General features: G+C 59.8%; 405 protein-coding genes, 5 tRNA genes, 3 rRNA genes, 1 other RNA gene and 10 pseudogenes (2 of these 424 only partly in view). 252 read left to right on the top strand and 172 right to left on the bottom strand.

Annotation, left to right across the window (positions count from 1 at the left end):
- Positions 1 to 295, bottom strand: partial view of a C13 family peptidase gene (locus QU606_RS31550; RefSeq protein WP_304997980.1) — the 5' end (the start) only. It extends 1,424 nt beyond the left edge of the window; 295 of the gene's 1,719 nt are visible here — the first part of the coding sequence; its start codon is at positions 293 to 295; its stop codon lies beyond the left edge, outside the window.
- A 105-nt stretch (positions 296 to 400) separates the two neighbouring features.
- Positions 401 to 856: a MaoC family dehydratase gene (locus QU606_RS31545; RefSeq protein ID WP_024077587.1), complete on the bottom strand. Its 456-nt coding sequence runs from the start codon at positions 854 to 856 to the stop codon at positions 401 to 403.
- Between the two features lie 287 nt (positions 857 to 1,143).
- On the opposite strand from QU606_RS31545, the gene QU606_RS31540 reads away from it, so the two are divergent.
- Genes QU606_RS31540 through QU606_RS31530 form a run of 3 tightly spaced genes read left to right on the top strand, consistent with a single transcriptional unit; the run spans position 1,144 to position 2,834 of the window.
- Positions 1,144 to 1,506 carry a CidA/LrgA family protein gene (locus tag QU606_RS31540; protein ID WP_024077586.1) on the top strand — a complete coding sequence of 121 codons (363 nt, stop codon included), beginning with the start codon at positions 1,144 to 1,146 and terminating at the stop codon, positions 1,504 to 1,506.
- Positions 1,503 to 2,219 (top strand): LrgB family protein, encoded by a 717-nt coding sequence (locus QU606_RS31535; protein WP_193689873.1) that lies wholly within the window; start codon positions 1,503 to 1,505, stop codon positions 2,217 to 2,219. The genes QU606_RS31540 and QU606_RS31535 overlap by 4 nt, the downstream gene beginning before the upstream one ends.
- A gap of 21 nt (positions 2,220 to 2,240) precedes the next feature.
- The gene (locus QU606_RS31530) at positions 2,241 to 2,834 is read left to right on the top strand and encodes an LON peptidase substrate-binding domain-containing protein (protein WP_024077584.1); all 594 of its coding nucleotides are present in this window, start codon (positions 2,241 to 2,243) and stop codon (positions 2,832 to 2,834) included.
- Here QU606_RS31530 and QU606_RS31525 read toward each other — a convergent pair.
- Positions 2,828 to 4,144 (bottom strand): bifunctional DedA family/phosphatase PAP2 family protein, encoded by a 1,317-nt coding sequence (locus QU606_RS31525; RefSeq protein ID WP_304997979.1) that lies wholly within the window; start codon positions 4,142 to 4,144, stop codon positions 2,828 to 2,830. The genes QU606_RS31530 and QU606_RS31525 overlap by 7 nt on opposite strands.
- Positions 4,145 to 4,278: 134 nt before the next feature.
- Positions 4,279 to 4,962 carry a DNA-3-methyladenine glycosylase gene (locus tag QU606_RS31520; RefSeq protein ID WP_024077582.1) on the bottom strand — a complete coding sequence of 228 codons (684 nt, stop codon included), beginning with the start codon at positions 4,960 to 4,962 and terminating at the stop codon, positions 4,279 to 4,281.
- Between the two features lie 174 nt (positions 4,963 to 5,136).
- Between QU606_RS31520 and QU606_RS31515 the strand changes: the two genes are divergently transcribed.
- The 13 genes from QU606_RS31515 (at position 5,137) to QU606_RS31455 (ending at position 17,599) form a co-directional block, all read left to right on the top strand.
- The gene (locus QU606_RS31515) at positions 5,137 to 6,402 is read left to right on the top strand and encodes a glutamate-5-semialdehyde dehydrogenase (protein ID WP_024077581.1); all 1,266 of its coding nucleotides are present in this window, start codon (positions 5,137 to 5,139) and stop codon (positions 6,400 to 6,402) included.
- The gene (nadD, locus tag QU606_RS31510; protein ID WP_041161029.1) at positions 6,402 to 7,046 is read left to right on the top strand and encodes a nicotinate-nucleotide adenylyltransferase; all 645 of its coding nucleotides are present in this window, start codon (positions 6,402 to 6,404) and stop codon (positions 7,044 to 7,046) included. Before QU606_RS31515 ends, nadD begins: the two co-directional genes overlap by 1 nt.
- Before the next feature lie 69 nt (positions 7,047 to 7,115).
- The gene (rsfS, locus tag QU606_RS31505; RefSeq protein WP_003176298.1) at positions 7,116 to 7,610 is read left to right on the top strand and encodes a ribosome silencing factor; all 495 of its coding nucleotides are present in this window, start codon (positions 7,116 to 7,118) and stop codon (positions 7,608 to 7,610) included.
- 9 nt (positions 7,611 to 7,619) lie between these two features.
- Complete coding sequence (gene rlmH, locus QU606_RS31500; protein ID WP_003176297.1) at positions 7,620 to 8,087, top strand: 23S rRNA (pseudouridine(1915)-N(3))-methyltransferase RlmH; 468 nt, start codon at positions 7,620 to 7,622, stop codon at positions 8,085 to 8,087.
- Positions 8,088 to 8,102: 15 nt separating this feature from the next.
- Positions 8,103 to 10,001, top strand: a complete 1,899-nt coding sequence (mrdA, locus tag QU606_RS31495) for a penicillin-binding protein 2 (protein ID WP_024077579.1) — start codon at positions 8,103 to 8,105, stop codon at positions 9,999 to 10,001.
- Positions 10,002 to 10,032: 31 nt separating this feature from the next.
- Entirely contained in the window at positions 10,033 to 11,136 is a 1,104-nt protein-coding gene (gene rodA / locus QU606_RS31490) for a rod shape-determining protein RodA (protein WP_051448934.1), read from the top strand.
- Between the two features lie 17 nt (positions 11,137 to 11,153).
- Positions 11,154 to 12,164, top strand: coding sequence for a lytic murein transglycosylase B (gene mltB / locus QU606_RS31485; protein WP_024077577.1), 1,011 nt, complete (start codon positions 11,154 to 11,156; stop codon positions 12,162 to 12,164).
- Positions 12,164 to 13,162 (top strand): septal ring lytic transglycosylase RlpA family protein, encoded by a 999-nt coding sequence (locus QU606_RS31480; protein WP_024077576.1) that lies wholly within the window; start codon positions 12,164 to 12,166, stop codon positions 13,160 to 13,162. The genes mltB and QU606_RS31480 overlap by 1 nt, the downstream gene beginning before the upstream one ends.
- Positions 13,163 to 13,345: 183 nt before the next feature.
- Positions 13,346 to 14,503 (top strand): D-alanyl-D-alanine carboxypeptidase family protein, encoded by a 1,158-nt coding sequence (locus QU606_RS31475; RefSeq protein WP_010562459.1) that lies wholly within the window; start codon positions 13,346 to 13,348, stop codon positions 14,501 to 14,503.
- An 85-nt stretch (positions 14,504 to 14,588) separates the two neighbouring features.
- The gene (locus tag QU606_RS31470; RefSeq protein WP_024077575.1) at positions 14,589 to 14,864 is read left to right on the top strand and encodes a DUF493 domain-containing protein; all 276 of its coding nucleotides are present in this window, start codon (positions 14,589 to 14,591) and stop codon (positions 14,862 to 14,864) included.
- On the top strand, positions 14,864 to 15,511 hold the full coding sequence (gene lipB / locus QU606_RS31465; RefSeq protein ID WP_024077574.1) for a lipoyl(octanoyl) transferase LipB: 648 nt from the start codon (positions 14,864 to 14,866) through the stop codon (positions 15,509 to 15,511). Before QU606_RS31470 ends, lipB begins: the two co-directional genes overlap by 1 nt.
- Positions 15,512 to 15,537: 26 nt before the next feature.
- The gene (gene lipA / locus QU606_RS31460; RefSeq protein ID WP_162163623.1) at positions 15,538 to 16,539 is read left to right on the top strand and encodes a lipoyl synthase; all 1,002 of its coding nucleotides are present in this window, start codon (positions 15,538 to 15,540) and stop codon (positions 16,537 to 16,539) included.
- 139 nt (positions 16,540 to 16,678) lie between these two features.
- Positions 16,679 to 17,599 carry an LD-carboxypeptidase gene (locus QU606_RS31455; RefSeq protein ID WP_150295773.1) on the top strand — a complete coding sequence of 307 codons (921 nt, stop codon included), beginning with the start codon at positions 16,679 to 16,681 and terminating at the stop codon, positions 17,597 to 17,599.
- A 68-nt stretch (positions 17,600 to 17,667) separates the two neighbouring features.
- Here QU606_RS31455 and QU606_RS31450 read toward each other — a convergent pair whose 3' ends face one another.
- The 5 genes from QU606_RS31450 to leuS all read right to left on the bottom strand — a co-directional run bounded on the left by QU606_RS31450 (position 17,668) and on the right by leuS (position 23,825).
- Positions 17,668 to 18,993 (bottom strand): lytic murein transglycosylase, encoded by a 1,326-nt coding sequence (locus tag QU606_RS31450; protein WP_024077571.1) that lies wholly within the window; start codon positions 18,991 to 18,993, stop codon positions 17,668 to 17,670.
- 61 nt (positions 18,994 to 19,054) lie between these two features.
- Positions 19,055 to 19,219, bottom strand: coding sequence for an alternative ribosome rescue factor ArfA (arfA, locus tag QU606_RS31445; RefSeq protein WP_003176285.1), 165 nt, complete (start codon positions 19,217 to 19,219; stop codon positions 19,055 to 19,057).
- A gap of 227 nt (positions 19,220 to 19,446) precedes the next feature.
- The gene (gene holA, locus QU606_RS31440; protein WP_024077570.1) at positions 19,447 to 20,484 is read right to left on the bottom strand and encodes a DNA polymerase III subunit delta; all 1,038 of its coding nucleotides are present in this window, start codon (positions 20,482 to 20,484) and stop codon (positions 19,447 to 19,449) included.
- A 39-nt stretch (positions 20,485 to 20,523) separates the two neighbouring features.
- Positions 20,524 to 21,129, bottom strand: coding sequence for an LPS assembly lipoprotein LptE (lptE, locus tag QU606_RS31435; RefSeq protein ID WP_024077569.1), 606 nt, complete (start codon positions 21,127 to 21,129; stop codon positions 20,524 to 20,526).
- Between the two features lie 89 nt (positions 21,130 to 21,218).
- Positions 21,219 to 23,825, bottom strand: a complete 2,607-nt coding sequence (leuS, locus tag QU606_RS31430) for a leucine--tRNA ligase (RefSeq protein ID WP_102624171.1) — start codon at positions 23,823 to 23,825, stop codon at positions 21,219 to 21,221.
- Between the two features lie 262 nt (positions 23,826 to 24,087).
- Between leuS and QU606_RS31425 the strand changes: the two genes are divergently transcribed.
- Both QU606_RS31425 and QU606_RS31420 read left to right on the top strand, forming a co-directional pair.
- On the top strand, positions 24,088 to 24,405 hold the full coding sequence (locus tag QU606_RS31425; RefSeq protein WP_102624170.1) for a hypothetical protein: 318 nt from the start codon (positions 24,088 to 24,090) through the stop codon (positions 24,403 to 24,405).
- A gap of 107 nt (positions 24,406 to 24,512) precedes the next feature.
- Positions 24,513 to 25,274: a YdcF family protein gene (locus tag QU606_RS31420; protein WP_102624169.1), complete on the top strand. Its 762-nt coding sequence runs from the start codon at positions 24,513 to 24,515 to the stop codon at positions 25,272 to 25,274.
- Positions 25,275 to 25,395: 121 nt separating this feature from the next.
- On the opposite strand, the gene lnt is transcribed toward QU606_RS31420, so the two are convergent.
- The 5 genes from lnt to miaB form a co-directional block, all read right to left on the bottom strand.
- Positions 25,396 to 26,919: an apolipoprotein N-acyltransferase gene (lnt, locus tag QU606_RS31415; protein WP_102624168.1), complete on the bottom strand. Its 1,524-nt coding sequence runs from the start codon at positions 26,917 to 26,919 to the stop codon at positions 25,396 to 25,398.
- 8 nt (positions 26,920 to 26,927) lie between these two features.
- A complete protein-coding gene (locus tag QU606_RS31410; RefSeq protein WP_010206772.1) occupies positions 26,928 to 27,767 on the bottom strand; it encodes an HlyC/CorC family transporter in 840 nt (279 codons plus the stop codon).
- A gap of 42 nt (positions 27,768 to 27,809) precedes the next feature.
- Positions 27,810 to 28,268: an rRNA maturation RNase YbeY gene (gene ybeY / locus QU606_RS31405; RefSeq protein ID WP_024077563.1), complete on the bottom strand. Its 459-nt coding sequence runs from the start codon at positions 28,266 to 28,268 to the stop codon at positions 27,810 to 27,812.
- Positions 28,261 to 29,265: a PhoH family protein gene (locus QU606_RS31400; RefSeq protein WP_024077562.1), complete on the bottom strand. Its 1,005-nt coding sequence runs from the start codon at positions 29,263 to 29,265 to the stop codon at positions 28,261 to 28,263. Before QU606_RS31400 ends, ybeY begins: the two co-directional genes overlap by 8 nt.
- A 216-nt stretch (positions 29,266 to 29,481) precedes the next feature.
- Entirely contained in the window at positions 29,482 to 30,810 is a 1,329-nt protein-coding gene (gene miaB, locus QU606_RS31395; RefSeq protein WP_024077561.1) for a tRNA (N6-isopentenyl adenosine(37)-C2)-methylthiotransferase MiaB, read from the bottom strand.
- Positions 30,811 to 30,941: 131 nt separating this feature from the next.
- On the opposite strand from miaB, the gene QU606_RS31390 reads away from it, so the two are divergent.
- Positions 30,942 to 31,268: a DUF1820 family protein gene (locus QU606_RS31390; RefSeq protein ID WP_003194436.1), complete on the top strand. Its 327-nt coding sequence runs from the start codon at positions 30,942 to 30,944 to the stop codon at positions 31,266 to 31,268.
- A gap of 144 nt (positions 31,269 to 31,412) precedes the next feature.
- On the opposite strand, the gene QU606_RS31385 is transcribed toward QU606_RS31390, so the two are convergent.
- The 4 genes from QU606_RS31385 to QU606_RS31370 form a co-directional block, all read right to left on the bottom strand.
- On the bottom strand, positions 31,413 to 31,967 hold the full coding sequence (locus QU606_RS31385; protein ID WP_024077560.1) for a tetratricopeptide repeat protein: 555 nt from the start codon (positions 31,965 to 31,967) through the stop codon (positions 31,413 to 31,415).
- A gap of 224 nt (positions 31,968 to 32,191) precedes the next feature.
- Entirely contained in the window at positions 32,192 to 33,475 is a 1,284-nt protein-coding gene (hemL, locus tag QU606_RS31380) for a glutamate-1-semialdehyde 2,1-aminomutase (protein WP_024077559.1), read from the bottom strand.
- Between the two features lie 11 nt (positions 33,476 to 33,486).
- A complete protein-coding gene (thiE, locus tag QU606_RS31375; RefSeq protein WP_102624167.1) occupies positions 33,487 to 34,116 on the bottom strand; it encodes a thiamine phosphate synthase in 630 nt (209 codons plus the stop codon).
- A gap of 18 nt (positions 34,117 to 34,134) precedes the next feature.
- The gene (locus tag QU606_RS31370) at positions 34,135 to 34,932 is read right to left on the bottom strand and encodes a hydroxymethylpyrimidine/phosphomethylpyrimidine kinase (protein WP_024077557.1); all 798 of its coding nucleotides are present in this window, start codon (positions 34,930 to 34,932) and stop codon (positions 34,135 to 34,137) included.
- Between the two features lie 288 nt (positions 34,933 to 35,220).
- On the opposite strand from QU606_RS31370, the gene QU606_RS31365 reads away from it, so the two are divergent.
- The 4 genes from QU606_RS31365 (at position 35,221) to QU606_RS31350 (ending at position 42,046) form a co-directional block, all read left to right on the top strand.
- Positions 35,221 to 37,620, top strand: a complete 2,400-nt coding sequence (locus tag QU606_RS31365; RefSeq protein ID WP_024077556.1) for a hybrid sensor histidine kinase/response regulator — start codon at positions 35,221 to 35,223, stop codon at positions 37,618 to 37,620.
- A gap of 189 nt (positions 37,621 to 37,809) precedes the next feature.
- Positions 37,810 to 39,465 carry an acyl-CoA dehydrogenase family protein gene (locus tag QU606_RS31360; RefSeq protein ID WP_102624165.1) on the top strand — a complete coding sequence of 552 codons (1,656 nt, stop codon included), beginning with the start codon at positions 37,810 to 37,812 and terminating at the stop codon, positions 39,463 to 39,465.
- Positions 39,466 to 39,866: 401 nt separating this feature from the next.
- The gene (amn, locus tag QU606_RS31355; protein WP_024077553.1) at positions 39,867 to 41,339 is read left to right on the top strand and encodes an AMP nucleosidase; all 1,473 of its coding nucleotides are present in this window, start codon (positions 39,867 to 39,869) and stop codon (positions 41,337 to 41,339) included.
- Between the two features lie 71 nt (positions 41,340 to 41,410).
- The gene (locus QU606_RS31350; protein ID WP_024077552.1) at positions 41,411 to 42,046 is read left to right on the top strand and encodes a pseudouridine synthase; all 636 of its coding nucleotides are present in this window, start codon (positions 41,411 to 41,413) and stop codon (positions 42,044 to 42,046) included.
- On the opposite strand, the gene QU606_RS31345 is transcribed toward QU606_RS31350, so the two are convergent.
- The gene (locus QU606_RS31345; protein ID WP_025858220.1) at positions 42,041 to 42,250 is read right to left on the bottom strand and encodes a DUF2788 domain-containing protein; all 210 of its coding nucleotides are present in this window, start codon (positions 42,248 to 42,250) and stop codon (positions 42,041 to 42,043) included. The genes QU606_RS31350 and QU606_RS31345 overlap by 6 nt on opposite strands.
- A gap of 223 nt (positions 42,251 to 42,473) precedes the next feature.
- The gene (locus tag QU606_RS31340; RefSeq protein ID WP_003194418.1) at positions 42,474 to 42,953 is read right to left on the bottom strand and encodes an Lrp/AsnC family transcriptional regulator; all 480 of its coding nucleotides are present in this window, start codon (positions 42,951 to 42,953) and stop codon (positions 42,474 to 42,476) included.
- 430 nt (positions 42,954 to 43,383) lie between these two features.
- Between QU606_RS31340 and QU606_RS31335 the strand changes: the two genes are divergently transcribed.
- On the top strand, positions 43,384 to 44,451 hold the full coding sequence (locus QU606_RS31335) for a DUF6515 family protein (RefSeq protein WP_304997978.1): 1,068 nt from the start codon (positions 43,384 to 43,386) through the stop codon (positions 44,449 to 44,451).
- On the opposite strand, the gene QU606_RS31330 is transcribed toward QU606_RS31335, so the two are convergent.
- On the bottom strand, positions 44,448 to 45,341 hold the full coding sequence (locus QU606_RS31330) for a cation diffusion facilitator family transporter (protein WP_024077550.1): 894 nt from the start codon (positions 45,339 to 45,341) through the stop codon (positions 44,448 to 44,450). The genes QU606_RS31335 and QU606_RS31330 overlap by 4 nt on opposite strands.
- 15 nt (positions 45,342 to 45,356) lie before the next feature.
- Positions 45,357 to 45,776 (bottom strand): hypothetical protein, encoded by a 420-nt coding sequence (locus QU606_RS31325; protein ID WP_024077549.1) that lies wholly within the window; start codon positions 45,774 to 45,776, stop codon positions 45,357 to 45,359.
- Between the two features lie 183 nt (positions 45,777 to 45,959).
- Between QU606_RS31325 and hrpB the strand changes: the two genes are divergently transcribed.
- From hrpB to QU606_RS31300, 5 genes are all read left to right on the top strand, one after another.
- Positions 45,960 to 48,470 (top strand): ATP-dependent helicase HrpB, encoded by a 2,511-nt coding sequence (gene hrpB / locus QU606_RS31320; RefSeq protein ID WP_304997977.1) that lies wholly within the window; start codon positions 45,960 to 45,962, stop codon positions 48,468 to 48,470.
- Positions 48,471 to 48,528: 58 nt separating this feature from the next.
- Positions 48,529 to 50,019 (top strand): site-specific integrase, encoded by a 1,491-nt coding sequence (locus tag QU606_RS31315; RefSeq protein ID WP_060764147.1) that lies wholly within the window; start codon positions 48,529 to 48,531, stop codon positions 50,017 to 50,019.
- A complete protein-coding gene (locus tag QU606_RS31310; RefSeq protein WP_076965236.1) occupies positions 50,012 to 51,916 on the top strand; it encodes a hypothetical protein in 1,905 nt (634 codons plus the stop codon). The genes QU606_RS31315 and QU606_RS31310 overlap by 8 nt, the downstream gene beginning before the upstream one ends.
- Positions 51,917 to 52,314: 398 nt before the next feature.
- Entirely contained in the window at positions 52,315 to 53,970 is a 1,656-nt protein-coding gene (locus QU606_RS31305; RefSeq protein ID WP_060764060.1) for a hypothetical protein, read from the top strand.
- Positions 53,970 to 54,383, top strand: a complete 414-nt coding sequence (locus tag QU606_RS31300; protein WP_307847834.1) for a hypothetical protein — start codon at positions 53,970 to 53,972, stop codon at positions 54,381 to 54,383. The genes QU606_RS31305 and QU606_RS31300 overlap by 1 nt, the downstream gene beginning before the upstream one ends.
- A 477-nt stretch (positions 54,384 to 54,860) precedes the next feature.
- Here QU606_RS31300 and ehuA read toward each other — a convergent pair whose 3' ends face one another.
- The 4 genes from ehuA to ehuB form a co-directional block, all read right to left on the bottom strand.
- Positions 54,861 to 55,655, bottom strand: a complete 795-nt coding sequence (gene ehuA / locus QU606_RS31295) for an ectoine/hydroxyectoine ABC transporter ATP-binding protein EhuA (protein ID WP_060764057.1) — start codon at positions 55,653 to 55,655, stop codon at positions 54,861 to 54,863.
- 80 nt (positions 55,656 to 55,735) lie between these two features.
- Positions 55,736 to 56,392 carry an ectoine/hydroxyectoine ABC transporter permease subunit EhuD gene (gene ehuD / locus QU606_RS31290; RefSeq protein WP_060764056.1) on the bottom strand — a complete coding sequence of 219 codons (657 nt, stop codon included), beginning with the start codon at positions 56,390 to 56,392 and terminating at the stop codon, positions 55,736 to 55,738.
- Entirely contained in the window at positions 56,389 to 57,048 is a 660-nt protein-coding gene (gene ehuC / locus QU606_RS31285; RefSeq protein WP_060764055.1) for an ectoine/hydroxyectoine ABC transporter permease subunit EhuC, read from the bottom strand. The genes ehuD and ehuC overlap by 4 nt, the downstream gene beginning before the upstream one ends.
- Positions 57,049 to 57,117: 69 nt before the next feature.
- Entirely contained in the window at positions 57,118 to 57,975 is an 858-nt protein-coding gene (ehuB, locus tag QU606_RS31280; RefSeq protein WP_060764054.1) for an ectoine/hydroxyectoine ABC transporter substrate-binding protein EhuB, read from the bottom strand.
- A gap of 280 nt (positions 57,976 to 58,255) precedes the next feature.
- On the opposite strand from ehuB, the gene QU606_RS31275 reads away from it, so the two are divergent.
- The 8 genes from QU606_RS31275 (at position 58,256) to QU606_RS31240 (ending at position 67,626) form a co-directional block, all read left to right on the top strand.
- Positions 58,256 to 59,650, top strand: a complete 1,395-nt coding sequence (locus QU606_RS31275; protein ID WP_060764053.1) for a PLP-dependent aminotransferase family protein — start codon at positions 58,256 to 58,258, stop codon at positions 59,648 to 59,650.
- A 108-nt stretch (positions 59,651 to 59,758) separates the two neighbouring features.
- Positions 59,759 to 60,730 carry a hydroxyectoine utilization dehydratase EutB gene (eutB, locus tag QU606_RS31270; RefSeq protein WP_076964526.1) on the top strand — a complete coding sequence of 324 codons (972 nt, stop codon included), beginning with the start codon at positions 59,759 to 59,761 and terminating at the stop codon, positions 60,728 to 60,730.
- Between the two features lie 36 nt (positions 60,731 to 60,766).
- Positions 60,767 to 61,759 carry an ectoine utilization protein EutC gene (gene eutC, locus QU606_RS31265; protein WP_060764071.1) on the top strand — a complete coding sequence of 331 codons (993 nt, stop codon included), beginning with the start codon at positions 60,767 to 60,769 and terminating at the stop codon, positions 61,757 to 61,759.
- A 43-nt stretch (positions 61,760 to 61,802) separates the two neighbouring features.
- A complete protein-coding gene (gene doeA / locus QU606_RS31260) occupies positions 61,803 to 62,993 on the top strand; it encodes an ectoine hydrolase DoeA (protein WP_060764070.1) in 1,191 nt (396 codons plus the stop codon).
- 3 nt (positions 62,994 to 62,996) lie between these two features.
- A complete protein-coding gene (doeB, locus tag QU606_RS31255) occupies positions 62,997 to 63,998 on the top strand; it encodes a N(2)-acetyl-L-2,4-diaminobutanoate deacetylase DoeB (protein ID WP_060764069.1) in 1,002 nt (333 codons plus the stop codon).
- Positions 63,999 to 64,131: 133 nt separating this feature from the next.
- Positions 64,132 to 64,611 (top strand): Lrp/AsnC family transcriptional regulator, encoded by a 480-nt coding sequence (locus QU606_RS31250; RefSeq protein WP_060764068.1) that lies wholly within the window; start codon positions 64,132 to 64,134, stop codon positions 64,609 to 64,611.
- Positions 64,612 to 64,756: 145 nt separating this feature from the next.
- The gene (locus tag QU606_RS31245) at positions 64,757 to 66,229 is read left to right on the top strand and encodes an NAD-dependent succinate-semialdehyde dehydrogenase (RefSeq protein WP_060764067.1); all 1,473 of its coding nucleotides are present in this window, start codon (positions 64,757 to 64,759) and stop codon (positions 66,227 to 66,229) included.
- An 11-nt stretch (positions 66,230 to 66,240) separates the two neighbouring features.
- Positions 66,241 to 67,626 carry an aspartate aminotransferase family protein gene (locus QU606_RS31240; RefSeq protein ID WP_060764066.1) on the top strand — a complete coding sequence of 462 codons (1,386 nt, stop codon included), beginning with the start codon at positions 66,241 to 66,243 and terminating at the stop codon, positions 67,624 to 67,626.
- Between the two features lie 642 nt (positions 67,627 to 68,268).
- On the opposite strand, the gene QU606_RS31235 is transcribed toward QU606_RS31240, so the two are convergent.
- Both QU606_RS31235 and QU606_RS31230 read right to left on the bottom strand, forming a co-directional pair.
- Positions 68,269 to 69,357 carry an endonuclease/exonuclease/phosphatase family protein gene (locus QU606_RS31235; RefSeq protein WP_304997975.1) on the bottom strand — a complete coding sequence of 363 codons (1,089 nt, stop codon included), beginning with the start codon at positions 69,355 to 69,357 and terminating at the stop codon, positions 68,269 to 68,271.
- 40 nt (positions 69,358 to 69,397) lie between these two features.
- Complete coding sequence (locus tag QU606_RS31230) at positions 69,398 to 70,057, bottom strand: YciC family protein (RefSeq protein ID WP_024077546.1); 660 nt, start codon at positions 70,055 to 70,057, stop codon at positions 69,398 to 69,400.
- A gap of 181 nt (positions 70,058 to 70,238) precedes the next feature.
- Between QU606_RS31230 and QU606_RS31225 the strand changes: the two genes are divergently transcribed.
- From QU606_RS31225 to QU606_RS31215, 3 genes are all read left to right on the top strand, one after another.
- Positions 70,239 to 71,000, top strand: coding sequence for a DUF2076 domain-containing protein (locus QU606_RS31225; protein WP_304997974.1), 762 nt, complete (start codon positions 70,239 to 70,241; stop codon positions 70,998 to 71,000).
- A gap of 128 nt (positions 71,001 to 71,128) precedes the next feature.
- A complete protein-coding gene (locus tag QU606_RS31220; RefSeq protein WP_024077544.1) occupies positions 71,129 to 71,605 on the top strand; it encodes an NYN domain-containing protein in 477 nt (158 codons plus the stop codon).
- A gap of 46 nt (positions 71,606 to 71,651) precedes the next feature.
- The gene (locus QU606_RS31215; protein WP_150056154.1) at positions 71,652 to 72,263 is read left to right on the top strand and encodes a PolC-type DNA polymerase III; all 612 of its coding nucleotides are present in this window, start codon (positions 71,652 to 71,654) and stop codon (positions 72,261 to 72,263) included.
- Positions 72,264 to 72,470: 207 nt separating this feature from the next.
- Here the strand turns inward: QU606_RS31215 and QU606_RS31210 are convergent, their stop codons facing one another.
- Both QU606_RS31210 and QU606_RS31205 read right to left on the bottom strand, forming a co-directional pair.
- Positions 72,471 to 73,166: a cyclase family protein gene (locus tag QU606_RS31210; RefSeq protein WP_024077542.1), complete on the bottom strand. Its 696-nt coding sequence runs from the start codon at positions 73,164 to 73,166 to the stop codon at positions 72,471 to 72,473.
- Positions 73,159 to 73,614: an Lrp/AsnC family transcriptional regulator gene (locus tag QU606_RS31205; RefSeq protein WP_024077541.1), complete on the bottom strand. Its 456-nt coding sequence runs from the start codon at positions 73,612 to 73,614 to the stop codon at positions 73,159 to 73,161. Before QU606_RS31205 ends, QU606_RS31210 begins: the two co-directional genes overlap by 8 nt.
- Positions 73,615 to 73,775: 161 nt before the next feature.
- Between QU606_RS31205 and yedA the strand changes: the two genes are divergently transcribed.
- Both yedA and QU606_RS31195 read left to right on the top strand, forming a co-directional pair.
- Entirely contained in the window at positions 73,776 to 74,672 is an 897-nt protein-coding gene (gene yedA / locus QU606_RS31200) for a drug/metabolite exporter YedA (RefSeq protein ID WP_024077540.1), read from the top strand.
- A 48-nt stretch (positions 74,673 to 74,720) separates the two neighbouring features.
- A complete protein-coding gene (locus QU606_RS31195; RefSeq protein ID WP_102624476.1) occupies positions 74,721 to 76,058 on the top strand; it encodes a DEAD/DEAH box helicase in 1,338 nt (445 codons plus the stop codon).
- Between the two features lie 137 nt (positions 76,059 to 76,195).
- Here QU606_RS31195 and QU606_RS31190 read toward each other — a convergent pair whose 3' ends face one another.
- Both QU606_RS31190 and QU606_RS31185 read right to left on the bottom strand, forming a co-directional pair.
- On the bottom strand, positions 76,196 to 77,422 hold the full coding sequence (locus tag QU606_RS31190; protein ID WP_102624477.1) for a TIGR03862 family flavoprotein: 1,227 nt from the start codon (positions 77,420 to 77,422) through the stop codon (positions 76,196 to 76,198).
- Between the two features lie 171 nt (positions 77,423 to 77,593).
- Complete coding sequence (locus tag QU606_RS31185) at positions 77,594 to 78,514, bottom strand: histone deacetylase (RefSeq protein ID WP_024077537.1); 921 nt, start codon at positions 78,512 to 78,514, stop codon at positions 77,594 to 77,596.
- 76 nt (positions 78,515 to 78,590) lie between these two features.
- Here QU606_RS31185 and QU606_RS31180 point away from each other — a divergent pair, with 76 nt between their 5' ends.
- The 3 genes from QU606_RS31180 to QU606_RS31165 all read left to right on the top strand — a co-directional run bounded on the left by QU606_RS31180 (position 78,591) and on the right by QU606_RS31165 (position 80,774).
- Positions 78,591 to 79,160 (top strand): GNAT family N-acetyltransferase, encoded by a 570-nt coding sequence (locus tag QU606_RS31180; RefSeq protein ID WP_024077536.1) that lies wholly within the window; start codon positions 78,591 to 78,593, stop codon positions 79,158 to 79,160.
- 160 nt (positions 79,161 to 79,320) lie between these two features.
- The gene (tesB, locus tag QU606_RS31170; RefSeq protein ID WP_069077056.1) at positions 79,321 to 80,190 is read left to right on the top strand and encodes an acyl-CoA thioesterase II; all 870 of its coding nucleotides are present in this window, start codon (positions 79,321 to 79,323) and stop codon (positions 80,188 to 80,190) included.
- The gene (locus tag QU606_RS31165; RefSeq protein ID WP_024077534.1) at positions 80,187 to 80,774 is read left to right on the top strand and encodes an HAD family hydrolase; all 588 of its coding nucleotides are present in this window, start codon (positions 80,187 to 80,189) and stop codon (positions 80,772 to 80,774) included. Before tesB ends, QU606_RS31165 begins: the two co-directional genes overlap by 4 nt.
- 147 nt (positions 80,775 to 80,921) lie before the next feature.
- Here QU606_RS31165 and QU606_RS31160 read toward each other — a convergent pair whose 3' ends face one another.
- The 3 genes from QU606_RS31160 to QU606_RS31145 all read right to left on the bottom strand — a co-directional run bounded on the left by QU606_RS31160 (position 80,922) and on the right by QU606_RS31145 (position 83,364).
- The gene (locus QU606_RS31160; protein ID WP_304997973.1) at positions 80,922 to 81,908 is read right to left on the bottom strand and encodes an alpha/beta hydrolase; all 987 of its coding nucleotides are present in this window, start codon (positions 81,906 to 81,908) and stop codon (positions 80,922 to 80,924) included.
- Positions 81,909 to 82,796, bottom strand: coding sequence for a neutral zinc metallopeptidase (locus QU606_RS31155; RefSeq protein ID WP_024077532.1), 888 nt, complete (start codon positions 82,794 to 82,796; stop codon positions 81,909 to 81,911).
- A 154-nt stretch (positions 82,797 to 82,950) separates the two neighbouring features.
- Positions 82,951 to 83,364, bottom strand: coding sequence for a lipoprotein (locus tag QU606_RS31145; RefSeq protein ID WP_024077531.1), 414 nt, complete (start codon positions 83,362 to 83,364; stop codon positions 82,951 to 82,953).
- Between the two features lie 199 nt (positions 83,365 to 83,563).
- Here QU606_RS31145 and QU606_RS31140 point away from each other — a divergent pair, with 199 nt between their 5' ends.
- The gene (locus tag QU606_RS31140; protein WP_024077530.1) at positions 83,564 to 84,442 is read left to right on the top strand and encodes a DMT family transporter; all 879 of its coding nucleotides are present in this window, start codon (positions 83,564 to 83,566) and stop codon (positions 84,440 to 84,442) included.
- Here QU606_RS31140 and QU606_RS31135 read toward each other — a convergent pair whose 3' ends face one another.
- Positions 84,443 to 85,777 carry an MFS transporter gene (locus QU606_RS31135; protein WP_024077529.1) on the bottom strand — a complete coding sequence of 445 codons (1,335 nt, stop codon included), beginning with the start codon at positions 85,775 to 85,777 and terminating at the stop codon, positions 84,443 to 84,445.
- Between the two features lie 222 nt (positions 85,778 to 85,999).
- On the opposite strand from QU606_RS31135, the gene quiC reads away from it, so the two are divergent.
- Both quiC and QU606_RS31125 read left to right on the top strand, forming a co-directional pair.
- Complete coding sequence (gene quiC / locus QU606_RS31130) at positions 86,000 to 87,901, top strand: 3-dehydroshikimate dehydratase QuiC (protein WP_069077060.1); 1,902 nt, start codon at positions 86,000 to 86,002, stop codon at positions 87,899 to 87,901.
- A gap of 80 nt (positions 87,902 to 87,981) precedes the next feature.
- Positions 87,982 to 88,647 carry a TetR/AcrR family transcriptional regulator gene (locus tag QU606_RS31125; RefSeq protein ID WP_041161028.1) on the top strand — a complete coding sequence of 222 codons (666 nt, stop codon included), beginning with the start codon at positions 87,982 to 87,984 and terminating at the stop codon, positions 88,645 to 88,647.
- Between the two features lie 162 nt (positions 88,648 to 88,809).
- On the opposite strand, the gene QU606_RS31120 is transcribed toward QU606_RS31125, so the two are convergent.
- Together QU606_RS31120 and aroQ are read right to left on the bottom strand one after the other, a co-directional pair.
- Complete coding sequence (locus QU606_RS31120; RefSeq protein WP_069077061.1) at positions 88,810 to 89,676, bottom strand: shikimate dehydrogenase; 867 nt, start codon at positions 89,674 to 89,676, stop codon at positions 88,810 to 88,812.
- Positions 89,673 to 90,122 carry a type II 3-dehydroquinate dehydratase gene (gene aroQ / locus QU606_RS31115; RefSeq protein WP_024077525.1) on the bottom strand — a complete coding sequence of 150 codons (450 nt, stop codon included), beginning with the start codon at positions 90,120 to 90,122 and terminating at the stop codon, positions 89,673 to 89,675. The genes QU606_RS31120 and aroQ overlap by 4 nt, the downstream gene beginning before the upstream one ends.
- Positions 90,123 to 90,328: 206 nt before the next feature.
- On the opposite strand from aroQ, the gene QU606_RS31110 reads away from it, so the two are divergent.
- The 7 genes from QU606_RS31110 to QU606_RS31080 all read left to right on the top strand — a co-directional run bounded on the left by QU606_RS31110 (position 90,329) and on the right by QU606_RS31080 (position 100,013).
- Positions 90,329 to 90,850: an RNA polymerase sigma factor gene (locus tag QU606_RS31110; protein WP_024077524.1), complete on the top strand. Its 522-nt coding sequence runs from the start codon at positions 90,329 to 90,331 to the stop codon at positions 90,848 to 90,850.
- Between the two features lie 63 nt (positions 90,851 to 90,913).
- Positions 90,914 to 91,912, top strand: coding sequence for a FecR family protein (locus QU606_RS31105; protein WP_102624483.1), 999 nt, complete (start codon positions 90,914 to 90,916; stop codon positions 91,910 to 91,912).
- A gap of 207 nt (positions 91,913 to 92,119) precedes the next feature.
- Positions 92,120 to 94,777 (top strand): TonB-dependent receptor, encoded by a 2,658-nt coding sequence (locus tag QU606_RS31100; RefSeq protein ID WP_069077062.1) that lies wholly within the window; start codon positions 92,120 to 92,122, stop codon positions 94,775 to 94,777.
- Between the two features lie 81 nt (positions 94,778 to 94,858).
- Positions 94,859 to 95,479, top strand: a complete 621-nt coding sequence (locus QU606_RS31095) for a heme acquisition protein HasA (protein WP_024077521.1) — start codon at positions 94,859 to 94,861, stop codon at positions 95,477 to 95,479.
- Between the two features lie 162 nt (positions 95,480 to 95,641).
- Positions 95,642 to 97,378 carry a type I secretion system permease/ATPase gene (locus QU606_RS31090; RefSeq protein WP_304997972.1) on the top strand — a complete coding sequence of 579 codons (1,737 nt, stop codon included), beginning with the start codon at positions 95,642 to 95,644 and terminating at the stop codon, positions 97,376 to 97,378.
- Entirely contained in the window at positions 97,375 to 98,700 is a 1,326-nt protein-coding gene (locus tag QU606_RS31085; RefSeq protein WP_069077064.1) for an HlyD family type I secretion periplasmic adaptor subunit, read from the top strand. Before QU606_RS31090 ends, QU606_RS31085 begins: the two co-directional genes overlap by 4 nt.
- Positions 98,697 to 100,013 carry a TolC family outer membrane protein gene (locus QU606_RS31080; RefSeq protein WP_069077065.1) on the top strand — a complete coding sequence of 439 codons (1,317 nt, stop codon included), beginning with the start codon at positions 98,697 to 98,699 and terminating at the stop codon, positions 100,011 to 100,013. Before QU606_RS31085 ends, QU606_RS31080 begins: the two co-directional genes overlap by 4 nt.
- A 690-nt stretch (positions 100,014 to 100,703) precedes the next feature.
- Here the strand turns inward: QU606_RS31080 and trmA are convergent.
- Positions 100,704 to 101,783 (bottom strand): tRNA (uridine(54)-C5)-methyltransferase TrmA, encoded by a 1,080-nt coding sequence (trmA, locus tag QU606_RS31075; RefSeq protein WP_024077517.1) that lies wholly within the window; start codon positions 101,781 to 101,783, stop codon positions 100,704 to 100,706.
- Positions 101,780 to 103,075 (bottom strand): NCS2 family permease, encoded by a 1,296-nt coding sequence (locus tag QU606_RS31070; RefSeq protein WP_024077516.1) that lies wholly within the window; start codon positions 103,073 to 103,075, stop codon positions 101,780 to 101,782. The genes trmA and QU606_RS31070 overlap by 4 nt, the downstream gene beginning before the upstream one ends.
- 188 nt (positions 103,076 to 103,263) lie before the next feature.
- Here QU606_RS31070 and QU606_RS31065 point away from each other — a divergent pair, with 188 nt between their 5' ends.
- From QU606_RS31065 to QU606_RS31040, 6 genes and pseudogenes are all read left to right on the top strand, one after another.
- Positions 103,264 to 103,710, top strand: coding sequence for a DUF4879 domain-containing protein (locus tag QU606_RS31065; RefSeq protein WP_069077066.1), 447 nt, complete (start codon positions 103,264 to 103,266; stop codon positions 103,708 to 103,710).
- A 96-nt stretch (positions 103,711 to 103,806) separates the two neighbouring features.
- Positions 103,807 to 104,331, top strand: a complete 525-nt coding sequence (locus QU606_RS31060; RefSeq protein ID WP_304997971.1) for a (2Fe-2S)-binding protein — start codon at positions 103,807 to 103,809, stop codon at positions 104,329 to 104,331.
- On the top strand, positions 104,328 to 105,317 hold the full coding sequence (locus QU606_RS31055) for a xanthine dehydrogenase family protein subunit M (protein WP_069077067.1): 990 nt from the start codon (positions 104,328 to 104,330) through the stop codon (positions 105,315 to 105,317). Before QU606_RS31060 ends, QU606_RS31055 begins: the two co-directional genes overlap by 4 nt.
- Positions 105,314 to 106,255 (top strand): annotated as a pseudogene (locus tag QU606_RS31050) (xanthine dehydrogenase family protein molybdopterin-binding subunit); the annotation flags it as partial. The gene QU606_RS31055 and the pseudogene QU606_RS31050, both read left to right, overlap by 4 nt.
- 82 nt (positions 106,256 to 106,337) lie before the next feature.
- Positions 106,338 to 107,375: an IS110 family transposase gene (locus tag QU606_RS31045; protein ID WP_168233670.1), complete on the top strand. Its 1,038-nt coding sequence runs from the start codon at positions 106,338 to 106,340 to the stop codon at positions 107,373 to 107,375.
- Between the two features lie 274 nt (positions 107,376 to 107,649).
- Positions 107,650 to 108,894, top strand: a pseudogene (locus QU606_RS31040) (xanthine dehydrogenase family protein molybdopterin-binding subunit); the annotation flags it as partial.
- Positions 108,895 to 109,068: 174 nt separating this feature from the next.
- On the opposite strand, the gene QU606_RS31035 reads toward QU606_RS31040, so the two are convergent.
- Positions 109,069 to 110,319: an MFS transporter gene (locus tag QU606_RS31035; RefSeq protein ID WP_304997970.1), complete on the bottom strand. Its 1,251-nt coding sequence runs from the start codon at positions 110,317 to 110,319 to the stop codon at positions 109,069 to 109,071.
- A 318-nt stretch (positions 110,320 to 110,637) separates the two neighbouring features.
- On the opposite strand from QU606_RS31035, the gene QU606_RS31030 reads away from it, so the two are divergent.
- From QU606_RS31030 to QU606_RS31020, 3 genes are read left to right on the top strand one after another with little or no spacing between them, the layout of a single operon-like run.
- Positions 110,638 to 112,077: a cytochrome ubiquinol oxidase subunit I gene (locus QU606_RS31030; RefSeq protein WP_024077510.1), complete on the top strand. Its 1,440-nt coding sequence runs from the start codon at positions 110,638 to 110,640 to the stop codon at positions 112,075 to 112,077.
- Position 112,078: 1 nt separating this feature from the next.
- Complete coding sequence (cydB, locus tag QU606_RS31025; RefSeq protein ID WP_024077509.1) at positions 112,079 to 113,086, top strand: cytochrome d ubiquinol oxidase subunit II; 1,008 nt, start codon at positions 112,079 to 112,081, stop codon at positions 113,084 to 113,086.
- 12 nt (positions 113,087 to 113,098) lie between these two features.
- Positions 113,099 to 113,266 carry a DUF2474 domain-containing protein gene (locus QU606_RS31020; RefSeq protein ID WP_304997969.1) on the top strand — a complete coding sequence of 56 codons (168 nt, stop codon included), beginning with the start codon at positions 113,099 to 113,101 and terminating at the stop codon, positions 113,264 to 113,266.
- A 70-nt stretch (positions 113,267 to 113,336) separates the two neighbouring features.
- On the opposite strand, the gene QU606_RS31015 is transcribed toward QU606_RS31020, so the two are convergent.
- Positions 113,337 to 114,461 (bottom strand): methyltransferase, encoded by a 1,125-nt coding sequence (locus QU606_RS31015; protein WP_304997968.1) that lies wholly within the window; start codon positions 114,459 to 114,461, stop codon positions 113,337 to 113,339.
- Positions 114,462 to 114,634: 173 nt separating this feature from the next.
- Positions 114,635 to 115,345, bottom strand: coding sequence for a LuxR family transcriptional regulator (locus QU606_RS31010; protein ID WP_024077506.1), 711 nt, complete (start codon positions 115,343 to 115,345; stop codon positions 114,635 to 114,637).
- A 405-nt stretch (positions 115,346 to 115,750) separates the two neighbouring features.
- Here QU606_RS31010 and QU606_RS31005 point away from each other — a divergent pair, with 405 nt between their 5' ends.
- Positions 115,751 to 116,527 carry a ferredoxin--NADP reductase gene (locus tag QU606_RS31005; protein ID WP_024077505.1) on the top strand — a complete coding sequence of 259 codons (777 nt, stop codon included), beginning with the start codon at positions 115,751 to 115,753 and terminating at the stop codon, positions 116,525 to 116,527.
- Between the two features lie 44 nt (positions 116,528 to 116,571).
- Here QU606_RS31005 and mscL read toward each other — a convergent pair whose 3' ends face one another.
- Positions 116,572 to 116,988, bottom strand: a complete 417-nt coding sequence (mscL, locus tag QU606_RS31000; protein ID WP_017737414.1) for a large-conductance mechanosensitive channel protein MscL — start codon at positions 116,986 to 116,988, stop codon at positions 116,572 to 116,574.
- A gap of 287 nt (positions 116,989 to 117,275) precedes the next feature.
- Between mscL and katB the strand changes: the two genes are divergently transcribed.
- From katB to QU606_RS30980, 4 genes and pseudogenes are all read left to right on the top strand, one after another.
- Positions 117,276 to 118,817, top strand: coding sequence for a catalase KatB (gene katB, locus QU606_RS30995; protein ID WP_024077504.1), 1,542 nt, complete (start codon positions 117,276 to 117,278; stop codon positions 118,815 to 118,817).
- A gap of 54 nt (positions 118,818 to 118,871) precedes the next feature.
- Positions 118,872 to 119,410 (top strand): annotated as a pseudogene (locus tag QU606_RS30990) (ankyrin repeat domain-containing protein).
- 35 nt (positions 119,411 to 119,445) lie between these two features.
- Complete coding sequence (radA, locus tag QU606_RS30985; protein ID WP_069077072.1) at positions 119,446 to 120,813, top strand: DNA repair protein RadA; 1,368 nt, start codon at positions 119,446 to 119,448, stop codon at positions 120,811 to 120,813.
- 16 nt (positions 120,814 to 120,829) lie between these two features.
- On the top strand, positions 120,830 to 121,555 hold the full coding sequence (locus QU606_RS30980) for a hypothetical protein (RefSeq protein ID WP_304997967.1): 726 nt from the start codon (positions 120,830 to 120,832) through the stop codon (positions 121,553 to 121,555).
- Between the two features lie 4 nt (positions 121,556 to 121,559).
- On the opposite strand, the gene QU606_RS30975 is transcribed toward QU606_RS30980, so the two are convergent.
- Positions 121,560 to 121,928 carry a PilZ domain-containing protein gene (locus QU606_RS30975; RefSeq protein WP_150295803.1) on the bottom strand — a complete coding sequence of 123 codons (369 nt, stop codon included), beginning with the start codon at positions 121,926 to 121,928 and terminating at the stop codon, positions 121,560 to 121,562.
- A gap of 173 nt (positions 121,929 to 122,101) precedes the next feature.
- Between QU606_RS30975 and QU606_RS30970 the strand changes: the two genes are divergently transcribed.
- The 3 genes from QU606_RS30970 to yjiA all read left to right on the top strand — a co-directional run bounded on the left by QU606_RS30970 (position 122,102) and on the right by yjiA (position 125,476).
- Positions 122,102 to 124,168, top strand: a complete 2,067-nt coding sequence (locus QU606_RS30970) for a carbon starvation CstA family protein (RefSeq protein WP_024077499.1) — start codon at positions 122,102 to 122,104, stop codon at positions 124,166 to 124,168.
- Positions 124,169 to 124,183: 15 nt separating this feature from the next.
- Positions 124,184 to 124,381 (top strand): YbdD/YjiX family protein, encoded by a 198-nt coding sequence (locus tag QU606_RS30965; RefSeq protein WP_003176208.1) that lies wholly within the window; start codon positions 124,184 to 124,186, stop codon positions 124,379 to 124,381.
- A gap of 135 nt (positions 124,382 to 124,516) precedes the next feature.
- Positions 124,517 to 125,476: a GTPase gene (gene yjiA, locus QU606_RS30960; RefSeq protein ID WP_024077498.1), complete on the top strand. Its 960-nt coding sequence runs from the start codon at positions 124,517 to 124,519 to the stop codon at positions 125,474 to 125,476.
- Between the two features lie 137 nt (positions 125,477 to 125,613).
- Here yjiA and glyA read toward each other — a convergent pair whose 3' ends face one another.
- Together glyA and QU606_RS30950 are read right to left on the bottom strand one after the other, a co-directional pair.
- The gene (gene glyA / locus QU606_RS30955) at positions 125,614 to 126,867 is read right to left on the bottom strand and encodes a serine hydroxymethyltransferase (protein ID WP_024077497.1); all 1,254 of its coding nucleotides are present in this window, start codon (positions 126,865 to 126,867) and stop codon (positions 125,614 to 125,616) included.
- A gap of 223 nt (positions 126,868 to 127,090) precedes the next feature.
- The gene (locus QU606_RS30950) at positions 127,091 to 130,942 is read right to left on the bottom strand and encodes a bifunctional diguanylate cyclase/phosphodiesterase (protein ID WP_304997966.1); all 3,852 of its coding nucleotides are present in this window, start codon (positions 130,940 to 130,942) and stop codon (positions 127,091 to 127,093) included.
- A 285-nt stretch (positions 130,943 to 131,227) separates the two neighbouring features.
- Here QU606_RS30950 and ettA point away from each other — a divergent pair, with 285 nt between their 5' ends.
- Positions 131,228 to 132,892, top strand: a complete 1,665-nt coding sequence (gene ettA, locus QU606_RS30945) for an energy-dependent translational throttle protein EttA (protein ID WP_024077495.1) — start codon at positions 131,228 to 131,230, stop codon at positions 132,890 to 132,892.
- Between the two features lie 460 nt (positions 132,893 to 133,352).
- Complete coding sequence (gene gdhA, locus QU606_RS30940) at positions 133,353 to 134,690, top strand: NADP-specific glutamate dehydrogenase (RefSeq protein ID WP_024077494.1); 1,338 nt, start codon at positions 133,353 to 133,355, stop codon at positions 134,688 to 134,690.
- Here the strand turns inward: gdhA and QU606_RS30935 are convergent.
- The 5 genes from QU606_RS30935 to QU606_RS30915 all read right to left on the bottom strand — a co-directional run bounded on the left by QU606_RS30935 (position 134,687) and on the right by QU606_RS30915 (position 138,809).
- Complete coding sequence (locus QU606_RS30935) at positions 134,687 to 135,184, bottom strand: GreA/GreB family elongation factor (protein WP_024077493.1); 498 nt, start codon at positions 135,182 to 135,184, stop codon at positions 134,687 to 134,689. The two genes, gdhA and QU606_RS30935, sit on opposite strands and share 4 nt — an antisense overlap.
- Positions 135,185 to 135,254: 70 nt before the next feature.
- Positions 135,255 to 135,611 carry a hypothetical protein gene (locus QU606_RS30930; RefSeq protein WP_024077492.1) on the bottom strand — a complete coding sequence of 119 codons (357 nt, stop codon included), beginning with the start codon at positions 135,609 to 135,611 and terminating at the stop codon, positions 135,255 to 135,257.
- A 361-nt stretch (positions 135,612 to 135,972) separates the two neighbouring features.
- Positions 135,973 to 136,284: a chorismate mutase gene (locus tag QU606_RS30925; RefSeq protein WP_024077491.1), complete on the bottom strand. Its 312-nt coding sequence runs from the start codon at positions 136,282 to 136,284 to the stop codon at positions 135,973 to 135,975.
- 91 nt (positions 136,285 to 136,375) lie between these two features.
- Positions 136,376 to 138,229: a DUF4105 domain-containing protein gene (locus QU606_RS30920; protein ID WP_304997964.1), complete on the bottom strand. Its 1,854-nt coding sequence runs from the start codon at positions 138,227 to 138,229 to the stop codon at positions 136,376 to 136,378.
- 91 nt (positions 138,230 to 138,320) lie between these two features.
- Positions 138,321 to 138,809 (bottom strand): DUF3015 domain-containing protein, encoded by a 489-nt coding sequence (locus tag QU606_RS30915; RefSeq protein WP_016973832.1) that lies wholly within the window; start codon positions 138,807 to 138,809, stop codon positions 138,321 to 138,323.
- A gap of 268 nt (positions 138,810 to 139,077) precedes the next feature.
- On the opposite strand from QU606_RS30915, the gene QU606_RS30910 reads away from it, so the two are divergent.
- On the top strand, positions 139,078 to 141,516 hold the full coding sequence (locus QU606_RS30910; protein WP_024077489.1) for a Lon protease family protein: 2,439 nt from the start codon (positions 139,078 to 139,080) through the stop codon (positions 141,514 to 141,516).
- A 554-nt stretch (positions 141,517 to 142,070) separates the two neighbouring features.
- Positions 142,071 to 142,388, top strand: a complete 318-nt coding sequence (locus QU606_RS30905; RefSeq protein WP_041161302.1) for a hypothetical protein — start codon at positions 142,071 to 142,073, stop codon at positions 142,386 to 142,388.
- A gap of 6 nt (positions 142,389 to 142,394) precedes the next feature.
- Here QU606_RS30905 and QU606_RS30900 read toward each other — a convergent pair whose 3' ends face one another.
- On the bottom strand, positions 142,395 to 144,218 hold the full coding sequence (locus QU606_RS30900; RefSeq protein ID WP_024077487.1) for a hypothetical protein: 1,824 nt from the start codon (positions 144,216 to 144,218) through the stop codon (positions 142,395 to 142,397).
- A 163-nt stretch (positions 144,219 to 144,381) separates the two neighbouring features.
- On the opposite strand from QU606_RS30900, the gene QU606_RS30895 reads away from it, so the two are divergent.
- Positions 144,382 to 144,870 (top strand): TIGR00645 family protein, encoded by a 489-nt coding sequence (locus QU606_RS30895; RefSeq protein WP_024077486.1) that lies wholly within the window; start codon positions 144,382 to 144,384, stop codon positions 144,868 to 144,870.
- Positions 144,871 to 144,885: 15 nt separating this feature from the next.
- On the opposite strand, the gene QU606_RS30890 is transcribed toward QU606_RS30895, so the two are convergent.
- The 7 genes from QU606_RS30890 to QU606_RS30860 all read right to left on the bottom strand — a co-directional run bounded on the left by QU606_RS30890 (position 144,886) and on the right by QU606_RS30860 (position 153,205).
- Entirely contained in the window at positions 144,886 to 146,325 is a 1,440-nt protein-coding gene (locus QU606_RS30890) for a glycosyltransferase family 39 protein (protein ID WP_304997963.1), read from the bottom strand.
- Between the two features lie 147 nt (positions 146,326 to 146,472).
- A complete protein-coding gene (locus tag QU606_RS30885; RefSeq protein WP_024077484.1) occupies positions 146,473 to 148,635 on the bottom strand; it encodes a methyl-accepting chemotaxis protein in 2,163 nt (720 codons plus the stop codon).
- Between the two features lie 131 nt (positions 148,636 to 148,766).
- Entirely contained in the window at positions 148,767 to 149,918 is a 1,152-nt protein-coding gene (locus QU606_RS30880) for an HD-GYP domain-containing protein (protein ID WP_277378763.1), read from the bottom strand.
- A 75-nt stretch (positions 149,919 to 149,993) separates the two neighbouring features.
- Positions 149,994 to 150,926, bottom strand: coding sequence for a chemotaxis protein CheV (locus QU606_RS30875; protein ID WP_024077482.1), 933 nt, complete (start codon positions 150,924 to 150,926; stop codon positions 149,994 to 149,996).
- A gap of 255 nt (positions 150,927 to 151,181) precedes the next feature.
- Positions 151,182 to 151,418 carry a nucleotidyltransferase family protein gene (locus QU606_RS30870; protein WP_304997962.1) on the bottom strand — a complete coding sequence of 79 codons (237 nt, stop codon included), beginning with the start codon at positions 151,416 to 151,418 and terminating at the stop codon, positions 151,182 to 151,184.
- Between the two features lie 231 nt (positions 151,419 to 151,649).
- On the bottom strand, positions 151,650 to 152,174 hold the full coding sequence (locus QU606_RS30865) for a group 1 truncated hemoglobin (protein ID WP_024077479.1): 525 nt from the start codon (positions 152,172 to 152,174) through the stop codon (positions 151,650 to 151,652).
- A gap of 164 nt (positions 152,175 to 152,338) precedes the next feature.
- Complete coding sequence (locus QU606_RS30860; protein ID WP_024077478.1) at positions 152,339 to 153,205, bottom strand: transporter; 867 nt, start codon at positions 153,203 to 153,205, stop codon at positions 152,339 to 152,341.
- 902 nt (positions 153,206 to 154,107) lie between these two features.
- Between QU606_RS30860 and QU606_RS30855 the strand changes: the two genes are divergently transcribed.
- Positions 154,108 to 155,277 carry an MFS transporter gene (locus tag QU606_RS30855; protein WP_304997961.1) on the top strand — a complete coding sequence of 390 codons (1,170 nt, stop codon included), beginning with the start codon at positions 154,108 to 154,110 and terminating at the stop codon, positions 155,275 to 155,277.
- A gap of 40 nt (positions 155,278 to 155,317) precedes the next feature.
- Here QU606_RS30855 and QU606_RS30850 read toward each other — a convergent pair.
- The 4 genes and pseudogenes from QU606_RS30850 to QU606_RS30835 all read right to left on the bottom strand — a co-directional run.
- Positions 155,318 to 155,503, bottom strand: a pseudogene (locus QU606_RS30850) (hypothetical protein); the annotation flags it as partial.
- Between the two features lie 1,102 nt (positions 155,504 to 156,605).
- Complete coding sequence (locus QU606_RS30845) at positions 156,606 to 157,511, bottom strand: plasmid partitioning protein RepB C-terminal domain-containing protein (RefSeq protein WP_304997960.1); 906 nt, start codon at positions 157,509 to 157,511, stop codon at positions 156,606 to 156,608.
- 1 nt (position 157,512) lies between these two features.
- Complete coding sequence (locus tag QU606_RS30840; RefSeq protein ID WP_304997959.1) at positions 157,513 to 158,427, bottom strand: plasmid partitioning protein RepB C-terminal domain-containing protein; 915 nt, start codon at positions 158,425 to 158,427, stop codon at positions 157,513 to 157,515.
- Positions 158,424 to 159,989, bottom strand: coding sequence for a recombinase family protein (locus QU606_RS30835; RefSeq protein WP_304997958.1), 1,566 nt, complete (start codon positions 159,987 to 159,989; stop codon positions 158,424 to 158,426). The genes QU606_RS30840 and QU606_RS30835 overlap by 4 nt, the downstream gene beginning before the upstream one ends.
- 114 nt (positions 159,990 to 160,103) lie before the next feature.
- On the opposite strand from QU606_RS30835, the gene QU606_RS30830 reads away from it, so the two are divergent.
- On the top strand, positions 160,104 to 160,457 hold the full coding sequence (locus tag QU606_RS30830; protein WP_304997957.1) for a hypothetical protein: 354 nt from the start codon (positions 160,104 to 160,106) through the stop codon (positions 160,455 to 160,457).
- 324 nt (positions 160,458 to 160,781) lie between these two features.
- Here QU606_RS30830 and QU606_RS30825 read toward each other — a convergent pair whose 3' ends face one another.
- On the bottom strand, positions 160,782 to 161,297 hold the full coding sequence (locus QU606_RS30825) for a DUF2938 domain-containing protein (protein WP_304997956.1): 516 nt from the start codon (positions 161,295 to 161,297) through the stop codon (positions 160,782 to 160,784).
- Between the two features lie 79 nt (positions 161,298 to 161,376).
- Between QU606_RS30825 and QU606_RS30820 the strand changes: the two genes are divergently transcribed.
- From QU606_RS30820 to QU606_RS30800, 5 genes are all read left to right on the top strand, one after another.
- Positions 161,377 to 161,817 carry a helix-turn-helix domain-containing protein gene (locus QU606_RS30820; protein WP_304997955.1) on the top strand — a complete coding sequence of 147 codons (441 nt, stop codon included), beginning with the start codon at positions 161,377 to 161,379 and terminating at the stop codon, positions 161,815 to 161,817.
- A 107-nt stretch (positions 161,818 to 161,924) separates the two neighbouring features.
- Positions 161,925 to 162,701 carry a nucleotidyltransferase domain-containing protein gene (locus QU606_RS30815; RefSeq protein ID WP_304997954.1) on the top strand — a complete coding sequence of 259 codons (777 nt, stop codon included), beginning with the start codon at positions 161,925 to 161,927 and terminating at the stop codon, positions 162,699 to 162,701.
- 326 nt (positions 162,702 to 163,027) lie between these two features.
- Positions 163,028 to 164,536: a GGDEF domain-containing protein gene (locus tag QU606_RS30810; RefSeq protein ID WP_304997953.1), complete on the top strand. Its 1,509-nt coding sequence runs from the start codon at positions 163,028 to 163,030 to the stop codon at positions 164,534 to 164,536.
- A 134-nt stretch (positions 164,537 to 164,670) separates the two neighbouring features.
- The gene (locus QU606_RS30805) at positions 164,671 to 165,273 is read left to right on the top strand and encodes a hypothetical protein (RefSeq protein ID WP_304997952.1); all 603 of its coding nucleotides are present in this window, start codon (positions 164,671 to 164,673) and stop codon (positions 165,271 to 165,273) included.
- 29 nt (positions 165,274 to 165,302) lie between these two features.
- On the top strand, positions 165,303 to 165,617 hold the full coding sequence (locus tag QU606_RS30800) for a hypothetical protein (protein WP_304997951.1): 315 nt from the start codon (positions 165,303 to 165,305) through the stop codon (positions 165,615 to 165,617).
- A 490-nt stretch (positions 165,618 to 166,107) separates the two neighbouring features.
- Here the strand turns inward: QU606_RS30800 and QU606_RS30795 are convergent, their stop codons facing one another.
- Positions 166,108 to 167,730, bottom strand: coding sequence for a methyl-accepting chemotaxis protein (locus QU606_RS30795; RefSeq protein ID WP_304997950.1), 1,623 nt, complete (start codon positions 167,728 to 167,730; stop codon positions 166,108 to 166,110).
- Between the two features lie 576 nt (positions 167,731 to 168,306).
- Here QU606_RS30795 and mobI point away from each other — a divergent pair.
- On the top strand, positions 168,307 to 168,768 hold the full coding sequence (gene mobI, locus QU606_RS30790; protein WP_304997949.1) for a conjugative transfer protein MobI(A/C): 462 nt from the start codon (positions 168,307 to 168,309) through the stop codon (positions 168,766 to 168,768).
- A gap of 381 nt (positions 168,769 to 169,149) precedes the next feature.
- Here the strand turns inward: mobI and QU606_RS30785 are convergent, their stop codons facing one another.
- The gene (locus QU606_RS30785; RefSeq protein ID WP_304997948.1) at positions 169,150 to 169,515 is read right to left on the bottom strand and encodes a hypothetical protein; all 366 of its coding nucleotides are present in this window, start codon (positions 169,513 to 169,515) and stop codon (positions 169,150 to 169,152) included.
- Between the two features lie 543 nt (positions 169,516 to 170,058).
- Entirely contained in the window at positions 170,059 to 171,027 is a 969-nt protein-coding gene (locus tag QU606_RS30780) for an integrase (RefSeq protein ID WP_304997947.1), read from the bottom strand.
- A gap of 226 nt (positions 171,028 to 171,253) precedes the next feature.
- Between QU606_RS30780 and QU606_RS30775 the strand changes: the two genes are divergently transcribed.
- The 3 genes from QU606_RS30775 to QU606_RS30765 all read left to right on the top strand — a co-directional run bounded on the left by QU606_RS30775 (position 171,254) and on the right by QU606_RS30765 (position 173,679).
- On the top strand, positions 171,254 to 171,820 hold the full coding sequence (locus QU606_RS30775; protein ID WP_304997946.1) for a recombinase family protein: 567 nt from the start codon (positions 171,254 to 171,256) through the stop codon (positions 171,818 to 171,820).
- Positions 171,821 to 171,954: 134 nt separating this feature from the next.
- Positions 171,955 to 172,566, top strand: a complete 612-nt coding sequence (locus QU606_RS30770; RefSeq protein WP_137200435.1) for a hypothetical protein — start codon at positions 171,955 to 171,957, stop codon at positions 172,564 to 172,566.
- Positions 172,567 to 173,679 (top strand): ImmA/IrrE family metallo-endopeptidase, encoded by a 1,113-nt coding sequence (locus QU606_RS30765; protein WP_137200434.1) that lies wholly within the window; start codon positions 172,567 to 172,569, stop codon positions 173,677 to 173,679.
- 168 nt (positions 173,680 to 173,847) lie between these two features.
- Here the strand turns inward: QU606_RS30765 and QU606_RS30755 are convergent, their stop codons facing one another.
- The 13 genes from QU606_RS30755 to QU606_RS30695 all read right to left on the bottom strand — a co-directional run bounded on the left by QU606_RS30755 (position 173,848) and on the right by QU606_RS30695 (position 191,673).
- A complete protein-coding gene (locus QU606_RS30755; RefSeq protein ID WP_137200433.1) occupies positions 173,848 to 175,038 on the bottom strand; it encodes a GIY-YIG nuclease family protein in 1,191 nt (396 codons plus the stop codon).
- A complete protein-coding gene (locus QU606_RS30750; protein WP_137200432.1) occupies positions 175,025 to 177,145 on the bottom strand; it encodes a DEAD/DEAH box helicase in 2,121 nt (706 codons plus the stop codon). Before QU606_RS30750 ends, QU606_RS30755 begins: the two co-directional genes overlap by 14 nt.
- Positions 177,146 to 177,262: 117 nt before the next feature.
- A complete protein-coding gene (locus QU606_RS30745; RefSeq protein WP_304997945.1) occupies positions 177,263 to 180,037 on the bottom strand; it encodes a DNA methyltransferase in 2,775 nt (924 codons plus the stop codon).
- 500 nt (positions 180,038 to 180,537) lie between these two features.
- Positions 180,538 to 181,104 (bottom strand): helix-turn-helix domain-containing protein, encoded by a 567-nt coding sequence (locus QU606_RS30740; protein ID WP_241669088.1) that lies wholly within the window; start codon positions 181,102 to 181,104, stop codon positions 180,538 to 180,540.
- Positions 181,097 to 181,336, bottom strand: coding sequence for an AlpA family transcriptional regulator (locus QU606_RS30735; RefSeq protein ID WP_137200430.1), 240 nt, complete (start codon positions 181,334 to 181,336; stop codon positions 181,097 to 181,099). Before QU606_RS30735 ends, QU606_RS30740 begins: the two co-directional genes overlap by 8 nt.
- 463 nt (positions 181,337 to 181,799) lie before the next feature.
- Positions 181,800 to 183,005, bottom strand: a complete 1,206-nt coding sequence (locus QU606_RS30730; RefSeq protein ID WP_304997944.1) for an integrase arm-type DNA-binding domain-containing protein — start codon at positions 183,003 to 183,005, stop codon at positions 181,800 to 181,802.
- Positions 183,006 to 183,178: 173 nt separating this feature from the next.
- Positions 183,179 to 183,572, bottom strand: a transfer-messenger RNA (tmRNA) gene (ssrA, locus tag QU606_RS30725).
- 103 nt (positions 183,573 to 183,675) lie between these two features.
- On the bottom strand, positions 183,676 to 183,954 hold the full coding sequence (locus tag QU606_RS30720; RefSeq protein ID WP_024077460.1) for a hypothetical protein: 279 nt from the start codon (positions 183,952 to 183,954) through the stop codon (positions 183,676 to 183,678).
- A gap of 136 nt (positions 183,955 to 184,090) precedes the next feature.
- The gene (locus QU606_RS30715; protein ID WP_069077030.1) at positions 184,091 to 186,901 is read right to left on the bottom strand and encodes an FAD-binding and (Fe-S)-binding domain-containing protein; all 2,811 of its coding nucleotides are present in this window, start codon (positions 186,899 to 186,901) and stop codon (positions 184,091 to 184,093) included.
- Entirely contained in the window at positions 186,898 to 187,569 is a 672-nt protein-coding gene (locus QU606_RS30710; protein WP_168233249.1) for a lactate utilization protein, read from the bottom strand. Before QU606_RS30710 ends, QU606_RS30715 begins: the two co-directional genes overlap by 4 nt.
- Positions 187,569 to 189,023: a LutB/LldF family L-lactate oxidation iron-sulfur protein gene (locus QU606_RS30705; protein ID WP_304997943.1), complete on the bottom strand. Its 1,455-nt coding sequence runs from the start codon at positions 189,021 to 189,023 to the stop codon at positions 187,569 to 187,571. The genes QU606_RS30710 and QU606_RS30705 overlap by 1 nt, the downstream gene beginning before the upstream one ends.
- On the bottom strand, positions 189,020 to 189,844 hold the full coding sequence (locus QU606_RS30700) for a (Fe-S)-binding protein (protein WP_041161298.1): 825 nt from the start codon (positions 189,842 to 189,844) through the stop codon (positions 189,020 to 189,022). The genes QU606_RS30705 and QU606_RS30700 overlap by 4 nt, the downstream gene beginning before the upstream one ends.
- A 134-nt stretch (positions 189,845 to 189,978) precedes the next feature.
- A complete protein-coding gene (locus QU606_RS30695; RefSeq protein ID WP_304997942.1) occupies positions 189,979 to 191,673 on the bottom strand; it encodes a lactate permease LctP family transporter in 1,695 nt (564 codons plus the stop codon).
- 259 nt (positions 191,674 to 191,932) lie between these two features.
- On the opposite strand from QU606_RS30695, the gene QU606_RS30690 reads away from it, so the two are divergent.
- Entirely contained in the window at positions 191,933 to 192,700 is a 768-nt protein-coding gene (locus tag QU606_RS30690) for an FCD domain-containing protein (RefSeq protein WP_168233247.1), read from the top strand.
- Between the two features lie 36 nt (positions 192,701 to 192,736).
- Here QU606_RS30690 and smpB read toward each other — a convergent pair whose 3' ends face one another.
- On the bottom strand, positions 192,737 to 193,219 hold the full coding sequence (gene smpB, locus QU606_RS30685; protein ID WP_024077453.1) for an SsrA-binding protein SmpB: 483 nt from the start codon (positions 193,217 to 193,219) through the stop codon (positions 192,737 to 192,739).
- Between the two features lie 168 nt (positions 193,220 to 193,387).
- Here smpB and QU606_RS30680 point away from each other — a divergent pair, with 168 nt between their 5' ends.
- Together QU606_RS30680 and QU606_RS30675 are read left to right on the top strand one after the other, a co-directional pair.
- Positions 193,388 to 193,822: a type II toxin-antitoxin system RatA family toxin gene (locus QU606_RS30680; RefSeq protein WP_024077452.1), complete on the top strand. Its 435-nt coding sequence runs from the start codon at positions 193,388 to 193,390 to the stop codon at positions 193,820 to 193,822.
- Positions 193,815 to 194,117, top strand: a complete 303-nt coding sequence (locus QU606_RS30675; protein WP_304997941.1) for an RnfH family protein — start codon at positions 193,815 to 193,817, stop codon at positions 194,115 to 194,117. Before QU606_RS30680 ends, QU606_RS30675 begins: the two co-directional genes overlap by 8 nt.
- 66 nt (positions 194,118 to 194,183) lie before the next feature.
- Here QU606_RS30675 and QU606_RS30670 read toward each other — a convergent pair whose 3' ends face one another.
- Entirely contained in the window at positions 194,184 to 194,711 is a 528-nt protein-coding gene (locus QU606_RS30670) for an outer membrane protein assembly factor BamE (RefSeq protein WP_024077450.1), read from the bottom strand.
- A 98-nt stretch (positions 194,712 to 194,809) separates the two neighbouring features.
- Between QU606_RS30670 and fur the strand changes: the two genes are divergently transcribed.
- Positions 194,810 to 195,214 (top strand): ferric iron uptake transcriptional regulator, encoded by a 405-nt coding sequence (gene fur / locus QU606_RS30665; protein ID WP_024077449.1) that lies wholly within the window; start codon positions 194,810 to 194,812, stop codon positions 195,212 to 195,214.
- Positions 195,215 to 195,298: 84 nt separating this feature from the next.
- Here the strand turns inward: fur and recN are convergent, their stop codons facing one another.
- Positions 195,299 to 196,972, bottom strand: coding sequence for a DNA repair protein RecN (gene recN / locus QU606_RS30660; protein WP_024077448.1), 1,674 nt, complete (start codon positions 196,970 to 196,972; stop codon positions 195,299 to 195,301).
- Between the two features lie 254 nt (positions 196,973 to 197,226).
- Between recN and grpE the strand changes: the two genes are divergently transcribed.
- The 8 genes from grpE (at position 197,227) to QU606_RS30620 (ending at position 207,693) form a co-directional block, all read left to right on the top strand.
- Positions 197,227 to 197,787 (top strand): nucleotide exchange factor GrpE, encoded by a 561-nt coding sequence (grpE, locus tag QU606_RS30655; RefSeq protein WP_024077447.1) that lies wholly within the window; start codon positions 197,227 to 197,229, stop codon positions 197,785 to 197,787.
- 102 nt (positions 197,788 to 197,889) lie between these two features.
- A complete protein-coding gene (dnaK, locus tag QU606_RS30650) occupies positions 197,890 to 199,806 on the top strand; it encodes a molecular chaperone DnaK (protein WP_024077446.1) in 1,917 nt (638 codons plus the stop codon).
- A gap of 317 nt (positions 199,807 to 200,123) precedes the next feature.
- Positions 200,124 to 201,248 carry a molecular chaperone DnaJ gene (dnaJ, locus tag QU606_RS30645; RefSeq protein ID WP_024077445.1) on the top strand — a complete coding sequence of 375 codons (1,125 nt, stop codon included), beginning with the start codon at positions 200,124 to 200,126 and terminating at the stop codon, positions 201,246 to 201,248.
- A 10-nt stretch (positions 201,249 to 201,258) separates the two neighbouring features.
- Positions 201,259 to 202,065, top strand: a complete 807-nt coding sequence (gene dapB / locus QU606_RS30640; RefSeq protein WP_024077444.1) for a 4-hydroxy-tetrahydrodipicolinate reductase — start codon at positions 201,259 to 201,261, stop codon at positions 202,063 to 202,065.
- Between the two features lie 258 nt (positions 202,066 to 202,323).
- The gene (gene carA, locus QU606_RS30635) at positions 202,324 to 203,460 is read left to right on the top strand and encodes a glutamine-hydrolyzing carbamoyl-phosphate synthase small subunit (protein WP_024077443.1); all 1,137 of its coding nucleotides are present in this window, start codon (positions 202,324 to 202,326) and stop codon (positions 203,458 to 203,460) included.
- Positions 203,461 to 203,565: 105 nt separating this feature from the next.
- Entirely contained in the window at positions 203,566 to 206,787 is a 3,222-nt protein-coding gene (gene carB, locus QU606_RS30630) for a carbamoyl-phosphate synthase large subunit (protein WP_024077442.1), read from the top strand.
- Entirely contained in the window at positions 206,784 to 207,260 is a 477-nt protein-coding gene (gene greA, locus QU606_RS30625; protein WP_024077441.1) for a transcription elongation factor GreA, read from the top strand. Before carB ends, greA begins: the two co-directional genes overlap by 4 nt.
- A gap of 28 nt (positions 207,261 to 207,288) precedes the next feature.
- Positions 207,289 to 207,693: a hypothetical protein gene (locus QU606_RS30620; RefSeq protein WP_041161027.1), complete on the top strand. Its 405-nt coding sequence runs from the start codon at positions 207,289 to 207,291 to the stop codon at positions 207,691 to 207,693.
- Positions 207,694 to 207,702: 9 nt separating this feature from the next.
- On the opposite strand, the gene QU606_RS30615 is transcribed toward QU606_RS30620, so the two are convergent.
- Positions 207,703 to 208,011, bottom strand: coding sequence for a YhbY family RNA-binding protein (locus QU606_RS30615; protein WP_017139256.1), 309 nt, complete (start codon positions 208,009 to 208,011; stop codon positions 207,703 to 207,705).
- 105 nt (positions 208,012 to 208,116) lie between these two features.
- On the opposite strand from QU606_RS30615, the gene rlmE reads away from it, so the two are divergent.
- From rlmE to QU606_RS30535, 16 genes are all read left to right on the top strand, one after another.
- Entirely contained in the window at positions 208,117 to 208,767 is a 651-nt protein-coding gene (rlmE, locus tag QU606_RS30610) for a 23S rRNA (uridine(2552)-2'-O)-methyltransferase RlmE (RefSeq protein ID WP_015885924.1), read from the top strand.
- Between the two features lie 200 nt (positions 208,768 to 208,967).
- A complete protein-coding gene (gene ftsH / locus QU606_RS30605; RefSeq protein ID WP_032803717.1) occupies positions 208,968 to 210,878 on the top strand; it encodes an ATP-dependent zinc metalloprotease FtsH in 1,911 nt (636 codons plus the stop codon).
- A gap of 8 nt (positions 210,879 to 210,886) precedes the next feature.
- Positions 210,887 to 211,738, top strand: coding sequence for a dihydropteroate synthase (gene folP, locus QU606_RS30600; RefSeq protein WP_304997939.1), 852 nt, complete (start codon positions 210,887 to 210,889; stop codon positions 211,736 to 211,738).
- Between the two features lie 16 nt (positions 211,739 to 211,754).
- A complete protein-coding gene (gene glmM, locus QU606_RS30595) occupies positions 211,755 to 213,092 on the top strand; it encodes a phosphoglucosamine mutase (protein ID WP_024077437.1) in 1,338 nt (445 codons plus the stop codon).
- Positions 213,093 to 213,158: 66 nt separating this feature from the next.
- Complete coding sequence (gene tpiA, locus QU606_RS30590) at positions 213,159 to 213,914, top strand: triose-phosphate isomerase (protein WP_069077025.1); 756 nt, start codon at positions 213,159 to 213,161, stop codon at positions 213,912 to 213,914.
- 4 nt (positions 213,915 to 213,918) lie between these two features.
- Complete coding sequence (gene secG, locus QU606_RS30585) at positions 213,919 to 214,302, top strand: preprotein translocase subunit SecG (protein ID WP_010206600.1); 384 nt, start codon at positions 213,919 to 213,921, stop codon at positions 214,300 to 214,302.
- 22 nt (positions 214,303 to 214,324) lie between these two features.
- Positions 214,325 to 214,410: transfer RNA gene (locus tag QU606_RS30580), tRNA-Leu, on the top strand.
- 96 nt (positions 214,411 to 214,506) lie between these two features.
- Positions 214,507 to 214,583: transfer RNA gene (locus QU606_RS30575), tRNA-Met, on the top strand.
- Positions 214,584 to 214,723: 140 nt separating this feature from the next.
- Positions 214,724 to 215,182 (top strand): ribosome maturation factor RimP, encoded by a 459-nt coding sequence (rimP, locus tag QU606_RS30570; RefSeq protein WP_032865935.1) that lies wholly within the window; start codon positions 214,724 to 214,726, stop codon positions 215,180 to 215,182.
- 47 nt (positions 215,183 to 215,229) lie between these two features.
- The gene (nusA, locus tag QU606_RS30565) at positions 215,230 to 216,711 is read left to right on the top strand and encodes a transcription termination factor NusA (protein ID WP_008057419.1); all 1,482 of its coding nucleotides are present in this window, start codon (positions 215,230 to 215,232) and stop codon (positions 216,709 to 216,711) included.
- A gap of 27 nt (positions 216,712 to 216,738) precedes the next feature.
- Positions 216,739 to 219,264: a translation initiation factor IF-2 gene (gene infB / locus QU606_RS30560; RefSeq protein ID WP_024077435.1), complete on the top strand. Its 2,526-nt coding sequence runs from the start codon at positions 216,739 to 216,741 to the stop codon at positions 219,262 to 219,264.
- 159 nt (positions 219,265 to 219,423) lie between these two features.
- Positions 219,424 to 219,819: a 30S ribosome-binding factor RbfA gene (gene rbfA, locus QU606_RS30555; protein WP_024077434.1), complete on the top strand. Its 396-nt coding sequence runs from the start codon at positions 219,424 to 219,426 to the stop codon at positions 219,817 to 219,819.
- Positions 219,820 to 219,822: 3 nt separating this feature from the next.
- On the top strand, positions 219,823 to 220,740 hold the full coding sequence (gene truB, locus QU606_RS30550; protein WP_010562682.1) for a tRNA pseudouridine(55) synthase TruB: 918 nt from the start codon (positions 219,823 to 219,825) through the stop codon (positions 220,738 to 220,740).
- 115 nt (positions 220,741 to 220,855) lie between these two features.
- Positions 220,856 to 221,125 carry a 30S ribosomal protein S15 gene (rpsO, locus tag QU606_RS30545; RefSeq protein WP_003176135.1) on the top strand — a complete coding sequence of 90 codons (270 nt, stop codon included), beginning with the start codon at positions 220,856 to 220,858 and terminating at the stop codon, positions 221,123 to 221,125.
- 195 nt (positions 221,126 to 221,320) lie between these two features.
- A complete protein-coding gene (gene pnp / locus QU606_RS30540; protein WP_024077433.1) occupies positions 221,321 to 223,426 on the top strand; it encodes a polyribonucleotide nucleotidyltransferase in 2,106 nt (701 codons plus the stop codon).
- Between the two features lie 296 nt (positions 223,427 to 223,722).
- On the top strand, positions 223,723 to 224,340 hold the full coding sequence (locus QU606_RS30535) for a BON domain-containing protein (protein WP_024077432.1): 618 nt from the start codon (positions 223,723 to 223,725) through the stop codon (positions 224,338 to 224,340).
- A 149-nt stretch (positions 224,341 to 224,489) separates the two neighbouring features.
- Here the strand turns inward: QU606_RS30535 and QU606_RS30530 are convergent, their stop codons facing one another.
- The 14 genes from QU606_RS30530 to dksA form a co-directional block, all read right to left on the bottom strand.
- Positions 224,490 to 227,423 carry a DUF748 domain-containing protein gene (locus tag QU606_RS30530; RefSeq protein WP_304997938.1) on the bottom strand — a complete coding sequence of 978 codons (2,934 nt, stop codon included), beginning with the start codon at positions 227,421 to 227,423 and terminating at the stop codon, positions 224,490 to 224,492.
- An 89-nt stretch (positions 227,424 to 227,512) separates the two neighbouring features.
- A complete protein-coding gene (locus QU606_RS30525) occupies positions 227,513 to 228,529 on the bottom strand; it encodes a class I SAM-dependent rRNA methyltransferase (RefSeq protein ID WP_193689816.1) in 1,017 nt (338 codons plus the stop codon).
- Positions 228,530 to 228,597: 68 nt separating this feature from the next.
- Entirely contained in the window at positions 228,598 to 229,467 is an 870-nt protein-coding gene (locus QU606_RS30520; RefSeq protein WP_193689815.1) for an oxygenase MpaB family protein, read from the bottom strand.
- Between the two features lie 15 nt (positions 229,468 to 229,482).
- A complete protein-coding gene (acs, locus tag QU606_RS30515; protein WP_024077428.1) occupies positions 229,483 to 231,420 on the bottom strand; it encodes an acetate--CoA ligase in 1,938 nt (645 codons plus the stop codon).
- 105 nt (positions 231,421 to 231,525) lie between these two features.
- The gene (gene pgi / locus QU606_RS30510) at positions 231,526 to 233,190 is read right to left on the bottom strand and encodes a glucose-6-phosphate isomerase (RefSeq protein ID WP_024077427.1); all 1,665 of its coding nucleotides are present in this window, start codon (positions 233,188 to 233,190) and stop codon (positions 231,526 to 231,528) included.
- Between the two features lie 224 nt (positions 233,191 to 233,414).
- Positions 233,415 to 234,266 (bottom strand): pantoate--beta-alanine ligase, encoded by an 852-nt coding sequence (panC, locus tag QU606_RS30505; RefSeq protein ID WP_024077426.1) that lies wholly within the window; start codon positions 234,264 to 234,266, stop codon positions 233,415 to 233,417.
- The gene (gene panB / locus QU606_RS30500) at positions 234,263 to 235,063 is read right to left on the bottom strand and encodes a 3-methyl-2-oxobutanoate hydroxymethyltransferase (RefSeq protein WP_304997937.1); all 801 of its coding nucleotides are present in this window, start codon (positions 235,061 to 235,063) and stop codon (positions 234,263 to 234,265) included. Before panB ends, panC begins: the two co-directional genes overlap by 4 nt.
- A gap of 322 nt (positions 235,064 to 235,385) precedes the next feature.
- Positions 235,386 to 235,868, bottom strand: coding sequence for a 2-amino-4-hydroxy-6-hydroxymethyldihydropteridine diphosphokinase (gene folK, locus QU606_RS30495; protein ID WP_304997936.1), 483 nt, complete (start codon positions 235,866 to 235,868; stop codon positions 235,386 to 235,388).
- 2 nt (positions 235,869 to 235,870) lie between these two features.
- Complete coding sequence (locus tag QU606_RS30490; RefSeq protein ID WP_024077423.1) at positions 235,871 to 237,274, bottom strand: polynucleotide adenylyltransferase PcnB; 1,404 nt, start codon at positions 237,272 to 237,274, stop codon at positions 235,871 to 235,873.
- A gap of 696 nt (positions 237,275 to 237,970) precedes the next feature.
- Complete coding sequence (locus QU606_RS30485; RefSeq protein ID WP_024077422.1) at positions 237,971 to 239,410, bottom strand: sigma-54 dependent transcriptional regulator; 1,440 nt, start codon at positions 239,408 to 239,410, stop codon at positions 237,971 to 237,973.
- Positions 239,411 to 239,432: 22 nt separating this feature from the next.
- The gene (locus tag QU606_RS30480; RefSeq protein WP_024077421.1) at positions 239,433 to 242,387 is read right to left on the bottom strand and encodes a sensor histidine kinase; all 2,955 of its coding nucleotides are present in this window, start codon (positions 242,385 to 242,387) and stop codon (positions 239,433 to 239,435) included.
- Complete coding sequence (locus tag QU606_RS30475; protein ID WP_003176118.1) at positions 242,371 to 242,547, bottom strand: hypothetical protein; 177 nt, start codon at positions 242,545 to 242,547, stop codon at positions 242,371 to 242,373. Before QU606_RS30475 ends, QU606_RS30480 begins: the two co-directional genes overlap by 17 nt.
- Before the next feature lie 62 nt (positions 242,548 to 242,609).
- Positions 242,610 to 243,497, bottom strand: coding sequence for a tRNA glutamyl-Q(34) synthetase GluQRS (gluQRS, locus tag QU606_RS30470; protein ID WP_024077420.1), 888 nt, complete (start codon positions 243,495 to 243,497; stop codon positions 242,610 to 242,612).
- An 84-nt stretch (positions 243,498 to 243,581) separates the two neighbouring features.
- Positions 243,582 to 244,016 (bottom strand): RNA polymerase-binding protein DksA, encoded by a 435-nt coding sequence (dksA, locus tag QU606_RS30465; protein ID WP_041161025.1) that lies wholly within the window; start codon positions 244,014 to 244,016, stop codon positions 243,582 to 243,584.
- A 320-nt stretch (positions 244,017 to 244,336) separates the two neighbouring features.
- Here dksA and QU606_RS30460 point away from each other — a divergent pair, with 320 nt between their 5' ends.
- A complete protein-coding gene (locus QU606_RS30460) occupies positions 244,337 to 245,509 on the top strand; it encodes a pyridoxal phosphate-dependent aminotransferase (RefSeq protein WP_024077418.1) in 1,173 nt (390 codons plus the stop codon).
- On the top strand, positions 245,509 to 246,222 hold the full coding sequence (gene sfsA / locus QU606_RS30455; RefSeq protein WP_168233241.1) for a DNA/RNA nuclease SfsA: 714 nt from the start codon (positions 245,509 to 245,511) through the stop codon (positions 246,220 to 246,222). The genes QU606_RS30460 and sfsA overlap by 1 nt, the downstream gene beginning before the upstream one ends.
- Here the strand turns inward: sfsA and QU606_RS30450 are convergent.
- Positions 246,219 to 246,536, bottom strand: a complete 318-nt coding sequence (locus tag QU606_RS30450) for a Rieske 2Fe-2S domain-containing protein (protein WP_304997935.1) — start codon at positions 246,534 to 246,536, stop codon at positions 246,219 to 246,221. The two genes, sfsA and QU606_RS30450, sit on opposite strands and share 4 nt — an antisense overlap.
- Positions 246,537 to 246,692: 156 nt before the next feature.
- Between QU606_RS30450 and QU606_RS30445 the strand changes: the two genes are divergently transcribed.
- From QU606_RS30445 to QU606_RS30435, 3 genes are read left to right on the top strand one after another with little or no spacing between them, the layout of a single operon-like run.
- Positions 246,693 to 247,571, top strand: a complete 879-nt coding sequence (locus tag QU606_RS30445; protein ID WP_069077019.1) for a hemin ABC transporter substrate-binding protein — start codon at positions 246,693 to 246,695, stop codon at positions 247,569 to 247,571.
- Positions 247,568 to 248,605, top strand: a complete 1,038-nt coding sequence (locus QU606_RS30440; protein ID WP_102623718.1) for an iron ABC transporter permease — start codon at positions 247,568 to 247,570, stop codon at positions 248,603 to 248,605. Before QU606_RS30445 ends, QU606_RS30440 begins: the two co-directional genes overlap by 4 nt.
- Complete coding sequence (locus QU606_RS30435; protein WP_304997934.1) at positions 248,605 to 249,372, top strand: heme ABC transporter ATP-binding protein; 768 nt, start codon at positions 248,605 to 248,607, stop codon at positions 249,370 to 249,372. Before QU606_RS30440 ends, QU606_RS30435 begins: the two co-directional genes overlap by 1 nt.
- 258 nt (positions 249,373 to 249,630) lie before the next feature.
- On the opposite strand, the gene QU606_RS30430 is transcribed toward QU606_RS30435, so the two are convergent.
- From QU606_RS30430 to QU606_RS30420, 3 genes are all read right to left on the bottom strand, one after another.
- On the bottom strand, positions 249,631 to 249,903 hold the full coding sequence (locus QU606_RS30430; RefSeq protein WP_024077412.1) for a TfoX/Sxy family protein: 273 nt from the start codon (positions 249,901 to 249,903) through the stop codon (positions 249,631 to 249,633).
- Positions 249,904 to 250,105: 202 nt separating this feature from the next.
- Positions 250,106 to 250,450, bottom strand: a complete 345-nt coding sequence (locus tag QU606_RS30425) for a pentapeptide repeat-containing protein (RefSeq protein ID WP_024077411.1) — start codon at positions 250,448 to 250,450, stop codon at positions 250,106 to 250,108.
- Positions 250,451 to 250,542: 92 nt separating this feature from the next.
- Complete coding sequence (locus QU606_RS30420; RefSeq protein WP_304997933.1) at positions 250,543 to 252,099, bottom strand: bifunctional aminoglycoside phosphotransferase/ATP-binding protein; 1,557 nt, start codon at positions 252,097 to 252,099, stop codon at positions 250,543 to 250,545.
- Positions 252,100 to 252,217: 118 nt separating this feature from the next.
- Between QU606_RS30420 and mrcB the strand changes: the two genes are divergently transcribed.
- From mrcB to QU606_RS30320, 20 genes are all read left to right on the top strand, one after another.
- The gene (gene mrcB / locus QU606_RS30415) at positions 252,218 to 254,542 is read left to right on the top strand and encodes a penicillin-binding protein 1B (protein ID WP_024077409.1); all 2,325 of its coding nucleotides are present in this window, start codon (positions 252,218 to 252,220) and stop codon (positions 254,540 to 254,542) included.
- A 16-nt stretch (positions 254,543 to 254,558) separates the two neighbouring features.
- A complete protein-coding gene (locus QU606_RS30410) occupies positions 254,559 to 255,293 on the top strand; it encodes a M48 family metallopeptidase (RefSeq protein ID WP_024077408.1) in 735 nt (244 codons plus the stop codon).
- Positions 255,293 to 255,622, top strand: coding sequence for a YqcC family protein (locus QU606_RS30405; protein ID WP_024077407.1), 330 nt, complete (start codon positions 255,293 to 255,295; stop codon positions 255,620 to 255,622). Before QU606_RS30410 ends, QU606_RS30405 begins: the two co-directional genes overlap by 1 nt.
- Before the next feature lie 431 nt (positions 255,623 to 256,053).
- A complete protein-coding gene (locus QU606_RS30400) occupies positions 256,054 to 257,778 on the top strand; it encodes an acetolactate synthase 3 large subunit (RefSeq protein WP_041161297.1) in 1,725 nt (574 codons plus the stop codon).
- 2 nt (positions 257,779 to 257,780) lie between these two features.
- Positions 257,781 to 258,272: an acetolactate synthase small subunit gene (ilvN, locus tag QU606_RS30395; protein WP_003176102.1), complete on the top strand. Its 492-nt coding sequence runs from the start codon at positions 257,781 to 257,783 to the stop codon at positions 258,270 to 258,272.
- Between the two features lie 47 nt (positions 258,273 to 258,319).
- Positions 258,320 to 259,336: a ketol-acid reductoisomerase gene (gene ilvC / locus QU606_RS30390; protein WP_003176099.1), complete on the top strand. Its 1,017-nt coding sequence runs from the start codon at positions 258,320 to 258,322 to the stop codon at positions 259,334 to 259,336.
- A 144-nt stretch (positions 259,337 to 259,480) separates the two neighbouring features.
- Positions 259,481 to 260,338: a CDP-diacylglycerol--serine O-phosphatidyltransferase gene (gene pssA / locus QU606_RS30385; protein ID WP_024077405.1), complete on the top strand. Its 858-nt coding sequence runs from the start codon at positions 259,481 to 259,483 to the stop codon at positions 260,336 to 260,338.
- Between the two features lie 63 nt (positions 260,339 to 260,401).
- Positions 260,402 to 261,415 (top strand): protein-methionine-sulfoxide reductase catalytic subunit MsrP, encoded by a 1,014-nt coding sequence (gene msrP, locus QU606_RS30380; protein ID WP_102623715.1) that lies wholly within the window; start codon positions 260,402 to 260,404, stop codon positions 261,413 to 261,415.
- Positions 261,415 to 262,035 (top strand): protein-methionine-sulfoxide reductase heme-binding subunit MsrQ, encoded by a 621-nt coding sequence (gene msrQ, locus QU606_RS30375; RefSeq protein ID WP_304997932.1) that lies wholly within the window; start codon positions 261,415 to 261,417, stop codon positions 262,033 to 262,035. Before msrP ends, msrQ begins: the two co-directional genes overlap by 1 nt.
- 544 nt (positions 262,036 to 262,579) lie before the next feature.
- A 16S ribosomal RNA gene (locus tag QU606_RS30370) occupies positions 262,580 to 264,116 on the top strand.
- A gap of 83 nt (positions 264,117 to 264,199) precedes the next feature.
- Positions 264,200 to 264,276 (top strand) — tRNA-Ile (locus QU606_RS30365).
- A 30-nt stretch (positions 264,277 to 264,306) separates the two neighbouring features.
- Positions 264,307 to 264,382: transfer RNA gene (locus QU606_RS30360), tRNA-Ala, on the top strand.
- Between the two features lie 247 nt (positions 264,383 to 264,629).
- Positions 264,630 to 267,521: ribosomal RNA gene (locus tag QU606_RS30355) — 23S ribosomal RNA — on the top strand.
- Positions 267,522 to 267,678: 157 nt separating this feature from the next.
- Positions 267,679 to 267,794, top strand: a 5S ribosomal RNA gene (gene rrf, locus QU606_RS30350).
- The 16S, 23S and 5S rRNA genes sit together here with 2 tRNA genes alongside, the layout of an rRNA operon.
- 223 nt (positions 267,795 to 268,017) lie before the next feature.
- Positions 268,018 to 271,470, top strand: a complete 3,453-nt coding sequence (gene recC / locus QU606_RS30345) for an exodeoxyribonuclease V subunit gamma (protein ID WP_304997931.1) — start codon at positions 268,018 to 268,020, stop codon at positions 271,468 to 271,470.
- Positions 271,467 to 275,141, top strand: a complete 3,675-nt coding sequence (gene recB, locus QU606_RS30340) for an exodeoxyribonuclease V subunit beta (protein WP_304997930.1) — start codon at positions 271,467 to 271,469, stop codon at positions 275,139 to 275,141. Before recC ends, recB begins: the two co-directional genes overlap by 4 nt.
- The gene (gene recD / locus QU606_RS30335; RefSeq protein WP_193689811.1) at positions 275,138 to 277,207 is read left to right on the top strand and encodes an exodeoxyribonuclease V subunit alpha; all 2,070 of its coding nucleotides are present in this window, start codon (positions 275,138 to 275,140) and stop codon (positions 277,205 to 277,207) included. The genes recB and recD overlap by 4 nt, the downstream gene beginning before the upstream one ends.
- Before the next feature lie 141 nt (positions 277,208 to 277,348).
- Complete coding sequence (locus tag QU606_RS30330; protein WP_024077399.1) at positions 277,349 to 277,915, top strand: YfiR family protein; 567 nt, start codon at positions 277,349 to 277,351, stop codon at positions 277,913 to 277,915.
- Positions 277,912 to 279,174 (top strand): diguanylate cyclase domain-containing protein, encoded by a 1,263-nt coding sequence (locus QU606_RS30325; protein ID WP_193689810.1) that lies wholly within the window; start codon positions 277,912 to 277,914, stop codon positions 279,172 to 279,174. Before QU606_RS30330 ends, QU606_RS30325 begins: the two co-directional genes overlap by 4 nt.
- A gap of 4 nt (positions 279,175 to 279,178) precedes the next feature.
- On the top strand, positions 279,179 to 279,670 hold the full coding sequence (locus QU606_RS30320; protein ID WP_206379627.1) for an OmpA family protein: 492 nt from the start codon (positions 279,179 to 279,181) through the stop codon (positions 279,668 to 279,670).
- Positions 279,671 to 279,829: 159 nt separating this feature from the next.
- On the opposite strand, the gene QU606_RS30315 is transcribed toward QU606_RS30320, so the two are convergent.
- Positions 279,830 to 280,780 carry a LysR family transcriptional regulator gene (locus QU606_RS30315; RefSeq protein ID WP_102625403.1) on the bottom strand — a complete coding sequence of 317 codons (951 nt, stop codon included), beginning with the start codon at positions 280,778 to 280,780 and terminating at the stop codon, positions 279,830 to 279,832.
- A gap of 129 nt (positions 280,781 to 280,909) precedes the next feature.
- On the opposite strand from QU606_RS30315, the gene QU606_RS30310 reads away from it, so the two are divergent.
- Together QU606_RS30310 and mmsB are read left to right on the top strand one after the other, a co-directional pair.
- Positions 280,910 to 282,427 (top strand): CoA-acylating methylmalonate-semialdehyde dehydrogenase, encoded by a 1,518-nt coding sequence (locus QU606_RS30310; RefSeq protein WP_069077011.1) that lies wholly within the window; start codon positions 280,910 to 280,912, stop codon positions 282,425 to 282,427.
- Positions 282,428 to 282,441: 14 nt separating this feature from the next.
- Entirely contained in the window at positions 282,442 to 283,329 is an 888-nt protein-coding gene (mmsB, locus tag QU606_RS30305; RefSeq protein WP_069077012.1) for a 3-hydroxyisobutyrate dehydrogenase, read from the top strand.
- Positions 283,330 to 283,612: 283 nt separating this feature from the next.
- Here the strand turns inward: mmsB and QU606_RS30300 are convergent, their stop codons facing one another.
- Positions 283,613 to 283,957, bottom strand: a complete 345-nt coding sequence (locus QU606_RS30300; RefSeq protein ID WP_003230905.1) for a cupin domain-containing protein — start codon at positions 283,955 to 283,957, stop codon at positions 283,613 to 283,615.
- A gap of 453 nt (positions 283,958 to 284,410) precedes the next feature.
- On the opposite strand from QU606_RS30300, the gene kynB reads away from it, so the two are divergent.
- Both kynB and kynA read left to right on the top strand, forming a co-directional pair.
- A complete protein-coding gene (gene kynB / locus QU606_RS30295; RefSeq protein ID WP_024077393.1) occupies positions 284,411 to 285,061 on the top strand; it encodes an arylformamidase in 651 nt (216 codons plus the stop codon).
- Positions 285,058 to 285,915, top strand: coding sequence for a tryptophan 2,3-dioxygenase (gene kynA / locus QU606_RS30290; RefSeq protein ID WP_150054012.1), 858 nt, complete (start codon positions 285,058 to 285,060; stop codon positions 285,913 to 285,915). The genes kynB and kynA overlap by 4 nt, the downstream gene beginning before the upstream one ends.
- Before the next feature lie 45 nt (positions 285,916 to 285,960).
- Here kynA and QU606_RS30285 read toward each other — a convergent pair whose 3' ends face one another.
- The 3 genes and pseudogenes from QU606_RS30285 to QU606_RS30275 form a co-directional block, all read right to left on the bottom strand.
- Positions 285,961 to 287,364 carry an amino acid permease gene (locus QU606_RS30285; protein WP_024077391.1) on the bottom strand — a complete coding sequence of 468 codons (1,404 nt, stop codon included), beginning with the start codon at positions 287,362 to 287,364 and terminating at the stop codon, positions 285,961 to 285,963.
- Between the two features lie 72 nt (positions 287,365 to 287,436).
- Positions 287,437 to 287,737, bottom strand: a pseudogene (antC, locus tag QU606_RS30280) (anthranilate 1,2-dioxygenase electron transfer component AntC); the annotation flags it as partial.
- A 106-nt stretch (positions 287,738 to 287,843) separates the two neighbouring features.
- A complete protein-coding gene (locus QU606_RS30275; protein ID WP_003176072.1) occupies positions 287,844 to 288,317 on the bottom strand; it encodes an Lrp/AsnC family transcriptional regulator in 474 nt (157 codons plus the stop codon).
- A gap of 143 nt (positions 288,318 to 288,460) precedes the next feature.
- Here QU606_RS30275 and kynU point away from each other — a divergent pair, with 143 nt between their 5' ends.
- From kynU to QU606_RS30265, 3 genes and pseudogenes are all read left to right on the top strand, one after another.
- Positions 288,461 to 289,711 (top strand): kynureninase, encoded by a 1,251-nt coding sequence (kynU, locus tag QU606_RS30270; RefSeq protein ID WP_304997929.1) that lies wholly within the window; start codon positions 288,461 to 288,463, stop codon positions 289,709 to 289,711.
- 139 nt (positions 289,712 to 289,850) lie between these two features.
- A pseudogene (locus QU606_RS33150) lies at positions 289,851 to 289,931 on the top strand (hypothetical protein); the annotation flags it as partial.
- Positions 289,908 to 290,069 (top strand): annotated as a pseudogene (locus tag QU606_RS30265) (amino acid permease); the annotation flags it as partial. The pseudogenes QU606_RS33150 and QU606_RS30265, both read left to right, overlap by 24 nt.
- Here the strand turns inward: QU606_RS30265 and QU606_RS30260 are convergent.
- The gene (locus QU606_RS30260; protein ID WP_069077002.1) at positions 290,015 to 290,914 is read right to left on the bottom strand and encodes a LysR substrate-binding domain-containing protein; all 900 of its coding nucleotides are present in this window, start codon (positions 290,912 to 290,914) and stop codon (positions 290,015 to 290,017) included. The pseudogene QU606_RS30265 and the gene QU606_RS30260 overlap by 55 nt on opposite strands.
- A gap of 195 nt (positions 290,915 to 291,109) precedes the next feature.
- On the opposite strand from QU606_RS30260, the gene QU606_RS30255 reads away from it, so the two are divergent.
- The 5 genes from QU606_RS30255 to QU606_RS30235 all read left to right on the top strand — a co-directional run bounded on the left by QU606_RS30255 (position 291,110) and on the right by QU606_RS30235 (position 296,315).
- Positions 291,110 to 291,874: a sulfite exporter TauE/SafE family protein gene (locus QU606_RS30255; protein ID WP_304997928.1), complete on the top strand. Its 765-nt coding sequence runs from the start codon at positions 291,110 to 291,112 to the stop codon at positions 291,872 to 291,874.
- 118 nt (positions 291,875 to 291,992) lie between these two features.
- On the top strand, positions 291,993 to 292,583 hold the full coding sequence (locus tag QU606_RS30250) for an NAD(P)H-dependent oxidoreductase (RefSeq protein WP_024077384.1): 591 nt from the start codon (positions 291,993 to 291,995) through the stop codon (positions 292,581 to 292,583).
- 30 nt (positions 292,584 to 292,613) lie between these two features.
- On the top strand, positions 292,614 to 293,510 hold the full coding sequence (locus tag QU606_RS30245; RefSeq protein WP_069077005.1) for a LysR family transcriptional regulator: 897 nt from the start codon (positions 292,614 to 292,616) through the stop codon (positions 293,508 to 293,510).
- A 103-nt stretch (positions 293,511 to 293,613) separates the two neighbouring features.
- Positions 293,614 to 294,507, top strand: coding sequence for an NAD-dependent epimerase/dehydratase family protein (locus QU606_RS30240; RefSeq protein WP_069077006.1), 894 nt, complete (start codon positions 293,614 to 293,616; stop codon positions 294,505 to 294,507).
- A 362-nt stretch (positions 294,508 to 294,869) separates the two neighbouring features.
- Entirely contained in the window at positions 294,870 to 296,315 is a 1,446-nt protein-coding gene (locus tag QU606_RS30235; protein ID WP_069077007.1) for a SulP family inorganic anion transporter, read from the top strand.
- A 126-nt stretch (positions 296,316 to 296,441) separates the two neighbouring features.
- Here QU606_RS30235 and QU606_RS30230 read toward each other — a convergent pair whose 3' ends face one another.
- A complete protein-coding gene (locus QU606_RS30230; RefSeq protein WP_024077380.1) occupies positions 296,442 to 296,822 on the bottom strand; it encodes a lysozyme inhibitor LprI family protein in 381 nt (126 codons plus the stop codon).
- A 192-nt stretch (positions 296,823 to 297,014) separates the two neighbouring features.
- Here QU606_RS30230 and QU606_RS30225 point away from each other — a divergent pair, with 192 nt between their 5' ends.
- The 4 genes from QU606_RS30225 to QU606_RS30210 are packed head-to-tail and all read left to right on the top strand — an operon-like array spanning position 297,015 to position 301,154.
- Positions 297,015 to 298,418 (top strand): gluconate:H+ symporter, encoded by a 1,404-nt coding sequence (locus QU606_RS30225; protein ID WP_069076983.1) that lies wholly within the window; start codon positions 297,015 to 297,017, stop codon positions 298,416 to 298,418.
- Positions 298,419 to 298,430: 12 nt separating this feature from the next.
- Complete coding sequence (locus tag QU606_RS30220; RefSeq protein ID WP_150054709.1) at positions 298,431 to 299,291, top strand: MurR/RpiR family transcriptional regulator; 861 nt, start codon at positions 298,431 to 298,433, stop codon at positions 299,289 to 299,291.
- Between the two features lies 1 nt (position 299,292).
- Positions 299,293 to 300,756: an amidohydrolase family protein gene (locus QU606_RS30215; protein ID WP_304997926.1), complete on the top strand. Its 1,464-nt coding sequence runs from the start codon at positions 299,293 to 299,295 to the stop codon at positions 300,754 to 300,756.
- 29 nt (positions 300,757 to 300,785) lie between these two features.
- Complete coding sequence (locus QU606_RS30210; RefSeq protein WP_041161023.1) at positions 300,786 to 301,154, top strand: glyoxalase superfamily protein; 369 nt, start codon at positions 300,786 to 300,788, stop codon at positions 301,152 to 301,154.
- A 638-nt stretch (positions 301,155 to 301,792) separates the two neighbouring features.
- Here QU606_RS30210 and QU606_RS33145 read toward each other — a convergent pair.
- Both QU606_RS33145 and QU606_RS33140 read right to left on the bottom strand, forming a co-directional pair.
- Positions 301,793 to 302,386, bottom strand: a pseudogene (locus QU606_RS33145) (methyl-accepting chemotaxis protein); the annotation flags it as partial.
- A gap of 261 nt (positions 302,387 to 302,647) precedes the next feature.
- Positions 302,648 to 303,712, bottom strand: a pseudogene (locus QU606_RS33140) (methyl-accepting chemotaxis protein); the annotation flags it as partial.
- A gap of 264 nt (positions 303,713 to 303,976) precedes the next feature.
- Between QU606_RS33140 and QU606_RS30200 the strand changes: the two are divergent.
- Positions 303,977 to 304,594: an FKBP-type peptidyl-prolyl cis-trans isomerase gene (locus tag QU606_RS30200; RefSeq protein WP_003176055.1), complete on the top strand. Its 618-nt coding sequence runs from the start codon at positions 303,977 to 303,979 to the stop codon at positions 304,592 to 304,594.
- A 135-nt stretch (positions 304,595 to 304,729) separates the two neighbouring features.
- Here the strand turns inward: QU606_RS30200 and QU606_RS30195 are convergent, their stop codons facing one another.
- The 3 genes from QU606_RS30195 to QU606_RS30185 all read right to left on the bottom strand — a co-directional run bounded on the left by QU606_RS30195 (position 304,730) and on the right by QU606_RS30185 (position 306,602).
- Complete coding sequence (locus QU606_RS30195) at positions 304,730 to 304,987, bottom strand: hypothetical protein (protein WP_024077374.1); 258 nt, start codon at positions 304,985 to 304,987, stop codon at positions 304,730 to 304,732.
- Positions 304,988 to 305,146: 159 nt separating this feature from the next.
- Complete coding sequence (locus QU606_RS30190; protein ID WP_024077373.1) at positions 305,147 to 305,488, bottom strand: zinc ribbon domain-containing protein YjdM; 342 nt, start codon at positions 305,486 to 305,488, stop codon at positions 305,147 to 305,149.
- 145 nt (positions 305,489 to 305,633) lie between these two features.
- Complete coding sequence (locus QU606_RS30185) at positions 305,634 to 306,602, bottom strand: polyprenyl synthetase family protein (RefSeq protein WP_024077372.1); 969 nt, start codon at positions 306,600 to 306,602, stop codon at positions 305,634 to 305,636.
- 239 nt (positions 306,603 to 306,841) lie between these two features.
- Here QU606_RS30185 and rplU point away from each other — a divergent pair, with 239 nt between their 5' ends.
- The 7 genes from rplU to QU606_RS30150 all read left to right on the top strand — a co-directional run bounded on the left by rplU (position 306,842) and on the right by QU606_RS30150 (position 312,439).
- Positions 306,842 to 307,156: a 50S ribosomal protein L21 gene (gene rplU / locus QU606_RS30180; protein WP_017847748.1), complete on the top strand. Its 315-nt coding sequence runs from the start codon at positions 306,842 to 306,844 to the stop codon at positions 307,154 to 307,156.
- A gap of 34 nt (positions 307,157 to 307,190) precedes the next feature.
- Positions 307,191 to 307,466 carry a 50S ribosomal protein L27 gene (gene rpmA / locus QU606_RS30175; protein ID WP_024077370.1) on the top strand — a complete coding sequence of 92 codons (276 nt, stop codon included), beginning with the start codon at positions 307,191 to 307,193 and terminating at the stop codon, positions 307,464 to 307,466.
- A gap of 193 nt (positions 307,467 to 307,659) precedes the next feature.
- On the top strand, positions 307,660 to 308,883 hold the full coding sequence (gene cgtA, locus QU606_RS30170) for an Obg family GTPase CgtA (protein WP_024077369.1): 1,224 nt from the start codon (positions 307,660 to 307,662) through the stop codon (positions 308,881 to 308,883).
- Positions 308,884 to 309,010: 127 nt separating this feature from the next.
- Positions 309,011 to 310,129: a glutamate 5-kinase gene (proB, locus tag QU606_RS30165; protein WP_041161022.1), complete on the top strand. Its 1,119-nt coding sequence runs from the start codon at positions 309,011 to 309,013 to the stop codon at positions 310,127 to 310,129.
- 16 nt (positions 310,130 to 310,145) lie between these two features.
- Positions 310,146 to 310,610, top strand: coding sequence for a CreA family protein (locus tag QU606_RS30160; RefSeq protein WP_015885841.1), 465 nt, complete (start codon positions 310,146 to 310,148; stop codon positions 310,608 to 310,610).
- 101 nt (positions 310,611 to 310,711) lie between these two features.
- Complete coding sequence (locus tag QU606_RS30155; RefSeq protein ID WP_304997923.1) at positions 310,712 to 311,194, top strand: glutathione peroxidase; 483 nt, start codon at positions 310,712 to 310,714, stop codon at positions 311,192 to 311,194.
- A 141-nt stretch (positions 311,195 to 311,335) separates the two neighbouring features.
- Positions 311,336 to 312,439, top strand: coding sequence for an NADH:flavin oxidoreductase (locus QU606_RS30150; RefSeq protein ID WP_304997922.1), 1,104 nt, complete (start codon positions 311,336 to 311,338; stop codon positions 312,437 to 312,439).
- A gap of 186 nt (positions 312,440 to 312,625) precedes the next feature.
- Here QU606_RS30150 and QU606_RS30145 read toward each other — a convergent pair whose 3' ends face one another.
- Both QU606_RS30145 and cysZ read right to left on the bottom strand, forming a co-directional pair.
- Positions 312,626 to 313,804, bottom strand: coding sequence for a glycosyltransferase family 1 protein (locus QU606_RS30145; protein WP_041161021.1), 1,179 nt, complete (start codon positions 313,802 to 313,804; stop codon positions 312,626 to 312,628).
- A 54-nt stretch (positions 313,805 to 313,858) separates the two neighbouring features.
- On the bottom strand, positions 313,859 to 314,623 hold the full coding sequence (gene cysZ / locus QU606_RS30140; protein ID WP_024077364.1) for a sulfate transporter CysZ: 765 nt from the start codon (positions 314,621 to 314,623) through the stop codon (positions 313,859 to 313,861).
- A 294-nt stretch (positions 314,624 to 314,917) separates the two neighbouring features.
- On the opposite strand from cysZ, the gene trxB reads away from it, so the two are divergent.
- Positions 314,918 to 315,880 carry a thioredoxin-disulfide reductase gene (trxB, locus tag QU606_RS30135; RefSeq protein WP_024077363.1) on the top strand — a complete coding sequence of 321 codons (963 nt, stop codon included), beginning with the start codon at positions 314,918 to 314,920 and terminating at the stop codon, positions 315,878 to 315,880.
- A gap of 165 nt (positions 315,881 to 316,045) precedes the next feature.
- On the opposite strand, the gene QU606_RS30130 is transcribed toward trxB, so the two are convergent.
- The 6 genes from QU606_RS30130 to QU606_RS30105 are packed head-to-tail and all read right to left on the bottom strand — an operon-like array spanning position 316,046 to position 318,983.
- On the bottom strand, positions 316,046 to 316,387 hold the full coding sequence (locus QU606_RS30130; protein WP_024077362.1) for a HopJ type III effector protein: 342 nt from the start codon (positions 316,385 to 316,387) through the stop codon (positions 316,046 to 316,048).
- The gene (locus QU606_RS30125) at positions 316,380 to 316,676 is read right to left on the bottom strand and encodes a DUF1244 domain-containing protein (protein WP_024077361.1); all 297 of its coding nucleotides are present in this window, start codon (positions 316,674 to 316,676) and stop codon (positions 316,380 to 316,382) included. The genes QU606_RS30130 and QU606_RS30125 overlap by 8 nt, the downstream gene beginning before the upstream one ends.
- A 23-nt stretch (positions 316,677 to 316,699) precedes the next feature.
- A complete protein-coding gene (gene folX / locus QU606_RS30120) occupies positions 316,700 to 317,071 on the bottom strand; it encodes a dihydroneopterin triphosphate 2'-epimerase (protein ID WP_003194073.1) in 372 nt (123 codons plus the stop codon).
- Between the two features lie 2 nt (positions 317,072 to 317,073).
- Positions 317,074 to 317,634 carry a GTP cyclohydrolase I FolE gene (gene folE / locus QU606_RS30115; RefSeq protein WP_024077360.1) on the bottom strand — a complete coding sequence of 187 codons (561 nt, stop codon included), beginning with the start codon at positions 317,632 to 317,634 and terminating at the stop codon, positions 317,074 to 317,076.
- A 20-nt stretch (positions 317,635 to 317,654) separates the two neighbouring features.
- Complete coding sequence (gene folM / locus QU606_RS30110; RefSeq protein WP_304997921.1) at positions 317,655 to 318,365, bottom strand: dihydromonapterin reductase; 711 nt, start codon at positions 318,363 to 318,365, stop codon at positions 317,655 to 317,657.
- Positions 318,366 to 318,422: 57 nt separating this feature from the next.
- Positions 318,423 to 318,983: an antibiotic biosynthesis monooxygenase gene (locus QU606_RS30105; protein WP_024077358.1), complete on the bottom strand. Its 561-nt coding sequence runs from the start codon at positions 318,981 to 318,983 to the stop codon at positions 318,423 to 318,425.
- A gap of 212 nt (positions 318,984 to 319,195) precedes the next feature.
- Here QU606_RS30105 and QU606_RS30100 point away from each other — a divergent pair, with 212 nt between their 5' ends.
- Positions 319,196 to 320,155: a MerR family transcriptional regulator gene (locus tag QU606_RS30100; RefSeq protein WP_024077357.1), complete on the top strand. Its 960-nt coding sequence runs from the start codon at positions 319,196 to 319,198 to the stop codon at positions 320,153 to 320,155.
- 2 nt (positions 320,156 to 320,157) lie between these two features.
- Here the strand turns inward: QU606_RS30100 and QU606_RS30095 are convergent, their stop codons facing one another.
- On the bottom strand, positions 320,158 to 320,763 hold the full coding sequence (locus tag QU606_RS30095; protein WP_024077356.1) for a hypothetical protein: 606 nt from the start codon (positions 320,761 to 320,763) through the stop codon (positions 320,158 to 320,160).
- A 60-nt stretch (positions 320,764 to 320,823) separates the two neighbouring features.
- Positions 320,824 to 321,291, bottom strand: a complete 468-nt coding sequence (locus tag QU606_RS30090; RefSeq protein ID WP_304997920.1) for a PAS domain-containing protein — start codon at positions 321,289 to 321,291, stop codon at positions 320,824 to 320,826.
- A gap of 129 nt (positions 321,292 to 321,420) precedes the next feature.
- Here QU606_RS30090 and QU606_RS30085 point away from each other — a divergent pair, with 129 nt between their 5' ends.
- Entirely contained in the window at positions 321,421 to 321,876 is a 456-nt protein-coding gene (locus tag QU606_RS30085) for a flavodoxin (RefSeq protein WP_304997919.1), read from the top strand.
- Here the strand turns inward: QU606_RS30085 and QU606_RS30080 are convergent.
- Complete coding sequence (locus QU606_RS30080) at positions 321,857 to 322,753, bottom strand: LysR family transcriptional regulator (protein WP_024077353.1); 897 nt, start codon at positions 322,751 to 322,753, stop codon at positions 321,857 to 321,859. The two genes, QU606_RS30085 and QU606_RS30080, sit on opposite strands and share 20 nt — an antisense overlap.
- Before the next feature lie 99 nt (positions 322,754 to 322,852).
- Here QU606_RS30080 and QU606_RS30075 point away from each other — a divergent pair, with 99 nt between their 5' ends.
- From QU606_RS30075 to QU606_RS30040, 8 genes are all read left to right on the top strand, one after another.
- Complete coding sequence (locus QU606_RS30075; protein ID WP_024077352.1) at positions 322,853 to 323,239, top strand: CidA/LrgA family protein; 387 nt, start codon at positions 322,853 to 322,855, stop codon at positions 323,237 to 323,239.
- Entirely contained in the window at positions 323,229 to 323,915 is a 687-nt protein-coding gene (locus QU606_RS30070; protein WP_024077351.1) for an LrgB family protein, read from the top strand. Before QU606_RS30075 ends, QU606_RS30070 begins: the two co-directional genes overlap by 11 nt.
- 150 nt (positions 323,916 to 324,065) lie before the next feature.
- Positions 324,066 to 324,848, top strand: coding sequence for a class II aldolase/adducin family protein (locus tag QU606_RS30065; protein ID WP_024077350.1), 783 nt, complete (start codon positions 324,066 to 324,068; stop codon positions 324,846 to 324,848).
- Complete coding sequence (locus tag QU606_RS30060) at positions 324,848 to 325,750, top strand: alpha/beta fold hydrolase (RefSeq protein ID WP_304997918.1); 903 nt, start codon at positions 324,848 to 324,850, stop codon at positions 325,748 to 325,750. Before QU606_RS30065 ends, QU606_RS30060 begins: the two co-directional genes overlap by 1 nt.
- A gap of 136 nt (positions 325,751 to 325,886) precedes the next feature.
- Positions 325,887 to 326,798, top strand: a complete 912-nt coding sequence (locus QU606_RS30055; RefSeq protein WP_024077348.1) for an SDR family oxidoreductase — start codon at positions 325,887 to 325,889, stop codon at positions 326,796 to 326,798.
- 519 nt (positions 326,799 to 327,317) lie between these two features.
- A complete protein-coding gene (locus QU606_RS30050; protein WP_024077347.1) occupies positions 327,318 to 329,084 on the top strand; it encodes a DUF1302 domain-containing protein in 1,767 nt (588 codons plus the stop codon).
- Between the two features lie 24 nt (positions 329,085 to 329,108).
- Positions 329,109 to 330,476, top strand: coding sequence for a DUF1329 domain-containing protein (locus tag QU606_RS30045; RefSeq protein ID WP_024077346.1), 1,368 nt, complete (start codon positions 329,109 to 329,111; stop codon positions 330,474 to 330,476).
- 226 nt (positions 330,477 to 330,702) lie between these two features.
- Positions 330,703 to 333,210, top strand: coding sequence for a LuxR C-terminal-related transcriptional regulator (locus tag QU606_RS30040; RefSeq protein WP_304997917.1), 2,508 nt, complete (start codon positions 330,703 to 330,705; stop codon positions 333,208 to 333,210).
- Here QU606_RS30040 and QU606_RS30035 read toward each other — a convergent pair.
- Entirely contained in the window at positions 333,207 to 334,082 is an 876-nt protein-coding gene (locus QU606_RS30035) for a helix-turn-helix domain-containing protein (protein WP_024077344.1), read from the bottom strand. The two genes, QU606_RS30040 and QU606_RS30035, sit on opposite strands and share 4 nt — an antisense overlap.
- A 138-nt stretch (positions 334,083 to 334,220) precedes the next feature.
- Here QU606_RS30035 and QU606_RS30030 point away from each other — a divergent pair, with 138 nt between their 5' ends.
- Positions 334,221 to 335,123, top strand: coding sequence for a DMT family transporter (locus QU606_RS30030; RefSeq protein ID WP_277378715.1), 903 nt, complete (start codon positions 334,221 to 334,223; stop codon positions 335,121 to 335,123).
- Between the two features lie 312 nt (positions 335,124 to 335,435).
- Here the strand turns inward: QU606_RS30030 and norR are convergent, their stop codons facing one another.
- A complete protein-coding gene (gene norR, locus QU606_RS30025; protein WP_304997916.1) occupies positions 335,436 to 336,980 on the bottom strand; it encodes a nitric oxide reductase transcriptional regulator NorR in 1,545 nt (514 codons plus the stop codon).
- Between the two features lie 146 nt (positions 336,981 to 337,126).
- Here norR and hmpA point away from each other — a divergent pair, with 146 nt between their 5' ends.
- The 10 genes from hmpA to QU606_RS29975 all read left to right on the top strand — a co-directional run bounded on the left by hmpA (position 337,127) and on the right by QU606_RS29975 (position 346,651).
- Positions 337,127 to 338,308 (top strand): NO-inducible flavohemoprotein, encoded by a 1,182-nt coding sequence (gene hmpA / locus QU606_RS30020; protein WP_102624124.1) that lies wholly within the window; start codon positions 337,127 to 337,129, stop codon positions 338,306 to 338,308.
- A gap of 230 nt (positions 338,309 to 338,538) precedes the next feature.
- Positions 338,539 to 339,045, top strand: a complete 507-nt coding sequence (locus tag QU606_RS30015) for a disulfide bond formation protein B (RefSeq protein ID WP_024077340.1) — start codon at positions 338,539 to 338,541, stop codon at positions 339,043 to 339,045.
- Between the two features lie 790 nt (positions 339,046 to 339,835).
- Positions 339,836 to 340,777 (top strand): ubiquinol oxidase subunit II, encoded by a 942-nt coding sequence (gene cyoA, locus QU606_RS30010; RefSeq protein ID WP_041161019.1) that lies wholly within the window; start codon positions 339,836 to 339,838, stop codon positions 340,775 to 340,777.
- A 3-nt stretch (positions 340,778 to 340,780) separates the two neighbouring features.
- A complete protein-coding gene (cyoB, locus tag QU606_RS30005) occupies positions 340,781 to 342,799 on the top strand; it encodes a cytochrome o ubiquinol oxidase subunit I (RefSeq protein ID WP_024077338.1) in 2,019 nt (672 codons plus the stop codon).
- Between the two features lie 3 nt (positions 342,800 to 342,802).
- Positions 342,803 to 343,429 (top strand): cytochrome o ubiquinol oxidase subunit III, encoded by a 627-nt coding sequence (locus QU606_RS30000; RefSeq protein WP_024077337.1) that lies wholly within the window; start codon positions 342,803 to 342,805, stop codon positions 343,427 to 343,429.
- Positions 343,429 to 343,764 carry a cytochrome o ubiquinol oxidase subunit IV gene (gene cyoD / locus QU606_RS29995; protein WP_003176003.1) on the top strand — a complete coding sequence of 112 codons (336 nt, stop codon included), beginning with the start codon at positions 343,429 to 343,431 and terminating at the stop codon, positions 343,762 to 343,764. The genes QU606_RS30000 and cyoD overlap by 1 nt, the downstream gene beginning before the upstream one ends.
- 11 nt (positions 343,765 to 343,775) lie before the next feature.
- On the top strand, positions 343,776 to 344,663 hold the full coding sequence (gene cyoE / locus QU606_RS29990) for a heme o synthase (RefSeq protein ID WP_024077336.1): 888 nt from the start codon (positions 343,776 to 343,778) through the stop codon (positions 344,661 to 344,663).
- A 147-nt stretch (positions 344,664 to 344,810) separates the two neighbouring features.
- Positions 344,811 to 345,902: a pyridoxal phosphate-dependent aminotransferase gene (locus QU606_RS29985; protein ID WP_102624125.1), complete on the top strand. Its 1,092-nt coding sequence runs from the start codon at positions 344,811 to 344,813 to the stop codon at positions 345,900 to 345,902.
- 93 nt (positions 345,903 to 345,995) lie between these two features.
- A complete protein-coding gene (locus tag QU606_RS29980) occupies positions 345,996 to 346,340 on the top strand; it encodes a toxin HigB-2 (RefSeq protein ID WP_024077334.1) in 345 nt (114 codons plus the stop codon).
- Positions 346,337 to 346,651: a DNA-binding transcriptional regulator gene (locus QU606_RS29975; protein ID WP_024077333.1), complete on the top strand. Its 315-nt coding sequence runs from the start codon at positions 346,337 to 346,339 to the stop codon at positions 346,649 to 346,651. Before QU606_RS29980 ends, QU606_RS29975 begins: the two co-directional genes overlap by 4 nt.
- A 59-nt stretch (positions 346,652 to 346,710) precedes the next feature.
- Here QU606_RS29975 and QU606_RS29970 read toward each other — a convergent pair whose 3' ends face one another.
- On the bottom strand, positions 346,711 to 347,427 hold the full coding sequence (locus QU606_RS29970) for a hypothetical protein (RefSeq protein WP_024077332.1): 717 nt from the start codon (positions 347,425 to 347,427) through the stop codon (positions 346,711 to 346,713).
- Between the two features lie 341 nt (positions 347,428 to 347,768).
- On the opposite strand from QU606_RS29970, the pseudogene QU606_RS29965 reads away from it, so the two are divergent.
- Positions 347,769 to 347,933, top strand: a pseudogene (locus tag QU606_RS29965) (hypothetical protein); the annotation flags it as partial.
- Here QU606_RS29965 and QU606_RS29960 read toward each other — a convergent pair.
- The 7 genes from QU606_RS29960 to QU606_RS29930 all read right to left on the bottom strand — a co-directional run bounded on the left by QU606_RS29960 (position 347,930) and on the right by QU606_RS29930 (position 356,393).
- Positions 347,930 to 349,180 carry an aspartate aminotransferase family protein gene (locus QU606_RS29960; protein WP_024077330.1) on the bottom strand — a complete coding sequence of 417 codons (1,251 nt, stop codon included), beginning with the start codon at positions 349,178 to 349,180 and terminating at the stop codon, positions 347,930 to 347,932. The pseudogene QU606_RS29965 and the gene QU606_RS29960 sit on opposite strands and share 4 nt — an antisense overlap.
- 217 nt (positions 349,181 to 349,397) lie before the next feature.
- Positions 349,398 to 350,411 (bottom strand): GGDEF domain-containing protein, encoded by a 1,014-nt coding sequence (locus QU606_RS29955; protein WP_304997915.1) that lies wholly within the window; start codon positions 350,409 to 350,411, stop codon positions 349,398 to 349,400.
- Between the two features lie 138 nt (positions 350,412 to 350,549).
- The gene (locus QU606_RS29950; RefSeq protein ID WP_304997914.1) at positions 350,550 to 352,445 is read right to left on the bottom strand and encodes an alkaline phosphatase D family protein; all 1,896 of its coding nucleotides are present in this window, start codon (positions 352,443 to 352,445) and stop codon (positions 350,550 to 350,552) included.
- Positions 352,446 to 352,565: 120 nt separating this feature from the next.
- Positions 352,566 to 352,769 (bottom strand): hypothetical protein, encoded by a 204-nt coding sequence (locus QU606_RS29945; RefSeq protein WP_146015748.1) that lies wholly within the window; start codon positions 352,767 to 352,769, stop codon positions 352,566 to 352,568.
- Between the two features lie 193 nt (positions 352,770 to 352,962).
- On the bottom strand, positions 352,963 to 355,206 hold the full coding sequence (locus tag QU606_RS29940; protein WP_304997913.1) for an ATP-binding protein: 2,244 nt from the start codon (positions 355,204 to 355,206) through the stop codon (positions 352,963 to 352,965).
- Positions 355,203 to 355,817 carry a biliverdin-producing heme oxygenase gene (locus tag QU606_RS29935; protein WP_150055699.1) on the bottom strand — a complete coding sequence of 205 codons (615 nt, stop codon included), beginning with the start codon at positions 355,815 to 355,817 and terminating at the stop codon, positions 355,203 to 355,205. The genes QU606_RS29940 and QU606_RS29935 overlap by 4 nt, the downstream gene beginning before the upstream one ends.
- Positions 355,818 to 356,012: 195 nt before the next feature.
- Positions 356,013 to 356,393, bottom strand: coding sequence for a response regulator (locus tag QU606_RS29930; RefSeq protein ID WP_024077325.1), 381 nt, complete (start codon positions 356,391 to 356,393; stop codon positions 356,013 to 356,015).
- Between the two features lie 211 nt (positions 356,394 to 356,604).
- On the opposite strand from QU606_RS29930, the gene QU606_RS29925 reads away from it, so the two are divergent.
- The gene (locus QU606_RS29925) at positions 356,605 to 357,147 is read left to right on the top strand and encodes a demethoxyubiquinone hydroxylase family protein (protein ID WP_304997911.1); all 543 of its coding nucleotides are present in this window, start codon (positions 356,605 to 356,607) and stop codon (positions 357,145 to 357,147) included.
- Positions 357,148 to 357,190: 43 nt separating this feature from the next.
- On the top strand, positions 357,191 to 357,565 hold the full coding sequence (locus tag QU606_RS29920; protein WP_024077322.1) for a cytochrome c family protein: 375 nt from the start codon (positions 357,191 to 357,193) through the stop codon (positions 357,563 to 357,565).
- Here QU606_RS29920 and QU606_RS29915 read toward each other — a convergent pair whose 3' ends face one another.
- From QU606_RS29915 to QU606_RS29895, 5 genes are all read right to left on the bottom strand, one after another.
- On the bottom strand, positions 357,566 to 359,587 hold the full coding sequence (locus QU606_RS29915; protein ID WP_304997910.1) for an LTA synthase family protein: 2,022 nt from the start codon (positions 359,585 to 359,587) through the stop codon (positions 357,566 to 357,568). It abuts the gene before it with no gap.
- A gap of 67 nt (positions 359,588 to 359,654) precedes the next feature.
- Positions 359,655 to 360,266: a hypothetical protein gene (locus QU606_RS29910; RefSeq protein WP_069076976.1), complete on the bottom strand. Its 612-nt coding sequence runs from the start codon at positions 360,264 to 360,266 to the stop codon at positions 359,655 to 359,657.
- Positions 360,266 to 361,534 (bottom strand): exo-alpha-sialidase, encoded by a 1,269-nt coding sequence (locus QU606_RS29905; RefSeq protein ID WP_024077319.1) that lies wholly within the window; start codon positions 361,532 to 361,534, stop codon positions 360,266 to 360,268. The genes QU606_RS29910 and QU606_RS29905 overlap by 1 nt, the downstream gene beginning before the upstream one ends.
- Positions 361,535 to 361,556: 22 nt before the next feature.
- On the bottom strand, positions 361,557 to 362,102 hold the full coding sequence (locus tag QU606_RS29900; RefSeq protein WP_150055697.1) for a cytochrome b/b6 domain-containing protein: 546 nt from the start codon (positions 362,100 to 362,102) through the stop codon (positions 361,557 to 361,559).
- Complete coding sequence (locus QU606_RS29895) at positions 362,102 to 362,368, bottom strand: PepSY domain-containing protein (protein WP_304997909.1); 267 nt, start codon at positions 362,366 to 362,368, stop codon at positions 362,102 to 362,104. Before QU606_RS29895 ends, QU606_RS29900 begins: the two co-directional genes overlap by 1 nt.
- Positions 362,369 to 362,515: 147 nt before the next feature.
- Here QU606_RS29895 and QU606_RS29890 point away from each other — a divergent pair, with 147 nt between their 5' ends.
- The 3 genes from QU606_RS29890 (at position 362,516) to QU606_RS29880 (ending at position 365,299) form a co-directional block, all read left to right on the top strand.
- Positions 362,516 to 363,178: a response regulator gene (locus QU606_RS29890; RefSeq protein WP_024077316.1), complete on the top strand. Its 663-nt coding sequence runs from the start codon at positions 362,516 to 362,518 to the stop codon at positions 363,176 to 363,178.
- Positions 363,175 to 364,527 (top strand): sensor histidine kinase, encoded by a 1,353-nt coding sequence (locus QU606_RS29885; protein ID WP_304997908.1) that lies wholly within the window; start codon positions 363,175 to 363,177, stop codon positions 364,525 to 364,527. The genes QU606_RS29890 and QU606_RS29885 overlap by 4 nt, the downstream gene beginning before the upstream one ends.
- A gap of 199 nt (positions 364,528 to 364,726) precedes the next feature.
- Positions 364,727 to 365,299: a hypothetical protein gene (locus QU606_RS29880; protein ID WP_024077314.1), complete on the top strand. Its 573-nt coding sequence runs from the start codon at positions 364,727 to 364,729 to the stop codon at positions 365,297 to 365,299.
- On the opposite strand, the gene QU606_RS29875 is transcribed toward QU606_RS29880, so the two are convergent.
- The 3 genes from QU606_RS29875 to QU606_RS29865 are packed head-to-tail and all read right to left on the bottom strand — an operon-like array spanning position 365,296 to position 367,363.
- Entirely contained in the window at positions 365,296 to 365,919 is a 624-nt protein-coding gene (locus QU606_RS29875) for a DUF3916 domain-containing protein (RefSeq protein ID WP_024077313.1), read from the bottom strand. The genes QU606_RS29880 and QU606_RS29875 overlap by 4 nt on opposite strands.
- A gap of 24 nt (positions 365,920 to 365,943) precedes the next feature.
- The gene (locus tag QU606_RS29870; protein ID WP_304997907.1) at positions 365,944 to 366,201 is read right to left on the bottom strand and encodes a colicin E3-like toxin immunity protein; all 258 of its coding nucleotides are present in this window, start codon (positions 366,199 to 366,201) and stop codon (positions 365,944 to 365,946) included.
- Positions 366,202 to 366,208: 7 nt separating this feature from the next.
- Positions 366,209 to 367,363, bottom strand: coding sequence for an S-type pyocin domain-containing protein (locus QU606_RS29865; protein WP_304997906.1), 1,155 nt, complete (start codon positions 367,361 to 367,363; stop codon positions 366,209 to 366,211).
- Between the two features lie 244 nt (positions 367,364 to 367,607).
- Between QU606_RS29865 and QU606_RS29860 the strand changes: the two genes are divergently transcribed.
- Positions 367,608 to 368,126: a hypothetical protein gene (locus QU606_RS29860; protein ID WP_304997904.1), complete on the top strand. Its 519-nt coding sequence runs from the start codon at positions 367,608 to 367,610 to the stop codon at positions 368,124 to 368,126.
- An 80-nt stretch (positions 368,127 to 368,206) separates the two neighbouring features.
- Here QU606_RS29860 and QU606_RS29855 read toward each other — a convergent pair whose 3' ends face one another.
- Positions 368,207 to 368,578, bottom strand: coding sequence for a PH domain-containing protein (locus tag QU606_RS29855; protein WP_024077309.1), 372 nt, complete (start codon positions 368,576 to 368,578; stop codon positions 368,207 to 368,209).
- 156 nt (positions 368,579 to 368,734) lie between these two features.
- On the opposite strand from QU606_RS29855, the gene QU606_RS29850 reads away from it, so the two are divergent.
- Positions 368,735 to 369,370: a LysE family translocator gene (locus tag QU606_RS29850; RefSeq protein ID WP_024077308.1), complete on the top strand. Its 636-nt coding sequence runs from the start codon at positions 368,735 to 368,737 to the stop codon at positions 369,368 to 369,370.
- Between the two features lie 8 nt (positions 369,371 to 369,378).
- On the opposite strand, the gene QU606_RS29845 is transcribed toward QU606_RS29850, so the two are convergent.
- From QU606_RS29845 to QU606_RS29830, 4 genes are all read right to left on the bottom strand, one after another.
- Positions 369,379 to 369,708, bottom strand: a complete 330-nt coding sequence (locus QU606_RS29845; RefSeq protein ID WP_304997903.1) for a hypothetical protein — start codon at positions 369,706 to 369,708, stop codon at positions 369,379 to 369,381.
- A gap of 36 nt (positions 369,709 to 369,744) precedes the next feature.
- Positions 369,745 to 370,419 carry a DUF4276 family protein gene (locus QU606_RS29840; RefSeq protein WP_024077306.1) on the bottom strand — a complete coding sequence of 225 codons (675 nt, stop codon included), beginning with the start codon at positions 370,417 to 370,419 and terminating at the stop codon, positions 369,745 to 369,747.
- Positions 370,416 to 371,543 carry an AAA family ATPase gene (locus QU606_RS29835; protein WP_024077305.1) on the bottom strand — a complete coding sequence of 376 codons (1,128 nt, stop codon included), beginning with the start codon at positions 371,541 to 371,543 and terminating at the stop codon, positions 370,416 to 370,418. The genes QU606_RS29840 and QU606_RS29835 overlap by 4 nt, the downstream gene beginning before the upstream one ends.
- Positions 371,544 to 371,793: 250 nt before the next feature.
- Positions 371,794 to 371,878, bottom strand: a tRNA-Leu gene (locus QU606_RS29830).
- Positions 371,879 to 371,986: 108 nt separating this feature from the next.
- On the opposite strand from QU606_RS29830, the gene queA reads away from it, so the two are divergent.
- The 6 genes from queA to QU606_RS29800 all read left to right on the top strand — a co-directional run bounded on the left by queA (position 371,987) and on the right by QU606_RS29800 (position 378,061).
- A complete protein-coding gene (gene queA, locus QU606_RS29825) occupies positions 371,987 to 373,036 on the top strand; it encodes a tRNA preQ1(34) S-adenosylmethionine ribosyltransferase-isomerase QueA (protein ID WP_024077304.1) in 1,050 nt (349 codons plus the stop codon).
- A gap of 5 nt (positions 373,037 to 373,041) precedes the next feature.
- Entirely contained in the window at positions 373,042 to 374,157 is a 1,116-nt protein-coding gene (tgt, locus tag QU606_RS29820; protein ID WP_003238437.1) for a tRNA guanosine(34) transglycosylase Tgt, read from the top strand.
- Positions 374,158 to 374,200: 43 nt separating this feature from the next.
- Entirely contained in the window at positions 374,201 to 374,539 is a 339-nt protein-coding gene (gene yajC / locus QU606_RS29815) for a preprotein translocase subunit YajC (protein ID WP_003175975.1), read from the top strand.
- 62 nt (positions 374,540 to 374,601) lie between these two features.
- Complete coding sequence (gene secD / locus QU606_RS29810; RefSeq protein ID WP_041161017.1) at positions 374,602 to 376,470, top strand: protein translocase subunit SecD; 1,869 nt, start codon at positions 374,602 to 374,604, stop codon at positions 376,468 to 376,470.
- A gap of 9 nt (positions 376,471 to 376,479) precedes the next feature.
- On the top strand, positions 376,480 to 377,394 hold the full coding sequence (gene secF / locus QU606_RS29805; RefSeq protein WP_024077301.1) for a protein translocase subunit SecF: 915 nt from the start codon (positions 376,480 to 376,482) through the stop codon (positions 377,392 to 377,394).
- Positions 377,395 to 377,518: 124 nt separating this feature from the next.
- A complete protein-coding gene (locus QU606_RS29800) occupies positions 377,519 to 378,061 on the top strand; it encodes a glycine zipper 2TM domain-containing protein (protein WP_024077300.1) in 543 nt (180 codons plus the stop codon).
- 128 nt (positions 378,062 to 378,189) lie between these two features.
- Here the strand turns inward: QU606_RS29800 and suhB are convergent, their stop codons facing one another.
- Positions 378,190 to 379,005, bottom strand: a complete 816-nt coding sequence (gene suhB / locus QU606_RS29795) for an inositol-phosphate phosphatase (protein ID WP_003175971.1) — start codon at positions 379,003 to 379,005, stop codon at positions 378,190 to 378,192.
- A gap of 145 nt (positions 379,006 to 379,150) precedes the next feature.
- Here suhB and trmJ point away from each other — a divergent pair, with 145 nt between their 5' ends.
- The 21 genes from trmJ to QU606_RS29690 all read left to right on the top strand — a co-directional run bounded on the left by trmJ (position 379,151) and on the right by QU606_RS29690 (position 398,117).
- Positions 379,151 to 379,921, top strand: a complete 771-nt coding sequence (trmJ, locus tag QU606_RS29790; RefSeq protein WP_150054768.1) for a tRNA (cytosine(32)/uridine(32)-2'-O)-methyltransferase TrmJ — start codon at positions 379,151 to 379,153, stop codon at positions 379,919 to 379,921.
- Between the two features lie 2 nt (positions 379,922 to 379,923).
- The gene (gene cysE / locus QU606_RS29785; protein ID WP_024077298.1) at positions 379,924 to 380,706 is read left to right on the top strand and encodes a serine O-acetyltransferase; all 783 of its coding nucleotides are present in this window, start codon (positions 379,924 to 379,926) and stop codon (positions 380,704 to 380,706) included.
- A gap of 301 nt (positions 380,707 to 381,007) precedes the next feature.
- Positions 381,008 to 381,499 (top strand): Fe-S cluster assembly transcriptional regulator IscR, encoded by a 492-nt coding sequence (iscR, locus tag QU606_RS29780; protein WP_003238451.1) that lies wholly within the window; start codon positions 381,008 to 381,010, stop codon positions 381,497 to 381,499.
- A gap of 50 nt (positions 381,500 to 381,549) precedes the next feature.
- Positions 381,550 to 382,764, top strand: a complete 1,215-nt coding sequence (locus QU606_RS29775) for an IscS subfamily cysteine desulfurase (protein WP_024077296.1) — start codon at positions 381,550 to 381,552, stop codon at positions 382,762 to 382,764.
- Between the two features lie 99 nt (positions 382,765 to 382,863).
- Positions 382,864 to 383,250, top strand: a complete 387-nt coding sequence (iscU, locus tag QU606_RS29770; protein WP_003209682.1) for a Fe-S cluster assembly scaffold IscU — start codon at positions 382,864 to 382,866, stop codon at positions 383,248 to 383,250.
- Between the two features lie 28 nt (positions 383,251 to 383,278).
- Complete coding sequence (gene iscA, locus QU606_RS29765; RefSeq protein WP_024077295.1) at positions 383,279 to 383,602, top strand: iron-sulfur cluster assembly protein IscA; 324 nt, start codon at positions 383,279 to 383,281, stop codon at positions 383,600 to 383,602.
- 8 nt (positions 383,603 to 383,610) lie between these two features.
- Positions 383,611 to 384,132 carry a co-chaperone HscB gene (gene hscB, locus QU606_RS29760; RefSeq protein WP_024077294.1) on the top strand — a complete coding sequence of 174 codons (522 nt, stop codon included), beginning with the start codon at positions 383,611 to 383,613 and terminating at the stop codon, positions 384,130 to 384,132.
- A 51-nt stretch (positions 384,133 to 384,183) separates the two neighbouring features.
- On the top strand, positions 384,184 to 386,046 hold the full coding sequence (hscA, locus tag QU606_RS29755; RefSeq protein WP_024077293.1) for a Fe-S protein assembly chaperone HscA: 1,863 nt from the start codon (positions 384,184 to 384,186) through the stop codon (positions 386,044 to 386,046).
- Between the two features lie 3 nt (positions 386,047 to 386,049).
- Positions 386,050 to 386,391 (top strand): ISC system 2Fe-2S type ferredoxin, encoded by a 342-nt coding sequence (gene fdx / locus QU606_RS29750; protein ID WP_003175958.1) that lies wholly within the window; start codon positions 386,050 to 386,052, stop codon positions 386,389 to 386,391.
- Between the two features lie 14 nt (positions 386,392 to 386,405).
- Entirely contained in the window at positions 386,406 to 386,606 is a 201-nt protein-coding gene (iscX, locus tag QU606_RS29745) for a Fe-S cluster assembly protein IscX (RefSeq protein ID WP_017846180.1), read from the top strand.
- 91 nt (positions 386,607 to 386,697) lie between these two features.
- The gene (gene ndk, locus QU606_RS29740; protein ID WP_017846179.1) at positions 386,698 to 387,123 is read left to right on the top strand and encodes a nucleoside-diphosphate kinase; all 426 of its coding nucleotides are present in this window, start codon (positions 386,698 to 386,700) and stop codon (positions 387,121 to 387,123) included.
- A 28-nt stretch (positions 387,124 to 387,151) separates the two neighbouring features.
- Positions 387,152 to 388,300 carry a 23S rRNA (adenine(2503)-C(2))-methyltransferase RlmN gene (gene rlmN / locus QU606_RS29735; RefSeq protein ID WP_102624575.1) on the top strand — a complete coding sequence of 383 codons (1,149 nt, stop codon included), beginning with the start codon at positions 387,152 to 387,154 and terminating at the stop codon, positions 388,298 to 388,300.
- Between the two features lie 12 nt (positions 388,301 to 388,312).
- A complete protein-coding gene (gene pilW / locus QU606_RS29730) occupies positions 388,313 to 389,071 on the top strand; it encodes a type IV pilus biogenesis/stability protein PilW (RefSeq protein WP_024077291.1) in 759 nt (252 codons plus the stop codon).
- On the top strand, positions 389,071 to 390,093 hold the full coding sequence (locus QU606_RS29725; protein WP_024077290.1) for a RodZ family helix-turn-helix domain-containing protein: 1,023 nt from the start codon (positions 389,071 to 389,073) through the stop codon (positions 390,091 to 390,093). The genes pilW and QU606_RS29725 overlap by 1 nt, the downstream gene beginning before the upstream one ends.
- A 2-nt stretch (positions 390,094 to 390,095) precedes the next feature.
- Positions 390,096 to 391,205: a flavodoxin-dependent (E)-4-hydroxy-3-methylbut-2-enyl-diphosphate synthase gene (ispG, locus tag QU606_RS29720; RefSeq protein WP_024077289.1), complete on the top strand. Its 1,110-nt coding sequence runs from the start codon at positions 390,096 to 390,098 to the stop codon at positions 391,203 to 391,205.
- A gap of 23 nt (positions 391,206 to 391,228) precedes the next feature.
- Positions 391,229 to 392,518, top strand: coding sequence for a histidine--tRNA ligase (gene hisS, locus QU606_RS29715; RefSeq protein ID WP_024077288.1), 1,290 nt, complete (start codon positions 391,229 to 391,231; stop codon positions 392,516 to 392,518).
- 41 nt (positions 392,519 to 392,559) lie between these two features.
- Complete coding sequence (locus QU606_RS29710) at positions 392,560 to 393,201, top strand: tetratricopeptide repeat protein (RefSeq protein ID WP_024077287.1); 642 nt, start codon at positions 392,560 to 392,562, stop codon at positions 393,199 to 393,201.
- Positions 393,194 to 394,345 carry an outer membrane protein assembly factor BamB gene (gene bamB, locus QU606_RS29705; protein WP_168232512.1) on the top strand — a complete coding sequence of 384 codons (1,152 nt, stop codon included), beginning with the start codon at positions 393,194 to 393,196 and terminating at the stop codon, positions 394,343 to 394,345. Before QU606_RS29710 ends, bamB begins: the two co-directional genes overlap by 8 nt.
- 260 nt (positions 394,346 to 394,605) lie before the next feature.
- Positions 394,606 to 396,075 (top strand): ribosome biogenesis GTPase Der, encoded by a 1,470-nt coding sequence (der, locus tag QU606_RS29700; protein ID WP_041161016.1) that lies wholly within the window; start codon positions 394,606 to 394,608, stop codon positions 396,073 to 396,075.
- Between the two features lie 114 nt (positions 396,076 to 396,189).
- On the top strand, positions 396,190 to 397,338 hold the full coding sequence (locus QU606_RS29695) for a pyridoxal phosphate-dependent aminotransferase (protein ID WP_024077283.1): 1,149 nt from the start codon (positions 396,190 to 396,192) through the stop codon (positions 397,336 to 397,338).
- Positions 397,326 to 398,117 (top strand): amidohydrolase, encoded by a 792-nt coding sequence (locus QU606_RS29690; protein ID WP_024077282.1) that lies wholly within the window; start codon positions 397,326 to 397,328, stop codon positions 398,115 to 398,117. Before QU606_RS29695 ends, QU606_RS29690 begins: the two co-directional genes overlap by 13 nt.
- A gap of 171 nt (positions 398,118 to 398,288) precedes the next feature.
- On the opposite strand, the gene leuA is transcribed toward QU606_RS29690, so the two are convergent.
- The 4 genes from leuA to QU606_RS29670 form a co-directional block, all read right to left on the bottom strand.
- On the bottom strand, positions 398,289 to 399,968 hold the full coding sequence (gene leuA / locus QU606_RS29685) for a 2-isopropylmalate synthase (RefSeq protein ID WP_024077281.1): 1,680 nt from the start codon (positions 399,966 to 399,968) through the stop codon (positions 398,289 to 398,291).
- 324 nt (positions 399,969 to 400,292) lie between these two features.
- The gene (locus QU606_RS29680) at positions 400,293 to 401,114 is read right to left on the bottom strand and encodes a M23 family metallopeptidase (RefSeq protein WP_277378697.1); all 822 of its coding nucleotides are present in this window, start codon (positions 401,112 to 401,114) and stop codon (positions 400,293 to 400,295) included.
- Positions 401,115 to 401,117: 3 nt separating this feature from the next.
- Positions 401,118 to 402,497, bottom strand: coding sequence for an exodeoxyribonuclease VII large subunit (xseA, locus tag QU606_RS29675; RefSeq protein ID WP_069076966.1), 1,380 nt, complete (start codon positions 402,495 to 402,497; stop codon positions 401,118 to 401,120).
- 10 nt (positions 402,498 to 402,507) lie between these two features.
- Positions 402,508 to 403,398 (bottom strand): LysR family transcriptional regulator, encoded by an 891-nt coding sequence (locus tag QU606_RS29670; RefSeq protein ID WP_024077277.1) that lies wholly within the window; start codon positions 403,396 to 403,398, stop codon positions 402,508 to 402,510.
- 99 nt (positions 403,399 to 403,497) lie between these two features.
- Here QU606_RS29670 and QU606_RS29665 point away from each other — a divergent pair, with 99 nt between their 5' ends.
- From QU606_RS29665 to QU606_RS29640, 6 genes are all read left to right on the top strand, one after another.
- Positions 403,498 to 404,265 carry a sulfite exporter TauE/SafE family protein gene (locus QU606_RS29665; RefSeq protein ID WP_024077276.1) on the top strand — a complete coding sequence of 256 codons (768 nt, stop codon included), beginning with the start codon at positions 403,498 to 403,500 and terminating at the stop codon, positions 404,263 to 404,265.
- A gap of 137 nt (positions 404,266 to 404,402) precedes the next feature.
- Complete coding sequence (locus QU606_RS29660) at positions 404,403 to 404,951, top strand: hypothetical protein (protein ID WP_024077275.1); 549 nt, start codon at positions 404,403 to 404,405, stop codon at positions 404,949 to 404,951.
- Between the two features lie 104 nt (positions 404,952 to 405,055).
- A complete protein-coding gene (guaB, locus tag QU606_RS29655) occupies positions 405,056 to 406,525 on the top strand; it encodes an IMP dehydrogenase (protein ID WP_102624577.1) in 1,470 nt (489 codons plus the stop codon).
- Between the two features lie 82 nt (positions 406,526 to 406,607).
- Positions 406,608 to 408,185 (top strand): glutamine-hydrolyzing GMP synthase, encoded by a 1,578-nt coding sequence (gene guaA / locus QU606_RS29650; protein WP_024077274.1) that lies wholly within the window; start codon positions 406,608 to 406,610, stop codon positions 408,183 to 408,185.
- 733 nt (positions 408,186 to 408,918) lie between these two features.
- Positions 408,919 to 409,899 carry a sterol desaturase family protein gene (locus QU606_RS29645; protein WP_024077264.1) on the top strand — a complete coding sequence of 327 codons (981 nt, stop codon included), beginning with the start codon at positions 408,919 to 408,921 and terminating at the stop codon, positions 409,897 to 409,899.
- 81 nt (positions 409,900 to 409,980) lie between these two features.
- Positions 409,981 to 410,613 (top strand): NAD(P)H-dependent oxidoreductase, encoded by a 633-nt coding sequence (locus QU606_RS29640; RefSeq protein WP_102624580.1) that lies wholly within the window; start codon positions 409,981 to 409,983, stop codon positions 410,611 to 410,613.
- 380 nt (positions 410,614 to 410,993) lie between these two features.
- On the opposite strand, the gene QU606_RS29635 is transcribed toward QU606_RS29640, so the two are convergent.
- Positions 410,994 to 412,298, bottom strand: coding sequence for a hypothetical protein (locus QU606_RS29635; RefSeq protein ID WP_304997902.1), 1,305 nt, complete (start codon positions 412,296 to 412,298; stop codon positions 410,994 to 410,996).
- Between the two features lie 446 nt (positions 412,299 to 412,744).
- Positions 412,745 to 413,449 (bottom strand): trehalose operon repressor, encoded by a 705-nt coding sequence (gene treR, locus QU606_RS29630; protein WP_024077261.1) that lies wholly within the window; start codon positions 413,447 to 413,449, stop codon positions 412,745 to 412,747.
- Between the two features lie 238 nt (positions 413,450 to 413,687).
- On the opposite strand from treR, the gene treP reads away from it, so the two are divergent.
- The 5 genes from treP to QU606_RS29605 all read left to right on the top strand — a co-directional run bounded on the left by treP (position 413,688) and on the right by QU606_RS29605 (position 421,129).
- Positions 413,688 to 415,130, top strand: coding sequence for a PTS system trehalose-specific EIIBC component (treP, locus tag QU606_RS29625; RefSeq protein WP_024077260.1), 1,443 nt, complete (start codon positions 413,688 to 413,690; stop codon positions 415,128 to 415,130).
- Positions 415,131 to 415,237: 107 nt separating this feature from the next.
- Positions 415,238 to 416,884, top strand: coding sequence for an alpha,alpha-phosphotrehalase (gene treC / locus QU606_RS29620; RefSeq protein WP_069076950.1), 1,647 nt, complete (start codon positions 415,238 to 415,240; stop codon positions 416,882 to 416,884).
- Positions 416,885 to 416,954: 70 nt separating this feature from the next.
- A complete protein-coding gene (locus QU606_RS29615; protein ID WP_102624584.1) occupies positions 416,955 to 418,175 on the top strand; it encodes a carbohydrate porin in 1,221 nt (406 codons plus the stop codon).
- Positions 418,176 to 418,322: 147 nt separating this feature from the next.
- Positions 418,323 to 420,839 (top strand): phosphoenolpyruvate--protein phosphotransferase, encoded by a 2,517-nt coding sequence (ptsP, locus tag QU606_RS29610; RefSeq protein WP_304997901.1) that lies wholly within the window; start codon positions 418,323 to 418,325, stop codon positions 420,837 to 420,839.
- 2 nt (positions 420,840 to 420,841) lie between these two features.
- Complete coding sequence (locus QU606_RS29605) at positions 420,842 to 421,129, top strand: PTS transporter subunit EIIB (RefSeq protein WP_304997900.1); 288 nt, start codon at positions 420,842 to 420,844, stop codon at positions 421,127 to 421,129.
- 115 nt (positions 421,130 to 421,244) lie between these two features.
- Here the strand turns inward: QU606_RS29605 and mltF are convergent, their stop codons facing one another.
- Entirely contained in the window at positions 421,245 to 422,705 is a 1,461-nt protein-coding gene (gene mltF / locus QU606_RS29600) for a membrane-bound lytic murein transglycosylase MltF (protein ID WP_069076947.1), read from the bottom strand.
- A gap of 287 nt (positions 422,706 to 422,992) precedes the next feature.
- On the opposite strand from mltF, the gene purL reads away from it, so the two are divergent.
- The gene (purL, locus tag QU606_RS29595) at positions 422,993 to 426,889 is read left to right on the top strand and encodes a phosphoribosylformylglycinamidine synthase (protein ID WP_024077254.1); all 3,897 of its coding nucleotides are present in this window, start codon (positions 422,993 to 422,995) and stop codon (positions 426,887 to 426,889) included.
- A 4-nt stretch (positions 426,890 to 426,893) separates the two neighbouring features.
- Positions 426,894 to 427,205, top strand: coding sequence for an NIF3 1 (locus QU606_RS29590; protein WP_024077253.1), 312 nt, complete (start codon positions 426,894 to 426,896; stop codon positions 427,203 to 427,205).
- 413 nt (positions 427,206 to 427,618) lie between these two features.
- Here the strand turns inward: QU606_RS29590 and nagE are convergent, their stop codons facing one another.
- The 7 genes from nagE to QU606_RS29555 form a co-directional block, all read right to left on the bottom strand.
- Positions 427,619 to 429,325 carry an N-acetylglucosamine-specific PTS transporter subunit IIBC gene (gene nagE / locus QU606_RS29585; protein ID WP_150055213.1) on the bottom strand — a complete coding sequence of 569 codons (1,707 nt, stop codon included), beginning with the start codon at positions 429,323 to 429,325 and terminating at the stop codon, positions 427,619 to 427,621.
- A 26-nt stretch (positions 429,326 to 429,351) separates the two neighbouring features.
- On the bottom strand, positions 429,352 to 431,862 hold the full coding sequence (ptsP, locus tag QU606_RS29580) for a phosphoenolpyruvate--protein phosphotransferase (protein WP_304997899.1): 2,511 nt from the start codon (positions 431,860 to 431,862) through the stop codon (positions 429,352 to 429,354).
- Positions 431,863 to 431,898: 36 nt separating this feature from the next.
- Positions 431,899 to 432,909, bottom strand: coding sequence for an SIS domain-containing protein (locus QU606_RS29575; protein WP_041161013.1), 1,011 nt, complete (start codon positions 432,907 to 432,909; stop codon positions 431,899 to 431,901).
- A complete protein-coding gene (nagA, locus tag QU606_RS29570; protein ID WP_069076899.1) occupies positions 432,902 to 434,008 on the bottom strand; it encodes an N-acetylglucosamine-6-phosphate deacetylase in 1,107 nt (368 codons plus the stop codon). The genes QU606_RS29575 and nagA overlap by 8 nt, the downstream gene beginning before the upstream one ends.
- A gap of 51 nt (positions 434,009 to 434,059) precedes the next feature.
- On the bottom strand, positions 434,060 to 434,791 hold the full coding sequence (locus QU606_RS29565) for a GntR family transcriptional regulator (protein WP_069076900.1): 732 nt from the start codon (positions 434,789 to 434,791) through the stop codon (positions 434,060 to 434,062).
- 261 nt (positions 434,792 to 435,052) lie between these two features.
- Complete coding sequence (locus tag QU606_RS29560) at positions 435,053 to 435,556, bottom strand: murein L,D-transpeptidase family protein (RefSeq protein ID WP_024077247.1); 504 nt, start codon at positions 435,554 to 435,556, stop codon at positions 435,053 to 435,055.
- A gap of 37 nt (positions 435,557 to 435,593) precedes the next feature.
- A complete protein-coding gene (locus QU606_RS29555) occupies positions 435,594 to 436,142 on the bottom strand; it encodes an NUDIX hydrolase (RefSeq protein ID WP_069076901.1) in 549 nt (182 codons plus the stop codon).
- 146 nt (positions 436,143 to 436,288) lie between these two features.
- Here QU606_RS29555 and QU606_RS29550 point away from each other — a divergent pair, with 146 nt between their 5' ends.
- The 5 genes from QU606_RS29550 to purT all read left to right on the top strand — a co-directional run bounded on the left by QU606_RS29550 (position 436,289) and on the right by purT (position 439,595).
- Positions 436,289 to 436,891 (top strand): CoA pyrophosphatase, encoded by a 603-nt coding sequence (locus tag QU606_RS29550; protein WP_024077245.1) that lies wholly within the window; start codon positions 436,289 to 436,291, stop codon positions 436,889 to 436,891.
- Positions 436,892 to 436,927: 36 nt separating this feature from the next.
- On the top strand, positions 436,928 to 437,452 hold the full coding sequence (locus tag QU606_RS29545; protein ID WP_024077244.1) for a gamma carbonic anhydrase family protein: 525 nt from the start codon (positions 436,928 to 436,930) through the stop codon (positions 437,450 to 437,452).
- Positions 437,449 to 437,655 (top strand): DUF1289 domain-containing protein, encoded by a 207-nt coding sequence (locus tag QU606_RS29540; RefSeq protein WP_304997898.1) that lies wholly within the window; start codon positions 437,449 to 437,451, stop codon positions 437,653 to 437,655. Before QU606_RS29545 ends, QU606_RS29540 begins: the two co-directional genes overlap by 4 nt.
- Before the next feature lie 221 nt (positions 437,656 to 437,876).
- Positions 437,877 to 438,344, top strand: a complete 468-nt coding sequence (locus QU606_RS29535) for a VUT family protein (RefSeq protein ID WP_024077242.1) — start codon at positions 437,877 to 437,879, stop codon at positions 438,342 to 438,344.
- A gap of 69 nt (positions 438,345 to 438,413) precedes the next feature.
- Positions 438,414 to 439,595: a formate-dependent phosphoribosylglycinamide formyltransferase gene (gene purT, locus QU606_RS29530; protein WP_024077241.1), complete on the top strand. Its 1,182-nt coding sequence runs from the start codon at positions 438,414 to 438,416 to the stop codon at positions 439,593 to 439,595.
- Between the two features lie 112 nt (positions 439,596 to 439,707).
- On the opposite strand, the gene QU606_RS29525 is transcribed toward purT, so the two are convergent.
- The 3 genes from QU606_RS29525 to QU606_RS29515 form a co-directional block, all read right to left on the bottom strand.
- Entirely contained in the window at positions 439,708 to 441,018 is a 1,311-nt protein-coding gene (locus tag QU606_RS29525; RefSeq protein ID WP_304997897.1) for an MFS transporter, read from the bottom strand.
- Between the two features lie 297 nt (positions 441,019 to 441,315).
- Complete coding sequence (locus tag QU606_RS29520; RefSeq protein WP_304997896.1) at positions 441,316 to 442,554, bottom strand: transporter associated domain-containing protein; 1,239 nt, start codon at positions 442,552 to 442,554, stop codon at positions 441,316 to 441,318.
- A 12-nt stretch (positions 442,555 to 442,566) separates the two neighbouring features.
- Complete coding sequence (locus tag QU606_RS29515; RefSeq protein WP_102625003.1) at positions 442,567 to 443,379, bottom strand: inner membrane protein YpjD; 813 nt, start codon at positions 443,377 to 443,379, stop codon at positions 442,567 to 442,569.
- Between the two features lie 234 nt (positions 443,380 to 443,613).
- Between QU606_RS29515 and ffh the strand changes: the two genes are divergently transcribed.
- The 9 genes from ffh (at position 443,614) to thrC (ending at position 452,102) form a co-directional block, all read left to right on the top strand.
- Entirely contained in the window at positions 443,614 to 444,990 is a 1,377-nt protein-coding gene (gene ffh / locus QU606_RS29510; protein ID WP_024077237.1) for a signal recognition particle protein, read from the top strand.
- A gap of 251 nt (positions 444,991 to 445,241) precedes the next feature.
- Positions 445,242 to 445,493 carry a 30S ribosomal protein S16 gene (gene rpsP / locus QU606_RS29505; protein WP_003175899.1) on the top strand — a complete coding sequence of 84 codons (252 nt, stop codon included), beginning with the start codon at positions 445,242 to 445,244 and terminating at the stop codon, positions 445,491 to 445,493.
- A gap of 5 nt (positions 445,494 to 445,498) precedes the next feature.
- Positions 445,499 to 446,035, top strand: coding sequence for a ribosome maturation factor RimM (gene rimM, locus QU606_RS29500; RefSeq protein ID WP_024077236.1), 537 nt, complete (start codon positions 445,499 to 445,501; stop codon positions 446,033 to 446,035).
- Complete coding sequence (trmD, locus tag QU606_RS29495) at positions 446,017 to 446,790, top strand: tRNA (guanosine(37)-N1)-methyltransferase TrmD (RefSeq protein ID WP_024077235.1); 774 nt, start codon at positions 446,017 to 446,019, stop codon at positions 446,788 to 446,790. The genes rimM and trmD overlap by 19 nt, the downstream gene beginning before the upstream one ends.
- A 45-nt stretch (positions 446,791 to 446,835) precedes the next feature.
- On the top strand, positions 446,836 to 447,186 hold the full coding sequence (gene rplS, locus QU606_RS29490; RefSeq protein WP_003175895.1) for a 50S ribosomal protein L19: 351 nt from the start codon (positions 446,836 to 446,838) through the stop codon (positions 447,184 to 447,186).
- A gap of 219 nt (positions 447,187 to 447,405) precedes the next feature.
- Positions 447,406 to 448,302 (top strand): site-specific tyrosine recombinase XerD, encoded by an 897-nt coding sequence (xerD, locus tag QU606_RS29485; protein WP_017846134.1) that lies wholly within the window; start codon positions 447,406 to 447,408, stop codon positions 448,300 to 448,302.
- 157 nt (positions 448,303 to 448,459) lie between these two features.
- On the top strand, positions 448,460 to 449,191 hold the full coding sequence (locus QU606_RS29480) for a thioredoxin fold domain-containing protein (protein ID WP_024077234.1): 732 nt from the start codon (positions 448,460 to 448,462) through the stop codon (positions 449,189 to 449,191).
- A 129-nt stretch (positions 449,192 to 449,320) separates the two neighbouring features.
- On the top strand, positions 449,321 to 450,625 hold the full coding sequence (locus QU606_RS29475; RefSeq protein WP_024077233.1) for a homoserine dehydrogenase: 1,305 nt from the start codon (positions 449,321 to 449,323) through the stop codon (positions 450,623 to 450,625).
- 67 nt (positions 450,626 to 450,692) lie between these two features.
- Entirely contained in the window at positions 450,693 to 452,102 is a 1,410-nt protein-coding gene (gene thrC / locus QU606_RS29470; RefSeq protein WP_024077232.1) for a threonine synthase, read from the top strand.
- Positions 452,103 to 452,183: 81 nt separating this feature from the next.
- On the opposite strand, the gene QU606_RS29465 is transcribed toward thrC, so the two are convergent.
- A complete protein-coding gene (locus QU606_RS29465; protein WP_024077231.1) occupies positions 452,184 to 452,405 on the bottom strand; it encodes a hypothetical protein in 222 nt (73 codons plus the stop codon).
- 311 nt (positions 452,406 to 452,716) lie between these two features.
- On the opposite strand from QU606_RS29465, the gene QU606_RS29460 reads away from it, so the two are divergent.
- Positions 452,717 to 453,001: a DUF3509 domain-containing protein gene (locus QU606_RS29460; protein ID WP_041161012.1), complete on the top strand. Its 285-nt coding sequence runs from the start codon at positions 452,717 to 452,719 to the stop codon at positions 452,999 to 453,001.
- A gap of 172 nt (positions 453,002 to 453,173) precedes the next feature.
- Here the strand turns inward: QU606_RS29460 and QU606_RS29455 are convergent, their stop codons facing one another.
- Together QU606_RS29455 and QU606_RS29450 are read right to left on the bottom strand one after the other, a co-directional pair.
- Positions 453,174 to 454,058 carry a TIGR02285 family protein gene (locus QU606_RS29455; RefSeq protein WP_168232522.1) on the bottom strand — a complete coding sequence of 295 codons (885 nt, stop codon included), beginning with the start codon at positions 454,056 to 454,058 and terminating at the stop codon, positions 453,174 to 453,176.
- Entirely contained in the window at positions 454,058 to 455,257 is a 1,200-nt protein-coding gene (locus QU606_RS29450) for a CaiB/BaiF CoA-transferase family protein (protein ID WP_024077228.1), read from the bottom strand. Before QU606_RS29450 ends, QU606_RS29455 begins: the two co-directional genes overlap by 1 nt.
- A 148-nt stretch (positions 455,258 to 455,405) precedes the next feature.
- Between QU606_RS29450 and QU606_RS29445 the strand changes: the two genes are divergently transcribed.
- A complete protein-coding gene (locus tag QU606_RS29445) occupies positions 455,406 to 455,948 on the top strand; it encodes a YaeQ family protein (protein ID WP_024077227.1) in 543 nt (180 codons plus the stop codon).
- A 175-nt stretch (positions 455,949 to 456,123) separates the two neighbouring features.
- Entirely contained in the window at positions 456,124 to 457,833 is a 1,710-nt protein-coding gene (gene recJ / locus QU606_RS29440; protein WP_069076904.1) for a single-stranded-DNA-specific exonuclease RecJ, read from the top strand.
- A 137-nt stretch (positions 457,834 to 457,970) separates the two neighbouring features.
- Here the strand turns inward: recJ and QU606_RS29435 are convergent, their stop codons facing one another.
- Positions 457,971 to 459,251, bottom strand: coding sequence for a virulence factor family protein (locus tag QU606_RS29435; RefSeq protein ID WP_024077225.1), 1,281 nt, complete (start codon positions 459,249 to 459,251; stop codon positions 457,971 to 457,973).
- Positions 459,251 to 461,373, bottom strand: the 3' portion of a protein-coding gene (mprF, locus tag QU606_RS29430; RefSeq protein WP_024077224.1) for a bifunctional lysylphosphatidylglycerol flippase/synthetase MprF. It continues 520 nt past the right edge of the window; only the last 2,123 of its 2,643 coding nucleotides appear in the window; its start codon lies off the right edge, out of view; its stop codon occupies positions 459,251 to 459,253. Before mprF ends, QU606_RS29435 begins: the two co-directional genes overlap by 1 nt.

The raw sequence follows: 461,373 nt of genomic DNA, 5'->3' as shown, positions 1-461,373 counted from the left end.
CCGTGCTCAAGCTGCCCTGGCCATCGAACAGGCCTTGCTTGAACTGGCCTTTATAGACTTCGCCGTTGCTGCCGTGCCATTCGCCCTGGCCGTGCCACTGGCCTTGGTCGAACTGGCCGGCGTACCAGCTGCCGTTGGGGTAGTCCACGCGGCCCTGGCCTTGCAGCAAGCCATTGACCACATCACCCCGGTAGCGGCCGCCGTCGGGCAGGCGCGCATCGGGCGGCAACAGCGATTCGCCGTCTCCGCAAGCGGTGAGCAACAGGGCAAGGGCAAGGGGAGCAAGTGGGCGCATAGCGGGATCCGGATAATTGAGCGCCGAGTATGCCGTAGCTGCGAGTTTCTTACATAAATTTACATACCCTGTGGCGAGTTTCAGTGCCTCACCACAGGGAAGGGCTTACACGAAGCAGAGCGACAACGACTCGGCGATGTAAGCGGGTTTTTCCTGACCTTCGATTTCCAGGGTGGCGGTGGCCTTGAACAGCCATTGGCCCGGTTTTTTCTCGGTGACGTCCGTGAGGGTGACGTTCAGGCGCACCTTGGAGTTGACCTTCACTGGCTGGATAAAGCGCACGCTGTCCAGGCCATAGTTGACCGCCATCTTCAGGCCCTCGGGCATGATCAGGATGTCTTCCAACAGCTTGGGCATCAGCGACAGCGACAGGAACCCGTGGGCGATGGTGCTGCCGAACGGCGTTTGCGCGGCCTTGACCGGGTCGACGTGGATGAACTGATGGTCGCCAGTGGCTTCGGCGAACAGGTTGATTCGGGCCTGGTCGATGGTGAGCCATTCGGAACGTCCCAGTTCCTTGCCGACATAATCTTTGAGCTGCGCTACGGGTACATAGGGCATTGCGTCTCTCCTTGGTTCATCGGTTTGTCCCTCCGCTGCAGGCGCGAGCTTGCTCACGAAGGTCGTTAACGATAACGCCGGCTTTTCTGGTTCGGCGCGGCGCACTCGAGTTTTTCGCGAGCAATCTCGCTCCTGAGGGAGGCAGTTGCTGTTTTTTTGGGGTTACAGAGAACCAATGTAGATCATCATGGGCTACCCGCCCGGTCAACCCACCATGCTTATGGCGAATGCCGGAGCATAGAGCGGGCATGCTTATAATGCGGGCGAGCCTTAGGGGGGGAGAACGGATGCTGTTACGCGGTCTGACATGGCTGGTGCTGTTTCAATTGATCGGCACCGCGATCAATCATTTGCTGGTGCCGGTACTGCCGGGGCCGATCATTGGCCTGTTGCTGATGCTGGGCTACCTGGTATGGCGCGGCGAAGTCGGTGAACCGTTGAGCCTGGCGGCCAGCAGCCTGTTGCGTTACCTGCCGTTGCTGCTGGTGCCGCCGGCGGTGGGGGTGATGGTGTATGCCAAGGACATCGCCGCGGACTTCTGGGCCATTGTCGGCGCACTGGTGCTGTCGCTGGTGATCGCCATGGGGTTTGTCGGCCTGCTGATGCAAAAGCTGGTCAAGCGCCAGGCGCAACAGGAGGAGGAACAATGACCTTCGACTGGCAGGGCGCGTGGGCGGCGGTGATTCATCACCCTCTGTTCGGCATCGGTATCACCCTCGGCGCCTATCAACTGGTGCTGGCGGGCTTTGAGAAAACTCGCTGGATTTTCCTGCAACCGGTGCTGGTCTCCATGCTGCTGGTGATTGGCGTGTTGCTCAGTTGCGGCCTGAGCTACGCCGAATACCGCAAGAGCACCGAGATCATGAGCATCCTGCTCGGCCCGGCGACGGTGGCCCTGGCAGTGCCGCTCTATTTGAACCTGCGGCGGATTCGGCAGTTGTTCTGGCCGATTTTTACTACGCTGGTGATAGGTGGCGTATTGGCCACTGGCCTGTGTGTGCTGCTGGGCTGGTGGTTTGGTGCCGAACACATGATGCTGATGACCATGGCGCCCAAATCGGTGACTTCGCCGATCGCCATGCTGGTGGCTGAGCAGATCGGCGGTGTCGCCGCATTGGCCGCGGTGTTTGTGCTGATCACCGGGGTCATCGGTGCGATGATCGGTCCGGCATACCTGTCGCGACTGGGCGTACACAGCCCCGAGGCACGCGGCATGGCCCTGGGCATGACCGCGCATGCGGTCGGCACCTCGGTGGCCTTGCAGGAAAGCGAAGAGTGCGGCGCCTTTGCGGCGCTCGCCATGAGTCTGATGGGCGTGGCCACGGCGGTGTTCCTGCCGTTGGCGGTGTCGGTAATTGTTTAAACCGGGTTTAAGGAAACCTTTATGAGTCTGGCGCTGTTCCCGCTCAATACCGTGCTGTTCCCCGGCTGCACCCTCGACTTGCAATTGTTCGAGGCGCGCTATCTGGACATGATCAGCCGTTGCATGAAAAAGGGCGAAAGCTTCGGCGTGGTGTGCATCCTCGACGGCCAGGAAGTCGGCATGGCCCCGGATGGCTACGCGCTGATCGGCTGCGAAGCGCTGATCCGCGACTTCAAGCAGCAGGATAACGGCCTGCTGGGAATTCGTGTCGAAGGCGGTCGCCGTTTCCGTGTGCGTGACGCCGGGGTGCAGAAGGACCAGTTGCTGGTGGCCGAGGTGCAATGGCTGGAAGAACTGCCGGACCAGGCGCTGGAAGAAGAGGACGCCGACCTGCTGGCCTTGCTCCAGGCCCTGGCCGAACACCCGATGGTCGCCTCGCTGGACATGGGCACCCACGCCGATGGCCAGCAGGCGCTGGGCAATCAGCTGGCGTACCTGCTGCCGTTCACCGAGGCCGACAAGATCGACCTGCTGCAACTCGACGACCCACAGCAGCGGCTGGATGCGATCCAGATGCTGCTCGACGAGTTGCAGGGCGAACTATTCACTCAATAGGCATAGCGCAGCAGCGCATGGGACATGCCGGCAAGCGCGATAAAACTCAGCACCGCCACCAGCGCCGGCAGCAGCAGCCACCAGGTTTTTTGGGGCATCGCCGGCAACGGGCTGCGGTACTGGCTGGCGTTCAGGCTGAAGGCACACACTGTCATCGCCAGCAACGTACCGGCCAGGATGTCGGTGGGCCAATGGGCGCCCAAATAGACCCGTGACAGCGCAATGAAGGCGGCGGGGATACACCCCAGCAGCATCCAGGTCAGGCGCATCCGCGTGGGTTGCCCGCGACCGGCCAATACTGCCAGCGCCAGGAAGAAGGCGAACGCACCGGAGGCATGGCCGCTGGGCATGCTGAAGCTGGTCAGTGGGTCGGTCAGGATTTCCGGTCGGCCACGGGCAAAGAACAGCTTGGTCGCAGTATTGATCAGCGCCGCCCCTGCCAGCGTGACACCGACAAACACCGCATGCCGCCATTGTCGCGCCAGTAACAGCAGGCCGGTGAACACGGCGCTGGCGACGAACATCTTCTTGAACTCACCCAGTTGGGTGATGCGCACCATCACCTCGTCCAGCCATGGGCTGCGGTGCTCCTGCACCAGTGCGCTCAGGCCCTGGTCGAAATCGTTGAGGTGGGGGTAGCCGATGAACAGCGCGATCAACAACGTCAGGCTGGCACACCCAATCCACAAGGTTGCACGACGATGGCCTCGCAGGCTGCTGTTCAAGCACAGCCCGATCAATACCGCCAGGCAGGCCGTGACCACGCCCGCCTCTGGCCAGAACCCTTCCGGCAAGGGTAGGCGGAACGCGGCACCGGTCGCCCAGCCGGGTATCAGGTAGGCCACCGACCAACCCGCCGCCGCCAGAATGCTCACGGCGGCGAAACGTGGGAACGGCATGTCGCACATGCCGGCGACCATTGGCAGCATCGGCCGCAGCGGGCCGATGAAACGGCCGACCAACAGGCTGGCGATGCCGTACTTGTGGAAGTAGGTCTCGGCACCGTTCATCCATTCCGGATGATGGCGCAGGCCGGGCAGACGGCGAATGTTCTGATGGAAATGCCGCCCCAGGTAGTAGGAAACCCCATCGCCCAGTAGTCCGCCGAGGAAGCCCATCAGCAAGATTTCACTCAACGACAGCGCCCCGCTGCCGGCCAGCACCGCAATGGCAAACAACAACACGGTGCCCGGCACGATCAGCCCGGCAATGGCCAGGCATTCCACGCACGCCACGATAAGCACCGCCGCCGCCAGCCATTGCGGGTTCAGGGTCAGCCAGCCGGTAATGCTATCGAGCCATTGGCCCATAAAACGTCACTCCCTCTATGTCATACATAACGCGAAACGCTGAAGATTTAATGTGGGAGGGGGCTTGCTCCCGATAACGGTGTAACAGGCCGCAGATGTGTCGCTGACCCACCGCTGTGTTGCGGCGATAGTGTTCAAACCAGAAAGTAGTCGCGGCCTTCGACCTGGCCGCGACGCAGCGGGTTCCGTGTGCAGTAGGGCGCATAGCCGGCATCGACGAAGCGATACATCAGGTGTTCATCGCGGCCGCTGGGAATGCCCAGGCGGGTGGTCTGGATAATCTGCGTCGGCACCTGGCCTATGTCTTCTACATAGAGCTGTTCCTGATCGAAGCGCTTGGCATCCCACATCGGGACTTTCAAACCCAGCGCCTTGCACAACAAGGTCTGGCCCGCGCAAAGCTTCTGCGAGGGGCGGGGGCTGCCGTCGGCATTCGGGTTGTTCAACAGCATCTGCGCCAGGCTGGCGGGACCTGAGAGTTCGTCAATCCAGGGATAGGCCGACTTGATCAGCACGGCATTGCCCGGTCCCTGGGCGCTGAAGTTCAGCGAATCACCGCCACGGGCGTAGTACATGTAGATATGCCCGCCATCCAGAAACAAAGCCTTACGCTTTTCTGTGTAGCCGAGGGAGGCGTGGCTGCCTTTTTCGGCCACGTAATACGCTTCGGTTTCAATAATTCGCGCTGAAAGCCAGATATCGCCGACGCGGTGGCGAATGATTTTTCCGAGCAATTCCCGTGCAAGCAGTTGTGCATCGCGGTCGAAGAAGCCGTCGGGCAGGGCGCTGGCGGGGAGTTGGGGGGTAAAACTGGACATGGCGTTCAGGGTTATTACGGCTAAATGTGACGGAATAATAACAACTCCCACCTTAATTACGGCTGAACCCCAGGTTTTTACAGTTCATTTCGACCATCCGCCCCACACCGCTGTCAGTCGGGCGGCGTCACAGCTATAATCTGCCGCTTTCCTCTTTGCCAAGACTCCCTGACCATGACTGAGTCCGTTCTTGACTACATGACCCGCCTGGGTCGCGCTGCCCGTCAGGCCTCGCGGTTGATCGCCCGTGCGAGCACCGCGCAGAAGAACCGTGCCCTGCTGGCCGCCGCCGATGCTCTGGATGCCTCGCGCTCCGAGCTGACCGCCGCCAACGAACTGGACCTGGCCAACGGCCGCGCCAATGGCCTGGAGCCGGCCCTGCTGGATCGCCTGGCACTGACCCCGGCGCGTATCGACGACATGATCGAAGGCTTGCGTCAGGTGGCCAAGCTGCCTGATCCCATCGGTGAAATCCGTGATATGCGTTACCTGCCGTCCGGCATCCAGGTCGGCAAGATGCGCGTGCCCCTGGGCGTGATCGGCATCATCTATGAGTCGCGCCCGAACGTGACCATCGACGCCGCGAGCCTGTGCCTCAAGTCTGGCAATGCCACCATCCTGCGTGGCGGTTCCGAGGCGATCCATTCCAACCGCGCCATCGCAGCCTGCATCCAGCAGGGCCTGGCCGTGGCCGAACTGCCGGCCGAAGTGGTGCAAGTGGTGGAAACCACCGACCGCGCAGCGGTTGGCGCGCTGATCACCATGCCGGAATTCGTCGACGTGATCGTGCCGCGCGGTGGCAAGAGCCTGATCGAGCGCGTCAGCCGCGATGCCAAGGTGCCGGTCATCAAGCACCTGGATGGCGTGTGCCACGTGTTCATCGACGTTGCCGCCGATATCGACAAGGCAATCCGCATCGCCGATAACGCCAAGACCCACCGCTACGCCCCGTGCAACACCATGGAAACCCTGCTGGTGCACGCCGGCATTGCCGAGCGCGTGCTACCGCCACTGGCTGCCATCTACCGTGACAAGGGCGTGGAACTGCGCGGCTGCGAGCGTACCCGTGCGCTGCTCGGCAGCGACGTGATCGAAGCGACTGAACAAGACTGGTACACCGAGTACACGGCACCGATCCTGTCGATCCGCATCGTTGACGACCTGGACCAGGCCATCGAACACATCAACCAATACGGCTCCAAGCATACCGACGCCATTGTTACCGAGCATTTCAGCGATGCCCGGCGTTTCCTCAACGAAGTGGATTCCGCTTCGGTGATGGTCAACGCCTCTACGCGTTTTGCCGACGGCTTCGAGTATGGCCTGGGGGCTGAGATCGGTATTTCCACCGATAAGCTCCACGCACGCGGCCCGGTTGGCCTGGAAGGCCTGACCAGCGAGAAGTACGTAGTGTTCGGCGACGGTCATGTGCGCACTTGATGGCTAAACGCATCGGGCTGCTCGGCGGTACCTTCGACCCCGTACACATCGGCCATTTGCGCAGCGCCCTGGAAGTCGCGGATGCCCTCGCGCTGGATGAGCTGCGCCTGGCGCCCAATGCCCGGCCGCCGCATCGCGACACGCCGCAGGTGTCTGCGCAGCAACGCCTGGAGATGGTACGCCTGGCCGTTGCCGGTATACCGCCGCTGGTGGTGGACGATCGTGAGCTCAAGCGCGATAAACCGTCCTACACTGTCGACACCCTGGAACTGATGCGCGCTGAACTGGCGGCAGATGACCAGTTGTTTCTGCTTTTGGGCTGGGACGCATTTTGCGGCCTGCCCTCTTGGCATCGTTGGGAGGAACTCCTCCAGCATTGCCACATCCTGGTGCTGCAACGCCCGGATGCCGACAGCGAACCGCCGGATGCCTTGCGCAACCTGCTGGCCGCGCGGTCGGTAAGTGACCCCTTGGCCCTGACCGGGCCGAACGGGAATATTGCATTCGTCTGGCAGACCCCGCTTGCGGTGTCTGCCACCCAGATCCGTCAACTGCTGGCCAGCGGGAAGTCGGTACGTTTCCTGGTGCCTGACGCGGTCCTGGCCTACATCGATGCGCACGGGCTTTACCGTGCGTCGAACTGAAAAGGCGCGCTTGAACGCACGAACAGTCGTGCAGCAAGCGCCCGAACATACGAGCAAAACGAGTTTTTTATGACGAACAAAGACGTAAGCAAAGTAAAACGCAAAGGCACGTTCAAAAGCGCGCCGCTGCCGGTTGAAGCCCATGTTGGCCCGGAGCTGGCTGGCGAAGAACTGGTAAAAGTCGCCGTTGCCGCCCTGGAAGACGTGAAGGCCCAGGACATCCAGGTCCTGGACGTGCGCGACAAGCAGAGCATCACCGACTTCATGATCATCGCCACGGGTACCTCCAACCGCCAGATCGGCGCGATGCTCGACAAGGTTCGCGAAGCCGTCAAGGCCCAAGGCGTCAAGCCGCTGGGTGAAGAAGGCAAGGGCGACAGCGACTGGGTGCTGCTGGACATGGACGACGTGATCGTTCACATGATGACGTCCAACGCCCGTCAGTTCTACGACCTGGAACGTCTGTGGAAAGGCGCCGAGCAGAGCCGCGCCGCTGATGGCAAGCACCACAGCCCGGAAGTGGGCCACGCGCACTTCGACAAGCTCAACAAAGACCAGGAATAAGGAACGGCTGTGCGCCTGCGTCTGATTGCTGTCGGTTCACGCATGCCCAAGTGGGTGGAGGAAGGCTGGCACGAGTATGCCAAGCGTCTGCCCGCCGAGCTGTCGCTGGAACTGGTGGAAATACCGCTCAATACCCGGGGCAAGAATGCCGACGTGGCGCGCTTTATCCGTCAGGAAGGCGAAGCCATGCTGGCCAAGGTCGGCCCCAACGAGCGCATCGTCACCCTCGAAGTGCACGGCAAACCCTGGAGCACCGAGCAGTTGGCGGTGGAACTGGATCGCTGGCGCCTGGACTCGCGAACCGTCAACTTCATGGTCGGTGGCCCCGAAGGGCTGGCGCCGGAAGTCTGCGCGCGGGCGGACCAGCGCTGGTCGCTGTCGGCGCTGACGCTGCCGCACCCGTTGGTAAGGATTCTGATCGGTGAACAGCTGTACCGCGCCTGGACAGTCCTGTCCGGGCACCCTTATCACAAATAATCTGCGCCCCTCCCGATGACCCAGCCGATCCGCATCAAGGACCACGAGAAAGACGCACGTCTGGTACGCGCGCGCGTGGTGTTTGGCGCGATCATGGTGGTGACGCTGATTGGGGTGCTGATCGCTCGCCTGTATTTCCTGCAGGTGATCCAGTACGACTATCACTCCACATTGTCGGAAAACAACCGGGTGCATGTGCAACCGATTCCACCGACCCGTGGCCTGATCTTCGACCGCAATGGCGTGGTGGTGGCGGATAACCGGCCCAGCTTCAGCCTGAGCATGACCCGCGAGCGTTCCGGCGATTGGCAGCAGGTCCTCGACGTTATCGTCGAAGTACTGCAACTGACCCCGGAAGACCGGGTGATCTTTGAGAAGCGCATGAAGCAGGGGCGTCGGCCGTTCGAGCCGGTGCCGATCCTGTTCGAGCTGACCGAAGAGCAGATTGCGCGCATCGCGGTGAACCAGTTCCGCCTGCCGGGTGTGGAGGTGGTGGCGCAGTTGGTGCGGCATTACCCGCAAGGGCCGCACTTTGCCCACTCCGTCGGCTACATGGGGCGGATCAACGAGAAAGAGCTGAAAAGCCTCGATCCGGTCAATTACAGCGGCACCCACCATATCGGCAAGACCGGTATCGAGCGTTTCTACGAGCCCGAGCTGCACGGCCAGGTAGGTTACGAAGAAGTCGAGACCAACGCCCGCGGCCGCGTGCTGCGGGTGCTCAAGCGCACCGATCCGGTACCGGGCAAGGACATCGTGCTGAGCCTGGACATCAAGTTGCAGGAGGCGGCCGAGATGGCGCTTGGCGGCCGTCGCGGTGCGGTGGTGGCACTGGATCCGAGGACGGGCGAAGTGCTGGCCATGGTCAGCCAGCCGAGTTTCGACCCCAACCTGTTTGTGACCGGCATCAGCTTCAAGGCCTACGCCGAACTGCGTGACTCCATTGACCGTCCACTGTTCAACCGTGTGCTGCGTGGCCTGTACCCACCGGGTTCGACCATCAAACCGGCGGTGGCGATTGCCGGCCTGGATGCAGGCGTGGTGACGGCGTCGAGCCGCGTGTTCGACCCCGGCTACTACATGCTGCCCAACTACGATCACAAATACCGTAACTGGAACCGCACCGGTGACGGCTATGTCGATTTGGATACCGCGATCATGCGCTCCAACGACACCTATTTCTACGACCTGGCCCATAAGCTGGGGATCGACCGTTTGTCCGCCTACATGGGCAAGTTCGGCCTGGGTCAGAAAGTCTCCCTGGACATGTTTGAAGAGTCCCCCGGCCTGATGCCGTCGCGGGAATGGAAGCGCGCGACCCGCCGCCAGGCGTGGTTCCCTGGCGAAACCTTGATCCTCGGTATCGGCCAGGGCTATATGCAGGCCACGCCTTTGCAGTTGGCCCAAGCCACCGCGCTGGTGGCCAACAAAGGCATCTGGAACCGTCCGCACCTGGCCAAGACCATCGAAGGCGAGAAGCCGGTGGATGAAAACCCGATCCCGGATATCGTGCTGCGCGACCCGTCCGACTGGACCAAGGTCAACCACGGCATGCAGCAAGTGATGCACGGCGCCCGGGGGACCGCACGCAAGGCGGCCCTCGGTGCGCAATACCGCATTGCCGGCAAGAGCGGTACCGCCCAGGTCGTGGCAATCAAGCAGGGTGAGAAATATGACCGCTCCAAGGTCCAGGAGCGCCACCGCGACCACGCCTTGTTTGTGGGTTTCGCCCCGGCTGACGACCCGAAGATCGTGGTGGCGGTGATGGTCGAGAACGGTGAGTCCGGCTCCGGTGTCGCCGCGCCTGTGGTGCGGCAGATCATGGATGCCTGGTTACTGGCCGACGACGGCAAGCTCAAGCCGGAATATGGCGGCCCCCCTTCAAGCACCGAGGTTACGGCCAGTGAAGAGTAATTTTGATCGCATCCTCTCCAGCGAGGATGTGATGCGTCGTCGCGCGACGTTGCTGCAACGCATGCACATTGATGGCCCGCTGTTGATTCTGCTGCTGACCCTGGCCGCCGGCAGCTTGTTCGTGCTGTATTCGGCCAGTGGCAAGAACTGGGACCTGCTGATCAAGCAGGCATCCTCGTTCGGCCTGGGCCTGTTGTCGATGGTGGTGATCGCCCAGCTTGAGCCGCGTTTCATGGCGCGCTGGGTGCCGCTGGGCTACGTCGCTGGCGTATTGCTGCTGGTGGTGGTGGACGTGATGGGCCACAACGCCATGGGCGCGACCCGCTGGATCAACATTCCGGGGGTGATTCGCTTCCAGCCGTCGGAATTCATGAAGATCCTGATGCCGGCGACTATCGCTTGGTACCTGTCCAAGCGCACCTTGCCGCCGCAGCTCAAGCACGTGGGGATCAGCCTGATCCTGATCGGCGTGCCGTTTGTCCTGATCGTGCGCCAGCCGGACCTCGGCACATCGCTGCTGATCCTGGCCGGCGGTGCGTTCGTGCTGTTCATGGGGGGGTTGCGCTGGCGCTGGATCCTCAGCGTGCTGGCGGCTGCCATCCCGGTGGCGGTGGCCATGTGGTTCTTCTTTATGCACGACTACCAGAAGCAACGGATCCTGACCTTCCTCGACCCCGAGAGCGACCCGCTGGGCACCGGCTGGAACATTATCCAGTCGAAAGCCGCCATCGGTTCCGGTGGCGTATTTGGCAAGGGTTGGCTGCTGGGCACGCAGTCGCACCTGGACTTTTTGCCTGAGAGCCACACCGACTTCATTATTGCTGTGATGGGCGAGGAGTTCGGCCTGGTCGGCATTTGCGCCCTGTTGCTGATCTACCTGTTGCTGATTGGTCGCGGCCTGGTGATTACCGCCCAGGCGCAGACGCTGTTCGGCAAATTGCTTGCCGGCAGCCTGACCATGACTTTTTTTGTTTACGTTTTCGTCAACATCGGTATGGTCAGTGGCCTGCTGCCGGTGGTTGGGGTGCCATTGCCGTTTATTAGCTACGGCGGAACTTCGCTGGTGACATTGCTGTCAGCGTTTGGGGTTTTGATGTCGATTCATACGCATCGCAAGTGGATCGCTCAGGTTTGAATAAGGTGAAGATGTCAATGCAAGTAATGCGCGGCTGGGCGACTCGGCATGCGTCCTGGATGAGCCTGATTGGGCTGCTGGGGGCAACGCAAGAGGCGCAGGCCGGTGACTACGATGGTTCACCCCAGGTCGCCGAATTTGTCGGTGAAATGACCCGCGACTACGGTTTTGCCGGTGAACAGCTGATGGGCGTGTTCCGCGAAGCCCAGCGCAAGCAGGCGATCCTCGACGCCATCTCCCGCCCCGCCGAACGCGTGAAGCAATGGAAGGACTATCGCCCGATGTTCCTCACCGACGCCCGCGTGGCCCGCGGCGTGGACTTCTGGCGCCAGCATGAGGCCGTGCTGGCCCGCGCCGAGCAGGAATATGGCGTGCCGGCCCAGGTCATCGTGGCGATCATCGGCATTGAAACCTTCTACGGGCGCAATACTGGCAGCTACCGGGTGATCGACGCCTTGTCGACCCTGGGCTTCGATTACCCGCCCCGCGCCGAGTTCTTCCGCAAGGAACTGCGCGAATTCCTGCTGCTGGCCCGCGAAGAGCAAGTCGACCCGCTGACCCTCAAGGGGTCCTACGCCGGGGCCATGGGCCTGCCGCAATTCATGCCGAGCAGCTTCCGCGCCTACGCAGTGGATTTCGACGGCGACGGGCATATTAATATCTGGAGCAACCCGGACGATGCCATTGGCAGCGTGGCCAGCTACTTCAAGCGCCATGGCTGGGTCGGGGGCGAACCCGTGGTGGTTCGCGCCGAGGTCAGCGGGGAGCGGGCCGATGAAGGCTTGACCCAGGGTATCGAACCGGTCAAGACCGTCGGGGAGTTGCGGGCGCTGGGCTGGTCGAGTCAGAATGCGCCACGTGATGACATGCCGGTGACGGCCTTCCGCCTGGAAGGCGAAAACGGCCCGGAATACTGGATGGGCCTGAAGAATTTCTACGCAATCACGCGTTATAACCGCAGTGTGATGTACGCCATGGCCGTACATCAGCTGTCAGACATGCTGGTCCAAGCACGGGGCAACAAGTAATGCGGGCATCGCTGTTCAATAAACCGCTCAAGCTGGTGGCGTTCACCGCGTTGTCCTTGCTGGTTGTCAGTTGCTCCACCAGTCGCGGTCCGGCGCAGAAGTCGGGCGGCAGCGCGATTCGTTCCCAGCCGGGCCTGGACATCAACCGCGCGCACAAAGATGGCGCGCCGTGGTGGGATGTCGACGTGTCGAAAATCCCGGATGCCACGCCCACCCTGCATACCGGCGCCTACAAGGCCAACCCGTATACCGTGCTGGGCAAGACCTACTTCCCGCTGCAGGACTCCAAGACCTACGTGCAGTCGGGCACGGCGTCGTGGTACGGCACCAAGTTCCACGGCCAGAACACCGCCAACGGCGAAGTGTATGACCTGTATGGCATGAGCGCGGCCCACAAGACGCTGCCGCTGCCCAGCTATGTACGCGTGACCAACCTGGACAACAACCGTACGGTGATCCTGCGGGTCAACGATCGTGGACCGTTCTATTCAGACCGGATCATCGACTTGTCCTACGCTGCCGCGAAGAAACTCGGCTATGCCGAAACCGGCACCGCGCGGGTCAAGGTCGAAGGCATCGACCCGGCGCAGTACTGGGCCCAGCGTGGCAAGCCCGCACCGTTGATGCTCAATGAGCCGCAGACGCCGCAACCGCAGGTGACCGCTTCGGCCGGCAAGATCGAGCAGTGGACGCCACCACCGGCACAGCACGCCCCAGATACTGTCGTCGTGCCGCATGCCGCGCCGGGGGCTTCTACCGCCGGCGGCCAATACCTGCAAGTGGGCGCTTTCGCCAACCCGGACGCGGCAGAACTGTTAAGGTCCAAGTTGAGCAGCATGGTCAACGCGCCGGTGTTCATCAGCTCCATCGTGCGTAACCAGCAAACGCTGCACCGCGTGCGCATGGGCCCGATCGGCTCGCCGAGCGAGGTTGCGCAAGTGCAGAACAGCGTGCGCCTGGCCAACCTGGGGCAACCCAGTGTGGTCACCGCCGAATAAGTACCAAAAGATAGATGGTTCGGGCCCGTGCGCGGGTCCGAACCCTGGTTGTTGGCTCGTTGAACAATAAAACCCAGGGGCAAGGGGTGAGCGGGCAACCGAACACGTGACAGTCTGGCAACGGGCTGTCTGAATGAGTTTTGCCCGCGAGGGCAAGTTTCCATAAGTAATTTCGAGAGACGGATGAACATCACCACCTTAGCCAAACGCACGTGCCTGCTTATCTCGCTGATCATCACCCCGGCCGCCTGGGCGGTTGAAATGGTGCCGGCTTCACCGCAACTGGCCGCCAAGGCCTGGGTCCTCATGGATGCCGCCAGCGGCAACGTGCTGGTCGAGAACAACGGTGACCAGCGCCTGCCGCCGGCCAGCCTGACCAAACTGATGACTGCCTACATCGCGACCCTGGAAATCCGTCGCGGCCAGATCGGCGAGAACGACCCGGTGACCGTCAGCGAAAACGCCTGGCGTACCGGCGGTTCGCGCATGTTCATCAAGGTTGGCTCCCAAGTAACGGTGAGCGACCTGCTGCACGGCATCATCATCCAGTCCGGTAACGACGCCAGCGTCGCCCTGGCCGAGCACATCGCCGGCAGCGAAGACGCGTTCGCCGACATGATGAACAAAACCGTGGCCGACCTGGGCATGACCAATAGCCACTTCATGAACCCGACCGGTCTGCCGAACCCTGAGCACTACTCGTCGGCACATGACATGGCGATCCTGGCGCGCGCGATCATTCGTGTCGACCCGGTGCACTACGCGATCTACTCCCAGAAGGAATTTTTCTGGAACAACATCAAGCAGCCTAACCGCAACCTGCTGCTGTGGCGCGACAAGACTGTCGACGGTCTGAAGACCGGCCACACTGAAGAAGCCGGCTACTGCATGGTGTCGTCCGCCGTGCGTGACGGCCAGCGCCTGATCGCCGTGGTCTTCGGCACCAACAGCGAGCAGGCGCGTGCCGCCGAGACGCAAAAACTGCTGACCTACGGCTTCCGCTTCTTCGAAACCCAGACCTTCTACCAGAAGGGTGCTGAACTGGCGACCGCGCCGGTTTGGAAAGGCGCGACCTCGCAAGTCAAGGCTGGCCTGGCTGAAGACCTGACCCTGACCATGCCTAAAGGCCAGCTGAAAAAGCTCGCTGCCAGCATGACCATGAACCCGCATCTGGTTGCACCAATCGCCAAGGGTGATGTGATCGGTAAAGTCGAAGTGAAGCTGGACGACAAGGTGGTGCACAGCGCCGACCTGATCGCCCTGGACGCCGTCGACGAAGGTGGTATCTTCCGCCGCGTGTGGGATAGCATCCGTCTATTCTTCTACAGCTTGTTCAACTGATAAGTGTGCACCTGCAAAGCCCCGTGTTGATCCGACACGGGGCTTTGCCCGTCGCCACGGCTTACGCTTACGAGGCCGTTACGCCATGACCGATAAAGAAGTAAAGGCGCCAAAGATCGAATTCCCAAACGTGGATTATCCCGTCAAGGTGATCAGCGATACCGGTGTAGGCAACAAAGACACGATTCTTCAGATCGTGCGTAAACACGCGACGATCAATGACAACCGGGTGGACGAGCGTTTGAGCTCCAACGGTAAATACACCACGATCCAGTTGCACATCGTTGCGACCGGTCAAGACCAGCTCTACGACATCAACAGCGAACTGCGGGCCACCGGCTTCGTGCACATGGTGCTGTGATGCCACAGGTCCTGGGCTTTCGCGAGCTCGGCCGGATGGACTACGAGCCCGTCTGGCACGCCATGCAGCGGTTCACGAATGAGCGCGGCACTTCGGCGCCCGATGAAATCTGGCTGGTGGAGCACCCGCCGGTGTTCACCCAGGGCCAGGCCGGCAAGGCCGAACATCTGCTGCTGCCGGGGGATATTCCGGTGGTGCAGGTCGACCGAGGGGGGCAAGTGACTTACCATGGGCCCGGTCAACTGGTGGCTTACCTGCTGCTGGACGTGCGCAAGCTGGGTTTTGGCGTGCGCGACCTGGTAAGCCGCATGGAGGCTTGCCTGATCGAGCTGTTGGCCAGTTATGGCGTGAGCGCCGCGGCCAAGCCCGATGCACCCGGTGTGTATGTGGACGGCGCGAAAATCGCGTCCCTCGGTTTGCGGATTCGCCACGGTTGTTCCTTTCATGGCCTGGCCCTGAACGTGGACATGGACCTGGCACCGTTCCGGCGCATCAACCCGTGCGGTTATGCCGGGCTGGCGATGACCCAACTGAGCGACCACGCCACACCGATTAAATTTGCCGAGGTAAGTGCCCGGCTGCGTGCGCAGCTCGTCAAACACCTCGACTATGCTGAGCAGACGACCCTCACGGGCGGAATCGACTGATTATGACTACTGATGCAGTGCAAACCATGATCCCGACGCTGGACGTTACCGAGCGTCCGGCCCCGGCCCCGCGTGCCAAGGTGGAAGCCGGCGTCAAGCTGCGCGGCGCCGAAAAGGTTGCACGCATCCCGGTCAAGATCATCCCGACGACCGAACTGCCGAAAAAGCCTGACTGGATTCGCGTGCGTATTCCGGTCTCGCCGGAAGTCGACCGGATCAAGGCCCTGCTGCGCAAGCACAAGCTGCACAGCGTGTGCGAAGAAGCATCGTGCCCGAACCTGGGCGAGTGCTTCTCCGGCGGCACCGCTACCTTCATGATCATGGGTGACATCTGCACCCGTCGTTGCCCGTTCTGCGACGTCGGCCACGGCCGGCCGAAGCCACTGGACGTCAACGAACCGGAAAGCCTGGCCATCGCCATCGCCGACCTGAAACTCAAGTACGTGGTGATCACCTCGGTAGACCGTGACGACCTGCGCGACGGCGGCGCCCAGCATTTCGCCGACTGCATCCGCGAAATCCGCAAGCTGTCACCGAACGTGATGCTCGAAACCCTGGTCCCGGACTACCGTGGCCGTATGGACGTGGCGCTGGAAATCACCGCCGCCGAGCCGCCAGATGTGTTCAACCACAACCTGGAAACCGTGCCGCGCCTGTACAAGGCCGCGCGCCCGGGTTCGGACTACCAGTGGTCGCTGACCCTGCTGCAGAAGTTCAAGCAGATGATGCCGCATATTCCGACCAAATCCGGCTTGATGCTGGGCCTGGGCGAAACCGACGAAGAAGTGATCGAAGTCATGAAGCGCATGCGCGAACACGACATCGACATGCTGACCCTGGGCCAGTACCTGCAACCGTCCCGCAGCCACTTGCCAGTACAGCGCTTCGTGCACCCGGACACCTTTGCCTGGTTCGCCGAGGAAGGCTACAAGATGGGCTTCAAGAACGTCGCGTCGGGCCCGCTGGTGCGTTCCTCGTACCACGCCGATGAGCAAGCCAAGCTGGTCAAGGCTAGCCTGGTTTCCTGATAGGGATTGAGATCCAGTGTGGGAGGGGGCTTGCCCCCGATTGCGGTATGTCAGTCACTCCATGTGCTGGCTGATCCACCGCTTTCGGGGGCAAGCCCCCTCCCACATTTCGTTCCGCGTTAGTTAGGGAGAGTTGTGTATGACTGCAGCCGTTCCAGCCCTTCGCTCTGAAGGCACCATCGCCCTGATCGCTCCCGCCGGCCCTGCCGTGCTGGACGTTGAAAAGGCTGGCCAATGGATGCGCACGCGCGGCTACGATCTGCGAATTTCCCCCGGTGTCTATGAACGCGACGGCTACCTCGCCGGCAGCGATGCAGTACGTCTGCGTGACCTGCACGCCGCTTTTGCCGATCCGGAAATCGACGCTATCTTCTGTTTGCGTGGTGGTTACGGCACACCGCGACTGCTCGACGCGCTGGACTTCGACCTGCTGCGCGCCAACCCCAAACCCTTTGTGGGCTACAGCGACATCACCGCTTTGCACCTTGCGATCAGCCGCTATGCGGGCTTTGTGACCTTCCACGGCCCGATGCTGAATGCCGACTTGCTTGGCGGCAAGCAACCCCCCACCGAGTCATCACTGTTCAACCTGCTGCGAGGCCAGCTGGGCGCAGGCAGTGTGTTGGTGCACCCGGTGGCCTACCCGTTGACTACGATCGAGCCTGGTATCGCCTGTGGGCGCTTATTGGGGGGCAACCTGTCAATGATCGCGGCGGTGATGGGCACGCCCTACGAAATCGATGCCGAGGGCATCATCCTGTTTATCGAAGACGTCAACGAGCCGATCTACCGCATTGACCGTCTGCTGACGCACCTGCGTCTGGCGGGCAAGTTGGCTCAGGTCGCCGGTGTGCTGGTAGGGGATGTGGCGGGTGTGGATAACGTTGCGCTGGAGCGCCTGCTGAAGCAGACGTTCGAGCCGTTGTGCATACCGGTGCTGGCCGGCTGGCGCAGCGGGCATTGCGATCCGAACCTGACGCTGCCGATGGGCGCGTTGGTGCGGTTGGATGCGGGGGAGCAGCAGGTGGTGTTGGAGCAGGATGTGGTTGTCCGGCCCTGAATCTATTGGCGTTTGCTAAACCGCTATCGAGGGCTTGCCCCCGAGAGTGGTCGCCGCCATAAGCAGATCTAACGGTTCTGCAACGACTCCAGCAACTTCACGGTCGGATACCCATCCGCTGGCCAGCCCAACGATTGCTGCGCCGCCCGAATCGCCTTGCGCGTGTTCGCGCCGATAATTCCGTCCGGGTTGCCCGCGTCATAACCATTGGCGCTCAATGCCGTCTGCAGGTCGATGCGCTGTGAACGGCTCAGCGGCAGCTCATCCTTCGGCCAATCCCCACGGATCACACCGCCTCCACCAAACCGTTCCGACAGCAGGCCCACGGCCAGCGCGTAGGACGATGAGTTGTTGTACTTGAGGATCGCGCGGAAATTATCCAGCACCAGGAACGCCGGGCCACGGTAGCCGGCTGGCAGCAGCAGCGCGGCGGACAGTTGCCCAACGTTGGCCGGCATGCTGGCCCCCGGTGGCAACTGGATACCCAGTTTCAGCCATTCGGCCACGGTCTTGCGTATACCGCCGTCGGCCAGGGCGTAATCGAAGTTCGCCGGCAGTTGTTGCACCTCGAAGCCCCACGGTTGGCCTTTCTGCCAGCCGGAGCTTTGCAGGTAGTGAGCGGTAGAGGCGAGGGCGTCGGCCGGGCTGTTCCAGATATCGCGGCGACCGTCGCCATCGAAGTCCACGGCGTGGGTATTGTAGGTGGTCGGGATAAATTGGGTCTGGCCCATGGCGCCGGCCCAGGAGCCTTTCATCTGGTCGGCCTGGATATCGCCATGCTGGATGATCTGCAGTGCGGCGAGCAATTGCGCCTGGGCAAAGGCCGGGCGACGGCCTTCGTAGGCCAGGGTCGCCAAGGAGCGGATCACCGAGTTATTGCCTTGGAACTGGCCGAAGTTGCTTTCCATGCCCCAGACCGAGACCAGTGCCTGGCGGTCGACGCCATACCGTTGCTCGATGCTTTGCAGGATATCGGCGTACTTGATCAGCATTGACTGGCCGTTACGCACGCGCACCGGCGACAGGGCGCCATCGAGGTATTCCCACACCGGGCGGGAAAACTCCGGCTGGCTGCGGTCGGCGCGGATCACCGCCATGTCGGGGGTAACACCGGCAAATGCATTATCGAAGACGGCGGGTGTAATCCCGGCCTTCAAGGCTTGCTCGCGGAAACCGGCCTGCCATTCGGCAAAGGTCTGGGTGGGCTGGATGTCGAGATTGTCCACGGCCAGCGGGGCCACGACAGCGGGCGCTGCGACGGGGGCGGTCTGCAATGTCGGCAGGGGTTGAGCGTCCGCGGCGGTGGGCTTTTCCGCGCAGGCGACGAGCAGTATGAGGCTGGAGGCAGCGATCAATTGGCGAAGGTGCCAACGACGGGAAAGACTAGAGGGCATGCACAGGTCCAGGGATTACAAATCAGGTGCAGACCTTATCATGCCGGAGGGGCGCTTGCCTTCAGGCAGCCAGAAAGTAAGAAGCCTCCCAGCTATTAGACTGGAAGGCTTCGCGGCGGTAGCTGCCTTTGCCCTTGCCGGCGCGTTCCTGACGGCTGCGGAATAGTGGCTGGGCGATGATGGATTTGGCCTTGTTGGGGCCATGCTTGGATGGCTTTTTGCTCATGGTTGATGCTCTCTTCAGGTGGGATGCAGCGGTGCAAATCATCTGCCGAAGCCAGGCTGCTGTAAAGCCCATGAATTGTAAACGCAGTCAAAAATGTGGGAAGGGCGGTGCGATGATTCGACTTGCTCCCGATCGTGGTGGATCAGCTAAAGATGCAGTGGCTGACACGCCGCTATCGGGGGCAAGCCCCCTCCCACATTGGTTTTGCGGTGTTTTTAAGAGGGGGGCTATTCGGCGGGGAGTGTCAGGCGCTGTCCGGACATCAACAGCGACAAACGACTCAGGCTCATCCACGGCGAACCGGCTGCCTGGCCCTTGATCTGCGCATCGATGCGCTGCGCTTCCAGCAGCAATTGCGCCCAGCGTTGCGCCGAGTGCCGTTGCAGGGCTTTGCTCATCAGGGGCTTGCGTTTGTCCCACACGGGCGGCCGGGCCTGGCTGAAGCATTTGTCGAGCGGCGTGCCCTGGCTGTATTGCAGGGCGATATTGGCCAGCACCCGCAGTTCCCGGGCCAGGGCCCAGAGGATCACCGGCGGTTCCACGCCTTCACCGCGTAACCCTTCGAGCATGCGCAGGGCGTGGGCCGGTTCGCCATTGAGGATCGCGTCCACCAGCCCGAACACGTCAAACCGCGCACTGTCGGCTACCGCGCCTTGCACGGTCTCGACGGTGATCTGCCCGTCTTCAGCCATCAGCTTGAGCTTTTCGATCTCCTGGGCGGCGGCAAGCAAGTTGCCTTCGACCCGGGCGGCGATCAGCTCGACCGCATCTTGCGTCGCCGATAGCCCCGACTGTGACAGGCGCTGACGAATCCATTGTGGCAACTGGCTGCTATCCACCGGCCAGATCTGGATGAACTGGGTCTGCGCCCCTTCCACCAGCGCCTTGCCCCACTTGGTTTTCTGCGCACTGCCGTCGAGCTTGGGCAGGCTGATCAGCAGCACTGTGTCTTCGGCAGGTCGTGAACAGTACTCGATGAAGGCGGCCGCGCCTTTGTCTCCGGGCTTGCCCGACGGCAAGCGCAGCTCCAGCAGGCGTTTTTCCGCAAACAGCGACATGCTGGCGCCGGCTTGCAGCAGCGTGCCCCAGTCGAAACTGGCGTCGGCGCTGAACACCTGTCGCTCATCGAAGCCGTGCTGGCGTGCGGCAGTGCGGATGGCGTCCGCCGCTTCCTGGCACAGCAGCGGGTCATCACCGCTGACGATATACACCGGCGCGAGGCCACCTTGCAGGTGTTTGGCGAGTTGGGCGGGGGCGAGTTTCATAGGCTGGGCGAACGGGGCGCCTGGGGCGCCCCGTCTGGCTTACTCGACAGGGACTTCAACAGGCGATTGTTTCGGCGTGTTGTTTTCGTACTCTTGCGCGGCTTTCAGGGCGTCGGCGTCAGCCTTGGCCTTGTTGTCGGCGTTTTGCTGCAAGGTGTCGAGTTGTTGTGGGGTCAGCATCTGCAGGCGCACGACCATGCGTTGCACCAATTCACGACGCATTTCCTTGCGCACCTGGATGCTTTCCGAGTCCGAACCCACCAGGTTGTTGCCGTCGTGGCTGACGATTTTCTGCACCTGGACCTTGTCACCCATCAATGGCAGATGTTCGCGGCCCTGGATTTCGAAGTTGAGCTCACTGCTCAGTTCGATGTCCGAGGCGCGGCCGGCACTGGCGTAACTGAGGTTACGCTGGGTTTCTTTCTCGTTTATCAGGACCAGCTTATAGGGCGCGCCGGTGTAGACGTGCACACCGCTGTTTTCCAGTACCTGGCGCAACTGGGTCACAGTATTGCCGTAGGCGTCGCGGGCGCTGACGTCCAGTTCCTTGATCGCCAGTTCATTGGTGCCAGTACCGCGCAGCTGGAAGCCGCAAGCGCTCAGCAGCACGGCAAGGCCCATCACCAGCAAATTGCGTTTGATCATTTTGTTGCTCCCCTTGAAACCATGTGGGCCTTATCGAGGCCCTGGAGGTTTTGTTCGGCGCAGGGCCCAAGCCCTGCGCCCGATCCGATTTAGCTCGCGACGATATTGACCAGCTTGCCGGGCACCACGATCACTTTGCGGATCGTCAGGCCTTCGGTAAAGCGCAGCACGTTCTCATTGATGCGGGCGGCCGCTTCGACGTCTTCACGGCTGGCGCTGGCAGGCATGTCGATGTGCCCGCGCAGTTTACCGTTGACCTGGATCACCAGTTGCAACGTGTCCTGTACCAGCGCGCTGTCATCCTGCACCGGCCAGCGGGCATCAATGACCGCGTCGCTGTGGCCCAGGCGGCTCCACAGTTCGTGGCTGATGTGCGGCGTGATCGGGGCCAGCAGCAAGGTGACCGTTTCCAGGCCTTCCTGAACCAGCGCACGGTCCTGTTCGGTGGCGTGTGGTGCTTTCTCCAGCACGTTCATCAGGGTCATCACCTGGGCGATGGCGGTGTTGAACTTGTGGTGCTGGCCCACGTCCTGGCTCGCTTGCTTGATGGCCAGGTGGGTGCTGCGGCGAATGGCTTTCTGCTCATCATTCAAGCCCGCTACATCCAGCTTGCCAGGCAGGCCCTGGCTGACATGGGCATGGGCCAGGCGCCAGACGCGCTTGAGGAAACGGTGCGAACCTTCGACGCCGGAGTCGGACCATTCGGCGCTCATGTCAGGCGGCGAGGCGAACATCATGAACAGGCGGCAGGTGTCTGCGCCGAACTGGTCGATCATCGACTGTGGGTCGACGCCGTTGTTCTTCGACTTGGCCATCTTCTCGGTGCCGCCGATTTCCACCGGCAGGCCGTCGGCGATCAGCTTGGCGCTGATGACCTTGGCCTTGCTGTCGCGCTCCAGTTCGACGTCCGCCGGGTTGAACCAGGTGTAGGCGCCATTGGCCTCGCGGCGATAGTAAGTCTCGGCGACGACCATGCCCTGGGTCAGCAGGTTCTTGAACGGTTCATTGGAACTCACCAGGCCTTCGTCGCGCATCAGCTTGTGGAAGAAGCGCGCGTACAGCAGGTGGAGAATGGCGTGTTCGATACCGCCGATGTACTGATCCACCGGCAGCCAGTGGTCGGCCGCGGATTTTTCCACCAGGCCGCCTTCATAGTGCGGCGAGGCGTAGCGGGCGTAGTACCACGAGGACTCGACGAAGGTGTCCATGGTGTCGGTTTCACGCTTGGCAGGCTGGCCGCATTTCGGGCAGTTGCACTCGTAGAACGCGGGCATGCGCGCCAGCGGCGAACCGGCGCCGTCCGGCACCACGTCTTCCGGCAGGATGACCGGCAGTTGGTCTTCCGGCACCGGCACGTCGCCACAGCTTTCGCAATGGATGATCGGGATCGGGCAGCCCCAATAGCGTTGGCGGCTGATGCCCCAGTCGCGCAGGCGGAACTGGGTGCGCGAGGCGCCGAGGTTTTTCTTGATCAGTGCGACTTCGATGGCGTCGAAGGCGCCGGCGAAGTCCAGGCCGTCGAACTCGCCGGAGTTGATCAGCTCACCGTGCTCACCGTAGGCGTCTTGCCACGGGGCCGGGTTGGTGTCGCCCGAGCTGGTGCGCACCACTGACTTGATCGGCAGGCTGTATTTGGTAGCGAATTCGAAATCGCGCTCGTCGTGGGCCGGCACAGCCATTACTGCGCCATCGCCGTAGTGCATCAGCACGTAGTTGGCGACCCAGACCGGCAGCTTTTCGCCGGTCAGCGGGTGCTCGACGAACAACCCGGTCGGCAGGCCCTTTTTCTCCTGGGTGGCGACGTCGGCCTCGGCCACGCTACCGCCTTTGCATTCGGCAATGAACGCCTGCAGTTCAGGGTTGTTGCGGGCAGCCTGGGTGGCCAATGGGTGCTCGGCAGCCACGGCGACGTAGGTCGCGCCCATCAGGGTGTCTGGACGGGTGGTGAAGACTTTGAGTGCGCCGGCTTCGCCGATGGAGTCGACGTTGTACGGGAACTGAACTTCCATGCCCTTGGACTTGCCGATCCAGTTGCGTTGCATGGTCTTGACCTGTTCAGGCCAGCCCGGCAAATCGTCGAGGCTCGACAAGAGTTCGTCCGCGTAGGCGGTGATCTTGAAGTAGTACATCGGGATTTCGCGCTTTTCGATCAGCGCGCCGGAACGCCAGCCGCGCCCGTCGATGACCTGCTCGTTGGCCAGTACGGTCTGGTCGATCGGGTCCCAGTTCACGGTGCCGCTTTTTTTGTAGATCACGCCTTTTTCGAACAGGCGAGTGAACAGCCATTGTTCCCAGCGGTAGTAGTCCGGCTTGCAGGTGGTCACTTCGCGAGACCAGTCCACCGCCAGGCCCAGGCTGCGCAGCTGGGACTTCATGTAGGCGATGTTTTCGTAGGTCCACTTGGCGGGAGCCACGTTGTTTTTCATCGCGGCGTTTTCCGCCGGCATGCCGAAGGCGTCCCAACCCATGGGTTGCAGGACGTTCTTGCCTTGCATGCGCTGGTAGCGGGAAATCACGTCGCCGATGGTGTAGTTACGCACATGCCCCATGTGTAGCTTGCCGCTGGGGTAAGGGAACATCGATAGGCAGTAGAAAGTCTCCTTGCCTGGCTGTTCACTGACTTCAAAGGACTTTTGCTCGTCCCAGAAGGTTTGGGCGGCATTTTCTATTTCACGGGGCTGATATTGTTCGTGCATGGCTACTTTTGAACTGGATAGGGGTGGCCTAATCCTCTTCGGTGCACTGTCCGGGTTGATCGACACCAAAAAGCGGCGCGTCCGTGCCCAAACCCTGCGGGAAGTGGAGTTACAGGAAGCGCCGTAGCATACATGACCCCACTCTATCGAGGGAAACCCTGATTGCGCCACCGAGGCCGTCTGTCGCGGCACCGGGCAGGCGCAGCCATGGGGGCTACGCTGTTTATTGGGGAGTGAGTCTTATCTTCAATGAGGTGAGGGGATGGTGGAATCGCAGCGAATGTTATCTAAATCGGATGTATACCAAGGACTGATCGACCGCTTGGGTCGGGCACTGGATGCGGCAAGTACTGCGGACCGATTGCGTGATGAACGGCCTGTGGAGTTGGAACTGCGAGGCTTGAGCCGCGCAGAGTTGGAACTGATCACGGCTTACCTGGAAAGGAATGGACGCGCGGTGTCGAGCGGTGTGGCTTCCCCGCCATACGGTGAACCCCCGCGGTCGGCCAAGGTGGTGTGGCTCAAGGATGTGTTGGCTGGTCGCGGCCCGGAAAAACGTCGGGCCGTACGGTTCAAGTAATGCACCCTCCTGTTGCTGCCTGATCATCGCAACCACAGCTTTGCTCTTAAATAGTGTCGCTCAACCCCCGTTACACCTTAGGCTTCGGGCATCTATGGAGATGCCCGATGCCTATTCGTTACTTCATCAAACAACTGTTACTGCCGCCTGGCATTCTTTTGCTGTTGCTCGCGCTTGCCTGGTGGTTTCGTCGCAGCCGTCCGCGCCTGGCGGGATGCTGTTTTGCCCTGGGGCTGGGGGGCATGTGGCTGATGAGCTTGCCGGTCGTGGTGGAGTGGGGCGCGCGGGCCCTGGAGACGCAACCGCCCTTGGCCCGCGAGGACTGGTCGACCCTGGCCGAGCGCGCTGATGCCATTGTGATATTGGGTTCGGGCCGAGAGCGTGGCGATCCGGCCTGGGGTTCGGACCAGCCCACGGGAATCGGGCTTGAGCGCCAGCGCTATGCCGCGCGTTTGGCCAAGGCATCCGGGTTGCCGGTGTTGACCAGCGGTGGTTTGCACTACGGGACGCCGCCCAGCGAGGCTGAGTTGATGGCGGTGTCGATGCAAGATGACTTTGGCGTCATGGTGCGCTGGAAGGAAGAGCGCAGCCGTACCACGTGGGAAAACGCGCAGATGAGCGCCGGGGTTCTGTTACCCGAGGGCATCAAGCGCGTGGTGCTGGTGACCCAGGCCTGGCATATGCCGCGTTCGGTCTGGAGCTTTGAAAAGGCCGGCTTTACCGTGGTGCCGGCGCCTGTCGGTTTCCTGGGCGTGGACAACGCCCGGCCACTGGGCGGCTGGATGCCGGAGTTCAAGTCAGTGTGGCAGAGCGGGCAGTTGCTCAACGAGGCGGTGGGGCAGGTGGGGTATCGGTTGTTCTATCGATAGCACCGCAAATCAAAATGTGGGAGGGGGCTTGCGCCGATAGCGGCATTTCAGTCAAAACATCTGTGTCTGAACAATTGCCATTGGGGCGCGCGCCCTCCCACATTGGTTTGGTGTTGCCTGGTCAGACGGTTTTGGACATCCGGCCCGCCAGCAGTGCCCAGCCAAACAGCCCCAGGCACAGGATGATCAACGGCCATGAGCGCCATTGCAGATACGGTGTCAGGTTGTGCATCGGCACCACGTCGCCGTAGAGAATGCCGCGCTCGAACTGCGGGATTTGCGCGGTGATCTGACCATACGGGTTGATCAGGCCGGTCACGCCATTGTTGGTGGCGCGGATCATCCAGCGGCCGGCTTCCAGCGCACGCATTTGCGCCATTTGCAGATGCTGCAAGGGGCCGATGGAGGTGCCGAACCAGGTGTCGTTGCTGATGGTCAGCAGCAGGTCGCTCTGGGCCGACAGGCCAGCGGCGAATTCCGGGTACACCACTTCATAGCAAATGAACGGTGCAATCTGATAGCCCTTGGCTTGCAGCATTGCCTGGTCGGACGGGCCACGGGCGAAGTCCGACATGGGCAGGTCGAAGAAGGCAATCAAGCCGCGCAACATGTCCTGCAGTGGCACGTACTCGCCGAAGGGCACCAGTTTCTGCTTCAGGTAAGTGCCGTCCCCTTCACCCACTACGGTGATTCCGTTGAAGTAGCGCTTGTGATGATGCACTTCCTGGCGAATCGGCACACCGGTGATCAGGGCGGTATGCCGCTCGGCGGCGAACTTGCCCATCATCCCCAGGTAACCCTCGACCGATTCCTTGAGCACCGGCACCGCTGTTTCGGGCCATACCAGCAGGTCGACGCGCTTGGAGCTGAAGCTCATGTCGCGGTACAGCGCCAGTTGCGCATTGAGCTGCTCGGGGTCCCACTTCATGCTTTGTTCGACGTTGCCCTGGATCGCCGCCACGCTTAACGGTGCGCCGGAAGGCGAGGTCCAGTCGTGATGCTTGAGGGCCAGGCCGATTGCCCAAGGCGCCACCAGCAACAGCAGGCCAGTGCCGATAAAGGCGTTGCGCCGGGTTGCGAGCAGGCGTGGCAGGTTGCACAGCAAGGCTGCGGTCAGCGCCAGCGCGAAGGAAATCAGCCACATGCCACCCACTGGCGCGAGGCCGGTGAGGGGGCCGTCGAGTTGACTGTAACCGGAGTACAACCAGGGGAAGCCGGTGAGGAACCAGCCACGAAAGGCTTCCTGGCCGACCCACAATGCGGCAAAGGTCAGGGCGTCGGCCAGCGGCGCTTCATTGCGGCGCAGCCAGCGTGCCCACAGCCACGCGGGTAAGGCGAAGAACAGGGCAATGGCGGCGGTGAATGCCAGCATCAGCAGCCCGGCCAACAGCACCGAGGCGCCGCCGAAGTGGTGGATGCTGTAGTAGATCCAACTGGTGCCAGCGCCAAACAGGCCGAAACCGAAACACCAGCCACGGCTCAGGGCCTGGCGTGGGGACAATTCCCGCAGCCCGACATAAAACAGTCCGACCGCCAGCAGCGCAAACGGCCACAGGTCGAACGGCGCCAGCGCCAGGGTGGTGATGGCGCCGGCCACCACGGCCAGCAGGTTACCGGGCCAGCCGGGAGCGATGAAACGGCGCATGTCAGTCCTTAGCGGGCAATAGGTGTCAGACGGATCAGGTGGATGCGACGGCTGTCGGCATTCAGGATGCGGAAGCGATACGCACCGATCTCGGTGGTTTCATTGCGCTTGGGCAAATGACCAAATGCACTCATCACCAGGCCGCCGACGGTATCGAACTCATCGTCGGAGAACTCGCTGTCGAAGAACTCGTTGAAGTTCTCGATCGGTGTCAGCGCCTTGATCAGGAAGTCACCGCTGGGCAGTGGCTTGATGTAGCTGTCTTCTTCGACGTCGTGCTCATCTTCGATATCGCCGACGATTTGTTCCAGCACGTCCTCGATGGTTACCAGGCCAGCCACGCCGCCGTATTCGTCGATCACGATGGCCATGTGATTGTGGTTGGCGCGGAATTCACGCAGCAGCACATTCAGGCGCTTGGATTCCGGGACGAACGTGGCGGGACGCAGCAGGTCCTTGATGTTGAAGCTGTCGCCGTTCTCCTTGAGGATCAGCGGCAGCAGGTCCTTGGCCAGCAGGACACCCATGACGTCGTCATGGCTTTCACCGATCACCGGGTAGCGCGAGTGCGCCGAATCGATCACGGCCGGGAGGAATTCCCGTGGGGTCTGGGTCGCCTTGATGCTGATCATCTGCGAGCGCGGGACCATGATGTCGCGAACCTGCAGGTCAGCCACCTGGATGGCGCCTTCGACGATGGCCAGCGCTTCGCTGTCCAGCAACTTGTTCTGGTGGGCTTCGCGCAGCAGCTCCAGCAGCTCCTGGCGGTTTTTCGGCTCGTGGGCAAAAGCCTGGGTCAGTTTACCCAGCCATGACTTTTGCCCGTTGCTCGATCGGTCTTCGCTCATAGCGATTACTCTAAATCCTTTGTTGTTTCAGTTAAGTGTCGATCAGTTTTCGTCGTCTGCATACGGATCGCGATGACCCAATTCTGCAAGCAACGTTCGTTCCAGCGCTTCCATCTCTTCGGCTTCGTCATCGTCTATATGGTCGTAGCCCAGCAGATGCAAGCAGCCGTGGATGACCAGATGGGCCCAATGGGCCTCAAGAACCTTGCCTTGCTCCCGAGCTTCGCGTTCGACCACTTCGACGCAGATCACCAGGTCGCCCAGCAGCGGGATATCCAGCAACTCGTCGGGTACGTCGGCGGGAAAGGACAGCACGTTGGTCGCGTAATCCTTCTGGCGCCAGGTGTGATTCAGTTCGCGGCCCTCGGGCTCGTCCACCAGGCGAATGGTCAGTTCCGAGTCAGCGGTGCGCTGGCGCAGGGCCAGGGTGCACCATTGACGGAACTGCTCTTCGCTGGGAGCGGGCGCGTCGGTGGCCAGCTGCAGGTCAAGCTCAAGCATCGCGGCGCGCATCCTGGGTCGGTGCGTCGTCGCGATGGTCGAAGCGCTCGTAGGCCTCGACAATGCGCTGCACCAGCGGGTGGCGGACCACGTCCTTGGGCATGAAGTGCGTGAAGCTGATACCCGGCACGTCCTTGAGCACCTCGATCACCTGGGCCAGGCCGGATTTGGTGCCCTTGGGCAGGTCGACCTGGGTGACGTCACCGGTGATCACGGCGGTGGAGCCGAAACCGATACGGGTGAGGAACATCTTCATCTGCTCGACAGTGGTGTTCTGGCTTTCGTCGAGGATGATGAAGCTGTTGTTCAGCGTACGGCCACGCATGTAGGCCAGCGGGGCGATTTCGATCACTTGGCGTTCGATCAGCTTGGCCACGTATTCAAAGCCGAGCATTTCGTAGAGCGCGTCGTAGAGCGGGCGCAGGTACGGATCGATCTTCTGGGCCAGGTCGCCGGGCAGGAAGCCGAGTTTTTCACCCGCCTCGACCGCTGGGCGCACCAACAGGATGCGGCGCACTTGCTCGCGCTCCAAGGCGTCGACCGCGCAGGCCACGGCCAGGTAGGTCTTGCCGGTACCGGCGGGGCCGATGCCGAAGTTGATATCGTTGCCGAGAATTTCTTTGACGTAGCGCTGCTGATTCAAGCCGCGTGGGCGAATCATGCCTTTTTTGGTGCGCAGGGCCACGCTGGCTTCGGCCACCGGGTTGTTGGCCAGGTCTTCCACGGCGGATTCCTGCAGGTACAGGTGCACCGTTTCCGGCGACAGCTCACTACCCTTGGTTTCGCGGTAGAGGCGGCGGAGCAGGTTTTCTGCAGACGTGGTGTGCTGGGGTTCGCCAATAAGCTCGAATTGATTGCCGCGGTTGCGGATCTCGATGCTCAGGCGTTGTTCGATCAGGCGCAGGTGCTCGTCGAACTGTCCGCACAGATTGGCGAAACGGCGAGCCTCAAACGGCTCGAGGAGGAAACGATGGGGTTCTGCTATGGGTGCGTTCAAGGTTGCTTTTAGCCGCCCTTTGGCTGTGGAGGTGAAAGAGAGAATAGCGCCAGTGGCTCGGGTACGAAAGCATTTATCTAACCCTGATGCCATGCAATTCAAATGTGGGAGGGGGCTTGCCCCCGATAACGCAGGTGAAGATAAAACATCTGTGTCTGACACGCCGTCATCGGGGGCAAGCCCCCTCCCACATTTTGAGCCGTGGTGATTTGAGGGTTATTGCACCAGAGACCCGCGCAACGAATGCGGTTGCGCCGCATCGATGTGCACATCGGCAAACTGGCCGATCAAGGTCGGATTGTCGCAACGGAAGTTGACGATGCGGTTGTTCTCGGTGCGCCCCTGCAATTCGCCCGGGTCTTTTTTCGAGTAGTCGGTGACCAGGATGCGTTGGGTGGACCCGACCATTTGTCGGCTGATCTCGAAACCCTGCTGGTTCAGGCGATGTTGCAGGGCGTTCAAGCGCTCTTTTTTCAGTTCTTCCGGGGTTTCGTCCAGCAGGTCGGCGGCCGGGGTGCCCGGACGCTGGCTGTAGACAAACGAATAGGAGAAGTCAAAACCGACGTCTTCGATCAGCTTCATGGTCTGCTGGAAGTCTTTCTCGGTTTCGCCGGGAAAACCGACGATAAAGTCCGAGCTGATGCAGATACCCGGCACCGCCGCGCGCAATTTGCGCAGTTTGGATTTGTATTCCAGGGCGGTGTGGTTGCGCTTCATGGCCGCCAGGATGCGGTCCGAGCCCGACTGCACCGGCAAATGCAGGTGCTTGACCAGCTCCGGCACTTCGGCGTGGGCCTGGATCAGGCTGTCGGAAAACTCCAACGGGTGCGAGGTGGTGTAGCGAATGCGCTCGATGCCATCGACGGCGGCGACCACGCGGATCAGCTCCGCCAGGTCCGCCAGGCGGCCATCGTGGGTCTGGCCGCGATAGCCGTTGACGTTCTGGCCGAGGAGGGTCACTTCGCGCACGCCGTGTTCGGCCAGGTGGATAATTTCCGACAGCACATCGTCAAACGGCCGGCTGACTTCTTCGCCACGGGTGTAAGGCACCACACAGAAGGTGCAGTACTTGCTGCAGCCTTCCATCACCGACACATAGGCGCTCGGCCCGTCGATGCGTGGCTCGGGCAAATGGTCGAATTTTTCGATTTCCGGGAACGAGACGTCGACCTGGGGCAGCCTGGTGAGGCGCGCAGCGTCGATCATTTCCGGCAGGCGGTGCAGGGTCTGTGGGCCGAACACCACGTCGACATAGGGCGCGCGGTCGCGGATGGCGGCGCCTTCCTGGCTGGCCACGCAACCGCCGACGGCGATCACCATGTCCGGGTTGGCCAGTTTCAGTTCGCGCCAGCGGCCCAGTTGCGAGTACACGCGGTCCTGGGCCCGTTCGCGGATCGAGCAGGTATTGAGCAGGATCACGTCGGCATCTTCGGCGCGGGCGGTGACTTCCAGGGCCTGGTGTTCACCCAGCAGATCGACCATGCGCGAGCTGTCGTACTCGTTCATCTGGCAACCGTGGGTTTCGATATAAAGCTTCTTGGCCATGGGAATCGTCAACTGGTGGTAAAGAACCGCGCATTATAGGGGGCATGTCCATTGGTTCCTAGCGTTGTGCATCGGGTGCCATGCTATAGTTCGCGCCCTCTTTTATATCCCCGATGTGTTGTTCGCCCACCATGACCAAACGTGAAGCTCCAATCTACAAGGTGATTTTCCTGAACCAGGGCCAGGTGTTCGAAATGTACGCCAAGCAGATCTATCAGAGCGATCTGTGGGGCTTCCTGGAGGTGGAAGAGTTCGTCTTTGGCGAGCGCACCCAGTTGGTCGTCGACCCGGGCGAAGAGAAACTCAAGGCCCAGTTCGAAGGCGTGGTGCGTAGTTTTGTGCCGATGCATTCGATTGTGCGCATCGATGAAGTCGAGCGCCTGGGAACGCCGAAGATCAGCGAAGCCCGTGGCACCAGCAATGTCATGCCGTTTCCGATGCCGATGCCCGAAAAGTAAGACGTTTGTGACGAGGACGCTTACTCCCGCCGGGGCTCGAAGCGGCCCCAATGCAATTTACAGATGCGTCAGATAGAAGTCAGTGAAGGGTTGTGAACCCGCTTTGCAGCCTGGCGAGGAGCACGCGCCCTCGCCGCAGATCGATCAGGGCAGGGGTGAGAACGGCGAACGCCCATCGGCACTCTGCAATTCCTGCAGGTAATTGCGGAAAATCTGCCCCAGCACCTGGGTCGCCACTTCCAGCTCATCGCGCTGCATGTGCTCGGCCACTTCGTCGGCGGTGTCCAGCGCGTCTTCGGCGCCATTGACCGCAGCCATTTTCAGCACGATATACGCCTGGACGTTATTGGCCGGCACGCCTTCACCGTGGAAGAACATGGTGCCCAGTTGGAATTGCGCCTGGGCGTGGCCCTGCAACGAGGCTTTCTCGAAGTAGTTCAAGGCCTTGTTGAGGTCGCGGGCGGGGTTTTTGCTGTCGTAGAAGAACTCGCCCAACTCGTATTGCGCCTGCGCATCCCCGCCGTCGGCCTGCTTCTGGCACGCGCTCAGGGCTTCGGCCTGGCTGTCTGGCTGGGTATTGAGGGTGCAACGACCCATCGCTGGGATTAACAACGAGTTGCCGCCTGCTTGTGCATGTGCCAGCAGCGGCTGAAGGAGCAACAGGCAGCCCAGGACCAGGGTGCGGCCGGTGCGTTTCATGGGAATCGACTTACCTCTGACGGGGCACGCGGACCCTCGGGGGTCCAATAAGCGCGCATTATGAAATAAGCAGGCCTCTGCTTACAAAGTCTTTACTCGTTTTTCTGCTGGTTGGGCAAGTTATCTGCCGGATTGCAGGTGAATTCTCGAAAAAATAAGGAAAACGCTGTAGGCAAAGTAGAAAATCTGACGCTGCCGAGGGCAGCATCAGAGTGTGCACCTGTTTATTTCAGGGCGGCGAAGGCGCGCTCGGCGGCGTCAAGGGTCAGTTTCAGCTCGGCGTCGCCGTGGGCGATCGAGGTGAAGCCCGCCTCGAAGGCGCTCGGCGCCAGGTACACGCCGCCTTCCAGCATCAGGTGGAAGAAGCGCTTGAAGAGGTCGGCATCGCTGCCCATCACGTCCTCGAACGTGACGATATCGTCGGCACCGCTGAAATACAGGCCGAACATGCCACCGGCCTGGGTGGTGACAAACGGGATACCGGCGGCATCGGCGCGCTGTTGCAGGCCGTCCAGCAGGCGAGTGGTGTAGTCGGTCAGCTCGGCGTGGAAACCCGGGCGGCTGATCAGGCGCAGGGTGGTCAGGCCGGCCGCCATGGCCAGTGGGTTACCGGACAGGGTGCCCGCCTGGTACACCGGGCCCAGCGGCGCGATCTGCTGCATGATTTCACGCTTGCCGCCAAAGCAGCCCACCGGCATGCCGCCGCCAATGATCTTGCCAAAGGTGCTCAGGTCTGGCGTGACGCCATAGTGCGCTTGGGCGCCGCCGAGGGCGACACGGAAACCGGTCATCACTTCGTCGAAAATCAGTACCACGCCGTGTTTGTCGCACTGCTCGCGCAAGCCTTCGAGGAAGCCCGGGGCCGGCGGTACGCAGTTCATGTTGCCAGCGACCGGCTCGACGATGATGCAAGCCACGTCCTGGCCGACTTCGCTGAGCATCTGCTCGACCGCGGCAATGTCGTTGAACGGCAGGGTCAGCGTGTGTTTGGCGAACGCGGCGGGTACGCCGGCCGAACTCGGAACGCCCTGGGTCAGTGCGCCGGAACCGGCCTTGACCAGCAGGCTGTCGGAGTGGCCGTGGTAGCAGCCTTCGAATTTGATAATGCTGTCGCGGCCGGTGAAACCACGGGCCAGGCGGATTGCGCTCATGGTGGCTTCGGTGCCGGAACTGACCATGCGCACCATCTCCATCGACGGCACGATCGAGCAGACCAGGTCGGCCATCTCGGTTTCCATCGCGGTCGGCGCGCCGTAGGACAGGCCGTGCTGCAATTGCTGGCGGACGGCGTCGAGGACTTCAGGATGGCTGTGGCCGAGGATCATTGGACCCCAGGAACCAACGTAGTCGACGTAGCGCTTGTCATCTTCGTCGGTGACGTAGGCGCCTTCGGCATGCTTGAAGAACAATGGCGTGCCGCCGACGCTCTTGAACGCACGCACGGGGGAGTTCACACCGCCGGGGATGTGTTTCTGGGCATTGGCAAACAGGCTTTCGGAACGGGACATGGTCGGGCTCTCTAAACGGAATATTTAAGAAGATCGTTAAAGGCGCGGGCGCGGCGCGTGACTTCCTGGGGGCTCTCGGCGCCGAACAGGCCATGCACCACGGCCAGCAGGTCAGCACCGTGGGCCACCAGCGGTTCGGCGTTCTCCAGAGTGATGCCGCCGATCACGCAGATCGGCAATTGCAGGCGCTTGCGGGCCTGGGCCAGCATCTCGACAGTGGCGGCGGGCGCGCCAGGCTTGGTGTTGGAATTGAAGAAGCGGCCGAAGGCGACATAGCTGGCGCCTTCCTTCGCGGCCTGCTCGGCCAGTTCGATCTGGCTGTGGCAGGTGGCGCCGATGATCGCCTTGGAACCCAGCAAGGCACGCGCCGGGGTCAGTGGGCCGTCGGTCTGGCCCAGGTGTACGCCGACGCCGAGGCGCGCAGCCAATTCGGCATCGTCGTTGATGATCAATTGGGTCTTGTAGCGAGAGCACAGCTCCCGCAACTTTTCGGCTTCGCGCAGGCGCCGGGCTTCGTCGGTGCTTTTATCGCGGTACTGCAACAAGGTCACGCCACCGTCCAATGCCGCTTCGACATAGGCGAGGAATTTGCCGGCCAACAGTTGGCCGTCGGTAATGGCGTAAAGGCCACGTAATTTCATCGGGCAGGCCTCTTGGTCTTACGAGCAGAAATCCAGCGGCAGTCGGCGAGGCACGAACTGGCCCTGGCCGAGTTGTTCGGCGTCACGCAGGGTACGCCAAGTGTAGTTGAGGGCAGACTGTACGGCGCTCACCAGGCCCTCGCCCTGGGCGATCCGCCCGGCCAGTGCACTGGCCAGGGTGCAACCCGATCCGTGATAGTTGCCGGGCAGGCGCTGGCAGGTGAAGGTCTGGCGCGTGCCGTCGCGGCTGTACAGGCGGTTGTGCACTTCGTGTTCGTCGCCATGGCCGCCCGTGATCAGCAGGTGCTTGATATAGGGCAGCAGCTTTTCGGCGCATTCGTCCGCGGTGCCGTCGGGCAGCTCTGCAAGGATGCGGGCTTCGGGCAGGTTGGGTGTGGCGATCAGCGACAGTGGAAACAGCCGCTCGCGCATCGCGTAGCCGACTTCATCCTTGCCCAGGCTGCCACCGCCGCCGGCACGCAGCACCGGGTCGCACACCACCGGCAGGTGCGGATGCGCCTGCAGCAGTTCGACCACGGTGTCGACCATCGCGGTAGAGCCCAGCATGCCCAGCTTGACCGCCGCGACTTCGGAGTCGCTGAGCACGGCATTGGCCTGGGCCATTACCCACTCGCGATCGAGTACGCGAAAGTCGCTGACATTGACGGTGTTCTGCACGGTCAGGGCGGTGACGGTCGGAGCCGCATGGCAGCCCTGGGCGAGCAGGGCTTCGATATCTGCCTGCAAGCCGGCGCCCCCACTGGGATCATGGCCGGAGAGACAGAGGACAACAGGGCGAGAGCTGTAGATATTCATGGAGCGCGAGCTTACCACCAAACGCTTTTGGCGGGGCCGTCTGGCGCTGGCAGAATTTTGCCCGGATACAGGGGTATTTATGGCCGTTTGCTAGTATCCGTTACGGGTTGTAAAACCCTCTGTAAGCCGCGTCCTAGAGCCTTTCAAAAAATTATTTCAATGGTGTCTAATGGCCTCTAGCGGCTATGCTAGAGTGGATCCAAACAACTTACTGTATCGCCGGTATTCGTCTTCTCAAAAGGAATGGGGGGCTTTTTGACATAACCGGACAGGTCACGCTGGGGCTCTATGCGCTATTTGCTGATTTTATTGTTGTGCGGACTGCCTATGTTCGCCAGCGCCATCGAGTTCACTCAGGACACGCGAAGCTTGCCACTGGGCCGCGCCATGCAGGTGCTCGAAGACCCGACCGACGCCCTGACCATCGCCGATGTGAGTTCCCCCGCCTACGCCGCACAGTTCAAACCCCATGACAAAGCCACCCTCAATGCCGGCTATTCACGCTCGGTGTTCTGGCTCAAGGTCGACCTGCATTACCTGGCCCAAGACCCGCGTTCCCCACGTACCTGGTTCCTGGAACTGGCCTACCCGCCACTGAACCACCTGGACCTGTACCAGCGCGACCCCACCGGCAACTACCGCCTCACCGCGCGCACCGGCAGCGCGCTGCCTTTTTCCAGCCGGGAGGTGCGCCAGAGCAATTACCTGTTCAAGCTCAACTTTGTGCCCAATCAACAGGAAACCCTCTACCTGCGCCTGCAAAGCCAAGGCTCGATCCAGGCCCCGTTGACGCTGTGGTCCGGCACCGCCTACCTGGAAGAACAACCCTTGCGCCTGTATGTACTGGGGGCGATTTACGGCGTATTGCTGGGGATGTTGATCTACAACCTGTTCATCTACCTGAGCGTGCGTGACACCAGTTACCTGTATTACATCCTCTACATCGCCTCGTTCGGCCTGTACCAATTGTCGGTCAATGGGGTGGCGGCGGAATATTTGTGGCCGGACAACCCGTGGTGGACCAACGCGGCGGTGCCGTTCCTGATTGGCTCGGCGGCGCTGTTTGGCAGCCTGTTCGCCCGCAGCTTCCTGCACACTGCCCAACACAGTCGCTGGATCAATCGTCTGTTGCTGGCACTGGTGGCCTGCGGGGCGGTGGTGATGCTGCTCTCGCTGATGACCAGTTACGCGCTGGCCTTGCGTCTGGCCACCGGCCTGGCGCTGGTGTTCACCGTGACCATCTTCGTCGCCGCCATTAAGGCCTGGTGCTGCGGGCAGCGCATGGCGCGGTATTTCATCATTGCCTGGACCGCGTTCCTGCTGGGCGGGGTGGTCAATACCATGATGGTGCTGGGCTACTTGCCCAACGTATTCCTCACCATGTACGCCAGCCAGATTGGCTCGGCCATTGAGGTGGCGCTGTTGTCCCTGGCCCTGGCGGACCGCATCAACGGCATGCGCGAGCAACAGGCGCAAATCCTGTTCGACGCCAGCCAGAAGCTGGAAGTGCTCAACCAGCAGTTGGCCCGCAGCAACCGGCTCAAGGACGAATTCCTCGCCACCCTGACCCACGAACTGCGCACCCCGATGAATGGGGTGATCGGCTCCCTGGAACTGATGCAAACCGTGCCTCTGGACGGCGACCTGGCGCAGTACCAGCAAACGGCCGCTGGCTCGGCGCGAGACATGATGCGCATGGTCAACGGCATCCTCACCCTCACCGAGTTGCAGGCCGGACGCCTGAGTGCCAAGCCCGAGGTGTTCAGCCTGCGCAGCGTGCTCGACGCCTTGCGCCAGCAGTTCAGCGCCAGTGCGCAGAACAAGGGCCTGGGGTTTTCCATCGACGTGGCCGATGAGCTGCCCGACCGCGTGATCGGCGATGCCGACAAACTGCTTCAGTGCCTGGATTGCCTGCTGGACAACGCCTTCAAGTTTACCCACCAAGGCACGGTGCGCCTGCGCGTGGTGGGCGTGCCCCGCAGCGACGGTGGCCTGCACCTGAGCTTTATCGTCACTGACACGGGCATTGGTTTCGCCTTCCTTGACGAGGCCACTCTGTACCAGCGCTTCTTCCAACTTGATGGTTCGACCACCCGCGAATACGGCGGCCTGGGTATCGGCCTGGCGATTTGCCGGCAATTGATCGAGCTGCTGGGCGGGCGTCTCACCCACCATTCCGAGCCGCACAAGGGCAGCCGCTTCCAGTTGGAGATGGACGTCGATGCCGTACCGCCCGCGCCCAAAGTCACGAGCCCGGCGCCTGAGCAGCGACGCGCGCCGCAGGATTGTGCGGTGTTGTTGGTGGATGACAACAGCGTCGGCCAGTTGGTGGTACGCGGCATGTTGCTCAAACTGGGCTATCGGGTGAAAACCGTGGACAGCGGCCCGACCGCATTGGCGGCCTTGCAGGCGGGCACCTTCGACGCGGTCTTGCTGGACGTGCCTGAAGGTGGGTTCTCGTTGTGTTGTCAGATACGGGCGTTGCCGGGCTGTGGTGAGTTGCCGGTGATCGCCTTGAGTTCGTCGCTCAATGCGTCGGAGCGTGAGCGCTGCCATGGCATTGGTATCACTGATCGCCTGGCCAAGCCTGTGCGTTTCGAGGCGTTGCAAGCGGTGCTGGAACGTCGCGTGTTATGCCCGCAAGAGGGCGAAAGCGCCGGACATTCGGCGCGTATGCCACTTTTTTAAGGCGGTTGACGGTGCTTAACTGAAAAAACCGGCCTCAATCGATTCGTACCCTGTAGGAGCGAGCTTGCTCGCGAAAAACCTGAGAGCAACGCGTTTATCCAGGATGCACGCGTTATCGTTGACGTTCTTCGCGAGCAAGCCCACCTACAAACAGCAACAATCGACGTGGCCTTTTTCCTGGAGGCCACCATGAACCTGCATCAGTTCGCCGAAACCCACGACGTCACCAACCAGCCCCCGTCCCTGGACGGTGCCAACCTGTATCGCATCGACCTGCCCCTGCAAGACTGGTCGCGTCGCTTTGACGCGGGCTGGGCAGAGGCGCGCATCGATGCCTACGGCGCGTTGGCCGGTGGGCCGCTGATGGAGGCCGGGTTCCTGGCGAACCAGAACAAGCCGGTGTTCAACAGCCATGACCGTTATGGCCATCGCATCGACCTGGTGGAGTTTCACCCGGCCTACCACGAACTGATGCGCACCGCCGTCGAACACGGCCTGCCCTCGCTGCCTTGGGCTCATCCGCAAGCTGGCGCGCATGTGGCCCGTGCGGCCATGACTTACCTGCACAGCCAGGCCGAAGCGGGCACGGGTTGTCCGCTGACCATGACCTTCGCCTGTGTGCCCGCCTTGCGCCTGCAACCGGACCTGGCGCAGGCCTGGCTGCCAAAAATCCTCAACACCCAATACGACCCCCGCAACGTCGGCATCGCCCACAAGGCCGGCGCCACCATCGGCATGGCCATGACCGAGAAACAGGGCGGCACTGACGTGCGCGCCAACACCACCCGCGCTTACCCCGTAGGGGCCGGTGGCCCTGGGCAAGCCTATGAGTTGGTCGGGCATAAGTGGTTCTGTTCGGCGCCGATGTGCGACGCCTTCCTCACGCTGGCCCAGACCGACAAGGGCCTCACCTGTTTCCTGCTACCCCGGCATCGCCCGGATGACACGCGCAATGAGTTCTATATCCAGCGCTTGAAAAACAAGCTGGGCAACTGCTCCAACGCGTCCAGCGAAGTCGAGTTTCGTGGCGCCCTCGCCTGGATGGTCGGCGAAGAAGGCCGTGGCGTCCCGACCATCATCGAAATGGTCGCCATGACCCGCTTCGACTGCATGGTTGGTTCCAGCGCCTTGATGCGCCAGGCGCTGACCCAGGCCAGCCATCACTGCGCCCACCGCCTGGTGGGGGGGCGCGTGCTCAGCGAACAGCCGCTGATGCAAAACGTCCTGGCCGACCTGGCCCTGGAAAGCGAAGCCTCGTTGGCGCTGAGCCTGCGTATGGGCCGCGCCCTGGACCATCTGGGCGATGAGCACGAAGCCAAGTTCGCACGGCTGGTGACGGCGGTGGGCAAGTATTGGATCTGCAAGCGTGCCCCAGCGATGATCAACGAAGCCGCCGAGTGCATGGGCGGTGCCGGCTACGTGGAGGACAGCATCCTGCCGCGTCTATACCGTGAGGCACCGGTGAATTCGACGTGGGAAGGTTCCGGCAACGTGCAGTGCCTGGACGTGCTGCGCGCCCTGTCGAAGGAGCCGGGTGTGCTCGAGACGCTGTTTGTCGAATTGGGCGATGGGCATGGCGACCGGCAGTTGGCGCGGCATATCGAACAGTTGAAGTCGGCGTTTATGGATACCCAGGATATTCAATACCGCGCGCGGCAACTGACCGAGGACATCGCCGTGGCGTTGCAGGCCAAGTTGCTGCTGGAAGCCGGCAATGCGGCGGTCAGCGATGGGTTTATCGCCAGCCGGTTGGGTGAGTCGTCCGGTCGGGTGTATGGCACCTTGCCGCGTGGGGTGGATGTCGGAGTGATCGTCGCTCGCTCAAGCCCTCATTCATCTCTGTAAACGCGGTCCAGGTGTGGGAGGGCTAAGCCCCAAAAAATTAAATAACTTATTGATTTATAGGTATTTAATTTTTATTAAGCGGCCGGATTTTTGTTGGCGAGCGAGCTTGTTGTGGCGAGCGGGCTTGCCCCGCGTTGGGCTGCGCAGCAGCCCCAGAACCAGCCGCAGAGGAGTGCCTGATACTCCGCATTCCGATTGATTGGGGCTGCTTCGCAGCCCAACGCGGGGCAAGCCCGTTCGCCACAACAAGTCCGCTTGCCACAGGGGTTCCAGTTTGATGTGCGACAGCACTACGTCGAAGAGGTAGGGGGGCCTCCCACATTATTGAGTGCATTCCAACTCCACTGTTTCAGTGAGGCCGGGATACAGGCAAGATAAAGGCCTGCAAGTCAGCACACAGGATGCTTACCGTGACCGAAGCTTTTGTTGTCGTTCAAACCGCCGAAGAAGCCGTGGACCGGCTGGCGGCTCTGCATGAGCGTGCTACCGGCGCGCTCAACCAAGCCCTCAAGCAATACCTCAAGGACCGCGTCGAACCGGACGCCGAGCAACGTGCCCTGTTTCGCTACCCGGAACTGCGCCTGACCTACCACTGCCACGGCGAAGTCCCACAGACCACCCGGGCGTATGCCAAGGTCCAGTTGCCAGGGACCTACAGCGTGACCGTCACCCATCCCGCCGCCTTCCGTAAGTATTTGCTGGAGCAACTGGTGCCATTGATGCACGACTTCACCGTGACGGTCGAAGTCGGCGTCAGCCAACAGAACATCCCGTACCCATACGTGGTGGAGCAGGGCGACGAGCTGGCCGGCTCCGGCGTGACCGCCGCGACCCTGGCCCGTGTGTTCCCCAGCACCGACCTGTCGGCCGCCACCGATGGTATCGCCGACGGCCTCTATGATTGGGAAAACACCGACCCGTTGCCCCTGGCCTTGTTCGACGCGGCCCGCGTGGACTTTTCCTTGCGCCGCCTGGTGCACTACACCGGCAGCGACTGGCGTCATGTGCAGCCGTGGATCCTGCTGACCAACTACCACCGCTACGTTGACCAGTTCATCCTGCATGGCCTGGAGCAATTGCGCAGCGACCCGCGCTTTATCCGCATGGTGCTGCCGGGCAACGTGATCATCGACAAGAGCATGGACCACGGCGAAGCGTCGGCAATTGCCGCAGGCGTGGTCTGGCATCGTTACCAGATGCCGGCCTATCACCTGCAGGCCAGCGACGGCCACGGCGTGACCTTGGTCAACATCGGCGTCGGCCCGTCCAACGCCAAGAACATCACCGACCACTTGGCCGTGCTGCGCCCGCATTGCTGGCTGATGATTGGCCACTGTGGCGGCCTGCGCCAATCCCAGACCATCGGCGACTACGTACTGGCCCACGCTTATATGCGTCGCGACGGGATTCTCGACCGCGTAGTGCCGCCAAACATTCCGATTCCAGCCCTGGCCGAAGTGCAGATGGCCTTGCAGCAGGCGGCGGCCAACGTCACCGGCGAAAAGGGCGAAGAGCTGAAAAAACGCCTGCGCACCGGCACCGTGCTGACCTACGACGACCGCAACTGGGAGCTGCGCTGGGCCCAGGAGCGCCCGCTGATCAACCTGTCCCGCGCCGTGGCCGTGGACATGGAGAGCGGCACCATCGCCGCCCAGGGCTATCGCTTGCGTGTGCCGTACGGGACCTTGCTGTGCGTGTCGGACAAGCCCCTGCACAGCGAAATCAAGTTGCCGGGTTCGGCCAATGCGTTCTATGAGCGTGCGGTCAGCCAGCACTTGAAGATCGGCATCGAGGCGGTCGACCTGTTGCGCACCGAACTCAACTCGCTGCACTCGCGCAAACTGCGCAGCTTCGACGAGCCGCCGTTCCGCTAAGCGGTTGGGATGGTCATTTGGCGGTCAGGCCACTAGCATTGTCGGTCCTGACCGTTAGATGTTCCTTCGCCATGTCCCGTCCCAACCGTCCCGATTCGCGTCGCCCTGGCGCGAAACCTCCGTATTCTGCCGCGCGCCGTGTTGCAAAGGCGCCACCGGCCGAGCCGAAGTTGATCCTGTTCAATAAACCCTTCGATGTGCTGACCCAGTTCAGCGACGAAGGCGGGCGGGCGACGCTCAAGGATTTTATCGACATTCCCGGCATCTACCCGGCAGGCCGCCTTGATCGCGACAGCGAAGGCTTGTTGCTGCTGACCAACGATGGCCAGTTGCAGGCGCGAATTGCCGACCCCAAGCACAAGCTGGCGAAAACCTATTGGGTACAGGTGGAAGGCGAACCGACTGAAGAGCTGCTGCAACGTCTGCGTGAGGGTGTCGAACTGAACGACGGCAAGACCTTGCCGGCCCAAGCGCGGCAACTGGACGAGCCCGAGCTGTGGCCGCGTAACCCGCCGGTCCGCTTTCGCAAGAGCGTGCCGACTTACTGGCTGGAGCTGGTCATTCGTGAGGGGCGAAACCGCCAGGTGCGGCGCATGACCGCGGCGGTGGGGCTGCCCACCTTACGCCTGGTGCGTGTGCGCATTGGCGAGTGGTCGATCGATGGCCTGGACCAGGGCCAATGGAAGGAAGTGCCGGCGCGCTTATAAGGCGCCGGACTCGATCAGGCCGATCACCACGCTCTTGATGATGAACGCGGCCACGCCCAGGCCGAGCACGAAAAACAGGATGAACGAGCCAAAGCGCCCAGCCTTGGACTTCTTCGCCAGGTCCCAGACGATAAAGCCCATGAAAATAATCAGGAGGGTGACCAGGCCGGTCATCATCCATTCTTCAAAGAGGGCGGGGTCGATGTTGTTCATGGATTCTTCCGACGGGGGCAGGCGACAAGTATACGGCAGTGCCACAGGCGCAACATTGACCTGCGTCGGTGCGTCGCAGGCAGACTTCGTGGGTGAAACACAGACCCCATGTGGGAGGGGGCTTGCCCCCGAAGGCGGTGGGACAGTCAGTTAGTCTGTGGCTGACACACCGCTATCGGGGCAAGCCCCCTCCCACAGTTGACCTTCATTGATCTTAAGTACGCAGGTGGGTCAGCGGCAATTCGGTGCTGTTGAGCACCTGGTTGAGCACAAAGCTCGACCGCACGCTGGTCACGCCTTCGATACGGGTGAGGTGGCCCAGCAGCAGTTTCTGATAGTGGTCCATGTCAGGCACCACCACTTTCAACTGATAGTCCGCATCCATCCCGGTGACCAGGCTGCATTCCAATACCTGTGGCAGGGTGCGGATCGCCGCTTCGAAGTTCTCGAAACGCTCAGGGGTGTGGCGATCCATGCCGATCAGCACATACGCCGTGAGGCTCAGGCCCAGCATCTTGCGGTCGAGCAAGGCGACCTGGCGGGCGATGTAGCCGTCATCTTCCAATTGCTTGACCCGGCGTGAGCAGGGCGAAGGCGACAGGCCGATACGCTCGGCCAACTCCTGGTTGGAGATCCTCGCGTCGCGCTGCAATTCCGCCAAAATACTCAGGTCGTATCGGTCAAGCTTGCTCATTGGGTTAGCCTTTGTCGTAACTATTGCGGTGAATTATCCATGAAGGGTTAAAAATTGCGCAAGCACTGTTTATTGACGCAATCTTCGCAATCATCTGTCGGGGCAGCGCGCCTATGATTACCAACAGAATCACCGCCTGGACAACAGTCCACTGCAGCGAGCCCAATCAGGCCCGTTGCGGCCGCCACCCCAGCAGGGTTGAGCCGGCCTCCAGGCTGCACACTGTCCACAAGACGGCGTGAGGTGAGCCAACGTCATAAGCGTTGAGCCAGGACGAAATTCTCAAGGGGTGGCCGACGGGTCGCCCCTTTTTCTTTGTCTGCGAAAATTGTTCTCGTGACTGATAACCTGTCTCAGAACCGGGCGAGGCTTTTCCAGTCTTATCTATGAGGCCGCACGTTCCAGGCCCTTATCCGCAGTGAGGAATAGCATGAAGCGCATCTGGCGTATGGCAGGTGTAGGTTTGCTGATGGTGACCGTCGGCACGCAAGTAATGGCAGAAGACCCGCGTCCCGAAGGCGGTGGCCAGCATGAAAGAGGGCCTGAGGGCGGACGGCAAGGTAATGAACAGCCGCGCCCGCAAAATAACCAACCACGGCCGGAAAACAACCAGCCTCGGCCAGAAAACAATCAACCCCGTCCACAGAACCAGCATTTTGATCGCGCCGAGCAACAGCAGCACGGTGGTGGGCAGTGGCAAGGTCGCCCACAAGGGGCTGAACAGCCTCGGCCAGCACCGCAGCCGCAGCCGGCGAATAACCTGCCGATCCAGGGCCGTCCGGACACCGTCCGCCAGACCCAGGAACCGCGCCAAGGCTATTATCAGGACATCCCACGCCGCAACGATGGCAATCCGCACTGGCAGGCCGGCAATGGTCCCGGCCCACGTCCGGGCGGTGGCTTCAATAATGGCCATCCCAATGACATCCGCTGGCCGGGCCGTCCCGATGGGCACGGCAATGGTTGGGGCCCGGGCCCGCAGTACCGCCCCGGCTACACCGTTGACCGTTTCCCCGACCGCAACTACCGCGTGCCTTACCGTGGCCAGGACTACTTCTTTTCGGGTGGCTACTGGTACCGCCCGCAAGGCCCACGCTACGTCGTGGTGGCGCCGCCGTATGGCATCCGCGTGCATTACCTGCCGGATTACGCACGGGAAGTGTGGGTGGGCGGCGCGCTGTTCTTCCTCGCTGCCGGTGCCTACTACACCTACGAAACCAGCACCCAGCAGTACGTGGTGGTGGAACCGCCGACCGCCGTGCCCACGCCTCCACCGGCACCGCAGGGGAATGGCTATGACGTGGTGGCTTACCCGGCGAACGGGCAGTCGCCGGCCCAAGTGCAACAGGACGGCTACGACTGTTATCGCTGGGCGGTGCAACAAAGCGGTTTCGATCCGCAAGCCGTTACGTACGCCCCCGACCCGGCGGTGGTGCAGACCTACCGCCAGGCCCAGGGCAACTGCCTGAGCAGTCGCGGCTACCAGGTGCAGTACTAGGCCTTGGCGCCGGTCACCACTTCCAGCGGGTCGGCGTGCACCAGCACTTCGGCGCGCGGGTAGGCCTGGTGAATGGCATCGGCGGCCTGGTCGCTGATGCCATGGGCCACGGTCAGGGTCAACTCCCCCGGTAACTCCAGGTGCAATTGCACAAACCAGTGGTTGCCAGAGATACGTGTGCGCAGGTCGTGGGCGCCCAGCACACCGGGCACGCCACGGGCCAGTTCCAGCATGTGCTGGCTGACATCTGGCGGCAGCTCTTCATCCATCAGCACCGCAAAGCTTTCCCGAGCGATCTGGATCGCGCTCCACAGAATGTAGGCCGCAATGCCCAGGCCGAACCAGGCGTCGACCTGATGAAAGCCGAAGCCGGCCAACACCAACGCAATCAAGATGCTGCCATTGAGCAGCAGGTCCGAACGGTAGTGCAGCGAGTCGGCACGCACGGCACTGGACCCGGTCTCCCGCACCACGCGGTGTTGCAGGATCAGCAGGGCCACGGTCAGCGCCAGGGACAAAATAATCACCCCGATGCTCAGCCACGGCGCGCCCACCGGTTCGGGATGCTTGATCCGTTCAAATGCCTGCAACGCAATCAGCACCGCACTGCCGGCGATAAACAACGCTTGCGCCATGCCCGCCAGGGACTCCGCCTTGCCGTGGCCGTAACGGTGATCGTCATCGGCCGGGCGCAGGGCGTAGTGCACCGCCAGCAAATTGAGCAGCGAGGTCACCCCATCGAGCAACGAGTCGGTCAAGCCGGCGAGCATGCTCACCGAGCCGCTGAGCCACCAGGCGATAGCCTTGGTGATAATCAGCACACTGGCCACGCCGACGGAGGCGCGGGTGGCCAGGCGCAACAGCCGGGCGTGTTCGGGATTGCTGGTCATAGGTGGGTCAAATCCTTAGGCGGACGGTTGCAGGCCGAGGGCGGCCAACTGCTGCACGCTGCCCTTGAACTGGATCATGCGCGGGTCGTCCAGCGGCAGGGTGCGGCCGGTTTCTTTCTGGATGATGGTTTGCAACTTGGCGTTGTCGACCTTGCCGTCCGCGCCGATGGCTTCGCGCAGTTTTTCCGGGGCAACCTGGGCGGTCTTGCCCGGTTCGAAGTAGATCGCGCCGGTGGCAAAGTCGACGCCGAAGGCGATCAGGCCAGGGATGACGTAGAACAGCAGGCCCACGGCATCGAGTACGGCGATGGTCGGGTCGATCTTGCCGTCGATCTGGCCACGGCGGTCGGGGTAGAAAATCGAGCCGCAGGCCGTCAGTTGGCTCAGCAGGGTGACGGCGAGGACACCGCCGATAACACGGGAAGCGATACGCATGGAAAATCTCCTGTCAGTCACTGTAGGCGCGAGCGTGCTCGCGAAAGACGTTAACGATAACGCGTACTGCGTGAATGTGTGTGGTGCGCTGTGGTTTTTCGCGAGCAAGCTCGCGCCTATAGGAGACCACCACCGGCACCCGGCAGTTCGCCGTTATACTCGCCGCTCTGCTTTGGAGCCAGTATGAATTCGTTGCCGATCGATGATGTTTTACCCGCCCTGCGTGACGCCTTGGCGAATCGCCATGAAGCCGTGCTGGAAGCGCCCCCCGGCGCCGGTAAAACCACCCGCGTGCCCTTGGCCTTATTGAATGAGCCGTGGCTTGCCGGGCAAACCATCCTGATGCTCGAACCTCGGCGCCTCGCGGCCCGTGCCGCGGCCGAACGCCTGGCGAGCGAACTGGGGGAAAAAGTCGGCGAAACGGTCGGCTACCGCATCCGTCTCGACAGTAAGGTCGGCCCCAACACCCGCATTGAAGTCGTCACCGAAGGCATCCTCACCCGCCGCCTGCAGGACGACCCTGCGCTGGACGGCGTGGGTTTGCTGATCTTCGATGAATTCCACGAGCGCAGCCTCGACGCCGACCTGGCGCTGGCCTTGAGCCTGAACGGCCGCGACCTGTTTCGCGACGAGCAGCCGCTGAAAATCCTGCTGATGTCCGCGACCCTCGAAGGCGAGCGCCTGGCCGACTTGTTGGACAACGCCCCCATCCTGCGCAGCGAAGGGCGCATGTTCCCGGTGCAGATGCGCTGGGGGCGGCCGTACCAGGCCGGTGAGTTTATCGAGCCGCGTGTGGTGCAAACCATCCTCGACGCCCTGCATGACGAAACCGGCAGCGTGCTGGTGTTTCTGCCGGGGCAGGCGGAGATTCGCCGGGTCAACCAGCAACTGGCCGACGCCCTGGGGGAGCGCAGTGACGTGCTGCTGTGCCCGCTGCATGGCGAACTCGACCTCAACGCCCAACGCGCGGCCATCGACCCGGCGCCCACGGGCAAGCGCAAAGTGGTGCTGGCCACCAACATCGCCGAGACCAGCCTGACCATCAACGGCGTGCGCGTGGTGATCGATGCCGGGTTGGCGCGGGTCCCACGCTTTGACCCCGGCAGCGGCATGACCCGTCTCGATACCCAGCGCATTTCCCGCGCCAGCGCGACCCAGCGCGCGGGCCGGGCCGGGCGCCTGGAACCGGGCGTGTGCTATCGCTTGTGGTCCGAAGACCAGCACGACGGCCTGGCCGCCTATGGCAGTGCGGAAATCCTCGCGGCCGACCTCGCTGGCCTGGCTCTGCAACTGGCGCGCTGGGGCGTCACGCCCACGCAGTTGGTGTGGCTGGATGTGCCGCCGTCCGCGGCCTATGCCCAGGCCCAGGACCTGCTGCAACGGCTGGGCGCCTTGAATGACGAAAAACTGAGCGCCCATGGCCAGAAAATGGCCGAGTTGCCCGCCCACCCACGGATCGCCCATCTGCTGTTGCGCGGTCAGGATTTGGGGTTGGCGGCCACTGCGTGTGACGTCGCCGCGCTGTTAGGCGAGCGCGATATCCTGCGCGGTGGCGGCGCCGATTTGCACAGTCGCCTGGCATTAATGTCTGGCGAAGAACGTGCGCGGGGTACCCAAGGCGGGGTGCAGCGCGCCAAGCAACTGGCTCGGCAATACCGCGGCTATTTACGTGGCCAGGCGACCCAACCGGTGGCCGATCCCGACCACCCGCGTTGGCTCGGTGCCTTGCTGGCGTTGGCCTACCCCGACCGCGTCGCCCAACAACGTCGCCCCGGTGGCGCTGAATACCGCCTGGCCAACGGCCGTGCGGCCTTGTTCGCCGAGGCTGACAGCCTGATGAAACAACCCTGGCTGGTGATCGCTGACCTGGGCAGCCGCCAGGGCCAGCGCGAAGAACGCATCTACCTGGCGGCCGACTTTGATCCGGCGCTGTTCGAGACAGTGCTCGCCGAGCAAGTGCGCAACGTTGACCAACTGGACTGGGATGAGCGCGAAGGCGTGTTGCGCGCCGAACGCCAGCGCAAAGTCGGCGAGCTGGTGCTCAGCCGCGAACCCCTGACGGGCCTGGATGAAGCCGCGCGCAACCAGGCGCTGGTCAACCTGGTGCGCCGCAAGGGCCTGGAGCTGTTGCCCTGGACCCCGGAATTGCGTCAATGGCAGGCCCGCGTCCTGTTGCTGCGCCAGCTCGACGCCGGCAAAACCAGCGAATGGCCCGACGTCAGCGACAGCGCCCTGCTGGCCAGCCTGGAGCACTGGCTCATGCCCTACCTGGGCAAAGTCTCGCGCCTGAGCCATTTCGCCAACCTGGATATCTCCAGCTACCTGCACAACCTGTTGCCTTGGCCGCTACCCCAACGCCTGGACGAACTGGCGCCGCAGCATGTGAAAGTGCCGTCGGGCTCATCGGTGCGATTGGACTACAGCGAACAGCCGCCGATCCTGGCGGTGCGTTTGCAGGAGTTGTTCGGGCTGGCGGACACGCCGCGCATCGCCGGTGGCCGGCAGGTGGTGAAGTTGCACCTATTGTCCCCAGCGCGCAGGCCGGTGCAGGTGACCCAGGATCTGGCGAACTTCTGGCGCAGTACCTACGCCGACGTGAAGAAGGATCTGAAGGGGCGCTATCCCAAGCTATTCCATAAGTTAGACCCTTGGGTTGAATCACTTAACAAAAAAGGATTGACAAAAAAGGATTGATATTCATCTCGTAACTGTGAACATTGACGCATCTACGCATTGAGAGGCGGATGTGCACATGTCGTCATACGAGAACTCTGCTCATACAGGCAGGCTGGTCATTGTCCCTCGAGTGCGGGATGCTTTTGCTGATCTGTACGTTTCTAACAAACCTCGTGGAGCGACCCCCACGCTCTTGGTAGCCACTCAGCCACCCATTGAACTATTCCAGGTCAATGAGTTTGGTAGCAAGAACGGCGAGCGCGATGTGTACAACTTCCCTGTGTTGTTCCATCGCTGCGGTCTGCCGTGGATCGAGGCGAACTCATATCTTCTTAACCTCGTCAAAAATAAGCATGCACGGACTAGGCCGACAGACAAGGCCCGTCGCACTGCAAGCAGGCTCTTAGACTACCTGTTGTTCTGTGAGGATCAGGAGATTGATTGGAAAGACTTTTCCGGCAAGCGACCACCGCTTAGACCAACATACCGCTATTTCAGGCATTTGATTGATGATGGCGGAAAGTCTCCTGCGGTAATTAACCAATATACAAATATCGTATATGATTTCATTAAGTTTGTTTCGTTGAATTGGCACTATGAAATTGATATGGAGCGCGTTGATACGGTAAAGAAAGTTAGGCTCTTGCTGGAAAGTGGTCGCGGAGCCAGGATGATTGAAGTTGAAAAGCGCAGCCAGACGCTTCCAACGTCTAAGGAAAGTAATGTTCCCATTGGCTTTGTCCGTGACGATGGTGAAGATTTAAGACCGCTCACCAATGAACAGCTTTCCGAGTTGTTGGCGATAATAGATGATGAGAGAAATTGGTCGCAGCAGGAACGACTGATACTTCTTGTTGCATTGATGACTGGCGCGCGGAAGCAGACAGTCCTGACCTTACGTATGAAGCACCTTGAGGGTTTTACAGAGGACAATCTTCATCGTGACAAAACATACCATCTGCATGTGGGGCCTGGGACTGGTATTGATACCAAACGCGATAAGCCTCAGATGCTTCATGTACCGAAGCAACTGGCTGATGACCTGAAGGTTTTTGCTAGCAGTCCTATGGCAGTCAAGAGACGGGGATTGTTGCGCGAGAAATTAAAGAAAGAGCATAGCAGTCTTGAAGCGTTGAATGATGACGATATGTATGTGTTTCTATCTGATCAAGGTAATTGCTATTACATGGCGGAAAGTGATCCGCGTTATTTAGAGGTTAAGTCAAGGCCGACGGGGCAGGTGACCGAAACCATAAAACGAAAATTGATTAAGTATGCATCAAAAGAATTTCCTCTTGGTTTTACGTATCATTGGTTAAGGGCAACCTTTGCTTTTCAGTTGTATCAGCATTTGCTGCCGTTATTGGCGTCGGGGCGCTTGCAATATGGTGAGGAGGTTTCACTTGTTCAGAGGCGCCTGTATCATTCAAATCGAGAAACGACAGAGAATTATCTGAAGCTCTTTCGATTGCACTCTGATAAGTTGGCTGCTCAAGAGCTTTACGAAGATGAGATTTTCGGATTCGGAGACTACAGTGATCTGAGATTGGAGAGCGCTAATGAGTGATTTGGACCAAATGGTTATCCGTGAAACGGATGTGGTCACCTTGTCTCAGCTAGGACAAGATTTTCTGTATCCAGAGCGTTTGCGATTGAAGCTTGATCCTCGTGCCATTAAAAGCCCTATTGATATAGGTTCATTTGCCTATTCGGTTAGGTACATGGGAGTCAGGTCATGCAGGGAAGGGGTTCCAGTTGTTATTGGATCGTTCATTAGTGGTCGGAGGATGCTGGTAAGAACCATTGGTGATTATTTCAATACTGGTGGATTAAGAGATAGAAGCATCCTTGGTGAGTTTAAAAGTTTTAAGTTTGTATTGGATTGGTGTGATGCCAGTGGGCATGTAGACGCGTTCGACAATGTAAAGTCTGCTAGGGTGGCATACAAAGGATTTAGAGAATTTCTTCTGCATCAAATTTTGGCTCTGGGGAAGTTAAAGCCAATCAGTTGCTTTGCTCGTCAGAGGGCATTTAAGCTTCTTATTGGTCTTCACTTCAAAGATGGTGCTGATTATATTACAAGAGGCGTGCCTGGTATTAAGGCGAACCGGAAAAGCCCTGAGCCTCCGAGAGAAGATAATGTAAAAAGCTACATAAATGTCTGCATTGATGTTGCGTCTCGATTTAGTTCTTTTGTCATGAGCGGGGAGCCATTCCCCTGTCGGGTTAAATTTTCAGGTCTAGAGGCTGTAGTTTTCCCTATTTATGGCGCGACGCTAACCCCGTATTCGAATGGTAAGAGGCTTCACTGCCTTAATCTCGTGGAAGCACGGGTGGCTACGCCAGAAGAATATATGGCTAGTGGAGCACGAGTTAGTAAGCTGGATATAATTCGCCGGTCGCTTGGCGATACGCAAAAAACCATAGATGAAGCGAATACGGATCTTCGGCATGAGCAAAGGATGCGTTTGGCATCCATGTCTGCCAGTGCATATGCATGTCTTTTTATTTTGATTACAGGGGCAAATCCTAGCGAGTTTGTGCAGTTTGAATATGCAGAAGCTCTTGAAATTGAGCGGTCGGCGATAAAGAAAGAGTTGACGGCGGTGAAGTTTCGGGCGAAGGGAAGGACGACGCGCTATCCAATCGGTAGAAAGGGGCTTCAGTTGCTAAGAGCCTATTTGAAGCTAAGACAATGGATGCTTAACGGACAGAGCTGCGAGTATCTTTTCTTCAGAATGCGTAAGGATGGGGTCTATTCTGGAGAATATAGTCAGTTGAACGAGAATTTTTCTAGTGCATTTTTTAGGCGGCTTAGAGGAGTGTATTTGCCACCTGATGCGAAGAATATCCCAGCATCTGCGGTAAGAAAGTTCAAGAGTTTGGTTTTACATGAATTGAGAGTTTCGCCATCATTAGTAGCCGAGTCGCTGAATCATTCACAGCGTACGAATGCATCAAATTACTCAGAAACCACGGTGGAACGGCAAGAGCAGGAGTTCGGTATCTACTGGGAAGCTGTGCGCAAGGCTGCGGAGGTGGTTCGAGAGCGTGGTGCCAAGGAGGAGGCTGCCACTGTTGTAGGGCACTGCGAAGACTTCAATCATCCAGTGCAAACACGCGAGGAAGTGCCGATTCAACCGAATTGCGAGACGCAGTACGGGTGCCTCTATTGTGAGAACTATATGTGTCATGCGGATGAAGAGGATGTTCACAAACTCCTAAGTCTTCAGTACGTTGCTAACGCAGTGAGGAAAACTACCGCAGATTTACAGCATGCCGAAAGGCTATTCAAGGACCTTTCTATTCGCATTGAGTTTATCCTTGAAGCTGTCTCCGAGCGCTCAAAGGAGAGTTCGACCCTAGTCGCTGAAGTTAAGTACAGAGTGCAAAAATTGGGCGATCTGACGCCTTTTTGGGAGAGGCGCTTGCAACGTTATGAGAAGGTGGGGGTGGTATTTTGAGTTCTACGTTTTTTAGTGATTTGTTCTCTGGCGTGGCGGGAGTCGGCTCTGTTCCACCGGATCCTTATGATGAAGAGGACGGCGTCCCTCCTGATAGCTTTGTGATGTGTCGCGATAGAGATGGGAATGCTACAGCGGTCTATGGGGATGATGTGTGGGATTTCAATCCTTATCGCCTTAGCGCGAACAGAGTTAATTTGTTTCGGTTTGACGGCATGTTGGATGGTGAGGGCGTTGAACGGCGGCGCTTGATAAATGAAGTAAAATATATTTTTTTCTGCCTTATTTTTTATGTAAGTGCGGGGCATATTGGTCGGCTTAGCCCGTCTTCTTTGTTACAGTATTATACTGTTCTTCGCTCTGCCGTTCGGTATTGTTATGCGCAGAGGGATAGAGAAATGGTCGGGGTGTTGTCACTCCAGCAACTTTTTACTATTCCGGTATATCTTGCTGCCTTCCTCAGGGAATGTAAGATGTGTCAGAGTAAGGTCAAGAAGCTTCGTGCGCTGCTGCGGCACTTAGTTTCGGTAGGGGAGAAACGCCTTGGGTATCGAATTCAGGGTGTTTTTGATGTGGATTTCGGATTGGAAGGGTATAGGGAAGGATTGCAGCACCCTGTTATACCAACTCGTATCTATCTTGAGATAATAAATATTCTCGGTGATAGGGTTGATCAGATTTTTTCTGGTATTGATTCTCTTGAGGAGTTTATTGCCTCCTTTGAGGATAGAGTTTACGGCACAAGTATCAATTTTCAACGCTGCACTATGAAGGTTTCGAAGCGGGATGTCCGGCCTATATTTGAGGAAGCTATTGCGCAGCACCAGTTGAATAGCGTTTTTGCTGGGGATTTTATCTGTAAAGAGCGAATGGGGTTGTCGTTAGCGTTAGCTAAGGTCCAGTATATTATTAAAACTATTATCCACACCTATACAGGGATGCGCGATCAAGAGGTCGCGAGACTTCCGTATAATTGTCTTTCACAGTCTGTCGTTGTTCCTGATACGACGGATAGTCGGGGTGTTGTCCGAGATCGAGCAAGGATGGTTGATCTTATATCCACCACGACAAAATTTGAAGGGTACAGGCAAGTCGAGGCTTGGCTTGCCACTGAAGACGTAATTAAGGCGGTCAAGGTGGGGCAGGCAATCTGCCGAGGTCTTTCAAAAATTTATAAGACTGATGTCAATGATATGCCGCTTTTCCTTAATCCATCAATCATTGTGAGAAAAGGCGATATAGAGGTTGGCGTTACGATTTGGAGGGTCGAAGCAAAGCCTGAATCACTGGCAACATCAATTCTGATTGAACAGTCGGATTTGGCTGAGCTTGCGGCCACCGACCCAGGAAGAGATTTTTCTGCTGAAAACTCTTTTGCCGTTGGCATGCCTTGGAATTTAACTAGTCATCAGTTTCGACGCTCACTGGCATTTTATGGTAGCAGTAGCGGCTTTATATCACTGCCTAGCTTGAAGAAACAGTACAAACACATGACGTTACAGATGGCGCGCTACTATGCCAACAATTTTGAAAATCTCAAAACTATCTTTGGCTATTACGATTCGGAGAAGAAAGAGTTCGTTCTACCCCAGAATCACATGGCGTATGAGTTTCAGATGGGAATGCCGATGAGTGTCGCCTATGACATTCTGACGGAGGTTCTGGGAGAAAACATACCTCTCTTTGGAGGCGTTGGAAGTTACATCAATAAGCAGCGTCAGCGCCTTGAAAGCGGGGAGGCTCAAATTGCTGATGTGCGCGCTGAAACGATGAAGCGGGTCGCTAATGGTCACCTCCGATATCGCCCAACGCTGCTCGGTGGTTGCACTAAAGTTGGGGAGTGCGATTCCTATCTTCTTGGTGACTTTACGACCTGCTTGAGCTGTGAGGGCTCAATCATCAAACCTCAGAAACTAGATGAAGCTATTAAAGACGCTGAAAGAGAACTTGCGGTGTACGAGGAAGGTTCTGGCGAGTATCAGATTACAAAGGGTGATTGGGATAGACTGGTTCGATACAGACATCGTCTGATTAATGTTATGGAGGTTGAATGATGTCTGGTGGGATCACATCTGACGGCGTTAAAATATGCGAGGCGGCGTTTGAGCGCCTTAAAGCGGGGTGCCCAGTCATTTCCGCACATGTAGGTATCGACGGATCAAAGATCACGGCAGGTATTGTTAGTGTTGAGGCTGGATTCGATCGTGGTTATTTGAAAAGGTCTCGCGGCTCGCACATGCCTTTAATTGCCAGAATAGAGGCCTATCGAACAGAGTGCAGCACGACAAGCAACTCTAAGGCTTTACAGATTAAGCGCGCCCAGAATAAGGCCGGGAGGGCTGTGGTTGAGCTTGAACAAGCCCGAGAGCAACTTTACCAAGTGCTTACGCAGAATCTGCAGCTAGTTGAACGTGTAAAGGAATTGGAGAATAAATTGAAGCGCTATCAAAGTAGCTTGGATTTTTAATTTGAGGGAGTGGCGTATTCGTAAATTCATGCCTGTGCAATGGCCAAAAAATTAGTAACCAGAGGTAGCCATATCCAGTTCTTTCATCAGATATCTTGTCTCACTTTGAAGGGCCACAAGCGTCCTAAGTTGATCTTCAATTACCAAAGCGAACACACCGAAATTTGGGAGAGCAAGGTGCTTCAAATGGCCCGGGGGGATTCCGTGGAGTACGGTGATGAAGCGGGAGCCCTTGTGAAGCTCAGTCAGTGATCGACTGCACCCTAAAAGCCCTCTCAACCATGCTTTTTGCTCTAAAGGATCCTTGATTACCGCGGCGTTATACTGAATAAAATAATTCAGACCCTGGCACTTCCCCACAATGTGCGAAGAATCATGGTTGATTGAAAACCAGGTATTTGCACAGTTGTGCCAACCCTTTGCATTCGACCTGAAGGGCACTGTGCATAGCACAGCCCCTTCCAGCTGAGTTTTCGGTTAGTTGGCTTCTTTCACTGCGCTAAGGAACGCGCAAGTTCGTTCCTGTTGCGGGTGTTCAAAGATCTGCGCGGGAGTGCCCTGTTCGTGAATCTGCCCCTTATAAAAGAAGCATACGCGATCGGCGAATTCCCGGGCGAAGCCCATCTGGTGCGTGACCATCAGCATCGTCAGGTTGTGCTCGGCGCCGAGTTTGCGGATCACGTTAAGTACTTCGCCGCACAGTTCCGGGTCGAGTGCCGAGGTCACTTCGTCGAACAGCATGACTTTGGGCCGCATGGCAAGTGCCCGGGCGATCGCCACCCGCTGTTGCTGGCCGCCGGACAGCTGCGAAGGGTAATGGCCAAGCTTGCTGCCCAGCCCCACCAGTTCCAGCAAGTCTGCTGCCCGTTCGCGCGCTTCAGCGGGTTTCATGCCAAGGACTTGCACCGGCGCTTCGATGACATTTTGCAACGCAGTCATGTGCGGGAACAGGTTGAAGCTCTGGAACACCATGCCGATCTTGCCGCGCACCCGGCGGATATGCCGATCATTGGCCGGCACTAGCACACCGTTGCGATTGGGCATGTGGGTCAGCAAGTCATCCTCGATGCGGATCAACCCGTCATCGATGCCCTCGAGCGTCATCAGCACCCGTAATAATGTGGATTTACCCGAGCCGCTGGGACCGATAATCGCGACTTTCTCACCCGGCGTGACGTCTAGGTTCAAGTGGTCGAGCACGGTGAAGTTGCCGTAGCTCTTGGTGACGTCCTGAAAGCTGACGATCGGCTTGACCGATCTGGTTTCCTGCATGGCCGTGGCCTCCTGCGAATGCAGCGGGGTCGGGTTGCTGCGCCGGGAAAGGTCGCTGGGTGTCGAGAGTGGAGAAGTCATTAGCGTAGCTCCAGGCGCAGTTCGAGGCGCCGTACCAAATAAGCCAAGGCGATGCTCAGGGCGAGGAAAAACAGACCGACCATGGTGATCGGTTCCAGGTAGCGGAAGTTCTCTGAGCCGATGTTCTTGGCCTGTTGCATGATCTCCACCACAGTAATCGCCGACAGTACCGGCGTGTCCTTGAGCATCGCCACTAGGTAGTTGCCCAATGGCGGCAGGATCGGCCGCAGGGCTTGGGGCAGGATGATGTTGCGGTAGGCGCTGTACGGGGCGATGTTCAGCGCCGTGACCGCCTCCCATTGCGCACGCGGCACGGCGTCGAGGCCGCCGCGATACACCTCGGCGATGTAGCAGGCGTAATGCAGGCCTATGCCGAGAATCCCCACTTGCATCGCGGTCATGCTGACGCCGTAATTAGGCAGCACGTAGTAAAGAAAATACACCTGGATCAGCAGCGGTGTGCTGCGAATGAACTCGATCACCCCGGTGGCTGGCCACGATAGCCAGACTCTGCGGCTGCGTCGACCAATTGCCAGGAACAGACCTAGCACAATGGCGATCAGGAAACCGATCAGGGTAATCCCTACGGTGTTAAGCGAAGCGCGCAGTAAATCGGGGAGGATTTGCCAGGCATAGGTCCAATCAAACAGTGTCATGACAGACCTCCCCGCATCCGCCCGCGAGCCAGATGGAGCTCAATGCGACGCATGCCGATATTGATGGCTTGCGCCAGGATGAAGTACATCACCAGCGCAAGGCTGAAAATTTCCAGGGTCTGGAAAGTCGCCTGATCCAGTTGACGCGCCCGGAAGCTCAGATCGGATAAAGTGATCAATGACACCAGCGAAGTATTTTTCAGCAATTCAATCAGCAGATTGGTGCCCGGCGGAATAGCGGCCAGCAACGCCTGCGGAAGAATAATGCGGCGAAAGCGCTTGTAGCCGCTGAAGTTCAGTGCTGTGGACGCTTCATACTGACCCTTCGCGACAGAGCTGATCGCGCCGCGCATCACCTCTGCGCCGTAAGCACCAATGTGCAAGCCAAGGCCGACGATGGCCACGCTATAGGGGCTCAGTTCAAGGTTGAACGGTGGCAGCGGTAGCACGAAAAACAGCCAGAACAATTGCACCAGCAACGACGTGCCGCGAAACACTTCAATGTAAGCAACGGAAAACCAACGCAATGGCCGCCATGGCGACATACGCCCCAGGGCCGCGAGAATCGCCGCGACAATCGCCAGCAGCGAACCGAAGATCGTCACCTGGAGCGTCACCCAGGCGCCTTGTATCAATAGCGGAAGTAATTCACCCATGGTTTAAACCTGGCCATCCGGATTAAGCAGGGAAATAGGCATCGCACCGTGACGCCATGCCTGTTTCGACTATTGAGCGCAGAGCTCGGCAGCCGTTTTTCTTGTCACGTTGGATTTGTCAAATCCGAAAGGAGCGACCGCCTTGAGGTGCTCTTCGGAGCCCAGCCACTTTTTCAACTCCGCGTTGACCGCATCGCGTAGGTCTTTGTCTTCCGGACGGAAGGCGAGAGCACCGTATCCTATGTGCGACGGGTCGTCCTTGAACTCGGTGACTGCTTCGACTTTTTCTCCACCCTTGGCGGCCAAACCTTTCATGGTCAGTTGAGTACCCACGGCGGCATCGGCACGACCGGCGCGCACGGCTTGCAACTGAGCTGTGGTGTCCGGCACCTGGAGGATCTGCGCGTCTTTCACGCCCGAATCCCGCGCATACGCCAGGTTCACCGTACCGGCCATGATCGCCAGTTTCACCTCGGGATTCTTGGCGATGTCTTCATAGCTGTGTAGAGCCTTCGGGTTGCCTTTGGCTGTAAGCAGTGCGTCCGGCAGTTGATACTGCGGATCGGTAAACAGCACCTGCTTGCAGCGGGCCGGCGTGATGTACATGCCGGCGGCAATCACGTCGAAGCGCCCGGCGCGCAGGCCCGGGATCAACGAACCCCATTCGGTCAACACGCCGTCGACCTGTTTGATGCCCATTTTGGCAAAGATGGCTTTGGCGATTTCCGGTGATTCACCGGTGACCCTGCCGTCTGTTTCGGTAAAGGCGAACGGGGTTTCGTTGGCATAACCGATACGGATGCTGCTGTTCTGTTTGACGGTTTCCAGTGTTGTAGCGGCTTGGGCGCTGGCGGCCAGGCCGAGCATCGCGCAAGCCACGAACAGGCGACGCAAAGCATGGGTGCTGCGGGAAGGGAAATTGCTCATCGATAAAATCTCCTGTTTCTTGTTGACCCGTCGGTGACGGCTCTGTGGTAGGAGGCAGTGTTACAAGAGCAAAGCGTACAAGAACTGATCCCATGGATCGGGACACAGTCCGGTACAGGTCGACTGATTTTGTTGTGGGGGCTTGAAGTGTGCCCGGCTATCGACCTTGAGCCGAGCATACAAAAGCTCTGAGCATCATTGTATTGCACTAGGACAATTGCTTTGCATGGATTCTAGCGAGATGCTGTCCCGACGAGTACAGACCCGGGTTTTAGCGCTGATGGACAAGTGGAAAGCAGCACTGGAAAACGCCCGTAGCGGCGAGTCCAAATACAAGATTCTAGTGCAGGCAATTGCCGACGATATCGAGCAGGGTGTCCTGGTCAATGATCACCGCCTGCCACCGCAGCGGCACGTTGCCGATGCCATGGGCATCAGTGTGCAGACGGTCACCAACGCCTATAAAGAGCTGGAGCGCCAGGGGCTGGTGCGTTGCGAAGTCGGGCGCGGCAGCTTTGTGTCGCGGCGCATGAGCGATCGAGTGGCTACCTATATTCTCGATAGCCCCGAACGGGCCCTCGTGGATTTTTCCATCACGCGGATCCTGCACACCCGCGAGCACGACCAGTGCTGGCGTGACACCTGCCGCGAGCTCAGCACGGAAGAGGATCAGCCGTGGATTCACGCGTTTCGTCCGATTGCCGGTTTCGAGTCGCACCGTGAAGAGGCCATGCACTGGATCGGACGGCAAGGACTGCGGGTCGAGCGCGATGGCATCCTGATTACCAATGGCGCGGCCCACGGCATCTTCCTTGCGCTGGCATCTCTGGCGGGCCCCGATGATGTAGTACTTTGCGAAGGGGTCACCGATCACGGAGTGATTGGCAACTCCCAAGTATTGGGGTTCACCCTCAAAGGCCTGGAGATGGACCGTTATGGCATTGACCCGGAACATTTCGAAGACATGTGCAGCAACGAGCGCATCACCGCGCTGGTGTGCACGCCGAACCTGAACAACCCGACCACCAGCCTGATGCCGGACAGTCGTCGGCGGGAGATTGCCGACATCGCCCGGCGTTTCGGCGTGCACATTATTGAGGACGATGTATACGGCCCGTTGCTGGACGAGCATCGCGCGCCGCCGATTAGCCATTACCTGCCAGAACTGTCGTTCTATTGCACCAGCATGACCAAGTCGGTGCTGACCGGTTTGCGCATCGGCTATCTGGTGGTGCCCAAGCGTCTGGCGTTGCGCACCGAGAGCATCTTGCGGGTCAACAGCTGGATGGCCACGCCCATGGTCTCCGAAATCGCCGCGCGCTGGATTCGTGACGGTCGCGCCGACACGCTCGTGCGTTTGCAGCGCAAACTGTTGGCCGGCCGTCAGGCGATGGTCAGCGAATACCTGGGCGAGCACCTGCTCGGCCAGCATCCTCATGCATTGAATGCGTGGGTCGGTATTCCCCCGCATTGGGAGGTCGACAGCCTGGTGCGGGCCCTGCGTCACCGGCACATTGCAGTCACGTCGCCTGACCCGTTCACCGTGCGTGGAACGCCTCGGGCTCGAGCGGTGAGGATCTGTGTCGGCGCCGAATGCAGCGACGAAGAAATGCGCGATGCGCTGATTGGCATGCGCGAGATATTCGGGCAGTACCCGCAAATCCACGATTTTTGACCGGGAAAAAGTCCCCCAAAAAGTTTGTCGGCTAAATTGCCCTAGTACATTCATTGCGACAATCCAGTCCTCTTAGACTGCGCCTAACACCACAGTCGGGACGCGATCATGTCATCGTTGCAGCTACATGATGTTTACCTCGCTCGCCAGCGCATCGAATTGCTTGTCCGGCGTACCCCCATGGAATATTCGCCCAGCCTCTCGCAGCGATTGGGCGTGGCGGTGTACCTCAAACTCGAATCCCAGCAAATCACCGGCAGTTTCAAATTGCGCGGCGCGAGCAATGCCGTGGCGCAGCTGAGCGCCGAGGAGAAAACGCGTGGCGTGGTGGCGGCGTCGACCGGCAATCACGGTCGTGCTCTGGCGTATGCCGCTTCCCGACAAGGCGTGAAGGCGACGATTTGCCTGTCGCATCTGGTGCCGGCGAACAAGGTTCAAGCCATTCGCGATCTGGGCGCCGAGGTATGCATCGTCGGCCAGTCCCAGGACGACGCCCAGCGTGAAGCCGAACGGATCGCCAACGAGCAAGGCGCGACATTGCTGCCGCCGTTTGATCACCCGGCCATCATCGCCGGGCAGGGCACGCTGGGGCTGGAAATCCTCGAACAGCAACCGGACGTGGCGCAAATCCTCGTGCCATTGTCCGGCGGCGGTTTGTTTGCCGGTGTGGCGCTGGCGATCAAAAGCGTCAGCGCGAACATCATCACCCACGGCATCAGCATGCAACGCGGTGCGGCCATGCACGGCAGCCTCGCAGCTGGGCATCCGGTGGAAGTCGAAGAGCTGCCGACCCTGGCCGACTCGCTCGGCGGTGGTATCGGCCTGAACAACCGTTACACCTTCAACATGACGCGCGATCTGTGTGACCACCTGCATTTGCTCAGCGAGACTTCCATCGCCAATGCCCTACGCCATGCCTATCGCGAAGAGCGTCTGGTGCTGGAAGGCGCGGCCGTGGTCGGGATTGCCGCGTTGCTTGATGGATTGATTGAGCCGCGCGGGCCGATCGTGGTGGTGGTCAGTGGCCGTAACGTCGACGTCGATCAGCACCTGCGCGTCCTCGCAGGCGCGGATGCGTGAACCCCAACAATAAAAACTGAATGGAGTGCCGCATTGATGAGTGATATCACCTTATTGAGCGAAGCTGATCTGCGTGCCTGCGTGGCACTAGACCTGCCGAGCATCGAAGCCATCGAACAAGCCTTTGTCCTGCTGGCCACGGCAGCAGTGGCAATGCCGCCGATCCTGCGTCTGGACATCCCCGAGCACAACGGTGAAGTGGACGTGAAGACTGCGTACCTGCCAGGCCTGGAACGCTTTGCGATCAAGGTCAGTCCGGGTTTTTTCGACAATCCGACACTTGGGCTACCGAGCCTCAACGGCATGATGATGCTGTTGTCGGCACGCACCGGTTTGCTCGATGCCTTGTTGCTGGATAACGGTTATCTGACCGCCGTACGCACAGCAGCGGCGGGCGCGGTCGCTGCTCGTGCGCTGTCGCGGGTTGACAGTCGCAGCGTGGCGCTGATCGGTGCCGGCGAACAGGCGGCGTTGCAGCTTCAGGCGTTGCGCCTGGTCCGGCCGATTGAATCCGTTCGAGTCTGGGCACGTGACCGCGCCAAGGCTGAAGCCTTCAGCACCGAATTGGCGCGTGACAGCGGTCTGGTGGTCACGCCTTGCGCGAGCATCGACGAGGCCATGGCCGGCGCGGACATCGCGATCACCTGCACCCCGAGCCGCGAACCTTTGATCGAAGCGCGCCATCTGCACCCCGGCCTGCACATCACTGCCATGGGCTCCGACGCCGAACACAAAAACGAAATTTCCCCCCAGGCGCTGGCGCAGGTCGACCGCTACGTGGCAGATCGCTTGAGCCAGACGCGAATCCTCGGCGAGTTGCATCACGCTCTGGCGGCCGGCGTTATTGCCAACGAATCGGGCTTGGCCGAATTGGGACAAGTGCTCGCGGGCCAGCGCCCGGGTCGGACCAGCGATGCGCAAGTCACCTTGTGCGACCTCACAGGCACCGGCGCCCAAGACACCGCCATGGCCAATCTGGCCTTCGAGCGCGCGCGCTCGGCCGGCAAGGGCTTTCAGTTCGGCAGCTAATCCATTTTTTTCATCCGTGCGTCATTTATCAGAGGGCATGTGCATGTCTCAGATAGTCGTCAATCTCCCGTTCGAACGGGAGGAATACGCCCAGCGTCTGGCCAAGGTTCGAGCGGCCATGCAGGTTCAGGGCATCGAGCTGTTGCTGGTCACCGATCCGTCGAACATGGCCTGGCTGACCGGCTATGACGGTTGGTCGTTTTACGTTCACCAATGCGTGTTGTTGGCGCTCGACGGCGAGCCGGTCTGGTTCGGTCGCGGACAAGACGCCAACGGCGCCAAGCGCACGGTGTTCATGCAGCACGAGAACATCGTCGGTTACCCGGACATCTATGTGCAGTCCCGGGAACGCCATCCGATGGATTACCTGTCGCAGGAAGTCATCAGTGCCCGGGGTTGGGACGCGCTGACCATCGGCGTGGAAATGGATAACTATTACTTCAGCGCCGCCGCGTATTTGTCGCTGCAGAAAAACCTGCCGCAGGCCAAGCTGATCGACGCGGTCGGGTTGGTGAACTGGCAGCGAGCGATCAAGTCGCCCCAGGAAATCGCTTACATGCGCATCGCTGCGCGCATCGTCGAAAACATGCACGGGCGGATCCTCGAACGGATCGAGCCGGGCATGCGCAAAAATGAACTGGTGGCTGACATCTACAGCAGCGGGATCCTCGGCGCTGATGGCCATGGCGGCGATTACCCGGCCATCGTGCCGCTATTGCCGACCGGTGCCGATGCCAGCGCGCCGCACCTGACCTGGGACGATTCGCCGTTCGAAAAGGGGGCCGGGACGTTTTTCGAGATTGCCGGTTGCTACAAGCGTTATCACTGCCCGTTGTCGCGCACGATCTACCTGGGCAAACCTCCACAGCATTTCCTCGACGGCGAAAAAGCCGTGGTCGAAGGCATCGCCGCTGGACTGGAAGCGGCGAAACCGGGCAACACCACCGGCGACATCGCTGTGGCGTTTTTCAAAGTGTTGCAGAAGTTCGGCATCCACAAGGACAGCCGTTGCGGCTACCCGATCGGGATCAGTTATCCGCCAGACTGGGGCGAACGCACCATGAGCCTGCGTCCCGGCGACACCAGCGTGTTGCAGCCAGGCATGACTTTCCACTTCATGCCGGGACTGTGGATGGACGATTGGGGACTGGAAATCACCGAAAGCATTCTGATCACCGAGACCGGCGTCGAGACGCTGTGCAACGTGCCACGCCAACTGTTCGTGAAGGATTGAGCCATGAGCGAATTGCCCGATAATCCGATCAGCGCCACGGTGGATTTTGCCCGCGAAGGCGTGCAACACGGGTTCCTCAAATTGCCGTACTCCCGGGACGACTCGGCCTGGGGCGCGGTGATGATTCCGGTCACTGTGATTCAGCGCGGTGAGGGTCCGACCGCGCTGCTTACCGGCGGTAACCACGGTGATGAATACGAAGGCCCGGTGGCGCTGAGCAAACTAGCCCAGGGTCTGACGGCTGCCGAAGTCACGGGGCGGGTGATTATCGTCCCGTTCATGAACACCCCGGCGTTCCATGCTGGTCGGCGCACGTCGCCGATCGACAAGGGTAATCTCAATCGCAGTTTCCCCGGTAAGCCGGACGGCACCGTGACCGAGAAAATCGCCGACTACTTCAACCGGACCTTATTGCCCTTGGCGGACTTCGTGCTGGACATCCATTCCGGTGGCCGCACCTTGGATTTCCTGCCTTTCGCAGCTTGTCATGTGCTGCCCGACAAAAATCAGCAGGCGCAATGCGAAGCCGGAATGCGCGCTTTCAATGCACCTTACAGCATGCGCATGCTGGAACTCGATGCCGGGGCGATGTACGACACCGCCGCCGAGCGTCAGGGCAAAGTCTTTGTCACGACCGAACTGGGTGGCGGTGGTTCGTCCACAGCGCGCAGTGTGGCGATTGCCGAGCGCGGGGTGCGTAATCTGCTGGTGCATGCGGGGATTCTCGAAGGTGAGATCCAGACCACGGGGTCAATCATGCTCGACATGCCCGATGCCAATTGCTTCATCGCCAGCGAACACGACGGCTTGCTGGAAATGTGCCGCGATCTGGGCGACAAAGTGAGCAAGGGCGAAGTGATCGCCCGCGTTTACGACGCTACCCGCAGCGGCGTCGCCCCGGTGGAATATCGCGCGGCCCGCAGCGGCCTGCTGGCGGCGCGCCACTTTCCCGGCCTGGTGCAGTGCGGCGATACCATTGCAGTCATCGCCGATGTATTGACCTGACCCCAAACCCTGTGGAAGCGAGCCTGCTCGCGATTGCGGCGTTACATACATTAATGATGTGACTGAAATACCGCCATCGCAAGCAGGCTCGCTCCCACAGGTTTCTCCCACACATTTAGGAGATTTTCGGACCATGCACAAGCTCGATCGCTATGACCTGAAAATCCTGCGAATCCTCGCCGAAGACGGTCGGATCACCAAGTCGAGCCTGGCCGAGGCGATCAATCTTTCGGTGACCCCGGCGTGGGAGCGGGTTCGCAAGCTGGAGGCGCTTGGGCTGATCAAAGGGTACCGAGCGCAGATCGACTGGTACGCGGTGTTCAAAAGCCAGCAGGTGCTGGTGGAAATCACCCTGGCCCGGCACACCGCCCAGGACATGCGGCGTTTCGAGCAACGCATGAACGAGGCCGCCGAAGTGGCGTTCTGTTACGCCACCGGTGGCGGCGTTGATTACATGGCAATGATCCAGGCGCCGGACATCGACCATTACCAGCGGTTTATCGACCAGTTATTGCTCGATGACCTGGGCATCGAGCGCTACTTCACTTACATCGTCACCAAAACCATCAAGACCGGGGGGGGCTTGCCAGCCGAGCTGGCGCAGGAGCCATAAACCGGCGCAAAACCTTCACCGCAAAAAGCCCTTGTTTGCCGGTGTTCAATCAGAAAAAACCTGTGATGACGCCCCGCCAAACGCCAAATCACCTGGGCTGCACTGCCCTAGCATGGACTCACGCACACAGTTTGGAGTGAACGCCATGACATACAAACATCCGCTGTTGTTCAAAGCACTTTGCTACGTAGACGGGCATTGGGTCCACAGTGAGAGCGGCCACAGCGTCGCCGTGCACAATCCGGCCGATCAGAAGTTGATCGGTCATGTGCCGATGCTCGATCAGTCTCAGATCATCTCCGCCGTTGATGCTGCACACCGGGCGTTTGCGGCCTGGCGTGAACAAAGCCTCGATGCCCGCGGGACGATTCTGCGGCGCTGGGCGGCGTTGATCCTTGAGCATCAGGAAGACCTGGCGCGCATCCTCAGTCAGGAACAAGGTAAACCCCTGGCCGAGTCACGCGGCGAAATCGCCTACGCCGCCAGCTTCATTCCCTGGTTTGCCGAAGAGGCGCGGCGTCTTTACGGGCAGAACATTCCCAGCCATATCCCTGGCGCGCACTTAGGCACCGTCAAGGAACCGGTCGGCGTCTGTGCGCTGCTGACCCCGTGGAATTTTCCTTCGGCGATGATCACCCGCAAAGCCGCCGCGGCACTGGCTGCCGGTTGCACTGTGGTGATCAAGCCGGCCCATGAAACACCGTTTTCCGCATTGGCTCTGGCGCAACTGGCAGAGGAAGCGGGCTTCCCGGCAGGCGTGTTCAACGTGGTGCTGGGCGAACCGCAAATGGCCATGCAAACCCTGGTGCAGGACACTCGCGTGCGTTCGGTCAGCTTCACCGGCTCAACCCGCGTCGGTAAATTGGTCCTGCAAGCGGCTGCCCAGGATGTGAAGAAGGTGTCGCTGGAGCTGGGCGGTAACGCGCCGTTCATTGTCTGCGCCGATGCTGATCTGGAACTGGCGGTGAAAGTCGCAGTGGAGGCCAAGTTCCAGACCTCCGGCCAGGATTGCTGTGCGGCCAACCGGATCATGGTGCATCGTTCGATTTACCCGGCGTTTCTCAACCGCTTTGCCTCTGCGGTGCGCGAACTGCGGGTAGGCCCGGCGCTGGTGGGTGATCAGGAGCAAAGCGTCGACATCGGCCCGTTGATGCATCAGGCGGCGTTCGATGTTACGGCCGAGCGCGTCGAAGACGCCCTGCTACTTGGTGCACAACGGCTGGTCGGCGGTGAAGCGCACGCCCTCGGCGGGTTGTTCTACCAGCCGACGGTGCTGGCCGACGTTACGCCGCAGATGCGTATCTACCGCGAAGAGAATTTCGCGCCGATCGCCGGCGTCATGCCTTTCGACACCCTCGAGCAAGCCATCGAAATGGCCAACGACACCGAATACGGTCTGGCGGCCTACATTTGTTCCAACCGCCTGGACCTGATCTACCCCCTGATTCGCCGCCTCGACCACGCCATGATCGCGGTCAATGGCGTCAAGTTTACCGGCCATCCGATCCCGTTCGGTGGCATGAAAGCCTCGGGGCTGGGCCGCGAGGGCGGCACCGAGGGCTTCGAAGCCTTTGTCGAAACCAAATACTTTTGCCTGCACCATCAAGGCCAGTTCTAAGGAGATCCGCCATGAGCCAAGAACTCGATACGCTGTTCGAACAAGATCGCGCGCACTTCATGCACCCGTCGACCCACGCCCATGACCACGCCAGCGGCGCGCTCAAGGGGCGCATCATCAAGAGTGCGTCGGGTATTCGTATTCGCGATCATGAGGGCCGCGAATTCATCGACGCCTTTGCCGGCCTGTACTGCGTGAACATCGGCTACGGTCGCACCGAAGTCGCCGATGCGATCTACAAGCAAGCCAAGGAGCTGGCTTACTACCACACCTACGTCGGCCATTCGACCGAAGCGATCATCGAGCTGTCGAGCCGCATCATCGACTGGGCGCCCGAGGGCATGAAAAAGGTCTACTACGGCCTGTCCGGTTCCGACGCCAACGAAACCCAGATCAAATTGGTGCGCTACTACAACAACGTACTGGGCCGCCCGCAGAAGAAAAAAATTATCTCCCGTGATCGCGGTTACCACGGTTCGGGCATCATGACCGGAAGCCTGACCGGCCTGCCGAGCTTCCATCAGCATTTCGACCTGCCGGCCGAAGGCATCAAGCACACCGTGTGCCCGCACTGGTACCGCAAGGCGCCGACCGGCATGGATGAAGCGGCGTTCGTGCGCTATTGCGCCGAGGAGCTGGAAAAAATGATCCTGGCCGAAGGGCCGGACACCGTGGCCGCGTTTATCGGCGAACCGTTGATGGGTACCGGCGGCATCATTGTTCCGCCAGCCGGCTACTGGGCCGCGATTCAAGCGGTGCTGAACAAATACGACGTGTTGCTGATCGCCGACGAAGTGGTCTGCGCTTTCGGTCGGCTGGGTTCGAAGATGGGCAGCCAGCGTTACGGTATGCGCCCGGATCTGATCACCACTGCCAAAGGTCTGACCAGCGCCTATGCGCCGTTGTCGGCGGTGATCGTCGGTGAAAAAGTGTGGAGCGTGATCGAAAAGGCGTCCGAATCCCAAGGTGCCATGGGCCATGGCTGGACGTACTCGGGGCATCCGATTTGTGCCGCCGCCGCCTTGGCCAACCTCGATATTCTCGAGCGGGAAAACCTGACGGCCAACGCCGAGAAGGTCGGCAGCTACCTGAACCGTCGGTTGCGTGAAACCCTGGAAGGTCATCCGCTGGTGGGTGAAGTGCGCGGCGACGGTATGCTGGCTGCCGTTGAGTTCATGGCGGATCGTGAGCAGCGTACCCCGTTCGATGCGGCCTTGAAGGTCGGCCCGAAAGTGTCGGCGGCCTGTCTTGAGCGCGGCATGATTGCCCGGGCGATGCCCCATGGCGACATTCTTGGCTTCGCACCACCGTTGATCCTGTCCGAGGAAGAGGCCGACCTGATCGTCGACATCACCAAAAGCGCGGTCGACCAAGTAGCCAATGAGGTGCTGGGCTGACGCCATCGGGTCTGAGCATTCGTCCCCCCCCAAAAAAAAAGGCCGTCCGATCAGTGATCGGGCGGCCTTTTTTCACTGTAAGTCGCAATAGTTAACAAGTACAAAAAATGGTTTACAAGATGCGGCGATCTCGATACTTCAAGATTTGTGAAAACTCGCCCCTCCTCGATTCTTCCACTCCGCGGTCATCCACCGCCAGGGACTGAGTCTTAATTCCAATGGAGTTGAGCCACATGCTTGTGCTCATGCGACACCCTAAGGTGTCAATCTTCATTGCGTCTCCTCGAAAACCGACGGTGATGCCTGTCAATCCGTCCCTCATATGTCCTATTATTTTGTCAATCCTACCTAACCTCATTGACAGTCAACCTTCTTTGGGCGAATTCCTGCCCAACCGAGTGATTTCAATATCCGGAACAGTGTCAATGTGGGGGATCGATAGGTAATATTGTCTATTACTGGCCGGACGACCCGCTGATAGCCGAGCCGACCGCGCGGATCAAACCCCGAAAGTCGTAATGCCAAAGATCAAAATGTGGGAGGGGGCTTGCCCCCGATAGCGGTGGATCGGTTACAGATGAGCTGACTGACACGCCACCATCGGGGGCAAGTGCGAACCGTCGCACCACCCCCCCACATTGACTATTGCGCGGCCGGCAGCAAGAACCGTGCAATCACCGGCAGATGGTTGGAAATACGCAACGTATCCTCCTGCCGTACCTTGGCCTCCACTCGCTTGATCCGCGAGCTGTAGAACAGGTAATCCAGGGTGCGATCCGGGCCATCGATATTCGGGTCATTGGGAAAATGCGTCAGCCATTTCTCACGATCAATCCCGCTGGATTCGCTGTTGCTTGGGATCATCGGGTACTTATCCCACAGCAAATGCAGCTCACTGTCCGGCGAATACTGGCCGCGCTTGCCGGCGTCCAGGCGCAGGAACTGCCCCAGCGGCAGCAGGTTGAAATCCCCACCAATCAACCACGGCGTGCCACGGCTTTCGAACTTATCCAGCAGCTTCACCGTTGCCTGCACTTGCTCCAGCACGGCTGAACGCCCCGGGGCGTCGCCATCCAGGCGGGTATTGAGTACCGCCAGTTGGCCGCCATCACTCAGCGGCAGGTAGGTCAGCAGCAACGCCGGCTTGGGTTGGAACTGCCGGCTGATGATATTGGCGGGCGGTACCGGCAATTGCAGGCGCTCGGCGTGTTCGATCTGGTAGCGGCTCAATGTCACCAGCTTGCGGCCGACGCTGCCGAAGATATGCAGGTTGGGGATAAAGTCGGCTTTCCAGTCGAAGGCCTGGGCACTGCACGGGTAGAGGTCGACGAGTCGCTCTTGCAGCAGCGCCACCTGGTTCTGGTAGTGGGAGGGCTTGGCGCCTTCGTCAAGTTCCTGCAACAACAGGATGTCGGGTTGCTCGTCGCGGATGACCCGCGCCACTTCGTCGAGGCTGAAAGCCATGTCTTCGACGGTGGGGCGCTCGTCCGGTCCGCTGCCGTCAGCGGTGTCGTACCAGAACACGTAGTTCTTGCCGGCCAGGTATTGCACGTTCCAGGTCATGACCTTGAGCGCCTGCCCCGGCAGCAGGGTCGGCGCACGGGGCGCGACACAGCTTACGGGCAGGATTTCCTTGTCGGCGGGGCGCCAGGTCAGGCTGTAGATCAGGGCCGTCAGCAGGCCCGCAAGGATCAGCAGGCTCAGCAGGGTGATGCGCAATAAACGGGTCATCGGCTCGGCTTATAGCGTTTCAGGGGTGACACGGAGCATATCACCGCGCGTCGGCATCGCCACCGATCAGCATGAATAAACGGAACAGCACCACACTGGTAAACAATTGCAGGAAGCTATGGGCACTGTCGATCAGCAGGCCCAGCAACGGCGCGGGCTCGGGATACGCCGCCACGCTGGCGCCCTTGAGCAGCCACAGTGGCGTCATGACGCACAGCAGGCACACCAGGATTCGCCAGAAATGCCCACGGGTCAGGCGGAAACTTTCCTTCATCGCCTCCAGCGCCGACATACCGCGCAGCACCAGCAGGTACTCGGCAAACGCCAGCACCACCATCAGCCACAGGCCCGGCAGGAAATACAGTGACAGCCCGAGCAAGATCAGCAGGGTGCTCATCGCCGTCAGCAAGGCGAAGCGCGGCCACAGGGTCAGGGCCATGGCCCATACATCCTTGGTGCGCGGCGACTCGCCACGGGTGCGGGCGTCGAGGAACAGGATCAGCGCGCCGGTGTAGAGCGGGTACACCAGTAACCCCACCACCACGCTATAGCCGGGGAAGGCATCCGGGCCGAGCGTGTGGTCGAGTACCTGTTGCAACAGGGCTTCGAGGATCACCAACGGCAGGCACAGTTGGACGATGGCACCCAGGTTGCGCTGGGTAAAACGGAAAGAGTCGCGCAGTACGTCTAACGGATTCATCAGAGTCATCACAGGCCGAAAAAAAGCAGGGGCACACTTTAACCGATAGGTGCCGTAGGCAAGCAAACGTAAACCTTGAGTAAAGATCATTGAAACAACTGGTAACACCCCCATAACTGACATACACCGGCCCGATCATAGGCCGGCCCCTGTTTTTTACCGGCAATCTAACGAGGTCGCCATGAATAGCGAAGAGCAAACCCTGATCGATGGACTGTTTTCACGGTTGCAGCAAGCCGAAACGGACTCAGCCCCCCGCGACGCCCAGGCCGAAGCGCGGATCAAGGAGCACATGACTCGCCAACCGGCCGCCGGGTATTACATGACCCAGTCGATCCTGGTACAGGAACACGCACTCAAGAGTCTCGACGAGCAGAACAAGCAGCAGGCACAGCAGATCCAGCAACTGCAGGATGAGTTGCAGCGCGCCAAGTCCCAGGCCGCGCAGCCGGCCCCGAGCAGCGGTGGCTTCCTGTCGAGCATCTTTGGCGGCGGTTCCCGGGATGCCCAACCGGCCCCGAGCGCCCCGGCGTCTTCGGGCGGCGGCTGGCGTGAACCGGCACGGCCTTCGTTTGGCCAGCCTGCGCCACAACAGAACTACGGCGCACCGCAGCAGAACTATCAGCAGCCTCAACAGCCTGCCGCGTCGATTGGCAGTGGTTTTCTCGGTGGCGCGCTGAAAACCGCCGCAGGCGTGGCCGGTGGTGTGATGTTGGCCGAAGGGATCAGCAGCCTGTTCAACCACAACTCGCAACAGCCGCAAGTCGTGGAAGAAATTATCCGTGAAGAGCCGGCACCGGCCAGCGATAACAGCAACTGGGGCAACGATGACCAGAAGTTCGCCGGCAATGACAGCTGGGGCGGCGGCAACTCCGACAGCTTCGCCGACAACGATTATTCCGACGACGACTCCTCCTTCGGCGACGACGATTCCTTTGTCTGACGCAACCAGACCGGGGTGCTTGAACATCCCGGTCTGATTTTTCCCGGAAACTTTCCTGTGGCTGGCATACTGGCAACCTTTCCGGGCCTTTGGGTCCGGGGTCCAAGTGGCAGTCATGGGGAAGTGCGGTGAAGAAAATTGCAGTGTTCGCCGATGTACAAAACCTCTACTACACCGTGCGCCAGGCGTACGGCTGCCACTTCAACTACGCCGCCTTGTGGGCGGACATCAGCTCGCGCGGGCAGATTGTCGAGGCGTACGCCTATGCCATCGACCGTGGCGACAGCAAACAGCAGCAGTTCCAGCAGATCCTGCGCAACCTCGGCTTTACCGTAAAGCTCAAGCCGTATATCCAGCGCAGCGACGGCTCGGCCAAGGGCGACTGGGACGTGGGCATTACCATCGACATCATGGACGCCGCCGACCACGTCGACGAAATCGTACTGGCCTCCGGCGACGGTGATTTCGACATGCTGCTCGACCGCATCATCCACAAGCACGGCGTCGAAGCCGTGGCCTATGGCGTACCGGGGCTGACGGCCAACTCATTGATACGCGCCGCCAGCCGCTACGTGCCGATCGAAGGCGCGCTGCTGCTCAAATAAGCGCTGCGGCTCAATAAATGAATAGTTAGACGGAGTTGGAACAGGTTTGGAACGTATAGCGGTCATCGACTTTGAAACCACTGGCATCACCCCGAGCAGCCACTGCCGGGCCACGGAAATCGCGGTGGTTATCCTCGAGCGCGGGCAGATCGTGGACCGCTACCAGAGCCTGATGAACGCCGGCGTCAGAGTGCCGGGCTTTATCGAACAACTGACCGGCATCAGCAACGCCATGCTGCGCAGTGCCCCGCCGGCCGAGCGGGTGATGAACGAAGTCAACGAGTTCGTCGGTACCACGCCGCTGATGGCGCACAACGCTGCGTTCGACCAGAAGTTCTGGGACTTCGAACTCGGCCTGATCCGCCGCACCCGCCTGCAAAAATTCGCCTGCTCCCTGCTGCTGGCCCGCCGCCTGATGCCGTCTGCGCCCAACCACAAGCTCGGCACCCTCAACACCTACGCCCAACTGCCCCACACCGGCCAGGCTCACCGAGCGCTGGCGGATGCGGAAATGGCCGCCAACCTCACGGCGCACCTGGCCCAGGAACTGCGGCGCACCCATGGCTTGCGCGAACTGTCCCACGACCTGCTGTGCACCCTGCAGAAAGTGCCGGCGGCGAAGATCAATGAGCATTTGAAGAAGCATCGTGGGTTTTGAGCCAGCCACAACTCCAAGAACACCGACGTTCCAAATGTGGGAGGGGGCTTGCCCCCGATGCAGCGGGTCAGCCGGTACATCTGGTGACTGACACTCCGCTATCGGGAGCAAGCCCCCTCCCACAGTTGACCGAGTAGCCCGTACTGCATGCGGTCTATTGTGGGAGCTGGCTTGCCTGCGATGGCGTCGGCAGGGCCTGCCTGCAAGTCAGGGAATAAATGCCATTACCGATGCGGGTGATCCCGAACCGCCTTCCAGCCCTAGTACCCCTATCACTAACGTGGCGCCCTTGGCCGGTAGCCGGTCGAGGTGGGTCAGGCATTCCAGCACAATCCCATTTCCGGCCAATACCGCATGGTTTGTCGCGAAGGCGGTGCTTTGCCCTGGATCAACCCCGTGGGTATCAATGCCAACCCCGGCAATCTGGCGCTGTTCGAGTAAGAACCGAATCGCCGCTTCACCAATCCCAGGGAAGTGTGAGCCTTGCGCGTCCTGTCCAAAAAACGCTATCGGATCGTTCCAGAGGTGTTGCCAGCCGGTGTACATCAGCACCACCGAGCCCGGTTCGATAAGACCGTGTTGACGTTCCCACGCTTCAATATCCTGTGGGCTGATTTCGTAATCTGGATTGCTCCGGGTTTTACCGTGCACATCGATCACTACCGCGGGCCGCACCAAGTCTTCGGGTTGATAACCATCAATTCCCATCCCGCCGGCATAAAAACTGTTCGGCGCATTCATATGGGTGGCGCTATGTTCGCCCAGGCTGAAACGCCTCAGGAAATAGCCGTCCTTATCCAGCGACGCGACGTCTTCAAACACCACGGGGGGATCGCCCGGCCACAGCGGAATACGCCGGCTGATCGGGTGGCTGAGGCTGACGACCTGGCTGTGTTTAACCACCGTTTTTGCCCTCCAACTGCGCCAGCGGCACTCGCCGCTCTATCGCGCTCGACAAAATAATCGAGGTCTTGCTGAACCCGAACTTCGCTATCCGGTTGATCAGGTTCTCCAGCTCCGGCATCGACCCCACCGCCGCTTGCATGATCACGCACGGATCGCCCGTGACGCGGTGGCACTCGGTCAGTTCGGGAATTTCCGCCAGGGCGTCGTAAACCTTCTGGCTGCCATGGTTGGTCAGCCGCAGTTCGATCACACACTGAATCGGCAAACCCACTTTGGACAGGTCTACCTTGGCCTGATAACCGGTGATCACGCCGCTGGCCTCAAGCTTGGCCACGCGTTCGGCCACGGCGGGGGCGGAGAGGTTTACTGTGCGGGCCAGTTGCGCGTAAGAGGCACGGCCGTCTTCGAGCAGGGCGCTGAGGAGCATGCGGTCATATTTGTCCATGAAAAGGCTCCAACGCCAGGTGGCTTTCGAAAGCATGGTTTATAGCCCTCATAACCATGCTTTGAAAAGTGTATGGGCGGTTTAAACAGGTTTTGTAACTTATGTTTAAACACATGCCTTTTTAGAATAAGCATCTCTTATATCTGCCTTCGAGCCGCCCAATGCCTGGCCCACGTCGCTTTTCCTTACCGTTGATCGCCGCCTTTTTTGCGCTGTATGTGATTTGGGGGTCTACCTACCTGGTGATTCGCATCGGCGTGGACTACTGGCCGCCATTGTTGCTGGCGGGGATTCGGTTCTGCACGGCGGGTGCGCTGATGTATGGTTACCTCAGATGGCGCGGGGTGCCGGCGCCGACATGGCCACAATGGAAGGCCGCCGGGATGATCGGCATTTTGCTGCTCACCTTCGGTAATGGCGGCGTCACGTTGGCCGAACATGCGGGCGTGTCGTCCGGCGTGGCTGCCCTGGCGGTGGCGACCGTGCCGCTGTTCACCTTGCTGTGCGGGTATTTCTGGGGCGCGCGCAATACGCGGCTGGAATGGGCCGGGGTGATCCTGGGGATTGTCGGCATCGCCATGCTCAACATGGGCAGCACCCTGCAATCGAGCCCGGTGGGCGCCGCCTTGTTGTTGTTCGCGGCGGCATCGTGGGCATTCGGGTCGGTGTGGAGTCGGCAGTTATCGCTGCCCCAGGGCGCCATGGCCAGTGCTGCGGAAATGCTGGTGGCGGGCGTGACCCTGTTGATCGGCAGCGCGCTTTCCGGTGAGCACCTGCAGGCCATGCCGCCACTGGAGGGTTGGCTGGCGTTGGCCTACCTGACGGTGTTCGGCTCGATCATCGCCTTCAACGCCTATATGTACCTGCTCAAGCACGTCCGCCCGGCTGCGGCGACCAGCTATGCCTATGTGAACCCTGCGGTGGCGGTGTTGTTGGGGATTGTGTTCGTCGGCGAGACCATCGGCCTGGAAGAAGCCTTGGCGATGTTGGTGATCATCAGTGCCGTGCTATTGATCAGCCTGCCCCAGTGGCGCAAGCCCAAGCCGGAAATAAGGTAAACTGCCGCGCATTACGCCCTTGCGCTGAATTTTTCCTACGGTAACTACATGACTTTCGCCACCCTTGGCCTGATCGAACCCTTGCTGCGCGCCCTTGAGACGCTTGGCTACCAGACCCCGACGCCGGTGCAGGCGCAAGCCATTCCGGCGGTGCTGGCTGGCCGCGACCTGATGGCGGCGGCCCAGACCGGCACCGGCAAGACTGCCGGTTTCGCCGTGCCGCTGTTGCAACTGCTGACCATGGAAGGACCGAAAGTCGCCGCCAACTCGGTGCGCGCGCTGATCCTGTGCCCGACCCGCGAACTGGCCGAGCAGGTTCACGCCAGCGTTGCCGAATACGCCCAGAACCTGCCGCTCACCACCTACGCGGTGTACGGCGGCGTGAGCATCAACCCGCAGATGATGAAGCTGCGCAAGGGGGTCGACGTGCTGGTCGCCACCCCTGGCCGGCTGATCGACCTGTTCCGCCAGAACGCGCTGAAACTCAATCAGCTGCAAACCCTGGTGCTGGATGAGGCCGACCGTATGCTCGACCTGGGCTTCTCCGAAGAACTGGCGAACATCTACCGCATGCTGCCGAAAAAGCGTCAGACCCTGCTGTTCTCCGCGACCTTCTCCGATGACATCCGCCTGCTCGCCGAGCAGATGCTCAACGACCCGCTGAGCATCGAAGTCAGCCCGCGCAACGTGGCCGCCAACACCGTCAAGCAATGGGTGGTGCCGGTGGACAAGAAGCGCAAGGCGGAGTTGTTTGTGCACCTGATGCGCAAGGGCCGCTGGAAGCAGGTGCTGGTATTCGCCAAGACCCGTAACGGCGTGGATGCGCTGGTGGATAAGTTGCAGGGCCTGGGCATCAATGCCGATGGCATCCACGGCGACAAGCCGCAGGCCACGCGCCAACGTGCGCTGGATCGTTTCAAATCGAGCGATGTGCAGATCCTGGTGGCCACCGACGTGGCGGCCCGCGGCCTGGACATTGAAGACCTGCCGCTGGTGGTCAACTTTGACCTGCCGATCGTGGCCGAGGACTACATCCACCGTATCGGCCGTACCGGTCGCGCGGGCAACACCGGCGAGGCGATTTCCCTGGTGTGCGCCGATGAAGTGAACATGCTGTCGGCCATCGAGATGCTGACCCGCCAGACGTTGACCCGCAAGATGGAGCCGGATTTCGAACCGGAACACCGCGTGCCCGACACCGATGCCAGCGGCCAGGTGGTGAAGAAACCGAAAAAACCGAAGAAGCCCAAGGCGTCAGGTGGTGGCGGTGGTAAGCGCAACCTGGGCAAGTGGGTGGACAGTGGCGAAGTGGCGCCGTCGGAGCCTTCGATCAAGCCGGTGCGTAAAGTGCCGGTGTTCAATACTGGGCCGCGTAAGAAAAAGTGATTTTGCGGTGTGGCTGATGGCCTCATCGGGGGCAAGTCGAATCGTCGCACCGCCCCTCCCACATTTTGATTTGTGAATACATTCAAACTGTGGGAGGGGGCTTGCCCCCGATGGCGGCTTTGAATTCACCACGAATATCAGCGGTTGAGCCACTCCAACATCCCCCGCCCAGCCGCCCTGCCACTGGCAAAACACCCCGTCAGCAAATACCCGCCGGTCGGCGCTTCCCAGTCCAGCATCTCCCCCGCACAAAACACCCCTGGCAATTGCTTGAGCATCAACCGCTCATCCAACGCTTCAAACGGCACACCACCGGCCGTGCTGATGGCTTCATCCATCGGCCGTGTCTTCACCAAGGTCAGCGGCAGCGCCTTGATAGCCGCCGCCAACTGCGCCGGATCATTGAAGTGTTCGGCGGGTGCCAACTCGCGCAACAACGCCGCCTTGACCCCATCCAACCCCAACTGACTGTGCAAGTGCTTGCTCATCGAGCGCGAACCACGTGGCTTGGCCAACGCGGCATGGACCTTGTCCAACGGCTTGCTGGGCAGCAAATCGATATGCACCGTGGCCGAACCCTTCCGGTTGATCGCCTCACGAATCGGCGCCGACAGCGCGTAGATCAAGCTGCCCTCGATACCGCTGGCGGTGACCACGCATTCGCCGAGGCGGGGTTTGTCATCGCCCAGGCCGATGGCGACATTTTTCAACGGTGCGCCGGCGAATTTGCTGACCATCAATGGGCTCCAGGCCGACACCTCAAAGCCGCAGTTGCTCGGTTGCAACCTGGCGCAGGGCACGCCTTTATCTTCCAGCAATTTGAGCCAGGCGCCGTCAGAGCCCAAGCGCGACCAGCTGCCGCCGCCCAGCGCCAGCAACACGGCAGCACTGTGGATGGTTTTTTCGCCGTCCGGGCTGTGGATAAGTAAATCCCCCTGCGCATTCCAGCCCTGCCAACGATGCCGGGTGTGGATAACCACACCTTGGTCGCGCAGGCGCTTGAGCCAGGCACGCAGCAGCGGGGCGGCTTTCATGTCGGTGGGGAATACGCGGCCGGAGGTACCGACAAACGTCTCGATGCCCAGGCCATGAATCCATTCGCGCAGTGCTTCAGCGCCAAATGCCCGCAATAACGGCGCCAGGTGGGGGGCCCGTTCGGCATAGCGCGAGAGGAAAGCCGGGTAGGCTTCGGAATGGGTGATGTTCATGCCGCCCACGCCCGCCAGCAGGAATTTGCGCCCCACCGACGGCATGCCGTCGTACAGGTCGACCCGCACCCCTGCCTGGCTCAAGACTTCAGCGGCCATCAGCCCGGCGGGGCCGCCGCCGATGATGGTGACGTGTTGAGGAGAGGTCTGAGGCATGGGCAGGGCTACGGTCGCTTGAATAGGCCGAGCATTCTACCCGACGACAGCGTGGCTGCCTGATCAAAAAACGTACACTTTCCTACAGGCCATGCGGCTACTCGCTTTCAGCCCCTTACGCTCAAGTTATCCACAGCCCGTTCCACAGGCATTGTGGGTAACGCCCAGGGTTCAATGACAACCTGATGACGTCCACACCCGTTGCGCGCTGTGGTGCAGGATGCCATGACGGCGCGCCAGGGCTGGGCGATCCTTGCTGTAGCCGCCGCCGATCACTCCCATCACCGGGATGTCGCGACCCAGGCAATGGCGCATCACGCTTTCATCGCGGGCGGCGACGCCTTCGTCGGTCAGCTTGAGGTAACCGAGGGCGTCGTCCTTGTGTACATCGACGCCGGCGTCGTATAGCACCAGGTCCGGCTGGTACAACGGCAGCAGGTAGTTCAGTGCATCGTCCACCACCTTGAGGTACTCGGCATCGCCCATGCCCATGGGCAGCGGGATATCCCAGTCGCTCTGGGCCTTGCGGGCCGGGAAGTTCTTCTCGCAGTGCAGCGACACGGTGATTGCGTCCGGCGTGTCGTGGAGGATGCGCGCGGTGCCGTCGCCCTGGTGCACGTCGCAGTCGAAGATCAGCACGCGGTTGACCCGCCCGCTGGCCAGCAGGTAATGGCTGATCACCGCCAGGTCGTTGAAGATGCAAAAGCCGGCCGGATAATCATAATGGGCGTGATGGGTACCCCCCGCCAGGTGGCAGGCCAGGCCGTGTTCCAGCGCCTGTTCTGCCGCGAGTATCGAGCCGCCGACCGCGCGCACGGTACGCCGGGCCAGCGCTTCGCTCCAGGGCAGGCCGAGTCGCCGTTGGTCTTCTCGGGACAACTTGCCGCTCATGTAGCGTTCGATATACCCAGGTTCATGGGCCAGGCCCAGAATCTCTGGCGGGCACAGTTGCGGGCGCAGCAACTGGCGGTCTTCGGTCAGGCCGCTGGCCACCAGGTGGTCGCGTAACAGGCGGAACTTGTCCATGGGAAAGCGGTGATCCGCGGGGAACTCAGGGCTGTAGTCATCGTGGTAGATCAATGGCAAAGGCATGGGATTTTCTGACGGGAACCTGCGAGGGATCTTAACAGCGCTGTACACTCACGCACATGGCAAGGGGAGGGGACCCGTGGAGCCGATACTGGAATTGGAAAGCGCGCGCCTGGTGCTGCGCCAATGGCGTGACAGCGACCTGCCGGCGTTTGCGCAAATGTGTGCCGACCCGCAGGTGATGCGCTATTTTCCCGGCCTGCTGGACCGCCTGGAAAGCGCCGCGCTGATCGGCCGGATTCGTGGGCATTTCGCTGAATACGGCTTTGGCCTGTGGGCCTTGCAGCGCAAGGACAGTGGCGAATTCATCGGCCTGACCGGGTTGCAGAATGTCAGTTTCGAAGCCGGTTTTACCCCCGCCGTGGAAATCGGCTGGCGCCTGGCCCGCGAGCATTGGGGCCTGGGCTACGCCAGCGAAGCGGCCTGGACGGCGCTGCGCTGTGGTTTCGACCGCTTGCAGCTGGATGAAATCGTCGCGTTCACCACCGAAGCCAATCTGCCATCACAAAAAGTCATGCAGGCTATCGGGATGCATTACGATCCCCAGGCGGATTTCGAACACCCCAAGGTCGCAGCCGATAACACGCTGCGCCATCATGTTTTGTACCGCATCACCCGCGCCCAATGGTTGGACACGCTGCACGGATAAGCAGCCCGGAATGCCCAATAGACCCCCTGTAGGCGCGAGCTTGCTCGCGAAGAACCCAAGAGCGCTGCGGTAGACCAGAAGCGCGGCGTTATCGTTAACCACCTTCGCGAGCAAGCTCGCGCCTACAGGTAGATACCGTTTTGCTCTGAGGAGAGTTTGAATGAGCCAAGTATTGGAAGATCTGGTGGACTTGCTGACCCTGGAACCGATCGAGGAAAACCTCTTTCGCGGCCGCAGCCAGGACCTGGGTTTTCGCCAACTGTTCGGTGGCCAGGTGCTCGGCCAGTCGCTGTCGGCCGCCAGCCAGACCGTAGAAGAAGCGCGCCACGTGCATTCCCTGCACGGTTATTTCCTGCGCCCTGGCGACGCGGCCTTGCCGGTGGTGTATTCGGTGGACCGCGTGCGTGATGGCGGCAGTTTCAGCACGCGTCGGGTCACGGCGATCCAGAAGGGCCACCCGATTTTCACCTGCAGCGCTTCGTTCCAGTACGACGAAGAAGGCTTCGAACACCAGACCACCATGCCGGTGGTGGTCGGCCCAGAGAACTTGCCGTCGGAGCTGGAGCTGACCAAGCAGCGTGCGCACCTGATCCCGGAACACATGCGCGAAAAGTTGCTGTGCCCCAAACCGATCGAAGTGCGCCCGGTGACCGAAAAAGACCCGTTCAACCCGCAGCCGTCCGACCCGGTCAAGTACGTGTGGTTCCGCGCCGACGGGGCGCTCGCCGACGCGCCGGCGCTGCATAAATACCTGCTGGCCTACGCGTCGGACTTCGGCCTGCTGACCACCTCGCTGCTGCCCCATGGCAAGACGGTGTGGCAGAAAGACATGCAGGTCGCCAGCCTTGACCATGCGCTGTGGTTCCACGCCGACCTGCGCGCCGATGACTGGTTGCTCTACGCCATGGACAGCCCATGGGCCGGCAACTCCCGTGGTTTCTCCCGGGGCAGTGTGTACAACCGCGCCGGGCAACTGGTGGCGTCGGTGACCCAGGAAGGCCTGATTCGCCACCGCAAGGACTGGGCATGAGCCTGGCCGACGTTAAGCATTGGGTGTTCGACATGGACGGCACCCTCACGGTGGCCGTGCATGACTTTGCGGCTATTCGCGTGGCCCTGGAGATTCCACCCGAGGATGACATCCTCACCCATCTCGCCGCTTTGCCGGCGGACATCGCCGCGGCCAAACATGCCTGGTTGCTGGAACATGAGCGCGAGCTGGCGCTGGGTTCCGTCGCGGCGGACGGTGCGGTGGAGCTGGTGCGCGAGCTGGCCGGGCGGGGTTATCGCCTGGGGATCCTGACCCGCAATGCGCGGGAGTTGGCGCATATCACCCTGGAGGCTATTGGCCTGGCGGACTGCTTTGCGGTCGAGGATGTGCTGGGACGTGACGATGCGCCGCCCAAGCCGGATCCGGGTGGGTTATTGAAATTGGCGGCGGCGTGGGATGTATCGCCGAGCGAGATGGTGATGGTCGGGGATTACCGCTTCGACCTCGACTGCGGCCGAGCGGCGGGAACCCGAACGGTGTTGGTCAACCTGCCGGAGAACCCGTGGCCCGGGTTGGCGGATTGGCATGCGCAGGATTGTGCGGCATTGCGCCGGATGATCTAGCCCAAGCGACGAATATCAAATGTGGGAGGGGCGGTGCGACGATTCGACTTGCCCCCGATAGCGGTGTGTCAGTCTCAGCATCTGTAACTGATCCACCGCTATCGGGGGCAAGCCCCCTCCCACATGTTGGGCCGATTTCTTCAGTAATTACTGGGCAAACAGTACTTTCTGGCCTTCTGGCGAAGTAAACATCCCATCCCCGTCATGCCCAACCCCCGGCACTTCCACCAGCGTCTGGCTCAACTGCGGATGGCGTTGCTTGAGGTAGTCAAAATAGTTGTGCCCACGAATCAGCCGATACGCGCCCTGGGTCTCGGCTTCGCAGCTTTTATCCAGTGCCGGGTGGTTCGGGTCGGTGTCCTGCTGGCCCAACAGGTAGGTAATGTCGCGTGACACGTAGGCCCGCTCAAGCTGCTCGACGCCTTGGCCTTCAGCATAGGCGGGCAGGTGTTGCATGCCGTATTTCCAGTCGTTGAATCCAGGGCAGTCGGCCACGTTGAATTTCACCGGGCGTTGCGGGCTGAAGTAGGCGTAGGACGACGGGTTAGCCACCACATACCGCAGGCGGATGCCTTCGGTGTGCAGGGCCGGGTGGTCGTGGCCGGTGAGGGCGAAGCGCTGTACCACCTGGCCTCCGCCGGAATGGCCGGCTACCACGATCTCTTTGAGCGCCGGGAACAGTGTGCGGTTGCCCAGGTTCTTGATGATCTGGTCCAGGGCGCCGAAGGAGCTGACAGCGCCCGGCCCCACCGAGGGCTCGCCAGCCATCCAGTCGTTGCCCCTCCAGCGCAGGACCTGATTGTCCAGATGGTTGCGTTTTACGTCTGAATCATTGAGAAACTGCGGCGCGATCACCAGCGTCGTGGCTCCAACCCCGGCGTGTTCAGCAGCGTCTTCGCCACTTTGCAGGTAGGTCTGCGCATTGCGCAGCCGACCATGCACGATGATCAGGGCTCGGGTGACCTGTGGCAGGGGGCTGGCCCAGTCCTGGCTCAGGCCCAGGCTGAGGTCGCCGGCCGGCAGGTGAAAACGATCGGGACTGACCACCTTGACGCCATGCTCTTTCTCGGCCGCCCAAGTGGTGGTGGAGCAGGTCAGCCATACGCCCAGCAGCAATCCCAATCGGTTATTCATCTAAAGACTCTTGGCCGTAAACGTGTCGCATTGAGTGATCTGGCCCTGGGCGAAGCCGGTCTTGAACCAGCGAACCCGCTGTGCCGAGGTGCCGTGGGTAAACGAGTCCGGCACCACGCGCCCTTGACCCTGTTGCTGCAAACGGTCATCGCCGATGGCGTTGGCCGCATTCAATGCTTCTTCAATATCGCCGGGCTCCAACCAGTTCAGGCGCTTTTGCGCACGGTTGGCCCATACCCCGGCAAAGCAGTCGGCTTGCAGTTCCTGGCGGACCAGCAGGCCGCCGTCGCCTTGCATCTGTCGGCCTTGCTGGCGTGCAGCCTGGATCTTCGCCGAGATGCCGAGCAAGGTCTGCACGTGGTGCCCGACTTCGTGGGCAATCACATAGGCCTGGGCGAAATCACCCGCGGCCTGGAAGCGTTGCGACATCTCCCGGAAGAAGTCGAGGTCGAGGTACACCTGCTGGTCGGCCGGGCAATAGAACGGGCCGCTGGCCGAGGTCGCCCCACCGCAGGCGGAATTGACCCGGCCACGGAACAGAATCAATTTCGGGTTCTTGTAGGCCAGGCCGTTTTCCTGGAACACCTGGCCCCAGGTGTCTTCGGTATCGCCCAGTACGGCCCTTACAAAATCGGCTTGCTCGTCATTGGCCGGTGGCGCCTGGCGCGACTGTGTACTCACCGAGGGGGCCTGGTCCATTTGGCCGGTCAACTGGCCAAGGATCTGCAGCGGGTCCTGGCCGGTCAGCCAACCGATGCCGACGATCAGCACAATCGCCGTGAGGCTCAGGCCCTTGCCGCCGCCAAAACGCATGCCCCCACCGCCGCCGCCACTGTCGTCGCGGGCGTCCACCACGTTGTCGCTGCGTCGGCCTTTTTTCCATAGCATGGGAGCAATCCTCTTGATAAACCTGCTGTAGGCGCGAGCTTGCTCGCGAAAAACGCACAAACACCGCGTTTAACCAGATTGCCCGCGTTATCGTTAACGAATTTCGCGAGCAAGCTCGCTCCTACACTAATTTAGTGTCTGATTATGGTCGGTATTAACGGCAATAGCCTTCGCCGGTGGCGACGATCAGGCAGTCCTTTTTATCCGCCAGCCATTTCAGCCCGGTCGCTTCGCCATCTCCGGCGCGCAGCAGTTGCGGGCCATCCGGGCGGGTGAAGGCAATACCGCCGTCGGCCGCTTCCCCTTTAAAGGTGCCGGAGTCGCCAGCGTCAAGGCCGTATTGCATGGTTAGAACGTAGTGGCCTCGGCCGATGCTGTCGTCTTTGGCGATGGTCAGGTTCAAGCCTTCCACCCCGATCCACTTGCCGACCCACTGGTCAGTGGGCGGGGTTTGCGGCACCAGGGTGGCCTGCACGGAGGCCGGGGCAGGTTTGGGGGCGTCCTTGGCTTCCTGGTTGCAAGCGGCGAGCAGCGCAACGGCGCAGAGAAGAAAGAGGGTTTTTTTCATGACGGCAGGGCCTTGGTTAAAAAGTGTGCAACGCGGGAGCGAGCGTGCAGCGTTGGACTCGATTCCCGTGATTTAGTGCGCTGTTCGCACGTTGTTTGGTTATGCTCTTGGGGCAGACTCCCGCCCGGCTGCTAGATTACCGGGTTGAGCGCCACTTCGTTCAGTGCTCAGCGTTCCGCTCGCCAAGCCAGAGAATTCAATGACTGTCAGTACCCCGCTTTCCGGCGTCAACCATCCCTTCAAAGGCATCCTGCTGATTGTGCTGGCGACGTTTCTGTTCTCCAGCCATGACGCCCTGTCCAAATACCTGGCCGGGTTCTACCCGATCGTGATGGTGGTGTGGGCGCGCTACCTGGTGCACACCTTGCTGATGGCCGGGATTTTCCTGCCGCAATCGGGGCTACGCGTGCTGCGCAGTAAACGCCCGGGGATGCAGGTCGTCAGGGCCTTGTGCCTGCTGGGCACCAGCCTGTTTTTCACCTCGGCGCTGCATTTCATCCCATTGGCCGAAGCCACGGCCGTGAACTTCCTCGCGCCGATCCTGGTGACCGCGCTCTCGGTGCCGCTGCTGGGTGAACACGTGACCCGCGGCCAATGGCTGGCGGTGGTCTGCGGGTTTGTCGGCGTGCTGGTGATCATCCACCCCGGCGGTGAGTTGTTCACGCCTGCGGTGCTGCTGCCGTTGTGCTCGGCGCTGTTCTTCTGTTTCTACCAACTGCTGACGCGCATTCTCAGCCAATACGACACGCCGACCACCAGCAACTTCTTCGCCGGGCTGTGCAATACCTTGGTGATGAGTGCGATGGTGCCGTTCTTCTGGCAGGTGCCGAGCCTGTGGCACGGCGCGTTGATGCTGGCACTGGGTACCTGCGGGATGACCGCACACTTGATGCTGACCCAGGCGTTCCGCTTTGCGGCACCGGCCTTGCTGGCGCCGTTCGGCTATTGCCAGATCGTCTTCGCGGGGTTGTTGGGGTGGCTGGTGTTCAACCATACCCCCGATATGACCACGGTGGTCGGCATCGGGGTGATCTGCATGAGCGGGTTGGCCGCTGCCTGGCAGCAGCGGCGGCGTTGATTACACGGCGACGGTAGGAATCTTGCGCGGTGCCATGAAGTACATCCAGGTCAGCGCGATGAAGTACATCGCCGGGATCAGGGTGAACAGCACGGTGTAGTTGTTGTTGGTCACAGTCAGGATGTGGCCGACGATCTGGGTCATGAACATACCGCCGATGGCCGCGCACATGCCGCCGAAACCGAACACCGTGCTCATCATGTGCTTGGGCGTGTAGTCCATCACCAGGCTCCAGATATTCGCGGTCCAGGCCTGGTGTGCGCCGATGGCCAGGGAGATGGCGAACACCGCGACCCACAGCTGGCTGGAACCGGCCGCCATGATCACGCCGACGATGCAGCAGGCAAACAGCAGCATCGACAGCAGCCGCGCCTTGATCGAGTTCATCCCACGGCCGATCAGGAACGACGACAGAATCCCGCCCCCTACGCTGCCGAAGTCGGCGGTCAGGTAGATGATGATCAGCGGAATGCCCATCTGGGTCACGTTGATGCCCAGGTTGTATTGCTGGTTCAAGAACGGCGGCAGCCAATACAAGTAGAACCAGAACACCGGCGCCGTCAGCGCGTAGGCGAGGGCGAAGGCCCAGGTGCCGCGCATGCGCAGGATACGGCTGAAGGGCACGCGGGGTTGTTCCGGTTCGACTTCCTGTTGCACGTAGTCCAATTCGGATTGCTTGACCGTTGGATGGTCTTCCGGGTTGAAGTACTTCAAGCCCCAGAACAGCAGCCAGATGGCGCCCAGTGCCGACATGCACAGGAACGCCGCCTGCCAGCCCCACACGTGCAGGATCAATGGCAGCAACATTGGCGTCATCATCGCGCCGACGTTGGTGCCGGCGTTGAAGATGCCGGTGGCTACTGCGCGTTCGCCGGCCGGGAACCACAGGCGGGTGGTCTTGACGCAGGCCGGGTAGTTGGCGGCTTCGGTCAGCCCGAGGATAAAGCGGCAGACCATAAAGCCCAGCGCCGAGGTGGCCAGGCCGTGGGCACCGGTGGCCAGGCTCCACAACAGTACCGCGCAGAAGAACACGCGCTTGACGCCGACGCGGTCGATCAGACGGCCTTGCAGCACAAAGCCAATCGCATAACCGACCTGGAACCAGAAGTTGATGTTGGCGTAGTCCATCGCCGTCCAGCTCATCTCTTTGGCCAGGATCGGTTGCATCACGCCAAGGGCGGCGCGGTCGATGTAGTTCAGGGTGGTGGCGAAGAACACCAGGGCCAGCATGCCCCAGCGGGTTTTACCGACGGCCAGTGCGCCGCGGATCTTATCGCCGATACCGGCGTGCGGGGTGGCCGGGCGCGCGGCCAGGACGGAGTTTTGCGAAGGCATGAGGGAGTACCCGTTTTTTTTGAAATTTTTATGGTGTGGTCTGGGTCTTGTTGCGTGATCGATGGTGCGCAGTGGCTAAAAAATCGTCAATTCGCCAACCACCATTGTGTTCGATAATCGCCCTAAAAACTAACCGGTTCGTACATTTCAATTGCTGTGAGCAGTTTAGCAGCCAATAATTTGCCCTAAATAAGACGAGCCTCAAATGCCGGGAGTCGCCCCATGCAACGCTCTATTGCCACTGTTTCCTTGAGCGGAACCCTGCCGGAAAAACTCGAAGCCATCGCGGCTGCCGGGTTTGATGGCGTTGAAATCTTCGAAAACGATCTGCTGTATTACGACGGCAGCCCGCGAGAAGTCAGGCAAATGTGTGCCGACCTGGGCATTGCCATCACCTTGTTTCAGCCGTTTCGTGACTTTGAAGGTTGCCGCCGTGACCGCCTGGCCCGCAACCTGGAGCGCGCCGAACGTAAGTTCGACCTCATGCAGGAACTGGGCACCGACCTGGTGCTGGTGTGCAGCAATGCCTCGGCCGACTGCGTAGGCGATGAACGGATTTTGCTGGATGACCTGAGCCTTCTGGCCGAGCACGCCGGCCGCCGTGGCCTGCGTATCGGTTATGAAGCGCTGGCCTGGGGCAAGCACGTGAACACCTGGCAGCAGGTATGGAACCTGGTGCGTCAGGTCGATCATCCGAGTCTCGGCGTGCTGCTCGACAGTTTCCACACCTTGTCGCTCAAGGGCGACCCCAGCGGCATCGCCGAGATTCCCGGCGACAAGATCTTCTTTGTGCAAATGGCCGACGCGCCGATCCTGGCCATGGATGTGCTGGAGTGGAGCCGGCATTTTCGCTGCTTCCCCGGCCAGGGTGAATTCGACCTGGCGGGTTTTCTGGCACCGATCATCCAGAGCGGCTACACCGGGCCGCTGTCCCTGGAGATTTTCAACGACGGATTCCGCGCGGCACCGACCCGGGCGAATGCTGCCGATGGCCTGCGCTCGTTGCTGTACCTGGAGGAGAAAACCCGCCAGCGCCTGGCGCGGGAACAACCCGCCGCGCCGGTCGATATCTTGTTCGAAACCCCTGCCGCCAGCGAGTACGACGGTATCGAGTTCCTCGAATTTGCGGTGGATGAAAGCCTCGGCGCCAAGCTGACCCAATGGCTGGAGCGCCTGGGCTTCGTCAAGGCTGGCCAGCACCGCTCCAAGAGCGTCAGCCTGTTGCGCCAGGGCGATATCAACCTGATCCTCAATTGCGAACCCTATTCCTTTGCCCACAACTTCTTCGAGGCCCATGGCCCGTCGTTGTGCGCCACCGCGATTCGGGTCAAGGACAGCGCCAAGGCATTGCAGCGCGCGGTGGCCTACAAGGGGCAACCTTATCGCGGCCTGGTGGGCCCCAATGAGCTGGAACTGGCGGCTGTCCGTGCGCCGGACGGCAGCCTGATCTACCTGGTAGACCCCAGCGAAGGCGGGTTGTACGACACCGATTTCAACCTGCAACCGGTCAGCGCCTCCAGCGGTGGCCTGCTGCGTATCGACCACATGGCCATGGCTTTGCCCGCCGACAGCCTCGACAGCTGGGTGCTGTTCTACAAGAGCCTGCTGGATTTCGAAGCCGATGATGAAGTGGTGTTGCCCGACCCTTACGGCCTGGTGAAAAGCCGCGCGTTGCGCAGCCGCTGCAGCTCGATTCGCCTACCGCTCAATATCTCCGAGAATCGCAACACCGCCATTTCCCACGCACTGTCGAGCTATCGCGGCTCGGGTGTGCATCACATTGCCTTCGACTGCGCGGATATTTTCGCCGAGGTACGCCGCGCCAAGGAGGCGGGCGTGCCGTTGCTGGATATCCCGCTCAACTACTACGACGACCTGGCGGCGCGCTTCGACTTCGACGATGAGTTCCTCAGCGAGTTGGCGTACTACAACGTGCTGTATGACCGCGATGCCCAGGGCGGTGAGCTGTTTCATGTGTACACCGAGCCGTTCGAAGGGCGGTTCTTCTTCGAAATCATCCAGCGTAAGAACGGCTATGCCGGCTACGGTGCGGCCAACGTGGCGGTGCGCCTGGCGGCGATGGCCAAGTCGCGCAGCGGCGCGGTACGCCAGGCTCGGTTGTAACCGGTGGCCAGGTGCTTCCTTCGGGGAGCGCCTCGGCCCATAATCGCGGCCTGCACAATAAAACCGGCCGTGAGCGCACCATGACCCTGACTCCCGATCTCTCCGCTGTGTCAGATGCACCGCGCAAGAGTCGCAAGAACAATCCGGAAAAGACCCGCGAGAACATTCTCCAGGAAGCCGTTGTCGAGTTTGTTCAGCAGGGTCTGTCCGGCGCTCGCGTGGATGCCATCGCCGAGCGCATCCATACCTCCAAGCGCATGATCTATTACTACTTCGGCAGCAAGGAGCAGTTGTACGTCGAGGTGCTGGAGAAGCTCTACGGTGATATCCGCAACACCGAAACCCGCATGAACCTCACCGCCCTGGAACCCCGTGAGGCGATCCGGCGGCTAGTGGAGTTCACCTTTGATCACCATGACCAGAACGTGGATTTCGTGCGCATCGTCAGCATCGAAAATATCCACAATGCCGAGTACGTGAAGCGTTCCGACTCGATCAAGGCGATGAACAGCAACATCCTGGAAGCGCTGGGTGCGACGTTGCGCCGTGGGGCTGAGATGGGGGTGTTCCGGGCCGGGTTGGAGCCGCTGGACGTGCACCTGCTGATCAACTCGTTCAGCTTTTACCGGGTGTCCAACCGCCATACGTTCAGTGAGATTTTTCAGATCGACCTGTCGGATGAGGCGGTTAAGCAGCGGCATCGGGACATGATTTGTGATTCGGTGCTGCGTTACCTGCAGGCCTGAAGTCAGCGCAGAAATCGTTGTGGCTTGCCCTAATGCCGTTCAGTTAAGGCTTTTTTTTTGTAGGAGCGAGCTTGCTCGCGAAGAATTCACAGGCGCCGCGTTGATTCAGGAAGCACGCGTTATCGTTGAAGTTTTTCGCGAGCAAGCTCGCTCCTACAGGGGTTAGTTCAGTCCACTCATTGAGCCATTCATGCTTTGGAAGTGCGCCAGCATCCGCTGCGCATCCGCCACCTCACCACTGAACAGCTCAAACGCTTTCACCGCCTGAAACACCGCCATATTGCCGCCATCCAGGGTGCGGCAGCCCAAGGCGCGGGCATCACGCAGCAGTTCGGTTTCCAGCGGGAAATACACGATTTCAGCCACCCACAGTTCTGCTCTCAGCAAGGCAGCGGGCACCGGCGTGCCGGGCAGCTTGGCCATGCCCATTGGCGTGGTGTTGACCAAGCCGTCGGCCTCGGCCATGGCGTTTTGCAGGTCACTGCCCACCTGGGCGCGACCGCTGCCAAAATGTTGCGCCAGGTTATCCACAAGGTCCCGGGCGCGGGTGGCGTCCACATCGAACACACTCAATTGCTCGACACCCTCGGCCAGCAACGCGTGCGCCACTGCTGCGCCAGCGCCACCGGCGCCCATCTGCACCACGCGCTGACGCGGCACATCGTTGAGGTTACGGCGAAAGCCCTCGGCAAACCCCAGGCAATCCGTGTTGTGGCCAATACGTTTGCCACCCTTGAACACCACGGTATTGACTGCGCCAATGCCCCGCGCTTCGTCAGACAATTCATCAAGCAGCGGCAGGATCGCTTGCTTGCACGGGTAGGTAATGTTCAAACCGGTGAAGTGCATCCGCTCGGCGGCGTCCAGCAGGTCGGGCAGGGCGTCGAGAGTCAGTTGCAGCGGTTCCAGATCGATCAGTCGGTAGAGGTAGCGCAAGCCCTGGGCATCGCCTTCCTGTTCATGCAGGGCTGGCGTGCGGGAAGCCTGGATACCGGCGCCGATCAGGCCAGCGAGGACGCGCGGTTTCATCGAGCCGCCCCCTTGAGCAACTGGCTGAAATGTTCCAGGGCCAGGTGATAGCCATGGCTGCCGAAACCCGCGAGCACCGCCTTGGCGATGGGCGACACAAAGGAATGATGGCGGAAGGCTTCACGGCCATGCACGTTGGAGAGGTGCACTTCGATCACCGGCACTTCACTGGCCACCAGAGCGTCACGAATCGCCACTGAAGTGTGGGTCCAGGCCGCCGGGTTGATCACGATACCGGCGCAACGGGTGCGGGCGCCGTGGATCCAGTCGAGCAATTCACCTTCGTGGTTGGTCTGGCGAAACTCGATTTTCAACCCCAGTTGCTCGGCGCTGCGACCACACAGGGCGGCCACGTCGGCCAGGGTTTCATGGCCGTAGGTCGCGGGCTCGCGGGTGCCGAGCAGGTTGAGGTTGGGGCCGTTGAGCACCAGCACGATGGGCGGCATAAGGGTCTCTCCACAGTTATTGTTGGTTGTGGAGATAAAATGTACTGAATGGTTAATTTGGTCAATTGGCGGCAGAGGATGTGTTCGATTATCGAACAGTTAATCCGACCCTTCACCTGGCTGGATCAGATTAGATATCAATTGAAAATCATTCTCGACAACGCTTAAGATGCTTGCCTGTTTCCTTAACATTCCAGGGAGTCGGTTTGTCGGACGTGGATCTCAAAGGCCTGTTTCTCAAGCATGCCGATACCTTGCGCGGGTATCTGGCGCGCAAGGTACGGGACCCGCAGTTGGCCGCAGATCTGGTGCAGGAGAGCTTCCTGCGCCTGGCGGAAAAGCCGGCCGGCGAGCGCATCGACAACTCCCAGGGCTATCTCTATCGAACGGCGAGCAATCTGCTGATCGACCATATTCGCCAGGAAGCGCGGCGCAAGACAGACTCCGTGCCCCATGAGGCGTTGGCCGAGATTGAAGATGAAGTGGCCGGGTTGGAGGCTCAGGCAATGGCGCAGCAACAGCGACAGGCATTGAAGCAGGCACTGGCGGAGTTGCCGGAGCGCACCCAGCAGATTTTCCGTCTCAACCGCATCGAAGGCATGACCCACGCTCAGGTCGCGAGGCACCTGGACATCTCTGACAGTTCCGTACAAAAGCACCTGGCCAAAGCGTTGGCCTACGTGATGCAACGCTTGCAGGAAGGCGAGAGGGCGCCATCCGACGAATGAGTTACCGAAATGCGCCACGTCAGACGTCACAGCGTTACATAACGAAAAATTCGAGATTCACACGTGAATAGCCAGGGTCCGCAACAGCACAGCATTACCGAGGCGGCCGCCGAGTGGGCGGTGCGCCTGCACGCCGGTGCCCTGACCGATCAGGAGCAGGCCGAACTGCAGCATTGGATTGCCTGCGACAGCCGTCATGAAGCGGCATTGCGCTTTGCCGAACAGACGTGGGCGGCACTGGGCGACGTGTACAAGGAACCGCCGGTGAACCGCCAGCGCTCATCAGCGACGACGATGCCCGTGCGCCGGGCCAAACGGCGCAGGTCTTGGCAACGTGCGGCGGCCGTCGCGCTGGTCGTGGTGGTGGCCGGTGTCGGCTGGGTGCGCGGGCCAGAGGTGTTGCTGCGCATGCAAGCGGATTACCTCACCGAGAAAGGCGAGGTGCGCACCGTGCAACTGGCCGATGGCAGCAAGGTCGAGCTGGACTCCGGCAGTGCCATTCGCCTGGATTACGACGGTGTGCAACGCCGTATCCGCCTGCTCCAGGGCTCGGCGATCTTCGACGTGGCGCCGATGGTGGGCGAGGAAACCCGGCCTTTTGTGGTGCAGAGCGCCGGGGGGCAAACCCGGGCGCTGGGCACGCGGTTTGTGGTGGCACGCGAGAGCGACAGCCAGGCGTGGGTCGGCGTGCTGGAGCACAGTGTCGAGGTTTCCCTGCAAGCCATCCCGATAAAAGGCCCGGCCGACAGGGTGGTCAAGGAAGGCCTGGCCGCACGCTACAACCTCCAGGAAGGCATCGTGGCCATGGACCCCTTCGATGTGGAACGCGCCACCAGCTGGCGACGCGGCGTACTGATCTTCGATCACCAGCCCCTGGCCAAAGTCATCGAGCAACTCAACCTCTACCGCCCCGGGCGTGTGGTGTTGACAGACTCGGCACTGGGCGATCGCGAAGTCAGCGGCGTGTTCCGCCTCGACATGCTCGACACCGCCCTCGGCACCCTCACCCAGGAACTTCAAGTGCAACGCTTTGACCTGGCAGGCCTCAGCCTGATCTATTGATTGCCCTGTAGGAGCCGGTTTGCCGAGCGATGTGCGGTGGTCTTTCTGACGTCATCGCCCGCAAGCCGGCTCCTACACATACCTCGCCTTGAAACCCGCCCTTTAGAAACTTTTGAAAAAGTCTTACTGACTTCCTGCGCGTCGCACGTCTTGCTAGGTGAGAAGCATTCGCATAAACAAAAACGCTCAGCGCAGGGAACAACAGAAATGTCAGCACTCAACAAGGGGCGTATCACCGCAAGCCGGTTAGCCCTGGCCATCCACGTGGGCCTGTTCGCCGCAGTGGCTCCAGTATTCGCCGCTCAGTCTCAGGCGAGTGCTGCGCAACCGGCGGTGCTGATGCTGGATATCCCTGCACAATCCCTGGGCAGTGCGGTGCTGGCGTTCGCCGACCAGGCCGGTCTGCAAGTGCTATTCGACAGCCAGCGCCTGGCGGGTTTGCAAAGCACTACGGTGAAGGGGCAGTACGGCGTGCAGGAAGGCCTGGCGTATTTGCTGGGGAATGCGCCCGTGGAGTATCGCTTCAATGGCGAGCGCCAAGTCACCCTGACCCGCGTAGAGCAGAGCGGCGCCGCTTTGGCGCTGGCGACCACCACAATCACCGGCCTGCACCCCAACGACTGGGTGTATTCATCGCCACGTTCGGTGAGTGTGGTGGGGCGTGAGCAATTGGATCGCAACCCGCCACGGCATGCCGCTGAGATGCTCGAGGAGGCGCCGGGCGTCTACTCGGCGGTCAGCCAGCAAGACCCTGGGCTGTCGGTGAATATTCGCGGTATCCAGGACTACGGCCGGGTCAATATGTCGGTGGACGGCATGCGCCAGAACTACCAGCAAAGTGGTCACCAGCAACGCAATGGCACGCTGTATGTCGACCCGGAATTGCTGTCGGAGGTGGTGATCGAGAAGGGCGCCACTTCCACGATGGGCGGCGCCGGGGTGATCGGCGGGGTGGCCAATTTTCGCACCGTGGAAGCGGCCGACCTGCTCAAGGGCGGTAAGGAAATCGGCGGGCGCATCCGCTTGACCACGGGGCTGGGCGGGCGCAGCAACGGCACGCATTTTATTGGCAGTTCGGCGTTTGCCGTGGGGACGGACGTGTGGGACATGCTGGTGGCCGCCAGTGAGCGTCATCTCGGTGATTACAAACCCGGGACTAAAGGCAGCATCGGTGAACTGCGCACCGGCAGTTCCTTCCTGCCGGCCAGCGAGGATCGGATCAAGAACTCCACCGTCGAGTACACCGGCTCGGTGATGCGCTCGCGCCTGCTCAAGCTCGGTATCAACCTGCCGGTGGATCAGCGTCTGCAACTGAGCTACCTGACCACCGAAGTCGACTACGACGACGTCAACATGATGACCGCCGAAAAAGCCCAGCTATGGGAAAAACTCGGCAGCAGCAACGTCACGGCGCAGAACTTCGCACTGGACTACAGCTACACGCCGGACAACCCGCTGATCGATTTCAAGGCCAAGCTTTACTACGTCGATACCCGCAATGACCAAACCACGCTGACCCGTGGCAGCAGCAAGGGCTACGACGTTACCTATCAGACCAACACCTATGGTTTCCAGGCGCAGAACATCTCGACCTTTGCCTTGAGCGAGCTGTCCGTGATCAAGGCCAACTATGGGCTGGAGTTTTTCTACGACAAGGTGCGGCCGGACTCCAACCAGATGGTGGCCGCCGATTCGGCGGTGACGGCCTCGGCGGCGGAAAGCATCACGCCCAGGGGGGATCGGGCGATGGGCAGCCTGTTCGCGCGCCTGGATTACGACTACGACAACTGGCTGAACCTCAATGCCGGGTTGCGCTACGACCGCTATCGGCTACGCGGCGAAACGGGCTTGAACACGCGCACCTTCATCATCGGCACTACGCGGCAAATCGGCTTGCCCATGACCTATGACGTGGATCGGGAAGAAGGGCATTTCTCGCCCACCTTCGGTCTGTCGGTCAAGCCAGGCGTGGATTGGCTGCAACTGTTCGCCACGTACGGCAAGGGCTGGCGACCGCCGGCAGTCACCGAAAGCCTGGTCAGCGGCCGGCCCCATGGAGGCGGTTCGGAGTCGATTCTTCCTAACCCCTACTTGAAACCCGAGACGTCCACGGCGTGGGAAGTTGGCTTCAATGTGCTCAAGGAAGACCTGCTGTTCGCCGAAGACCGGGCGGGCATGAAGGTGTCCTACTTCAATACCCGCGTCGATGATTTTTCCTACATGGCCCTGGGCGTGCAGCCACCCGGTTATGGCATTGCCAATATCGGCAATGCGGCTTACGTCAACAACCTGGAGACCACGCGTTTTCGCGGCCTCGAATACCAGTTGGATTACGACGCGGGTTTCGCCTACGGCCAGGTCAACTACACGCGCATGCTCGGCAGCAACAAGTTCTGCAGCAAGACTGCGTGGTTGGGGGGCGTTACCAAGACCCAGAAGCGGCCGGGCAACCGCACGCCGGTGGACGCGATGGTGCCGGACGACGCGGCCAATGCCGCCGTGGGCTGCAATGCCATCCTCGGCTCCTCCGAGCACATGCCGATGGATCGCGGCACCGCGACCCTGGGGGCGCGTTTCTTCGAGCGCAAGTTGGATGTGGGGGTTCGCGCCCGTTATAGCGCTGGTTATTACGTGAAAGGCGGCGTCGGCGTGACCACTTCACAGACCGGCGTCTACCCCGCCGACTGGAAGCCTTACACCGTCTATGACCTGTACAGCAGCTACCGCGCTACCGACCAATTGACCTTGCGCCTGGCCATGGAGAACGTCACCGACCGCGCCTACCTGGTGCCCCTGGGCGATGTGCTGGCCTTCACCCTGGGCCGTGGGCGCACCTTGCAGGGCACCGTTGAATATCAGTTCTGACCGATTTTGCCCAGTGACGGGCAAAACCACAGCGGGCACCGGCTTGCTGCGGAGTTACCACCCCATGACTTGGAGTTTTGCATGAGCATTTCTATTTCATACAGCACGAGCTACGCCACGAACACCGTTGCCCAGTACTTGAGCGACTGGTCGGCTTACTTTGGTGACCTGAACCACCGTGAAGGGTCGGTCAAAGAGGGTGTGAACACCGGTGGTTTCAATCCTGGGCCGTTCGACGGCACTCAATATGGCGTATCAAGCACCGTCAGCGATGCAGCGGTAGTGGCCGAGGGCAGCTTGCATTACACCTTGTTCAATCCGCCTTCGCATACGCTCTGGGGTTCGCTCGACGCACTGACCTTTGGCGATACCCTCGCCGGTGGCGCAGCCAGCGGTGGCTACACCATTGCCAGCCAGGAAGTCAGCTTCACCAACCTGGGCCTGTCGAGCCTGCAGTCCGAAGGCCGCGACGGCCAGGTGCACAAAATCGTCTACGGCTTGATGAGTGGCGACAGCTCGGCGCTGGCTTCGGCGATCGACTCCTTGCTCAAGGACATTGACCCAAGCCTGTCGATCAACTCGACGTTCGACCAACTGGCCGCTGCCGGTGTGGCGCATGTGGACTCGGCTTCGGTCGCAGCCTCCGATGTGGCGCTGGTTGGCGTGCAAGACGTGCCCCAGGACTTCGCCCTGGCCGCCTAAGCAAAAAAGCGAATGGAAGATCGCTCTCCCATTCGCCGCGTGACACACCGCCGTCGCCCAAGCCTTCTACTTCTTCAGCGACGGCGGTGCCGAATTCTGCGCAGCGTCGTACAGCCTGTCAACGCAACGACGCTGCCCGCTCAACCCTTTGAGAATCCCCAGATGCGCCACGCCGGCAACGAAACCCTGGCCGCCCTCACGGCTTATAAAAGTGGCTTCTTCAACATCGGCCTGTTCTCGGCGGTGATCAACCTGCTGATGCTGGCCCCGGCGCTATACATGCTGCAGGTGTACGACCGGGTGCTGGCCTCGGGCAACCAGATGACCCTGCTCATGCTGACGCTGATGATCCTCGGCCTGTTCGGCCTGATGGGTGCATTGGAGTGGGTGCGCAGCCAGGTGGTGATCCGCCTCGGCACTCAGATGGACATGCGCCTGAACCAGCGGGTGTACGACGCTGCGTTCGAAGCGCAACTCAAGGGCGGCATCCAGGCGGCCGGCCAGGCACTGCATGACCTGACCACCCTGCGCCAGTTCGCCACCGGGCAGGCGTTGTTCGCGTTCTTCGACGCGCCATGGTTTCCGGTGTACCTGTTGGTGATCTTCCTGTTCCACCCTTGGCTCGGGCTGCTGGCCCTGATTGGCGCAGTGCTGCTGATCGTGCTGGCGTGGGTCAACCATCACGTCAGCCAGGTCCCGATGTCCCTGGCCAGCCAACGGTCCATCAGCGCCAGCCAGCAGGCCACGGCCAACCTGCGCAATGCCGACGCCATCGAAGCCATGGGCATGCTCGCCACCTTGCGTGCGCGTTGGTTCGGCCAGCACCAGGCCTTTCTGGCACAGCAGAACCTGGCGAGTGAAAAGACTGCGACCGTCACCGCCTGGTCCAAGGGTGTGCGCCTGGCGTTGCAGTCGCTGGTGCTGGGCCTGGGTGCGTTACTCGCGGTGCAGGGCGATATCACGCCGGGGATGATGATTGCCGGCTCGATCCTCATGGGCCGCGTGCTCAGCCCGATCGACCAGTTGATCGGTGTGTGGAAACAGTGGGGCTCGGCGCGCCTGGCGTTTGATCGCTTGTCACAGATGCTGGAGGCCAACCCGGCGCGGCCCGAAAGGATGAGCCTGCCGGTGCCCAAAGGCCAACTGAGCGTCGAGCAAATCAGTGCCTGTGCTCCCGGCAGCCGTCGGCCGGCGCTGGCCAACCTTGGGTTTACTCTGGCCGCGGGTGAGGTGCTGGGGGTGATCGGGCCGTCGGGCTGCGGCAAATCCACCCTGGCTCGAATACTGGTAGGTGCCTGGGCGCCCTTGGCCGGCAAGGTGCGGCTGGACGGTGCCGACCTGGCCCTGTGGGACAAACAGCAATTGGGCCCACACATCGGCTACCTGCCGCAAGACATTCAACTGTTCGCCGGCAGCATCGCGGATAACATCGCACGGTTTGTCGAGGTCGACGCGGACAAAGTCCTCGCCGCCGCACAAATGGCCGGCGTCCATGAGTTGATCCTGCAACTGCCCCAGGGCTACGACACGCAGTTGGGGGAGGGCGGCGCCGGGTTGTCCGGCGGCCAGAAACAGCGTGTCGCCCTGGCGCGTGCGCTGTACGGCGTGCCCGCGCTGATCGTGCTGGATGAGCCCAACGCCAACCTCGATGAAGTGGGCGAGCAGGCTCTGCTCCAGGCCATCACCCAGCTCAAGCAACAGCGCCGCACGGTGATCCTGATCACCCACAAGCCCAATCTGCTGACCCTGACTGACCAACTGCTGATCCTCAGGGAAGGCCAGTTGCAGGCCTTCGGCCCAACCGCGCGCGTGTTGGAAGCCCGGCAGAAACCGGCTGCGGCCAAGCCGGTATCGACCATGAGCATGAGTTACCGCCTCGGTGAAGGAAAACAGGCATGAGCCAGAGCAAACCCGTGCTGATCAGTGATGCGCCGAACAATGTGCTGGCGCTGGATGACAAAAAGTATTCGCGCCTGGGCTGGCTGTTGGTGCTCGGTGGCTTTGCCGGGTTCCTCGGCTGGGCAGCGTTGGCGCCACTGGACAAGGGCGTGGCGGTGCCGGGCAAGGTCATGGTCTCGGGCCATCGCAAGACCGTGCAGCACCCGGCCGGGGGCATCGTCGAGCGTATCGAGGTGCGCGACGGTGATGTGGTCAACGCCGGCCAGGTGCTGCTGCGCTTGAAGGAAACCCCGTTGCGCGGGCAGATGCAGTCCCTGCGCAGCCAGTACCTGGCGTCCCTGGCCAGCGAGGCGCGCTTGAGCGCCGAAAGCGAAGGTTTAGCGGTGATCAACTTCGGTCCTGAACTGCTCAACGATCCTGAGGCGGCGGGCACCCTGGACCTGCAACGGCAATTGTTCAAGAGTCGCGCCCAGGCACTGGCCACGGAGCAACAAGGCCTGCGCGAAACCATCGCCGGGGCCGAGGCGCAGTTGCGTGGCACACGGGATTCGCAAGCGAGCAAAGTCCAGCAGCGCGCGGCGTTGAATGAGCAACTGCAAGGCCTGCGCGAGTTGGCTCGTGACGGTTACATCCCGCGCAATCGCCTGCTCGACAGCGAGCGCCTGTATTCACAGATCGACGGCGCCATCGCCGAGGACTACGGCCGTATCGGCCAATTGCAGCGCCAGGTTCTCGAACTGCGCCTGCGCATCCGCCAGCTTGGCGAAGATTTCCAGACAGACCTGCGCGGCCAGTTGGCAGAGACCCGCACCCGCAGCGACGACCTGCGCAATCGGCTGGCCTCGGCCGAGTTCGAACTGGCCAATAGCCTGGTGCGAGCGCCGGTGTCGGGCGTGGTGGTGGGGCTGGACGTGTACACCGAAGGCGGCGTCATCAAGCCCGGCCAGGCGTTGATGGATATCGTGCCTCAGGGCGAGCCCTTGCTGGTTGAAGCGCGGGTCCCGGTGCAGATGGTCGACAAAGTGCACCCGGGCTTGCCGGTGGAATTGATGTTCTCGGCGTTCAACCAATCCACCACGCCACGGGTCGCCGGCGAGGTGACGCTGGTCTCGGCGGACCGCCAGGTCGATGAGCGCACCGACGAGCCGTATTACACGCTGCGTGCCCAGGTCAGTGCGGCGGGCGTGCAGCAACTGGACGGCGTGCAGATCCGCCCAGGCATGCCGGTGGAAACCTTCGTCAAGACCGGTGAGCGCTCAATGCTCAACTACCTGTTCAAACCCCTGATGGATCGCACCCACATGGCCCTGGTGGAAGAATGAAGGCGCTGTTGTTTACCCTGTGTTTCGCGTGTTCCTCGGCGGCCCAGGCCTTGGGTTTGCTGGATGCCTACGACTTGGCCCTGCGCAATGATCCGACCTTTCAGGCAGCCATTCAGGCGCGTGAAGGCGGTGAAGAAAACCGCCTGATCGGCCGAGCGGCGTTGTTGCCGAACTTGTCGTGGAGTTACAACAACTCGCGCAATGAGTCCGAAGTGACGGCGGGTGATGTCACCAGCAACCGTGACTACCGCAGTTATGCGTCGACCCTGACCTTGCAACAACCGCTGCTGGATTATGAAGCCTACGCGCGCTTTCGCCAGGGCACTGCCCAGGCCTTGATGGCCGATGAACGCTTTCGCGGCAAGAGCCAGGAACTGGCGGTGCGGGTTCTCAACGCCTACAGCCAGGCCTTGTTGGCCCAAGAGCGCATCGAGCTGAGCCGTGCGCAGAAACGTGCGTACGCCGAGCGCCTGCAACTCAATGATCGCCTGCTCAAAGGTGGCGAAGGCACGCGCACCGATGTGCTGGAAACCCAGGCACGCCTGAGCCTGGCCCAGGCCGAAGAAATCGAATCCCTGGATGCCCAGGACAGCGCCCTGCGTGAGTTGGAAGCCATCGTCGGCCAACCGCTGCAGATCGAAGAACTGGCGCCGTTGACGCGCCAATTCGAGATCCCGCCGCTGGAACCCAACCGTTTCGAAACCTGGCGCGAACTGGCCATGGCCAACAACCCGGAGCTCCAGTCCCAGCACCATGCCTTGGACGTGGCGTCCTATGAAGTGGAGCGCAAGCGCGCCGGGCACATGCCCAAGGTCAGCCTGTACGCCACCAGCCGCCAGACCAACTCCGACTCGGAAAGCAGCTACAACCAGAAGTACGACACCAACACGGTCGGCATCCAGGTCAGCCTGCCGCTGTTCGCTGGCGGCGGAGTATCGGCCTCTACGCGCCAGGCGGCCAATCAACTGTCCCAGGCCCAATACGAACTGGATGCGCAAACCTCGGCCACGCTGGTGGAGTTGCGTAAGCAGTTCAACCTCAATACCAGCGGCGCGGCCAAAGTGCGTGCTTATGAAATGGCGGTCAGCTCTGCCACTGCGCTGGTTACTGCGACGAAAAAAAGTGTTGCCGGCGGTGAGCGGGTCAACCTCGACGTGCTCGACGCCGAGCAACAACTGTTCACCGCTCGCCGCGACCTGGCGAATGCGCGGCATGCGTATCTGCTGGCGAGGATTCAGTTGAAGTATTACGCGGGGGTGCTGAGCGAGCAGGATTTGCGCGCGTTGGCGCGGTATTTCCAGCCGTCGGCATGAGTAGGGTCTTTGCCAATACACAGGCCCCCGTAGGGGGCGGCTTAGCGGCGAGGGTGGTGGTTCAGTTAACACATGTGCTGACTGATGCACCGTCATCGCTGCATGGGTATCTACACAACTTTGGCATGGCCCTGAACCTGTGGCGAGGGAGCTTGCTCCCGTGACGGCTCGGGAGCCGACGACTATCTAACTGATGCATCGCGACCTAAATGTGGGAGCGGGCGGTGCGACGATTCGACTTGCCCCCGATGGCGGCCTCTGGGCCGACTATTTTTTTGGTTTGGACCGGGTACATATCCGTTGCTGCGGTAACGGCCACTTAGGGTTCCGCCCTTACGGCGGCTCACTTTGGAAAAGCCCCAAAGTAAGCAAAGGGCTCTTGCCCCACCACTCGGCACCTCGCCCAGGCTCGGTGTGCCCGCAATCCGACAGTGATTTGGGGGGCCGCCGCCACGCGCCATCCATGGCGCGGGGCGGCTAAACCGGCATCCCTGCCGGTTTACCCCCCAAATCACTGTCGAATTGCGGCCAGCGTGGTTTAACGGGGCGCCTGAGATCAAGATCTAAAGCAAGATCAAGAGCGGCTCGCTTCGCATCTTGGTTAGCGTTGGTTGCTACACAGTTGTGTAGATACCCATGGTCATCGCTGGCAAGCCAGCTCCTACAGGGAATCTGTGGTGTCTGGCAGATTTATCGCCGGGTCAGCAACACCCCGGACTCCATATGATGGGTCCATGGAAACTGATCAAACATTGCGCACTGTGTAATGCGGTGCGTGTCATGCAGTTGCGCAATGTTCGCCGCCAGCGTCTCCGGGTTGCAGGAGATGTACAGGATGTTCTCGAAGCGCCGGGTCAGTTCGCAGGTGTCCGGGTCCATGCCGGCGCGGGGCGGGTCGACGAAGACGCTGCCGAATTCGTAGCTTTTCAGGTCGATGCCCTGCAAGCGACGGAACGGGCGCACTTCGTTCAGCGCTTCGGTGAGTTCTTCGGCGGAGAGGCGCACCAGGGTGACGTTATCCACCGCGTTTTCATCGAGGTTGCTCAACGCGGCATTCACCGAGGTCTTGCTGATCTCGGTAGCCAGCACTTTACGCACGCGGGTAGCCAGCGGCAGGGTGAAGTTGCCGTTGCCGCAATACAGCTCCAGCAAATCATCGGCGCGATCGCCCAGGGCTTCGTACGCCCAATTGAGCATCTTCTGGTTCACCGTGCCGTTGGGCTGGGTGAACGCACCTTCGGGTTGGCGGTAGCTGAACGTGCGGCCGCCGACGTCGAGTTTTTCCACCACGTAGTCATGGCCGATCACATCGCGCTTGCCCTTGGAGCGGCCGATGATGCTCACGTTCAGATCCGCAGCCAGTTGGTTCGCGGCCGTGTGCCAATGCTCGTCCAGCGGGCGGTGATAGCACAGGGTGATCATCGCGTCGCCCGCCAGGGTGGTGAGGAATTCCACCTGGAACAGCTTGTGGCTCAGGGCGGCGCTGGCTTGCCAGGCGGCCTTGAGCTGGGGCATCAGCTGGTTGATGCGCTGGCTGGCGATGGGAAATTCTTCGATCAGGATCGGCGTGCGTTTGTCATCCTGGGAGAACATCGCATAGTGGCGCTCGCCACCCTCGCGCCACAGGCGAAACTCCGCGCGCAGGCGAAAGTGCTGCAGCGGCGAGTCGAAGACCTGCGGCTCGGGGGCGTCGAACGGTGCCAGCAGGTCACGCAAGCGCGTGACCTTGTCTTGCAGTTGAACGGTGTAGCGTGCGGCATCAAAAGTCATGCGTTGAACCAGCCCAGCTTGATCACAAACAGAATCGACAGAATCACCAGTGCCGGGTTCAGCTCACGGTAGCGGCCCGAAAGCAGCTTGATGGCGGTCCAGGCGATGAAACCGAAGGCAATGCCGTTGGCGATGGAGTAAGTGAAGGGCATCGCCAGGGCGGTAATCACCACTGGCGCTGCAACAGTAATGTCTTCCCAGTCGATTTCCGCCAGGCCCGATGTCATCAGCACCGCGACGAACAGCAGCGCCGGTGCGGTGGCGAAGGCCGGAACGCTGGCGGCCAGTGGCGAGAAGAACAGCGCCAGCAGGAACAGGATTGCCACCACGATGGCGGTCAAGCCGGTACGGCCACCGGCACTCACGCCGGCGGCGGATTCGATGTAGCTGGTGGTGGTCGAGGTGCCGAGCAGCGAACCGGCCATCGCCGCGGTGCTGTCGGCGATCAGCGCACGGCCCATTTTCGGCATGTGGCCGTCCTTGCCCATCAGGCCGGCGCGCTTGGCCACGCCGATCAGGGTGCCGGAGTTGTCGAACAGGTCGACGAACAGGAAGGCGAAGATCACGCTGACCAGGCCGATATCCAGCGCGCCCTTGATATCCAACTGCAGGAAGGTCGGGGCCAGGGACGGTGGCATCGACGTTACGCCGCCAAAGGGCGTGACGCCCAGCAGGATGGAAACGACGGTCACCGCGAGGATGCCGATCAGCACCGCGCCGCGCACGGCCAGGGCTTCAAGGGCCACGATCAGCACGAAACCGAGGGTGGCGAGAATCGGTGCCGGTTGTTTCAAGTCGCCCAGGCCCACCATGGTGGCCGGGTTGCTGACCACGATCCCGGCGTTGTGCAGGGCGATCAAGGCCAGGAACAGGCCGATACCGGCGGCAATCGCCGAGCGCAGGGGCAGAGGGATGCTGTTGATGATCCATTCACGGATGCGGAAGATCGACAGCAGGAAGAACAACACCGCCGAAATAAACACCGCACCCAGCGCCACTTGCCAGGTATGGCCCATGTGCAGGACCACGGTGTAGGTGAAGAAGGCGTTGAGGCCCATGCCCGGCGCCAGGGCGATCGGGTAGTTGGCGATCAGGCCCATGACGGTCGAACCGATGGCGGCGGCCAGGCAGGTCGCAACGAAGACGGCGCCCTTGTCCATGCCGGTCTCGCCGAGGATGCTCGGGTTCACGAACAAGATGTAGGCCATGGCCAGGAATGTCGTGATGCCCGCGAGAATCTCGGTGCGCACGTTGGTGTTGTGTGCCTTGAGTTGAAACAGCTTTTCCAGCATGCCTGCTCCCTGTGACGCTATGTTGCGTCGTTATTTGTTGACCTCTAAGTCAAAGCACAAACTGCGCCAAGCGCCTGTGGTTCCAGAGAGGATCGGAAAAAGCGGCGCATCATACCAGCAGCCGAGGCTGTGTGGCGCATGGCCTTGAGGCATACTGCGGCGACGTTCAATAGCGGGTCATCGACAGCATGAAAAAAGCCAACGCGTGGAGTCTAGCCCTGATCACTTGTCTCGGCCTGTGGTTGGGCGCGGCACCGGTGTGGGGCGCGACTGCACCGCCCTTGAGCGAGGTGCGCGTGTTCAAGGTTGAGTCGGCGGGTTGCAGCGAAACCATCCCGGAACGCGCGCAAAGTACGCAGATGTGCACGCATCGCGGGCCTACCAAGGTGTCGGTGATGGAAGTCGGCCTGGGCCACAACCCCATGGGCCGCTTCAATGGTGCCGAGCTGAACGGGCAACGTACGCCCGTGTGCCAGGTCGGCAACATCAGCCAAGCCTGCAACGGGGCAGGCACCCTGATGGGCTACATCTATGTATTTGACCTGAATGTCGAAGCCCAAGGCTGGTTCGAATACAGCAACTCCTCGATCAACGGTCCGCAGAACACCTTGAAGACACAGCTCAATATCCGCTGATCAATCAGCTTGAACGCTCAAAACCCCGGGAAGTCGTACCCCTGAGACGGCGACTTTCCTGAACGCCGCGGATGTCCACCAACCCGTGAGGTGTTTATGAGCGCGACCCCCAATGGCGCGGCGACCCAACCGTTCGTCGCCCACTCGATACGCTTGACCCTGAACGGCCAGGCTCGCCAACTGGACGTGTTGCCCTGGACCACGCTGCTGGACCTGCTGCGCGAACAACTGGACCTGGTCGGCAGCAAAAAAGGCTGCGACCACGGCCAATGCGGCGCCTGCACGGTGTTGCGCGACGGCAAGCGCGTCAACGCCTGCCTGACCCTGGCCGTGATGTGCGACGGCGCCGAGCTGACCACCATCGAGGGCCTGGCCGACGGGGAGCAACTGCACCCGATGCAGCAAGCCTTTATCACCCACGATGCCTTCCAGTGCGGTTACTGCACCCCTGGCCAGATTTGTTCCGCAGTTGGCCTGGCCAATGAAGGCCGCGCCCACGACAGCGCGCAGATCCAGGAGCTGATGAGCGGCAACCTGTGCCGTTGCGGTGCCTATACCAACATCCGCGCAGCCATCGAAGGCGCACTGCCGGCCTGCCGTGCCCGGGGAGGTCAGCGATGAATCCCTTCCACTACAGCAAGCCGGCCGATGTGCATGAGGCGGTGCACCTGAGCAGCGCGGCGTCGCGCTTTATTGCCGGTGGTACCAACCTGCTCGACCTGATGAAAGAAAACATCAGCCGTCCCGAGCACCTGATCGATATCACCGGGCTGCCGCTGCACGCGGTTGAAGAAACGGCCGAGGGTGGCGTGCGGATCGGTGCGCTGGTCAGCAATGCCGACCTGGCCTGGCACCCCTTGATCGAGCAGCGCTACCCGCTGCTGTCCCAGGCCATCCTCGCCGGCGCTTCGCCGCAATTGCGCAATATGGCCAGCACCGGCGGCAACCTGTTGCAGCGCACCCGTTGCTACTACTTCTATGACGCCGCCGTGCCCTGCAATAAACGACTGCCCGGCAGCGGTTGCCCGGCGCGCACCGGGTTGAACCGCATCCATGCGATCCTCGGTGCCAGCGAGCAATGCGTGGCCACCCATCCGTCGGACATGTGCGTGGCCCTCGCCGCCCTGGCGGCGCGGGTGCATGTGCAAGGGCGTGGCGGCGCGCGCGTCATCGAGTTTGCCGACTTCCATCGCTTGCCCGGCGATACGCCGCAGCGCGACAACCTGCTGGCCGACGATGAACTGATTACCGCTATCGAGTTGCCCGCCGACCACCTGGCACGCCACAGCCACTACCTGAAAATTCGCGACCGCGCGTCGTACGCCTTTGCCCTGGTCTCCGTCGCTGCGGCCTTGGAACTGGACGGCGATCGTATCGTCGACGCCCGCCTGGCCCTGGGCGGCGTGGCCCATAAACCCTGGCGTGATCGCGCGGTGGAAACCGCGCTGATCGGCCAGGCGGTCAGCCGCGAAACCTTCAGCAACGCTGCCGACGCTTTGCTGCAAGACGCCGAGCCGCTGCAACACAACGGCTTCAAGATCAAACTGGCGCGCCGCGCAATCATTCGCGCACTGAGTGATGCCGCTGTCGCAGGAGAACGCCCATGACGGCTATCGGCAAACCCCTGGACCGTGTCGACGGTCTGCTCAAAGTCACCGGCCAGGCACGATATGCCGGTGAGTTTCCCGAGGACGGCCTGCTTCATGGCAGCGTGGTCTCCAGCACCATCGCCAAAGGGCGCGTCATCAAGATCGATGCGACCAAAGCCCTGGCGCTGCCGGGCGTGGTCAGGGTGCTCGATCACCTCAACCGGCCGACAATCGCCAGCTACGATGACGCCTTCGCCGATGCCGACGCGGCGGATGGCTCGCCGTTTCGCCCGCTGTACAACGACCGCGTGCTCTACAACGGCCAGCCCCTGGCCCTGGTGATCGCCGACAACCTGGAACTGGCGCGGCATGCCGGTTCCCTGGTCGAAATCGAGTACGAAACCGAACCCTTCGACACCGACCTGCTGGCCCGGCAGGAACACGCTTATCCTTCGCCGCAGACCCCGCCCGAGCCGCGCGGCAACTTTCAGGCCCAATGGAGCGCCGCCGCCGTCAGCCTCGACCTGCACTACAGCACTCCCATCGAACACCACAACCCCATGGAGCCCCACGCCAGTACCGTGCTGTATCAGCCGGATGGCACCCTGCATATCCATGACAAGACCCAGGGGCCGCAGAACTGCCAAGCCTATGTGCAAAAAGTGTTCGGCTTGGATAAAAGCCAGGTGCGCATCTTTGCCGCCTTCGTCGGCGGCGCTTTCGGCTCGGGCCTGCGCCCGCAATACCAATTGCCGTTGGCGGTGATGGCGTCCCTGGCGCTCAAGCGTTCGGTACGTGTCACCCTGACCCGGCAACAGATGTTCACCTTCGGTTACCGCCCGCGCACCTTGCAGCGTTTGCAGATGGGCGCCGCGGCCAACGGTCGCCTGCTGGCCCTGGGGCACACCGCGATTGGCCAGACCTCGCGCTTCGAGGACTTCAGCGAGCATGTGGTAATGGGATGGACGCCCCCTTCCTAACGGCATCTATGTGCCAAAGTTAAAGTGTTACCCACACTTAACGGAAGGGAGCGTCCTCATGAAGCTTACGACTGTTTCGGTTGACTTGGCAAAAGCCCTGTTTCAACTTCACGCGATCGACGAACAAGGAAAAACGGCGCTAAGGAAGCAGCTTAAACGTGAACAAGTTGTACCGTTTTTTGCCACGTTAGAGCCGTGCCTGGTGGGCATGGAGGCATGTGGCGGAGCCCACTACTGGGCAAGAAAACTGCAGGCACTTGGTCATACGGTCAAGTTAATGGCACCGAAATTTGTGAAGCCCTATGTGAAGTCGAACAAAAGCGATGTAGCTGACGCAGAAGCAATCTGTGAAGCCGTTACTCGGCCCAACATGCGCTTTGTGCCGATCAAGACGGTAGAGCAACAAGCTATTCTGGCCGTGCATCGCGCACGGCAGGGATTCGTAAAGGCCAGAACGGCACAAGCTAATTCGATTCGTGGACTTCTTGGAGAGTTTGGCGTGGTCTTGCCGCAGGGCATTCGGCATATTACCGAGCGTTTGCCGGGCATTTTGGAAGATCGTGACAACGCTCTTCCTCGATCTTTGCGCCAACTGATGCAGCGTTTGAGTGAGCATTTCAAAGAGCTGGATCGACAGGTCGTCGAGTTGGAACGGGAGATTCAACAATGGCATCGCAGCAATGAAGACAGTTGCCGCCTGGCAGAAATACCAGGAGTCGGCCCGCTCACTGCAACCGCGCTAGTGGCGTCAGTGGGTGATGCGAAGAATTTCACTAATGGTCGGCAAATGGCAGCATGGCTGGGGTTGGTGCCACGACAACATTCCAGCGGAGGAAAGCCCACGTTGTTGGGGATCAGTAAACGGGGCGATGGTTATTTACGCACTTTGCTGGTTCACGGCGCTCGGTCGGTGGTTCGAGTGGTGGAGAGTAAAACAGATCCTTCGGCGGATTGGCTGAAGGGGTTATTGGCTCGTCGGCACACCAACGTTGCAGTTGTTGCTCAGGCTAATAAAACTGTCCGGATAGCCTGGGCACTATTGGCCCATGGCAGCAAGTTCCGAGCCGACTACACCCCTGATGTAACAGGGGCGTAGCCGGCTCGGTGGAATCAAAAAGTGGTGCGTTAGAGGGAGTATTTCCAAGGTTGCTCAGGCGATCATGACGTGATGGCAAGACAGGTAGGACCGGGATCGGGTAACTCTGCTCCGCTCACAGCGCTTCGAGCGCGTTGTGGTGATAAGAGCCCGATCAGCGAATTCCATCAGGGACAGAGGCATAGCCTCACTTAAAGTCCGGATGTATGGCTGCAACCTTATCCCGTCTGTGTTTTCACGAATTGAGCGCTTGGCATACTGGGGGCGTCCATGTATGGAGTGGAGCGGCATGCTCTACCACTGCGACAACGTCCAACTGACCTACCAATTGGTGCCCCTGGACGTGTTCACCCCCTTGGACATGCGCGCACCGGGCGCTGCCCTCGGCGTGATCGGCCTGGAGTGCGCCATGGACGAACTCGCCTGCGCCTTAGGCATGGACCCGGTGCAACTGCGCTTGATCAATTACGCCGAGCGCAACCAGAACGAAGACAAACCCTGGTCGAGCAAAGCCCTGCGCGAGTGCTACCGCGACGGCGCCGAGCGCTTCGGCTGGCGCGAGCGCAACCCGGAACCGCGCAGCATGCGCGACGGCCGTCAATTGATCGGCTGGGGCATGGCCGGCGGGGTATGGGAAGCCATGCAGATGAAGGCCAGCGCCAAAGCGCGGATCGACGCCGATGGCAAGCTGACCGTGAGCAGTGCCACCACCGATATCGGCACCGGGACTTACACGGTGATGACCCAGATCGCGGCGCAGGCCAGCGGTGTGGCGGTGGAGGATGTGCGTTTTCTGCTCGGCGACTCTTCGTTACCCACCGCGCCATTGCAGGGCGGCTCGTTTACCGTCTCGTCCGTCGGCACCGCCGTGCAGCAGGCCTGCGAAGCGTTGACGAGCAAGTTGCTGAGCATTGCCCGGCAGACTTATCCGGTATTCAAGGAGGCCGAATCCGTACGCTTTGAAGACGGCCAGTTGCACACCGGTGACGTGAGTGTGACGTTGGCGCAGTTGGTCAAGGACAGCGGCGAAGACGCATTGGAGGTGCAGGTCGACAGCGAACCGGATAAAAAACGTGAGGGCTACGCTACCGCCACCCATTCAGCGGTGTTCGTTGAAGTGCGTGTGGATGAGGACCTGGGCACGATCAAGGTCAGCCGTGTCGTCAGCGCGATTGCCGCTGGGCGTGTGGTCAATCCGAAGATGGCGCGCAGCCAGATCCTCGGCGGGGTGGTATGGGGCATCGGCATGGCCCTGCATGAAGAGACCCAGGTCGACCATCAACTGGGGCGCGGCATGAACCACAGCCTGGCGGAGTACCACATCCCGGTGAATGCCGATATTGGCGAGATTGACGTGCTGTTTGTCGAAGAGCACGACGAGATCGTCAACGCCCTCGGGTCCAAGGGCGTGGGCGAGATTGGCATTGTCGGAGTGGCGGCGGCGGTGGCCAATGCGATTTATCACGCCACCGGCAAGCGGGTGCGGGAGTTTCCGATCACCCTGGATAAGGTGCTCTAACGCGGTTCTTTCAAACCCATGGCGATCCAGATGTGGCAGGGGGCTTGCCCCCGGCAGCCATGGGTATCTGCACGACTGTTCAGCCCCTGACAAATCTGCCACAACTGCCCTGTCTGTCGGGTGCTCAGTATTGAGCCAACGTTGTTTAGGTACCCATGCCCCCTCCCACATGGGTTATGCGGTAGTTTTTTGAGCGGGCTCCTCCACCGGCACATGCATACGGTCGCGATTGGCCAGGGTCGGGAACAGTTTGATCCACACCCCCGTCACCACCAACGTGCCGATACCGCCCATCACCACCGCCGGCACAGTGCCGAACCAGTGGGCGGTAATCCCGGATTCGAACTCGCCCAATTGATTCGAGGCGCCAATAAACAGGCCATTGACCGCACTGACCCGCCCGCGCATTTCATCCGGGGTTTCCAGTTGCACAAAGGAGGCGCGGATCACCATGCTGATCATGTCCGCCGCGCCCAGCACCACCAGCACGGCCAGGGAAAACCAGAACGAAGTGGAGAGGCCGAAGGCAATGGTCGCCACGCCGAACACCCCGACGGCGGTAAACATGACCCGGCCGACCTGCCGGTCCACCGCAAACCGTGCCAACCACAGCGACATCAGCAAGGCACCGACAGCGGGGGCCGAGCGTAGCAGGCCCAGGCCCCAGGCTCCGGTCAGCAGGATGTCCTTGGCGAACACCGGCAGCAACGCGGTGGCGCCGCCGAGCAGCACGGCGAACAGGTCGAGGGAAATCGCGCCGAGGATGTCCGGGCGGCTGCGGATAAAGCGGATGCCGGCGAGCAGCGAATCCAAGGTCGCCTTGCCTGTATTGAGCGGGGTCTGGCGGGCGGGCAGGTTGAGGGTCAAGACGCAGGCAATCAGGTACAGCACCACGGTCGGGCTATACACCCACACGCTGCCAAAGGCGTAGAGCAACCCACCGAGGGCCGGCGCGACGATAGTCGCCAGTTGCTGGGCCGATTGTGACGAAGCCACGGCGCGCGGGAACAGCGCGCTGGGCACGATGCTCGGCAGCAGCGCCTGGGTGGTGGGCATCTCGAAGGACCGCGCGGCACCCAGCACGAAGGCGAGGATAAAGATCATCTCGCGGGTTACGTTGCCAGTCAGGCCACCGATGGCCAGGGACAAGGCGATCAGCGCCTGCACGGTCTGGCAGATGGCCGCGACTTTACGCCGCTCATAGCGGTCGGCCACATGCCCGGTGTGCAGCATGAACAGCACGCGTGGGACGAATTCCACCAGGCCGACCAGGCCCAGGTCGAGTACGTTGCCGGTCAGTTGGTAGAGGTTCCAGCCGATGGCCACGGTAAGCATCTGGAAGCCGCTGGCGGTGAAGATCCGCGCCAGCCAGAACGCGATGAAAGGGCGGTGGTGACGTAACAGCAACGCGGGTTCACTGGGCATCGGAAATTCTGGTCAAGGCCGGAGGGAAGGGTGAGATTAGCATCAAGCTGTAACAATTAGTTGCGAGAAGAGGGCTGAGGCAAGCTGTCACGCGGCAAAAGACCACACAGGCCAATCGCGAAAATGGGACTACTCTTTTGACTGTGATTGATCCAGATCAAAGTCATTTCAGAATTTGTTCTGGCGGCCGCAAGGCCAGGATCCCTGCTTGGTTGGTTAAAAAAAGAAACGAATTGAAATTCGCCACACTCCATATCCGTGGGGGCAGTGGATGCGGCCTCCAGCCAGCATTCGGTATTACCTGACAGAGGAAGACTTATGTTCGGTTTGGAGGCGCTAGATCTCGCCCGAATTCAATTTGCGTTCACCATCTCGTTTCACATCCTGTTCCCGGCGATCACCATTGGCCTGGCCAGTTACCTTGCGGTGCTGGAAGGTCTGTGGCTCAAGACCCATAACGACACCTACCGTGACCTCTACCACTTCTGGTCGAAGATCTTTGCCGTCAACTTCGGCATGGGCGTGGTCTCCGGCTTGGTCATGGCCTACCAGTTCGGCACCAACTGGAGCCGCTTCTCGGACTTCGCCGGCTCCGTCACCGGGCCGCTGCTCACGTACGAAGTGCTCACGGCCTTCTTCCTCGAGGCCGGTTTCCTCGGCGTGATGCTGTTCGGCTGGAACAAGGTGGGGCGCAAGCTGCACTTCTTCGCCACGGTAATGGTGGCGGTCGGTACGTTGATCTCCACCTTCTGGATCCTGGCGTCCAACAGCTGGATGCAGACGCCCCAGGGCTTTGAAATCATCGACGGCCGCGTGATTCCCACCGACTGGCTGGCGGTGATCTTCAACCCGTCGTTCCCCTACCGCCTGATGCACATGGCCACGGCCGCGTTTGTCGCCACGGCCTTCTTCGTCGGCTCCTCGGCGGCCTGGCATTTGTTGCGTGGCAAGGACACCCCCGCGATCCGCACCATGTTGTCGATGGCGATGTGGATGGCCCTGATCGTGGCGCCTATCCAGGCGGTGATCGGTGACTTCCACGGCCTCAACACGCTCAAGCATCAGCCGGCGAAAATCGCCGCGATTGAAGGCCACTGGGAAAATATCGGCAATGAGCCGACGCCGTTGATCCTGTTTGGCTGGCCGGACATGAAAGCCGAAAAAACCAAATACGCGGTGGAAATTCCCTACCTGGGCAGCTTGATCCTGACCCACTCCCTGGACAAACAGGTGCCGGCGCTCAAGGAGTTTGCGCCTGAAGACCGCCCCAACTCGACCATTGTGTTCTGGTCGTTCCGGGTCATGGTCGGCCTGGGCTTGCTGATGATCTTCACCGGGCTGTTCAGCCTCTGGCTGCGCCGGGGCGGCAAGATGTACACCTCCAGGCCGTTCCTGTACCTGGCCCTGTGGATGGGCCCGTCCGGCCTGATCGCGATCCTCGCGGGCTGGTTCACCACCGAAATCGGTCGCCAGCCGTGGGTCGTCTACGGGTTGATGCGCACGGCGGATGCGTCCTCCGGGCATAGCCTGGCGCAGATGACCATCACCCTGGTGCTGTTCGTGGTGGTGTACTTCGCGCTGTTCGGCGCAGGCCTGGGCTACATGATGCGCCTGGTACGCAAAGGCCCTGTGACCCACGAAAGCACCGAGCCGACCCACGGTGGCCCTGGCCAGAAACGCACACCGGCCCGTCCATTGTCCGCCGCCGATGATGGCGGCGATGACGACCACGCCCACATCCAGCACAAGGGGAATTGAGATGGGTATTGATCTTCCACTGATCTGGGCCGTGATCATCATCTTCGGCATCATGATGTACGTGGTCATGGACGGCTTCGACCTGGGCATCGGCATCCTCTTCCCGTTTATTCCGGGCAAGACCGACCGTGACGTGATGATGAACACCGTCGCCCCGGTCTGGGACGGTAACGAAACCTGGCTGGTGCTGGGGGGCGCGGCGTTGTTCGGCGCCTTCCCGCTGGCCTACTCGGTGGTGCTGTCGGCCCTGTACCTGCCGTTGATGCTGATGCTGATCGGGCTGATCTTTCGCGGCGTGGCCTTCGAGTTTCGCTTCAAGGCCAAGGACCACAAGCGTCACCTGTGGGACAAGGCGTTTATCGGCGGCTCACTGGCGGCGACCTTCTTCCAGGGCGTGGCGCTGGGGGCGTTTATCGACGGCATCCCGGTGGTCAATCGCCAATTTGCCGGCGGCTCGCTGGATTGGCTCACGCCGTTCACGATGTTCTGCGGGGTGGCGCTGATCGTGGCCTATGCGTTGCTCGGCTGCACCTGGCTGATCATGAAAACCGAAGGCCCGTTGCAGGAGAAGATGCACAACCTGGCGCAGCCATTGGCCTTTGTGGTGCTGGCGGTGATTGGGATCGTCAGCCTGTGGACGCCGCTGGCGCACCCGGAAATCGCCTCGCGCTGGTTCACCCTGCCGAACCTGTTCTGGTTCCTGCCGGTACCGATCCTGGTGCTGGTGACCATGTACGGGTTGATCCGCGCCGTGGCGCGTAATGCGCACTACACGCCGTTCCTGCTGACGCTGGTGCTGATCTTCCTTGGCTACAGCGGCCTGGGGATCAGCCTGTGGCCCAATATCATCCCGCCCTCGGTATCGATCTGGGATGCGGCTGCACCGCCGCAAAGCCAGGGCTTCATGCTGGTGGGTACGCTGTTCATCATTCCGTTCATCCTGGGCTACACCTTCTGGAGCTACTACGTGTTCCGCGGCAAGGTCACCCACGAAGACGGCTATCACTAGGAGGGTCGTTCCATGTCTGGCAAACCTTCGTTGCACGAGATTGAACAGGCCGAGAAACAGCCGTTGTGGCGGCGCCTGGGGTGGTTGGCGATGATCTGGAGCTCCAGCGTGCTGGCCCTGTTCATCGTGGCCAGCCTGATGCGCATGTTCATGAGCGCCGCCGGCCTGACCACTCACTGACATCCCATCCCGTTGCCTTGCGGCACGGTTTTTTGACCCTGTTCCCTCTTTGGAGGGGCGGGGTCTTTTTTTATTTGCGCGCTTTGAGGATCACGAACTTCGGTGTGGCGGCGACTTGCTCGACGCCTCGGAACAGCCGCGCCAACTTGCTGTGATAGCCCAGATGGCGGTTGCCGACGATATAGAGGGCGCCGCCTGCCACCAAGGCCTCGCGCGCCTGTTGGAACATGCGCCAGGCGAGGAAGTCGCCGACCACCTGTTGCTGGTGGAACGGCGGGTTGCACAGCACCACGTCGAGGGACTCCGGCGCCTGGCCTGCCAGGCCGTCGCCGGCATGGACACTCACCGCGCGCGCGCCGAGGGCCGCTTGCCAATTCTCGGCGGCTGATTGCACGGCCATGTAGGACTCGTCCACCAAGGTGTACTGCGCCTGCGGGTTTTGCAGGGCGCTGGTAATCGCCAATACGCCGTTGCCGCATCCAAGGTCCGCGACGCGCGCGGCGCCCAGGCCCTTGGGCAAGTGGGGCAGGAACGCACGGGTGCCGATGTCCAGTCCTTCGCGGCAGAACACGTTGGCATGGTTGAGCAGCTCGATGGGCGGTGTTTCCAGGGTATAGCGTGTCGGGTAGGGCGACACCGCTGCCGGGCGGTCTGCCAATGTTGCGATCAGCAAACGTGCCTTTTTTACCGCGAGTGAAGCGTGCATCGGTCCGATATAGCGTTCCAGCAATTCACCGGCGGCCCGTGGCAGATGCTTGATCATCGCCCCCGCGACCACTTCGGCGCCCGGGGCCAGTTGGCCTTGCAGGCGAATCAGCTGTTCTTCCAGCAAGGCCAGGGTTTTCGGGACGCGTATCAGCACCCGGTCGAATGGCCCGATGGGCACCTGGCTGGCCGGGACAAAACTCACTGTGTCGAACGCCTTGCCGTTGCGCACCAGGTTTTTCTCCAGGCCCTGGGCGGCAAGAAACGAATCACCACTGGACGTCACCTGCACCCGGCCTTCGAGGCTGGCCGCCAGGGCGCCAAAACTGTCGTTGAGTACCAGCACGCGGGTCGTTGCGCCCGGCTGTTGCTCAGCCAAGTGACTGAGCAGGTACTCGTCGGCGGCGTCGAAGGCCTGCAGCGGATCATTGTGTTGCTCTGGCTGGCGGATCAGATCGAGCTGGGCGAATGGACTGTCGAGCAGGGGCATGGCAGGGGAGGCTCTGGGTAATCGATGGGTGTTCGGCAGGGGGCGTGAGGCGCGCTGGTCGAACCGTCTGAGTGAACTGCGAGGCGGCGCCTTGGCGGCGGCATCAACACTCAGAGTTGGTCGTAAATGTTACTTATTTTTTGCAAGGATTACATGCAGCGTTTCCGGGGCGGTTAAAACAGCCCGGCTTTTGATGCCCTCAGTACAGCGGCAATCTTGTTATTGACCCCCAGTTTCTTGAACGTACGGCTGATATGAAAACCCACCGTACGCTCCGACAGGCAGAGGATGCCGGCAATGTCGGCGGCGGTCTTGCCCAGGGCTGACCATCTGAGGACTTCCGTTTCCCGCTCGGTCAATTTGCAGGGCGGGGTAATGCTTGGGTTGTCGGCAAATTTTTGTGCGACAACCGCGTGCATCGCATGGCAGAGCCACAAGACATGGCCGGCCTTTTCATACAGTTCTTCCGGGCTGACTGCGCCCTCGCTGCGTCCCAGGGACAGCATGCTGAACACACCCTGGAAGTCGTGGACCGATTGGGTCCACCCCAGATGCACACCCTGTGACCGGGCCAGTTCCCACAGGCTTGGCACGGCGGTGAAGAGTTTTTCCTCCCTGACAATGGGTAATACGCAATGTTTGCAATGGTTGACGACCGGGTCTACTTCGAAGTAGTGGGCCTGGTCATACTGCAGGTTCCATTCATTCGGATAGTTGTTGAGATGAATCGGTTTGGTTGAGTTTGTCGGTAGTTGAGAACTCATGGTGAAGGAACAGAATTGGAAGCCGAGTTCAAGGGTTCTGTTGATAACCATTTCAAATACGCTGGTGATCTTGTCCTCGCCTTCCAGTTTGGGAATCCGTGTATTTCGCCAGTTAACCATTGGTAACTCTCCATAACGTGTCGGCGGCATGGGTACATCCTGAGCCCCAGTGCTGCACGCAAATGAGTGTAGGACATGATCTACATCAATGTCGGAAATTTCTTTCTTGGTAGGGAGAGGGGAAAGATAGTTTCAGCAGTAATATTAATTTGCCATCAAGCGTTCGATGGAGGTTGCCCCTTCCATTTCACGAGGGCAGTGCACTACCTGTAACACCCAACTAACAAATGGGCCGCGCTTCAATGTAATGGCGCGGTGTTGTGTTATAGCGAAATAATTAGACGAGCAATTAAAGTGCCATTAGCTTTGGTCCCCCAAGGGGCATTCAGGATGTCACTACCGACTGCAGGTGTTTCCGCGCGTGACTTTGAGGGACACTAGGGCACCTGTAGAACGGAGTTCCCCATGACGGCCAGTGCTGAGAAATTTACCCGCCAGACCTTGCTCGACGTGCAATCGCTGACCCCCAGCCTCTTCACCTTGCGGACCACCCGCGACCCCGGCTTTCGGTTTGTCGCCGGCCAGTTCGTGCGCCTGGGGGTCACCAAGGCGGATGGCAGCACCGTATGGCGCGCTTACTCTGTGGTGTCTTCACCGTTCGATGAGCACTTGGATTTTTTCTCGATTGTTGTGCCCGGCGGCGAGTTCACCAGCGAACTGAGTCGCCTGCGTGTGGGCGACACGCTGTTGGTCGAGCGCCAGGCTACGGGGTTCCTCACCCTGAACCGTTTCGTCGATGGCCGCGACCTTTGGCTGCTGGGCACTGGCACCGGGGTGGCGCCGTTCCTGTCGATCCTGCAGGACTTCGAGGTGTGGGAAAAATTCGAGCGCATCATCCTGGTGTACAGCGCGCGGGAAGCCAGGGAGCTGGCCTATCAGTCGCTTATCCAGGGCTTGGGCGAGCGCGAGTACCTGGCTGAATATGCGCACAAACTGACCTACCTGCCGCTCGTCACGCGTGAGCAGCATCCGGGCGCGTTGAATGGGCGTATCACCACCTTGATCGAGAATGGCGAGTTGGAGCGCGCGGCCGGCGTCGAGCTGAGCCCGGAGCATTCGCGCGTGATGATTTGCGGCAACCCCCAGATGATCGACGACACCCGCCAATTGCTCAAACAGCGCGACATGCAATTGAGCCTGTCCCGGCGCCCTGGCCAGGTGGCCGTGGAGAATTACTGGTAACAAAAAAGGCGCCCCTCGAGGCGCCTTTCTGCAAGTCGATGGGGTTACAGCGGCTTGTCGTTCTGTGCCTTGAGCAGATCACGGATCTCACCCAGCAACACTTCTTCCTTGGTTGGCGTCGGTGGCAGGCTCGGCGCCACGGCTTCTTCGCGCTTGAGGCGGTTGATGGCCTTCACACCCATGAAGATCGCAAACGCGACGATCACAAAGTCGATCACGCTCTGAATGAACTTGCCGTACGCCAGCACAACCGCGGGCACGTCACCCTGCGCGGCTTTGAGCGTTATCGCCAGGTCGCCGAAGTCTACGCCACCGATCAACAGACCAATGGGCGGCATCACCACGTCGCCTACGAACGAGGAAACAATTTTGCCGAAGGCGGCGCCGATGATGATACCGACGGCCATGTCGACCACATTACCTTTGACCGCGAAGGCCTTGAACTCACTGATCACGCCCATAGGTTATTCCTTGTTACAGATTAGAAGGGTGCTGCTCAGTGTAAGTCAGTCGTGGAGGGCTTGCCTGACACAACTGTTCACACTCTTGGTTTTTATCGACACATTAAAACGCAAATAGTTTGCAAAGTGCCACCAGTCGCGCGCGAAATACGCGCCATTTCAGTGGCTTACCACATTAATTTCTTAATCGCCCTAGTGGTGTTTTTCTATTTATCTTCTGACTCGCGGGTCACTAGCCTCTGGCAAGCACAACTGAATGTGCGCTAAAAAAACCAGAGGAAACCTCGATGAAGAACCCCATTAAGCGCGGCCCAGGCCTGGCGCGACATGCAGTGGTACTGGCGACCGCCAGCCTGCTTTCCCTTTCTGTGCAAGCCGCCAACCTGACCCGCGATAACGGCGCTGCCGTCGGCGACAACCAGAACTCGCAAACCGCGGGCGCCAATGGCCCAGTGCTGCTGCAAGACGTGCAATTGATCCAGAAGCTGCAGCGTTTCGATCGAGAGCGCATCCCCGAGCGCGTGGTGCATGCCCGTGGCACTGGTGCCCACGGCACGTTTACCGTCACCGACACCCTCAGCGACCTGACCAAGGCCAAGGTCTTTGCGGCAGGCGAAGCCACCCCGGTGTTCGTGCGCTTCTCGGCCGTGGTGCACGGCAACCACTCCCCGGAAACCTTGCGTGACCCGCGCGGTTTCGCCACCAAGTTCTACACCGCTGATGGCAACTGGGACCTGGTGGGCAACAACTTCCCGACGTTCTTTATCCGCGACGCCATCAAGTTCCCCGACATGGTCCACGCCTTCAAGCCGGACCCACGCACTAACCTGGACGATGACTCCCGTCGTTTCGACTTCTTCTCCCATGTTCCCGAGGCCACTCGTACACTCACCGAGTTGTATTCCGACTCCGGTACCCCGGCAAGTTATCGGGAAATGGATGGCAATGGCGTACATGCCTACAAGTTGATTAACGCCAAGGGCGAAGTGCACTACGTCAAGTTCCACTGGAAGAGCCTGCAGGGCATTAAGAACCTCGATCCCAAGCAAGTTACCGAGGTGCAGGGACGTGACTACAGTCATATGACCAATGACTTGGTTACCCACATCAATAAGGGCGATTTCCCCAAGTGGGACCTGTATGTGCAGGTACTCAAGCCGGAAGAGTTGGCCAAGTTTGATTTCGACCCACTGGACGCCACCAAGATCTGGCCGAATGTGCCCGAGCGTAAAGTCGGGCAGATGGTACTGAACCGCAACCCGGCGAATGTCTTCCAGGAAACCGAGCAAGTCGCCATGGCCCCGGCCAACCTGGTACCGGGTATCGAACCGTCGGAAGACCGCCTGCTGCAAGGCCGGGTGTTCTCGTATGCGGACACGCAAATGTATCGCCTGGGCGCTAATGCGCTGCAATTGCCGATCAACGCCCCACGGGTCACCGTCAACAACGGGAACCAGGACGGCGCGCTGAACTTCGGCAAAACCACCAGCGGCGTGAACTACCAGCCAAGCCGCCTGGAAAACCGTGAAGAGCCGCAAACCGCGCGCTACAGCCAGACGGCACTGTCGGGCAGCACCCAGCAGGCGAAGATCCAGCGTGAGCAGAACTTCAAACAAGCGGGTGACCTGTATCGCTCCTACAGCAAGAAAGAGCGTCAGGACTTGATCGACAACTTCGGCGGCTCCCTGGCCACTACCGATGACGAGAGCAAGCACATCATCCTGTCGTTCCTCTACAAAGCCGACCCGGAATACGGTACCGGCGTGGCCAAGGTCGCCAAGGGTGACCTGGCTCGCGTGAAGGCGCTGGCCGAAAAACTCACCGACTGACGTTGGTTTCGGTCGACGTCCTTGTGGGCGTCGACCTCTGGCAGGAGAGAACCCATGCGTGTTTCTATCGGCTTACTGATGGCCATGCTGGCCTTTTTCGCCCATGCCGAGTCCCCCGACCCGGTCGCGCTCAAGGCACAGCTTCAGGATTACTACTTCGACGCCGCTCGCCGTGGCGACCTCGACATGCTCAACACCTTTATCGACGCCGGTTTCCCCCTCAACACCCAGGACGACAAGGGCTACACCGCGCTGATCCTCGCCGCCTACCACGGCGAGAGCGCCTACGTGGAGCGCTTGCTCGCCGCCGGCGCCGACGCCTGTGTGCAGGACAAGCGCGGCAACACCGCGTTGATGGGGCGATCTTCAAGGGGGAACTGAAAATCGCCCAGCGCCTGCTGGCCACCGACTGCAACCCCGACCAACGTAACGGCGCCGGGCAGACGGCAGCCATGTACGCCGGCCTGTTCAAACGGATCGAGTTGCTCGACGCACTCAAAGCCAAGGGCGCCGATCTCAACGCCGAAGACCCGGTCGGCAACAGTGCTTCACGGTTGGCCAGCGGTGAAATCCGGACCCCGGCGTCGCGCTGAGCTATCATCGCGGTTTTTCGGTTGGAGGTTCTCGAATGGCAAAGGCCAAGCGCATGTACGGCTGCACGGAGTGCGGCGCGACCTTTCCCAAGTGGGCCGGCCAATGCACCGAGTGCGGTGCGTGGAATACCCTCACGGAAACCATGATCGAAAGTGGCGGCGCCTCGGCCCCTACCGGCCGCGCCGGCTGGACCGGGCAACAGGCGCAGATCAAGACCCTGGCTGAAGTCAGTGTCGAAGAGATTCCGCGCTTCTCCACCGCGTCCGGCGAGCTGGACCGTGTGCTCGGCGGCGGCCTGGTGGATGGTTCGGTGGTGCTGATCGGCGGCGACCCGGGCATCGGCAAGTCGACGATCCTGCTGCAAACCCTGTGCAGCATCGCCAGCCGCATGCCGGCGCTGTACGTCACGGGTGAAGAATCCCAGCAGCAAGTGGCCATGCGCGCCCGTCGCTTGGGTCTGCCCCAGGATCAACTGCGGGTCATGACGGAAACCTGCATCGAAAGCATCATCGCCACGGCCCGCATCGAAAAACCCAAGGTCATGGTGATCGACTCGATCCAGACGATTTTCACCGAACAACTGCAATCGGCGCCGGGTGGCGTGTCCCAGGTGCGCGAAAGTGCGGCGCTGCTGGTGCGTTATGCCAAGCAGAGTGGCACGGCGATCTTCCTGGTTGGCCACGTGACCAAGGAAGGTGCATTGGCCGGGCCACGCGTGCTGGAGCATATGGTCGACACCGTGCTGTATTTCGAAGGCGAATCCGATGGCCGCCTGCGTTTGCTGCGCGCGGTGAAGAACCGCTTTGGCGCGGTGAACGAGCTGGGTGTGTTCGCCATGACCGACCGGGGGCTGAAAGAAGTCTCCAATCCATCGGCGATTTTTCTCACCCGTGCCCAGGAAGAAGTCCCCGGCAGTGTGGTGATGGCGACGTGGGAAGGCACTCGGCCGATGCTGGTGGAAGTCCAGGCGCTGGTGGATGACAGCCATTTGGCCAACCCGCGTCGAGTCACCCTGGGCCTGGATCAGAACCGCCTGGCGATGTTGCTGGCGGTATTGCACCGCCATGGTGGCATTCCGACCCATGACCAGGACGTGTTCCTCAACGTGGTGGGCGGGGTCAAGGTGCTGGAAACCGCATCCGACCTGGCGTTGATGGCGGCGGTGATGTCCAGCCTGCGCAACCGGCCGCTGCCCCATGACTTGCTGGTGTTTGGCGAAGTCGGCCTGTCGGGCGAAGTGCGCCCGGTGCCCAGTGGCCAGGAGCGCCTCAAGGAAGCCGCCAAGCACGGCTTCAAACGCGCGATTGTGCCGAAGGGCAATGCGCCAAAGGAAGCGCCGCCAGGGTTGCAGGTGATCGGGGTAACGCGCCTGGAACAGGCATTGGATGCACTTTTCGAATAACTCAGGGATGGACGCCATGCGACGATCGAATCGCTGGGGCGCGCTCGCCCTGTTTATCGCTTTGGCCGGCTCGTCCGCCATGGCGTGGGCTGAGCTGCCAGCCGGTTATCGGCTGGCGCAGAAGCTGGTGACACCCGACGGCAGTGTGCTGCAGGTGCTGGAAGACCAGCGCATCAGCGCCCAACTGCACAGCGACAGTTGGGGCAATGGGTTGGATGAAGACTCGTTCGACGAGCCTGGCGATTTGGTCGACAGCCCGCTGCGCGAAGCCCAGGTGCGGTTGGTATCAGCCTCTGGCGAGGTGATAGCTCACGAAAACCTCGGCTACCCGTTGGCCCAGGTCGAGAAAGCCCCGCTCAAAGGGCTGCCCGAACCTGTGTATTTTTTGACCATCGATCAGACCGCCCCCATGGGCAGTTACAGCGGGCCTGCCACGCAACTGTTGCTGCCTGACAAACAGCAACTCAAACCGCTGAGTTACCAGGGCACCGACGGCAAAGCCCAGGCGTTGACCCTGGCACAGACGGGCAAGGCTGCGTGGATGATAGCGACGCCAGCCAGTGGCGGCGCGGATGAGCTGCTGCAGGTGTCGTCCTTCATGGATGGCGACGGTGAGGATGACTTTGCCACGCGTTATCAGACTTATCGGTTTGTTGACGGACAGTGGCACGGCGCCTCAAGTCAGAAAAAGGGCTACTGGGACATGGAAAGCGCATTTCCCGCACGTACGGCGTTTCCCTGAGCCATCACACTTCCAGCAACGCGCCCAGCTCCCGCTCAAGTTCTTCCTGGTCGCCCAGGTTCAGCTCGATCAGCCGCCGCAAGTGTTTGATCGAGTCCAGGTCGATGTTTGTGCACACAAATCCCAGTTGGCCATTTGCTTCGTGGGTCAGTTCTACTTGCATCTTTATATGAGCCTCGGGATCCAGGCGTATGTCGACGGTGAACGGCAGCTTTATATTTCCCTTCCAATCTTCAGGCCGTTGCGCCAACAGGCCCTTTAGCGACAAATCCACCAATTGCACCGGCCATTCATGGCCGTTTTGCTGAAGTTTGGTCTTGGCATCAAAGGCGATCCGGCGAAAACGGCGGCGATCAGACGCTTGCTCGGTCATGGTGAAACCCTCTGTGGATAGAAGGATTGTAGCCGTACGCCATCACTGGGCTGTTTTTTCTGCTTTTTTGCCTTGGGAAGGCTCTAGACCAACGTAGGGGGGTGGCCTTTAAGGCCAGTAGCGCTAAACTCCGGGTGGCTGTCCTTTCTGTCCACCCTGGCTGGAATATAAAAATGAAAAATAATAATAGCCTGCTACGCCACTTACCCTGGCTGGTGCTGGCAATCGTAGGAGCGTGCGCCCTGGGCGTAGTGGCCTTGCGCCGCGGCGAGGCGATAAACGCCTTGTGGATCGTGGTCGCCGCTGTGGCCATTTATCTGGTTGCTTACCGTTACTACAGTCTGTTCATCGCTAACAATGTGATGCAGCTCGATCCTCGGCGGGCCACCCCCGCAGTGGTCAACAACGACGGTCTGGACTATGTGCCGACCAACAAACACATCCTTTTCGGTCACCACTTTGCGGCGATTGCCGGTGCAGGCCCGTTGGTCGGTCCGGTATTGGCGGCGCAAATGGGCTACCTGCCTGGCACCTTGTGGCTGATTGCCGGTGTGGTGCTGGCCGGTGCGGTGCAGGACTTCATGGTCCTGTTCCTGTCCACCCGTCGCAACGGCCGTTCCCTGGGAGATATGGTTCGCGAAGAGATGGGCCGCATTCCCGGGACCATCGCGCTGTTCGGCTGCTTCCTGATCATGATCATCATCCTCGCGGTGCTGGCGCTGATCGTGGTCAAGGCCCTGGCCGAGAGCCCGTGGGGTATCTTCACGGTGATGGCGACCATCCCGATCGCGATGTTCATGGGCATCTACATGCGCTACATCCGCCCGGGCCGCATCGGTGAAATTTCGATCCTCGGCGTGTTGCTGCTGCTGGGGTCGATCTGGCTGGGCGGGCAGATTGCCGCTGACCCGGTCTGGGCCAAGGCCTTCACCTTCACCGGGATCCAGATCACCTGGATGCTGATCGGCTACGGTTTCGTCGCCGCGGTACTGCCGGTGTGGCTGATCCTGGCGCCACGTGACTACCTCTCCACCTTCCTGAAAATCGGCACCATCATCGCCCTGGCGATCGGCATTCTGGTGACCATGCCCGACCTGAAAATGCCCGCGCTGACCCAGTTCATCGATGGCACCGGCCCGGTATGGAAGGGCGGCCTGTTCCCGTTCCTGTTCATCACCATTGCCTGCGGTGCGGTTTCCGGCTTCCATGCGCTGATCTCCTCGGGCACTACGCCCAAGCTGCTTGCCAGTGAAAGCCACGCCCGCTACATCGGTTATGGCGGCATGTTGATGGAGTCGTTCGTGGCCATCATGGCGATGGTTGCCGCTTCGGTGATCGAGCCTGGCGTGTATTTCGCCATGAACAGCCCGGCGGCGATTGTCGGCACCGACGTGGTCACCGTGGCGCAAACCGTCAGCAGTTGGGGCTTTGCAATTACCCCCGAGGCGTTGTCGGCCGTCGCCCATGACATCGGTGAAACCACCATCCTGGCCCGTGCCGGTGGTGCGCCGACTCTCGCGGTGGGGATCGCACAGATCCTGCACAGTGTGCTGCCAGGTGAAAACACCATGGCGTTCTGGTACCACTTTGCGATCCTGTTCGAAGCGCTGTTCATCCTGACTGCTGTCGACGCCGGTACCCGTGCCGGGCGCTTCATGCTGCAAGACTTGCTGGGCTCCTTCGTACCGGCGCTCAAACGCACCGAATCGTGGACCGCCAACCTGATCGCGACTGCCGGTTGCGTGGCCATGTGGGGCTACCTGCTGTACCAAGGCGTGATCGACCCACTGGGCGGGATCAACACCTTGTGGCCGCTGTTTGGTATCTCCAACCAGATGCTGGCGGGTATCGCGCTGATGCTGGCGACCGTTGTGCTGATCAAAATGAAACGCCAACGCTACATCTGGGTGACCATGCTGCCGGCTGTCTGGCTGCTGATCTGCACCACCACCGCAGGCTTCATCAAGCTGTTCGACGCCAACCCGGCGATCGGCTTCCTGTCGCTGGCGAAGAAATACAGCGATGCCCTGGCCAACGGCCAGATCCTGGCCCCGGCCAAGAGCATCGACCAGATGCAACACGTGATCTGGAACGCCTACACCAACGCAACGCTGACGGCGCTGTTCCTGTTCGTGGTGTTCAGCATCCTGTTCTATGCGCTCAAGGTCGGTGTCGCCGCCTGGGGCAACAAAGAACGTACGGATAAAGAAGCCCCGTTCCAGGCTGTACCGGACGCTTGATCGAGGATTGCAGCCATGTTCAATGACATCAGTCGCCTCGGTAAATACCTCGGTCAGGCCGCGCGCCTGATGGTCGGCATGCCCGACTACGACACCTACGTCGAGCATATGCAAACCAAACACCCGGACAAACCGATGATGGACTACAAGGCGTTCTTCCGAGAGCGCCAGGAAGCCCGTTACGGTGGCAAGGGTGGGCCCAAGTGCTGTTGATTTAACGTAACTCTCCTGTGGGAGGGGGCTTGCCCCCGATAGTGGTGCGTCAGTGACAGATAAGTGCCTGACACACTGCTATCGGGGGCGAGCCCCCTCCCACATTTGTTTCAGTGTTCCTTCAAGGAGAATTTTTTGTCCTCTCCCATTCCAGTGACCGTCCTCAGCGGCTTCCTCGGCGCCGGCAAGACCACCTTGCTGCGCCACCTGCTCAAGGCCGAGCACGGCTTGAAAATCGCCGTGATCGAAAATGAATTCAGCGATGCCGGTATCGATACCCAGCTGTTGGGCGAAGAACCGGTGCAAGTCATGACCCTGTCCAACGGCTGCGTGTGCTGCACTATCCACACCGACCTGACCAAGGCCCTCTACCTGCTGCTCGAACGCCTGGACAGCGGCGAGATCGCCTTCGACCGCCTGGTGATCGAGTGCACCGGCCTCGCCGACCCTGCGCCGGTGGCCCAAACCTTTTTCATCGATGAGGAACTGCGCGAGCGCTACATCCTTGACGGCATCATCACCCTCGTGGACGCGGCCCACGCCGAGCACCACCTGACCCAGACCATCGCCCAGGCGCAGATCGGTTTCGCCGACCGCCTGCTGGTGAGCAAGCGTGACCTGGTGGACGACGCCACCTTCGAGGCTCTCAGTGAGCGCCTCACACGCATCAACCGCCGCGCGCCGATCCGTGTGGTCGAGCACGGCAAGATTGAGTTAGCCGAACTGCTCGATGTGCGCGGCTTCAACCTTAACGCCGGCATGAGCTTGCGCCCGGTGAGCAAGGCGCCGTCCAGCGACCGTATTTCCAGCCTGGTACTGCGTACTGACCAGCCGCTGGATATCGACCGCCTCAGTGAGTTCATGAACGAACTGCTGGAAGACCATGGCAAGCAACTGCTGCGCTACAAGGGCGTGCTCAACATCGCCGGGGAGGATCGGCGCATGGTGTTCCAGGGCGTGCTCAAGCTCTACGGGTTCGATTGGGACACCGAATGGGCCGAGGGTGAGGCGCGGGAGAGTGTGATTGTGTTTATTGCCGATGAGTTGCCGGAAGACAAAATCCGCGAAGGCTTTAAGCGGGTTTACCAGGCGTAAAAAGCCCGCTTGTAGGAGCGAGCTTGCTCGCGAAGAACTCATAGGCACCGCGTGTATCCAGGATGCACGCGTTATCGTTGACGTTTTTCGCGAGCAAGCTCGCTCCTACAGCGGGCTTCTCAGTCAAGCAACTGCAATCAAGCGCCGTACACCGGCAGCTTCTTGCAGATGGCCTTGACCTTCTCACGAACCGCGTCGATCACGGCTTCGTTGTTCAGGTCTGCCAGGATGTCGCAGATCCAGCCCGCCAGTTCCTTGCACTCTGCTTCCTTGAAGCCACGAGTGGTCACAGCCGGGGTGCCGAAGCGCAGGCCGGAGGTGACGAACGGCGAACGTGGATCGTTCGGCACGGAGTTCTTGTTCACGGTGATGAAGGCTTTGCCCAGGGCAGCGTCAGCATCCTTACCGGAAATGTCCTGCTTGATCAGCGACAGCAGGAACAGGTGGTTTTCCGTACCGCCGGATACCACGTCAAAACCGCGTGCGATAAACACGTCGGCCATGGCCTTGGCGTTTTTCACCACTTGTTGCTGGTAGACCTTGAACTCAGGTTGCAGCGCTTCCTTGAAGCAGATGGCCTTGGCGGCGATCACGTGCTCCAGCGGGCCACCCTGGGCGCCTGGGAATACGGCGGAGTTCAGCTTCTTCTCGATCTCGGCGTTGGCGCGTGCCAGGATCAGGCCGCCACGTGGACCGCGCAGGGTCTTGTGGGTGGTGGTGGTGACCACGTCAGCAAAGGGTACCGGGTTCGGGTAGACGCCCGCGGCGACCAGACCGGCCACGTGGGCCATGTCGACGAACAGGTACGCGCCGACTTTGTCAGCGATGGCGCGGAAGCGTGGGAAGTCGAGGATCTGCGAGTAAGCAGAGAAACCGGCGACGATCATTTTTGGCTTGTGCTCGATCGCCAGGCGCTCGACTTCGTCGTAGTCGATCAGGCCGTTGGCATCGATACCGTATTGAACGGCGTTGTACAGCTTGCCGGAGGAGGAAACGCTGGCGCCGTGGGTCAGGTGACCGCCGTGGGCCAGGCTCATGCCCAGGATAGTGTCGCCGCCTTGCAGCAGGGCCAGGTACACGGCGCTGTTGGCTTGGGAGCCGGCGTGTGGCTGGACGTTGGCGTAATCGGCGCCGAACAGTTCTTTGGCACGGTCGATGGCCAGTTGCTCAACCACGTCGACGTACTCGCAGCCACCGTAGTAGCGCTTGCCTGGGTAGCCTTCGGCGTACTTGTTGGTCAGAACCGAACCTTGAGCCTCCATCACCGCAGGGCTGGTGTAGTTTTCCGAAGCGATCAGCTCAATGTGCTCTTCCTGGCGCACGGCTTCTTGCTCCATGGCGGCGAAGAGATCGGCGTCGTACTTGGCAATAGTCAAATCACGGCTGAACATGGCGGTCCTCAAGGATCGGGGGCAGAAAAGGAGGGCATTCTAACCCAATGGGTTTTAGATGGCATATGAAAGGACATCATGTCGCGGACAAGTGGGATTCACTTAGGGATGAGCGGTGTCATTGCCGGCCTCATCGGGGTGTAGAACCCTCCCACATCTGGAGCGCATTTCCCTGTGGGAGGGGGCTTGCCCCCGATGAGGCCAGTGGCTTCACCACAAAATTTCAGTCGAACATGAACAGCGCGTCGTTGCTGAACTGTGCCTCGAACCGATTCGCCGGCATCGGCCGCCCGAACAGATAACCCTGCACCTCGTCGCAACCGTGCTCGCGCAGGAAGTCCAGCTGCTCATGGGTTTCCACGCCCTCGGCGATTACCGCCAGGTTGAGGCTGTGGGCCATGGCGATGATTGCCCGGGCGATTTGCGCATCCTGCTCGCCGGACGGCAGGCCGTCGACGAAGGTGCGGTCGATTTTCAGCACATCGATGGGGAATTGCTTGAGGTAGTTCAGTGACGAATAACCGGTGCCGAAGTCGTCCACCGCAATGCTCAGCCCCAGGTTTTTCAGACTGTCGAGGATGTGCATGGCTTCGTTGACTTCGCGCATCAGGATACTTTCGGTCAGCTCCAGCTCCAGGCACGCCGGCGGCAGGCCGGTGTCCTTGAGGATGGTGGCGATGCGCGTGCCCAGTTGGCCGTCGGAGAACTGTCGCGCGGAGATGTTCACCGAGACTTTCGGCACGCGCACCTTGTTCTGGTGCCAGGTCTTGAGCTGGCGACAGGCTTCGCTGATCACCCAGTCCCCCACGTCCACTACCAGGCCCAACTCTTCGAGCACCGGAATGAAGTCCCCTGGCGGCACCAGGCCACGGCGCGGGTGGCGCCAACGCAGCAGGGCTTCGGCCCCGGTCAGGCGTTTGCCGTCGCCGCTGAACTGCGGCTGGTAATAGAGCACGAATTCGTTTTGGTCCAGGGCGTGGCGCAGGTCGCTTTCCAGCTCCAGGCGTTCCAGGGCGCTGGCGTTCATGTCGGCCTGGTAGAACTGGAAGTTGTTCTTGCCACGTTCCTTGGCGTGATACATCGCGGTGTCGGCGTTTTTCATCAGCTGGCTCAGCTCGTTGCCGTCCTGGGGGCTGAGGGCGATGCCGATGCTGGCGGTCACAAAGAACTCGCGACCCTCCAGCACAAATGGCTTCACCAGGCTGGCGAGGATCTGTTCGGCGACATGGATGGCGCGGTTCAGCGCCATTTCACGGCTGACCCGAGGTTGCAGGAGCAAGGTGAACTCGTCGCCGCCCATGCGCGCCACAGTGTCGTCTTCGGCGACGCAGCCAAGCAGGCGGGTGGCCATTTCCTTGAGCATGCGGTCGCCAGCGGCATGGCCCAGGGAGTCGTTGATCGGCTTGAAACGGTCGAGGTCGAGGAACATCAGCACCACCCACGACTTTTGCCGTTCCGCCGACTGCAGCGCGGTGTGCAGGCGGTCCTGGAACAGGGTGCGGTTGGGCAGGTGGGTCAGGGCGTCGTAGTACGCCAGGCGGTGGATGCGTTGTTCGCTGGCCTTGCGCTCGCTGATATCGCTGAAGAAGCACACATAGCTGGCCAGGTCGCCTTCATCGTCGAACACGGCGGTAATGCCCACCCAGGCCGGGTAATGCTCGCCGTTGCGGCGCTTGAGCCACACCTCGCCTTCCCAGGTGCTGTGCTGGTGCAGTTGCTTGAGCACGTAGCGCAGGTGCGCTTCCTGTTGTTCGTCGACGGTGAGCATGTTCGGCAGTTGATCGAGCACATCCGCCACCTCATAACCGCTGACTCGGCTGAATGCCTCGTTGGCTTGCACGATGTAGCCTGCCGGATCGGTGATCAGGATCGCCGACGTGGAGTGCTCGAAGACCGTGGCCGCCATGCGCAGGTCTTTCTCGGCGCGGCGTTGCTGGCTGATATCACGGCCCACGCCGAGGATGCCCTCGAACGCACCGTGGTCGTCCCACACCAGCACCAGGCGCAGTTCGATGGGCACTTTGCGCCCATCGGCGCGCAGGCAGTCGAACAGGAACAGTTGGGTCTGCACGTCGTCACGCAAGCGGGTCAGGGCCTCGGCGTCGCCCAAGGCACGGCTGACCTGTTCGACCAGGCTATAGATGCCGGCCAGTTGCTGCGGGTTGGCGATGATCGACTGCCAGCCGTTCTTGAACACCCAGTCCACGTCATAGCCCAGTACGGCATTGACCGAGGGGCTGATGTAGTTGAGCGCCAATTGGCTGTCGGTGGAGCAGATCACGTCGCTGATGCTTTCAGCCAGCATGCGGTAGCGCTGTTCGCTGTCACGCAGGGATTCGCTGGCTTCGATCTGGTCGGTGATGTCCTTGGCCACGCCGATGATGCGCGTGACTTGTGCGGATTTGTCACGCGCCAAGGCTTGTTCACGTATATCGAAACGCCGCCATTGGTTATTGCGGTGACGGAAGCGCAGTTGGCATTGCAACTGCGTTGAATAGCCGGCCTGGCGCTGCTGTTGGCGCAAGTCATGGTAATGCTCGGCATCTTCGGGGTTCAGCAGGATTTCCCAGAAGTACTCACCCATTTGCTGCAGTTCGGCTTTGTTGTAGCCGAGGGTGTGGCCCAAGTGGTGGTTGCTGAAAATCATGCGCTGGCTGATCACATCCTGCACATACAGGTGATCCGGCACGGTGCGCACCACGTCCGACCAGAAGCTTTCACGCTCCACCAACGACAATTCGATCAGCTTTCGGCTGGTGATATCACTGATGCTGAGGATCACCGCCTTGAAGTCGTCCTGCTGCTCCGGCAAGCGCATCACCAGCCACAGGTATTGCTCATTGCCTGCGACATCACTGAGCTGGATCTCCAGCTCCAGCTGGTTTTGCTGGGTCAGGACCGCTTCGAGCACCTGGTAACCGATGGACGTGGCGTTACGCGGGCAATCGTCAATCAGGCGTTCCCAGGCTTGCTCGCACGAGGTCACGTTCAGCAGGCGCACGGCGACCTGGTTGACCTCGGTGATACGCAGCTCCTTGAGCAGTTGCCGGCGCTCCTCGGGATGGTCGCGCAGCCAGGCGTGCAACTGCTCGCGGGTGTGCACGCTGGCCTTGTCGAAAAACGTGTAGAGGCCCGACAAGTCGAGCACGCACAGGGCCACGCCGGTGCCTTCGAAAATATCCTGGTAGCGCCGCCGGCCCTCATGCACCTGGCGCTGACGACGACGCATGTTCAGCAGCACGATCACCGGCACCAGCGAGAAGGCCAGGCCCAGCAGGCACTTGCCGATAAACGCTGGCAGCAGTTGTTCCAGCACCGCGTTGCGGTCGAACAGGCCACGCAATTGCCAGTCGCTTTTGCTCAGGGGCGTGACCAGCACGCTTTTATTCAACTCATCCGGCGTCAGGGCGCTGGCCCATTGTGTCGGCATGCCGCTGTCGCGACCGACCACGCGGTGGTTCAGGCGGTTCTCGATGACCCACATGGGGCGCTGGCCTTGGCCGTCCTGGCGGGTCAGGTTGACCAGGTAGCTGGGGTCCAGGCGCAGGACCCAGTACATCCTCGAGCCGCCGCTGGGCTGATGCAGCAACAGATAGATGAGGGTGCCGTCGTTGTTGTTGCTCAAATAGTAGGACTGGGCGTGGCTGCGTTGCACCAGTTCCTCCAGCCAGGCGCTGTCCTGGCTATCCGTGGCACTGTCGCTGATCAGTGCACCGCTGGGGGCGAGGAGGGCGATGCTGCGCAATTCCGGCAACGAGCGCTGCAAGGTGCGCATCAGCACCTGTTGCTGTTCGCTGTCACGCGGCGGCTCGACCATCGGCAGCAGGTTCAAGGCGATCTTTGCGCTCAGGGCCATGTTCAGGCTGATCTGTTCAGCCAGGTCGGCACTGTAGTCGATGGTGTATTGCTGCTGGTTTTTCTGGTTTTGCTGCAGTTGGTCGAGCAGTTGCCAGAACAATAGCGCAAGCAGCATGAGGACGAGCGTCGCCAAAGCGCCTTTGAGGGTGCCGTGCAGGGGCGCTCCCGGCGCTATATGAGCGGCGCGCAGAGGAGTGGGCGGCGTGACTTTGGACAAGCTGTGATCCTGCGGTTTGGCTGGACTGGCGCGCGACGTGCACTATAAGCCGGACGCCCGGAGGGCGGCTAGCATGCCTTGAGTTGTGGCAAAGTGCCAGCCCCGCCTGGCTGGACTGGCCAGGCGCATTCAGGTAGCTTTGCCGGTTACGCGGGGGCGTTCCAGCCCCAGATATTCAGGCTTTTTCCGCTCGCTGGCATTGATGATAGTCAACGGCCCGCGCGGCGCATGGCCTGGCACGGGCTTCGCCCGCTCAATTCATCAGTCACTGACGCTAGGTTCACCATGGCTCAATACGTCTTCACCATGCATCGGCTGGGCAAAGTTGTCCCTCCGAAGCGGGAAATCCTGAAAAATATTTCGCTGTCCTTTTTCCCCGGCGCCAAGATCGGCGTGCTCGGCCTCAACGGTTCGGGTAAGTCCACCCTGTTGAAAATCATGGCTGGCGTCGACACCGAGTTCGAGGGCGAAGCCCGCCCGATGCCCGACCTGAACATCGGCTACCTGCCGCAAGAGCCGATCCTGGACCCGACCAAGACCGTGCGTGAAGTGGTTGAAGAAGCCGTCAGCGTGATCAAGGACGCCCAGGCTCGCCTGGACGAGGTCTACGCCGCCTACGCCGAACCGGATGCCGACTTCGACAAGCTGGCTGCCGAACAGGCCAAGCTCGAAGCCATCCTGCAGGCCGGCGACGGTCACAATTTGGAGCGCCAGCTGGAAGTCGCCGCCGATGCGCTGCGCCTGCCGGCGTGGGACGCCAAGGTCGAGCACCTGTCCGGCGGTGAAAAACGTCGCGTGGCCCTATGCCGCCTGCTGCTGTCGGCCCCCGACATGCTGCTGCTCGACGAACCGACCAACCACTTGGACGCCGATTCTGTCGCCTGGCTGGAACACTTCCTCCATGACTTCCCCGGCACCGTGGTTGCGATCACGCACGACCGGTACTTCCTGGACAACGTGGCCGGCTGGATCCTCGAGCTCGACCGTGGCGCCGGTATCCCTTACGAGGGCAACTATTCCGGTTGGCTGGAAGCCAAGTCCGACCGTCTGGCCGCCGAATCCAAGCAGCAATCGGCCCACGAAAAAGCCATGAAGGAAGAACTGGAGTGGGTGCGCAAAGGCGCCAAGGCCCGCCAGTCCAAATCCAAGGCCCGTCTGCAACGCTTCGAAGAAATGCAGTCGCAGGAATTCCAGAAGCGCAGCGAAACCAACGAGATCTACATCCCGGCCGGCCCGCGCCTGGGTGACAAGGTCATCGAATTCAAGAACGTTTCCAAAGGCTATGGCGACCGCGTGCTGATCGACAACCTGTCGTTCTCCATGCCAAAAGGCGCGATCGTCGGCGTTATTGGTGGTAACGGTGCGGGTAAATCCACGCTGTTCCGCATGCTGATGGGCAAGGAAACTCCGGATTCGGGCACCATCGAAGTCGGCGAAACCGTGCAACTGGCGTGTGTCGACCAGAGCCGTGAAGACCTGGATGGCAGCAAGACGGTGTTCCAGCAAATCTCCGATGGTTCCGACCAGATCCGCATCGGCAACTATGAAATTCCGTCGCGTACCTATGTTGGCCGTTTCAACTTCAAGGGCGGCGACCAGCAGAAGTTCGTCAAGGACCTGTCCGGTGGTGAGCGCGGTCGCTTGCACCTGGCCCTGACCTTGAAAGAGGGCGGCAACGTGCTGCTGCTCGACGAACCGTCCAACGACCTCGACGTTGAAACCCTGCGTTCCCTGGAAGAAGCCCTGCTGGACTTCCCAGGCGCCGCCATTGTGATCTCTCACGATCGGTGGTTCCTTGACCGCGTCGCGACCCACATCCTGGCGTACGAAGACGACTCGCAAGCAGTGTTCTTCGAAGGCAACTACACCGAGTACGAAGCGGACCGTAAAAAGCGTTTGGGTGAAGCTGCTGCCCAGCCGCACCGTGTACGGCACAAAAAACTGGCCTGATCCGGCTGGTCTGAAAAAAGCGGAGCCCCTCGGGCTCCGCTTTTTTTTTGCGCGTTTTTCCTGACCCACACCGATCAAATGTGGCAGGGGCTTGCCCTGGTGCCAGTCAGTTAAGGCTTTTTTGTAGGAGCGAGGGGGACGCCTAGTTCTTGCTCGCGAAAAACGCACAGGCGCCGCGTTGATTCAGGAAGTACGCGTTATCGTTGACGTTTTTCGCGAGCAAGCTCGCTCCTACCGGCGTTAGGGCACGCCTCCACCCGATAGCTGTTTTCCTGTTGGTGCATAACCGGACTTTTAAATCCCTTTTTAAGTGCGAAAAATCCCCGTTTTCGCGGTTTATTTATATCTAATGCACCATTTAAATTCACAAAGGCGACATTTTGCCCTGTCGCGGTGCGACATGAATTGATAAAGTCCGGCTCAATCTCATTCAAAAACAATCAATTTGCCGAGACTTTTCATGATCGAATCCGTCGAATCCTTCCTTGCCCGCCTCAAAAAACGCGACCCTGACCAGCCGGAGTTCCACCAGGCGGTAGAAGAAGTCCTGCGCAGCCTGTGGCCGTTTCTCGAAGCCAATCCTCACTACCTGGCTTCGGGCATCCTGGAGCGCATCTGCGAGCCGGAGCGTGCGATTACCTTTCGGGTTTCGTGGGTGGATGATCACGGTAAGGTCCAGGTCAACCGCGGATTCCGCATCCAGATGAACAGCGCCATCGGCCCCTACAAGGGCGGCCTGCGCTTCCACCCGTCGGTAAACCTGGGCGTGCTGAAGTTCCTCGCCTTCGAGCAGACCTTCAAGAATTCCCTGACCTCGTTGCCCATGGGCGGCGGTAAAGGTGGCTCGGACTTCGACCCCAAGGGCAAGAGCGACGCTGAAGTCATGCGTTTCTGCCAGGCGTTCATGAGCGAGCTGTACCGCCATATCGGCGCGGACGTGGACGTTCCGGCTGGCGACATCGGTGTGGGCGCTCGCGAGATTGGTTTCCTGTTCGGCCAGTACAAACGCCTGAGCAACCAGTTCACCTCGGTGCTGACCGGCAAGGGCATGACCTACGGTGGCAGTCTTATTCGCCCTGAAGCCACCGGTTTTGGTTGTGTGTACTTTGCTGAAGAAATGCTCAAGCGCGACGGCCTGCGGGTTGAAGGCAAGCGTGTGGCGGTGTCTGGCTCTGGCAACGTGGCGCAATACGCGGCGCGCAAGGTCATGGACCTGGGCGGCAAGGTGATTTCCCTGTCTGACTCCGAAGGCACCCTGTACGCCGAAAGCGGTTTGACCGAGGAACAATGGTTGGCGCTGCTGGAAGTGAAAAACGTCCAGCGCGGTCGTATCAGTGAACTGGCCGAACGCTTTGGCCTGGAATTCCGCAAAGGCAAAACCCCTTGGGAACTGGCCTGCGATATCGCGTTGCCTTGTGCCACCCAGAACGAACTCGACGCCGAAGCGGCCCGCACCCTGCTGCGCAACGGCTGCATCTGCGTGGCCGAAGGCGCCAATATGCCGGCGACGTTGGAGGCTGTGGATATCTTTATCGAGGCGGGCATCCTGTTCGCCCCTGGCAAGGCGTCCAATGCCGGTGGCGTGGCGGTGAGTGGCCTGGAAATGTCGCAGAATGCCATGCGCCTGCTATGGACCGCTGGCGAAGTGGACAGCAAGCTGCACAACATCATGCAGTCGATCCACCACGCCTGCGTGCATTACGGTGAGGAGAACGGCCGAGTCAACTACGTGAAGGGTGCAAACATCGCGGGCTTCGTGAAAGTTGCCGACGCGATGCTGGCGCAGGGCATCGTCTAGGCTTCGGGCTCGATAAGCACTACTTCGATCAACTGGTCGCCGACGGGGCGCTGCCACAGTACCTCGTCGCCCACCTGGGCGCCGAGCAAGGCGCGGCCCAGGGGCGAACCCCAGTTGATCAAGCCAGCGTGGGCATCGGCCTGGTCTTCGCCCACCAGCTGGATGCGTTGTTGTTGGTCCTGTTCATTGGCGAAGGTGACCCAGCTGCCGATCTGCACCTTGTCGGTGGAGGTGGCCGGCGCAACCACTTGGGCGCTCTGCACCCGCTGGTTGAAATAACGCAAATCCCTCTCAAGGTCAGCCTGGCGCTGCTTGTCGGCCTGTTCGCCCTTGGCGGATTCGATGCTGTATGCCTGCTGCAACTGCGCGACCTTGGTCTGCAACTGCGCCAACCCTTGCGCGGTGAGGCGGTTGGGTTGCGCGCTGACCTGGCGTTCTACCGGCAGATCGGCCTGGGCGGCTGCGTTGTCTTCGTTTACAAAAGCTCGGCTCATGACGTTCTCCCTCTATGGAGCTTGGGCCATGGTCGCCGCGCTTTAGTTTCGATGGATATCTGAAAGCGACCTATTGCGAGCGATAAGCCCTGCCCGCGTCGCGGTCTTTCTCCTGCTGCCAGGCGCGCTCGCGGTCATCCCAGTGATTGTCCTTGTAGTCACGTAACTCTTCGTTTTCGCGCATGGCCTTGCACTGGCGGAAACCATCTTCCCAGCCTTCTGCATACAGACGGTCTTTCAAATAGCGCGGCACGTTCTTGCGAAATTCCCCGGTGATCACCCCGGCAGCCTGGCGACCGCTGCTGCAACCGTCATCAAAACCATCGGCAAAGGCCGGTGGATACCCCTTGGCCAGCAACTCCTGATGGGTTGATTGGCAACCCGACATCACCACCACTGCACACAGCATCACTGCATACCGCCACATCGCTTGCTCCCTGGCCGTTTCACGGCTGATACGGGAAGTCTAGATAGGGATTTGTCGGGGCGGTGTGAAAGGGCGGTGAGAAATGTGTTGGCGGTAGGGGATGACGTCACCCAAGCGATGGCAACGAGAAGCGCTGCCCGTGCGGCAAGCCCTAATGCCTGTCAGTTAAGAGATAGAACGAGCAAACACCAAGTAACCTGTGGCGAGCGGGCTTGCCCCGCGTTGGGCTGCGCAGCAGCCCCAAAACCTGGCGATTTAATATGCCTGGATAAACGCGGTGGCCTTATTGGGGCTGCTGCGCAGCCCAACGCGGGGCAAGCCCGCTCGCCACAGTTTCAGTGCTCCGCCTTAACTGACTGGATTAGCTGTGCGGCTCTGCCGCTTTTGTCAGGACCGCATGTTCCGCCAATTCCTGCTGTATAAACGCCGCGATCATCGCGCGATAGACCTGTTCGGTCACCTCGGGATTGGCGTCCACGGTCTGCGCCAGGTCCCGCACCTTGGCGATCACCTGTTCCACCCGCTGCGGGGCCTTGACGCCATCGGTGTCTTTTTTGAAGCGTGCGGCCTGGGAGACGTAGCGGCCGCGCTCGGCCAGCAGGGTGACGATTTGCTGGTCGAGGCGGTCGATGTTATCGCGGACTTGTTCAAGGGTGGTGCAGGTAACGGCCATGTTGAGTGAACTCCTGATTGTGCGGGCCATGCTAACAAAAAAATCTGGGGGCCAATCCCCTGCCACATTTTTGAGCATCGCCAGGCTTTAATCAGTAGTGATACCACTTCACCTCAAGCATCACTTCATTCACCGGCGTCGATAAGTGGCTGTACTCACGCTGGGCACTCAGGCGCAGGCCGAGGTTGCGTGACAGTTCCCACTGTTGGTTCAAGCTGAGGCTGCGGCGCACTTCGCCATTGGTGAAGAAATCACCCTTGGCTTCCAGGCTCAGGTTGCCCAGCGGGTTTTTCCACAGCACGCCAGTATTGAAGCCGGCAGCGGGGGAGATGGCTTCGCTGAAGTCGTTGTTGTGTTCCACGCGCACGGTGCCAAGGGCAAAGCCGAGCATGTCATCGCTCAGTTGCCAGGTGCCACCGGCGCCACCGTTGACGTGGGCCACGAGGGTTTCGTCGTCGTGTTTGCCCGGTACGCGCTCCAGGCCGCCGGTGACTTGCCATGACCACGGTTGCAGCAACGCGTTGCGAGGCGTCAGCGAGCGGATGGTGGCCAGGTCCAGTTGCTGCAGTTGCCAGTGGTTGCCTTCGTACTGGCGCAGTTTTATTTGCAGGATTTCAATCTGCGCGCCGAGAGGGAAACCTTCTGCGTTGTCGTTGAGGTCGTGGTAGGCCATGCGCAGGCCGTATTCGCCGAAGGTCTTGTCACCCCGGGTACCGATGCCGGCCTGCCAGGTGCGCGACTCATGGCCGTTCTCGGGCAGGCCGGGGCGCTCGACCTTCAGGTCGGGCGCGGGGTTCTGGTTGATCGCGCGCAGCAATTCGAAGCTGCGCTGGGAGCGTTCGGTGTCGCGCTCCAGGCCGTTGGCGCGGTAGCGGCCAAGGCGGTAGGCGGCGTCGATGATCAGGGCCTGGCGTTCGCGGGGCAGGGCTTTGAACGCAGGCTCCTGCAATTGCTTCTGGTCATCGCTGACTTTCAGTACCCATTGCTGTTCATCGCTGTCCAGCGGCTTGGCGCGTTCGAGCAGCTCGCGCTCACGGGACGGCCGGTAGTCGATTTTCTCGACCAGCCCGGCCTCTTTCACCGCCTTGACCGTGTCGGTCGGGATCGCGGTGAGCGGGAACTGTTCAGTCAGGCGCAGGCCGGGTCGGGCCACTTGCAGCAGTTCGAGCAGGCGATAAGAGCAGTTTTCGTCGAAGAAGAAGTAGTCGAACTGGATCTGCTTGAGTTCCCACACGTGTTCGACCATGCGCTTGGTCTCGACTTCAGTGAGGTTCAGGCGGTACTCCCACAGGTCACGGTTTTCCAGGCTGCGGTATTCGGAGAGTTTTTCCTGGTAGGGCACCAGTGCGAACAGGCCTGGGTAGCCGCCCATCAGGCCCTTCCAGGCATAGAGGATGCTGTTGTCCGAGCCTTCGATATAGGCGCCGAAGTTGATCGCGTAGCTGAGCAGGGCGGTGTTGTTGCTTTGTACATCCGCCTGGTCGATGCGCAGCAAGGTGTGGCCGAACATGGAGGACGGGCTGTTGAGGTAGGCCGCCGGGAAGATCATCACCGCGCTGTGGGGGGCGACATCCTTGAACCATTGCTTGAATTCGGTGCAGTCCAGCGCGGGCAGGTCGGTCAGTTGCAACTGATCCTTGAGCCAGCGGGTACGTGCGGGGTAAACGCATTGGGCGTGTTTTTCACCCAGGCTGGCCGGAGCGTACAGCGCTTCAACGGTGGCCTTGAGTTCGGCGTCCGGGTGGTGGGCGCCGTCGGATGCGAGGAAGAATTTCTTGTCGCTGACATAGCTGCGCCAGCCGCTGATCTTGCCGGCTTCGTAATGGCCCAGGGACAACCAGAACGGATCATTGGCCAGTTGCTGCAAACGTTGGTCATCAATGTGCGGGGCCGCGTACAGCGGGGCGCAGGCGAAGAGTGCCATCCAGGCAAAGCGTTTGAGCATAGGGGCAACTTAAGTCGGGAAAAGTAAGACCCAAGGGGGGGGCGGGTCCAAAATTAAAACCCGCGCCTTGGAGGGCGCGGGCAGGTCGAGCTTAAGCCTGGGTAGCGTATTTCGCCAGACGGGCATCACTTTTCAGTACAGCCAGGGTGTTGTTGTGCACGTCGTCAGCGGTGACGTCAGCCTTGCTGAAGATTTGCTGGAAGTGCTCGTGGGTCACGGCCGCGAAGTGTTCGCGATCTTCTGGGGCAACGCCCAGTACCACGGCGTAGGTGGTCAGTGCTTCACCATTGCCCTTGGCCATGTCTTCGGACAGCTCGTTCATCATGCCATTCATGGCAATCCAGGACTTGCCGCCGTAGGTCAGGGCGCTGTTGGTGCTGCAACCGTTGGTGCCCGAGGTCATGCCGAAGGTGGCGTTACCCGAAGTACCGTTGGTGGTGGACGCCAGGAAGTGCGCTGGAGTACCGCGCTGGCCTTCAAACAGCATGTTGCCCCAACCGCAGTTCGGGCCGCCTGGTGCTTCAGCCATTGCATTGAGGGAGACGACGGTGAAGAGAGTACCGAGAAGGATCCGTTTCATAGCTTTTTTCTCTTTGTGTGCAAACCAATGGACAAGGGTTCAGGCACTTCATAGCGCCTTAGGGGCCAGTTATTAGTCCGGCCCGCGCAGTTTGGAGTTTAGGCAGGTTCCAGGGGTTCCGTGATTTTTTATAAAACAATCAGAGTTGTCGCGTTTTTTTTGTAGGACGCATGCCGTGTCCAGGCTTTCACAAAAAGCGCGCCTTGCCAGAGCGCGCAACCGGGAGCCAGAATGCCGTCATCTGCCCCGCCTGATGTAAGGAAGCCCGATGCCTGATCCTGTTGCTGCCAGCCTGCGTCTAGCGCCCGAAGCGCTGACTCGCCCTTTCTCCGCTGAACAGTTCAGCTTCTCGACCACCAATGACTTGGAGCCCTTTCGCGGTGTGCTTGGCCAGGAACGTGCGGTTGAAGCCTTGCAATTTGGCGTGGCCATGCCACGCCCCGGTTACAACGTGTTTGTCATGGGCGAGCCGGGCACCGGCCGCTTTTCGTTCGTCAAACGCTACCTGAAGGCCGAAGGCAAACGCCTGCAGACCCCGGCAGACTGGGTCTACGTGAACAACTTCGATGAGCCCCGCGAACCGCGTGCGCTGGAACTGCCTGCGGGCGGCGCGGCGGCGTTCATCAGCGATATCAACGGCTTGATCGACAACCTGGTGGCGACCTTCCCGGCGGTCTTTGAGCACCCGACGTACCAGCAGCGCAAAAGCGCGATCGACCGTGCCTTCAACCAGCGCTACGACAAGGCCCTGGACGTGATTGAACGCCTGGCCCTGGAAAAAGACGTGGCGCTGTACCGCGACAGCTCCAACATCGCCTTCACCCCTATGCTCGACGGCAAGGCGCTGGACGAGGCCGAGTTCTCGCAGCTGCCGGAAGTCGATCGCGAGCGTTTCCACACCGATATTTCCGAACTGGAAGAACGCCTCAACGAAGAGTTGGCCAGCCTGCCGCAATGGAAGCGCGAGTCCAACAACCAACTGCGCCAGTTCAACGAAGAAACCATCACCCTGGCCCTCCAGCCGTTGCTGTCGCCGTTGTCGGAAAAGTACGCGGAGAACGCCGCTGTGTGCGGCTACCTGCAAGCCATGCAGGTGTACTTGTTGAAGACCGTGGTCGAGCAATTGGTGGACGACGCCAAGACCGACGCCCAGGCCCGCAAGCTGCTCGAAGAGCAGTACTGCCCGAGCCTGGTGGTGGGGCATCCGGTCAATGGCGGCGCGCCGGTGGTGTTCGAACCGCACCCGACCTACGACAACCTGTTCGGCCGTATCGAATACAGCACCGACCAGGGCGCGCTCTACACCACCTATCGCCAGTTGCGCCCGGGTGCCTTGCATCGGGCCAACGGCGGGTTCCTGATCCTGGAAGCCGAGAAAATGCTCAGCGAGCCGTTTGTGTGGGACGCCCTCAAGCGTTCCCTGCAGTCGCGCAAGTTGAAGATGGAGTCGCCCCTGGGTGAGCTGGGCCGCCTGGCGACCGTGACCCTTAACCCGCAGATGATCCCGTTGCAGGTCAAGGTGATCATCATCGGTTCACGCCAGCTGTACTACGCGTTGCAGGACGCCGATCCGGACTTCCAGGAGATGTTCCGCGTCCTGGTGGATTTCGACGAAGACATCCCGATGGTCGACGAAAGCCTGGAGCAGTTCGCCCAGTTGCTCAAAACCCGTACTTCGGAAGAAGGCATGGCGCCTTTGACGTCGGACGCGGTGGCGCGGCTGGCTACCTACAGTGCTCGGCTGGCGGAGCATCAGGGGCGCTTGTCGGCGCGCATTGGTGACTTGTTCCAGCTGGTGAGCGAGGCGGATTTCATTCGTCACCTGGCGGGTGACGAGATGACTGATGCCGGCCATATCGAACGCGCGCTGAAGGCCAAGGCCACGCGCACCGGGCGGGTGTCGGCGCGGATTCTCGACGACATGCTCGCCGGGGTGATCCTGATCGACACCGCCGGCGCGGCCGTCGGCAAGTGCAACGGGTTGACGGTGCTGGAGGTCGGTGATTCGGCGTTTGGCGTGCCGGCGCGGATTTCCGCCACGGTCTACCCAGGCGGCAGCGGCATTGTCGACATCGAGCGTGAAGTTAACCTCGGCCAGCCGATTCACTCCAAGGGCGTGATGATCCTGACCGGGTACCTGGGCAGCCGTTATGCGCAGGAATTCCCGCTGGCGATTTCCGCGAGTATCGCGCTGGAGCAGTCCTACGGTTACGTGGACGGCGACAGTGCGTCCCTGGGCGAGGCGTGCACCTTGATCTCGGCGCTGTCGAAGACGCCGCTCAAACAGTGCTTTGCCATCACCGGCTCGATCAACCAGTTTGGTGAAGTGCAGGCGGTGGGCGGTGTCAACGAGAAGATCGAAGGTTTCTTCCGCCTGTGTGAGGCACGCGGTTTGACCGGCGAGCAAGGGGCGATCATTCCCCAGGCCAACGTCGCCACGCTGATGCTCGATGAGAAGGTGTTGCAGGCCGTGCGTGCCGGGCAATTCCACATCTACGCGGTGCGTCAGGCGGATGAGGCCTTGAGCCTGCTGGTGGGCGAGCCGGCCGGTGAGCCGGACGCTGAAGGGCAATTCCCCGAGGGCTCGGTGAATGCGCGGGTGGTCGAGCGTTTGCGTGCGATTGCCGAGATGATCAGCGAGGAGGACTTGAAGGAGGCTGAGAAAGAGCTGGCGCAGCATGCACTGGCGGAAGCCAAGCCGACTTAATGGGCTGTTGTGGCGAGCGGGCTTGCCCCGCGTTGGGCTGCGCAGCAGCCCCAAAACCAAACGACGCAACCTGACTGGCACACCGCGGCGGTCTTACTGGGGCTGCTGCGCAGCCCAACGCGGGGCAAGCCCTAATGCCATTCAGTTAAGCGTACATCGCCTTCTGTAGGAGCGAGCTTGCTCGCGAAAAACGTCAACGATAACGCGTGTTTCCTGAATGAACGCGGCGCCTGTAAGTTCTTCGCGAGCAAGCTCGCTCCTACAAAAAAGCCTTAACTGAACGGCATTAGGGCAAGCCCGCTCGCCACAAAAAGCCTCCACAAAAAACCGCCGCAACAAGCCTGCTTGCCACAGCAGGCCCGCTCGCCACGGGTTAAGCAGGTTCGTCACTAAATTGACTCCCGCCTGAGAGCGCAACGCCGTTGGTCCCTACAACCTTGGTTTGTCGTGGTTTTCTTCTATTCTGAGCTTAGGGATATCCACAGGAGTCGCAGGATAGAGACAGTCTCGCCGTGTCATCGGGGCTGAACACCGATCTACCGAGGGTCGCCGCCATGCCGCGCAACCTTTGCCTTACCCGCCAGTGCCTGGGCCTGGTTACCCGTATTGAATGTTCCATTCGCCCTCTCGCGGGGGATAACGGGATGTGGACCTTGCTATTTGCCGCCGGAATGACCGGCGAGCAGCCTTCCACCATCAAGTCCCAGGGCCCGTTCCATGGGCCCTTCGTGGCAGAAAACATGCTGCAATCGATTGTGGATAGCCTCACCCTGCATGGCTATGAGCTGGTGCCAGATCCGCAAATATGGTGTCTGCATATGCAGGCTCATTTACGCCAGCTCAATGGCAGCCAGGAGTGTCTGGCCCTGTAAGCTCGGTCATTTGCCCTCGGGCTTGTCCAGCTTGACCTCGAAACCGTATTGCACGGTGCTCAGGTCAGTGCGTTGATAGCTTTCCAGTGCGGTCGGCTGGCCATAGAAGTAATGCACATCGAACAACGCCGTGCCGTATTCCTCGGCGCGGTGGCTCACGCCGAGAATTTCCTTGAGGTAATTGCCGCTGGCGTCCTTGGCGTAGAAGCGCCAGCTGTCGGCGGGGAATTCTTTCTGGTCGACAACCAGCGCGTTGTCCTTCAGAGAGAGGCCCTTGGGCAGCTTGGTCACATCGATCTCGCCTTTCTCGATCGTTGCCAGGAACAGCGGGATCGAACCCACCACATAGGCCGGGTTTTCCGGGAACAGGTTAAGGTCGTAGGTGAGCGTGCCGCGCGCCGGGTTCAATTCATACGCTTCGGTCGGCAACTCGATGGGCTCCCCACGTTCGCCTTTCTCATCGGCGGCGAAGAACGTCACTGGCGACTCGCTGCTATTGCGCTCGTTGCCCACCAGTTCGTCATTAAAGGTGAACGGGTGATCGAACACGATATGCGCGGCGCTGGCGTCGTCGACGGACTGGCTGATGGTGACGCTGTTTTTCAGTTGTTCCTCGGTCATCGTCGCGCCTTTGAGCCAGGCGGCGGCGCCGTCGTCATACACGGTGACCGGCATCGGCAGGGCCTGTACGGTTTGTTGCAGGCTGTTCTTGTCGAAGCGCAGTACCGGCAGGTCGAGGTCCTTGCGGGTGACGGTGGCGGTGGAGAAATCCAGCACGTTGATTTGCAGGTTGTCGATCAGGCCATTGAAATACACCTTGGCGTAATGACTGCTCTGCTTGTGTTCGAAGGCTTTCTGCTCCTCGGTCAGCTGCTTTTCAAACGCATCCGACCAGACCTTCTGCTTTTGCATCTGCGCCAATTGTTTCTCGTAGAAGGCCACCTGCGCGTTGCTTTCATTGATCGAGCCGGAACGGGTGAGAAATTGCCCGGTGCTGTCACGTGCTTGCACCAGCAAGGGGTTGGGGGAATCCTCACCGACCTGTGGCGCCAGCGGTTCGCTGTTGGTCAGTTCGATCTCGGCGTAGTTCTTCTCAAGCAACATCAGGTTGACGGTGATATTGCCTTCAGTGCGCTTGTGGCCCACGTCCTGTTTCGACAAATCGAACGTCAACACCTTGCCCGGCGCGATCACTTCCACCGTGCCCTTGAGGCGGACGGGCTGCGGCTGGCTCTTGTTTTCGGTCTCGATGCCATCGATGAACGGGTAGGTCACCGTCAGGTCATCGGGGTTGGTCAGGTTGGAACTGCTGGGGCTCAACTGGATGCCGGGATCGGTCTCTGACCATTCCGGCTGGAACGGGATGACTTTGTTGTTGCTCAAGGTGACGGACTGCCACTCCAGGCCGTGAGGGAACGGGAACTGGTCCGGTGTATTGAAATTGAACGGAAAGATCGGCTGCAGATCGGTCAGGTAGTCGGAGTGGGAGGTCTTGCGCAGCACGAACAAGCCATTGATATAGGTGTCGACCAGGGCCTGGGGCGTGGGGTAGTGCTTGAGCAGGGCGAGGCTGTCTTCGCCGTATTCGGTCTCGATGGGCTTGCTGGCGAGCTTGGCGCGCGCCCGTTCGAGCAACAGCAGCGAGCCGCCGAGGTCGGCGATGGCGTCGCGCAGCTTGGGGTCCTGGATACTGTCGAGCGACTGTTCGAACTTTGCGGTTTTCTCTTCGAGGGTGGCCTGCTTCTGCTCATCACTGGGTGAGCAGCCGCCGATCATCAGCAACGCCGCACACAGGCCAAAACGGGCCAAAGGGGATCGCACATCCATCATTTGAATTTTCCTGTCCGACATCATCGAAGCCGAGTTGATGGGCTCGACACTAGCAGAAAAATTCTCTTACAGATGCCGCCCAGGTCAGTTTTCTCGCGGTTACAGGTGCTTGGTGGCGGCTGGTATACTCGCCGCCATTTCTAGCCAAGCTGTGTGAGAACCAATGGAACGCTTTATCGAAAATGCTATGTACGCCTCGCGTTGGCTGCTGGCGCCGATCTATTTCGGCTTGTCCCTGGGGTTGCTGGCGCTGGCGCTGAAATTCTTCCAGGAAGTGATTCACCTGCTGCCGAGCGTGTTCTCGATGGCCGAGTCCGAACTGATCCTGGTGCTGCTGTCGTTGATCGACATGGCCCTGGTCGGCGGCTTGCTGGTGATGGTGATGATTTCCGGCTACGAGAACTTCGTCTCGCAGCTGGATATCGATGACAACAAGGAAAAGCTCAACTGGTTGGGCACCATGGACTCTTCGTCGCTGAAGATGAAAGTGGCGGCTTCCATCGTGGCGATTTCCTCCATCCACTTGCTGCGCATCTTCATGGACGCCAAGAACGTCGATCCGCAGCACCTGATGTGGTACGTGATCATCCACATGACCTTCGTGGTCTCGGCGTTTGCCATGGGTTACCTGGACAAACTCACCAAGCACTGATGCCCCGTGCCGGCCTTACTGCTCGATGAAGTAGTAAGGCTGGCGATTGATTGCCATCTCCTTGATCACCGTCACCTTGCCGCTCAGTTGCTCGGTGCGATCCAGCAGCGCAACGTTGCCGGGTTTGGCGGCCAGGTAACTGCGCAGCTGCGGCTCGGTTTGCAGGATCGGCAAGTAAGCCTGCAGGTAGAACACACTCGCCCCGTCGATCCGCTCGTTGGGCTGGAACAACACCACCTCTTTACCCTCGGCTTGCAGTGCCTGGATCTGACTGATCACCGGCACGAATGACTGGCGCTCGTCAGCCTTGGGTGCGTACCAGAATGCAGCGCCCAGGTAGCAGGCGATGAGCAACGTGAAGGCCCCGCCAACCACGCGCCGATGGTGTTGGTACAGCGCCGGCTTGTTAGCCTTCAGCCATTCGAGCAGCACTCGCGCATATTCCGCCGCCAGCACTGCGGCGGCCGGCGTCAACGCCATCAGGTAAACCGTGCGTTTGCTTGAGGCCAGGGTCAGCAGCGTGAATTGCGCCACCAGCCACACGCTGAAGAACAGGCGGTAACGGTTGCGCACCAGGCTTTTACGAAAGTGCCACAGGCCCAGGTACACCAGGATATTCCACGGCAAAAACGCTTCCGGCAGTTTCACCAGGTAGTAGTAGAAGGGTTCGTAGTGCCCGGCTTCGACGAACGAGCCGCTGAACCGCCCGACGCTGTTGGTCCACAGCACTTCGCCCACGGCCTGCATGCCGCCGCGCTGGAACAGGAAGCCCAGCCAGATCAGCAACGGTACCAATGCCAGCAAGGTGAACAGCGCCGGGCGGAGCCAATCACCGATGCGCAGGCGTTTGTCCATCAGGCTGGTGCTGGCCAGGTAGACAAAAATCACAATGCCGGGCATCGCCAGGCCCAGCACGCCTTTGCTCAGGGTGGCGATTGCCATCCCGACGGTAAACAACGCCCAAGCCCAGGCTGTGGAGCCTGGCCGCTCGGATTCGGGGCGCATCGCCTGGTAGAACGCCAGCAGTGCGGTGGTCACGCCCAGGCTGAGCAAGGCATCCTCACCCACCCCACGCACATTGCTCCAGTAACTGGCCATGGTCGCCAGCATCAACGCCGCGCAGAACGCCAGTGTTTTCGGCCGCCCGAACTTGCGCAGCATCCCGTAGAGCAGCATCACGCTGAACAATCCGGCAAACGCGGACGCCAGGCGCACCGCCCCAGGCGTGCCGCCGAACAGGCGAATCGCCCCGGCGTCCAGCCAAAGGCTCAGGGGTGGTTTTTCCAGGAAGGGCTCGCGAAACAGCCGGGGCACCACCCAATCATTGTCCAAATGCATGGCCATGGCGATCCCGGCGACGCGGGCTTCGGTGGAGCCTTGCAATTCATGGTTACCCAGCGCAAAGAAGAACAACAGACCAGCCAGCAGGAGTAGCAGAGGAACGGGACGCGTCATGGGGCGGGCTACCGGAGCAGTGGCCGTTCGGGGGAACGGCGCGCAATCGGTGAGTATAGGGAGGCAAATCTTAATATTTCATGAATAGGGACGGAGTTTCTTGTATCGGGCCAGGGGAACAGTGCCCCCCTGGCGCCGTTGCAGGTGCTACGAGGCTTTGACTTTAAAGCGGCTCAACCCTTGCTGCATGGAGTTGGCCCGTTCTGACAGGTTCCTGGCAGCCACCGCGCATTGCTGGGAATTGACCTGGTTCTGCTGGGTGACTTCATCGATCTGCTCCAGGCCGATACTGGCCTGTTGCAAACCGGACGCCTGTTCACTGGAGGCTTGGTAGATCAGCGACACCAGGCTTGAGACAGCACTGGTACCGCTGACAATGTTCCTCAGTGAGTCGGCGGTACGACCGGCAATCACCATGCCGCGCTGGGTCTTGGTCGACGAGTCGGCAATCAGCGCGGCTGTTTGCTGGGCTGCTTCCGCGCTACGGGCGGCCAGGCTCCTGACCTCGTCGGCGACCACGGCGAAACCGCGGCCCAGTTCCCCGGCGCGTGCCGCCTCGATCGCAGCGTTCAGGGCCAACAGGTTGGTCTGGGCGGCGATGTTGTCGATGGTGGTGATGATGGCGGTGATGTCCTTGCCCGAATTGTCGATCTCGGCCATGGCTGCAATCAATTCACTCATCAGCTTGTCACTTTCCCCCGCGTCGGCACGCGACGCCTGGGATTGCTCATCGGCCTTTTTGGCGTTGGCGGCGTTGTCGCTGGTCTGCGCTGCCATTTGGGTCATGACCGCACTGATTTCGGTGATGGATGACGCCGAGTTGGAGGCTCCGTCGGAGAGTGACTGGCTCAATTCGGTGACCTGCGCCGAGCTGCCGGTGATTTGCGTGGCGCTGGCCTGCACCTGGGAGATCAAGGCGTTCAAGTTGCCGACCATTTTCTCCAGGGATTTGCCCAAGGTGTCGTTGGGCGAGGACAGGCGCACTTCCAGGTCCAGGTCTCCTTCGGAGATGCGTTCGGCCACCCGCACCTGGCGTTGCAGGCTTTCCGACATATCGTTCAAGGCAAAGGACAATTGGCCGACTTCATCTTCGGATTTTTGCACCAGACGACGCGAGAAGTCCCCCAGGCTGATGTTGGCGGCCAAGGCGGCGGCTTCACGAATCGGCCCGACGATTTTCGCAGTGGCAAACCACAGTGCAAGCAGCGCCAGCAGGGAAATGGCCACGCCAACCGACACCTGCCAGATGCTGCTCTTGACGCCGCGTGATTGCAGTTCCTTTTCCAGGGCTATGGCCTGGCTCATGACCACTGCCTTGGGCAAGTGGATCAGGATGGCCCAAGGTTTTTCGCTGCGGCCCAGGGTGATGGGCATCTGCACTTCGATTTCCTGGGAGTCCTGGTTGAGTCGGCTGTCCCCCTGGCCTTTCTGCACATTGGCCAGCACCTTGTCCCAAGTGTCGGGCAGCAGCGTCTTCAGCGGTTGGCCGATCAGTTCCGGCCGTTTACTGTCAGCCACCACCAACCCTTGATGGCTCAGGATCGATACGGAGCCGTTGCCGCCATACAGGTCGGCGGACATCTGCTCGCTGAGTTTCTGGATGAACGAGATATCGAAGTCAGCACCCACCACCCCGTAAAACTTGCCGTTCGCGGTAATCGGCACCGAGAGGGTTGTCAGCCATACATTCTTGCCTTGCACCACGTAGGGGATCGGGTCCAGCACGCTTTCCCTCTGGGTATCCCGAGGGCCCGAGTACCAGCCGCCCTTGGGCACGCCGTTGGGATGACGGGCATCGGAGTCATACTCGACCAGTGGCTGCACGGCAATGTGGCCATCCGAACTGCGCGTCCAATAAGGAGTGAAACGGCCGGTCAACGGGTTGTTACCACCCTCGTTGTTACGAAATGCCTGATCCTGGCCGTCCAACGCATCCGGTTCCCAGCACGAATAGGTGCCGTTGAAGTCGGGGTTGTCCTTGAGCACGCTCAGTAGCATCGTATTGATTTGATCCCGGCCCAGCGTCAACGGGCTTTGTGCAGCCTTGCTTGCCCCCAGCACATCAGCCAGTGCGCGCGCGGCATTCAAGGCATTCTGCAACTTTGCCTTAATGACGTTGGCGCGGGATTCCGCGAGGTTTTGCACTTCACGGATGGTGGCGCTTTCAATCAATGCGGAAACTTCAGTGCCCACATAGGCCTGGTTGGCATTCGAGGAATAAAGCCCATATAAGACCAGACTCGCGCACGAGATAAACAGGCAGAGTCCGGCGGTGAAGCATATGCGCGTCTGCAATGAGTTGAATTTCATGGTATTTCCTGCCCGTGCTAGTAGTTACCAACATAATGGGATGTCGGTATTCGAGTGTTGTTTTGCACGCAAGGCTTAACGCTTAATCATGGGCTGCTTACGCATAGATATATGCGGTACAGCTTATTGGTTCAGTGCTGTTCGTGAGCGGTATCGTCGAGCCATAAACGCTCGGTATTTTTAAAGCCATAGCGCTGCGGGGGCACCCGCGCAATGATTCGGTCGGTTTGTGCCGGATCACTCAAGTCGATTATTCGGGGGGTTATGTAAATATTTAAAACCGGAAGAAAGAATAACTTTATTTTTGGCGTCAATAATGAGTCGGCATGTTGTTCGATGACGACGCCAATACTGCCGCTTTTCAATTGCACGATAGAACCGACGGGGTAGATACCCACGGACTTCAGGAATGCCCGGAATACCTCATCATCGAAATGCCCGTCCCAGGTCGACATTTGCTGGATGGCGACCGCAGGGTCCCAACCCTGGTTATAGGAACGGTCCGAGGTGATCGCGTCATAGACGTCACACACCGCGGCCATTCGAGAAAAAAGACTGATTTGTTCTCCCGCCAGTTGATGGGGGTAGCCCGTGCCGTCGACTTTTTCGTGATGATGCAGGCACACGTCCACGACCATTTCGCACATCTGCGCTGTCGCCACCAGGGTTTTCTCACCTTCCAGCGGATGGGTGCGAACCAGCTGCAATTCGTCGCCGCTCAAGCGCCCCGGCTTGTTGAGGATGGCGCCCGGGATGGCCATTTTGCCGATGTCGTGCAGCAGCCCGGCCAGCCCCGCCCGGCGAATCAATGGCGCCGGCAGGCCCAATTGATTACCCAGGGCAATCATCAGGGCACACACGGCGACCGAGTGCATATAGGTGTAATCGTCGATGCTTTTAAGGCGTGCGAGGCTGATAAAGGCATTGGGGTGGCGTGCGATCGAAGCAGAAATGTCGTCGACCAACGCGCCGACCTGTTCGAGCTCCAGGGAGCGGCCCATGCGGGCGTGGCTGAACATCTCGACAACGGCGGTCTTGGCCCGAGAACAGATTTCCTGGGCGGCGGCCAGCTCGTCTTTCATGCTGGTGGGGGTGGTCGAAATCGCTGCGGTCAGCGTTTCTTGCGGCAGGCCTGAGTCTGGTTGCGGCCCCGGATCGGAAGGTTGCGCGCCACAGCCCATGGCGCACTGGATATCAGGCTGAGCTTCATTCGCGCGGTCCTTCCAGAACGGTCTTTCTTCACTGCCGGTGGTCAGGTGGTAGAGCTCATTGCATTTCAACATGATTAGCCCTCTGTCATTTTGTTCTTATTCGTTTCCCTACAGCCTCCTTGGCTTGAGTGTTGTTGTCGTAAAGCGTCAGTTCGGGGTGGCCGCCTTGATTCGTGAGACCACGCGGCCGGCCAAGTCATCGGGGCGGAACTTGGCGAGGAAGTCATCGGCACCGACTTTCTTGACCATCGCCTGGTTGAACCCGCCCGAGAGTGAGGTGTGCAGCACGATGTGCAGCTTGGCCATGCGCGGGTCGTGGCGGATTTCAGCGGTCAGGGTGTAACCGTCCATCTCTGGCATTTCGATGTCGGAGATCATCATCAGGAACTCCTCCTCCGGCTTGCGCCCCTCGTCGAGCATGGCCCGCAGGTAATCAAGCGCCTGGCGCCCATCGTTCAAGGCCACCACCTCGACGCCCACGGTCTCCAGGCAGCGGGTCACTTGCTTACGCGCGACCATCGAGTCATCCACGGTCAGCACCCGCAGGTGCTTAGCCCGCTGGCTGACCTCGTGTTCCACCACGCCGCTGGAGATTTCCTCGGAGGATGGCGAGATTTCTGTCAGCACCTTTTCCACATCGATGATCTCGACCAGGCGATCATCCGTGCGTGTAACGGCAGTCAGGTAATTGTTCTCGCCGCTGCCCTTGGGGGGCGGATGGATGTCTTCCCAGTTCAAATTGACGATGTGCTCGACCGCATAGACCAGAAAACCCTGAACGCGGTTGTTGTACTCCGTAAGTATTATAAAAGCGCTTTCCTGATCCTCGACGCCGGGCAACCCAGTGGCCATGGCCAGGTCAAGAATAGGAATGCAGACACCTCGGATGTTGGCGACGCCACAAATGTTGCTATTAGACTTTGGTATCGATGATAACTTCGGGCAGCGTATAACTTCCCGGACTTTAAATACGTTGATCCCATACAGCTGGTGATTGTTGAAACGGAATAGCAGCAGTTCAAGCCGGTTCTGACCGACCAGTTGGGTGCGGCTGTTAACGGATGCCAATACGCCGGTCATACACACTCCTTGAACCTGGCTGAACAGCGTTGATGTCGTAATGACATTAGCATATGTAGGGGAATGTAAAATATATGTGAAAATAAAATTGTGGGTGGGTTTGCTGTTTAAGCGATGGGGGCGGAATGATTGTCTATTTGGACGAGTGTTTGAAAGTAGTTAGTTGGCTAACTTGCTATTTTTATTGTTGAGAATGATTTAGAAAAACAATTTTATACGGCCTGTCGGGTTAAGCGAGGCACAACAAAGTCCGCGCTAGAGCCAGCCTTTAGAAGCGATCCGCTCGCGGAAAATCGCCTGCTTATCCTGGATGAATCGATGAGTCAGCCGAAGCGTGAGGTTGAACAGGTCCTCCATCCGCCACGGCGCGGCCATCTCGCGCAGGTCTTCGGCCGTACGGGCACCGAGACAATGGATTGAAAGGCTTTCGTGAGCTGCGAGTGGCTTACGCATCGACGAGGCGCGCCAGATTGCCCCGTTCAACACGGCCATCAGCCTGGAACTCAAAAAATCTGAAAAGCCCCAGTAGCCCTGAACCCCCGTATTTATTGGATTTCAGGCAAAAAAAGACGCCCGTGGACGTCTTTTTCTGATCATTTGACTGTTCGAGAGGCTCGCCGCTGCGGGGCCTGGTCCTAAGCTGGCGCCAGTGACCGAGCGGCACTTGGTTGAGCAGGACTGCTTCGCCCCAGGGGGTATCGATGCTCATGTGGCCGAGCAGGCTTACTGTTCCAACTTGGGGACGGTTTCCTGTTCAGCGGACTTGCCGTGTTTGGGCCAGATAACGCCAACGCTTTTCATGCCCTTGGCCGGGTCCATTTCAGGGTGAGCGAGAACCACGTCTCGATAGGACGGGCTGCCGATCACGGCGGGTTTGAACTTGACCAAAAAGTCGTTGACCTCCTTGCGTAGCTCCGGCGCCAGGTCGTAGTCGTTGTAGCACTCCTCCAGACAATCGAGCGTGGCTTGCCAGTGCTCCTCGGTAAGTCCCATGCCACGATGGGCGGTAACCATGTCTCTCCCGCGATATTTGGCGCTGCCCCCCCAGTGTTGGGAAAGAAAGTCGACAAAGTTGATATGTTCCTTTTGGAAAGTCGACTCGGACATATGCGCCCAAATGTGGCCAATGACAGGATGTGCCATTGTTTTCCTTAAAACTGCGCCCGCGAACTGATAAATAACGTCATAACCACCAAGACGTGTATAGAGGGAGGGTTGTTGTTCAATAGATGGTTGCTGATCGGTCATGATGCGATTTCTCCGTTTCGTGTGAGGGCGATTCTTGTTGGCTCAATGCCGGATTCGGCGCGGTTGATAAGGTTGCAAGGGCTTACGAAGTATCGAGGTTAGGTCTGCCGTCGGGCACACGCTTGGTTAGCAACGCCAACCATTTGGTCTAGAGGGACAGGCGCTTAAAAAACGTGCGCGTAACGCAAGTTCATTCGAAAGTCTTCCTTGGTCCCGTTATCTACGGAGAGGTCCTTGCCCAGTTGCAGTTGGATTTGGTCTTTAGCGGTGAAGAACTTAGTTGCTGTCACACGGAAGTTTGTGGTTCCGATTTCGTTATTCTGGTTGACTTGATCGACGCGGGTTTCCCCGCCCCAGAGATGCCCGAACCCTAAGGCGAACGCCGTTGTGGCATCGGGCATATAGCGCCCCATCACCTGTGTAGCGTAAGAAACCTTCTGCTTGAGCCGGTCTGCGTTGGCGCCATAGTCATTGTTATCGCCATACCAGGTAGCTCCGCCAACCAGGTCAATGGCCCATTGTTGAGTGAAGTGTTTGACGTAAGCGCCTTGTAGTTCGAATTTCCAGCGGTTCTCACCGATGTTCAGCGGATCGTCTTTGTCGTAGTTGCCAGTGGGTACGAACAGGTAGGGTGTGAAGCTAAGAGTGTCACGGGCGTCGTTGAGTCTTAACCTGACCGGGGCTGCCAGCGTTAGGTCGCCAACGCCATTCGTATTGCCAAGCGTTGAAGCATCTCCGCCGCTGGAAACGTGCCCGAATGGCAGCAGGAATTGCGGATCGATTGTGACGGTGTCGGTCAACCCGTACACATGCAGCAAACGCAGGATGCCGACGTCGGAGGTCAGTTTGAAGTCCGAACTGACTTTGTGACCGTTTGCATACGCCGAGTCTGTCGTGGAGTGTTGGTAGTAAATGACGCCGATGGTGGCGCCTACCGGATATTGCTCGTAGTCTCCAGGAGCCACTTCGATAGCTTGTGCTTGAAGTGCCGGTAATACAGTGGTGAGTGTCAGCAGACGTACCTTTTTCATTATGGAGTTCCTTTGCATAGGGCGGCTGTGCGAACTTTTCGGGTCACAGGCTGCGGCTTATTGAATGTGATGAAGTGGGTGCAGGTTACTTTCAGCTTCGTGCCGGTAGTGCGTCGCGAAACATCCCTGTCTGCTGATGGAAGTTGATGTATTCGAACACTTTATTTTGGGATCAGGCACACGCTCAGGTTTACCTGCGGCACTCGCCTGCCGAGCCCGAAGTGCACATGCCCCCCACTCGAGCAGCCACGAAACGAACTCTTCAGGTGCCAGGTCGCGCATATGCAGCAACCTGAAGTCGTCGGTCACTTGCTGTTGTTCAAGATGCATGGGCTACCTCATCGGCGCAGTTTGCTGGATATGCCGTAAGGTCAAAGTTAGGCAGAACGGAATAGCGTCGCTTTGTTCGAAAGGACAACCGTTTGGTTGGAAAAGACAGTGCACAAACACCTGCTTGTGCACGATTCGCGTGGGTGCGTCGCACAGCAGCAGCGAGAGTTTCTGCTCTGAAATGAGGACGGGTGTTGGCGGTATTTAACAGCGGGAGTTGGCGTAACTAAGTCGTCGCCACGGGCCACAGAGGTCAACGCCCGCAAACATCCATGGCGTAGCTATTACTTATTAGAATCTTGGTAACAGTGCCCAGCTGTCTCAAGTAGTTGCATCAATGTGAGTGTCACCATAGTGGAAAGGGGACCCCGACCGCGGGATCGTCGAGCCGGAACAGATGGATCATCGTCGGGTGCTGGAAATTGCTCTACCCTTCCTCGGAAGTCTCGAAGGCATCCAGACCGACTGGACGCCTCTGGACACCATTAATGCTCTATTCCACAAGCCCGAAGGTGAGCTCTGCCCGTGGCAGTTCGAACACTTTACCGCTGTCTAGCCAAGGTCGGTCACGAATGGAAAATGCCAGTATTGAGTACACCGACAAACAACGCTGGTTTGCGCTCACCAAGATAAACACCCTCTCGGCCCTGTCGCAGATCGTGCAGATTGGTACCGTCACTCCGCTGCTGTCGCTTTCGCTGGAACAGCAAGGCGTCGAGCCGGCAAAGATCGGGGTGATTGTCAGTGCCTCATGGTTGGCGATCCTGTTGCTCTACAAATGGGTTCCGCGTTTGCTGGCCCATCTGGGGCTCATCAAGACGAATATCCTCAGCGCAGCGCTGACGATTGCTGCGCTGATCGGCATGACCTTGACTACCCATTTGGTACTGATTTTTTTGCTGAACTTCGTGCTCGGTATTGGCTTGATCCTGCGCTGGATTGCCTGCGATACGTGGATCGTCGCGGTCGCCTCGAAAGACGAGCGCGGCCGGGCGATCGGCGTGCATGAGACCTTGATGGGCCTGGGTATTGCGGTTGGCCCGCTGCTGTTGGTTGTATTCGGCGTCGGCAGCGCCGCGCCTTACTACGCCTGTGCCGTGATCGTGTTGTTATCCGGTGCGCTGGCCTTTACCCTCAGGGGCTACGATACGCGACCGCAAACCCCGGCGGAAAAACGCCATGGCAAGTTGTTCAGCGTCATCCCCACGGCGTTGTGTGGCGCGTTTATCGCAGGCTTTTCGGAAACCTCATCCGTATCGTTCCTGGCAGGCTACAGCCTCTCGGCCGGTTATCTGTTGACCGCCGCCACCTTGCTGATATCGGTGTTCGGCATTGGCGGCACCGTCCTGCAACTGCCGATCGGCTGGATGGCCGACCGCAGTTCGTACAAAGTCGGCCAATTAGTCTGCGGCTTGATACTGTTGTTGGGCACCCTGGCCATTCCGTTCAGCCAGCCGCTTCCGTGGTTGGCGACGATTATCGTGTTCCTGTGGGGAGGCGCCATTGGCGGCATGAACACCCTGGCAGTGATCGAGGCGGGAGACCGGGTTGGAGAACATCAAGTGTCCACCGCCATGACGGCCATTGCGATGTTCTATACCTTGGGCAGCGTGTTGGGGCCCATTGCCACGGGGGCCACAGTGTCCTACATCAGCGAGCATGGATTGATGATCACGGTGGGGGGCGTCGGTGCGGTTTTCATTGCGATGTTGGTTTTGCGCAGAACCCCCGCACAAGAGTGAATTGCGCCAGGGGCTTTGTTTGAAGGGCATAGGCGGGCAGGGGCTTAGGCGTTTCCAATAGCGAGAGTGCATGTTCGGTCAACGGGATGGTATGCAGACGACGCTTTTTCATTCTCTCCGCAGGGATGGTCCAGATGCGTTTGTTGACGTCGATGTCTGCCCATCGAGCGATTGACCCTGGCTCGCAGCTGGAGCCCGTTGCCATCGGTGAGGGCGTAGTCCTGGTCTTTTGGTTTGACTGCCTTGAGCGGCGGTCGGAGGGGGCGTAGATGAGAGGTAGTCCTTGACACCTTTTGGTATTCCCAGCATTTGCGCTGGGGAGTTGGGAATACCATTGGGAATACCATTGGGAATATCAAACCGCCTGGAACTCAAAAAACTTCGAAAGCCCCAATAGCCCTGAAACCCCCGTATTCACTGGATTTCAGGCACAAAAAAAGACGTCCGTGGACGTCTTTAGATGATTATTTGGTGGAGCCGGGGGGATCAGATTTTTATCAGTAACGTTATGTTTTTAAAAGGTATTTTTTAAATTATTTCTGCGTGTGCCCCCATAAATGCCCCCTGTGAACAATTTCCGATGAGCGGATATTAAGGGAGTTGAACTGGCGTCCTGAATTAGCGTTCTGCGGCAGCGCAATGCGAGTCAATTCTGGCATTAGATGAAGCTTGTCGCGTGTAGCAAAGTAATCGGTTCTCTGGTGATCTGAGCGAACGGTAGCTATCTGATCACGTTCTTGGGTTTCTTTCGCGGTGATGCACCTTGGGTTCATCTACTTTGATTTGATCTGAGGTGCGACATGAGACACTCAATGGTTACCTGTTATAACTGTGGCAAAGCAATGGTTCCGAGATCCACATATAGCCGTGGTTTCTGGAGCTATTCACCCTCGTCGAATCATTGTCCTTTTTGCCTGAGTGAGAACTGGCACGGTGGAAAACCAAGGTTAGAGGCACGGATGTTTGCGCTGGCTGGCCTGGCTTTGGGGATTCTAGCCTGTGTTTTTGTGGGGGCGCTTTTGTTCAAGGTGCAGTGGTGGCTAGGTGTTGAGGGACGGTGGCCTCTACTGGCCCTTGGAACCTGCGCCGTGTCGGTGGCTGCGGGATATCGGTTTTACAATTGGTTTGTAGACTGCTGACAAGAGATTTCTGTCTAGGAATGCCAGCCGGCAACCAGCCCAGTGCAGTCATTGAGACAGTAGGTATGGAATTACTGACATATGCTCTAGGTTTATCCCGAGCTATCAGAAAATGTCCTGAATATTGCCAAGTAATTGGCACGTTCCTGTGGTTGGTCCAGCTTTCTATCTTCTCGCCATGTCGGTTCGTCACTCTCTCTCAGGCTTCCTTGCGTCGGAGCTAACTGCCTCCATGATTGCGGTTAGTTCATCTAGAAGTTCGCTGTGGCAACGCTTTAAGTAGCCCGATATGGTTTCATTGCGCAGCAGACGAGCGAGATAACCCTTGGCAACGACTAAAAACAGCATGGTCTCCCCCAGCGTGTCCTCCACGACCTTGTAATCGTGAAAGAGCTTTTCCATCTCGCGTTCCATCCTCGCCAGCTCCTCGACGCTGACCTCTGCGGACAGCCTGGATTTTTTTTCGATCAACATGTCCGGCCGTGAAGCTGCAAGTACCATTTCGGCGTAAGTTTGGGTAAAGCAATTGGCGGATACCATGAGCTCCACGGTTTCGATTTGGCGCATGGGTTTCATTTTTCTCAGTGTGCGAAATACTCCTTGGCTGACCATTTTGACTTTAAGCATTTCTACTACTTCGGGTGCGATTCCATCGAGCATGCGCTGTCGATCATGGATTCTCTCGACATTGATACCCAGAACCTTTGCTATCAAGGCGGGGGAAATGCCTTTACGCACAGCGGTGAGAATCATCTTGTGCTCTTGCACAGGCGTTAGGCGGTTGATCTGCCGGTTGTATGTGAAACCTTCGTCATCGATTGAGAGTAAGCACAGTGCCTCAGTGGCGCCCAGCGCTTTAAGTGCATGCAGGCGTAGATGGCCGTCTAGCAACACGAAAGCTGCGGTCCCCTCCACATTGGTCTGCTGTCGATGCACTGCCAGCGGCTCAATAACGCCCAACTCCCTAATCGAAGTTAGGATAGTTAAGTATTTTTTTGTCTGTTCTATATCTTTGTCCAAAGATCGGGTCGGAAGGATTCGGTCAACGGGGATTGGGATGATCTGCCGTTCAAAGCCTTGTTTCACTTGGCCCATATCACACCTCTCCTTGAATACGGTCAGCCAGCGACTTAGGCATGTCTGCGATATTTTCGCTGCGTAGTAGGGTGCAGAAATAGTCGTCGGCCAGCAGTCGGCGCATAGCGGTAACGATGATCAATACTCGCTGCTCATTGATATCGGCCTTTTTGAGCATGACTCGTTGGCGCCTGACTTCGGTCTGATAAGTACTCAAAAGTTTTTGAGGCGTCGTCGATTGCTCGGTGGCTGATCGCTTTTGACCGTAGTTTTTTCCTGAAAATCGACGCCTATCTATCAGGCGTCTCACCTTAATCAGCTGTTCTCCCTTCAAGAGGCCCGTTTCATAAGCTTCCACCATCGCGACCTGTACTTCCGTATCACTCGACCTAGCCACCATTGTCGCAAGTGTGATGGGTAACCAGCCTTTTTCGACTGCTGAGATGAGCCGCTCTTCTCCTTGACGTAAAAGTAGAAGGATTGCGTTGATGTAAGTGGGATCCAGACTGGTCTTCATGCTGATCTGTTTGGTGGTGTATCCGCGATCAGACAGAATTTGAATAGAGTAGAGCAGGTCCTTGTTCGTGTGCTTACGGCGGGCCAAGTTTTCGACCAGGCTGATTAGAAACCGGTCGGCTTCACTAGCACTGACGACGACACAGGGGATTTCGCGCTCGCCCAAGGCGCAAAAGGCTTCGTATCGACCTTGCCCGCACACTAGTTCGAAAAAATCAGAGTTGTCTTGGTCGCTGCTTGGGGTAACCGTAATCGGTCGTTTCAGGCCTAGGTTCGAAATGTTTTCGACAAGTTTGGCAAACACTTGTTTATTACGCGCGCGAGGATTGAGGACGCGGATACGATCCAGGCTGACCATTAGGATAGTCGTTGCTTCCCCAACATGTAGTGGGCTACGAGGATGGTGCGGCATATTCATGCGGCTCTCCCCACGACCGTTCGACGAGAAAGTTGCGCGAGTGCTTCGAGGCTGTCGTAACGATAGATTTCCAGATTGGAGGCGTTTGACTCGCTCAGACGAATATTGGGTTGTTGAATATCAAGGGTAGGCAGGATGTAGTAATCGCGGGCGATTTCTTCCCCTGGCTCCATTCGAACGGCAACGGTGATATCAGGTGAAAGACCAAGATCGAAGCGTATTTTCCAGCGATTCGTGCCCGAGTCAGCGCGCCGGCAGCGACACAGGACTAGAGAAATCAAAAGCTCTTCGTTGACTAGAAGCAGGTCGCTGGTTGGGTCGATTGCAACTCTTCCTCCGACTTGCTGAATATGCTCTACGGTTCGAGCCAGCAGGAGAGGATGCATCAACCGAAGCTGATGATTGGCGGCGACATAGCCGTAGTCCCGCGAAGGGGTATAGCCTATGCGCGAGTAGGTACGCAGAAGACTGCCAAACCGGGATGTATAGGCTGTGGTGGAAGGGCAGTCGTCAGACTCGTTGATGATCATGCCGGATAAATAACCCGCTTTCTCGTATAGCCTTTTAAGCCTCTCCAACATTTCGGCGTCGGACATGCGGTAGCTGCGCGACTGGATGATTTCTTGGGCTGCGGCGAATAGTATGTTGTCAACTAAAGGGGGAAAGACACCGTCAGCGCGTATCCATTGTTCGGGATCATTCCTCACATGTTCTTGTTTAAGTTTGAAGGAGGACCGGTTCCAGACATTGTTGCCGATGTATTTTTCGTTGGTCAGGATTTGATGGACTCCCCCTTTGGTCCAAGGCCTGGCTAGGTCATTCTGAAGTCCTCGATTATTCAGTTGTTGGGCTATCTCGGCCTCTGAGTAACCCGCTTCAACAAAACGCTGATAGATCCAATGAACAGTTGCAACTTCCTCCAGTGGTCCGGGAATAAGTCTCACACGGTCGGTTTGGATGCTTTTGTGTTCGCCAAGCGCTAGTTCTGCTTTAGGGTTGCCAGCAGCGTCCACCAATTGACGCCTAAGCCCGTAGCCCGCTATTCCCCCTTGCCGAAAGCCTAACTGTATGAGGCGAGATTGGCCCGCAAAGACTTTGACAGACAATTCCCGGCTGTACTCGCCCGCCATCATGCGCTTCAGACTTTTGACGATATTAGATACGGGCGAGCCATCATTGGAAAATTGCTCCGCGCAGTAGTGAACCGACACACCTGCCTGTCTGCAACGGACCTCGAAGCTGGCGGCCAAGTCCGGATCTTGAAAGCGCCCCCAGCGGCTGACGTCGTAGACGAGAATGGTCGAAAAACCGAGAACATCGCTTTCAACATCGCTGAACAGTTGAATTAACGCGTCCCGCCCTTCGAGGCGAAGGCCGCTTTTTCCTGCGTCGGTATAAATTTTGACGATTTCGAGAGAGTGTGCGGCTGCGTAAACCTTGATGGTGTCGAGCTGGTTTTCAGTTGAGTACTGTTGATGCTCTGTGGACATCCGGACATACGCCGCTGCCAAACCTGGTTCTCGGCGTGAGTGTTCTGATTTAGCACTTTTACCACTACGCATACGCAATAGCCCCTGCGTGCATCCACACTGGGAGTGCGCCATCGGGACGCATTCAATCTACTTGCTACTTAAGCAAGCGGTGTCTTTCAACCATAGAGGATTTGAGGGGGAAAAATGATTCCTAAAAAAGGCAAAATTTTTCCGGACAAACAAGACTATGCGTCGGGACTTGCGGCAGCATTACAAAGTGAGTTGGGCTCCACGCACCAGGCCGTGAAGACATTGATGAAGTGGACGAATGCAAACGAACGTACTGCTAAAAACTGGCTGAAAGGGACCTGTGGCCCTCGTGGTGAGCATCTAGCTCGTCTGGTTCAGCACTCCGACGCTGCATTGGCAACTTTCCTACATATGTCCAAGCGAAACAGCTCAGTAATAAGCGCTACGCTTCCATCATTGAGGAATGATCTAATGCGGGTAGTGATTGCAATTGACTGTTGTTTGTCGGTGGCGGATGAGCTGCCCTAGCTCAATAAGTCGCCCCTGATTTTGTAGATTGAGTGACGGCTTCTGGCCGATTCTGTTGAAAAAGTCGGCTTCGGTTTCCATGGCAGAAAAGTACGCGTCTGAGATTGAAATCTGTGTTTTGCGCAGAAGGCTCAGGGCTCAGATTTGACGTAGCGGCGTGCAAAAAAGGCGTTTTCACCGCTCAATGCATTGGTACTCAGGCCGGGTCGACTTTTTCAACACAATCGGCCGGATGCGGGCTATTCCTAATTCCCGCTCTCGGCCAAAGGCAGGCACTCGGGACTTACGATCTCGCCCTGAGCACCATCGCTGTACCAAAAGCACTCAACTTAGGCAGGACGATGTCGGAAAGAGCATCATCAACAGCGATGCCGCCACAAAAAGTCCAAGTCCGAACGTCAGATGCGCAGTGACGCTCCTGCGCCTTGCCACGCTAGGTGCCACTGTCTTCGAACCGGCAACGCCGAAACCGAGCGCAGGCTGCATGATAAAAAAAGGCGCAATCACACTAACCAACCCAATCACTAGCGCAGGTACTAGCGTGGGGTTGCAGATCCACGCCGGCCCTTTCGCACCGATCAGCACCATCGCGAAGACGATACCCGTGATGTAATGGAATACCCACCCCATCAGGCGTTCATTCCTGATAGGAGGCGCCGCCATGATCGAGGCATGACGAAACCTTCCTTGCAACATGTGGCCCAGCCAGCGACCAACCAAGCCATAATCAAGCGACGCTAGACCAAACACTCGTGCTTGAATAAAACCCCACACGTCCATAATCAGCGTGGCCCCCATTCCAACAAACAGAATGCGCAGTGCGGTCTCGGCTATTCCCATGGTACTCCTCCTTGCCTTGAGTCTGTTTTGGCGGTTTGATCCGAGCAGTCTGCAAGTTCAAGTCGACTTGAGGTCAAGCATGAAAGAGCTGGATATTGGTGAAGTGGCACGACGTTCCGGTCTACCGGCTTCAACGCTGCGCTACTACGAAGAGAAAGGTCTTATCAGTTCAATCGGTCGTCGTGGCCTGATTCGCGTGTTTCGTGCCGATGTACTCCAACGTTTGTCCTTGATCGCGCTCGGGCAATCGGCAGAGCTTTCACTAGACGATCTTTCTGCAATGCTGGACGCAGAGGGGCAGCCTGACATTGATCGTCAGCGGCTTAACGAAAAGGCAGACGAACTGGACCGCACTATCGAGCGACTCGGCGTCATACGCAACGAGCTTCGTCGGGTGGCGTGCTGCCCTGCTGCTAGTCACATTGAATGCTCGACGTTCCAGAAATTATTGAATGCTGTCGGGAAGGGGGATATCAAGAGAAAAACCGGAAAGAGGCACCTGCGCAGACGTGGAGTGTGAATGCTTTGGATCGATAACAACCCGCTCCGATAGTCAGATGTCGGCCAAAAGCAGCCACTATCGTCTCTGTTAAAGTACCTCCCTGAACACAACTCTCGGACGGCTTCATGGAACGATTCCATCCTCGTGGCATTGATGCAGACGGTTATATCCTCACCGTGTCCAACTTCGAGGTGCAGCCACAGTTTCAGGCTCTGCTGGCGGACGTTTGCATGACGCTCGCCCAGTCGGAACCTCTGCTGGATGGGATTTATCTTTATGGCAGCGTCGCTAGAGGCGACGCCGTACCGGGAGTTTCCGACCTAGACCTAACCCTTGTTCTGCACAGCTCTCCTGCATCGCAGGACCTGGAAATGCTCGAGTCGAAAAAGCGCACGCTGGAAAGTCGGCATACCGAAGTCACCAAGATCGATTTCGAAATCGGTAGTCGTTCTGAAGTATTGGCGGCCAACAATCGATTGAGCTGGGGCTATTGGCTCAAGCATCACTGTCGTTGCTTATGGGGGAATGATCTGGCCAAGCGCTTCGACCGGTTCAAGCCGTCGCGTGATATCGCCATTGCCGTGAATGGTGATTCTGAATCCGTACTGACCCGGTATGCCGATCTTATCGATCAGGCGACCACACCGACGCAATCCCTACGCCTGCAACGCGAAGCCTCGCGCAAACTCATCCGGTCAACTCAAGTACTTCGCTCTGAACAGGACCTCATGTGGCCGCAAACACTGGAGGAGCATGTCGAGCTATTTGTTCAGCATTACCCGTGCATGAGAATGCAGATCTCTTTTTTCTTGTCCCAGGCAAGGACCCCATACGCGAAGCCAAAAAAGTTTACGACTCAGGTCCATGATTTTTTGACCTGGATGGCTTCAGAAACCGGTTAGGTCTGCTGTGGGTCGTTAGCTGTTTGTTATAGGGAAGCAAACGCCAACCACGCCGCAAGCGAGGATAACGGCCGCTTTGGTTATCGTGGCGCGCGATTGCTGGCCCCGCATGAGTGATGTCACAATGATGCGCCACGCCTTGCACGCTCAACGATAAGCGCGATTCACGGACTATAACCATGCCTAGCCTCTGTTACTGTCCTAACACGCCCGGCCCGCCGAAGAGACTTCTCCTGGTTCGGCTGCGTCGACTGCTGTGTTTTGTGCTCGTCTGGGGGCAGGCTGCGTGGGGGGGGCCTGGCCCTCAACAGAATGGCGCCGAACAGGTGATTGATGTACAGCTACGTTGGAAACATCAGTTCCAGTTCGCGGGCTACTATGCCGCCATCGCAAAGGGCTATTACCGCGAAGAAGGACTGGACGTGCGCTTACACGAAGGTGGCCCCCATGTCACACCGGTCGAAGAAGTGCTCTCTGGGCGCGCCCAATACGGCGAAGCCAATAGTGAATTGCTCTACGCACGTCTGCATGGAAAGCCCTTGGTAGCGCTCGCGGTGATTTTTCAGCATTCACCTTCCGTGCTCGTGGCTCGCACAGACCAAGGTGTTCGCACAGTGCACGACCTGATCGGCAAGCCGTTGATGCTGATGGATGCACAAACCGATGCCGATTTTCTGGCGATGTTCCGTAGCGAGGGTATACCCCTCGAAAAACTACAACTGCTACCCAGCAGTTATCAAATTGGGGATCTGGTCAGCGGTAAAGTGACGGCGTTCAACTCGTACCTGACCAACGAGCCCTTCTACCTGCAAGAGCGGGGCGTGGAATACAACATCATCTCGCCCGTCACCTACGGGATAGACTTCTACAGCGACATCCTGTTTACCAGCCAGGCCGAAATTGACGAATATCCACAGCGGGTCGAGGCCTTCCGCCGCGCTACCCTGCGCGGCTGGCGCTACGCGATGGATAACCCCGAGCAAATCATAGACCTGCTGCTCAATCAGTACTCGGTGGAGAAAACTCGCGCGCACTTGCAATTCGAAGCTCAGGCCATGCGTCCGCTGGTGATATCTGACCTGATCGAGATCGGTCATATGAACCCAGGGCGCTGGCAACGTATGGCTGAAACCTTCCTCGAACTGGGTATGGTCGACAATATCGCTGGTCTGGAAAACTTCATTTACGATCCCAACCCGCCACAGCTCATCGAGCGGCTGCGCAAAACCATTGTGCTGATCAGTATCGGCTGTGTGCTTGTCCTGATGTTCGCTCTGGTTCTGTTGAATGCCCAGCGCCATCTGCGCAACGAGATCAAGTTGCGCAAACTCGCCGAAGAGGAAGTACATAAGCTGGCCTTCTATGACAGCCTGACTGGCTTACCCAATCGCAATAGTTTTATTCCCTTTGCTAGTCAGAAGCTGCTGGCCGCAAAGAGCCGTGGAGAACATCTGGCCCTGTGCTATATCGACTTGAATCACTTCAAGCAGATCAATGATCGTTTTGGCCACCAGGCAGGCGATGCCATCCTGATCCACGTAGGCACGGCCATCAAATCCAATATTCGCGAGTTCGAAATAGCCGCGCGCATGGGCGGTGACGAATTCGTAGTGCTGCTCGACGGCGCACATCACAGAGGCGATATCCAGCGCATCACCCATGAAATCTGCAAGGCCGTCGACCTGCCCATTCCATGGAAAAACAGCCAGATCAAGGTCAGCGCCAGCCTAGGGGTGGCGTGGTTTCCGGAAGATGGCGAAGGTCTGGACGATCTGATTTTCAAGGCCGACACCGCCATGTTCCAAAGCAAAGCCAGTATCGCTGCGCAGGCTTGAGGCCGATTTCTGCCTGTAGCGACCGGTTGAAACCGATATCGTCGCGACGATTCAGCCACAGAGTTTTCAGCCGTTGTGCAATGCGCCTCCTCTTTTGCGGTCTTTAACTCTGACTCCGTAAAAGGAAAGGCTTCATGTCGATACGCCCTTTGCTCTTTCTGGTTGCATTGCCGTTGTTCGCAGGCTGCCAGTATTTGCCCCACACCAACTACTTTACCGCGCCCGAAAACGAGCCTAACCCTGCCTGGGTACGTATCGTCGACTACACACAGCACGCCGAAATTTACCAATACGAAAACGGCAAACGTTCGGGCGGCGCCGTTCGCACCGGCCCCCTGCCGTTCACCCACACACAGGACGTGGGCATGCCAAAGGCAGGGCAAGACCTTACATGGGACTATTACGAAACGCAGATCCGACCCGGTATCGAAACGCATGTGGATCTGTTCTGGGAGGGGACACGCACTCGTTCCTGCTATGTCTCGGCGAAGTTCACGCCCCAAGACGGACGCTATTACCAGTTCAGGCTGACATCCGGCTCAGCAGGCAACTGTAGGTTGTACGCATCGCTGATCGAGCGCGACAAGGAAGGAAACGGTTGGCATCTCACGCCAAACCCGCAGGTGACCTATATCGGCGACGGACCGACGGCCAAAACCCATTACGAGAACAGCCGCTTTGAGAACCCCAATTATCGTCCACCCGCGGATCTCTATCCGGGGATAGACGTTTACTAAACAGGTAAACGACTACAAGGAATCGTTGATTGGCTAGCGCAAAATACTTACGAACGATCGGTGAGCGAGCTTCAGAGGATCTGTTTGCATGGGCGGCATTCGTCGCGCAAACAGAATTCCTGTGGCAAGACACGGCGTCAGTCCAGAACGCTGTCGCTTGGCAGCGTGTTTGGTTCGAGCTGGAAATACTCAACGGGCTTGCATTGGCGCACTGGGAGGATGAGGGAAAGCCTGATAACTGGTCGTGCCGCTGGAACACCGACTATCGACAAGAAGCGGCTGCCCTAGCGAATGAGTTGTTGGAACTGCTATGCGATGCAGTCTGTTCAAAACATGCCGAATAGAAACTCGGCTGCTCAATGAACCTTTGTCTTTGGGGGGCATCTGTTGCAGAGCTGACTCGGCTAGCTGTGCAGCTCATAGTGTTTGAGACGCTTGAACAGGCGTCCCGCGACCAGGGCTTTCTTGGCGGGCTGTTGGCGCCGGCGCCGAATTGACCCAGTTGCCGAGATATCACTGACCCGGGCAGACTCCTTGCGAACCACTACTGTTACTGGATTTGTGTTGACTTGAGGGTGGGTTAATCCCACGGCAGCACGTGGGGCAATTCAGCGTTGGCGTTAACAGCCACAATTACCTGGCAAAAAAGCTGCCCCAAGGGGCACCAAAAAAAGCATACGTTTAGTAGATTAAGTATCACCGCCGGAAGGTTACACAAATGCTGAGAATCTTTGGTCATAGCATCTGCCCCGTATAAGGATATGACTAAAAACGGGGCTCGGTCTTCCAAAATGGCAGCTCAGCCTAAAGCCGATCTAACCACCAACGGTCCGGCTAAGCACTCAGACGTGCCGTCACTTCATTCAACTGCCCTGATAACCCGTGAAGGTTCCGACTTGCCGCTTCGGTGCGCTGCATGTTGTCCAGGTTGGTACTGGCAATCGTGGTGATTTCGGTGAGGTTGCGCGAGATATCTTCCGCCACCGAGGTTTGCTCTTCGGCAGCGGTGGCAATTTGGCGGTTCATGTCGCGAATGGCTTCCACAGAATGGGTGATGCGCTGCAGCATCGCTCCGGCCTCATTCACTTGCGCGACACTTTCTTCACTGCGCGACTGGCCACTTTCAATGGCCTGAGCCGCGTCCACCGCACCGGTTTGCACCGTTTGGATGATCTGGTTGATTTCGATGATCGACGCCGCCGTACGCTGGGCCAGGTTTCGCACTTCGTCGGCCACGACCGCAAAACCGCGTCCGGCTTCACCGGCACGGGCCGCTTCGATCGCCGCGTTAAGCGCCAGCAAATTAGTCTGCTCGGCGATGCCGCGAATCACTTCCAGCACCTTGCCTATGCGGCCACTGTCGGTTTCCAGGCGACGGATGACCGTGGCTGTGTTGGCGATCTCACCACGCATTTGGGTGATGGTGTGAATGGTGCCCTGCATGACTTTTTCGCCCTGCTGCGCGGATTGGTCGGCATCATCGGCGGCGCGTGCAGCATCGGCTGCGTGACGAGCCACTTCCTGGGCGGTGGCGGACATTTCGTTCATCGCCGTAGCTACCTGATCGGTACGGTTGAACTGCTCGTTAGTGCCGCTGGCCATGAGACCGGCGATGGCGCTTAACTCGCCACTTGCGCTGTCCAGATCCTTGGCGCTGCGCTGCAAGCGGTTGAAGGTTTCGGCGAGAAAGTCGCGCAAAGTGTTGGCGGCCATGGCTAGTTTGCCCAACTCGTCTTCACGTCTGCTGGCCACGCGTTCGGCAAATTTCCCTTGGCTCAGTTGCGCCACGTAGTCGATCAGCTTGCGGATGGGGTCAACCAAGTTGCGGTTGATCAGCCAAAGGCTCAACAGGCCGATCAACAGACCCGAGGCGAGCAGCACGATAGTCCCCAGCATCACCGTGCGCTTGGCAGCGGAGCTGATCAGTGTAGATTGCTCGGTGCCCTGCTTGCGCAGTTCGCCAACAAGTTCGCTCATCTGATCGCTGGTGGTACGGTCAACTCCTTTGACGGCGGCGTCGCCTGCAGTGGGGTCTGCACCCGCGGCGATATAGGCATCGCGACCTTTCTGGTAAGCGCTGCCCAACTGACGGTGTTCGTCACGCAGGCGTTCGATGCGGGTCTTGAGTTGGCCCTCCAGTCCTTTCTGGTTAGCCAGTTCGCCAAGGATCCCCTGTACGTCGCGCTGACGGTCTTCGAATTGCTTCCAATATTTATCCAGGTCTGCCGGCTGCTTGCCCCGTAGTAATACGTTCTTCCATTCCTGAACCTGCACCTTGAATTGCAGGTTGGCCTCGTCGATCAATTGCGAAGTGTGCAGCGGACCTTCGATTAAGTTGGCGTAGTTTTGCACGCCGTTGGACAGGAAATGAAAGCATGCTAAAGCAATCAGCAACATCGCCAACAGGCTGCCGCTCAGCAGCGCGAGGATTTGAGTTCTCAGGGATTTTTGCAGCATCGGATGATACTCATGACAGGAATGAAGTACGCCTGGTTAGGCGTGAAAGACGTCCAAACATCCCTGTCTGCGGTTCCGGTTCGTGGCCGGAGCCGCGCAAACTAACACCTACGCCATCGGCGTGCCAGAGCGGTTCTTGAGGGGAGTCCGACCGCTGGTGCCTTGTAAATTCTCGGTTATCGTCCTTCCTATGATTTCGGTTGGTTTGGAGATCAGATGAATGACTGTTTCTGGCCGTTTTTTGCCGATTTCTGCCTGTCGTAACTGGCAGAAGTCGGCCAGTTGCAGCTAGGCAGGGATACACGCCTGCTCGCTGTAATCTGCTTCTAACAAGTCGACCTTGTTCCGCTCAGGGTCAAGGCTGCCGTCGTCATCTATCGTGCATCCTTTGCATGTTATGTTTTTCTGCGACTGACATGTCGTCATCCGTCGGTCATCTGATGCGAAGCTGGGTCACAGCGTGAGCCAGTTCGCCCAGTTTTCGTATATTTCCGACGGTAGAACGGTCTGAAATCGAATCCCGGGTGCTCAGCGATCGGTCACCATTTGGCTCTTACAAAGAAGAGAGCCTTCGTCATGAGCAAAGAAGCACAAACGATAGTCACCCTGCTGGATCGGCAGTACGAGCAGCTGCTTACGGACGCGAGATGCTTGGTAGCAAGCTATGTGGATACGTCCATGAAGCTGTACAAAAAGACCGGGGTCAAATCTGTTGTGGCCGGCGTATCAATCAAGCAGGTGAGCCCGAATGCGTATTCGATCTACTGGTGCAAACTGGTGCCACTGCAAGGGCAAAAAAACAAGTTCGCGCCCCTGACTATTCCCAAAGGCAACGGTAAACACAAATACCCGGCTTCCTCGTTTGAGTTTGTGAAATCCCCTTACCGCGGCCTCGTTTTACAGGTTGAGGAGCGTCTGGCTGAGATTCGCAGCATCGCCAGTGAGAATCGTCAGTTGCGTCGGACGTTGGTCGCCTATGAGAAAAAGCTGTGTAGATATCAAGCGCTTGATCATGGCGACCTCTGCTCGGAGGAGTAGAGTCTGAACACACTATAAGCAGTGCCAAACGGATCTGAACCGACTTAAATACCCGAAAGCCCCGTGCTGCTTGGTCTGACGGGGCTTTTTCGTATCAGCAGTGAACTCCGGCGAGACATACTACTGCGCTTGGTCAGGGACGGCGACGGGTACGGGCTATAAGCAGTGTAGGGCGCTAAATCTACTTGCTGTCAGCCAGCAGGCCCGTGCAGGTGGGGGGCGGAGGCCGTATTTGCTATTAGCAGTGACGCTTACTACCAAGTCAGCCGCCCAGCTGCGATCTGTATTAGTAGTGAAAGGCTTTACTTTCATAAAATAATCTTTGGTAGGTGCCGGCCTAGCTGGTACCCGTGTCGCGTAGCGGGTGGCGACGGTGACGCGCTACTCCTCAGTGCCTCGCTGCTTTTCGAACGCAATACGGTTCATTACGCACATGGGGATGGGGTAGCCCTGGATGTGGGTCGTGAGGGCCTCGTTGCCTGCTATCACCATGATGCAGGATAGGCCTCTACTGAAGCGCATTCCTCGTCCCGAGTAATTGCGCGGGATGATCTCCCAGGATTCGTCGTCGTAGTAAAAACCAACGATTTCTGACCAGTGCGATTTGATGCCCGCGCCCATGATGCCCACTGGTGTCAGGCAGAAAATCTCTACCTGGGTTTCCTGCCCAAGAGGGACAGCATAAACCCGACCGTTGGGTGCAATAGGTGGGAAGTACAGCCCGTTACCGAGGTGACGAATTTCCATGCTTGTGCTCCGGATAAATGAGGTCGCTAGACACTCTCCGGTAGCTTTCGGAAAACCCAAGATCAAATGTTGCCAGCAAGTCGGCACACGAGTTTTAGCGTACTTGGCAAGCTAGCTCGCAACATAGAGGGCGTGCATGTTGCTGATCTAAACGCTTCGGCGCTTCGGTCACTTTCGCTAGGGTGCGGAAATTGACAGCCCTTCCGAAGTCATCCCATGACCTCATAGGCTTGGGAAAATGCTGCGTATCGCAGCGGTAGGGTGCCTTGCCGATGGATTTGGGTAAGCGCCCGCTGCCAAGGGGCAGCGGACAGTTCGTTGCAGGTATCTGGCCATTCCGCTGAAGGCTCAATCGTCGCCGTGCTTCTTGTCCAGGTACGCTGCGACCATATAGCCAATTACACCTGCGATAGTCAGCGCACTGATGAGGGCAAGCACGGCATATACAAGCAATTCAAAACGATCCATACCCTGACTCCTTTAATTCGAGCTCGGCCAAGGTTAAGGGCGTCTGATCTAATCCCAAATCTGCTGTGTGATGGCTTAGCGACTGGTACCGGCGGCTTCCCTCCTCAGGTTGGCTCGGGCACCGACGTACGCATCAGTTTCCCAGATACGCATATTTCCGAGCTCGTAGGCGACGTGATTCCGGGCCTCCAGATCCTCATCGTTGGGAGCTTTGCCCCCAAGAATCGGGGCGTGGTGACCAGACAATCGCCGGTAGAGCTCGCAGGCATATGCGGCGCGACAATCATCAATATTTAGTCTGTGAGAAAGTAAAATTTCTTGCGCTGCAGGTAGGTTCTTTGATTTCCATGTACGCCAAGCTGCTGGCGTCGCGCGACTGCTGCCCTGAAGCTTTTGAAATGCCGCGGTCTTCTCCAAAATTACAATTTGCTCAAGGGTGGAAATATTAATGATCCGATGCTCATGCTTATCTTTGCTGAACACATAAAAGATGTTTTCTTCTTCGGCGTCCTTGTGAGCATCTTCTGCGTCGAAGAAAAAAGCCTCAAGCAATGACATGCCGAGGTATCGAACTGACCTGATTAATGTTGCTAGCTGCTCTGAGTGGAGAGCCTGAATATCCACCATCGCGGCTTCAAACTTAGTACGGTCAAGACTACGCGGTACGGTAATCCGTGCATAGCTTGGAAAGCCAAGACGGCTACCGACGTTAGCCGCTGCGCCTTTCCAGTGCCCATTAGTTGCGAAGCCCATCACTGCATATACAGTCTCAAGCAGGCCCGACACGCTTTGCAGTGGGAGATTTCCTTGGTATGTCTGGATATAGAGCTCTTCCCCGTACTCCCTCACCAATTTTTTATTGACGAGTTCCAGGATGTCTACCTCATGAGACTCGTTGGCATAAACACTAAACTGCGCCCATTGCTGGTCGTGGATCATGGCCTCGTGCTGACTGAGAAGCCCGCGCCGGACTGCCTCCCTGAGAATTGCCGAACCGGCCTTGGTCAAGTCCCGATCAAAATGTGCGTGGAAACTCTGCTTCATGGTCATTCCTCCATTCAGCTCAGGTGCTGAGCTGCTGAAGGAAATGTTGAGCGAGGAAAAATATTCTGGGGTTCGGTTTCGGTCGCTTTCAGCTCCTGAAATTGACGAGCGGATCCGTCCCGTAAACGGTCGTTTATGGCACACCTATTCCAGATGATCTTTTGGACTTGGGATTTACCGCTTTCCTGTCACTTTTCCTGTACCGAAATCAGTGTGAGAAAAACGTATGGGAAAGCGGATTGGATATGCCCGAGTGTCGACTGATGATCAGAACCTCGACCTGCAGCGAGATGCACTTGCTCTGGCTGGGTGCTCAACAGCCTACGAGGAGACCATGAGCGGCAAGTCGGCGGACAGGCCGGAGCTGAGGCATTGTCTCAAAGCTCTGCGCAGTGGCGACACTTTGGTCGTATGGCGACTGGACCGCCTTGGCCGCTCCTTGCCTGACTTGGTTGGGATCGTCAGTCGGCTGGACCAGGAAGGGGTGGGGTTCGAGTCGATCAACGAGCGAATCGAAACCACCAGCGCCGCCGGCAAGCTGATCTTTCATGTGTTCGCAGCCCTGGCCGAGTTTGAACGCAACCTGATTCGAGAGCGTACCCGCGCAGGGCTGGCGGCGGCTCGCGCTCGAGGACGTAAAGGTGGTCGTAAACCTGCGTTGGAAGATGCTCAAGTCCGCGAAATAAAGGCTTTGCTCAAAGATCCACAGATTCAGGTTAGCACTGTAGCCAAGCGATACGGGGTATCGAGAACAACGTTGTATCGGTACGTCGGTAAGACTGGGCCGAGATAACTTGCACCTGGCAGCACATGAAACTGCGACCAGGGGATTATGAGCATCAGGACACGAAGGTTGACAGAAGCGATAATTTGCACAAAAATCCCGGTTGACAGTACCTGTGTTTTGCACGCTTTATGGAGAGGCCCATGCCCCCGATCCAACACCCAAGTGAGCTGGAACCGAAGCTGAAGCCGGAATACGTCGAGCTGATCTGCAATAACGCTCTGGATGCGGCTTACCGTGCGTTGGAAGTCACCTCTACGGATGACGATACCAACTGGACTATGGGAACACTTCCGTATGGCCGCGTCCACGGCCGGTTCAAACGCCTCCACCGCGATCCGGCCCTTCCGTGGCTGCTGCTCACTAACCGCACCATGGACTTCACGCTGAGTGTGAATGGCGTGCTGATGCAGGTGGTAATGGACGATCCCGAGGTCAGAAAGAAAGGGTATCGACTGCAATCCAACCGAGTTGAGCTTTACCAGGCTAGCTTGCTGGGGCCTGCGATCGACAAGAACATTACTTGGCGTTTGTATGTCGATACTGACGGCAACTTTGACGGGCCGACGCTGACTGCTTCGATTCTGGGCTTCGATACCAACCGGAACGTCGTATGTAAGTGGGTGCATGACTACGTTCCTCTGTTTGCTCCTCGTACCACCGAGCTTCCACAAGAGGTGGCAATCGATGAACCATTAGTCGCTCGCCGGGACAAAGATGCAGACCAGAACGCAACACGAGATGCTGATCAGTAAATGAATGACAGAACAGGCTTTCTGCCTCTTGGCGACGAGTTTTCGCCCGACAAGCTCCGTCTCGCTAGATGCGCGGCGGGGCGTTCGCTCGCCGATATCGGAGAGCTCTTGGGCGTTACCCGGCAATACGCGCACAAGCTGGAAGTCAATGCGATTCCTTCTGGCACCCAACTTGCCCAGCTATCTGAAGCCTTGGGCGTGCGCGAGAGTTTTTTCTTCACGCCACGACGCGGTTCGGTGGAGTTGGAGCAATGCCATTTTCGAAGCGTCCGATCCTCCTCGCAGACTCTCAAGAAGACCATTGCGGCTCAGGTCGAGATGTTTGAGCTGCTGATTGACGAGTTGGATAAGGAGGTTGCCTTTCCTGCAGTGAGTTTCAGCATGCTTGAGGAGCCGGTATCCGGTATCAACAAGATCGAGCAGGTTGCTGAAAAATTTCGCCGTGAACAGGGCCTGGGGATCGGCCCCCTGTCTAGTGTGACCAAGCTGGCAGAAAAAGTTGGAGTGCTGGTGGTGAACCTGGCCGAAGCCGATGACAAGGTCGATGCGTTCTCGTTGTCCAACAAACGACCGTTGATCGTGAGGAACACCGCAAAGGTGAATCCATGCCGTCAACGTTTCGACCTTGCCCATGAAATGGGCCATTTGGTGATGCACCAAGGTATTGAGACCGGTTGCCGCCTTACTGAGGATCAGGCTAACCAGTTTGCCAGTGCTTTGTTGATGCCCCGGGCAAGTTTCGCATCAGAGTTTCCCCCTATGCGAGGAAAGTACCTGAACTGGCCGGCACTCAAGGATATGAAGCTTCGTTGGAAGGTAAGCTTCAAGGCGCTCATTTTCAGGGCTCACACCCTCAATCTGCTCACCGCCGAACAAGCTAAATCGGGCTTCACGTATCTCAATCGAAAGGGTTTCACGAAGCACGAAGAGTTTGACGAGTTGATCCCTATGGAGTCGCCTATGCTGGTACAGAGGGCGATCAATCTCTTGGATTACGGTACCTGGAAGCGGGTGTTGACAGCTGCCGGGCTTACGGCAGAGATGGTGACCAGGCAGTACATGCTGGATGTACCGTCATCTCCTTTGCGACTGGTCGAGGCTAACGTAGGTTAAGTCACGATGAAACTGCCTGAGGCAGCCCGCGTGCCGGCACTCACATGGATGCGCATACAGCCGTCGATTATGACGCGGCAGGCGCTCGTGTAGTTTGCAACCCTAGAGGGTATCCGGGCGAAGAGACTGGCTTCCGCCCGGATTTGATCGTCACGCTTTAGCTGCGCCTTAGCTGATCAAGCGAGCCGTCTGCGGATCGTACGCGACACCGGTAATCGACCCATCCCGAATGCGCTCAACCGCTTCGTCGATCACATGCAGCGGTACCAGGAACCATTCCCTCGGCTTGACCGGATTGCCGAAGCGGTCATCGATGGTCAAGTCCAACTGCGCTGCGCCGAACAGGCGGTGGAAGATGTTTTCTAGCCGGGTGCGGTTCAGGTTGTGAAGCTTGTAGGTTGCGACCACTTCCACATCTGCCAGCAGGTAGGTGGCATCCTTCGCCGCGGCGGCGATGCGGGCTTCCACCTTGCCACCGGTCACGCCAATCTTGTGGATCAGCTCGCGGTGCTCGGCTACGAAGGGGTGGCTGGACTGGCTGCGCAGCACATAGATAGTGCCGCTTTCTATGTCGTCCGGCTCGGCTATGTCGCTAAACAGTGGGCCTGAATCTACCCTGATGAGCCGAGATCCGGCACGTCCCTCACTGTCCTTGTAGAGCGCCCGCTGCAGGGATCGTAGTAGAAGATCGCTTTCCGTCTCATTGGAGTAAATGACGCGCAAACGCCCATTCGTCTCCGCGTTCGGCGTCTTGTAGGTGTCGCCCACCTCGGCGACATAGGCAATGAGTCCGCTCAGAATGAAGAAGTCCCCTGCCTCGATGCTGGCGTTCTTGCCAAAGGGCTTGGTTATCCACAGGTTTTGTTTTAGGCCGGCTTCAACCTCATCAAAAAGTGGTTTGAAGCTCTCGAAGTCTTTACATGGGTTCCGGGCTGCAATTTCTTCTGCCGCCTTTATTGCCGCACTTGAACGCACATGCCGCAGCACGGTGATGTCGTCCAGGTCGACGGGCTCACTGCCGATGCCTAGCTCGGCGAGCAAGGCGTCCTCATCCAGGTCACCCACATTTACCGTGGCTACCGCATTACCTGGCAGTAGGCCGTGACTATCCAGGCCGGCCAGTAGGGTTTGTGCCTCCGGCAGCCTGCGTAGCTGATCCAGACGCACTGCGTACAAGCGTTCAAAGATGTCGCGATCTTCGCCATGCAGTGGGGCGCGGCCGTGGGTCTGATAGAAGCGCTGAATGTCCTCGAAGCCAGCGATGATGCGTTCTTCGCGAGGGGTTCGAGTGGCAGCCTTTAGGGGAGCGATTTCAAGGCCAAGCTCAGCGAGCAGTTCGTCCTCATCAATTTGACTCATCGATCACCCCACTTTGTTTCGCTGCCAACTCCTGAGCTTTGTAGCGCATGAAAGCAACAAGGCCTTCGGCCATACGCTTTTCCCAGGCATCTGCAGAGTTGATGTCTGGAAGGCGGCCTCGCTCGCGCTTGAAAGTTCTAGCGCGATCTGTAAGTTCAACCGCCTCATCACGAGGAATGCTCACTTTCTTGGCCGCAATGCTGGCCTGCACCTGGCGTAGGGACTTCTCATCCATCGCCTTCGCCAGTACCGCATAAGCTGCCTCGAAGGGGTTGATGCGGTCGATCAGGTCAATGTCCAGCTCGCGTACGTTAACGAACTTGCGCACGCCATCCAGCAGAGCAGTGCTGCCTTGTACAACGTCACTCCCGTTGGCGTCGGCCTGAGCCAACATCAACTTGGCCTGCTGGGTAATGTTCATGGCGGCGATAGCGTGTTGGCGGATGGCTTCCTGGTCGACGTCGCTCAAGTCCGGGTAACGCTCGCGCACGATCTTGCCCATGCGCAGTTGGGTCAGCTCTTCTGGCAGGGTGTTTTCCTTGTCGAACAGGCCGCGCTCCAGCACGGTTTTATCCTGCAGGAAGCTGGTTACTACTTCGTTCAAATCTTCTTTGCAGATGCGCGTGGCTTCTGTGCTCTGCGGTGTGGTCAGGCCGTTAATCTCGACATGGAATTGGCCCGTGGTTTCATTCACGCCTAGATTAGTGCCGCCTGCTTGGTACCCCTCTGGCCCGTAATTGAAGCCTTCTTTCGGCCCGGTATCTTTCGGGGTGAACTCATAGCGCGGGGCCAGCACCTGTTCCATCAGCAGGCTGGCGGAAATGGCTTTGAGCATATCGTTTACCGCTTCGGCTACAGCAGCTTGATCAGCCATAGGTTCGGCGATCAGGTTGGTGAAGCGCGAGCGCTCCTTACCCTCGGCGTCGCGGGTGGCGCGGCCAATAATCTGCACGATTTCAGTCAGGCTCGAACGGTAGCCGATGGTCAGCGCATGTTCGCACCAGATCCAGTCAAACCCTTCCTTCGCCATGCCCAGCGCGATGATCACATCCACATTGTCGCGGTTGTTCTTCTGCGCCGGGTCTTTCAGTGCGCCGAGCACTTTGGAGCGTTTGCCTGGGTCGCTATCATCCACCAGGTCGGCCACTCTCAGCGTGCGACCGTCTTTGGCTTTGATCAGGTGAAAGCCGGTGGCCGGGTCTACACCCTGCCAATCACCCAGCGCGCTCATGATCTCGTTAACCTCGCGCTCCTTGTCCTTGAGGCTCTCACGGGCATTTACGTTTGGAATGTGGACGATGGTTTTCAGCGCCGGGTCCAGCACCTTTGCGACCGCATCCACGTACCGGCCGGTGTAGAAGAAGTAGCCAATATCCAGCGACTTGAGCCAGCGATAGCCGTTGAGCTGCTCATAATAGGTGTACGTCACCGTCTCAAATTTGTTCTCTTCCGACGGAGCCAGCACGGCCTCGCTGTCTCCACGGAAGTAGGAACCGGTCATGGCAACCAGGTGCACCTTGTCGCGGTTGATAAACGCGCTCAGTTGGCTGCCCAGTTTGTTGTCTGGGTTGGCGGAAACGTGGTGGAACTCGTCGATGGCAATCAGGCGGTTATCGAAGGCGTCGATACCCAGCTCTTCCACAGCAAAGCGGAAGGTGGCATGGGTGCAGACCAGCACCTTATCGCCGCTGTTTAGAAAGGCGCGCACCGCATCTACCTTGGACTTGGCTACACGCGGCTCATCGATGCCAGGGGCATTACACAGGTTCCACTGCGGGGCCACCTGCCAGTCCCAGTAGAAGCCATGCTGGCTCAGTGGCTCATCGGCGAAGCTACCGCCAATGGAGCGCTCGGGCACTACGACGATGGCCTGTTGCAGGCCCTGGTTATTCAGCTTGTCCAGCGCGATAAACATCAGGGCGCGGGACTTGCCCGATGCGGGTGGCGATTTGATCAGCAGGTACTGTTCGCCGCGCTTGGTATAGGCACGTTCCTGCATGGTGCGCATGCCCAGCTCGTTGGCCTTGCTGGATGCTCCAGTATGCGCTGTAGCGATGGATACCGACGGCACCGTGTAGCTGTTGGTCGGGTTGGTAGTGTTAGTCACTGTGATTCTTCCTCCATGAGGGTGCCGTCGCCCGGATATTGTTGATGCGGCCTTTGAGGTCAGCCAACCACTCGCGATAGCCTTCGAGTGGTGTAGTCAGGCTAGCAGGGGTGTTGCTCATGCCTTTTTTCCCCGTGATTTCTTCGGCGCGACCTTTGCTGTTTCCACTGTCATCTTGGTGTATAGGTCAAACAGCTTTTCCAGTCGTTCGGTGTCGTTTCTAAAGCGGCGACCGATATAGATACGCTCCAGCACTTCATCGTTGCGCTCATGGGCGCGACGCAGGTTTTCCGGCATGGTGTCCGGGTCGTACAGGTCGGCGATAGTGGCGGGGAAGTGGGCTTCGCGGGCAAGCAGAATATCCTCGGCACAGCGAGTCAGGTCAGTCTTGTTCTGTTCGGTGAGCAGGGGGACGGGAAAGGTGTTCCAGCCAAGGGTGTTCGAGTATCGAAAGTCTGTTTTAAGCTTGCCGCAGACTGTCCCCACCCAGACTAGGTGAAGTCGCGATGCAATTAGCGCGATGCTCCAAATGGGGGCGCTATAGATCACAGATGCTAGGTTTGAGACCACTGTGGAGTAGTCCGTGATCTCGCAAGGCAAATATGGCCTACGCTCTGAAGAGGCGTTCGGGACTGCAACTGCTCGGTGGCTACTGTGGGGCGCAAATACGAAACGATGCGGTGTATTGGCGTTGTCGTTAGCTTGCACGCCATCACTACTGAGTCGCTGTTGCCGCACCCTTTCAAAGCGAGTTCGAAATTCCTGAATTTTGCTGGCTTCTGGTAGTTCAGCGTCTTCCACCCAAATACACCAACGACTGCCCCCATTGATTAGCTCTCGCGAGCCGACGTAATGCTTGATGAAGTGGGCTGCCTCTGGATTCCTTGCCAGTATTTGGTCCTTTTCCTCTGTGGAGAGGACCAAGGCTCCGCCATCAGTCGGCTTATTCCCGGACTGCATGTGTCCGATCTCTGAGAGTGCGCGTGACCTCTTCGCCACGATCACCGTATCAGTGGGAACAAGATAAGGGCTGATATTTGGCACGCTCCGTACGGTTTCCTCATCAAAGAGTTTTTTCTCGCCCATTGGTCGCGAGGAAAGCCCAAGAATTACACAGGTAACCGCAGCTTTATTGCTTGCGAGATTGCTCCAAAGAAAGGAAGTATGTGCGAAAAATATAAAGTTCCCCTCTTTGAAAACTAGTGGCCACAACATGCCGACCTGCTCGCCTTGCGTAACAGAGTTGGTTGTAACAAACGCACTTGAAGAATTTGTAAGCCTGTTGAACTGCGCTGCTTTAAGAACGAAGGCGGCAACATAGTCTAAATCCTTGTAGCTCTTGAGGACGGGCGAAAATATACGGGCCATATCCTCTTTTTGCTCTGCTGTCTGATTTACGCTCCCTTGGTATGGGGGATTTGCACAAAGATAAATCTCACCACCTTCATTTTCGAAATCTATTTCAGTTTGATCCAGTGGTGTATCAAATAAGTCGTCCGCCACTAGCTTCACACCAGTGCGGTGAGCATCCATCAGGCTCAACCAATCTAGGCGTAGCGCATTGCCGCAAACAATCCAGTTCTGCGCGTTCAGCGGTAGAAATTCGGCCAATGCGTCCTGCTGACCGCGATACAGCACGTCGCACTGAAACTCTGCAATGATCAACGCGAGACGGGCAATTTCTGCCGGAAAGTCTCGCAACTCGATGCCGCGGAAATTTGTCAGAGGGATTTCCGATTTGTTGTTGGCCTCGCCTCGGCGACGATTGATCTCCGCCTCGATCTCGCGCATCTGCTTGTAGGCGATAACCAGGAAGTTGCCGGAGCCGCAGGCGGGGTCAAATACGCGGATGCGTGCCATACGCTTGCGCAAATTGAGCAACTTGGTTTTGTTATCACCTGCAGCGTCCAGTTGTGCCCGTAGATCATCCAAAAACAGTGGGTTCAACACCTTGAGGATATTGGGTACGCTGGTGTAGTGCATGCCCAGTGCGCCGCGCTCCTCCTCGTCGGCCACGGCCTGGATCATGCTGCCAAAAATGTCTGGGTTGATTTTTTTCCAGTTCAGCCTGCCCGCGTGCAGCAGGTAGGTACGTGCAATCCGCGTAAAGCGCGGCACTTCGGTGCTGCCAGAGAACAAGCCGCCATTTACATAGGGGAAGGTGTTGGCCCAATTTGGTAAGCGCGGTTGAACGGTCGTGCGCTCAGCTAGCTTGATGTTCATGGCTCGGAAGATTTCCGACAGCACCTGATCGGTGTTGGAACCATCGCGTTCGCTGTACTGCTCAACCGTCTTGGTAAACAGGCCATCGCCATTGAAGATGTCGGTGTCTTCGGCAAAGAAGCAGAACACCAGACGCGCCATAAAGTGGTTCATGTCGGCGCGACGCTCGGCCTTGGCCCAGTCCGGGTTCTCGTTCAGCAGTTCGACGTACAGCTTGTTCAGGCGGCTGGTGGCGCGCACGTCGATGGGGTTGTCCTTGATCTCCTTGATGGTGGAGATGCCGGCTAACGGCAGCAAGAAACCAAAGTGATTGGGAAGGTCTGAATAATCGCAGGTGATGGTTTCACCTGTGATCAGCTCCTCAGCCTCTACGGTTTGCCCGTCGGTAGCGAAGACGAACTTGGCTTTAGCTTTAGTGGTAGCCGGGCTGGTACGCAAAGCCTTGAGCGTTTCGCCCACGGTGCCGGGCTCGCATGCGGCGATATGAATGTTATTGCGCAGTAGTACGCCGCCGGGTACGTCCGATGCGTTGTTGTTGCCGGCGCGCAGGCGCTTGATTTCCGCATCCTTTCTGCCAAATGCAGCCAAGAAGGTGAGCGGAAACTCCGCTGCGTCAAAGGGCTCTAGGGCCAGATCCGATATGGCGGACTCAATTTCTACTGCATTCATGGTTTACCACTGTCTAGATCGCTGATGCGCGAAGGCGGCGAGTTTAGCGCTAAAATTTGGGGTGATGGCTACATTCAGGTCGGCACATGCCGCTCTGTCGGCTTGGCTTGGCGTCGACTCAGCCCTGCTCAGCCGCATCGGTCTATGCCGGATGCCACTGGATGCGACAGCCGGGCGTCCTGAGCCTGTGAGCGGTGAATCAATCACTGCACGATGCTGGGATGATAAAGGAAGGCGCTTCTGTAATGCTAAAAAGCCTCAGATGGCAGAACTGGCGGGATTCGTCGAATCGAGTTTACGGTAGCTGTTCGTAATCCAATAAGGCTTCGGCGCGTTCGCTCAGGAGGCTGTGTCGCCTCCAGAGCTTCTCTTTTTTATTTTCTCTTTCTTTTTAGCGGCTCAGCCTGAGCTGGATTCCAGCACTATGTAGCTCTAGGTGAGCTAATTCGTGATCAATCACAGCTCAGGCGGATATGTATCACTCTGAGCTGTGCATAACTTCATTGCGAGTTTTTGAGGTGCCTGCGCAGGGTTTCACGGATACCAGGAGGCAAACGATCGAGGTCAATTTGTAGTGATGAGCTATCGACTTGGGCGTTACCACCAGCCAGGTTGATTTGTATATTCAGGCGCTCGATATTCAGTATCTGTGTACTTACAAGATCGCCAGCGGTCATGGCTTTTTTGAGCTCAGAAACGGTGTGCTGGGCGCGGCTTGGCACGTAATCCCAGGTTGCGACGGTATGAGGTTGGCCGTTTTCGAGGAGCTGAACCTTTTCACGTAGGTTGTATTGATTGGCTCGACCGCACTTTTTCTTTGCGATAAGGCCAGCCCCTTCGAGAATCCCTAGTGCCCGTTTGACCTGTGCCTGACTGACTCCCGACTGTTCGGAAATCCGCTGGATGCCTGGCTTCGATAAGCCATCGTCGAAATTGGCGTGTGCCTTGATGACGGCATAAACCGTGAATGCGTGCGGCCCTATTCGGGCGACATCACCCTGATCGATCATAGCCCTAAAGACATGAAACCACTGGGTCTGCGCGCGCAGGGCGGGGGGATTAGCCATTGTTATGCCCTCCACCCAGCTGTACACGCGGCCGGCTCAGGATCCAGGCAGATATCTCCGTGCTGAGCCAGCCAACCGATCTGCTGCTGCCTAGATCATATGGAGCAGGGAATTTTCCCGCTGCTATATCGCGATAGATCGTGGATCGCTTTTTACCGACCGCTAGCTCAACCTCGGGCAGGCGAAGGAAGCGCGGTTCCTCCGGGCTGGGTTCAATAGTTCGTGCTGACATTTGATTGGTGCTCAGACGGTGGCGTTGCAGCAGTCCTCAAGTGCTGCGATACGCATATGTGTTGGGAGTGGCGCTCGGGTTTTCCTACTGCAAAGCAGGGGCGTTTGTTGTGACCCGTGTTACGGGTCTCCGAGAGTTATTGCCGGCGACAGCTGTGCGGATGACAGCTGAAGCTGTGTCTTTGGCGTTGGGGGAGAGGAAAGACCCTGCTGGTACGGAATAGGACTCCGTAGGTTTCTTAGCAGCATTATTGCTGCAGGCGAGCAGGTGCAGAAGGCCCTGCGAGATGCTGGCGATACCCCGATGAGTTAGCCAGAAAATCCATTTGCTAACAGCAGATGGACTTCAAATTCTTAACGCCGTAACCGGGGCAGCGCGACGATCCCAAGGAGTCCTATTAACGTCCGAGGTACGCCTGATTTTTACCAAGCGGGGACCGGTATTGCAAGCCCAAGCAATGAGCTCAGGACTTGATTGCATCTAGGTAATCTGACCAGCGCTGCATCATGTCGCGGCGCTCTGGCAGAAATGATGTTCGGTCATATGCACGGCCCAGTGGATTTTTTACCGTGTGAGCAAGCTGATGCTCCAGAAGATCGGGGCGAAATCCCAGCACCTCTGCACCTATGGTTCTCGCTGTCGCACGAAAGCCGTGCCCAGTCATTTCGTCGCCGCTGATGTCCATGCGGCGTAACGCACTGAGTACGGCATTGTTGGACATCGGCCGGTCGCCTCCTCGTGCCGAGGGGAAGGCGTACCGATGTCTGCCGGTGAGTGGTTTCAGCTCGTGCAGAACCGCTACTGCTTGTTGGCTGAGAGGAACCAAATGATCCGGCCGATCCTGTTTGGTGGCAGTGAGCCCTTTCATCTTGTGGCCGGGAATCAACCACTCGCCCGCATCCAGATTGACCTCCGACCACTCCATGTGGCGCAGGTCACCGGGCCTGCAGAACAGCAACGGGGCCAGTTTGAGTGCACAACAAACAGGCATCGTTCCGCTATAGCTATCCAGTGCTTTAAGCAGTGCGCCGAGTTTTTCAGGATCGGTCACGGCAGCAAAGTGTTTCACCCGCTTGGCTGGGAGCGTACGAGAGAGATTCCCAATCTGGTTGGGTGGGGTGATACCGGCAGCTTCGGCGAACTCAAAAATCTGTTTGTAGATTTGAGCTACACGACGTGCCGTCTCGCGAGCACCGCGCTTGATGATGCGCTGCAGGTTTTCGACCAGCATGGGCGTGCTAATGCTGCTGATCGGGAGTTTTCCCAGCCAGGGGAAGGCATTGAGCTCAAGGCGCTGCCGCACCGTGCGGGTGTACTCCGGATCCCAGGATGATTCGCGAATGGTGAGCCATTGCTTAGCGACCGATTCAAAGGTGTGTTGGTGATCGAGCTGGCTGACCACCTTGGCCATGCGTCTTTGCAACGAAGGGTCTTGTCCGCCGGCAAGCTGAACACGAGCGTCATCACGTTTGCGACGGGCCTCCTGCAAGCCGACCTCTGGGTAAACACCAAGAGCCAGGCGTTTTTCCTTTCCCAGAAAGCGGTACTTCAAGCGCCAGTAACGGCCTCCATTGGGCTGTACTTCCAGGTACAAACCTTGTTCGTCGTAAAGGCGGTATGGCTTGTCCTGGGGCTTGGCGTTGCGGCAGTTGGTGTCTTTCAGGGGCATTGGGGGCACATCCTCTCCGAGCGAGCTGATGAGCGTTTTATGCCCCCATATATGCCCCCGTCAACTGTGGGATGCCCTGGGATTAGGTGGGAAAACGCGGGCAAGAAAAAAGCCGTATAGCTTTGATTTCTCTAGGCTTTACGGCTTTTTTGGGTCTTCCTGGGAAGACTAAATGGTGGAGCCGGGGGGATTTGAACCCCCGTCCGCCAGTACTCCGCTGTCGGTACTACATGCGTAGCCGTGTCTATTAAGTTAACCCTCAGCGACCCGACGGGCAGGGTGCTTTGGGCGAGTTGTGTAAGTTTTAGCCGCTTCGTCCACAACGTACTGCACGGCGATTCTGTTCTATATGACAATCACTTTGGGTTTACAGACATCCCCTGATGATTGCTGGACCCGAAGGTACCAGGAGGGAAGGGCTAAGGCTGCTTACGCAGCGAGAGCGTATTCCCCGTAGGTTTCGTCATTGGCAACTATAGAAAGTTGCAACAGTGGATTTACGAGTTCTGTTACCAACTCGGCATGCACCTAAAGTTTCGCGACCGGCGTCGAATCCTAAACGGCCCCGTGCTTGTAACTCGTTGTTTCTTAGTGAGTGACAAGCCTGTGCAGTGTACGTCAAACGGTCACAGAAGGCCAACCCGAAGGTTGGTCTTGAGCATCCGATGGACTATTTGCCGCCTTTGTCGCTGTCTTGCAGGTCCTGCAACGCTTTGGAGGTGATTTCGATGCATCTTTTGTCATCACCTGCCGCGTGGGCTGCCTTGGCCTGGGACACGGCGGTATCGATCTCGCCGCTTTTGCCACTGGTGTCGGTGGCTAGCAGCGCTTTGCCGTTGTTGATTTTGTCCAAGTTGATCTTGCACAGGTCGGGCTCGCCGGCTGCGAAAACAGGTGACGCCAGCATCGCAGCAGTAATGAACAAGCCAGCAAGAGCGGAACGCTTCATAGGGTATCTCCTTGCGAAATAGGGCTCGACGCTGCTGGCCGTCATGGGCTGCCAGCGACATCACTGATGAGCCTCGGTCGCCGAGGCCTATGCAGATGACTACGCCGGTGCGCAGGGGTTCTGTTTTTTTGCCGGATTAATGCGCCCGTGCCTGGGTGACCCGGTCCACGAGGTACACCAAACCGTGGTAATCGATGCCGCCATGTTGGCTCAGGCCGATCTCGCAGGTGCGGCTGGTGGAGATACCTTCGCTGCAGTATTGCACCGCCTCCTTGAGCGTTCGCAGGGAATGGGCGTTGAGTTCCGGTGTGGTAAAGCCTTTGTCGCCAGCGAAACCACAGCAATGGATGCCTTCCGGGATTACCACGTTTTTCGAGCAGCGTCGCGCCAGGTCGATCAGTGCCTGGCTTTCCCCCAGGTGTTGGGTGCTGCAGGTGACGTGTACCGCGATCGGCGCTTCCTGCGGTGTGAAGTCGAGGCGGTCCATCAGGTGGGTTCGGATAAAACGCACGGGGTCGTAGAGATCCAGGCGGCTTTCGCCCAGGTCTTGCACCAGGCGCAGGGTGCAGGGGCTGGTGTCGCAGTAGATCGGGTCAAGGCCGCCACGGCTGGCGTGGAGCAGGGCGCCGATCAGTTCCTGGCGCTTGTGTTCGGCCTGTTCGGCGTAGCCCTTGGAGGCGAACGGCTGGCCGCAGCACAGGTTGTCCTGGTTGTCGGGGAGCACGACTTGATAACCGGCTTTTTCGAGCAGGCCACGGGTTTTGTCATACAGCGACATTTGCTCTTTATCCCCAGCCGCAGGGCCCATGGCGCGCGAGACGCACGCGGCGAGATAGACCACCCGTGGTCGTTCGTCCGTGACCGGAGGGCTGAAGCGTATGGCTTTTTCCGGCTGCGGCATGGCGTTGGTCCATTGCGGGATTTGCCCCTTGGACAGTTGAGTCACCTTGGCCGACAGCCGCGCCAGGCGCGGGGCGCCCAGCAGCATGCGGGCGCCGTTTGCGACGTGCAGGGTAAAGCGCGCACCTTGTAATGCCGTGGCGAAATGGCTGGCGAGCCATTCGGCGGTTTTCGTATGGTCGGCGTCGCGGGCGCGAAGCTTTTTCACCAGGTCGCCGGTATTGATTCCTACGGGGCAGCGTTGGGCGCATAAGCCGGTGGCCGCGCAGGTATCGATGCCCTGATAGTGGTAGGCCGTTTCCAATTCGGTGGTGTCGACGCCGGCGCGTTTTTTCGCCTGGATGTCACGCCAGATCACGATGCGTTGGCGCGGGCTCAGGGTCAGCCCTTTCGACGGGCACACGGGCTCGCAGAAACCGCACTCGATGCACTTATCCACAAGCTCGTCGGCGGCGGGCAGCGGCTTGAGGTGCTTGAGATGGATTTGCGGGTCGTTGCTGAGCACCACGTCGGGGTTGAGAATGCCATTGGGGTCGAGCAGGCGCTTGAGTTGCCACATCAATTGATAGGCGTCGCTGCCCCATTCCAGCTCGACGAACGGTGCCATGTTGCGACCGGTACCATGCTCGGCTTTCAGCGAGCCGCCAAACTCCACCGCGACCAGTTGCGCGACGTCATCCATGAACGCCTGGTAGCGTGTGACCTCCTCGGCGCTGTTGAAGCCTTGGGTGAACACAAAGTGCAGATTGCCTTCCAGGGCGTGTCCGAAAAGGATGGCTTCGTCGTAGTGATGTTTGTCGAACAGCTCAATCAAGCGGTTGACGCCGATGGCCAGTTGCTCGACCGGGAAGGTCACGTCTTCGATGATCACCGTGGTGCCGGTTTTTCGCACGGCGCCGACGGCAGGGAAGGTGTCTTTGCGAATCGCCCACAGGCGGGCGTTTTCCACTGGGTCTTCGCTGAAGTCGACCTGTTTTTCCATCGGGAAAGCGGCCAGGGACGCCATGATCAGCGCCAGTTGTTCGTGGAGCAAAGAGGATGATGCGGCGCGGGATTCAATCAACAGTGCGCAGGCGTTTTCCGACAACTGCTGTACGAACGCGGGCATGCCGGGTTTGTCCTGCACTGAGCGCATGCTGCGTCGATCCAGCAGCTCAACGGCTGAGACTGGCTGGGTTTTCAGGACTGTTACGGCGTTGCAGCAGGTCTCGACATCCGGGAATACGATCAGCGCTGACGCCTTGTGCGGATGATCAATCACGGTGTCGTAGGTGACCGCGCTGATAAAGCCCAGCGTGCCTTCGGAGCCCACCAGGAGATGGCTGAGGATATCCAGCGGTTCATCGAAATCCACCAGGGCGTTGAGTGACAAACCGGTGGTGTTTTTCAGACGATATTTGTGGCGGATCTTTGCAGCCAATTCGGCGTTTGCCCGCGTCTCTCGACCGAGGCTCGCCAGGCGTTCCAGCAGCGCACCATGCTGTGTGCGAAAGGTCGCGACACTGGCCGGATCTTCAGTGTCCAGGCGGCTGCCGTCCGCCAATACCAGGCGGATGCCGGCCAGGGTGTGGTAGGTGTTTTGCGCCGTACCGCAGCACATGCCGCTGGCATTGTTGGCAACGATGCCGCCGATTTTGCACGCGTTGATCGAGGCCGGATCCGGCCCGATCTTGCGCCCGAACGGCGCCAGCCAGGCGTTGGCTTGGGCGCCAATCACGCCGGGTTGCAGTCGGATTTGCGTGCCTTGCCCACGAATCTCACGGCCGTTCCAGTTGTCCCCCAGTACGATCAGCACCGAATCGCTGATGGCCTGCCCGGAGAGGCTGGTGCCTGCCGCGCGGAACGTCACTGGCACATGATCACGCTGAGCCAGTTGCAGCAGCGCCACGACTTCGTCTTCCGACTCCACGCGGATCACCAGCTGTGGGATCAGTCGGTAAAAACTGGCATCGGTACCGAATGCCAGGGTGGAAAGTGGGTCGTCGAAGCGTCGATTGCTCGGGATCAGCTGTGCGACGTCAGTGAGAAAAGCAGCAGGCAGACTCATTGGTCCTCCAGGATCAGCACCACCAGGTCTTTCGGACCGTGGGCGCCATAAGCCAGTACTTGTTCGATGTCGGCGGTCTTCGACGGGCCGGACACCAGCAGGGCATTGGTGGGCATGCCTTGGGCCCAGGCGAATTGGCGCTGGACCTGATAAAAGTTGTCGTAAATCTCACTGGCCTTGAGCAGCGCAAAGTGCACCGGCGGTACCAGGCTCATCAGGCGCGGTTCCTCTCGCGTCGGCCAGAGAATCAGGCTGCCCGTGGCGGCAATTGCTCCGAGGGTAGTGGTCAGGCTGGCCGGTGTCTCGTTAAACAGTTCGGCTTTCCATTCTTCCACCGGCCGGTCATAGGCTTTGAGCACCGGCAGTTGTGGATTGTTCGCCCAATGTTCGGTGATGCGGCGCCCGTGGGGCGTTGTTGGCGCAATCAGCAAGCTGGGCAGGTCGCGTGCTTGCAGCAGTTGTGCGAGCAAGGCTGGCCAGTCGGCGCTGTGGGTGAGGTGGATCTCCGTGTGCACCGCTTCCATCAGCTTGCGCAGTTGCGCGATGCGCTGCTCGGGCGGGTAGGTATAGATCTCGGTTACCAGGGCTTCGTCAAAATGGTCGGGCACCGGTGTAGTGCCTGTCAGGCTTTGGCGCAATTTGTCGAGGATATTCTGCTTGGCGCTCATCAACGTTCTCCCTGTTTGGCCAGATGCTCGCGTGCCAGGTCATGCAGCGAGCGGACGGCGGGTTTCGGCGCGCTATGGTTTTGCGTCCAGGGCCCGACATTGTTCGGTGCCAGAGCGCGCAGGCGAGTCGCGGCCAGGGTGAACAACCGGTACAGCCTCGGTGAGCGATTGAGCAGGGCCCAGGTGTTCCAGATAAATCGTTCTTTGCGTGAATACTTGCTGCCTTGGCCGCGCATCGCGGGGTGTGGGCTATTCGGTGCTTTTACATTTTCTTCGCGCAGGCGGCGCAGCAATGCCGGAATCGGGATCTTCACCGGGCACACTTCACCACAGGCGCCACACAGCGAGGAGGCACTGGGGTGATCCGGCACTTTCGCCAGGCCGACCATGTGCGGCGTGATGATTTTTCCGATAGGGCCGGGGTACACCTCGCCATAGGTGTGACCACCGATTCGGGTATAGACCGGGCAATGATTCATGCAGGCACCGCAGCGAATGCAGTTGAGTGTCTGGCGCAATTCGCTGTCGGCAAACGCCTGGCTGCGGCCGTTATCCAGTAGCACCAGGTGCACTTCTTGCGGGCCGTCGAGTTCATCGGCCTTGCGCGGGCCGGAGATCATATTGACGTAGGTGGTGATCGGCTGGCCCAGCGCCGAGCGGGTCAGCAGCGATAGCAACGGCACCACGTCGCGCAGGTTTTCAACGACCTTCTCGATGCCCGTCACGGCGATATGCACCGGGGGCACCGTGGTCGACATGCGGCCATTGCCTTCGTTTTCCACCAATAGCAATGTGCCGGTTTCAGCCACGGCAAAGTTGACGCCCGAGACGCCGATATCGGCCTCGAAGAACTTTTCCCGCAGCACGCGGCGACCGATCTGAATCAGTTGGTCGACATCCTGGGTGTATTCCACGCCAAGTTTGTCGTGGAACAACGACGCGACCTGGCTGGCGTTCTTGTGGATCGCCGGCATGATGATGTGGGACGGTTTCTCATGGTCGAGCTGAACAATGAACTCACCCATGTCCGACTCCAGGCATTCGATGCCTTGGGCGGCGAGCACGTGGTTCATGTCCATTTCTTCGCTGACCATGGACTTGCCTTTGATCACTTGCGTGGCTTCGCGCTTGCGAATGATCGACAGCACGATCGCGTTGGCTTCTGCTGTCGTCTGCGCCCAGTGTACGGTGACGCCGTTACGGGTCAGGTTGGCTTCCAATTGCTCCAGCAGGTCCGGCAACTTGGACAGCGCGCGGGCACGCACCGCGTTGCCGAGGGCGCGCAGGTGTTCACGTTCGTGGGCATCGTTGAAGGACGTTGCCCGTTTGGTCATCAGGGAATCCATTGCCTTGCGAAAGTTGTTTCGCAGTTGCGCGTCGCCCAATGCCTGGTGGGCGCGGGTGCGGAAGTCTTCTGACACCTCGACGATCGGAATCAGCGCGGCAGGGTTCATCGTCCACCTCCGGTGCGTTGCCACAGGAAGCTGGCCAGGTGTTGACCGCGCAAGGCCGCGTGCTGTTTCTCCAGGGCGCCGTTGATGTTCATCAGGCACCCGCAATCGGCACTCAGTACCTGATGGGCGCCGGACTCCTGCAAGGCCCGGGTCTTGTCGGCCACCATCGCACCGGAAATGTCTGGCATGCGCACGCTGAACGTCCCACCAAAGCCACAGCATTCGCTTTCATGGCTGTGGTCGACGCGCTCGACATTGCGCAGTTGGCCCAGCAGTTCGCGGCCATGGAGGTGGGTGTTCATTTCCCGACGTGCGGAGCATGAGGTGTGCAGGGCGACTTTAATGGGGGCGCCGCTGTCGTTGAGTTGCACCTTGCATACGAACAACAGGAACTCGGCCAACTCATAGGTCCGCGCGGCCAGGGCCCGCACGTGTTGCAGCGTTTCAGGCTCATCCTTGAACAGGTCTGCATAGTGCTCGCGCAACATCCCCGCGCAAGAGCCGGAGGGCACCACTACCGGGTAATTGTCGGTGAACAGTGCCAGTTGGGCGCGCGCCACTTGCCGGGCCTGCTCGGTGTAGCCTGAGGTGTAGGCCGGCTGCCCGCAGCAACTTTGCCCTTGCGGATAGTCCACGCGGATCCCTTCGCGCTCCAGCAGGTGAATCGCGTCCATGCCGGCTTCGGGGTAGAACAAGTCCACCACGCAGGTGCCGAACAGGTAGACCTTCGGTGGTTTTACGCTGGGGTATTCACGTGGCGGGGCCAGAGGCGCTGCGACACGGGTGGCGTTCGGCACAGCGTTGTAAAAAAGCTCGCTCATCAGGCGCATTCTCCGGGTGGTCCCGGTTATCTGTCCGCCAGGGTCGCTTTGCTCTACGACCCTGCAGACAGGTTGTGGAAAGCTGACGCCGAAATCGTTGTTCGGCGTCGGTTTTTACCCTATTGCGTGTGGTCTCAATGCACCAGCATGCCGGTGAACCAGTAGGCCTGGGCCAAGGTGATCAGCCCGACGATGGTGGCGAAGAACAGGCTGTGCTTGAGGGTGAAGCGGAACAGGTCGGATTCCTTGCCGACCAGGCCAGTGGCGGCGCAGGCCACCGCGATCGATTGTGGCGAAATCATCTTGCCGGTTACGCCGCCGCTGGTGTTTGCCGCTACCAGCAAGACGTCGTTGACGCCGATCTGGTGGGCGGTGGTGGCTTGCAACGAGCTGAACAGGGCGTTGGACGAGGTGTCGGAGCCCGTCAGGAAAACCCCCAGCCAGCCGAGGAATGGCGAGAAGAAGGGGAAGGCCGCACCCGTGCCCGCCAGTACCAGGGCCATGGTCGAGGACATGCCGGAGTAGTTGGTGACGAAGGCGAAGGCCAGAACCATGCCGATGGACAGGATAGGCCAGCGCAGTTCGTAGAAGGTCTCTTTTAAAGTGGTAAGACCAGTCTTGATGTCAATCTTGAGTACCAGCATCGAGATCAGCGCGGAGAAGAAAATCGCCGTGCCGGTCGCCGAAATCGGGTCCAGTTTGAACACCGCCGGGATGGCTGTCGGGTTGGTCACGATGGGCGCAACCTTGACGACCAGTTGGTCCAGGTGCGGGATCGCAAAGTTGAATACCCAGCTGTACATCGAGCCGCCCGCGGCGAACATCGCCTTGAAGGGCTTGAGGGTCCAGATGGTTACCAGCACGGTCAGAATCAGGAACGGCGACCAGGCTTTGAAGATCTGGCCCAGGCTAAACGGCGAGGCGACTGTGCTGCGCGGCAGACCGAAGCCGCCAGCACTGGCGGTGACCGCTGCGCTGGTGGTAGCGCCGGCAATCTGTGCGCCGGCAGTACGCTTGGGCTGCCAGACCTTCAGGAACAGGGTCAGGGACACCAGGCTGGCGAGCGCCGAGGTGATGTCCGGCAGTTCCGGCCCGATGAAGTTGGAGGTGAAATACTGGGTGACGGCGAAGCTCAAGCCTGCAACCAGCGCTGCGGGCCAGGTTTCGCGCACGCCGCGCAGGCCGTCCATCATGAATACCAACCAGAACGGCACGAACAGCGACAGCAACGGCAGTTGGCGGCCGGTCATGGCGCCGATCTTGAATGCATCGATGCCCGTGACTTGCCCGGCGACGATAATCGGAATACCGAGTGCGCCGAAGGCTACGGGTGCGGTGTTGGCAATCAGGCACAGGCCTGCGGCGTACAGTGGGTTGAAGCCCAGGCCGACCAGCAGCGCGGCAGTAATTGCCACGGGCGCACCGAAGCCGGCGGCACCTTCGAGGAACGCGCCGAAGCAGAAGCCAATCAGCAGGACTTGCAGGCGTTGGTCGTCGGTGATCGACAGCACTGAGCTGCGGATGATTTCGAACTGGCCGCTCTTGACGGTCAGTTTGTAGAGGAATACCGCGGCGACGATGATCCATGCGATGGGCCACAGGCCGTAGGCGAAGCCGTAGCCAGCTGCGGCCAAGGCCATATCCACCGGCATCTGGAAGGCAAAGATCGCCACCAGGATCGACAGCGCCAGGGTAATGCTGCCGGCGACGTGGCCTTTGAGGCGGAACACGGCCAGGGCCAGGAAGAAGAATACGATGGGAATGACGGCTGCCAGTGCGGACAGGCCGAGGCTGCCGAGCGGGCTGTAGAGCTGTTGCCAGGTTTGCATATGGGGTGGCCCCTAATTGTTGTTGGTCAGGCACTTCAGTCGGCGTGGGTAATTGGTAAGACCAATTTACAGCCGCTGTTGGCTAGAGTAAAAGCCTGGATAGCGGTGTGTCAATTTGCCGCCTGCGAAACTTTGGTCGTAGGGGCGCGTGCCGGTGCTCTGATCGGATGAATCGAGAGCGCTCTGATAGGTGCCGCAAGTGCGGCGATAGGCCAGAATAGAGGCCCCGGCGAGTGGTCGGGATCGTGGAGAGTGAGTTATGGGGTTTGATCAGGTGCGTCAGCGCCGTTTGTCTGACGATATTGTCGAGCAGCTTGAGGGCATGATCCTTGAGGGCACGCTCAAGTCGGGCGAGCGGTTGCCGGCCGAGCGCGCTTTGGCTGAGCAGTTTGGGGTTTCGCGCCCGTCGCTGCGCGAGGCGATTCAGAAGCTGGTGGCCAAGGGGTTGTTGGTCAGCCGCCAGGGTGGTGGCAATTATGTGGCTGAGTCCTTGGGCTCGACGTTCAGCGATCCGCTGCTGCATCTGCTGGAGAACAACCCCGAGGCTCAGCGTGATCTGCTGGAGTTTCGCCAGACCCTTGAAGCCTCTTGCGCTTACTACGCGGCGTTACGTGCTACCGAGGTCGACCGTGAGCGGCTGACGGCTGCTTTTGAAGCGCTGCAGGATTGTTATGCGCGCGACGATAAAGTGAGCCGGGCCGAGGAGGGGGCTGCTGATGCGAGGTTCCATCTGGCCATTGCCGAGGCGAGCCACAATGCTGTCTTGTTGCACACCATTCGTGGTTTGTTCGATCTGCTCAAGCGTAACGTGGTCACCAATATCGGCGGGATGTACCAGCAGCGCACGGAAACCCGCGACATGCTGATCAGTCAGCACCGGGATCTGTACCTGGCGATTATCGAAGGGCGGGCCGAGCAGGCGCGCGAGGTCTCAACCCGTCACCTGCTGTATGTGCAGGAGGTGTTGGAGGAAGTGCGTCAGGAAGTTCAGCGTATGGCCCGGGCGGAGCGACGCAAGGGCATGTAGCTTGGGTGAGGCACCCAAGCTACGGCGTCACAAGGATTATTCTTCCTTGCCCTTATTGCGCACGGCGCGATGCAGTTCGCGATTGGAATCGCGTTCGCGCTCGGTGTCACGCTTGTCGTATTCCTTCTTACCCTTGCCCAGGGCGATCTCGCACTTGACCAGGTGCTTGCTCCAGTACCAGGACAGGCAGACGCAGGCATAGCCTTTCTGCTGTACGGCGGCAGCCAGCTTGTCGAGTTCGCGGGCATTGAGCAGCAGCTTGCGTGTGCGTACCGGGTCGGCAATCACGTGAGTGCTCGCGGTAGTCAGCGGGGTGATATGACTGCCCAGCAGCCATGCCTCGCCATCCTTGAGCAGCACATAACTGTCGACCAGTTGCAGCTTGCTGGCGCGCAGACTTTTTACTTCCCAGCCGGCCAGGACCAGACCAGCCTCGAACCGATGTTCGATGAAGTAATCGTGTCGCGCCTTTTTATTTTGCGCGATGGTCCCTGTGGGGTGTTTCTTTTGTTTAGCCATAGGGGCGGCATTATAGGGAGTTGCGAGCGTGTCGGCTACGGTCAACCTGTGTGCTTGAGCGTGTTGGACGAATCCCGGACAATGCCGGCAGTTCTTTGGTTTTTTTCTCTCGCGGATCGGGCTGTTCTTTCGCGATGTTTGCCGCTCAGCTGTGGAAGTAACGCTCACATGACGACGCATATTCAACGTTCGGCCCTGCTGCCTTATCCGGCTCAGGCGCTTTATGACCTGGTCAACGACGTGGCGCGTTACCCGGAATTCCTGCCCTGGTGCTCGACCGCTGAGGTGAAGGAGAGCAGTGACGAGCACATGGTTGCCAGTGTTGGCGTGGCCAAGGGGGGGCTCAGTCAGCACTTTGTTACGCGTAATGTGTTGGTTCCGGGAAAATCCATCGAGATGAACCTGCAGGAGGGGCCCTTCACCCAATTACATGGTGTATGGGTATTCAAGGCCCTGACTGAGAAAGCCTGCAAGATCAGCCTTGATCTGTCGTTTGATTACGCTGGGCCCATTGTGCGGGCAACGCTGGGGCCTCTGTTCAATCAGGCGGCCAATACTCTGGTGGACGCGTTCTGTGAGCGGGCCAAGCAACTGCATGGTTGAGATTGAGGTGGTGCATGCCGCCGTGGATCGCCAGGTGTTGCTGACGGTGAAGGTGCCGGCGGGGACTAGTCTGCGAGCGGCGGTCCAGGCGTCGGGGATCGGATTGCAGTTTCCTGGGTTGGACCTTGCTGGTTGCCCATTGGGTATATTCGGTAAGGTCGTGGCGGACGCCGATGCGCGCGCCGTTCAGCCGGGTGACCGTATCGAGATTTACCGCCCCTTGCTGGCCGACCCTAAAGAGGTGCGCCGGCTGCGTGCGGCCAAGGCAGCGCTGGCCAGGAAGCAGGGGGCGTAGGCTTGCCGATTACCGATAGGCAACAAAAAGCCCGGCACGCCGGGCTTTTTGTTGAGCGCCGCAAACTTACTGCGGGCTGGTATCCAGAGGCTGTGGCGTCGGGACTGGAACAGTTTGCACGCCGTCGACGTCCTTCTGGATCTTGTCGAGCAAGGAGCCGGGCTTGGCCGGTACCTCGGACTTCGGCTTCTCGCTTTCCTGCGCAGGCGCAGTCACGTTGGTACCGTTGTCTTTGCCCAGCAAGGCTTCATCACGGCTTACACCGGGCATGAAGTCACCGGACAGGCTGACGAGCTGGTCATTGCCATTGAAGATGACGCTGACGCGCTCCTGCTGGCGTTCACCGCCACCAGGCTGGATGCTGTAGAGATAATCCCAGCGATCGGCATGGAAAGTGTCAGTCAGCAGGGGATTACCCATGATAAACCGTACTTGCCGTCGGGTCATTCCCGGACGTAACTGGTCTATCATGTCCTGCGTGACGACATTGCCCTGCTGGATGTCGATTTTGTAAACCCCGGGGAATGAACAACCGGCGAGTGCGAGCAGTCCCACAAAGGTGAAACTGGTTAGCAAGAGCTTGGTGTTTTGCATCGGTGGGCGACTTCCACTATCTTGGCTGGGACAACGTAAACGCCGATCATACCCGTATTAAGAGAAGCTGCGAAGCAGCATCCGCGAGAAAGCTAACCATGGTTGAAAATAGCGAACTACGCAAAGCCGGTCTTAAAGTGACTCTGCCACGAGTCAAGATTCTACAAATGCTCGATTCTGCTGAGCAGCGCCACATGAGTGCCGAAGATGTTTACAAGGCGCTGATGGAGTCTAATGAGGACGTTGGCCTGGCCACGGTTTACCGTGTGCTGACCCAGTTTGAGGCCGCAGGGCTGGTGGTTCGTCATAATTTCGACGGCGGTCATGCGGTGTTCGAATTGGCTGACGGTGGTCATCACGACCACATGGTTGACCTGGATACCAATGAGGTTATCGAGTTCACCAGTCCGGAAATCGAGAAGCTCCAGAAGGCTATCGCCGAAGAGCATGGTTTCGATTTGGTGGACCACAATCTGGTGCTGTACATCCGTAAGAAAAAGTAAAATTCGACGCAGACGTGTTCTGCAAACGAATGAAGGCGACCCTAGGGTCGCCTTCGTGCTGTCTTAAGAAAGGAAATGTTCGGCTTAGGCTTTCGCAGCCACGACCATTTTTTTCGCGTGAGCCAAGGACTCCTTGGTCAAGTCGATACCGCCCAGCATGCGCGCCACTTCTTCCACTCGCTCTGACTTGTTCAGCTTGGACACAGCGGTATGGGTCTTATCGTTGCCTCGCACTTTATGCACAAACAAGTGCTGATGCCCTTGGGCGGCCACTTGCGGCAAGTGGGTCACCGTCAGCACCTGGCCGCGATCCCCCAGGCGACGGAGCAATTGACCCACGATTTCGGCGGTCGGCCCGCCAATGCCGACGTCCACCTCATCGAATACCAGCGTCGGGACGCGTGAAGTCTGGGCCGTAATCACCTGGATCGCGAGGCTAATCCGCGAAAGCTCACCCCCCGAGGCCACTTTTGCCAACGCTTTGAGTGGTTGTCCAGGGTTGGCGCTGACCAACAGTTCCACCTGCTCAAGGCCGTGGGGTTGCAGTTCATCGCTGGTATTGGTGTGCAGCTCAATGCTGAAGCGCCCACCCGGCATGCCGAGGCGCTGGATTTCCTGCTCTACAGCACTGGCCAGGCTGGTCGCTGCCTGCTGGCGAAGATCGCTCAATTCGCGAGCCTTCTCCTGGTAATGGCGAGCGAAGGAGGCGAGTTCGTCGCCCAGCCGCTCAATGGATTCGTCGTTCGCGTTCAGGGTTTCGATTTCATCCAGCAGTTTCTGCTGCATGGCCGCCAATTCGGTAGGCTGGATTCTATGTTTGCGCGCCAGGGTGTAGATGGTGTCCAGGCGTTCTTCTATTTCCTGCAAGCGTGCTGGGTCGGCGTCGAAGTGATCAAGGAAGCGGTTGAGTTCGCCCACGGCCTCCTCGACCTGGATCTGCGCACTGGTCAGCAGGGTGGTGGCCTCGTTCAGCGAGCCGGACGCATTGTTCACGCTGGATAGCCGATTGAGGCTGGCCGTCAGCGCGTTGAGTACATTGCCCGAATCACTTTCACTGCATTGCTCTACGACTTGCCTGCAAATAGCCAGTAGCGTTTCGGCGTTGGTGAGGTTCTTGTGTTCCTGTTCGAGCTGTTCCAGTTCGGTTTCGCCAAGGCCCAGGCTTTCGAGTTCTTCGAGCTGATAGCTGAGCAGTTGATGGCGCGCGCGTTGTTCGTCGCCGGAGTTGGAGAGTCGCTCCAGTTCCAGGCGGGTCTGGCGCCAGCGTTGGGCGGCCAGGAGAACCTGGCGGGCGAGGTCTGTGGCGCCGGCGTATTCATCGAGCAGGCGGCGATGGGTGTCGGTTTTCAGCAAGGATTGGTGTTCGTGCTGGCTGTGGATATCGATCAGCAGCTCACCCAGGGCCTTCAGGTCGCCAAGGGGGCAGGGGGTGCCGTTGATATAGCCGCGGGAGCGCCCTTCGGCCGTGATGACTCGGCGCAAAATGCAGGGGCCTTCATTATTAAGGTCGCGTTCGGCGAGCCAGGCTTCCGCCTCGGGGATGTCCGCCAGGTCGAAGGTGGCCAGGATGTCGGCCTTGTCCGCACCGGGGCGCACTACGCCGCTGTCGGCACGGTCGCCGAGGGCCAGGCCCAGGGCGTCGAGCATGATCGACTTGCCGGCGCCGGTTTCGCCTGTGATTACGCTCATCCCGCGATCCAGTTCGAGATCCAGATGTTCAACGATGGCGTAGTTATGTACGGACAGGTGCACGAGCATGACGGCCGCTCCCAGGCTTTAGGTCTGGTTATTTATACAGTGTTTTGTTCTGGGCTGACAATCCTGACGCTTAGCTCGATTTGCTTGAATGTGGGATTTTTTTAGTGCGATGGGGAATGAGCGTGCAGGAGTTGATCTGGAGCAATTGAAAGACTTTTGGTAAGGCTTGCGCCCTTGAACCTGGAAATTGTAGCCCCATATACCGGAACAGAAGCGCGAGTTGAGTTCGCGCATGATTTTGAAAGGAGAAATCTATGGCTGACGAACAGACGCAGGATACGCAAACTCCAGACGCCAATCCGGCGGCCGGTGATGAGCTGGCGACCCGTGTACAAGTGCTCGAAGAGCAATTGGCCGCTGCGCAGGATCAGTCTTTGCGTGTTGCCGCCGATCTGCAGAACGTCCGCCGTCGTGCCGAGCAGGACGTGGAGAAGGCTCATAAATTTGCGCTGGAAAAATTCGCCGGTGATCTGTTGCCGATCATCGACAGCCTGGAGCGTGGGCTGGAGTTGTCTAACCCGGATGACGAAAACATCCGTCCGATGCGCGAAGGGATTGAGCTGACCCTGAAAATGTTCCAGGACACCCTGAAGCGTTATCAGTTGGAAGCTATCGATCCACAAGGCGGCGAGCCGTTCAGCGCCGAGCATCACCAAGCCATGGCCATGCAGGAAAGCCATGACCTGGAGCCTAACAGCGTGTTGAAAGTGTTCCAGAAGGGTTACCAGCTCAATGGTCGCCTGTTGCGCCCGGCAATGGTGGTGGTGAGCAAGGCGCCAGCACCTGTTGCACCTTCTATTGATGAGCAGGCTTGAAATTTGCCGTAAGGCCCCCATCTATAAGTCAAGCGATTAAGTGCTACCGCAGTTAGCTACCACTGCTGCGGCATCCAAATTCAAGTTTCGGGAGAGTAAATCATGGGCAAAATTATCGGTATCGACCTGGGGACCACCAACTCCTGCGTCTCTGTGCTGGAAAACGGCGTTGCAAAAGTTATCGAAAACGCCGAAGGCGCGCGTACCACGCCGTCGATCATTGCTTACGCCAACGACGGTGAAATCCTCGTTGGTCAGTCGGCCAAACGTCAGGCTGTGACCAATCCGCATAACACCCTGTACGCGGTGAAGCGTCTGATCGGTCGTAAGTTCGAAGAAGAAGTCGTACAGAAAGACATTAAGATGGTCCCTTACAAAATCGCCAAGGCCGATAACGGTGACGCCTGGGTTGAAGTAAACGGCCAGAAAATGTCGCCGCCGCAAATCTCGGCTGAAATCTTGAAAAAGATGAAGAAAACTGCCGAAGACTACCTCGGTGAAGCGGTGACCGAAGCGGTGATCACCGTTCCGGCCTACTTCAACGACAGCCAGCGCCAGGCGACCAAGGATGCCGGCCGCATCGCGGGCCTGGACGTTAAACGTATCATCAACGAACCCACTGCCGCTGCACTGGCTTACGGCATGGATAAGGCCAAGGGCGATCACACCGTCATCGTTTATGACCTGGGTGGCGGTACCTTCGACGTTTCCGTTATCGAGATCGCTGAAGTTGACGGCGAGCACCAGTTCGAAGTGTTGGCCACCAATGGTGACACCTTCCTCGGTGGTGAAGACTTTGACATTCGTCTGATCGACTACCTCGTTGACGAATTCAAGAAAGAAAGCGGCATGAACCTTAAGGGTGACCCGCTGGCCATGCAGCGCCTGAAAGAAGCCGCTGAGAAAGCCAAGATCGAGCTGTCTTCCGCTCAGTCGACCGACGTTAACCTGCCGTACATTACTGCAGATGCTACCGGTCCTAAGCACTTGAACGTGAAGATCTCGCGCGCCAAGCTGGAAGCGCTGGTTGAAGACCTGGTTCAGCGCACCATCGAGCCTTGCCGTATCGCGCTGAAAGACTCTGGTATCGACGTTGGCGCGATCAACGACGTGATCCTGGTTGGCGGTCAGACCCGTATGCCACTGGTTCAGAAGCTGGTTACCGAGTTCTTCGGCAAGGAAGCACGTAAAGACGTGAACCCGGACGAAGCGGTTGCCATGGGTGCTGCGATCCAAGGTGCGGTATTGGCCGGTGACGTGAAAGACGTGCTGCTGCTGGACGTGAGCCCGCTGACCCTGGGTATTGAAACCATGGGTGGCGTGATGACGGCGCTGATCGAGAAAAACACCACGATTCCTACCAAGAAATCGCAAGTGTTCTCGACTGCCGATGACAACCAGGGCGCCGTGACCATCCATGTGTTGCAAGGTGAGCGTAAGCAGGCTGCGCAGAACAAGTCCCTGGGCAAGTTCGACCTAGCCGAGATTCCACCAGCACCACGTGGCGTGCCACAAATCGAAGTGACCTTCGACATCGACGCCAACGGCATTCTGCACGTAGGCGCCAAGGACAAGGCCACCGGCAAGACTCAATCGATCGTGATCAAGGCCAACTCCGGCCTGTCCGAGGAAGAAATTCAGCAGATGATTCGCGATGCTGAAGCCAACTCCGAAGAAGATCGCAAGTTCGAAGAGCTGGCCGCTGCGCGTAACCAGGGTGATGCCCTGGTTCACTCGACACGCAAAATGGTCGCTGATGCTGGCGATAAAGTAACTGCCGAAGAGAAGGCTGCGATCGAAGCTGCCGTGGTTGCCCTGGAAGCCGCCGTTAAAGGTGACGACAAGGCTGCCATTGAAGCCAAGGTTGAGGAACTGTCGAAAGTTTCCGCGCCAGTTGCCCAGAAAATGTACGCCGAGCAAGGCCAGCCAGCTGAAGGCGCTGCGCAACACGCAGAGCCTGAAGCCAAGCACGACGACGTTGTCGATGCCGAGTTCGAAGAAGTCAAAGAGCAGAAGTAATCTGCTTGGCCGGTTGACCGCTATCAAGCGGTGACTGGTAGGATGTCGCCGCGCGGGAGCTTGCTCCCGCGTTGGTGTGTCTGGGGTATGCGAATTTTTACAGCATGCGACAGCGTTCGGATGCTGGCGGTGTGATCGGGAATGCTCCTGCTTCCCGGGCGACAGTCACCGCGTTTTTGGCCGGGTCCCTGGCTGAAAGCAGTTATGACCAGGATCGTTGAATTGACGTGAGTTGGGTCCGGGCCTGTATTGGGGCTCAACGAGTTTGGCAGGGCTCAGGAGGGTCTGGCCGAACGTCCTTAAGAGTGCAAAGACTTATGGCAAAGCGTGACTATTACGAAGTATTGGGTGTGGAGCGTGGCTCCAGCGAGGCGGACCTGAAAAAGGCTTACCGTCGCCTGGCGATGAAGCACCACCCGGACCGTAATCCGGATAACAAAGAATCCGAAGAAATGTTCAAAGAGGCCAACGAGGCCTACGAATGCCTGTGTGATCCCAACAAGCGTGCGGCCTACGACCAGTATGGTCACGCCGGCGTCGACCCGAGCATGGGTGGTGGCGGAGCCGGTTTCGGCGGTCAGAACTTCTCCGATATTTTCGGCGATGTGTTCAGTGACTTCTTCGGCGGCGGCCGCGGTGGCCAGCGGGGTGGTGCCCAGCGGGGCAGCGACCTGCGCTACACCCTGGAGCTGAACCTGGAAGAAGCCGTGCGCGGCACCAGCGTCAATATCCGCGTGCCGACGCTGGTCAACTGCAAGCCGTGCGACGGTTCGGGGGCTAAGAAAGGCTCCTCGCCGATCACCTGCCCGACCTGTGGCGGTATCGGTCAGGTGCGCATGCAGCAGGGCTTCTTCTCGGTGCAGCAGACCTGCCCGCGTTGCCATGGGCAGGGCAAGATCATTTCCGACCCGTGCGACTCCTGTCACGGCGAAGGCCGCGTCGAAGAGTACAAGACGCTGTCGGTGAAGGTGCCTGCAGGTGTGGATACCGGCGATCGCATTCGTCTGTCGGGCGAAGGCGAGGCGGGGACCCAGGGTGGTCCGACGGGCGACCTGTATGTGGTGATCAATGTGCGCGAGCACTCGATCTTCCAGCGCGACGGCAAGCACCTGTTCTGCGAAGTGCCGATCAGCTTTGTCGATGCCGCCCTGGGTGGTGAGTTGGAGATTCCGACGCTGGATGGTCGGGTCAAGCTCAAGATTCCTGAGGGGACGCAGACCGGTAAGCAGTTCCGTATCCGTGGCAAGGGCGTTGCGCCGGTGCGTGGTGGTGGTGCCGGTGACTTGATGTGCCGTGTGGCGGTGGAAACTCCGGTCAACCTGGGTCGTCGTCAGCGAGAGTTGCTGGAAGAGTTTCGCAGTTCGTTGGAAGGTGATGACTCCCATTCGCCGAAGACCACGGGCTTCTTCGATGGCGTGAAGCGCTTCTTCGGCGACCTGTAAGGAGTTGAGTATGCGACGTATAGCCGTAATGGGCGCTGCCGGGCGCATGGGCAAGACGCTGGTCGAGGCGGTGCAGCAGCGCTCGCCGGCCTCCGGGTTGACGGCGGCGATCGTTCGCCCTGGCAGCACGCTGATTGGTGCGGATGCGGGTGAATTGGCCTCGTTGGGGCGCATTGGTGTGTCGTTGTCCGGCAATCTGGAGCAGGTGGCTGATGAGTTCGACGTACTGATCGACTTCACCCTGCCGGACGTGATGCTGAAGAACCTGGCGTTCTGTCGCAAGGCAGGCAAGGCCATGGTGATCGGTACGACGGGCTTGAGTGCCGAGCAGAAGCAGTTGCTGGTGGCGGCGGGCAAGGATATTCCGATCGTGTTTGCCGCTAACTTCAGTGTGGGTGTGAACCTTTCGCTCAAGCTGCTTGATCTCGCAGCTCGCGTGCTGGGGGATGAGGCGGATATCGAAATCATCGAGACCCATCACCGGCACAAGATCGATGCGCCCTCGGGCACCGCGTTGCGTATGGGGGAGGCTATTGCCGATGCGTTAGGTCGCGACCTGTCGAAAGTGGCGGTATACGGCCGTGAAGGTCATACCGGCGAGCGTGCGCGTGACACCATCGGCTTCGCTACCGTTCGCGGTGGTGATGTAGTTGGCGATCACACTGTGTTGTTCGCATCCGAAGGCGAGCGCCTTGAAATCACGCATAAGGCGTCCAGTCGCATGACGTTTGCCAAGGGGGCGGTACGTGCTGCGCTCTGGTTGGACGGTCGCGAGCCGGGGCTTTACGACATGCGCGATGTGCTGGATCTGCACTAATCGATAGCTAAAACGGGGCTTCAGGATTATCCTGAGGCCCCGTTTTACCCGCTAAGCGACGTCCTGTCGCATTCTCCTGCCTTTAAGGCTCATTAGCGGTGGACCAAAAAAGCCTTTTTCTGTAAGCTACAGCTTTAGTGTGTCCACTAAAAGCGCGCAGAATAATTCAGTGAAGAAGCGGGGTGACGTGTCCATACGTCACTCCGCTTTTTTACAACCTGCGATCGCCCTTTCAGGCTTTATTTACGGGAGGTCTTCTTGACTAAGCCAGCCATACTCGCCCTTGCTGATGGCAGCATTTTTCGCGGCGAAGCCATTGGAGCCGACGGTCAAACCGTTGGAGAGGTAGTGTTTAACACTGCCATGACCGGCTATCAGGAAATCCTTACCGATCCTTCCTACGCCCAACAGATCGTGACCCTGACCTATCCGCACATCGGCAACACCGGTACTACACCGGAAGACGTCGAGTCTGATCGTGTCTGGTCGGCGGGCCTGGTGATTCGTGACCTGCCTCTGGTTGCGAGCAACTGGCGTAATACGATGTCGCTATCCGATTACCTGAAAGCCAACAATGTTGTGGCGATCGCCGGTATCGATACGCGCCGTCTGACACGCATCCTGCGTGAAAAAGGTTCGCAGAACGGCTGCATCATGGCCGGTGACAATATTTCCGAAGAAGCAGCGATCGCCGCAGCGCAAGGTTTCCCTGGCCTCAAGGGCATGGACCTGGCGAAAGTCGTCAGCACCAAGGAACAGTACGAGTGGCGCTCCACTGTCTGGGACTTGAAGACCGACAGCCACGCGACCATCGACGCGGCTGATCTGTCGTATCACGTGGTCGCCTATGACTACGGCATCAAGTACAACATCCTGCGCATGCTGGTCGAGCGTGGTTGCCGCGTGACCGTGGTGCCGGCGCAAACCCCAGCCAGTGACGTGCTGGCCCTGCAACCGGATGGTGTGTTCCTGTCCAACGGCCCCGGTGACCCTGAGCCATGCGACTATGCCATCAAGGCCATCAAGGACGTTCTGGAGACCGACATTCCGGTGTTCGGTATCTGCCTGGGGCATCAACTGCTGGCCCTGGCCTCTGGCGCCAAGACCTTGAAAATGGGGCATGGCCATCACGGCGCCAACCACCCTGTGCAAGACCTGGATACTGGCGTTGTGATGATCACCAGCCAGAACCACGGTTTTGCGGTGGACGAAGCGACTTTGCCGGGTAATGTCCGCGCGATTCACAAGTCGCTGTTCGACGGCTCCCTGCAAGGCATCGAGCGCACCGACAAGAGTGCGTTCAGCTTCCAGGGCCACCCTGAAGCGAGCCCGGGCCCGAACGACGTAGCGCCGCTGTTCGACCGTTTCATCAATGAGATGGCCAAGCGACGCTGACTGAGTGGCTTGCGGGCGGCCCCGAATGTCGGTGGCCCCCGCAGGCTCTTCAAGGATTGTTCAAGACGGCTTGCCGACTGACCTGCGGATTTGAGTGACAAACCCATGCCAAAACGTACTGACATAAAAAGCATCCTGATTCTCGGCGCTGGCCCGATCGTAATCGGCCAGGCCTGCGAATTCGACTACTCCGGCGCCCAGGCCTGTAAGGCGCTGCGCGAGGAGGGCTACCGCGTCATCCTGGTGAACTCCAACCCAGCCACTATCATGACTGACCCGGCCATGGCCGACGCCACCTACATCGAGCCGATCAAGTGGCAGACCGTTGCCAAGATCATCGAGAAAGAGCGTCCGGACGCACTGTTGCCAACCATGGGCGGCCAGACCGCCCTGAACTGCGCCCTGGACTTGGAGCGCGAAGGCGTCCTGGAGAAATTCGGCGTAGAGATGATCGGCGCCAATGCCGACACTATCGACAAGGCTGAAGACCGTTCCCGCTTCGACAAGGCCATGAAGTCCATCGGCCTGGCGTGCCCACGTTCCGGTATCGCTCACAGCATGGAAGAAGCTAACGCGGTCCTCGAGACCCTGGGCTTTCCGTGCATCATCCGTCCTTCCTTCACCATGGGCGGCACCGGCGGCGGTATCGCTTACAACCGTGAAGAGTTCGAAGAAATCTGCGCCCGTGGCCTGGACCTGTCTCCGACCAAAGAGCTGCTGATCGACGAATCCCTGATCGGCTGGAAAGAATATGAGATGGAGGTTGTCCGCGATAAGAAGGACAACTGCATCATCGTCTGCTCCATCGAAAACTTCGACCCGATGGGCGTGCACACCGGTGACTCGATCACCGTGGCTCCAGCACAGACCCTGACCGACAAGGAATACCAGATCCTGCGTAACGCCTCCCTGGCGGTGCTGCGTGAGATCGGTGTGGAGACTGGCGGTTCTAACGTGCAGTTCGGCATCTGCCCGACCACCGGTCGCATGGTCGTTATCGAAATGAACCCGCGTGTGTCCCGTTCGTCGGCCCTGGCCTCGAAGGCTACCGGTTTCCCGATCGCCAAGGTCGCGGCCAAACTGGCCGTGGGTTACACCCTGGACGAACTGTCGAACGACATCACCGGCGGCAAGACCCCGGCGTCCTTCGAGCCGTCCATCGACTACGTCGTGACCAAGCTGCCACGTTTTGCCTTCGAGAAATTCGCCAAGGCTGACGCGCGCCTGACCACCCAGATGAAGTCGGTGGGTGAAGTCATGGCCATCGGCCGGACCTTCCAGGAATCCCTGCAGAAAGCCCTTCGTGGCCTGGAAGTGGGTGTTTGCGGCCTGGACGAAAAACTTGACCTGAGCAACCCGGAAAGCATGAGTGTGCTCAAGCGCGAGCTGACTGTGCCTGGGGCTGAGCGTATCTGGTACGTCGCTGACGCCTTCCGCGCCGGCATGACCGTCGAAGACATCTTCGGCATGAACATGATCGACCCGTGGTTCCTGGTGCAGATCGAAGACTTGATCAAGGAAGAAGAGAAGGTCAAGACCCTGGGCCTGGCCAGCATCGATCGCGACATGATGTTCCGCCTCAAGCGCAAGGGCTTCTCCGACCAGCGCCTGGCCAAGCTGCTGGGTGTGACTGAGAAAAACCTGCGCACGTACCGCCACAAACTGGAAATCTTCCCGGTCTACAAGCGCGTTGACACCTGCGCGGCCGAGTTCTCCACCGACACCGCCTACCTGTACTCCACTTACGAGGAAGAGTGCGAAGCGGCGCCGTCGGGTCGCGACAAGATCATGATCTTGGGCGGCGGTCCAAACCGTATCGGCCAAGGTATCGAGTTCGACTACTGCTGCGTACACGCCGCTCTCGCCCTGCGCGAAGACGGGTACGAGACCATCATGGTCAACTGCAACCCGGAAACTGTTTCCACTGACTACGACACCTCCGATCGTCTGTACTTCGAGCCAGTGACCCTGGAAGACGTGTTGGAAATCGTGCGCGTCGAGAAGCCAAAAGGCGTGATCGTCCAGTACGGCGGCCAAACCCCGCTGAAACTGGCACGTGCCCTTGAAGCTGCCGGCGTGCCGATCATCGGCACCAGCCCGGACGCTATCGACCGTGCCGAAGACCGCGAGCGCTTCCAGCAAATGGTTGAGCGCCTGAACCTGCGTCAGCCGCCAAACGCCACTGTGCGCAGCGAAGACGAAGCCATCCGTGCAGCCAGCAAGATCGGCTACCCGCTGGTGGTGCGTCCTTCCTACGTGCTGGGCGGCCGTGCGATGGAAATCGTCTACGAAGAAGAAGAACTCAAGCGTTACCTGCGTGATGCGGTGAAAGTATCCAACGACAGTCCGGTGCTGCTGGATCACTTCCTCAACTGCGCCATCGAGATGGACGTGGATGCTGTTTGCGACGGTACCGACGTGGTCATCGGCGCAATCATGCAGCACATCGAGCAGGCGGGCGTTCACTCCGGTGACTCAGCATGCTCGCTGCCGCCTTACTCGTTGCCAGCGCACATCCAGGACGAGATGCGCGAACAGGTCAAGAAAATGGCCCTGGAGTTGGGCGTGGTCGGCCTGATGAACGTACAGTTGGCGCTGCAGGGCGAAGACATCTACGTCATCGAAGTCAACCCGCGTGCCTCGCGTACCGTGCCGTTTGTGTCCAAGTGCATCGGCGTGTCCCTGGCCATGATCGCTGCGCGTGTGATGGCAGGTAAGACCCTGAAGGAAATCGGGTTCACCAAGGAAATCATTCCGAACTTCTACAGCGTGAAAGAGGCGGTGTTCCCATTCGCCAAATTCCCTGGCGTGGACCCGATCCTGGGCCCAGAGATGAAGTCCACCGGTGAAGTGATGGGTGTGGGCGATACCTTCGGCGAAGCTTTCGCCAAGGCTCAAATGGGCGCCAGCGAAGTGTTGCCAACCGGCGGTACTGCTTTCATCAGCGTGCGTGATGATGACAAGCCACTGGTTGCAGGCGTGGCCCGTGATCTGATCAACTTGGGGTTCGAAATCGTGGCCACCGCCGGGACCGCCAAGCTGATCGAAGCTGCCGGCCTGAAAGTGCGTCGCGTGAACAAGGTGACGGAAGGCCGTCCGCACGTGGTCGACATGATCAAGAATGACGAAGTCACCCTGATCATCAACACCACCGAAGGTCGCCAGTCGATTGCGGACTCTTACTCCATTCGTCGTAACGCCTTGCAGCATAAGATCTACTGCACCACTACCATTGCTGCTGGCGAAGCTATCTGCGAAGCGCTCAAGTTCGGTCCGGAAAAGACCGTGCGTCGCTTGCAGGATCTACACGCAGGATTGAAGGCATGACCAAATACCCAATGACCGTCCAAGGCGCGAAGGCCTTGGAAGAGGAGCACGCCCATCTGACCAAGGTCGTACGTCCAAAGCTGAGCCAGGACATCGGTACGGCCCGCGAGCTGGGTGACTTGAAGGAAAACGCCGAATACCACGCTGCTCGCGAGCAGCAGGGTATGGTCGAGGCGCGGATCCGTGACATCGAAGGCCGTATGCAGAATGCGGTGATCATTGACGTCACGACCATCCCGCATACTGGCAAAGTGATTTTCGGCACAACAGTGGAAATCGCTAACGTCGAGACTGACGAAAGCGTGGTCTACCACATCGTGGGTGAGGACGAAGCTGACTTCAAACTCGGCAAGATCTCCGTTGGTTCCCCACTGGCTCGCGCCTTGATTGCCAAGGAAGAGGGTGATGTGGTGGCGGTCAAGACGCCTGGCGGCGTGATCGAGTACGAGATTGTTGAAGTCCGCCATATCTGAAAGGCGGCGCCCGCTTCGTGCGGGCGCTATGCTTTGGCAGCTTGCCCAGATGCTTTGGGTGGGTGGCCTGTGGCTGTTGCACATTGGCGTGGTACCGGCGCTGGGCCTGATTGGTCTGGCGCCGTTGCTGATCGATGAAATCGATGGATTATTGAGCGCGTTGCTGGTGAGTTTCGCAGCGGCGTGCGTGACGCTTCAGGCGCTGGTGCTGATCAAGGCCGAAGGCTTGGGGAGTTTGTGGCGGGATATTCGCGGGCAACTGCTGTTGATGGCGCTGTATGCATGCGCGATGTTTTGCGTGGTGCATGTATGGCTGCCGGAAGCGTTGCGCTGGCAGTTATTCAGCTATCTTGTGCTAGGGTTTTCCGGCCTGGTGCTGGTCATGCAGCCGGCGCCCGGGTGGAGTGGCGGGGCGCGCGAGGCGCGCCCGTGACCCTTGTTGTCATTTGAAGCGATGAACGTTCGACAGTTGCTTGTTGACGCTGAAGTTCTTGCGATACAGCAGCGCCATCTTGCCGATGACCTGAACCAGGTCCGCCTTGCCCACCTTGCACAGTTCTGCAATGGCGGCCAGGCGCGCTTCGCGGTCAAGGATGTTGACCTTGATCTTGATCAGTTCGTGATCGCCCAGTGCGCGTTCAAGTTCGGCTAACACACCTTCAGTCAAACCGTTGTCTGCCACAATCAAAACTGGTTTCAGATGGTGGCCAATGGATTTGTACTGTTTCTTCTGCTCTTGAGTGAGCGGCATAATCTGACCCCTGCGTCTGATCTTGTAAAAAGCGGCGGCCAGTTTACCCGAGCGAGTCCGGGACCGCCCAGTTAATCACGACCCGTTTTATTTTCGAGGTGGCCCGTGGCCCGTTCCAAAACTAGCCTTAAGTGGCTGCAAGAGCATTTCAACGATCCTTACGTCAAAAAGGCGCAAAAGGATGGCTATCGTTCCCGGGCCAGCTACAAGCTGTTGGAGATCCAGGACAAGGACAAGTTGATTCGTCCAGGCATGAGCGTTATCGATCTTGGTGCGGCCCCTGGTGGGTGGTCCCAGGTGACCAGTCGTCTGATTGGTGGTCAAGGTCGTCTGATCGCTTCCGACATCCTTGAAATGGACAGCATCCCGGACGTGACCTTTGTTCATGGGGACTTTACCCAGGACACCGTGCTCGCCCAGATCCTCGAGGCTGTGGGAAATTCGCAGGTAGACCTTGTGATTTCCGACATGGCCCCCAATATGAGTGGATTACCGGCCGTTGATATGCCGCGGGCCATGTTCCTTTGCGAATTGGCGCTGGATCTGGCGGGTCGGGTGTTGCGTCCTGGTGGCGATTTCCTGGTGAAGGTGTTCCAGGGAGAAGGTTTTGACGAGTACCACAAGAACATCCGCAAGTTGTTCGACAAGGTGCAGACGCGTAAGCCTGACTCTTCCCGAGACAGGTCCAGAGAGCAATACTTGCTGTGCCGCGGCTTCCGTGGTGTCGAAGGCGCGGCGAGTGAAGAGCGTTTTTGAGGAATTCGAGGAGGGCGATAGGTTTTTTTATATCGCTTTCGTCACGAAGCTTTACGAATATTGTGTAGTCAAAGTTTCACAAAGGGTTACAGACGGCGCCTGCCAGAGTTGTAGGTAATGTAGTAAGTTAGGCCGGTGAATATCATGCGAAGCGCGCGCCAGTAGCGGAGCTTGCTTCAGAGGGTAGTTAATTGAACGATATGGCAAAGAATCTGATCCTGTGGTTGATCATCGCGGCTGTCCTCGTGACGGTGATGAACAACTTCTCCAGCCCTAACGAGCCGCAGACCCTCAACTATTCCGACTTCATCCAGCAAGTTAAGGATGGCAAGGTCGAGCGCGTAGCGGTTGATGGCTACGTGATCACCGGCAAACGCAACGATGGCGACAGCTTCAAGACCATTCGTCCGGCAATTCAGGACAACGGTCTGATCGGCGACCTGGTGGATAACCACGTGGTTGTTGAAGGCAAGCAGCCTGAGCAGCAGAGCATCTGGACCCAGTTGCTGGTCGCCAGCTTCCCGATCCTGGTGATTATCGCCGTGTTCATGTTTTTCATGCGCCAGATGCAAGGTGGTGCGGGAGGCAAGGGCGGGCCGATGAGCTTCGGCAAGAGCAAGGCGCGCCTGCTCTCCGAAGACCAGGTGAAAACCACCCTGGCTGACGTTGCTGGTTGCGACGAAGCCAAGGAAGAAGTCGGTGAACTTGTAGAGTTCCTGCGCGACCCAGGCAAGTTCCAGCGCCTGGGCGGCCGTATTCCTCGCGGGGTGCTGATGGTTGGTCCTCCAGGTACCGGTAAAACCTTGCTCGCCAAGGCGATTGCCGGTGAAGCCAAAGTGCCATTCTTCACCATTTCCGGTTCTGACTTCGTCGAGATGTTTGTCGGCGTCGGTGCCAGCCGTGTTCGCGATATGTTCGAGCAGGCCAAGAAGCACGCACCGTGCATCATTTTCATCGACGAAATCGATGCCGTAGGTCGTCATCGTGGCGCTGGCATGGGCGGCGGTCATGATGAGCGTGAGCAGACCCTCAACCAGTTGCTGGTTGAGATGGATGGTTTCGAGATGAACGATGGCATCATCGTAATCGCCGCCACCAACCGTCCGGACGTGCTGGACCCTGCGCTGCTGCGTCCAGGTCGTTTCGACCGCCAAGTGGTGGTTGGCTTGCCGGATATCCGTGGTCGCGAACAGATCCTGAAAGTCCACATGCGTAAAGTGCCGATGGGTGACGACGTGGCTCCGGCCGTGATCGCCCGTGGTACCCCAGGTTTCTCGGGTGCTGACCTGGCCAACTTGGTAAACGAGGCTTCGCTGTTTGCGGCCCGTACCGGCAAGCGCATCGTTGAAATGAAAGAATTCGAGCTGGCGAAAGACAAGATCATGATGGGCGCTGAGCGCAAATCCATGGTCATGTCCGAGAAAGAGAAGCAAAACACCGCTTATCACGAAGCTGGCCACGCCATTGTAGGGCGTGTGGTGCCTGAGCATGACCCTGTCTATAAAGTTTCGATCATTCCTCGTGGTCGGGCGCTGGGTGTCACCATGTTCCTGCCGGAGGAGGATCGCTACAGCCTCTCCAAGCGTGCGCTGATCAGCCAGATCTGTTCGCTGTACGGCGGTCGTATCGCTGAAGAGATGACCTTGGGCTTCGACGGGGTGACCACCGGTGCCTCCAACGACATCATGCGTGCCAGCCAGATTGCACGGAACATGGTGACCAAGTGGGGGTTGTCGGAAAAACTCGGTCCGTTGATGTATGCCGAGGAAGAGGGTGAAGTATTCCTGGGTCGTGGTGGTGGCGGTCAGAGCGCCAGCTTCTCTGGTGAGACAGCCAAGCTGATCGACTCCGAAGTGCGCAGCATCATTGACCAGTGCTACGGTACGGCCAAGCAGATCCTGACCGACAATCGCGACAAATTGGATGCGATGGCTGATGCGCTGATGAAGTACGAAACCATCGATGCCGATCAGATCGACGACATCATGGCTGGCCGTACACCGCGTGAGCCTCGCGATTGGGAAGGTGGTTCAGGTACCTCGGGTACTCCGCCAGTGGTGCAGAATGAACGCCCTGAAACCCCGATCGGCGGCCCCGCAGCTGACCACTAAGGTTTGAAATGACTTTTGCGTTGTCCTCTACCCGGTTGCCTTGCGGCAACCGGGTTCTTGATTTGGCCCAGACACATGTCATGGGCATTCTTAATGTCACCCCTGATTCCTTTTCTGACGGCGGCCGCTTCAGCCAGCTGGACGCAGCGTTGCGTCATGCTGAGTCGATGGTGGCTGCAGGAGCGACCCTGATTGATGTCGGTGGTGAGTCCACTCGGCCTAGCGCTCGCTTTGTTTCTCCGTTGGAGGAACTGGAGCGCGTGGCGCCGGTTGTCGAGCGCATTGCTCGTGAACTGGATGTCATCATATCGGTTGATACATCCACGCCAGCGGTGATGCGTGAGGCAGCGCGCCTGGGCGCGGGACTCATCAATGACGTGCGTTCGCTGCAGCGTGACGGTGCCTTGGATGCGGCGGCGGCGTCCGGCCTTCCAGTGTGCCTGATGCATATGTTGGGCGAGCCCGGCAACATGCAGGACTGCCCTCACTATGACGACCTGGTGGGTGAAGTGAGTGGGTTCCTTGCTGCACGGATCGCCCAGTGCGCTACTGTTGGTATCCCGCCTGAGAAGATCATCCTTGATCCCGGGTTCGGGTTCGCCAAGACCTTGCAGCACAATTTAAGCCTGTTCAAGCATATGGAAGCTTTGCATGCCCTTGGTCGGCCCCTGTTGGTTGGGGTTTCGCGCAAGAGCATGATAGGGCTCGCCTTGAATCGTCCGGTGGGTGAGCGGTTGTACGGTGGCCTTGCACTTGCGGCGCTTGCGGTAACCAAGGGCGCGCGTATCTTGCGCGTGCATGATGTCGCCGAGACCGTCGATGTGGTGCGAATGATCGCCGCTGTAGAATCAGCCGAATAAGAATGATGGAGCACTTATGACTAAAAAATACTTTGGCACCGACGGTATCCGTGGTCGGGTCGGCGAATATCCGATTACTCCTGATTTCATGCTCAAGCTGGGTTGGGCGGCCGGTATGGCGTTCCGTAGCATGGGCGCATGCCGCATCCTGGTGGGCAAGGACACCCGTATCTCGGGTTATATGTTTGAATCGGCATTGGAGGCGGGTCTGTCCGCTGCCGGTGCTGACGTTATGCTGCTGGGGCCGATGCCGACCCCGGCGATCGCCTACCTGACGCGTACTTTCCACGCTGAAGCCGGTATCGTGATCAGTGCTTCGCACAATCCCCATGACGATAATGGCATCAAGTTTTTCTCGGGGCAGGGCACCAAGCTGCCTGACGAGATCGAGTTGATGATCGAAGAGCTTCTGGATGCGCCGATGACGGTGGTCGAATCCAGTAAGCTGGGCAAGGTGTCGAGAATCAATGACGCGTCTGGCCGTTATATCGAATTCTGCAAGAGCAGTGTGCCAAGTAGTACCAATTTTGCGGGGTTGAAGATTGTCGTCGACTGCGCCCATGGTGCGACCTACAAGGTGGCGCCAAGTGTATTCAAGGAATTGGGCGCGCAGGTTACCGTGCTGTCGGCTCAGCCTAACGGGCTGAACATCAATGAAAACTGCGGCTCGACCCATATGGAGCAACTGCAGGCAGCCGTTCTGGCTGAGCATGCCGACCTGGGTATCGCGTTTGATGGCGACGGTGATCGTGTCCTGATGGTTGATCACACCGGTACCGTGGTTGATGGCGATGACCTGCTGTTCATCATCGCTCGCGATCTGCATGAACGTAACAAGCTGCAAGGCGGCGTCGTTGGCACGCTGATGAGTAATCTCGGGCTTGAGCTGGCCTTGGCCGAGCTGGGGGTTCCGTTTGTTCGTGCCAATGTGGGTGACCGTTATGTGATCGCCGAACTGCAGGAGCGTAATTGGCAGGTGGGTGGCGAGAACTCGGGGCACGTGGTGTGCTTCCAGCACACGACTACGGGCGACGCCATTATTGCCGCGCTACAAGTGCTGCTGGCATTGCGTCGACGCGACGAGAGTCTTGCCCAGGCGCGTCAAGCCCTGCGCAAATGTCCGCAAGTGTTGCTCAATGTGCGATTTGCCGGTGGTGATAATCCGATCGAGCACCCTGCTGTCAAAGAGGCCTGCGAGCGCGTGACCCTGGCGATGGCGGGACGTGGTCGCGTATTGCTACGCAAGTCCGGTACGGAGCCTTTGGTGCGCGTTATGGTCGAAGGCGAGGATGAAACACAGGTTCGGGGGCACGCCGAAGACCTGGCAAAACTGGTAACTGAAGTTTGCGCCTGAATTCGGCTTGCCAGTGATGATGTGGTTGGGTAACATCTGCGCCCACTTTGACCGACGAGGTACAGCATGCGTCGCACTATGGTAGCTGGTAACTGGAAGATGCACGGTACCCGCGCCAGTGTCGCTGAGCTGATCAATGGCCTTCGTCACTTGGCCTTGCCTAGCGGTGTTGATGTTGCGGTTTTTCCGCCTTGCCTGCATATCACCCAAGTGGTTGATGGCTTGAAAGGTAAGTCGATTCAGGTCGGCGCGCAGAATTCTGCAGTGGAAGCCATGCAAGGTGCTCTGACGGGTGAAACTGCACCAAGTCAGTTGGTCGATGCGGGTTGTTCCTACGTGCTTGTCGGGCACTCCGAGCGCCGTCAGATGATGGGTGAGCGTGATGGAACGCTCAACCGCAAGTTCGCGGCAGCACAGGCTTGTGGCCTGATTCCAGTGTTGTGCATAGGGGAGACCCTTGAGCAGCGTGAGTCGGGTAAGACTCTTGAGGTTGTCTCGCGTCAGCTGGGCAGCATCATTGAAGAGTTGGGTGTTGGTGCATTTGCAAAGGCAGTAATTGCTTACGAGCCGGTCTGGGCCATTGGTACCGGGCTGACTGCTACACCGCAACAGGCGCAGGATGTGCACGCAGCCATCCGCGCGCAGTTGGCGGCAGAGAATTCTGAAGTCGCACAAGGTGTGCGTCTTCTATACGGCGGCAGCGTGAAGGCGGCCAATGCGGTCGAACTGTTCGGCATGCCGGATATCGATGGGGGGCTCATTGGTGGAGCCTCCCTGAATGCAGATGAGTTCGGTGCGATTTGTCGCGCCGCGGGAAACTGAAAAAATGCTGGAAACAGTCGTAGTCGTTTTTCATCTGTTGGCTGCCCTGGGCGTAGTTGCCCTGGTTTTGTTGCAACAGGGTAAAGGTGCGGATGCTGGTGCGTCTTTCGGTGCAGGTGCTTCAAATACTGTATTCGGAAGCCAAGGTTCCTCTACCTTTCTTAGTAAGTTTACTGCTATACTTGCCGCCGGTTTCTTCATAACCAGCTTGGGGTTAGGTTACTTTGCTAAAGAGAAAGCTCATGTGCTGACTCAAGTAGGTCTCCCAAACCCAGCAGTGTTGGAAGTGCCAAAAGCAAAACCGGCTTCTGATGATGTCCCGGTGCTTCAAGAGCAAAAGTCGGCTACTCCAGCGACTGACGTACCTCCAGCTCAAGAGCAGAAGTAAGAAGGGTTGTAAACGCTGTATTGCCGAGGTGGTGGAATTGGTAGACACGCAACCTTGAGGTGGTTGTGCCCATAGGGTGTAGGGGTTCGAGTCCCCTTCTCGGTACCAATTATCAGGAGAGCCCGCTGTTGCGGGCTTTCTTGTAGGTGGAAGGTTACATTGACCCTGTAAGGGATCGGTCGTATACTTCCGCCCCAGCTTTGTCGCGGGGTGGAGCAGTCTGGTAGCTCGTCGGGCTCATAACCCGAAGGTCGTCGGTTCAAATCCGGCCCCCGCAACCAGTTTTAGCGGAGCCCCTTTTAAGGGGCTTTTTGTTAGCTGGACACTTTCAACGCCGCTGTTCGACGGCGTTTCAAGGATGGGCGTTTCGCCCATTTTTTTATTTTGCACAGCATGCACATACATGCACGAGGGGGTTCAGGTGTCGAGCAAGCTAGAAGAGTTGCAGGCCTTGCTGGCCCCGGTGGTCGTGGCCCTAGGCTATGAATGCTGGGGTATTGAGTTTTCGGCTCAAGGTCGCCACTCAATGTTGCGCGTTTATATCGATAAAGAGGGCGGCGTGCTGGTGGACGATTGTGCCATTGTCAGTCGTCAGATCAGCGGTGTCCTGGATGTTGAAGATCCAATCGCCGTTGAATACACCCTCGAAGTTTCCTCGCCAGGCATGGAACGCCCACTGTTCACTATTGATCAGTTTGCAAAATTTGCCGGTGAACAAGTGAAGATCAAGCTGCGATCTCCCTTTGAAGGGCGACGCAATTTTCAGGGCCTTCTGCGCGGTGTAGAAGAGCAGGACGTCGTGGTGCAGGTAGAAGACCATGAGTTCCTGTTGCCGATCGATATGATCGACAAGGCCAACATTATTCCCAGTTTTGACTGAGACGCGGATCCCGCGGATCCAATGGCTTGCGAAAGGCGAGGCGTACGATGAGCAAAGAAGTACTGCTGGTTGTTGAGTCGGTATCCAATGAAAAGGGCGTACCGGCAAACGTGATTTTTGAAGCGCTGGAGTTGGCCCTGGCCACTGCTACCAAAAAGCGTTTTGAAGACGAAGTTGATCTGCGTGTGGAAATCAACCGCCACACCGGTGCCTATGAGACTTTCCGTCGCTGGACGGTCGTCGAAGAAGCCGATCTTGATGATCCGGCCATTGAAACCTGGCCAAGCAAGGTTGCTGAAACGCATCCTGGTGCCAAGGTGGGTGATGTTGTCGAAGAAAAGATCGAATCGATCGAGTTCGGCCGTATTGCTGCACAGACCGCCAAGCAGGTCATCGTGCAGAAGGTTCGCGAAGCCGAGCGCGCTCAAGTCGTTGACGCCTATCGCGAGCGCCTGGGAGAAATCATCTCGGGTACTGTGAAAAAAGTTACCCGCGACAACGTGATCGTCGACCTGGGCAACAACGCCGAAGCGTTGCTGGCCCGTGAAGACATCATCTCTCGCGAAACCTTCCGTGTCGGCGTGCGTCTGCGTGCGCTGCTCAAGGAAATCCGCACCGAGAACCGCGGCCCTCAGCTGATCCTGTCGCGTACCGCACCGGAAATGCTGATCGAACTGTTCCGTATCGAGGTGCCGGAAATCGCCGAAGGCCTGATCGAAGTCATGGCTGCGTCCCGGGACCCGGGTTCGCGCGCCAAGATCGCGGTCCGCTCCAAGGACAAACGCATCGACCCGCAGGGCGCTTGCATTGGTATGCGCGGTTCGCGCGTCCAGGCAGTGTCGGGCGAATTGGGCGGTGAGCGTGTGGACATCGTCCTGTGGGACGATAACCCGGCGCAGTTCGTGATCAACGCCATGTCGCCGGCTGAAGTGGCGGCAATTATCGTTGACGAAGATGCCCATGCAATGGACATCGCCGTTGGCGCAGACAATCTGGCTCAGGCCATTGGTCGTGGTGGTCAGAACGTGCGTCTGGCCAGCCAACTGACCGGCTGGACCCTGAACGTGATGACCGAATCGGACATCCAGGCTAAGCAGCAAGCTGAAACCGGTGACATCCTGCGCAACTTTATCGACGAGTTGGAAGTCGACGAAGATCTGGCGCAGGTGCTGGTAGATGAAGGCTTCACCAGCCTGGAAGAGATTGCCTACGTACCGTTGGAAGAAATGCTCAACATCGACGGCTTTGACGAAGACACCGTCAACGAGCTTCGCGCTCGGGCCAAGGATCGTTTGTTGACTAAAGCCATCGCTACTGAGGAAAAGCTGGCAGACGCCCATCCGGCCGAAGACCTGCTCTCGCTTGAGGGTATGGACAAGGATTTGGCGATGGAACTGGCGGTGCGCGGCGTAATTACCCGCGAAGACCTGGCCGAGCAGTCTATTGACGATCTGCTCGACATCGACGGCATTGACGATGATCGTGCCGGCAAGTTGATCATGGCCGCCCGAGCCCATTGGTTCGAGTAATTAGGCGCGGCCTGAGGAGAGAAGTGCATGACGCAAGTCACGGTGAAACAACTGGCCGATGAGGTCAAAACACCGGTAGAGCGCCTGTTGCAGCAGATGCGTGAGGCAGGTCTGCCGCACACCGCCGCCGATGAAGGTGTGAGCGATAGTGAGAAGCAGTCTTTGCTGACTCACTTGAAGAGCAGCCACAAGGCGAAAGTGGAAGAACCGCGCAAGATTACATTGCAGCGCAAAACCACCAGCACCCTGCGTGTTGCTGGTAGCAAGAGCATTAGCGTTGAAGTGCGCAAGAAGAAAGTCTTCGTGCAGCGCAGCCCGGAAGAAATCGAAGCCGAGCGTAAACGCGAACTGGAAGAACGTCGTGCAGTAGAAAATGCTGCTCGCCAGAAGGCTGAAGAAGAAGCCAAGCGTCGCGCCGAAGAAGAAGCGCGTCGCCAGCCTGCTGCTGCGCAACCTGCTGCCACTGATGCAGTCGCGGCCCCTGCTGCGCCTGTAGAAGCTGTGCGTGAGGCCGCTCCGGTTGCCGCTGCACCAGCACCTGCTGCTGACGCTCGTAAACGCGACGAACCTCGTCGTCCGGACAAGCCACGTGCCGACGATAACAATCGTCGCGGTGGTGGTGGTGATGGCGAGCGCAAAAACGCTCCGCATCGCGCCTCGGTCAAAGAGAAAGCGCCTGCGCCACGCGTTGCGCCACGGACTACCGACGAAGAAAGCGATGGCTTCCGTCGTGGTGGTCGCGGCAAGGCCAAGCTGAAAAAACGCAACGCCCACGGTTTCCAGAGCCCAACCGGCCCTGTCGTGCGTGAAGTGAAGATCGGCGAGACCATCACTGTAGGCGACCTCGCCCAGCAGATGTCGGTCAAGGCAGCTGAAATCATCAAGTTCATGTTCAAGCTGGGCACCCCGGCCACCATCAACCAGGTACTGGACCAGGAAACTGCCCAACTGGTTGCGGAAGAGCTGGGCCACAAAGTGACCCTGGTCAGCGACACAGCCCTGGAAGATTCCCTGGCCGAGTCCCTGAAGTTTGAAGGTGAAGCCGTTTCCCGTGCACCAGTCGTGACCGTAATGGGCCACGTTGACCACGGTAAAACTTCCCTGCTCGACTACATTCGTCGTGCCAAGGTTGCAGCAGGTGAGGCTGGCGGTATTACCCAGCACATCGGCGCCTACCACGTTGAAACCGATCGCGGCATGGTGACGTTCCTCGACACCCCAGGTCACGCCGCGTTTACCGCGATGCGTGCCCGTGGTGCCAAGGCGACCGACATCGTGATCCTGGTGGTCGCAGCGGACGACGGCGTGATGCCACAAACCATCGAAGCCGTTCAGCACGCCAAGGCAGCTGGCGTACCGTTGGTGGTGGCAGTGAACAAAATCGACAAGCCGGGCGCTGATCTCGATCGCATCCGTAGCGAATTGTCGGTTCACGGCGTGACTTCTGAAGAGTGGGGTGGTGACACTCCGTTCGTACCGGTCTCCGCGAAGATGGGTACTGGCGTTGACGAATTGCTTGAAGCCGTTCTGTTGCAAGCCGAAGTTCTGGAACTGACCGCTACTCCATCGGCTCCTGGCCGCGGTGTCGTGGTTGAGTCCCGCCTCGACAAGGGCCGTGGCCCGGTTGCGACCGTCCTGGTTCAAGACGGTACCCTGCGCCAAGGCGACATGGTGCTGGTCGGTTCGAACTACGGCCGTGTACGTGCCATGCTTGACGAGAACGGCAAGTCCATCAAGGAAGCTGGTCCGGCCATCCCTGTCGAGATTCTCGGCCTGGACGGTACCCCGGACGCTGGCGACGAGATGAGCGTGGTTGCCGACGAGAAGAAAGCCCGTGAAGTGGCTCTGTTCCGTCAAGGCAAGTTCCGCGAAGTCAAGTTGGCCCGTGCTCACGCCGGCAAGCTGGAAAACATCTTCGAGAACATGGGGCAGGAAGAGAAGAAGACGCTTAACATCGTCCTCAAATCTGACGTTCGTGGTTCCCTCGAAGCGTTGAACGGCGCCTTGAACGGCCTGGGTAACGACGAAGTGCAAGTGCGTGTTGTTGGTGGCGGTGTTGGTGGTATCACCGAGTCCGACGCTAACCTGGCACTGGCTTCCAACGCTGTACTGTTCGGCTTCAACGTGCGTGCCGATGCTGGCGCTCGCAAGATCGTCGAGCAGGAAGGCCTGGACATGCGTTACTACAACGTCATCTACGACATCATCGAAGACGTCAAGAAAGCCCTTACCGGCATGCTTGGCAGCGACGTCCGGGAAAATATCCTGGGTGTTGCCGAAGTACGTGACGTGTTCCGTTCGCCGAAATTTGGCGCGATCGCCGGCTGTATGGTTATCGAAGGCACCGTTTACCGTAACCGTCCAATCCGTGTACTGCGTGAAGACATCGTTATCTTCGAAGGCGAGCTGGAATCCCTGCGCCGCTTCAAGGATGACGCTTCTGAAGTACGTGCCGGCATGGAGTGCGGTATCGGCGTCAAGAGCTATAACGACGTCAAGGTTGGCGACAAGATCGAAGTTTTTGAGAAGGTTCAGGTTGCTCGCAGCCTCTAACTCGCGCACTTCAAGGGCCACGCCGCGTGTGGGCATGCAAATGCCCCGCGCCGCGTCCGGACTCTAAACGCAACGCCCGGTCTGGCTTTTGTCAGGCCGGGCGTTTGCCGCTTTCAGACCCCACGGATTTCACCGTGTGGCAGTAACAGGTAACAAGACATGGCAAAAGAATACAGCCGTACCCAACGTATCGGCGATCAGATGCAGCGCGAGCTGGCTCAACTGATCCGTCGCGAAGTCAAAGACCCGCGCGTTGGCCTGGTCACTATCACTGCCGTTGAAGTGAGCCGTGACGTGGGTCACGCCAAGATCTTCATCACCGTGATGGGCCAGGACAGCAGCGAAGAAATCGCGCAAAGCATCAAGGTGCTCAACGCTGCCGCCGGCTTCCTGCGTATGCAGCTTGCCCGTGAGATGAAGCTGCGCAGCGTGCCTCAGTTGCACTTCCACTACGACGAAAGCGTCGTGCGGGGTGCGCACCTGTCGGCACTGATCGAGCGCGCAGTGGCTGAAGATAATCAGCACCCGTCCACACCTGAAGACGCCAAGGAGTAAGCGGTGGCTCAGGTTAAACGTATCCGTCGCAATGTCAGTGGCATCATTCTGCTCGACAAACCCATTGGCTTTACCTCCAATGCCGCGTTGCAGAAGGTCCGCTGGCTGCTCAATGCCGAAAAGGCCGGGCACACGGGCAGCCTCGATCCCCTGGCCACCGGCGTGCTGCCGTTGTGCTTTGGCGAGGCCACCAAGTTCTCGCAATACCTGCTCGACTCCGACAAGGGTTACGAAACCCTGATGCAACTGGGCAAGACCACTACCACGGCCGATGCCGAAGGTGATGTTCTGCAGGTTCGCGACGTGACCGTTGGTCGTGCTGATATCGAAGCTGTTTTACCCGCTTTTCGCGGGCAAATCAGTCAGATACCGCCGATGTACTCGGCTCTCAAGCGGGATGGGCAGCCTCTTTACAAGCTGGCACGTGCGGGCGAAGTAGTGGAGCGCGAACCGCGTTCTGTTACTATTGCGCGCTTGGAATTGCTCGCCTGTGAAGGCGACACCGCCCGCTTGGCGGTGGACTGCAGCAAAGGCACCTATATCCGGACCCTGGTGGAAGATATTGGTGAGAAGCTCGGTTGCGGCGCGTACGTTGCAGAGCTGCGACGCACACAGGCCGGACCTTTCAGCCTGGCCCAAACGGTCACGCTGGAAGAGTTGGAGGCGGTGCATGCCGAAGGCGGCAACGAGGCGGTTGATCGCTTCCTGATGCCATCGGACAGCGGTTTGCTTGATTGGCCATTGCTGCACTTCTCGGAGCACAGCGCGTTCTATTGGCTCAATGGCCAGCCGGTACGTGCCCCGGATGCCCCGAAATTTGGCATGGTGCGAGTACAGGATCATAACGGTCGCTTTATCGGTATCGGTGAAGTGAGCGAAGACGGGCGCATCGCGCCGCGTCGACTGATTCGGTCAGAATGACCGAACGAGTGTGGCTGTTAACAGGCACGGTCAACACTCATTTTTAGATACAGGGATTTGTCCCTGGCCTGTTGAAACTGCCCTTTGGGCAGTTTCCTGAAAAAAGGATTGCCTCATGGCTCTCGACGTTCAAGAAAAAGCACAAATCGTAGCTGACTATCAGCAAGCTGTTGGTGACACTGGTTCGCCAGAAGTGCAAGTTGCACTGCTGACCCACAACATCAACAAGCTGCAAGGTCACTTCAAGGCCAACGGTAAAGATCACCACTCCCGTCGTGGTCTGATCCGCATGGTAAACCAGCGCCGTAAGCTGCTGGACTACCTGAAAGGCAAGGATCTGGGTCGTTATCAGGCTCTGATCGGTCGCCTGGGTCTGCGTCGCTAATCAGCGATTGCGCTAGAGGTTGGTTGTCTGCCGTGTGTCAGTGGGATTCCCGCTGGCTCATGGCAGGCTCCCAGCCTCAAGTTTTATCTGGATACACGTTTTACCCCTGGACAACGGTTGGGCCGACTCCCGACATTGCCCAAGAATTTCGTAAGAAGACAAGTTCCCCAAGAGCCACAAAGAAGGTAGGACACCGTGAACCCGGTTATCAAAAAATTCCAGTTCGGTCAGTCGACCGTTACCCTCGAGACAGGCCGTATCGCCCGTCAAGCTTCCGGCGCAGTGCTGGTTACCGTTGACGACGACGTCACCGTATTGGTGACCGTTGTAGGTGCCAAGCAAGCCGATCCAGGCAAGGGTTTCTTCCCTCTGTCTGTCCACTACCAGGAAAAGACTTACGCTGCCGGTAAGATCCCTGGCGGTTTCTTCAAGCGCGAAGGCCGTCCTTCCGAGAAAGAAACCCTGACTTCCCGACTGATCGACCGTCCGATCCGTCCGCTGTTCCCAGAAGGCTTCATGAACGAAGTGCAGGTTGTCTGCACCGTCGTTTCCACCAGCAAGAAAACCGATCCGGACATCGCTGCGATGATCGGTACTTCGGCTGCCCTGGCCATCTCCGGTATTCCTTTCGATGGCCCGATCGGCGCTGCCCGCGTTGCCTTCCACGAAAGCACCGGCTACCTGCTGAACCCGACTTACGAGCAACTGAAAGCTTCGAGCCTGGACATGGTCGTTGCCGGTACTTCGGAAGCCGTGTTGATGGTTGAATCGGAAGCCAAAGAGCTGACCGAAGACCAGATGCTGGGCGCGGTACTGTTTGCTCACGACGAGTTCCAGGTCGTGATCAACGCCGTTAAAGAACTGGCCGCTGAAGCTGCCAAGCCAACCTGGACCTGGGCTGCTGCCCCGGAAGCCACCGAACTGCTGGGCGCTATCCGTGCCGAGTTCGGCGAAGCGATCTCCCAGGCCTACACCATCACCATCAAGGCCGACCGTTACGCTCGCCTGGGTGAGCTGAAGGATCAGGTTGTTGCCAAGCTGTCCGGCGAAGAAGGCCAGCCTTCCGCCAGCGACGTCAAGGCTGCATTCGGTGAAATCGAATACCGCACCGTTCGCGAGAACATCGTTAACGGCAAGCCACGTATCGACGGCCGTGACACTCGCACCGTGCGTCCGCTGAACATCGAAGTCGGCGTTCTGCCGAAGACTCACGGTTCGGCGTTGTTCACTCGTGGTGAAACCCAAGCGCTGGTTGTCGCGACCCTGGGTACTGCCCGTGACGCACAACTGCTGGACACCCTGGAAGGCGAGAAAAAAGACCCGTTCATGCTGCACTACAACTTCCCTCCGTTCTCGGTGGGCGAGTGTGGTCGCATGGGCGGTGCGGGTCGTCGCGAAATCGGTCACGGCCGTCTGGCCCGCCGTTCGGTTCAGGCCATGCTGCCTGCTGCTGACGTGTTCCCGTACACCATCCGTGTGGTGTCGGAAATCACCGAGTCCAACGGTTCCAGCTCCATGGCTTCCGTTTGCGGTGCTTCCCTGGCGCTGATGGACGCTGGTGTGCCGATGAAGGCACCGGTTGCCGGTATCGCCATGGGCCTGGTTAAAGAAGGCGAGAAGTTCGCCATCCTGACCGACATCCTGGGGGACGAAGACCACCTGGGCGACATGGACTTCAAAGTCGCTGGTACCGCTAAAGGTGTTACCGCGCTGCAGATGGACATCAAGATCAAGGGCATCACCGAAGAGATCATGGAGATCGCCCTGGGCCAAGCCCTGGAAGCGCGCCTGAACATCCTCGGTCAGATGAACCAGATCATTGGTCAGTCCCGTACCGAGCTGTCGGAAAACGCTCCGACCATGATCGCGATGAAAATCGACACCGACAAAATCCGTGATGTTATCGGTAAAGGCGGCGCGACCATCCGTGCGATCTGTGAAGAGACCAAGGCTTCGATCGACATCGAAGACGACGGCTCGATCAAGATCTTCGGCGAAACCAAGGAAGCTGCAGAGGCCGCGCGTCAGCGCGTTCTGGGCATCACCGCGGAAGCCGAGATCGGCAAGATCTATGTCGGTAAAGTTGAACGCATCGTCGACTTCGGCGCATTCGTCAACATCCTGCCGGGCAAAGACGGTCTGGTTCACATCTCCATGCTGAGCGACGCTCGTGTTGAGAAAGTGACCGACATTCTGAAAGAAGGCCAGGAAGTGGAAGTGCTGGTACTGGACGTGGACAACCGCGGCCGTATCAAGCTGTCCATCAAAGATGTAGCAGCAGCCAAAGCTTCGGGCGTTTAATCACCCGCAGGTTTCACGCTGAAAAAGGGACTCTTCGGAGTCCTTTTTTTATGGCGGCGGAAAAAGCCCGAAAAATCAGTTGTTTAATCCAAGCCAAAAAACCGCAACTTGCACGCAGGCACGACGCGGTTCATGCAAGTTGCACGATTCCGAAAAGATGGGTATTTGTTAATGCATTGTTTTTAAAGGGTTTTTATCTGAATTTCGACTTGGCACAGTGCCTGCAATATCCCTGTTAACGCTGCAGCATCAAGGTCCACACGCTGCAGACTTTTAATAAAACAGGAGTTACTCGTATGAAGAAGTTCGCTCTCGCTACTGCTACCGCTTTGACACTGGCTATGACCAACGTTGCTTTCGCTCAAACGTCTCAAGCGCCGATGACACTGGCTGCTGGCGAAGTGACTAAGGCCAAGGAGTCCACCTCGGATACCTGGATCACCACCAAAGTTAAAGCTGACCTGCTGACCGAAAAAGGCATCCCAGGTTCGGACATCAAGGTTGAGACCAACAAAGGTGTGGTTTCCCTGTCGTCGACCGTTGCCATCTCTGACTCTCAGAAAGCGACCGCTGTAGCGATCACCAAGAAAATCAAAGGCGTAACTGCTGTTTCGGCTGATGGCCTGTTGGCCGGCGGCGCTACCAAAGCAGACAATATCGACAAAACCAAGGGCGCAGCCGCTGATGCCAAAGGCGCAACCAGCGACACTTGGATCACCACCAAAGTGAAGGCTGACCTGGTTACTGAGAAAGGCATTCCTGGCACAGACATCAAAGTCGAAACCAACAAAGGCGTGGTTTCCCTGTCTTCGACGACTGCTGTGACTGAATCGCAGAAAGCCACTGCTGTTGCGATCACCAAGAAAATCAAAGGCGTTAAAGCAGTATCGGCTGATGGCTTGAAAGCCGAGTAACGCTCAACCCATCGCCTGAACTAGGCGCGGCGGCAACGAGTGAGCCAGTTATCCACTCAATGCACCTCACGTGTTCATGCGACCGGCCACAAGGAAGTGGTCATTACAGGCCCCGGCATTCGTGTCGGGGCCTGTTCTATTGTGGAGGGTTACTCGGCATCCAGATGCATTGGTGTGATCACTCGACCGTCTTTCTCGGCCTGGCCCAGATTGGCGTCGATGAAGTACACCCGGTCATCTTCCAGTTGCCCTTTGTCTACCAGGTAATCCTTGATGGTGCTGGCCCGGTCCTGGCCCAGCTGACGTAGCAATACATCACTGCCGCTCCAGAACTTGATCAAGCCGTCCTTCAGCTTTGCCGTGCGCTCATCGCGGCTGAGGTCTTTCCATTCCGCAGGTGGCTGCTGTTTCAAGCGAGTGCGATAGATACCTTCGAGCAGCGGGGCTTTCTCGCTTTCCGGAACCTCCAGCAGGGAGGCCTGGGCTGGAACCTTCTCGCCGCGACGCTGCAGCATCTTGTAGTAGTTGTACTGGTATTCACGTTCCAGTCGCTCCTGGGCCAGTAAGGGGCCGTCACTGCTGGCCGCCGCTGTGCCTTCGATTTCCAGGCGCAGGGCTGGGCGTTCCTTCAGCGCCTTGGCCAGATTGTCCAATGCGCCCTCAGCCTCTTTGCTCAATTCACTCGAGCCGGCGGCGAACGACACGTTACCCAAGTCTTCCGAACCTCCACCGGTAATCAATCCGCCGATGAATTTGAACGGTGCACTCGCCGCGCGCACCACCAGGTTACGCAGGGTCTGCCACACGATCGGCATCACGCTGAATTGCGGGTTGTTCAAGTCACCACTGATGGGCAGTTCGATGGAGATCTTGCCATCGCTGTCTTTAAGCAAGGCAATCGCCAGGCGAATCGGCAAATCCACGGCATCGGCGCTGTCGACCTTTTCACCCAGCTGCAATTGCTCGACCACCACTTTGTTCTCGGCCTTCAACTGGCCCTTGGTGATCACGTAATGCAGGTCGAGGTTGAGACGGCCCTTGCGGATCCGGAAACCGGCGAACTTGCCCGAGTAGGGGGTCAGGGTGGTCAGCTCGACACGTTTGAAACTGGTGGCGATATCCAGCGCTGCCATGGGGTCGAATGGGTTCACGCTGCCTTTGATGGTCACTGGCGCGTAGCGGTCCACCTTGCCCTTGATGTCGACGTTGGCCGGTTTGGCCTGGCGACTGTCGATGGTGCCGATCTGCCCGTTGAGCTGTTGTATTGCGGTCGCAAAGTTGGGCGTGAGGCTGAAGTCGGCGAAGTTGGCCGAGCCGTCGTTGATCGCAATCTGCCCGATATGGATACCCAGGGGCTTACCTTGGCTGGCCGCAGGCTTGGCCGCCGCTTTGGCGCCGCTGTCGGCTGGCTGGGGAATCAACAGGTCGTCCACGTTGGTGGTGCGGTCATCGTTGATCATGAAGCGTGCATACGGCTGCTGCAGGTTGACCTTGTCGATCGACAGGCTGTCGCCATGCTGGTAGTTCAGGCCTTCCAGCACCAGGCGTTGCCACTTGAGGAAGTCACGGGTCTTGAGGGTGTCCAGGGTGTGCAACTGGTCCACCTGGGCCCGGCCGGTTACCTGGAGCTTAAGTGGGTCTGTGCTTTTGAGGTTCACATCCAGGTTACTGCCGAGCATGCCGCTACGCAGTTCCAGACGAATAAACGGGCTGATATAGGATTGGGCGACCCGCAGGTCGATGTCCTGGGTATTCACTTTCAGCTTGGCACTGACGGGGTTGAGGTTGACCTCGCCGGTTGCCTGGATCTTGCCCTGTTTGCCCAGGCCGCTGTCGATCTTGAGGGTGAAGGGGCTTTGGTTGAGGCTATCGAAGTTTTGCATATCGACATTCAACGGCCCCAGCTCCAGCGCGACGACCGGTTTAGCCTGCCGGTCAGCCAGGTGCACCTGGTAGTTGCGCAGTTGCACATCCTTGAGCAGCACTTGCCAGGGTTTGCTGGGCGCTGCCGGTGCAGGTTTTGGCGAGTCGGCAGTGGCCGGTGCGCTGGCCGGTTCCGGTGCCTTGGCCGGTTTGCCTGGCTGGCTGGCGAATAGTTTTTGCCAGTCCAATTGCCCATCGGCTTCGCGGGCGGCCCAGGTTTCCAGCTTGTTGCTGCGGATCTTGCCGACCACCACTTGCTGCTTGGCCAGGTCCACTGTTGTTTCGCTGATGTCCAGGCGCTCCAAGCGTACCAGTGGGCGGCCATCCGGTGCCTTGAGGGCAAAGGGCGCGATGCTCGCGGCGGTGTTGTTCAGGTTCAGCGCAGTCTCATTGGCCAGGCTGAATGTGTAGTCGGTACTGAAGTTGAGCACACCGTCCTCAAGCACCAGTGGCAGTGCATCCCGCACATACGGCCACCAGGCTTTCATCTTGCCGTCGGTGACCTTCAATGTGCCTTTGGAGGTGATCGGCACCAGGCTGAAATTGCCTTTCCAGTCGATCTGCCCACCCTGGGGGCCCGCGGCCACGAGGGTCATGTCGGCGTTGTCTTCCGGCAGCGTGCTGAGGTTTTTCAGCTCGAAGTCGAGTTTGTCATAGAGGAACTCGATGGGCTCGCTGGGGCGCAGGTCTTCGAAATGTAAATAGCCGCCGGCCAGCTTGATGTTGTCGATACGCAACGGGAACGGTTTGGCGTTGGGATCGGCCGGGGTTGGCTCGCTGGGCGGCAACTTGAACAGTTGCGCGAGGTTCAGTTGGCCGGATTTGTCGAACAGCAGCTCGGTCTTGGGCTTGTCGAGTTGCACATCCGCCAAGTGCACGGCGCGGGTCCACAGGCTGTCGAGCTGCAGGTTGGCATACAGCCGCTCGAAACCGACCTGTTCCTTGCCTGGATCGCCGATTTGCAGGCCCCACACGGTCAGCTCCAGGCTGAACGGGTTGAGCTCGATGCGTTCGATGCGGGCTGGCACCGTGGCGTAGTTGGCCAGTTGTTGATTGGCTATGCGGAGGGCGATGCCGGGCAAAATCAGAAAGCCCAGCAAGCTGTACAGGGCTACGGCAGTCAACAAGGCGCCAGCGGCGCGAATCAATCCTTTGGGCATGGGGGCGGCGCCATCTATGTCGAACAGGAGTGCCTTGGAGTATGGCACGGGTTTTCGGTTCCGAAGAGCCAGTCCTTTTGCGATAAGTCCTATAACTGCAGGATCATTGTCTTCAGCGGTGGCTGTTGGTCTTGCGAAGGAAAATCGGCGCCGGGCGCCATGATGCGCCAGTCGCGTACCGGGCGCCCCGCTTTCTCGGCGCAACGCAGTACCTGGTCACGCCAATCGTCCATGCTCACTTTTGCCAGGTTGTTACAGCAGATCAGTACGCCGTTGTCGGCGGTTGCCAGCAATGCCGGCTTGAGCAGGCTCTGGTAGTCACGCAGCAGGTCGACGGTGCCGAAGGCGCTCTTGGCCCAGGCGGGCGGGTCGAGTAACACCAGGTCGTATTGACGTTGCTCCAGGCGCGGATAGCTCGGCAGCTTTTGCCCGCGACGCTGAGCGATCGGCAGGCCGGCCAGTTGGCGAATCGCCGGGAAGTAATCGGACTGCACAAATTCCATGGTGGGTAATTGCGGATTCAACAGGCCGTTCTCACGACCGACCGCCAGGTTACCTTCGGCAAAGTCCAGGTTGCACACCTCACGTGCGCCACCGGCGGCGGCACTCAGGCCGACCCCACACGTATAGGCAAACAGGTTCAGTACACTTTTGCCGGCGCTGTGGGCCTTGACCCAACCGCGAGTGTTGCGCAGGTCGAGGAACAGCAGCGGGTCCTGCCCGACATGGCGCCCGCGCACGCGGTAGTTGAGGCCCCATTCGTGGCCGACCAGGTCCTCCAGCGCCGCAGGCTCGGCGCGGTATACCGTGTCTTCGCGGTCGATGCGCGAGTTGCCACGCGAGCGGTCGTTGTACACCAGCAGCAATTCCAGGCCCATGTACTGGTTGATCAGCCGGTGCAGGTCCAGCAGCTCGTGGGTGTCCAGCGCCTGGTGGAAGCTTTGTACCAGCAACTGCGGGCCGTAGCGGTCGATCGTCAGGCCGCCGGCGCCTTCCTGGCTACCATGGAACAGCCGATAGCAATCGGTGCCCTGGGCATGCAGTTCGTTGATCAGGTCCTGGCGTTGATCGAGGGCGGCGCGCAGCGCCTGGTTCAGGGGAGACATGGAGCGCGCCTTGCTTTAGGTAATTGTGGGCAATGAGGGCGCGGAGTCTAACAGCTATGGGCCGCGGGCTACATCAGCCCCATCCGCCGATGGGCGCGTTGGACCGAACCATTGCGCATCGCCCAACGCAACAAGGGCGCGCTGCGCTTGACCCCGGCGCGGATCATCTGGCGCTGCAGCGGACTTTGGTGCTGCTCGAGCATGGCGCTGGCCCAGTCCGGCAACAGGTCGATCCCGGCCTGCATCATCAACGCGCCAAAGGGTTTGGCCAGGTGGCTGGGGGCGGGCGCATTGAGCAGCAGGCGCAGCACTTCGCGGCTGCGCTCGTCGCACAGCAGTTGTGGGCGAACACGTGCCAGATAATCCGAGACTTCCTGCCGGGAGCGCGGAACCTGCCGGGCACCCAGGCGTTCGGCCACCAGGGCGATTTCGCTGTAGTAGCGATCCTGGTCCCGCCCCGACAGCTGCGGATTGCGATACCGCAAGTGGGCAGCGAGAAAGTTGCTGACTTCCGCTACGTGTACCCAGGTCAGCAACTCCGGATCGCTGGCCGCGTAAGGCCGTCCGTCCGGGGCGTGCCCGACGACCTGCAGGTGAATGGTGCGCACTTTCTCAATCAGCCACTCGGCGTCTTTGCGCGAGCCGAATGTGGTGCCGGAGATGAATTGCGAAGTACGGCGTAAACGCCCGAGCATGTCCTGGCGAAAATTCGAATGGTCCCACACGCCGGCCAGGGCCAGGGGGTGCAGGGCTTGCAGCATCAAGGCGCTGATGCCGCCGATGAGCATGCTGCTGAAGTCGCCATGGACTTGCCAACTGACCGAGTCCGGGCCGAACAGGCCGGGATCGCCCTTGGGGTTTTCCAGGTCCAGTTGGCCCAGCGACAAGCCGGTGAGGCTCATCAACTGGGTTTCTATACGGCTGCGGATAAATTCCATGGCGACTCGGATTTCCTAGCGGTTCAGGCGTTTGTCGATCAAACCGTCGACCACGCTCGGGTCGGCCAGGGTCGATGTATCGCCCAGGCTGTCCAGTTCATTGCAGGCGATCTTACGCAGAATCCGCCGCATGATCTTGCCGGAACGGGTTTTCGGCAGGGCAGGCGCCCATTGGATCAGCTCTGGTTTGGCAAAGCTGCCGATTTCTTTGCTGACCAGGTCCAGCAGGTGCTTTTTCAGCGCATCGCTGGGTTCGACACCATTCATCGGGGTCACAAAGGCATAGATACCTTGGCCTTTGACGTCATGTGGGTAGCCCACCACGGCCGCTTCGGCGACCTGGTCATGCAGCACCAGCGCGCTTTCTACTTCGGCTGTGCCGATGCGGTGGCCGGAGACGTTGATCACGTCGTCGATGCGCCCGGTGATCCAGTAGTCACCGTCTTCATCGCGGCGTGCGCCATCACCGGTGAAGTAATAGCCGGGGTAGGGTTTGAAATAAGTGTCGATCATGCGCTGTGGGTCACCGTAGACACTGCGAATCTGCCCCGGCCAACTGGCCTTGATCGCGAGCACGCCGCTGCCGGCACCGCTGAATGCCTTGCCTTGTTCATCGAGCAGCACGGGTTGTACGCCAAACATCGGCTGGGTGGCACACCCGGGTTTGATCCGCTGGGCGCTGACCAACGGGCTGAGCATGATGCCGCCGGTTTCGGTCTGCCACCAGGTATCCACAATGGGGCAGCGCTGCTCGCCGACTGCATTGAAGTACCAGTCCCAGGCTTCCGGGTTGATCGGTTCCCCGACGCTGCCCAACAGGCGCAGGCTGGCGCGGGAGGTATTCTCAAGCGGGCCATGGCCTTCACGCATCAAGGCGCGCAGCGCGGTTGGCGCGGTGTAGAAGATATTGACCTGGTGTTTGTCGATCACCTGCCAGAAGCGCGAGCTGTCCGGGTAACTCGGCACACCTTCGAACATCAGCGAGGTGGCGCCATTGGCCAACGGGCCATACACGATGTAGCTATGACCGGTGACCCAGCCCACATCCGCGGTGCACCAGAACACCTCGCCATCGCGATAATCGAGCACGTACTTGAAGGTCATTGCCGCTTGCAGCAGGTAGCCGCCGGTGGTGTGCAGCACGCCCTTGGGTTTGCCGGTGCTGCCGGAGGTGTAGAGGATAAACAGCGGGGCCTCGGCGTCCATCGGCTCGGGCGGGCAATCATCGCTCGCGGTGTCCAGGGCCTGCCGGTACTTGAGGTCGCGGCCTTCGCTCCAGTTCACGGCAGCCCCGGTACGCTCCACCACCAGTACCGTGCTGACATTCGGGCAATTGGCCAGGGCTTTGTCGACATTCTGTTTCAGTGCCACGGGCTTGCCGCCGCGCACGCCTTCATCGGCGGTGATGACCGTGCGGCAATCGGCGTCGAGAATACGGTCGCGCAGGGCATCCGGCGAGAAACCACCAAACACCACCGAATGCACCGCCCCGATGCGCGTACAGGCCAGCATGGCGTAGGCCGCTTCCGGAATCATGGGCATGTAGATGCACACGCGGTCGCCTTTCTTCACGCCACGGCTTTTCAGCACATTGGCCAGGCGGCAGACGTGTTGATGCAGTTGACGGTAGGTGATCTTGACGGACTTGGTCGGGTCATCGCCTTCCCAGATAAAGGCGGGCTGCTCGGCGCGTTGCGCCAAGTGACGGTCGATGCAGTTATAGCTCACGTTCAGTTGGCCGCCGGCAAACCATTGGGCGGCGCCGGTGTTGATATCGCAGTGCTGGACCGTGTGCCACGGCTTCATCCAGTCAAGAAACGCCTTGGCCTGCTCGGCCCAGAAGGTGTCTGGCTGTTCGATGGATTGGCGATAGAGGCGTTGGTAGTCCTCTTGACTGAGTTGCGCAGCCCGGCGGACGGCATCGGCGCTGGGAAAGGTGCTGATATCGAACATGAGCGCTCCTTATTCTTGTTTTGGCGACAAGTCATAAAGATGCACCCTGTGGGGGGAGGGTTCAAGGCCAACGTCCAAACGGACGTTGACCCTGTCGTACCGGTATCAGCCGCGGTGACGACCGCGGAAATAGTTGATCAGGCCCTGGGTCGAAGCATCTTCGGCGCTGGTTTCTTCGGCACCGGTCAGGCGGTTGTAGACGCCTTTGCCCAGCTCCTTGCCCAGCTCAACGCCCCATTGGTCAAAGGCGTTGATGCCCCAGATCACGCTCTGCACGAACACCTTGTGTTCATACATCGCCACCAGCGCGCCCAAGCGACGGGGGCTAATGCGCTCGACGACCAAGGTGTTGCTCGGACGGTTCCCGGGGATCACCTTGTGCGGGGCCAGCTTCTGCACGTCGTCTTCCGGGATGCCCTTGTCGCGCAGCTCGGCTTCGGCTTCGCTGCGGGTCTTGCCGAGCATCAGCGCCTGGCTCTGGGACAGGCAGTTGGCATACAGCCACTGATGGTGGTCGGACACAGGGTTGAAGCTGACGATCGGCACGATGAAGTCGGCCGGGATTAGTTGGGTCCCTTGGTGCAGCAACTGGTGATAGGCGTGCTGACCGTTGCAGCCGACGCCGCCCCAGATGACGGGGCCGGTATCGGTGGACACGGGCGTGCCGTCCTGGCGCACGCTCTTGCCGTTGGATTCCATGTCCAACTGTTGCAAGTGTTTGGTGATATTGCGCAGGTAATGGTCGTACGGCAGGATCGCATGGCTCTGCGCACCCCAGAAGTTGCCATACCACACGCCGAGCAAGCCCAGCAGCACTGGCATGTTGGCCTCGAACGGCGCGTTCTGGAAATGCTGGTCCATGGTGTAGGCACCGGACAGCAGCTCTTTGAAGTTGGACATGCCGATGGCCAATGCGATTGGCAAGCCGATGGCCGACCACAGCGAGTAGCGACCGCCGACCCAGTCCCACATCGGGAAGATGTTTTCTTCGCGGATACCGAAGGCCACGGCTGCCGCGTTGTTGCTTGATACGGCAATAAAGTGGCGGTACAGCTCCGCTTCCGAGCCACCCTGGGCCAGGTACCAGGCACGGGCGGCCTGGGCGTTCTTCAGGGTTTCCAGGGTGTTGAACGATTTCGACGAGACGATGAACAACGTGGTCTCGGCGCGCAGCTTCATGGTCAGCTCATGGAACTCGCTGCCGTCGATGTTCGCCAGGTAATGGCAGCGCACGCCTTTATGGGCGTAGGACAACAGTGCCTCGGAGACCAGCTCCGGGCCGAGGAAGGAGCCGCCGATGCCGATGTTCACCACGTCGGTGATCGGCTTCTCGGTGTAGCCACGCCATAGGCCGTCATGGATGCGGCCAACCAGGTCAGTGATCTGGTTCAGCACCTTGTGCACGTCCGGCATGATGTTCACACCGTTGACCGACAACTTGTCACCCACCGGGCGGCGCAGTGCCGTGTGCAGGGCAGGGCGACCTTCCGAGGAGTTGACCGGCTCGCCAGCATACAGCGCGTCAATGGCGGCCTTGAGGTCGACTTCCTTGGCCAGCGCCACGAGCAGGTCGCGGGTTTCGCTGGTGATCAGGTTTTTCGAGTAATCGAGGAAAAGTCCGCAGCTGCTCAAGGTGAACTGGGAAAAACGCTGAGGATCGGCATTGAACGCTTCGCGCATGCTGAAATCCTGCATGGCTTGGCGGTGTTGATTGAGCGCTTGCCAGGCGGGCAGAGCGGTAACGTCATGAGGAGTGCGGTAGTACGCCATCGCTGCGGGTTTCCTTTTATTACGGGGACTGCCTTTAGGACATTTCAAAGCCCGGAACGTCCAGTCTTTTATCAAGGGCTGGGTGCCGGACAGCGCTAACCATAGCGCAGGGCGATTACATTAAACCTAGCGTGTCGATATGTCTTGGCTTTGTCTGCGCTGTGGCCGGTACTTTTTTATACCGGCACATCAGGCAGGGTCGCAGGCGGGGTGTCGAGAGGGGGTCAGGCGAGGTTCAGGTGCAGGTTATCGATGAGGCGCGTGGCCCCCAGATAAGCCGCCACCAGGATCACCACGTCGCGATCTTCGGCCGTGGCCGGGCGCAGGTTCACGCCTTGGCGCACTTCGAGGTAATCCAGGCGCAACCCGGCGGCTTCGATCTGCTGGACCTGTTCGGCACGCAGTTTGGCGAAGTCGCGGTCACCGCCTTTGATGGCGGCGGCAATCTGGCTGAGGCTGCGGTACAACACCGGCGCGACCGCGCGTTGGGCTTCGGTGAGGTAGCCGTTGCGCGAGGACAGCGCCAGGCCATCTTCGGCGCGGACGGTAGGCTCGCCGATGATCTGGATCGGCATGTTCAGGTCATGGACCATGGCGCGGATCACGGCCAGTTGCTGATAGTCCTTCTGCCCGAACACAGCCATGTCCGGCTGGACCATGTTGAACAGCTTGCTGACTACCGTGGCTACTCCTTCAAAGTGACCGGGACGGCTGGCACCGCACAGGCCTTCAGACAGTTGCGGGACACTGACGCGGGTCTGGCCGGCCATGCCGTCGGGGTACATTTCCTCGACAGTGGGGGCGAACAGCAGGTTGCAGCCGGCTTGCAGGAGCTTTTCCTGGTCTGCGGCGAGGGTGCGCGGGTACTTGTCGAGGTCTTCGCCGGCGCCGAACTGCAGCGGATTGACGAAGATGCTGGCGACCACGAAGTCCGCCTGCTGGGCGGCCTTGGCCACCAGGGTGGCGTGGCCGCTGTGCAGGTTGCCCATGGTGGGCACGAAGCCGATGCGTTTGCCGGCGTTGCGGGCATGGGCCACGGCGGCCCGCAGTTCACGTATGGTTTTTACCGTGTTCATGCAGAAAACCCGTGTTCGGCACCTGGGAAGGTCACGCCCTTGACTTCAGCGACGTAGGCGCTCAAAGCGGCGTGGATACTGTCTTGGCCAATCATGAAGTTCTTCACGAACTTCGGCACACGGCCAGTCATCGACAGGCCGAGCATGTCGTGCAGCACCAGGACCTGGCCGTCGGTGGCGGAACCGGCACCAATGCCGATCACCGGGACTTTAACGGCGTGGGTGATTTCCGCCGCCAGCTCACTGGGAACGCATTCGAGCAGGATCATTGCGGCGCCAGCCTGCTCCAGGGCGATGGCATCGGCACGCATCTGGCGCGCCTGGGCCTCATTGCGGCCTTGTACCTTATAGCCACCCAGGATATTCACGGACTGCGGCGTCAGGCCCATGTGTGCGCACACAGGAACACCCCGTTCAGCCAGCAGGCGGATCGATTCGGCGAGCCAGATGGCCCCTTCCACCTTGATCATGTGCGCGCCGGCTTGCATCAGTTTGCCGGCGTTCTGGAAGGTCTGTTCGAGGGTGGCGTAACCCATGAACGGCAGGTCGGCGATGATGAAGGCGCCGTCGTTACCGCGCTTGACGCTGGCGGTGTGGTAGGCGAGCTCATCGGTGGTAACGGGCAGGGTGCTGTCATTCCCTTGAAGAACCATGCCCAGGGAGTCGCCCACCAATAACACTTCGACACCTGCCTGGCAGCTGGCGTGGGCGAAGGTAGCGTCATAGCAGGTCAGCATGGTGATTTTTTCACCTTTGAGCTTGAGGCTCTGCAAGGTGGTCAGGGTAATGTCTGGCATGAAAAGGGTCCTCGTTCAGGCGCTTGGAAACAGCGAGTAACGCGCGTGAGTCTTTGTTTATACAGGCGCACTGTCTTGAAAGCAGTGCTTATATGGCCTGGATTGCGCCCTTTAGCGCCGGGTTGGCGGCAGCGGGACGCCTATAGTCGTGAGGAGGACACGGGAAGTCAATTGGATGTGTTACCGCATTGTTACGACCGCGATGTTACCGCTGTTACTGACGCGATTGCAGGTGCGAGGGTGCTCGTGAAGAACGCGCAGGCACCACGTTTAATCAGGGCGTGCGCGTTATCGTTGACGATTTTCGCGAGCAAGCCCGCGCCTACAAAGGTAAGCGTTCCAAGCCGACAAACGGGCAGGCCGCCAGCAGTTTGCTGAGTGTCTGGCCGTCAGGCAGTTGCAGGTCGGCAGGGGCCAGTTCGGCCAAGGGGTACAACACAAACGCGCGCACGTCCATCTGGTAGTGCGGCACCTTGAGGCGTGGTTCGTCGATCAGGCGGTCACCAAACAGCAGGATATCCAGGTCAAGCGTGCGCGGCCCCCAACGCTCGAGGCGCTCGCGGCCCTGGTCATTCTCGATGGCTTGCAGTGCGTCAAGCAGGTCCAGCGGTGCAAGGCTGCTGTCCAGGGCCGCAACCGCGTTGGTATAGCGCGGTTGGCCCGGGAGTAGGGAATCACTTTGATAGAAGGAGGACACACCGACGAGGCGGGTGCCGGGCAATTGTGCCAGCGCCTCGATAGCGCTGCGCAATTGCTGATCCGGGGCGGCCAGGTTGCTGCCCATGCCGATGTAGATGCGTTCCACGTTTATTCGCCCGCGGCGCCCGAGGCATCGGCGGCGCTGCGTTTACGCTTGGTGCCGCTGCGACGACGCTTCTTGGGCCCCTCGCTGGCGCCTTCGCCTTTGCTGCCGAGCTCACGAATCATCTCGCGGCGTTCGCTGTCATTGGCGTCCTGGTAGTCGGTCCACCATTCGCCCAGGCCGTCGGTCTGCTCGCCAGCGCTTTCACGCAGCAGCAGGAAGTCGTAGCCAGCGCGGAAGCGCGGGTTGTCCAGCAACAGGTCGGCACGCTTGCCGCTGCGGCGGGGCAGGCGCTCCTGCATATCCCAGATTTCGCGGATCGGCATGGTGAAGCGTTTCGGGATAGCGATGCGCTGGCATTGCTCGGTGATCAGTTCGTGAGCGGCTTCCTGCATGGCTGGAATCGGCGGCATGCCACGTTCTTGCAGGCGCAGTACGCGTTTTGGCAGGGCCGGCCACAGCAGGGCAGCAAACAGGAACGCCGGGGTTACCGGTTTGTTCTGTTTGATGCGCAGATCGGTATTGATCAACGCTTCGCTGATCAATGTGTGGGTATACGTCGGGTTGTATTCCAGAGCCTCGGCGCTGGCCGGGAACAAGGGGTCGAACAACTGCAGGTCGACGAGCATTTCGAAGGTGTCGGCGGCGTAGCCCGAGAGGAACAGCTTGAGCACTTCTTCGAACAGGCGCGCCGAGGGAATTTCCTGCAGCATGGGGGCCAGTTCACGAATCGGCGCAGCGGTGTGTCGCTCGATACCGAAGTTCAGCTTGGCCGCAAAGCGCACGGCCCGCAGCATACGAACCGGGTCCTCCTGGTAGCGCTGCACTGGGTCGCCGATCAGGCGGACCAGGTTGTTACGGATGTCGTGTACGCCGTTGGCGTAATCAAGAATGCGCTCACTGACCGGGTCGTAATAGAGGGCGTTGATGGTGAAGTCGCGACGCTGCGCGTCTTCTTCCAAGGTGCCATAGACGTTGTCGCGCAGGATGCGCCCGCTCTCGTTGCGGGAAGACTGATTGGTGTCCTCCTCTTCATCGTTTTGCGGATGGCCTGCACGGAAGGTCGCGACCTCGATGATTTCGCGACCAAAGTGGATGTGCACCAACTTGAAACGGCGGCCGATGATGCGCGCATTGCGAAACTCGGCGCGCACTTGCTCTGGCGTGGCACTGGTGGCGACGTCGAAATCCTTGGGCGTGATGTTGAGCAACATGTCGCGTACGCACCCGCCCACCAGATAAGCCTGGTAGCCGGCGTTCTGCAAACGTTCGACGATGTTCACTGCATAACGGCTGAACTGAGCGCGTTGCAGCGAATGTTGGCTGCTGTTGAGCACTTCAGGCGTGCTGCGTTTGTGTTGCGTACGACGCAAGGGAGAACGGAATGACTGGAACAACTTCTTCAGCATGGGATGCACTGTTTGAAGGAATGTTCGGCCATAACGAAGAATGACCGCATGATGGGCGGGGATTCTAGCATTTAGTCAGGGGATGGTGTAGGAACAAGCTACAGGCCTTGCGCCATAAGCCTTGAAAATGCCAAATGCCAGAAACTACAAGGGGAGCCGAAGCTCCCCCAGAAGTAGTTGCGTGCTCTATTTTTATTATTGATTTCGGGCTTCTTGTTTTTGTTGATCGCCCTCGCCATGAAGCTTCACCTTCATGACACTCCCAATCGGGAGTCAAGAGCAAACGGATTGCTTTGGTCGCTGTGTTGCTGATCTACGATCCAACCAGTTCAGGCTCTGCCTTAGGGCAGTTTTTGTTGTTCTCGGCCTGGTTGCGGGGCAAGCCCCAATGCAACGCCTCTCCAAAAGAATCAGTTAGCTGCGCCTCCGCCGTGTTGTTTTTATTGTGCGTGAGTCGATTCGTCTTATTTTTATTGTCTTGTACAAAGCTTGTTATTGTTTTTGTACTAAGCATATAGCAGGGTGCGTGCCAACTTTTGCGCCGACCAGCAAAACCGGGGGGTTGAGCTGATTTTTGATTTCTGCGGGCAAAAAAAAGCCGGGGCTTCGTTACCGTAAGCCCCGGCTTTTGTTACGCAAAAAATCCGCGGTAACAGTTTTTTCACATCTGAGGGTGTTACCTGTGGGCGCGCACCCTCAACTCTCGCTGGCTACGCCGGTCTTGCGCCGTGGAATGCCCAGGCGCTGGCGCCGTTCCCACAGGCACTTGCGGCTTACGCCCAATTTGCGGGCCAGTTCGGTCTCGGTCATGTGGTCCTGATGCTCCAGGACAAAGTGCTGGAAGTAATCTTCCAGTGACAAATCTTCAGTCGGCTCATGGCTGGTATTGCCACCGCCGCCCTGTTGCGGGGCCAGGCCAATGAAGTCGTCATCGTCCAGATCGCTCAGTTCGATGTCGATGCCCAGCAGCTCGGCGGAAATTTCCGGGCTCTCCGACAGGATCACCGCACGCTCAACCGCATTTTCCAGCTCACGTACGTTGCCCGGCCACGAGTAATGACGGATCGCTTGCTCGGCGTCCGGGGCAAACTTCAGGTCCGTACGGTTGATGCGCGCGCTCTGGCGTAGCAGGAACGCATTGGCGATCTCGTTGACGTCGGCACCACGCTCACGCAGCGGCGGCAGCTTGAGAGCGATGACGTGCAGGCGGTAATACAAGTCTTCGCGGAACTGGCCGATCTTGGCCAGGCTCTTCAGGTCGCGGTGGGTTGCCGCGATCAGGCGCACGTCGACCTTCTGCGACTGTACCGAGCCGACGCGGCGGATTTCGCCTTCCTGTAGCACGCGCAGTAAACGCGCCTGGGCTTCCAGGGGCAGTTCGCCGATTTCGTCGAGGAACAGTGTGCCGCCGTCCGCCGCTTCCACCAGGCCCGCACGCCCGGCGCTGGCGCCCGTGAAGGCGCCTTTCTCGTGGCCGAACAGTTCGGATTCGATCAGCGATTCGGGGATCGCTGCGCAGTTCACCGAAATCATCGGTGCCTTGGCGCGCTTGGAGAGGTTGTGCAGGGCGCGGGCCACCAGTTCCTTACCGGTCCCCGACTCCCCCTGGATCAAAACATTGGAGTCGGTAGGCGCCACTTTGCGGATCTTGCTGTACAGGTCCTGCATCGGTGGGCAGGAGCCGATGATGCCGATCTCGCCATTGCTGTTATCGATGCCTGGCTTGTCGGCACCGCCGCCGGCCTTGCCGGTGGGGCGCTGTTCGGTCGGTGCGCTGCTGGCCGACTGCCGGTCACGCAGGATGCGCGCCACGGCCTGGAGCATCTCATCATGGTCGAAAGGCTTGGCGATGTAGTCCACCGCGCCCATTTTCATGGAATCCACTGCCGAGCGCAGGCTGGCATAGCTGGTCATGATCAGCACCGGGGTGCCCTGGCCAAGCTTGATCAGCTCTGTACCGGGCGCGCCGGGCAGGCGCAGGTCGCTGACAATCAGGTCGAACGTGGGAATGCTGAACCGCTCTTGGGCTTCCTGCACCGAGCCGGCTTCGCTGACTTGGTACTGATTACGTTCAAGCAGGCGACGCAAGGCAGAGCGGATAATGGTTTCGTCTTCGACGATCAAAATGTGCGGCATTGATTCAATTCTCTCGACGGTCTCAGTTCACAGCGGACGTCGCTTCGACATGACGCGGCAAGGTCACCCGAATACGGGTGCCGCGTTGGCTTTCGGTGTCAGCCGGGCTGTCGATGGTGATTTGTCCATAATGCTCTTCAACGATGGAATAGACCAGTGCAAGGCCCAGACCGGTACCTTCACCTGGGTCCTTGGTGGTGAAGAAGGGTTCGAACAATCGGTCCATGATGTTCTGTGGAATGCCGCTGCCTTCGTCCTCCACGATCAGGTCGACCGTGTGCTCGAAAGCCTCGCTCTTGACGCGTACCGCACTGTGGGGAGGGGACGCATCGCGGGCGTTGGACAGTAGATTGATCAACACCTGCGCCAGGCGCTGGGAGTCACCGTCGACCCAGTGGTCCGGGTCGCACAAATTGAAGAACTGTACTTCGAAATTACGCCGGTTCAACGCCAGCAGCCCAATGGCATCCTGCGCCACTTCGGCCAGGCACACCGCCTCGTCCTGGTTCTGGTGGGCGCCGGCATGGGCAAAGCTCATCAGCGACTGCACGATGCGCGATACGCGCTTGGTCTGTTCGAGGATTTGCCCGCTGATCTCGATGATTTCACCGTCTTCTTCGCGCTCTTCCCGCAGGTTCTGCGCGAGGCATGCGATACCGGTAATCGGATTGCCGATTTCATGGGCAACGCCCGCAGCCAGGCGGCCAATGCTGGCCAGGCGCTCGGAGTGCACCAGCTTGTCTTCGAGCATCTGGGTGTCGGTCAAGTCTTCCACCAGCAGCACCAGGCCACTATTGCCGGGGGCCAGGGGTTCGTCGATGGCGGCTTTGTGCAGGTTGAGCCAGCGGGTCTGGCCGTCGAGGGCCAGGTGCTGTTTGTGCAGGTGTTCGTCGGGCAGGTTGATAAACCCCTGCAGCAGTTCTTTCCACGGATCACCCAGGGTATTGAGGCGCGAACCTACTACACGTTGTGCGGCGATACCGGTGAGTTCTTCCATGGCCTTGTTCCACATCAGGATCTCTTGGTCCTTGGCCAGGGAGCAGACGCCCATGGGCAGTTCCTGCAGGGTCTGGCGGTGGTAGCGGCGCAGGGCATCGAGTTCGGCGGCAAGGCCGGTGAGGCGTGAGTGGTAATCCTCCAGCCGGCTCTCGATGAAATGGATGTCTTCGGTGACGTAGTTTTCGCCACCCGCCTTGTAGGGCAGGAAGGTTTCCACCATGTCCTGGGATACGCTGGGGCCCATCAACCCGGACAGGTTGGCCTCGATGCGATCACGCAGTCGGCGCAAGGCATAGGGGCGCCGCTCGTCGAACGGCAGGTAAAGATCGCGCAGCGCCTGTTCGACCTCCTTCTGCGCGGCCTTGGCCCCTAGCGGTTTGGCCAGTTGTGTGGCGAACTCCTGGGGCGAAGCCGCATGCAGCTCGCGGCGTTGCGGGCGCCGCACATTGTCCACCGCGCAGGCTTCGGCGGCGCTGGTTTCTTCCGGGCTGGCGTTGGTGAACAGCGAGATCAGGGTGAACATCAATACGTTGGCGGCCAGCGAGGCAATCGCCGCCATGTGCCAACTGGTGTCATCCAGTACGTAGATCATGTTCAGCAGCGGGATGTAGAAACCCTGCAAGTTGCCGACCAGCGGTAGCAGCATGGTGACGAGCCATACCAGGATCCCCGCCAGCAGCCCGGCGATAAACCCACGGCGATTGGCGGTCGGCCAGTACAGCACCGACAACACGCCCGGCAAGAACTGCAAGGTGGCCACAAACGCGACGATGCCGAGATTGGCCAGGTCCTGCCCCGCACCCAGCAGCAGGTAGAAACCGTAGCCGGCCATGATGATCGCGACGATCAGTGCGCGGCGTGTCCATTTCAGCCAGCGGTAGATATTGCCTTCTGCGGGGGGCTGGTACAGCGGTAGCACCAGGTGGTTCAGCGCCATGCCGGAGAGTGCCAGCGTCGTGACGATGATCAGCCCGCTGGCTGCCGATAAGCCGCCGACATAGGCCAGCAGCGCCAGGGCCGGGCTGTTGGCGGCGATGCCGATACCGAGGGTGAAATACTCAGGGTTGGTAGTGGCCCCCAGCTTCAGGCCAGCCCACAGGATCAGCGGCACGGCCAGGCTCATCAACAGCAGGAACAGTGGCAAACCCCAGCTGGCGCTGACCAGTGAACGCGGGTTGAGGTTCTCGGTGAAGGTCATGTGATACATGTGCGGCATCACGATCGCGGAGGCGAAGAACACCAGCAATAGCGTGCGCCACGGGCCTTCCTGCAAGGGCGTGTGCAGGGCGGCGAGAGCGGTCTGGTTTTGCAGCAGCCACAGTTCCAGCTGTTGCGGGCCGTCGAATACGCCGTAGAGCGCGTAGAGGCCAACGCCGCCGATGGCGATCAGCTTGATCACCGACTCGAAGGCGATCGCAAATACCAGGCCTTCGTGTTTCTCGCGCGTGGCGATATGGCGTGAGCCGAAGAAAATCGTGAACAGGGTGATCAACGCGCAGAACGCCAGGGCGACGCGATGTTGCACCGGCTCGCGAGTGAGGATGCTGATGGAGTCGGCCACTGCCTGCATCTGCAGGGCCAATAGGGGCAACACGCCGATCAGCATGAAAATGGTGGTCAGTGCGCCGGCCCAGGTACTGCGAAAGCGGAAGGCGAAGAGATCGGCCAGGGATGACAACTGGTAGGTGCGGGTGATCTTCAGGATCGGGTACAGCAGCACCGGCGCCAGCAGAAATGCCCCGGACACCCCGAGGTAGCTGGAGAGGAAGCCATAGCCGTACTGATAGGCCAGGCCCACGGTGCCATAGAACGCCCAGGCGCTGGCGTAGACGCCCAAGGACAAGGTGTAGGTCAATGGATGGCGAATGATCGCCCGCGGAATCATTCCGCGCTCACTGATCCAGGCCACTGCGAACAAGGCAGCCAGGTAGGCGGCACTGATCAGCAGCATCTGGGTGAGGCTAAAGCTCATCGGCATCTTTTTGGCTCTGCAGGATAAAGGTCACGACGATCAGGATCAGCCACAGTAGATAAGGCCGATACCAGGCGCCCGTGGCGTCGATCCACCAATCCATGATGGCGGGGGAAAACAGGTAGATCCCGACGACCAGCAGCAGGACCAATCGATAGATGTACATGTTGGCCTCTGATTGAAAAACTGCGGCGATGGTAACGGATGGCTGGCAAGCTGCAAGCGCCTTCAGCGCAACTGCGATTCTGCCAGCGTGAGTGTGCGTGGAATCAGCGAGGCATCCCACTGTTGAATGCCCCAATCCAGCAGCTCCCGTGGGCTGGCGTGGAGCAGTTCGTCGCCGGGTTGCTGGCCGAGGGCACGCAAGGCTCTTAACAGCAAAGGCGTGGCCTGGTCTTTCGTCAATGGCGGGGAACGGTAGGACTTGCCCAGCTTGTTACCGTCCGGCTGGACGACCAGCGGTACATGCAGATAGCGCGGCTGGCGCAGGCCCAGCAACTCTTGCAGGTACAACTGGCGCGGCGTGGAGTCCAGCAGGTCGGCGCCGCGCACGATATCGGTAACACCCTGCCAGGCATCGTCGAGGACAACCGCCAGCTGATAGGCGTAGAGGCCGTCGCGGCGGCGGATGACGAAATCGCCTACATCGCGGCCCAGGTGTTGTCGGAATTCGCCCTGTACTCGGTCGATAAAGTGGTATTCCAACTCGGGGACGCGCAACCGAATGGCGGCATCTTGCTGGTCGTGCCCGGCATTGCGGCAGAGGCCGGGGTAAATGCCGTTGTAAGGTTCCAGTTGTTTGCGCGAGCAGGTGCAGGCGTAGGCCAGGCCATGGTTGAACAGATCGTTCAGCACTTTGGCGTAGGCATCATGTCGATCGCTTTGTCGGACCAGTTCGCCGTCCCACTCGAAACCATAGCTTTCAAGGGCCTGGAGAATGGCCGCCTGGGCGCCGGGCTCTTCGCGGGGAGGGTCGAGGTCTTCCATGCGCATCAGCCAACGGCCGTGATTGGCGCGAGCGTCGAGGTAGGAAGCGAGGGCGGCGACCAGCGAGCCGAAGTGCAAATGGCCGCTGGGCGTAGGGGCGAAACGCCCAATATAGGTAGAGGCTGTCATGGGCCGGATACTACTGGAAAACCGGTAAACGCCAGAAACAAAAATGGGGCGTTTGTACGCCCCATTCGTCCAGTTCGGCAGGGATTACTTGCCGACCTGTTTCTCCTTGATTTCAGCCAAGGTCTTGCAGTCTACGCACAGGTCCGCGGTTGGACGAGCTTCCAGGCGGCGAATTCCGATCTCGACGCCGCAGGATTCGCACCAGCCGTATTCTTCGTCCTTGATCAACTGCAGGGTCTTGTCGATCTTCTTGATCAGCTTGCGCTCACGATCCCGGGCGCGCAGTTCAAGGGCGAACTCTTCTTCCTGGCTCGCACGGTCGGCCGGATCAGGGAAGTTGGCTGCTTCGTCCTTCATATGGTCGACGGTGCGGTCGACCTCTTGCATCAAGTCCTGTTTCCACTTGTTAAGGATCTTGGTGAAATGCTCGCGCATGGGCTCGCCCATGTACTCTTCACCTTTCTTCTCTACGTATGGTTCGAAGCCGCTGATGCTCTGTTGCTTTGCTTGGGTGGACATGAATAGACCGCCTCTCACTCTTCTAATCCATTGCGCAGGATTGCAACGTCACCGACACCTGCCGGCCCTGCGGCTGCAAGCGGGCGAACTTACCAGATAGATTCAGGGTGCGCCACTCCCGGTTGTCGAGGCCCATCGCGCAGGGGTTGCAAATTGCAGCAGCCCGCCATGGTTGGGTGTGCATCGCCTCGGATATTGATTTTAGTCGTTCTGCAAGCGCTTGCCGGGCTCTTCTTGAATGGCCGAGCAGGCAATAGAGCATGTTTTAGCGTGGGGGTTCGGTAGAATCCTGATTTTGTTCTTAACGTTAAGGAAGGCTAATGGCTCAGCCCTACAGTGCGCGCAGTCGCGCCATCGAACCTTTTCATGTCATGGCGTTGCTGGCGCGAGCCAACGAGTTGCAGGCGGCTGGCCATGATGTGATCCACCTGGAAATCGGCGAGCCGGACTTCACCACTGCCGAACCGATCATCCAGGCTGGCCAAGCCGCACTGGCCAGTGGCAAGACCCGCTACACCGCCGCCCGTGGCCTGCCGGAACTGCGCCAGGCCATCAGTGGCTTCTACCAGCAACGCTATGGCTTGAGCGTCGATCCCGAGCGCATCCTGATCACGCCTGGTGGCTCCGGCGCATTGTTGCTGGCCAGCAGTCTGCTGGTGGATCCAGGCAAGCACTGGCTGTTGGCAGACCCCGGCTATCCATGCAACCGGCACTTCCTGCGCCTGGTCGAGGGCGCGGCGCAGTTGGTACCGGTGGGCCCCGATGTTCGCTATCAATTGACCGCCGAGTTGGTGGCCAGGCACTGGAGCGAGGACAGCGTGGGTGCACTGGTCGCGTCTCCGGCCAACCCGACAGGCACTCTCCTCACGCGTGACGAATTGTCCGGGTTGTCGAATGCGATCAAGGCACGTAACGGCCACCTGGTAGTGGACGAGATCTACCATGGCCTCACCTATGGCACCGATGCCGCCAGCGTGCTGGAGGTCGACGACGATGCCTTCGTCCTCAATAGTTTTTCGAAGTACTTCGGCATGACCGGGTGGCGCCTGGGGTGGCTGGTGGCGCCGCCCGATGCGGTGGGCGAGTTGGAGAAGCTGGCGCAGAACCTCTACATCAGTGCACCGAGCATGGCGCAGTACGCTGCCTTGGCTTGTTTCACCCCGCAAACCCTGAGCATTCTGGAAGCGCGGCGCGCCGAATTCGGTCGACGTCGGGACTTCCTGCTGCCGGCACTGCGTGAGTTGGGGTTCGGCATTGCGATAGAGCCGGAAGGTGCGTTCTATTTGTACGCGGATATCAGCGCGTTCGGCGGCGATGCCTTCGCGTTCTGCCGTCATTTCCTGGAAACCCAGCATGTCGCGTTTACGCCCGGTTTGGATTTCGGCCGTTATAAAGCCAGCCATCATGTGCGCTTTGCCTACACGCAAAATCTTGATCGACTACAGGAAGCTGTCGAACGGATCGCCCGCGGCTTGCAGAGTTGGCAAGGCTGATGCGCTTTCATCCTCCCCTCGAAGAAGCTCGGTTGATCCGGCGTTACAAACGTTTCCTAACCGATATCGAAACCGTTACCGGTGAGTTGCTCACCATTCACTGCCCCAATACCGGTTCGATGCTCAATTGCATGGTGGAAGGCGGGCAGGTTTGGTTCAGTCGTTCCAATGATCCGAAGCGCAAGCTGCCCGGGACTTGGGAAATCGCCGAAACGCCACAGGGCCGCCTGGCCTGCGTCAATACCGCCCGCGCCAACCAGTTGGTCGAGGAGGCGCTGCGTGCGGGGGTAATTACTGAACTGAACGGCTTTACTGCGTTGAAGCGTGAGGTGCCTTACGGTCAGGAGAAAAGCCGTATCGACTTTCGCCTGGATTACCCCGATGGCGCGGCCTATGTCGAAGTCAAAAGCGTGACGCTGGGTTTTGACGGCTCGGCGATTGCGGCTTTTCCCGATGCAGTGACCCAGCGTGGCGCGAAACACCTGCGGGAGTTGGCCTACTTGGCCCGGGACGGTGTACGCGCGGTGCAGTTGTATTGCGTCAATCTCTCGGACATTGAGGCCGTGCGCCCGGCCGCGGAAATCGACGCCGCCTATGCTGCCGCCCTGCGAGAAGCCAAGGCGGCGGGCGTGGAGGTGCTGGCGTATGGCGTACGTGTTACGTCCGAGGAAATTTGCGTGGACCGCCGGCTGGACGTGCTGCTTGGCGACTAGAGTTCTACCCACAAACCGTGTGCGTCCTCTCGACCGGCCAGGGCCTTGAGGCTTTGACCGGCGCAGGGGCCGGCGATGCACTCGCCGCTCTCGATCAGGAACAGCGCGCCGTGGGTAGCGCACTGGATCAGGCTGGCGCTGGCGTCGAGGAAATGGTCGGGCTGCCATTCCAGTGGAATGCCGCGATGGGGGCAGCGGTTGACGTAGAAGTAGGCAACGCCGTCCCGACGCACGGCCAGCAGCTTGCAGCCGTCGATATCAAAACCGAGGCTGCTGTTGGGGGCGAGGGTGTCGGAAGGGCAGAGAAACTTCATTTCAATCCTTAAGTGCCTTGACGTTCAAATGCAAACAATTATCAAATGCCAGCTTCGCACGATGACTGGCTGGGCGCTCAGTACGATGCCTGGCAGAGATGACCTGTCACATCGATGAGTGGCTCAGTGGCCGCGCCCTTGGAAGGAAACCCTGTTATGCGACTGAGTGCCAGCGCTATTGCGCTTGTTGTCGGACTGCTGGTCAATCACGTGGCATGCGCCGTTGAACTGCCCCAGCGCTGGGTGAGTGCCGGTGGGGCCTTGTCTGAGTGGGTCGTGGCCCTGGGCGGTGAATCGAAGTTGGTGGGCGTCGATACGACCAGCCAGCATCCGGCGTCCCTCAAGGCATTGCCAAGCATCGGCTATCAGCGGCAATTGTCGGCTGAAGGCATTCTCAGCCTGCGTCCGCAGATCCTGGTGGGCACTGAAGAGATGGGGCCGCCGCCGGTTCTGGCGCAGATTCGCGGTGCGGGTGTGCAGGTGGAGATGTTCTCGGCGCAACCGGATTTGCCTGCCTTGAAGGCTAACCTTGAGCGCCTGGGCACGTTGCTGGGCACTGAGGCCAAGGGCCGCGAGTTGTTTGTGGGATACGAGCAGGCCCTTGGTCGGCAGAAAAGTTGGGTTGCCCAGGCGCAGGCCACGCAAAAGGCGCCGGGTGTGTTGCTGCTGCTCGGTAATGCGGGTGGCAAGCCGTTGATCGCCGGCAAGGACACTGCCGCTGATTGGATGCTGCGGCAGGCCGGTGGGCGCAACCTGGCAACCCATATTGGCTATAAGCCGTTTTCCGTGGAGTCGCTGGCGGGGCTGAGCCCGCAAGTGCTGGTGTTCGCTGATCGCGCCCTCAGCGGCGATGCGGCACGGGCTGCGCTGTTCAAGGAGAACCCGATACTGGCTTCCACCCCGGCGGCCAGGAATGGGCGGGTAATTGAGCTGGACCCGACGCTGCTGGTGGGCGGGCTCGGGCCGCGTTTACCGCAAAGCCTGTCGGCGTTGTCCGCCGGCTTCTATCCATCCCAGGCTAAACCGGCCCCATGACCACCCTGGTCAAGCCGCGAGCCCTGTTTATCGGGCTGGCGCTGCTGTGTGCACTGGCGATCTGGCTTTCATTGGCCCTGGGGCCGGTCAGCTTGCCCCTGTTGGATACGCTCAAGGCGGCGTTGCGCTTGGTAGGCGTGCCGATCGAGGCACAGGGATTGGAGCAGGCGGAGTTGATCCTGGGGCAAATTCGCTTGCCGCGGACGTTGCTGGGCCTGGCAGTGGGGGGCGTGCTGGCATTGTCAGGCGTGGCGATGCAGGGCTTGTTTCGCAACCCGTTGGCGGATCCGGGTTTGGTCGGGGTCTCCAGCGGTGCTGCGCTGGGGGCGGCCATCGCCATTGTCGGTGGTTCGTTCTTCGGCGGTTTGCCGGACGCGTTCGGCCCCTATCTATTATCGCTGTGTGCGTTTCTCGGTGGGCTTGGCGTCACGGCGCTGGTTTACCGGCTGGGGCGGCGCAACGGCCAGACTAACGTCGCGACGATGCTGCTCGCCGGCATCGCGCTGACAGCCCTCGCCAGCTCGGCGGTGGGTTTGTTCACCTACCTGGCGGATGACGCCACCCTGCGGACCCTGACCTTCTGGAACCTCGGCAGTCTCAATGGCGCCAGCTACTCGCGCCTGTGGCCGTTGCTGCTGGTGACCGCCGGTGTGGCGCTGTGGTTGCCGCGCCGGGCGAAGGCGTTGAATGCGCTGTTGCTTGGTGAGTCCGAAGCCAGTCACTTGGGCGTTGATGTAGAGCGCCTCAAGCGCGAATTGGTGTTTTGCACGGCCCTCGGCGTGGGAGCGGCCGTGGCGGCAGCGGGAATGATTGGGTTTGTCGGGCTGGTCGTGCCGCACTTGGTGCGATTGCTGGCGGGGCCGGATCATCGGGTGTTGTTGCCAGCCTCGATATTGGCAGGTGCGAGCCTGCTGCTGTTGGCGGATCTGGTCGCCCGCTTGGCGTTGGCGCCGGCTGAATTGCCGATCGGCATCGTGACGGCGTTTATTGGCGCGCCGTTCTTTCTTTATCTGTTATTGCGAGGGCGCGCCTGATGTTGCGGGTGGAGGCGCTGCAGATACGGCGTGCTCGCAAAATCGTGCTGGCGGACGTCAGCCTGGACCTGTTGCCGGGTCAGGTGCTCGGTGTGCTGGGGCCTAATGGTGCTGGCAAGAGCACATTGCTGGGGGCGTTGTGTGGTGAACTGCCGCCGGATCAGGGCAAGGTATGGCTGGATCAGCAGGAGCTGAAGGGCTGGAGCGGATCGCAGCGCGCCCAGCGCCTGGCGGTATTGCCGCAAAGTTCGACCTTGGACTTCGCCTTCCGCGTCGAAGAGGTGGTAGGCATGGGGCGCTTGCCCCATCAGACTGGACGGGTGCGTGATGAGGAGATTATCCAGGCAGCGCTGCAGGCCGCGGATGTCGGGCATTTGAGCGGCCGCAGCTACCTGGCCTTGTCGGGCGGCGAACGCCAGCGTGTGCATTTGGCGCGAGTCATGGCGCAATTGTGGCCGGGCGAGGAGGGGCAGACGTTGTTGTTGGATGAGCCGACGTCTATGCTGGACCCCTTGCACCAACACACCACCTTGCAGGCGATACGGACATTCGCCGATCGGGGCGCGGCTGTGCTGGTGATTCTCCATGATCTGAATCTGGCGGCGCGTTACTGTGACCGGATCTTGTTGCTGTCCCAAGGGCGTCCGCATGCACTGGACACGCCGGCACGGGTGATGCGACCTGAGCCGCTTAAAGCGGTATTCGGTTTGGATGTATTGGTGCAGCTCCACCCGGAGCGTGGGCATCCGTTAATTATCGCGCGTTGAAGTCGGGGTGGTTGTCAGCGTCTTTTCGCAGGCAAAAAAAGACCCGGCAAAAGCCGGGTCAAATAACCGTGATTAGCCTGATGAGGAGATAATCTGAGAGTCCGAACCAATGGTCTTTCAGTTATCGGCTGATCTCGCGACCAGTTGTGATAATCATAACGATTCTCATTTGAGAGTCAACATTTGTTTTTGTTGGCTCTCGTGCTTTTCTCAAACACGCGTTCGAAAAGCCTGTAGATACTGTATGGGCTTGCCGGTCTAATTTTTCTGGCGTGTGGAAATAGCGTCCAATTGACGGTTCAACGCTTCCTTGCGCTCGGCAGGGAGGTCGTTCCAGTGCACATCCATCAATGCCCCTTCGATTGCATACAGCAATACTTTGGATGCGCGGAACCCTCGGGTGCGTACCGCTCGATAAGCATCCACAGCTCCCAGGCGGCGCAAGTCGGATGCGCTGTGGATACCCACCGCATGCAGCCACTGCGCCGACGTCTTGCCAAGGTTTTTAAGGTGTTGCAGCTCATCGTTCATCAAGCCTCCTTGCGACGGCCGAATGGTGCGGTGGGTATCGTGACCAGGCAAGTCTGAAAGGAGTGTAGCGTTCAGTAGGAAAAGCGTAGTTCTTTGGCCAGGAACGGCGCAAAAGCTTATAAGAATGGGGCGAGGTTTTTGACGGCGGGCAGGCGTGAAGCCCCGGCACGCTGTATGCGCAGCCGGGGTTGGGGGCAGGGGATTACTTGGTGCGGTAGCGCAGGCGCGTGCCAAAGTTGACCGACATGAGGATCTCATCGGCAGTCAATTCAGGCGGAAAGTAGGTCCCCGAAATCTGCGCATGGGCCAGGCTGGCGCCCTCCAGTGAGCAGTCGCGCAAGTCCAGGCCGCGCAAGTCGGCAGAGCGGAAGTACGCGTCGGTGAAATCTACCCCTGCGGCGTTCAGGTCACGCAGGTCCAAACCTCGGAAGTCGCCACCACGCATGTCGATAACGCCGTCTTTGGGACGTTCCTGATTGAAGCCTCGGATATCGTCTTTATGCAGGAGCGAGTAGAGCGGTGTATCGAGAAGCTTCGGCTGACTCATGATGTCGATACCTGTTGGATTTATGACGCCATTATAGTGCCACTATTCCCTGGTTGCGCGCCGAAGACGACGACGCAGCCAAGAATTTTTTCTTACAAACCCGGCAGGCGCTGACGGATGTGCGCTACCAATGCGTCCAGTGTCCCACTTTCATTGGTTTCGACGCGCTTGCTCAGGAGTAGCTCCTCGGCCGTGAGTGGGTCGCGATGGGCTTGCTGTTCTTCGATAACAGCCAGGGTGGCGTCGGAAGGGTCGTTTTTATCGGCCTGACGTTGAGCCAGCCAACTGGTGATGACGGCTTGTGGTGCGTTGCAGTCCAGGATCAGGAAGGGCGCGCCGGTCGCTTCGGCGACCTTGGCCGCGGCGTCGCGCTGGTCGCGCTTCAAGAAGGTGGCATCCAGCACCACCGGGAAGCCGGCCCGCAGGATGGTATCGGCCATCTCGTTCAGGCGCGCGTAGGTTTTTGCACTCGCATCGGCGGCATAGATGCCGGCCTGTGGGGTGTTTTCCACTTGTTGCTCGCCAAACAAGCGCTTGCGTTCCACGTCCGAGCGCAGGCGAATGGCACCCAGCGCTTCCACCAGGCGCATTGCTACATGGCTTTTGCCGACCGCTGACACGCCATGGGTAATGGCCAGGAAACGTGAGGGAATGGTGCTATAGCTTTCTGCCAGGTTGGCATAGTTGCGGTACTGGCGCAGGGTGGTGGCGCGGCGCACCGGGTCTGCTTCGCTTGGCATGCTGAACAGCGAAACCTTGGCCCGTACCAGTGCACGGTACGCTTTATAGAAGTTCAGTACTTCAAGGCCGCGATAGTCGCCGGTCAGTTCCAGATATTGGCTGATAAAACGGCGCGCCAGGGATTTGAGGCCGCGGTCTTCCAAGTCCATGGCCAGGAAGGCGGTGTCGGCATACACATCGGTGAAGCGGAACGGCTCGTTGAACTCGATGCAGTCGAAGATCACCACATGGCCATCGATCAGGGTGGCGTTGCCGAGGTGGATATCACCGTGGCACTCGCGGGTGAAACCATCGAGCTTGCGTTGTGCAAGTAGGGGCTTGAGGCGCTCGAAGCTGCTTTCGGCCCAGGCTTGAAGGGCTTCAAGTTGCACCAGGTCGGCCTTGTCGCTGAGGAGTGGGCGGATCTGTTCAAAGTTTTGCCGTACGGGCGCCATCACTTCGTCTGGGGTGCCGGCCGGGTGATCTTGGGGGACTTTGGGGGCCGTGAGATGAAAGTGCGCGATTTGCTTGGCCATTTCATCGATGTGCGCGCTGGTCAACTCGCCATTGGCTTGCAGGGTGCTGAGCAGCTGGCTCTGTGGGAACTGGCGCATTTTCAGCGCGTATTCGATCACCGGGCCTTCACCGCCCAATTGCGGTGCTTCGGCAGTGCCGGTAATTGGCAACACTTCAAGATACAAATCTTGGGTAAGGCGCTGGTTGAGGCGCAGCTCTTCCCGGCAGAAATGACCGCGATCCTTCAGGTCGGTGAAGTCCAGAAAGCCGAAGTTCATTGGCTTCTTCAGTTTGTAGGCGTAGGGGCCGGTCAGTATCACCCATGAAATATGGGTCTCGATGACTTGAAACGCTTCGACTGGATGGGGGTATAGGGCCGGGTTTTGCAGGGCGGTGATCAGGGACTGGCTCACGGGCGATCCTTCAGAGTCTTGGGAAATTCATGGCAGGCATTATGGCCGCTACGCACGGTCGTGCAAACCGCTGTCCGGCTCATGTTGATCATCAATAAAGTGCGTATAATCCGCCGCCATGACTCGATCCCGATCTCCCCGTTCCCGTAAAAAACCTCCTTCCCGCGGCCTGCGCCCATGGCTGGGTTGGGCGCTCAAGCTCAGCCTTGTGGGCCTCGTCGTGCTCGCCGGCTTCGCGGTATATCTCGACGCTGTGGTCCAGGAGAAATTCTCCGGCAAGCGTTGGACTATCCCGGCCAAGGTGTATGCCCGCCCCTTGGAGCTGTTCACCGGCCAGAAGCTGAGCAAGGATGACTTCCTTACCGAACTCGACGCCTTGGGCTACCGCCGCGAACCCGTGAGTAACGGGCCTGGCGCGGCAGCCGTCAGCGGTAACACTGTCGATTTGAATACCCGTGGCTTCCAGTTCTATGAGGGCCTGGAAAAAGCCCAGCCGGTGCGGGTGCGTTTTTCCGGCGACTATGTGGCCGAGCTGTCGTCACTCAATGGCTCCAAGCTGCCGGTGGTTCGCCTAGAACCCCTGATGATCGGCGGGATTTACCCGAAGAACCTTGAAGATCGTATCCTGATCAAGCTTGATCAGGTGCCGCCGTACCTGCTGGAAACCCTGGTCGCTGTGGAGGACCGCGATTTCTACAGCCACTGGGGCGTCTCGCCGAAGTCGATTGCCCGTGCCATCTGGGTCAACACCTCCGGCGGCAAAATGACCCAGGGCGGCAGTACGCTGACCCAGCAGTTGGTGAAGAACTTCTACCTGACCAATGAGCGCAGCCTTACTCGCAAACTGACCGAAGCCATGATGGCGATGCTGCTGGAGCTGCACTACAGCAAGCAGGAAATCCTCGAGGCTTACCTCAACGAGGTATTCGTCGGCCAGGATGGCCAGCGCGCGGTGCACGGTTTCGGTCTGGCCAGCCAGTTCTTTTTCGGCCAGCCACTCTCCGAGCTGAAGCTGCATCAGGTTGCGTTGTTGGTGGGGATGGTCAAGGGGCCTTCCTACTACAACCCTCGTCGTAATCCTGAGCGTGCGCTTGAACGCCGCAACCTGGTGCTCGATGTATTGGAGCAGCAGGGCGTGGCCACGGCCGAACAAGTCGCCGCAGCGAAGAAAATGCCACTGGGTGTGACCACTCGCGGCAAGCTGGCCGACAGCTCCTTCCCTGGCTTTATCGACCTGGTCAAGCGTCAACTGCGTGAAGACTACCGCGACGAAGACTTGACCGAAGAGGGCCTGCGGATCTTCACCAGTTTCGATCCGATCCTGCAGATGAAGGCCGAAGCGTCGGTCAACGACACCTTCAAACGCCTGACAGGCCGTAAAGGCTCCGACGAAGTCGAAGCGGCCATGGTCGTGACTAACCCGGAAACCGGCGAAGTCCAGGCGATGATCGGCAGTCGCCAGGCCAGTTTCGCTGGTTTCAACCGCGCCCTCGATGCCGTGCGCCCCATCGGCTCGCTGGTCAAGCCGGCGGTCTACCTGACGGCGTTGGAAAAACCGAGCAAATACACGCTGACCAGTTGGCTGTCGGATGACCCGCTGTCTGTCAAAGGTGCCGATGGCCAGGTGTGGACGCCGCAGAACTTCGATCGCCGCTCCCATGGCACGATCTTCCTGTACCAGGGCTTGGCGCATTCCTACAACATTTCCACGTCGCGGCTGGGTCTTGAAGTGGGGGTGCCGAATGTTCTCAAGACACTGGCACGCCTGGGCATTACCCGTGAATTCCCGGCCTTCCCATCGATGCTGCTGGGGGCCGGTGCGATGACGCCGATGGAAGTGGCGACCATGTACCAGACCCTCGCCAACGGTGGTTTCAATACGCCGATGCGCGGCATTCGCAGTGTGCTGACAGCCGAAGGCGAGCCGCTCAAGCGCTATCCATTCCAGATACAGCAGCGTTTCGATGCGGGCTCCATCTACCTGATCCAGAACGGTATGCAACGTGTGATGCGTGAAGGTACCGGCAGCTCTGTCTATAAAGTGCTGCCGTCGAACCTGACGCTGGCCGGCAAGACCGGTACCAGTAACGACTCCCGTGACAGCTGGTTCGCCGGTTTTGGCCAGGATGTGCTGGCCGTGGTGTGGCTGGGGCGTGATGATAATGGCAAGACGCCGTTTACTGGTGCGACCGGTGCGCTGCAAGTCTGGACCAGTTTCATGCGCAAGGCTGATCCGCTGCCGCTGAATATGCCGCAGCCGGACAATATCGTGCAGGCCTGGATTGATCCGCATACCGGCCAGGGCTCCGATGCCAACTGTCCGGGCGCGGTGCAGATGCCGTATATTCGCGGCAGTGAACCACCACCCGGTGCTGCGTGCGGTGGCAGTGCCCCTGCTGACGCGGAATCGGTGATGGATTGGGTCAAGGGCTGGATGAATTAAGCAAAGAGGGTTTCAAGTGAACAAGTGGTGGATTCCAGCTATTACAGCTCTGGCTTTGCTCGGCGGCTGCTCCAGCGTGCAGCGCGGTTCCATTCCCGTGGTGGACTCGAGCACGGCCGTTTCCAATAACGACCGGATCTCGGCCAATGGCGGGTTCCGTCAGACCGTGACCAAGCGCCCCGTACAAGCCGCAACCCAGGCCGTCCCACAGGATTCGGGCGTGGTGGTGATGGTGCCAGGTGCCGGCGCGGCAACGGCGGCACCGATCAGCGCGGAACCTTGGACGCCTGGCCCAAGTACGTCGGGGCCGATTGATTCCACGCCGATCCAAACGGCACCGATCAACCAAGGCACCTACAACATGCCTTCGACGCCAAGCGGTATTCCGTCGTCCTCGAGCGCTGGCGGCCTGTCCGCTGACGAGCAACTGGATGGCCCGGTGCTGGCGTTGCTGACCACCGCGCAACAGCAACAGGCCGGTGGCGACCTGAATGGCGCATCGTCGAGCCTCGAGCGTGCCCAGCGCGTAGCGCCACGCGAACCGCAAGTGCTGTATCGCCTGGCCCAGGTACGCATGGCCCAGGGCGATGCACCGCAAGCCGAGCAGTTCGCCCGTCGTGGCCTCACCCTGGCGAACGGTCGTCCTGACCTGCAAGCCAGCCTGTGGGCCTTGATCGGTGATGCTCGTGCCGCACAAGGTGATGCTGCCGGCGCTGCGCAGGCTCGGCAAAAAGCCAAGGTCAGCCTCTGATGGATGCGCGTTTTCCAGCAATTGCCGAACAGTTATTGCTGATTGAGCGCGAATTGCGCACGCAGGGATGGTGGGACGAAAAGTCCCCCAGTGCTGAGGCTCTGAGCAGTGTCGAGCCCTTTTCGGTGGATACGCTGGACTTTCACCAGTGGCTGCAATGGATCTTCCTGGTGCGCATGAAGCAGATCCTCGAGCAGGATCTGCCATTGCCCAATGCATCAGGGATCCTGGAGATGGCGGAGATGGTTTACGCCGATCGCCCGCTTGAGAGCCTTGGCTTGCGCAATGCGCTGAAAAAGTTCGACCAATTGATCGTCGACGCTCGTTAATTGCATGGCTGCCGGCTTTTCCGGCAGTCTTGCGCACATTTCTACCGCTTGACGACATTCAGGCGAGTTTTATCCCTCCTCAAAGGCCTTTCTTCTGCGTTCTCATGCGCTTAGTTGGAAAAAAGCGCAATTATTGCTTGACTTGAAGGGCCTGAAACAGAAGAATCCAAAGTCCGCTGTATCGGGACTGCCAGAAGCAGGCCCGCTCAGCAGATCATGAGGCGCACATCCGCGCCGACCTGTTACACCCGCAACGCGTTACCTCGCGCTGGGTGGGAAAAGCCCGCAACACTTGGGACGATCCCAATACTTGCTCAGTCAGTGCTGACGTAGTCGGCGACCACCGTCGCTCATGCTCTGTTGAGAAGTAAACCTATTAAGACCCGTCGGTTTTCAACGGACGGTATTCTGGCGTTTTAGAGGTGAACAACGTGGAGCTTTTATCTGGCGGTGAGATGCTCGTCCGCTTTTTGCGTGACGAAGGCGTCGACTATATCTACGGGTACCCAGGTGGTGCTCTGCTGCATGTCTACGACGCACTGTTCAAGGAGCCGGCTGTTACCCACATCCTGGTCCGCCACGAACAGGCTGCGACCCATATGGCTGACGGTTATGCCCGTGCCACCGGTAAAGCCGGCGTGGTACTGGTCACGTCCGGCCCAGGCGCAACCAATGCCATTACCGGCATTGCGACTGCTTATATGGACTCCATCCCGATGGTGATCATTTCCGGCCAGGTCGCTAGCACCATGGTTGGTACCGATGCATTCCAGGAAACCGACATGATCGGTATCTCCCGGCCGATCGTGAAACACAGCTTCATGATCAAGCATGCCTCGGAAATCCCGGAAGTCATGAAGAAGGCCTTCTACCTCGCGCAGTCCGGTCGCCCGGGTCCTGTGGTGGTCGATATCCCGAAAGACATGACCAACCCGGCTGAGAAATTCGAATACGTATTCCCCAAGAAAGCCAAGCTGCGCTCCTACAGCCCGGCTGTTCGTGGGCACTCGGGGCAAATTCGCAAGGCGGCAGAAATGCTCCTGGCGGCCAAGCGCCCTGTGCTTTACTCGGGCGGTGGCGTGATCCTGGGCGGCGGTTCTGCACCGCTGACCGAACTGGCCAAGCTGCTTAACCTGCCGGTCACCAACACCCTGATGGGCCTCGGCGCATTCCCGGGAACGGACCGTCAGTTCGTCGGTATGCTCGGCATGCACGGCAGCTACACCGCCAACCTTGCCATGCACCACGCCGACGTGATCCTGGCCGTGGGCGCGCGGTTCGATGACCGTGTGATCAATGGCGCGAGCAAATTTTGCCCGAACGCCAAGATCATCCATATCGACATCGATCCGGCGTCCATCTCCAAGACCATCAAGGCCGACGTGCCGATCGTGGGACCTGTAGAGAGCGTGTTGACCGAAATGGTCGCCGCGCTCAAGGACATCGGCGAAACGCCAAACAAGGAGTCGGTTGCCAGCTGGTGGAAGCAGATCGACGAATGGCGCGGTGATCGCGGCTTGTTCCCTTACGACAAGGGCGACGGCAGCATCATCAAGCCACAAACCGTGATCGAGACCCTGTGCGAAGTGACCAAGGGCGACGCCTTTGTGACCTCCGATGTGGGCCAGCACCAGATGTTCGCCGCGCAGTACTACAAGTTCGACAAGCCCAATCGTTGGATCAACTCCGGTGGCCTGGGCACGATGGGCTTTGGTTTTCCTGCGGCCATGGGGGTGAAATTGAGCTTCCCGGAGACTGACGTCGCGTGCGTCACCGGTGAAGGCAGTATCCAGATGAACATTCAGGAACTGTCGACGTGCCTGCAGTATGGTCTTCCGGTGAAGATTGTCTGCCTGAACAACGGCGTGCTGGGCATGGTTCGTCAGTGGCAGGACATGAGTTACAACAGCCGTCACTCCCATTCCTACATGGAATCGCTGCCGGATTTTGTCAAATTGGTTGAAGCCTATGGCCACGTCGGCATGCGCATCACTGACTTGAAAGATCTGAAGCCGAAAATGGAAGAGGCGTTCGCCATGAAAGATCGTCTGGTGTTCATCGATATTCAGGTGGATACCAGTGAGCACGTCTACCCGATGCAGATCAAAGACGGCTCTATGCGCGACATGTGGCTGAACAAGACGGAGCGTACTTAATCATGCGGCATATTATCTCCCTGCTTCTGGAGAACGAACCCGGCGCTCTGTCTCGTGTTGTCGGTCTGTTTTCGCAACGCAACTACAACATCGAAAGCCTGACCGTGGCGCCGACCGAAGACCCGACCCTGTCGCGCCTGACGTTGACCACCGTTGGCCACGATGAAGTGATCGAACAGATCACCAAGAACCTCAACAAGCTGATCGAAGTGGTCAAGCTGGTCGACCTGTCGGAAAGTGCCCACATCGAGCGCGAGCTGATGCTGGTTAAAGTCAAGGCCACGGGTGCTCAACGTGCCGAGATCAAGCGGACTACCGACATTTATCGCGGGCAGATCGTCGATGTGAGCGCCAGCGTTTATACCGTGCAACTGACCGGTACGAGCGACAAACTGGACAGCTTCATCCAGTCGATCGGGACGGCCTCGATTCTGGAAACCGTACGCAGTGGTGTCACCGGGATTGCCCGTGGCGACAAAGTACTCAGCATCTAACCCAAATTAGTGAATGGCCTCACGGCCTGGATATATAGAGGAACCTCATGAAAGTTTATTACGATAAAGATTGTGACCTGTCGATCATCCAGGGCAAGAAAGTCGCCATCATTGGCTACGGTTCCCAAGGTCACGCCCAGGCGTGCAACCTGAAAGATTCCGGCGTTGACGTGACTGTTGGCCTGCGTAAAGGCTCGGCCACTGTTGCCAAGGCTGAAGCCCATGGCCTGAAAGTGACCGACGTTGCTTCCGCTGTTGCGGCTGCCGACCTGGTCATGATCCTGACCCCGGACGAGTTCCAGTCCGCGCTGTACAAGAACGAAATCGAGCCGAACATCAAGAAGGGCGCCACCCTGGCCTTCTCCCACGGCTTCGCGATTCACTACAACCAAGTCGTGCCACGCGCCGACCTGGACGTGATCATGATCGCGCCGAAAGCGCCGGGTCACACTGTGCGTTCCGAGTTCGTCAAAGGTGGCGGTATCCCTGACCTGATCGCTATCTACCAGGACGCCTCGGGCAACGCCAAAAACGTTGCGCTGTCCTACGCTGCTGGCGTGGGTGGCGGTCGTACCGGCATCATCGAAACCACTTTCAAGGACGAGACTGAAACCGACCTGTTCGGCGAACAAGCCGTTCTGTGCGGCGGTACCGTTGAGCTGGTCAAGGCCGGTTTCGAGACGCTGGTTGAAGCTGGCTACGCGCCGGAAATGGCCTACTTCGAATGCCTGCACGAACTGAAGCTGATCGTTGACCTCATGTACGAAGGCGGTATCGCCAACATGAACTACTCGATCTCCAACAACGCTGAGTACGGCGAATACGTGACTGGCCCAGAAGTGATTAACGCCGAGTCCCGTCAGGCTATGCGCAACGCCCTGAAACGTATTCAGGACGGTGAATACGCCAAAATGTTCATCAGCGAAGGTGCCACCGGCTACCCTTCGATGACCGCCAAGCGTCGTAACAATGCCGCTCACGGTATTGAAGTCATCGGCGAGCAACTGCGCTCCATGATGCCGTGGATCGGTGCCAACAAGATCGTCGACAAAGCCAAGAACTAAGTCGTACGCATCAAGGGAAAACGCGGCTTAGGCCGCGTTTTTTCGTTTGGGAGCCTGGTTCTGGTATAAAGCTGCATCGTTTGCGGGCGAACACTCGCCGCAAGTATTTGTCGAATTTTTTCACACCGTTGCAAGGTAAAGTCCATGAGCGAACGTCCCGAAGAGCCAAGCCAGGCTTCTGACGCCGAAAGCCTGCTACCGATCGATGAGCATGTCGAAGAAGGGCATGACGCTGAAGGCCGCAAGGTCCGGCATCGTGGCATCTATCTTCTGCCCAACCTGTTCACCACGGCGAACCTGTTTGCCGGTTTCTATTCCATCATCAACTCCATGAGTGCCCAAAGCGCCCTGGCTGCTGGTGATGCCGCAAGTGCGAGCAAATACTTCGGTTTTGCCGCCATCGCAATCTTCGTGGCCATGGTGCTCGACGGCCTGGATGGGCGCGTGGCCCGTATGACCAATACCCAAAGTGCCTTCGGTGCCGAGTATGACTCGCTGTCGGACATGGTGGCCTTTGGCGTCGCTCCGGCGTTGCTGGCGTTCGCTTGGGCGCTGGGCGATATGGGCAAGGTCGGCTGGATGGTTGCTTTCATCTATGTTGCTGGGGCTGCGTTGCGTCTGGCGCGTTTCAATACCCAGGTCGGTAAGGCTGACAAGCGTTACTTCATTGGCTTGGCCAGCCCTGCTGCTGCCGGTGTCGTGGCGGGTATCGTCTGGGCGTTCAGTGACTACGGTATCCAGGGGTCGAAGATGTCGTTCCTGGTGGCCTTGATGGTTGCGGCGGCCGGCATGCTGATGGTCAGTAACATCAAGTACAACAGCTTCAAGGAGTTCGACCTGAAGGGGAGGGTGCCTTTCGTTGCGATTCTGGTGGTGGTGCTGGTGTTTGCGGTCGTCTTCAGTGATCCGCCGCGTATCCTGCTGCTGGCGTTCCTTGTCTATGCGGCCTCCGGCCCGATTCAGTATCTGCTGCATCTGCGTCGGGACAAAACGTTGCCTTAATGTAATTTCCCCCATACTCCGCAGTCTATTGGTGCATCAGTTCTCCAATGCTGCGGAGTTGCCATGTTAATCAAATTGCCTAAAGCGTCCGATTGCCACGAATCGGATGTCACGCCTGAGTCTTTCTACCTATCCCGCCGCAGCTTGCTCGGTGGTGCGCTGGCGGGTGTTGCTGCCAGTAGCCTGCCGCGTTGGGCGAGTGCTGGCGAACCCACGCGTTATGCCGATGTCGAGCCGGGTAAGGCTCCAGGTTGGTTTGCCGAGAAACTGACTGCTACGAAATGGCAGGCGGTGACGGTAAAGGACGAGGCTATCACCCCGTTCAAGGATGCGACCCACTACAACAACTTCTATGAGTTCGGTACGGATAAGGGGGATCCAGCATCCAATGCGGGGTCACTCAAGACTGAGCCTTGGAGTGTTGTGATTGATGGCGAGGTCGCGAAGCCTGGGCGTTATGCCCTGGAAGACTTCATGAAGCCTTACCTGTTGGAAGAGCGTATCTATCGTCTGCGCTGTGTCGAGGCGTGGTCGATGGTCATTCCATGGATTGGCTTTCCTATATCAGCTTTGCTCAAACAGGTTGAGCCAACCTCCAGGGCCAAGTACATCCGCTTTGAAACGCTCCAGGACCCCAAGAGCATGCCGGGGCAGCGTTCAAGTTTCGCCTTGATCGACTGGCCCTATGTAGAAGGGCTGCGCCTGGATGAGGCAATGAATCCGTTGGCGATCCTTGCGGTGGGGATGTATGGACGAGAATTGCCCAATCAGAATGGCGCGCCCTTGCGTCTGGTGGTGCCGTGGAAATATGGTTTCAAGAGCGTGAAGTCCATTGTGCGAATCAGCCTGGTGAGCGAGCAGCCCAAGACCACGTGGCAGAGCATCGCGTCAGACGAATATGGGTTCTATGCGAATGTGAACCCTACAGTCGACCATCCTCGGTGGACGCAAGCGCGGGAGCGTCGTCTGCCGAGTGGCTTGTTCAGTCCGAATGTGCGCGAGACGCAGATGTTCAATGGTTACTCGGATGAAGTCGCCTCTTTATATACCGGCCTCGATTTACGGAAGAACTACTGATGCGTTATCCGATTTGGCGCATCGGCGTATTCCTGTCCATCATGGTGTGGCCCCTGTTCTGGCTATATGAAGCATGGAGCTTTGCTCTGGGGCCGGATCCAGGGAAAGTGCTGGTTGATCGGTTGGGGTTAGGGACCTTGATCCTGCTGCTGATCACGCTCGCAATGACGCCGTTGCAGAAGTTGAGCGGTTGGGCGGGATGGATAGTCGTACGCCGCCAGCTGGGGTTGTGGTGTTTTGCTTATGTAGTGCTGCACCTGGCAGCGTATTGCGTATTTGTCCTGGGCCTTGATTGGTCGCAGTTGGGTGTGGAGTTGCGCAAGCGGCCTTACATTATTGTAGGTGCGTTGGGGTTCCTCTCTCTGCTGATGCTGGCAGCTACTTCGAATCGCTATAGTCAACGCCGGCTAGGTAGTCGTTGGAAGAAGCTGCATCGCCTTGTGTACGTGATTCTCGGGCTCGGCTTACTGCACATGCTGTGGATTGTACGGGCCGATCTGAAAGAGTGGTCTATCTATGCGGCTATTGGCGCGTTGCTTCTCGTATTGCGGATACCGCCAGTAGCCCGTCGAATTCCCCGCCTTATTGCGAAAAAAGCACCTTCTGCGACAAAAGCGTAATTAACGCTTGACGGCAGATTCTGGAAGTCTATAATTCGCCCCACTTTCGGCGCAGTCGAAACGGAAAACTCCTTGGTAAACAAAGAGTTACGCAAGATTCGACAGCGGCCTGCTTCAGTTCATCGAAGCCCAGAAGGAGTTGGTAGAGCAGTGTCGTTCGGCTCTATTAACGTTTCGATCCTCTCGGTCGAAAGCGGAGAAAAAGAGGTGTTGACAGCAGCGTGTAACGCTGTAGAATTCGCCTCCCGCTAACGAGAGATCGGAAGCGCAAGTGGTTGAAGTTACAAAGGAAACTTTGAAAACTTCTGAAAATAATCACTTGACAGCAAATGAGGCTGCTGTAGAATGCGCGCCTCGGTTGAGACGAAAGATCTTAACCAACCGCTCTTTAACAACTGAATCAAGCAATTCGTGTGGGTGCTTGTGGAGTCAGACTGATAGTCAACAAGATTATCAGCATCACAAGTTACTCCGCGAGAAATCAAAGATGTAACCAACGATTGCTGAGCCAAGTTTAGGGTTTCTTAAAAACCCAAAGATGTTTGAACTGAAGAGTTTGATCATGGCTCAGATTGAACGCTGGCGGCAGGCCTAACACATGCAAGTCGAGCGGTAGAGAGAAGCTTGCTTCTCTTGAGAGCGGCGGACGGGTGAGTAATGCCTAGGAATCTGCCTGGTAGTGGGGGATAACGTTCGGAAACGGACGCTAATACCGCATACGTCCTACGGGAGAAAGCAGGGGACCTTCGGGCCTTGCGCTATCAGATGAGCCTAGGTCGGATTAGCTAGTTGGTGAGGTAATGGCTCACCAAGGCGACGATCCGTAACTGGTCTGAGAGGATGATCAGTCACACTGGAACTGAGACACGGTCCAGACTCCTACGGGAGGCAGCAGTGGGGAATATTGGACAATGGGCGAAAGCCTGATCCAGCCATGCCGCGTGTGTGAAGAAGGTCTTCGGATTGTAAAGCACTTTAAGTTGGGAGGAAGGGCAGTTACCTAATACGTGATTGTTTTGACGTTACCGACAGAATAAGCACCGGCTAACTCTGTGCCAGCAGCCGCGGTAATACAGAGGGTGCAAGCGTTAATCGGAATTACTGGGCGTAAAGCGCGCGTAGGTGGTTAGTTAAGTTGGATGTGAAATCCCCGGGCTCAACCTGGGAACTGCATTCAAAACTGACTGACTAGAGTATGGTAGAGGGTGGTGGAATTTCCTGTGTAGCGGTGAAATGCGTAGATATAGGAAGGAACACCAGTGGCGAAGGCGACCACCTGGACTGATACTGACACTGAGGTGCGAAAGCGTGGGGAGCAAACAGGATTAGATACCCTGGTAGTCCACGCCGTAAACGATGTCAACTAGCCGTTGGGAGCCTTGAGCTCTTAGTGGCGCAGCTAACGCATTAAGTTGACCGCCTGGGGAGTACGGCCGCAAGGTTAAAACTCAAATGAATTGACGGGGGCCCGCACAAGCGGTGGAGCATGTGGTTTAATTCGAAGCAACGCGAAGAACCTTACCAGGCCTTGACATCCAATGAACTTTCTAGAGATAGATTGGTGCCTTCGGGAACATTGAGACAGGTGCTGCATGGCTGTCGTCAGCTCGTGTCGTGAGATGTTGGGTTAAGTCCCGTAACGAGCGCAACCCTTGTCCTTAGTTACCAGCACGTTATGGTGGGCACTCTAAGGAGACTGCCGGTGACAAACCGGAGGAAGGTGGGGATGACGTCAAGTCATCATGGCCCTTACGGCCTGGGCTACACACGTGCTACAATGGTCGGTACAGAGGGTTGCCAAGCCGCGAGGTGGAGCTAATCCCATAAAACCGATCGTAGTCCGGATCGCAGTCTGCAACTCGACTGCGTGAAGTCGGAATCGCTAGTAATCGCGAATCAGAATGTCGCGGTGAATACGTTCCCGGGCCTTGTACACACCGCCCGTCACACCATGGGAGTGGGTTGCACCAGAAGTAGCTAGTCTAACCTTCGGGGGGACGGTTACCACGGTGTGATTCATGACTGGGGTGAAGTCGTAACAAGGTAGCCGTAGGGGAACCTGCGGCTGGATCACCTCCTTAATCGACGACATCAGCTGCTCCATAAGTTCCCACACGAATTGCTTGATTCATTGAAGAAGACGATAAAGAAGCAGCCCGAAATTGGGTCTGTAGCTCAGTTGGTTAGAGCGCACCCCTGATAAGGGTGAGGTCGGCAGTTCGAATCTGCCCAGACCCACCAATTTTGTGTGGGAAACGCCTGTAGAAATACGGGGCCATAGCTCAGCTGGGAGAGCGCCTGCCTTGCACGCAGGAGGTCAACGGTTCGATCCCGTTTGGCTCCACCACTACTGCTTCTAGACGTTGAAAGCTTAGAAATGAGCATTCCATCACTGCGATGGTGAATGTTGATTTCTAGTCTTTGATTAGATCGTTCTTTAAAAATTTGGGTATGTGATAGAAAGATAGACTGAACGTTACTTTCACTGGTAACGGATCAGGCTAAGGTAAAATTTGTGAGTTCTCTTAGTTGAGAAATTCGAATTTTCGGCGAATGTCGTCTTCACAGTATAACCAGATTGCTTGGGGTTATATGGTCAAGTGAAGAAGCGCATACGGTGGATGCCTTGGCAGTCAGAGGCGATGAAAGACGTGGTAGCCTGCGAAAAGCTTCGGGGAGTCGGCAAACAGACTTTGATCCGGAGATGTCTGAATGGGGGAACCCAGCCATCATAAGATGGTTACCTTACACTGAATACATAGGTGTAAGGGGCGAACCAGGGGAACTGAAACATCTAAGTACCCTGAGGAAAAGAAATCAACCGAGATTCCCTTAGTAGTGGCGAGCGAACGGGGACTAGCCCTTAAGTGGCTTTGAGATTAGCGGAACGCTCTGGAAAGTGCGGCCATAGTGGGTGATAGCCCTGTACGCGAAAATCTCTTAGTCATGAAATCGAGTAGGACGGAGCACGAGAAACTTTGTCTGAATATGGGGGGACCATCCTCCAAGGCTAAATACTACTGACTGACCGATAGTGAACTAGTACCGTGAGGGAAAGGCGAAAAGAACCCCGGAGAGGGGAGTGAAATAGATCCTGAAACCGTATGCGTACAAGCAGTGGGAGCCCACTTTGTTGGGTGACTGCGTACCTTTTGTATAATGGGTCAGCGACTTATTTTCAGTGGCGAGCTTAACCGAATAGGGGAGGCGTAGCGAAAGCGAGTCTTAATAGGGCGTCTAGTCGCTGGGAATAGACCCGAAACCGGGCGATCTATCCATGGGCAGGTTGAAGGTTGGGTAACACTAACTGGAGGACCGAACCGACTACCGTTGAAAAGTTAGCGGATGACCTGTGGATCGGAGTGAAAGGCTAATCAAGCTCGGAGATAGCTGGTTCTCCTCGAAAGCTATTTAGGTAGCGCCTCATGTATCACTGTAGGGGGTAGAGCACTGTTTCGGCTAGGGGGTCATCCCGACTTACCAAACCGATGCAAACTCCGAATACCTACAAGTGCCGAGCATGGGAGACACACGGCGGGTGCTAACGTCCGTCGTGAAAAGGGAAACAACCCAGACCGTCAGCTAAGGTCCCAAAGTTATGGTTAAGTGGGAAACGATGTGGGAAGGCTTAGACAGCTAGGAGGTTGGCTTAGAAGCAGCCACCCTTTAAAGAAAGCGTAATAGCTCACTAGTCGAGTCGGCCTGCGCGGAAGATGTAACGGGGCTCAAACCATACACCGAAGCTACGGGTATCACGTAAGTGATGCGGTAGAGGAGCGTTCTGTAAGCCTGTGAAGGTGAGTTGAGAAGCTTGCTGGAGGTATCAGAAGTGCGAATGCTGACATGAGTAACGACAATGGGTGTGAAAAACACCCACGCCGAAAGACCAAGGTTTCCTGCGCAACGTTAATCGACGCAGGGTTAGTCGGTCCCTAAGGCGAGGCTGAAAAGCGTAGTCGATGGAAAACAGGTTAATATTCCTGTACTTCTGGTTATTGCGATGGAGGGACGGAGAAGGCTAGGCCAGCTTGGCGTTGGTTGTCCAAGTTTAAGGTGGTAGGCTGAGATCTTAGGTAAATCCGGGATCTTAAGGCCGAGAGCTGATGACGAGTTGTCTTTTAGATGACGAAGTGGTTGATGCCATGCTTCCAAGAAAAGCTTCTAAGCTTCAGGTAACCAGGAACCGTACCCCAAACCGACACAGGTGGTTGGGTAGAGAATACCAAGGCGCTTGAGAGAACTCGGGTGAAGGAACTAGGCAAAATGGCACCGTAACTTCGGGAGAAGGTGCGCCGGTGAGGGTGAAGGACTTGCTCCGTAAGCCCATGCCGGTCGAAGATACCAGGCCGCTGCGACTGTTTATTAAAAACACAGCACTCTGCAAACACGAAAGTGGACGTATAGGGTGTGACGCCTGCCCGGTGCCGGAAGGTTAATTGATGGGGTTAGCTAACGCGAAGCTCTTGATCGAAGCCCCGGTAAACGGCGGCCGTAACTATAACGGTCCTAAGGTAGCGAAATTCCTTGTCGGGTAAGTTCCGACCTGCACGAATGGCGTAACGATGGCGGCGCTGTCTCCACCCGAGACTCAGTGAAATTGAAATCGCTGTGAAGATGCAGTGTATCCGCGGCTAGACGGAAAGACCCCGTGAACCTTTACTATAGCTTTGCACTGGACTTTGAATTTGCTTGTGTAGGATAGGTGGGAGGCTTTGAAGCGTGGACGCCAGTTCGCGTGGAGCCAACCTTGAAATACCACCCTGGCAACTTTGAGGTTCTAACTCAGGTCCGTTATCCGGATCGAGGACAGTGTATGGTGGGTAGTTTGACTGGGGCGGTCTCCTCCTAAAGAGTAACGGAGGAGTACGAAGGTGCGCTCAGACCGGTCGGAAATCGGTCGTAGAGTATAAAGGCAAAAGCGCGCTTGACTGCGAGACAGACACGTCGAGCAGGTACGAAAGTAGGTCTTAGTGATCCGGTGGTTCTGTATGGAAGGGCCATCGCTCAACGGATAAAAGGTACTCCGGGGATAACAGGCTGATACCGCCCAAGAGTTCATATCGACGGCGGTGTTTGGCACCTCGATGTCGGCTCATCACATCCTGGGGCTGAAGCCGGTCCCAAGGGTATGGCTGTTCGCCATTTAAAGTGGTACGCGAGCTGGGTTTAGAACGTCGTGAGACAGTTCGGTCCCTATCTGCCGTGGACGTTTGAGATTTGAGAGGGGCTGCTCCTAGTACGAGAGGACCGGAGTGGACGAACCTCTGGTGTTCCGGTTGTCACGCCAGTGGCATTGCCGGGTAGCTATGTTCGGAATAGATAACCGCTGAAAGCATCTAAGCGGGAAACTAGCCTCAAGATGAGATCTCACTGGGACCTTGAGTCCCCTGAAGGGCCGTCGAAGACTACGACGTTGATAGGTTGGGTGTGTAAGCGCTGTGAGGCGTTGAGCTAACCAATACTAATTGCCCGTGAGGCTTGACCATATAACACCCAAGCAATTTGCTGACCTGAAAAGGCACCAGATTGCGGTGTGTGAAGACGAAACGAACCGAAAGTTCGAAGTTCACAAAACACCGAAAGCTATCACATACCCAATTTGCTGAAGCGAGGCCAGCTGGCCACGACTCAGTACCCGAATTTCTTGACGACCATAGAGCATTGGAACCACCTGATCCCATCCCGAACTCAGTAGTGAAACGATGCATCGCCGATGGTAGTGTGGGGTTTCCCCATGTGAGAGTAGGTCATCGTCAAGATTAAATTCCGAAACCCCATTTGCCAAAGCAGATGGGGTTTTGTTTTGGGCGATCGAAAAGCGCAGGCGCAAGCGTGCTCATGCAGGACGACAACGCTGACGCGCGCCTTCGCGCACACCGACCCCACTCCAAACCCCCCGCTTCTTGCATCCCGATACCGCCAATATTTGCCCACAGTGCTAAAGTCCCTCCCTCGATTTTTGCTTTTCCCAAGGAAGCCGTTATGCCGGACTCGACGTCCCTCAGCGCTGGATTCATGGTGGTTCACGGCAACCGCCTGGACGAACTGCGCAGCCTGGTGGTCAGTTGGATGCGACGATATCCACTGGCACCCTTGGAAAACGAAATCGCCTTGGTGCAAAGCAATGGCATCGCCCAATGGCTCAAATTGGCCCTGGCTGAAGATCCGGAAGATGACGATATGGGGGGCTGCGGCATCGCGGCGGCCATTGATGTGCAACTGCCGGGTAGCTTCATGTGGCAACTTTATCGGATGGTCCTTGGCCGTGACGAAATTCCGCCCAAGTCCCTGCTCGACAAAGCCCCGTTGACCTGGCGCCTGATGCGCCTGCTCCCGGAGCTCATTGATCAACCGCACTTCGAGCCCCTGCAATGCTTCCTGACTCACGACACGGACCTACGTAAACGCTACCAACTCGCCGAACGTCTGGCCGACCTGTTCGACCAGTATCAGGTCTACCGTGCTGACTGGCTGGAAGATTGGGCCGCGGGCCGTCATCAGTTACGTAATGGTCGCGGTGAAACCAAACCCCTGAACCCGGCCAACTGCTGGCAAGCCGAATTATGGCGCGCGCTGCTGTTGGATGTCGGGGAGGAGGGCATGGCCCAAAGCCGTGCCGGCGTCCACCAGCGATTTATCGAGCGCATCAATAGCCTGAAACAAGCCCCCCCATGCCTGCCTTCCCGAGTCATTGTTTTCGGCATTTCATCCTTGCCTGCGCAGGCACTGGAAGCCCTTGCCGGCCTGGCCCGCTTCAGCCAGGTCCTGCTGTGCGTGCATAACCCCTGCCGCCATCATTGGTCTGACATCGTCGCTGACAAAGACTTGCTGCGTAACGAATACAAACGCCAGGCGCGCAAGGCCGGTATGCCAGTGACCATCGACCCGCAGTCCCTGCACCAACATGCCCATCCATTACTGGCCGCATGGGGCAAACAAGGCCGCGACTACATCAGCCTGTTGGACAGTTACGATGATCCCAACAGTTACCGAGCCGCCTTCCGCGATGGCCGAATCGACCTGTTCAGCGAGACCGAGCCCACCACATTGCTCAACCAGCTCCAGGACGACATTCTCGAACTGCGCCCGCTCAATGAAACCCGCGATCTCTGGCCCGCCGTTGACCTGCAGCGCGACACGTCAATCCGCTTCCATATCGCCCATAGTGCCCAGCGCGAAGTGGAAATTCTCCACGACCAACTGCTTCAACGCTTCAGCGCCGATCCCACCCTACGTCCTCGGGACATCATCGTCATGGTCCCCGACGTCGACAGCTACGCGCCGCACATTCGCGCCGTATTCGGCCAGTTGGAACGAAGTGATCCACGCTTCATCCCCTTCACCCTCACCGACCAAGGACAACGCGGCCGCGACCCGTTGTTGATCGCCGTCGAGCATCTGCTCAAGTTGCCAGACAGCCGCTTCCCCGTCAGCGAGATTCTCGACCTGCTCGACGTCCCGGCCCTGCGTGAACGTTTCGCTATCAAAGAACGCGACCTGCCCACATTGCACCGCTGGATCGAAGGGGCCGGTATCCGTTGGGGACTCAACGCCGAGCAACGCGCCGGCCTGGGTCTACCCCATGAGCTGGAGCAAAACAGTTGGCGCTTCGGCCTGCGCCGCATGCTCCTGGGCTACGCCGTCGGCACCGGCACCGCTTGCGACGGTATCGAACCTTATGACGAAATCGGCGGCCTCGACGCTGCCTTGATTGGCCCACTGGTGGCCTTGCTCGATGCCCTGAGCGATGCCCATCAAGCCTTGTCTCAACCTGCTGCTCCTCAAGCATGGGGCGAGCGTCTACAACGCTTGATGCAGCTATTCTTCCTGCCTGGCAGCGAGCACGACGACTACCTGCTGGGCCAGCTCGAACAGCTGCGGGAAACCTGGCTGGAAACCTGTGAGTCCGTGGGCCTGCAGGACGAGTTACCGCTCACTGTCGTTCGTGAGGCATGGCTGGCCGGTCTGGACCAGGGTCGCCTCTCACAGCGCTTTCTCGCCGGAGCTGTCAATTTTTGTACCCTGATGCCCATGCGCGCGATCCCATTCAAGCTCGTCTGCCTGCTCGGTATGAACGACGGTGATTATCCGCGCGCGCAACCGCCATTGGATTTCGACCTGATGGGCAGCGATTATCGCCCTGGCGACCGTTCACGCCGCGAAGATGACCGCTACCTGCTGCTTGAAGCCCTGCTGTCCGCGCGCGACCAGCTCTACATCAGTTGGGTCGGGCGCAGCATCCGCGACAATAGCGATCGCCCGGCATCGGTGTTGATTGGCCAACTGCGCGACCACATCGCCAGTGGCTGGCATAACGCCAATATTGCACAGCCACTTATTGAGGCGATGACCCAGGAACATCCGCTCCAGCCCTTTAGCGCCCGGTATTTTCACGAAGGTGACCCGTTGTTCAGCTACGCCCGTGAGTGGCAGCTGCTGCACGAGGCCGCGGAGGCCACCCCTGACACGGCGGCATTGGCGGCCCATCGGCAGGAAGAGCCCCTGAGCCTGGGCCAACTGCAGGACTTCCTTCGCAACCCGGTCAAACATTTCTTCAGCCAACGTCTGAAAGTTTTTTTCGAAGCCGCCGAAGTCCCGTTGGCCGATGAAGAACCCTTCGTCCTCGACGCACTGCAACGCTACAGTCTGAGCGACAGCCTGCTCAATGCCGCATTAAGCCAGCCCGATCACTTCGACCAGGCCCTCAACGCCCAGGCCCTGCGCCTGCAAGGCAGTGGCCTGCTGCCGATGGTCGGGTTCGGCGAGCGTCTGCGTAACGAACTGATCGAACCTTTGCCTGACTTGTTACGCCGCTACCAACAGCTTCTAGCCCTCTGGCCAACCCCGCACACCGGTGCTGAACCGATCAGTTTCGAGCATCAGGGTATTCAGCTGGAAGGCTGGATCAGCGGCCTGCATCGACGCAGTGATGGCGGGTTGTTAAGCGTCACCACCATCCCCAACAGCATCGGTTCGATCAAGACGCGCAAGTGGCACCGCCTGATTCGCCCATGGGTCAATCACGTGGTCGCCTGCGCCTGCGGTCTGCCATTGAGCACCGGGTTGGTGGCCAGTGATGACACCCTGCTGCTGGCTCCGCTGGAAAAATCCAGCGCCCAGGGCATCCTCGGCGACCTGTTGCTCGCCTGGCATATCGGCATGAGCAAACCCTTGCCCATCGCGGTCAAAACCGCCTTCGCCTGGCTTGGCCAAATCGACCCGGTCAAAGCTCACGCTGCCGCCAGCAAAGCCTACGAAGGTGATGGCCTGACCACCGATGGCGAACGTCGCGAAACCCCGGCACTCACCCGCCAATTCCCCGACTACGCCGCCCTGATGGCCAGCGAAGAATTCGAAGGGTGGTGTGAAACCTTGTATCGGCCCTTGCTCAACGCCCCTTGGCGATCCCTGAACAGCGAGGAGGTCGGCGCATGAGCAGCAAACCCTTGGCCTTGGCATTCCCGCTAAAAGGCAGCCAGTTGATCGAAGCCAGTGCCGGTACCGGCAAGACCTTCACCATCTCCGCCCTGTACCTGCGCCTGGTACTCGGCCACGGTGGTGACGAGTCAGGCTTTGGCCGTGAACTGCTGCCCCCGCAAATCCTCGTTGTGACCTTCACCGACGCCGCCACCAAGGAGCTGCGCGAACGCATCCGTATCCGCCTGGCCGAAGCTGCGCGGTTCTTCCGCGATGAAATCAAACAACCTGATGCGCTGATCGCCGAGCTGCGCGAGCACTATCTGCCCGAACAATGGCCCGCGTGTGCCAATCGCCTGGATATCGCCGCGCAATGGATGGACGAAGCGGCGGTCTCGACCATCCACAGTTGGTGCCAGCGCATGCTGCGCGAACATGCGTTCGACAGTGGCAGCCTGTTCACCCAGACCCTGGAAACCGACCATAGTGACCTGCTCGGCGAAGTGCTGCGCGACTATTGGCGGCTGTTCTGCTACCCGATGCACGACGATGCGCTCAACTGGGTGCGCAACAACTGGGGCGGGCCGGCCGCGCTGATGCCGCGAGTACGTGCGTTGTTCGGCAGCGAGCGGCCCACTGATGAGCATCGTGAGCCCGCCGAACTGATCAACGCCTGCCTGCAAGAGCGTCGAGCAGCCCTCGTTGCGCTTAAAGCGCCCTGGCCACAATGGGCCGCCGAGTTGCGCGACATCTGCCTGCAAGCCGTCGCCGCCAAAGCCGTCGATGGTCGCAAGATGCAAGCCCGCTACTTCGAACCCTGGTTCGAAAAAATCAGCGCCTGGGCCGCGGATGAAACCCTCGAACAACTGGATATCGGCACCGGGTTCACGCGTCTGACCCCTGATGGCATGGCCGAAGCCTGGAAGGGGGATCCGCCGCACCACCCGGGTATCGACGCCATGGTCGGCCTCAAAGCCGCCCTCGATGCGTTGCCAACCCCCGATGCCGCCGTGTTGCAACACGCCGCTGGCTGGGTCGGTAAGCGCTTCGAAGACGAAAAACGCCGCCGTGCCGAAATGGGCTTCGACGACATGCTGATCCGCCTCAATGCCGCCTTGCAATCAGACGGTGGCGAGCGTCTTGCCAGTGTGATCCGCGAGCAGTTTCCGGTCGCCCTGATCGATGAGTTCCAGGACACCGACCCGGTGCAATACAGCATCTTCGACAGCATCTACCGCATCGAAGAAAACCACCTCGACAGTGGCCTGTTCCTGATCGGCGACCCCAAGCAGGCGATCTACGCGTTCCGTGGCGCGGATATCTACACGTACCTGCGCGCCCGCCAATCCACCACTGGTCGTCACCACACCCTGGGCACCAACTTCCGCTCCAGCCATGCGATGGTCGAGGCGGTGAACCATGTGTTCCAGCGTGCCGAAAAAGGCCGCGGCGCGTTTCTGTTCCGCAGGCCGGATGGCGAAAACCCGGTGCCGTTCCAGCCGGTGTTGTCCCAAGGGCGCAAGGAGCAATTGCAGGTCGATGGCCAAACGCTGCCGGCGATGACGCTCTGGCACCTGCCCACCGATCAGCCGATTTCCAACGTGGTTTATCGCCAGCAACTTGCCGCCGCCTGCGCCACGCAGATTGTTGAACTGCTCAACGCTGGGCAGCAAGGTCACGCGGGTTTCCTGCAAGAAGACGGCAGCGTTAACGGCGTGCTGCCTTCAGCTATCGCCATTCTGGTGCGCGACGGCAAGGAGGCCCAAGCCGTGCGCGGCGAATTAGCCGCCCGTGGTATGCGCAGTGTCTACCTGTCCGACAAGGACTCCGTGTTCGCCGCCCAGGAAGCCCATGATCTGTTGGCCTGGCTCAAGGCCTGTGCCGAGCCCGACGTCGAGCGTCCGTTGCGCGCCGCGCTGGCCTGCGTCACCTTGAACCTGTCACTGCCTGAACTGGAACGTCTGAACCAGGACGAGCTGGCGTGGGAAAGCCGTGTCATGCAGTTCCGCGGCTACCGTACGATCTGGCGTACCCAGGGCGTGCTGCCGATGCTGCGGCGCCTGCTCCATGACTTCAAGTTGCCGCAAACCCTGATGGCCCGCAGCGATGGCGAGCGAGTACTGACCAACCTGTTGCACCTCAGTGAGTTGTTGCAACAAGCGGCGTCTGAATTGGACGGCGAACAGGCCCTGATCCGTCATCTGGCCGAACACCTGGCGCTCTCCGGCCAAGCAGGTGAAGAACAGATCCTGCGCCTGGAAAGCGATGAGCAACTGGTCAAAGTGGTGACCATCCACAAGTCCAAGGGGCTGGAATACGACCTGGTATTCCTGCCATTTATCTGTTCGGCCAAACCGGTGGATGGCAGTCGCTTGCCGCTGCATTACCACGATGAAAACGGCAAGTCCCAGGTCAGCCTGCGCCCGACGGCCGCGTTGATCGCCCAAGCCGATGACGAGCGCCTGGCCGAAGACCTGCGCTTGTTCTACGTGGCCCTGACCCGGGCCAAACACGCCTGCTGGCTGGGCATTGCCGACCTCAAGCGCGGCAATAGCAGCAGCTCTGTGCTGCACCTTTCGGCGCTGGGTTATTTGCTGGGCGCGGGCGCATCCCTGGGCGAATCTGCTGGCCTGGCGCGCTGGCTGCTGGATCTGCAGGAAGGCTGCCCCGCCATCCACTACACCCACGTACCCGAAGCGCAAGACAGCGTGTTTCATCCGCCGCGCAACGAAGCCACGCTGCTCCCCCCCTTGTTACCCAAACGCAAGGCGGCGGAAAACTGGTGGATCGCGTCCTACAGCGCCTTGCGCATCGGTGACAGCATGAGCACCGCCAGCCTCGAAGCGCCGGAAAGCCCACAAGCCCAGAAGCTGTTCGACGACGAACGTCTCGACCCTGATGCACCGCGTGAAGTGGCGGCGTCCGGCGGCGACATTCACCGTTTCCCACGTGGCCCGAATCCAGGGACCTTCCTCCATGGCCTGTTGGAGTGGGCGGGCGAGGAGGGCTTCAACGTGACGTCGGAGGCGATCGAAAAAGCCGTGGGCGCGCGTTGCAATCGACGTAACTGGGAAGGCTGGATCGTCACCCTCAGCGGTTGGCTGAGCCACCTGTTGCAAACAGCGCTGCCGTTGCACAACGACCAGGTCACGCTCAGCGGCCTGCAGCAATACCAGGTCGAAATGGAGTTCTGGTTCGCCAGTCATAAAGTCGACGTGCTCGCCCTCGATAAGCTGGTGTGCCAGTACACCCACAACGGTGTCTCGCGGGTTGCCGCCGAGCCGGTCCTGCTCAATGGCATGTTCAAAGGCTTTATCGACCTGACGTTCGAGCATGACGGCCGCTACTACGTGGCGGATTACAAATCCAACTGGCTCGGCCCCGACGACTCCGCCTACACCCAGGCGGCCATGGAGCTGTCGATCCTCGAACATCGGTATGACTTGCAGTACGTACTGTACCTGCTGGCCCTGCACCGCCAGCTCAAGGCGCGCCTGCCGGGCTACGACTACGACCGCCATGTCGGTGGCGCGCTCTACCTGTTCCTGCGCGGCAGTCAGGCCGCCAGCCAGGGGGCGTACTTCACCCGTCCTCCACGGGAGCTGATCGAGGGCCTGGATTTGCTCTTCCAAGGTCAATCGATACCGCCCAAGGCCGAACCCGCCTGGGAACAAGGAGTGTTGCTATGAGCCTGTCGTCGTTACCGCTGGAGGCGTTGGCCCCCCTCAACCGCGCCGCTGATCTGGTGCAACTGCTGGAGCGTTGGGTTGACCGCGGCTGGCTGCGCGCGTTGGACAAAGCCTTTGTCGGTTTCCTGTACGAGCTCGACCCGCACGCCGATCCCCTGGTGTTGCTGGCGGCGGCGCTGACCAGCCACCAACTGGGCCATGGTCACGTGTGCCTGGACCTGTTCGAAACCCTCAAGGCACCGGACTTCGCCCTGTCATTGCCGCCCGAAGGCGACCTGCAAGCCGGCGCCATGTTGCTGCCTTCGCAACTGCTCGACGGCCTGGACGGTGCCCATTGGTGCCATACCCTGGCCGCGAGTCCACTGGTCGCCCTCGCGGTGGATGGCAGCGAGGCAGCACAGAGTCGTCCGTTGGTGCTGTCCGGCAAGCGCCTGTACCTGCGGCGCTACTGGGCCTACGAGCGGCGCATCGATACGGCCCTGCGCCTGCGTCTGGCGACCGCAGAAACCGTCGCCGCCGATTTGCCCCAGCGCTTGAATGGCCTGTTCGACCAACCCGTGCCGGAAGGCATGATCGACTGGCAAAAGCTTGCCTGCGCCCTGGCCACCCGTGGTGCATTCAGCATCGTTACCGGTGGCCCCGGCACTGGCAAGACCACCACCGTGGTGCGTCTGCTGGCCTTGTTGCAGGCGCCGGCCGTGGAAAGCGGCACGCCCCTGCGCATTCGCTTGGCTGCGCCTACCGGCAAGGCGGCCGCACGTTTGACCGAATCGATCAGCCAACAAGTGCTGTCACTGAAAGTGCCTGACAGCGTGCGGGAAAAAATCCCGACCCAGGTCACCACGGTTCACCGCTTGCTCGGCAGTCGACCGGGCACGCGGCATTTCCGTCATCACCAGGGCAACCCGCTGCCGCTTGATGTATTGGTGGTGGACGAGGCCTCGATGATCGACCTGGAAATGATGGCCAACCTGCTCGACGCATTGCCGCCCCATGCGCGCCTGGTGTTGTTGGGCGACAAGGACCAGCTCGCCTCGGTGGAGGCCGGCGCCGTCCTCGGTGACCTGTGCCGCGACGCCGAGGCTGGCTGGTACAGCCCAGAAACCCGCCAATGGTTGCAAGCCGTCAGCGGCGAGGACCTCAGCGCCAGTGGCTTGCAGGAAGACCTCGATGGCGACCATCCCCTGGCCCAGCAAGTGGTGATGCTGCGTTACTCGCGACGCTTTGGCGAAGGCAGCGGTATTGGCCAACTGGCGCGCTGGGTCAACCAGCAAAACGCCGAAGAGGCCCGCCAGCTGTTGGCCGCCCGCAGCCACAGCGACCTGTTCTGCGTCAGCCTCAAAGGTGAGCACGACCATGCTCTGGAGCGGCTGGTGCTGGACGGGCAGGGCGATGGCGCCGAAGGCTATCGCTATTATCTGAACCTGCTGCAATCGGCGCGCCCGTCCTTCGACACCCCGCGGGAAGATCACGCCTGGACCCACTGGGCGCAGCAACTGCTGCAAGCCTTCGACGCCTTCCAGTTGCTATGTGCCGTGCGTAAAGGCCCCTGGGGAGTGGAGGGGCTGAACCTGCGCATCACCGCCGCCTTGCGCAAAGTGCGGCTGATCGAAGGTGACGAGCAATGGTACGAAGGCCGCCCGGTACTGATGACCCGTAATGACTACGGCCTGGGCCTTATGAACGGGGATATTGGCATTGCACTGAAACTGCCCGAAAGCGACGGTGGCCCTCAGGTACTGCGTGTCGCCTTCCCACGGAACGATGGCCAGGGCGGTGTGCGTTTTGTACTACCCAGCCGCCTGAACGATGTGGAAACCGTGTATGCCATGACCGTGCACAAATCCCAGGGCTCTGAATTCACTCACACCGCCTTGATCCTGCCCGAGGCACTCAACCCGGTGCTCACCAAAGAGCTGATCTACACCGGCATCACCCGCGCCAAGCGTTGGTTCAGCTTGATCGAACCCCGCGGCGGCGTGTTTGAGGAAGCCGTGCGACGCAAGGTCAAGCGCTTGAGTGGGTTGATGCTGGAACTGGGGCACGAGGCTGAAAAAACTGACTGATAGGTCATGCAATATTTCTGATTCAGACGTTTGAGTTTTCTGAAAAAATAGCCACCCCCGCGAAGGCCCCTCTTCGCGGGATTTTCCGCCGCTGTGCTATCGTTGCGGCATCACCCCGAAAACACCTTAGAGAATCGCTGCATGAACGTGGCCGTCTCGCCCACAGAGCGTCGTTTCAACTGGAGACGCCTGTTACTTGTGGCGCTTCTGTGCGTGCTCGCCCCGCAGGCCTTTGCCCAGGCTCCCAGTCCGGCGGATCAACGCGCCGAGGCGGTCACCCAGGTGGTGCTCGGCATCCTCAGTTACGCACGCTGGCCGGTGGAGCCCGCGCAACTGCGCCTGTGCATCGTCGGGCCGACCCAATACACCGACGACCTGGTCAAGGGCACCACCCAGGCCACCGGCCGTCCGGTAGTGGTGCGGCGGCTGTTGGCCGACCATCCCGATATCGTCAATGCCTGCGACGCCGTGTACATCGGCAAACTCAGCGCCGATGAACGCAGCCAATTGTTTGCCTCGCTCAGCGGTCACCCGGTGCTCAGCATCAGCGAGGGTGGCGACCAGTGCACCGTGGGCAGCCTGTTCTGTTTGCGAGTGGAGGACGAGCAGGTGTCGTTCGAGGTCAACCTCGACTCCGTTGCACGCAGCGGCGTGCGCATTCACCCCAGTGTGCTGCAACTGTCCCGCCGCCGAGCAGCCGCGCCATGACAGCCGTCAAAGTACGCCCGACCCTGCGCTCCGTGATTGGCAGGGGGCACTTGATCCTGGCATTGGTGGCGGTGATCCTGGCCAGTGTGTCGCTGACCCTGCTCGGTGTGCTGGCGCTGCGAGTGTACGCTGAACACAACCTGCATTTGATCGCGCGCTCGATCAACTACACCGTAGAAGCCGCAGTGGTGTTCAACGACAGCGCGGCGGCGACCGAAGCCCTTAGCCTGATCGCGTCCACCGAAGAGGTGGCCCAGGCTGAAGTCTTCAACGCCAACGGCAGGCTGTTGGCGCAGTGGGTACGCCCGGAAACAGGGATGTTGTCCAAGGTCGAGCTGCAACTGGCCCACGCCCTGCTTGAACAGCCCATCAGCCAACCCATCATCCACCAGGGGCGAACCGTTGGCAGCATTCACCTGACGGGTCATGGCGGTAGCCTGTTGCGTTTCCTGCTCAGCGGTCTGGCCGGGATCTTGATTTGCACCGTGCTGAGCGCTTGGGTCGCCCTGCATTTGGCACGGCGCCTGTTACGGGGCATTACCGGTCCATTGCACAGCCTCGCGGCAGTGGCACACGCCGCCCGTATGGAGCGCGACTTCGACCGCCGCGTACCACCGGCACAAATCGCCGAACTTGACAGTTTGGGCAACGACTTCAATGCCCTGCTCGGCGAGATGGAGGCCTGGCAGTCCCACCTGCAAAGCGAAAACGAAACCCTTGCCCACCAGGCCAACCACGACAGCCTGACCGGCTTGCCCAACCGGGCATTCTTTGAGGGCCGCCTGATTCGTGCGCTGCGCAGTGCGGCCAAGAGCAAGGAGCAGGTGGCAGTGCTTTACCTCGACAGTGACCGCTTCAAAGAGATCAATGACAGCTTTGGGCATGCCGCAGGGGATGCCGTGCTTGTGGCCGTCGCCAAGCGTGTGCGTGCGCAATTGCGTGAGGACGACCTGGTGGCACGCCTGGGCGGCGATGAGTTCGCTATCCTGCTCTCGCCGCTGCACAAGCTGGAAGACGCCGAGCGCATCGCCGATAAAATCATTGCCAGCATGGACGTGCCGATCCCGGTACCGGGCAATACCCAGGTCTTGACCTCACTCAGTATCGGCATCGCCATTTATCCCGAGCATGGCGCCACCCCAGGTGCCCTGCTCAACGCCGCCGACGCGGCGATGTACCAGGCCAAGCGCTTGTCCCAGGGCGGCCAGCAAACAGCGGAGCCGGAGCGCCCCGCCGTCAATGTTCATCACAGGAGTTAGTCCCTTGTTCTCGACTGTACGCGTTCTGTTTATCGCCTTGTTCGTGGCGCTGCTGGCCCTGAGTGGGTGCCAGACAGCCCCGCCCAAAGGGCTGACCCCGGCGCAGATCGCCGTGCTCAAGCAACAAGGCTTCGCACTGACCGACGAAGGCTGGGCGTTTGGCCTGTCTGGCAAAGTCCTCTTTGGCAGCGACGTCGAGAGCCTCAACTCCGCCAGCACTGAGATCGTCCAACGCATCGGCAAGGCCCTGCTGGGCGTCGGCATCGAACGTGTGCGCATCGACGGCCATACCGACGCCTCGGGCAAGGAAACCTACAACCAGCAACTGTCCCTGCGCCGTGCCAAAAGCGTGGCGACCGTGCTGACCGGCGTGGGCATGAAAGAACAAAACATCCAATTGCGCGGCCTGGGCAGCAGCGAGCCGGTGGCGTCCAACGACACGGCGGCGGGACGCACTGAAAATCGGCGGGTGTCGATCGTGGTGATCGCGGACTGAATGGCTTCACCCGCGTTAATCTGAAATGCAATCAACCTGTGGGAGGGGGCTTGCCCCCGATAGCGGAGTGACAGAACCCGAGGGACGGGCTGACACATGGCTATCGAGAGCAACCCTCCCAGAACTTGTCAGGATTTGCCCACCTGAGTCCTTGCAGGTTTACTCAGAGAAGAACGTGATCTCCCGCGTCTCCCCCATCAACAACCCCCGGTTCTGCTCCGTCACCTCGCGGATGTAATCCCACAACAAGGTAATCCGCTTCAACTTCCGCAGATCCTCCCGGCAATACATCCAGAACTGCCGCGTAATCGCAATCTGCTCCCCCAGCACCGGCAGTAAGCGCGGGTCCTGTGCCGCCAGGAAACACGGCAATATCGCCATCGATCGCCCTTGCTGCGCCGCCACGTACTGAGCGATCACGCTGGTACTGCGCAAGCTGGCGCTGGCGCCCGGTACGACGTTTGCCAGGTAGAGCAGCTCTGAGCTGAACGCCAGGTCATCCACATAGCTGATAAACGGATGCTCGGCCAAGTCCGCCGGGCGTTGGATGGGCGGGTGTTGGTCGAGGTATTCCTGGGTCGCGTACAGCTGCAGTTTGTAGTCGCACAACTTGCAGCACACGTACGGCCCATGTTCCGGGCGTTCCAGGGCGATGACGATGTCGGCTTCGCGCTTGGACAGGCTGATGAAGTGGGGCAAGGGCAGGATGTCCACCGAAATCGCCGGATACGTGTCGACGAAGTGGCTCAACTGCGGGGTGACGAAAAAACTGCCGAAGCCTTCGGTGCAGCCCATGCGCACATGGCCGGACAACGCCACGCCGGAGCCGGATACCTGCTCGCAGGCCATGTGCAGGGTACTTTCGATGGACTCGGCGTAGCCCAGCAAACGCTGGCCTTCGGGGGTGAGTACGAAACCGCTGGTCCGGGATTTTTCGAACAGCAGGGTGCCGAGCGACACTTCCAATGAGCTGATGCGCCGCGACACGGTGGTGTAGTCCACCGCCAGGCGCTTGGCGGCGACGCTGGCCTTGCGGGTGCGGGCCACCTCGAGAAAAAACTTCAGGTCATCCCAGTTCAGGGAGCCCAGTGATGTGATGTTTTTTTGCATATTGGACCGGCTTTTATGTGCGTTCTTATTAGAGATTTGCACATCTATACTCCAAAAACAGTCCGAACGCCTCATTACCAAGGCGATTCACGCGCCTTGTCTCTGCATAACTACAAGATTGGAGACCACATGAACGCATCTGCCGATATTTCCGTGCAACAGGTCAAGTTGCTGATCAATGGTGAATGGGTCGAGTCCAAGACCACCCACTGGCAAGACATCGTCAACCCGGCCACCCAGCAAGTGCTGGCCAAAGTCCCGTTTGCCACCGCCGATGAAGTCAACGCAGCCATTGACGCCGCCCATCAAGCGTTCCAAACCTGGAAGCTGACGCCCATCGGCGCGCGCATGCGCATCATGCTCAAGCTGCAAGCCTTGATCCGCGAACATTCCAAGCGCATCGCCGGGGTCCTCAGCGCCGAGCAGGGCAAGACCATTGCCGATGCCGAAGGCGATATTTTCCGTGGCCTGGAAGTGGTGGAGCACGCCTGTTCCATCGGCACCCTGCAAATGGGCGAGTTCGCTGAAAACGTCGCCGGGGGTGTGGACACCTACACCCTGCGCCAACCCATCGGCGTGTGCGCCGGCATTACCCCGTTCAACTTCCCGGCGATGATTCCGCTGTGGATGTTCCCCATGGCCATTGCCTGCGGTAACACCTTCGTCCTCAAGCCTTCCGAGCAAGACCCGCTGTCAACGATGCTGCTGGTGGAACTGGCGCTGGAAGCCGGTGTGCCGGCCGGCGTGCTCAACGTCGTGCACGGTGGCAAGGATGTGGTAGATGCGCTGTGCACCCATAAAGACATCAAGGCGGTGTCCTTCGTCGGCTCGACCGCCGTGGGGACGCATGTGTACGACCTGGCCGGCAAGCACGGCAAGCGTGTGCAGTCGATGATGGGCGCGAAGAACCATGCGGTGGTGCTGCCCGATGCCAACCGCGAACACACCCTCAATGCCCTGGTCGGTGCCGGTTTCGGTGCGGCGGGCCAGCGTTGCATGGCCACTTCGGTGGTGGTGCTGGTGGGTGCGTCCAGGCAGTGGCTGCCAGACCTCAAGGCGCTGGCGCAAAAGCTCAAGGTCAATGCCGGCAGCGAAGCTGGAACCGATGTCGGCCCGGTGATCTCCAAGCGCGCCAAGGCGCGCATCCTGGAGTTGATCGAAAGCGGCGTGAAAGAAGGCGCCAAGCTGGAGTTGGATGGCCGCGACATCCAGGTGCCGGGCTTCGAGCAAGGCAACTTTGTCGGCCCGACCCTGTTCTCCGGCGTGACCACCGATATGCAGATCTACACCCAGGAAATCTTCGGCCCGGTACTGGTGGTGCTGGAAGTCGACACCCTCGATGAAGCCATCGCCCTGGTCAACGCCAACCCGTTCGGCAACGGCACCGGCCTGTTCACCCAGAGCGGTGCGGCGGCGCGTAAATTCCAGAGCGAAATCGATGTGGGCCAGGTCGGTATCAACATCCCGATCCCGGTGCCGGTGCCGTTCTTCAGCTTCACCGGTTCCCGTGGCTCCAAACTGGGTGACCTGGGCCCTTACGGCAAGCAAGTGGTGCAGTTCTACACCCAGACCAAAACCGTCACCAGCCGCTGGTTCGACGACGACACGGTCAATGATGGCGTCAACACCACCATCAACCTGCGCTGATTCGGGAGACGACCATGAAGATTGCATTTATCGGCTTGGGCAACATGGGCGCGCCCATGGCCCGCAACCTGATCAAGGCCGGCCATGGGCTGAACCTGTTCGACCTGAACCAGGCGGTACTCAAGGAATTGGCCGAGCTGGGTGGCAGCATCAGCGCTTCACCGCGGGATGCCGCTACCGGCGCCGAGTTGGTGATTACCATGCTGCCGGCCGCCGCCCATGTGCGCAGTGTCTGGCTGGGTGAAGACGGTGTTTTAGCCGGTATCGGCCAAGGCGTGCCGGCGGTGGATTGCAGCACCATCGACCCGCAGACCATCCGCGATGTCGCGGCTGCGGCGGCCAAGCAAGGTGTGGCTGTCGCCGATGCACCGGTCTCCGGTGGCACTGGCGGCGCGCAAGCCGGTACCCTGACCTTCATGGTCGGCGCCAGCGCGGAACTGTTTGCCACCCTTCAACCCGTGCTGGCGCAGATGGGCCGCAACATTGTGCGTTGCGGCGACGTCGGCACCGGCCAGATCGCCAAGATCTGCAACAACCTGCTGCTGGGCATCAGCATGGTCGGCGTCAGCGAAGCCATGGCCCTGGGCGATGCGCTGGGCATCGACACCCAAGTGCTGGCGGGGATCATCAACAGCTCCACCGGCCGCTGCTGGAGTTCCGACACCTACAACCCTTGGCCGGGCGTGATCGAAACGGCGCCGTCATCCCGTGGTTATACCGGTGGTTTTGGTGCCGACCTGATGCTCAAGGACCTCGGCCTGGCCACCGAAGCCGCGCGCCAGGCACACCAGCCGGTGATCCTCGGCGCCGTGGCCCAGCAGTTGTATCAATCGATGAGCCAGCGTGGGGAAGGGGGCAAGGACTTCTCGGCGATCATCAACAGCTACCGCAAACCCAAGTAGTGTGGGCAGCGGGCTGACTGTGGCCGGCAGGCTGACTGCGGCCAGCAGATTGACTGTGGTGAGCCGGCTGACTGTGGCCAGCAGATTGACTGTGGTGAGCCGGCTGACTGTGGCCAGCAGATTGACTGTGGTAAGTAGACTGACTGTGGCAAGCCCGCTCGCCACAGTAAACCGGTTTGGCACAGTAAACCGTTTTGCACAGTAAACCGGTTTGCCACAGTAAACCGGCTCGCCACAGTAAACCGGCTCGCCACAATGCAAAGCAGTTCACGGTAGAAGTGAATCAAGCAAACACAAAATACTTACGCACCGTCTCGACCACTTCCCACGTGCCCTTCATCCCCGGTTCCACCACAAAGATATCCCCAGCGCGCAAGTGGATCGGCTCCATGCCTTCCGGGGTGATCACGCAGTAGCCCTCTTGGAAGTGGCAGTATTCCCACTTCACGTATTCCACATACCACTTGCCCGGTGTGCAGATCCAGGTGCCCATGATCTTGCTGCCGTCTTCGCTGGTGTAGGCGTTGAGGTTGACGGTGTGCGGGTCACCTTCGAGCTTTTCCCATTTGCAGGCATCCAGGACGGGCAGCGGGTGGGTGTCGCGCAGTACGGTGATGGGCTTGGACATGGATGACTCCGAGGCAGGGAATGGAAAGATGCACCCTAAGGCCTTGGGCGTTGCGCCAGTGGTCTGAACTCGACATCGGGATGCCCAGAAGCGCAGGGAGTCCGATGGTTGAGGCATCGCGAAGTCAGTGTGGAAGGCTTTTTTGTAGGAGCGAGCTTGCTCGCGAAGAACTCACAGACGCCGCGTTCATTCAGGAAACACGCGTTATCGTTGAGGTTTTTCGCGAGCAAGAACTAGGCGTCCCCCTCGCTCCTACAGGAGGCTATGTACGCTTAACTGGCCGGCATTAATCCTTGGTGGCCGCTCCTCTGTGGCCAGGCGATACTTCTGAGCGTAAATAAGCCGTTTCTTCGCAGTAAGTGCGAAATATTTCCGGCTTGGCGCAGGAAATCGCAAGAAAATTCACAGCTGGCCCTCGTATCATTCACCTCAGTACCGACCGAGAGCCTTGAAATGAACCCAATAAAAACGTGGTGGGACATCAGCCCACCCTTGAGCGCGGCGACCCCGACCTGGCCGGGGGATACGCCGTTCCAGGAAGAGCGTGTATGGCAGTTCGGCCCGGAGTGTCCGGTGAATGTCGGGCGCATTACCTTGTCGCCGCACACTGGCGCCCACGTGGATGCCCCGCTGCATTACAGCGCGCAGGGTGCACCGATTGGCGAAGTGTCGTTGGACGTGTACATGGGCCCGTGCCGCGTGTTGCATTGCCTGGACAGCGGCGCGCTGGTGCAGCCACATCAACTGGACGGGCGTGTGGATAACTTGCCCGAGCGCGTGTTACTGCGCACTTATCCACAAGCGCCGCTGACCGAGTGGGATTCGAATTTCACCGCCATCGCCCCGCAAACCATCGAGCTGCTCGCCGGCCTCGGTGTGCGCCTGATCGGTATCGACACCCCGTCCCTGGACCCGCAACAGTCCAAGACCATGGATGCTCACAACGCCGTGGCCCGCCATGGCATGGCGATTCTCGAAGGCATCGTGCTCGATGACGTAGCGGAGGGCGACTATGAACTCATCGCGCTGCCCCTGCGGTTTGCCCATCTCGACGCCAGCCCGGTCCGTGCCATTCTCCGCCCGCTCAAGGAGCCCACGCGATGAGCCAATGTCCTTTCTCAGCTGATTACCAACCCCCGGAAGAATGGCATAACGCCGAACTGAATTTTTCCGAGTCCATGAGCTATGGCGACTACCTGGACCTGGGCAAAGTCCTCAGTGCCCAGCACCCGCTGTCGCCAGACCACAACGAAATGCTCTTTATCATCCAGCACCAGACCTCCGAGCTGTGGATGAAACTGATGCTCCACGAACTCAAGGCCGCCCGCGAACACGTGCGCCTGGGCGAGTTGCCGCCAGCGTTCAAGATGCTGGCGCGGGTGTCGCGGATCTTCGATCAACTGGTGCACGCCTGGGCAGTGCTGGCGACGATGACGCCGTCGGAGTACAAGGCGATTCGCCCGTTCCTGGGGCAGTCATCAGGGTTCCAGTCGTTCCAGTACCGTGAGATCGAATTCATCCTCGGCAACAAGAGCCCGGCGCTGTTGCGGCCCCATGCCCATCGGCCTGAGTTGTTGCAGGAGTTGCAGGTGGCGATTGCCACGCCGTCGCTGTACGACGAGGCGATCAACCTGATGGCCAAGGCGGGCCTGGCGATTGATCCCCAACGAGCCGAGCGCGACCCGACGGCGGCCACGGTGCATGATGACTCCGTGGAGGCGGCATGGCGTGAGGTCTATCGCGACCCAAGCCGGTACTGGGACCTGTATCAGTTGGCGGAAAAGTTTATCGACCTGGAGGACTCGTTCCGCCAATGGCGCTTCCGGCATGTGACCACGGTGGAGCGGATTATCGGCTTCCAGCCGGGTACTGGCGGCACCGAAGGCGTGGGTTACCTGCGCAAGATGCTCGACACGGTGCTGTTCCCCGAGCTGTGGCGAGTACGCTCCACGCTGTAAACGCAATCAAATGTGGGAGGGGGCAAGCCCCCTCCCACATGGATATTACTGCGCAGCGGCGACCGCTTTCGTCTTACTCACTCGCAACCGGTAGGCCACATAGATAACCCCCACCCACACCGGCATCGCATACACCGACTCCCGAATCCCAGGAATCGCCAGCATCACGCTGATGATCATCAGCATGAACGCCAGGCACAGGTAGTTGCTGAACGGGAACCAGAAGGTCTTGAACGACGGCACCACGCCTTGCTCACCCATGGCTTTGCGGAACTTGATGTGCGTGATGCTGATCAGCGCCCAGTTGATCATCAGCGAGGCAACCACCAGCGCAAACAGCAACTCCAGGGCACTTTTCGGTGCCACGTAGTTGACCACCACGCACAGCATCGTCACCAGCGCCGAAATACCCAGGGCCCGCAACGGTACGCCTTGCTTGTTGAGTTTCATCAGCGACTTGGGTGCATCGCCTTGCTCGGCCAGGCCGAACAGCATGCGGCTGTTGCAGTACACGCCGCTGTTGTACACCGACAGCGCCGCGGTCAGTACCACGAAGTTGAGGATATGCGCGGCGGTGTCGTTCCCGATCAGCGAGAAGATCTGCACAAACGGGCTGCCGCTGTAGGCATCGCCCGACGCGCCGAGGGTTTGCAGCAGTTGATCCCAGGGGTACAGCGACAGCAGCACGGTCAGGGCACCGACATAGAAAATCAGGATGCGGTACACCACCTGGTTGATCGCCTTCGGGATCACCTTGCGCGGTTCGCTGGCCTCGGCGGCAGTGATGCCCACCAGCTCCAGGCCACCGAACGAGAACATGATGAACGCCATGGACATCAACAGCCCCATGCCGCCGTTGGGGAAGAACCCGCCGTGGCTCCACAGGTTGCTGATCGAGGCTTGCGGGCCGCCGGTGCCGCTGAACAGCAGGTAGCAGCCGAGCACGATCATGCCGACAATCGCCACCACCTTGATGATCGCGAACCAGAACTCAGCCTCACCGAAGAACTTCACGTTCAGGGTGTTGATCAGGTTCACCGCGACAAAGAACACCAGTGCGCTGACCCAGGTTGGAATCTCTGGCCACCAGAACTGGATGTACTTGCCCACGGCCGTCAGTTCGGCCATGCCCACCAGCACGTACAGCACCCAGTAGTTCCAGCCCGCCAGGAAGCCCGCGTAACCGCCCCAGTATTTGTGCGCGAAGTGGCTGAATGAACCCGCCACCGGTTCTTCAACGATCATCTCGCCCAGCTGGCGCATGATCAGGAACGCGATGAAACCGGCAATCGCGTAGCCCAGGATCATCGACGGCCCCGCCGACTTGAGCACCCCGGCCGAACCGAGGAACAGCCCCGTGCCGATGGCCCCTCCCAAGGCAATCAGCTGAATATGCCGGTTCTTCAGGCCACGCTTGAGGCCTACCGGGTTAACCATGTCATCCGCCATTAACATTCCCTTCTACTTGTTTTTCTCGGGGTTGATTACACGCCGAACCCGCCCCTCAGAAGTGCTGAGGGGTCAGATATTACTCTGCGTGAACTTTTCGTAATACAGCTGAACGCCATCAAGTGTCTGATCCACCAGCCATTGCTGGACGGATTCGACCATTGGCGGGGGGGGCGCACACGTACATATCGGCCGATCTGTCGCGTAATTCGGCCAGGTCGAAATGCTCGATGAGGTAGCCACGCTTGCCGGACCATGCGGGCGAAGGGGTGCTCAGGACTTCGGTGTAGCGAAAGTGGGCGAGCCTGGAGGCGTAGACCTGGATGCGCGCCGCTTCGCACAAGTCTTCGACGCCGCGTACGCCGTAGTAGACGCCCCCTGTAGGAGCGAGCTTGCTCGCGAAGGTATTTCAGGCGCATCGCTGCGCTGGATGTACCTGTTTCGCGAGCAAGCTCGCTCCTACAAAAGGCATCGTCGGCCTACTTACGCACAACCAGATCCAACACCTCATCCCGATCCTTGATCTTCTGCAACACGATCTCCGAGCGAATATCCATCACCCCCGCCGTGCGGTTCAGGTGGTTCACGATAAAGTCCGAAAAGTGCTTGAGGTTGCGCGCCTGCACCCGTAGCACGTAGTTGCTGGCGCCGGTGATCACGTAGGCGCTGGCCACTTCCGGCCAGCCTTGCACCTTCTTGATAAACGTCTCATGCCAATCCTCCACATCCTGGCGCAAGGAGAGGTGGACGATGGCCTCCAACTCGATCCCCAACTGCTCGGCATTCAGCACCGCGCGATAGCCGCTGATGATGCCTTCGCTCTCCAGCAAGCGCAGGCGGCGCAGGCAGGCGGAGGGTGACAGCGCGACTTTTTCCGCCAGTTCCTGGTTGCTGATACGGCCATCCTGTTGCAGGAAATGCAGGAGGCGCAGGTCGGTGGCGTCGAGAATCATGGTTGGCATAAATCCGCGTATTTTCGGTTTAAATTCGAATTTCCTATAGCTTAATTAGCGTGTTACCCACCACTTTGCACGAAAATTCTCTAAAGCTTCGTTCATTATTTGCAGCATCTTCAGCCTAAAAGCCAGGACAGCCCATGACCCCCCGAAGCCATTGCCAAGCCCTCGACACCCAGGACTCGCTGGCGCCGCTGCGTCGTCAGTTCGCCTTGCCGGAGGGCGTGATCTATCTTGACGGTAACTCTCTCGGCGCGCGCCCGGTGGCGGCCTTGGCGCGGGCGCAGGCGGTGATTGCCGAAGAGTGGGGCAATGGCCTGATTCGCAGCTGGAACAGCGCCGGCTGGGCGGATTTGTCCCAGCGCCTGGGCAATCGCCTGGCACCGCTGATCGGCGCGCGCGACGGTGAGGTGGTGATCACCGATACCACCTCGATCAACCTGTTCAAGGTGCTCAGCGCCGCGTTGACCGTGCAGCGTCAACGCGCGCCTGCGCGCAAGGTGATCGTCAGCGAGGCGAGCAACTTTCCGACCGACCTGTATATCGCCGAGGGCCTGGCCGAGCTGCTGCAACAGGGCTATTCCCTGCGCCTGGTGAACAGCCCGGACGAATTGCCCCAGGCCATCGACCAGGACGTGGCGGTGGTGATGCTCACCCACGTCAACTACAAGACCGGCTACATGTACGACATGCAGGCGCTGACCGCCCTGAGCCACGAGTGCGGCGCGCTGAGCCTCTGGGACCTGGCCCATTCGGCGGGCGCGGTGCCCATCGACCTGCATCAGGCCGGTGCCGATTATGCGATTGGCTGCACCTACAAATACCTCAACGGCGGCCCGGGCTCCCAGGCATTCGTGTGGGTCAACCCGGCGTTGGTGGATGTGGTGCGGCAGCCGTTGTCGGGCTGGTTCGGACATACCCGGCAGTTCGCCATGGAGTCCACCTATGCGCCGAGTGCTGGCATCGCCCGCTACCTGTGCGGCACCCAGCCGATCACCTCGCTGGCGATGGTGGAGTGTGGGCTGGAGGTTTTCGAACAGACCGATATGGCCAGCCTGCGCAGCAAGTCCCTGGCGTTGACTGACCTGTTTATCGCGTTGGTGGAGGCCCGTTGTGCTGCCCATGAGCTGGTACTGATCACCCCGCGTGAGCACGCCCGGCGTGGCAGTCATGTGAGCTTCGAGCACCCTGAAGGCTATGCGGTGATCCAGGCGTTGATCGCCCGTGGTGTGATCGGTGACTACCGCGAGCCGCGCATCATGCGCTTTGGGTTTACGCCGTTGTACACAAGCTTTACCGAGGTGTGGGATGCCGTGGAAATCCTCGGTGAAATCCTCGACAACCGCACCTGGGACCAACCGCAATTCAAAGTCCGCCACAGCGTCACCTGAAGATAACGCAGATCAAAATGTGGGAGGGGGCTTGCCCCCGATAGCGGTGGATCAGCAAACATCTAAGTGACTGACACACCGTCATCGGGGGCAAGCCCCCTCCCACAGGGGATCTGTGACAACAGTTAGACCGTGCAACGCCATCGGCTATGCCGGCCCCAGCGTACGGGTGAGCTACGCCATCGGGGCGTTGATCACCTTGCTGCTGATGGGCGCGGTGATGATCACCACCTATTTCACCGAGGCGTTCAAGGTGACGTTGGTATTTGGCGTGCCGTTCCTGCTGATCCTGTCGGCGGTGTATTACGGGTTTTTCCGCAAGGGCAGGGTCAAGGCGTCGAACAGGGCCCTGGCGTAACCTGGCAGGTGGTCGAACGAGCGCGCGCATAACAGCAGTGTTCGACAGGCCCAATCTTCTCGCAACGGTTGGGCCTTGAAGCGCTGCTCCAACGGCCAACGGGCCAGCGCCGCCTGGGGCACGATCCCCAGGCCCGCGCCGCGTGCAACCATGCGCATCACCCCGTCAAAACTCTCGGCGCGGATGCGCGTTTGCAGGCGAAACCCCGCGTGCAACGCCTGTTCTTCCAGGTACACCGCCAGCGCGCTATGGGCGGCCAGGCCCACATAGTCGTAATGCAGGCTGTCGATAAAGGTCACCGTACTTGCTGCCGTCAACGGATGCTCCAGCGGCATGATCAGCACCAGTGGATCGTCGCGAAACGCGAGGGTCTGCAAGCCGTGGGCGTCCACGGCGTCGGAGATGATCCCCAGGTCCGCCGTGCCCTGGCGCAAGGCTTGGGTGATGCGCAGGCTTGGCAGTTCCTGCAGGTCGATATCGAGGTTGGGGTGTTCGCGCAGAAAGTCCGCGAGCAGTTCCGGCAGGTATTCGCTGAGCGCGGTGGTGTTGCACAGCAGGCGCACCTGGCCTTTGACGCCGTTGGCGTATTCCGCGAGGTCCTGTTGCAGGTGCTCGGCCTGTTGCAGCAGCAGGCGGGCGTGACGGGCCAAGGCTTTTCCCGCAGGCGTGGGGGTGACGCCTCGACGCCCACGGTCGAGAAACTCGATACCCAACGAAGCCTCCATCGCCCGGATGCGCGCACTGGCGGCGGCCAGGGATAAATGACTGCGGGCCGCGCCGGCGGTGATATTGCCGGTGTCGAGGACGTGCAGGTAGAGGCGCAGGTCGATCAGGTCAAAGTGCATGGCTGATTGCTCGGGTGATAGGACTGGCCTCATCGGGAGCAAGTCGACGCCTCGCACCACCCCTCCCACACATGGATGCAGTCCAAGTGTCGGAGGAGCTTGCCCCCGATGAGGCCCTCAGCCTCATGCAAAACAAGAGGCTGCCTCAGTATATGGCGAATTTCCGAGCTTATCGAAAAGTCGCACAATCGGCCCATGAATACCCTCCTCGCGTTTTACCAAAACCTCGGCCCCGCCCTTACCTTGCTGGTGATCGGCACCTTCCTGCTGGCTGGCACCGTCAAGGGCGTGATCGGCCTCGGCCTGCCCACCGTGGCCATGGGCATGCTCGGCCTGGCTATGTTGCCGGCACAGGCTGCGGCGTTGCTGATCATCCCTTCGACCGTCACCAACCTGTGGCAATTGGCATTCGGCGGGCACCTGAGTGCTTTGCTCAAGCGCCTGTGGCCGATGTTGCTGCTGATTTTCCTCGGTACCGGGCTGGGCACGGTGTGGCTGGGAATGGACGCCGGGCAATGGGTGGTGCGCGCGTTGGGCGCGGCGTTGCTGGCGTATGCACTGAGTGGACTGTTCCTGCCCACGTTCAAGGTCAACGCTCCAACCGAGCGCTGGCTGGGCCCGCTGTGTGGGCTGGTCACCGGCGTGATCACCTCCGCGACGGGCGTATTCGTGATCCCTGCGGTGCCGTACCTGCAAGCGTTGGGGTTGAATCGCGATCAGTTGGTGCAGGCGTTGGGGCTGTCGTTCAGCGTGTCGACCCTCGCGTTGGCCGCGGGATTGGCCTGGCGTGGCACCTTGGGCGGGGGAGAAGTCAGTGCCTCGTTGCTGGCGCTGGTGCCGGCGCTGCTGGGTATGTGGCTGGGCCAGGTGGTGCGCCAGCGCATCAGTGCGCTGTTGTTCAAGCGCGTGTTTTTTATCGGTATGGCCTTGTTGGGCGGGCATCTGCTGATCAGCGGTTAACAATGATTGAGGTATTCGTGATTTCTGGTCAAAAGTATTTTGCTCAGTGGTGGCTTATTCCAAGGGGCCGAGGCCGATAGTCTGCGCCCAGACATTTTCAACCTTCTGGACGCTTCCCATGAAAAAAGTACTCCTGCTCAATGGCGGCAAAAAGTTCGCCCACTCCGATGGCCGCTACAACACCACCCTGCATGACACCGCCTTGGCGGTGTTGGACCGAGGCGGTATCGACGTCAAAGTCACCCATATCGATGCCGGCTACGACGTGGCCGAAGAGGTCGCCAAATTCCTCTGGGCCGACGTGATCATTTACCAGATGCCTGGCTGGTGGATGGGCGCGCCGTGGATCGTCAAGAAGTACATCGACGAAGTCTTCACCGAAGGCCACGGCAGCCTGTACGCCAGCGATGGTCGCACCCGCTCCGACGCCTCGCAGAAATACGGCAGCGGTGGCCTCATCCAGGGCAAGCAATACATGCTGTCGCTGACCTGGAACGCCCCGCAGCAAGCCTTTGACGACCCGACTGACTTCTTCGAAGCCAAGGGCGTAGACGCGGTGTACTTCCCGTTCCACAAAGCCAACGAGTTCCTCGGCATGACCGGCCTGCCGACCTTCCTCTGCGTGGACGTGATGAAACGCCCGGCCATCGAGGCCGATGTGGCGCGCTACGAGCAGCATCTGGCGCAGGTGTTCAACCTCCCGGTGTAAGCTGCGCTGAACCGATAATGAGGACCGCCTGTGAAAGCCCGATCCGATGAGCTACAGATCTTCGTCAGCGTGATTGAGTGCGGCTCGATTTCCGCGGCGGCGGAACAGGTCGGGCAGACGCCGTCAGCGGTCAGCCGCACGCTGTCGCGCCTGGAAGCCAAGCTTGAGACCACGCTGATCAACCGCACCACGCGGCGCATGGACCTGACCGAGGAGGGCAAGTACTTCTTCGAGCAGGCCAAGCTGATCCTGGCGCAGATGGACGAGCTGGAGGAGCGCCTGTCGTCCCGCCAGAAAAATCCGGCCGGGCGCCTGCGTATCAACGCCGCCGTGCCGTTCATGCTGCATGGGATCGTGCCGTACATCGCTGAGTTTCGCAGCCTGTACCCGGACATCCAGCTGGAGCTGAACAGCGATGATTTGATCATCGACCTGCTGGAGCAAAGCACCGACATCGCCATTCGCATTGGCGCCCTGGCCGACTCCACCCTGCATGCGCGCTCCCTCGGCTGGTCGCCGCTGCATATCCTCGCCAGCCCCGCCTACCTCAAGCAGCATGGTGCGCCGACGACGGTTGCCGAACTGGCCGACCACACCTTGCTCGGCTTCACCCAGACCGAAACCCTCAACCATTGGCCCCTGCGCCATGTGGAAGGTGACCGCTGGCTGATCCAGCCCGGCATTGCTGCGTCCAGCGGTGAAACCTTGCGGCAGCTGGCGCTGGAAGGACAGGGCATTTGCTGCCTGTCCAACTTCATGACCGTCGACGACATCAATGCCGGGCGCCTGGTGCCGGTGCTGGAGGCGTTCAACAGTGGCTATCGCCAGCCGATCCATGCGGTGTTCTACCGCAATTCGCAGTTGGCCTTACGCATCCAGTGCTTCTTGGACTTCATCCAAGCCAAGCTGGCGCGGTATGCCTGCTGATTCGTGACCGTCACGCAAGAGTGAATTGGGCGCTGCGGGCTTATTCGGCAGGGATGAGTCCGTAACAATGGACCCATCACCTACCCCGTCAGGAGCACTCTCCATGAACGTATTCATTACCGGCGCAGCCGGTTTTATCGGCGGTTCCATCGCCACTGGCCTGGTCAAGGCCGGCCACACGGTTACCGGTCTGGTACGCAGCGCCGGGCAAGCGGCTGAAATGACCGCCCTGGGCATCAACCCGGTGATCGGTACCCTCGATGACGCCGCCGTATTGACCGCGCAGGCGCACAAAGCCGATGCGGTGATCAATGCCGCGAGCAGCGACCACCGTGCCGCGGTGGAAACCCTGCTGGCTGCGTTGAAAGGCTCGAACAAGCCATTCCTGCATACCAGCGGTTCGAGCATTGTGGGCGATGCGTCGGGCGGCAAGGCCAGTGATGTCATCTATTTCGAAGACAACCTGCCGGAGCCGACTGTCGACAAGGCTGCACGCGTGGCCATCGACAACCTGGTCCTGGCGGCTGCCCGCGACGGCGTGAATTCGGCCGTGATCTGCAACACCCTGATCTACGGCCACAGCCTGGGCGTGAAGCGTGACAGCGTGCAATTGCCGCGCTTGCTCAAGCAGGCGCGCAAGAGTGGGGTGGTGCGCCATGTGGGGACGGGGCAAAACATTTGGTCCAACGTGCACATTGAAGACGTGGTGGCGCTGTACCTGCTGGCGCTGAAGAAGAATGTGCCGGGGACGTTCTACTTTGTGGAAAGCGGCGAGGCCTCGTTTATCGACATGACCACCGCGATCGCCCAAGCCCTGAACCTGGGTAAGCCGCAGGATTGGCCACTGGCCGAGGCTGAAGCCGAATGGGGCTATGAAATGGCCAACTATGGCCTGGGCTCCAACAGCCGCGTGCGCGGCAAGCATGCCCGCGAGTTGCTGGGCTGGGCACCGAAGCGCACGTCGGTGGTGGAGTGGATTCGCCACGAGATGGTCTAGGTTTTCTGCGATTCACTGATGGCAAGCAGGCTTGTTGTGGCAGCAGGCTTACTGTGGCAGCAGGCTTGTTGTGGCGAGCGGGCTTGCCCCGCGTTGGGCTGCGCAGCAGCCCCAAAACCATTCACCGCATTTCTGTCTGGATGTACGCGGTTGCTCTGACAGGGGCTGCTTCGCAGCCCAACGCGGGGCAAGCCCGCTCGCCACAACAAGCCCGCTCGCCACCGTGACAGTGTTGCTCCTTAACTGACTGGCATTGCAACAAGCCCACTTGCCGCAGGGGGTTGCCTGCCTTAAAAATCTGGTCCCGTCGCGCTCAATTCCGTACCATTCCCCGCCTTACTCCCGCAATGCCCTGGTACCTCATGAACCTCACCCGACTGCGCGCCGATGCACTGGCCGGCCTCACCACGTCTTTCGCGTTGCTGCCCGAATGTATCGCCTTTGCCTTGGTGGCTCACCTCAACCCGCTGATGGGACTCTACGGCGCTTTCATCATCTGCACCCTCACCGCGTTGTTCGGCGGCCGGCCGGGCATGGTCTCCGGGGCGGCGGGGTCGATGGCGGTGGTGATCGTCGCGCTGGTGGTGCAACACGGCGTGGAGTATTTGCTGGCGACGGTGTTGTTGGGCGGGCTGATCATGGTTGCGTTCGGCCTGCTACGCCTGGGCAAGCTGGTGCGCATGGTGCCCTACCCGGTGATGTTGGGGTTCGTCAACGGCTTGGCGATCATCATTGCCTTGGCGCAACTGGAGCATTTCAAGAGCGGTGAACGCTGGCTCAGCGGCACGCCGCTGTATGTGATGACCGGCCTGGTGCTGGTGACCATGGCCATCGTCTACCTGCTGCCGCGCGTCACCCGTGCCGTGCCGCCTGCGCTGGTGGCGATTCTTGGCGTGGGCCTGGCGGTGTACCTGCTGGGCTTGCCAACACGCACGCTGGGCGACATGGCCCACATCGCCGGTGGCCTGCCCACCTTCGCGCTGCCGCAGATACCCTGGTCGCTGGACACCCTCGGCATCATCGCGCCTTACGCGTTCCTGATGGCCATGGTCGGCCTGCTGGAAACCCTGCTGACCCTCAACCTTACCGACGAAATCACCGAGACCCGTGGCTACCCGGACCGCGAAAGCGTGGCCCTGGGCGCGGCGAATATGGTCTCGGGCCTGTTCGGCGGCATGGGCGGTTGCGCGATGATCGGGCAAACCGTGATCAACCTCAGTTCCGGCGGGCGCGGGCGTTTCTCCGGCGTGTTTGCCGGGGTAATGATCCTGTTGTTCATTCTGTTTCTGTCACCGCTGATTGAACGCATCCCGCTGGCGGCGCTGGTGGGCGTGATGTTCGTGGTGTCGCAGCAGACCTTTGCCTGGGCGTCGCTGCGGGTGATCAACAAGGTGCCGCTCAATGATGTGCTGGTGATTCTCGCGGTGACCGTGATCACCGTGTTCACCGACCTGGCCACGGCGGTGCTCTGCGGCATTCTGATCGCAGCGCTGAACTTCGCCTGGCAACAGGCGCGGGAGTTGTATGCGGATGAACACCTGGAAAACGACGGCAGCAAGCTCTACCGCCTGCATGGCACGTTGTTCTTTGCCTCGACCACGCCGTTCCTGAACCAGTTCGACCCCGCCAACGACCCGGCGCACGTGACCCTGGATTGCCGCCACCTGAGCGTTGTCGACTACTCGGCGATTGCCGCGCTGATGACCCTGCGCGAGCGCTACAGCAAGGCCGGCAAGCATCTGCGGGTGCTGCATTTGTCCGAGCGCTGCAAGAAGCTGCTCAAGCGTGCCAAGGTTCACCACGATTGATCACACACACCTGTAGGAGCGAGCTTGCTCGCGAAAAACGTCAACGATAACGCGTGTTTCCTGAATCAACGCGGCGCCTGTGAGTTTTTCGCGAGCAAGCTCGCTCCTCCAGAGGTCGGGTGTGTGTTAAGGCCCGACCAGGTCTTCCAATTCCTGGGCGCGGGTCTGGGTCATGTCCAGCACACAGCCGGAGCCATTGACCTGGTCAATGGTGCCGCCAGTGGCGCTGCCCGCAAAGGCGCAATTGGCGTCGCGGTATTTGATCCACAGGCGCTGCACGTCCTGCAATTGTTGCTTACGCGCGCCTTCCTGGGCGGCGAGGGCGGTCTTGTAGGCGCGGTTCAGGCGCTCATCCTGCACCTTGGCTTCCTTGGCGTTGCAATTGACCATGTCTGCGGTCGTATTGGCGCTGTCCATGCATTTCTTCAGTGCGGCGTTGTCGGCGGCTGAAGCGCTGCCGCACAGGGCGAGAAGCACGGCGCTGGCGGCGAGTGAGGTGCGAATCATGGTCGGTTCCTGGGCATGAGTGAGTGCGCATTCTATGACTCGATGGCGCTCGGTGAGTTTCCGGCGTTGTCTGATCTTCATGTAAGAACACCCCCCGAATTTTCATGCACTGGCGCTGGGCATGTCCCAATGCGACGGCGCTTATCCCTGCGCGAAAATTACTTTCATAAAAATTGAAAGTCAGTCCCGGTAATGATTTATGAGTTTCACAACCTATTCGACGTGACCCTTTCCGAGGAGTACCGCATGGCCGCATCACCGGGCTTCGGGCTATTGGCATACGCTGCCATCGCCATCATTGCTTTGATCGTGCTGATAGCACGCTACCGACTCAACCCGTTTATCGTCATCACCCTGGTGTCCATCGGCTTGGCACTGATGGCCGGGATGCCGGCGGATACCATCATGGGGTCCTACGAAGCGGGCGTCGGCAAGACCCTGGGGCATATCGCCCTGGTGGTGGCGCTGGGCACCATGCTCGGCAAGATGATGGCCGAGTCCGGCGGTGCCGAGCAGGTGGCGCGTACGCTGATCAACCGGTTCGGCGAGCGCAATGCGCACTGGGCGATGGTGTGCATTGCCTTCCTGGTGGGGCTGCCCTTGTTTTTCGAGGTCGGTTTTGTGTTGCTGGTGCCGATCGCCTTTACCGTGGCGCGGCGCGTCGGGGTGTCGATCCTGATGGTCGGCTTGCCCATGGTGGCCGGCTTGTCGGTGGTGCATGCGCTGGTGCCGCCGCACCCGGCGGCGATGATGGCGGTGCTGGCGTATAACGCATCGGTCGGGCAGACCGTGCTCTATGCGATCCTGATCGGTATCCCGACGGCGATCATCGCCGGCCCGCTGTACGCCAGGTTCATCGTGCCGCGCATCCACTTACCGGCGGAAAACCCGTTGGAACGCCAGTTTATCGACCGCGAACCGCGCACTCGCTTGCCGAGCTTCGCCCTGACCATGGGCACCATCCTGTTGCCGGTGGTGCTGATGATGATCGGCGGCTGGGCCAACCTGCTGTCCACGCCGGGCACTGCGTTCAACCAGTTCCTGTTGTTTATCGGCAACTCGGTGATCGCCCTGTTGGTGGCGACCCTGGTGAGTTTCTGGACCCTGGGCCTGGCGCAGGGCTTCAACCGCGAGTCGATTCTCAAGTTCACCAATGAGTGCCTGGCGCCGACCGCCAGCATCACCTTGCTGGTGGGCGCCGGTGGTGGTTTGAACCGCATCCTGGTGGATGCCGGCGTCACCCATGAGATCCTCGGCCTGGCCAATGCCTTTAACTTGTCGCCGCTGGTGATGGGCTGGTTGTTCGCCGCGCTGATGCGGGTTGCCACGGGCTCGGCCACGGTGGCCATGACCACGGCGTCGGGTGTGGTGGCACCGGTCGCCCTGGGCCTGGGTTATCCACACCCGGAATTGCTGGTGCTGGCCACCGGTGCTGGCTCGGTGATCTTTTCCCACGTCAACGACGGCGGCTTCTGGCTGATCAAGGAATACTTCAATATGACGGTAATCCAGACCTTCAAGACCTGGACCGTGCTGGAGACCCTGATTTCAGTGGTCGCCTTCGGTCTGACGTACGGCCTGTCCTGTATTTTGTAACCCGGAGCCCCCATGGACATCCTCTACCAGATCCGCGCCCGCCAGGCCTCCTTCAGCGCCGGCGAAGGCCGTATCGCCAAGCTGATGCTGGATGACGTGGGCTTCGCTGCATCGGCCAGCCTGGAAGCGTTGTCCCAACGGGCCGAGGTCAGCACCGCGACCCTGTCACGGTTTGCCCGCAGTGTCGGCTGTCGGGACTTGCGCGACCTGCGCCTGCAATTGGCCCAGGCCAGCGGTGTCGGCAGCCGCTTCCTGGACCCGGCGGGCTTACCGGAACAGTCGGCGTTTCACCGCCAGATCCTCGGCGATATCGAGGCGACGTTGCGCCAGCACTTGTCGGGGTTCAATCAAGCCAGCTTTGTCGATGCGGTCAACCTGCTGGGCAAGGTGCGGATGATCCACGCCTTCGGCATGGGCGGCCCCTCAAGCCTGTGCAGCGAGGAGTTGCAGGTACGGTTGGTACGCCTGGGGTATCCGATTGCCGCGTGCCATGACCCGGTGATGATGCGCGTCACGGCGGCAACATTGGGGGCCGAACATGCGCTGATCGTCTGTTCGCTCACTGGCCTGACCCCCGAATTGCTCGACGTGGTGACGCTGGCGCGCAGCTACGACGCGCGCATCATCGCCATCACCCTGGCGGATTCACCGTTGGCGCAGTTGGCCGATGTGTTGCTGCCGCTGCAACCGGCCGAAACCAGCTTCATCTACAAACCCACGGCGGCGCGCTACGGCATGCTGCTGGCCATCGACCTGCTCGCCACCGAGCTGGCACTGGCCATGCCGGACGACAACCAGGAGCGTCTGCGCCGCATCAAGCTGGCCCTGGACGATTACCGCGGCGGCCCTGACAGCCTGCCGCTTGGAGACTGATATGAAGTACGACACGCTGATTCGCCAGGCGTTGATCATCGATGGCAGCAACACCCCTGGCTACGTTGCGGATGTGGGGACGCGCGACGGGCGTATTGCGACGATTGGCGATTTGTCAGCGGCCCATGGCGAGCATGAATTCGATGCCGCCGGCCGCGTATTGGCACCGGGCTTTATTGACGTACACACTCACGATGACACGGTGGTGATCCGTCATCCGCAGATGTTGCCCAAGCTGAGCCAGGGGGTGACCACGGTGATCGTCGGTAACTGTGGGATCAGTGCTTCTCCGGTCAGTTTGCGCGGTGATCCACCGGACCCGATGAACCTGCTGGGGCAGCGCGAGGCGTTCGCCTATCCGCGTTTCAGCGATTACCGCCGCGCAGTGGAAAACGCCCATCCGGCGGTCAACGTGGCAGCGCTGATCGGTCATACGGCACTGCGCAGCAACCACATGGATGATCTGCATCGCACCGCCACTGCTGGTGAAATCGCCGCGATGCGTGTGCAGTTGAAGGACAGTCTCGACGCCGGTGCACTGGGGTTATCCACCGGCCTGGCCTATGCCAGCGCGTTCAATGCCGAGACCGATGAAGTGCTGCAACTGAGTGAAGAACTGACGGCCTACGGTGCGGTATACACCACCCATCTGCGCAGCGAATTCGAACCGGTGCTGGAGGCGATGGACGAGGCTTTTCTGATCGGCCGGCATGCACGGATACCGGTGATTATTTCCCACCTCAAATGTGCAGGAGCCGGGAACTGGGGACGTAGTCCACAGCTGTTGGCAGCGTTGGAGTCGGCGGCGAAAACCCACCCGGTGGCGTGTGATTGTTATCCCTATGCGGCGAGTTCATCGACCCTGGATCTCAAGCAGGTGACCGATGCGTTCCGTATCACGATTACCTGGTCGACGCCGCACCCTGGCATGGGCGGGCGTGACTTGCAGGACATTGCGGGTGAGTGGGGCGTCTCGCTGATGGACGCGGCGCGGCGCCTGCAACCGGCCGGCGCGGTGTATTACGGCATGGATGAGGCGGATGTGCGGCGGATCTTGGCGCACCCATTGTCGATGGTCGGCTCGGATGGTTTGCCTGAAGATCCGTTCCCGCATCCGCGTTTGTGGGGCGCATTCCCACGGGTGTTGGGACATTTCAGCCGCGATGTCGGCCTGTTCCCGCTGCACACGGCGGTACATAAAATGACCGGGTTGTCGGCGGCGCGATTTGGCTTGTCCGAACGGGGTGAAATACGTGAAGGGCATTGGGCCGACCTGGTGTTGTTCGACCCGCTGCGCATACGCGATGTGGCGGACTTCAAGCAACCGCAACGCGCCGCCGAGGGCATTGACGGTGTGTGGGTCAATGGCGTGTTGAGCTACCGCGAGGGGCAGGCGAATGGTCAGCGACCGGGCCGCTTTTTGGCGCGCAGCGGGGATTTGCGGGGTGGGTTTTCGACTCTATAGTGGGCGCTCTTATACACGGAGCGGTTGCCATGCACTTAGGAAAAGTCATTCCCATCCTGCGGATTTTCGATGAGGCCAAGGCGTTAGGATTCTATGTCGATTTCCTCGGGTTCAAGGTCGACTGGCAGCATCGCTTCGAGGCGAATTTTCCGTTGTACCTGCAGGTGTCATTGGGCGAGTGTGTGCTGCATTTGTCCGAGCATCATGGCGATGCTTCGCCGGGCGCGGCGGTGCGGATTCAGGCGCAAGGGGTGGACGCGTACCAGCAGCAGTTGGTGGGCAAGGGCTACCGGTATGCCAAGCCTGGGGTGGAGCAAACGCCTTGGGGCTCGCGGGAGATGAGCATCAAGGATCCGTTTGGGAATCGGCTGGTGTTTGTTGAGGAAGGCGAGGGCTGAGAGGCAAATCGCAGGTAATAAAAAACCGCCTTGGTAGGCGGTTTTTTTTTGCAATCCCAGTTAGTGGCTGGGGTTGCATTCTTACAGGAAGCGCTGACCCGCCCAAGGATACTAATGCCGGTTATCGTATCGCGCAAGGCTTGGCGAGGGTCATGACTTTTTATCTGTCGACTTTATTTCTGTTGAGAGTCGATGGCAAAAATTTGCAATATTTCAGTTGATCTTTCCAGCAGGTTTATCGTCACCTGTCACACCTTTGATCCAGATGTTGATTAGTATCACCCCCGTTCCAAGTATGTCGTTTTGTAGGTGGCTGGGTATGCGCGCGGAATTATGGACCGAACGCCACGGGCTAGTAATCCGTGCCGGATTCATGCGGGAGGAACCAAAGCCCGGCCGCCTCACAGGAAGCGTTGACCCGCATCCAAAGGCTCACGTGTTCCGGTAAGTGTGCTGGAGGTAAGGCCCAACTCACGGAGGGCCGAGTATGTCTAGGTTTGCACGACGTACATGGAACCTCGTAGTGAATGCCGTGCGTGTTTATCACGTGTGGACATTCCTGCGGGACAGCTTCGATGACCTGTAAGGTCTGAGAAGTGGAGCCGCTTCGGTTAATACCGAAGCGGCTTTTTGGTTTCTTACACCCGGAAGTGGCTGACCATCTGCTGCAACTGGCTACCCAGGCGCGCCAGTTCCACACTCGACTTGGCCGTTTCTTCGCTCGCGGTGGCGGTCTGTTCCGACACATCACGCACATTGACGATACTGCGGCTGATCTCTTCGGCCACGGCGCTTTGCTGTTCGGCGGCGGCGGCGATCTGCTGGTTCATCGACTGGATGTTCGACACCGTCCGGGTGATGTTCTCCAGCGACACACCGGCCTTGCGCGTCAGTTCGACGCTGCTGTCGGTGAGGCTGCGGCTGTTGTTCATCACGTTGGCCACTTGCTGGGTGCCGTTCTGCAAACCGGCCACCAGGCCTTCGATTTCCTCGGTGGATTTCTGTGTGCGCTGGGCCAGGCCACGTACTTCGTCGGCGACCACGGCAAACCCGCGACCGGCTTCACCGGCACGCGCCGCTTCAATCGCCGCGTTGAGGGCCAGCAGGTTGGTTTGCTCGGCCACGGCCTTGATCACGTCCATCACGCTGCCGATTTTGTTGCTCTCTTGTTGCAGATGCGCCATGGCGTCGGTGGAGCGCGCCACTTCGGCGGCCAGGCGTTCGATCTGGGCGATGGCCTCGGCCACCACTTTGTCGCCTGCGCGGGCCTGGCCATCGGCATCGGCTGCGGCCAGGGAGGCTTGTTCGGCGTTGCGTGCAACTTCCTGCACGGTGGCGGTCATTTCGTGCATCGCCGTGGCGACCTGATCGGTTTCGATCTTCTGGCTGTTCACACCGGCACTGGTCTGCTCGGTGACGGCCGATAACTCTTCGGCGGCGCTGGCGATCTGGGTTACGCCGTCGCGAATGCCGCTGATCAGCTCACGCAGGGTCGTGCCCATGCGCTGGATGCCTTGTTGCAATACGCCCAGTTCATCGCGGCGGGTGACCTGGATATTGTGGCTCAGGTCGCCGGAAGCAATGCGTTCCACCACGGCCAGGGTTTCCTGGATCGGGCGGGTGATCTGGCGGGTGATAACCAGGGCGGCGATGATGCCCACCAGCAGGGCGAGCAAGGTGCTGATCAATTGCAGGCTGCGGGCCTGGGCGCTTTCAGCGTCACGACGATCCAGCTGGATGTCGTAGAGCTTGTCGCTGATGGTGACGATATCGGCACCTTGGGTGGTCATTTCAGCGCGTGCCGAGACGATATTGGCATTGGCTGCCTTGTAGTTCTGCACGGCGCTGCGATAGGCACCGAGGGCGCTTTCCAGTGCGCTGAGCGCGCTCTGTTGGCTGGTACCGAACGCCGCGCCAAGGCCCTTGAGGCCGCTGATGGCTTTTTCGATTTGTGCCGCTGCGCGGGCTTCGGTATCGGCGTTGACGTTACCGGTATAGCCGCGCACTTCGTAGCGGGCCAACTGGAACTCTTGCTTGGCATGGGTCACGGCCTGGAACTGAGTGAAACGTTCCGGGCTTTCGGGCATCTGTTGCACGTTGGTGTCCAGTGCGTCGATCTGTGCGTTGGCTATATCGGCCTTATCGCCCATTACCTGGCGTGCGGCGTTGCCGTTGCGGTAGGCCTCGCGCATCTTGTTCAGGGACTGCTGATATGCCGTGATGATAGCCTTTTGCTCGTTGAGCAGCTTGACGTTCTCCGGGCTCTTGAAGTTGTCCAGGAGCTTTTGCTGCTGGGCGGCGAACGCGTCCAGGCTGGTCTGTACGTTTTGTGCAACGGCTTCATCGCCGTTGGCCAGCATGTATTGCAGGCGCACGATGCGCAGCTTGGTCAGGGAGGCGTTGAGCTGGGTGATATCGCTCATCCAGTTGCTACGGTCGATCAGGCTGCCCAGGCTGGTCCAGCCGGTCAGCGCCAGGATCGAGGTGAGGACAAGCACCAGGCCGAAGCCCAGGCCCAGTTTGAGGTTGACGCTGATGTTACCGAACCAGCTGTTCATCTAATGCTCCGCAAAGTTGATGTCTGTCTGCTGGACGGTGTTGTTGTTTGAGCCAGCCAAGGTGTTCAGGCCATATCGGCGGGGGGGCGGGAAACTGAAACGATTAATTTGCAAACCGACGCGTGGAGCCCGGTATAACCGAGCGCCGGTGCCAGGCAGGCATGACGGCGGCTCTCATCCCGCACTCATTTTCTGTGCTAGTCTGCTGGCCCTTTTAGTTCTGGGTAGTACGGGAAACCAGCTGCCCTACAGCGGAGCCTCTTCATGTCCGAAGTTAATCTGTCCACCGACGAAACCCGCGTCAGCTACGGCATCGGCCGTCAGTTGGGCGACCAACTGCGCGACAACCCACCACCCGGTGTAAGCCTTGACGCGATCCTGGCGGGCCTGACCGACGCGTTCGCCGGCAAACCGAGCCGTGTTGACCAAGAGCAAATGGCCGCCAGCTTCAAGGTCATCCGCGAAATCATGCAAGCCGAAGCCGCTGCCAAGGCTGAAGCCGCTGCTGGCGCTGGCCTGGCTTTCCTGGCTGAAAACGCCAAGCGTGATGGCATCACCACTCTGGCTTCCGGCCTGCAATTTGAAGTACTGACTGCCGGTGATGGCGCCAAGCCGACCCGTGAAGACCAGGTGCGTACGCACTACCACGGCACCCTGATCGACGGCACTGTGTTCGACAGCTCCTACGAGCGTGGCCAGCCAGCAGAATTCCCGGTTGGCGGCGTGATTGCCGGTTGGACCGAAGCGCTGCAACTGATGAATGCTGGCAGCAAATGGCGCCTGTACGTGCCGAGCGAGCTGGCTTACGGCGCTCAAGGCGTTGGCAGCATCCCGCCGCACAGCGTTCTGGTATTCGACGTCGAGCTGCTCGACGTTCTGTAAGACCTGCTTTTGATTACCTGTAGGAGCCAGCGTGCTCGCGAAACACGTCAACGATGACGCGGGCATCCTGGATGAACGCGTTGCTTGTGCGTTCTTCGCGAGCACACTCGCTCCTACAGGATTTTGCAGGGTTGCTCATGGATGAAACTTGCCATTGAGCTCTGTCGTCGGGCGCAATGCCCGGGCATAGCAGAATAGAAACAGGTTACGCACCACTTCCTTCAGTACACCGGGTTCACTGGAACTCAGGCCATTCACGTCCAGGTCGCCTTGGTCCTGCAGTTCGTTCAACGCTTCCTCCTCCAGCACGGCACAGACTTCTCCGGTTTCCCGATGAAGGATTCGCAGGTAAGGGTGGGGACGGTCCAGCCAGGCATCTATCAAATAAGTCATGGTCGTTCTCCTTGATGGGTTTCAATGAGAATAATTCTTATTCGTGGAATAGCAAGTGCCTATTGGCGGTTTGTGGATTTTTCTGTGTGGGTATTGCGTTCGATCAACGCGGAGGGCGAAACGCCATCCCGCGGCGGGCGCGGGATGGAGGCAACAGGATCAGACTTTGCGAACGAACTCGGACTTGAGTTTCATCGGGCCGATACCGTCGATCTTGCAGTCGATATCGTGGTCGCCGTCGCACAGGCGAATATTCTTGACCTTGGTGCCGACCTTGACCACCAGGGAGGTGCCCTTGACCTTGAGGTCCTTGATCACGGTGATGGTGTCGCCGTCCTGCAGGACGTTGCCCACAGAGTCTTTCTTCACGGTTTCATCGCCGGCCGCTTCGGCCTCGCCTGTGGCGGACCACTCATGGGCGCATTCCGGGCAGATCAGTTGTGCGCCGTCTTCGTAGGTGTATTCGGAATTGCATTTCGGGCAGGGTGGCAACGTGCTCACTAAAGCTCCTTAAAGGTCAGGATGGCTAAAAGTCGCACATTATATAGGGAATTGCAGCGAGGCAGGGCGCGCTCTTGGATGGGGAGTACAAACTAAGTGTGGGAGGGAGCAAGCCTCCTCCCACATTGGCCCGCGTCTGCAGGTGTCAGTGCGTGCGCGCGACCGCAAACTCACTCAGCTCCACCAGGGCGTCCCGGTATTCGCTGGCTGGAAGGGCTTCCAGGCACTTGATCGCACGGGCCACGTAGTCGCGTGCCAGTTGTGCGGTGTATTCCAGCGAGCCCGAGGCTTCCACGGCTGCGCGGATGCTTTCCAGGTCTTCGATCCCGCCTTTCTGGATCGCCTTGCGCACCAGGGCCGCCTGTTCCGGCGTACCTTCGCGCATGGTGTAGATCAGCGGCAAGGTCGGTTTGCCCTCGGCCAGGTCGTCACCGACGTTCTTGCCCAGGGTTTCGGCGTCACCACGGTAGTCGAGCAAGTCGTCCACCAGTTGGAACGCCACGCCCAGGTGGTCGCCAAAGGTACGCAGGGCTTCGGCCTGTTCGGCAGTCGCTTCGCACAGGGCTGCGGCGCTGTGGGTCGAGGCTTCGAAGAGCATCGCGGTCTTGCCGCGAATCACTTCCATGTAGGTTTCTTCGGTGGTGCTGGCGTCGCGAACCTTCGACAGCTGCAGCACTTCGCCTTCGGCGATGATGCGCGTGGCCTGTGAAAGAATCTTCATCACCGGCATCGAGCCCAGTTCGACCATCATTTCGAATGAGCGCGAGTACAGGAAGTCGCCGACCAGCACGCTGGGCGCATTGCCCCACATGGCATTGGCAGTTTCACGGCCACGGCGCATGCCGGACATGTCGACCACGTCGTCATGCAGCAGGGTGGCGGTGTGCAGGAATTCGATGGTGGCGGCCAGCAGGCGCAGGTCATCGCCTTCGCGGCCCAGGGCCTTGCCACACAGCAACACTAATAAAGGACGCAGGCGTTTGCCGCCCGCCGACGTAATATAGTCGCCAATTTTGGAGACCAGCGGCACTTTAGAAGTCAGCTGCTGCTTGATGATGCCGTCGACGGCGCTAAAATCGTCCGCGACCGCGCGGTAGAAAGCTTGGGGTTGCATCAGCGACAGTCGCTCCAGAAGGGTTGCGCGGCATGCTAGGACCCTGACCCCCGAGTGTCAAGGCGCGATAGACGGCCACTTGCAAGGCGTCAAAGGCTTGCGTACAATCGCGCACCCTGAACTTCCTGGGCAGCACCTGCCTTACGCAATTGCATTCGGGACGTCCATCCCATGCAGCCATGCCAGCCAATACCTCTTCTTATAAAGCGCTGGGTGAGCAGGATTATCGGAGAAATACCATGTCGTACGCAGTAATTGTTACTGGTGGCAAGCAATACAAGGTCGCCCCAGGTGAATACCTGAAGATCGAAAAACTGGAACTCGCTACCGGCGACTCCGTTACCTTTGATCGCGTTCTGTTGGTCGCCAATGGCGATGACGTGAACATCGGCGCTCCAGTTGTTGCTGGCGCTACCGTTGTGGCTGAAGTGATCTCCCAAGGTCGTCACGATAAAGTCCGCATCATCAAGTTCCGTCGTCGTAAGCACCACATGAAGCGTATGGGCCACCGCCAGTGGTACACCGAGATCAAAATCACCGGTATTCAGGCTTAATTTCAGCCTAATTCCTCACTAGGAGAATTGACTCATGGCACACAAAAAAGCTGGTGGTAGTACCCGTAACGGTCGCGACTCAGAAGCCAAACGCCTTGGCGTGAAGATGTATGGCGGCCAGGTAATCATCCCGGGCAACATCATCGTGCGTCAGCGCGGCACCCAATTCCACGCCGGTTACGGTGTTGGCATGGGTAAAGATCACACTCTCTTCGCTAAAGTCGAAGGCGTGATCAAGTTCGAAGTAAAAGGCGCCTTCGGTCGTCGTTACGTGAGCATTGTCCCGAAGACTGACGTCGTCGCGGCATAATTACGTAGTTGCTGGAAAAGCCCTGTCTCGCGACGGGGCTTTTTCGTTTGTGGGGTGAGTCTCTTGCAAAGCTGTTTGTAATGGGCTCAAGCGCTGGATTTGCGGTCGTTGATTGAGGTCGCTGCGCTCATTTTTGCAAGAGTCTTATGTCTTGGTTTCTTAAGCTCGTCCGTGCGGCGAGAGGCGTTTTGTTATGAAGTTCGTTGATGAAGTTTCCATCCGAGTAAAAGCAGGCGACGGCGGTAACGGTTGCATGAGTTTCCGTCGCGAAAAATTCATCGAAAACGGTGGCCCCAACGGCGGTGACGGCGGTGACGGCGGTTCCATCTACATGATGGCCGACGAAAACCTCAACACCCTGGTGGACTACCGTTACACCCGGCACTTCGATGCCGAGCGTGGCTCCAACGGTGGCAGCACCGATTGCACCGGTAAAAAAGGCGAAGACCTGGTACTGCGCGTACCGGTCGGCACCACGATCATCGACTCCGCCACCCAGGAAGTAATTGGGGACCTGACCAAGGCCGGCCAGAAGCTGATGGTTGTGCAGGGCGGCTGGCACGGTCTGGGTAACACCCGATTCAAGTCCAGTACCAACCGTGCGCCACGCCAGACCACGCCGGGCAAGCCGGGCGAACAGCGTGACCTCAAGCTGGAAATGAAAGTCCTCGCCGACGTGGGCCTGCTGGGCCTGCCAAACGCCGGCAAAAGTACCTTCATCCGCTCGGTCTCTGCCGCCAAGCCGAAAGTCGCCGACTACCCGTTCACCACCTTGGTGCCGAACCTGGGTGTGGTCAGTGTCGATCGTTGGAAAAGCTTCGTGATCGCTGACATCCCCGGCCTGATCGAAGGTGCTTCCGATGGTGCTGGCCTGGGTATTCGCTTCCTCAAGCATTTGTCGCGTACCCGTTTGCTGCTGCACCTCGTCGACATGGCGCCGCTGGATGACACCAGTGCACCGGACGCCGCCGAAGTGATTGTCAGCGAGCTGACCAAGTTCAGCCCGTCCCTGGCTGAGCGGGATCGCTGGCTGGTGCTGAACAAATGCGACCAGATCCTCGAAGAAGAGCACGAGGAGCGCGTCAAGGAAATCGTCGATCGCCTGGAATGGACAGGTCCGGTCTACGTGATCTCGGCCATCGCCAAAGAAGGCACCGAGCGCCTGACCCGCGACATCATGCGCTACCTGGAAGACCGCGCCGACCGCCTGGCGGCCGACCCGGTGTTCAAGGCCGAACTCGCCGAGCTCGACCAGCGCATCGAAGACGAAGCCCGTGCCCAGCTGCAGGCTCTGGATGACCAGCGTGCCCTGCGTCGCAGCGGCGTGAAGTCGGTCCATGACATCGGCGACGATGATTGGGACGAGGAAGACGTGGATGATGAAGACGGTCCGGAAATCATTTACGTGCGCGACTGATCCGTTGCGATAAACTTGAACGCCGCTCCCAGGAGCGGCGTTTTGGTATCTGGGTATACCTGTAGTCACTAATAACGTTATGGGCGGCGCTGGGTCGCGTGCAGCCCTCTATCTAAGGTTGAAGATGATGCGGAGCAAAGTGACAGGTGCGCAGCGCTGGGTCGTAAAGATCGGAAGTGCGCTGTTGACGGCGGATGGCAAGGGGCTCGATCGCGCAGCCATGAGCGTCTGGGTCGAGCAGATGGTGGCCTTGCATGAGGCGGGTGTCGAGTTGGTACTGGTCTCGTCCGGGGCGGTTGCCGCCGGAATGAGCCGCCTCGGCTGGACCGCGCGACCCAGCGCGATGCACGAACTGCAAGCCGCCGCCGCTATCGGCCAGATGGGCCTGGTGCAAGCCTGGGAGTCCAGTTTTGCCGAGCACGGTCGCCATACGGCGCAGATCCTGCTGACCCACGACGACCTGTCAGACCGCAAGCGTTACCTCAACGCCCGCAGTACCTTGCGCGCCCTGGTGGAGCTCAAGGTCATCCCGGTGATCAACGAGAACGACACGGTGGTCACCGACGAAATCCGTTTCGGCGACAACGACACCCTGGCTGCCCTGGTGGCCAACCTGGTGGAAGCCGACTTGCTGGTCATCCTTACCGACCGCGACGGCATGTTCGACGCCGACCCCCGCAACAACCCTGATGCCCAACTGATCTACGAAGCCCGCGCCGATGACCCGGCGCTGGACGCCGTGGCTGGCAGCGTTGGCGGCGCCCTGGGGCGTGGTGGCATGCAGACCAAGCTGCGCGCCGCGCGCCTGGCTGCACGTTCCGGCGCCCATACCATCATCGTCGGTGGGCGCCTGGAACGTGTGCTGGATCGCCTCAAGGCCGGTGAACGCATCGGCACGCTGTTGTCGCCCGAGCGTGGCATGCTGGCGGCGCGCAAGCAGTGGCTGGCCGGGCATCTGCAAACCCGTGGCACCCTGGTGCTGGATGATGGCGCCGTATCGGCACTGTCCCAAGGCAACAAGAGCCTGCTACCGGTGGGCGTCAAATTGGTGCAGGGCAGCTTCCGCCGCGGCGAGATGGTGGTGTGCGTGGCGTCGGACGGACGCGAAATCGCCCGTGGCCTGGCCAATTACAGTGCCCTGGAAGCGCAGAAAATCATTGGGCAGTCGTCTGATGCGATTGTCGGTCTATTGGGTTACATGGCGGAACCGGAACTGGTGCACCGCGACAACCTGATCCTGGTTTAAACGAAAGGAATACACGATGCGCGTGATGAAGGGATTGCTCGGCCTGCTGTTGGCCATGCCATTGCTGGCCTCGGCCGAAGAGATTGGCCAGGTTTCGACGGTGTTCAAATTTGTCGGCCCCAACGACCGGATCGTGGTCGAAGCGTTCGATGACCCCAAGGTCGACGGGGTGACCTGCTACCTGTCGCGCGCTAAGACCGGCGGCGTGAAAGGCGGGCTGGGCTTGGCCGAAGACCGTGCCGAGGCATCGATCGCCTGCCGTCAGGTCGGGCCGATCCGCTTCAAGGGTGAACTCAAGGATGGCGACGAAGTATTCAAGGAACGTACCTCGCTGGTGTTCAAGACCATGCAGGTGGTGCGTTTCCTCGACAAGAAGCGCAATACCCTGGTGTACCTGGTCTACAGCGACCGCCTGATCGAAGGCAGCCCACAGAACGCAGTCACCGCGATACCGATTTTGCCGTGGCCGACCGCTCAGTAGTTCGCAGGCGAGTTTTGTAATCGGCGTCTATGATTGCAGACTTGCGGGTTGTAATCTCGAACAGCCGCAATGCTAAGAACATGGGATATCTGGAGTTCGTCATGAGTGCTTTCCACGATCTGAAACTCAAAGCTTTGGACGGACAAGAGCTGGCGCTGGCGCCCTTCAAGGGGCAAGTTGTGCTGGTGGTCAACGTGGCTTCCAAATGTGGCTTGACCCCGCAATATGCGGCGTTGGAAAACCTCTACCAGCAATACAAGAACCAGGGTTTTACCGTGCTTGGCCTGCCGTGCAACCAGTTTGCAAGCCAGGAACCGGGCACCGAAGAGGAAATCCGCAAGTTCTGCGACCTGAACTACGGCGTGACCTTCCCCCTGGGCAGCAAACTCGATGTAAACGGCCCTGAGCGTCATCAGTTGTACCGTTTGCTGGCGGGCGAGGGGGCCGAGTTTCCAGGGGATATCACTTGGAACTTCGAGAAATTCCTATTGGGCAAGGATGGTCGGGTGCTTGCGCGCTTTTCGCCGCGTACCGCGCCGGAAGATCCGACGGTCGTCCAGGCCATCGAAAAAGCCCTGGCTTGAACAGCACGCTCGCCACAGGTTGGTGACAACCGGCGGGCTTCTACTTTTATCCCTTAATCACCCAGATCAATAGTGCTACTCAGCCCTTCGCACTCCTCATATTATCCGCATCATAAACCCCGTCTCCCGTGGAGTGCTCCCATGCCTGTCCAAGCCTTGTTCAAACCGTTCCAGCTCGGTGCACTGCAGCTGTCGACCCGTGTGGTCATGGCGCCGATGACCCGTTCTTTTTCCCCAGGTGGCGTGCCTAACGCCAAGGTCATCGAGTACTACCGCCGCCGTGCCGCCGCAGGCGTGGGCTTGATCATCACCGAAGGCACCGTGGTCGGTCACCTGGCCTCCAACGGCTACCCGAATGTTCCGCATTTCTATGGCGAAGCGGCGCTGGCCGGCTGGAAGAAGGTGGTCGACGCCGTGCACGCCGAAGGCGGCAAGATCGTCCCGCAGTTGTGGCATGTGGGCAGCGTGCGCCGTATCGGTACTGAGCCTGATGCCAGCGTGCCGGCGTATGGCCCGATGGAAAAACTCAAGGATGGCAACGTGGTCGTTCACGGCATGACCACCCAAGACATCAAAGACGTGATCAACGCCTTCGCCCAGGCGGCCAAGGATGCCCGACGCATCGGCATGGACGGCGTGGAAATCCACGGTGCCCACGGCTATCTGGTCGACCAGTTCTTTTGGGAAGGCAGCAACCAGCGTACCGACGAATACGGTGGCAGCCTGGCCAACCGCTCGCGCTTTGCCATCGAGCTGATCCAGGCAACCCGCGCGGCAGTTGGCCCGGACTTTCCGATCATCTTCCGTTTCTCCCAGTGGAAACAGCAGGACTACAGCGCACGTCTGGTGCAAACCCCCGAGGCGCTGGGCGAATTTCTCAAGCCGTTGTCTGACGCCGGCGTGGACATATTCCACTGCTCCACGCGTCGTTTCTGGGAGCCTGAATTTGAAGGTTCCGACCTCAACCTCGCCGGCTGGACTCGCCAGCTCACCGGTAAACCGACCATCACGGTCGGCAGTGTCGGTCTGGATGGCGAGTTCCTGCAATTTATGGTCAACACCGACAAGGTTGCGCAACCGGCCAGTCTGGAAAAACTGCTGGAGCGTTTGAACAATGATGAGTTCGATCTGGTCGCCGTGGGCCGCGCCTTGCTGGTGGACCCGGATTGGGCAGTGAAGGTGCGCGAAGGCCGCGAGGGCGACATCCTGCCGTTCAGTCGTGAGGCGTTGATGAGCCTGGTGTAAAAGGCTGGGCGCCCGCTGATTGCCAGCGGGCTCTCTATTATTTGTCGATCATGAATGACCTGCCTCTTTTTTGAGCGCGCTCCATGGGGGGAGTCCCCTCATCTGGTAGGTGTCATGTCGTGCAAGCCATTATTCAAGGGCTAGGCTGGCAGGAGGGCGAACCGACTGACGTCATTCGCCGATCGTTCAACGAACGTAAGGCAGGGTGGGAACAGCAAAAGGTTCTCCGCACACACCGCGTAGCTGGTTCTCGAACTGCTCGATAATTGCCGGCCAGCCCTGGTGACTGGCATGCCGACGGGCATTGAGGCGTGCCCTGCGTAAATGCTCACGATCTTCCAGCAGCCAATTGGCCGCATCGCAGAACGCTTCCTCATCGCCGGGCATCGCCAGCACACCGTTGTAACCATGACGGATGTGCTGGGTCGCGGCCGCTTGGTCGTATGCCACCACCGCGAGCCCGGAGGCCATGGCTTCCAGCACCACATTGCCGAAGGTTTCCGTCAGGCTGGGAAACAGGAACAGATCCCCCGAGGCGTAGTGGCGCGCCAGTTCTTCGCCGCGCCGGGTACCGCAGAATATGGCTTGCGGCAGATCGTGCTCCAGCAGCGCACGTTGCGGCCCGTCACCGACCACGATCAGTTGCAGGCGACGCTGTGGATAAGTATCGCGCAGGGTATCGAAGCAACGCTTGAGCATGCCCAGATTCTTTTCCTGCGCCAGGCGCCCGACATGCAGCACCGCAATATCGTCATTGCCCAGGCCCCAGCTCTCGCGTAATGCGTTATCGCGCTTGGCCGGGTTGAACAGTTGGCTGTCCACCCCGCGCGACAACATCCCCAGGCGCTCGAAGTGCCGGCGTTCCAGTTCCAGGCGTTGGCTGGCGCTGGGTACCAGGGTCAAGGTCGAGCGGTTATGAAACCAGCGCAGGTAGTGCGTGACCACGCGGCTCAACAGGCTCATGCCGTACTGGTTCGAGTACTGTTGGAAATTGGTGTGAAAGCCGCTGACCACGCTGATCCCCAGGCGACGCGCGGCGCGTAGCGCCGATAACCCGAGCGGGCCTTCTGTGGCGATGTACAGCACGTCCGGGCGCTGGCGTGTCCAGCGTCGTAGCAGCTTGTGCATTGACGACTGCCCCCACTGCAGGCCTGGATAGCCAGGCAACGGCCAGCCGCGACACAGCAACAACTGGTCGTCGCTGGTCCGGCTCTGATCGGTGCCTTGGCGTGGGCGCACCAGCTCGACCTGATGGCCGCGTGCGCGCAAACCGTCACACAGGCGGCCAAGGGTATTGGCCACCCCGTTGATCTCTGGCGGGAAGGTTTCGGTGATCAGGGTGATGTGAAGCGAAGCTGTCGTCATGACCCACAGTGTCGCCGTGGGCCATGTCGTCATTGTGTCATTGAGATGATGGATTTATGACTTGATTGCCTTTGGCGTGGCCATCGCCTCGGCGCCCTGCTCGCGCACCCAGAACAATGTGGCCCCGGCCACTGCCGCCGGCATCATCAACAGGTTGACCACCGGCACCAGCAACACCAGGTAGACGATGCCGCCGAAACTCATGCTCTGCCAGCGTTTCTGGCGCAGCCAGGCGAGCATTTCGTTCCAGCCCAGCTTGTGGTTGTCGGCCGGGTAGTCGATGTACTGGATTGCCATCATCCACACGCCGAACAACAGCCACAGCGGCGCGGCGATCAGGTTCACCACCGGAATGAATGACAGGATAAACAGGCCAATGGCCCGTGGCAGGAAGTAGCCCAGCTTGCGCATTTCCCGGGCCAGTGTGCGAGGGACCATGGCCACCAGTTCGCCCCAACTGAACGGCGGGAAGTCATCGGTGCCGCGCACCACGACCTCGACCTTCTCGGCGAGAAAACCGTTGAACGGTGCCGCGATGATATTGGCGAGCATGGTGAAGGTGAAAAACACCATCAGCACCACCAGCACCACGAACAAGGGCCACAGGATATAGCTGAGGAAACTCAACCAGCCGGGCAGGGTCGGCATCAAGGTGTCGACCCACAGGCTGAACTGATGGCCGGCGAAATAGATCAAGCCGACGAACAGCACCAGGTTGATCGCCAGCGGCAGCAGCACAAACAGGCGCAGGCCAGGGCTGAGGACCAGTTTGAGGCCTTCGCGCAAATATTGCGGACCGGAAAGAGCGGGGGCGGGCATGGAGGACTCCGAACAGGATGACGAACGCGCCGACCTTACCGGCTTTGCCGACAGGGCGAAAGCGCGGCTGGTATGACGACATCAACGGTAACAAAGGCGTCGATTAATCGGGTCGACAGCATAGAGACCACCTATGAGCTGGATTGTTATTCCGTATTTCCTTAATCTTGCCTCCCTCGATACGCTGCACCCATTATTTTTCAGGGTCTGCGAGTGAAAGCCTTCCCCAAGTGCTTCGTGGTCCCTTTTTTATTCCAGCCGTCTTGTGGTCCGGGCGGTCGATAGGAGTGATTCATGTCTGATACCCGTCATTCGCGAGTGATTATTCTCGGTTCCGGCCCTGCCGGTTACAGTGCTGCTGTCTACGCTGCCCGGGCCAACCTCAAGCCGCTGCTGATCACCGGCATGCAGGCGGGCGGTCAGTTGACCACCACCACTGAAGTCGACAACTGGCCGGGCGATGTCCACGGCCTGACCGGTCCGGTGCTGATGGAGCGTATGAAAGAGCACGCCGAGCGCTTTGAAACCGAGATCGTGTTTGATCACATCAACAGCGTCGACTTCTCGAAAAAGCCTTACAGCCTGACCGGCGACAGCGGCGTCTACACCTGTGATGCGCTGATCATCGCCACCGGCGCCAGCGCCCGCTACCTGGGCCTGCCTTCGGAGGAAGCGTTCATGGGCAAGGGCGTGTCCGCCTGCGCGACCTGCGACGGTTTCTTCTACCGCAACAAGCCGGTCGCCGTGGTCGGTGGTGGCAACACCGCGGTGGAAGAAGCGCTGTACCTGGCCAACATCGCCAGCACCGTGACCCTGGTTCACCGCCGCGAAACCTTCCGCGCCGAGAAGATCCTGATCGACAAACTGCATGCCCGTGTCGCTGAAGGCAAGATCATCCTCAAGCTCAATGCCACCCTGGACGAGGTCCTGGGCGACAACATGGGCGTGACCGGTGCCCGCCTGAAAAACAACGACGGCAGCTTCGACGAGCTGAAAGTCGACGGCGTGTTCATCGCCATCGGCCACACCCCGAACACCTCGCTGTTCGAAGGCGTGCTGGACGCCAAGGACGGTTACCTGGTGGTACAGGGCGGCCGTGAGGGCAATGCCACCGCGACCAACATCGAAGGTATCTTCGCTGCCGGTGACGTGGCCGACCACGTCTATCGCCAGGCTATCACCTCGGCCGGCGCCGGCTGCATGGCGGCGCTGGATGCCGAGCGTTACCTCGACGGTTTGGGCAACGCTTCGCTCTAAATCCGTTGAGCAAAAAAAACCGGCTGCGAGGCCGGTTTTTTTGTGAGTGCGATTTAAATGTGGGAGGGGGCTTGCCCCCGATAGCAGTCTTTCAGCCAAGTATTCGTTAGCTGAGACACCGCTATCGGGGGCAAGCCCCCTCCCACATGTTGATCGACATCTGACTCAGGATTTGCGGGTCAGTGGCTGGGCGGCGAACTTCACGCCTGCCAACCCATGGGCAATCAACGCCCGAATATTGCCATGGTCGCTGCCCTCGGGCGTCGCCACCACCGAGCGGTAATGCTCGCCGAAGGCCAGCAGTGCTTCCTGATCGCTCAAGCCTTCCAGCAGCGCCAGGCCCAGGGTCTTGCATGAACCTTCGTTCTGCCCGGCGGCGTTTTCCACGGTGCCATTGGTAAAGGCCTGCGGCTGGTAGTCATAACCGGCAGTGACGAACGCCAGGGTATCGGCAAAGGCATGTTCGCCGCTGTTGAGGCTGGCGCGCAGGGTATTTAAATCAGTCATGGGTTTTTCCTTGGGCAAACGCCGCCTGTTGCTCGGCGCTGGCTTCTTTCTGGTATTGGGCTTTCCACTCGGCGTACGGCATGCCGTACACCACTTCGCGGGCGTCATCGAGGCTCAGCTCGATCTGGCGCTCGTCGGCCTCGGCCTTGTACCACTTCGATAGGCAGTTACGGCAGAAACCGGCGAGGTTCATCAGGTCGATGTTCTGCACATCCTTGCGGCTGTCCAGGTGCGCCACCAACCGGCGAAAGGCGGCGGCTTCAAGTTCGAGGCGTTGTTGGTCGTTCATAGGGCTCACGCAGATTCAAGAGGTTAGCGGCTGGCCGCCAGGGTAATCGACACCGACTCGGCAAAGCGCAGCGCATGGGGCTTGTCCACTTCGACTTCGGCGTACAGCACCGATTCGTTGCTCATCACCAGGTCCAGCAGTTCCTGGGTCAGGCGTTCGAGCAAGGCAAAGCGGTTGCCTTCGACATGGGCGATGATCGCCTTGGTGATGGTGCGGTAGTTCAGCGCGTGGTCGATATCGTTGTCACGCACGGCTTCCTGGGCGGCATACAGGATGGTCAGGTTGATCAGCACATCCTGCTTGTTGAGGATTTCGTCCTCGTTGATGCCGATAAAGGTGCGCAGGCACAGGTCCTTGACCCGGATGCGCGCCATGCCTGGTTGAAGTTGTGGCATTGCTACTTGCTCCGTCCAATCAGTTGCAGGAACTCCATGCGCGTGGTGTTCGACTCGCGAAAGGCGCCGAGCATCACCGAGGTGTTCATGGTTGAATTCTGTTTTTCCACGCCGCGCATCATCATGCACATGTGCTTGGCTTCGATCACCACGGCCACGCCGGCGGCCTGGGTCACTTCCTGGATGGCGTCGGCGATCTGCCGCGTGAGGTTTTCCTGGATCTGCAGGCGCCGCGCGAACATGTCGACGATGCGCGCCAGCTTTGACAGGCCCAGCACCTTGCCGGTCGGAATATAGGCCACGTGGGCCTTGCCAATGAAGGGCAGCAGGTGGTGCTCGCACAGCGAGTACAACTCGATGTCCTTGAGGATCACCATCTCGTCATTGTCGGAGGCGAACAGCGCGCCGTTGACGATTTCTTCGAGGTTCTGCTCGTAGCCATGACACAGGTACTGCATGGCCTTGGCGGCGCGCTTGGGGGTGTCGAGCAAGCCTTCGCGTTCCGGGTCTTCGCCCAGGCCCTTGAGGATCTCGCGGTAATGGTGGGGCAGGGATAAGGTCATACAACATCCTCACAAACGGCTTACTTGATATGCCGCCCGCCGTTGACGGTCAGGGTGGTACCGGTGACATAGGGGTTGTCCAGCAGGTAACGCACGCTCTGGTAGATCACCTCGGGCCCGGGCTCGATGCCCAGCGCCGACTTGGCGAGGACCTTGGCGCGGTAGGCCGCGTTATCGCCCTCGTTGAACATCACCATCGCCGGGGCGATGCCGTTGACCTTGATCCGCGGCGCAAATTGCGCGGCAAACGAAAGCGTGAGGCTATCGAGCCCGGCCTTGGTGGCGCAGTAGGCGATGTGCTGGCGGCTACCTTTGCGCACGACATCATCGCTCATATGCACGATGTCGGCGGGTGAAGAACGTTGCAGCAAGGGTGAACAATGCAGGTTGATCAGGTACGGCGCAAGCATGTGCACACTGAACATGTCGGTCAAGGCACGGCTTTCGTCGCCAGGGGTTTCTGCAACCCAGGCCGAGGCGTTGTGGATGATGGCCCGCAGGCTATCAGTTTGGCTCTTGAGTTCAGCGATAAAGGCCAGGATGCCGGCCTCGCTGGAGAAATCGGCAAACAGGCCGATCGCACCACGCTCGCGCAGGGCGTGTACACCGGGGCGTTCACTGCGGTAACTGAAAATGACCGGTTGCCCTTCATCCAGCAAGCGCTGGGCGCAATGCAGGCCGACGCGCTGGCCGGCACCGGTGATCAGGATGGGGGCGTTTGGTGCGGTCATGGGAGGCTCGAATCGCTGGCAGGTTGGAACTATACCAGCGACCGGCCGCCCCTGTATTCACGCTGCGGCTTCGGTGGCCTTGCGCGGTGGCGGTGTGGGATGCAACCAGTTCGCCAGCAGGTGTGTCGACAGCGGGATGAACCAGTACACCATCAGCGGCGTAAGGGCCAGGGTGCTGACCAGCACGCGCGGAGCCAGCTCCAGCTCGCTGAGCAGCGGGTTCAGGACGAAATTGAACAGCAGCGACACCGGGAAAAACGCCAGCCAGATCGCTACCGCCTGTTTCCAGCGTGGCGGTCGCGCACCTGCGGCGCCAAACCAACCGTCGATGCCACGCACGCGATGCTCGGACGGGTCGGCAAACAGCTCGCTGCCGCGGCCCAACCACGCGCTGCGTGAAGCGGAGAACTCCCAGGCATGCAAGGTGGTTTCATCGGCGAAACGGAAAATGATCTGGAATTCATCGTCATCGGGCGGTGGGGCCAGCACGCCGGAGCCCAGGTAACCGGGGAAATCGGTGGCCAATTGCTCGCCTTCGCGCAGCCAGGCCATCAGTTCTTCATAGCGCCCTTTGGCCACGCGGCGCGCAACCATCAGGGTGACGGGTGAGGTAGACATTGTGTATCTCCAATATTCGGGTGTGCGGAACCGGGTAGGTGGCACACAGGCGTAGTCGCGGGGTGTTGCGGCTGCGCAAAAAAACAGGCAAGGATTATTCCCGTTTTACCCAAATACACCAGCGACATTGGTCCGAAAATCGGAGAACTTGAAAAAGACAGGTGTAAAGGCGTTAAATGAGCGCCCAGTTAACGTTGGTTTTTTGGTCAAAAATGCCCGTGATTACTGCTCCGCATGATAGTGCTTCGCATCTGGATTCAACGGTTTCCGATAAGCTGTTTCCGATCCGTGAAGTCTCGAGACTGACAGGCATCAATCCGGTCACCTTGCGTGCCTGGGAGCGTCGTTACGGCTTGATCCAGCCCACGCGCACTGAAAGTGGGCATCGCCTCTATTCCAAGGGCGATATAGAGACAGTCCATCGTATTCTCGATTGGATCGAGCGCGGCGTAGCCGTGAGCAAAGTGGGCAAGATTCTCGCTCGCGACGATCAGCAGGCCAAGGCCGTTCGTGCGGAGCGCGATGTCGTCGAAGAGGGCGAATGGCCGCAGTGGCAGGCGCGGCTGATACAGGCCATCAGCGACTTTGACGACCGTCAACTGGAACGTTTGTATGGGCAGGTTCTGGCTACCTACCCACTCGACGTGGTGTTCCAGGACATTCTGATGCCTCTGTGGAATGAGCTGTTGCGTCATGAGGGGCGTTTCGGCCAGGCGAGCGAATGGTTGTTCTTCGACAACTTCCTGCGCGTACGTGCCTTGGAGCGCCTGCAATTGGCGTGTGCTTCACCCGTGCCGCGGGTATTGCTGGCGGCCATGGCTGGCGAGTGCCGTAAGTTGGAGTTGCTGGTGGCGGCGCTCTTGATGAGTCGAGATGACCTGGCCGTGAAAGTGCTGGGCATGGGGCAGCCGTTTGACGAGTTGACACTGGTCTGCGAGAAGACTCGCCCACAGGCGCTGATCCTCTTCTCCAATTACTCGCATAACCATGACTTTGCCGGGCGCTTGAACCGCTTGGCGTTGACCCTGGATTGCCCGCTGTTTCTTGCCGGTGCGGCTTCGGATCTTGCCCAGGACAACCTGGCCGGCACGTCCGTTGGCTGTCTTGGCAATGAAGGTCGCCTGATGCGGCGCCGCTTGCAACAGTTTCTCAGCGGCGGGCTGGATACCTGATATCAGGCGTGCATTTGTGGGTGGACCAGGCGGTGCTGGTGCAGGATGAATTGGCGCAGGCGCTCAGTTTCATCCACGTCACCTTGGCTCAGGCGATAGGCAAACAGGCCTCGTGCGGTTTCCCGCTCGAAGGTGCCGCGCAGGGCAATGCGTTCATAGCCCGAGGGGCTGAACCACAGGGAAAAGGTTTTCGGCGGCCTGAGCCGGCCACGAATCTCCACCAACACGCCTTTGAAAGACACCTCATGCACCCAGAGTGCGCTGGGTGTTCCCCTGATGTTTTCCAGTGCTACCGGTGTTTCCAGGGCCAGGCGCCATGGGCGGATCATCGGCCCGTCTTCGAAAATGCTGGGTACGCCCAGGCGCAAATGCACCGCATGAAACTCATCTTCCACCAGGTGCAGGGGAAAGGTGAGTTGCTGGTTATCGAATTGCGCCTGGAGAGTGACGTGGTCGTGAGCGGCCAGTCGCGTGAGCAAGTCGCGAAGCTGCGCACCGCCGTTGACAGTCAGGCTCGACGACGGATCCCGCAGGTTGAGCTGCGGGTTGTGCTGCATGTTCTGGATGAAATCCAGTTCGTCCTGAGTCAGAAGCGTGTCGCGTTGCATCAGTCATGCCCACGGGGGGAAGTATTAAAATGCCATTATCCGCTTTAATGACCGTATTTTCTAAATTTTGTTAGATCCGCTCGTCGCCTTGAGCGTCGCCAGCTCGGCCTTGACGCTGGCCAGTTCGGCTTCCAATTGCGCGACGCGCTGCTGGGCCTTGACCTGGAGGGTCACGTCCTTTTGCACACCGACGAAATACGTCTGCTTGTCGGCCTCGTTGTACACCGTCGACAACGACAGTTCGTTCCAGAAGTGGCTGCCGTCCTTGCGGTAGTTGCGCAGGATTTCGCGGCAGGTACCGCCCTGTTCCAGGGCATCGCGGATGGCTATCAGGGCCGGTTGGTCGCGGTCGCCCGATTGCAGGAAGCGGCAGTCCTGATAGAGGATTTCATCCAGGGTGTAGCCGGTGAGGCGTTCGAATGCCGGGTTGACGTAGATAAGTGGCTTGTCCTTGCCTTCACGCTCCGCGACAACGATGCCGTCGTTGGAAGCGTTGATCACCATTTGCATCAGTCGGGCGTTAATCATTGAGCGGTCCATGGCTTGTGGGTGGAACTGGCAGTTTATGACATGCCTTGAATGTTGCACGGCGTGCGCCGAAAATTTTGCGCCAGCTGCTAATATCCCAGGCTTTCGCTCAACCACAGGATCAGATTGATGAAAGTCGCCATCCTTTCCGGCTCGGTGTACGGCACGGCTGAAGAAGTCGCCCGCCACGCCGCCGGCATCCTCAACGCGGCCGGTTTCGACGCCTGGCACAACCCGCGCGCCACCCTGGCGGACGTGCAGGCATTTGCCCCTGAGGCGTTTCTGGCGGTGACCTCCACCACCGGCATGGGCGAGCTGCCTGACAACCTGCAACCGCTGTACTCGGCTATTCGCGACCAGTTGCCCGCTGCCTGGCGTGGCTTGCCCGGTGCGGTGATCGGCCTGGGTGACGCCAGCTACGGCGACACCTTCTGTGGTGGCGGCGAGCAAATGCGCGAGTTGTTCGCCGAACTGGGCCTGCGTGAGGTGCTGCCGATGTTGCGCCTGGACGCCAGCGAAAGCGTCACCCCCGAAACCGACGCCGAGCCATGGCTGACCGAGCTGGTCACTGCACTGCGCGGTTGACCGGGAATTCGCGCAGCAATGCCAGCCAGGCCTGCGCGGCTCTCGAAAGATAGGCGCCCTCGCGCCAGATAAAGGCAATGTCCCAGCGTAGGTAGTCCGGCGCCTTGAGCGTCAGGCGTACCACCCCCGGTCGCACCAGTCCACGGGCGACCACGCTGGGCAACAACACCACTCCTTGGCCAGCGGCGACCAGCGCCGCGAGAAAATCTGCCTGGCCGCTGCGGCCGATTTCCTTCGGGGTAAAACCCAGTTGCCGGCACGCCTGCATCAGTCGGTCGTTGAGCACAAAGCTGCGCTGGTACATCAGGAACGGCGTGTCGGCCAGTTCCTCCAGGCGTACCTGGGCGTTTTCCGCCAGGGGATGATCAATCGGCAGCAACGCGTCCAGCGGTTCATCGCAGAAAGCCTGCCAGGCGAATGCCGGGTCATTGGGCTTCAAGCTCCCGCCGACTTCCAGTTCACCATTGAGGATCGCCTGCTCGATATTGCGACTGCCGCCCTCCAGCAACTGGATCGTCACGTTCGGATAACGCCGCCGGTACTCGGCAAACAGTCCGGCGAACAGCGTATCGCCCCCCAGCAGCGGCAGGCCCAGGCGCAGTTCGCCACGGGTCAGTTGGTGCATGTCGTCCAGCTCGCTGAGCAGCTCGGTTTGCAGGCGCAGCATCGCTTCGGCACGTTGCAGCACCACCTGGCCGGCGGCGGTCAGGCGGATCTGCGAGCCGATGCGGTCCAGCAGCGGCGTGCCGAGGCTTTGTTCCAATTGCGCGACCTGCTTGCTGACGGCCGACTGGCTGATATGCAGGGTTTTCCCGGCCTGGGTAAAACCACCCCGGTGGATCACTTCGACAAAGCTGCGCAGCTGTTTGAATTCCATCAGTCATGATTCCAGTTTGGAATGGCTGGCAGTCTAACAATTCGCTGTGGGGATGGGGGAAGCTTCTCTAAAATGGAGGCCTGCGAGGATCCAAAGCCCATGAAACGTTTCCGCTTCAAACATTTCAGCCGTTTACTCACCGAACTGGTCGTGCTGCTGGCCATTTACCTGCTGGGCACCCAGTTGGCCGTCTGGCTGGCGTGGCCAGTCCCCGGCGGCGTGGTTGGCCTGGGCCTGTTGCTGGCGACCTTCGCCACGGGCCTGGTCAAGCCGGCAGCCCTGCAATTGGGTGCCGGCGTGTTGATGGCCGAGATGCTGCTGTTCTTTATTCCGGCCTTGATGAGCCTGCTGGACTACGGTGGTCTGCTGCGCAACGAAGGCTGGCGCATCTTGTTGGTCATTGGCCTGAGCACCTTGGCGGTGATGCTGGTCACGGCGTTCACCGTGGAATGGGTGTGTCGTTGGAGGCTGCGCCATGAAGCTTGAACTGATGCCGGTGTTCTGGCTGGCCTTGACCCTGGGCACCTATGTTTTCAGTCGCTGGATTTACCGGCGAACCGGCCGCTACCTGTTGTCGCCGCTGATTCTGGTGCCAGTGCTGCTGCTGGCGGTGGCCGTACCGCTGAAAACCGCCTACGCCGAATATGCGACCGACACCCACTGGCTGATGGCGGTGCTGGGCCCGGTTACCGTGGCGTTCGCCGTGCCGATCTGGCAGCAGCGGCGCTTGCTGGCGCGGCATTGGCCGGCGCTGTTGCTGGGCATGGTCGCGGGCAGCGCGGCGTCGATCGGCACCTCGTTCGGCCTGGCCAAAGCGCTGGCGCTGGACAGCGCTGTGACAATGTCCCTGGTGCCGCGCTCCATCACCACACCGTTTGCCATGCCCGTGTCGTCCGACCTGGGCGGCGTACCGGAACTGACGGCGGTGTTCGTGATGCTCACCGGCGTGTTCGGCGCCATGCTCGGCGGCGTGTTGCTCAAGTGGCTGCCGCTGCGTACACCGCTGGCGCGCGGCGCGTTATTTGGCGTGGGCGCCCATGGTGCGGGCGTCAGCCGCGCCCATGAAGTGGGCGGCGAAGAGGGCTCTGTCGCGGGGCTGGTGATGGTGTTGACAGGGTTGCTCAACCTGTTCGCCGCGCCTTTATTGGCGGCGCTTCTCTGACGCGAATTAAACAAAGTTCAACTATTCTCTGTGCTGACTCGTTCGGTCATCAAGCTGGCTGCCAAGGCAACTACGGCAGCCATGAGGTCTGACTAGACTGGCCCTTCACTCAAGAAAAATAATAAAAAACGTGTCAAGGAGGTCATTGCCGTGAGCCTAGCCCCTGCACCATTGCCACAGAACGTCAAAGACCAGGTCAGTGCCGTCGAATGGCAAACCCGTGTCGACCTGGCCGCCTGCTACCGCCTGGTGGCGATGCATGGTTGGGATGACCTGGTCTTCACCCATATCTCGGCCAAGGTGCCGGGTACCGACGATTTTCTGATCAACCCGTACGGGCTGATGTTCCATGAGATCACTGCTTCGAGCCTGGTCAAGGTCGATCAGGCCGGTAACAAACGGATGGACAGTCCCTACGAGATCAACCCGGCGGGCTACACCATCCACAGCGCGATCCACGAAGTGCGCCATGACGTGGTCTGCGTGCTGCATACCCACACGGCCGCCGGTGTCGCGGTGGCCGCGCAAAAGCAGGGCGTATTACCAATCAGCCAGCAGTCACTGTTCGTGCTGTCGAGCCTGGCCTATCACGCCTACGAAGGCGTGGCGCTGAACCATGAGGAAAAGGCCCGCTTGCAGGCGGACCTCGGTGAAAACAACTTCCTGATGCTGCACAACCACGGTCTGTTGACGTGTGGCGGCACCATCGCCGATACCTTCCTGATGATGTTCATCTTCCAGCGCGCCTGCGATATCCAGGTGCTGGCGCAAAATGGCGGGGCTGAACTGATTACCATCGCGCCGCAGATCCTTGCCGGTGCCAAGGCAATGGCGGCGGCGGTCACAAAGAGTGCCCAAGGCATGGGGGGCGCGCTGGCCTGGCCGGCGCTGCTGCGCAAACTCGAGCTTCAAGACCCCGGGTATAAAAGCTGATGCCACTCGCCGAGATCCCGCTCAGAGCCTGGCGCAAGCGTGGCCAGGATTTCGTCTTTCGCGGCCGTACCCTTCGTTACTGGGTGGCCGGGCAGGGCGAGCCGTTGCTATTGATCCATGGCTTCCCGACCGCCAGTTGGGACTGGCATTACCTGTGGCAGCCCCTGGCCCAGCGTAACCTGGTGATCGCCTGCGACATGCTCGGGTTTGGCGATTCAGCCAAGCCGCTGGACCACACCTATTGCCTGTTGGAACAGGCGGATCTGCAACAGGCGCTGCTCGAGCACCTGGGCGTGCGGCAGTCGGTGCACGTGTTGGCCCATGACTACGGTGACAGCGTCGCCCAGGAGTTGCTGGCGCGGCACTACGAAGGCCGGTTTCAGATGGCCAGTTGTGTGTTTCTCAACGGCGGGTTGTTCCCCGAAACCCATCGCGCGGCGTTGGTACAGAAACTGTTGCTCAGCCCCGTGGGCTGGATGATCGGCCGCGCGTTCGGGCGCAGCGCCTTGTCCGACAGCTTCAACCAGATTTTCGGCCCCGACACCCTCCCCAGCGAAAGCGCCCTCGATGATTTCTGGAGCTTGATCAACTGCAACGACGGCCCGCGCATCCTGCACAAGTTGATCGCCTACATTCCCCAGCGTCGGCGCCTGCGCGAGCGGTGGGTGGAGGCGATGCAGCGCGGCGAGGTGCCGTTGCGCGTGATCGATGGGGAAATCGATCCGATCTCCGGTGCCCACATGGTCGAGCGCTACCAGCAATTGGTGCCCCACGCCGACACGGTATTGTTGGCCAATATCGGCCACTACCCGCAGATCGAGGCGCCGGTACAGGTGCTCAAGCATTATCTGGCCTTTCGCGAGCGGATTGGGCAAGTGGCGCCGCGCAGGGCTTATTCCTGAGAGGCGCTCCTACAGGAAAGCGGGTGATCATCCTGCTGCCTTATCGCGCACCATTCAGCCGTGGCTGTATTTATTGTGACTGCAAGCGCGGTGCCTGACACTCGACCCATTCCCATTGTCCCCATTGGAGTTTGGTATGAGTCAGTCAGTGCAGTTCCAGGATAAGGTCGTGATCGTCACCGGCGCCGGCGGCGGGTTGGGCCGTGCCCATGCACTGCTGTTCGCGCGGCACGGAGCCAGGGTGCTGGTCAACGACCTCGGCGGTTCCACCCAGGGCGAGGGGGCGAACGCATCAGCGGCCGACCGCGTGGTGGCCGAGATTCGCGACGCTGGCGGCATTGCCGAAGCCAACCATGATTCCGTCACCGACGGCGAGAAAATCGTCCAGAACGCCTTGGACGTCTTCGGCCGTGTCGACGTGGTGGTCAATAACGCGGGCATCCTGCGCGACAAAACCTTCCACAAGATGGACGACAGCGACTGGGACCTGGTTTACCGCGTGCATGTCGAAGGCGCCTATAAAGTCACTCGCGCCGCCTGGCCTCATCTGCGTGAGCAAAGCTATGGCCGGGTGATCTTTACGGCGTCCACCTCGGGCATCTACGGCAATTTCGGCCAGTCCAACTACGGCATGGCCAAGCTTGGCCTGTATGGCCTGACCCGTACACTGGCCCTGGAAGGCCGCAAGAACAACATCCTGGTCAATGCCATTGCGCCCACCGGCGGCACGCGCATGACCGAAGGCTTGATCCCGCCGCAGGTATTCGAGCGCCTCAAGCCGGAACTGGTCAGCCCACTGGTGGTGTACCTGGGCAGCGAGGCATGCCAGGAAACCGCCGGGCTGTTCGAAGTCGGCGGCGGCTGGATCGGCAAGACCCGCTGGGAGCGCAGCCTGGGTGTGGGCTTCGACCCGGAGGCCGGGTTCTCGCCGGACGATGTGGCCGCGCACTGGCAGCAGATCTGTGACTTCGAAGGCGCCGCTCACCCCAAGGACAATATCGAGGCGTTGAAGGAGATGATGGCCAATTTGCAGAAATTCAGCCTTTGATCATTACGTGATCGTTATTAAATACTACGGGGCGCTGAGGGCGCCCCGTTTTATTGCGGGCATAAAAAAGGCCGCTGCAAAGCAGCGGCCGAAGTAAGACGTTGGATCAAGGAGCGATAAATCAACGTCAGTGAACAGCGGTAACAGATTGAAAACAGGCACCAATCTATCGAAGTCTGGCTTGTCTCCCGGTTGCGGGAGTGGGCTGTTTGCCCTGAAAGCCAGGTAAGAATAGTCGCTTGTAACAAAATGAGTAATCCCGCTTCGTGACAAGGACTGTTACTGAATCAGCAACAGTACCTTCGCGGTGCCCGTCCTGCCGCCAAGCCGCCCATCCATTCCCCTGATAACCCGCCATCCATCCAATCCATGGCCCCGCCCAAACCCCGGCCAGAGCGCCCATTCATCCTTTCGAGCGACAACACGAATACCTCCTTGGTGCGCTTATCGCTCCCGTTGGGCGGCAGTAGGGTGGGGCCTTCTGTCACTCACCGGGGAAGACGCATGACAAAAACAACAATGCGCGCCATCTTCACGCCACAGGCGCTGGCTGCAGCGGTTGCACTGGGCTGCTGCGCCCAGGCACAGGCTGTTTCGTTCAATATTGGCGAGATCGAAGGGCAATTCGATTCCTCACTGTCGGTTGGCGCCAGCTGGGGCATGCGCGATGCCGACAAGAAGCTGGTGGGCGTGGCCAACGGCGGTACCGGCCAGGCGTCGACCGGGGATGACGGACGGTTGAACTTCAAGAAGGGCGAGACCTTCTCGAAAATCTTCAAGGGCATTCATGACCTGGAGCTCAAGTACGGCGACAGCGGTGTGTTCGTGCGCGGCAAGTACTGGTACGACTTCGAGCTGCAGGATGAAGACCGTGAGTTCAAGCAGATCAGTAACCACCATCGCGACGAAGGCGCACGTTCTTCCGGCTACGAGCTGCTGGACGCGTTCGTCTATCACAACTATTCCATCGGCGACCTGCCGGGCAACGTGCGCGTGGGCAAGCAGGTGGTCAGCTGGGGTGAGAGCACCTTTATCGGCAACTCCATCAACAGCATCAACCCCATCGACGTCTCGGCCTTCCGCCGCCCCGGTGCGGAGATCAAGGAAGGGCTGATCCCGGTGAACATGCTGTTCGCCTCCCAAAGCCTGACCAACCAATTGACGGTGGAAGGTTTCTACCAGTTGAACTGGGAAAACACCGTGGTGGATAACTGCGGCACCTTCTTTGGCAACGATGTGGTGGCCCATGGCTGCAACAACAACTACACCGTCGGCAGCGCGGCGGCTGCGGGCTTCCAGCCGCTGGCCAATGCGTTCGGGCAAGGCTACCAGGTGACGCAGGAAGGCATCGTGGTGCAACGCGGCAAGGACCGCGATGCCCGGGACAGCGGCCAATGGGGCGCAGCATTGCGTTGGCTGGGGGACGACACCGAGTACGCGGTGTACTTCATGAACTACCACAGCCGTACGCCGACCGTCGGCACCACCAGTGCAGGGCAGAGCACGCTTACTGCTTTGGGCGGCATGCTGCCTCTGGTGCCGGGCGCGCTGCGTCCTTCGCTGGCTTCAAGCGTGATGCTCGGCCGTGGCCAGTACTACCTCGAATACCCGGAAGACATTCGGCTCTACGGCGCCAGCTTCTCGACCACCTTGCCCACCGGCACCGCCTGGAGTGGTGAGATCAGCTACCGGCCGAATGCACCGGTGCAGTTGAACACCACTGACCTGACCCTGGCCCTGGTCAACCCGGCCGCTCCCGGCACCTCAGTGATCAGTTCCTCGGCGGGTGCAGACAACACCGGTTACCGCCGCAAGCAAGTCACCCAGGCGCAAACCACATTGACCCAGTTCTTCGACCAAGTGATGGGCGCCGATCGCCTGACGCTGGTGGGCGAAGCCGGCGTCACCTACGTGGCGGGCCTGGAAGCCAAGAGCAAGCTGCGTTATGGCCGTGACTCGGTCTACGGCGTCTACGGCTACCAGGGCGATCATGATGGCTTTGTCACCGCGACCTCTTGGGGCTACCGCGCCCGCGCGATCCTTGACTACAGCAACGTATTCGCCGGGGTCAACCTCAAGCCCAACCTGTCGTGGTCCCATGACGTCAAGGGTTATGGCCCCAACGGCTTGTTCAACGAAGGGGCCAAGGCGGTCAGCATTGGGGTCGATGCCGACTACCGCAACACCTACACCGCCAGCCTGAGCTACACCGACTTTTTCGGTGGCCACTACAACACCCTGACCGACCGCGACTTCCTCGCCCTCAGCGTCGGCGCGAACTTCTGATCACGGTTTGATAAGGACGACTTTATGCGCAAGATGATTCTGCAATGTGGCGTATTGGCCCTCAGCCTGCTGGCCGCCAACGTGATGGCCGCGGTATCGCCCGAGGAAGCCGCCAAGCTCGGCACCACGCTTACCCCCGTCGGCGCGGAAAAAGCCGGTAATGCCGACGGCTCGATCCCGGCCTGGACCGGCGGTATCCCGAAAAACGCCGGTGCCGTGGACAGCAAAGGCTTCCTCGCCGACCCGTTCGCCAACGAAAAACCGCTGTTCGTGATCACCGCCGCGACGGTGGACAAGTACAAGGACAAACTCTCCGATGGCCAGGTGGCGATGTTCAAGCGCTACCCCGAGACTTACAAGATCCCGGTGTACCCCAGCCACCGCACGGTGAACCTGCCGCCGGACATCTACGAGTCGATCAAGCGCAGCGCGCTGAACGTGCATGCGATCAACGACGGCAACGGCCTGGAAAACTTCACCGGTAACCGTTACTACGCCTTCCCGATTCCGAAGAATGGCGTGGAGGTGCTGTGGAACCACATCACCCGTTACCACGGCGGTAACCTGCGACGCATCATCACCCAGGCCACCCCGCAGACCAACGGCAGCTACACGCCAATCCGCTTCGAGGAAGAAGTGGCGGTGCCCCAGGCGATCCCGGATATCGACGCGGCCAAGGCGGCCAACGTACTGAGTTTCTTCAAGCAATCGGTGACGGCGCCGGCGCGGTTGGCGGGCAACGTGCTGCTGGTGCACGAGACCCTCGACCAAGTGAAGGAGCCGCGCCTGGCCTGGATCTACAACGCCGGCCAACGCCGTGTGCGGCGTGCGCCGCAAGTGTCCTATGACGGTCCGGGCACGGCGTCGGACGGCCTGCGCACCACCGACAACTTCGATATGTTCTCCGGCGCCCCCGACCGCTATGACTGGAAACTGGTGGGCAAGAAAGAGATGTATATCCCCTACAACAGCTACAAGCTCGATTCGCCGACCCTCAAGTACGACGACATCATCAAGGCCGGGCATATCAACCAGGACCTGACCCGCTATGAGCTGCACCGTGTGTGGGAAGTGGTCGGCACCGTCAAGCCGAGCGAGCGGCACATCTACGCCAAGCGCCACATGTACATCGACGAAGACAGCTGGCAAGTGGCGCTGGTGGATCACTACGACGGCCGTGGCCAGTTGTGGCGCGTCGCCGAGGGGCATGCGCAGTTCTACTACGACCATCAGGTGCCGGCGTACACCGTGGAAACCCTGTACGACATCATCGCCGGGCGCTACATCGCCCTGGGCATGAAGAACGAGGAGAAGAGCAGCTTCGTGTTCGGCTTCGCGGCGAAGGCGGCGGATTACACACCGGCGGCCTTGAGGTCTGAAGGCGTGCGCTGATGCCTGTTTGAAATGCAATCCCAATGTGGGAGGGGGCTTGCCCCCGATGGCGGTGTATCAGTCAGCTATCTGTAGCTGACACTCCGCTATCGGGGGCAAGCCCCCTCCCACATTGGGTTTTGTGCATGGCTATTAATCAGTGTGCTGAATACTTCTTCAACAACCGCCGCCCACAGGACTAGGGTAGGGATCAAGTTGCATAACAATAAAAACGCAGGATGCAGCAATGACCGCCATGACACGCTGCCTGGACCGTCCTGGATTCATGCCACGGCTGTCCGCCCACCATCTGTTGCGTCCACGCCTGGCCGAGCCGTTGCTGGCGGCGCAGGTTCGGGTCAAGTTGTTGTGTGCGCCGGGTGGCAGTGGCAAGAGCGCGCTGTTCGCCGAGTGCGCGTTGCAGGCGCCGGCGGGGTGCCAGGTTTACTGGATGGCGCTCAATGGTGTCGTGCTCAGCCCCATCGAACTCTGCCAGCGCCTGGCGCAAAACCTTGGCCTGGGGTTTACCGACGAAGCCACGCTACTGCTGGACCTCAGCCGCTGGCAGACGCCCGCGTGGCTGTTCCTGGATGATTTCTGCCGCCTGCCCGCCCCCGAACTGGACGCTTTGCTCGACCGCCTGCTCAGTGCCAGTAGCCCGGCGCTGACCTGGTGGCTGGGCGCGCGGCGGCGTCCGGCGTGCAACTGGCCACGTCTGCTACTCGATGATGAACTGTTGGAATGCAACGGCGCCGAGTTGGGGTTCAACGCCGAGGAGATCCAGCAACTGCTCAGCCAGGCGCCCGGCCAGACGCTCGAGAACGTGCTGCACTTCAGCGCCGGCTGGTGCGCCGGGGTGCGTATCGCGCTGCTGGGCGACGGTCATCCCGACAAGACCTTGCTCGATTACCTGCAACACGAACTGTTCAGCACCTTGCCGGCGGAACTGGCCGAAGCCTGGCGCGTGCTGGCCCATCTGCCGCGCTTCAATGTGAGTTTGTGTGAGCACCTGTTCGGCTTTGGTGATGGCGCGCACTACCTGCGCGAATTGCAGGCCCTCGGCGCGTTTATCCAGCCCTGTGAAGATGCCACCGACTGGCTGCAGGTGTTTACGCCGCTGGCGCGATTGCTGCGTGATGAGCCCTGGCCGGCCAAGCGCTCCTGGCACCGGCGCGCCTGTCAGTGGTTCAGCGCCCAGAGCGACTGGCAAGCTGCCTTCGAACAGGCGCTGTTGGCCGAAGAGTACGAAGTGGCGGTCAGCCTGTTGCAGCACTTCAGTTTCGAAGACCTGTTCCGCCAACAGAACGCCGTGCTGCTGTTACGCCTGCATGAGCAGCATGGCGATGAACTGATGCTGTGTTCCGCGCAATTGGTAGGGCTGGTCACGGCGGCGTTGCTGTTTGCCGGGCGTTTCGACCAGGCGGCGTTATGCATCGATCAACTGGCGCGTTTCGCCCCGCAACCCACGGCGGCGGCGCAGCGGCACTTGCTGGCGCGCTGGCAGGCGCAATGGGGTTGGTTGTTGCACCTGGGGGGCGATGCCGAACGCTCCCGCGAGCATTTCCTCGAGGCGCTGCAAGCCTTGCCCGACAGTGCATGGACATCGCGCCTGATGTGCCTGTCGGGGTTGACCCAGCAAGCCTTGCTGCGCGGCGAGCTGGACGTGGCCCAGGCCCTGAATCGCGAAGCGTTGTGCCTGGCCCGCGCCCATGGCTCGTTGTTGCTGGAGGCGCTGTTGGAGCTGGATCACGCCCAGTTGCTGGAACAGCGCGGTGCACCGTACCGGGCGCAGAGCCTGTTGGAGAGCGTGCAGGCAATGTTGCTGCAGCAACACCTCAAGGCTGGGCCGTTGGTGGGGCGCATCGCGTTGCGCCGTGGGCACCTGGCGTTGCGCCAGGGGCAGGACGCGTTGGCGGCCGAGTGCTTCGAGACAGGCTTGACGATGTGCCTGCACAGCCAGGACAAGCGCGTGTTGTATGGCTTCCTCGGCCTGGCGCTGCTGGCGGCCAACCGCGGCGATTACGCCCAGGCCTTTATCCAGCTGCGCGAGGCCGAGCGCCTGATGCAACAACGCCAGGTACCGGACACGGTGTATCGCGCGGTGTTGCTATTGGTCAGCGGGCATTTCTGGTTGCAGCAGGGCCGCGCCGAGTTGACGGCGCAAGCGGTGCGCCGGGTGCTGCGCCACTTCCGCGGGCCGAATGCCAAGCAGGCACCGCCGGCCACCCTGGAATTGATCCCGCGCCTGGAATACCTGTTGGTGCTGGCGGAAGTGAAACTGGGCGGTGCCGACCAACCGGTCGCGCGGCTCAATGCGTTGCTGGAGACCACCCGACAACGCGGCATGCTGTGCCTGGAAACCGAATTGCAGCTGGTGTTGGGGGAGGTGGCCTGGCAACTCGGTGACGGAGCGTTGGCCCGTCGCTCGTTGCAGGCGGGCCTGGAGCTGGCGGCGCGCTGCCAGGTGCAGCAGGCGATCCGTGAACTGCGTTTGCGTTCGCCCGGCCTGCTCAGTGAACTGGGCCTGGAGCCACAGGCATCTGCGACAAGCGCGACGGACAACCCCCTGAGCCAGCGCGAACTGGAAGTACTGCAACTGATCGCCCTGGGCAATTCCAACCTGGAAATTGCCGATCGGCTGTTTATCTCCCTGCATACCGTCAAGACCCACGCGCGGCGTATCCACAGCAAGCTGGGGGTGGAGCGGCGCACCCAGGCGGTGGCCAAGGCCAAGACGTTGGGCTTGATGGCCTAGGCGCAGAACGCCTGGCGATATTCCCCGGGTGTCGCGCCCAGGGCCTGGCGAAAGCGGTGGGTGAAGTGGCTGGCGCTGGAGAACCCGCACGCCAAGGCAATTTCGCCCAGGGGCAGGCTGGCGCCGCGCAACAGGGTTTGCGCACGGGCCAGGCGGCGTGCCAGCAGGTATTGATGGGGCGGCAAGCCGAAGCTTTGGCGAAACATCCGCGCGAAGTGATATTCCGACAGGGCGCACATCCCGGCCAATTGGCCGAGACTGATCGGGTCTTCCAGGTGGTGCTCGATGTATTCCACCAGGCGTCGGCGCAGGTGGGCCGCCAGGCCGCCCTTCAAGTGCAGCCCATCGCGCACGCCGACCTGGCTGAGCAGGGTGTGGCTGAGCATTTCATGGGCCAGGCTGCTGGTCAGCAGGCGCTCGGCAGGCTCTTGCCAGTTGAGGGCAATCAACTGGTGAAAGCGCCGGGCCTGGCTGGGGTCTTCGAGAAAGGTGCTTTCCCGCAATTGCAATGTGCGCGGTTCGCGGTCAAGCAGGGTGACGCAGCCGAGGGCAAATTGCTCCGGGCTGAAGTACACATGGGCCAGGCGAATTTCACCATTGATCACCCAGGCCGACTGGTGCTCAGCCGGCAGGATGCACAACTTGTCCGGCCCACCCTTGGTGCCCGGCTGCTCGCGGCGAAAGGTGCCAGTGCCGCCGCCGATGTAGCAGGACAGTGTGTGATGACTGGGCGCCTGGTAGTCCTGGGCGTCGTGATGGTTGCTCCACAGGGCCGCAGACACGCCGTCACCCAGCTCGGCGCAGGCTTCGAGGCGTGCGTTGGGCGAGCGGTTGAGGGCTTGAAAGACGTGCAGGGATTCCAGTGCTGGCATGGTGTGTACTCTCCGACGCCTTGCATCCTACTCCGCCGGGCTGGCGCTGTGATCACTCGGGCCGACAAAAGCGCAAGATTGTGCAAGTGCCCGTGCGTGGTTGAAGGTGACACTGTGGTTCAACCACCGGAGCCCGCCATGAACCTTTTCCTGTATTTACTCACCGTGCTGATCTGGGGTACCACCTGGATCGCCCTCAAGTGGCAATTGGGCGTTGTCGCGATCCCCGTGTCGATCGTCTATCGCTTCGGCCTGGCGGCGCTGGTGCTGTTTGCCCTGTTGCTGCTCAGCCGTAAGTTGCAGGTGATGAACCGGCGCGGGCACCTGATCTGCCTGGCCCAGGGGCTGTGCCTTTTTTGCGTCAACTTCATGTGTTTCCTGACCGCCAGCCAATGGATCCCCAGCGGGTTGGTGGCGGTGGTGTTTTCCACGGCTACGCTGTGGAACGCCCTGAATGCCCGGGTGTTCTTTGGCCAGCGCGTGGCGCGCAATGTCTTGATGGGCGGTGCCCTTGGCTTGCTGGGGCTGGGCCTGTTGTTCTGGCCGGAACTGGTGGGGCATACCGCCAGCCCACAGACATTGCTTGGCCTGGGCCTGGCACTGCTCGGCACGATGTGTTTCTCGGCCGGCAATATGCTGTCGAGCCTGCAACAGAAGGCCGGGCTCAGGCCGTTGACCACCAATGCCTGGGGCATGTTGTATGGTTCTTTGATGCTGGCGACCTACTGCCTGGTGCGCGGCATTCCGTTCGAAATGGACTGGAGTGCGCGGTATATCGGCGCGTTGTGGTACCTGGTGATCCCAGGGTCGGTGATCGGCTTTACCGCCTATCTCACGTTGGTGGGGCGCATGGGGCCGGAGCGTGCGGCGTATTGCACGGTGTTGTTCCCGGTGGTGGCGCTGAATGTGTCGGCCTTTGCCGAGGGGTATCAGTGGACCTTGCCGGCGTTGGCGGGGTTGGTGCTGGTGATGCTGGGGAATGTGCTGGTGTTCCGTAAGCCCAGGCCTGTGAGCCCTGCCCTCAAGGCGAACGCCGTCTAACAATGTAGGCGGTCCCGCTAACGTGGCGAGCGGGCTTGCCCGAATGCCAGTCAGTTAAGCGTGCGTTGCCTTCTGTAGGAGCGAGCTTGCTCGCGAAAAACGTCAACGATAATGCGTGCTTCCTGAATGAACGCGGCGCCTGTGAGTTCTTCGCGAGCAAGCTCGCTCCTACAAAAAAAGCCTTCACTGACTGGCATTGTGGCAAGCCCGCTCGCCACAGCAGCTTGCTTGCTACACAGTTCGGTCGTTTGATAAAGATATTAATCTTTATTAATCAATAAGTTATTTTGCATTTGATAAACGTTGACCTGGCTATTTTATTCCAAGGCGCTTGGCCATTCGCCCGAGGTTGGCGCGGTCCAGCCCCAGTTCACGGGCGGCGCTGGCCCAATTGTGCTGGTGGCGTTCCAGGCAGGCGTTGATGACTTGACGCTGGTAGTGCTCGGTGGCCTGGCGCAGGTCGCCGCTGACGAGGGGGGCGGCATCGGCTGGCGCTTCGACCTGGGGCGCGCTGACGCCTGGCAAGTCCAGGTCCTGGGCGCTCAGGCTCAAAATCTTCGGACGCTCGCGACAGTTACCCAGGGCCTTCAGCGCGCTGCGCCCGATCAAGTGTTCCAGCTCCCGGACATTGCCTGGCCAGTTATAAGCCAGCAACGCCGCCTGGGCGTCGCTGGTCAGGCGCAAGCTGCCCAGGCCCATGCGTGAGCGGTTCTGCTCCAGGAAGAAGCCGGCCAGCAGTAACACATCACGCCCGCGCTCGCGCAGGGCTGGCACTTGCAGTGGGTACACACTCAGGCGGTGGTAGAAGTCGGCGCGGTAGCGGCCGTTGCGGACCTCTTCGGCCAGGTCGCGGTTGGTGGCGGCGATCAGGCGCACATCCACTTGATGTTCTTTGTCCGAGCCCAGCCGCTGCAACTGGCCGCTTTGCAGCACGCGCAGCAACTTGGCCTGCACGCTCAGCGACAACTCGCCGACTTCATCCAGGAACAAGGTGCCGCCGTTGGCCAGTTCGAACTTGCCCCGGCGCTCGTTCAATGCGCCGGTAAAGGCGCCGCGTACATGGCCGAACAGCTCGCTCTCCACCAGGGTTTCCGGCAGTGCTGCACAGTTGAGGCTGATCAGTGGTTTGTCGGCGCGGGACGATGCCGCGTGGATCGCCTGGGCCACCAGCTCCTTGCCGACCCCGGTTTCGCCGGTGATCAGCACCGTCAGGTCACTGCCGCCCACCAGGTTGATCTCTTCCACCAGGCGCTTGTGGGTCTTGCTCTGACCGATCATTTCCTTGTGCTGCTGGCCGCTGGCCTGGCGGTAGATTTCGGCGCGCTGCTGTTCGTCTTCCACGCGCAGGGCCAGGCGTTCGATGCGCTCGGCAACGTTGACCGTGGCGGCGGCGAGGCTGGCAAAGGCTTGCAGGGCGTCGAGCTCGACCCGCTCGAAGCGCTCCGTGTCGAGGGCGTCCAGGGTCAGCAGGCCCCAAGGGCGATCATCGACAAACAGCGGGCAGCCCATGCAGTCGTGAACTTCGAGGTGCCCGTGCAGGCCGTCCACCAGGCCATCGTAGGGGTCGGGCAATTCGCTGTCGCTGTCGAAACGCGTCGGGCCGGGGCTGCCGAGCAGCACGGCGAAACGCGGGTGTTCGCTGACCTTGAAACGTCGGCCCAGGGTATCGGCGCTCAAGCCGTTTACCGCCAGCGGTACCAGCGACTCACCGTCCAGGCGCAACAGCGCGGCGGCGTCGCAGGGCAGCAAGGCGCGCATGGCTTGCAGCAGGCGTCGGTAACGCTCGCCTTCGGGGAGTTCGCGGGACAGGTCGGCGACGAGGGGGAGCAGGGTGGTGAGCAGCGATTGCGCAGTCATAATGACTCCTTGTAGTCCTTATGACTATAAGGTGTAGGAGGTCATACTGACTACGCGTAATTTAAGCTATTGAATTTAAACGTTTTATTAGTTGGCACGAATACTGAGTACTCCATGGCAATCAGTAAAGAAGCCCAGGAGGCTCCATGCTTAGTGCCCAAGACCGTGCCATCGTCAAATCTACCGTGCCCTTGCTGGAAAGCGGCGGCGAAGCGCTGATCACCCATTTTTACCGCATGATGCTCTCCGAGTACCCGCAGGTTCGCCCGCTGTTCAATCAGGCCCACCAGGCCAGCGGCGACCAGCCTCGCGCTCTGGCCAACGGCGTATTGATGTACGCGCGGCATATCGACCAGTTGGATCAGTTGGGCGACCTGGTTGCCAAGATCATCAACAAGCACGTGGCTTTGCAGATCCTGCCGGAACACTACCCGATTGTTGGCGCGTGCCTGCTGCGTGCCATTTCCGAAGTACTGGGCAGCGAAATTGCCACCCCTGAGGTCATGAGTGCCTGGGGCGCTGCGTACGGCCAGTTGGCGGATATCCTGATTGGCGCCGAAGCGGCCATTTACGAAGAGAAAGCCCAGGCGCCGGGCGGCTGGCGCGGTGCGCGGCCGTTCAAGCTGGTCAAGCGCGTGGACGAGAGCGCCGAGATCACGTCGTTCTATTTTGCCCCGCTGGACAACGCCCCGATTCTCGCGGCCGCGCCAGGCCAATACATCGGCATGACGTTACACCTGGATGGCGAGGAAGTGCGCCGCAATTACTCCCTGTCGGCCTTGAGCGATGCCGGCCAGTACCGTATCAGCGTCAAGCGCGAAGCCGGTGGCCGGGTGTCCAACTACCTGCACGACCAGTTGCAGGTGGGGGCGACCCTTGACCTGTTCCCGCCATCCGGTGAGTTCACCCTGGCCGCCAGCGATAAACCACTGGTGCTTATCAGTGGCGGGGTGGGCATCACGCCAACGCTGCCCATGCTCGAGGCCGCCCTGGCCACCGAGCGCCCGGTGCACTTTATCCACTGCGCGCGTAACGGCGGGGTGCATGCGTTTCGTGAGTGGGTGGACGCCTTGGCGGTCAAGCACCCGCAGCTCAAGCGCTTCTATTGCTATGACGAAGATGATGGCGTGAGCCCGGCGGCGGACAAGGTCGGCCTGCTCAGCCAGGAGCAACTGGCGGCGTGGTTGCCCGAGCAGCGCGACCTGGATGCCTACTTCCTCGGCCCTAAAGGCTTCATGGCGGCGATCAAGCGCCACCTCAAGGCATTGGGTGTGCCTGAGCAACAAAGCCGCTATGAATTCTTCGGCCCGGCGGCGGCCCTGGAATAACATCTCCAGCGCAACACTGCTCAAAATGTGAGAGGGGGCTTGCCCCGATAGCGGTGGATCAGTCAGCTTATCGGTGGCTGGCACACCGCCATCGGGGGTAAGCCCCCTCCCACATTCAGTTCTCCATTCCTCCCGATTAATCCCCCGTTAACCCCTCTCTGTTTAAACCACTCTCTGTGTGTAAACTTGCGGCCATCAGGCCAACCACAATCAGGCAAAGGGATACGGAGATGAGTGACGAAATGCGTTTGGGCAGGGAGCGGCGCTTTCTGGTGTTGCTGGGCATCATCTGCCTGGCGCTGATCGGCGGCGCGTTATACATGCAAGTGGTGTTGGGCGAGGCGCCTTGCCCGCTGTGTATCCTGCAACGCTACGCCTTGCTGTTGATTGCGATTTTTGCGTTTATCGGCGCGGCGATGCGCACCAAGGGCGCGATCACGCTGTTTGAAGGCCTGGTGGTACTCAGCGCCCTCGGCGGGGTGGCGGCGGCTGGCCATCATGTGTACACCCAATTTTTCCCGCAAGTCAGCTGTGGCGTCGATGTGCTGCAACCGATCGTCGACGACCTGCCCCTGGCCAAGGTCTTCCCCCTGGGCTTCCAGGTCGACGGCTTCTGCAGCACGCCTTACCCGCCGATCCTTGGCCTGTCCCTGGCGCAATGGGCGCTGGTGGCGTTCGTGCTGACGGTAATCCTGGTGCCCCTGGGCATATACCGGAACCGCAAGCGCGCAGCCTGAGCCTATCGACCAAAACGCCCCGGTCCTTTTGAAAGAAGGCCGGGGCGTTTTTGTGTGTAGGGATTTGTGAAAGGACAGTGACGCCGGACAATTTTGACGGCGGGCAGCGTGCGACATGTTGTCACACAGAAGCTGTCGCAGGACATTTCTGACGCGTTGAACCGTCGCATAAATTTGCGTCAGGCGGTCAATTTATGCTGTCAGTTCGTCGTCTGGGCGACCCCGCGAATGTCGCGCCGTCCAAGCCTTTGAGGGCTCTGTGAATGCCTTGTTTTATGGGGACTTGGATGCGATTTGCAGGCCTTTGTGGAGGCGGCGGGGTGTGGCGCTTTGCCCAATAACACGGCAATTTTTGTGGTTTTTGTTGAGAATCTAACGCGATAAGATCGCGAACCTTTGCGATATTGGTGAAGGATTGTTGCTGGAATCAATAAAAATTATTTCTTTATAAGACATGGTTTATACATCGCTAGCTAACTACAATCGCCCGCACTGAATGTCCGGTGCTGTTCAAACTTTGAGCATTGGAGCGGTCGAGGGGCAGATGGATGGCTCTGTGCGACCCCAGGTTCCGGCAGCCTTTCAACTATCCGCACCAAATGGAATTGGTCTGTAACAAGGCCTTTAACCACGAAATCGAATAAGAACTCACCGCAGGTCCGTGACACGTCCGATTAGGGCGCGCGGGCAGGCTCTTATTCAATCGAAGAGAAATGCCAACCCTTGGCAGGGTGAAGTGTTGGCGATCAAAACCCAACTGCATTGCGCAAGCTGCTTTAGAGGTCGTGAGATGAGTAAAAACAGGTACCCCCGATTACTAGGCTTTTTGCCGCTGCTTGGCATGATGTTAATGCTGGGAGGCTGCAAGTGGACCTTGCTCGACCCAAAAGGACAGGTCGGTCTGGATGAACGAAACCTGATCATCACCGCCACCCTGCTGATGCTGCTGGTCGTGGTCCCCGTGATCATCATGACCTTCGCCTTCGCCTGGAAATACCGCGCGTCGAACACCAGCGCCACCTACGCGCCGAAGTGGTCGCACTCCACCAAGATCGAAATCGCGGTGTGGTTGGTCCCGATCCTCATCATCATTGCCCTGGGTTATGTGACCTACAAGTCCACCCATGCGCTGGACCCATACCGTCCGCTGGAATCGGACGCCAAGCCGATCAATATCGAAGTGGTCGCGCTGGATTGGAAGTGGCTGTTCATCTACCCAGACCTGGGTATCGCCACCGTCAACCAGATCCGGTTCCCGGAGCACACCCCGCTGAACTTCAAGATCACCTCCGACGCCGTGATGAACTCGTTCTTCATCCCAGCCCTGGGCGGCCAGATCTACGCGATGGCAGGTATGCAGACCAAGCTGCACCTGATCGCCAACCAGAAAGCTGAAATGGAAGGCATCTCCGCCAACTACAGCGGCGCTGGCTTCACCGGCATGAAATTCAAAGCGATCTCGACGAGCCAGGAAGATTTCGACGCCTGGGTAGCCGAAGTCAAGGCCGCACCTAAACAGCTTGATCAAGCTGAATACGAAGCCCTTGCCAAACCAAGCCAGAACAACCCTGTCGCGCTGTACTCCGCTTACACGCCTGACCTGTTTCAGAAGATCGTCGACAAGTACGAAGGCATGAAACCAGGCAAGCCGGTCAAGCACGAGAAGAAAGAAGTGGCTGCGGTTGAAGGTTCTGACACGGGCTCGCATTCAACTGCTGGGGCAGAGGAGTAAACGATGTTTGGTAAATTAAGTTGGGATGCGGTCCCGTTCCACGAGCCGATTGTGATGATTACCATCGCCATGATCGCGCTGGGTGGTCTGGCACTGTTTGCAGCAATCACTTATTTCAAGAAGTGGACCTACCTGTGGACCGAGTGGCTGACGTCGGTCGACCACAAGAAAATCGGCGTGATGTACATCATCGTTGCCATGGTCATGCTGCTGCGTGGTTTTGCCGACGCCATCATGATGCGTACCCAGTTGGCCATGGCCACCGAGGGTTCGCCTGGCTACCTGCCACCTGAACACTATGACCAGATCTTCACCGCTCACGGTGTGATCATGATCATCTTCATGGCGATGCCATTCTTCACCGGCCTGATGAACCTTGCAGTGCCGCTGCAGATCGGCGCGCGTGACGTTGCCTACCCGTTCCTGAACTCCCTGAGCTTCTGGCTGCTGGTTTCCGGCGTGGTGCTGATCAACGTTTCCCTGGGCGTCGGCGAATTCGCCAAGACCGGTTGGGTTGCGTATCCGCCATTGTCGGGCATTCAGTACAGTCCGGGCGTGGGTGTGGACTACTACATCTGGGCGCTACAGTTATCAGGACTGGGGACGACGCTGACGGGGGTCAACTTCCTGGCCACCGTCCTGAAAATGCGAGCCCCTGGCATGAAACTGATGGACATGCCGATCTTCACCTGGACCTGCACCTGGGCAAACGTACTGATCGTGGCTTCGTTCCCGATCCTGGCCGCTACCATGGCGCTGCTGTCGCTTGACCGTTACCTGGATTTCCACATTTTCACCAATGAACTTGGTGGCAATCCAATGATGTACGTGAACCTGTTCTGGGCATGGGGTCACCCTGAGGTGTACATCCTGATCCTGCCAGCGTTCGGTATCTTCTCCGAAGTGATCTCGACCTTTACCGGCAAGCGCCTGTTCGGTCACCACTCGATGGTCTACGCCTCTGGCGCGATCTCGGTACTGGGCTTCATGGTGTGGCTGCACCACTTCTTCACCATGGGTTCGGGGGCCAGCGTCAACGCCTTCTTCGGCCTGGCGACGATGCTGATTTCCATCCCGACGGGGGTGAAGCTATTCAACTGGCTGTTCACCATCTACCACGGCCGTCTGCGTATCACCAGCCAGGTTCTGTGGACCCTGGGCTTCATGGTGACCTTCGCCATCGGCGGCATGACCGGCGTACTGCTGGCCATCCCGGGTGCTGACTTCGTGTTGCACAACAGCCTGTTCGTGATCGCGCACTTCCACAACGTGATCATCGGCGGTGCGGTATTCGGTTACATCGCTGGCTTCAGCTTCTACTTCCCGAAAGCGTTCGGCTTCAAGCTGCACGAAGGCTGGGGCAAGGCTGCATTCTGGTTCTGGATCTCGGGCTTCTTCGTCGCGTTCATGCCGCTCTATGCACTGGGCTTCATGGGCATGACCCGTCGTCTGAACGCCACCACCAACCCTGAGTGGGTGCCGTACCTGTACGTCGCCATGTTCGGTGCGCTGATGATCGCGGTCGGTATCGCCTGCCAGCTGATCCAGCTGTATGTCAGCGTGCGTGATCGCAAGCAGAACATGTGCGAGTCGGGCGATCCATGGAACGGCCACACCCTGGAATGGTCGACCTCGTCGCCACCACCGTTCTACAACTTCGCTGTGATTCCTACTGCGACCACCATCGATGCGTTCACCGAAGCCAAGGAAGACGGTACTGCGTACCAGCAACCTAAGCACTACGAACCGATCCACATGCCAAGCAACACCGCCACTGGCGTGGTGATGGGCGCGCTGTTGACCGTGTTCGGTTTCGCGATGATCTGGCACATCTGGTGGCTGGCAATCGTGAGCCTGGTGGGCACCATCGGCTACTTCATTGTCCACGCTGCACGTGATGATCAAGGCTACATGGTGCCGGTCGAAACGATCGAGCGCATCGAAGCCGAGCAGCACGCTCGTCTGGTCGCCGAGAAGAAAATCCCGGCCAACCGTGTCGAAACCTCGTTGGAACAGGCTTAAACCATGTCGAACTTAGTGACCAATGCTGGACACGCCCATGTCGATGACCATGGGCACGATGACCATCACCACGACTCGGGGCCAATGACCGTCTTCGGTTTCTGGCTCTACCTGATGACCGACTGCATCTTGTTTGCGTCGATCTTCGCGGTGTACGCGGTACTGGTAAACAACGTAGCGGGTGGCCCGTCGGGCCACGACATCTTCGAACTGCCTTACGTGCTCGGCGAAACCGCCTTGCTGTTGTTCAGTTCGATCACCTACGGCTTCGCCATGTTGGCCTTCTACAAGGGCAACAAGAAGGGCGTACTGAGCTGGTTGGCACTGACCTTCCTGTTCGGCCTGGGCTTCATCGGCATGGAGATCAACGAGTTCCACCTGCTGATCTCCGAAGGCTACGGCCCGCACCGCAGTGGTTTCCTGTCGGCGTTCTTCACGCTGGTAGGCACCCACGGCCTGCACGTTTCGGCTGGCCTGCTGTGGATGGCGGTGATGATGTATCAGGTCAATAAGCACGGCCTGACCAACACCAACAAGACTCGCCTGAGCTGCCTGAGCCTGTTCTGGCACTTCCTGGACGTAGTCTGGATCTGCGTATTCACCGTCGTCTACTTGATGGGGACTCTGTAATGGCTAATGCACACTCCCATGACAGCCATGATGCGAGCCACGGCAGCGTAAAGTCTTACGCTATCGGCTTCATCCTGTCGGTCATCCTGACCCTGATCCCGTTCGGCCTGGTGATGTACCCAACCCTGCCGAAGTCGATCACGTTGATGATCGTCCTGGCGTTCGCGGTCATTCAGGTCCTGGTTCACCTGGTGTACTTCCTGCACCTGGACCGCTCCGAGGCCCAGCGTGAGAACGTGATTGCGTTCGTGTTCGCAGGCCTGGTGATCGTTCTGCTGGTTGGTCTGTCGCTGTGGATCATGTTCAGCATCCACACCTACATGATGGCGAAGTGAGGTAAGACCCGATGTCGCTTAAGCACTTTATCCAAATCACCAAACCGGGGATCATTTTCGGTAACGTGCTTTCTGTGGCAGGCGGTTTCTTCCTGGCCTCCAAGGGACATGTCGATCTGGCCATCTTCCTGGCTGCAATGATCGGTACGTCCCTGGTGGTAGCTTCCGGTTGTGTGTTCAACAACTGCATCGACCGCGACATCGATATCAAGATGGAACGCACCAAGAATCGCGTGCTGGTCCAGGGGCTTATCTCCCTGAAACTGGCACTGATCTTCGCGACCGTCCTGGGTGTTGCCGGCGTGGTGTTGTTGTACAAGGTGGCCAACCCGCTGGCGGCGCTGTTTGCCGTGATCGGCTTCGTCATCTACGTCGGCCTCTACAGCCTGTACCTCAAGCGCAAGTCGGTTCACGGCACGCTGGTGGGCAGTCTGTCGGGGGCGATGCCGCCGGTGATTGGTTATGTAGCTGTGACCAATAGCTTCGACATGGCCGCGCTGGTGCTGCTGGTGATGTTCAGCCTGTGGCAGATGCCGCATTCCTATGCCATCGCGATCTTCCGTTTCAACGACTACCTGGCTGCGTCGATTCCGGTTCTTCCGGTCAAGCGCGGCATCCAGGTGGCCAAGAAACACATCCTGCTCTACATCCTGGCCTTCCTCGTGGCGACCTTGATGTTGACCTTCAGTGGCTACGCCGGCATGAGCTACCTCGCTGTCGCCGCCGCCATGGGCATGTACTGGTTGTACATGGCCTGGACCGGCTACAAGGCGGTGGACGACACCGTCTGGGCACGCAAGCTGTTCGTGTTCTCGATCTTCACCATCACCGCGCTCAGCGTGATGATGTCCCTGGATTTCCAGGTGCCGAGAGAGTTGTTGCTGACCTACGCGCCCTGAGTGGTTCCAAGCAGTGAACAAGCCCCGCCTTCGTGAGAAGCGCGGGGCTTTTTCTTGGGCGCGGGTTAAATCGGCTGGCGGCTTTCTCGTCATACCTCACTGTATGAGCCGTGCGAATCCATTACCCGCGTACAAGGAGTTGTCACCATGGTCAGCGTCAGTCGTCGCTCCCTTCTCGCCCTGGGCGCGGCCCTGCCCTTGTTGGGGCGCCTGGATTGGGCGGTTGCCAGCCCGCCGCCGGCCAAGGCGGACAAGGTGCGGCTCAACTACAACGAAAGCCCCTACGGCCCTTCAGGTGCTGCCCGCGAAGCGATGCGAGAGGCGATTGCCACTGCCGGACGCTATCCCTACGGCCACATGTACGGCCTGGCCGCGCTGTTCGCCCAGCAGCAGGGGATTGCCGAAGAACAGGTCGCGGTGTTCTCCGGCTCCATGGCGGCGCTACGCTATGCCGTCCTGGCGTTTACCGGTGAAACCCGCGGCCTGGTGATGGCCACGCCGTCCTACGAGGTGCCGCGCCAGGCGGCCGAGTCGCGCAAGGCACCGGTGCGCGAGGTGGACCTCAATACCGAGCACGCCCACGATATCCCCGCCATGCTCGCCGCCGATCCCCAGGCCGGTATGCTCTACGTATGTAATCCCAACAACCCGACCGGCACCATGACCCCGACCGACGCCATCCGCCAGGCGCTGGCGGACAAGCCCAAAGGCAGTGTGTTGGTGGTGGATGAGGCCTACATCGATTTCTCCGACGCCCCCAGCTGCGTGAGTTGGGTCAAGGAACACGACGACCTGCTGGTGTTGCGCACCTTCTCGAAAATCTACGGCATGGCCGGTGCCCGCGTTGGCCTGGCAATCGGTGCCCCGGCGCTGCTGGAGCGCCTCGCGGTGTTCGGCGGCGACAACGTACCGGCAGGCACCGGCTTGCTCGGCGCGCGCGCCAGCCTGGAAGACGTCAAGCTGTTGCCGCAACGCAAGGCGCTCAATGCTCAACTGCGTGAGGAGACCATTACCTGGCTCAAGGTCCGTGGGTTCACCTGCACGGCGTCCCAGAGCAACTGCTTCATGATCGATGTGAAGCAACCGGCCGAGCAGGTGATCGAGAAGCTGGCCGGGCAAGGTGTGCTGATTGGACGGGTGTGGAAGAACTGGCCGCAGTGGGTACGCGTCACGGTGGGGAGCAAGCGCGAGATGGCGCGGTTTCGTGAGGTGTTTGCGGCGCAGATGTCGTCTGTTTAAACAGGCGTACCCTCTTGGCTGACATTTGGGCAGTTCGTCAGAAAGCTGAATTTCGATTTGTAAAACTATAGGCAAGTTGCCTATAGTTTTCCCATGCGTTCTATTTTCTTCGAGACTTCATCGTTTACCGCCACCGTAGGTCATTACCTGACGGATGATGAATATCGATTGCTGCAAAACGAGATGCAGTGGAACCCTTTGGCTGGCGATGTGATGCCCCGTACAGGAGGGTTTCGCAAGCTACGGTGGTCAGATGGCAAGCGTGGTAAAGGAAAGCGTAGTGGCTTACGGGTTATTTACTACTGGCTCACCACTGATGGTCACTTTTGGATGTTTGCTATCTACAACAAAGACGAATTGGAAAATTTGACTGCCGATCAAGAGAAGGCACTTAAAAAGGCCATAGAGGCCGAACTGAAAAAACGAGGTACCCCATGAAAAAGCGCGATCTGTTTGCAGAGTTGATGCAGGGCGTTAGCGACATGACTGCTCACCGAGAAGGCAAAATCACTCTTCGGCAAAGCACTGTGGAGGACAAGCCCGTTCCTGAGGTGTCAGCCCAAGAGATCGTGGCACTGCGGGATAAATTGCATATGTCACAGTCGGTGTTTGCCCGGAGCATACGGACGAGCCCCGGCACGCTGAGAAACTGGGAACAGGACAAATCCAAACCCAATGCTCAGGCCGCACTCCTGATCAGGCTGGTTGAAAAGTTTCCGGATATGGTGGATCGATTGGCGACCGTCTGAATCATCGGCAACAAAAAGCCCCGCATTGGCAACACCGTGCGGGGCTTTTTGGCTTCAGGTTACTGCTGCGCGATGCTGTACCCATCAAACGCTGTCTGCTGCTGCAATGCGGTGATCACGCTCTTGCGGCTCAGCGGCTGTTCGGCGCCGGAGTTATCCACAAAGCTCTCAACCTCCAGTTCGGCCTCATCGCCTTCACCCACAAAGCTGAAGCCCAGGAACTCGAACGCGGCCCGGTCGACATTCAGTTTGGAGCGTGGCGTGCGCAGTGGCAGGGTGACGCTGATGCCGTCCTTGCTGATTACAAACACTTCGGCTTCTTTCTTGGGCCGTGCGGCCTTGCCCTTGCCGGCGCTTGGGTTGCTGATGGCCTGGTGGGACTGGTTCAGCACCTTGAGGGCCAGTCCGTAGACCAGCTCCTGGAACTCCGGGTCGTCCTTGAAGCTGGACAGGATGCGGCTGATCGAGAACTGGCTGCTCAGGTTTTCCAGGGCGGCGTTATCGGCGGCCTCGGCGTCCTTGAGTTGCTTGAGCTGGCCCATCAGGTCGTAGGCTTTGTCGTCGTCGAAGGCATCGTGAGCCTGGCGGATCGCCACGCGCAGTTCGCGGATCTGGTCGCTTTCCTTGGAGGTGTGGAACGCGTCCAGCACCATCTCGCTGATGATCTTGGCCGCAGGCAGGTGCTGTGAAAGATTGATGGCGTTTTCGTATTCAGCTTTGGATTGCAAGGCGACTACGGATTCTTCGGCGGATTCTGCGGTGTAGGAATCGGACATTGAAATTTCACTACTTCAGTAAGCGGAACAAAAAAGCGTCGCGCATTTTCAGGGGGGCAGGGGATCAGGTCAAGGCAGGTTCCGGCTGATGGGCAGGTATCTACACAACTTTGACTCAACGCTGAACGTCCGGCAGATAGGGCTGTTGTGGCGAGCGGTGTTGTGGCAAGCGGGCCTGTGGCGAGCGGGCTTGTCCCGCGTTGGGCTGCGTAGCAGCCCCAGTAAAGAAGAACGCGGTGTATCAGACACTCTGTAGAGGCTGGTTTTGGGGCTGCTTCGCAGCCCAACGCGGGACAAGCCCGCTCGCCACAGGGAGATTTGTCAGGGGCTGAAAAGTGGTTATGCCGATTGGCCTCCATGAGAACTTCCCGCTCGGGCAGGGCGGGTTGTCGGACCAGGCCGCTGTGGACGTGGCCGCATACTGCTCGGGCCAACCGCGTCTGGGCTTCCCGGACAAGGTCAAGGCCTGGCCCAACGGTGGCAATCCGGCGGATGCCCCCGACTAGTCCAGTTGCTTGAGGCAGGCCTGGAGGATATCCAGGCCTTCCTCCAGCACTGCCGGCTCAATGGTCAGCGGTGCGAGCAGGCGGATGATGTGTCGCGATTTGCCGCTGGGCATCAGCAGTAAGCCGGCGGCGCGTGCCAGGCCCAGCAGCTGTGTCAGTTGCTGGGGCGCAGGCGTGCCGTCGGCTTGCGCCAGTTCGATGCCGCGCATCGCGCCGACGCCGGTCAGACGGCCCAGGTAGGGTGACAGGCGCTGCGCGCGCCAGCGCTCATAGCGGCTGATGATCGCGGCTTCCTGCTGTGCGCCCCACACCTGTAAATGTGCGTCCGTCATGACTTCAAGGGTGGCCAGCGCCGCGGCACAGGCGATCGGGTTGCCGGAGTAGGTGCCGCCGAGGCCGCCCTTGGGCAGGTTGTCCATCAGCGCCTGGCGCCCGACCACTGCCCCCAGCGGCACGCCGCCGGCGATGCTTTTGCCGAGCAGGATCAGGTCCGGTTCGATACCCAGGCGCGAGAAGGCGAAGCGCTGGCCGGTGCGACCGAAGCCGGACTGGATCTCATCGGCAATCAGCAGGATATTTTTCTCATCGCAAAAACGCCGAAGGGCCTGGGCGAACTCGATATCCAGGGCCAGGAAACCGCCTTCGCCCTGCACCGGTTCGATAATGAAACAGGCCACGTCGTTGACGTCGATTTCCACGCTGAACAGACGGTCCATGGCCTTGAGTGCTTCGGCGCAAGTCACACCGTTGTCGGCGCTGGGGTAGGGCAGGTGATACACCGGGCCGGGCAAGACACCGACCTTTTGCTTGTAAGGCGCGACCTTGCCGTTGAGGTTCAAGGTGGCCAGGGTGCGCCCGTGGAAGGCGCCGTCAAAAGCGATGACGGCGCTGCGGCCGGTGGCGCCCCTGACGATCTTCAAGGCATTCTCCGCCGCTTCTGCGCCGCTGTTGGTCAGCATGCCGCTGACCGGGTAGTCCACCGGAATGAAGGCCGTCAGTCGATCCATCAATTCAATGTAGGGCCTATGGGGCGCGGCGTTGAAGGCGTAGTGGGTCAGCTGCGTTGCCTGGTCGCGAATGGCCTCTACCACCGCCGGATGGCAATGACCGAGGTTGAGCACGCCGATGCCGCCGACGAAGTCGATATAGCGCTTGCCCGTGGTGTCCCAGACCTCGGCGTTCCTGCCGTGGCTGAGGCTGATGGGGTGAACGACGGAAATCGATTGGCTGATGGTTTCGCGGCTCATGAATCTCGGACTCGGCAATGTTGGGCGTGTTTTTATCTAAGCCGTGAGCCCGGCCCTGGGGCAAACGAAATAAAGTCGCCGGGTCATTCCAAATCGGAAGGAGCTGTTGCCAAAACGTCGTTTGTGGCAACGCCGCAAAGCCCTTGGTACTGCCGGGCAACATAGAGATCGGTGCGATGTGCTCAGCACCGTGCAGCCGGTTCGTTGCCCTCGGGCGTTATTCCGACACGATATCCTTGCCTGCCGCCTTGGATCGGTACAGCGCCTGGTCGGCGCGAGCCATCAGGGCGGCCGGCGGTTCCCCCGTACGCCGCTCCACCACGCCGAGGCTCAGGGTGACGTTGAAATCGCCCACGGCGGGCAGTTGCGCGATCCTTTGGCGGATGCGCTCGGCCAACGCTTTCGCCGCCTCCAGCGGGCTTTTGGGCAGTACCACGATAAATTCGTCGCCGCCCCAGCGCGCCAGCAAATCGCCCTGGCGCATGCAGGTTTCCACCCCTTCCACCACCCGCACGAGGGTCTGGTCGCCCACGCCATGGCCGTGTCGATCATTGATCAGCTTGAAGTCATCGATGTCCATGGCGACCAAGGCCAGCGGCAAACGAAAGCGTTCTGCCCGGTCGCATTCCTCCAGCAGCACTTTCTCCAGGCGATAACGGTTTGCGACGCGGGTCAGGGCGTCACGCTCGGCCAGGGAGCGGTTTTCCTCCAATTGCAATTGCAGTTGCTGATTGACCCGTGACAGCTCGCGGGTGCGCTCGGCCACCAGGGCCTCAAGGGATTGATTGCGCCGTTCGAGCTGCTCGATGGAGCTTTTGCGCGTTTGGATATTGCGGTGGGAGCCCACCATCCGCGCTACCGAGTCATCGAGGTTGCGCGCAATGATGTAGCCACGGTCTTCGATCCACAGGTAAGTGCCGTCTTTTTTGCGGCAACGGTACTCGATTTGGTAATGGGGGGACCGACGCTGGAGGTAGTCATCAAACACTGCCATGACGCGAGGGTAATCGTCCGGGTGGATGATGTTCTCCCAGGTGAACACGCTGTTCTCCAGGGAGTGGGGGGGGTAGCCGAGCATTTCATACCAGCCCGGGTTGCGGTAGACGAACCCCGTATTGGCGTTCCAGTCCCAAATGCCATCGCTGACCAGTTCCATGACGGCATGCAACATATCGGCGTTGAGGTCAGAAAAGTCATTCCTCAACGAATTGCTGCCAGGTGTATCGTCCATCTGTGCGCTCCCTGCGTTGGCTGGCACTTGGGACCAGCGATATTGACACCGATACTCCGTGGCTGACGCTACTGTACAACGGGCCTTGCACGCTTTGAATAGGGCGGATGCACGGCTCCAGGGTGTGGCTATAGGCCATTATTTGGGCGCCACCATCCTCGTCCGAGGCTTCCCGTCGGCGTTGTGCTGGTAGATCGCTTCAGGCTGGCCTTGTTCGTTGAAAAATACCTGGCCGATGCCTGCTGAGTTCCATAAACGTTCGCCGGCCTGGGCATGTTCCGGGATATGCGGCACCACTTGCATGGTGCGACGGCGGGTGAACCCGTTGAGGGGGGAACGAGGGGAGTAGAGCCAGCGGTTAAGGCGGTCGAACCATTCCAGCAAGCGTGGCGGGAATTCGTTCTTGATGCCGCTGCTGGTGATCTGCCAGATGTTCGGGCCGGCGTTGCGGTGGCGGATCAGCACTTCGTACACGAACGAGTAATGCACGTCGCCCGAGAGGATCACGTAGTTACCCGGCGTACGGGAGTGACGGAAAATATTGAGAATGACTTGGGCGGCGCCGCGATGGGCCATCCAGTTTTCGGCATCCACCAGCAGCGGGTGGCCGCACCAACTGAACACCTTCTGCACGGTCTCGATCAGCTTGACGCCAAAAATCGGCGCGGGCGAGACGATGATGGCCGAGGGGTGGTCCAGCAGTTGCTGTTGCAGTTCGCTCAAGGCCTCCCAGTCCAGCAGGCCGGAGGGTTGTTTGAGGTTGAATTCGCTGCGCCAGCGACGGGTGCGGGTGTCGAGCACCACCAGGGCGGGAGTGGTGGGCAGCCTGTAATGCCATTGCTGGAATTTCAGCAGGGCTTCGAGTAGCGCATCCTGGGCGGCGGCGTCCAGGTGGTTGCCGCGCGCCTGGGCGGCCAACGCCTGGGTTTGCGCTACCAGCTCGCCAAACACCTCGGGCTGGTTACCCCAGCCCTGGCACAGCAGGTAAGCGAGCAGGGCATTGCCGATGATGCGTTTGGAGAAGGGGTGGCCATAGGCGGTTTCTTCCCACTGGGCGCTGAGGTTCCAGTCGTCGGTGATGTCGTGATCGTCAAAGATCATCAATGTGGACAGATGGGCAAATACCCGTGCCACACCCGGCAGGCCATCGCGAAATCGATCGAGTTGCACCTGCTCTCGGGCATACCGGTGCTGTTCATCGGCACTCAGTTGCGGTGGCTGCGGTGTGATCAGGCGCCAGGGCGTGGGCGACCAGGCCAGCAAATACATCGCCATCACTTCGGCGAAGGTCACCAGGTGGTTGTCGGCAGTGCTGCTGGTGAAGATCGGTTTCTTCACGCCGCCAAAAAAGCGTTCGCGCAGGGTCTCGTTGCTGTCCAGGGCGGGCAAAAGGTCCGCTCGGTGGTAATAGCTCGCGCGATGCCCATAGAGGCTGGCGCTGTCGTCCACCACCGCGCCTTCCAGGTATTCATCGAACAGGCCCAGGCATGTGATCAAGGCGTGAATCGCCCGCAGCATCGGCCCGGCCACATCGTCGGCGTACACCTGGTCGCCGCTCATCATCAACAGCGCGGGGCGCTCCGCCGGCGTGGGCGCGCTGGCCAGCAGGCGATCGACGCAGAGCAAGCCTTCGTCGGCAGGGTGGTGCGGTTTGCGGCAGGAGCCGTGCACCAATTGGCGAATGCGGCTATGCAGGACAAAACCCGGGGTGTCGGCGTTGCCATACAGCAAGTGTGGCGCCCACTCGGCAATGCCGGTGCCATCGACCAGCAGGTCGTAGCCGATCATCACATCCTGGGGCAGGGCATCGGCCAGTGGGAGGTCGATCAAATGGATAAACGCATGGCGCCCTACGGGCACGACTTGGCATTGCGCTTGAGCCAGTGGGAACGCCAGTGTCTGCCCGGCAACCTGCAGCTTGAGGGTCAATGCCAGTTCACGGCTGCCCATCAGCCACATCACCAGGCGCTGGGGCTCGAGACGTCGCAGCATAGGGCCGGCGAGGACGGCGGGCAGGGTGCCAGCTTGAAGCATAGGAATAGCGGCTCGGTGGTAAAGGGCCTCAAGGGTAAACCAGCGGATGTCGCTTTTTTGTCAAGGCGGGATGTCGAGCAAAGGAAAGGGGCCGGTAAAAGTGGCCCCTCTCTTTACTGCTTAAAGCACGTTACCGTTACCCAGGCTCTCCAGGTTGCCAGAGCGAGTGTTTCGCCGGGGCGTGCCCTGGTTGTGGGTATCAGTGGTCGATTCCTGCTCCGGCGTTTGCTGCTGCGTCGGTCGGCTTTGTGGTTCAGGCGCGGCTTCGACTTGCCGGTGGGGGTTGAAGTAGTTAGCGGTAGAGCCAAAAAAGATATCGATCATGAAAACCTCTGCTCTGTCGGGGCGTTGAATCAGCGTGATCAACGCACATCGAACCTACAGAGAGGGAAAGGGCTGGCCTATAAACGCCTTGCGTCAAGACATGACCCGGTGATCGTTATCGAGCCATGGCCATGCAGCGCAATGGCTCGGTCATGCAGGTTCGAACATCCGTCCGGGCCCCGATCTTCAAGCATCAGGTGTGAGTGCCTTCAATCACCTTGGGCACGGTAAAACGGAACTCACTGCCACGCCCCACCTCACTTTCGGCAACGATTTTTCCTCCGTGGGCCTGGACAATGCCCTGCGTGATATACAGCCCCAGCCCGCTGCCGGTGGGATTGTTTTCGGTCTGGGTCCAGTAGCGGTCGAACACATAGGGCAACTGCTCCGGTGCAATGCCATCACCGGAGTCGCGTACCGAGACCACAATTTCTTCACCGTTGCTCATGGCGCTGATGCCGATATTGCCCTGGCGCGGGGTGAACTTGATGGCGTTGCCGATCAGGTTCGACAGCACCTGGAACAGACGCTCCGGGTCGCCATTGATCTGCAGGCCGGGCTCGGCGTTGAAGGACAGGTCGATGCCTTTTTCCAGCGCCAGCGGCGCGAGAAGGGAGTAGGCCTCCTCGAACATCTGGCCAACGTCCAGCGCCACCGGCTTGACCACGTAGCGTCCCGCCTCGATTTTCGAGGTGTCGAGCAAGTCTTCCAGCAGCACATTCATGCGCGCGGCGGCTTGCTGCATGGTGTCGATCGCCGAGGAAATTCGTCGCGAGGTGTGGGGGCCTTCGGAGCTGAACGTCTTTTGCATCATGCCGCAGAGCATCGAGATGACCGTCATCGGGTTGCGCAGATCGTGGGAGACCACCGCCACCAGTTCATCACGGGCCCGCACCGCCTGTTGCTCGCGCAGTACCTGTCGCGCCAGGTCATTTTCCAGTGCGGAGCGGCGCAGGTCGTTGGCCGCAAAGCGGTCGCCATGGCTCCACTTGGTGGAGATGCCGGCCATTTCCACTTTCCAGATTTCAAACGAGGTGCGTGGGCGCAGGCGCAGGCCGGCGTCGGAGTTTTCCAGGTCCAGCGGTTTGCTCGGGTCGCCGCTCCAGTTGATGTTTTCTTTCACTTCCGGGCGGAACCACAGCACACCGTTGTCCACCGGCTTAGGCAGGCTCATGGCCAATACCCCGCTGGCGACCTTTTGAAACGCCGCCGCCGGTGGGTAGACCGAGGCCAGGTGATGGCTGGCGAATACCGGCTCGCCGCTTTCCTGCAACCACTGATGCAGCGCACGGATCTGCGCCGGCTCCGGGCAGTTACCGTAGCGGTGCAGTTGTTTGTCTTCGATGATCGCCACGCCGCCGGACAGGGTCAGGTCCATGAGCCATTGACCGTGCTGGGCCAGGCCATCGAACACGGTGTTCTCAGAGGCTTTCATGGCGGCATCGAGCAGCGCCAGCGTTTCGACTTTTTCTTCGCGTTGACGGCTCAGGTCGAGGGCCTCCATGGCACTGATCTGCAGCGACAGCACCTGGCCGATGGTCTGGCAGGCGATGCGCAATTCATTGGGCACCAGCAGCGGTTCGCGATTGCCGCAACTGATCAGGCCCCAGAGTGTGTCACCCTTCATCAGCGAGATGCTCATGGACGACAGCACGCCCATGTTCTGCATGTACTGGCAGTGAATCGGCGACACGCTGCGCAGAGTGGCAAAGCTCAGGTCCAGGGGCTCGCCATTGTCCGGGCGCAGTTTGGGCAGCAGTGGCACCGGCTCGTAGGCGGCGTTCGGGATGATGCGTAGCCAGTTGGTGCGGTACAGCTCGCGGGCCTGCTCCGGGATATCGGACGCGGGGAAGAACAGCCCGTTGAACCGTTCCATGGACGGTGCCGATGCTTCGGCGATCACCTGGCCATGGCCTTCTTCTTCGAAGCGATAGATCAGCACGCGGTCATAGCCGGTCATGGCCTGGATTTCAGTCACGCTGATTTCGTACAGTGCTTGCAGGGTTTTCGCTGATTGCAGGCGTTGCAGCATCTTGCCCAAGTCACTGGTGCGACCATTCAGCGCCCGTGGGTGGAAATCCTTGAGGTGCGGTTCGAACTCCAGTACCAGCACACCCTGGTGACGGTGCAGCAGGCCTTCGAACGCTGCGCCGTTCAGGCTGACGTGCAGCGGCGGCGCGTCGAAAAAGCTGTTGTGCTCAGCCATGGCCTGTACGGCTTGGCCGTGCTCGGCACCGATCAGCATATGCAAGGGTTGGCCCAGCAGTGTCTCGGGTGCGTGGCCGAACAAGGTGCCCACGTTGGCGCTGACCTGGATGATATTCAGCTCAGGTTCTGACAGCGTCAGTAGCACGCCGTGAGGTTGAATCGCCCCCGGAAAACGGATCGGCTCGTTGGCACAGTTGGTAAGCAGCTTTTCAAAATCTTCGGGTTTCATAGCAGTACCTCCTGGCTGTCGAGCCATTGCTCAAAGCAGCTGAATGTCGAACGGGCCGCGTCTACCGCGCGCTGTCTGGCGGGCGTGTCCAATGGCTGGCGGCCTAGAAAGTCGAGAAAATCCGTCCAGCGCCGACCGGTCTCGGCGCCGTACACATTGAGAAACGCAGCGCCGTTGTCCGCGTCCAGGCCCAGGCGCTGAGCCATTTCCCGGCGCAGCACCTGGCCGCCCAGGGTCGCGCCTTCCAGTACATACAGGGCACCGAGGCAGGCAGCGGGAGTGTCGAGGCGGGGCAGGTCTGTACAAGGCGGCAGGGTATGAATGGTAGCGTCACTCAAGCCTAGGGCGTGAAGATCGCTGACCAGAGTGGGCGTTTTCACACGCATGGCCTGGTCGAATCCGTCGGGGATCAAGTCACTGTCGTACAACGCGGCTTCCATCGGGCGATAAAACCCGTAGTACGCCCGGAGCAGGCGCTCGTACCAGTGGGCATCCAGGCGCTCGGAGAAAAATGGCAGACGCTTTTCGAGGGCGACATGCAGCAGGGCAGTGCCCGCCCGCAGCGCTTCGAGTAAGGAGGGCGCATCTACGTCATGGGCCTGTGAGTGCATTCGGTGAGCTCGGACTGTGGGTCTTGCGACCATGAATGACGCGTGGAAATGGGCGGCGATTCTACACAACCGATGGCCGTCAACTGAACGAGAAAGGCGAATGTGCTGACCAGCGGATCAGAAAAGTCGCTCCCTGCCTCATTAATGACCCCGATGCCGGTGCCGAAGTTCGGCACAAGTGATGTCGCGACGCTATTAGTGCATGGAAGATTCCTGTTGGGTCAAGGCCGTTTGCACGCATTCGAGCAGGTGCTCCGTGCTCCACGGCTTGGGCAAAAACCTCACGCTGGCGCCCAATTGCGAAGCCATGGCCCGGTTGCCTGAGGTCAATACCACCGGAACGGATGGCCAACGGTGCGCCACCACGCGGCTCAAGTCATAGCCGTTCAACAGGCCAGGCATCTGGATATCGCTGACAATCAGGTCCACCCGGTCATCGGCCCGCTCCAGGAAAATCATGCCTTCATCCGCCGAAGGAAACGAGGTCACGAGCGCCCCGAATTCCTCCAGTACATCCACCATCAACGATCGAATGATCTCGTCGTCTTCCAATACCAAAATCGATGGCTGAGCCATGATCCTTACTCCACCATCAGGGTTCAGTAGGGTGGAGTGGACGCTGGTCGAATAGGTTCGATTGGAAGTTTTATATGCGATGGATGGTCAATCGAAGCCTGGCAGGCCAGGTTCGCTCGTTTGCCTGGCGCAGAGTGCCTGCGCCAGGATACCCTGCGCGAAAATCAGGGACAGGCCCGATATCCGAGCCATTTGAACAAGGTCGTCAACCGTGGATGCCCCCGCCTCGCCCTTACTGGACAACACCCTCGGCAACCGCATGATCAAGGTCGACCACGCGGGTGAGCACGGTGCGATCTGCATCTATAGTGGCCAACGGTTCATGGCGCGGTTGTTCAACCCGGCCCTGGTGGCCGAACTCACGCAGTTTCTCGACGACGAACGCCGCCACCGGGCGGTATTCAAGGCTGAACTACAGCGCCGCGGCTATCCGCGTTGCCGCAGCTATTGGCTGTGCGGGCTTGGTGGCCTGGTGCTGGGGCTGATCACCGGCCTGTGCGGCCGCAAAGCCATCATGACCACCACCGTCGCGGTCGAAAGCGTCGTGCTCAAGCACCTGGCTCATCAGTTGCACACCCTACGTGACATCGACCCGCAGGCGGTCAGTGCCATTGCGTCCATCGTGGCTGAAGAGCAGCACCACCATGACCAATCGGCGGCGCAGATTGATGTGAGTGACCCATGGTTCAGGCTGTTGACGCCCGTGGTCACCGCCTGGACCGAAGCGGTGATCTGGATGGGCATGCGTTCCTGACAAGCAGGCATAATGACCGGTACCGTCCGATGTGGAGTCACTCATGAAGTACGCCTTCCTTTCCCTCGCCCTGGTCCTCAGTACGGGCTCGGCGTATGCCGCCGGTGATGCCGAGGCGGGCGGCAAGCTGTTCGCCAAGACCTGCGGCGGTTGCCACAGCATCGGCGAAGGGGCCCGCGGTGGGTTTGGCCCCGAACTCAACGGCATCATCGGCCGCCCCGCCGGCACCACCACCGACTACCAGTATTCAGACGCGATGAAGAACTCCGGCGTGGTCTGGACCCGAGACAAGCTTGCGGCCTATATCGAGGCGCCGAAGAAGGTGGTGAGCGGCACGCGCATGATTTTCTGGGGCATCAGTGACCCGGAAAAGATCGACAATATCCTGGCCTACCTCGAGACATTCCAACCCCAGTGATCATTCCCGCACATTCCTGAACAGCATCAACCGCGCACTCTCATGCAGCCCCCGGGTCAGCGCCTGCAGGCGTTGAAAGGCCTCGGGGTGCTGGTTGGCGACGTCGTCGCGGGGCGTCGCTGATGCCAGGTCATGCAGGGTGGGGGAACTGCCGTCGTGCTGCATCTGCAACAGGAAGTCCTGGGTTACGCCACCGATGATCGGGAATGTGCCTTCGCGCAACACCAACGGCACCATGCGCTCGCCCTCCGGTGCGGGTTGCTGGATATCCCTGCCCAGTGTGCCGTTGCGAAAAGGGATGCCCGCCATGCCGGCCACCGTGGGCAGCAGATCCGCCAGGCCGACGGCCTCTTCGATGACCCGTGGTGACAGGCCGGGCGCGTGGATCAGCAGCGGCACGTTATTGCTTTCCAAGCCTAACTGCTCGAAAGCCGGCGCCATATGCGGGATCTGGCTGATGCGGGTGTTGTGGTCGCCGAAGAACACAAAAATGCTGTTGTCGTAATAGCCGCCCGCCTTGGCCATCTCCATCAACCGCCCGATGTTGTAGTCCAGCAGGCGCACGGCGTTGTACTGCTCGACACTGCGCGAGCCGGCGGCCTGGACTTGCTCCAGCGACAGGTGTTTGACCTCGAAGCCGTCGTTGAACTTGGGGATCGTAAAGGGCCGATGGTTACCCGAGGTTTGCAGGTAGGCGAAGAACGGTTGGCCCTTGGGCACGGCACGTAACAGCGCGTCACCTTCCTTGAACAGGTCCAGGTCGGATATGCCCCATACGTCGACCCGGGGCGAGCGCCAGTGGCTTTCTTCAAACAGCTGCACGCCGTCGATGCTCTGGCGGATCAGTGCATTGATGTTCGCCCAGCCGGCATTGCCACCGATCATGTAGAACTTCTGGTAACCCTCGAACGCATTGATCAGCGTGTGTTGCCGGGTGATCAGCGGGTTACGCGTGGCCGTCTCCTGGCGGGTGACATCCGGCACACCGGTGATGCTGGCCCACACGGTTTTGGCAGTGCCGGTGACGGGGACGTAGAAGTGTTTGAAAAACCAGCTTTGTGTGGCCAGCTGGTCCAGGTTCGGCGTGGGGTTGAGCGGGTTGCCGTAGGCGCCCACGGCGCTGGTGCCGAGGGATTCGAGCATCACGAAGATGACGTTGGGCGGTTGCTCGCCGCCCAGCCGATAGGGTTGCACGCCTTGTTCGCGGATGAAACTCAGGGACTGGGCATCGGGCTGGGCCACGCCCAGGTACTGGGCGACTTGCGGGTAATACTGGCGGACCTGGGCTTCATCGAACTGCGATTGGCCGACCTTGAGTGTGTCGTACAAAAACAGCACCGGGTTCAGGCCCACGGCGGCCAGTTGGCTGTTGCCGGAAAAGAATGCATCGCTCCAGCGCAGGGGTACCGGGTTTTCCAGGTTGAGATGGGCGACACGCCCGAGCAGGGCGAGCAGCACCGCGACGACACCCATCACACTCACCACCGCCAGTGCCGGCTTGCCGATGGCGGTGGGCGCTCGATCCAGGGTCAACCGCTCCAGGCGGACCAACGCCCAGACCCAAAGCGCCACCGCCGCGAGCCAGCAGGCGGTTATCCATAGCACCGGGTAGGTTTCCCACACCATCTGCTGGGAAATTTGCGCGTCTTGCAGGTAACGCAGCACCGTCGCATTGATACGCACGCCAAGGTAGGCGTAGTGGCCGAAATCGATGATGTAGACCAGCCCCACCACCGCCAGTGCGACGGCCAGATAACCGCGCGCCAGCCAGCGCAGGGCCGGCAGGGTGGTGAGGTTCCAGCGCGGCAACCACGCCAGCACGGCCAGCGGCAGCAGGATCAATACCGCCAGGCGCAGGTCGAAACGCAGGCCGATACCCAGGGTTTCCAACAGCGCCGGGGTGTTCAAATCCAGGCCGGAAAAACCCAGCACAAACACCAGCCGCAATGCCGCCAGCAACACAAACATCAACCCGATCGCGCCCACGCCATAGCGCAGGCGGCGTGATTGCAACGCACTCATCTATTTTCCCACTGTTTAAAACAACACAAGTCCAATGTGGGAGCGGCTTGCTCCCGATGGGGGGCGTTCAGTGCCGGATGTACTGACTGACACGCCGCCATCGGCAGCAAGCGCCCTCCCACAGTTTTAGTTGCATGAGTCCAGCGACCACGCAGTAGCCCGCCAAGAGCGGGTCGACCAGATAATCCCAATAGTTTTCCGACGCCTTGAGCCGTAACGCAAAAGCCAACGTGCCCATCGCCAACATCCACACCGCCAGCGTATTACGCAGCCACAGCATCAACAGGGCGGTGGCCGCCACCAGTACGATCATCGGCCGCGGGTTGAAGCCCCAACGGTACGGGTCGACATAGGTCAGGCCCAACGTGGCCGGATACAGCACCAGGCTCAGCAGGCCAAACAGCAGCAACATCTGCACCTGATGGGGGCGCCTGAGCGGCTGCACTACCCCCAATCGACACAGCCCCACCCACGCCAGCAACACCAACGTGCTGATCGCCAGGTCATCGGTAAAACTGCGTACATACGCTGCCAGTGGCAGCTCGTTGACTGGGATAAAACTCACCGCCACCAGCACCGGCAGTAACCACGGTCGCCAAGGTGCGGTGACGCGCAGGGCGCACAGCGCCACAAACCCCAGCAGCACAAAACTCAAGTGGGCTTGCCACAGAGAAACCATCAGAGACGCTCCTCCAGCCAGGCTTCGTTGAAGCTGACATGTTTGATGAAGGTGTTATTCCACGAGTACACCAGGTGGTACATGCCGTCCGGGCTGCGGCTGAAATAGGGGTACTCGTACTCGAAATCGCAGCCACGGGGTTTGCATACGCGGTAATCCAGGCTGCTGAGAAAGCGCTCTTCCAAGGGCAGGCGCTTGGCGCCGCTGGAGGCGCGGAAGCCTTCGCCAATGATCGCTTTGTAAGCTTCGGGAGAGAACGGTTGGCCGAGCGGGTCCGGAGACTGGTCCAACTGTGCCACCGTGCGCCATTGGCTGAGCTGGGCGTCGGTGCCGTAGAGGCTGAGCTTGAAGCGGCCGTCTTGCAGGTCATTGAGGGCCACCAGCAAACCATCGTCCACCGTGCCGACTGCCGCCAGCGACGAGTTGGGGTTGGCCGGCTCCAGCGGATAGGGCTCGCTCCAGGTCTGCCCGGCATCTTCGGTGCGGCTGGCCAGGACGCGGTGATGGGTGTCGCCGGCGTAGCGCAGCATTGCGATGGCGCGCTTGCCGTCCAGCGGCACGATGGTCGGTTGCAGGGAGTTCTTGCCGCGGCTGATGCGGAATTTATCGATCACTGCGCCATCGGCGCTCAAGTACAGGTACTCGGCAAACTTGCCCATGAACTCGTGGTACACCGGCAGGCCGATGGAGCCGTCAGCGTGGAACACCGGCGCGGCGCGCACCAGGGTGCTGATGTTAAAGAATGGCGAGGTCACCAGTTGCCTCGGCGCCGACCAATTCGCACCGAGGTCGTCCGACACCATCACGTTGATCGCACTGGTGGCCCAGCCGCCAACCGACACCGACACATAAAACATCCACAGGCGTTTGTCCGGCGCCATGGCGATCACCGGGTTGCCCAGTTTGCGGATATAACGCTGGGTGCCGTCGCGGGTGCTTTCCCGGGTCGCCAGCACCTGCTCGGCGCCCCATTCCCCGGTGCGTGCATCGAAGCGTGCGGTGCGCACCTGCACATCGGCGGCGCCTTCGCGCGAGCCGGCGAACCACACGGCCATCAGGTCGCCGCCAGGCAGGGCAGTGACGGAAGAGGAATGCACAAAGTCGGTGAGCTGGGAGGACACGAACCGGCTGCTGTACTGCGCGGGCGCCGCAACTTTGGCGGTGTTCGGGCTGGCCTCGGCAAACGGTGCCAGTACATGGGGCGGATGGCTCTGCCAGGCGGCGAAAAACACCGCGAGCAGGCTGCAAATCAATAGAGCGGAGCGCATAGAGCACCTGTCGGGAAAAGGATTACTGCGCACGCTCATCCGGCAGGCGCTTCCTGCGACCGGTGAGCATGGATAACGGCAGGTTGTCCCGTACCTGGATGCTTTCGAATACCGCCGCCAGCACATGCACGCTCACCAAGCCCAGCAGTAGATTGGCTGCGGTCTCGTGGATCTGCTGCGGCCAGTCGGCGCCCCACAAGGCGTCGACTTCCTGCATCAGGAAGCCGCTGATGCCGATGGTCAGCAGGGCCAGCAACATCAGCAGCATCACCAGCGCACCCAGCGGCGAATGGCCCAGGCGGTGGTGCGGCCGGCCATTGAGCAGCGAGCGTACATGGGCATTGAGCCGCTTTGGCGTCGGCCAGAAATCTGCCCAACGCGCACTGCGCGGCCCGATGAATCCCCACACGGTTCGAACCAGCAGCCAGGCCATGGCGTAGTAGCCCAGCCAGACATGCCAGTCGTCGCCTGCTTCGTTAAAGAAGTAATTGGCAACGAAGACCCCGGCGATGGACAGATGAAACAGCCTCACCAGCGGGTCCCACAGGCGCAGGGATTCGCCTGGCATCAGCCCTTGATCTCAGTCTTCACGGCTTTGCCGGTGACCGGGTCGTGGTAGATCTCGACCTTGCGCTTGTCTTTGTCGAAGCCATAGATCTCATAGCAGTTGCCGTCGGTGACCTTGAACTTGCTGATCTCGTAGCCTTCGGCCTTGAGCTTGTCCTGGAAGACCTTTTCGTCTTGCCATTGCGAACGCTCGGCGGTGGTGCACTGCGGGCCGGCGAGGGCCAGGGGGCTGACGATGACCAGGGACAGCAGGAGAATTTTGCGCATGGAAAAGCTCTCAGCAGTTGTGGGAGATTTCACAGTGCAAAACCAACCTTAGTGCAAGCTTAGTTGGCAACGAGTCGTAACATCTTTCCCGAAATAGCCCCGCTCAGAACCCGGCATGATGCCGCCGTTTCCTACAGAGAATTCGTTATGCGCCTGCTGCTTGTCGAAGATGACCGTGCCCTCGGCCAAGGGATCCGGGTGGCCTTGGGCGCTGAGGGCTACACCCTCGACTGGCTGCAGGATGGCGTCGCGGCCTTGCATGCCCTGCGCACGGAAAGCTTCGATCTGTTGCTGCTCGACCTCGGCCTGCCGCGCCTCGATGGCCTGGATCTGTTGCAGCAACTGCGCGCCGAGCAGCACGACCTGCCGGTGCTGATCCTCACTGCCCGCGACGGCACCGCCGAGCGCATCGCCGGTTTGGACGCCGGTGCCGATGATTACCTGGTCAAGCCGTTCGACGTGGAGGAGCTCAAGGCCCGTGTGCGCGCCTTGTTGCGCCGCAGCCAGGGCCGTGCGCAACCGATGCTGGAACACGCTGGCATCAGCCTCGACCCGGCCACCCAGCAAGTGCGCTATCAGGATGAGGACATCATCGTCACCCCCATGGAATACCAACTGCTGCACCAACTGATGGTGCGCCCCGGCAAAGTCGTGACCCGCGAGCGGCTGTCGCGCGCGTTGTATGGCTGGCAGGACCGTGTCGAGAGCAACACCCTGGAAGTATTGATCCATAACCTGCGCAAGAAGTTATCCACCGAGCTGATTCGCACCGTGCGCGGCGTGGGTTATGTGCTGGTGCTTAAACCATGACTTCCGTTCGCGCGCGCATCCTCGTTCCCGTCCTGGTACTGATCCTGCTGGGCGACGCCCTGATCAGTTGGTTGGTACTGCGCGACAGCCACCACGAAATCGAAGCAGTCTACGATGCGCAACTCGCCCAGAGCGCACGCCTGTTGCAAGGCGTACTGCGCCAACGCGACCCCGGCGAAGCGGACTGGGACCGTTTGTATGAGGCGTTTGACCAGGCCATGAGTCGCGTGGGTGAGGAGGGCGTTGCCCATCCCTATGAAACCCGCCTGACCTTCCAGGTGTGGCGCACCGATGGTGAGTTGCTGGTGCGTTCCACCGAGGCGCCCGTGCTGGCGGCCCCACCGGCTACCCTCGGCGCCCATGACATTGTGGACAACGGCAACGACTGGTGCGCGTTCCTCCTCGCCGACCCGCAACAGGGCCTGCTGATCTGGGTGGGCGAGCGCGACGACATTCGCCAGGACCTGATCCAGCGCATCGTGCGCCACACCCTCTGGCCGACCCTGATCGGCGTGCCGCTGCTGGCGCTGTTGATCTGGCTGGTGATCGGCTGGGGCCTCAAGCCCTTGCGGGCCATGGCCCGCAAGATTCGCGGGCGCAACACCGACACCTTGCAGCCGCTGCACCTCAAGCCCTTGCCCAGCGACTTGGAGCCCATGCAAACCGCGCTCAATCGGTTGTTGGTCCAAGTCGACGAGCTGCTCGAACGCGAACGCCGTTTTATCGCTGACGCGGCCCATGAGCTGCGCACACCGCTGGCGATCCTGCGGATCCATGCGCAAAACGCCCAAATCGCCGGCACTGAAGAACAACGGCGTGAGGCGTTGGATTTTCTGGTCAATGGGGTCGATCGTGCGACGCGCATTGGCAGCCAGTTACTGACAATGGCGCGCATCGAACCGCAACTGAACAACCCTACGCGCAGCCGTGTGCACTTGACCGAGTTGGTGCGCGAAGAGCTCGCCGAGTTGACCCCGCTGGCCATGGAAAAAGACGTGGAATTGGTGCTGGAAGGGAACGAGGAGTGCTGGGTCGAGACCGACCCCGTGGCGCTGGCCATTGCGTTGCAGAACCTGGTGACCAACGCCCTCAACTTCTCCCCGCTGGGGGGCGAGGTGAAAGTGGTGATTGGCGTCCATTGCTTGAGCGTGGAAGACCAGGGCCCGGGGATTGATGAGGCGCAAATCGGGCGCTTGTTCGAGCGCTTTTACAGCCAGGGCAACGCCAATGGCGCAGGGCTGGGACTGGCGATTGTGCAGATGATCGTCGGCAAGATCGGCTGTCGGTTGGCGCTGCATAATCGTGAGCGAGGCGGGTTGTGCGCGCGGTTGGTGTTTGACGAGAGCTGACGCGAAATGTGTGAACGCAATGTCAGTCGCGACGAAGATCAAATGTGGGAGCTGTCGAGCCCCGGCGAGGCCGCGATGGGATCACCTCGGTAAGCCTGTCAGGCCGCAGTGCTGCATCGCGGACTTTCCACTGCGGAACATTCTGTTTAATCACCGGTCCAGTTATCATCGTCTTTCACCCTGATAAGGACATCCTCCCGTGAAGCGAATCGCGCTGCTCTCCCTCGCCCTGGCCCTGTGCGCCTGCCAATCGAACCAACGTGACTCATCGCCCAGCCTGCTCAAGGACGGTATCCAGTTCCGTCAGAAAACCGTGGCCGTCGACGCGGACCACGCCAAAGTCATCATGAAGGCCAGCGGCGGCACCAACCCCGTCGAATTCGCCATCCGTCGCGAAGGCGACCCCGACCAACGCCCGGAAACGCTTGGCACCGTGATGGACACCGGCGAAGGCAAGGTCTTCAACTGGATCGCCAAGCTCAACCAGACTGTCGCCAGCGCCGGGTTCAAGCGTTTTCCACAGTTGGAGATCCAGGCGGATCCTGGCAAGAAACTTACCGTGTCCAGCTCGGCGCGCAGCCAGGGCACTGGGGCTTACTACAGCTGCGGGCCGGTGATGAGCACGTTCAGCCCGGAGAAGGCCAAGGTGTATCTGGTGGAGTTCCAGTTCAAGTTTGACCGTTCTGGCTGTGCGCAGCAGGTGTTTGATATTACGGATCCGGCGAATCGGGTGTTGATTGGGGGGGAGGGGAGTGAGGCGAAAGAGGGTTAGATGGCCGGCCCGAACAAATGCGAGTGCTGCGCTTGGAAGGACCTGAAGGTTTGATACTTCCAGCGCTCTCCGCCGGGGTCTTCATCGGTCGTGCTGACTTCGCCGAAGTACCAATGCTCTGATTCGAAAACGTTTCCTTTTTCGTCCTCGTGGATGAAGTGAAAGCCAGCTTCGTGGATGCCTGGCGGAACGACCAACTCCCATTCACGAGCAAGGCTTCGGCCGGTGATACGGGTTTGGCGGAAGTACTCGTAGTCGAAGGGTTGGGTGTGGCCGAGATAGCGGGCTTTGTCGGTGTAGACACAGACTCGGCTGGAGAACATGTCCGGGACCATAATGCAGGCAACAACCCAGCACTCAGGGTCTTCGTCTGATCGTGCTTCAACCAGGTGGCCTGCAACCTTGATCAACTGTTGAGCGCAATGCGCCAGGATTTTCGGTGTGGTTTGATTACCTTCCACAAGATTTTCGATAACGGGGATTCTTTCATTTACGTAGTCGGGTTGCGACGGTAACTCTTCGTAAAAGCAGCCTTCGAAGCTATCTGCCCAGCGGGTCAGGGCTCTGAGGTGCCTGGGGATGTTGCGGAGTTTTTTGTTTGTCAGTGACAGTCTGCGCATGAAGCTGAATTCTCCAAGTCTGCGTTATTCGTTTGTATCTTCGTAATCAAACGCGATGAAGTAGTCGCTTTCTGAAAGAGCAATCTCATGAGCGAAGTGTGTCTGTATTAGTGATAGCCATTCCCGCCGCAGTTCAAACATGCCGTTATTGACGTCCTCGTCTACCGACAGCCCAAGTTTAGAAATAACGGAGTAGTCGTTTCCTAAGTCCGCTGAGTTCTCCGTTCCGCGTAGCCACTCTGTGGTTCTGTCGAACCATTCCAATCTCACTATTAGCCCCATGTGGTCCTCATAGATATTTTTTGATGTTTCGTTTTTTTTTCGGTCCTTTTAGCTGCTCGCCGGTTATGTGGCTGAACGCACCTAAATGGCTCCCATCACTTGCTAGATAAACTTCTAACTCTCCATGTTGCGAGTCCCATTCATAGATCCTCCGGCCTTTTTCCTCAATCCAACGCTCTCTCAGCCCGGCACCTCCCTGTCTGGGAGTCATGGGTTTTGCTTTTATCAGGCTTTCAAAGCCAGTTATTTGTTCCGTATTAGGAGCCTTGTGGTACTTGTGATCCCCAGCCTTAACACTAACCACCACATACAGCGGCCGAACCCCCGACTCCACCGGGAATACCAGAATAAAATCCCGATACTCCGACGGATAAATCGGGTTCACCAGAATCTGCGCTGCCTTCTCCGTCGGCGGGTAAATCCAGATCACCGGCGCTTGCGGCGCAGCCTCCAAGGCCGGAATACCCAGCGTGTCACTTGGATCAACCGCGGGCGTCCAAATCAGCTCCACGCCCTCATCCAAATCCGCCACGAATTGATCGCCACGGTGTTGGAACTGCACCACATCAATCATCTGCCAATCGGCATGGTTGCCCGTGTAAAACCCATACCCCTTGAGGGTGCCGTCCTCGCCCTGCTCAATGTGCAGACGCATTTGCGAGCGCGCTTTTTGCAACGAACGCAATTGTTCCTCGCTGTACAGCGCGCTATCGCCCAGTTCCGATGGCCACACCAACGCCACCAGACCGGCGAGCAGACCCCCCGCCATCGTGCCGGCAGCCGCCGCCGTCGATTCCAGAACTGCCGAGCGCAACGCCAGCTGCCCCAGGCCAACAGGCAGGGCGCTGCCGCTGATCTTGCTTAGGGCAACGACGCCCCGGGTACCGACTTCGCGCCCGCCCAACAGGCTGAAATGGCCGTAATCCTTGATCAGCTCAAGCGGGACGTAGCCGGTGGGGTTTGCATAGCGAATGACGCCGTCGGGCAGCTTGCAGGGTTTGGTGAAAACGCAACCGGCTGGCTTGGCGGGTGCCGAGGTTGGCGCTGGGGGAGGGGCGAATATGTCGATTGCCGGAAAATAGGGTGCTGGCGTCGGCTGTCGGCTCAGGATGCGCCGCTTGAGTTGTTCTTCTTCGGTGATGGGATACGCGCGTTCTGACATGACGGGCTCACTTCCTTGTGCGAGGGAGTGAGCCTATTAACGATAACGGAAACCTGACACTCGCAATGTTCGATGAAGTACGTGAGAAAAGTCAGCTGAAACGCGACGAGTCTTGACGAGTATTTTTCTACCTTTGAGGCGACTCTTTATGTTTTCCAGCCTCATGACGATAAAGCAATGCGTAGGGTAGCCGCGTAAATCAGTTGTTGAGGCACCCTCCATTACTACTCCCAAGGAAGACCTTATGACCCTGCAGGACTTTTGCCAGATTCTCTCTGATCACTTCGCCCCGAAAGCCAAACAAGTCACCCGCTTTGCACATACCGGCTACTCATTTGAAGAGTGGGTCAATTGGGAGATTTTTACTGCTTTTGTTGACCGGGGTTACGAAGCCTTTCCCAAGCCTGCTTACAAGCAGTCTTTTGCGGACAACACATCAAAGTTTCTCGGGGATCTGCGCGTCTGCGGAAACGAGGGGACGCAGGTATTCCTTGAGGTTGCGACAGCGCATGCGTGGACCCAAAGCAAATGGAGAGACAAGATCCTCAATGACCGGCTGAAGTTGGCGAAGTGGGTACCCAAGGCTGAAAAAACGCTGAAAATCCAGGTCGTCATCTCTTGTTCCAGTGAGCAGAAAGACCTGGAGAGCAACTGGCTGGATTGGTACCAGCGGATTAGTTTCTGGGGGGATAAGAGCGAAACGCTCATCCTGGATGATGGCGGTAATGGAGAAGTGGTCATCAAGGTCTGGGAAGTGGCGTGATGTTTGAGCGCCGCCCGCGTCACTCATAGCGTCTCGGCAGCGATAGACCTTGGGGGCCAAGGTCTTTTTTTGTGTGGTGATCAAGTCAACAGGTGTTTGGAAATCAGCCGGGAGATTTCAACGATCGAGGTCTTGCCGGTGAACTCGAATTTCACTTTCCCCAGCGACGAGAAGTAAATCTCCAACTCCGAATCCAGGTCAAACGTCCCGGACGTCTCCACCGAATACGCCACGATGTTTTTATACGGCAGTGAGGTGAAGTCCTTCTTGCTGCCGGTAATCCCCTGCACATTCACCGCGATGATGCGTTTGGTGGTGAAGACCACGCCGTCGCGCATGGCTTTGTAGGCGTCGATCACTTCTTCGCCGTCCAGCAGCAGGGCCGATACGCGTTCGGCGTATTCGTTGTTCTGTTTGAGTTTGAAAAAGCCTTTGTTGTTGAAGTCGATCATGGGCCTGGCCTTGGGTGAGTGGTGCGGTGGTGTATGCCGTTTTGCTCGCGGATCTGTATCTAACGCGCGCATTTTGAACGCCCTACCATTGGGTCCAAGCCTATAACCTTGGCCAAATGTTTCACGTCGACAAAATAACACCCCAGGAGCCCAACAATGCCCGAACTGTCCAGCTGGCTGGCCTATGCGCTTATTTCACTCGGCATGGTGCTCACGCCCGGCCCGAACATGATTTACCTCATCTCCCGCTCGATCTGCCAGGGCCGCACGGCCGGGTTGATTTCCCTGGGCGGCGTGGCGTTGGGTTTTCTGGTTTACATGGTGTGCGCGGCCTTGGGGATCACGGCCTTGGTCATGGCGGTGCCATTTGCCTATGACGCACTGCGCTTCGGCGGTGCGTTGTACCTGGCCTATATGGCCTGGCAGGCAATTCGGCCGGGTGGGCGATCGCCGTTCCAGGTGCGGGATTTGCCCAAGGACAGCCCACGCAAACTGTTCACCATGGGCCTGGTGACGAACCTGCTGAACCCCAAGGTGGCTGTGATGTATTTGTCGTTACTGCCCCAGTTCATCGACCCGAACGGTCATGGCAGTGTGCTGACCCAATCTCTGGTGCTGGGGTTTACGCAGATTTTCATCAGCGTGAGCGTCAACGCAGTGATTGCCACCATGGCCGGCTCCATCGCGGTGTTTTTCGTCACCCGACCGGGTTGGCAGGTGGTGCAGCGCTGGCTGATGGGGTCGGTGCTGATGGGGCTGGCGGTGCGGATGGCGGTGGAAGGGCGTCGCTGAACCGGACGTTACAGGATCGCCTTCAGGTAATCCTTGAGTGCGTTGAGTGGGGTATTGAGTTCGTGCAGTGTCGATGCTTGGCGCACATCCAACGTCAGCCGTTGCAGCTCGCGACCCATCACGGTATTCACGCCGCCCAAGGAGCTGAGTGCCACTGCCAGGCATTCGTCCAGTTTTTGCTGGATGATATTGATCTCGCCGTTGCGGACCAACAGCCCGAATACCTCGCGCTCGTATTCGCTCATGATCGGGTCATCACGCAGTATCGGACTCTCACCTTCTGTTTCATAGGCCAGTTTGTGCGAGAACAAGGCGACTGCTTCCAGTTGCAATTCCATGGTGCTGTTTACCTTAATGTGTCGCCAGCAGGCGCCTCAGGCAACCGGCTGCAAAGCTTCCATTTCACTTAGCCAGGTATCGAAGCGACTGCACTGTTCGCGTATCGCTGGCAGGCCGATTTCAATGGCCGCCAACGAGCCGTGCAGCGGCTTGTCGTAACCCGCATAAAGCGTCTTAAGCCTTTTGCTCGGCGCCGTCATCGGGCTGTTATTGATGGTTTCCGGCGTTTCAAACTCATTCCGTATGTGCATAAACCGATCTTCAAGGTTGGGCTGGTTGATGCCCGTGGCAAGTCGCCGTGGACAACTGAAAAGCAAACCTTCGAATTCGTACATCTGCACATAGGGAATGAATCGGCGCATGGCGTCATCACCTAATTCGATCGCTAGCCTTTCCACCATGGCTTCTAGCAGGCAATCGGCTTTTTCATCCATGGAGTTTTTGCCGGCGGCATTCGCTTTTCCAGGAAACTCTTCGGGCAGACCATAAAAATCAAAGAACGTGGTGCAATAGGCTTGGCGGTCGCCGAGCAGGCGTTTTTCAACATCGCTGAGCAGGCGCTCAAAGCGAAAGTTGCCGCCTTTGTGGCCTGGTTTACCGATCAGCGCTGGCATCAGGTAAATACCCAAGTGGTGAAAGGCTTGAGCCAACACTTCGTTGATGAACATCTCCTCTGTCTGGCCCTCGCAAATGACGTGCACTCGAATCATTTACGCGGCCTCCCGCCCAAGATGTTTTTCTCCCACAACTCGCCTACTGAGTAGTCGTCTAACCACGTTTCGAAAGCTTTTTCGTCCAGACGCTTGAAGACAGTTGCTCCCTTTTCCCGCTCAACGATGATCAAGTCATCGATAGAGAACTCGTTTACCAGTGGGACTGATTGCGTTGAAACAATCACCTGCATTCGCGTAGAGGCAGACCGTAACAGCGAACCCAGCAAAGTGATTGCATAAGGGTGCAGGCCTAACTCCGGCTCATCGATGATGATCGTCGATGGTGGGTCGGGCTGAAGGAGGGCGGTTACCAGGCACATGAAACGAATCGAGCCGTCCGAGAGTTGACTGGGCCAGAAGGTGTAATCGCTGTCCTTTTGTCGCCATTGCAAATTGATCAGTTCTTCTTGTGTGTCTAAGCGCACCGGACGGAGTACAAAATCGTCGAAGAACGGGATCGCCAGTTGGATGGTCTTGCGGATCTGGTCGTAGACTTCAGGCGTCTCAGTGGATAGGCGATGCAGATAAGCCGCCAGGTTCGAGGCGTCGGGCCTTAGGTAGTCGTTGATGTGAACAGGGCCGTAGCGTTTGACACTTGCTGTTTCGCTGGTGTCATGGAAGTGAAAAACCTTCCAGCTGGAAATCGATTCATAGCAGTACGCTACGACGTTATTTTTGTAAGGGGCTTGGAATTGTTTTACGTCGAACGCTTTTTTGAGTTTGGCCTCTTGGTGTCCTGAGCCGAGGGGAATCCATTCAGACCCATACATGGGGCCTTCAAAAAAAAGTCGTTCATTGGCAAAAACAAACCCTCCATCAACGGTCGACTCCAGCTCGAACTCATAACCGTTAAGGCCAAAGTGAACGTAGGAGAAGATCCTCGTCGTTTCCTTCACCCCGAAGCTGACAATTCGATCTGCCTTGCCTTGTTGGGTGGTCCATGTCTGTAGGCGCGACTCCATCATTTCGCTGAGCATACGAAAGTAAGCAACGAAGCTGCTCTTGCCTGCGCCATTGGCACCCAGCAGTACGTTCAAGCTTTCCAGGCGGAAGTCTTCAAGGTTCTTGATTGACTTAAATCCCTTGATCGTCAGCCGACTGATGGGGTTCTTTGTGCTCATTGCTGCTTGATTCCTTTAGCGCCGCTATTCGTCGAGACCAGGCTGCTGTCATTGATAGCTGTCGCGGAGTTTGCCATTGATTTTAGAGACTGGCTCGTCACTTGATAGCTTCATCCTAACGCTAATCTTTTCTACCTAATACCAACGCTTTGAGTGGTGGTCATTGCGGCTAAGACAGCTGAGGCAAGCCAGCAACCACTTTTCTTCAGGCGAAAAAAAAGACCTTGAATTTCAAGGTCTTTTTTTAAGATGGTGCCCCGAGGGAGACTCGAACTCCCACTCCTTTCGAAAACGGATTTTGAATCCGCCGCGTCTACCAATTCCGCCATCAGGGCTCAATGGCGGCGAAGTATAGAGATGAGATTACCGTTGGTCAATCACGTTTCATGGTCAATTTTGACTATTTCCGCTAGACTTCCCGGCCCTGCTAGACGAACCCCATCATGCGCGTTGCTGACTTTACTTTTGAGCTCCCTGATTCGCTGATCGCTCGCCACCCTTTGGCCGAGCGTCGCGCCAGTCGACTGCTGACCCTGGACGGGGTGAGCGGTGCCCTCGCACACCGTCAATTCACTGATTTGCTTGAGCATTTGCGCCCAGGCGATCTGATGGTGTTCAACAATACCCGGGTGATTCCGGCGCGGCTGTTTGGCCAGAAAGCCTCCGGCGGCAAGCTGGAAATTCTGGTGGAACGGGTGCTGGACAACCATCGCGTGCTGGCCCATGTGCGTTCCAGCAAATCGCCCAAGCCGGGTTCGACGATCTTGATCGATGGCGGTGGCGAAGCCGAGATGGTTGCGCGCCATGATGCGCTGTTCGAACTCAAGTTTGCCGAGGAAGTGTTGCCGCTGCTGGAGCGCGTCGGCCATATGCCGTTGCCTCCTTATATAGATCGCCCCGACGAAGACTCGGACCGCGAGCGCTATCAAACGGTGTACTCGCAACGCCTGGGGGCGGTTGCCGCGCCGACTGCCGGGCTGCATTTCGACCAGCCGCTGCTGGATGCAATCGCCGCCAAGGGCGTCGAGAGCGCCTATGTGACCCTGCACGTGGGGGCCGGCACGTTTCAGCCGGTGCGTGTGGATAAGATCGAAGACCACCATATGCACAGCGAATGGCTGGAGGTCAGCCAGGACGTCGTGGACGCGGTGAATGCGTGCAAGGCGCGTGGCGGGCGCGTCGTTGCAGTGGGCACTACCAGTGTGCGTTCCCTGGAGAGCGCGGCGCGTGATGGCGTACTCAAGCCGTTCAGTGGCGACACCGATATCTTTATTTACCCAGGCCGGCCGTTTCACGTGGTCGACGCCCTGGTGACCAACTTCCATTTGCCGGAATCCACGCTGTTGATGCTGGTGTCGGCATTTGCCGGTTATCCGCAGACCATGGCCGCTTATCAAGCCGCCATCGACAATGGGTACCGTTTTTTCAGCTACGGTGATGCGATGTTTATCACCCGTAATCCGGCGCCGCGCGGCCCAGAGGAACAACTATGAGTCGTATGTCGTTTGAATTGCTCGCCACCGACGGCAAAGCCCGTCGTGGTCGCCTGACTTTCCCGCGCGGTACGGTAGAGACCCCGGCCTTCATGCCCGTGGGCACCTATGGCACCGTCAAAGGCATGCTGCCGCGCGACATCGTCGCCACCGGCGCCGAGATTATCCTGGGCAACACCTTTCACCTGTGGCTGCGTCCGGGCACGGAAGTGATCAAGAAGCACGGCGACCTGCATGACTTCATGAAGTGGCAAGGCCCGATCCTCACCGACTCCGGTGGTTTCCAAGTGTTCAGCCTGGGGGCCATGCGCAAGATCAAGGAGGAGGGCGTGACCTTCGCCTCGCCGGTGGACGGTGCCAAAGTGTTCATGGGGCCGGAAGAGTCGATGCAGGTCCAGCGCGACCTGGGCTCCGACATCGTGATGATTTTTGACGAATGCACGCCGTACCCGGCTGACGAAGACGTCGCGCGGATTTCCATGGAGCTGTCGCTGCGTTGGGCCCAGCGCTCGAAAAACGCCCACGGTGACAATACCGCGGCGCTGTTCGGTATCGTCCAGGGCGGCATGCATGAAAGCCTGCGCAAGCGCTCGCTGGAAGGCCTCGACAAGATCGGCTTTGACGGTCTTGCCATTGGCGGCCTGTCCGTGGGCGAACCCAAGCACGAAATGATCAAGGTGCTGGATTATCTGCCGGGCCTGATGCCCGCTGAAAAACCTCGTTACCTTATGGGCGTTGGCAAACCGGAGGATCTCGTAGAGGGTGTGCGCCGCGGTGTGGACATGTTCGATTGCGTGATGCCAACCCGTAATGCCCGCAATGGGCATCTGTTCATCGATACAGGCGTGCTGAAGATCCGTAACGCGTTCCATCGCCATGATGAATCGCCGCTGGATCCCACCTGTGACTGCTACACCTGCCAGAACTTCTCCCGTGCTTATCTGCACCATCTGGACAAGTGCGGGGAAATGCTGGGTAGCATGTTGAATACCATCCACAATTTGCGTCACTACCAAGTCCTGATGGCTGGTTTGCGCGAGGCTATTCAACAGGGTACATTGGCCGCCTTCGTCGATGCCTTCTATGCCAAGCGCGGGCTCCCTGTGCCGCCCTTGGACTGAGTTTTCCGACCCTAAGATTCACTATTTGCAACTGGAGTGCTAAATGAGCTTTTTTATCTCTAACGCCATGGCTGACGCCGCTGCGCCTGCTGCTGCCGGCCCTATGGGCGGTGGTTTCGAGTGGATTTTCCTGGTCGGTTTCCTGGTCATCTTCTACCTGATGATCTGGCGTCCACAGGCCAAGCGCGCCAAAGAGCAGAAAAACCTGCTGGGCAGCTTGCAGAAAGGTGACGAAGTCGTGACCACTGGCGGTATCGCCGGCAAGATCACCAAGGTTTCCGACGCTTTCGTGGTCCTGGAAGTCTCCGACACCGTAGAAATGAAGTTCCAGAAGGGCGCTATCGCCGCCACGCTGCCTAAAGGCACGCTCAAAGCGATCTAAGCAACAACCTTTACCAATCGACGGGGCGCGCAAGGCGCCCCGCGTTATAAGCGGGCGGCGTGATGCTGAACAAATACCCTCTGTGGAAATACGTACTGATCCTGGCGGTGCTGGCGATCGGTTTTATTTATTCCGCTCCCAATCTCTATCCTGATGACCCTGCGATCCAGATCTCTGGCGCCAGCACTTCGCTGAAGGTCAATCAGGCTGACCTGGAACGCGCGAGCAAGGCGCTCACCGATGCGGGCATCCAGGTCAAGGCGGCAACGTTGGCAGCTGATGCGAAAGGCGGCTTGTTGCGCCTGACCAAGCAAGAAGACCAATTGCCGGCCAAGGATGTTGTGCGCAAGGCCATGGGCGACGACTACGTTGTTGCGCTCAACCTGGCACAGACCACGCCAAAATGGCTGCGCAGCATTGGCGCGCACCCGATGAAGCTGGGTCTGGACTTGTCCGGTGGTGTGCACTTCCTGCTGGAAGTGGACATGGACAAGGCCCTCGACGCACGCCTCAAAGTCTACGAAGGCGACGTGAAGAGCCTGCTGCGTAAAGAGAAGTTGCGTTATCGCAGCCTCCCGCAGCTCAACGGTGCCATCCAGCTGGGCTTCTCTGACGAAGCGTCCCGCGAACAGGCCCGTGCGCTGATCCGCAAGAACTTCAACGATTTCGACATCGTACCGGCCGACCTCAATGGTCAACCGGTGCTGCGTCTGGCGATGACCCCGGCCAAGCTGGCGGAAATCCGCGAATACTCGATCAAGCAGAACTTGACCACGGTACGTAACCGCGTCAACGAGCTGGGTGTGGCCGAGCCGATCGTTCAGCGTCAGGGCGCCAACCGCATTGTGGTTGAGCTGCCGGGCGTGCAGGACACCGCAGAAGCCAAGCGTATCCTGGGTAAAACCGCCAACCTGGAATTCCGCCTGGCCGCCGAGCCGGGTGCTTCCAAGGCCACTTCCGAGACTTTCGAGTTCCGTGAAGGCAACCGCCCTCCGGCGCAGATCGAGCGTGGCTTGATCATTACCGGTGACCAGGTCACCGACGCGAAGGCCGGTTTCGGCGAGCACGGTACCCCTGAAGTGAACATCCGCCTGGATGGCCACGGCGGCGAACTGATGAGCCGCGCCACGCGCAGTAACGTCGGTCGCAGTATGGCGGTGATCTTCATCGAGCAACGTCCGATCACTACCTACACCAAGCAAATGGTCAACGGCGTCGAGAAAGACGTGCCGGTACAGACCTTCAAGGAAGAGAAGAAGATCATCAGCCTGGCGACCATCCAGTCGCCGCTGGGTGCTCAATTCCGCATCACTGGCCTGAACGGCCAGGGCGAATCCTCGGAGCTGGCCCTGCTGCTGCGTGCCGGTGGCTTGGCTGCACCGATGTACTTCGCTGAAGAACGCACCATTGGCCCGAGCCTGGGCGCCGACAACATCACCAAGGGCGTCGACGCAGCCTTGTGGGGCATGCTGTTCGTTTCGCTGTTCATCATCGCCATCTACCGCTTCTTCGGCATCATCGCCACCGTGGCCCTGGCGGGCAACATGGTGATGCTGCTGGCCCTGATGTCGCTGCTGGGCGCTACGCTGACCCTGCCAGGTATCGCCGGTATCGTACTCACCATGGGTATGGCGGTGGACGCCAACGTGCTGATCTTCTCGCGGATTCGTGAAGAGATCGCCGCCGGCATGACCGTTCAGCGTGCAATCAACGAAGGCTTCGGCCGGGCATTTACCGCGATTCTCGACTCCAACCTGACCACATTGCTGGTCGGCGGGATTCTCTTTGCCATGGGCACCGGCCCCGTCAAAGGTTTTGCGGTAACCATGTCCCTCGGTATCTTTACCTCGATGTTCACGGCCATCATGGTGACCCGCGCAATGGTCAACCTGATCTTTGGCGGGCGTGACTTCAAGAAGTTGTGGATTTAAGGGGCTGCCATGTTACGTACAATCAACTTCATGGGCGTTCGCAATATTGCGTTCGGCGTCACCGTGCTCCTTACCGTTCTGGCGTTGTTCAGCTGGTTCCATAAGGGCCTGAACTACGGTCTGGACTTCACCGGCGGTACGCTCATCGAGCTGACCTACGAGAAGCCGGCCGACGTTACCCTGGTGCGCAGTGAGCTGGTCAAGGCCGGCTATCACGAAGCCATCGTGCAGAGCTTTGGTGCAACCACTGACCTGCTGGTGCGTATGCCTGGCGAAGACCCACAACTGGGTCATCAGGTCGCCGAAGCTTTGCAGAAGGTCGGCGGCGATAACCCGGCGTCGGTCAAGCGCGTCGAGTTCGTCGGCCCTCAAGTGGGTGAAGAACTTCGCGACCAGGGCGGTCTCGGGATGCTGATGGCGCTGGTCGGCATCATGATCTACCTGGCCTTTCGCTTTCAGTGGAAGTTCGGCGTCGGCGCCATTGTGTCGCTGATCCACGACGTGGTCGTGACCGTGGGTATCCTGGCGTACTTCCAGATCACCTTCGACCTGACCGTGCTGGCCGCGGTGCTGGCGATCATTGGTTACTCGCTCAACGACACCATCGTGGTATTCGACCGAGTTCGTGAGAACTTCCGGGTGCTGCGCAAGGCGACGCTGATCGAGAACATCAACATCTCCACCACCCAGACCCTGCTACGGACCATGGCGACGTCGATCTCCACCTTGCTGGCGATCGCGGCCCTGATGATCTTTGGTGGTGACAACCTGTGGGGCTTCTCCCTGGCGTTGTTTATTGGCGTCCTGGCGGGTACCTACTCGTCGATCTACATCGCCAACGTGGTGCTGATCTGGCTGAATCTCAACAGCGAAGACCTGATCCCTCCGGCCAGCACTGGCAAGGAGGTCGACGACCGTCCTTGATGGGCGTTTGTTGATCAGCTGTTACAAAAAAGGCACGAGTATTGAACTCGTGCCTTTTTTTTTGCTCCAAGGCTGGGTATAGCGCGGATCTTTCGGTCCGTTTGTGATGGTCAGGAGGTTCAACGTGAACAAGTCGTTACTGGTTGGTGCGGTATTGGGTGCTGTCGGTGTAACTGCCGGGGGTGCTGTTGCCACCTACAGCCTGGTAAAAAGCGGCCCTGAGTATGCGCAAGTGCTGGCAGTGCAGCCGGTGAAAACCCAGATTAAAACGCCTCGCGAGGTCTGCAAGGACGTCGCAGTGACCCGGCAGAAGCCGGTGCAGGATCAACACCAGATCGTCGGTACGGTGGTCGGTGCGCTGGCTGGTGGCTTGTTGGGTAACCAGATCGGCGGCGGTAATGGTAAGAAACTGGCCACCGTGGCCGGTGCTGTCGGTGGTGGTTACGCCGGTAACAAGGTTCAGGAAGGCATGCAGAACCGCGATACCTACACCACCACGCAAACGCGCTGTAACACCGTTAACGACATCAGTGACAAGGTAGTCGGGTACGACGTGCGTTACACCTTGGATGGCAAGGAAGGCTCGGTACGTATGGACCGTGATCCAGGCGGCCAGATTCCGGTCGACAAGGAAGGGCGTCTCGTCCTGGGCCAGAACCAGCAGTAATCCCAAAGCCTGGTTCAGTTCAAGGTATGGGAGGGGCCCCCTCCCATATTTGTTGTGTGTTGCTAGTGGTCTTCAAATCCCAGGCATAAAAAAAGCACCCCGAGGGGTGCTTTTTTGTGCTCGCTCGCTTAGCGCTTCAGCGAGGCTGGCAGGTGCGGCTGGATCGCCGTCAGGACTGCCTTGAAGCATTTGGTGTTGCCGGCAACGACGTGGCCTTTTTCAAGGAAGTCATGGCCGCCGGTGAAGTCGCTCACCAGGCCGCCTGCTTCCTGAATCAGCAGGGCGCCTGCAGCCATGTCCCACTCGGACAGGCCTGATTCCCAGAACGCATCGAAACGGCCGGCAGCCACGTAGGCCAGGTCCAGGCTGGCTGCACCGGCGCGGCGGATGCCGGCGGTCTGGCCAACCAGGGCGCGGAACATGCCCAGGTAGTTTTCCAGGTTGTCCATCTGGTCATCGCGGAACGGGAAGCCGGTGCCCAGCAGGGCGCCGTCCAGGCTGGTGCGACCGCTGACGCGCAGGCGGCGGCCATTGAGCTGGGCGCCACGGCCACGGCTGGCGGTGAATTCTTCCTGGCGAACCGGGTCGAGGACAACGGCGTGTTCCAGGCGGCCGCGGTATTTGCACGCGATGCTTACGGCAAAGTGCGGGATGCCGCGCAGGAAGTTGGTGGTGCCATCCAGTGGATCGATGATCCACAGGTAGTCTTCGCCTTCGCCGCTACCTTTGTGCAGGCCGGTTTCTTCACCGAGGATGCCGTGGGTCGGGTAGGCCTTGCGCAGGGCGTCGATGATTTTCTGTTCGGCGGCGCGATCCACCTCGGATACATAATCCTTGGCGTCTTTTTCGTCGACCTTGATGGTATCCAGGCGCTCGATGGAGCGGAAGATCAATTCACTGGCGCTGCGGGCGGCGCGCAGCGCGATATTCAGCATGGGCTGCATGGATGTGTCACCTAAGGTTGTTAAAGAAAGCCGAGCATTCTAGCAGAAACTTTCTTCAGGTGAAGGACGACGTGAGCTTTCATGGCATAACCTTAGGCTGTTCTGTAAGATTTGCTCCCCTTTCCTGTGTCCGAGAGCGCCTCCCTTGCTGCAAAACATTCGTGTCGTCCTGGTCAATACCAGTCATCCCGGCAATATCGGCGGGGTGGCGCGAGCCATGAAAAACATGGGGCTGACGCGCCTGGTGCTGGTCGAACCACGCGTGTTCCCGCACCACGAGGCCGATGCTCGTGCATCTGGCGCCAATGACATCCTTGAAAGTGCCCAGGTCGTCGCCACCTTGGAAGACGCCCTGGTCGGCTGCAATCTGGTGCTCGGCACCAGCGCCCGCGACCGGCGCATTCCGTGGCCACTGCTGGATCCGCGTGAATGCGGGACCAAAGTGGTGGAAGAGGCGGCCGGTGGCGCTGAAATCGCCCTGGTCTTCGGTCGCGAAGACTCCGGCCTGACCAATGAAGAGCTGCAGCGATGTCATTATCACGTGCACATCCCATCAGACCCTGAGTTCAGCTCGCTGAACCTCGGGGCAGCGGTGCAGGTGCTGAGTTACGAGGTGCGCATGGCCTGGCTGGCTGCTGAAGGCCAGCCGAGCAAGGTCGAGAAGGATGAAGTTGCGTCGACCAAAAGTGGCGAACTGGCCACCATGGACGAGCTGGAGCGGTTCTATGAGCACCTGGAGCAAACCCTGGTGGCCATCGAATTTCTCGATCCGGAAAAACCACGGCACTTGATGGCGCGCCTGCGTCGGTTGTACGGGCGCAGCTCGGTCAGTCGAGCGGAAATGAATATATTGCGTGGCATCCTCACGGAAACCCAGAAAGCGGCCCGTGGCGAGCTTCTTAAGCGGAAGGATTAAAAATGTTCGAGCGTTTGCGAGAAGATATCCAGAGTGTTTTCCATCGTGACCCGGCAGCGCGCAATGCCTTTGAAGTGCTGACCTGCTATCCGGGCATGCACGCTATCTGGATCCACCGCCTGTCCGGTGCGTTGTGGAATATGGGCTGGAAATGGCTGGCGCGACTGGTGTCGAACTTCGGTCGCTGGTTGACCGGGATCGAGATCCATCCGGGTGCCAAGGTGGGGCGTCGCTTCTTTATCGATCACGGTATGGGCATCGTGATTGGCGAGACTGCCGAGATTGGTGATGACGTGACCCTGTACCAGGGCGTGACCTTGGGCGGCACCAGTTGGAACAAGGGTAAGCGCCACCCGACGCTGGGGAATGGCGTGGTGGTGGGCGCGGGCGCCAAGGTGCTTGGCCCGTTCACGGTAGGGGCTGGTGCCAAGGTCGGTTCCAACGCCGTGGTGACCAAGGCCGTGCCGGCCGGCGCCACCGTGGTGGGTATTCCCGGGCGGATCATCGTCAAGCCGGAAGTGGGCGATGAGCAGGAAGCCAAGCGCAAGGCCATGGCCGAGAAGATCGGCTTCGATGCCTACGGTGTCAGCGAAGACATGCCCGACCCGGTGGCGCGCGCCATCGGCCAGTTGCTTGACCACCTGCAAGCGGTGGACGGCAAGTTGGACGGCATGTGTGGCGCGCTGAAGGAGCTGGGCAGCAGCTACTGTGCGAAAGACTTGCCTGAGCTGCGCGAAGAGGACTTCGCCGAGATCAAGGACGAAGCTGCAAGCAAGGCCGGCTGAAGTCTCATCGTCACCACAAAACCCCTGTGGGAGGGGGCTTGCCCCCGATGGCGGTGGGTCAGTCGACGCATTCGTCAGCTGTCAGACCGCTATCGGGGCAAGCCCCCTCCCACATTTGATCTCCGTTGATCCAGCAATTCCCATCCGGTCCTGTTCCCGCTGTTCGTCCCCACCCCATCCTGCTATGATTCGCGCGCCCTTTTTACGGGTAATCCTGACTAAAGTACTAGGTCTTATAGTTGACTTAAATACTCGGGAATCGCATACTTGCTCCCATTCTGAAACACCTTGGTACTTGTCCATGAGACTGACTACAAAAGGCCGATACGCGGTAACCGCCATGCTTGACTTGGCCTTGCACGCGCAAACTGGGCCGGTGTCCCTGGCCGATATCTCCGAGCGCCAAGGCATTTCCCTGTCCTACCTTGAGCAACTGTTCGCCAAATTGCGCCGCAGCAATCTGGTTTCCAGTGTGCGTGGGCCAGGTGGCGGCTATCAACTGTCCCGCGAGATGCAGGGCATCCAGGTGGCCCAGGTCATCGACGCGGTCAACGAATCCGTCGATGCGACCAAATGCCAGGGCCTGGGTGACTGCCACGCCGGCGACACTTGCCTGACGCATCACTTGTGGTGTGACTTGAGTCTGCAGATCCATGAGTTTTTGAGTGGTATCAGCTTGGCTGATCTTGTGACTCGCCGTGAGGTGCAAGAAGTAGCCCAGCGTCAGGACCAGCGCCGTTGCAACACCAAGGCGCCGCGTCTGGACAAGATTGAAGCGTCCGCCGTCGAGTGACAGCCGAAGAGCTAACGGCACGCCAGCCAGCCTGATTTAGGAGAAAGTCCATGAAATTGCCGATTTACCTTGATTACTCAGCGACCACGCCGGTTGATCCGCGTGTCGCACAAAAGATGAGCGAATGCCTGCTGGTCGACGGAAACTTCGGCAACCCGGCCTCCCGCTCCCACGTTTTCGGCTGGAAAGCCGAGGAAGCGGTGGAGAACGCTCGTCGCCAGGTCGCTGACCTGGTCGGTGCAGACCCGCGCGAAATCGTCTGGACTTCCGGCGCCACCGAATCCGACAACCTGGCAATCAAGGGCGCGGCGCATTTCTACGCGACCAAAGGCAAGCACCTGATCACCACCAAGATTGAGCACAAGGCTGTCCTCGACACCATGCGCCAACTGGAGCGTGAAGGTTTCGAGGTCACTTACCTCGAGCCAACCACCGACGGTATCGTCACCCCGGCCATGATCGAAGCCGCGCTGCGTGAAGACACCATCCTGGTTTCCGTGATCCACGTGAACAACGAAATCGGGACCATCAACGACATCGCGGCCATCGGCGAGCTGACGCGCTCCAAAGGCGTCCTGCTGCACGTCGACGCTGCTCAGTCCACCGGCAAGGTCGACATCGACCTGTCGAAACTGAAAGTCGACCTGATGTCGTTCTCGGCCCACAAGACCTACGGCCCTAAAGGCATCGGCGCGCTCTACGTGAGCCGTAAGCCCCGCGTACGTATCGAAGCCACCATGCACGGCGGCGGTCACGAGCGCGGCATGCGTTCGGGCACCCTGGCGACCCACCAGATCGTTGGTATGGGCGAAGCTTTCCGTGTGGCCAAGGAAGATATGGCTGCCGAGAACCTGCGCATCAAGGCCCTGAGCGAGCGCTTCTACAAGCAGGTCGAAAACCTTGAAGAGCTGTACATCAACGGCAGCATGACCGCCCGTGTACCGCACAACCTGAACTTGAGCTTCAACTACGTCGAAGGCGAGTCGCTGATCATGGCGCTCAAGGACCTGGCGGTTTCGTCCGGTTCGGCCTGCACCTCGGCCTCCCTTGAGCCGTCCTACGTGCTGCGTGCCCTGGGCCGCAACGACGAACTGGCGCACAGCTCGATCCGCTTTACGTTTGGCCGCTTCACCACCGAAGAACAAGTCGACTACGCGGCGCAGAAAGTCTGCGAAGCCGTCAATAAGCTGCGCACTTTGTCGCCGCTGTGGGACATGTACAAAGACGGTGTCGACATTTCCAAGATCGAGTGGGCGGCACACTAACTATAGAAGCCGCCACCCCAGCTCTGTAGGAACGTGGCGGAAAACGCAGGCGTTTCTACAGGGTTACAGAGCGGCCCTGATGAGTGAGGATTCAGTACCATGGCTTACAGCGAAAAGGTCATCGACCACTACGAAAACCCGCGTAACGTCGGCAAGATGAACGCGGAAGACCCAGATGTCGGCACCGGCATGGTCGGCGCTCCGGCGTGCGGCGATGTGATGCGCCTGCAGATCAAGGTCAACGAGGCGGGCGTTATCGAAGACGCCAAGTTCAAGACCTACGGCTGCGGTTCGGCCATCGCCTCCAGCTCCCTGGCGACCGAATGGATGAAAGGCAAGACCCTGGATGAGGCTGTGACGATCAGCAACACCCAACTGGCCGAAGAACTGGCCCTGCCGCCAGTGAAAATCCACTGCTCCGTACTCGCAGAAGACGCCATTAAGGCGGCCGTTCGCGACTACAAGCAGAAGAAAGGCTTGATCTAAGCATTTGGCGACGAGTAAGGAGTCAACGATGGCTATCAGCATGACAGAAGCGGCTGCACGGCACGTGCGACGCTCCCTGGATGGGCGCGGTAAAGGTGAGGGGATTCGTCTGGGTGTGCGCACCACGGGCTGTTCCGGCCTTGCCTATGTGCTGGAGTTTGTCGACGAGGTGGTTGATGAGGACCAGGTGTTCGAAAGTCACGGCGAGAAAGTGATTATCGACCCTAAAAGCCTCACCTATCTGGACGGCACCGAACTCGATTTCGTCAAGGAAGGGTTGAACGAAGGCTTCAAGTTCAACAACCCCAACGTACGCGGTGAATGTGGCTGCGGCGAAAGCTTCAACATCTGAGGCTATTTGTGGGCACTCCTTGTCATTTCGCTTTATTCGAGCTGCAGCCGAGCTTTCGGCTGGACCTCGAGCAGCTTGCCACGCGCTACCGTGAATTGGCGCGTGGGGTGCATCCGGACCGCTTCGCTGACGCTTCCGAGCGTGAGCAACGCCTGGCGCTGGAGCAATCGGCCAGCCTCAACGAAGCCTATCAGACGCTCAAAAGTCCCCCCAAGCGCGCGCGTTACCTGCTCGCGATGAATGGTGGCGAGTTGCCGTTGGAAGTCACGGTGCACGACCCGGACTTCCTGATGCAGCAGATGCAGTGGCGCGAAGAGCTCGAAGACTTGCAGGACGAAGCCGATCTGGCGGGTGTCGCGGTCTTCAAGCGTCGTTTGAAAACCGCCCAGGATGAGCTCAACGAAAGCTTCGCAGCCTGTTGGAATGATGCGGCGCAACGTGAACAGGCCGAACGCCTGATGCGGCGCATGCAGTTCCTCGACAAGCTCTCCTACGAAGTGCGCCAGCTAGAAGAGCGCCTCGACGATTAACCCAGTGCTGCCCGTGATGCACGCCTGATAGACAGATAAGACCTGATTACCATGGCTCTACTGCAAATCGCCGAACCCGGCCAAAGCCCTCAACCGCACCAGCGTCGCCTGGCGGTGGGGATTGACCTGGGCACCACCAATTCCCTGGTCGCTGCCTTGCGCAGCGGCCTGTCCGAGCCGCTGCCCGACGCCGATGGCCAGGTGATCCTGCCGTCCGCTGTGCGTTATCACGCCGATCGCACCGAAGTGGGCGAGTCGGCCAAGCTGGCGGCGTCTACCGACCCCCTGAATACCGTACTGTCGGTCAAGCGCTTGATGGGGCGTGGTCTGTCCGACGTCAAGCAACTGGGCGACCAACTGCCGTACCGCTTTGTCGGTGGCGAGTCCCACATGCCGTTCATCGACACCGTCCAGGGCCCGAAGAGCCCGGTGGAAGTGTCGGCCGATATCCTCAAGGTGCTGCGCCAGCGTGCAGAAACCACCTTGGGCGGCGAGCTGGTCGGGGCGGTGATCACGGTTCCGGCCTATTTCGATGATGCTCAGCGCCAGGCCACCAAGGACGCGGCGAAGCTTGCCGGCCTGAACGTGCTGCGCCTGCTCAACGAGCCGACGGCAGCCGCTGTGGCGTATGGCCTGGACCAGCATGCCGAAGGCCTGGTCGCCATTTACGACCTGGGCGGCGGCACCTTTGATATTTCGATCCTGCGCCTGACTGGCGGTGTCTTCGAAGTACTGGCCACGGGTGGCGATACAGCCCTGGGCGGCGATGACTTCGATCACGCCATCGCGGGCTGGATCATCACCAGTGCCGGCTTGTCCGCCGATCTGGACCCGGGCGCGCAGCGCAACCTGCTGCAAACCGCCTGCGCTGCTAAAGAAGCGCTGACTGATGCTGCATCGGTTGAAGTGTCCTATGGTAGCTGGTCGGCCCAACTGACCCGTGAAGCCTTCGATGCTTTGATCGAGCCGATGGTCGCCCGCAGCCTGAAAGCCTGCCGGCGCGCCGTGCGTGATTCCGGCGTCGAGCTGGAAGACGTAGTCGCCGTGGTCATGGTCGGCGGTTCGACCCGCGTACCACGTGTTCGCGAAGCCGTGGCCGAAGCCTTTGGCCGCCAGCCGCTGACCGAAATCGATCCGGATCAAGTGGTCGCCATCGGTGCGGCGATCCAGGCCGATACCCTGGCCGGCAATAAGCGCGATGGTGGCGAGCTGTTGCTGCTCGACGTGATTCCGTTGTCCCTGGGGCTGGAAACCATGGGCGGCTTGATGGAGAAGGTGATTCCGCGCAACACCACCATCCCTGTTGCCCGCGCCCAGGATTTCACGACCTATAAAGATGGCCAGACGGCCATGATGATTCATGTGCTGCAAGGTGAGCGCGAGCTGATCAGCGACTGTCGCTCGCTGGCGCGCTTCGAATTGCGCGGTATCCCGGCCATGGTTGCCGGTGCCGCGAAGATTCGCGTGACCTTCCAGGTCGACGCCGACGGCCTGCTCAGCGTGGCTGCGCGTGAGTTGGCGTCAGGCGTCGAAGCGAGCATCCAGGTCAAGCCGTCCTACGGCCTGACTGACGGCGAAATCGCCAAGATGCTCAAGGACTCGTTCCAGTACGCCGGTGACGATAAGGTCGCGCGCGTACTGCGTGAGCAACAAGTGGATGCCCAGCGCCTGCTCGAAGCGGTGCAGGGCGCCCTTGACGCCGACGGCGAGCGCCTGCTGGATGCCGAAGAGCGCATGGTCATCGACCTGCAGATGCAGGAACTGGCCGAACTGATGAAAGGCAACGATGGTTACGCCATCGAGCAACAGACCAAGCGCTTGTCGCAGGTGACTGACGCCTTTGCCGCCCGCCGCATGGATCAGACGGTGAAAGCCGCACTGGCCGGGCGCAACCTGAATGAAATCGAGGAATAATCAATGCCGCAGGTCATTTTTCTGCCACACGCCGAGCACTGCCCGGACGGTATGGTTGTTGAGGCTGAGACCGGCAAGTCCATCCTCGAAGTTGCCCATGACAACCACATCGAGATCGAAAGTGCCTGTGGTGGAGTGTGCGCTTGCACCACCTGCCACTGCATCATTCGTGAGGGGTTCAACTCTCTGGAAGAAGCGGACGAGTTGGAAGAGGACTTTCTTGACCGGGCCTGGGGCCTGGAAGCGACTTCTCGCCTAAGCTGTCAGGCAAAGGTCGGAACGGAAGACATCACCGTCGAAATCCCGAAATATTCCCTCAACCATGCGGCCGAAGCGCCGCACTGATTCAAGGAAGTGTCATGAGTCTTAAATGGGTTGATGTGCAAGAAATCGCTATCCTGTTGGCCGACGGCAACCCGGATATGGATCCCTATTCGCTGAACTTTGTTGCTTTGCGTGACATGGTCATGGCCTTGCCAGGTTTTGACGATGAGCGTGATCGCGGTGGCGAAAAGGTTTTGGAAGCTATTCAGACAGCCTGGAAAGAAGAACAGGACTGACGCCTCCCTTACGCAGTTAGGCAATACCCAAGAACCCGCGTATAATTCGCGGGTTTAATTTTTCGTAAATTACCGTTTCTGGAGTTACACCATGGCTGTTCAACGTACTTTCTCCATCATCAAGCCTGACGCTGTTGCAAAAAACGTCATCGGCGAGATCACCACTCGTTTCGAAAAAGCCGGCCTGAAGGTTGTAGCTTCGAAACTCAAGCAACTGTCCAAGGCTGAAGCTGAAGGTTTCTACGCTGAGCACAGCGCTCGTGGCTTCTTCGGCGACCTGGTTGCCTTCATGATCTCCGGTCCTGTCGTTGTTCAGGTTCTGGAAGGCGAAAACGCTATCGCTCTGAACCGCGAACTGATGGGTGCTACCAACCCTAAAGAAGCAGCTGCCGGCACCATCCGTGCTGATTTCGCTGACTCCATCGACGCCAACGCTGTACACGGTTCGGACTCCGAAGCCGCTGCTGCTCGCGAAATCTCGTACTTCTTCGCAGCTACTGAAGTAACCACTCGCTAAGCATTGGCTTAAGAGTGAAGGTGAATCCATGACTACATCGACTGTAAAAACCAACCTGCTGGGTCTGACTCAACAGGAAATGGAAAAATTCTTCGACTCAATCGGGGAGAAGCGTTTCCGTGCCGGTCAGGTAATGAAGTGGATTCACCACTTTGGCGTCGACGATTTCGATGCCATGACGAACGTCAGCAAGGCCCTGCGTGACAAGCTCAAGGCCATTGCCGAGGTCCGTGGTCCGGAAGTTGTCAGCGAGGACATCTCCAGCGACGGCACCCGTAAATGGGTGGTGCGCGTGGCGTCCGGCAGCTGCGTCGAGACCGTATACATTCCCCAGGGCAAACGCGGCACCTTGTGCGTTTCGTCCCAGGCAGGCTGTGCCCTGGATTGCAGTTTCTGCTCCACCGGCAAGCAAGGCTTCAATAGCAACCTCACCGCCGCCGAAGTCATTGGCCAGGTGTGGATTGCCAACAAATCCTTTGGCAGCGTCCCGGCGACCGTCGACCGTGCCATCACCAACGTGGTGATGATGGGCATGGGTGAGCCGCTGCTGAACTTCGACAACGTGGTTGCGGCCATGCACCTGATGATGGACGACCTGGGCTACGGCATCTCCAAGCGCCGTGTGACCCTGTCGACTTCCGGCGTGGTGCCGATGATCGATGAGCTGTCCAAGCACATCGACGTCTCCCTGGCGTTGTCGCTGCACGCACCGAATGACGCATTGCGTAACCAATTGGTGCCGATCAACAAGAAGTATCCGCTTAAGATGCTGCTCGAATCTTGCCAGCGCTATATGTCGTCCCTGGGCGAAAAGCGCGTGCTGACCATTGAGTACACCTTGCTCAAGGACATCAACGACAAGGTCGAACACGCGGTCGAGATGATCGAGTTGCTCAAGAACATCCCGTGCAAGATCAACCTGATTCCGTTCAACCCGTTTCCCCATTCTGGCTACGAGCGGCCGAGCAACAACGCCATCCGCCGTTTCCAGGATCAACTGCACCAGGCGGGCTTCAATGTCACCGTACGTACCACCCGTGGTGAAGACATCGACGCCGCTTGTGGCCAATTGGTAGGACAGGTGCTGGATCGCACCCGTCGCAGCGAACGTTATATCGCGGTGCGCGAACTGAGTGCCGCCGACGATATGCCGCAAAGCGCTGCGAATCGAACCTGAGAGAGGATCTCTATGCCCTTGCGCCTTGCGCTGCTCCTGCTGGTTACCGGTCTTGCGGCCGGTTGTGTTTCATCGGGCCATGACAGCCCTTTGCAAACCGGCAAGGGCCGTGAAGAGGCGCGAGCGGCCTATGTTCAGTTGGGCCTGGGTTACCTGCGCCAAGGCATGAGCGAGCAAGCCAAGGTGCCGTTGAGAAAGGCCATTGAGCTGGACCGCGACGATGCCGACGCCAATGCTGCACTGGCCTTGGTGTTCCAGGCCCAGGCCGAGCCTGAACTGGCCGACCAGTATTTCAACAAGGCCCTGGCCTCCCGTCCTGCCGACCCACGGCTGCTGAACAACTACGGCAGCTTTCTGTTCGAGCAGAAACGCTATGACCAGGCTTCTCGTTATTTCCAGCAAGCCAGCGCCGACACCCTCTATCCTGAGCGCTCGCGCGTTTTCGAGAACCTGGGAGTGACCTCCAAGCGCCTCGGCCTGCGCGACAGCGCGCGCCAGCAGTTGGAAAAAGCCCTGCACCTGAACAGTCGCCAGCCACGAGCCTTGCTCGAAATGGCTGAGTTGTCCTACGAAGACAGGCATTATGTGCCGGCACGTGACTATTACGAGCGTTTTAGCCTGCTCAGCGGGCAAAATGCACGTAGTCTATTGCTCGGCGTGCGCCTGGCGACGGTTCATGAAGAACGCGACACGGCCGCACGTTTTGGCCAGCAACTCGAACGACTCTATCCCGGTACCCCGGAATATCAGCAATACCTGTCGGAGCAATGATGAAAGCGGCGCACCCGGAAGTTGTAGCAGCTAATCGCGTAAACCCAGGCGAGACCTTGCGTCAGGCCCGCGAAAGCAATGGTTGGTCGCTGGCAGAAGTGGCCCTCAAGCTCAATTTGACCACCACGTCCCTGGGCAACCTGGAAGCCGGCGCGTTCGACAAGCTGCCTGGGCATACCTTTGCCCGCGGCTATATCCGCGCCTACGCCAAATTGCTGGGCATCGACCAGGCCGTCCTGGTCCAGGAGTTCGACCAGTTCACCGGTACCGACTCCCAGGGCAGCAATGTCCATGGCCTGGGTCGCATCGAAGAGCCGGTGCGGGTTTCCCACACGATCTTGCGTATTGTCAGCCTGTTACTGTTGATCGCCGTCATCGGCGGTGGCTTCCTCTGGTGGCAGGACCAGACTTCCCAGCGCGGCAAGGACCTGGCCAGTAACAGCATGGAGCACGTCGAAGTCGAGAGCGCCGACGGCACCACCCAGATTCACCCGCTCGACGAGCCGGAAGACCAGGCTGTTGTCGAAGGGCAGGCTGCGCCCCAGGTGCCGCCCGCCACCGAGCAACCGATACCGGATGCAGGCACTGCAACCGCCGTAGTACCTGCTCCGGCTACACCGGCCGTTCCAAGTACCCCGGCCGTACCTGCTCATACTCCGGTAGCGCCTGCTGCCCAGGCCCATGCGCCGGCTGTTCCCGCCCAGGCTCCTGCGACTACCGCCCCAGCTGCCCCGGCGGCGCCAGCGATTTCGCCGCCCACCACACCTGCGTTGATCGCGGGTGACGGGCACGTACAAATCACCTTTGTTGCTGATTGCTGGACGCAGCTCACCGATGGCAATGGCAAAGTGCTGTTCAGCGGTCTGAAGCGTAAGGGCGACACGCTCGACCAGGGCGGCAAACCACCTTTGACGCTGCGTCTGGGCTTTGCCCGTGGCGCGCAAGTGGCCTACAACGGCCAGCCTGTGGACGTGGCGCCGTTCACCAGTGGCGAGACCGCTCGCCTGAAGTTGGGACAATAGTCATGCACGGCGAATCTCCAATCAAACGTCGCGTATCGCGCAAGATCTGGGTCGGCTCGGTGCCGGTGGGTGGCGATGCCCCCATCGCAGTACAAAGCATGACCAACAGCGACACCAATGATGTCGCAGCTACCGTCGCCCAGATCAATCGTCTGGAAGCGGCTGGCGTCGACATCGTGCGGGTTTCCGTGCCGGACATGGACGCTGCCGAAGCCTTTGGCCGTATCAAGCAATTGGTCAAGGTGCCGTTGGTTGCCGACATCCACTTCGACTACAGGATCGCGCTACGCGTGGCCGAACTCGGCGTCGATTGCCTGCGCATCAACCCGGGCAACATCGGTCGTGAAGACCGCGTGCGTGCCGTGGTGGATGCTGCCCGTGACCGCGGGATTCCGATCCGTATCGGCGTCAACGCCGGTTCCCTCGAAAAAGACCTGCAAAAGAAATACGGCGAACCCACTCCTGCCGCGTTGGTTGAGTCGGCACTGCGCCACGTTGAGCACCTTGAACGCCTGAATTTCCAGGACTTCAAGGTCAGCGTAAAGGCGTCCGACGTCTTCATGGCAGTAGAAGCCTATCGCCTGCTGGCCAAGGAAATCGTGCAGCCGCTGCACCTGGGGATCACCGAAGCCGGCGGTTTACGCTCAGGCACAGTGAAATCTGCGGTGGGTCTCGGTATGCTGCTCGCCGAAGGGATTGGCGATACTATCCGCATCTCCCTGGCGGCAGACCCGGTAGAGGAAGTGAAGGTCGGTTACGACATTCTCAAATCCCTGCATTTGCGTTCCCGTGGCATCAACTTCATTGCCTGCCCGAGCTGCTCACGGCAGAACTTCGACGTGGTGAAAACCATGAACGAACTGGAAGGGCGCCTCGAGGACCTGCTGGTACCGTTGGATGTTGCGGTAATCGGTTGCGTGGTCAACGGCCCGGGTGAAGCCAAGGAAGCCCATATCGGCTTGACCGGCGGCACGCCGAACCTGATCTATATCGACGGTAAGCCGTCGCAGAAGTTGACGAATGACAATCTGGTGGATGAGCTCGAAAGACTGATCCGCCAGAAAGCGGCCGAAAAGGTCGCGGCTGACGCAGCGCTGATCGCGCGCGGCTGATTGAACGAATTTAAGGATTTGATGTGAGCAAGTCTCTGCAAGCCATACGTGGCATGAACGACATCCTGCCGGAGCAGACGCCGCTGTGGCGCTATTTCGAAGGCACTGTCGCGCGCCTGCTGGATAACTACGGTTACAAGCAGATCCGCATGCCGATCGTCGAATTCACCGAGCTGTTCAAGCGCTCTATCGGTGAAGTGACCGACATCGTCGAAAAAGAGATGTACACCTTCGAAGACCGCAATGGCGACTCCCTGACCCTGCGTCCGGAAGGGACCGCCGCCTGCGTGCGCGCCGTGCTTGAGCATGGCCTTACCGGCGGTGGCCAGCCGCAGAAACTGTGGTACATCGGCCCGATGTTCCGTCACGAGCGCCCACAGAAAGGCCGCTATCGCCAGTTCCACCAGATCGGCCTGGAGGTGTTCAACCTCGACGGTCCGGACATCGACGCCGAGCTGATCGTGCTGACCTGGCGCCTATGGGGCCTGCTGGGTATCCGCGACGCGGTCAAGCTTGAGCTCAACAGCCTGGGCACCAGCGAATCTCGCGGCCGCTACCGGGTTGCCTTGGTCGAGTACCTGTCCGCCCACCTGGACAAACTTGACGAAGACAGCCAGCGCCGCCTGAAGACCAATCCGCTGCGCGTCCTCGATACCAAGAATGCCGACACGCAAGCCGTACTGGTCGACGCGCCAAAAATGGCCGACTACCTGGACGACGAGTCCCGTACGCACTTCGAGGGCCTCAAGGCTCGCCTGGACGCGGTGGGTATCCCCTACGTGATCAACCCGAAACTCGTACGCGGCCTCGATTACTACAGCAAGACCGTATTCGAGTGGGTCACTGATAAGCTCGGCGCCCAGGGCACCGTGTGCGCCGGTGGCCGTTACGACGGCCTGGTCGAGCAGATGGGCGGCAAGCCGACCACTGGCGTGGGGTTTGCCATGGGCATCGAGCGCCTGATCCTGTTGCTCGAAACCCTGGAACAGGTCCCGGAAGAAATCTCCCGTCAGGTGGACGTGTACCTGTGCGCCTTCGGCGAGGCCGCCGAACTGGCTGCCCTGGCCCTGAGCGAAAAAGTGCGCGACCAGCTGCCGAACCTGCGCCTGCAGGTCAATGCCGGCGCGGGCAGCTTCAAGAGCCAGTTCAAGAAGGCTGACAAGAGCGGTGCGCTGTATGCACTGATCCTCGGCGATGACGAATTGGCCCAGCAAGTGATAGGTTTCAAACCCCTGCGTGGCCAGGGTGAGCAACAGAACATTGCCTTCGATGCGCTCGCCGCGCACTTGGCCACCTGCGTCGTGCAGGGTTGAAGCTGTCGAACAGCCGAATTTAGCGATTAAGGAGTATTGGGGTGTCGAGTACTGATGATGAGCAGTTGGCCGAGTTCAAGGACTGGTGGCAGCGTAACGGCAAGCCCCTGGTTACCGGTGGCCTGCTGGCTTTAGTGGTGGTGTTCGGCTGGCAAGCCTGGCACAAGTATCAGGCCAACCAATCCCAAGGCGCCTCGATCCTCTATCAGCAATTGCTGGAAACCACCCTTACGCCGGACGGCAAGCCCGATCCTGCACAGGTGGCTGACCTGGCAAGCAAGCTGAAGAACGAATTTGGCGGCAGTACCTACGCCCAATACGGCAGCCTGTTCGTCGCGAAAGTCGCGGTCGATACCGGCAAGCTGGACGATGCAGCCGCTGAACTGAAGGCCGTCGCCGACAAGCCGACCAACCCGACCCTGGGTGAAATCGCACGTCAGCGCCTGGCCCAGGTATTGGCGGCACAGAACAAGGCCGACGAAGCACTCAAACTGCTCGACGGCGATGCTGACAAGGCATTTGTAGCCACTCGCGAAGAGCTCAAGGGGGACCTGTTGGTCCAATTGGGTCGTACCGACGAAGCCAATGCTGCGTACCAAAAAGCCAAGGCGGCGCTGTCTGATGAAGCGGCGGTCGGTGGCTTACAAATCAAGCTCGACGACTTGGCCAAAGGGGATGCGTGACGTGATCCGTTGGAAACATGCAGCATTGCTGGCTCTGGCCGTTCTGGCCGCGGGTTGCAGCAGCAACAGTAAAAAAGAACTGCCTCCGGCCGAGCTGACCAGCTTCAAGGAAGAAGTCGTCCTGCAAAAGCAATGGAGCCGCTCCATCGGTGACGGCCAGGGCGAAACCTACAACATGTTGGTACCGGCAATCGACGGTGACAACATTGTGGCGGCTGACGTGACCGGCGTGGTGATCTCCATGGATCGCATGAACGGCGACGTGAAATGGAAGAAAGACCTGGAACTGCCTGTGTCCGGCGCCGTAGGCGTGGGTTACGGCCTGGTGATGCTCGGCACGCTCAAGGGCGAAGTCGTGGCGCTGGACTCCAGCACCGGTGAAGAGAAATGGCGCGCTCGCGTGACCAGTGAAGTCCTCGCACCGCCTGCTACCAACGGCGATATCGTCGTGGTGCAAACCCAGGACGACCGTGTGATCGGCCTCGACGCCAGCACCGGCGCACAGCGCTGGTTGTATGACAGCACCCCTGCGGTGTTGACCCTACGCGGTACCAGTGGTCCGGTTGTGACCAACAATCTGGCCGTTGCAGGCCTGTCGACCGGTAAAGTGGTCGCCCTGGACACCCAGAATGGCGTACCTGCGTGGGAAACCCGCGTGGCTATCCCGCAAGGTCGTTCCGAGCTGGATCGCGTCGTGGACATCGACGGCGGCTTGCTGCTGTCGGGTGAAACCATCTACGTCGCCACTTACCAGGGCCGCGTTGCCGCGCTGGACCTTCAGAGCGGTCGCATCAACTGGCAGCGTGATGCTTCCAGCTACGCGGGTGTCGCCCAAGGGTTTGGCAGCGTCTACGTAAGCCTGGCGTCCGGTACTGTTGAAAGTGTCGACGAGCGTTCCACCACTGCGCTGTGGAGCAATGACTCCCTGGCTCGCCGTCAACTGTCGGCACCGGAAGTGTTCTCCAGCTATGTAGCGGTAGGCGATTTCGAAGGTTACCTGCACCTGCTGAGCCAGGTGGACGGTCGCTTTGTAGGTCGTGAGCGTATCGACAGCGATGGCCTGCGTGCCCGTCCGCTGGTCGTGGGTAACATGCTTTATGTGTTTGGCAACAGCGGCAAGCTGGAAGCCCTGACCATCAAGTAAAGGTTTGACTATGCTTGGGGTTACCCCCAGGCGGCCCTGCTTCATTGCTTACTGTAGGAGCGAGCTTGCTCGCGAAGGACGTCAACGCTGACGCGGTTTTTCCGGATAAACGCGGCGTCCTCAGGTTTTTCGCGAGCAAGCTCGCTCCTACAGGAATCGGTGTCGGGCAGGGTATGTGGCATTTCAAATGCCGCCCCGAGCACCAGCCGCTGCCTTGCAGCGGCTTTTGTATTTTCTGAAATAACGAAGTGGAGAGCCGCATGGTTCCCGTAATCGCCCTGGTGGGCCGACCTAACGTCGGCAAGTCCACCTTGTTCAACCGCCTGACCAGGACTCGCGACGCCATCGTCGGCGACTTGTCTGGTCTGACCCGTGATCGCCAATACGGTGAGGCAAAGTGGCAAGGGCGCTCCTACATTATTGTCGACACCGGTGGTATCTCCGGTGACGAGCATGGCATGGACGAAAAGATGGCCGAGCAGTCGCTGCTGGCCATTGAAGAAGCCGATGTGGTGCTGTTCCTGGTGGATGCCCGTGCGGGCTACACCGCTGCCGACCAGATGATTGGCGAGCACCTGCGCAAGCGCAACAAGCGTTCCTACGTGGTCGCCAACAAGATCGACAACATCGATCCTGAAATGGCTCGCGCCGAATTCAGCCCAATGGGCCTGGGCGACGCGATCCCGATCGCGGGTGCCCACGGTCGCGGTATCACCCAGATGCTGGAAATCGCCCTGCGCGATTTTCCTAAGGATGACGCCGAGGAAGAAGAGGGCGAAGAAGAGATCGTCGCCGAAGGTGAGGAAGCCAAGCGCATTCCTGGCCCGAGTGAAAAAGACGGTATCAAGATCGCCATCATCGGCCGCCCGAACGTCGGCAAGTCGACCCTGGTCAACCGCATGCTCGGTGAAGACCGGGTTATCGTCTACGACCAGCCCGGTACCACCCGCGACAGTATCTACATCCCGTTCGAGCGTAATGACGAGAAGTACACCCTGATCGACACCGCGGGTGTGCGCAAGCGCGGCAAGATCCACGAGGAAGTCGAAAAGTTCTCGGTGGTGAAGACCCTGCAGGCGATCAAAGACGCCAACGTGGTGATCTTCGTGATGGATGCCCGCGAAGGCGTGGTGGATCACGATCTCAACCTGCTGGGCTTCGCCCTGGAAGCCGGTCGGGCACTGGTGATCGCGATCAACAAGTGGGACGGCATGACGCCGAGCGAGCGCGATTTCGTCAAGATCGAGCTGCAACGTCGGCTGTTCTTCGTGGAGTTCGCCGATATCCACTTTATCTCGGCCCTGCACGGCACAGGCGTGGGTAACCTCTACGCCTCGGTACAGAACTCGTTCAAGTCCGCGGTCACCCGTTGGCCAACCAACCGCCTGACCCAGATCCTGGAAGATGCTGTTGGCGAGCACGCGCCGCCGATGGTCAACAACCGCCGGATCAAATTGCGTTACGCCCACTTGGGTGGTGCCAACCCGCCGATTATCGTGATCCACGGTAACCAGATCGAGAAGGTGCCGAAGTCCTACGTGCGTTACCTGGAAAACACCTACCGCCGTGTCTTGAAGCTGGTCGGTACGCCGATCCGCATCGAGTTCAAGGGTGGCGAGAACCCATACGAAGGCAACAAGAACACACTGACCGACCGTCAGGTGAACAAGAAGCGTCGTTTGATGACTCACCACAAGAAGGCCGACAAGAAGCGCCGCGACAAGCGCTGATTTCGTCGTCGAAAAAAGGGCTCTCGACGAGCCCTTTTTTGTGCGCGCAGGTTTGAGCCTTGACCCCATGAGGCTGGCAGCTTAAAACTTGAGGCTCACCTGCAGGGGCCTCCGATGATCAACAGCAAGCTGCCAAATGTCGGCACGACCATTTTCACCACCATGTCGCAACTCGCTGCCGAAACTGGCGCGCTCAACCTGTCCCAGGGCTTTCCCGATTTCAATGGCCCCCAGGCTTTGCTCGATGCCGTGGGCAAACACGTTGCCAGTGGCCACAACCAATACGCACCCATGACCGGCCTGCCGGGCCTGCGTCAGCAAGTGGCGGCCAAAATCGCCCGCAGTTATGGCGCCACGGTCAACGCCGACAGTGAAGTGACCATCACCCCAGGCGCCACGGCGGCCATCTTCTGCGCGATCCAGGCCGTGATTCGCAGCGGCGACGAAGTCATCGTGTTCGACCCGTGCTACGACAGCTATGAACCTTCGGTCGAGCTGGCCGGTGGTCGCTGCGTGCATGTGCAACTGAACCTGAAAGACTTCACCCTCGACTTTGAAAAGATCCAGGCTGCGCTGTCGCCCCGCACGCGCATGATCATCCTTAACACACCGCACAACCCCACTGGCGCGCTGATCAGCCGTGCCGAGCTGGACCTGTTGGCGGCACTGATCCGCGACCGCGATATCTACCTGGTCAGCGATGAGGTCTACGAGCACCTGGTGTTCGATGGCGTGCCCCACATCAGTGTGCTGGCCCACGAAGAGCTGTACTCGCGTGCTTTCGTGGTCAGCTCCTTTGGCAAGACCTACCACGTCACCGGCTGGAAAACCGGCTATGTGGTCGCCCCCCCGGCCCTGACGGCCGAACTGCGCAAGGTGCATCAATACGTCAATTTTTGTGGCGTCACCCCGTTGCAATACGCGCTGGCCGACTTCATGGCTGAACACCCGGAGCACGTCGACGAACTGCCAGCGTTCTACCAGGCCAAGCGCGATCTGTTCTGCGACCTGCTGGCAGCGTCCCGATTCAGCTTTACCCGCGTCACCGGTACCTACTTCCAGCTGGTGGATTACTCCCGTATTCGTCCTGACCTGGATGACGTCGCCATGTCCCTGTGGATGACCCGCGAACACGGCGTGGCAACCATCCCTGTCTCGGTGTTCTACCAGAACCCACCCCAAGGCCAGCGCCTGGTGCGCCTGTGCTTTGCCAAACGCGAGGAGACGCTGCGGCAAGCAGCCGAAAAACTATGCGTGATCTGACTGTATTACCGAACCTGAATATCGCCCTGGTCCAGACCACCCTGGCCTGGCACGACCGCCAGGCGAACCTTGAGCATTTTGATCTGCTGCTGGAACAGGCACGGGGCGCCGACCTGATAGTGCTGCCGGAGATGTTCACCACCGGTTTCTCCATGGACTCACAAACCCTCGCCGAGCCGGAAAACGGCCCCACCCATCACTGGATGCAGGCCCAGGCGGCAAAATACAGCGCGGTGATCACTGGCAGCGTGATCATCCAGGCCGCCGATGGCAGCCACCGCAACCGCCTGTTATGGGCGCGGCCGGATGGCGAGGTGTTGCACTACGACAAGCGCCACTTGTTCCGCATGGCCGGCGAACACCATCACTACACGCCCGGCGAGCGCCAGGTGCAGTTCGAGCTGAAGGGGTGGCGGGTTCGCCCGTTGATTTGCTACGACCTGCGCTTCCCTGTGTGGAGCCGCGATGCCCAGGACACCGACCTGTTGCTGTACACCGCCAACTGGCCGGGAGCGCGGCGTCTGCACTGGAACCGGTTGTTACCGGCGCGGGCGATCGAGAACCTGTGTTACGTGGCGGCGGTGAATCGGGTGGGTACGGATGGAAAGGGTTTCGCTTATACCGGCGACAGCCAGGTGCTGGACTTCCAGGGTGAGACCTTGCTGAGCGCAGGGGAGGCGGACGGGGTGTTCCAGGTGTGCCTCGATGCAGCTGAACTGGCGGCTTACCGCACGCGGTTTCCGGCGAACCTGGATGCCGATACCTTTGAGTTGGTCTGATAGACCGTTATCGGGGGCAAGCCCCCTCCCACATTTTGAATGTATTCACAAATCAAAGTGTGGGAGGGGGCTTGCCCCCGATGAGTCCCTGACAGGCCACCCCAATCTGAAACTCAATAAAAAGGCCCCTGGATTCTCACCCAGGGGCCTTCTGCATTACGGCGCTACGGTTTACGCCGCTTTCGCTTCCAGCTGGCTCAACGAGCGGTTCAGCGCGCTGAACACGGCCTTGAAGCTGGCGGTGGTGATGTTTTCATCAATGCCCACGCCATGCACTGGACGCTCACCGTTCACGCGCAATTCAATGTAGGCTGCTGCCTTGGCATTGGTGCCTGCACCGATCGCGTGTTCGTTGTAGTCCATGATCTCCACCTTGATCGGCAGGGCGGCGACCAGTGCTTCCAGGGTGCCGTAGCCCTTGCCCTGCCAACGCAGATTGGTTTCGCCCTGGCCTTTGCCCGAGACTTCCACTTCCACGGTGCTGTTGCCGTTCTCTTCCTGCAGGCGATGGCTGACCAGCGCATACGGGGTGTTGGCTTGCAGGTATTCGCGCTGCAGCAAGGCGTAGATCTGCGGTGCGGTCATTTCCAGGCCCACGCGGTCGGTTTCGGCCTGTACCACCTGGCTGAATTCGATCTGCATGCGACGTGGTAGGCTGATGTCGTATTCCTGCTCCAGCAGGTAGGCGATGCCGCCTTTGCCCGACTGGCTGTTCACCCGGATCACTGCCTCGTAGCTGCGGCCGATGTCGGCCGGGTCGATCGGCAGGTACGGCACTTCCCACAATGCGTCGGGTTTCTGCTGGGCGAAGCCCTTGCGGATTGCATCCTGGTGAGAGCCGGAGAACGCGGTATGCACCAGGTCGCCCACATACGGGTGACGTGGGTGGACCTGGATCTGGTTGCACTCTTCGACGACTTTGCGCACGCCGTCGATGTCGGAGAAGTCCAGCTCAGGATTGACGCCCTGGGTGTACAGGTTCAGTGCCACGGTGACCAGGTCGACGTTACCGGTACGTTCGCCGTTGCCAAACAGGCAGCCTTCGACTCGGTCGGCGCCGGCCATCAGGCCCAGCTCGGTGGCGGCGACGCCGGTACCACGGTCGTTGTGGGTGTGCAGGCTGATGATCACGCTGTCACGACGGTTGATATGGCGACCGAACCACTCGATCTGGTCGGCATAGATGTTCGGCGTGGCGCATTCCACAGTGGCTGGCAGGTTGAGGATCATCTTGTGCTCGGGCGTTGGGTTCCACACCTCGATCACGGCATCGCAGACTTCCTTGGCGAACTCCAGCTCAGTGGCGCTGAAGGTCTCCGGGGAGTATTCGAAGGTCCACTGGGTTTCCGGCTGCTGCGCGGCGTATTTGACGAACAGCTTGGCTGCGTTGACGGCGATGGCCTTGATGCCGTCCTTGTCCTGGTTGAACACGATGCGGCGGAACGACGGCGACGTGGCGTTGTACAGGTGCACGATGGCTTTCTTGGCGCCGCGCAGGGATTCGAAGGTGCGTGCGATCAAGTCTTCACGGCCCTGGGTCAGCACCTGGATGGTGGTGTCCTCGGGGATGTGGTTGTCTTCGATCAGGGTGCGCACGAAGTCGAAGTCGGTTTGCGATGCGGCCGGGAACGAGGCTTCGATTTCCTTCACGCCGACAGCGACCAGGGTCTTCCAGAAGCGCAGCTTCTTCACCGCGTCCATCGGTTCGATCAGCGACTGGTTGCCATCGCGCAGGTCGGAACTGCACCAGATCGGCGCGGTGGTGATGGTTTTCGATGGCCAGGTGCGGTCCGGAATATCGATGGTCGGAAACGCGCGGTACTTCGAAGACGGGTCTTTGAGCATGCTCATCGGGAAATCCTTTGTTGTAGGGGCCGAGAAAAGGCGGCCTGCCGTAGAACTGTTTTTGGGGATAAAGCTAAAAGACGAGGCAGATCGATTCAGCCTGGCAGTCGTGCGCTGACGAGGCACAGGCTGCGGTGCTGGCGGAGCTGAATGAGGGTGTGAGAGGTTTTCATAAGCCCAACCCTAACCTCAGGGGTGAAAGATGGCAAGCAGTCGATAAAAATTGAGAGAAGTTCTTCTATTGGCGCGTGAAACGAGATTTTATGGTTGGAATCTGTCCTTGGCCTATTTTTAATTGCGCGCCGATTATCGGGCGCGCAATTGAGCCATTCAGGGCTGGAAGGCGCCGATAAAGATCGCCGGATCGACCCTGGCATCGTTGAGGCTGACATTCCAATGCATATGCGGCCCGGTCGCACGGCCCGTCGAGCCCACCTTGCCCACCACTGCGCCGCGTAGCAGTTGCTGGCCCACCTTCACGTCGATCTTCGACATATGGCAGAACATGCTGATAAAGCCCTGGCCGTGGTCGACGAACACGGTGTTGCCGTTGAAGAAGTAGTTGCCGACCAGAATCACCTTGCCGTTCGCCGGAGTCTTGATTGGCGTGCCGGCCGGTACGGCAAAGTCCAGGCCGGAATGGGGATTGCGCTCTTCACCATTGAAGAAACGGCGCACCCCGAATTTACTCGACAGCGGGCCGTTCACCGGTTTGTCCAGCACCAGGTTGCTCGGCAGGGTCGGGCTGAAACTGCGGTAGGCCTTGAGTTGCACGGCGAGTTCGGCTTCGATGCGCTTGAGCTGCACCGGGTCGGGGTTGACCTGGCTTTTGTTCTTCAAGGTAATGCGCTGTTCCGGGTATTGCTTGTAGCCGACGATAAACGGCAGGTTGCGCCCGCCACTGCTGATGCGTTCATTGCCCGGCTTGACCGTCAGCGGAATGCCGACAATCGCCAGCCAGTTGTCCTGCTCCTTCACGACCAGTACCGGTTTGCCCTGGTACGTGGCTTTCGGCACGGTGGCTGAAGGGCCGAGCTCGACCACGGCAACCCCGCCCGGCACCGGTTTGTTCAGGGTTCGGGTGATATAGCTGTCGGCTTGGGCGTTAACGGTGAGGCACAGCAGCATCAACAGGCTAAATAGACGTGGCATCGATCAATCCAGAAGCGAAAGGGTAACGGGCGTCAGGTGGTTGTCTTCCACCCGCACTTGCAATTGGCCTTCACCGAGGCGTGCGGTCAGGCGCTGGCCTGTTTGGGTTTGTGCCGCGTTGCGGATGGCCTGGCCGCGCTCGTCCAGCAGGATGCTGTAGCCACGGCCCAGGGTCGCCAGGGGGCTGACCACATGCAGCGTCTGCACCTGGCTTTGCAGTTGCAGGCGGCGCGCCTTGAGCCCCTCGCGCATGGCGCGGGGCAGGCGTTCGGCGAGGCTGTCCAGGCGCTGGCGCAGCAGGGCCAATTGGCGGCCAGGGTGTTGGCCGGCGAGACGGGTTTCCAGGCGGATCAAACGTTCGCGACGGGTATTGAGGCTGCGTTCGAAGGCGCGGCGCAGGCGCATGTCCAGGTCATCCAGGCGCTGTGCCTGCTGGCGTAGACGCTCGCCGGGGTGGCGCAGGCGACGGGCCATGCCTTCCAGGCGCAGGCGGTCGTGGGTCAGCCGGTTGCGCATCAGCATCACCAGGCGACGATGCAGGCTTTCGACCTGGCGGACCAGGTTGCTGGCGTCAGGCGCGAGCAGTTCGGCTGCGGCGGAAGGCGTGGGCGCGCGGACGTCAGCCACGAAGTCACTGATGGAGACGTCGGTCTCGTGGCCGACGGCGCTGACGATCGGCGTCACGCAGGCATCAACCGCCCGCGCCACGGCCTCTTCGTTGAAGCACCAGAGGTCTTCCAGCGAACCACCCCCACGGGCCAGGATCAGCGCGTCGAAGCCGCGCGCGTCAGCCAGCTTCAATGCCCGCACAATTTGCGGGATGGCTTCACGGCCCTGCACGGCCGTGGGGATCAGCGTCAATTGCACCTGCGGTGCACGGCGGCGGAACACGCTGATGATGTCGCGGATCACCGCGCCGGTGGGCGAGCTGATAATGCCGATGCGCCGTGGATGGGCCGGCAGCGGCACCTTGCGCTCGGCACTGAACAGGCCCTCGGCGCTGAGTTTCTCCTTCAAGGCATCGAAGGCCAGGCGCAGCGCGCCGTCACCCGCCGGCTCCACCGTGTCGAGGATCAGCTGGTAATCGCCACGGCCCTCGAACAACGAGACCTTGCCGCGCACCTTGACCGCCAAGCCGTCTTTCAACGCCTGGCGCACCCGTGCGGCATTGTTGCGAAACAATGCGCAACGCACCTGGGCGCCGCTGTCCTTGAGGGTGAAATACACATGGCCGGAGGCCGGACGGGCGAGGTTGGAGATTTCGCCTTCGACCCAGATATTGGTGAACACGTCTTCCAGCAACACCCGCGCGCGGCCGTTGAGTTGGCTGACAGTCAGGACTTCGCGGTCCAGGCCCAGACGGGCAAAGGGATCTTTAATCATGGGCGGCAGTTTATAGGCATTCGTGCAAGGTTTGACAGAATTGCTCCACCAGCGCGCTCGGCGCCTGGGGGCAGGCCAGCGCCACGGTACTCAGGCAGTCCGGGTCGGCCAGGGGTAAAAAGTGCAGACTGGCCGGGGCGATGTCTTGCATGGACTCTGGTAGCAGGGCAATCCCGAAGCCGGCCTGGATCAACTGCAACTGCGTGGTTTTGCGCGACATCACCCGCGCGGCCTTGGGGAAAAATCCGGCGCGCATGCACAGCTCGGCGGACAGATAACTCAGGCCGCCGCGCTGGGGGTGGGGGATCGAGATAAACGCCTCATCCTTGAGCTGGGCCAGGTCGACGGCCTCGTCATTGCGCGCCAATGGGTGATTCGGCGGTACCGCCAGGAGCAATCGCTCGGTATATAAAGGCACGACGCGCACCCCTTCACGTTGGCGCAACACCGGCAAGCGCAATAGGCCGACGTCCAGGCGACCGTCGGCGATGTCCTCCAGCTGCGCTTCGGAGGACAGTTTGGCGATATCCATCGACACGCCAGGGCAGCGTTCCAGCCAGGTGCTGATGCCTTGCAACAGCGCACCGTTCATCGGCACGGTGCTCGAATGGCTCAGGCGCAGGGTGCCGAGCTGGCCGTTACCGACCTGGGTCGCCAGGTTACTGGCCTTGTGCAGTTCGCCCAGCAGGTTGCGTGCCCGTGGGTAAAAGGCTTCGCCTGCGGCCGTCAGCTTGGGCTGGCGCGCAGTGCGTTCGAACAGTGGGGTTTGCAGCTGGGTTTCCAGTGCCTTGATCTGCCTGCTCAGGGCCGATTGCGCGATGAACAGGCGCTCGGCGGCGGCGCTGAAGCTGCCGCTGTCGGCGATCTCGACGAAGTAGCGCAGTTGGCGAGTGGAAATCACATGTCATGCCTTTTCGAGATGGGTGAGTGGCTTTGAAGATATTAGTCGCAACCCTCGCGGATGGCTAAAGTGATAGCCATCTCTTTCAAGGAATAACCCATGGGCCCGATTGAGCTGATGAGTCAGTGGTCGTTTGGCGGCGTTGATTGGCTGGTGATTGGCCTGGGTACTGCGGTGGCCTATATCGTGTTTGGCATTGCCGGCTTCGGCACGGCACTGGTGGCGGGGCCGATCCTGATTGTGTTTATGCCACTGTCGAAGATCATTCCGTTGCTGGTGCTACTGGATTTTGTCGCGGCGTTCGGCAACCTCCTGCAATCGCGACGGGAGGTGAACAAACCGGAGTTATTGCGACTGCTGCCGTGCATGGCGATTGGCTGCACCCTGGGCGTGGTGTTTCTGCTCAACCTGCATTCCGATCTGTTGTTGCTGTTGATGGGGCTGTTTATCAGCGCCTACGCGATCTACAGCCTGGCGGTGAAAGCCCGGCCGGCGCAGCTGGCGGCGGGGTGGTCGATACCCATGGGCACGGTCGGCGGTCTGTTTGGCGCGCTGTTCGGCAGTGGCGGCTTTTTATATGCGATCTACCTGAACAGTCGTTTACCCAAGGACGCGGCCCGTGCCACTCAGAGTGCGCTGATCAGTTGCAGCACGGTGGTGCGCCTGAGCCTGTTCCTGATTGCTGGGGTGTACGCCGACTTGCCGCTGTTGATGTTGGCGTTGTGCCTGCTGCCGGCGATGGTCCTGGGGCTGTGGTGCGGGCGTCGGCTGACGATGCGTATGTCGCGCGAGGCGTTTGTGCGGTTGGTGACCTGGCTGGTGCTGGCCAGTGGGATTGCTTTGATCGGACGGTACTTGAGCACTTGACCTGATTTCTTCAGGGATTAAGCTGCCGTCCTCCCGGGCGTCATCGCGGGCAAGCCCGGCTCCCACAGTTGATTGCATTCCAATGTGGGAGCCGGGCTTGCCCGCGATGAGGCCAGAAGCCACACCGCAGGACTCTCATGAACTCCCAAAGCATCCTTGTCCCGAAAATCTCCACCTTGCCGGTCCACGAACCGCGCGCACGGGCGATCGTGCGCTGGCTGGTGCGCAAGAACATCGTCAAGGAAGAGCTGACCACTTGCGGGCGCACCGGCAACCGCATGGCCTATGCCTTGGCCGACGGCGCCCGCGCGGTGGTGTTGCATCCCGAGGCGCTGCCGTTCAACGAGCCGGTCAATGGGTTGGAAATCATCTATAAGCGCTGCATCTATACCCCCGCCAAGGGGTTTCTCGAAGAGGCCGGCTGCCCGGAATGCCTCAAGGAAGTCGGCGAGGCGCTCTTCGAAAGCCTGGAAGACTGGATGCCTGGCCACACCGACAACTTCACCTGTCCGTTGTGTGGGCATGAAGATGACATCAATGGCTTTTTATTCCTCCAGGAATGTGGGTTTTCCAACCTCGGGTTCATCTTCAACAACTGGGCGGAGGCGGGGTTCAAGCAGAGCTTTATCGATGAGTTCGCCGACTGGTTGGATCAGAAGATGAGTTGGGTCAAAGTCGAGTTGTAGCCCTTCTATCACTATTCCCAAATATGTCAGAGTTTTACATTGAGACCTGGGGGGTGTCTGAGTATAATGGCGCGCTTCCATTTTCCCGCTCGGGAGCCCCCGCGATGCTGCGTATCAGCCAAGAAGCTCTGACATTCGACGACATTCTCCTAGTGCCCGGTTATTCCGAGGTACTTCCTAACGAAGTCAGTCTCAAGACCCGCCTAACCCGTGGCATCGAGCTGAATATTCCCCTGGTTTCCGCTGCCATGGACACCGTCACCGAAGCCCGTCTGGCCATTGCCATGGCTCAGGAAGGCGGCATCGGCATCATCCACAAGAACATGACCATCGAGCAGCAAGCTGCCGAAGTGCGCAAGGTCAAGCGTTACGAAGCCGGTGTGGTGAAAGATCCAATCACCATCGAAGCCGACGCCACCGTGCGCGACCTGTTCGAACTGACCCGCCTGCACAACATCTCCGGCGTTCCGGTGCTGCATGATGGCGACCTGGTCGGCATCGTCACCTCCCGTGACGTGCGTTTCGAGAACCGTCTTGAAGTCACCGTCCGCGAAGTGATGACGCCCAAAGAGCGCCTGGTCACGGTCAAGGAAGGCGCCGACAAGAACGATGTGCGCGAACTGCTGCACAAGCACCGCATCGAGCGCGTGCTGATTGTCGACGACAAATTCGCCCTCAAAGGCATGATGACCGTCAACGACATCGAAAAAGCCAAGGCTTACCCGCTGGCCAGCAAGGACGACCAAGGTCGCCTGCGCGTTGGCGCTGCGGTCGGTACCGGTAAAGACACCGGCGACCGTGTAGCGGCCCTGGTTGCGGCCGGTGTTGACGTGGTGGTGGTCGACACTGCCCACGGTCACTCCAAAGGCGTGATCGACCGCGTTCGTTGGGTCAAGCAGAACTTCCCTGAAGTGCAGGTGATCGGCGGCAACATCGCCACCGGCGCTGCCGCCAAGGCCCTGGCCGAAGCGGGCGCGGATGCCGTCAAGGTCGGTATCGGCCCTGGTTCGATCTGCACCACGCGTATCGTCGCCGGTGTGGGCGTGCCGCAAATCAGCGCCATCGCCAACGTCGCTGCAGCCCTTGAAGGTACTGGCGTTCCATTGATCGCCGACGGCGGCATCCGTTTCTCCGGTGACCTGTCCAAGGCCATCGTTGCCGGTGCTTCTTGCGTGATGATGGGCTCGATGTTCGCCGGTACCGAAGAAGCGCCAGGTGAGATCGAACTGTTCCAGGGCCGTTCGTACAAGGCTTACCGTGGCATGGGTTCGCTGGGCGCCATGTCCCAGGCGCAAGGTTCTTCCGATCGTTACTTCCAGGATTCCTCGGCAGGCGCCGAGAAGCTTGTACCGGAAGGCATCGAAGGCCGTGTTCCCTACAAGGGCACCCTGAGCGCCATCATCCATCAACTGATGGGCGGCCTGCGCTCCTCGATGGGCTACACCGGTAGCGCCAACATCGAAGAAATGCGCACCAAGCCTGAGTTCGTGCGGATCACCGGTGCCGGCATGGCCGAATCCCACGTCCACGACGTGCAGATCACCAAGGAAGCGCCAAACTACCGCGTAGGTTGATGCTTCCAGCAAATAGTTAAGTAACCGGGGCTGTCTTATTCAGCCCCGAGTTGTTTCTGATTCATTAGACGAGACTGATCTCATGGCCCTCGACATTCACGCCCACCGTATCCTGATCCTCGATTTCGGTTCCCAGTACACCCAACTGATCGCCCGCCGCGTGCGTGAAATCGGTGTGTACTGTGAGCTGCATCCGTTCGACATGGATGACGAAGCGATTCGCGAATTCGCACCGAAAGGCGTCATCCTCGCCGGTGGCCCCGAGTCCGTGCACGAAGCCAACAGCCCGCGCTGCCCACAAGCCGTATTCGACCTGGGCGTGCCCGTGTTCGGTATCTGCTATGGCATGCAGACCATGGCCGAGCAACTGGGTGGCAAGGTTGAAGGTTCCGAGTTGCGTGAGTTCGGTTACGCCCGTGTCGACGTGGTCGGCAAGAGCCGACTGCTGGACGGCATTGAAGACCACATCGACGCCGACGGCCTGTTCGGCCTCGACGTATGGATGAGCCACGGTGACAAGGTCACCAAGATGCCGCAGGACTTCCACATCCTGGCGAGCACCCCAAGTTGCCCGATCGCTGGCATGTTCAGTGACGAGCGTCGTTACTACGGCGTGCAGTTCCACCCGGAAGTGACCCACACCAAGCAAGGCGGCCGCATCCTGTCGCGCTTCATCCTCGACATCTGCGAGTGTGAAGCCCTGTGGACACCGTCGAAAATCGCTGAAGACGCCATCGCCCAGGTGCGCGCCCAGGTCGGCACCGACAACGTCCTGCTGGGCTTGTCCGGCGGCGTTGACTCTTCCGTGGTTGCCGCGTTGCTGCACAAGGCCATCGGTGACCAACTGACCTGCGTGTTTGTCGACAACGGCCTGCTGCGCCTGCACGAAGGTGAGCAAGTGATGGCCATGTTCGCTGAGAACATGGGCGTCAAGGTGATCCGCGCCAACGCTGAAGATCAATTCTTGAACAACCTGGCCGGCGAGTCCGACCCGGAGAAGAAGCGCAAGATCATCGGTCGCACCTTCATCGACGTATTCGATGCCCAGTCCAACAAACTGGACAACATCAAGTACCTCGCCCAGGGCACCATCTACCCCGACGTGATCGAATCGGCCGGCGCCAAGAGCGGCAAGGCCCACGTGATCAAGTCCCACCACAACGTGGGTGGCCTGCCTGAGGAAATGAACCTCAAGCTGGTAGAACCGCTGCGTGAACTGTTCAAGGACGAAGTCCGCCGCCTCGGCCTGGAACTGGGCCTGCCGTACGACATGGTCTACCGCCACCCATTCCCAGGCCCGGGCCTGGGCGTGCGGATCCTCGGTGAAGTGAAGAAGGAATACGCCGACCTGCTGCGTCGCGCCGACCACATCTTCATCGAAGAACTGCGCAAGGCCGACTGGTACCACAAGGTCAGCCAGGCATTCGTGGTGTTCCAGCCGGTGAAATCGGTTGGCGTGGTCGGCGACGGCCGTCGTTACGCATGGGTCGTGGCCCTGCGTGCCGTGGAAACCATCGACTTCATGACCGCCCGTTGGGCACACCTGCCGTATGAACTGCTGGAAACTGTCAGCGGCCGTATCATCAATGAGATCGAAGGCATCTCGCGCGTGACGTATGACGTGTCGAGCAAGCCGCCGGCGACGATTGAGTGGGAGTGATCCCCACGCGCTCTTGATGATGCCGTTCCCCGAAATCCCGCGCCTTGGCGCGGGATTTCAATATCCGCTCGATCACACTGTTAATCTCCGAATGTTCTTTTTATAGCGTCCGCTTCAAGTGGCAATACTTGATTGTTGCATTTGCCGGATTCTGTAGTCTCTTGCCCGCCGAACGCATCTTGCGTGATTAAGCTGACGCCGAATAAGCGTAAGTGTCCGGTCGATACTTCTTTTAATGATTATTCCGGTACTTTCCAAAGCGAATATCACCTTCCGGTAGATTCTCCACGGGCTACCAGCCGAGGCTTTGATAAAAACCACTCGCGCGGTGTGCTTCAGTGGTTTCCAGTCATATGTTCTGGTGGTGTTGAAATAGGAAAGCCTCCGCTCTATCCATCAGGCGGCGCCCCCAATCCTTGCCCCTCGAACCAGAGGGTGCCTGGACGGACCTCGGGCGGCTGACACGCTCGGCGAATAGGGAACGGCTCTGCCAGCATGCCCCTAAGACTATCTGTCTGATTCAAATGATGTTTTTAGAGAAAGCCTCTCTGAAAATAACCTGTTACGTACCGTTAATTAACCGTTACCCAACTTATCTTGGGCAGTCTGTCATGGGCAGTATCCATATAGCCCGTTGAAATAAGACTCCCGACCGGGCCTGCACGGAAAGACAGCGCGAGGCTATCCATGGCCTCAAAACAAAAACAAAAGAATAAATGGCGAGGTACTTACGATGACGATGTATGAGATCTGGGACTCAATTGTCGCGTTCTATGAACCGACACTGGAAATAATAAGTCTATGGGCCTGGGGCCTTCCTCTGTTTGTCTCAGTCCTCGCGGTGATGTTCATCATCTCGCAAAAGTGGCAGAGCCCCCTGACCCTCCGTTCTCTAACCAATGCAGCCTTTCCCAAAGAGCAATATGACAACCCCTCATCTCGCGTGGATATGTGGAACGGTATCATCCTGCTGATGCTCGGTTTTCCCCTGGTCGGCGTCTTCGCCGTCAATGGCATCGCCATTGCTGACAATGTAGGCGCTTATTTCACCGCTGAATTCGGCGTCCGGGCCCCCTTGATGACGTCAACCTGGCTGATCGTCTCCGTTCAGTTCCTGACTTATTTCCTCAGTGTCGACTTCGTGGGGTATTGGATACATCGTTGGTGCCATACCAATGCACTGATGTGGCATCTGCACAAGCCTCACCATACCGCTGAGACACTGACGCCCTGGACGCTATTCCGCCAGCACCCCATCGAGTTCTTTGGCCTCAATATTATCCCGGCGGTGGTCGGCGGGGCCTTTACGGGGGTGGTGCTTTATGCAACGGGGAGTCAAATCCACCCAGGCATGGTGGTTGCCGTCACCACAACGGCCTACATCTGCTTCTTCGTTATCGATGTGTTTTCTCACGTCCATTTGCCGATCTCCTACGGGTGGATGAACCGGATCGTTTTGGCCCCTGTCATGCACAACCTTCACCACAGTATGGAGCCCCATCACTGGGACAAGAACAACGCAGTCGTACTGACGCTCTGGGACTGGATGTTCGGAACACTCTACTTGCCCAAGAAGGGCGAGAGCTGGCGTTGGGGATGCAACGACGAAGAATATGGTGCCAACAACCCGCACAACACCCTGAGGGGGTTCTATATCGATCCTTTCAAAACCCTCTGGCGTCACTTGAAGGACGGGCAGAGCCCGAATCCGTGAGGGGGACGGAGCACTGGGCAAGTATCTAGAGCGTAAAGCACGCCAGGCAATCGCTGGCTCAATTCCGTCAAGGGAATCATCATGGCATTGAAAGACACGCTTCATTGGCGCTATGCAACCAAAAGCTACAACGGCGACAAGGTCGCGCAAGAAAAAATTGATCCGATCCTGGAAGCCATACGCCTGGCCCCCAGCAGTTCGGGCCTGCAGCCTTTCAAGGTGTTAATCATCACTAACCGCGAGTTGAAGGCGCAATTGCAGCCGATCTGCGCCAACCAACAGCAAATTTCCACAGCGTCCCACTTGTTGATTTTTGCTGCCTGGGATGAATACACACCTGAGCGGATCAATGGGTTTTTTGAATACAGCAACAAAATACGTCACCTGCCTGCCAGTGTCACCGATGATTACCGGCTATCGCTGCTCGATTCTTTCGGCAGCATGAGCAAGGAGCAGCAGTATTTCCACGCGTCCAAACAGTGCTACATCGCCTTGGGATTCGCGTTGGTAGCGGCAGCTGAACTGGGCGTAGATGCCACGCCCATGGAAGGATTCGACAACCAGGCAGTGAATGCGCTTCTGAAGCTTCCCGAACAGGGGTTGAACAGTTCCGTTCTTTTGGCCCTGGGCTACCGGGATACTGAAAGCGATTGGCTGGTGAAACTCGAAAAGGTCCGGCGCGACAAGGCGCATATGTTCGTGGAGATTGCGTAGGTCTACCCCTGAGAAATTTCCAGCGACACAGGTTGTAATCAACAGGGCAGATTAAATGTGCCTGCATGCCGGTTCAGGCGCCGTTGCCGAGACCCCATGCAGGCCATGTGCTTTTTGCGCAAAGCATTCCCGCACACCCTGATGGGAGACGTCGGCACCAGGCGAAGCGGATGCCCACGTCAGGCCACGCACGTATGGCACGGTGCCCAGCCCGTCTCGGAACGAGCAATGGCTTCGCTACGAGACGACGGGCGATATTGCCTTGCCCCATCTCAGGAACCTTTAGCCTGGCTCTTCGCTCCAGAAGGAGCTAACCGCGTGCGGTTGGCAGCCCTGTCCGGGATAGGGACAGGTTCGTAAAAGAGTCTGGCGCTCAGCTTCTATTGAGCTGCCTCGTCTGGCTTGCCAGGGCTTGGCATGGCCTTGCCACTGGGAGGCGACGCCTGCCTCGTACGCCACATCTGACCGACGTCAAGTGGGCGTGCGATCAGCAACTCTGCCGATACACTCGACGGACCAAATGTGCGCACCTCATACATCGCTTCGAAGGCGTCGCTATTCCCTAGCACGGTCTTCAAGCGACTCAGCTCGGCACTGTCCGATGCAATTTTCGCTGCTTCAATCAGTGCGGGATCCATGATGCCGGCAACGACGACGATGTGATTTCCTGCTGGTCCCGGAAAGCGAGCAAGGTACGCATAGTCACGACGCATGATTCTTTCAGTGGACGGTTCGGCCCAATCAGATTGAAATTTATCCCCGCTCGCTCGATCCACAAGGGTATCGCCGCTGGCCGACAGCGAAAACCCGGAAAGATCAAAAAACGGCTCCTGCAGATCGCCGAGCGTGTCGAGTAAACCAACATAGACAATATCGTGATCGCTCAGCATTTCATTGGTGAAACGTGATGTGGTCACATCCTTGATCAGGCTTGAATTTCCAGACCTGGTTGCGACCATGATTGGCATCACCGAAACCAGGGCTGATGCGAGCCCACTCGGCAAGTGATGGGCATTCATATCGATATACCTTTGGCCGGGCACAGGCATCTGTTGTTTGTAGTTATTCAGATCCTCGCTGGAAGCGATGGTGGAATCAGCGACCATACGAAGGATAGAACCGTCAGCGCCCTGTTCACCGAATACATAAAAATCACCGGAAACGATTAATAGCGGAGCCAGATTCTTCGTGATACCACTCCAGAGAATGCTCTCGATACGCGAATCACTGGGTGATTTCCCTGCCAACCAGAGCCAGCATATTGCGTTGAGCGTGAGGAAAAGCGCCGCGACGGCAAAATACCGCCAATCAAGGAAACGTCGGTGCACATGGCCGGAGTATTTGTCTTGCTCATCGGGAACAGCGACGACCAGACGATATTCGCCACGCGGAAGGATAAGCCGCTCGCCACGCTCATCGGCTGGCGCCGCATCGAGTTTTTTTCGCAGCCGATGAATATGCACTCGAACCGTTGCATCAGCCGCGAGATCCACGCTGGCGGGTCTACCAAACACGACTAGTGCAATCTCGATTTCTTTCGTTGCGGTCGCCGTCAGTGATCGTTCGAGGAGAAACTCGAAAAGACGAATGATCTGTTGCGATTTACCGAGCGCACCACTCTGTAAGACTCTGTGCGCGTGCGCTGTGAGCCGTGTTACCTCGTCAACTTCCTGCGACTTATCCATTTCACATCCTTACTGCGCTCGTCGCCATTGAAGACAAGGCGAGTGCTCTATGGTCGTCCTCAGGGGCGATGAGTTCGACTTAAGCATAGGCGGCAGGTCGTCCGCATCCGTATCCCAAATTGGCACGTAGCCACGAGCCTCGGGAAACGACTTGGCCGATCCAGAGGCCCTGCTGTCCATACCGATTTGTCGTCGACGGGTAATCCGCAACGGCACACCTCAGGACTTGTCAAGGATCATATCAACGGTGGGGTGGCTTGCAGCGGCCTTCCTGATAGAAATGGCACTTTTCAAGGCGTCATTCGTACTTGATCATATAACTATATGATTTTTATATATTTTATTTCATAGTTCATAATTGGAGTGGAAGTGACGCTGCGGCAGCAGGTGAGCGCTGAATAACAAAACCCCGGCCATGTCCGGGGTTTTGTGTTTCTGGTATTTGTTTACCGTCGGGCAATATCCGAAAAGTAAAACTTATCCAGCGTATGCCGCGATTCGGTGTACTCGAACTGGCGCCCATCCTGCAAAAACGTCTGGTTACTCACCACGATCACATGGCTCTGGCCGTCGAGGTCGAGGTGCGCCTGGTCGTCTTTGCTGCGGGGCAGGGCTTCGATGGTGCGTTGCGCATAGCTGATCTGCAGCTGCAGCGTCTGCTCGATGAACGCGTAGATCGACTGCTCGGCGATGTCGCGGTCCAGGCCGGGAATCAGGTCGGCGACAAAGTGGTTGATGTCGAGGATCACCCGTTTGCCGCCGATGCGCCGGACGCGCTTGATCCGCGTGATCAGGGTGCCGGGTTCGGCTTCGATGTGTTGTTGCAATGAGCCTTCCAGTGGGAACTGGGTGAACTCGACCACTTCGGTGCGTACGTCGTCGCCCAGGTCGGCGTGGGTTTCGTGGAAGCTGACGATGCCACCCAATTGGAACTCGATGGGGTTGGGCGACAACACGAAAGTGCCCTTGCCGTGGATTTTTTGCGCGAACCCACGCTCCTGCAACTGCTCGATGGCCCGACGCACGGTGCCACGGCTGGCCTGGTAGGCATCCATCAATTCGGTTTCGGAGGGAAGACGGGTGCCACGTTGCAGGCGTTCAGTGGTGATGTTGGCAAGCAGATCGGTATAGATCTGGTTGTATTTGCTCATGGGGATGGCTCTGTGCCGGGTTTGCGTTCAAGGCAGGAACCTTAGTGGCAAGGGGGGTGTTTGTCCATTGGGCCCTTGGATATCTGTGGCGCGTGACGGTGTAGAGCCCATAAAAAAACAAACAAAATGTAACTCGTACAGACGAGTTGTTGCTTTAACTCGTCTGTACGAGTACGTTTGCTCCCGGCGTGCTGCCAATGACTGCCCCCAAATAAAAAAATCAAAGTGGAAACCAAGCATGAGCCACGACTATTCGAACATTGCCCGCGAGATTCTCGAGAACCTCGGGGGCAGCGACAACCTTGAGCAAGCTGCCCACTGCGTGACTCGCCTGCGCCTGGCGCTCAAGGACCCGAGCCGGGTCAAGAGCAGCGCCTTGAACCAGGTTGACCTCGTCAAGGGCTCGTTTTTCACCGGGGGCCTGTTCCAGGTGGTGATCGGCCCCGGCGAAGTGGAAAAAGTCTACGCCGCGCTGCGGGAACAGACCGGCCTCGCCGCCGCCACCATCGCCGACGTCAAGAAAAAGGGCGCCGACAAGACCAATGCCATGCAGCGCCTGGTGCGGGTGTTCTCCGATGTGTTCATGCCGATCCTGCCTGCGCTGATCATTGCCGGCCTGTTGATGGGCGTGAACAACCTGATGGGCGCCAAGGGCATGTTCATCGAGGGCAAGACGCTGCTGGAGGCCTATCCGAACCTGGATGGCCTGTGGAGCCTGATCAACCTGATGGCCAACACCTCGTTCGTGTTCTTGCCGGCGCTGGTGGGCTGGTCGGCGGCCAAGCGCTTTGGCGGCAGTGAAATCCTCGGCATCGTGCTCGGCCTGATGCTGGTTCACCCGGACCTGCTCAACGCCTGGAACTATGGCAAGGCGGTCGCCGGGCTGGATGGCCAGAGCCTGCCGTACTTCGATATTTTCGGTTGGTTCAAGATCGAGAAAGTGGGTTACCAGGGGCAGATCCTGCCTATCCTGATGGCGGCCTATGTGATGAGCGTCATCGAGAAATGGCTGCGGGCGCGGGTGCCGAATGCGATTCAACTGCTCGTCGTACCGATCACCACCATCGTCGTTACCGGTGTGCTGGCCCTGGCGATCATTGGCCCGGTCACCCGTCACCTGGGCATCCTGATTACCGAAGGCGTGGTCACCCTCTTTGACCTGGCGCCGATGCTGGGCGGGGCGATTTTCGGCCTGCTGTATGCCCCGCTGGTGATCACCGGCATGCACCATATGTTCCTCGCCGTGGACCTGCAATTGATCTCCACCCAGGGCGGCACCTTTATCTGGCCGATGATCGTCATGTCCAACCTGGCCCAGGGCAGCGCCGCGCTCGCGGTGTTCTACATGACCCGTAATGCGCGGGACAAAAGCATGGCCTCGACCTCAGCGGTTTCCGCCTACTTCGGCATTACAGAGCCCGCGATGTTCGGCGTGAACCTGCGCTTCAAATTCCCGTTTTATGCCGCGCTGCTGGGTTCGGCGCTGGGCAGCATCTTCCTGTCGTTGAACAAGGTCCAGGCCTCGGCCATCGGGGTCGGCGGCCTGCCTGGGTTTATCTCGATCGTGCCGAGCGCCATTCCGATGTTTGTGATCGGGATGGTCATCGCGATGGTCGTGCCGTTTGTTTTGACCTGCGCATTGAGCATGAAGATCGTGCGGCCTGGATACAGGGTTGCCTGATCTACCGCTATCGGGGGCAAGCCCCTCCGCATTTTGAATGTGGGAGCGGGCTTGCCCCCCGATGAGGCCCGAGAGGCCTGCAAAAAATTCTACTGAAGGAACCCACCATGCAAGACTGGCAACACTCGGTGATCTACCAGATCTACCCCAAAAGCTTCCACAGCCACGCGGGTAACGCCACCGGTGACCTGCTGGGTATCGTGGATAAACTCGATTACCTCAAGTGGCTGGGGGTCGACTGCCTGTGGATCACCCCGTTCCTGCGTTCACCGCAGCGCGACAACGGCTACGACATCAGCGACTACTACGCCATCGATCCCAGCTACGGGACCATGGCCGACTGCGACCTGCTGATCAGCGAAGCGGCCCAGCGCGGCATCAAGCTGATGCTCGACATCGTGGTCAATCACACCTCCATCGAGCATGAGTGGTTCCAGCAGGCACGCAGCAGCCTCGACAACCCGTACCGTGACTTCTATATCTGGCGCGACCAGCCGAACAACTGGGAATCCAAGTTCGGTGGCTCAGCCTGGGAATACGAAGCGCAAACCGGCCAGTACTTCCTGCACCTGTTCGATCACACCCAGGCCGACCTCAACTGGGACAACCCCAAGGTGCGCGCCGAGGTGTTCAAGCTGATGCGCTTCTGGCGCGACAAGGGTGTGGGCGGTTTCCGCCTGGACGTGATCAACCTGATCTCCAAGCCCGCCGATTTCCCCGAAGACAACAGCGATGGCCGTCGCTTCTACACCGACGGCCCGAACGTGCATGCATACCTGCAGGAAATGCACCGCGAAGTCTTCGAGGGCCATGACCTGATCAACGTCGGCGAGATGTCGTCCACCAGCCTGGAACACTGCATCCGCTATTCGCGGCCGGAGTCCAAAGAGCTGTCGATGACCTTCAACTTTCATCACCTGAAAGTCGATTACCCGAACTTGCAGAAGTGGGTGCGCGCCGACTTTGATTTCCTGCAGCTCAAGCAGATTCTCTCTGACTGGCAACTCGGCATGCAGGCGGGTGGCGGCTGGAACGCACTGTTCTGGTGTAACCACGACCAGCCTCGAGTGGTCTCGCGATTTGGTGATGACGGCGAACACCGGGTGGTCTCGGCCAAGATGCTCGCCACGGCGTTGCACTTCCTCCAGGGCACGCCCTTTGTGTACCAGGGCGAAGAGCTGGGCATGACCAACCCAGGGTTCGACAAGATCGAGCACTACCGTGATGTCGAGACCCTGAACATCTTCCGCCTCAAGCGCGATGCGGGGGAGTCCGAGGCGTCGAGCATGGCGGCGATCATGCAGAAGTCCCGCGATAACGGGCGCACGCCCATGCAGTGGAACAACCAGGCGAATGCCGGTTTCAGCACGGGCGAGCCGTGGATCGGTATCCCGGCCAATGCGGCGCAGATCAATGTCGAGCAGCAACTGGATGACCCGGACTCGGTGCTGCATCACTACCGCGCGCTGATCGCCTTGCGTCGCCATGAATCGCTGATTCAGGAGGGCGTTTACCGCCCGTTGCTGCAAGACCACCTTCAGGTCTGGGCATACCTGCGCGAAGGTCATGGCGAGCGGTTGCTGGTGCTGAACAACTTCTACGGCCAGCCGTGCGAGATCCAACTGCCCGGCAACGTGATCAGTGGGGGCACCGAGCAACGCCTGCTGATCAGCAACTACCCCGATTGCCCGATGCGTACCCGCACAGTCGTGCTGCGCCCCTACGAATCCTTTGTGCTGCACCTCAAGGACTGAGACCCGTTGTAAACCCCGTGTGGGAGCGCGGGGACGCGTTAAAAACATAATAAAAATATCGGAGCGCTTCATGAAAACAACAATAAAGCTGGGCCTAGTAGCATCGTGCCTGAGCCTGCCATTCGGCGCGCAGGCCCTGGAATTTGCCGGTTACCTGCGCAGTGGCGTGGGCACTTCAACCGGCAGTGGCAAGCAGCAGTGTTTCCAACTGCCGGGCGCGCAAACCAAATACCGCTTGGGCAACGAATGCGAGCAGTACGCCGAACTGGAATTGCGCCAGGACCTGCTGACCCTCGACGATGGTTCGGTGCTCAGCGTCGACGCCATGGCCTCCCTGTACAACCAATACGACCGCGCCCTTAAATTCCAGGGTGAAAACAACGGCTCGGCGCGCATGCCGCAGATGTATGCGCAATGGTCGAACCTGCCCAGTCTCAACGGCGGGTCGCTGTGGGCCGGGCGGCGTTACTACAAACGTAATGACATCCATATCTCCGACTTCTACTACTGGAACCAGAGCGCCACGGGCGGCGGTATCGAGGACGTGCTGATTGGCGACTTGAAATACAGCTACGCCCTTTCGCGCAAGGACAACCTGTACCAGAAGGAATACGCCACCCGTCACGATTTCAACATTGCGGGCTTCAAGACCAACCCCGGTGGCGAGCTGGAGCTGGGCTTGAGCTACATCGAAAAGGCCGGCGGGCGCGATACCAACAGCGGTTGGGCGATCACGGCGCAGCACGTACAAAAGGCTTTCCTGGGCGGCAAGAACAAATTCGCCCTGCAGTACGGCGAAGGTCCTGGCACCGGCCTGGGTTACACCGGCAATACCCGCTTGGACAACAGCAGCAAAAGCTATCGCGCCGTCGAGTTTTTCGACTGGCAGGTGACCCCGCGTTTCGGCGGGCAGATCGAGGCGGTGTACCAGAAAGATATCCGTCCCGGCAGCCAGGACCAGACCTGGATGTCCGTCGGCGTGCGCCCGGCCTATGCGATCAGCGAGCAGTTCAAGCTGGTCACCGAACTCGGCCATGATCAGGTCGATGCCAGTGGTGGCACGCGCAAGCTGAGCAAGTTCACCTTCGCCCCGACCTGGTCGCCCAAAGGCCCGGATTTTTGGGCGCGGCCGGAGGTGCGTTTGTATTACACCTATGCCAGTTGGAACGAAGCGGCCAAGCGTGCGGCGAATGAGCTGGCGGCGGGTTCGGCGTTGTCCGACACCGGCGCCTACGGCACTGCGCGGCATGGCTCGAACGTCGGCGTGCAAGTCGAATACTGGTGGAAATGAGCCTTCGGGTGCACAGGGACTAAATGTGGGAGGGGGCTTGCCCCCGATAGCGGTGTTTCAGATAGGCATTTATTGGCTGGTACACCGTCATCGGGAACAAGCCCCCGCCCACACGGATATCTACAGAACAAAACAGCAGGTGAAGTCATGACCGCAACTCAACCCCTGGAATTGCTGGCGCCCGTGTCGGGTGTGCTGCTGGCGCTGGATAAGGTGCCCGACCCTGTATTCTCCAGCCGCCTGATTGGCGACGGCCTGTGTATCGACCCCACCTCGCAGACCCTCTGCGCGCCACTGGCCGGGGTGATCAGCAATATCCAGGACAGTGGGCATGCGGTCAGCATCACCGATGACAATGGCGTCCAGGTGCTGATGCACATCGGCCTGGACACCGTGAACCTGGCAGGCAAGGGATTTACCCGATTGGTCGAGGAAGGCCAGCGGGTGGAGGCCGGGCAACCGCTGATCGAATTCGATGCCGACTACGTGGCGCTCAACGCCCGTAGCCTGCTGACCTTGATGCTGGTGGTCAGTGGCGAGCCGTTTAGCGTGTTGGCAACCGATCTTGTGGAGGTCGGCCAACCGCTGTTGCAGTTATCCCCAGGTGAAGCCGTTGACGCAGTGGACGAAGAGGAGGGCGATGCGCTGTTCTCCAAGCCGTTGACCTTGCCCAATGCCAATGGTTTGCACGCCCGCCCGGCGGCGGTGTTCGCCCAGGCGGCGAAGGGTTTCAACGCAAGCATCTATCTGCATAAACAAACCCAGAGCGCCAACGCCAAATCGCTGGTGGCGATCATGGCGTTGCAAACCGTGCACGGCGACACCTTGCAGGTGAGTGCGGCGGGTGAGGATGCCGCAGCGGCGATCACTGCGCTGGTGGCCTTGTTGGCTGAAGGCTGTGGCGAGGGGGTGGCGAGCGTGGCTGAAGCGGTCGTTACGCCACCCTCGGCGACCTTGCTGCGAGGCGTGTGCGCATCGCCGGGCTCGGCGTTTGGTCAGGTCGTTCAAGTGACTGAGCCTGAGCTGAGCATCCCTGAACAAGGTATGGGTGAAGCCACTGAACGTGCCGCTTTGGCGCGTGGCCTGCTGGCTGCCACCGAGGCATTGCAGGCTTTTCGGGATAAGGCCGCCGGCAGCGCCCAGGCAGAGATTTTCCGCGCCCATCAGGAATTGCTCGAAGACCCGACCTTGCTGGAGCAAGCCCACAGCCTGCTGGCTGAAGGCAAAAGCGCCGCCTTTGCCTGGAACAATGCCACGCTCGCGACCGTCAAGCTATTCCAGGGGCTGGGCAATGCGCTGATCGCCGAGCGTGCGGCAGATCTGGCGGATGTTGGCCAGCGCGTGCTGAAACTGATCCTGGGCATTCAGGACAACGCCTGGGACTTGCCGGAGCGCGCAATCCTGATCGCTGAGCAATTGACCCCGTCGCAGACTGCCAGCCTGGATACACGCAAAGTGCTGGGTTTTGTCACCGTCGGCGGAGGCGCGACCAGCCACGTCGCGATCCTCGCCCGCGCCCTTGGCCTGCCGGCCATTTGCGGTGTTTCGGCCCAGGTACTGGGGTTGGCCAACGGCAAGCAGGTGTTGCTCGACGCCGACAAAGGCGAACTGCACTTGGACCCGGACCTGGCCGAAATCGAACAATTGGAAGCCGCCCGCAAGCAGCAGGTGCTTCGCCATCAACGCGATGTGGCGCAGGCGTCTTTGCCCGCCACCACCCGAGACGGTCATCACGTCGAAGTCACCGCCAACGTGGCCTCGTTGCAGGAAGTGGAGCAATCCCTGACCCTTGGCGGCGAAGGCGTCGGCCTGTTGCGTTCGGAGTTCCTCTACCTGGACCGCAACCGTGCGCCGGGCTCTGACGAACAAGCAGCCACCTACACGGCCATCGCCCGTGCCCTGGGCGCCGAGCGCAACCTGGTGGTGCGCACCTTGGACGTCGGTGGCGACAAACCCTTGGCTTATGTGCCGATGGACGCCGAAACCAACCCGTTCCTCGGGCTGCGCGGCATCCGCCTGTGCCTGGAGCGTCCCGAGCTGCTGCGCGAACAGTTCCGTGCGATCCTCGCCAGTGCCGGTTTTGCACGCCTGCATATCATGCTGCCGATGGTCAGCCTGCTCTCCGAGTTGCACCTGGCGCGCAAGATGCTCGAAGAAGAAGCGCTGGCCCTGGGGCTCACCGAGCTACCGAAGCTGGGCATCATGATCGAGGTGCCGTCTGCGGCGTTGATGGCGGATGTGTTTGCGCCCCATGTGGATTTCTTTTCGATCGGCACCAATGACCTGACCCAATACACCCTGGCCATGGACCGCGACCACCCGCGGCTGGCCGGCCAGGCCGACAGCTTTCACCCGGCGGTGCTGCGCCTGATCGCGACCACCGTCAAGGCCGCCCATGCCCACGGCAAGTGGGTGGGCGTGTGCGGGGCGCTGGCGTCCGAAGCCTTGGCCGTGCCGGTATTGATCGGGCTGGGGGTGGATGAGTTGTCTGTCAGTGTGCCGCTGATACCTACCATCAAGGCCACCGTACGCGAGCTGGACCTGGCGGACTGCCAGATCATCGCCCGCCAGGTACTGGGCCTGGAAGAAGCCGCCCAAGTGCGCGAGGCCTTGCGCCTGTATCACGCGGCCACCGTTGAAACCTCACCTGTTGTGGAGCACTGAGCATGTTCGAGAAATTGCAGCGGGCGTTCTGGAAAGCCCTGACCCCGGATTTGATTGCCGAGACGGCAGCGCCGTCGACACCGAGTCTGTTGTCGGCCGATGTGCTGGATGCGCTCGGTGGTGCGGATAATCTCAAGTCGCAACAGCGCGTGGCGTTGACGCGGGTGCGCGTGCAACTGCAGGACGCGGCGCGGGTGGATGTGGCGGCGTTAAAGGCGGCTGGAGTGCCTGGCGTGATCGTGTTGGCAGGAGGCACGGTGCATCTGCTCACCGGCCTCCAGGGCCAGTAGCGAACGAGCGGTGGGAGTGCCGGTAGCAGGGGGCGGTCAGTTTGTCTGTGGCTGATCCAGCCTCATCGGGAGCAAGCTCCCTCCCACATGGGCTTGGGGGGCTGGATGGTCGGGTTTACAGCTGCGGGTTCTCTTCCGGCGGCTTGGTCTTGTTCACCCCAGGTACATGCAGGTTGCCTTCGACCACCTGATTACCTTCCAGCTGTGGCTGAGTTACCCAGGTGAGGATGTCGTAGTAGCGCCGGATGTTCGCCACGAAGTGCACCGGCTCGCCGCCACGGGCATAGCCGTAGCGGGTCTTGCTGTACCACTGCTTCTGCGACAGGCGCGGCAGCATCTTCTTCACGTCCAGCCACTTGTTCGGGTTCAGGCCGTCCTTCTGCGCCAGCTTGCGCGCGTCGTCCAGATGCCCGGTGCCCACGTTGTAAGCGGCCAGGGCAAACCAGGTACGGTCCGGCTCGGCGATATCATCGTCAAGCTCATCCTTGATCTTGGCCAGGTACTTGGCGCCGCCCATGATGCTTTGCTTGGCGTCCAGGCGGTTGGACACGCCCATGGCCTGGGCGGTGTTCTGGGTCAGCATCATCAGCCCGCGCACGCCGGTCTTGGAGGTGACCGCCGGTTGCCAGAGTGACTCCTGATAGCCGATGGCCGCCAACAGGCGCCAGTCGACCTTTTCTTCCTTGGCGTAGGCCTTGAAGTGTTTCTCGTACTTGGGCAAGCGCTGCTGCAAGTGCTGGGCAAACGTATAGGCGCCCATGTAGCCGAGCACATCGACGTGCCCGTAGTAGCGATCTTTGAGGCGCTGCAAGGTGCCGTTCTTGCCGACCTTGTCCAGGTAGCTGTTGACCTCGTTGAGCAGGCTGTTGTCTTCGCCGGCGGCCACGGCCCAGCTCTGGTGGCTGGCATCGCCGAGGTCGAACGCCACGCGCACGTTGGGGAAGTACACCTGGTTCATCGCCACTTCGTTGGAGTCCACCAGGGTCAGGTCGATCTGGCCTTCGTCGACCATGCGCAACAGGTCGACTACTTCAACGGCGTCGGACTCTTCGTATTCGATGGCAGGATTCTGTTTTTTCAACTCCGCCAGTTGTTCGGCGTGGGTGCTGCCCTTGAGCACCATGATCTTCTTGCCCACCAGGTCCGCCGCGTTGGTGGGGCGCGATTGGCCGTTGCGATAGATGATCTGCGGGGTCACTTCCAGGTACGGGTGGGAAAAGCGAACCTGCTTCAGGCGCTGCTCGCTGCTGACCAGGCCGGCGGCAGCCAGGACCGGGCCGTTGGGTTTACCCAGCTGGCCGAACAGGTCGTCGAGGTTGTCAGCGGTTTCGATTTCCAGCTTCACCCCCAGGTCGTCGGCAAAGCGTTTGACCAGCTCGTATTCGAAACCGGTTTCACCGTTGCGGTCCTGGAAATACGTGGCCGGGCTGTTTCGGGTAATCACCCGCAATACGCCATCCTCCTTGATTCGCTCGAGCGTGCTGGGTTTATCAACACAGGCGCTGAGCATCAGGAAGAGTCCGGTTGCGATGAGCCATTTGGCGCACCGCGGGCGCAAAGCAGTAGGGGAGAACATCTGCGCAGTATACGCAAACGGCCCACGGCGCCATATCTCGACAGCGTGGGACTTGTCTGCTAGCGCCGGCAAAACTGTGCTGCAACCCGCAGAAACGTGGCTTGGCGAGTGATTGTGACGGTTAAAATAACTGCGCGGAATGCCACGGATAGCGCGCGGATAGCGTGCAATCGGTGCCAACTGACGTTCGGCAGCAGCCACCAGTAGCGTTTCGGGTGCCGTTGGCGGCGGTTTACGCTAGAATGCACGGCCTCAAAGCACACCCCCTTCCCGAGGCTGTCCCGAAGATGTTGATCCTGCGCGGCGCTCCTGCCCTTTCTGCCTTTCGCCACAGCAAACTCCTTGAGCAACTGAGCCAGAAGGTTCCAGCTGTTACAGGCCTGTATGCTGAATTTGCTCACTTCGCCGACGTTACCGGCGTCTTGACCGCCGACGAACAGCAGGTGCTGGCACGCCTTCTGAAGTACGGCCCAAGCGTTCCCGTTCAAGAGCCGACCGGCCGCTTGTTCCTGGTTCTGCCACGGTTCGGCACCATCTCGCCCTGGTCGAGCAAGGCCAGTGATATCGCCCGCAACTGCGGCCTTACGAGCATCCAGCGCCTGGAACGCGGGATTGCCTTCTATGTCGCCGGGCAGTTCAGCGAGACCGAAGCCGAGCTTATCGCCAGCAGCCTGCACGACCGCATGACCCAGATCATCGTCAGCCAGCTGGAACAGGCTGCCGGCCTGTTCAGCCACGCCGAGCCCAAGCCGCTGACCGCGATTGACGTGCTTGGCGGCGGTCGCGCCGCCCTCGAGAAGGCCAACACCGAACTGGGCCTGGCCCTGGCCGAAGACGAGATCGACTATCTGGTCAACGCTTTCAACGGCTTGAAGCGCAACCCGCACGACATCGAACTGATGATGTTCGCCCAGGCCAACTCCGAGCACTGCCGTCACAAGATCTTCAACGCCAGTTGGGACATCGACGGCGAAAGCCAGGAAAAAAGCCTGTTCGGCATGATCAAGAACACCTACGTGATGCACAGCGAAGGCGTTCTGTCGGCTTATAAGGACAACGCCTCGGTCATCGTCGGCAGCGTCGCCGGCCGATTCTTCCCGGACCCTGAGACCCGCCAGTACGGCGCGGTGCAGGAGCCGGTGCACATCCTGATGAAAGTCGAGACTCACAACCACCCGACCGCGATTGCCCCGTTCCCGGGCGCAGCCACCGGTTCCGGCGGCGAGATCCGCGACGAAGGCGCCACCGGTCGTGGCGCCAAGCCAAAGGCCGGCCTCACCGGCTTTACCGTGTCCAACCTGCAGATCCCGGGCTTCGAACAGCCGTGGGAAGTGCCATACGGCAAGCCGGAGCGCATCGTTACCGCGCTGGACATCATGATCGAAGGCCCGCTGGGCGGCGCCGCGTTCAACAACGAATTCGGGCGCCCGGCACTGACCGGCTACTTCCGGACTTTCGAGCAATCCATCACCACCCCGCGTGGCGATGAAGTGCGCGGCTACCACAAGCCGATCATGTTGGCCGGCGGCATGGGCAACATCCGTGAAGAACACGTCAAGAAAGGCGAGATTCTGGTCGGTTCCAAGCTGATCGTCCTCGGCGGCCCGGCGATGCTGATCGGCCTGGGTGGCGGTGCTGCCTCCTCCATGGCCACCGGCACCAGCTCGGCGGACCTCGACTTCGCTTCCGTACAGCGCGAAAACCCAGAAATGGAGCGTCGCTGCCAGGAAGTCATCGACCGTTGCTGGCAGTTGGGTGACAAGAACCCGATCAGCTTCATCCACGACGTCGGCGCCGGTGGCTTGTCCAACGCCTTCCCGGAACTGGTCAACGATGGCGACCGCGGCGGCCGTTTCGAACTGCGCAACATTCCAAACGACGAGCCGGGCATGGCCCCGCACGAAATCTGGAGCAACGAGTCCCAGGAACGCTACGTACTGGCCGTCGGCCCTGAAGACTTTGCGCGCTTCCAGGCCATCTGCGAACGCGAGCGCTGCCCGTTTGCCGTGGTCGGCGAAGCCACTGCCGAGCCGCAACTGACGGTCACCGACAGCCACTTCGGCAACAGCCCGGTGGACATGCCGCTCGAAGTGCTGCTGGGCAAGGCTCCGCGCATGCACCGTTCGGCCGTACGTGAAGCCGAGCTGGGCGATGATTTCGACCCGAGCACGCTGGACCTGGCCGACAGCATCGAACGTGTGCTGCACCACCCGGCCGTGGCGAGCAAAAGCTTCCTGATCACCATTGGCGACCGCACCATCACTGGCCTGGTGGCCCGTGACCAGATGGTCGGCCCATGGCAAGTGCCGGTGGCTGACGTTGCCGTCACCGCCACCAGCTTCGACGTCTACACCGGTGAAGCCATGGCCATGGGCGAGCGCACGCCGCTGGCCCTGCTGGATGCTCCGGCGTCGGGACGCATGGCCATTGGTGAAACCCTCACCAACATCGCGGCGTCGCGCATCGGCAAACTGTCCGACATCAAGTTGTCGGCCAACTGGATGTCCGCTGCCGGCCACCCCGGTGAAGACGCTCGCCTGTACGACACCGTCAAGGCGGTCGGCATGGAGCTGTGCCCGGAACTGGGGATCACCATTCCGGTGGGCAAGGACTCCATGTCCATGGCCACCCGTTGGAACGAAGACGGCACCGACAAGAGCGTCACTTCGCCGCTGTCGCTGATCGTCACCGGTTTCGCACCGGTCACCGACATCCGCCAGACCCTGACCCCGCAACTGCGCATGGACAAGGGCACCACCGACCTGATCCTGATCGACCTGGGCCGTGGCCAGAACCGCATGGGCGCCTCGATCCTCGCGCAAACCCATGGCAAGCTCGGCAAGCACGCGCCGGACGTCGATGATGCCGAAGACCTCAAGGCCTTCTTCGCCGTGATCCAGGGCCTCAACGCCGACGGCCACCTGCTGGCCTACCACGACCGTTCCGACGGTGGCCTGCTGACCAGCGTTGTAGAGATGGCGTTTGCCGGTCACTGCGGCTTGAACCTGGTACTCGACAGCGTTGCCGAGGATGCTTCTGAAATCAACGGCATCCTGTTCAACGAAGAGCTGGGCGCCGTGATCCAGGTGCGCCAGGACGCGACCCCGGACGTACTTGCACAGTTCAGCGCCGCCGGCCTGGGCGATTGCGTGGCAGTGATCGGCCAGCCGATCAACAACGGCCAGATCGACATTGTCTTCAATGGCGACACCGTTTTCGAAGGCCAGCGCCGTCTGCTGCAACGCCAATGGGCGGAAACCAGCTACCAGATCCAGCGCCTGCGCGACAACGCCGACTGCGCCGAGCAGGAGTTCGACCTGATCCTGGAAGAAGACAATCCGGGCCTGAGCACCAAGCTCAGCTTCGACGTCAACCAGGACATCGCCGCGCCGTACATCAAGAAAGGCATTCGTCCACAAGTCGCCGTACTGCGTGAGCAGGGCGTCAACGGCCAGGTCGAAATGGCGGCCGCGTTCGACCGCGCCGGCTTCAACGCGATCGACGTGCACATGAGCGATATCCTCGCCGGTCGCGTTGACCTCAACGAGTTCAAGGGCCTGGTGGCCTGCGGTGGCTTCTCCTACGGCGACGTCCTGGGTGCCGGTGAAGGCTGGGCCAAGTCGGCTCTGTTCAACAGCCGTGCCCGCGACGCGTTCCAAGGCTTCTTCGAGCGCAACGACAGCTTCACGCTGGGTGTGTGCAACGGTTGCCAGATGATGTCCAACCTGCATGAGCTGATCCCGGGCAGCGAGTTCTGGCCGCACTTTGTGCGTAACCGTTCCGAGCAGTTCGAAGCCCGTGTCGCCATGGTGCAGGTGCAGGAGTCCAACTCGATCTTCCTGCAAGGCATGGCTGGTTCGCGCATGCCGATCGCCATCGCCCACGGTGAAGGCCATGCCGAGTTCGAAAGCGAAGAAGCCCTGCTGGAAGCCGACCTGTCCGGTTGCGTGGCCATGCGTTTCGTCGACAACCACGGCAAGGTCACCGAAAACTACCCGGCCAACCCGAACGGCTCGCCGCGCGGGATCACCGGCCTCACCAGCCGCGACGGCCGCGTCACCATCATGATGCCGCACCCGGAGCGTGTATTCCGCGCGGTGCAGAACTCGTGGCGCCCGGAAGAGTGGAACGAAGACGGCGCCTGGATGCGCATGTTCCGCAACGCTCGCGTGTGGGTGAACTAAGGCGGTGTACAAGCTCAGCTTCTTTGTGCCCGACAGCCATGTGGAGACGGTGAAGACCGCCGTCTTCGCAGCCGGTGGCGGGCGCATCGGCGACTACGACAGCTGCGCCTGGCAAGTGCTGGGCCAGGGCCAATTCCGTGCGTTGGACGGCAGCCAGCCGTTTATCGGGCAGGTGGGCCAGGTTGAAGTGGTTGAAGAGTGGAAGGTTGAGCTGGTGGTGGCCGATGAGTCGATCGTGGCTGCTGTGGCGGCGTTGAAGCTCAGCCATCCTTATGAAACACCGGCGTATGAGGTGTGGCAGTTGGCGGATTTTTGATTCGCTGGCTGTAAAAACAAGAAACCCGCTGGGCCTGTTTGGCCAGCGGGTTTTTTGTTGCCTGAACAGGCCCTATCGCGGGCAAGCCCGGCTCCCACATTGTTGATCTGCGAATACATTCAAACTGTGGGAGCTGGCTTGCCTGCGATGAGCATGGGTATCTACGCAACTTTCAGACCTTGAGAACTCTCCCTGTGGCGAGCGGGCTTGCCCCGCGTTGGGCTGCGCAGCAGCCCTAAAACCTCAGTCCGCGGTCTATCTGAAACAGCGCGGTGATCTTAGTGGGGCTGCTTCGCAGCCCAACGCGGGGCAAGCCCGCTCGCCACAACAGCCCTGTCTGCCGGGGGGGCAGCGTTGAGCCTAAGTTGTGTAGATACCCGTGCTGCGATGAGGCCCATACAGGCAAAGATCAACTAGGCCCCCGCCCCAATCTGCCGACCGCTGACCAACCGCTCCAACGCCTCACCCAAACCCGAGGCTTTGTCACCAATCAGCAAGTGCCAAACACCACTGTCGAGTTGAGTAATACCTTGGCATCCAAGCGCCACAAGCTGAGTTTCGGACAACACCGAATCATCCCCCAGTTCCACCCGCAACCGGGTCATCGCCATCGCTTCCAGCTGACGCACATTCCCTCGGCCACCCAAGGCTGTCAGCCATTTCTCGGCGTCCTCCGCATTCACCGCAACCGGCTTATCCACAGGTGCAACGCCCGCTGGACTTGCAGCAACAAACGCCGGCATCGCCAAGCGAATCTCATCGGCAATGCTATCGGCCATCGGCCCGACTACCACCTGCAAGCTCCCGCCATTGCCTGGTCGCACCACGGCCACGGCACCGAGCGCTTTCAAGTCGGCATCCACCGCCCTGTTGCGATCGACCATCTCCAGGCGCAGGCGCGTGGTGCAAGCACCCACGCTCAGCAGATTGTCCGCACCACCCAGCGCCCGGATATAGGCCGTGGCGCGCTGGTTTTCGCTCATCACTTCAGCTTGCACCACCTGGATATCTTCCCGGCCCGGTGTCTTCAGGTTGAACCGACGAATGCAGTAGTTGAACACGCTGTAGTAGATCACCGCATAGGCCAACCCAACCGGGAACACCAACCAGCCATGGGTGGACTTGCCCCAACCCAGCACCATGTCGATAAACCCACCGGAGAAGGTAAAGCCCAGGTGGATATCCAGCATGTTGGTCACGGCCATCGACAGGCCGGTAAGCACTGCGTGAATCAGGTAAAGAAACGGTGCGAGGAACATGAACGCAAATTCAATCGGCTCGGTGACACCGGTCAGAAACGAAGTCAGCGCCATCGACAGGAAAATCCCGCCCATCACCTTGCGCCGCTCCGGCAACGCATTGCGGTACATCGCCAGGCACGCAGCCGGAAGGCCGAACAGCATCACCGGGAACATGCCGGTCATGAACTGGCCGCCTTTGGGGTCGCCGGCGAAATAGCGCGTGAGGTCGCCGGTGACAACCGCGCCGGTCACGGGGTCGGTAAAGGTGCCGAATACGAACCAGGCCATGTTGTTGAGGATGTGGTGCAGGCCGGTGACGATCAGCAGGCGGTTGAATACGCCGAACACGAACGCGCCCAGGCTACCGCTTTCCATCAGCAGCACGCCGAAGCTGTTGATAGCGTGCTGGATCGGCGGCCAGATCAGGCCGAAGATCACGCCTAGGCCGACTGCGCTGAAGCCCGTGACAATCGGCACAAAGCGTCGCCCGCCAAAGAAGGCCAGGTACTCCGGGAGCTTGATGTCCTTGAAGCGGTTATACAGCCCGCCCGCCATCAGGCCGCTGGCGATACCGGCGAGCATGCCCATGTTGATGGTCGAGTCCATCACCTTGAGGGTAGAGACCATGACCAGGTAACCAATCGCGCCGGCCAGCCCGGCGGTGCCGTTATTGTCGCGGGCAAAACCCACGGCGATACCGATGGCGAAGATCAGCGCCAGGTTGGCGAAGATCGCTTGCCCGGCATCGTGCATCACCGCGATGTTGAGCAGGTCGGTGTCACCCAGGCGCAGCAAGAGGCCGGCGATCGGCAGAATCGCGATCGGCAGCATCAGCGCGCGGCCGAGCCGTTGCAGGCCTTCGATAAAGTATTGGTACATGGCGTGTCTCCCTGTTCTTGTTGTTTTCAGCTCAGCGGCCAGTGGTGTTGACAGGCTTGGCGAACGGCCTTGGCACTGCTCAGGTCGAGCAGCCCTTGGCTCAGTTGCCGGCATTGCGCCGCGTCCAGGTGACGGACGCGGTCCTTGATTTCTCCGATTTGCGGCGGGCTCACGGACAGTTCGCTGACCCCCAGGCCAACCAGTACGGGAGTCGCCAAGGGGTCGGACGCCAGGGCGCCGCATACGCCGACCCAACGCCCGTGCTGGGCCGCGCCCGCGCAAGTCTGCGCGATCAGCCGCAGCAGCGCCGGGTGCAGAGCATCCACCCGCGCAGCTAAACCCGCGTGGTCGCGGTCCATGGCCAGGGTGTACTGGGACAGGTCATTGGTGCCGATGGACAAGAAGTCCGCATGCTTGGCCAGTTGTTCGGCCATCAGCGCGGCGGCGGGCACTTCGATCATCACCCCCAGTTCCGGGCGTTGGGTCAGCTCCCGTGCCATGCACAGTTCATCCAGGCGTTGGCGGATGTGCAGCAGTTCGTCGACTTCGCTGACCATTGGCAGCAGGATGCGGCAGCGCGCCAGCGGGCTGACTTGCAGCAGGGCACGCAGTTGCTGGTCGAGCACCTCGGGGCGCACCTGGGCCAGGCGAATACCGCGTAGGCCGAGCACGGGGTTGGCCTCCACCGGCAGTGGCAGATAGTCGAGCTGCTTGTCGCCGCCCACGTCGATAGTGCGGATGATCACCGACTTGTCGCCCATGGCATCCAGCACGGCCTGGTAGGCCTGGCGCTGTTCCTGTTCGTCCGGCGCAGTGCGGCGGTCAACGAAGAGGAATTCGGTACGCAACAGGCCGACGCCATCGGCGCCGTTTTCAAACGCCACCTGGGCTTCGGCGCTGGAGGCGACATTGGCGGCGACTTCGATGCCCACCCCATCGCGAGTGCGTGCTGGCAATCGGGCCTGGGCCTGTTGCTGCTGGCGCCGCTGTTGCTGTGCGTCACGCAGCTGATGCACCTGGGCATGGCGCGCCTCGCTGGGGGCCAGTTCCAGGCGACCGTTGGCCGCGTCCAGCACCACCCGTTGGCCTTGTGGCACATCGAGTACGTCGGCGCCCAATGCCACCACGCACGGCAAGCCTTTGCCCCGGGCCAGGATCGCGACGTGGGAGGTGGCGCCACCCTCGGCCATGCAGATGCCCGCCGCCTGTTGTGCACTCAATTGCAGCAGGTCTGAAGGGGTCAGTTCATGGGCGCTGACAATGGCGCCAGGGGGCAATTCGAAATGCCAGGCTTCACCCAACAGCGCCCGCAGCACCCGTTGTTGCAGGTCGCGCAGGTCATTGGCGCGTTCGGCAAACAGCGGCTTGCCCAGGGCCAGCAAGACCGCGCATTGCGCCTGGATTGCATCGCGCCAGGCGTGGGTGGCGGCGCTGCCGTGTTCGATCGCGCGGGTGGCGGCGTCCAGCAGGGCCGGATCCTCCAGTAAGGCGAGGTGGGCGGCGAAGATGTCTTCTTCTTCGGCATTTTTGCGCTGGCGGGCGTGGGCCAGGGTCTGGCGGATATCACCGCGCACGTGCTCAAGGGCCGCATCCAGCCGTTGCAGTTGTTCGTCGGCGCGGTGGTTACCGGTATCGGCCGGCAACTCGATGCCGGTCAACCGGAACAGTGGCCCGCACACCAGGCCCGGTGCTGCGCACACCCCTTGCAGTACACCGGTTTCAGTATTCGCACGACGTGGAGTGGCGGTTACCGGCGCGTGAGGTTCTGCGCTGATGGCGACTGACAGTGCGGCGACCAATGCCTGCAACGCCGCCTCGCAATCCTTGCCACGACAGCTGACGCGAACCTCGTCGCCTTCGCCAATGCCCAACCCCATCAAGCCAATCAGGCTGTCGCACGCCGCCGACTTGCCGGCGAAATGCAACTGCGCCTGGCTGCTGAACCCCTGGGCGGTCTTGCGAATCAACGCCGCTGGGCGCGCATGCAAACCGCCGCGGTGGGTGATGCGCACGTTGGCGCTGGCTTCTGCGGCCGAGTTATCCACAGCCGTCTGCGTCGAGGCCGTTGAGCGCAGGCTCACCCGCAGCAGCGGTTCACCGACCTTGACTGTATTGAGTGCCAGCGGTGTCAGCGCGAAGCGATCGCTATTGGTCAGAATGATCAGGCTGACCAGGCTTTTGCACTGGCGCGCAATCCGGTCCAGGTCAAACTGCACCAACGCCTGCCCCTGGCTGACACGGGCGCCTTCCTTGACCAGCAGCGCGAAGCCTTCGCCATTGAGCTCCACCGTGTCGATACCCACATGCAGCAGCAACTCGGCGCCGTTGTCCGTGCGAATCGTCAGGGCGTGGCCGGTGCGGGCGACATGGATGATCACCCCGTCACACGGCGCATGCAGGCAGTCATTCAGGGGGTCGATGGCAATACCGTCGCCCATTGCGCCACTGGCGAAGACTTCGTCGGGAACGTTGCCCAGGGGCAGCACCGGCCCGCTTAACGGGGCGCTGAGGGTCAGTTGATTATTGTTGTTGGACATGGGCACGGTACTCATCAGGAAAACGCAGCAATCGACTCAGTGAGTGCGGGTCACTTTGCTCAGGTGGCGTGGCTGGTCGGGGTCCATTCCACGGGCGACCGCCAGGCCGGCGGCCATCACGTAGAAACTCTGGATGGCCAGAATCGGGTCCAGGCTCGGGTGTTCGGCGCGGCTCAAGGTCAGGTCGCGTTCGGCGATATCGTCCGGCGCGGCCAGCAATACGCGGGCGCCGCGTTGGCGCATGTCGGCGGCCAGGCTCAGCAATCCCGGTTGTTCGGCGCCGCGGGGGGCGAACACCAGCAGCGGGTAGTTTTCGTCGATCAAGGCCATCGGCCCGTGGCGCACTTCGGCGCTGCTGAAGGCTTCGGCCTGGATCGCCGAGGTTTCCTTGAGTTTGAGCGCGGCTTCCTGGGCGATGGCAAACCCGGCGCCACGGCCGATCACCATCAATTGCTGGCAGCCGCGCAGGGCGTCGATGGCTTTCGTCCAATCCTGCCTGGCGGCTTCGCGCAGGTGATCGGGCAGCGCGTGGCAGGCTTGCAACAAATCCGCCTCCTGGTTCCAGTGGCCGATCAACTGCGCGCTGGCGCTGAGGGTAGCGATAAAGCTTTTGGTCGCGGCCACGCTTTGTTCCGGCCCGGCGCACAGCGGCAGGTGGAACTCGCAAGCGGCTTGCAGCGGCGAGTCTTCGGCGTTGACCAGCGAAATGCTCAAGGCGCCGCGTTTGCGCAGCAGGCGCAGGCTATCGACCAGGTCCGGGCTCTGGCCGGACTGGGAAAAGCCGAAAGTCACCTGGCCGCTGACCTTCAAGGGCGCTTGCAGCAAGGTCACCACCGACATCGGCAACGACGCCACCGGAATGCCCACGTGCTGCATGGCCAGGTAGGCGAAGTAGCTGGCGGCGTGGTCCGAACTGCCACGGGCTATGGTCATCGCCACTTGCGGCGGCTGGCGGCGCAGGCGGCCGGCGACCTCTTCCAGCCGCGGGTTCAGACGTTGCAACTGCGCCGCGACGGCGTCACAGGAGGCCAAGGCCTCTTCAAGCATTTTGGAAGACAATGGCTTCTCCTTCGACCATGACGTCGGTGAGGTGCAGGGAACGGTCCAGGCGCACGCAGTCGGCAAAGCTGCCGGGTTGTAGGCGCCCGCGTTCTTCCAGGCCGAGGTAGTCCGCGGGAAATTGCGACAGGCGTTGTGAGGCTTCGCTGATGGGCAGGCCGATTTTCACCAGGTTGCGAAGCGCCTGGTCCATGGTCAGGGTGCTGCCGGCGAGGGTGCCGTCGGCCAGGCGCACGCCGCCCAGGCATTTGGTCACGGTGTGGCTGCCCAGCTTGTATTCGCCGTCCGGCATGCCGGCGGCGGCGGTGGAGTCGGTGACGCAATACAGGCACGGGATCGAACGCAGGGCCACGCGCATGGCGCCAGGGTGGACGTGCAGCAAGTCCGGGATCAGTTCGGCGTACTGTGCGTGGGCCAGCGCGGCCCCCACGATGCCAGGCTCGCGGTGATGCAGCGGGCTCATGGCGTTGTACAGGTGGGTGAAGCTGGTAGCGCCAGCGGCGAGGGCGGCGACGCCTTCTTCATAGCTGCCCAGGGTGTGGCCGATCTGCATGCGCACACCACGTGCACTGAGGGCGCGGATCAGACTGTCATGCCCGGCGATTTCCGGGGCGATGGTGATCACGCGGATCGGCGCCAGGCGCAGGTAGGCTTCCACTTCCGCCATCAATGCGGTGTGGGCGAAGTTGGGCTGCGCGCCGAGTTTGCCTGGGTTGATGTAAGGACCTTCCAGGTGCACACCCAATACGCGGGCGGTGCCGGTTGGACGGTTTTCGCTATAGGTACCGATATCGCCCAGCACGCGGGAAATTTCCTCGACCGGCGCGGTCATGGTGGTGGCCAGCAGCGAGGTGGTGCCAAAGCGCACGTGGGTGCCGGTGATGGTCTCGAACGCGTCGATGCCTTCCATGATGTCTTTGCCGCCGCCGCCATGGACGTGCAGGTCAATAAAGCCTGGCAGCAGGTAGGGCAGGTCGTTGTCGGCCGGGTCGCAAGGCGCGCCTTCAATGGCGACGACCTTGCCGTGTTCATGGACCACGCGGCCGCGAATCCAGCCGTGGGGCGTCAGGATGTTGTCTTCGGACATGGGCAGTTCTCTAAGGCCGCATTCGCGGCAAAGTCATATCGACGCGGCTTTCTAACGTCGAAGCTCGGCGACAAAGTCGTAGTAGTCGTTGCGGCAGTAGGTGTCGGTGATTTCAATCGGTGTGTTGTCGGCGGTGTAGCCGACACGGGTCATCAGCAGCATGGCGGTGCCTGGTGCAATGCCGACCAGCGTGGCGAATTCGTCCGAGGCATTGATCGCCTGGATATGCTGCAAGGCGCGCACGATGGGTTTGCCGATGCCTTCGAGGTATTCGTACAGCGAGTTACCGATGGCTTGTGGGTGCGGCAGCACCGAGGCGGGCATGGCGGTCATTTCGATTGCCATTACCGTGTCATCAGCCTTACGCAGGCGCTTGAGCCGCGCCACTTTGTCAGTCGGTGACAGGCCCAGGCGGATCAGCTCTTCGTGGGTCGGCGGGGTGATTTCGCGTTCCAGCCACTGCGAACTGGGTACGAAGCCCTTGAGCCGCAGCATCTCGCTGAAGCCCGACAGGCGCGACAGCGGTTGCTCCAGGCGAGGCGTGATGAAGGTGCCAGAGCCCTGGCTGCGGCGGATCAGGCCTTGGGCAAACAACACTTCCAGTGCCTTGCGGGCGGTGACCCGGGAAATGCTCAATTGATCGCTGAGGGCGCGTTCCGATGGCAGCGCCTGTTCGGATTTCCACTGGCCGGCATGGATCGCCGCTTCCAGGTTGCGGGCCAATTGCAGGTACAGCGGCGTGGATTGTTTGCCGTCGGGGCGCAGCGTCAGGATGGGGTTCATCGTTAAGGTTTCCGATGCGGTTATTGGAGTGTTGTCGCCCGGTAATGGCCGGAAATTAATACCACTTAAATACCATGTCAATGCTGCCAAAACAGTGCGGGCACTGGTTTCAGGGCATGCTAATGGTGCATGGTATCAAGTGGTATTAGAGAGGTCTTTTGGACGCGCAGAGCTGCGCAGCCCGCGGGGTGAACTGGTATTCACCGGCAGGCGCTGCCGAGGGCAGGAAATTTTTTTAATTAATCTACCAACGGTCGAAGGCTACGGCCGGATCTCGATCAGGGTGCCGTCCTTGACCAGGTTCCAGACTTCACGCATATCGACGTTACGCATGCCGATACAGCCGTCGGTCCAGTCCAGGGTGTGGAACAACTGCTCCGGGTAGTCTTCGCTGTCGGGCGTGCCGTGGATCATGATCATGCTGCCGGGCTTCACGCCCTCGCGGCGGGCGCGCGCAGAATCACTGATATTGGGGTAGGAGATGTGCATCGACAGGTAGTAGCTGTCGCTGGTCTTGCGCCAGTCAATCCAGTAGAGGCCTTCCGGTGTGCGACGGTCGCCCTCGAACAGCTTGGGCCCCTTGGGGTTTTTACCCAGGGAAATGCGGTAGGTCTTGAGGGGCTTGCCGTCATTGATCAATTGCAACTGATGGGCGGACTTGAGGACCAGGATTTTCTCGACCGTTTTGCCGCCCAGGGTTTCCAGGGTGGAAGCCGGCGACAACGTGGCGAACGACAGGCAGAGCAAAGCAAACAACCAACGCATTAAAACGACTTCCCTTTGGCGACGATCGGCAGGATTGTTATTGGGCGGGCTTGGACAGCGGCGGTATGGCTTCGCTGCGCACCGGGAATGATTGCTGCCGACGGTCGGCAAAGAAATACTCCAGGGTCCGCCCGACGGTACGGAACGCCAGCTCGGACCACGGGATATCGGCTTCTTTGAACAGTTTGACTTCCAGGCTCTCGGGGCCGGCGGCAAAGTCCAGGTCCATCAGCTCGGCGCGATAGAACACATGCACTTGGCTGATGTGCGGTACATCGATCAACGTATAGATGCTCAGGTTGCGCACGCGGGCACAGGCTTCTTCCATGGTTTCGCGCATGGCGGCCTGTTCCACGGTCTCGCCGTTCTCCATGAAGCCCGCAGGCAAGGTCCAGTAGCCCAGGCGTGGCTCGATGGCACGGCGGCACAGCAGCACTTGCTCACCCCACACCGGCACGGTACCGGCAACGATATTAGGGTTCTGGTAGTGAATGGTCTGACAGTGATCACACACAAAGCGCAGGCGTGCGTCGCCTTCGGGAATGCGTTGGGTGACCGGTTTACCGCACTGGCTGCAGAAGTTCATGCTGGGGTTCCTGGAAAGTGCGTCTATCTTGGCGTGGGCGGCAGGGCCCTGCAAGTTGTCGTTTCGCGACAGCCCTCAGGTTTTGGGGTTGGGCGCCCGGCAGCTTTGGTGCATGATGCAAGGTAGCCAACAGATCGAGATGACTCATGCTGGACGAGCTACTTCGCCGGGTAAGCAATCACACGCCGCATACGCTGGAAACCGACGGGCGTTTCCCCGAGGCCGCCGTGCTGGTGCCGATTACCCGCAGTGACGAACCTGAGCTGATCCTGACTCTGCGCGCCAGCGGCCTGTCGACCCATGGCGGCGAAGTCGCGTTTCCTGGCGGGCGCCGCGATCCGGAAGACCCGGACCTGATCTTTACCGCCTTGCGCGAGGCCGAAGAAGAAATCGGCCTGCCGCCTGGTCTGGTTGAGGTGATCGGCCCCTTGAGCCCACTGATTTCCCTGCATGGCATTCGCGTCACCCCGTATGTGGGCGTGATCCCCGATTACGTCGAATACCTGGCCAACGACGCCGAAATCGCCGCTGTCTTCAGTGTGCCCCTCGATTTTTTCCGCCAGGACCCTCGCGAGCATACGCACCGCATCGACTACCAAGGGCGCAGTTGGTATGTGCCGAGCTACCGGTTTGGCGAATACAAGATCTGGGGGCTTACGGCCATTATGATTGTCGAGCTGATCAACCTGCTTTATGACGATGCCAATATCAGCCTGCATCACCCACCCAAGAGCTTCATCAATACTTAAGCCATCGTCTCCAATGGCAAGCCGTGAGGAAAAACCATGAAATACCGCTTGGGCGACGCCCGCGTCGAGACGCATCCACACAGCTGGGTGGCTCCCAATGCCACGCTGGTGGGCAAGGTCAGGCTGGAGGAGGGCGCCAACGTCTGGTTCAACGCGGTGTTGCGCGGCGACAACGAGCTGATCCTGATCGGCAAGAACAGCAACGTGCAGGACGGCAGCGTGATGCACACCGACATGGGCTACCCGCTGACTCTTGGCACCGGTGTGACCATCGGCCATAACGCCATGCTGCATGGCTGCACGGTCGACGACTACAGCCTGATCGGCATCAACGCGGTGATCCTCAACGGCGCGAAGATCGGCAAGCACTGCATCATTGGCGCCAACTCGCTGATCGGCGAAGGCAAGGAAATTCCCGATGGCTCGCTGGTGATGGGCTCGCCGGGCAAAGTGGTGCGTGAGTTGACCGAGGCTCAGAAGAAGATGCTCGAAGCCAGCGCTGCGCACTATGTGCATAACGCCCAGCGTTATGCGCGGGATCTGGTCGAGCAGGCAGAATGAACCCGACTGAACGTCCTGTCGCCTCGCCGTGCATGAGCATTTGCGCATTGGACGATGACGATCTCTGCACCGGCTGCCAGCGCACGGTGGATGAAATTACGCGTTGGAGTCGCATGGACAATGCCGAGCGGCGGGTGGTGCTGGGGTTGTGCCATGAGCGGGCGGTGGCAAGTGGGTTGATGTTTACCGTTCCCGGCGCCTGATTGTGGCGAGCGGGCTTGTTGTGGCGAGCGGGCTTGCCCCGCGTTGGGCTGCGAAGCAGCCCTAAAAACCCCCACCGCGGTTCGTCCGGCAGAACGCGGCGCTCTTATTGGGGCTGCTTCGCAGCCCAACGCGGGGCAAGCCCGCTCGCCACAACGCCCCGGCTCGCCACAATGATGGCTGTGCATTACCCTGTGTGCATTGCCCATAGGTTCATCCCCCCATGCTCTTCCTGATTGCCTACATCAGCAGCGTCGTGCTGATCAACTTCGCCTTCTCCACCGCACCGCATCTGGATGTGATCTGGTCCGCCTGGGGCGGCCTGGTGTTTATCCTGCGCGACATGGTGCAAACCCGCTTCGGTCATGGCGCGATCCTCGCCATGCTGGCGGCGCTGGTGCTGTCGTATATCACCTCCGATCCGTCCATCGCCCTGGCCAGTGCCACGGCGTTCGCGGTGTCCGAGTGCATCGACTGGCTGGTGTTCAGCATCACCAGGCGCCCGCTCCATGACCGCCTGTGGATCAGCTCGGCGCTGAGCATTCCCCTCGATACCTTTATCTTTTTCGGCTTGATCGGCGCTCTGACCCCAGCGGTGGTGGGCACCGCCCTGGCGTCGAAATTCGCTGGGGTCACCGTGGTGTGGCTGATCATGGCCTGGCGTCTGCGCAAGCGCGCCGTCGCCAACTGAGGCCAATTTTTACAGTTCATGTAAAATGCCGGCCTTTCTCCCCATGATCCGCTCCCCTGAGGACCTGAGATGACCCGAATCGGAACTCCATTGTCGCCAACCGCGACCCGCGTTTTGCTGTGTGGCTGCGGTGAGCTGGGCAAGGAAGTGGTAATCGAACTGCAACGCCTGGGCGTTGAAGTGATTGCCGTGGATCGCTACGCCAACGCGCCGGCCATGCAGGTTGCCCACCGTAGCCATGTGATCAACATGCTCGACGGCGCCGCCCTGCGTGCAGTGATCGAGGCGGAAAAACCGCACTTCATCGTGCCGGAAATCGAAGCCATCGCCACCGCCACCCTGGTGGAGCTGGAGGCCGAAGGCTTCACCGTGATCCCGACCGCGCGCGCCACGTCGCTGACCATGAACCGCGAAGGCATCCGTCGCCTGGCCGCCGAAGAGCTGGACCTGCCGACCTCGCCGTACCACTTCGCCGACACCTTCGAAGCCTACAGCAAGGCTGTGCAGGACCTGGGCTTCCCGTGCGTGGTCAAGCCGGTGATGAGTTCCTCGGGCAAGGGCCAGAGCCTGCTGCGCAGCAGCGACGACGTGCAGAAAGCCTGGGACTACGCCCAGGAAGGCGGGCGTGCCGGTAAAGGCCGGGTGATCATTGAAGGCTTTATCGACTTCGACTACGAAATCACCCTGCTGACCGTGCGTCATATCGGCGGCACCACTTTCTGCGCGCCGGTCGGCCACCGTCAGGAGAAAGGCGACTATCAGGAATCCTGGCAGCCTCAGGCCATGAGCCCGATCGCCCTGGCGGAGTCCGAGCGCGTAGCCAAGGCCGTAACCGACGCCCTGGGTGGCCGTGGCCTGTTTGGCGTGGAGCTGTTCATCAAGGGTGATCAGGTATGGTTCAGCGAAGTGTCGCCGCGCCCGCACGATACCGGCCTGGTGACCCTGATTTCCCAGGACCTGTCGCAATTCGCACTGCACGCCCGCGCCATTCTGGGCCTGCCGATTCCATTGATTCGCCAGTTCGGCCCTTCGGCGTCGGCGGTGATCCTGGTGGAAGGGCAGTCGACCCAGACCGCATTCGCCAACCTCGGCGCCGCCTTGAGCGAGCCGGACACGGCGTTGCGTCTGTTTGGTAAGCCAGAAGTGAATGGCCAGCGCCGCATGGGCGTGGCGCTGGCGCGGGATGAGTCGATTGAAGCGGCTCGGGCCAAGGCGACCCGTGCTTCCCAAGCGGTTGTTGTAGAACTCTAAAAGCATCGGGGGCAAGGCCCCTCCCACACTTAACCGCGTTTAATCTTTAGGAATGCGGTCAAAATGTGGGAGGGGCGGTGCGACGATTCGACTTGCCCCCGATAGCGATCTATCAGACGACGCGATTCAGATCGTTATTGTGCGTCTCTTTCAGGCACAGCACCGCAATCAAGCTGAGCAACGCTGCCGCCGACACATACCCGCCGACATAACTCAGCCCACCCATCGCCACCAGCTTGGTCGCGAAGAACGGTGCCGCCGATGCGCCGACGATCCCGCCCAGGTTATACGCTGCCGAAGCCCCGGTATAACGCACGCGGGTCGGGAACAATTCCGGCAGCAGCGCGCCCATTGGGGCGAAGGTCACCCCCATCAGGAACAACTCCAACGCGAGGAACAGCGCCACGGCCCAGGTCGAACCGTGGGTCAACAGCGGCTCCATGGTGAAGCCCGACAGGATGGCCAGGATCGCGCCGACGATCAGCACCGGCTTGCGCCCGAATCGATCACTGGCCAGCGCCGCCAGCGGTGTCGCCAGCCCCATGAACAGCACCGCGAAGCACAGCAACCCAAGGAACGTTTCGCGGCTGTAGCCCAGCGTCGAAACGCCATAGCTCAGGGAGAACGCGGTGGTGATATAGAACAGTGCATAGCACACCACCATCGACGCGGCGCCCAGCAGGACGGGCAGCCAATGCTGGCTGAACAGCTCCACCAACGGCACCTTCACCGGCGCCTGCTTGGACACGGCATTGGCGAACACTGGGGTTTCGTGCAGTTTCAGCCGTGCATACAGGCCGACCATCACCAGGGCTGCGCTGAGGATGAACGGGATACGCCAGCCCCAGCTGCGGAACTGCTCGTCGTTCAGGTTCATGGCCAGGATCAGGAATAAGCCGTTGGCCGCCAGGAATCCGATCGATGGGCCCAGTTGCGGGAACATGCCGAACCAGGCGCGCTTGCCCTTGGGCGCGTTCTCGGTGGCCAGCAATGCGGCGCCACCCCATTCCCCGCCAAGGCCCAGGCCTTGGCCGAAACGCAGCACGCACAGCAGGATCGGCGCCCAGGCGCCAATGCTGTCATAGCCCGGCAGCAAACCGATCAGCGTGGTGCACACCCCCATCAGCAGCAGCGAGGCCACCAGGGTCGATTTGCGGCCGATACGGTCACCAAAGTGGCCGAACAGCGCCGAACCCAACGGGCGGGCGATAAACGCGATACCGAAGGTCAGGAACGACGCCAGCATCTGCGCGGTACCGGACGACTGCGGGAAGAAGACCGGGCCGATCACCAGTGCCGCCGCGGTGGCGTAGATATAGAAATCGTAGAACTCGATGGCGGTGCCGACGATGCTGGCGGTGGCAACGCGGGCGGTCGAGTTGGTCGGGGCGGCGGTTGCGGCCTCGTTATAGGTGGTGCTCATGGAGGTATCCCTGACGGTCGTTGCGCGTTTGGACGCGGATTATTATTGGGTCGAACCCCCTTGGATCAGGGTAGTGCGCGGAGCGGCTCGGGATGGGAGCAAACACCGGTCAGACACGATGCAGCGGTGCCGGACGCGCTCAGTGCGGATAGCACGCGGTCGGGCGGGGCTTGGGTAAGCCGCAGGGATTATAGGAATGGGGCCGGCGATACAACAAGGGGGCGCGCGATCTGCCAATCGCGGCAGATCAATTGTGGGAGGGGGGGCTCCCACATTCGAATGCCTTGAGTCAGGACGCTATGCGGCGACGGGTACGCGGCTGGTGTGCCAGATCAGCACCTTGCTCACCCGGTTATCCTCGGTCTCAAGGATTTCCAGGCGATAGCGGCCGATCTTCAGGCATACGGCACAATCTGGAATGGTTTCCAGTGCTTCAGTCACCAGGCCATTGAGGGTCTTGGGGCCGTCGCTGGGCAGGTGCCAAGCCAGGCTCTTGTTCAGTTCGCGGATCGATGCGGCGCCGTCGATGATATAGCGGCCATCCGCTTGCGCTTCGATATGCGGGTTGTCCACACTGTGTTCGCTTTCGAATTCGCCGACAATTTCTTCGAGGATATCTTCCAGGGTGACGATGCCCAGCACTTCGCCGTACTCGTCCACCACCATGCCCAAGCGCCGTTGCTGCTTGTGGAAGTTCAGCAGTTGCAGTTGCAGCGGCGTGCTTTCCGGGACGAAGTAGGGGTCGTAGCAGGCGGCAAGCAAGGCTTCCTTGGTCAGGCTGGCATCCGGCAGCAGGTGCTGGATCAGCCGGGTGTTGAGCACGGCTTGGACCTGGTTGATATCGCTGTGGAACACTGGCAGCCGGGTGCGTTGGGAGTTGCGCAATTGCTCGATGATCGCTTCAAGCGAGTCATCCAGGTTGATGCCCTCCACTTCGCTGCGCGGCACCAGGATGTCGTTGACCGTGATGTTGTCCAGCGCGTGGATGCCGGGCAGGCCAGGGGTGCGGTTGCCTTCGGTGTCGGCCTCGGGTTCGTCATCATGGTCGGGCAGTGGTTCGTCGCTTTTCTTCACGATGCCGGGCTTGCGCGCAAAGGGGCGCAGCAATAGCAGGCTGATGCCGTTGAGCAGCCAGGCGAAGGGATAGACGATTTTCAGTGGCACGCCCAGCAGTGTGTTGCCGAAGCCCAGCACTGCTTGCGGATGGCGGGTGGCCAGCGCGCGGGGCAGGTAGTCGGCCAATATCAGCAGCACGGCACAGGAAATCAGCCAGCCGAGCCAGGGACCGTTTTGCGCCCAGGCATACATCGCCAGCAACGTGCACAGAACCACTACTGCTGCGCGGCACAGGCTGTTGCACAGGATCAGGCTGTGGCGGGGAAAACCCAGGCGGGCAGCGGCCTTGTCACCCTGGCGCGTGCCGGGGCGCAGGGCCAGCAAGTGTTGCTGTGCGGCTTCAATGGCGGTAAACAGCGCCGCCCATAACACCAGCAGGGCGATTACCGCGAGCATCGGCCCCAGGGGCAAGTTGTCCATGATCGCTGCCCGTCAGATATGCAGGATGTATTCGCGGACCAGCTTGCTGCCGAAATAGGCCAGCATCAGCAGGCAGAAACCGGCCAGGGTCCAACGGATCGCCTTGTGCCCGCGCCAGCCGAGGCGGTTGCGGCCCCACAGCAGCACGCTGAACACTACCCAGGCCAGGCAAGCCAGCAGGGTCTTGTGTACCAGGTGCTGGGCAAACAGGTTTTCGACGAACAGCCAGCCAGAGATCAATGACAGCGAGAGCAGGGTCCAGCCGGCCCACAGGAAACCGAACAGCAGGCTTTCCATGGTTTGCAGCGGCGGGAAGTTCTTGATCAGCCCCAAGGGGTGCTTGTGCTTGAGCTGGTGGTCCTGCAGCAGCAGGAGCAAAGCCTGGAACACCGCGATGGTGAACATGCCGTAGGCGAGGATCGACAACAGGATATGCGCGAGGATGCCTGGCTCTTCGTCGATCACCTGCACCGTGCCGGTGGGGGTGAACTGCGCCAATAACACCGTCAGCAGGCCCAGGGGGAACAACAGCACCAGCAGGTTTTCCACCGGGATACGTGCGCAGGCGATCAGCGTCAAGGCGATCACGGCAGCGGCAATCAGGCTGGCGGCGCTGAAAAAGTCCAGGCCCAGGCCGACCGGCGTCATCAGGTGGGTGAACAGGCTCGCGGCGTGTGCAACCAAGGCGAGGGCGCCAAGGCCGGACAACAGGCGCTTGTCGGCCTTGGCGCATTTGGCCAGGCGGGTGCCCTGATAGAGGGTCGCAGCGGCATATAAGAAGGCGGCGGCGAGACTGGGTAGCAAACTGGGTGACAAAGGGAGCATAAATCCTGTTAGGCAAGCCCGAAAGGCGCTGAGTTTGGCATACCCCTGCGTTCCACGAAAGACTCCAAGGCCAGACAGCGGGTGTGCACAGGCGCAGTCTTCGCTATAATCCGCGACCTGCCCACGCCGCAGGCTCGCCGAGCGCTGTTTTTAATAGCGATTTACCGCAGCCTGGGCCGTCATTACCTCGGTCTACCAATGCATTTCGATGAATAGGGCCTGAAAGGATCGCGCATGTTTGAAAACTTGACTGACCGTCTCTCGCAGACGCTGCGCCACGTTACCGGCAAGGCCAAGCTGACCGAGGACAATATTAAAGACACCCTGCGCGAAGTGCGCATGGCGTTGCTGGAAGCCGACGTCGCCTTGCCTGTGGTCAAGGACTTCGTCAACTCGGTCAAGGAGCGTGCGGTCGGCACCGAAGTGTCCCGCAGCCTGACGCCGGGCCAGGCCTTTGTGAAGATCGTCCAGGCCGAGCTCGAAAGCCTGATGGGCGCGGCCAACGAAGACCTGAACCTCAGCGCCGTGCCACCGGCCGTCGTGTTGATGGCCGGTCTGCAAGGTGCGGGCAAGACCACCACCGCCGGCAAGCTGGCGCGCTTCCTTAAAGAGCGCAAGAAGAAATCCGTGATGGTGGTGTCGGCTGACGTCTATCGTCCGGCGGCCATCAAGCAGTTGGAAATGCTCGCGGGCGAAGTGGGCGTGACGTTCTTCCCGTCCGACCTGAGCCAGAAGCCGGTCGACATCGCCAATGCGGCTATTAAAGAAGCAAGACTGAAATTCATCGACGTGGTCATCGTCGATACCGCTGGTCGCCTGCACATCGATGAAGAGATGATGGGCGAGATCAAGGCGCTGCATGCCGCGATCAACCCGGTCGAGACCCTGTTCGTGGTCGACGCCATGACCGGCCAGGATGCGGCCAACACCGCCAAGGCATTTGGTGATGCACTGCCGCTGACCGGCGTGATCCTGACCAAGGTCGACGGCGATGCCCGTGGTGGTGCCGCGCTGTCGGTACGCGCAATCACCGGCAAGCCGATCAAGTTCATCGGTATGGGCGAGAAGAGCGACGCGCTCGAGCCGTTTCACCCTGAGCGGATCGCTTCGCGTATCCTCGGCATGGGCGACGTGCTCAGCCTGATTGAACAGGCCGAAGCGACCCTCGATAAAGACAAGGCCGATAAACTGGCCAAGAAGCTGAAGAAGGGCAAGGGCTTCGACCTCGAAGACTTCCGCGACCAGCTGCAGCAGATGAAGAACATGGGCGGCCTCGGCGGCTTGATGGACAAGCTGCCGAATATCGGCGGTGTGAACCTGGCGCAAATGGGCAACGCCCAGGGTGCGGCAGAGAAGCAGTTCAAGCAGATGGAAGCCATCATCAACTCCATGACCCCGGCCGAGCGCCGCGACCCTGAGCTGATCAGCGGTTCGCGCAAGCGTCGGATCGCCATGGGTTCCGGCACCCAGGTGCAGGACATCGGTCGCTTGATCAAGCAGCACAAGCAGATGCAGAAGATGATGAAGAAGTTCTCCGCCAAGGGCGGAATGGCCAAGATGATGCGCGGCATGGGCGGTATGTTGCCCGGCGGCGGCATGCCCAAGATGTAAAGATTTCGAGCGGGAGCCCAGCTCCTGCTCCGACCCACAGGGACGTGGGATCTCCAGCAAACCCGCGATTGGCGGGCGCTGACTCGCCGTTTTAACCGACGGCTCTATAGCAGATCTGAATGGCACGCTGATAGGCGCCAGAAAAAGACATTTGCAAAAGTCCGGATATTCCTTAGAATATGCGGCCTTTCGGGCACCTATGCCCGCTGTGCATTTAGATTTGCAGCACCGACTACAGGAACGATGTTCACATGCTAACAATCCGTCTTGCCCTTGGCGGCTCCAAAAAGCGCCCGTTTTACCACTTGACCGTAACCGACAGCCGCAACCCGCGCGACGGTTCGCACAAGGAACAGGTTGGTTTCTTCAACCCTGTTGCTCGTGGTCAAGAAGTTCGTCTGTCCGTGAACCAAGAGCGCGTAGCCTACTGGCTGAGCGTTGGTGCACAGCCTTCCGAGCGTGTTGCCAAGTTGTTGAAGGACTCGGCTAAGGCCGCAGCCTGAGCAATATGAACGCGACGCCAGCTGTTGCTGATGATTTGATCGTTATCGGCAAGATTTATTCTGTTCATGGCGTTCGCGGCGAAGTGAAGGTGTATTCCTTTACTGATCCGACTGAAAACCTGTTGCAGTACAAGACCTGGACGCTCAAGCGCGAAGGTAGTGTGAAACAGGTCGAGCTGGTCAGTGGACGCGGGAGCGATAAGTTCCTGGTCGCAAAGCTCAAGGGTCTTGATGATCGTGAAGAAGCTCGTCTTCTGGCTGGTTATGAGATCTGCGTGCCGCGCAACCTGTTCCCTGAATTGACCGATGGCGAGTACTACTGGTACCAGCTGGAAGGTCTGAAGGTTATCGATCAACTCGGGCAATTGTTCGGGAAAATCGATCATCTTCTGGAAACCGGCGCCAATGATGTAATGGTGGTCAAGCCTTGCGCTGGCAGCCTGGATGATCGCGAACGCCTGTTGCCCTATACCGAGCAATGCGTGTTGGCTGTCGACCTGGTAGCGGGCGAGATGAAGGTGGAATGGGACGCGGACTTCTAAGCGTGGCTAATTTGCGCATTGAAGTGATCAGTTTGTTTCCCGAGATGTTCTCCGCCATCAGCGAGTACGGCATCACCAGTCGGGCGGTGAAACAGGGGCTGTTGCAACTGACCTGTTGGAACCCGCGAGACTACACGACGGATCGACATCACACTGTGGACGATCGCCCATTTGGCGGTGGCCCGGGCATGGTGATGAAGATCAAGCCCCTGGAAGACGCGTTGGTTCAGGCCAAGGCCGCCGCCGGGGAGAAGGCGAAGGTGATTTACCTGTCCCCTCAAGGCCGTCAGCTGAAACAGGCGGCGGTACGCGAACTGGCGAATGAGGAAGCACTGATCCTGATTGCCGGTCGCTATGAAGGCATTGACGAGCGTTTTATTGAAGCTCATGTCGATGAAGAGTGGTCGATTGGGGACTATGTCCTGTCTGGCGGTGAGCTGCCGGCGATGGTCCTGATAGATGCGGTTACACGACTGCTGCCTGGAGCTTTAGGGCATGCGGACTCTGCGGAGGAAGATTCCTTCACGGATGGTTTGCTGGATTGCCCGCACTACACCCGTCCGGAGGTGTATGCGGATCAGCGTGTTCCCGACGTATTGCTAAGTGGCAATCACGCACACATCCGGCGTTGGCGTTTACAGCAGTCCCTTGGTCGGACCTATGAACGACGCGCCGATCTTCTGGAAAGCCGCTCGCTTTCTGGAGAAGAGAAGAAGCTGCTCGAGGAATACATCCTCGCGCGGGACGATAGTTAACAACGTATCGATGGTAGGTCCGACGACTTACCTTAGGAGCACAGCATGACTAACAAAATCATCCTTGCACTCGAAGCAGAGCAGATGACCAAAGAGATCCCTACCTTTGCCCCAGGCGACACTATTGTCGTTCAGGTGAAAGTGAAGGAAGGCGACCGTTCGCGTCTGCAAGCGTTCGAAGGCGTGGTAATCGCCAAGCGTAACCGTGGTGTGAACAGTGCTTTCACTGTTCGTAAAATCTCCAACGGTGTTGGCGTAGAGCGTACTTTCCAGACCTACAGCCCGCAAATCGACAGCATGGCCGTTAAGCGTCGCGGTGACGTACGTAAAGCCAAGCTGTACTACCTGCGTGACCTGTCCGGTAAAGCAGCTCGCATCAAGGAAAAACTGGCTTAAGTCCAGCTTCCCGATGCAGAAAAAAGCAGCCTACGGGCTGCTTTTTTGTGCCTGGAATTTGTTGAAAAATCCGGTACTACGTGGCGGCTATCGCGAGCAAGCCTGACCCCACAGTTGATCGCTGCGGTTCGCGCAATCGAGTAAGACACAAAAAACTGTGGGAGTGGGCTTGCGCGCGATAGGATCTACCCGACATCACCTTCACCTGCCTGAGTCACCATGCCTGCCATCGACCACCCCTTGATCGACCGCTTCCTCGACGCCCTCTGGTTGGAGAAAGGCCTTTCGGACAACACCCGTCAGGCTTATCGCAGCGACCTGGCGCTGTTCAACGGCTGGTTGCAGGAAAAAAACCTCGAGCTGATCAATGCTGGCCGCGAGCTGATCCTTGACCATCTGGCCTGGCGCCTGGAGCAGAACTACAAGCCCCGTTCGACTGCGCGTTTCCTTTCCGGTGTGCGTGGTTTTTATCGCTACTTGCTGCGGGAAAAGCTCATTGCCCTCGACCCGACGTTGCAGGTGGATATGCCACAACTCGGTAGGCCTTTGCCCAAATCCCTGTCTGAAGCCGACGTGGATGCCTTGCTCGCCGCGCCCGACCTGAGCGAGGCCATCGGCCAGCGCGACCGCGCCATGCTCGAGGTGCTGTACGCCTGCGGCCTGCGGGTGACCGAGCTGATCAGCCTGACCCTGGAGCAGGTCAACCTGCGCCAGGGCGTGCTGCGGGTGATGGGCAAGGGCAGCAAGGAACGGTTGGTGCCGATGGGGGAGGAGGCGATTGTGTGGGTTGAACGCTACATGCGCGATGCCCGTGGCGAACTGCTCGGTGGGCGCCCCAGCGATGTGCTGTTCCCCAGCCAGCGCGGCGAACAGATGACCCGCCAGACCTTCTGGCACCGCATCAAGCACCAGGCCAAGGTGGCGGGCATCGGTAAGTCCTTGTCGCCACATACCTTGCGCCATGCGTTCGCCACCCATTTGCTCAACCACGGTGCGGATTTGCGCGTGGTGCAAATGCTGCTCGGGCACAGTGACTTATCCACAACCCAGATCTATACCCATGTGGCGCGGGCACGTTTGCAGGATATGCACGCCAAGCACCATCCGCGTGGTTGAAAACCGCCAATTTATCAGGCCACGGGCTGCCCTGCGGCCCAACTGTGGTAGGCTTTGCCGGTTAGCAAAGGGGACGGCCCAGACCTGTGTTTGCAGGCCCGTGTTTTTAGATCGGTGTGCTTGCCCACCGTCCCTGCATCTGCCTTCAGGAGTTCCCATGCGCTTGACCCAGATTATTGCCGCCGCAGCCATTGCGTTGGTTTCCACGTTTGTCGTCGCCGATGACGCTGCCGAGCAGACCATTCGCAAGAGCCTGGCCAACTTGCAGCTCGATACGCCGATCGAAAGCATCAGCGCCAGCCCGATGGCCGGCCTGTACGAAGTCAAGCTCAAGGGCAGCCGTGTGCTGTACGCCAGTGCCGATGGCCAGTACATCGTCCAGGGCTACCTGTTCCAGCTCAAGGACGGCAAGCCGGTCAACCTGACCGAGAAAGCCGAGCGCCTGGGTGTATCCAAGCTGATCAACGGGATTCCGGTGGCTGAAACCGTGGTTTACCCAGCCATCGGCGAGACCAAGACCCACATCACCGTGTTTACCGATACCACCTGCCCTTATTGCCACAAGCTGCACGCCGAAGTGCCTGCGCTGAACAAGCTGGGTGTGGAAGTGCGCTACGTTGCGTTCCCGCGCCAGGGCCTGGGTTCGCCGGGTGACGAGCAGTTACAAGCCGTCTGGTGTTCAGCCGACAAGAAAGCGGCCATGGACAAGATGGTTGATGGCAAGGAAATCAAGGCGGACAAATGCGCCAACCCGGTTTCCAAGCAATTCGCCCTCGGCCAATCCATTGGCGTGAACGGTACACCGGCCATCGTTTTGGCTGACGGTCAAGTGATTCCGGGCTACCAGCCGGCACCGCAAGTTGCCAAACTGGCACTGAGTGCCAAGTAAACCAGTATCGTCGAACCTTTGACGATCATGGCCCGTTGAACGATCAGCGGGTCATCAATTGAAAGCCGCAGTTGTGCGGCTGTTTTCCACGGCCGACCTAGCGTCGGCCGTTTCATGGGGAGTTCTTCAGTGAAACCGGTCAAAGTAGGCATCTGTGGGTTAGGGACCGTCGGTGGCGGTACCTTCAACGTACTTCAGCGTAATGCTGAAGAAATTTCCCGCCGTGCAGGGCGTGGGATTGAAGTGGCGCAAATTGCCACGCGTTCGCCAAAGCCTCAGTTCCAAACGACCGGTATTGCGATTACCAACGATGTCTTCGCCGTGGCCACCAACCCTGAAATCGATATCGTCATCGAGCTGGTCGGCGGCTACACCGTGGCCCGCGAGCTGGTGCTCAAGGCTATCGAGAACGGCAAGCACGTGGTCACCGCCAACAAGGCGCTGATCGCCGTGCACGGCAACGAGATCTTCGCCAAGGCCCGCGAGAAGGGCGTGATTGTCGCGTTCGAAGCCGCAGTGGCCGGCGGTATTCCGGTGATCAAGGCCATTCGTGAAGGCTTGTCCGCCAACCGTATCAACTGGGTAGCCGGCATCATCAACGGCACCGGTAACTTCATCCTCACCGAAATGCGCGAGAAGGGTCGTACCTTCGAAGACGTGCTGGCTGAAGCCCAGGCCCTGGGCTACGCCGAAGCCGACCCGACCTTCGACGTCGAGGGCATCGACGCGGCGCACAAGTTGACCATCCTGGCGTCCATCGCCTTTGGTATCCCGCTGCAATTCGACAAGGCCTACACCGAAGGCATCACCCAACTGACCACGGCCGACGTGAACTACGCCGAAGCCCTGGGCTACCGTATCAAGCACCTGGGCGTGGCGCGCAGCACACCGGCCGGTATCGAGTTGCGTGTACACCCGACGCTGATCCCGGCCGATCGCCTGATCGCCAACGTCAACGGTGTGATGAACGCCGTGATGGTCAACGGTGATGCCGCCGGTTCCACCTTGTTCTACGGCGCCGGCGCCGGCATGGAGCCGACCGCTTCGTCGGTGATCGCCGACCTGGTGGACGTGGTTCGCGCCATGACCAGCGATCCGGAAAACCGCGTGCCGCACCTGGCCTTCCAGCCGGATTCGCTGTCGGCCCACCCGATCCTGCCGATCGAGGCATGCGAAAGCGCCTACTACCTGCGCATCCAGGCCAAGGACCATCCGGGCGTGTTGGCCCAGGTCGCCAGCATCCTGTCGGAGCGCGGCATCAACATCGAGTCGATCATGCAGAAGGAAGTCGAGGAACAGAACGGCCAGGTGCCTATGATCCTGTTGACCCACCGCGTGCTTGAGCAGCGCATCAACGATGCCATCACCGCTCTGGAGGCCTTGCAGGGCGTCGTGGGCCCGGTGGTGCGGATTCGCGTCGAACACTTGAACTAACCGATTTGTTCCAGGGGCCCCGTGTGTGCGGCGGCCCCTGTTCGAGAATGTTTTAGAGGAGCCAGTCATGCGTTACATCAGCACCCGCGGCCAGGCACCGGCCCTGAATTTCGAAGACGTTTTGCTGGCAGGCCTTGCCACCGACGGCGGCCTGTACGTGCCGGAGAACCTGCCACGCTTCACCCAGGAAGAAATTGCTTCCTGGGCCGGCCTGCCGTACCACGAACTGGCATTCCGGGTGATGCGCCCGTTCGTTACCGGCAGCATCCCGGATGCGGATTTCAAAAAGATCCTGGAAGAGACATACGGCGTGTTTTCCCACAGCGCCATCGCCCCGCTGCGCCAACTGAATGGCAACGAGTGGGTGCTTGAGCTGTTCCACGGCCCGACCCTGGCGTTCAAGGACTTTGCCCTGCAACTGCTGGGTCGCCTGTTGGACTACGTGCTGGAAAAACGCGGCGAGCGCGTGGTGATCATCGGCGCCACTTCCGGTGACACCGGTTCGGCGGCCATTGAAGGCTGCAAACACTGCGAAAACGTCGATATCTTTATCCTGCACCCGCACAAGCGTGTGTCGGAGGTGCAGCGTCGGCAGATGACCACCATCTTCGGTGAGAACATCCACAACATCGCCATCGAAGGCAACTTTGATGACTGCCAGGAAATGGTCAAGAACAGCTTCGCTGACCAGAGCTTCCTCAAGGGCACGCGCCTGGTGGCAGTGAACTCGATCAACTGGGCGCGGATCATGGCCCAGATCGTCTACTACTTCCACGCCGCCCTGCAGCTGGGTGGCCCGGCGCGTTCGGTGTCGTTCTCGGTGCCGACCGGCAACTTCGGCGATATCTTCGCCGGCTACCTCGCGCGCAACATGGGCCTGCCGATCAACCAGTTGATCGTCGCCACCAACCGCAACGACATCCTGCACCGCTTCATGAGCGGCAACCAGTACGTCAAGGAAACCCTGCACGCCACCCTGTCGCCGTCGATGGACATCATGGTGTCGTCGAACTTCGAACGCCTGCTGTTCGATATGCACGGCCGTAACGGGGCTGCGCTGGCTGAGTTGATGAACAGCTTCAAGAGCGGTGGTGGTTTCAGCGTCGATCAAGAGCGCTGGACCGAAACCCGCAAGCTGTTCGACTCCCTTGCGGTGGACGATGCACAGACCTGCGAAACCATCGCTGAAGTCTATGCCCAGACCGGCGAACTGCTGGACCCGCACACCGCCATCGGTGTAAAGGCTGCGCGTGAATGCCGTCGCAGCCTGGATATCCCGATGGTGATCCTGGGCACCGCCCACCCGGTCAAATTCCCGGAAGCGGTGGAAAAGGCGGGCGTTGGCAAGGCTTTGGAACTGCCGGAGCATCTGGCCGACCTGTTCGAGCGTGAAGAGCGTTGCACAGTGCTGCCGAATGATTTGAAGGCGATGCAGGCGTTTGTCAGCCAGCATGGTAATCGTGGCAAGCCTTTGTAATACAAATCACGAAGACAAAAACGCCGCTTTCCCTTCCTTGGGTCAGCGGCGTTTTTCGTTTCTGGCCGGCCCGCTCAAGTGTTACGAGAATAGTTTCTGGGCGACGACTATGACTGTGCCGACAGCGGCATAGAAGCCGGTCGCGATAGCCACCGGGTACCAGAACGTCTCACAGGTTATCTTCAGGGATTCTGCGTGGAGTTTGTTTTGCTCTGCATTCATGCGTGCTATCTCAGCAAAAATACGGGATACCTCGGCGTGCATCCTGTCTGTCGCTGTCTGTTGTTCATTTTGTTCTGCCATCGTATTTATCCTTCGGAATAAGGGCCTTTTGACATGCGCTTTACCTGCGTGGCAGCGTGACCAGCGCTCACCGAGTATAGGATTCACCTCCGGTCACAGCCGTCGGAAACCCCAAAACAGCCGCCCATTGCGTAAGCAGTCATGTGCGCCGTTTTTTGGTTGTCATGTTGCAAGCGCATGCTGGTTCTAGTCACTCCCCGAAACCCCCATAACGACGAAAAAGCGAACTTTCCTACGTTACATCCAGTCACTTAGGATAGATGCAGCTCCCGTTGAACCGATTGTTCCCGAACTATTGAGTGGTGATCGAGATGGAAAGTATCAGCCTATTGCTCGAAGAAGCACTGAGCCCTTATCAGGTTACGCTGACCGCCTCTGGTGCGCAGGGCGAGTGCCTGGTGACCGTGAAGAATCCTGCTGGCGCCATCGTGGTCGAACGTGAAGTCGACCGTGCGCAACTGACTGACAAGCGCGCTCTGGTGGATGTGGTGGATTGCCTGCTGCGCGATCTCAAAATCGCAGAGGGGCGTCTTGAACCGTCGGTGATCGCGGCCCTGCGTAACGCCGCCCAGACCCGTAGTGGGGTGTTGGCATGAAGAATTATTTTTCTTCGGAACCTTCCTACGCTATGACGAGTCAGATTTCGTAACAGTAAGAGCAAACATTGTGCTCCGGTGTTTGTGTCTTGTTGTACTGGTCTTTTTGTAGGCCACGTTTAACCCCGAGTTGTCTCCCCACTCCTCGGGGTTTCTTTTTGCCCGCGATTTGTCAGGGCATGGGCGAGTCCTGGAAAAAGCTTGGGTTGTCGCGCAGGTAGTGTTCCCGGGTGACCGGGTCCAGCCATGAAGCATAGGACTGCTGCACCTGTTCCAGAGGGATGTCACGCAGTACCTGGTTGATGCGTTCGATCGCCTCGCGGCCGAGGGCGGTGTTCGAGCAACCGATGTGCGTGCGTTGGTAAGGCGCGGCGCCCTTGATCGGTAAAAACATCAGCTCCTGTGGGTCGATCCCCTGTTGCATGGCGTGGTAGCGGATCTCCGTCCAATAGCCCAGGACCGCTTCCAGGCGGCCGAGACGTTGCATCTGCAACAGGCTGCCCAATGCATCGTTGCCGTAGTGCAGCGCCAATTTGTGCGCGGTGGCGTGCTTGAGGCGCTCGTCGATGACGGCGCCATAGCTGCGTTCTGCGGTGGCGCCAAGCCGGGTGTTGGGAGCGTCGAGAAAAGCCTGCAGGTCGAACTGACCGTCGTTGATGAAGGGCGCCATGGCCTCCTGCTGGCTCCGGCGGATCATCACGCCATTGCTCACCGTCACGAAGGCCTGGGTCGAAAAAACAACGTACTTGGCGCGCTCCGGTGTCCACAGCAGTGACGGGTCACAGGTGAACGACGGCTCGCGCAGCATTTGCGTGCCCCGGGCGCGGTTGACGTGCAGGATCTGATGGCGATATTCCGGCAGGCGCTCGGCGAGCATGGGCAGCAACTGGTCCAGTGCTCCCTGCCCCTTGCGCGGGCCTTCGAAGATGGTCACCGGTGGCAGGTCGCGCAACAACCAGACCAGCGTATCCTGGGCGTTGGCCGATACCGGCCAGCCGCCGACCATCAAGGTGACGTGACACAGGCAAATGAACCAGCGCTGGACGCGACGTGTCATCAGATCGCGCCATCCTCATGCAAACGGGTGATTGCCAGGGCATCGTAGCCCAGCGCCTGGAGCAGCTCGTTGTTGTGTTCGCCCAGCTTCGGTCCGACCCATTCACAACTGCCGGGCGTGTCCGACAGCTTGGGCACGATGCCGGGCATCTTGAAGTCCTTGCCGTCCGGCAGTTGCGCCTTGAGGAACATCTCCCGAGCCAGGAACTGCGGGTCTGCGAGCATGTCTTCAGCACTGTAGATGCGGCTGGCGGGGACCTCGGCCTTGTTCAACTGCTCCACCACCTGCTCCAGTGGCAAGGCGTTGACCCAACGATCAATCACCCCGTAAAGCTCATCGCGGCGGCCATCACGCCCATCATTGCTGGCCAGTTCCGGGTCGTTGGCCAGGTCCTCACGGCCGATGGCCGACATGAAGCGCTTGAAGATCGCATCGCCGTTGGCGCCAATCTGCACGTGCTTGCCGTCCGCACTGGTATGGATCGAAGACGGCGTGATGCCAGGCATGATGTTGCCGGTGCGCTCGCGGATAAACCCGAACACGTCGAACTCGGGGACCATGCTTTCCATCATGGCGAAAATCGCTTCGTACAGCGCCACATCCACCACTTGGCCGACCCCACCGTTGACCTCGCGATGACGCAGTGCCATCAGCGCACCGATCACCGCCCAGAGGGCGGCAATCGAATCACCGATGGAAATCCCGGTACGCACCGGCGGGCGATCTTCGAAGCCGGTGATATAGCGCAGCCCTCCCATGGACTCGCCCACCGCGCCAAACCCTGGCTGGTCTTTCATTGGCCCGGTCTGGCCGAAGCCAGAGAGGCGCACCATCACCAGCTTCGGGTTCAGTGCGTGCAGGGTTTCCCAGCTCAGGCCGAGCTTTTCCAAGACGCCGGGACGGAAGTTTTCGATCAGGATGTCGGCGTCTGCCAGCAACTGTTTGAGGACCGCCAGCCCGTCCGGATGCTTGAGGTTCAGCGTCAGTGACTTCTTGTTGCGCGCCTGCACAAACCACCACAACGAGGTGCCTTCATACAGCTTGCGCCACTTGCGCAGCGGGTCGCCGCCATCTGGCGACTCGACCTTGATCACTTCGGCGCCGAACTCGGCGCAGATGCGTGAAGCGAAGGGGCCGGCGATCAGGGTGCCGAGTTCGATGACTTTCAGGCCGGCAAGCGGTTTGGCATTAAACGACATGATGATCCTTTCAAGCGCAGGGCAGTGGTGTGATGCCTTTTAACATAGGCGAGTGGCCCAGGGATAAGGATGATGCAGCGCAGGATTCGTTGAATGCCCTCGCCATCGGTTAGACTGGCCGCCTTTCCCTGTCTCTAGAAGCCCGTTCATGGCCCAGCCGTCCACGACCTATAAATTCGAACTCAACCTCACCGACCTCGATCGCTCGGTGTACGAGAGCGTCAAACAGACCATCGCCCGCCACCCGTCGGAAACCGAAGAGCGTATGACCGTGCGCCTGCTGGCCTATGCGCTGTGGTACAGCGAACAGGTGTCGTTCGGCCGTGGCCTCTCGGATGTAGACGAGCCGGCCCTGTGGGAAAAAAGCCTGGATGATCGGGTTTTACACTGGATCGAAGTCGGCCAGCCCGATGTCGACCGCCTGACCTGGTGCTCGCGCCGCGCCGAACGTACCAGTTTGCTCGCCTATGGCAGTCTGCGCGTGTGGGAAGGCAAGGTGGTGCCGGCGGCGAAAAGTATGAAGAACGTGCACATCGCTGCCGTGCCGCAGGAAGTCCTCGAGACCTTGGCCAAGGACATGCCGCGCGTGATCAAGTGGGACGTGATGATCAGTGAAGGCACGATCTTCGTGACTGATGACCGCGGCCAGCACGAAGTGCAACTGCAATGGCTGGTCGGCGAGCGGGGTTGAAAAATGTGGGAGGTGGCGTGCTCCCGATGACGCTGGCGCCGGTCAAGTTGCAGTCACTGTTGCGCCGCTGCCGGGAGCCATTCGAATTGTCGCACCGCCCCTCCCACAGCTGACCCGTGCCGCTTTAAGCCGTGTTGTTTAACCGTTGTATCAGCAGAGAAGCTCCCGTCACCCCATGCGTATCGATCCTCGCCCATTACCCGCCGTCATGCCCTTCCTGGGTGAACTGCCACCGCTGTTGACCCGCCTCTATGCCGCACGCGGGGTGCAGTCCGAGGCGGAGCTGGATAAAAGCCTGGCGCGGTTGATTCCCTTCCAGCAGCTCAAGGGCATCGACGCGGCGGTAGACCTGTTGGTGACCGCATTGCAGCAACGCCAGCGCATCCTGATCGTCGGCGACTTCGACGCCGATGGTGCTACCGCCAGTACGGTGGGCACCCTGGGCCTGCGGCTGCTGGGTGCGGCCCATGTCGATTACCTGGTGCCCAACCGTTTCGAATACGGCTATGGCCTGACCCCGGAAATTGTCGCCGTCGCCCTGCAGCGCGAGCCGCAGTTGTTGATCACGGTGGACAACGGCATCTCCAGTGTCGAGGGCGTGGCGGCGGCGAAAGCGGCGGGGCTCAAGGTGCTGGTCACCGACCACCACTTACCGGGGGATGAATTGCCGGCGGCGGACGCCATCGTCAACCCGAACCAGCCAGGCTGTGAGTTCCCCAGCAAGGCATTGGCCGGCGTAGGCGTGATCTTCTACGTGCTGATGGCCCTGCGTGCTCGCTTGCGCAGTTTGGGCTGGTACGAGAACAAAGCGCAGCCGAACATTGGGGAGTTGCTCGACCTGGTCGCCCTGGGCAGCGTCGCTGACGTTGTACCGCTGGACGCCAACAACCGCATCCTGGTCCATCAGGGCCTGGAACGTATTCGCGCCGGTCGTGCGCGGCCAGGGATCAAGGCGATTCTCGAGGTCGCCAAGCGCGATGCGGCGCGCATCACGTCCACCGACCTGGGTTTTATCCTCGGCCCCCGGTTGAACGCTGCCGGGCGCCTGGATGATATGAGCCTGGGTATCGAATGCCTGCTGACCAGCGATTTTGCTGCGGCTCGGGAAATGGCTGCGCAATTGGACGGTATGAACCAGGACCGCAAATCCATCGAGCAAGGCATGCAGCGCGAGGCCCTGGCCCAGCTCAAGGACTTGCCGGTGGACTCGATGCCCTATGGCTTGTGCCTGTTCGATCCGGAGTGGCATCAAGGGGTGATCGGCATTCTGGCGTCGCGCATGAAAGAGCGTTATTTCCGCCCGACCATTGCCTTCGCCGACGCCGGTGATGGCCTGCTCAAGGGCTCGGGGCGCTCTGTGCCGGGCTTCCACATCCGTGATGCCCTGGCGGTAGTCGCCAGCCAGCATCCGAACCTGATCGCCAAGTACGGCGGCCATGCCATGGCGGCGGGGCTGACGCTGCCCGAGGCGAATTTTCCCCTGTTTGCCGAAGCCTTTGACGCTGAAGTACGTCGGCAATTGCGCGAGGAAGACCTCACCGGCCGGTTGCTGTCCGATGGCACCCTGGCGGTTGAGGAGTTTCACCTCGAACTGGCCCGCGCGCTGCGGCATGCCGGGCCGTGGGGGCAGCACTTTCCCGAGCCGTTGTTTCACGGCGTGTTCCAGTTGGTGGAGCAGCGAGTGGTGGGGGAGCGACACCTGAAAGTGGTGCTCAAGACCGAATGCGGGTCGGTGAAGCTTGATGGCATTGCGTTTGGAGTGGACCGCGAAGTGTGGCCGAACCCGACGGTGCGTTGGGTGGAGTTGGCCTACAAGCTGGACGTGAACGAGTTTCGGGGGAATGAAACCGTGCAACTGATGATTGCCCACATCGAGCCGCGCTAGATTTTACTAACACCGCAAAACAACTGTGGGAGGGGGCTGCACCCCGATAGCGGTAGGTCAGTCACAGCATTATTGACTGACACTCAGCTATCGGGGGCAAGCCCCCTCCCACAGTTTGATTTGTGTAAGGCTCGGGTTTACTCGGCCTTGGCCTGGTGCTTGACGATGATATCCACCAAACGCTTGGCCAGCGCCGGGTAGTTTTCGTCGAAGTGATGCCCGCCTGGCAGCTTCACAGCCTCGCCCACGGCGGTCTTGTCGGTACAGCCGCTCTCGTCGACCTCTTCGGCACCGTAGATGCACACCACTTTATCAGCCGGCAGCTTGGCCATTTCCGGGCCGGTCGCGGCTTCCTTGCCGGCATTGCCCAGCCAGCCTTCTACTTCGATTTCAAAGCTGCCGGTGCGGGCGAACGCCAGCAGGATGATTGCGTCGACGCGCTGCTGTTCGTTTTCCGGCATGCGGTTGTAGATCGCTGGCAGGACGTCGGCACCGAACGAATAACCGGTAAGCACGAAACGCTTGGTGCCCCACTTCTGCCGGTAGTGTTGCATCAGCTCGGTGAGGTCCTTGGCGCTTTGTTCCGGGGTCTTGTGCTGCCAGTAGTAGCGCAGGGTGTCGATGCCTACGACCGGATAGCCGATCTTGGCCATCTCGCCGGCCACGTCGCGGTCCAGGTCACGCCAGCCGCCATCGCCGGACAGGAACAGGGTCACGGTGTCCTTGGCCTGGCCTGCCGGCACTTCCACGACGGGAATCGCCAGGCCGCCGTTGTCCGAGCCCACCAGTTGCTTGCGCAGTTCGTTGTTCAGCACTTGCGGGTAGTGAATGTCGTAGTCGCTGATGCTGGTGGTGGCGCGCGGTGTGTCGCGGACGAAACTGGCGCTTTCATCGTCGGGGTTGTCATTCCATGCGACCAGCCAGTTGCCATGGGCGGATGTTTTCGGCAGCGGGTCCTTGCAGCCTTCCTGCACCAGGGCGAAGCCGACGGAAATGGCATTGGCCTTGTCGTCGTTCTGTGTGGCCAGCCAGCGCCAGGCGAGGGCGGCGCCAGGGCCAATGCCGCTGACCAGCGTCGCCGGGCCATTGAGCTGGCCCAGGGCGCCTTGCAGTGCTTGTTCCTGCAGCTTGCAGTCGTCCTTGGGCAGGATCACCTGGACAATCTGTGCCTTGCCGCCCTGGCTCAGGGCTATCAGTTGGCTGTCGGTCAGGGTTTCGTCGGCCATCACGGCCACGGCGACCCGGGCTTTCGCCGTACCGGCCGGGGTCACGCGGGTCATCACCGAGCCGTCGGCCTGGGGCAGTTGTTCCAGGGTTGGCTGCGGGGCAGGGCGGTTCCAGTACCAATAGCCGCCACCCAGGACCAGGGCGAGCAGCACTACAAAGGCCAATACATACCGCCAGGAGCGTCGAATCATCAGCGTTTCACCAATCCAGTCAAGCCGCCCGCGATCAGGGCGGCGGTATCGGCCAGTGCAACCAGCGGATCAAGTCCCGCGGGCACGGCCATGTAACGGGGTTCCCAGTCAGGCTGGAACTTGTCTTTGAAGCGGCGTAACCCTTGGAAGTTATACAGTTGCTCGCCACGACGGAACACCATTGAGCCCAAGCGTTGGGTCAGCGGCGCACCGCGTCGCGGTTGCAGGCCCGACAACGGCACCATGCCGAGGCTGAAGCGGGCATAGCCGTGGCTCTTATAGTGTTGAATCAGGCCGACCATCATGAACTCCATGGTCAGCTTTGGCGCGTCCGGGTGGGCGCGCATCAGGTCGAGACTGGCCAGGTCGTGGTTGTAGGTCTCGAGCAGGTTGGCAAAGGCTACCGGGTGCCCTTCGAAGCGAATGATCGCGATACGGAAGTGCTTGAGGTAGTCGTCGCTGAAGCGGCCCAGGGAAAAGCCTTTTTCCCGCACGTTCTTGCCGGTCAGCCAGGCGTCGGAAATGACCTTGAGTTCGTCCATCGGTGCGGTACCGGGTTCATGGATTTCCAGGGACAGGCCGTCCCGGGTGCCACGGTTCCAGGTGTAGCGCAAATCCTTCATCTCTTTGCCCTTGGCTTCCAGGTCAAAGCGTTTCAGGTCGACCCGGGCTTCTTCGCCCAGCTTGATCGCGGTCAGGCCGATGTCCATGTAGTACGGCAGGTTCTCCGCCCGCACCTGATAGAACACCGGGCGCGCATGGTGGATGTCGCACAGGTCACGGAACTGCCAGATCATCTCGGCGCGGGGTTGGGTCGGGCCGATCGGGTCGTACAGGGCCACCAGGCTGCGTCCGCGACGGGCATACATCAGGAAGGCCTCGTCGTTGGGGTGGAACAGTAGCGCCTTGTCACCGGTCAGTGCCAGGCCACCGTCGGGCTGCGACGAGGCCATCAGGATTTTGGTGGCACGCTCCAGCTCCTCCGCGGTCGGCAGGTGGATCACCGGGCGCGCCGTGCGCAGCAGCCAGGTCAGCGACACGATCACCAGCAGCACGGCGGCACCCAGCAGCGAGCGCAGGCCGCGTGGGGCGTTGGCATCCAGGGTGAACTGCCACCACAGTTGGTGGCTGTAAGGCACGTCTTGATAAGCGAACAGCAGCAGCCAGATCGACGCACCCAGCACGCACACGCTGGCCACCAGGTAGAGCGGCGAGAACGGTAGCTCGGTCAGGCGGCTGGCCCGGTAGAACGAGCGCCGGAAAATGGCCAGCAATACGGCGGTCATGGTCATCAGGCTGGCTTCTTCCCAGTCGAACCCCTTGAGCAGTGAAAGCAGGGCGCCGGTCAGCAACAGCACCATGGTCAGCATCCAGGCTGCGGACAAACGGCGGCGCAGGCCTTGGGCCAGTAACAGGCACAGCACGCCGATCAGGCTGGCACCGAAGTGCGAAGCGTCAATCAGGCGGTGGGGAATCAGGAAGCCGATGTTTTCCAGGCGCGAGTCGATTTCGGGCGTGGCGCCGGAAAACAGCAGGACCACGCCGGACAAAAAAACCAGTACGGCCAACACCGGCGCAGCCAGGCCCGAGGCCACTCGCAGGCTCTGTTGGGTCTGGAACAGGCGCTGTGCCTCGTTGACCAGCAGGAACACACAGGCGATCAGCAGCGGCAGCACCACGTAGATCATGCGGTACAGCAGCAGGGCGGCGGCCAAGGGGGCGGCCCCCAGTTTGTCGGCGAAGGCGGCCAGCAGGATGGCCTCGAATACCCCCACGCCACCCGGCACATGGCTGAGCACGCCAGCGGCCAGGGCCAGCAGGTACACCAGCAGGAACGGGCCGAAGGGCGGCGCTTCCGGCAGCAGCATATAAAGGACGGTGGCGGCGGCGGCGACATCCAGCGCGGTGATGATCAGTTGCAGGAACGTCAGGCGTCGGCCAGGCAGGCGCAGCGTGCGGCGGCCCACTTTGACCAGCAGGTTGTCCGGGTAGGGTTGCTCCGGCAGGCGACGGCGATAAATGCCGATGCACAGTGCGGCCGACAACAGCAGCACAGCACCGGCAATAGCGCCGAGCAAACCTTGCGATACATGCAGGGCGGTGGACGCAGCAGGCAAGTTGC

This window comes from Pseudomonas sp. OVF7 (assembly GCF_030644265.1).
Classification (GTDB): Bacteria; Pseudomonadota; Gammaproteobacteria; order Pseudomonadales; family Pseudomonadaceae; genus Aquipseudomonas; species Aquipseudomonas gorinensis.
Note: the sequence above shows the minus strand (reverse complement) of the source record. Positions and strands in the feature narration are given on the sequence as shown.

Coding starts and splice junctions, on each gene's coding strand:
- QU606_RS30855 (WP_304997961.1), top strand. CDS start 154,108: ATGGAAAATGCCAGTATTGAGTACACCGACAAACAACGCTGGTTTGCG.
- QU606_RS30715 (WP_069077030.1), bottom strand. CDS start 186,901: ATGAGTCTGCCTGCTGCTTTTCTCACTGACGTCGCACAGCTGATCCCG.
- ilvC (WP_003176099.1), top strand. CDS start 258,320: ATGAAAGTTTATTACGATAAAGATTGTGACCTGTCGATCATCCAGGGC.
- QU606_RS31100 (WP_069077062.1), top strand. CDS start 92,120: ATGTCAGCACTCAACAAGGGGCGTATCACCGCAAGCCGGTTAGCCCTG.
- rpmA (WP_024077370.1), top strand. CDS start 307,191: ATGGCACACAAAAAAGCTGGTGGTAGTACCCGTAACGGTCGCGACTCA.
- ptsP (WP_304997899.1), bottom strand. CDS start 431,862: ATGTCCAACAACAATAATCAACTGACCCTCAGCGCCCCGTTAAGCGGG.
- QU606_RS30475 (WP_003176118.1), bottom strand. CDS start 242,547: ATGTACATCTATCGATTGGTCCTGCTGCTGGTCGTCGGGATCTACCTG.
- QU606_RS30100 (WP_024077357.1), top strand. CDS start 319,196: ATGCCCGTGATTACTGCTCCGCATGATAGTGCTTCGCATCTGGATTCA.
- doeB (WP_060764069.1), top strand. CDS start 62,997: ATGAGCGAATTGCCCGATAATCCGATCAGCGCCACGGTGGATTTTGCC.
- folP (WP_304997939.1), top strand. CDS start 210,887: ATGACTTTTGCGTTGTCCTCTACCCGGTTGCCTTGCGGCAACCGGGTT.
- QU606_RS30130 (WP_024077362.1), bottom strand. CDS start 316,387: ATGACTGATTTAAATACCCTGCGCGCCAGCCTCAACAGCGGCGAACAT.
- QU606_RS30250 (WP_024077384.1), top strand. CDS start 291,993: ATGAAAAAAGTACTCCTGCTCAATGGCGGCAAAAAGTTCGCCCACTCC.
- mmsB (WP_069077012.1), top strand. CDS start 282,442: ATGAAGATTGCATTTATCGGCTTGGGCAACATGGGCGCGCCCATGGCC.
- QU606_RS30310 (WP_069077011.1), top strand. CDS start 280,910: ATGAACGCATCTGCCGATATTTCCGTGCAACAGGTCAAGTTGCTGATC.
- QU606_RS31300 (WP_307847834.1), top strand. CDS start 53,970: ATGTCTGGTGGGATCACATCTGACGGCGTTAAAATATGCGAGGCGGCG.
- kynB (WP_024077393.1), top strand. CDS start 284,411: ATGAACCCAATAAAAACGTGGTGGGACATCAGCCCACCCTTGAGCGCG.
- rplS (WP_003175895.1), top strand. CDS start 446,836: ATGACTAACAAAATCATCCTTGCACTCGAAGCAGAGCAGATGACCAAA.
- panB (WP_304997937.1), bottom strand. CDS start 235,063: ATGCCAGACATTACCCTGACCACCTTGCAGAGCCTCAAGCTCAAAGGT.
- QU606_RS31090 (WP_304997972.1), top strand. CDS start 95,642: ATGCGCCACGCCGGCAACGAAACCCTGGCCGCCCTCACGGCTTATAAA.
- QU606_RS31540 (WP_024077586.1), top strand. CDS start 1,144: ATGCTGTTACGCGGTCTGACATGGCTGGTGCTGTTTCAATTGATCGGC.
- QU606_RS31060 (WP_304997971.1), top strand. CDS start 103,807: ATGAGCGCGACCCCCAATGGCGCGGCGACCCAACCGTTCGTCGCCCAC.
- QU606_RS31085 (WP_069077064.1), top strand. CDS start 97,375: ATGAGCCAGAGCAAACCCGTGCTGATCAGTGATGCGCCGAACAATGTG.
- rsfS (WP_003176298.1), top strand. CDS start 7,116: ATGACGAACAAAGACGTAAGCAAAGTAAAACGCAAAGGCACGTTCAAA.
- ehuB (WP_060764054.1), bottom strand. CDS start 57,975: ATGAGCAATTTCCCTTCCCGCAGCACCCATGCTTTGCGTCGCCTGTTC.
- QU606_RS29950 (WP_304997914.1), bottom strand. CDS start 352,445: ATGCTTCAAGCTGGCACCCTGCCCGCCGTCCTCGCCGGCCCTATGCTG.
- QU606_RS30485 (WP_024077422.1), bottom strand. CDS start 239,410: ATGCCGCACATTTTGATCGTCGAAGACGAAACCATTATCCGCTCTGCC.
- QU606_RS29970 (WP_024077332.1), bottom strand. CDS start 347,427: ATGTCCGATTCCTACACCGCAGAATCCGCCGAAGAATCCGTAGTCGCC.
- ehuC (WP_060764055.1), bottom strand. CDS start 57,048: ATGGGTGAATTACTTCCGCTATTGATACAAGGCGCCTGGGTGACGCTC.
- QU606_RS29460 (WP_041161012.1), top strand. CDS start 452,717: ATGGAAAGTATCAGCCTATTGCTCGAAGAAGCACTGAGCCCTTATCAG.
- kynU (WP_304997929.1), top strand. CDS start 288,461: ATGACCCCCCGAAGCCATTGCCAAGCCCTCGACACCCAGGACTCGCTG.
- QU606_RS31420 (WP_102624169.1), top strand. CDS start 24,513: ATGCCTATTCGTTACTTCATCAAACAACTGTTACTGCCGCCTGGCATT.
- QU606_RS29445 (WP_024077227.1), top strand. CDS start 455,406: ATGGCCCAGCCGTCCACGACCTATAAATTCGAACTCAACCTCACCGAC.
- QU606_RS30285 (WP_024077391.1), bottom strand. CDS start 287,364: ATGGCGGATGACATGGTTAACCCGGTAGGCCTCAAGCGTGGCCTGAAG.
- treR (WP_024077261.1), bottom strand. CDS start 413,449: ATGAGCAAATACAACCAGATCTATACCGATCTGCTTGCCAACATCACC.
- QU606_RS30975 (WP_150295803.1), bottom strand. CDS start 121,928: ATGACCGAGCAAGCGTCTGATCGCCGCCGTTTTCGCCGGATCGCCTTT.
- QU606_RS31005 (WP_024077505.1), top strand. CDS start 115,751: ATGACGGCCAGTGCTGAGAAATTTACCCGCCAGACCTTGCTCGACGTG.
- rpsO (WP_003176135.1), top strand. CDS start 220,856: ATGGCTCTCGACGTTCAAGAAAAAGCACAAATCGTAGCTGACTATCAG.
- QU606_RS31205 (WP_024077541.1), bottom strand. CDS start 73,614: ATGGACAAATATGACCGCATGCTCCTCAGCGCCCTGCTCGAAGACGGC.
- QU606_RS30890 (WP_304997963.1), bottom strand. CDS start 146,325: ATGACGCGTCCCGTTCCTCTGCTACTCCTGCTGGCTGGTCTGTTGTTC.
- QU606_RS30075 (WP_024077352.1), top strand. CDS start 322,853: ATGAAACGTTTCCGCTTCAAACATTTCAGCCGTTTACTCACCGAACTG.
- cysE (WP_024077298.1), top strand. CDS start 379,924: ATGTTCGAGCGTTTGCGAGAAGATATCCAGAGTGTTTTCCATCGTGAC.
- QU606_RS31325 (WP_024077549.1), bottom strand. CDS start 45,776: ATGCGTATCGCTTCCCGTGTTATCGGCGGTGTCCTCGCCGTCACCCTG.
- QU606_RS30070 (WP_024077351.1), top strand. CDS start 323,229: ATGAAGCTTGAACTGATGCCGGTGTTCTGGCTGGCCTTGACCCTGGGC.
- msrP (WP_102623715.1), top strand. CDS start 260,402: ATGTTAATCAAATTGCCTAAAGCGTCCGATTGCCACGAATCGGATGTC.
- QU606_RS29465 (WP_024077231.1), bottom strand. CDS start 452,405: ATGGCAGAACAAAATGAACAACAGACAGCGACAGACAGGATGCACGCC.
- QU606_RS30240 (WP_069077006.1), top strand. CDS start 293,614: ATGAACGTATTCATTACCGGCGCAGCCGGTTTTATCGGCGGTTCCATC.
- QU606_RS30215 (WP_304997926.1), top strand. CDS start 299,293: ATGAAGTACGACACGCTGATTCGCCAGGCGTTGATCATCGATGGCAGC.
- QU606_RS30030 (WP_277378715.1), top strand. CDS start 334,221: ATGAACCTTTTCCTGTATTTACTCACCGTGCTGATCTGGGGTACCACC.
- gluQRS (WP_024077420.1), bottom strand. CDS start 243,497: ATGACAGCCTCTACCTATATTGGGCGTTTCGCCCCTACGCCCAGCGGC.
- bamB (WP_168232512.1), top strand. CDS start 393,194: ATGCGTGACGTGATCCGTTGGAAACATGCAGCATTGCTGGCTCTGGCC.
- glmM (WP_024077437.1), top strand. CDS start 211,755: ATGACTAAAAAATACTTTGGCACCGACGGTATCCGTGGTCGGGTCGGC.
- QU606_RS31385 (WP_024077560.1), bottom strand. CDS start 31,967: ATGAAACGCACCGGCCGCACCCTGGTCCTGGGCTGCCTGTTGCTCCTT.
- sfsA (WP_168233241.1), top strand. CDS start 245,509: ATGCGCTTTCATCCTCCCCTCGAAGAAGCTCGGTTGATCCGGCGTTAC.
- acs (WP_024077428.1), bottom strand. CDS start 231,420: ATGTTCGATATCAGCACCTTTCCCAGCGCCGATGCCGTCCGCCGGGCT.
- QU606_RS29550 (WP_024077245.1), top strand. CDS start 436,289: ATGCTGGACGAGCTACTTCGCCGGGTAAGCAATCACACGCCGCATACG.
- QU606_RS30520 (WP_193689815.1), bottom strand. CDS start 229,467: ATGGAATTTATCCGCAGCCGTATAGAAACCCAGTTGATGAGCCTCACC.
- QU606_RS30815 (WP_304997954.1), top strand. CDS start 161,925: ATGGAACGATTCCATCCTCGTGGCATTGATGCAGACGGTTATATCCTC.
- QU606_RS29575 (WP_041161013.1), bottom strand. CDS start 432,909: ATGCTTGAAGAGGCCTTGGCCTCCTGTGACGCCGTCGCGGCGCAGTTG.
- QU606_RS30105 (WP_024077358.1), bottom strand. CDS start 318,983: ATGTCTACCTCACCCGTCACCCTGATGGTTGCGCGCCGCGTGGCCAAA.
- hemL (WP_024077559.1), bottom strand. CDS start 33,475: ATGTCCCGTTCCGAAAGCCTGTTTGCCAATGCCCAGAAACACATCCCC.
- gdhA (WP_024077494.1), top strand. CDS start 133,353: ATGATCGAATCCGTCGAATCCTTCCTTGCCCGCCTCAAAAAACGCGAC.
- mscL (WP_017737414.1), bottom strand. CDS start 116,988: ATGGGCGTGATCAGTGAGTTCAAGGCCTTCGCGGTCAAAGGTAATGTG.
- QU606_RS31275 (WP_060764053.1), top strand. CDS start 58,256: ATGGACAAGTGGAAAGCAGCACTGGAAAACGCCCGTAGCGGCGAGTCC.
- QU606_RS29870 (WP_304997907.1), bottom strand. CDS start 366,201: ATGGGGCTAATAGTGAGATTGGAATGGTTCGACAGAACCACAGAGTGG.
- QU606_RS31425 (WP_102624170.1), top strand. CDS start 24,088: ATGGTGGAATCGCAGCGAATGTTATCTAAATCGGATGTATACCAAGGA.
- hrpB (WP_304997977.1), top strand. CDS start 45,960: ATGAATTCGTTGCCGATCGATGATGTTTTACCCGCCCTGCGTGACGCC.
- cgtA (WP_024077369.1), top strand. CDS start 307,660: ATGAAGTTCGTTGATGAAGTTTCCATCCGAGTAAAAGCAGGCGACGGC.
- proB (WP_041161022.1), top strand. CDS start 309,011: ATGCGGAGCAAAGTGACAGGTGCGCAGCGCTGGGTCGTAAAGATCGGA.
- QU606_RS29480 (WP_024077234.1), top strand. CDS start 448,460: ATGCGCTTGACCCAGATTATTGCCGCCGCAGCCATTGCGTTGGTTTCC.
- QU606_RS29695 (WP_024077283.1), top strand. CDS start 396,190: ATGATCAACAGCAAGCTGCCAAATGTCGGCACGACCATTTTCACCACC.
- QU606_RS31230 (WP_024077546.1), bottom strand. CDS start 70,057: ATGAATCCGTTAGACGTACTGCGCGACTCTTTCCGTTTTACCCAGCGC.
- folE (WP_024077360.1), bottom strand. CDS start 317,634: ATGACCTTATCCCTGCCCCACCATTACCGCGAGATCCTCAAGGGCCTG.
- grpE (WP_024077447.1), top strand. CDS start 197,227: ATGGCTGACGAACAGACGCAGGATACGCAAACTCCAGACGCCAATCCG.
- QU606_RS30430 (WP_024077412.1), bottom strand. CDS start 249,903: ATGAACGATGAGCTGCAACACCTTAAAAACCTTGGCAAGACGTCGGCG.
- QU606_RS29690 (WP_024077282.1), top strand. CDS start 397,326: ATGCGTGATCTGACTGTATTACCGAACCTGAATATCGCCCTGGTCCAG.
- QU606_RS29985 (WP_102624125.1), top strand. CDS start 344,811: ATGGTCAGCGTCAGTCGTCGCTCCCTTCTCGCCCTGGGCGCGGCCCTG.
- QU606_RS30045 (WP_024077346.1), top strand. CDS start 329,109: ATGCGCAAGATGATTCTGCAATGTGGCGTATTGGCCCTCAGCCTGCTG.
- folM (WP_304997921.1), bottom strand. CDS start 318,365: ATGACCGCACCAAACGCCCCCATCCTGATCACCGGTGCCGGCCAGCGC.
- QU606_RS31525 (WP_304997979.1), bottom strand. CDS start 4,144: ATGGGCCAATGGCTCGATAGCATTACCGGCTGGCTGACCCTGAACCCG.
- QU606_RS29835 (WP_024077305.1), bottom strand. CDS start 371,543: ATGAGCACAAAGAACCCCATCAGTCGGCTGACGATCAAGGGATTTAAG.
- QU606_RS30875 (WP_024077482.1), bottom strand. CDS start 150,926: ATGACCGGCGTATTGGCATCCGTTAACAGCCGCACCCAACTGGTCGGT.
- QU606_RS29545 (WP_024077244.1), top strand. CDS start 436,928: ATGAAATACCGCTTGGGCGACGCCCGCGTCGAGACGCATCCACACAGC.
- QU606_RS30825 (WP_304997956.1), bottom strand. CDS start 161,297: ATGGGAATAGCCGAGACCGCACTGCGCATTCTGTTTGTTGGAATGGGG.
- QU606_RS29525 (WP_304997897.1), bottom strand. CDS start 441,018: ATGAGCACCACCTATAACGAGGCCGCAACCGCCGCCCCGACCAACTCG.
- trmD (WP_024077235.1), top strand. CDS start 446,017: ATGGGACGCGGACTTCTAAGCGTGGCTAATTTGCGCATTGAAGTGATC.
- rimM (WP_024077236.1), top strand. CDS start 445,499: ATGAACGCGACGCCAGCTGTTGCTGATGATTTGATCGTTATCGGCAAG.
- QU606_RS29855 (WP_024077309.1), bottom strand. CDS start 368,578: ATGATCGACTTCAACAACAAAGGCTTTTTCAAACTCAAACAGAACAAC.
- QU606_RS30235 (WP_069077007.1), top strand. CDS start 294,870: ATGAACCTCACCCGACTGCGCGCCGATGCACTGGCCGGCCTCACCACG.
- QU606_RS29450 (WP_024077228.1), bottom strand. CDS start 455,257: ATGTCGTTTAATGCCAAACCGCTTGCCGGCCTGAAAGTCATCGAACTC.
- QU606_RS30210 (WP_041161023.1), top strand. CDS start 300,786: ATGCACTTAGGAAAAGTCATTCCCATCCTGCGGATTTTCGATGAGGCC.
- folX (WP_003194073.1), bottom strand. CDS start 317,071: ATGCCACAACTTCAACCAGGCATGGCGCGCATCCGGGTCAAGGACCTG.
- QU606_RS31035 (WP_304997970.1), bottom strand. CDS start 110,319: ATGCCCAGTGAACCCGCGTTGCTGTTACGTCACCACCGCCCTTTCATC.
- infB (WP_024077435.1), top strand. CDS start 216,739: ATGACGCAAGTCACGGTGAAACAACTGGCCGATGAGGTCAAAACACCG.
- thrC (WP_024077232.1), top strand. CDS start 450,693: ATGCGTTACATCAGCACCCGCGGCCAGGCACCGGCCCTGAATTTCGAA.
- QU606_RS31240 (WP_060764066.1), top strand. CDS start 66,241: ATGAGCCAAGAACTCGATACGCTGTTCGAACAAGATCGCGCGCACTTC.
- QU606_RS30260 (WP_069077002.1), bottom strand. CDS start 290,914: ATGCACTTTGACCTGATCGACCTGCGCCTCTACCTGCACGTCCTCGAC.
- QU606_RS30735 (WP_137200430.1), bottom strand. CDS start 181,336: ATGTCAGCACGAACTATTGAACCCAGCCCGGAGGAACCGCGCTTCCTT.
- QU606_RS30615 (WP_017139256.1), bottom strand. CDS start 208,011: ATGCCGCTCACTCAAGAGCAGAAGAAACAGTACAAATCCATTGGCCAC.
- QU606_RS30000 (WP_024077337.1), top strand. CDS start 342,803: ATGTCGAACTTAGTGACCAATGCTGGACACGCCCATGTCGATGACCAT.
- QU606_RS30480 (WP_024077421.1), bottom strand. CDS start 242,387: ATGCCGATGAGCTTTAGCCTCACCCAGATGCTGCTGATCAGTGCCGCC.
- recB (WP_304997930.1), top strand. CDS start 271,467: ATGAGCAGCAAACCCTTGGCCTTGGCATTCCCGCTAAAAGGCAGCCAG.
- QU606_RS31250 (WP_060764068.1), top strand. CDS start 64,132: ATGCACAAGCTCGATCGCTATGACCTGAAAATCCTGCGAATCCTCGCC.
- cyoA (WP_041161019.1), top strand. CDS start 339,836: ATGAGTAAAAACAGGTACCCCCGATTACTAGGCTTTTTGCCGCTGCTT.
- QU606_RS30970 (WP_024077499.1), top strand. CDS start 122,102: ATGAAAAATAATAATAGCCTGCTACGCCACTTACCCTGGCTGGTGCTG.
- QU606_RS30445 (WP_069077019.1), top strand. CDS start 246,693: ATGCGACTGAGTGCCAGCGCTATTGCGCTTGTTGTCGGACTGCTGGTC.
- QU606_RS30460 (WP_024077418.1), top strand. CDS start 244,337: ATGGCTCAGCCCTACAGTGCGCGCAGTCGCGCCATCGAACCTTTTCAT.
- QU606_RS30145 (WP_041161021.1), bottom strand. CDS start 313,804: ATGACGACAGCTTCGCTTCACATCACCCTGATCACCGAAACCTTCCCG.
- QU606_RS30775 (WP_304997946.1), top strand. CDS start 171,254: ATGGGAAAGCGGATTGGATATGCCCGAGTGTCGACTGATGATCAGAAC.
- QU606_RS30880 (WP_277378763.1), bottom strand. CDS start 149,918: ATGTTGAAATGCAATGAGCTCTACCACCTGACCACCGGCAGTGAAGAA.
- QU606_RS31065 (WP_069077066.1), top strand. CDS start 103,264: ATGAAAAAAGCCAACGCGTGGAGTCTAGCCCTGATCACTTGTCTCGGC.
- lptE (WP_024077569.1), bottom strand. CDS start 21,129: ATGATCAAACGCAATTTGCTGGTGATGGGCCTTGCCGTGCTGCTGAGC.
- QU606_RS30965 (WP_003176208.1), top strand. CDS start 124,184: ATGTTCAATGACATCAGTCGCCTCGGTAAATACCTCGGTCAGGCCGCG.
- QU606_RS31155 (WP_024077532.1), bottom strand. CDS start 82,796: ATGCTATGGAAAAAAGGCCGACGCAGCGACAACGTGGTGGACGCCCGC.
- pgi (WP_024077427.1), bottom strand. CDS start 233,190: ATGGCGTACTACCGCACTCCTCATGACGTTACCGCTCTGCCCGCCTGG.
- QU606_RS30915 (WP_016973832.1), bottom strand. CDS start 138,809: ATGAAACGGATCCTTCTCGGTACTCTCTTCACCGTCGTCTCCCTCAAT.
- dnaJ (WP_024077445.1), top strand. CDS start 200,124: ATGGCAAAGCGTGACTATTACGAAGTATTGGGTGTGGAGCGTGGCTCC.
- QU606_RS29885 (WP_304997908.1), top strand. CDS start 363,175: ATGACTTCCGTTCGCGCGCGCATCCTCGTTCCCGTCCTGGTACTGATC.
- doeA (WP_060764070.1), top strand. CDS start 61,803: ATGTCTCAGATAGTCGTCAATCTCCCGTTCGAACGGGAGGAATACGCC.
- QU606_RS31315 (WP_060764147.1), top strand. CDS start 48,529: ATGTCGTCATACGAGAACTCTGCTCATACAGGCAGGCTGGTCATTGTC.
- radA (WP_069077072.1), top strand. CDS start 119,446: ATGGCAAAGGCCAAGCGCATGTACGGCTGCACGGAGTGCGGCGCGACC.
- iscA (WP_024077295.1), top strand. CDS start 383,279: ATGGCTATCAGCATGACAGAAGCGGCTGCACGGCACGTGCGACGCTCC.
- QU606_RS30200 (WP_003176055.1), top strand. CDS start 303,977: ATGTCCGAAGTTAATCTGTCCACCGACGAAACCCGCGTCAGCTACGGC.
- QU606_RS30405 (WP_024077407.1), top strand. CDS start 255,293: ATGGATGCGCGTTTTCCAGCAATTGCCGAACAGTTATTGCTGATTGAG.
- mrcB (WP_024077409.1), top strand. CDS start 252,218: ATGACTCGATCCCGATCTCCCCGTTCCCGTAAAAAACCTCCTTCCCGC.
- QU606_RS30085 (WP_304997919.1), top strand. CDS start 321,421: ATGAAAGTCGCCATCCTTTCCGGCTCGGTGTACGGCACGGCTGAAGAA.
- suhB (WP_003175971.1), bottom strand. CDS start 379,005: ATGCAGCCCATGCTGAATATCGCGCTGCGCGCCGCCCGCAGCGCCAGT.
- QU606_RS29435 (WP_024077225.1), bottom strand. CDS start 459,251: ATGATTCGACGCTCCTGGCGGTATGTATTGGCCTTTGTAGTGCTGCTC.
- leuS (WP_102624171.1), bottom strand. CDS start 23,825: ATGCACGAACAATATCAGCCCCGTGAAATAGAAAATGCCGCCCAAACC.
- QU606_RS30325 (WP_193689810.1), top strand. CDS start 277,912: ATGACAGCCGTCAAAGTACGCCCGACCCTGCGCTCCGTGATTGGCAGG.
- mrdA (WP_024077579.1), top strand. CDS start 8,103: ATGACCCAGCCGATCCGCATCAAGGACCACGAGAAAGACGCACGTCTG.
- rlmN (WP_102624575.1), top strand. CDS start 387,152: ATGACTACATCGACTGTAAAAACCAACCTGCTGGGTCTGACTCAACAG.
- QU606_RS31145 (WP_024077531.1), bottom strand. CDS start 83,364: ATGAAAAAAACCCTCTTTCTTCTCTGCGCCGTTGCGCTGCTCGCCGCT.
- QU606_RS29605 (WP_304997900.1), top strand. CDS start 420,842: ATGTTCGAGAAATTGCAGCGGGCGTTCTGGAAAGCCCTGACCCCGGAT.
- QU606_RS29455 (WP_168232522.1), bottom strand. CDS start 454,058: ATGACACGTCGCGTCCAGCGCTGGTTCATTTGCCTGTGTCACGTCACC.
- kynA (WP_150054012.1), top strand. CDS start 285,058: ATGAGCCAATGTCCTTTCTCAGCTGATTACCAACCCCCGGAAGAATGG.
- QU606_RS31455 (WP_150295773.1), top strand. CDS start 16,679: ATGACTGCAGCCGTTCCAGCCCTTCGCTCTGAAGGCACCATCGCCCTG.
- QU606_RS30730 (WP_304997944.1), bottom strand. CDS start 183,005: ATGCCCCTGAAAGACACCAACTGCCGCAACGCCAAGCCCCAGGACAAG.
- QU606_RS29565 (WP_069076900.1), bottom strand. CDS start 434,791: ATGAACCCCATCCTGACGCTGCGCCCCGACGGCAAACAATCCACGCCG.
- ettA (WP_024077495.1), top strand. CDS start 131,228: ATGGCTCAATACGTCTTCACCATGCATCGGCTGGGCAAAGTTGTCCCT.
- QU606_RS30015 (WP_024077340.1), top strand. CDS start 338,539: ATGAGTGACGAAATGCGTTTGGGCAGGGAGCGGCGCTTTCTGGTGTTG.
- QU606_RS31365 (WP_024077556.1), top strand. CDS start 35,221: ATGCGCTATTTGCTGATTTTATTGTTGTGCGGACTGCCTATGTTCGCC.
- QU606_RS29615 (WP_102624584.1), top strand. CDS start 416,955: ATGAAAACAACAATAAAGCTGGGCCTAGTAGCATCGTGCCTGAGCCTG.
- QU606_RS31095 (WP_024077521.1), top strand. CDS start 94,859: ATGAGCATTTCTATTTCATACAGCACGAGCTACGCCACGAACACCGTT.
- smpB (WP_024077453.1), bottom strand. CDS start 193,219: ATGGCTAAACAAAAGAAACACCCCACAGGGACCATCGCGCAAAATAAA.
- secF (WP_024077301.1), top strand. CDS start 376,480: ATGTTACGTACAATCAACTTCATGGGCGTTCGCAATATTGCGTTCGGC.
- eutB (WP_076964526.1), top strand. CDS start 59,759: ATGTCATCGTTGCAGCTACATGATGTTTACCTCGCTCGCCAGCGCATC.
- QU606_RS30035 (WP_024077344.1), bottom strand. CDS start 334,082: ATGCCAGCACTGGAATCCCTGCACGTCTTTCAAGCCCTCAACCGCTCG.
- QU606_RS30300 (WP_003230905.1), bottom strand. CDS start 283,957: ATGTCCAAGCCCATCACCGTACTGCGCGACACCCACCCGCTGCCCGTC.
- thiE (WP_102624167.1), bottom strand. CDS start 34,116: ATGAAATTACGTGGCCTTTACGCCATTACCGACGGCCAACTGTTGGCC.
- QU606_RS29920 (WP_024077322.1), top strand. CDS start 357,191: ATGAAGTACGCCTTCCTTTCCCTCGCCCTGGTCCTCAGTACGGGCTCG.
- carB (WP_024077442.1), top strand. CDS start 203,566: ATGCCAAAACGTACTGACATAAAAAGCATCCTGATTCTCGGCGCTGGC.
- trmA (WP_024077517.1), bottom strand. CDS start 101,783: ATGACTTTTGATGCCGCACGCTACACCGTTCAACTGCAAGACAAGGTC.
- QU606_RS30675 (WP_304997941.1), top strand. CDS start 193,815: ATGGTTGAGATTGAGGTGGTGCATGCCGCCGTGGATCGCCAGGTGTTG.
- QU606_RS31350 (WP_024077552.1), top strand. CDS start 41,411: ATGTCCCGTCCCAACCGTCCCGATTCGCGTCGCCCTGGCGCGAAACCT.
- QU606_RS30060 (WP_304997918.1), top strand. CDS start 324,848: ATGCCACTCGCCGAGATCCCGCTCAGAGCCTGGCGCAAGCGTGGCCAG.
- QU606_RS30255 (WP_304997928.1), top strand. CDS start 291,110: ATGAATACCCTCCTCGCGTTTTACCAAAACCTCGGCCCCGCCCTTACC.
- QU606_RS31010 (WP_024077506.1), bottom strand. CDS start 115,345: ATGGTTAACTGGCGAAATACACGGATTCCCAAACTGGAAGGCGAGGAC.
- QU606_RS31330 (WP_024077550.1), bottom strand. CDS start 45,341: ATGACCAGCAATCCCGAACACGCCCGGCTGTTGCGCCTGGCCACCCGC.
- QU606_RS30705 (WP_304997943.1), bottom strand. CDS start 189,023: ATGAACCCTGCCGCGCTGATTCCGATCGTCGAGGTGTCAGAAGACTTC.
- QU606_RS29725 (WP_024077290.1), top strand. CDS start 389,071: ATGAAAGCGGCGCACCCGGAAGTTGTAGCAGCTAATCGCGTAAACCCA.
- pssA (WP_024077405.1), top strand. CDS start 259,481: ATGAGCGAACGTCCCGAAGAGCCAAGCCAGGCTTCTGACGCCGAAAGC.
- treP (WP_024077260.1), top strand. CDS start 413,688: ATGAGCCACGACTATTCGAACATTGCCCGCGAGATTCTCGAGAACCTC.
- QU606_RS29640 (WP_102624580.1), top strand. CDS start 409,981: ATGGCATTGAAAGACACGCTTCATTGGCGCTATGCAACCAAAAGCTAC.
- QU606_RS31080 (WP_069077065.1), top strand. CDS start 98,697: ATGAAGGCGCTGTTGTTTACCCTGTGTTTCGCGTGTTCCTCGGCGGCC.
- QU606_RS31480 (WP_024077576.1), top strand. CDS start 12,164: ATGCGGGCATCGCTGTTCAATAAACCGCTCAAGCTGGTGGCGTTCACC.
- QU606_RS30450 (WP_304997935.1), bottom strand. CDS start 246,536: ATGAAGTTTCTCTGCCCTTCCGACACCCTCGCCCCCAACAGCAGCCTC.
- recN (WP_024077448.1), bottom strand. CDS start 196,972: ATGCTCGTGCACCTGTCCGTACATAACTACGCCATCGTTGAACATCTG.
- panC (WP_024077426.1), bottom strand. CDS start 234,266: ATGAACACGGTAAAAACCATACGTGAACTGCGGGCCGCCGTGGCCCAT.
- QU606_RS31190 (WP_102624477.1), bottom strand. CDS start 77,422: ATGCCTCAGACCTCTCCTCAACACGTCACCATCATCGGCGGCGGCCCC.
- QU606_RS30770 (WP_137200435.1), top strand. CDS start 171,955: ATGCCCCCGATCCAACACCCAAGTGAGCTGGAACCGAAGCTGAAGCCG.
- QU606_RS31225 (WP_304997974.1), top strand. CDS start 70,239: ATGAATAGCGAAGAGCAAACCCTGATCGATGGACTGTTTTCACGGTTG.
- mltF (WP_069076947.1), bottom strand. CDS start 422,705: ATGTTCTCCCCTACTGCTTTGCGCCCGCGGTGCGCCAAATGGCTCATC.
- QU606_RS29660 (WP_024077275.1), top strand. CDS start 404,403: ATGAACTCCCAAAGCATCCTTGTCCCGAAAATCTCCACCTTGCCGGTC.
- tpiA (WP_069077025.1), top strand. CDS start 213,159: ATGCGTCGCACTATGGTAGCTGGTAACTGGAAGATGCACGGTACCCGC.
- QU606_RS30525 (WP_193689816.1), bottom strand. CDS start 228,529: ATGTCTCCCCTGAACCAGGCGCTGCGCGCCGCCCTCGATCAACGCCAG.
- QU606_RS30895 (WP_024077486.1), top strand. CDS start 144,382: ATGGAACGCTTTATCGAAAATGCTATGTACGCCTCGCGTTGGCTGCTG.
- QU606_RS30870 (WP_304997962.1), bottom strand. CDS start 151,418: ATGGCCGTGTTGAACGGGGCAATCTGGCGCGCCTCGTCGATGCGTAAG.
- QU606_RS29515 (WP_102625003.1), bottom strand. CDS start 443,379: ATGCTCCCTTTGTCACCCAGTTTGCTACCCAGTCTCGCCGCCGCCTTC.
- quiC (WP_069077060.1), top strand. CDS start 86,000: ATGCAACGCTCTATTGCCACTGTTTCCTTGAGCGGAACCCTGCCGGAA.
- rodA (WP_051448934.1), top strand. CDS start 10,033: ATGCGTCGTCGCGCGACGTTGCTGCAACGCATGCACATTGATGGCCCG.
- QU606_RS30840 (WP_304997959.1), bottom strand. CDS start 158,427: ATGAATATGCCGCACCATCCTCGTAGCCCACTACATGTTGGGGAAGCA.
- ilvN (WP_003176102.1), top strand. CDS start 257,781: ATGCGGCATATTATCTCCCTGCTTCTGGAGAACGAACCCGGCGCTCTG.
- QU606_RS30830 (WP_304997957.1), top strand. CDS start 160,104: ATGATTCCTAAAAAAGGCAAAATTTTTCCGGACAAACAAGACTATGCG.
- QU606_RS30865 (WP_024077479.1), bottom strand. CDS start 152,174: ATGACCGATCAGCAACCATCTATTGAACAACAACCCTCCCTCTATACA.
- hscA (WP_024077293.1), top strand. CDS start 384,184: ATGGCTCTACTGCAAATCGCCGAACCCGGCCAAAGCCCTCAACCGCAC.
- QU606_RS30745 (WP_304997945.1), bottom strand. CDS start 180,037: ATGAATGCAGTAGAAATTGAGTCCGCCATATCGGATCTGGCCCTAGAG.
- QU606_RS31235 (WP_304997975.1), bottom strand. CDS start 69,357: ATGACCCGTTTATTGCGCATCACCCTGCTGAGCCTGCTGATCCTTGCG.
- QU606_RS31245 (WP_060764067.1), top strand. CDS start 64,757: ATGACATACAAACATCCGCTGTTGTTCAAAGCACTTTGCTACGTAGAC.
- xerD (WP_017846134.1), top strand. CDS start 447,406: ATGCCTGCCATCGACCACCCCTTGATCGACCGCTTCCTCGACGCCCTC.
- QU606_RS30920 (WP_304997964.1), bottom strand. CDS start 138,229: ATGCTCAAACGCTTTGCCTGGATGGCACTCTTCGCCTGCGCCCCGCTG.
- QU606_RS31135 (WP_024077529.1), bottom strand. CDS start 85,777: ATGCCTTCGCAAAACTCCGTCCTGGCCGCGCGCCCGGCCACCCCGCAC.
- QU606_RS29895 (WP_304997909.1), bottom strand. CDS start 362,368: ATGCGCAAAATTCTCCTGCTGTCCCTGGTCATCGTCAGCCCCCTGGCC.
- QU606_RS30720 (WP_024077460.1), bottom strand. CDS start 183,954: ATGAAGCGTTCCGCTCTTGCTGGCTTGTTCATTACTGCTGCGATGCTG.
- QU606_RS30490 (WP_024077423.1), bottom strand. CDS start 237,274: ATGCTGAAGAAGTTGTTCCAGTCATTCCGTTCTCCCTTGCGTCGTACG.
- ffh (WP_024077237.1), top strand. CDS start 443,614: ATGTTTGAAAACTTGACTGACCGTCTCTCGCAGACGCTGCGCCACGTT.
- iscR (WP_003238451.1), top strand. CDS start 381,008: ATGAGACTGACTACAAAAGGCCGATACGCGGTAACCGCCATGCTTGAC.
- QU606_RS30795 (WP_304997950.1), bottom strand. CDS start 167,730: ATGCTGCAAAAATCCCTGAGAACTCAAATCCTCGCGCTGCTGAGCGGC.
- lnt (WP_102624168.1), bottom strand. CDS start 26,919: ATGCGCCGTTTCATCGCTCCCGGCTGGCCCGGTAACCTGCTGGCCGTG.
- QU606_RS30700 (WP_041161298.1), bottom strand. CDS start 189,844: ATGAGCGAGCTTTTTTACAACGCTGTGCCGAACGCCACCCGTGTCGCA.
- QU606_RS29900 (WP_150055697.1), bottom strand. CDS start 362,102: ATGCCAGGCGAATCCCTGCGCCTGTGGGACCCGCTGGTGAGGCTGTTT.
- QU606_RS30195 (WP_024077374.1), bottom strand. CDS start 304,987: ATGACTTATTTGATAGATGCCTGGCTGGACCGTCCCCACCCTTACCTG.
- dnaK (WP_024077446.1), top strand. CDS start 197,890: ATGGGCAAAATTATCGGTATCGACCTGGGGACCACCAACTCCTGCGTC.
- QU606_RS31305 (WP_060764060.1), top strand. CDS start 52,315: ATGGTCGGGGTGTTGTCACTCCAGCAACTTTTTACTATTCCGGTATAT.
- QU606_RS29980 (WP_024077334.1), top strand. CDS start 345,996: ATGCGTTCTATTTTCTTCGAGACTTCATCGTTTACCGCCACCGTAGGT.
- ptsP (WP_304997901.1), top strand. CDS start 418,323: ATGACCGCAACTCAACCCCTGGAATTGCTGGCGCCCGTGTCGGGTGTG.
- rbfA (WP_024077434.1), top strand. CDS start 219,424: ATGGCAAAAGAATACAGCCGTACCCAACGTATCGGCGATCAGATGCAG.
- nusA (WP_008057419.1), top strand. CDS start 215,230: ATGAGCAAAGAAGTACTGCTGGTTGTTGAGTCGGTATCCAATGAAAAG.
- QU606_RS30090 (WP_304997920.1), bottom strand. CDS start 321,291: ATGATTAACGCCCGACTGATGCAAATGGTGATCAACGCTTCCAACGAC.
- QU606_RS30820 (WP_304997955.1), top strand. CDS start 161,377: ATGAAAGAGCTGGATATTGGTGAAGTGGCACGACGTTCCGGTCTACCG.
- QU606_RS29915 (WP_304997910.1), bottom strand. CDS start 359,587: ATGAGTGCGTTGCAATCACGCCGCCTGCGCTATGGCGTGGGCGCGATC.
- cyoD (WP_003176003.1), top strand. CDS start 343,429: ATGGCTAATGCACACTCCCATGACAGCCATGATGCGAGCCACGGCAGC.
- trxB (WP_024077363.1), top strand. CDS start 314,918: ATGTCTGATACCCGTCATTCGCGAGTGATTATTCTCGGTTCCGGCCCT.
- QU606_RS31390 (WP_003194436.1), top strand. CDS start 30,942: ATGACCAAACGTGAAGCTCCAATCTACAAGGTGATTTTCCTGAACCAG.
- QU606_RS30695 (WP_304997942.1), bottom strand. CDS start 191,673: ATGCAAACCTGGCAACAGCTCTACAGCCCGCTCGGCAGCCTCGGCCTG.
- QU606_RS30980 (WP_304997967.1), top strand. CDS start 120,830: ATGCGACGATCGAATCGCTGGGGCGCGCTCGCCCTGTTTATCGCTTTG.
- QU606_RS30220 (WP_150054709.1), top strand. CDS start 298,431: ATGGACATCCTCTACCAGATCCGCGCCCGCCAGGCCTCCTTCAGCGCC.
- QU606_RS29775 (WP_024077296.1), top strand. CDS start 381,550: ATGAAATTGCCGATTTACCTTGATTACTCAGCGACCACGCCGGTTGAT.
- QU606_RS31340 (WP_003194418.1), bottom strand. CDS start 42,953: ATGAGCAAGCTTGACCGATACGACCTGAGTATTTTGGCGGAATTGCAG.
- QU606_RS30910 (WP_024077489.1), top strand. CDS start 139,078: ATGCCTGATCCTGTTGCTGCCAGCCTGCGTCTAGCGCCCGAAGCGCTG.
- amn (WP_024077553.1), top strand. CDS start 39,867: ATGCTTACCGTGACCGAAGCTTTTGTTGTCGTTCAAACCGCCGAAGAA.
- QU606_RS29840 (WP_024077306.1), bottom strand. CDS start 370,419: ATGATTCGAGTGCACGTCATTTGCGAGGGCCAGACAGAGGAGATGTTC.
- yajC (WP_003175975.1), top strand. CDS start 374,201: ATGAGCTTTTTTATCTCTAACGCCATGGCTGACGCCGCTGCGCCTGCT.
- QU606_RS29960 (WP_024077330.1), bottom strand. CDS start 349,180: ATGAGCCGCGAAACCATCAGCCAATCGATTTCCGTCGTTCACCCCATC.
- QU606_RS30160 (WP_015885841.1), top strand. CDS start 310,146: ATGCGCGTGATGAAGGGATTGCTCGGCCTGCTGTTGGCCATGCCATTG.
- fdx (WP_003175958.1), top strand. CDS start 386,050: ATGCCGCAGGTCATTTTTCTGCCACACGCCGAGCACTGCCCGGACGGT.
- QU606_RS29520 (WP_304997896.1), bottom strand. CDS start 442,554: ATGGACAACTTGCCCCTGGGGCCGATGCTCGCGGTAATCGCCCTGCTG.
- QU606_RS31125 (WP_041161028.1), top strand. CDS start 87,982: ATGACCCTGACTCCCGATCTCTCCGCTGTGTCAGATGCACCGCGCAAG.
- QU606_RS30125 (WP_024077361.1), bottom strand. CDS start 316,676: ATGAACGACCAACAACGCCTCGAACTTGAAGCCGCCGCCTTTCGCCGG.
- QU606_RS30755 (WP_137200433.1), bottom strand. CDS start 175,038: ATGAGTCAAATTGATGAGGACGAACTGCTCGCTGAGCTTGGCCTTGAA.
- secG (WP_010206600.1), top strand. CDS start 213,919: ATGCTGGAAACAGTCGTAGTCGTTTTTCATCTGTTGGCTGCCCTGGGC.
- QU606_RS30055 (WP_024077348.1), top strand. CDS start 325,887: ATGAGTCAGTCAGTGCAGTTCCAGGATAAGGTCGTGATCGTCACCGGC.
- nadD (WP_041161029.1), top strand. CDS start 6,402: ATGGCTAAACGCATCGGGCTGCTCGGCGGTACCTTCGACCCCGTACAC.
- cysZ (WP_024077364.1), bottom strand. CDS start 314,623: ATGCCCGCCCCCGCTCTTTCCGGTCCGCAATATTTGCGCGAAGGCCTC.
- dksA (WP_041161025.1), bottom strand. CDS start 244,016: ATGTCCACCCAAGCAAAGCAACAGAGCATCAGCGGCTTCGAACCATAC.
- cyoB (WP_024077338.1), top strand. CDS start 340,781: ATGTTTGGTAAATTAAGTTGGGATGCGGTCCCGTTCCACGAGCCGATT.
- QU606_RS29555 (WP_069076901.1), bottom strand. CDS start 436,142: ATGAACTTCTGCAGCCAGTGCGGTAAACCGGTCACCCAACGCATTCCC.
- greA (WP_024077441.1), top strand. CDS start 206,784: ATGACCAAATACCCAATGACCGTCCAAGGCGCGAAGGCCTTGGAAGAG.
- secD (WP_041161017.1), top strand. CDS start 374,602: ATGCTGAACAAATACCCTCTGTGGAAATACGTACTGATCCTGGCGGTG.
- ehuD (WP_060764056.1), bottom strand. CDS start 56,392: ATGACACTGTTTGATTGGACCTATGCCTGGCAAATCCTCCCCGATTTA.
- ndk (WP_017846179.1), top strand. CDS start 386,698: ATGGCTGTTCAACGTACTTTCTCCATCATCAAGCCTGACGCTGTTGCA.
- miaB (WP_024077561.1), bottom strand. CDS start 30,810: ATGGCCAAGAAGCTTTATATCGAAACCCACGGTTGCCAGATGAACGAG.
- QU606_RS30905 (WP_041161302.1), top strand. CDS start 142,071: ATGCCGCGCAACCTTTGCCTTACCCGCCAGTGCCTGGGCCTGGTTACC.
- dapB (WP_024077444.1), top strand. CDS start 201,259: ATGCGACGTATAGCCGTAATGGGCGCTGCCGGGCGCATGGGCAAGACG.
- purT (WP_024077241.1), top strand. CDS start 438,414: ATGACCCGAATCGGAACTCCATTGTCGCCAACCGCGACCCGCGTTTTG.
- cydB (WP_024077509.1), top strand. CDS start 112,079: ATGGGTATTGATCTTCCACTGATCTGGGCCGTGATCATCATCTTCGGC.
- QU606_RS30680 (WP_024077452.1), top strand. CDS start 193,388: ATGACGACGCATATTCAACGTTCGGCCCTGCTGCCTTATCCGGCTCAG.
- treC (WP_069076950.1), top strand. CDS start 415,238: ATGCAAGACTGGCAACACTCGGTGATCTACCAGATCTACCCCAAAAGC.
- holA (WP_024077570.1), bottom strand. CDS start 20,484: ATGAAACTCGCCCCCGCCCAACTCGCCAAACACCTGCAAGGTGGCCTC.
- QU606_RS31470 (WP_024077575.1), top strand. CDS start 14,589: ATGACCGATAAAGAAGTAAAGGCGCCAAAGATCGAATTCCCAAACGTG.
- QU606_RS29635 (WP_304997902.1), bottom strand. CDS start 412,298: ATGGATAAGTCGCAGGAAGTTGACGAGGTAACACGGCTCACAGCGCAC.
- QU606_RS31410 (WP_010206772.1), bottom strand. CDS start 27,767: ATGAGCGAAGACCGATCGAGCAACGGGCAAAAGTCATGGCTGGGTAAA.
- iscU (WP_003209682.1), top strand. CDS start 382,864: ATGGCTTACAGCGAAAAGGTCATCGACCACTACGAAAACCCGCGTAAC.
- mltB (WP_024077577.1), top strand. CDS start 11,154: ATGCAAGTAATGCGCGGCTGGGCGACTCGGCATGCGTCCTGGATGAGC.
- QU606_RS30710 (WP_168233249.1), bottom strand. CDS start 187,569: ATGAGCGCCAAGCAGAATATCCTCGACAAATTGCGCCAAAGCCTGACA.
- QU606_RS31360 (WP_102624165.1), top strand. CDS start 37,810: ATGAACCTGCATCAGTTCGCCGAAACCCACGACGTCACCAACCAGCCC.
- QU606_RS30785 (WP_304997948.1), bottom strand. CDS start 169,515: ATGGAAATTCGTCACCTCGGTAACGGGCTGTACTTCCCACCTATTGCA.
- QU606_RS29645 (WP_024077264.1), top strand. CDS start 408,919: ATGACGATGTATGAGATCTGGGACTCAATTGTCGCGTTCTATGAACCG.
- QU606_RS29955 (WP_304997915.1), bottom strand. CDS start 350,411: ATGGACGATACACCTGGCAGCAATTCGTTGAGGAATGACTTTTCTGAC.
- recC (WP_304997931.1), top strand. CDS start 268,018: ATGCCGGACTCGACGTCCCTCAGCGCTGGATTCATGGTGGTTCACGGC.
- ftsH (WP_032803717.1), top strand. CDS start 208,968: ATGGCAAAGAATCTGATCCTGTGGTTGATCATCGCGGCTGTCCTCGTG.
- QU606_RS30805 (WP_304997952.1), top strand. CDS start 164,671: ATGTCGATACGCCCTTTGCTCTTTCTGGTTGCATTGCCGTTGTTCGCA.
- QU606_RS31475 (WP_010562459.1), top strand. CDS start 13,346: ATGAACATCACCACCTTAGCCAAACGCACGTGCCTGCTTATCTCGCTG.
- katB (WP_024077504.1), top strand. CDS start 117,276: ATGAAGAACCCCATTAAGCGCGGCCCAGGCCTGGCGCGACATGCAGTG.
- lipA (WP_162163623.1), top strand. CDS start 15,538: ATGATCCCGACGCTGGACGTTACCGAGCGTCCGGCCCCGGCCCCGCGT.
- QU606_RS30535 (WP_024077432.1), top strand. CDS start 223,723: ATGAAGAAGTTCGCTCTCGCTACTGCTACCGCTTTGACACTGGCTATG.
- QU606_RS30315 (WP_102625403.1), bottom strand. CDS start 280,780: ATGCAAAAAAACATCACATCACTGGGCTCCCTGAACTGGGATGACCTG.
- QU606_RS31070 (WP_024077516.1), bottom strand. CDS start 103,075: ATGCTGGAAAAGCTGTTTCAACTCAAGGCACACAACACCAACGTGCGC.
- arfA (WP_003176285.1), bottom strand. CDS start 19,219: ATGAGCAAAAAGCCATCCAAGCATGGCCCCAACAAGGCCAAATCCATC.
- QU606_RS30930 (WP_024077492.1), bottom strand. CDS start 135,611: ATGTGGCGGTATGCAGTGATGCTGTGTGCAGTGGTGGTGATGTCGGGT.
- norR (WP_304997916.1), bottom strand. CDS start 336,980: ATGACTGCGCAATCGCTGCTCACCACCCTGCTCCCCCTCGTCGCCGAC.
- purL (WP_024077254.1), top strand. CDS start 422,993: ATGTTGATCCTGCGCGGCGCTCCTGCCCTTTCTGCCTTTCGCCACAGC.
- QU606_RS31015 (WP_304997968.1), bottom strand. CDS start 114,461: ATGCCCCTGCTCGACAGTCCATTCGCCCAGCTCGATCTGATCCGCCAG.
- fur (WP_024077449.1), top strand. CDS start 194,810: ATGGTTGAAAATAGCGAACTACGCAAAGCCGGTCTTAAAGTGACTCTG.
- recD (WP_193689811.1), top strand. CDS start 275,138: ATGAGCCTGTCGTCGTTACCGCTGGAGGCGTTGGCCCCCCTCAACCGC.
- QU606_RS30185 (WP_024077372.1), bottom strand. CDS start 306,602: ATGCAACCCCAAGCTTTCTACCGCGCGGTCGCGGACGATTTTAGCGCC.
- QU606_RS29940 (WP_304997913.1), bottom strand. CDS start 355,206: ATGAAACCCGAAGATTTTGAAAAGCTGCTTACCAACTGTGCCAACGAG.
- msrQ (WP_304997932.1), top strand. CDS start 261,415: ATGCGTTATCCGATTTGGCGCATCGGCGTATTCCTGTCCATCATGGTG.
- QU606_RS29535 (WP_024077242.1), top strand. CDS start 437,877: ATGCTCTTCCTGATTGCCTACATCAGCAGCGTCGTGCTGATCAACTTC.
- eutC (WP_060764071.1), top strand. CDS start 60,767: ATGAGTGATATCACCTTATTGAGCGAAGCTGATCTGCGTGCCTGCGTG.
- QU606_RS30040 (WP_304997917.1), top strand. CDS start 330,703: ATGACCGCCATGACACGCTGCCTGGACCGTCCTGGATTCATGCCACGG.
- rplU (WP_017847748.1), top strand. CDS start 306,842: ATGTCGTACGCAGTAATTGTTACTGGTGGCAAGCAATACAAGGTCGCC.
- QU606_RS30835 (WP_304997958.1), bottom strand. CDS start 159,989: ATGCGTAGTGGTAAAAGTGCTAAATCAGAACACTCACGCCGAGAACCA.
- QU606_RS29680 (WP_277378697.1), bottom strand. CDS start 401,114: ATGCCACGTCTATTTAGCCTGTTGATGCTGCTGTGCCTCACCGTTAAC.
- QU606_RS31160 (WP_304997973.1), bottom strand. CDS start 81,908: ATGAATAACCGATTGGGATTGCTGCTGGGCGTATGGCTGACCTGCTCC.
- QU606_RS29665 (WP_024077276.1), top strand. CDS start 403,498: ATGGGCCCGATTGAGCTGATGAGTCAGTGGTCGTTTGGCGGCGTTGAT.
- lipB (WP_024077574.1), top strand. CDS start 14,864: ATGCCACAGGTCCTGGGCTTTCGCGAGCTCGGCCGGATGGACTACGAG.
- guaB (WP_102624577.1), top strand. CDS start 405,056: ATGCTGCGTATCAGCCAAGAAGCTCTGACATTCGACGACATTCTCCTA.
- hmpA (WP_102624124.1), top strand. CDS start 337,127: ATGCTTAGTGCCCAAGACCGTGCCATCGTCAAATCTACCGTGCCCTTG.
- QU606_RS30095 (WP_024077356.1), bottom strand. CDS start 320,763: ATGCAACGCGACACGCTTCTGACTCAGGACGAACTGGATTTCATCCAG.
- QU606_RS31515 (WP_024077581.1), top strand. CDS start 5,137: ATGACTGAGTCCGTTCTTGACTACATGACCCGCCTGGGTCGCGCTGCC.
- QU606_RS29930 (WP_024077325.1), bottom strand. CDS start 356,393: ATGGCTCAGCCATCGATTTTGGTATTGGAAGACGACGAGATCATTCGA.
- QU606_RS31045 (WP_168233670.1), top strand. CDS start 106,338: ATGAAGCTTACGACTGTTTCGGTTGACTTGGCAAAAGCCCTGTTTCAA.
- nagA (WP_069076899.1), bottom strand. CDS start 434,008: ATGTCCGAAGACAACATCCTGACGCCCCACGGCTGGATTCGCGGCCGC.
- glyA (WP_024077497.1), bottom strand. CDS start 126,867: ATGTTCAGCCGTGATTTGACTATTGCCAAGTACGACGCCGATCTCTTC.
- QU606_RS30225 (WP_069076983.1), top strand. CDS start 297,015: ATGATTTATGAGTTTCACAACCTATTCGACGTGACCCTTTCCGAGGAG.
- QU606_RS29865 (WP_304997906.1), bottom strand. CDS start 367,363: ATGTCAGAACGCGCGTATCCCATCACCGAAGAAGAACAACTCAAGCGG.
- QU606_RS29540 (WP_304997898.1), top strand. CDS start 437,449: ATGAACCCGACTGAACGTCCTGTCGCCTCGCCGTGCATGAGCATTTGC.
- QU606_RS29935 (WP_150055699.1), bottom strand. CDS start 355,817: ATGCACTCACAGGCCCATGACGTAGATGCGCCCTCCTTACTCGAAGCG.
- ispG (WP_024077289.1), top strand. CDS start 390,096: ATGCACGGCGAATCTCCAATCAAACGTCGCGTATCGCGCAAGATCTGG.
- recJ (WP_069076904.1), top strand. CDS start 456,124: ATGCGTATCGATCCTCGCCCATTACCCGCCGTCATGCCCTTCCTGGGT.
- QU606_RS30845 (WP_304997960.1), bottom strand. CDS start 157,511: ATGGGCCAAGTGAAACAAGGCTTTGAACGGCAGATCATCCCAATCCCC.
- QU606_RS29975 (WP_024077333.1), top strand. CDS start 346,337: ATGAAAAAGCGCGATCTGTTTGCAGAGTTGATGCAGGGCGTTAGCGAC.
- QU606_RS31310 (WP_076965236.1), top strand. CDS start 50,012: ATGAGTGATTTGGACCAAATGGTTATCCGTGAAACGGATGTGGTCACC.
- QU606_RS31335 (WP_304997978.1), top strand. CDS start 43,384: ATGAAGCGCATCTGGCGTATGGCAGGTGTAGGTTTGCTGATGGTGACC.
- QU606_RS29845 (WP_304997903.1), bottom strand. CDS start 369,708: ATGGAATTGCAACTGGAAGCAGTCGCCTTGTTCTCGCACAAACTGGCC.
- QU606_RS29905 (WP_024077319.1), bottom strand. CDS start 361,534: ATGCGCTCCGCTCTATTGATTTGCAGCCTGCTCGCGGTGTTTTTCGCC.
- QU606_RS31370 (WP_024077557.1), bottom strand. CDS start 34,932: ATGAATATCTACAGCTCTCGCCCTGTTGTCCTCTGTCTCTCCGGCCAT.
- QU606_RS30230 (WP_024077380.1), bottom strand. CDS start 296,822: ATGATTCGCACCTCACTCGCCGCCAGCGCCGTGCTTCTCGCCCTGTGC.
- QU606_RS30765 (WP_137200434.1), top strand. CDS start 172,567: ATGAATGACAGAACAGGCTTTCTGCCTCTTGGCGACGAGTTTTCGCCC.
- mobI (WP_304997949.1), top strand. CDS start 168,307: ATGAGCAAAGAAGCACAAACGATAGTCACCCTGCTGGATCGGCAGTAC.
- QU606_RS31450 (WP_024077571.1), bottom strand. CDS start 18,993: ATGCCCTCTAGTCTTTCCCGTCGTTGGCACCTTCGCCAATTGATCGCT.
- xseA (WP_069076966.1), bottom strand. CDS start 402,497: ATGATTAAAGATCCCTTTGCCCGTCTGGGCCTGGACCGCGAAGTCCTG.
- QU606_RS31520 (WP_024077582.1), bottom strand. CDS start 4,962: ATGTCCAGTTTTACCCCCCAACTCCCCGCCAGCGCCCTGCCCGACGGC.
- QU606_RS31030 (WP_024077510.1), top strand. CDS start 110,638: ATGTTCGGTTTGGAGGCGCTAGATCTCGCCCGAATTCAATTTGCGTTC.
- QU606_RS30670 (WP_024077450.1), bottom strand. CDS start 194,711: ATGCAAAACACCAAGCTCTTGCTAACCAGTTTCACCTTTGTGGGACTG.
- QU606_RS30435 (WP_304997934.1), top strand. CDS start 248,605: ATGTTGCGGGTGGAGGCGCTGCAGATACGGCGTGCTCGCAAAATCGTG.
- ehuA (WP_060764057.1), bottom strand. CDS start 55,655: ATGCAGGAAACCAGATCGGTCAAGCCGATCGTCAGCTTTCAGGACGTC.
- QU606_RS31140 (WP_024077530.1), top strand. CDS start 83,564: ATGACTGTCAGTACCCCGCTTTCCGGCGTCAACCATCCCTTCAAAGGC.
- QU606_RS31120 (WP_069077061.1), bottom strand. CDS start 89,676: ATGAAACCGCGCGTCCTCGCTGGCCTGATCGGCGCCGGTATCCAGGCT.
- QU606_RS30150 (WP_304997922.1), top strand. CDS start 311,336: ATGCCTGTCCAAGCCTTGTTCAAACCGTTCCAGCTCGGTGCACTGCAG.
- ybeY (WP_024077563.1), bottom strand. CDS start 28,268: ATGCTTGAGCTTGACCTGCAGCTGGCCACCGACGCGCCCGCTCCCAGC.
- QU606_RS29910 (WP_069076976.1), bottom strand. CDS start 360,266: ATGGTTTCTCTGTGGCAAGCCCACTTGAGTTTTGTGCTGCTGGGGTTT.
- guaA (WP_024077274.1), top strand. CDS start 406,608: ATGGCCCTCGACATTCACGCCCACCGTATCCTGATCCTCGATTTCGGT.
- der (WP_041161016.1), top strand. CDS start 394,606: ATGGTTCCCGTAATCGCCCTGGTGGGCCGACCTAACGTCGGCAAGTCC.
- iscX (WP_017846180.1), top strand. CDS start 386,406: ATGAGTCTTAAATGGGTTGATGTGCAAGAAATCGCTATCCTGTTGGCC.
- nagE (WP_150055213.1), bottom strand. CDS start 429,325: ATGTACCAATACTTTATCGAAGGCCTGCAACGGCTCGGCCGCGCGCTG.
- QU606_RS29875 (WP_024077313.1), bottom strand. CDS start 365,919: ATGCGCAGACTGTCACTGACAAACAAAAAACTCCGCAACATCCCCAGG.
- QU606_RS29945 (WP_146015748.1), bottom strand. CDS start 352,769: ATGATCGATATCTTTTTTGGCTCTACCGCTAACTACTTCAACCCCCAC.
- QU606_RS30740 (WP_241669088.1), bottom strand. CDS start 181,104: ATGGCTAATCCCCCCGCCCTGCGCGCGCAGACCCAGTGGTTTCATGTC.
- QU606_RS30885 (WP_024077484.1), bottom strand. CDS start 148,635: ATGAAATTCAACTCATTGCAGACGCGCATATGCTTCACCGCCGGACTC.
- QU606_RS31545 (WP_024077587.1), bottom strand. CDS start 856: ATGCCCTATGTACCCGTAGCGCAGCTCAAAGATTATGTCGGCAAGGAA.
- QU606_RS30425 (WP_024077411.1), bottom strand. CDS start 250,450: ATGAGTCAGCCGAAGCTTCTCGATACACCGCTCTACTCGCTCCTGCAT.
- aroQ (WP_024077525.1), bottom strand. CDS start 90,122: ATGCCGCCCATCGTGCTGGTGCTCAACGGCCCCAACCTCAACCTGCTC.
- QU606_RS29890 (WP_024077316.1), top strand. CDS start 362,516: ATGCGCCTGCTGCTTGTCGAAGATGACCGTGCCCTCGGCCAAGGGATC.
- rpsP (WP_003175899.1), top strand. CDS start 445,242: ATGCTAACAATCCGTCTTGCCCTTGGCGGCTCCAAAAAGCGCCCGTTT.
- QU606_RS30080 (WP_024077353.1), bottom strand. CDS start 322,753: ATGGAATTCAAACAGCTGCGCAGCTTTGTCGAAGTGATCCACCGGGGT.
- QU606_RS29560 (WP_024077247.1), bottom strand. CDS start 435,556: ATGCGTTGGTTGTTTGCTTTGCTCTGCCTGTCGTTCGCCACGTTGTCG.
- yedA (WP_024077540.1), top strand. CDS start 73,776: ATGCCTGGCCCACGTCGCTTTTCCTTACCGTTGATCGCCGCCTTTTTT.
- QU606_RS30620 (WP_041161027.1), top strand. CDS start 207,289: ATGCTTTGGCAGCTTGCCCAGATGCTTTGGGTGGGTGGCCTGTGGCTG.
- QU606_RS29850 (WP_024077308.1), top strand. CDS start 368,735: ATGCCCGAACTGTCCAGCTGGCTGGCCTATGCGCTTATTTCACTCGGC.
- QU606_RS31535 (WP_193689873.1), top strand. CDS start 1,503: ATGACCTTCGACTGGCAGGGCGCGTGGGCGGCGGTGATTCATCACCCT.
- cyoE (WP_024077336.1), top strand. CDS start 343,776: ATGTCGCTTAAGCACTTTATCCAAATCACCAAACCGGGGATCATTTTC.
- QU606_RS30690 (WP_168233247.1), top strand. CDS start 191,933: ATGGGGTTTGATCAGGTGCGTCAGCGCCGTTTGTCTGACGATATTGTC.
- QU606_RS31530 (WP_024077584.1), top strand. CDS start 2,241: ATGAGTCTGGCGCTGTTCCCGCTCAATACCGTGCTGTTCCCCGGCTGC.
- tgt (WP_003238437.1), top strand. CDS start 373,042: ATGTCGTTTGAATTGCTCGCCACCGACGGCAAAGCCCGTCGTGGTCGC.
- QU606_RS31055 (WP_069077067.1), top strand. CDS start 104,328: ATGAATCCCTTCCACTACAGCAAGCCGGCCGATGTGCATGAGGCGGTG.
- QU606_RS30925 (WP_024077491.1), bottom strand. CDS start 136,284: ATGGCCGTTACCTGCACCACCCTTGAACAAGTCCGCGATAACATCGAC.
- leuA (WP_024077281.1), bottom strand. CDS start 399,968: ATGAGCATGCTCAAAGACCCGTCTTCGAAGTACCGCGCGTTTCCGACC.
- QU606_RS29860 (WP_304997904.1), top strand. CDS start 367,608: ATGACCCTGCAGGACTTTTGCCAGATTCTCTCTGATCACTTCGCCCCG.
- QU606_RS30330 (WP_024077399.1), top strand. CDS start 277,349: ATGAACGTGGCCGTCTCGCCCACAGAGCGTCGTTTCAACTGGAGACGC.
- QU606_RS30780 (WP_304997947.1), bottom strand. CDS start 171,027: ATGAAGCAGAGTTTCCACGCACATTTTGATCGGGACTTGACCAAGGCC.
- QU606_RS30530 (WP_304997938.1), bottom strand. CDS start 227,423: ATGCCCAAAGGATTGATTCGCGCCGCTGGCGCCTTGTTGACTGCCGTA.
- QU606_RS30935 (WP_024077493.1), bottom strand. CDS start 135,184: ATGAGCCGAGCTTTTGTAAACGAAGACAACGCAGCCGCCCAGGCCGAT.
- QU606_RS31020 (WP_304997969.1), top strand. CDS start 113,099: ATGTCTGGCAAACCTTCGTTGCACGAGATTGAACAGGCCGAGAAACAG.
- QU606_RS30900 (WP_024077487.1), bottom strand. CDS start 144,218: ATGATGGATGTGCGATCCCCTTTGGCCCGTTTTGGCCTGTGTGCGGCG.
- QU606_RS30275 (WP_003176072.1), bottom strand. CDS start 288,317: ATGATTCTCGACGCCACCGACCTGCGCCTCCTGCATTTCCTGCAACAG.
- QU606_RS30860 (WP_024077478.1), bottom strand. CDS start 153,205: ATGAAAAAGGTACGTCTGCTGACACTCACCACTGTATTACCGGCACTT.
- QU606_RS30440 (WP_102623718.1), top strand. CDS start 247,568: ATGACCACCCTGGTCAAGCCGCGAGCCCTGTTTATCGGGCTGGCGCTG.
- QU606_RS31195 (WP_102624476.1), top strand. CDS start 74,721: ATGACTTTCGCCACCCTTGGCCTGATCGAACCCTTGCTGCGCGCCCTT.
- pilW (WP_024077291.1), top strand. CDS start 388,313: ATGCCCTTGCGCCTTGCGCTGCTCCTGCTGGTTACCGGTCTTGCGGCC.
- QU606_RS31165 (WP_024077534.1), top strand. CDS start 80,187: ATGAGCCTGGCCGACGTTAAGCATTGGGTGTTCGACATGGACGGCACC.
- queA (WP_024077304.1), top strand. CDS start 371,987: ATGCGCGTTGCTGACTTTACTTTTGAGCTCCCTGATTCGCTGATCGCT.
- QU606_RS30155 (WP_304997923.1), top strand. CDS start 310,712: ATGAGTGCTTTCCACGATCTGAAACTCAAAGCTTTGGACGGACAAGAG.
- tesB (WP_069077056.1), top strand. CDS start 79,321: ATGAGCCAAGTATTGGAAGATCTGGTGGACTTGCTGACCCTGGAACCG.
- QU606_RS30050 (WP_024077347.1), top strand. CDS start 327,318: ATGCGCGCCATCTTCACGCCACAGGCGCTGGCTGCAGCGGTTGCACTG.
- QU606_RS31185 (WP_024077537.1), bottom strand. CDS start 78,514: ATGCCTTTGCCATTGATCTACCACGATGACTACAGCCCTGAGTTCCCC.